The organism is Belliella marina, from assembly GCF_042682445.1.
Classification (GTDB): domain Bacteria; phylum Bacteroidota; class Bacteroidia; order Cytophagales; family Cyclobacteriaceae; genus Belliella; species Belliella marina.
On the sequence record NZ_JBHUHR010000046.1, the window covers coordinates 140396 to 500266 of the forward strand.

General features: G+C 40.3%; 313 protein-coding genes, 8 tRNA genes, 1 other RNA gene, 2 pseudogenes and 1 riboswitch. Of the genes and pseudogenes, 191 read left to right on the plus strand and 133 right to left on the minus strand.

Annotation, left to right across the window (positions count from 1 at the left end; genetic code table 11):
- Window positions 1–624 precede the first annotated feature (624 nt).
- The 4 genes from ACFSKL_RS19630 to ACFSKL_RS19645 form a co-directional block, all read right to left on the minus strand.
- Window positions 625–945, minus strand: coding sequence for a 2Fe-2S iron-sulfur cluster-binding protein (locus ACFSKL_RS19630; RefSeq protein ID WP_376888583.1), 321 nt, complete (start codon window positions 943–945; stop codon window positions 625–627).
- 15 nt (window positions 946–960) lie between these two features.
- On the minus strand, window positions 961–1965 hold the full coding sequence (locus ACFSKL_RS19635) for an NAD(P)/FAD-dependent oxidoreductase (RefSeq protein ID WP_376888585.1): 1005 nt from the start codon (window positions 1963–1965) through the stop codon (window positions 961–963).
- A gap of 95 nt (window positions 1966–2060) precedes the next feature.
- Window positions 2061–2492, minus strand: a complete 432-nt coding sequence (locus ACFSKL_RS19640; protein ID WP_376888587.1) for a MarR family winged helix-turn-helix transcriptional regulator — start codon at window positions 2490–2492, stop codon at window positions 2061–2063.
- A gap of 82 nt (window positions 2493–2574) precedes the next feature.
- Window positions 2575–3432 (minus strand): toxin-antitoxin system YwqK family antitoxin, encoded by an 858-nt coding sequence (locus tag ACFSKL_RS19645; RefSeq protein WP_376888589.1) that lies wholly within the window; start codon window positions 3430–3432, stop codon window positions 2575–2577.
- Between the two features lie 134 nt (window positions 3433–3566).
- Between ACFSKL_RS19645 and ACFSKL_RS19650 the strand changes: the two genes are divergently transcribed.
- The gene (locus ACFSKL_RS19650; RefSeq protein ID WP_376888591.1) at window positions 3567–4769 is read left to right on the plus strand and encodes a pyridoxal phosphate-dependent aminotransferase; all 1203 of its coding nucleotides are present in this window, start codon (window positions 3567–3569) and stop codon (window positions 4767–4769) included.
- Between the two features lie 52 nt (window positions 4770–4821).
- On the opposite strand, the gene ACFSKL_RS19655 is transcribed toward ACFSKL_RS19650, so the two are convergent.
- The gene (locus ACFSKL_RS19655; RefSeq protein ID WP_376888593.1) at window positions 4822–5889 is read right to left on the minus strand and encodes a glycosyltransferase family 8 protein; all 1068 of its coding nucleotides are present in this window, start codon (window positions 5887–5889) and stop codon (window positions 4822–4824) included.
- 68 nt (window positions 5890–5957) lie between these two features.
- The gene (locus tag ACFSKL_RS19660) at window positions 5958–6707 is read right to left on the minus strand and encodes a glycosyltransferase family 2 protein (RefSeq protein ID WP_376888595.1); all 750 of its coding nucleotides are present in this window, start codon (window positions 6705–6707) and stop codon (window positions 5958–5960) included.
- A 24-nt stretch (window positions 6708–6731) separates the two neighbouring features.
- On the opposite strand from ACFSKL_RS19660, the gene ACFSKL_RS19665 reads away from it, so the two are divergent.
- Window positions 6732–7529, plus strand: coding sequence for a glycosyltransferase family 32 protein (locus ACFSKL_RS19665; protein WP_376888597.1), 798 nt, complete (start codon window positions 6732–6734; stop codon window positions 7527–7529).
- Between the two features lie 246 nt (window positions 7530–7775).
- Here the strand turns inward: ACFSKL_RS19665 and ACFSKL_RS19670 are convergent, their stop codons facing one another.
- From ACFSKL_RS19670 to ACFSKL_RS19685, 4 genes are all read right to left on the minus strand, one after another.
- Window positions 7776–9014: a glycosyltransferase gene (locus ACFSKL_RS19670; RefSeq protein WP_376888599.1), complete on the minus strand. Its 1239-nt coding sequence runs from the start codon at window positions 9012–9014 to the stop codon at window positions 7776–7778.
- Between the two features lie 136 nt (window positions 9015–9150).
- Window positions 9151–10404 carry a glycosyltransferase gene (locus tag ACFSKL_RS19675; protein ID WP_376888601.1) on the minus strand — a complete coding sequence of 418 codons (1254 nt, stop codon included), beginning with the start codon at window positions 10402–10404 and terminating at the stop codon, window positions 9151–9153.
- A 46-nt stretch (window positions 10405–10450) separates the two neighbouring features.
- Complete coding sequence (locus ACFSKL_RS19680) at window positions 10451–11467, minus strand: glycosyltransferase family 9 protein (protein ID WP_376888602.1); 1017 nt, start codon at window positions 11465–11467, stop codon at window positions 10451–10453.
- A 6-nt stretch (window positions 11468–11473) separates the two neighbouring features.
- A complete protein-coding gene (locus ACFSKL_RS19685) occupies window positions 11474–12079 on the minus strand; it encodes a DUF4254 domain-containing protein (RefSeq protein ID WP_376888604.1) in 606 nt (201 codons plus the stop codon).
- Window positions 12080–12873: 794 nt separating this feature from the next.
- Between ACFSKL_RS19685 and ACFSKL_RS19690 the strand changes: the two genes are divergently transcribed.
- The 5 genes from ACFSKL_RS19690 to ACFSKL_RS19710 all read left to right on the plus strand — a co-directional run bounded on the left by ACFSKL_RS19690 (window position 12874) and on the right by ACFSKL_RS19710 (window position 17768).
- Complete coding sequence (locus ACFSKL_RS19690) at window positions 12874–13917, plus strand: DUF4421 domain-containing protein (RefSeq protein ID WP_376888605.1); 1044 nt, start codon at window positions 12874–12876, stop codon at window positions 13915–13917.
- A gap of 114 nt (window positions 13918–14031) precedes the next feature.
- Window positions 14032–15576, plus strand: a complete 1545-nt coding sequence (amaB, locus tag ACFSKL_RS19695; RefSeq protein WP_376888607.1) for an L-piperidine-6-carboxylate dehydrogenase — start codon at window positions 14032–14034, stop codon at window positions 15574–15576.
- Between the two features lie 169 nt (window positions 15577–15745).
- Window positions 15746–15820, plus strand: a tRNA-Val gene (locus ACFSKL_RS19700).
- Window positions 15821–15933: 113 nt separating this feature from the next.
- Window positions 15934–16008: transfer RNA gene (locus ACFSKL_RS19705), tRNA-Val, on the plus strand.
- A gap of 752 nt (window positions 16009–16760) precedes the next feature.
- The gene (locus ACFSKL_RS19710) at window positions 16761–17768 is read left to right on the plus strand and encodes an acyloxyacyl hydrolase (protein ID WP_376888609.1); all 1008 of its coding nucleotides are present in this window, start codon (window positions 16761–16763) and stop codon (window positions 17766–17768) included.
- A 481-nt stretch (window positions 17769–18249) separates the two neighbouring features.
- On the opposite strand, the gene ACFSKL_RS19715 is transcribed toward ACFSKL_RS19710, so the two are convergent.
- Window positions 18250–20106 carry a TonB-dependent receptor plug domain-containing protein gene (locus ACFSKL_RS19715; RefSeq protein WP_376888610.1) on the minus strand — a complete coding sequence of 619 codons (1857 nt, stop codon included), beginning with the start codon at window positions 20104–20106 and terminating at the stop codon, window positions 18250–18252.
- 171 nt (window positions 20107–20277) lie between these two features.
- Here ACFSKL_RS19715 and ACFSKL_RS19720 point away from each other — a divergent pair, with 171 nt between their 5' ends.
- On the plus strand, window positions 20278–22236 hold the full coding sequence (locus ACFSKL_RS19720; RefSeq protein ID WP_376888611.1) for a M1 family metallopeptidase: 1959 nt from the start codon (window positions 20278–20280) through the stop codon (window positions 22234–22236).
- A gap of 103 nt (window positions 22237–22339) precedes the next feature.
- On the opposite strand, the gene ACFSKL_RS19725 is transcribed toward ACFSKL_RS19720, so the two are convergent.
- Together ACFSKL_RS19725 and ACFSKL_RS19730 are read right to left on the minus strand one after the other, a co-directional pair.
- Window positions 22340–22738, minus strand: a complete 399-nt coding sequence (locus tag ACFSKL_RS19725) for a VOC family protein (protein WP_376888612.1) — start codon at window positions 22736–22738, stop codon at window positions 22340–22342.
- 187 nt (window positions 22739–22925) lie between these two features.
- Window positions 22926–24569, minus strand: coding sequence for a S41 family peptidase (locus tag ACFSKL_RS19730; RefSeq protein ID WP_376888614.1), 1644 nt, complete (start codon window positions 24567–24569; stop codon window positions 22926–22928).
- Between the two features lie 155 nt (window positions 24570–24724).
- Between ACFSKL_RS19730 and ACFSKL_RS19735 the strand changes: the two genes are divergently transcribed.
- From ACFSKL_RS19735 to ACFSKL_RS19770, 8 genes are all read left to right on the plus strand, one after another.
- Window positions 24725–25483, plus strand: coding sequence for a hemerythrin HHE cation-binding protein (locus tag ACFSKL_RS19735; protein ID WP_376888616.1), 759 nt, complete (start codon window positions 24725–24727; stop codon window positions 25481–25483).
- Complete coding sequence (gene ruvX, locus ACFSKL_RS19740) at window positions 25483–25896, plus strand: Holliday junction resolvase RuvX (RefSeq protein WP_376888618.1); 414 nt, start codon at window positions 25483–25485, stop codon at window positions 25894–25896. Before ACFSKL_RS19735 ends, ruvX begins: the two co-directional genes overlap by 1 nt.
- Complete coding sequence (gene def, locus ACFSKL_RS19745) at window positions 25893–26447, plus strand: peptide deformylase (protein ID WP_376888619.1); 555 nt, start codon at window positions 25893–25895, stop codon at window positions 26445–26447. Before ruvX ends, def begins: the two co-directional genes overlap by 4 nt.
- A 117-nt stretch (window positions 26448–26564) precedes the next feature.
- A complete protein-coding gene (locus ACFSKL_RS19750; protein WP_376888621.1) occupies window positions 26565–27362 on the plus strand; it encodes an amidohydrolase in 798 nt (265 codons plus the stop codon).
- Window positions 27363–27543: 181 nt separating this feature from the next.
- Complete coding sequence (locus ACFSKL_RS19755) at window positions 27544–29772, plus strand: NADP-dependent isocitrate dehydrogenase (RefSeq protein ID WP_376888623.1); 2229 nt, start codon at window positions 27544–27546, stop codon at window positions 29770–29772.
- A gap of 405 nt (window positions 29773–30177) precedes the next feature.
- A complete protein-coding gene (gene gap / locus ACFSKL_RS19760) occupies window positions 30178–31182 on the plus strand; it encodes a type I glyceraldehyde-3-phosphate dehydrogenase (protein ID WP_376888625.1) in 1005 nt (334 codons plus the stop codon).
- A 158-nt stretch (window positions 31183–31340) separates the two neighbouring features.
- On the plus strand, window positions 31341–32000 hold the full coding sequence (locus ACFSKL_RS19765) for a hypothetical protein (protein ID WP_376888627.1): 660 nt from the start codon (window positions 31341–31343) through the stop codon (window positions 31998–32000).
- 10 nt (window positions 32001–32010) lie between these two features.
- Window positions 32011–32640 carry an LON peptidase substrate-binding domain-containing protein gene (locus tag ACFSKL_RS19770; protein ID WP_376888628.1) on the plus strand — a complete coding sequence of 210 codons (630 nt, stop codon included), beginning with the start codon at window positions 32011–32013 and terminating at the stop codon, window positions 32638–32640.
- Window position 32641: 1 nt separating this feature from the next.
- Here the strand turns inward: ACFSKL_RS19770 and ACFSKL_RS19775 are convergent, their stop codons facing one another.
- On the minus strand, window positions 32642–33370 hold the full coding sequence (locus ACFSKL_RS19775; RefSeq protein ID WP_376888630.1) for a tetratricopeptide repeat protein: 729 nt from the start codon (window positions 33368–33370) through the stop codon (window positions 32642–32644).
- A gap of 229 nt (window positions 33371–33599) precedes the next feature.
- Between ACFSKL_RS19775 and ACFSKL_RS19780 the strand changes: the two genes are divergently transcribed.
- The 5 genes from ACFSKL_RS19780 (at window position 33600) to ACFSKL_RS19800 (ending at window position 35186) form a co-directional block, all read left to right on the plus strand.
- Window positions 33600–33672: transfer RNA gene (locus ACFSKL_RS19780), tRNA-Lys, on the plus strand.
- A gap of 145 nt (window positions 33673–33817) precedes the next feature.
- Window positions 33818–33891: transfer RNA gene (locus ACFSKL_RS19785), tRNA-Pro, on the plus strand.
- 119 nt (window positions 33892–34010) lie between these two features.
- Window positions 34011–34084 (plus strand) — tRNA-Arg (locus tag ACFSKL_RS19790).
- A gap of 69 nt (window positions 34085–34153) precedes the next feature.
- A tRNA-Lys gene (locus ACFSKL_RS19795) sits at window positions 34154–34226 on the plus strand.
- Window positions 34227–34532: 306 nt separating this feature from the next.
- On the plus strand, window positions 34533–35186 hold the full coding sequence (locus ACFSKL_RS19800) for an MCP four helix bundle domain-containing protein (protein ID WP_376888631.1): 654 nt from the start codon (window positions 34533–34535) through the stop codon (window positions 35184–35186).
- 253 nt (window positions 35187–35439) lie between these two features.
- Here the strand turns inward: ACFSKL_RS19800 and ACFSKL_RS19805 are convergent, their stop codons facing one another.
- Genes ACFSKL_RS19805 through ACFSKL_RS19825 form a run of 5 tightly spaced genes read right to left on the minus strand, consistent with a single transcriptional unit; the run spans window position 35440 to window position 40795 of the window.
- Window positions 35440–36339 (minus strand): sugar phosphate isomerase/epimerase family protein, encoded by a 900-nt coding sequence (locus ACFSKL_RS19805; protein WP_376888633.1) that lies wholly within the window; start codon window positions 36337–36339, stop codon window positions 35440–35442.
- A 52-nt stretch (window positions 36340–36391) separates the two neighbouring features.
- Window positions 36392–36949 (minus strand): gluconate 2-dehydrogenase subunit 3 family protein, encoded by a 558-nt coding sequence (locus ACFSKL_RS19810; protein ID WP_376888635.1) that lies wholly within the window; start codon window positions 36947–36949, stop codon window positions 36392–36394.
- A 19-nt stretch (window positions 36950–36968) separates the two neighbouring features.
- Window positions 36969–38645, minus strand: coding sequence for a GMC oxidoreductase (locus tag ACFSKL_RS19815; RefSeq protein ID WP_376888637.1), 1677 nt, complete (start codon window positions 38643–38645; stop codon window positions 36969–36971).
- Window positions 38646–38678: 33 nt separating this feature from the next.
- A complete protein-coding gene (locus ACFSKL_RS19820; protein WP_376888639.1) occupies window positions 38679–39554 on the minus strand; it encodes a hydroxypyruvate isomerase family protein in 876 nt (291 codons plus the stop codon).
- Between the two features lie 5 nt (window positions 39555–39559).
- Window positions 39560–40795 (minus strand): nucleoside permease, encoded by a 1236-nt coding sequence (locus ACFSKL_RS19825; RefSeq protein WP_376888640.1) that lies wholly within the window; start codon window positions 40793–40795, stop codon window positions 39560–39562.
- Between the two features lie 283 nt (window positions 40796–41078).
- On the opposite strand from ACFSKL_RS19825, the gene ACFSKL_RS19830 reads away from it, so the two are divergent.
- The 4 genes from ACFSKL_RS19830 (at window position 41079) to ACFSKL_RS19845 (ending at window position 44576) form a co-directional block, all read left to right on the plus strand.
- Window positions 41079–42248, plus strand: coding sequence for a Gfo/Idh/MocA family protein (locus ACFSKL_RS19830; RefSeq protein ID WP_376888642.1), 1170 nt, complete (start codon window positions 41079–41081; stop codon window positions 42246–42248).
- Between the two features lie 91 nt (window positions 42249–42339).
- On the plus strand, window positions 42340–43395 hold the full coding sequence (locus tag ACFSKL_RS19835; protein WP_376888644.1) for a sugar phosphate isomerase/epimerase family protein: 1056 nt from the start codon (window positions 42340–42342) through the stop codon (window positions 43393–43395).
- A 19-nt stretch (window positions 43396–43414) separates the two neighbouring features.
- Window positions 43415–43834 carry a c-type cytochrome gene (locus ACFSKL_RS19840; protein ID WP_376888646.1) on the plus strand — a complete coding sequence of 140 codons (420 nt, stop codon included), beginning with the start codon at window positions 43415–43417 and terminating at the stop codon, window positions 43832–43834.
- 4 nt (window positions 43835–43838) lie between these two features.
- Window positions 43839–44576: a 3-keto-disaccharide hydrolase gene (locus ACFSKL_RS19845; protein WP_376888648.1), complete on the plus strand. Its 738-nt coding sequence runs from the start codon at window positions 43839–43841 to the stop codon at window positions 44574–44576.
- Window positions 44577–44759: 183 nt separating this feature from the next.
- Here ACFSKL_RS19845 and ACFSKL_RS19850 read toward each other — a convergent pair whose 3' ends face one another.
- Complete coding sequence (locus ACFSKL_RS19850; protein WP_376889132.1) at window positions 44760–45488, minus strand: lysophospholipid acyltransferase family protein; 729 nt, start codon at window positions 45486–45488, stop codon at window positions 44760–44762.
- Window positions 45489–45757: 269 nt separating this feature from the next.
- Here ACFSKL_RS19850 and rpsA point away from each other — a divergent pair, with 269 nt between their 5' ends.
- The 4 genes from rpsA (at window position 45758) to ACFSKL_RS19870 (ending at window position 49212) form a co-directional block, all read left to right on the plus strand.
- The gene (gene rpsA, locus ACFSKL_RS19855; RefSeq protein WP_376888650.1) at window positions 45758–47530 is read left to right on the plus strand and encodes a 30S ribosomal protein S1; all 1773 of its coding nucleotides are present in this window, start codon (window positions 45758–45760) and stop codon (window positions 47528–47530) included.
- Window positions 47531–47735: 205 nt separating this feature from the next.
- Window positions 47736–48155 (plus strand): hypothetical protein, encoded by a 420-nt coding sequence (locus ACFSKL_RS19860; RefSeq protein WP_376888651.1) that lies wholly within the window; start codon window positions 47736–47738, stop codon window positions 48153–48155.
- Window positions 48156–48270: 115 nt separating this feature from the next.
- On the plus strand, window positions 48271–48804 hold the full coding sequence (locus ACFSKL_RS19865; RefSeq protein WP_376888653.1) for an outer membrane beta-barrel protein: 534 nt from the start codon (window positions 48271–48273) through the stop codon (window positions 48802–48804).
- Window positions 48805–48807: 3 nt separating this feature from the next.
- Window positions 48808–49212, plus strand: a complete 405-nt coding sequence (locus ACFSKL_RS19870; RefSeq protein ID WP_376888655.1) for a hypothetical protein — start codon at window positions 48808–48810, stop codon at window positions 49210–49212.
- A gap of 29 nt (window positions 49213–49241) precedes the next feature.
- On the opposite strand, the gene ACFSKL_RS19875 is transcribed toward ACFSKL_RS19870, so the two are convergent.
- The 3 genes from ACFSKL_RS19875 to ACFSKL_RS19885 all read right to left on the minus strand — a co-directional run bounded on the left by ACFSKL_RS19875 (window position 49242) and on the right by ACFSKL_RS19885 (window position 52158).
- Window positions 49242–51467 carry a xanthine dehydrogenase family protein molybdopterin-binding subunit gene (locus ACFSKL_RS19875; RefSeq protein ID WP_376888657.1) on the minus strand — a complete coding sequence of 742 codons (2226 nt, stop codon included), beginning with the start codon at window positions 51465–51467 and terminating at the stop codon, window positions 49242–49244.
- Window positions 51468–51473: 6 nt separating this feature from the next.
- Complete coding sequence (locus tag ACFSKL_RS19880) at window positions 51474–51935, minus strand: (2Fe-2S)-binding protein (RefSeq protein ID WP_376888659.1); 462 nt, start codon at window positions 51933–51935, stop codon at window positions 51474–51476.
- A 149-nt stretch (window positions 51936–52084) separates the two neighbouring features.
- A tRNA-Cys gene (locus tag ACFSKL_RS19885) sits at window positions 52085–52158 on the minus strand.
- 328 nt (window positions 52159–52486) lie between these two features.
- Here ACFSKL_RS19885 and ACFSKL_RS19890 point away from each other — a divergent pair.
- From ACFSKL_RS19890 to ACFSKL_RS20020, 27 genes are all read left to right on the plus strand, one after another.
- Entirely contained in the window at window positions 52487–53746 is a 1260-nt protein-coding gene (locus ACFSKL_RS19890) for a c-type cytochrome (RefSeq protein WP_376888661.1), read from the plus strand.
- Between the two features lie 38 nt (window positions 53747–53784).
- Window positions 53785–56874 (plus strand): TAT-variant-translocated molybdopterin oxidoreductase, encoded by a 3090-nt coding sequence (locus ACFSKL_RS19895; RefSeq protein WP_376888663.1) that lies wholly within the window; start codon window positions 53785–53787, stop codon window positions 56872–56874.
- Between the two features lie 18 nt (window positions 56875–56892).
- Complete coding sequence (gene nrfD / locus ACFSKL_RS19900) at window positions 56893–58254, plus strand: NrfD/PsrC family molybdoenzyme membrane anchor subunit (protein ID WP_376888665.1); 1362 nt, start codon at window positions 56893–56895, stop codon at window positions 58252–58254.
- Window positions 58255–58260: 6 nt separating this feature from the next.
- Window positions 58261–58791, plus strand: coding sequence for a DUF3341 domain-containing protein (locus ACFSKL_RS19905; RefSeq protein WP_376888667.1), 531 nt, complete (start codon window positions 58261–58263; stop codon window positions 58789–58791).
- Between the two features lie 13 nt (window positions 58792–58804).
- The gene (locus tag ACFSKL_RS19910) at window positions 58805–59431 is read left to right on the plus strand and encodes a c-type cytochrome (RefSeq protein ID WP_376888669.1); all 627 of its coding nucleotides are present in this window, start codon (window positions 58805–58807) and stop codon (window positions 59429–59431) included.
- Between the two features lie 2 nt (window positions 59432–59433).
- The gene (locus tag ACFSKL_RS19915) at window positions 59434–60726 is read left to right on the plus strand and encodes a quinol:cytochrome C oxidoreductase (protein WP_376888671.1); all 1293 of its coding nucleotides are present in this window, start codon (window positions 59434–59436) and stop codon (window positions 60724–60726) included.
- Window positions 60727–60751: 25 nt separating this feature from the next.
- Window positions 60752–61789 carry a cytochrome c oxidase subunit II gene (locus ACFSKL_RS19920; RefSeq protein WP_376888673.1) on the plus strand — a complete coding sequence of 346 codons (1038 nt, stop codon included), beginning with the start codon at window positions 60752–60754 and terminating at the stop codon, window positions 61787–61789.
- 16 nt (window positions 61790–61805) lie between these two features.
- Window positions 61806–63695, plus strand: a complete 1890-nt coding sequence (locus ACFSKL_RS19925; protein ID WP_376888674.1) for a cytochrome c oxidase subunit I — start codon at window positions 61806–61808, stop codon at window positions 63693–63695.
- On the plus strand, window positions 63676–64749 hold the full coding sequence (locus tag ACFSKL_RS19930) for a COX15/CtaA family protein (protein WP_376888676.1): 1074 nt from the start codon (window positions 63676–63678) through the stop codon (window positions 64747–64749). Before ACFSKL_RS19925 ends, ACFSKL_RS19930 begins: the two co-directional genes overlap by 20 nt.
- Before the next feature lie 4 nt (window positions 64750–64753).
- Window positions 64754–65656 (plus strand): heme o synthase, encoded by a 903-nt coding sequence (gene cyoE / locus ACFSKL_RS19935; protein WP_376888678.1) that lies wholly within the window; start codon window positions 64754–64756, stop codon window positions 65654–65656.
- Between the two features lie 2 nt (window positions 65657–65658).
- Window positions 65659–66240 carry a cytochrome c oxidase subunit 3 gene (locus ACFSKL_RS19940; RefSeq protein ID WP_376888680.1) on the plus strand — a complete coding sequence of 194 codons (582 nt, stop codon included), beginning with the start codon at window positions 65659–65661 and terminating at the stop codon, window positions 66238–66240.
- 23 nt (window positions 66241–66263) lie between these two features.
- A complete protein-coding gene (locus ACFSKL_RS19945) occupies window positions 66264–67040 on the plus strand; it encodes a cytochrome c oxidase subunit 3 (protein ID WP_376888682.1) in 777 nt (258 codons plus the stop codon).
- Between the two features lie 21 nt (window positions 67041–67061).
- Window positions 67062–67391: a cytochrome C oxidase subunit IV family protein gene (locus ACFSKL_RS19950; RefSeq protein ID WP_376888684.1), complete on the plus strand. Its 330-nt coding sequence runs from the start codon at window positions 67062–67064 to the stop codon at window positions 67389–67391.
- Window positions 67392–67476: 85 nt separating this feature from the next.
- Window positions 67477–68145 (plus strand): SCO family protein, encoded by a 669-nt coding sequence (locus tag ACFSKL_RS19955; RefSeq protein WP_376888686.1) that lies wholly within the window; start codon window positions 67477–67479, stop codon window positions 68143–68145.
- Window positions 68132–68686: a DUF420 domain-containing protein gene (locus ACFSKL_RS19960; RefSeq protein WP_376888688.1), complete on the plus strand. Its 555-nt coding sequence runs from the start codon at window positions 68132–68134 to the stop codon at window positions 68684–68686. Before ACFSKL_RS19955 ends, ACFSKL_RS19960 begins: the two co-directional genes overlap by 14 nt.
- Window positions 68687–68718: 32 nt before the next feature.
- Window positions 68719–68982, plus strand: coding sequence for a hypothetical protein (locus tag ACFSKL_RS19965; protein WP_376889134.1), 264 nt, complete (start codon window positions 68719–68721; stop codon window positions 68980–68982).
- A gap of 187 nt (window positions 68983–69169) precedes the next feature.
- A complete protein-coding gene (locus ACFSKL_RS19970) occupies window positions 69170–72871 on the plus strand; it encodes a sensor histidine kinase (RefSeq protein WP_376888690.1) in 3702 nt (1233 codons plus the stop codon).
- Between the two features lie 18 nt (window positions 72872–72889).
- The gene (locus ACFSKL_RS19975) at window positions 72890–76369 is read left to right on the plus strand and encodes a hypothetical protein (protein WP_376888692.1); all 3480 of its coding nucleotides are present in this window, start codon (window positions 72890–72892) and stop codon (window positions 76367–76369) included.
- 32 nt (window positions 76370–76401) lie between these two features.
- Window positions 76402–77124: a hypothetical protein gene (locus ACFSKL_RS19980; RefSeq protein WP_376888693.1), complete on the plus strand. Its 723-nt coding sequence runs from the start codon at window positions 76402–76404 to the stop codon at window positions 77122–77124.
- A 50-nt stretch (window positions 77125–77174) separates the two neighbouring features.
- The gene (locus ACFSKL_RS19985; protein ID WP_376888695.1) at window positions 77175–79613 is read left to right on the plus strand and encodes a heavy metal translocating P-type ATPase; all 2439 of its coding nucleotides are present in this window, start codon (window positions 77175–77177) and stop codon (window positions 79611–79613) included.
- 2 nt (window positions 79614–79615) lie between these two features.
- Entirely contained in the window at window positions 79616–79798 is a 183-nt protein-coding gene (gene ccoS / locus ACFSKL_RS19990) for a cbb3-type cytochrome oxidase assembly protein CcoS (RefSeq protein ID WP_376888697.1), read from the plus strand.
- A gap of 2 nt (window positions 79799–79800) precedes the next feature.
- Window positions 79801–81933, plus strand: a complete 2133-nt coding sequence (gene ccoN / locus ACFSKL_RS19995) for a cytochrome-c oxidase, cbb3-type subunit I (protein WP_376888699.1) — start codon at window positions 79801–79803, stop codon at window positions 81931–81933.
- A gap of 11 nt (window positions 81934–81944) precedes the next feature.
- Window positions 81945–82136, plus strand: coding sequence for a cbb3-type cytochrome c oxidase subunit 3 (locus ACFSKL_RS20000; protein WP_376888700.1), 192 nt, complete (start codon window positions 81945–81947; stop codon window positions 82134–82136).
- Entirely contained in the window at window positions 82123–83067 is a 945-nt protein-coding gene (locus ACFSKL_RS20005) for a cbb3-type cytochrome c oxidase N-terminal domain-containing protein (protein WP_376888702.1), read from the plus strand. Before ACFSKL_RS20000 ends, ACFSKL_RS20005 begins: the two co-directional genes overlap by 14 nt.
- Before the next feature lie 13 nt (window positions 83068–83080).
- Window positions 83081–84499, plus strand: coding sequence for a cytochrome c oxidase accessory protein CcoG (gene ccoG / locus ACFSKL_RS20010; protein WP_376888704.1), 1419 nt, complete (start codon window positions 83081–83083; stop codon window positions 84497–84499).
- A 21-nt stretch (window positions 84500–84520) separates the two neighbouring features.
- On the plus strand, window positions 84521–84946 hold the full coding sequence (locus ACFSKL_RS20015; protein WP_376888706.1) for a FixH family protein: 426 nt from the start codon (window positions 84521–84523) through the stop codon (window positions 84944–84946).
- Entirely contained in the window at window positions 84947–85651 is a 705-nt protein-coding gene (locus tag ACFSKL_RS20020) for a sulfite exporter TauE/SafE family protein (protein WP_376888708.1), read from the plus strand.
- A 261-nt stretch (window positions 85652–85912) separates the two neighbouring features.
- On the opposite strand, the gene hemN is transcribed toward ACFSKL_RS20020, so the two are convergent.
- Complete coding sequence (hemN, locus tag ACFSKL_RS20025) at window positions 85913–87271, minus strand: oxygen-independent coproporphyrinogen III oxidase (RefSeq protein WP_376888710.1); 1359 nt, start codon at window positions 87269–87271, stop codon at window positions 85913–85915.
- A gap of 50 nt (window positions 87272–87321) precedes the next feature.
- Between hemN and ACFSKL_RS20030 the strand changes: the two genes are divergently transcribed.
- From ACFSKL_RS20030 to ACFSKL_RS20040, 3 genes are all read left to right on the plus strand, one after another.
- Window positions 87322–87453 (plus strand): hypothetical protein, encoded by a 132-nt coding sequence (locus ACFSKL_RS20030; RefSeq protein WP_376888712.1) that lies wholly within the window; start codon window positions 87322–87324, stop codon window positions 87451–87453.
- 69 nt (window positions 87454–87522) lie between these two features.
- On the plus strand, window positions 87523–88080 hold the full coding sequence (locus ACFSKL_RS20035; RefSeq protein ID WP_376888714.1) for a pentapeptide repeat-containing protein: 558 nt from the start codon (window positions 87523–87525) through the stop codon (window positions 88078–88080).
- Window positions 88081–88276: 196 nt separating this feature from the next.
- A complete protein-coding gene (locus ACFSKL_RS20040) occupies window positions 88277–89650 on the plus strand; it encodes a Gfo/Idh/MocA family protein (protein WP_376888716.1) in 1374 nt (457 codons plus the stop codon).
- Between the two features lie 342 nt (window positions 89651–89992).
- On the opposite strand, the gene ACFSKL_RS20045 is transcribed toward ACFSKL_RS20040, so the two are convergent.
- From ACFSKL_RS20045 to ACFSKL_RS20060, 4 genes are all read right to left on the minus strand, one after another.
- Entirely contained in the window at window positions 89993–90850 is an 858-nt protein-coding gene (locus tag ACFSKL_RS20045) for an ROK family protein (protein ID WP_376888718.1), read from the minus strand.
- Window positions 90851–90941: 91 nt separating this feature from the next.
- Window positions 90942–93269, minus strand: coding sequence for a glucosamine-6-phosphate isomerase (locus ACFSKL_RS20050; RefSeq protein WP_376888720.1), 2328 nt, complete (start codon window positions 93267–93269; stop codon window positions 90942–90944).
- Between the two features lie 152 nt (window positions 93270–93421).
- Entirely contained in the window at window positions 93422–94879 is a 1458-nt protein-coding gene (locus ACFSKL_RS20055) for a DUF294 nucleotidyltransferase-like domain-containing protein (RefSeq protein ID WP_376888721.1), read from the minus strand.
- Window positions 94880–94994: 115 nt separating this feature from the next.
- On the minus strand, window positions 94995–95186 hold the full coding sequence (locus tag ACFSKL_RS20060; RefSeq protein WP_376888723.1) for a cold-shock protein: 192 nt from the start codon (window positions 95184–95186) through the stop codon (window positions 94995–94997).
- 89 nt (window positions 95187–95275) lie between these two features.
- On the opposite strand from ACFSKL_RS20060, the gene ACFSKL_RS20065 reads away from it, so the two are divergent.
- On the plus strand, window positions 95276–95764 hold the full coding sequence (locus tag ACFSKL_RS20065) for a SixA phosphatase family protein (protein ID WP_376888725.1): 489 nt from the start codon (window positions 95276–95278) through the stop codon (window positions 95762–95764).
- 41 nt (window positions 95765–95805) lie between these two features.
- Here the strand turns inward: ACFSKL_RS20065 and ACFSKL_RS20070 are convergent, their stop codons facing one another.
- The 8 genes from ACFSKL_RS20070 to ACFSKL_RS20105 form a co-directional block, all read right to left on the minus strand.
- Entirely contained in the window at window positions 95806–96549 is a 744-nt protein-coding gene (locus ACFSKL_RS20070; RefSeq protein WP_376888727.1) for an SDR family NAD(P)-dependent oxidoreductase, read from the minus strand.
- A 94-nt stretch (window positions 96550–96643) separates the two neighbouring features.
- The gene (gene hslU, locus ACFSKL_RS20075; protein ID WP_376888729.1) at window positions 96644–98047 is read right to left on the minus strand and encodes an ATP-dependent protease ATPase subunit HslU; all 1404 of its coding nucleotides are present in this window, start codon (window positions 98045–98047) and stop codon (window positions 96644–96646) included.
- Between the two features lie 12 nt (window positions 98048–98059).
- A complete protein-coding gene (porQ, locus tag ACFSKL_RS20080; protein ID WP_376888730.1) occupies window positions 98060–99079 on the minus strand; it encodes a type IX secretion system protein PorQ in 1020 nt (339 codons plus the stop codon).
- Window positions 99076–101553 carry an endopeptidase La gene (gene lon, locus ACFSKL_RS20085; protein ID WP_376888732.1) on the minus strand — a complete coding sequence of 826 codons (2478 nt, stop codon included), beginning with the start codon at window positions 101551–101553 and terminating at the stop codon, window positions 99076–99078. Before lon ends, porQ begins: the two co-directional genes overlap by 4 nt.
- Before the next feature lie 143 nt (window positions 101554–101696).
- Window positions 101697–103778 (minus strand): IPT/TIG domain-containing protein, encoded by a 2082-nt coding sequence (locus ACFSKL_RS20090; protein WP_376888734.1) that lies wholly within the window; start codon window positions 103776–103778, stop codon window positions 101697–101699.
- A gap of 11 nt (window positions 103779–103789) precedes the next feature.
- The gene (locus ACFSKL_RS20095; RefSeq protein WP_376888735.1) at window positions 103790–104566 is read right to left on the minus strand and encodes a hypothetical protein; all 777 of its coding nucleotides are present in this window, start codon (window positions 104564–104566) and stop codon (window positions 103790–103792) included.
- An 84-nt stretch (window positions 104567–104650) separates the two neighbouring features.
- Window positions 104651–105970, minus strand: coding sequence for an RIP metalloprotease RseP (gene rseP, locus ACFSKL_RS20100; protein ID WP_376888737.1), 1320 nt, complete (start codon window positions 105968–105970; stop codon window positions 104651–104653).
- A gap of 3 nt (window positions 105971–105973) precedes the next feature.
- Entirely contained in the window at window positions 105974–107140 is a 1167-nt protein-coding gene (locus tag ACFSKL_RS20105) for a 1-deoxy-D-xylulose-5-phosphate reductoisomerase (RefSeq protein WP_376888739.1), read from the minus strand.
- A 170-nt stretch (window positions 107141–107310) separates the two neighbouring features.
- Between ACFSKL_RS20105 and ACFSKL_RS20110 the strand changes: the two genes are divergently transcribed.
- The 8 genes from ACFSKL_RS20110 to tnpA all read left to right on the plus strand — a co-directional run bounded on the left by ACFSKL_RS20110 (window position 107311) and on the right by tnpA (window position 117008).
- Window positions 107311–108750 carry a trypsin-like peptidase domain-containing protein gene (locus ACFSKL_RS20110; RefSeq protein ID WP_376889136.1) on the plus strand — a complete coding sequence of 480 codons (1440 nt, stop codon included), beginning with the start codon at window positions 107311–107313 and terminating at the stop codon, window positions 108748–108750.
- A gap of 417 nt (window positions 108751–109167) precedes the next feature.
- A complete protein-coding gene (locus ACFSKL_RS20115) occupies window positions 109168–109587 on the plus strand; it encodes a nucleotidyltransferase substrate binding protein (RefSeq protein WP_376888741.1) in 420 nt (139 codons plus the stop codon).
- 300 nt (window positions 109588–109887) lie between these two features.
- Window positions 109888–111168, plus strand: a complete 1281-nt coding sequence (locus ACFSKL_RS20120; protein ID WP_376888743.1) for a hypothetical protein — start codon at window positions 109888–109890, stop codon at window positions 111166–111168.
- Window positions 111169–111768: a hypothetical protein gene (locus ACFSKL_RS20125; protein WP_376888745.1), complete on the plus strand. Its 600-nt coding sequence runs from the start codon at window positions 111169–111171 to the stop codon at window positions 111766–111768.
- Between the two features lie 48 nt (window positions 111769–111816).
- Entirely contained in the window at window positions 111817–112530 is a 714-nt protein-coding gene (locus tag ACFSKL_RS20130; RefSeq protein ID WP_376888747.1) for an ABC transporter ATP-binding protein, read from the plus strand.
- A complete protein-coding gene (locus ACFSKL_RS20135; protein WP_376888749.1) occupies window positions 112523–114169 on the plus strand; it encodes a putative ABC exporter domain-containing protein in 1647 nt (548 codons plus the stop codon). The genes ACFSKL_RS20130 and ACFSKL_RS20135 overlap by 8 nt, the downstream gene beginning before the upstream one ends.
- A 179-nt stretch (window positions 114170–114348) precedes the next feature.
- Window positions 114349–115716, plus strand: a complete 1368-nt coding sequence (locus ACFSKL_RS20140) for a pyridoxal-phosphate dependent enzyme (protein WP_376888751.1) — start codon at window positions 114349–114351, stop codon at window positions 115714–115716.
- 839 nt (window positions 115717–116555) lie between these two features.
- Complete coding sequence (gene tnpA / locus ACFSKL_RS20145) at window positions 116556–117008, plus strand: IS200/IS605 family transposase (protein WP_376888752.1); 453 nt, start codon at window positions 116556–116558, stop codon at window positions 117006–117008.
- Window positions 117009–117975: 967 nt separating this feature from the next.
- Here the strand turns inward: tnpA and ACFSKL_RS20150 are convergent.
- Genes ACFSKL_RS20150 through ACFSKL_RS20160 form a run of 3 tightly spaced genes read right to left on the minus strand, consistent with a single transcriptional unit; the run spans window position 117976 to window position 120782 of the window.
- On the minus strand, window positions 117976–119022 hold the full coding sequence (locus ACFSKL_RS20150) for a vWA domain-containing protein (protein ID WP_376888754.1): 1047 nt from the start codon (window positions 119020–119022) through the stop codon (window positions 117976–117978).
- A complete protein-coding gene (locus tag ACFSKL_RS20155; protein WP_376888755.1) occupies window positions 119009–119911 on the minus strand; it encodes a hypothetical protein in 903 nt (300 codons plus the stop codon). The genes ACFSKL_RS20150 and ACFSKL_RS20155 overlap by 14 nt, the downstream gene beginning before the upstream one ends.
- A complete protein-coding gene (locus ACFSKL_RS20160) occupies window positions 119904–120782 on the minus strand; it encodes a DUF58 domain-containing protein (protein WP_376888757.1) in 879 nt (292 codons plus the stop codon). Before ACFSKL_RS20160 ends, ACFSKL_RS20155 begins: the two co-directional genes overlap by 8 nt.
- Window positions 120783–120872: 90 nt before the next feature.
- On the opposite strand from ACFSKL_RS20160, the gene ACFSKL_RS20165 reads away from it, so the two are divergent.
- Complete coding sequence (locus tag ACFSKL_RS20165) at window positions 120873–121235, plus strand: DUF4296 domain-containing protein (RefSeq protein ID WP_376888758.1); 363 nt, start codon at window positions 120873–120875, stop codon at window positions 121233–121235.
- Window positions 121219–123606, plus strand: a complete 2388-nt coding sequence (locus ACFSKL_RS20170) for an endonuclease MutS2 (protein ID WP_376888760.1) — start codon at window positions 121219–121221, stop codon at window positions 123604–123606. Before ACFSKL_RS20165 ends, ACFSKL_RS20170 begins: the two co-directional genes overlap by 17 nt.
- A 102-nt stretch (window positions 123607–123708) precedes the next feature.
- Here the strand turns inward: ACFSKL_RS20170 and ACFSKL_RS20175 are convergent, their stop codons facing one another.
- The 6 genes from ACFSKL_RS20175 to ACFSKL_RS20200 are packed head-to-tail and all read right to left on the minus strand — an operon-like array spanning window position 123709 to window position 129393.
- Complete coding sequence (locus tag ACFSKL_RS20175) at window positions 123709–124224, minus strand: hypothetical protein (protein WP_376888762.1); 516 nt, start codon at window positions 124222–124224, stop codon at window positions 123709–123711.
- A 51-nt stretch (window positions 124225–124275) separates the two neighbouring features.
- Complete coding sequence (locus tag ACFSKL_RS20180; protein WP_376888763.1) at window positions 124276–124911, minus strand: ABC transporter ATP-binding protein; 636 nt, start codon at window positions 124909–124911, stop codon at window positions 124276–124278.
- Window positions 124912–124914: 3 nt separating this feature from the next.
- Complete coding sequence (gene lpxA / locus ACFSKL_RS20185) at window positions 124915–125694, minus strand: acyl-ACP--UDP-N-acetylglucosamine O-acyltransferase (RefSeq protein ID WP_376888764.1); 780 nt, start codon at window positions 125692–125694, stop codon at window positions 124915–124917.
- A complete protein-coding gene (locus tag ACFSKL_RS20190; RefSeq protein WP_376888766.1) occupies window positions 125691–127085 on the minus strand; it encodes a bifunctional UDP-3-O-[3-hydroxymyristoyl] N-acetylglucosamine deacetylase/3-hydroxyacyl-ACP dehydratase in 1395 nt (464 codons plus the stop codon). The genes lpxA and ACFSKL_RS20190 overlap by 4 nt, the downstream gene beginning before the upstream one ends.
- 39 nt (window positions 127086–127124) lie before the next feature.
- Window positions 127125–128147 carry a UDP-3-O-(3-hydroxymyristoyl)glucosamine N-acyltransferase gene (lpxD, locus tag ACFSKL_RS20195; RefSeq protein ID WP_376888768.1) on the minus strand — a complete coding sequence of 341 codons (1023 nt, stop codon included), beginning with the start codon at window positions 128145–128147 and terminating at the stop codon, window positions 127125–127127.
- A 19-nt stretch (window positions 128148–128166) separates the two neighbouring features.
- On the minus strand, window positions 128167–129393 hold the full coding sequence (locus ACFSKL_RS20200; RefSeq protein ID WP_376888770.1) for an HD domain-containing protein: 1227 nt from the start codon (window positions 129391–129393) through the stop codon (window positions 128167–128169).
- Window positions 129394–129456: 63 nt separating this feature from the next.
- Between ACFSKL_RS20200 and porX the strand changes: the two genes are divergently transcribed.
- From porX to ACFSKL_RS20215, 3 genes are read left to right on the plus strand one after another with little or no spacing between them, the layout of a single operon-like run.
- Window positions 129457–131016: a T9SS response regulator signal transducer PorX gene (porX, locus tag ACFSKL_RS20205; protein WP_376888772.1), complete on the plus strand. Its 1560-nt coding sequence runs from the start codon at window positions 129457–129459 to the stop codon at window positions 131014–131016.
- A gap of 4 nt (window positions 131017–131020) precedes the next feature.
- On the plus strand, window positions 131021–131464 hold the full coding sequence (tsaE, locus tag ACFSKL_RS20210; RefSeq protein WP_376888774.1) for a tRNA (adenosine(37)-N6)-threonylcarbamoyltransferase complex ATPase subunit type 1 TsaE: 444 nt from the start codon (window positions 131021–131023) through the stop codon (window positions 131462–131464).
- Window positions 131457–132659: an alanine dehydrogenase gene (locus ACFSKL_RS20215; RefSeq protein ID WP_376888776.1), complete on the plus strand. Its 1203-nt coding sequence runs from the start codon at window positions 131457–131459 to the stop codon at window positions 132657–132659. The genes tsaE and ACFSKL_RS20215 overlap by 8 nt, the downstream gene beginning before the upstream one ends.
- Here the strand turns inward: ACFSKL_RS20215 and ACFSKL_RS20220 are convergent.
- Complete coding sequence (locus ACFSKL_RS20220; RefSeq protein WP_376888778.1) at window positions 132656–133129, minus strand: response regulator; 474 nt, start codon at window positions 133127–133129, stop codon at window positions 132656–132658. The two genes, ACFSKL_RS20215 and ACFSKL_RS20220, sit on opposite strands and share 4 nt — an antisense overlap.
- Before the next feature lie 221 nt (window positions 133130–133350).
- Between ACFSKL_RS20220 and ACFSKL_RS20225 the strand changes: the two genes are divergently transcribed.
- The 6 genes from ACFSKL_RS20225 to ACFSKL_RS20250 all read left to right on the plus strand — a co-directional run bounded on the left by ACFSKL_RS20225 (window position 133351) and on the right by ACFSKL_RS20250 (window position 140283).
- The gene (locus ACFSKL_RS20225) at window positions 133351–134454 is read left to right on the plus strand and encodes a ThiF family adenylyltransferase (RefSeq protein ID WP_376888780.1); all 1104 of its coding nucleotides are present in this window, start codon (window positions 133351–133353) and stop codon (window positions 134452–134454) included.
- The gene (locus tag ACFSKL_RS20230; RefSeq protein ID WP_376888782.1) at window positions 134444–135139 is read left to right on the plus strand and encodes a hypothetical protein; all 696 of its coding nucleotides are present in this window, start codon (window positions 134444–134446) and stop codon (window positions 135137–135139) included. The genes ACFSKL_RS20225 and ACFSKL_RS20230 overlap by 11 nt, the downstream gene beginning before the upstream one ends.
- Window positions 135136–137259, plus strand: a complete 2124-nt coding sequence (locus tag ACFSKL_RS20235; RefSeq protein WP_376888784.1) for a 7TM diverse intracellular signaling domain-containing protein — start codon at window positions 135136–135138, stop codon at window positions 137257–137259. Before ACFSKL_RS20230 ends, ACFSKL_RS20235 begins: the two co-directional genes overlap by 4 nt.
- Window positions 137252–138340 carry a hybrid sensor histidine kinase/response regulator gene (locus ACFSKL_RS20240; RefSeq protein WP_376888786.1) on the plus strand — a complete coding sequence of 363 codons (1089 nt, stop codon included), beginning with the start codon at window positions 137252–137254 and terminating at the stop codon, window positions 138338–138340. The genes ACFSKL_RS20235 and ACFSKL_RS20240 overlap by 8 nt, the downstream gene beginning before the upstream one ends.
- Before the next feature lie 147 nt (window positions 138341–138487).
- Window positions 138488–139027 carry an inorganic diphosphatase gene (locus ACFSKL_RS20245; protein WP_376888788.1) on the plus strand — a complete coding sequence of 180 codons (540 nt, stop codon included), beginning with the start codon at window positions 138488–138490 and terminating at the stop codon, window positions 139025–139027.
- Window positions 139028–139236: 209 nt separating this feature from the next.
- A complete protein-coding gene (locus tag ACFSKL_RS20250; protein ID WP_376888789.1) occupies window positions 139237–140283 on the plus strand; it encodes a porin in 1047 nt (348 codons plus the stop codon).
- Here ACFSKL_RS20250 and ACFSKL_RS20255 read toward each other — a convergent pair.
- Together ACFSKL_RS20255 and ACFSKL_RS20260 are read right to left on the minus strand one after the other, a co-directional pair.
- On the minus strand, window positions 140280–140732 hold the full coding sequence (locus ACFSKL_RS20255) for a hypothetical protein (protein ID WP_376888790.1): 453 nt from the start codon (window positions 140730–140732) through the stop codon (window positions 140280–140282). The two genes, ACFSKL_RS20250 and ACFSKL_RS20255, sit on opposite strands and share 4 nt — an antisense overlap.
- Window positions 140729–141325 carry an acyl carrier protein phosphodiesterase gene (locus tag ACFSKL_RS20260; protein ID WP_376888791.1) on the minus strand — a complete coding sequence of 199 codons (597 nt, stop codon included), beginning with the start codon at window positions 141323–141325 and terminating at the stop codon, window positions 140729–140731. The genes ACFSKL_RS20255 and ACFSKL_RS20260 overlap by 4 nt, the downstream gene beginning before the upstream one ends.
- A 74-nt stretch (window positions 141326–141399) precedes the next feature.
- On the opposite strand from ACFSKL_RS20260, the gene ACFSKL_RS20265 reads away from it, so the two are divergent.
- Window positions 141400–143331, plus strand: coding sequence for an IGHMBP2 family helicase (locus ACFSKL_RS20265; RefSeq protein WP_376888793.1), 1932 nt, complete (start codon window positions 141400–141402; stop codon window positions 143329–143331).
- A 313-nt stretch (window positions 143332–143644) separates the two neighbouring features.
- On the opposite strand, the gene ACFSKL_RS20270 is transcribed toward ACFSKL_RS20265, so the two are convergent.
- A complete protein-coding gene (locus ACFSKL_RS20270; RefSeq protein WP_376888795.1) occupies window positions 143645–144175 on the minus strand; it encodes a DUF4924 family protein in 531 nt (176 codons plus the stop codon).
- 104 nt (window positions 144176–144279) lie between these two features.
- The gene (locus ACFSKL_RS20275) at window positions 144280–144750 is read right to left on the minus strand and encodes a hypothetical protein (RefSeq protein WP_376888796.1); all 471 of its coding nucleotides are present in this window, start codon (window positions 144748–144750) and stop codon (window positions 144280–144282) included.
- Window positions 144751–145190: 440 nt separating this feature from the next.
- On the opposite strand from ACFSKL_RS20275, the gene lepA reads away from it, so the two are divergent.
- From lepA to ACFSKL_RS20315, 8 genes are all read left to right on the plus strand, one after another.
- Window positions 145191–146984, plus strand: a complete 1794-nt coding sequence (lepA, locus tag ACFSKL_RS20280) for a translation elongation factor 4 (RefSeq protein ID WP_376888798.1) — start codon at window positions 145191–145193, stop codon at window positions 146982–146984.
- A 321-nt stretch (window positions 146985–147305) separates the two neighbouring features.
- Window positions 147306–148190 carry a bifunctional 5,10-methylenetetrahydrofolate dehydrogenase/5,10-methenyltetrahydrofolate cyclohydrolase gene (locus tag ACFSKL_RS20285; RefSeq protein ID WP_376888800.1) on the plus strand — a complete coding sequence of 295 codons (885 nt, stop codon included), beginning with the start codon at window positions 147306–147308 and terminating at the stop codon, window positions 148188–148190.
- Between the two features lie 97 nt (window positions 148191–148287).
- A tRNA-Leu gene (locus tag ACFSKL_RS20290) sits at window positions 148288–148370 on the plus strand.
- A 165-nt stretch (window positions 148371–148535) separates the two neighbouring features.
- Window positions 148536–149798 (plus strand): replication-associated recombination protein A, encoded by a 1263-nt coding sequence (locus ACFSKL_RS20295; RefSeq protein ID WP_376888801.1) that lies wholly within the window; start codon window positions 148536–148538, stop codon window positions 149796–149798.
- Window positions 149799–150175: 377 nt separating this feature from the next.
- A complete protein-coding gene (locus ACFSKL_RS20300) occupies window positions 150176–151663 on the plus strand; it encodes a DUF5687 family protein (RefSeq protein ID WP_376888803.1) in 1488 nt (495 codons plus the stop codon).
- On the plus strand, window positions 151660–152355 hold the full coding sequence (locus tag ACFSKL_RS20305) for an ABC transporter ATP-binding protein (RefSeq protein WP_376888804.1): 696 nt from the start codon (window positions 151660–151662) through the stop codon (window positions 152353–152355). Before ACFSKL_RS20300 ends, ACFSKL_RS20305 begins: the two co-directional genes overlap by 4 nt.
- Before the next feature lie 116 nt (window positions 152356–152471).
- The gene (locus ACFSKL_RS20310) at window positions 152472–153698 is read left to right on the plus strand and encodes a sulfite oxidase (RefSeq protein ID WP_376888806.1); all 1227 of its coding nucleotides are present in this window, start codon (window positions 152472–152474) and stop codon (window positions 153696–153698) included.
- Window position 153699: 1 nt separating this feature from the next.
- A complete protein-coding gene (locus ACFSKL_RS20315) occupies window positions 153700–154170 on the plus strand; it encodes a cytochrome C (RefSeq protein WP_376888808.1) in 471 nt (156 codons plus the stop codon).
- Window positions 154171–154213: 43 nt separating this feature from the next.
- On the opposite strand, the gene ACFSKL_RS20320 is transcribed toward ACFSKL_RS20315, so the two are convergent.
- From ACFSKL_RS20320 to ACFSKL_RS20370, 11 genes are all read right to left on the minus strand, one after another.
- Window positions 154214–154534, minus strand: coding sequence for a hypothetical protein (locus ACFSKL_RS20320; RefSeq protein ID WP_376888809.1), 321 nt, complete (start codon window positions 154532–154534; stop codon window positions 154214–154216).
- Window positions 154535–155034: 500 nt separating this feature from the next.
- Window positions 155035–156090 carry a nucleotidyl transferase AbiEii/AbiGii toxin family protein gene (locus tag ACFSKL_RS20325; RefSeq protein ID WP_376888811.1) on the minus strand — a complete coding sequence of 352 codons (1056 nt, stop codon included), beginning with the start codon at window positions 156088–156090 and terminating at the stop codon, window positions 155035–155037.
- Window positions 156087–156857 carry a DUF6577 family protein gene (locus ACFSKL_RS20330; RefSeq protein WP_376888813.1) on the minus strand — a complete coding sequence of 257 codons (771 nt, stop codon included), beginning with the start codon at window positions 156855–156857 and terminating at the stop codon, window positions 156087–156089. The genes ACFSKL_RS20325 and ACFSKL_RS20330 overlap by 4 nt, the downstream gene beginning before the upstream one ends.
- An 874-nt stretch (window positions 156858–157731) precedes the next feature.
- Window positions 157732–158550 carry a hypothetical protein gene (locus ACFSKL_RS20335; protein WP_376888815.1) on the minus strand — a complete coding sequence of 273 codons (819 nt, stop codon included), beginning with the start codon at window positions 158548–158550 and terminating at the stop codon, window positions 157732–157734.
- Between the two features lie 298 nt (window positions 158551–158848).
- On the minus strand, window positions 158849–159313 hold the full coding sequence (locus tag ACFSKL_RS20340; RefSeq protein ID WP_376888817.1) for a cyclophilin-like fold protein: 465 nt from the start codon (window positions 159311–159313) through the stop codon (window positions 158849–158851).
- 10 nt (window positions 159314–159323) lie between these two features.
- Complete coding sequence (locus tag ACFSKL_RS20345; RefSeq protein ID WP_376888818.1) at window positions 159324–160394, minus strand: alpha/beta hydrolase; 1071 nt, start codon at window positions 160392–160394, stop codon at window positions 159324–159326.
- Window positions 160395–160413: 19 nt separating this feature from the next.
- Window positions 160414–161160 carry an SDR family oxidoreductase gene (locus tag ACFSKL_RS20350; protein WP_376888820.1) on the minus strand — a complete coding sequence of 249 codons (747 nt, stop codon included), beginning with the start codon at window positions 161158–161160 and terminating at the stop codon, window positions 160414–160416.
- A 30-nt stretch (window positions 161161–161190) separates the two neighbouring features.
- Window positions 161191–161568, minus strand: a complete 378-nt coding sequence (locus ACFSKL_RS20355; RefSeq protein WP_376888822.1) for a nuclear transport factor 2 family protein — start codon at window positions 161566–161568, stop codon at window positions 161191–161193.
- Between the two features lie 231 nt (window positions 161569–161799).
- Complete coding sequence (locus tag ACFSKL_RS20360; RefSeq protein ID WP_376888824.1) at window positions 161800–162951, minus strand: aldo/keto reductase; 1152 nt, start codon at window positions 162949–162951, stop codon at window positions 161800–161802.
- Window positions 162952–162996: 45 nt separating this feature from the next.
- Window positions 162997–163494 (minus strand): cupin domain-containing protein, encoded by a 498-nt coding sequence (locus ACFSKL_RS20365; protein WP_376888825.1) that lies wholly within the window; start codon window positions 163492–163494, stop codon window positions 162997–162999.
- Between the two features lie 10 nt (window positions 163495–163504).
- Window positions 163505–164065 (minus strand): sugar O-acetyltransferase, encoded by a 561-nt coding sequence (locus ACFSKL_RS20370; RefSeq protein WP_376888827.1) that lies wholly within the window; start codon window positions 164063–164065, stop codon window positions 163505–163507.
- Between the two features lie 115 nt (window positions 164066–164180).
- Here ACFSKL_RS20370 and ACFSKL_RS20375 point away from each other — a divergent pair, with 115 nt between their 5' ends.
- Window positions 164181–164996, plus strand: a complete 816-nt coding sequence (locus ACFSKL_RS20375; RefSeq protein ID WP_376888828.1) for a helix-turn-helix domain-containing protein — start codon at window positions 164181–164183, stop codon at window positions 164994–164996.
- Window positions 164997–165263: 267 nt separating this feature from the next.
- Here the strand turns inward: ACFSKL_RS20375 and ssrA are convergent.
- Both ssrA and ACFSKL_RS20385 read right to left on the minus strand, forming a co-directional pair.
- Window positions 165264–165672, minus strand: a transfer-messenger RNA (tmRNA) gene (gene ssrA / locus ACFSKL_RS20380).
- A 208-nt stretch (window positions 165673–165880) separates the two neighbouring features.
- Window positions 165881–169900: a hybrid sensor histidine kinase/response regulator transcription factor gene (locus ACFSKL_RS20385; RefSeq protein WP_376888830.1), complete on the minus strand. Its 4020-nt coding sequence runs from the start codon at window positions 169898–169900 to the stop codon at window positions 165881–165883.
- A gap of 589 nt (window positions 169901–170489) precedes the next feature.
- Here ACFSKL_RS20385 and ACFSKL_RS20390 point away from each other — a divergent pair.
- The 5 genes from ACFSKL_RS20390 to ACFSKL_RS20410 all read left to right on the plus strand — a co-directional run bounded on the left by ACFSKL_RS20390 (window position 170490) and on the right by ACFSKL_RS20410 (window position 179091).
- The gene (locus ACFSKL_RS20390; RefSeq protein ID WP_376888832.1) at window positions 170490–171713 is read left to right on the plus strand and encodes a glycoside hydrolase family 88 protein; all 1224 of its coding nucleotides are present in this window, start codon (window positions 170490–170492) and stop codon (window positions 171711–171713) included.
- Window positions 171714–171724: 11 nt separating this feature from the next.
- The gene (locus ACFSKL_RS20395; protein WP_376888833.1) at window positions 171725–174871 is read left to right on the plus strand and encodes a SusC/RagA family TonB-linked outer membrane protein; all 3147 of its coding nucleotides are present in this window, start codon (window positions 171725–171727) and stop codon (window positions 174869–174871) included.
- A 24-nt stretch (window positions 174872–174895) separates the two neighbouring features.
- The gene (locus ACFSKL_RS20400) at window positions 174896–176518 is read left to right on the plus strand and encodes a RagB/SusD family nutrient uptake outer membrane protein (RefSeq protein ID WP_376888835.1); all 1623 of its coding nucleotides are present in this window, start codon (window positions 174896–174898) and stop codon (window positions 176516–176518) included.
- Between the two features lie 191 nt (window positions 176519–176709).
- Entirely contained in the window at window positions 176710–177885 is a 1176-nt protein-coding gene (locus ACFSKL_RS20405) for a DUF4861 family protein (RefSeq protein WP_376888837.1), read from the plus strand.
- Window positions 177886–177891: 6 nt separating this feature from the next.
- Window positions 177892–179091 carry a glycoside hydrolase family 88 protein gene (locus ACFSKL_RS20410; protein WP_376888839.1) on the plus strand — a complete coding sequence of 400 codons (1200 nt, stop codon included), beginning with the start codon at window positions 177892–177894 and terminating at the stop codon, window positions 179089–179091.
- A 581-nt stretch (window positions 179092–179672) separates the two neighbouring features.
- On the opposite strand, the gene ACFSKL_RS20415 is transcribed toward ACFSKL_RS20410, so the two are convergent.
- On the minus strand, window positions 179673–183158 hold the full coding sequence (locus ACFSKL_RS20415) for a polysaccharide lyase family 8 super-sandwich domain-containing protein (protein ID WP_376888841.1): 3486 nt from the start codon (window positions 183156–183158) through the stop codon (window positions 179673–179675).
- Between the two features lie 521 nt (window positions 183159–183679).
- Here ACFSKL_RS20415 and ACFSKL_RS20420 point away from each other — a divergent pair.
- The 3 genes from ACFSKL_RS20420 (at window position 183680) to ACFSKL_RS20430 (ending at window position 186358) form a co-directional block, all read left to right on the plus strand.
- Window positions 183680–184468 (plus strand): DUF481 domain-containing protein, encoded by a 789-nt coding sequence (locus tag ACFSKL_RS20420; RefSeq protein ID WP_376888843.1) that lies wholly within the window; start codon window positions 183680–183682, stop codon window positions 184466–184468.
- Window positions 184469–184637: 169 nt separating this feature from the next.
- Complete coding sequence (locus tag ACFSKL_RS20425; protein ID WP_376888845.1) at window positions 184638–185783, plus strand: DNA polymerase III subunit gamma/tau; 1146 nt, start codon at window positions 184638–184640, stop codon at window positions 185781–185783.
- A 35-nt stretch (window positions 185784–185818) separates the two neighbouring features.
- The gene (locus ACFSKL_RS20430; protein ID WP_376888847.1) at window positions 185819–186358 is read left to right on the plus strand and encodes a DNA polymerase III subunit gamma/tau; all 540 of its coding nucleotides are present in this window, start codon (window positions 185819–185821) and stop codon (window positions 186356–186358) included.
- Here the strand turns inward: ACFSKL_RS20430 and ACFSKL_RS20435 are convergent.
- The 4 genes from ACFSKL_RS20435 to ACFSKL_RS20450 are packed head-to-tail and all read right to left on the minus strand — an operon-like array spanning window position 186355 to window position 190836.
- Window positions 186355–187344: a DUF3078 domain-containing protein gene (locus tag ACFSKL_RS20435; protein ID WP_376888849.1), complete on the minus strand. Its 990-nt coding sequence runs from the start codon at window positions 187342–187344 to the stop codon at window positions 186355–186357. The two genes, ACFSKL_RS20430 and ACFSKL_RS20435, sit on opposite strands and share 4 nt — an antisense overlap.
- A 27-nt stretch (window positions 187345–187371) precedes the next feature.
- Window positions 187372–188964 (minus strand): LysM peptidoglycan-binding domain-containing protein, encoded by a 1593-nt coding sequence (locus ACFSKL_RS20440; RefSeq protein WP_376888851.1) that lies wholly within the window; start codon window positions 188962–188964, stop codon window positions 187372–187374.
- A complete protein-coding gene (locus tag ACFSKL_RS20445; RefSeq protein ID WP_376888853.1) occupies window positions 188961–189605 on the minus strand; it encodes an O-methyltransferase in 645 nt (214 codons plus the stop codon). Before ACFSKL_RS20445 ends, ACFSKL_RS20440 begins: the two co-directional genes overlap by 4 nt.
- Before the next feature lies 1 nt (window position 189606).
- Window positions 189607–190836, minus strand: a complete 1230-nt coding sequence (locus ACFSKL_RS20450) for a M16 family metallopeptidase (protein ID WP_376888855.1) — start codon at window positions 190834–190836, stop codon at window positions 189607–189609.
- 313 nt (window positions 190837–191149) lie between these two features.
- On the opposite strand from ACFSKL_RS20450, the gene ACFSKL_RS20455 reads away from it, so the two are divergent.
- The 5 genes from ACFSKL_RS20455 to ACFSKL_RS20475 all read left to right on the plus strand — a co-directional run bounded on the left by ACFSKL_RS20455 (window position 191150) and on the right by ACFSKL_RS20475 (window position 195844).
- Complete coding sequence (locus ACFSKL_RS20455) at window positions 191150–192442, plus strand: aminopeptidase P family protein (RefSeq protein ID WP_376888856.1); 1293 nt, start codon at window positions 191150–191152, stop codon at window positions 192440–192442.
- Window positions 192443–193230: 788 nt separating this feature from the next.
- Window positions 193231–193815, plus strand: a complete 585-nt coding sequence (locus ACFSKL_RS20460) for a hypothetical protein (protein ID WP_376888858.1) — start codon at window positions 193231–193233, stop codon at window positions 193813–193815.
- A 143-nt stretch (window positions 193816–193958) separates the two neighbouring features.
- Complete coding sequence (locus ACFSKL_RS20465; protein ID WP_376888859.1) at window positions 193959–194549, plus strand: hypothetical protein; 591 nt, start codon at window positions 193959–193961, stop codon at window positions 194547–194549.
- Between the two features lie 201 nt (window positions 194550–194750).
- A complete protein-coding gene (locus ACFSKL_RS20470) occupies window positions 194751–195350 on the plus strand; it encodes a hypothetical protein (RefSeq protein WP_376888860.1) in 600 nt (199 codons plus the stop codon).
- A 371-nt stretch (window positions 195351–195721) separates the two neighbouring features.
- Window positions 195722–195844, plus strand: coding sequence for a helix-turn-helix domain-containing protein (locus tag ACFSKL_RS20475; protein ID WP_376889137.1), 123 nt, complete (start codon window positions 195722–195724; stop codon window positions 195842–195844).
- A gap of 177 nt (window positions 195845–196021) precedes the next feature.
- Here the strand turns inward: ACFSKL_RS20475 and tsf are convergent, their stop codons facing one another.
- From tsf to ACFSKL_RS20500, 5 genes are all read right to left on the minus strand, one after another.
- Entirely contained in the window at window positions 196022–196852 is an 831-nt protein-coding gene (gene tsf / locus ACFSKL_RS20480) for a translation elongation factor Ts (protein WP_376888862.1), read from the minus strand.
- Window positions 196853–197063: 211 nt separating this feature from the next.
- Complete coding sequence (gene rpsB / locus ACFSKL_RS20485; protein WP_241276303.1) at window positions 197064–197825, minus strand: 30S ribosomal protein S2; 762 nt, start codon at window positions 197823–197825, stop codon at window positions 197064–197066.
- A 46-nt stretch (window positions 197826–197871) separates the two neighbouring features.
- Window positions 197872–198258 carry a 30S ribosomal protein S9 gene (rpsI, locus tag ACFSKL_RS20490; protein WP_376888864.1) on the minus strand — a complete coding sequence of 129 codons (387 nt, stop codon included), beginning with the start codon at window positions 198256–198258 and terminating at the stop codon, window positions 197872–197874.
- A 12-nt stretch (window positions 198259–198270) separates the two neighbouring features.
- The gene (gene rplM, locus ACFSKL_RS20495; protein WP_376888866.1) at window positions 198271–198714 is read right to left on the minus strand and encodes a 50S ribosomal protein L13; all 444 of its coding nucleotides are present in this window, start codon (window positions 198712–198714) and stop codon (window positions 198271–198273) included.
- 203 nt (window positions 198715–198917) lie between these two features.
- Window positions 198918–199628, minus strand: a complete 711-nt coding sequence (locus tag ACFSKL_RS20500) for an RluA family pseudouridine synthase (RefSeq protein WP_376888867.1) — start codon at window positions 199626–199628, stop codon at window positions 198918–198920.
- Between the two features lie 796 nt (window positions 199629–200424).
- Between ACFSKL_RS20500 and ACFSKL_RS20505 the strand changes: the two genes are divergently transcribed.
- Both ACFSKL_RS20505 and ACFSKL_RS20510 read left to right on the plus strand, forming a co-directional pair.
- Window positions 200425–201228 (plus strand): HipA family kinase, encoded by an 804-nt coding sequence (locus ACFSKL_RS20505; protein WP_376888869.1) that lies wholly within the window; start codon window positions 200425–200427, stop codon window positions 201226–201228.
- Window positions 201206–201589, plus strand: coding sequence for a DUF3037 domain-containing protein (locus ACFSKL_RS20510; RefSeq protein WP_376888871.1), 384 nt, complete (start codon window positions 201206–201208; stop codon window positions 201587–201589). The genes ACFSKL_RS20505 and ACFSKL_RS20510 overlap by 23 nt, the downstream gene beginning before the upstream one ends.
- 115 nt (window positions 201590–201704) lie before the next feature.
- Here ACFSKL_RS20510 and ACFSKL_RS20515 read toward each other — a convergent pair whose 3' ends face one another.
- The 3 genes from ACFSKL_RS20515 to ACFSKL_RS20525 all read right to left on the minus strand — a co-directional run bounded on the left by ACFSKL_RS20515 (window position 201705) and on the right by ACFSKL_RS20525 (window position 204403).
- Window positions 201705–202763, minus strand: coding sequence for a sensor histidine kinase (locus ACFSKL_RS20515; RefSeq protein WP_376888872.1), 1059 nt, complete (start codon window positions 202761–202763; stop codon window positions 201705–201707).
- A 9-nt stretch (window positions 202764–202772) separates the two neighbouring features.
- Window positions 202773–203462 (minus strand): response regulator transcription factor, encoded by a 690-nt coding sequence (locus tag ACFSKL_RS20520; protein WP_376888874.1) that lies wholly within the window; start codon window positions 203460–203462, stop codon window positions 202773–202775.
- A gap of 149 nt (window positions 203463–203611) precedes the next feature.
- Window positions 203612–204403, minus strand: coding sequence for a DUF3108 domain-containing protein (locus ACFSKL_RS20525; RefSeq protein ID WP_376888876.1), 792 nt, complete (start codon window positions 204401–204403; stop codon window positions 203612–203614).
- A 188-nt stretch (window positions 204404–204591) separates the two neighbouring features.
- On the opposite strand from ACFSKL_RS20525, the gene recA reads away from it, so the two are divergent.
- The gene (recA, locus tag ACFSKL_RS20530) at window positions 204592–205623 is read left to right on the plus strand and encodes a recombinase RecA (protein WP_376888878.1); all 1032 of its coding nucleotides are present in this window, start codon (window positions 204592–204594) and stop codon (window positions 205621–205623) included.
- Window positions 205624–206085: 462 nt separating this feature from the next.
- Here the strand turns inward: recA and ACFSKL_RS20535 are convergent, their stop codons facing one another.
- Window positions 206086–207333: an ABC transporter permease gene (locus tag ACFSKL_RS20535; protein WP_376889139.1), complete on the minus strand. Its 1248-nt coding sequence runs from the start codon at window positions 207331–207333 to the stop codon at window positions 206086–206088.
- A gap of 123 nt (window positions 207334–207456) precedes the next feature.
- On the opposite strand from ACFSKL_RS20535, the gene queA reads away from it, so the two are divergent.
- The 5 genes from queA to ACFSKL_RS20560 all read left to right on the plus strand — a co-directional run bounded on the left by queA (window position 207457) and on the right by ACFSKL_RS20560 (window position 212238).
- Complete coding sequence (gene queA, locus ACFSKL_RS20540; protein WP_376888879.1) at window positions 207457–208506, plus strand: tRNA preQ1(34) S-adenosylmethionine ribosyltransferase-isomerase QueA; 1050 nt, start codon at window positions 207457–207459, stop codon at window positions 208504–208506.
- An 85-nt stretch (window positions 208507–208591) separates the two neighbouring features.
- Entirely contained in the window at window positions 208592–209263 is a 672-nt protein-coding gene (locus ACFSKL_RS20545) for a 2-C-methyl-D-erythritol 4-phosphate cytidylyltransferase (RefSeq protein ID WP_376888881.1), read from the plus strand.
- Window positions 209264–209661: 398 nt separating this feature from the next.
- The gene (locus ACFSKL_RS20550; RefSeq protein WP_376888883.1) at window positions 209662–210453 is read left to right on the plus strand and encodes a LiaF transmembrane domain-containing protein; all 792 of its coding nucleotides are present in this window, start codon (window positions 209662–209664) and stop codon (window positions 210451–210453) included.
- 14 nt (window positions 210454–210467) lie between these two features.
- A complete protein-coding gene (locus ACFSKL_RS20555) occupies window positions 210468–211526 on the plus strand; it encodes a sensor histidine kinase (protein WP_376888885.1) in 1059 nt (352 codons plus the stop codon).
- Window positions 211504–212238 (plus strand): LytR/AlgR family response regulator transcription factor, encoded by a 735-nt coding sequence (locus ACFSKL_RS20560; protein WP_376888887.1) that lies wholly within the window; start codon window positions 211504–211506, stop codon window positions 212236–212238. The genes ACFSKL_RS20555 and ACFSKL_RS20560 overlap by 23 nt, the downstream gene beginning before the upstream one ends.
- Before the next feature lie 34 nt (window positions 212239–212272).
- Here the strand turns inward: ACFSKL_RS20560 and ACFSKL_RS20565 are convergent, their stop codons facing one another.
- Both ACFSKL_RS20565 and ACFSKL_RS20570 read right to left on the minus strand, forming a co-directional pair.
- Entirely contained in the window at window positions 212273–212494 is a 222-nt protein-coding gene (locus ACFSKL_RS20565; protein ID WP_008625540.1) for a DUF2795 domain-containing protein, read from the minus strand.
- A 78-nt stretch (window positions 212495–212572) separates the two neighbouring features.
- A complete protein-coding gene (locus ACFSKL_RS20570) occupies window positions 212573–213820 on the minus strand; it encodes a DUF349 domain-containing protein (RefSeq protein ID WP_376888889.1) in 1248 nt (415 codons plus the stop codon).
- 131 nt (window positions 213821–213951) lie between these two features.
- Here ACFSKL_RS20570 and ettA point away from each other — a divergent pair, with 131 nt between their 5' ends.
- Window positions 213952–215631 carry an energy-dependent translational throttle protein EttA gene (ettA, locus tag ACFSKL_RS20575; protein ID WP_376888891.1) on the plus strand — a complete coding sequence of 560 codons (1680 nt, stop codon included), beginning with the start codon at window positions 213952–213954 and terminating at the stop codon, window positions 215629–215631.
- A 123-nt stretch (window positions 215632–215754) separates the two neighbouring features.
- Here ettA and ACFSKL_RS20580 read toward each other — a convergent pair whose 3' ends face one another.
- On the minus strand, window positions 215755–216987 hold the full coding sequence (locus ACFSKL_RS20580; RefSeq protein WP_376888893.1) for a Bcr/CflA family multidrug efflux MFS transporter: 1233 nt from the start codon (window positions 216985–216987) through the stop codon (window positions 215755–215757).
- 470 nt (window positions 216988–217457) lie between these two features.
- On the opposite strand from ACFSKL_RS20580, the gene ACFSKL_RS20585 reads away from it, so the two are divergent.
- Together ACFSKL_RS20585 and ACFSKL_RS20590 are read left to right on the plus strand one after the other, a co-directional pair.
- Window positions 217458–218762, plus strand: a complete 1305-nt coding sequence (locus ACFSKL_RS20585) for a pyridoxal phosphate-dependent aminotransferase (protein ID WP_376888894.1) — start codon at window positions 217458–217460, stop codon at window positions 218760–218762.
- A 91-nt stretch (window positions 218763–218853) separates the two neighbouring features.
- On the plus strand, window positions 218854–219012 hold the full coding sequence (locus tag ACFSKL_RS20590) for a hypothetical protein (protein ID WP_376888896.1): 159 nt from the start codon (window positions 218854–218856) through the stop codon (window positions 219010–219012).
- 190 nt (window positions 219013–219202) lie between these two features.
- Here the strand turns inward: ACFSKL_RS20590 and ACFSKL_RS20595 are convergent, their stop codons facing one another.
- Window positions 219203–220222, minus strand: coding sequence for a zinc dependent phospholipase C family protein (locus ACFSKL_RS20595; protein ID WP_376888898.1), 1020 nt, complete (start codon window positions 220220–220222; stop codon window positions 219203–219205).
- 209 nt (window positions 220223–220431) lie between these two features.
- On the opposite strand from ACFSKL_RS20595, the gene rpsT reads away from it, so the two are divergent.
- The 8 genes from rpsT (at window position 220432) to ACFSKL_RS20635 (ending at window position 228006) form a co-directional block, all read left to right on the plus strand.
- The gene (rpsT, locus tag ACFSKL_RS20600; RefSeq protein ID WP_376888899.1) at window positions 220432–220686 is read left to right on the plus strand and encodes a 30S ribosomal protein S20; all 255 of its coding nucleotides are present in this window, start codon (window positions 220432–220434) and stop codon (window positions 220684–220686) included.
- A 114-nt stretch (window positions 220687–220800) separates the two neighbouring features.
- Window positions 220801–221496, plus strand: coding sequence for a RadC family protein (gene radC / locus ACFSKL_RS20605; protein ID WP_376888900.1), 696 nt, complete (start codon window positions 220801–220803; stop codon window positions 221494–221496).
- A 4-nt stretch (window positions 221497–221500) separates the two neighbouring features.
- Window positions 221501–222127 carry a DUF1684 domain-containing protein gene (locus ACFSKL_RS20610; RefSeq protein ID WP_376888902.1) on the plus strand — a complete coding sequence of 209 codons (627 nt, stop codon included), beginning with the start codon at window positions 221501–221503 and terminating at the stop codon, window positions 222125–222127.
- A gap of 115 nt (window positions 222128–222242) precedes the next feature.
- Window positions 222243–224654: a phenylalanine--tRNA ligase subunit beta gene (gene pheT, locus ACFSKL_RS20615; protein ID WP_376888903.1), complete on the plus strand. Its 2412-nt coding sequence runs from the start codon at window positions 222243–222245 to the stop codon at window positions 224652–224654.
- Between the two features lie 3 nt (window positions 224655–224657).
- Window positions 224658–224942: a hypothetical protein gene (locus ACFSKL_RS20620; protein ID WP_376888905.1), complete on the plus strand. Its 285-nt coding sequence runs from the start codon at window positions 224658–224660 to the stop codon at window positions 224940–224942.
- Window position 224943: 1 nt separating this feature from the next.
- Complete coding sequence (locus tag ACFSKL_RS20625) at window positions 224944–225228, plus strand: cell division protein ZapA (protein ID WP_376888907.1); 285 nt, start codon at window positions 224944–224946, stop codon at window positions 225226–225228.
- A 67-nt stretch (window positions 225229–225295) separates the two neighbouring features.
- Window positions 225296–226861: a ribonuclease Y gene (gene rny / locus ACFSKL_RS20630; RefSeq protein ID WP_376888909.1), complete on the plus strand. Its 1566-nt coding sequence runs from the start codon at window positions 225296–225298 to the stop codon at window positions 226859–226861.
- Window positions 226862–227304: 443 nt separating this feature from the next.
- Window positions 227305–228006, plus strand: a complete 702-nt coding sequence (locus tag ACFSKL_RS20635; protein WP_376888911.1) for a zinc-dependent peptidase — start codon at window positions 227305–227307, stop codon at window positions 228004–228006.
- Between the two features lie 290 nt (window positions 228007–228296).
- Here ACFSKL_RS20635 and ACFSKL_RS20640 read toward each other — a convergent pair whose 3' ends face one another.
- Window positions 228297–229931, minus strand: coding sequence for an ABC-F family ATP-binding cassette domain-containing protein (locus tag ACFSKL_RS20640; RefSeq protein WP_376888912.1), 1635 nt, complete (start codon window positions 229929–229931; stop codon window positions 228297–228299).
- A 196-nt stretch (window positions 229932–230127) separates the two neighbouring features.
- Here ACFSKL_RS20640 and ACFSKL_RS20645 point away from each other — a divergent pair, with 196 nt between their 5' ends.
- Window positions 230128–230397, plus strand: coding sequence for a hypothetical protein (locus ACFSKL_RS20645; RefSeq protein WP_376888914.1), 270 nt, complete (start codon window positions 230128–230130; stop codon window positions 230395–230397).
- A 73-nt stretch (window positions 230398–230470) separates the two neighbouring features.
- On the opposite strand, the gene sucD is transcribed toward ACFSKL_RS20645, so the two are convergent.
- Window positions 230471–231352, minus strand: a complete 882-nt coding sequence (sucD, locus tag ACFSKL_RS20650) for a succinate--CoA ligase subunit alpha (protein ID WP_376888916.1) — start codon at window positions 231350–231352, stop codon at window positions 230471–230473.
- Window positions 231353–231482: 130 nt separating this feature from the next.
- On the opposite strand from sucD, the gene ACFSKL_RS20655 reads away from it, so the two are divergent.
- Genes ACFSKL_RS20655 through ACFSKL_RS20675 form a run of 5 tightly spaced genes read left to right on the plus strand, consistent with a single transcriptional unit; the run spans window position 231483 to window position 238481 of the window.
- Complete coding sequence (locus ACFSKL_RS20655; protein WP_376888918.1) at window positions 231483–234911, plus strand: ATP-binding protein; 3429 nt, start codon at window positions 231483–231485, stop codon at window positions 234909–234911.
- A gap of 52 nt (window positions 234912–234963) precedes the next feature.
- Window positions 234964–236142, plus strand: a complete 1179-nt coding sequence (locus tag ACFSKL_RS20660; RefSeq protein ID WP_376888919.1) for a hybrid sensor histidine kinase/response regulator — start codon at window positions 234964–234966, stop codon at window positions 236140–236142.
- Between the two features lie 2 nt (window positions 236143–236144).
- On the plus strand, window positions 236145–236777 hold the full coding sequence (locus ACFSKL_RS20665; protein ID WP_376888921.1) for an ABC transporter ATP-binding protein: 633 nt from the start codon (window positions 236145–236147) through the stop codon (window positions 236775–236777).
- Window positions 236774–237997: an ABC transporter permease gene (locus tag ACFSKL_RS20670; RefSeq protein ID WP_376888922.1), complete on the plus strand. Its 1224-nt coding sequence runs from the start codon at window positions 236774–236776 to the stop codon at window positions 237995–237997. Before ACFSKL_RS20665 ends, ACFSKL_RS20670 begins: the two co-directional genes overlap by 4 nt.
- Before the next feature lie 46 nt (window positions 237998–238043).
- Window positions 238044–238481 carry a hypothetical protein gene (locus tag ACFSKL_RS20675; protein ID WP_376888924.1) on the plus strand — a complete coding sequence of 146 codons (438 nt, stop codon included), beginning with the start codon at window positions 238044–238046 and terminating at the stop codon, window positions 238479–238481.
- Window positions 238482–238649: 168 nt separating this feature from the next.
- On the opposite strand, the gene ACFSKL_RS20680 is transcribed toward ACFSKL_RS20675, so the two are convergent.
- A complete protein-coding gene (locus ACFSKL_RS20680) occupies window positions 238650–239474 on the minus strand; it encodes an aminotransferase class IV (protein ID WP_376888926.1) in 825 nt (274 codons plus the stop codon).
- Between the two features lie 55 nt (window positions 239475–239529).
- On the opposite strand from ACFSKL_RS20680, the gene ACFSKL_RS20685 reads away from it, so the two are divergent.
- Together ACFSKL_RS20685 and ACFSKL_RS20690 are read left to right on the plus strand one after the other, a co-directional pair.
- Window positions 239530–239949: a MerC domain-containing protein gene (locus ACFSKL_RS20685; RefSeq protein WP_376888928.1), complete on the plus strand. Its 420-nt coding sequence runs from the start codon at window positions 239530–239532 to the stop codon at window positions 239947–239949.
- A gap of 53 nt (window positions 239950–240002) precedes the next feature.
- On the plus strand, window positions 240003–240437 hold the full coding sequence (locus ACFSKL_RS20690; RefSeq protein ID WP_376888930.1) for a hypothetical protein: 435 nt from the start codon (window positions 240003–240005) through the stop codon (window positions 240435–240437).
- A gap of 57 nt (window positions 240438–240494) precedes the next feature.
- On the opposite strand, the gene ACFSKL_RS20695 is transcribed toward ACFSKL_RS20690, so the two are convergent.
- Genes ACFSKL_RS20695 through ACFSKL_RS20705 form a run of 3 tightly spaced genes read right to left on the minus strand, consistent with a single transcriptional unit; the run spans window position 240495 to window position 242149 of the window.
- Complete coding sequence (locus ACFSKL_RS20695; RefSeq protein WP_376888932.1) at window positions 240495–240932, minus strand: c-type cytochrome; 438 nt, start codon at window positions 240930–240932, stop codon at window positions 240495–240497.
- A 2-nt stretch (window positions 240933–240934) separates the two neighbouring features.
- Complete coding sequence (locus ACFSKL_RS20700) at window positions 240935–241594, minus strand: SCO family protein (protein WP_376888934.1); 660 nt, start codon at window positions 241592–241594, stop codon at window positions 240935–240937.
- Between the two features lie 12 nt (window positions 241595–241606).
- The gene (locus ACFSKL_RS20705; RefSeq protein ID WP_376888935.1) at window positions 241607–242149 is read right to left on the minus strand and encodes a CopD family protein; all 543 of its coding nucleotides are present in this window, start codon (window positions 242147–242149) and stop codon (window positions 241607–241609) included.
- Between the two features lie 46 nt (window positions 242150–242195).
- Here ACFSKL_RS20705 and ACFSKL_RS20710 point away from each other — a divergent pair, with 46 nt between their 5' ends.
- Together ACFSKL_RS20710 and meaB are read left to right on the plus strand one after the other, a co-directional pair.
- On the plus strand, window positions 242196–242627 hold the full coding sequence (locus tag ACFSKL_RS20710; RefSeq protein ID WP_376888937.1) for a hypothetical protein: 432 nt from the start codon (window positions 242196–242198) through the stop codon (window positions 242625–242627).
- Between the two features lie 12 nt (window positions 242628–242639).
- Window positions 242640–243650, plus strand: a complete 1011-nt coding sequence (gene meaB / locus ACFSKL_RS20715) for a methylmalonyl Co-A mutase-associated GTPase MeaB (protein WP_376888938.1) — start codon at window positions 242640–242642, stop codon at window positions 243648–243650.
- Between the two features lie 467 nt (window positions 243651–244117).
- Here the strand turns inward: meaB and dnaA are convergent, their stop codons facing one another.
- From dnaA to ACFSKL_RS20730, 3 genes are all read right to left on the minus strand, one after another.
- Complete coding sequence (gene dnaA / locus ACFSKL_RS20720) at window positions 244118–245542, minus strand: chromosomal replication initiator protein DnaA (RefSeq protein ID WP_376888940.1); 1425 nt, start codon at window positions 245540–245542, stop codon at window positions 244118–244120.
- 117 nt (window positions 245543–245659) lie between these two features.
- Complete coding sequence (locus ACFSKL_RS20725) at window positions 245660–246574, minus strand: bifunctional metallophosphatase/5'-nucleotidase (protein WP_376888942.1); 915 nt, start codon at window positions 246572–246574, stop codon at window positions 245660–245662.
- A gap of 1 nt (window position 246575) precedes the next feature.
- Entirely contained in the window at window positions 246576–247325 is a 750-nt protein-coding gene (locus ACFSKL_RS20730; protein ID WP_376888944.1) for a 5'-nucleotidase C-terminal domain-containing protein, read from the minus strand.
- Window positions 247326–247558: 233 nt separating this feature from the next.
- On the opposite strand from ACFSKL_RS20730, the gene ACFSKL_RS20735 reads away from it, so the two are divergent.
- Window positions 247559–248887, plus strand: a complete 1329-nt coding sequence (locus ACFSKL_RS20735) for an alpha-L-fucosidase (protein WP_376888946.1) — start codon at window positions 247559–247561, stop codon at window positions 248885–248887.
- 67 nt (window positions 248888–248954) lie between these two features.
- Window positions 248955–249869, plus strand: a complete 915-nt coding sequence (locus ACFSKL_RS20740) for a glutaminase (protein ID WP_376889140.1) — start codon at window positions 248955–248957, stop codon at window positions 249867–249869.
- 253 nt (window positions 249870–250122) lie between these two features.
- On the opposite strand, the gene ACFSKL_RS20745 is transcribed toward ACFSKL_RS20740, so the two are convergent.
- From ACFSKL_RS20745 to ACFSKL_RS20760, 4 genes are read right to left on the minus strand one after another with little or no spacing between them, the layout of a single operon-like run.
- Complete coding sequence (locus ACFSKL_RS20745) at window positions 250123–252747, minus strand: OmpA family protein (protein WP_376888948.1); 2625 nt, start codon at window positions 252745–252747, stop codon at window positions 250123–250125.
- Between the two features lie 4 nt (window positions 252748–252751).
- Complete coding sequence (locus ACFSKL_RS20750; protein ID WP_376888950.1) at window positions 252752–253912, minus strand: hypothetical protein; 1161 nt, start codon at window positions 253910–253912, stop codon at window positions 252752–252754.
- A 37-nt stretch (window positions 253913–253949) separates the two neighbouring features.
- Window positions 253950–254246 carry a thiamine-binding protein gene (locus ACFSKL_RS20755; RefSeq protein ID WP_376888951.1) on the minus strand — a complete coding sequence of 99 codons (297 nt, stop codon included), beginning with the start codon at window positions 254244–254246 and terminating at the stop codon, window positions 253950–253952.
- Window positions 254243–254902, minus strand: a complete 660-nt coding sequence (locus ACFSKL_RS20760) for a GDSL-type esterase/lipase family protein (RefSeq protein WP_376888953.1) — start codon at window positions 254900–254902, stop codon at window positions 254243–254245. The genes ACFSKL_RS20755 and ACFSKL_RS20760 overlap by 4 nt, the downstream gene beginning before the upstream one ends.
- Before the next feature lie 273 nt (window positions 254903–255175).
- On the opposite strand from ACFSKL_RS20760, the gene ACFSKL_RS20765 reads away from it, so the two are divergent.
- Entirely contained in the window at window positions 255176–256189 is a 1014-nt protein-coding gene (locus tag ACFSKL_RS20765; RefSeq protein ID WP_376888955.1) for a DUF4407 domain-containing protein, read from the plus strand.
- Between the two features lie 20 nt (window positions 256190–256209).
- Here ACFSKL_RS20765 and ACFSKL_RS20770 read toward each other — a convergent pair whose 3' ends face one another.
- Window positions 256210–256968, minus strand: coding sequence for a DUF5995 family protein (locus tag ACFSKL_RS20770; RefSeq protein ID WP_376888957.1), 759 nt, complete (start codon window positions 256966–256968; stop codon window positions 256210–256212).
- The gene (locus ACFSKL_RS20775; protein ID WP_376888959.1) at window positions 256969–257697 is read right to left on the minus strand and encodes a VIT1/CCC1 transporter family protein; all 729 of its coding nucleotides are present in this window, start codon (window positions 257695–257697) and stop codon (window positions 256969–256971) included.
- A 281-nt stretch (window positions 257698–257978) separates the two neighbouring features.
- Here ACFSKL_RS20775 and ACFSKL_RS20780 point away from each other — a divergent pair, with 281 nt between their 5' ends.
- Window positions 257979–258206 (plus strand): hypothetical protein, encoded by a 228-nt coding sequence (locus ACFSKL_RS20780; RefSeq protein ID WP_376888961.1) that lies wholly within the window; start codon window positions 257979–257981, stop codon window positions 258204–258206.
- 310 nt (window positions 258207–258516) lie between these two features.
- Here ACFSKL_RS20780 and ACFSKL_RS20785 read toward each other — a convergent pair whose 3' ends face one another.
- Together ACFSKL_RS20785 and ACFSKL_RS20790 are read right to left on the minus strand one after the other, a co-directional pair.
- Window positions 258517–258915 (minus strand): DUF779 domain-containing protein, encoded by a 399-nt coding sequence (locus ACFSKL_RS20785; protein WP_376888962.1) that lies wholly within the window; start codon window positions 258913–258915, stop codon window positions 258517–258519.
- A gap of 209 nt (window positions 258916–259124) precedes the next feature.
- Entirely contained in the window at window positions 259125–260651 is a 1527-nt protein-coding gene (locus tag ACFSKL_RS20790; RefSeq protein ID WP_376888963.1) for an aldehyde dehydrogenase family protein, read from the minus strand.
- Between the two features lie 215 nt (window positions 260652–260866).
- Here ACFSKL_RS20790 and ACFSKL_RS20795 point away from each other — a divergent pair, with 215 nt between their 5' ends.
- Window positions 260867–261793 (plus strand): AraC family transcriptional regulator, encoded by a 927-nt coding sequence (locus ACFSKL_RS20795; RefSeq protein ID WP_376888965.1) that lies wholly within the window; start codon window positions 260867–260869, stop codon window positions 261791–261793.
- A gap of 373 nt (window positions 261794–262166) precedes the next feature.
- On the opposite strand, the gene ACFSKL_RS20800 is transcribed toward ACFSKL_RS20795, so the two are convergent.
- The 6 genes from ACFSKL_RS20800 to ACFSKL_RS20825 form a co-directional block, all read right to left on the minus strand.
- Entirely contained in the window at window positions 262167–263936 is a 1770-nt protein-coding gene (locus ACFSKL_RS20800) for an SLC13 family permease (RefSeq protein ID WP_376888967.1), read from the minus strand.
- A 22-nt stretch (window positions 263937–263958) separates the two neighbouring features.
- Window positions 263959–264786: a ZIP family metal transporter gene (locus ACFSKL_RS20805; RefSeq protein WP_376888969.1), complete on the minus strand. Its 828-nt coding sequence runs from the start codon at window positions 264784–264786 to the stop codon at window positions 263959–263961.
- 513 nt (window positions 264787–265299) lie between these two features.
- Complete coding sequence (locus ACFSKL_RS20810; protein WP_376888970.1) at window positions 265300–265836, minus strand: hypothetical protein; 537 nt, start codon at window positions 265834–265836, stop codon at window positions 265300–265302.
- Between the two features lie 17 nt (window positions 265837–265853).
- Window positions 265854–266330, minus strand: a complete 477-nt coding sequence (locus ACFSKL_RS20815) for a nucleoside deaminase (RefSeq protein WP_376888971.1) — start codon at window positions 266328–266330, stop codon at window positions 265854–265856.
- A 136-nt stretch (window positions 266331–266466) separates the two neighbouring features.
- Window positions 266467–267201: a LytR/AlgR family response regulator transcription factor gene (locus ACFSKL_RS20820; RefSeq protein ID WP_376888972.1), complete on the minus strand. Its 735-nt coding sequence runs from the start codon at window positions 267199–267201 to the stop codon at window positions 266467–266469.
- Complete coding sequence (locus ACFSKL_RS20825) at window positions 267201–268268, minus strand: sensor histidine kinase (RefSeq protein WP_376888974.1); 1068 nt, start codon at window positions 268266–268268, stop codon at window positions 267201–267203. Before ACFSKL_RS20825 ends, ACFSKL_RS20820 begins: the two co-directional genes overlap by 1 nt.
- 341 nt (window positions 268269–268609) lie before the next feature.
- On the opposite strand from ACFSKL_RS20825, the gene ACFSKL_RS20830 reads away from it, so the two are divergent.
- Complete coding sequence (locus ACFSKL_RS20830; RefSeq protein ID WP_376888976.1) at window positions 268610–271123, plus strand: TonB-dependent receptor; 2514 nt, start codon at window positions 268610–268612, stop codon at window positions 271121–271123.
- Between the two features lie 248 nt (window positions 271124–271371).
- On the opposite strand, the gene ACFSKL_RS20835 is transcribed toward ACFSKL_RS20830, so the two are convergent.
- A complete protein-coding gene (locus tag ACFSKL_RS20835; protein ID WP_376888978.1) occupies window positions 271372–272352 on the minus strand; it encodes a pyruvate dehydrogenase complex E1 component subunit beta in 981 nt (326 codons plus the stop codon).
- A 109-nt stretch (window positions 272353–272461) separates the two neighbouring features.
- Window positions 272462–272620, minus strand: a pseudogene (locus ACFSKL_RS20840) (rhodanese-like domain-containing protein); the annotation flags it as partial.
- An 87-nt stretch (window positions 272621–272707) separates the two neighbouring features.
- On the opposite strand from ACFSKL_RS20840, the gene ACFSKL_RS20845 reads away from it, so the two are divergent.
- Window positions 272708–273208: a metallophosphoesterase family protein gene (locus ACFSKL_RS20845; protein WP_376888980.1), complete on the plus strand. Its 501-nt coding sequence runs from the start codon at window positions 272708–272710 to the stop codon at window positions 273206–273208.
- Between the two features lie 63 nt (window positions 273209–273271).
- Here ACFSKL_RS20845 and ACFSKL_RS20850 read toward each other — a convergent pair whose 3' ends face one another.
- Complete coding sequence (locus ACFSKL_RS20850; RefSeq protein ID WP_241276137.1) at window positions 273272–273409, minus strand: hypothetical protein; 138 nt, start codon at window positions 273407–273409, stop codon at window positions 273272–273274.
- A 252-nt stretch (window positions 273410–273661) separates the two neighbouring features.
- Between ACFSKL_RS20850 and hisS the strand changes: the two genes are divergently transcribed.
- Window positions 273662–275053, plus strand: a complete 1392-nt coding sequence (gene hisS / locus ACFSKL_RS20855; RefSeq protein ID WP_376888981.1) for a histidine--tRNA ligase — start codon at window positions 273662–273664, stop codon at window positions 275051–275053.
- 194 nt (window positions 275054–275247) lie between these two features.
- Here the strand turns inward: hisS and ACFSKL_RS20860 are convergent, their stop codons facing one another.
- Entirely contained in the window at window positions 275248–275529 is a 282-nt protein-coding gene (locus tag ACFSKL_RS20860; protein WP_376888983.1) for a hypothetical protein, read from the minus strand.
- 211 nt (window positions 275530–275740) lie between these two features.
- Here ACFSKL_RS20860 and ACFSKL_RS20865 point away from each other — a divergent pair, with 211 nt between their 5' ends.
- Together ACFSKL_RS20865 and ACFSKL_RS20870 are read left to right on the plus strand one after the other, a co-directional pair.
- Entirely contained in the window at window positions 275741–276073 is a 333-nt protein-coding gene (locus tag ACFSKL_RS20865) for a YbaB/EbfC family nucleoid-associated protein (RefSeq protein ID WP_376888985.1), read from the plus strand.
- The gene (locus ACFSKL_RS20870; RefSeq protein ID WP_376888987.1) at window positions 276073–277074 is read left to right on the plus strand and encodes a glycosyltransferase family 2 protein; all 1002 of its coding nucleotides are present in this window, start codon (window positions 276073–276075) and stop codon (window positions 277072–277074) included. Before ACFSKL_RS20865 ends, ACFSKL_RS20870 begins: the two co-directional genes overlap by 1 nt.
- Here ACFSKL_RS20870 and ACFSKL_RS20875 read toward each other — a convergent pair.
- Entirely contained in the window at window positions 277071–277289 is a 219-nt protein-coding gene (locus ACFSKL_RS20875; protein WP_376888989.1) for a PspC domain-containing protein, read from the minus strand. The genes ACFSKL_RS20870 and ACFSKL_RS20875 overlap by 4 nt on opposite strands.
- Before the next feature lie 76 nt (window positions 277290–277365).
- On the opposite strand from ACFSKL_RS20875, the gene ACFSKL_RS20880 reads away from it, so the two are divergent.
- The 4 genes from ACFSKL_RS20880 to ACFSKL_RS20895 all read left to right on the plus strand — a co-directional run bounded on the left by ACFSKL_RS20880 (window position 277366) and on the right by ACFSKL_RS20895 (window position 281795).
- Window positions 277366–279159, plus strand: coding sequence for a tetratricopeptide repeat protein (locus ACFSKL_RS20880; RefSeq protein WP_376888991.1), 1794 nt, complete (start codon window positions 277366–277368; stop codon window positions 279157–279159).
- A 314-nt stretch (window positions 279160–279473) separates the two neighbouring features.
- Complete coding sequence (locus ACFSKL_RS20885) at window positions 279474–280457, plus strand: N(4)-(beta-N-acetylglucosaminyl)-L-asparaginase (protein WP_376888993.1); 984 nt, start codon at window positions 279474–279476, stop codon at window positions 280455–280457.
- Window positions 280458–280462: 5 nt separating this feature from the next.
- Complete coding sequence (locus ACFSKL_RS20890) at window positions 280463–281206, plus strand: copper homeostasis protein CutC (protein WP_376888994.1); 744 nt, start codon at window positions 280463–280465, stop codon at window positions 281204–281206.
- A 130-nt stretch (window positions 281207–281336) separates the two neighbouring features.
- Entirely contained in the window at window positions 281337–281795 is a 459-nt protein-coding gene (locus tag ACFSKL_RS20895) for a CBS domain-containing protein (protein WP_376888996.1), read from the plus strand.
- A gap of 92 nt (window positions 281796–281887) precedes the next feature.
- Here ACFSKL_RS20895 and ACFSKL_RS20900 read toward each other — a convergent pair whose 3' ends face one another.
- Entirely contained in the window at window positions 281888–283246 is a 1359-nt protein-coding gene (locus ACFSKL_RS20900) for an NfeD family protein (protein ID WP_376888998.1), read from the minus strand.
- Between the two features lie 352 nt (window positions 283247–283598).
- Here ACFSKL_RS20900 and ACFSKL_RS20905 point away from each other — a divergent pair, with 352 nt between their 5' ends.
- The 4 genes from ACFSKL_RS20905 to ACFSKL_RS20920 all read left to right on the plus strand — a co-directional run bounded on the left by ACFSKL_RS20905 (window position 283599) and on the right by ACFSKL_RS20920 (window position 287002).
- Window positions 283599–284741 (plus strand): LysM peptidoglycan-binding domain-containing protein, encoded by a 1143-nt coding sequence (locus ACFSKL_RS20905; protein WP_376889000.1) that lies wholly within the window; start codon window positions 283599–283601, stop codon window positions 284739–284741.
- Window positions 284742–284930: 189 nt separating this feature from the next.
- Entirely contained in the window at window positions 284931–285596 is a 666-nt protein-coding gene (locus ACFSKL_RS20910; RefSeq protein WP_376889001.1) for a hypothetical protein, read from the plus strand.
- Window positions 285596–286360: a TIGR02757 family protein gene (locus ACFSKL_RS20915; RefSeq protein WP_376889004.1), complete on the plus strand. Its 765-nt coding sequence runs from the start codon at window positions 285596–285598 to the stop codon at window positions 286358–286360. Before ACFSKL_RS20910 ends, ACFSKL_RS20915 begins: the two co-directional genes overlap by 1 nt.
- A 63-nt stretch (window positions 286361–286423) precedes the next feature.
- Window positions 286424–287002, plus strand: a complete 579-nt coding sequence (locus tag ACFSKL_RS20920) for a DUF2911 domain-containing protein (RefSeq protein WP_376889006.1) — start codon at window positions 286424–286426, stop codon at window positions 287000–287002.
- A 103-nt stretch (window positions 287003–287105) separates the two neighbouring features.
- On the opposite strand, the gene ACFSKL_RS20925 is transcribed toward ACFSKL_RS20920, so the two are convergent.
- The 7 genes from ACFSKL_RS20925 to ACFSKL_RS20955 all read right to left on the minus strand — a co-directional run bounded on the left by ACFSKL_RS20925 (window position 287106) and on the right by ACFSKL_RS20955 (window position 293904).
- Window positions 287106–288275: a trans-sulfuration enzyme family protein gene (locus ACFSKL_RS20925; protein ID WP_376889007.1), complete on the minus strand. Its 1170-nt coding sequence runs from the start codon at window positions 288273–288275 to the stop codon at window positions 287106–287108.
- A gap of 173 nt (window positions 288276–288448) precedes the next feature.
- A riboswitch (SAM riboswitch) is annotated at window positions 288449–288554 on the minus strand.
- Between the two features lie 90 nt (window positions 288555–288644).
- Window positions 288645–289205 carry an aminoacyl-tRNA hydrolase gene (pth, locus tag ACFSKL_RS20930; protein ID WP_376889009.1) on the minus strand — a complete coding sequence of 187 codons (561 nt, stop codon included), beginning with the start codon at window positions 289203–289205 and terminating at the stop codon, window positions 288645–288647.
- Window positions 289206–289375: 170 nt separating this feature from the next.
- Window positions 289376–289948 (minus strand): 50S ribosomal protein L25/general stress protein Ctc, encoded by a 573-nt coding sequence (locus ACFSKL_RS20935; RefSeq protein WP_376889011.1) that lies wholly within the window; start codon window positions 289946–289948, stop codon window positions 289376–289378.
- A 44-nt stretch (window positions 289949–289992) separates the two neighbouring features.
- Entirely contained in the window at window positions 289993–290919 is a 927-nt protein-coding gene (locus ACFSKL_RS20940; protein ID WP_376889013.1) for a ribose-phosphate pyrophosphokinase, read from the minus strand.
- Window positions 290920–291020: 101 nt separating this feature from the next.
- A complete protein-coding gene (locus tag ACFSKL_RS20945) occupies window positions 291021–291746 on the minus strand; it encodes a 2-phosphosulfolactate phosphatase (RefSeq protein WP_376889015.1) in 726 nt (241 codons plus the stop codon).
- Window positions 291747–291800: 54 nt separating this feature from the next.
- Complete coding sequence (gene gcvT, locus ACFSKL_RS20950) at window positions 291801–292895, minus strand: glycine cleavage system aminomethyltransferase GcvT (protein ID WP_376889018.1); 1095 nt, start codon at window positions 292893–292895, stop codon at window positions 291801–291803.
- Between the two features lie 682 nt (window positions 292896–293577).
- Window positions 293578–293904, minus strand: coding sequence for a HesB/IscA family protein (locus ACFSKL_RS20955; RefSeq protein WP_376889020.1), 327 nt, complete (start codon window positions 293902–293904; stop codon window positions 293578–293580).
- A 244-nt stretch (window positions 293905–294148) separates the two neighbouring features.
- Between ACFSKL_RS20955 and ACFSKL_RS20960 the strand changes: the two genes are divergently transcribed.
- From ACFSKL_RS20960 to ACFSKL_RS20975, 4 genes are all read left to right on the plus strand, one after another.
- The gene (locus ACFSKL_RS20960) at window positions 294149–294730 is read left to right on the plus strand and encodes an RNA polymerase sigma factor (protein ID WP_376889022.1); all 582 of its coding nucleotides are present in this window, start codon (window positions 294149–294151) and stop codon (window positions 294728–294730) included.
- Complete coding sequence (locus ACFSKL_RS20965; protein WP_376889024.1) at window positions 294717–294905, plus strand: hypothetical protein; 189 nt, start codon at window positions 294717–294719, stop codon at window positions 294903–294905. The genes ACFSKL_RS20960 and ACFSKL_RS20965 overlap by 14 nt, the downstream gene beginning before the upstream one ends.
- A gap of 20 nt (window positions 294906–294925) precedes the next feature.
- Window positions 294926–295750, plus strand: a complete 825-nt coding sequence (locus ACFSKL_RS20970) for a mechanosensitive ion channel family protein (protein ID WP_376889026.1) — start codon at window positions 294926–294928, stop codon at window positions 295748–295750.
- 163 nt (window positions 295751–295913) lie between these two features.
- Window positions 295914–296483: a hypothetical protein gene (locus ACFSKL_RS20975; protein ID WP_376889028.1), complete on the plus strand. Its 570-nt coding sequence runs from the start codon at window positions 295914–295916 to the stop codon at window positions 296481–296483.
- A gap of 524 nt (window positions 296484–297007) precedes the next feature.
- On the opposite strand, the gene ACFSKL_RS20980 is transcribed toward ACFSKL_RS20975, so the two are convergent.
- Window positions 297008–297901, minus strand: coding sequence for a sterol desaturase family protein (locus tag ACFSKL_RS20980; RefSeq protein WP_376889030.1), 894 nt, complete (start codon window positions 297899–297901; stop codon window positions 297008–297010).
- Between the two features lie 493 nt (window positions 297902–298394).
- Between ACFSKL_RS20980 and mce the strand changes: the two genes are divergently transcribed.
- The 3 genes from mce (at window position 298395) to ACFSKL_RS20995 (ending at window position 300613) form a co-directional block, all read left to right on the plus strand.
- A complete protein-coding gene (gene mce, locus ACFSKL_RS20985) occupies window positions 298395–298799 on the plus strand; it encodes a methylmalonyl-CoA epimerase (protein ID WP_376889032.1) in 405 nt (134 codons plus the stop codon).
- Between the two features lies 1 nt (window position 298800).
- Window positions 298801–299832, plus strand: coding sequence for a thiamine-phosphate kinase (gene thiL / locus ACFSKL_RS20990; protein ID WP_376889034.1), 1032 nt, complete (start codon window positions 298801–298803; stop codon window positions 299830–299832).
- A 94-nt stretch (window positions 299833–299926) separates the two neighbouring features.
- A complete protein-coding gene (locus tag ACFSKL_RS20995; protein WP_376889036.1) occupies window positions 299927–300613 on the plus strand; it encodes an ERCC4 domain-containing protein in 687 nt (228 codons plus the stop codon).
- A gap of 22 nt (window positions 300614–300635) precedes the next feature.
- Here the strand turns inward: ACFSKL_RS20995 and ACFSKL_RS21000 are convergent, their stop codons facing one another.
- On the minus strand, window positions 300636–301106 hold the full coding sequence (locus ACFSKL_RS21000) for a hypothetical protein (RefSeq protein ID WP_376889038.1): 471 nt from the start codon (window positions 301104–301106) through the stop codon (window positions 300636–300638).
- A 350-nt stretch (window positions 301107–301456) separates the two neighbouring features.
- Between ACFSKL_RS21000 and ACFSKL_RS21005 the strand changes: the two genes are divergently transcribed.
- Window positions 301457–301630 carry a hypothetical protein gene (locus tag ACFSKL_RS21005; RefSeq protein WP_376889040.1) on the plus strand — a complete coding sequence of 58 codons (174 nt, stop codon included), beginning with the start codon at window positions 301457–301459 and terminating at the stop codon, window positions 301628–301630.
- Between the two features lie 102 nt (window positions 301631–301732).
- Here ACFSKL_RS21005 and ACFSKL_RS21010 read toward each other — a convergent pair whose 3' ends face one another.
- The 4 genes from ACFSKL_RS21010 to ACFSKL_RS21025 all read right to left on the minus strand — a co-directional run bounded on the left by ACFSKL_RS21010 (window position 301733) and on the right by ACFSKL_RS21025 (window position 305406).
- Entirely contained in the window at window positions 301733–302662 is a 930-nt protein-coding gene (locus ACFSKL_RS21010) for a DUF6438 domain-containing protein (RefSeq protein WP_376889041.1), read from the minus strand.
- 46 nt (window positions 302663–302708) lie between these two features.
- Window positions 302709–303086 carry a hypothetical protein gene (locus tag ACFSKL_RS21015; protein ID WP_376889043.1) on the minus strand — a complete coding sequence of 126 codons (378 nt, stop codon included), beginning with the start codon at window positions 303084–303086 and terminating at the stop codon, window positions 302709–302711.
- Complete coding sequence (rlmD, locus tag ACFSKL_RS21020) at window positions 303083–304489, minus strand: 23S rRNA (uracil(1939)-C(5))-methyltransferase RlmD (RefSeq protein WP_376889045.1); 1407 nt, start codon at window positions 304487–304489, stop codon at window positions 303083–303085. Before rlmD ends, ACFSKL_RS21015 begins: the two co-directional genes overlap by 4 nt.
- Window positions 304490–304800: 311 nt before the next feature.
- Window positions 304801–305406 (minus strand): Pr6Pr family membrane protein, encoded by a 606-nt coding sequence (locus ACFSKL_RS21025; RefSeq protein WP_376889046.1) that lies wholly within the window; start codon window positions 305404–305406, stop codon window positions 304801–304803.
- Window positions 305407–305658: 252 nt separating this feature from the next.
- Between ACFSKL_RS21025 and ACFSKL_RS21030 the strand changes: the two genes are divergently transcribed.
- Window positions 305659–306471 (plus strand): SDR family oxidoreductase, encoded by an 813-nt coding sequence (locus ACFSKL_RS21030; RefSeq protein WP_376889048.1) that lies wholly within the window; start codon window positions 305659–305661, stop codon window positions 306469–306471.
- A gap of 5 nt (window positions 306472–306476) precedes the next feature.
- Window positions 306477–310415 (plus strand): AAA domain-containing protein, encoded by a 3939-nt coding sequence (locus ACFSKL_RS21035; protein WP_376889050.1) that lies wholly within the window; start codon window positions 306477–306479, stop codon window positions 310413–310415.
- Window positions 310416–310508: 93 nt separating this feature from the next.
- On the opposite strand, the gene ACFSKL_RS21040 is transcribed toward ACFSKL_RS21035, so the two are convergent.
- From ACFSKL_RS21040 to recQ, 4 genes are read right to left on the minus strand one after another with little or no spacing between them, the layout of a single operon-like run.
- Window positions 310509–310961: a gliding motility lipoprotein GldH gene (locus tag ACFSKL_RS21040; RefSeq protein WP_376889051.1), complete on the minus strand. Its 453-nt coding sequence runs from the start codon at window positions 310959–310961 to the stop codon at window positions 310509–310511.
- Between the two features lies 1 nt (window position 310962).
- Complete coding sequence (locus ACFSKL_RS21045; protein WP_376889053.1) at window positions 310963–312435, minus strand: PSP1 domain-containing protein; 1473 nt, start codon at window positions 312433–312435, stop codon at window positions 310963–310965.
- A 43-nt stretch (window positions 312436–312478) separates the two neighbouring features.
- On the minus strand, window positions 312479–313777 hold the full coding sequence (gene purD / locus ACFSKL_RS21050; protein WP_376889055.1) for a phosphoribosylamine--glycine ligase: 1299 nt from the start codon (window positions 313775–313777) through the stop codon (window positions 312479–312481).
- Between the two features lie 14 nt (window positions 313778–313791).
- A complete protein-coding gene (recQ, locus tag ACFSKL_RS21055; RefSeq protein WP_376889057.1) occupies window positions 313792–315969 on the minus strand; it encodes a DNA helicase RecQ in 2178 nt (725 codons plus the stop codon).
- Between the two features lie 101 nt (window positions 315970–316070).
- Here recQ and ACFSKL_RS21060 point away from each other — a divergent pair, with 101 nt between their 5' ends.
- Together ACFSKL_RS21060 and ACFSKL_RS21065 are read left to right on the plus strand one after the other, a co-directional pair.
- On the plus strand, window positions 316071–317039 hold the full coding sequence (locus ACFSKL_RS21060) for a KpsF/GutQ family sugar-phosphate isomerase (RefSeq protein WP_376889059.1): 969 nt from the start codon (window positions 316071–316073) through the stop codon (window positions 317037–317039).
- A gap of 6 nt (window positions 317040–317045) precedes the next feature.
- Window positions 317046–318119, plus strand: a complete 1074-nt coding sequence (locus ACFSKL_RS21065) for a mannose-1-phosphate guanylyltransferase (RefSeq protein ID WP_376889061.1) — start codon at window positions 317046–317048, stop codon at window positions 318117–318119.
- Between the two features lie 70 nt (window positions 318120–318189).
- Here ACFSKL_RS21065 and ACFSKL_RS21070 read toward each other — a convergent pair whose 3' ends face one another.
- Window positions 318190–318903, minus strand: coding sequence for a metallophosphoesterase family protein (locus ACFSKL_RS21070; RefSeq protein ID WP_376889063.1), 714 nt, complete (start codon window positions 318901–318903; stop codon window positions 318190–318192).
- A 400-nt stretch (window positions 318904–319303) separates the two neighbouring features.
- Here ACFSKL_RS21070 and ACFSKL_RS21075 point away from each other — a divergent pair, with 400 nt between their 5' ends.
- A complete protein-coding gene (locus ACFSKL_RS21075; RefSeq protein ID WP_376889065.1) occupies window positions 319304–319888 on the plus strand; it encodes a DUF4136 domain-containing protein in 585 nt (194 codons plus the stop codon).
- Between the two features lie 79 nt (window positions 319889–319967).
- On the opposite strand, the gene ACFSKL_RS21080 is transcribed toward ACFSKL_RS21075, so the two are convergent.
- A complete protein-coding gene (locus ACFSKL_RS21080) occupies window positions 319968–321608 on the minus strand; it encodes an amidohydrolase (RefSeq protein WP_376889067.1) in 1641 nt (546 codons plus the stop codon).
- 52 nt (window positions 321609–321660) lie between these two features.
- On the opposite strand from ACFSKL_RS21080, the gene ACFSKL_RS21085 reads away from it, so the two are divergent.
- The 8 genes from ACFSKL_RS21085 (at window position 321661) to ACFSKL_RS21120 (ending at window position 329699) form a co-directional block, all read left to right on the plus strand.
- Window positions 321661–322134, plus strand: coding sequence for a type I restriction enzyme HsdR N-terminal domain-containing protein (locus tag ACFSKL_RS21085; RefSeq protein WP_376889068.1), 474 nt, complete (start codon window positions 321661–321663; stop codon window positions 322132–322134).
- An 83-nt stretch (window positions 322135–322217) separates the two neighbouring features.
- Window positions 322218–322928 (plus strand): Crp/Fnr family transcriptional regulator, encoded by a 711-nt coding sequence (locus ACFSKL_RS21090; protein ID WP_376889070.1) that lies wholly within the window; start codon window positions 322218–322220, stop codon window positions 322926–322928.
- Between the two features lie 169 nt (window positions 322929–323097).
- On the plus strand, window positions 323098–323586 hold the full coding sequence (locus ACFSKL_RS21095; RefSeq protein ID WP_376889072.1) for a rhodanese-like domain-containing protein: 489 nt from the start codon (window positions 323098–323100) through the stop codon (window positions 323584–323586).
- Window positions 323587–323719: 133 nt separating this feature from the next.
- A complete protein-coding gene (locus tag ACFSKL_RS21100) occupies window positions 323720–324478 on the plus strand; it encodes a DUF547 domain-containing protein (RefSeq protein WP_376889075.1) in 759 nt (252 codons plus the stop codon).
- Window positions 324456–325853, plus strand: a complete 1398-nt coding sequence (locus ACFSKL_RS21105) for an NAD(P)/FAD-dependent oxidoreductase (protein ID WP_376889078.1) — start codon at window positions 324456–324458, stop codon at window positions 325851–325853. The genes ACFSKL_RS21100 and ACFSKL_RS21105 overlap by 23 nt, the downstream gene beginning before the upstream one ends.
- Window positions 325850–327394, plus strand: a complete 1545-nt coding sequence (locus ACFSKL_RS21110; protein WP_376889080.1) for a 4Fe-4S binding protein — start codon at window positions 325850–325852, stop codon at window positions 327392–327394. The genes ACFSKL_RS21105 and ACFSKL_RS21110 overlap by 4 nt, the downstream gene beginning before the upstream one ends.
- Window positions 327394–328857, plus strand: a complete 1464-nt coding sequence (locus ACFSKL_RS21115; protein WP_376889083.1) for a cellulose synthase family protein — start codon at window positions 327394–327396, stop codon at window positions 328855–328857. The genes ACFSKL_RS21110 and ACFSKL_RS21115 overlap by 1 nt, the downstream gene beginning before the upstream one ends.
- Window positions 328858–329018: 161 nt before the next feature.
- The gene (locus ACFSKL_RS21120) at window positions 329019–329699 is read left to right on the plus strand and encodes a glycosyltransferase family 2 protein (protein ID WP_376889142.1); all 681 of its coding nucleotides are present in this window, start codon (window positions 329019–329021) and stop codon (window positions 329697–329699) included.
- Window positions 329700–329902: 203 nt separating this feature from the next.
- On the opposite strand, the gene ACFSKL_RS21125 is transcribed toward ACFSKL_RS21120, so the two are convergent.
- Window positions 329903–332851, minus strand: coding sequence for a DNA polymerase III subunit alpha (locus tag ACFSKL_RS21125; protein WP_376889086.1), 2949 nt, complete (start codon window positions 332849–332851; stop codon window positions 329903–329905).
- A gap of 621 nt (window positions 332852–333472) precedes the next feature.
- On the opposite strand from ACFSKL_RS21125, the gene ACFSKL_RS21130 reads away from it, so the two are divergent.
- The 8 genes from ACFSKL_RS21130 (at window position 333473) to ACFSKL_RS21165 (ending at window position 342698) form a co-directional block, all read left to right on the plus strand.
- Window positions 333473–336580: a SusC/RagA family TonB-linked outer membrane protein gene (locus ACFSKL_RS21130; RefSeq protein ID WP_376889088.1), complete on the plus strand. Its 3108-nt coding sequence runs from the start codon at window positions 333473–333475 to the stop codon at window positions 336578–336580.
- Between the two features lie 13 nt (window positions 336581–336593).
- On the plus strand, window positions 336594–338042 hold the full coding sequence (locus ACFSKL_RS21135) for a SusD/RagB family nutrient-binding outer membrane lipoprotein (protein ID WP_376889091.1): 1449 nt from the start codon (window positions 336594–336596) through the stop codon (window positions 338040–338042).
- Between the two features lie 110 nt (window positions 338043–338152).
- Window positions 338153–338644 carry a hypothetical protein gene (locus ACFSKL_RS21140; RefSeq protein WP_376889093.1) on the plus strand — a complete coding sequence of 164 codons (492 nt, stop codon included), beginning with the start codon at window positions 338153–338155 and terminating at the stop codon, window positions 338642–338644.
- Window positions 338645–338862: 218 nt separating this feature from the next.
- Window positions 338863–339720 carry an ABC transporter ATP-binding protein gene (locus ACFSKL_RS21145; protein ID WP_376889095.1) on the plus strand — a complete coding sequence of 286 codons (858 nt, stop codon included), beginning with the start codon at window positions 338863–338865 and terminating at the stop codon, window positions 339718–339720.
- Window positions 339721–339916: 196 nt separating this feature from the next.
- A complete protein-coding gene (locus ACFSKL_RS21150; protein WP_376889096.1) occupies window positions 339917–340537 on the plus strand; it encodes a hypothetical protein in 621 nt (206 codons plus the stop codon).
- Between the two features lies 1 nt (window position 340538).
- Window positions 340539–340916, plus strand: a complete 378-nt coding sequence (locus tag ACFSKL_RS21155; RefSeq protein ID WP_241410344.1) for a GntR family transcriptional regulator — start codon at window positions 340539–340541, stop codon at window positions 340914–340916.
- Window positions 340903–341601 carry a hypothetical protein gene (locus ACFSKL_RS21160; RefSeq protein WP_376889098.1) on the plus strand — a complete coding sequence of 233 codons (699 nt, stop codon included), beginning with the start codon at window positions 340903–340905 and terminating at the stop codon, window positions 341599–341601. The genes ACFSKL_RS21155 and ACFSKL_RS21160 overlap by 14 nt, the downstream gene beginning before the upstream one ends.
- 56 nt (window positions 341602–341657) lie before the next feature.
- Complete coding sequence (locus ACFSKL_RS21165) at window positions 341658–342698, plus strand: redoxin domain-containing protein (protein WP_376889100.1); 1041 nt, start codon at window positions 341658–341660, stop codon at window positions 342696–342698.
- 120 nt (window positions 342699–342818) lie between these two features.
- On the opposite strand, the gene dinB is transcribed toward ACFSKL_RS21165, so the two are convergent.
- A complete protein-coding gene (gene dinB / locus ACFSKL_RS21170) occupies window positions 342819–344012 on the minus strand; it encodes a DNA polymerase IV (RefSeq protein WP_376889102.1) in 1194 nt (397 codons plus the stop codon).
- 407 nt (window positions 344013–344419) lie between these two features.
- Here dinB and ACFSKL_RS21175 point away from each other — a divergent pair, with 407 nt between their 5' ends.
- Complete coding sequence (locus tag ACFSKL_RS21175; protein WP_376889104.1) at window positions 344420–345118, plus strand: XRE family transcriptional regulator; 699 nt, start codon at window positions 344420–344422, stop codon at window positions 345116–345118.
- A gap of 104 nt (window positions 345119–345222) precedes the next feature.
- On the opposite strand, the gene ACFSKL_RS21180 is transcribed toward ACFSKL_RS21175, so the two are convergent.
- On the minus strand, window positions 345223–345723 hold the full coding sequence (locus tag ACFSKL_RS21180; RefSeq protein ID WP_376889106.1) for a DUF6265 family protein: 501 nt from the start codon (window positions 345721–345723) through the stop codon (window positions 345223–345225).
- A 250-nt stretch (window positions 345724–345973) separates the two neighbouring features.
- Here ACFSKL_RS21180 and ACFSKL_RS21185 point away from each other — a divergent pair, with 250 nt between their 5' ends.
- The 11 genes from ACFSKL_RS21185 to lpxB all read left to right on the plus strand — a co-directional run bounded on the left by ACFSKL_RS21185 (window position 345974) and on the right by lpxB (window position 358675).
- Window positions 345974–346465: a methylated-DNA--[protein]-cysteine S-methyltransferase gene (locus ACFSKL_RS21185; protein ID WP_376889108.1), complete on the plus strand. Its 492-nt coding sequence runs from the start codon at window positions 345974–345976 to the stop codon at window positions 346463–346465.
- Window positions 346466–346561: 96 nt separating this feature from the next.
- Window positions 346562–347023: a GNAT family N-acetyltransferase gene (locus tag ACFSKL_RS21190; RefSeq protein ID WP_376889109.1), complete on the plus strand. Its 462-nt coding sequence runs from the start codon at window positions 346562–346564 to the stop codon at window positions 347021–347023.
- Window positions 347020–347466, plus strand: coding sequence for a GNAT family N-acetyltransferase (locus tag ACFSKL_RS21195; protein ID WP_376889111.1), 447 nt, complete (start codon window positions 347020–347022; stop codon window positions 347464–347466). Before ACFSKL_RS21190 ends, ACFSKL_RS21195 begins: the two co-directional genes overlap by 4 nt.
- A gap of 294 nt (window positions 347467–347760) precedes the next feature.
- Window positions 347761–348387, plus strand: coding sequence for a 7-carboxy-7-deazaguanine synthase QueE (locus ACFSKL_RS21200; RefSeq protein ID WP_376889112.1), 627 nt, complete (start codon window positions 347761–347763; stop codon window positions 348385–348387).
- Window positions 348388–348391: 4 nt separating this feature from the next.
- Window positions 348392–350311 carry an OmpA family protein gene (locus ACFSKL_RS21205; RefSeq protein WP_376889114.1) on the plus strand — a complete coding sequence of 640 codons (1920 nt, stop codon included), beginning with the start codon at window positions 348392–348394 and terminating at the stop codon, window positions 350309–350311.
- A 638-nt stretch (window positions 350312–350949) separates the two neighbouring features.
- On the plus strand, window positions 350950–354021 hold the full coding sequence (locus tag ACFSKL_RS21210; protein ID WP_376889116.1) for a SusC/RagA family TonB-linked outer membrane protein: 3072 nt from the start codon (window positions 350950–350952) through the stop codon (window positions 354019–354021).
- A gap of 11 nt (window positions 354022–354032) precedes the next feature.
- Window positions 354033–355556, plus strand: coding sequence for a RagB/SusD family nutrient uptake outer membrane protein (locus tag ACFSKL_RS21215; RefSeq protein WP_376889118.1), 1524 nt, complete (start codon window positions 354033–354035; stop codon window positions 355554–355556).
- 10 nt (window positions 355557–355566) lie between these two features.
- A complete protein-coding gene (locus ACFSKL_RS21220; RefSeq protein WP_376889120.1) occupies window positions 355567–356031 on the plus strand; it encodes a DUF4843 domain-containing protein in 465 nt (154 codons plus the stop codon).
- Between the two features lie 163 nt (window positions 356032–356194).
- Window positions 356195–356779: a hypothetical protein gene (locus ACFSKL_RS21225; protein ID WP_376889122.1), complete on the plus strand. Its 585-nt coding sequence runs from the start codon at window positions 356195–356197 to the stop codon at window positions 356777–356779.
- Window positions 356780–356946: 167 nt separating this feature from the next.
- A complete protein-coding gene (locus ACFSKL_RS21230; protein ID WP_376889123.1) occupies window positions 356947–357366 on the plus strand; it encodes a 6-pyruvoyl trahydropterin synthase family protein in 420 nt (139 codons plus the stop codon).
- Between the two features lie 202 nt (window positions 357367–357568).
- Window positions 357569–358675, plus strand: a complete 1107-nt coding sequence (gene lpxB, locus ACFSKL_RS21235) for a lipid-A-disaccharide synthase (protein WP_376889125.1) — start codon at window positions 357569–357571, stop codon at window positions 358673–358675.
- A gap of 159 nt (window positions 358676–358834) precedes the next feature.
- On the opposite strand, the gene ACFSKL_RS21240 is transcribed toward lpxB, so the two are convergent.
- Entirely contained in the window at window positions 358835–359623 is a 789-nt protein-coding gene (locus ACFSKL_RS21240) for a hypothetical protein (RefSeq protein WP_376889127.1), read from the minus strand.
- Between the two features lie 131 nt (window positions 359624–359754).
- On the opposite strand from ACFSKL_RS21240, the pseudogene ACFSKL_RS21245 reads away from it, so the two are divergent.
- Window positions 359755–359871: pseudogene (locus ACFSKL_RS21245) on the plus strand (lipid-A-disaccharide synthase); the annotation flags it as partial.

Below are 359871 nucleotides of genomic sequence, written 5' to 3' on the forward strand. Positions count from 1 at the left end.
ATAGATGCGTGGCAATCCTAAAAGTATAGCGGATAGACTTGTGGCGGAAACCTTCGAGGTTTTTTGAAACATCAAAGGTTTGGTTAGAATCAATCTCTCGCCAAATATGCAGCGACCATTCTTAATGTGCCAAAATCGTATTTTCCCGGGTGCTTCTCCCTTATGGTAGCAAGCTCTCCATTTTCTATCTCTAAAAGAACCGATATTTCTTTTACCAATTCTTTGGACAGATGATTGAAAGCATCAACATTCTTAGTTTGGGTAACTTCCTACCTTTTCCACCCTGAGCCGTGACGGATAAGCTCCACGAAAGACAGACAGGCGCAGCGCACGGGAGGAGAGCGAGTCCCATCAGGATCGCCGTCACATTATACCAAGGCCAGTCCCGATATCCTTCCGGACTGGCTTTTTTTACGTTTGGGGGCATGTAGGGTCAAAATCCTTCGCCGATGGAAAAAGCGTCTTGGCTAGCTAATTGGAATAGAAGGATTCAAGATCCGGAAAAAGGAGTTATTGAATTGTTGGGTGGATACGTCTGTGTTATGTAATGAAAAATTGGAGATGTATCTAAACCTCAATTGGATCAAGTAAAAAAAAGGAGGTCAAATCTCGACCTCCTTAATGCTAATTATCTTCACCTCTGAGCTTGATGACAGCTCCTTCTAAAAGAGGACTAATCCTTACTTGGCATGCAAGCCTACTTGCCGGAAAATACTCTGGAAGGTTTTCCAATTGGTCGAGCTCCACATCTGTGGCATCTCCCAATGAATCTTGCCCTTCTAAAACTTCGACATGACAGGTGGCACATAATGCCATCCCACCGCATGTCGCAAGAACAGGATATTCAGAAGCTTTCAGGATTTCCATTAAACTCAAGCCCATGTCATCTGGAGCTTCGATTGCTTGGCGATTGCCTTGGTGATCTTCTACTGTAAATGTTACCATGGTGCAAAGATAAAATTAAAATGCATTTACACCATTGACGGTAGTGTATTTGAAACTCAATTTTTGATCTGGATATACATATTTGAATGCAGAGTGCATCATGATAGCTGCTTCATGGAAACCACAAAGTATAAGCTTCAGTTTTCCGGGATAAGTATTGATATCTCCAATGGCATAGATTCTTTCCACTCCAGTTGAGTAGTCAGTAGTATCTACTTCGATTGCATTTTTGTCTATGCTCAATCCCCAATCTGCAATTGGTCCCAGCTTTGGACTAAGACCAAAAAGAGGGATCAGGTAATCAGCATCTATCTTGATTTCTTCTTTGCTTTTGCTTTCGAGCACTACACTATTCAATACACCATTTCCTCCGACTTGTTTCAGGTTGGCAGATAGGATAAGGTCTATTTTTCCATTGTTGGCCATATCGAATACTTTTGCAGCCGAGTCTGGCGCTCCTCTGAAAGTTTCATTACGGTGGACAAGGGTAACTCTTTCCGCCACATCAGACAAGAAAATAGCCCAATCCAAAGCAGAATCTCCACCGCCTGCCAATACCACTTTTTTATCCCTGAAAGTTTCTGGGTTTTTGACCATATATGTGATCCCCTTGCCTTCGAAATTCTCTAAGTTTTCTAGTACGGGTTTCCTAGGCTCAAAACAACCAAGACCACCTGCTATCACTATCACTTGTGCATGTACCTGGGTCTTGTCACTGGTGGTTACAATAAATGATCCGTCATCTTGTTTTGCAAGGTGATCGACCCTTTCCCCCAAGGTAAATGTAGGATGGAATGGCTTGATTTGCTCCATCAAATTGTCTACAAGTTCCTGTGCCTTTACCTCTGGGTATCCAGGGATGTCATATATTGGTTTTTGCGGATAAATCTCCGAAAGCTGACCTCCTACTTGAGGCAAAGCATCAATCAAGTGACACCTCATTTTTAATAGTCCTGCTTCAAAAACAGCAAATAGACCAACTGGTCCTGCTCCGATTATGCAAATGTCAGTATTAATCATCTTTCTATTTGTTTATTGGTAAAACCAATGTGAATTCAATTTGTTCGTACAAATATAATTAGTATAACAACTATATTAAACCTTATTGGATTTTTCTATTCAAGATTGTTGTAAATAGTGTTCAATATCCTTTTGAACTCTTCAAAATCCTTAGTGTCAAGATTTTCCCATGCCTTTTCGCGAATGGAAGCTACCTGTGGTTTGAGGGAGTTTACTTTTTCAGCTCCCAGGATAGTCAGGTGTAATTGAAAACTCCTCCTGTCCTGTGGATGGGGCACCCTTTCAACATAACCTTTTTTAGAAAGAATATCTATGATTCTTGTCAACGTAGGGTGGTCTTTGAATACCAATTGCGCAAGTTCAGTCTGACTCAGCAATTCATTTTCTGAAAGGTTTTTCAATACCAACCACTGATCTACGGTGATGTCAAATTCACCCAAGTTAAACTTTTGCTGCGCATATTGTTTGACTTTTCTGGCCGTTCGGTCTAGTAGAAATGAGTATTTACTAAATTGTTCTTGTGTCATACCAATTGTTAGTGTGACAAATATATGAAAAAAAATAAAGCAAAATTAAATAACCTATAAAAATTATAGGGTTAATGGTAAATTAATTTGAAGCAAGGTTTCTGTAGATCAAATTTCCGTCTTTGTCCCATTCGGCGCGGATGTAGGGTCGGAAGTTTTTTGAGAAAGGTTCATTTTGATATTGGATTTCTCTTTTTCTGGTTGCGGTTGTGTTTTTCGTGTCCCAATACTCGGTCCAGAGGCCAACTTTTTCACCATATTTGTATTCACCGATCACTGCAGCTTGACCATTTTGGTAGAAATGATAGAAATTACCTTCGTTTAAATCATACTCTACAGGTGTGATTTTTTCGATTACCTTATTATTATCATCATAATATGTGGTTCTGGAGTCTTTTGGCCAGCCTTCGTAATAATGCCCTTTGTCAATCAGAATGCTTTTGGCATCAAAACTTAACCATGTTCCATGTTTGGTGCCAAAATAAAACATCCCCTTCTCTACGACCGTTTCATTTAGGTATTTTTCATAAGGACCATGTAGCAAAACCCCTTTTGTAGGATCGAAATCTTTGGAACGAATCATTTTGTCTTTTTGATCATACCAATAAATGTCTCTGATATAAGGATCTACTGTCCTCTGTTCTGAAGTATAATTGAAAATTGTATGCTGTACTTGGTCTCTTAGCATTTGCCTTGTCCTGCCCTTTCTGGTTTTTTCACCAAAGTAGATGTTTTTTCTCTCTTTCTTTTTCTGTTTTTTCTTTTTCTCTTTTTTGGATTGTTCGTCAAAAAGCAAAAGTGGGGATGTCGTAGGAAGCAATTTGTCACTTACAATACCAGATGAGTCCGGATCACTGAGTTTTTCATCGGTCTTTTTCTGGGCAAGCGCACTTAGATGGCAGGCTGTGAGTAAGATTAAAAGTATTTTGATCGATTTCATCTGATTGTTTAACGTACGGAGAATACTAATATTGGGTACTAAATTTACTAATTCACAATCAAATCTCAGTTATGTTTAGAATTAAAGATTCAAATCTTTAATTTTGACAAAATTTAAAAAAAACAACCACTAGAATGAATTCAATCCTATCAGACCGAATTAACCAAATGGAAGAGTCAGCAACGCTGGCAATGGCAAAAAAAGCGAGAGAGCTCAAAGGCCAAGGAATAGATATTATCAGTTTGAGCCTTGGGGAGCCAGACTTTAAGACTCCCAAGCATATTCAGGAAGCAGCCAAATCCGCAATTGATGAAGGTAAGTACTTCGCTTATTCACCTGTAGCCGGATATCAAGACCTTAGGGAGGCAATTGCAAAGAAATTACGTGAAGAAAATCAAATAGCAGATGCCAAAGCCGAAAATATTGTAGTTTCCACAGGAGCCAAGCATTCTATTGCCAATATATTTATGTGCATGCTGAATGAGGGTGATGAAGTGGTGATCTTCTCTCCATATTGGGTTTCGTATGCAGAGATCATCAAGTTGGCAGGAGGTGTTCCTGTGTTGATAGAAGGGACTTTGGAGAATAATTTCAAGGCTACAGCAGCTCAATTGAAAGATGCGATAACGGACAAGACAAAAGCAGTGATTTATTCATCCCCTTGCAATCCTACAGGATCTGTGTTTAGCAAAGAGGAACTGGAAGCGATCGCCGAAGTAGTGAAAGCTGAAGAGGATTTGTATGTGATTGCGGATGAAATATATGAATTGATCAATTTTACAGGGAAACACGCAAGCATAGCATCATTCCCGGGGATGTTTGACAGGACGATCACCGTAAATGGTTTCTCAAAGGGATATGCCATGACTGGTTGGAGAGTAGGGTATATTTGTGCGCCATTGTTTATTGCAAAAGCATGTGAAAAAATGCAGGGGCAGTTTACTTCTGGAGGTACAGGTATTGCGCAAAGGGCAGCTTTGGCAGCAATCTCCGGTGATCAGCAACCATCGAAAGAAATGGCAGCAGCCTATCTGGGAAGAAGGGAATTGGTGTTGGGATTGTTGAGGGAAATTCCGGGGATCAAAACACATGTTCCGGAAGGTGCGTTTTACTTTTTCCCAGATGTATCTTCGTTTTTTGGAAAAAGTGCTGATGGGCATAGCATAAAGAGTGCGGACGATCTTTGTCTTTACCTATTGGAAAAAGCAAATGTATCTTTGGTAACGGGAGCTGCATTTGGAGCTGAAAATTGTGTAAGATTGTCATATGCTGCTTCAGATGAAGAATTGAAAGAAGCTTTGAAAAGAATGAAAGAGGCTTTAGGTAAGTTAGCCTAATTGATTTTGTGATTTGAGGTGCATAGAGAAGCTATTTCTTTATGCACCTTTTTTATTCACAGATATAGCTGCGTATTGTAACCCGGAAGTTGGGCAATATCTTTCTGTTCTTATGTCTCTTCCTTGCTTCAGTATTTGTGGACTTTTGGAAGAAAGAAATGCTACGTTTTAATTTTTCTTTGCCTATAAATATTTTTAATGATAGCTGCTCACGTAGCGGGATTGTGTATTTACGTTTCTTCTTACGGCTTTCATATTTTAATTTAAATTCAGAATTTGCTTCAATTTTATGGTTGGGGAAATGTTGTTGTATAAATGATTTGTATTCATCGTGCAATTTCCCCGCAAATCCATGAGCTGTATTCCAAGGTTTTAGCTCACCTACAAAATGCAGGATCTTTGGTTCGAACTCTTCTAAAAATGGTATGGTTGTGTCAATTAGCTGATAATTGAACAAAAATGATAAAGAGCTGATTTCGTTATAGAGAACAGTGTTGATCAATGTTTGGTCGTGTCTTACCAATTTTTCCAGATTATTTTCAGCATAGCCCATTAACTGATTCAAATAGCCGATTTCCAGTAATCTAGTTGTATTAAACAGTATGACACCAGCATTGCTGTATTGATGGTTGACGGCAGCATAGTGATCCAAATAGCTGTTGTGGAATTTAAGGCCGGATTTGCGTTCTATTTCAGAGATGTCCACCGCCATGACCAGCCCCGTATTCTCCTTATGATTATCCATTAAAGATGATATACATGATGTTTTCACATACACATCCGCGTCCAAATAGAGAATTTGTTCGTAAGTATTCCCAAAAATGGCTGGCAAGAAAATCTTGTAATAGGTAGCCATCGAAAGTCTGCCAACGGGAAGGTTTAGAATGTGTGAATAGTCGATGGCACAATATCGTATATTTGGATTTTGTTCCTTTGGGAGACTTTCTGTGTGGGGGATGCAGATGACGATATCAAAGTCTCTATGCTCCTCCTTTTCTAAAATTTGGTGGGCTACATAAGAGGCATATGGAAGAAAACCCCTATCTACACAGAAGGCAACTGCTCTTTGGTACTGTGAAGGCTTTGAGCTGTTTTTGATCGTTGGGATTGGGTAAGTCATTAGTTGGTTTTTATTTTCAAAAATGTAGCAAAACACATGCTAACAAGTAGGTTTTCTGTGATAGTGAATTATTTTTTTTCGCGCTGAGCTTCCAAAATCTTCGCATATTTCATATAAGAGAAAAAAGACTGGATTAGTGAAAATGTCACCCCATCTATGCCATGAAGAACGCCTTTTTTAAAAAAATAGGCTTTGAAAAAAGCTGCAACACCATGAAATACAGGGGAAAATGATTTTGCACGCTTCCCTTGATTAACAAATTCATTTACTTGCCAATCTGTATATTGGTTTTTTTTTGCGATTAGATGGTGAAAACTGTCCCATGCATAGTGAACCAAATGCATTTTTGATTTTAACATGTTGGTAGCTATCACATGTTGATGGACTATCTGTGAAGAAGGGCTTGCTGTTTTTTTGTTGAAAAATCGGCAAGCATTACTTGGATACCAGTCCGCATAATTTATTTCTTTATCCTTCAAGAAATTTCTTCTTCTAAAACTATATGCGTCGTAAGGTAGGTTTAGATATTCTTTGCTTCTTAAAAAGTGATAGGAATCGGTATCCAAAAATTCGTCTGCATCGAGATTTAGGATCCAGTCATTTCCACAAAACTGGAGGCCAAAAATTCGTTGGGGTCCATCACCTAAAAAATCCTGGGATATTACTTTAGCCCCTAATGATTCAGCGATATATACGGTATTGTCTTTACTATTTGAATCGATAATAATGACTTCATCACATACTTCCTGCAAACCTTTGATACATTTTTCGATATGTTTCTCTTCGTTGAACGTAATAACAAGTCCACTAATACCCATTTTATTTATTCTAATTTTCTATCTTTGAACGCAAAGATAACTAAATTAGAAAGTAAATCGATGATTCCTAAAATTATTCATTTTTGTTGGTATGGTAAGGGCGAATACAGTGAGACGATAAAGAAATGTATCAATTCTTGGGAGACTCTTTTGCCGGAATATGAAATAAGAAAGTGGGATGAATCAAACACCCCCTTTGATAGGATGCCGTTTTTGGAAATTTTGTATAAGCAAAAGCGCTGGGCATTTATTGCAGACTACGTACGCCTTTATGCAATTTTTAAATATGGTGGGGTTTATCTTGATACAGATGTAGAAGTAATCAAACCTTTTGGGAGTTTAATGGATGAAAGTGCTTTTATAGCATTTCAGACAGAAATAGGGCTGTCTAAGTATCCATTTAACACGGCTGTAATTGGGTGTGAGAAAGGCAATGCTTTTGTAGAAGCATGCCTAAAAGAAACGGAAAAATTGCAACGGATGAAGTACCACCCTATGGCTGCTCCAAATGTTTCTTCTTCTGTTCTTCTTGGTAAGTATAAGATAAACACCTATAAAACGCAACGTGCAGAGCATGTTTTGGTGTTGACCAAAGATTATTTTTATCCCTTCTCATGGACTGAAGAATATACTGATGATTGCCTGACGTATAATACAGTCACGATACATTGGTGGGAGGATTCTTGGGGGAATAGAGAAAAGGATTTCGCTTATTATTGGAGATCGATCACTCGGAAAATAGAACGTACCCCGCTAATCATCAAATCACATGTTGCATATTGGTTGAAAAAGGAAGAAGATTTCTTTCACTTTGAAAAGTGAATTGTGATCATTGAAACACTGTTATCTCTTCAATCTTTTTCAAAACCAATTTTGCACTTACCGATTTGATTGTTTCCAAGCCATCGCAATTCTTCAAATGACAAAATGATTCTCCAGCGTTGGCACTGAAGGGTTTCCTCTTTTGGTGTAGGCTATTTCCCTGGTACTTCAGGCCAATTATAGTTTGAAATCGGATGTGATGTTTTAACAATTTCTCTCCTTTTATTTACGAAAAGAGAGGGTTAGTTAATAAGGAGAGGATTCTATCAAGGCGCGTAGTTTCCCCATAATTTTATCCCAGTCATAATTTGCTTTGACATAGTTTTGGGCTTTGGTTGCAATTGCCTTTGGATCCTCTATTCTGTATAGCATGAAATCCAATTTTTTGATAAAATCAGATTTTGAAATATAATATTGGCAAGCAAAATCGCTTTTGATACAATGTTCCTTCATCACATCGCATTTGCCGTTTACCAGCGAGGGTTTCCCAAGTGTCATGGCTTCCAATAGTAGCAAAGACAAGCTCTCTTTGTCCGATGGGTTGATGACTAATCTGGCATTTTTGATTAAGGCTGTCTTTTCTGCTTCAGTAACAAATCCAGTGTAGATTATGTCAGGGTCTTCAGTTTTTTCCATAAACAGCCTGCCTGTCAATACAAGTTTTATATCTGATTTTTTGTTTCTTTTGTATTCTTGAAACCACTCGATCGATTTGCCTATTTTCTCCGGAGCGATTCTTCCAAAATACAAGATGTAGTTTTCCGGAAGGTTGAATTTTTCGATTATAAGTTCTTTTGACTCAGGTTCTGCAACTTCTACCCCAACGGCTATTATGCTGGATGGGGACATTGATTTCCCAAAGACATTTTCACAGAGCTTTCGTTCTTCTTCTGTATTGAATGCAATATGTCCGACATTTGTGAAAAAATGTGTTTGTATAGACCTAAACAGTTCTCGTTCATTATGTGCGGTAGGAATCAGTATACATTTTTTCGGCAACATTTCACCAACAAAAAATGTGGCAGGATTAGGAAAGTAAAAAAGGATGATGGATTTGTAACTGCTTTCATTTTCCCGCATGTAATTCAACAGTGCAGGAGAATAGAAGCCATTAGCCTTCAGTACCTCTTTTTCTTTTTCCAAGCCTATATTCCATTTGGGAAATACGGAGGCAATTGACCGCAAAACCCCCATTCTATATAAGTTCCTTCTGATTTTCCTCCCTAATTTACTTGATCGCAAAAGTTTGTAATAAAATTCTTTGTCAAAAGGTTCGGATTTGAATCTTCTGACATTTACTTGGTTTATTACTTCCACACCTTCCTGATAGTAAGGTTGGAATGTAGTGTAGCTAATGAAGGTCGAAGTCAATACGTCAACTTCGTATGATGATGTTAATCTCTCAGCAAGCATCTTGCAGTGAGTTTCTGCTCCTCCATTCACTTCGTTGCCATATTGACAAACGATAAAACATATTTTTTCCATTTAAGCTAGATTCAAGTCACAAATGCAACTTTTTTTTTATTTAATAATAATTTTTCAATCACAAACATATAATTATTGTATTTGTGAGGTTTTGTAGGATGGGGATAGTACTTCAGTCAAAAAGGAACAGGATTAATTAATTCGGAGTTGATTCTATCAGTGTTCTTAGTTTTCCTAATATTGTATTCCAGTCATAATGTTTTTTGACATAATCTTGCGCCTTGGTAGCAATAGCTTTTGGGTCTTCAATTTTGTAAAGCATAAAATCCAATTTTTGGAGAAAATCAGACTTTGAAACATAATATTGACAGGCAAAGCCACTTTTGATACAATGTTGCTTCATTACATCACATTTACCATTTACGAGCACAGGTTTTCCAAGTGTCATGGCTTCCAAAAGGAGCAAAGACAAGCTTTCTCTCTCCGATGGATTGATGACAAATCGAGCATTTTCGATCAAAGCTATCTTTTCTGCTTCAGTGACAAAGCCAGTGTAGATTATATCGGGGTCATCGTTTTTCTCCATAAATAACCGGCCTGTTAGTACAAGTTTCACATCTGATCTTTTGTTTCTCTTGTATGCCAAAAACCATTCGGTCAATTTGCCCATTTTTTCCGGACTGATTCTTCCAAAATACAAGATGTAGTTTTCCGGTAAATTGAATTTTTCGAATATGTGCTCTTTTGATTCAGCTTCTGCAATTTCCACACCAACGGCCACAATGCTTGAAGGTGACATTGATTTTCCAAATATATTCTCACAAAGTTTTTGCTCTTCTATGGTGTTGAATGCGATATGTCTGATACTTGTGAATAAATGTGTATGCAAAGATCTGAACAGTTCACCATCATGATGTGCAGTGGGGATAGAGATGCATTTTTCAGGAAACATTTCGCCGACGAAGAAAGTGTTTGGGTTTGAGCTAGAAAAAAGAATTATGCTTTTGTAATCATTTGCATTTTTCTTCACAAACCCCACGAGATCAGAAGAATAGAATCCATGTGCTTTGAGTACTTCTTTTTCGCTTTCGATGCTCAAATCCCATTTTGGGATAAAATTGGCGATCAGTCTTAAGATTCCAGTTCTAAAGAACATTCTTCTCGTCTTTCGGCCTAATTTGCTCGATTTTGCTATTTTATCGTAGAATACCCTGTCGAAAGGGGTTGATTCAAATCTCCTTACATTTACTTGATTGATAATTTCTAAACCTACTTGATAGTATGGCTGGAATGTATTGTAATTTATGACGGTGGAAGTCAATACGTCAACATGGTAGTATGGGGTTAATCTTTCGGCAAGCATCTTGCAGTGTATTTCTGCTCCTCCATTGACTTCATTGCCATACTGGCATACTACGAGACATATTTTTTCCTTATGATGCAAAGCCACTTATAAAATATTGTTTAAATTCATTGAAGGTGTTTTGAAAATTATGTTAACCTAACACTTCTTCTATTTTTTTTGTAACCATCTCCACAGTAACCAATTCAATCGCTTCTACACCATCACAAAGACATGGTTTGTTGCCATAAATTGAGCTTGGACGTGCAGGATGTTCGACCTGAATACAATCGTCCATTGACTGTCCATATCCAAGAAAACCAGCATATGGATGGGTTGCCCCCCAAATCGAAAGGCACCTTGTTCCAACAAGTGATGCCATATGCATGCCAGAACTATCCATACTGATCATGACGTCTAAATTGGCAATAATGTCCAGCTCTTCAGAAAGAAAATGCTTGCCTATAGTGTTTGTGGTCTTTGGATATTGTTTTGCCCACTTTTCACAGATTGATTTTTCCTCTTCACTTCCTCCAAATAGAAAAATGTGATAGTTTTTTTCGCAAAGATCACGTATGGTTTCCTCCATTTTGATTATTGGAAACACTTTGTATTTGTGTTTGGCAAATGGTGCTATCCCTATTTTTTTGTCATTCGAATTGAATATGTGGATGAGATTCCTTGGAATCTTTCTATCCACTTTGTTTAACTGATGACTTAGAGTGAAATTATACCCCAATTTGCGGAAAACTTCCCCATAGCACTCAGTGACGGGATCCAATGGTCTTAAAATCTTGTTTTCCCTCCGAGTCAATAGCTTCTTTTGTTTTCTTCTTTTGTCCAAGATGCTAACTTGATAGTTTGATGCCTTAAACAAAAAAACCAAAAATAGACTTCGGAGGTTGTTGTGCAAGTCGGCTATTTCGGTAGGCTTATACTTTTTCAATTCCCTAAATAGTCGAATGAGTCCAATTATGCCTTTGTGCTTGATTTTCGGATCCATGACATGAAAACGAACCCTTGGGATGTCGACAAAAAAAGGAGCAAACTGTACTCGGGAAACAAATATGATTTCTACATCTTTTTGCTGTACAACAAATTCTTTTAAAACTGAAGCTACCATCGCTACGTCGCCCATGGCAGAAAAGCGGGTCACTATTATGCGCTTCATTCCTAATTATTTCTGAACTCCGTAAAGAACCGGATTCGTAGCTGGATCATTGTACATTTTCATCTGCTTGTACACCTTCATATATTTTTTCCCCTTGGCGATATCGTCAAGCAATTCATCTATACTTTGCGAAAGGTCATGTCTTTGCTCCACTAGAATATCCAATTTTGCTTGGCATGTCTCGTGATGAGACTTGGGGACATCCTTTCGGAATGTCTCCTGTTCCATATGGAAAATCTTTAAAGCCAAAATTGAAAGGCGGTCTATAGCCCAGGCGGGGCTTTCACTGTTGATTTTTGCTTCCGGTAAGGGGGTGACGCCTGAAAATTTCTGTAAGTAATAGCTGTCAATGTATTCTACCGTGTCAGTGCGTACCTGGTTTTGCCGGTCGATTCTTCTCTTCCAGTACAATCCATCTTTGGGGTCTATTTGTGGATTCCTTACCAAGTCTTCCATGTGCCATTGGGCAGTGTCAATCCAGCATTTCATATAGAGCAGGTGTTCTAATGTTTCTGGGCTGTAGGGGTTGTTTATTGGCGTGTCAATTTGATCGGTAATATGATAATCTTTAATCGCACTTTGGAAAATTTTATTTGCAGTTGCACTAATCATGAAACAAAAATAGATATAGTTAGTCTATAATACAAACCTGGAGCTTCCAGTAGATTTTATCAAAGCTTATTGGTTTTTGACGCCAACGCAAAAAGTAAGAGGAAATGGAGTACTGTAGTTCAATGCTGTAGCAAAAGGGAAAATGTGCAGTTTGATGCGGAAGGAAAATATTGTGTTTTGTTAAGCTCTAATACAGAGCGGGATTCAATGTTGAGGCTTTGGTATTGTTTGAATTTTATGATGTTTGGAATGTTTAAAATATAATTAAACCAATAAATAATTATTTATTGTTGCTGACGATAGTTTATTTTTTTTGAATGTCTCTTTTTGATTAATGGGTGATAGTTTTAATGTAGTTCTAAGGGTTGTTAGTTTTTATTTATATTAATTATTGATAAACAAATGTTTATTATGCCAATTGAGCCTTATTTAAATGCAAAGTTGAGGTTGCAGCTCTCTGATAAGCGGTTTGTTATGATGGCAATCCAGTGATTGTTTCCAGTCGGTTGGATAATCGGAATACTGCTTGTGTTACTATTTTTATAAAATATCTAAAAATACCATGAGGAAAAATTTTGATGTTTAAGAAAAACTTATGTATATTTGTCAAGGGTGATTAAGCAACTTTTTCTGCTCTAAATTTTTGATATAGCATAGGAGATGAAGGTTATTTTGAGAATAGCTTTTGCTAGTCTTTATCTCAAAATATAAAATCCTGCTTCGGCAGGATTTTTTTTGTTTAGCTTACCTGTATTAAATTGATATCTTTAATATTCGTTCCAAATCAATTTGTAGTGAGAGATTTTATAAACAGAAAACTAAAGATCATAGGGATTCTTGTTTTTGCTAATTGTATAGGGATGGGTGAGGTATGGTCCCAGGATGGTTTGGATACTGCCTATTATGTAGCCTTTCCGGATCAGTTGACCACTAGGATTTACACTTCCAGAAAATACACTTCATTCAATGTGAAAGATAGGGTAAGTGGCCAAAGCATTCGGTTTGAGCCAAACTCTACCATGAATCTTGGTTTGGGCGCTACCTATAATGGGCTCACTCTGAATGTGGCTTATGGTTTTGGTTTCTTAAACCCCGAAAAGGGTACGGGCGAGTCTAAGTATTTGGACCTTCAGGCACATGCGTATCCCAAAGATTTGGTTATTGACCTTTTTTTGCAGTTTTACAAAGGTTATTATGCTGATCTGAGTGATTATTCAAATTACTCAGAACCTTTTTTGATTTTGCCTGACATGAAGGTTAGGAAGATAGGGACTAATGTGCAGTATCTATTCAATGGGGATAAAATCTCCCTAAGGGCGGCGTTTCTCCAAAGTGAATGGCAAAAACGGTCTGCCGGTAGCCCTCTTGTGGGGTTTGAGGTGTATGGTGGGTTGGTGGAAAATGATGACACCGTCTTTCCTTTGGACTTTCTCGGGTCAAATGGCAGGGAGTTTAATTCCTCTCGGTATTTCCAATTGGGGCCTAATTTGGGATATACCCATACCTTTGTGGTTTTAAAGCATTTTTTTATCACTGGCTATGCATCGACCAATCTTAGTTTTGGACATCAAAATTTATTTTTTGCCAATGGATCAGAGAGGAGGTGGAATGTCAGCTCCAACTTATTCCTCCGTGGCTTTGTCGGGTATAACTCTGAAAAGTGGTCGGTAAATGCCAATTATGTACACAATAGGGTCAACTTGACTAGAAACGCAGATTTTGACAATACTTTGATGACGGGCAATTACCGGATCAACTTTGTGTATAGGATCCCGCCTGGCCCCCGGTTGAAGCCCTATCTGGATGCTTTGGATTTGAAAAGGATCTTATTGAGGTAAGGTTCTATGGGCTTGTCTTCCGGTGTTCCCTGTATAAAGTTTGAAAAACTATAAATTGGCAAATTCATTTTCATTATTTTTACTCACATTGAAAGAATATAAAACCAAATATATATGTCAGAAAAATATGGAATTGGCCAGGCTTTAAAAAATCTTGGGATTGTGCCTGAAAATAGTGGGACTTGTACTGGGAGTAATTGGATAGATACAGATGAAGGGTATTTGGCGTCTTTTTCCCCAGCAGATGGGCAGTTGATTGCAAAAGTACAGTTGACAAATAGGGATTCATATGAGTTGGTGGTTCGGCAGGCGCAGGAGGCTTTTTTGCAATGGAGGTCTGTGCCGGCACCACAGCGGGGTGAAGTAGTTCGTCAGATAGGGAATGCTTTGAGGGATGTGAAATCTGATTTGGGGAAGTTGGTTTCTTATGAGATGGGGAAATCCTACCAGGAAGGTTTGGGTGAGGTTCAGGAAATGATTGATATCTGTGATTTTGCAGTTGGCTTATCAAGGCAGCTTTATGGGTTGACTATGCATTCAGAGAGACCAAGCCATAGGATGTATGAGCAATGGCATCCGATAGGGATTGTGGGTGTGATTTCTGCCTTTAATTTCCCGGTGGCTGTGTGGTCGTGGAATAGTATGATAGCGTTGGTTTGTGGGGATGTGTGTGTTTGGAAACCTTCGGAAAAGGCTCCATTGTCCGCAGTGGCATGTCAGCATATCATTGCGAAGGTTCTGAAGGAAAATGGTCTTCCTGAAGGTATTTCTTCTTTGGTGATCGGTGATTATAGGGTAGGTGAATTTTTGTCCCATGATTCCCGGATTCCATTGGTTTCTGCTACCGGTTCTACCCGTATGGGGAAATTGGTAGGCCAGGCTGTAGGCGGGAGGTTGGGAAGATCCTTGCTTGAGTTGGGTGGGAATAATGCTATTATTGTTTCTGAAAATGCCGATTTGGAGATTGCTATCAGGGGGGCGTTGTTTGGCGCTGTAGGAACAGCCGGGCAAAGGTGTACATCTACCAGGAGATTGATTATTCATGAATCTGTATATGAAGAAGTCAAGTCAAGGCTGGTTGCTGCGTATGGGAAACTGGTTATAGGTAACCCGTTGGATGAAAAGAACCATGTAGGGCCATTGATAGATGAAGAGGCTGTGAAAACGTACCTTGATGCAATTGGAAAAGTGAAAAAGGAAGGCGGAAGAGAGCTTGTCCCGGGTGGGGTGTTGGCAGGTGAAGGGTATGAGTCTGGTTGTTATGTAAGGCCTTGTATAATCGAAGCAGAAAACCACTACAGTATGGTTCAGCACGAAACTTTTGCGCCTATATTATATTTGATGAAGTATTCGTCTTTAGAGGAAGCCATTGCTTTCCAAAATGGTGTGCCGCAGGGCTTGTCTTCGGCAATCATGACTTTGAATATGCGTGAGGCTGAGCTGTTTTTGTCGGCAGCAGGATCTGATTGTGGTATTGCCAATGTGAACATTGGGACTTCCGGGGCGGAGATAGGAGGGGCTTTTGGAGGTGAAAAAGAAACTGGTGGGGGTAGGGAATCTGGTTCTGATTCGTGGAAAGCTTATATGAGACGTCAGACAAATACGATCAACTACAGCAATGCATTGCCTCTTGCCCAAGGGATAAAGTTTGATATATAATTAAAACTTAAATTCGTCCATGAGTCATATCTTATGGACGAATTTTTAAGGGCTGAAATAATTTCAGTTTCATTATCAGAAAGTTAGTGTTTTGTTTTATAAAATTTTTAAATTAAAATTTGTACGGATAAAATTTAAAATTACCTTTGCATTCCATTCAGGGAAGAATGGGAGTTTAGCTCAGTTGGTTCAGAGCATCTGCCTTACAAGCAGAGGGTCGGGGGTTCGAATCCCTCAACTCCCACAAAGATTGAAATAATGTTCTTTATGGAGGGTAGCTCAGTTGGTTCAGAGCATTCCGATTACCATCGGAAGAGTCGGGGAAGGAAAGATTAAGATATTTAAGTTATAAATATTGGGAGTTTAGCTCAGTTGGTTCAGAGCATCTGCCTTACAAGCAGAGGGTCGGGGGTTCGAATCCCTCAACTCCCACAGCAAGCCTCAGCAGAGGCTTTTTTTGTTTATGGCTTGTTAGTTCAGTTGGTTCAGGGCATTCCGATTTCAACCGGAAGGTCGGGGGTTCGAATTCCTCAACTCCCACAGCAAGCCTTGTACAAAGGCTTATTTTAATTATGGCTTGTTGCTTTTACATATTATGTATATCCACTTTCTTACCAGTAGCCATTTAAATAATGTATCCACATTGTTTTCAGGGCAAGTTGACTGTCAACCGTCGACACTCGTGCGCCGTGGCGTAGTTGACAATTATCCCCATGATTACATATGCATAATTTAACTACTGGTGCCATTGCGGATAATCATATTGCAGATTTTACATTGAGTATATAGTTCACCTCCTAAATTTCAACTAAATCAGAACATTTTTTTTTCATTTGAGTACATACTGATTATAAAATCAAAGGGAGGGTCTTAAGAGGATATTAAATTGTAATAGCCTTCTTTTGTATTCACAAATTGAGATCCTTTTAAGAGGTTAAAAAAAAATCAAAATTTGGGTTGTCCAGATGATTAAAAAGTGTCACTAGAACTTGTGGTTTTTGTACATGCATACAAAGCTGTTCTACATATGAATCTATTTGACACAATCATTTGAGCTAGGTAATTGGGAGGGGTGTTATTATAATAATTTTATTTACATGATTAGGGATTGTTTCTTGCGGGTAATTGTTCTTGGAGTTGCATTGTTTGTGGCAAATCAAACCAAGGGTCAAAGTTATTTCCAAATGAGTAAATCATTGGGAAGTACAATCGTGCATAATTCAGAGGTGAGTCCTGTGAAAGGTTATCCAAGGTTCTATAAGTTTGATTATTTTTCAAGACTAAACACTAAAGAGTACCATGATCATATGAACAATCCAATAGCAGGTGTAAGTTTCACCTATTTGGATCATGATAATGCCTTGGTAGGGAGATCTTACGCTATCAGCGGTTTTCTTCAGCCGATTATAAAGGCTTGGGGGAGGAGTGAAGTTTCATATAAAGTATCTTTGGGTTTGGCTTATGTAGAAAACCCATTTGATCCGGTGAAAAATGATCTTCAAAAAGCAATTGGTTCAAATGTGAATTATTTTGTTGAAGCCCAACTGGTGTATAATTATTCACTCACGGATAAATTGGGGTTGAGTACTCATGCAGGACTTACACACATCAGCAATGCTGCGCGAAGGTTACCCAATTCTGGTCTTAACATTGTTTTTGCTGGGTTTGGAATGAATTATCAAATTGCAGAGGAAAATCCAAAAGCTTTTGAAAAAGTGAACCAAAAGATGCTAGATTATAAATTGGGTAAGATAAATCATGCAATCTATTTGAGATCCGGTGTGAAAAGTATAAGGGCTTTGGATTTTGCTGTTTTTCCGGCATACGGTATTAATTATACCTCATCATTTAGATATTCGCCTATAGGGTCTTGGACGGCTGGCTTAGATTTGGATTATAATGTAGGTTATATTAGAGAAAGGCAGGCAAGAGTAGATGAATTTGGCCAAATAGGGTCATTTGATCGATGGAGAACCGGTTTTGCAGTTGGTCATGACCTTCATATGAACAAACTTGTCTTCTTGACCCAATTTGCAACTTATTTGAAAAGGCCAGACGAAACACACAAACTTTTTTATCAAAGATACGGCCTGAAGTATCATTTGTCATCAAGCTGGCTAGTGGCAGCCACACTGAAAGCCCATGGGGGTAGGGCAGATTATATGGAATGGACGCTTGGTTATATATTCTGATAAAGTCTCAAATTTTCAAACATATAAGATGAAAAAATCCGCATCATGTTGATTTTAGCTATGATTTTCTATTAGAAAGAAACAAAAGACATAATTATGCACCTTCAAGTCTAATAACCTGAGTTCGACTATTCTCACTTTGTCAACCTGCCTGCCGGCAGGCAGGAACGGTTTTAAATGGTGAGAACTACGAAAAGAAGGTGCGCACTTTTTTATGAAGTAATATTGGGATATTGCGGATTGAAAAAGTGAAGCAGATTACCGTTTAAAACCGAATAGTCGGCTCAGTAAATAAAAACACCCATTTACTGCGTTAAATTTCTGAGCGATAGCTTAGGCTATCCCTCAAAAATTTGCCTTGTAACTGGATATTTTTATTGATTTTGACTTTGTGATAACAATCGAACTCAGGTTAATAAATAACCCCGGATTTTTATCTGATTTTCTACATCAAATCCCAATAAAAATCCGGGGTTAGTTTTTACTGAAATAGATTTAGGCTAATTCCAGCCCTAAACCACCTTCCCGGCATCTGGACAAAGCCTGCTTCAACATAGTCCGAGTTGGAAATATTTGATGCTTCGGCAAACAGGCCAAAGGTTTTCAGTCTATTGTAGTCTATTCTGGCATCCAGTAAGAAATAGGGATCCAAAGCCATGCGCTCAACATACCTTGCTTTGATGTTTGTCTCAAAATTGCCTAGGAATTCTGATCTGATTCCCGCAATAGCTTGGTGACGCAAAGCGCTCAAGGTATTTCTTGATTCCAATCCCGGAGCTTGATTTAGATTGGCATCAATATAATTGTAGCTTACAGAGACTTCTGTAAGTTTGAAGTTTTTCCCTCCTAGTTTCAGGATGTATTGTAGGCCTGCTTCAATCCCCTGAAAAGTAACTTCGGAAATATTTCTTGGGGTCCACTGGTTTGGGTTGGGTGTGATGTCACTTGGTTCCCTGTTCCAGTCGATCAGGTTTTTGGTGAACCTGTTGAAGTATACTAGTTCAAGCCTCAGACCTTTATTGTTGAATTTGTAGCCGAACTCAAAACTTTGTGCTTCCTCTGGTACGAGGTCAGGGTTTGATAGGTTGCTAGGGTCTTGGTAATATAGATCCGTGAAGGAAGGTATTCTATAGCTTGCCCCATAATTGGTGTATAGTCTTGAACTGTTGTTGATTTGGTAACCCAATTCAGCTCCGGGGAAATGCTTCCACCCGTATTCGTTGTAATAATTGGAATATACACCAGCCCTGAAATCAAAATCCTCCAAGAACTCTATTCTGTGTTCTGCAAATACCCCAAGAAAAGACCTTTTTCTTTCACCCAAATTGTTGCTGTCAATGCTCTCCTGTCTGCCTTCTATTCCCAGACCTGTCGTTCCAAGATTGGATTCATAGCGTCCATTGGCTTCCAATGCCAAAACATCGGATACGTGATTGTTGGTGAAAAAAGCAGGCTCATTTCTCCTCAACCTAAATTCATCCGTGTTTCTTCTCCAATATGCCCTTGTTTGGATGTTGAGGTTTTCGTGGTTATATGTGTGGCTAAGAGATGCCAAAAATGTCTGTACACTTTCCCATTGGTCTGGGAAACTATTGGTGTAGAATCCATTTGCCCCAAATGATCGGTCTGTGTACCCTATCATGGTTCTGACTTCGTTTTTGTCGTTCAGGTCCAATCCACCCTCATAGAATACATTGCTTACTTTGTAATCTGAATTGTACCAGTGCCCGTTGGAGGCATCATGGGAAACAGATAGTGTTTGTCTGTATTTTCCAAATGGTAGGTTTACCGGCAAAGAGGAGACCGCACTGATGCCTTTCATGCCAAAATCCCCTCCGTAGGCTTGGATGTTTAGCGTCTTGGTTTCTGGTAGTGTGGTTACGATATTGATAGCTCCTGCATAGGCATTTTGTCCATAGATTCTTGAAGCGGGGCCTTTCATGACTTCGATTCGTTGGATGGCTTGCAGTGGGATTGGGATGTTCATGATGTGATGGCCTGTTTGCGGATCAGTCATTTTTATGCCGTTGATCAGCATCAATGTTTGCTCGAAGCCTCCACCACGGATACCTATATCACTTTGGACTCCTGATACGCCTCTTTGTCTCACATCTACTCCCGGGGTGAAAGACAGCACTTCTTGTATGCTTCTGGCAGGGGTCGTTTCTATATCTTTTCTACTGATGATAGATACATTTCTTGATACTTTGTTGAATGGGATTTCAATCCTGTTTTCCTTGATGATAATTTCTCCAAGATCCACAGTAGTAGTGTCTTGGTTCGCTTTGATATTGTTTGACAGCAAAATCAAAGCAGGAATAAGTAGTGTTTTTTTCATAGTATTGATTTAAAATCACGAGGCAAATAACCTTCTAAATAATTCTAAATGCAAATTTCCGTCGTTTTTGGAGCGTAATAATGGTTGGGTTTCTCTTATAAAAAAATCAGTTTTTTGTTAGCTTTTGTTTCAGTATTTTAGCCAAATCATTTAATTATATATTTATAAAGTATGACACATAGAGTTAAAAGATTTTTTCTTTTATTTCTTGGATTGGTTGCCGTGATGCAACTTGAAGCCCAGCAGGTAAAAGACAATAAAGATGCTGCCTTTACGGAGTTTGGCTACAGGCAGGGAACTGCCTACAGGTCAGCTACCGGTAAACCCGGTCCAAGTTATTGGCAAAACAAATCGGATTATGTTATCAATGTTGAGCTAGACGAAGAAAACCATTCCGTGAAGGGTTCTTGGACAATGACCTATACCAACAACAGCCCTGAATCCTTGGATTTCATTTGGCTCTTTTTGGAGCAAAATAGGTTCACGGAAGAGTCCCGGGGAACATTGACAACCCCTGTGCAGGGTAACAGGTATAGCGGGGATATTACTGGAGGCTACGATATTGCAAACTTAAAAGCACAAGTTTCCGGTAAAAACAAGCCTGTAAGCAATGAGTACCTGGTGTCGGACACGAGGATGCAGGTGTTTTTTGCAGAACCGATTCCTGCCAACGGTGGTGTGGCTACAGTTTCCATGGACTTTGAATACGCTATTCCTACCAAAGGGATGGATAGGATGGGAAGGCTGGATGTGAAAGATGGGACAATCTACGCCATGGCCCAATGGTATCCTAGGGTAGCGGTGCTTGACGATGTGACTGGATGGAATACAGACCCTTATTTAGGTGCTGGTGAGTTTTATTTGGGATATGGGGATTTTGATTACAAAGTGACAGTACCTTTTGATCATATTGTAGTAGGATCGGGAGAATTGCAAAACCCAAACCAGGTCTTGACCAAAGAGCAGCAGAATAGAATGAAGCGTGCTGCTGACAGCGAAGAGAGGGTCTATGTCATCCATCCGGATGAAGTAGGGGATTATGCGAATACCAGACCTAAACAAGAGGGAAAACAGACTTGGCATTTTAAAATGAATAACAGCAGGGATATAGCATTTGCTTCATCCAAAGCTTTTATTTGGGATGCGGTTGGCATCAATCTTCCAAGTGGAAAAAGAATCATCGCCCAATCAGTCTATCCTAAAGAAAGTGATGGGGAAGAAGCATGGGGAAGATCAACAGAGTATAGCAAGGCTTCTATCGAGCATTATTCAGAAATGTGGTATGAATACCCTTATCCCGTAGCCGTCAATGTAGCTGCGGATATTGGAGGAATGGAATATCCAGGCTTGAGTTTCTGTAGCTACAAATCGAAAGGTGAGTCCCTATGGGGTGTGACCGACCATGAGTTTGGGCACAATTGGTTCCCTATGGTCGTTGGGACAAATGAAAGAAGACATGCGTGGATGGATGAAGGCTTCAATACTTTCATCAATTATTATAGCTATCTGGCATTCAATGATGGTGAATATACCAATGATTTGATTCAGACCAGAAAGTATCTTGGATGGTTGACAAATGAAAACAGGGAGCCTATTGCGACGCATGCTGACAGAACCCAAACCAACAACCTTGGTATGGTGGCGTATATGAAACCAGCATTGGGTTTGATTATGCTGAGAGAGTATGTGTTAGGCCATGAAAGGTTTGACAAAGCTTTCCGCTCATATATCAAAACTTGGGCATACAAACATCCGCAGCCAAGCGATTTTTTCAACCATATGGAAAATGTTTCTGGCGAAAATTTGGATTGGTTTTGGAAAGGCTGGTTCTATAGCAATGCAAATATTGACCTTGCGGTAGATGGAGTTTATCCATATGGAGCCAATTACATTGTGGTGTTCTCCAACAAAGGGGATTTGCCAATGCCTGTGAACTTTGAAGTCACTTATGAGGATGGGGAAAAGGAAAGAAGATCAATTCCTGTGGAAGTTTGGTTCAAAGGGGATACATGGCAACATCTTTTGAAAGTAGATAAGAAAGTGGTCAAAATAGAAATTGACCCTGACAAGGTAATCACAGATGTGAATGCCGGGAATGATGTTTGGCCTTCTGCTATTTATCAAAAATAGTCAATGGGGTTTCAAAAAAAAGAGGAGGGCTTTCAAAAAGTCCTCCTCTTTTTTTTTGGATACTTATCACTACTGTAAGGGAATATGGCGTTTAATCAAGATTTTAATATTCATCATTGATTTCTATCCAATATCCATCTGGATCTGTGAGGTAGATTTGTTGGATTCCATCTGGGCGGATATTGATTTTCCCTTTTTCGCCCGGCCAATCTTCGAAGGAAACCTGATGGCTATCCAGGTTTTTGATGAAATCATCCATATCAGGGATGCTAAAGCAAAGGTGGTTGATTTTGTTGATGGTGACAGGTGTCCAAACATCTTCGATGATGTGAAGTTGGACATTGTTCCCAATATCAAACCAGGCATGTAGGCCATCCTTGAAAGGCTCTTCGATTTCTTTGAATTTCAGTACATCTCTATAAAAATCCGCACTTCGTTGCAAATCACTGACATATACGGCAATGTGGGTTATTTTTACTTGGGCTTGAGAATTTTGACTCATGATGATTAAGCTTAGTGTGATACAAATTAGTATTGATTTCATGGGGTCTTTGAGTTATGGTCCACTAAGTTAGCAGAATATGGATAAAGGGAATAATGTCGATGATTGAAATCCGATTTTGGGTGATTGGGGAAAACAAAAGGGAAGCCATTTACGTGGCTTCCCTTTTGGTCTTTATCAAGGCTGACTATTCTTCTTCCAAGTTGCCTGATAGTGCTAGTTTTTCAGCTTCTCCAAATAGCTTGATAGCTTGTAGGTAAATCTCATTGATGTCATTGATGACTTTATAGTATGCATTGTCATCGAAAATGTTTCTACCCATATTGGCTTTGACAAGTACCTTTAGGTACTCTTTTGATTTATTGAAATCCTTTTCGTCAAATTTAACTTTATTTCTTTCCCCTATTTTGATCAGACCTTGCAGCATTTCGTCTGAGACTTGGTATTTGCTATAATAGTCTTCAAAACTCATCCCTTCGAACTTCTTCTTGTTTTTGTCTAAATAGTCTAAGACAAATTCCCTTGCAGAGTCAGAATTGAATAGCCTGTTGACATAAGAACTTGACATGGTCGTATCCCAAGGAACAAAGAAATCAGGCATGATACCTCCACCTCCATACACAGCCCTACCAGACTTTGTTTCATATTTGAGGCTGTCATTGAACTTGATACTGTCGGCAGAGAAAAACTCTCCGTGTTCAAATCTTTTTATCCAGTCTAAGCTGTATTCTTCCTCGTTGTCACCATAGGGCTTCTGGATAGATCTGCCTGAAGGAGTGAAATACCTTGCGATGGTCAAGCGTAATTCTGCTCCATCTGAAAGCGGTATAGGCATCTGGACCAATCCTTTTCCGAATGACCTTCTACCGACGATAAGTCCCCTGTCATTGTCTTGCAGTGCGCCGGCAACAATTTCAGAAGCTGATGCACTTCCTTCGTTGATCAATACGATCACCGAGCCTTCTTCAAAATCCCCCTGCTTTACAGCATATGCTTTTTGGTTGAATTTACTAGTTTTTCCCTCTTGGGATACGATCACGGCGTTGTTGCCCAGGATTTCGTCAGCTATACTGATTGCTGCCCCCATATATCCGCCAGGATTGCTTTGAAGGTCAAGGACTAGTTTCGTCATTCCCTGCTCTTTCAGCTCGGATACTGCGTTTTTGAATTCTTCATAAGTGGTGGCGGCGAACCTAGTCACCTTTATGTATCCCACTTCTTCATTGATCATGTAAGAAGCATTGATGGAATATTGTGGGATTTTATCTCTGACGATGTCAAACCTAATGAGGTCTTTTTCCGATTTTCTTTTGATATCCACTTCCACTACACTTCCACTAGGACCTCTCAACAGACCGAAAACATCATTGTTGGTAATGCCTGTGCCTGCTACTGTCTTTCCGTCGACTTTGATGATCTGATCTCCTGATTGGATTCCAAGTTTCTCTGAAGGACCACCAGTCAATGGTGCTACCACATAGATCGTGTCCCTGATAATTCCAAATTCCACTCCGATTCCATCAAAATTCCCTTCAAGCTGCGATTTTGCCAATGCAGCATCCTTTGCGGGGATATAGCTAGAGTGTGGGTCAAGTTTTTCCAACATTTTCTCAATCCCGAATTCTACCAATTCATTGGTGTTGACGCTGTCTACATAATCTCTATTGATGTAAGTAACGATTTCCTGAAGCTTATAGAGTGCAGCTTTCAGGTCGTTTCTGTCTGTTTTTGGTTCGGCAAAAGTAGCGCCTATCCAAACACCCGCCGCGATTGCTAGGGCGATAATGATTGGGAGACGTACTTGTGCTTTTGTGTTTTTTATTTCGCTCACGATTTCCTCGGGTTATCTTTGATTTATAATATTGGAAATTCTTCAAATATACTACATAACTGAAATTTTATGCAATTCGTTTTTATAAACGCAATAAATTCAATTTAGATAAAGAATTTGGGCAATTTCTCTTAAAATGCTTTACTTTTGTCTATATGTTGAATCCAAAAGATATACAAAAGTCACGAATTAAAGAACTTGTCTCTGACAATTATGTGTTCGCGGCAGTTCTACATTATTTTGGGATCAATTTTTATCAATATGAAGAGAATTCCCTCCAAGAAGTGTGCAGGAAATTCAAGGTCAACCCAGACCATTTGGTCGAGGAATTGGAAGTATGGGCCAACAGAAAGGAACCCAAGTCGGAAGAATTGTATTTTCATCCGATAGAAGTGTTGGTGGCTTATTTGAAGAAAAAGCATTATTTCTTTGTAAGACAGGAGTTGCCATTTTTGTCAAATATGGTGTCGGGAATTGTCAGGGAGGATGAATATGCAGGCGTATTGGCTGATTTGAGGATTATGTTTCCATTGTTTGTGGAGGATTTTATCCACCACATACATGAGGAGGAAAATAGGGTTTTCAAGAGAATTCAGCTGCTTCAGGAGATAGAGGCAGGTGGGTTTAGGTTGAATGACGCATTGATCATTTTGGAAGAAAGTCCAATCATATCTTTGGCACATGCCCACGAAGACCATGATGATGAGATGGTCGGGATTAGAAAGCTGACCTCGGATTACAGGTTGCCCAAAAATGCCCCCTTGAGTATGAAGATCCTTTACAATGAGCTCCAGAATTTTGAAAATGAATTGGTCATACATGCCAAGATAGAAGACGAGTTGCTTTTTCCCAAGGCTGTGGAGTTGGAACGGGAAGTGGTCCGGAAAGTGAGAAAACAAATCAAAAGTAATTAATGGGAAGAGTAATAGCGATTGATTTGGGAACCAAAAGAACAGGCTTGGCAGTTACAGACATGCTAAAGATCACAGCAAATCCATTGGAGACCATAGAGACTTCCAAGCTGGTGGACTTTCTAAGCAAATATTTCCAAGCAGAAGAAGTAGACACTATCGTGTTGGGATATCCAAAATCTTTGGACGGTTCTGACAATGAGATGACGCCAAGGGTTATCAGCCTAAAAGACAGGCTGGGAAAAGTATTTCCAAATAAAGAGATTGTTCTTGTAGACGAAAGGTTTACTTCAAAAATGGCCATGCAGAGCATGATAGCCATGGGGAGCAAGAAAAAAGACAGAAGAGAAAAAGCGGGGAACTTAGATAAAATCAGTGCCGCCATTATATTACAATCCTATTTACAACAATTATGATTTATCCGATAGTAGCATACGGAAATCCAATACTTAAAAAAGAAGCAGAAGAGATTCATGAAGGTGATGATGTCTCGACATTGATCAAAGACATGTTCAGTACGATGGATCATGCTAGCGGCGTAGGTTTGGCAGCTCCCCAAATCAACCAAGGGGTCAGGTTATTTGTGATAGACAGTACCTTGATGCTTGATGAAGAAGATGAGGAGCAGGGGATCCGTAGGGCATTTATCAATCCCATCATCTTGGATGAATATGGTGACAGTTATGGTTTTGAGGAAGGCTGTTTGAGTATACCTGAGGTGAGGGCTGAGATCATCAGACCTGAAAAACTGACCATAGAATACTTTGACGAAAATTGGAACCTAAAGGAAGAAGAGTTTTCAGGGATGACTGCGAGGGTAATCCAGCATGAATATGACCATTTGGAAGGGATTCTATTTATCGATTATTTGAAGGGTTTGAAGAAAAGAATGGTTCAAAGCAAGTTGATTGAAGTAAGTAAGGGAAAAATTTCAACTGATTATAGAATGATCTATCCTTTGAGATAAATCTACACCAACAGAGGGTTCCCACTGTTGGTTTTTTTATGGGTTCTCGAAGCTGAAGAATTAAGGTAAGCTTCTTCTCCTTTACAAAATCAGTTTACCGAATAATATGAATTTCCGATGGATACAATACCTAATCTCAAAATAGCACTTATTCAAACAGACTTGTATTGGCAAGATAAGACTGCCAATTATGGGATGTTGGAGGAGAAGATATGGGAAATTGGGGAAGAGGTTGACTTGATAGTCTTGCCGGAGATGTTTAATACAGGCTTTACCATGGAGGTAAAGTCGATGTCAGAACCAATGAATTTCAATGCCTGTAAATGGTTGAAGCAAATGGCAGCACAGACTGGGGCAGTTGTCACTGGTAGTGTTGTCATCCGAGAGGGGGATCGTTTTTACAATAGGATGCTCTGGGCGAGTCCTGATGGGGAGATTGCCTTTTATGACAAGCGCCATCTTTTTAGAATGGCGAATGAGGATGAGCATTATTCCATGGGTGTGGAAAGAAAAGTTTTTCAGATCAAAGGATGGAAAATACTTCCACAGGTATGTTATGACCTGAGGTTTCCGGTATGGTCTAGAAATTCCCCTGTTCAGGGAGGGATGGAATATGATGTTTGTATTTATATAGCCAGTTGGCCCAAGCCAAGGATCAAGGCTTGGGATATTTTGCTGCAAGCCCGGGCAGTTGAGAATTTGGCTTATGCAATTGGGGTCAATAGAGTTGGGGAAGATGGAAATGGTGTCCCATATTCTGGGCATACTTCCGCCTATAGCTTCAAAGGAGACCAATTGGTTTTTGCAGAAGATCAAGAGTTGACGATGATCGTGGAATTAAATGCAGATGAATTGGGTTCATTTAGACAGAAGTTTCCGGCATGGAAGGATTCAGATCGATTCAAGATAGGCTGAAAAGCGAATTGTCACATGAAGCCTAAAATGTAGTCTATTGACATTGCCAAACTTTGAAACTGCGATATTTTGATTAATTTAGCCCGAATTTTAATTTAAAGTTAAAAAGACAGCGTTTTCTTGTCTTTTTAACAATAAACCTAAACTAAAATCTAATAAATCTATAGTTAATAATAATAAAATGACCACTAAAACACCTAAAATTCTCTATACCCTTACGGATGAGGCGCCTGCATTGGCTACTTATTCACTTTTGCCTATCGTAAAAGCTTTTACAGATTCTGCCGGAGTAGCGGTAGAAACCAGAGATATATCATTGTCGGGAAGGATAATCGCTTTGTTTCCCGAATTTTTGAAACCTGAGCAACAGATCGGTGATGCGCTTTCCGAACTTGGTGAAGTGGCCAAAACGCCTGAGGCCAATATTGTGAAGTTGCCAAATATCAGTGCTTCCATACCGCAATTGACTGCGGCGATCAAAGAATTGCAGGAAAAAGGATATGCCTTGCCAGATTATCCCCATGAACCGAAAAGTGAAGAGGAAAAGGAAATAAAATTAAGGTACGACAAGGTTAAGGGAAGTGCAGTCAATCCTGTTTTGAGGGAGGGTAATTCAGATAGAAGAGCTCCTTTGGCTGTAAAAAACTATGCAAAGAAAAACCCGCATAGTATGGGCAAGTGGAGTTCTGACTCCAAGTCGCATGTGTCTAGTATGGAAAAGGGGGATTTTTATGGAAGTGAAAAATCCGTTACAATTCCTGCAGCCACTACAGTGTCCATAGAATTTGTAAGTGCATCAGGTGAGGTGAAAGTCCTGAAGTCCAACTTGGCATTGAAGGCTGGTGAGGTTATTGATGCTGCAACATTGAGCGTGTCTGAGTTGAATTCATTCCTGAAATCCCAAAAAGATGCAGCAAAGAAAGAAGGTGTGCTTTTTTCTTTGCATATGAAAGCAACAATGATGAAAGTCTCTGACCCAATTATTTTTGGGCATGCAGTGAAAGTGTTTTTTGCTCCGGTATTTGAAAAGCACCAAGCAGTCTTGAAATCCTTAGGTGTAGATGTCAAAAATGGTTTTGGAGATTTGCTTTCAAAAATCAAAGATCTTCCTGATGGTCAAAGAGCTGAGATAGAATCAGACATCCAAGCTTGTCTTTCTGAAAGCCCTGATTTGGCAATGGTGAATTCTGACAAGGGAATTACCAATCTTCATGTGCCTTCGGACGTGATTATCGATGCCTCAATGCCTGCAATGATCAGGACTTCTGGCCAGATGTGGAACAAGGAGGGGAAAGCACAGGATACCAAGGCAGTGATTCCAGACAGATCGTATGCCGGTGTTTACCAAGAGACCATTGATTTTTGCAAAAAGAATGGCGCTTTTGATCCATCTACAATGGGTTCAGTGCCAAATGTCGGTTTGATGGCACAAAAAGCCGAAGAATATGGCTCGCATGACAAGACTTTTGAAGTTGAAGGTGATGGTGTCGTGAGGGTTGTGTCAGATGGAGAAGTGTTGATTTCCCATGATGTACAAGAGGGCGATATTTGGAGAATGTGTCAAACCAAAGACGCTCCGATTCAGGACTGGGTGAAATTGGCTGTAAATAGGGCACGCGCTACCGGAGTTCCTGCTGTGTTTTGGCTGGATGAAGAGAGAGCCCATGATAGGGAGTTGATCAAGAAGGTCAATACTTATTTGAAGGAACATGATACAGAGGGTTTGGAGATCAAGATTTTGTCTCCTGTAGCCGCAACGAAGTTTTCATTGGAAAGAATCAAAGCTGGAAAAGATACGATTTCAGTGACAGGAAATGTGTTGAGGGATTATTTGACTGATTTGTTCCCGATACTTGAGTTGGGTACCAGTGCCAAAATGCTTTCCATCGTGCCGTTGATGAATGGTGGAGGATTGTTTGAGACAGGGGCTGGAGGTTCTGCACCGAAGCACGTTGAGCAATTGGTTGATGAGAACCATTTGCGTTGGGATTCTCTTGGGGAGTTTTTGGCTTTAGCTGTCTCTCTTGAGCATTTGGGTGAGACTTTCTCCAATGACAAAGCAAAGGTGTTGGCTGACACACTGGATAAGGCAACAGGCAAGTTTCTGGAAGAAGACAAATCACCTTCCAGAAAAGCAATGGAGCTGGATAACAGGGGAAGTCATTTTTATTTGGCAATGTATTGGGCAGAAGCCTTGGCTGCGCAGGATAAAGATGTGGAATTGAAGAATAAATTTGTTCCTATTGCGAAAGAGTTGCAGGAAAATGAATCAAAAATCGTTTCTGAGTTGAATGATTCGCAGGGAGTGGGGGTTGATATTGGAGGTTATTACAGATTGGATGAGGCGAAAGTTGAACAAGTAATGAGACCAAGTAAAACTTTCAACACGATTTTGGCTAAAATAGCTTAAGATCTGACTTGGATCAAAAACAAATAAAGCAGCCAAACGGCTGCTTTATTTGTTTTTGAACTTGATATTTTTGTTGATGGATTTATGAAAAAAACCATTGATTTGAGCCATGCAGATTTATTGGTTATACTAGGTGAAATCTATGTCATCTATCCATTCTGAGCTCAATTTTTGTTTTTTTTCACCAAAGATTAAGGATAAATATCAAAATATTGATTTTCGAAATCGATTGTATATTGTTTTTTGCAAAAATGCATGCTTTTGAAGGCTTTCAAGATTTGGGTAGGCAAGATATTATTGGTAATTTTAAGCATCCAAAACTACGGTGAAAGTAATCGTAGATTATTTTGATTTTTGATTCAAGATATTTGAAATCAAACCTATAAACAATAAATACATAAAACTATGAGCAAAATTAAAGTTGGAATCAACGGGTTCGGTAGAATCGGTAGATTGGTATTCAGAGCTGCGCAGACGAGAGATGATATCCAAGTCGTTGCAATCAATGATCTAATCGATGTAGATTACATGGCATACATGCTGAAGTATGATTCTACACACGGTAAATTCGAAGGAACAGTTGATGTCAAAGATGGTAAGCTAGTTGTAAATGGCAACGAAATCAGAGTTACTGCCGAGAAGAGTCCAGCCAATCTTAACTGGGGTGCCGTTGGTGCTGATTATGTTGTTGAGTCTACTGGTATTTTTCTTACCAAAGAAACTGCACAGGGCCATATCGACGCTGGTGCCAAAAAAGTGATCATGTCTGCGCCATCCAAGGATGATACTCCGATGTTTGTAATGGGGGTAAATGAAAGTTCTTATACTTCAGATATGGTTTTTGTTTCCAATGCTTCTTGTACAACAAACTGCCTTGCTCCGATTGCCAAAGTATTGAACGATAACTGGGGAATTGAAGAAGGTTTGATGACTACTGTACATGCTACTACAGCTACACAGAAGACTGTAGATGGCCCGTCTGCAAAAGACTGGAGAGGTGGTAGGGGAGCTTCCCAAAACATCATCCCTTCATCTACAGGAGCTGCAAAAGCTGTGGGCAAGGTGATTCCTGAGTTGAATGGTAAATTGACCGGTATGGCCTTTAGGGTACCGACTCCTAATGTGTCTGTTGTCGATTTGACTGTAAGGTTGAAAAAAGGAGCTTCTTATGAAGAGATTTGTGCCAAAATGAAGGAAGTGTCTGAAACCAGCATGAAGGGTATTTTGGGATATACAGAAGATCAAGTTGTATCTACAGATTTCAATGGCGACAGCAGGACATCTATTTTTGATGCAGGAGCTGGTATCCAATTGAGCGATACATTTGTAAAGGTTGTTTCTTGGTATGACAACGAGTGGGGTTATTCCAATAAAGTGGTTGATTTGCTTGCTTATATCTCTAAGAAGTAAGAGTCGTTATTATTAATTTTCCCGAAAAGGACTAAGTGTATTGGGTTGTTCTATCCAATATCCCTAGACCTTTTCGGGATTTTTTATTTAAGGCAATGTAATTTTTGATTTCTGTATAATTTTTGTTATTATGAGATAAATTTAAATCCAACGAATACATGATTGCCATATTATTAAGCTTGTTTTTATTATCATCGGAAGTAGAAGTGAATCAGGATGATTCGGTGCCTGATGAACCCAAGAAAACCGAATATATTGAAGTTGACAACAAGAGGTTTCCAGTAGAGATTAAAGATGCTGTAATTGAAGCTTTGGCATATTTCCCAGAATTGGCTGGGGTCAATATAGATTTTGAATACAAGGAAAAGATATCAGGTGCAGTGATGCAGGCCCAGCCACGCATGCTTACCTTATTGGTGACGGGAAAGGAAAAAAGGGAATATAGAATCAAGATCACAAGGTCATTTGAATTTGAAGAAGGGGAGGTGCTGATTGAAGATGTTCCCCATGATGCTTTGGTAGGGTGGATAGGTCATGAACTGGGGCATATTATGGATTATAAGAACAGGAGTACTGTTAATTTGATGCACTTTGGTATGAAGTACATTCTTTCGAACAAAAGGCTTACAGAGGCTGAAATAGCCGCAGACACCTACGCGATATCCTGTGGTATGGGGCATCAAATCCTGACGGTCAAAAATTATATTCTCCACAACGAGAATTTCAAAGAGTCTTACAAGAGTAAGATAAGGGATTTGTATATGTCTCCGATCCAAATACTGAGTTTACAGGAGGAATTGAAGGAAGGGGAAGGGTAGATGAAATGATATGATAAATGAGACTTTGCCTATATTTCCCCTCAAGTTGGTGGTATTTCCGGATGAGCGTCTGAATTTGCATATTTTTGAGCCTAGGTATAAACAGTTGTTGGCAGATATTCAAAAGGGAGATGGCAGGTTTGGGATTTCTGTTTACCTGGATAAATTGATGCCATATGGTTCCGAGGTCGTATTGGAAGAAGTATCTAAGGTTTATGAAGATGGGAGGTTGGACATAAAAACGAAAGTGCTACGGGTCTATGAGCTGGTTAAATTTGAGAATCCGCTCATGGGCAGGGAGTATGCTGGTGGGGAAGTCGTGTTTTTTGAGAATGACAATGTTTTGCCGAATAATGTCTATTCTGAGTTTATGGTATATCTGAAAGAGTTTTTTAGGCTTATAGGTGAACCTGTCAAGGTTTTGCCACTCTTAGTCAATTCATTTACCTGGACACACAAGATAGGCCTCACACTGGAGGAGGAATACCAGCTTTTAGTGTTGAGGAAAGAAGTCCAAAGGGTGCAGTTCCTCATCAATCACTTGACAAAAGTCATACCTATCCTTAGGGAAGTGGAGCGTGCCAAACAAAGGATCCAGATGAATGGACACTTCAAAGCGTTGGATGCATTGGATTTTTAGGCTACAATTTGGTGATGCTTTCTTTTTTCACAAAGGCTTTTTGTTTTCCCCATTCGATCTCGTACCAAATGTCTTTGGAAGACTTGATGATGACCCGGTGTCCCGGGTCGACATTTTTGATCAATTTCCCGCCGGCTGTAGGCTTGTCCATAATGATGGTCGGGCTGCCTGTTACAATCCCTGTTGAAGGCTCTTTGAGGAAGTTGTTGGCAATGAATGCCAAGAATATTAAGAAAAGGGTAGGAAGATAGTATTTGGGCTTGTTTGCCTTTTCTTTGAAAATGAGTAGGGAAATAATTGAGATTAGAAGCAATACGACGAATACCCCTGTGATTTCCTGTTGTAGATCGGAAAGGAATTTGAAGAACCGATCCCCATCGGAAATCTCATAACCAACAAGGTTTGGTTGCTCGGTGAGTGTTTTTATTTTGGTGATTACTCTTGGGTTTGGGTTAATGTCGTAATACTTAGCGAGATAAAAACTCGCTTTGGAAAAATCACCTTTTCCTTCCGAGATAAATGCCATTTTCAAGAGCATCGCAGGGGAGAAAACTTGTTCATTATCGAGCATGTTTTCGTAAAAAACCATCGCTTCTTGGTAATTGTTGGTGTTAAACAAAGAATCTGCTCTTTGTAGCTCAATTGTATTTGCTTGACAATTAAAGCTTTGTAGAAACACCGATAAAATTATTGAAAATTTTGTAAGAAAGATTGCCTTTGAGTTTTGCATTTTAAAATAGTCCGCTTAAATTTGCAGTCCAATTACGGCAATGATTTAACAAAAAACAAGTCAAAAACTGTAAAAAATATCTCAAAAGAGAGATCATAAATTTGAAATATAAGATTAAACACACTAGTTTTACGCCACCAAAAAGGGGGGCTAACCCTGATGCTTTATTCATAAGGAATGCGCAATCCTTAGCTTTAAAGATCCAAAGTGAAAGTAAAACAGAAATAATGATTCCGTAGCTCAGCTGGTAGAGCAATACACTTTTAATGTATGGGTCCTGGGTTCGAGCCCCAGCGGGATCACAAAATTGGGCAAAAGGTATATAGGCGAGAAGCCTGTCCCGATAAGATGCAGCGAAGCAAGGCTGTATTGGGAGGCCCCAGCGAGATTACAAAATATTATCAGTTCACAAGGAGTTGAAAAATATTGAAAGGTTAGATTAAAGTTCGGGGTGTAGCGTAGCCCGGTATCGCGCCACATTTGGGATGTGGAGGTCGTAGGTTCGAATCCTGCCACCCCGACTATTTTATTCTAATATTTCGAAAGTATAAGGAAAATGATTGTAGCTCAACTGGATAGAGCATCCCGACTCCATCGGGAAGGTTTCCTGTTCCAGTTTGGCAAAATAGTAAATAAAGATGGTCTTGTAGCTCAACTGGATAGAGCAACTGCCTTCTAAGCAGTAGGTTTCAGGTTCGAGTCCTGACAGGATCACAAAAGGTCGCCAGACCAATCAGAATGGAGCATTTCGAAAAAAAGAGATGCTCCATTTAATTTAATTACGATTCCGTAGCTCAGCTGGTAGAGCAATACACTTTTAATGTATGGGTCCTGGGTTCGAGCCCCAGCGGGATCACAAAAGCCTCCTAAATCGGGAGGCTTTTTTGTTTTGAAATTAGTGGGTTTTTATAATGACTATATGCCCTAGTTTTTCTCTTGCCCAGAAGCATTTTGTATCTTTAGGTATGCAGCTGTGTATTGAAGACCTTTCTCTAACCTATATTTGCCATCCAATAATCAAGCATAAAACCCTCGCCCCATATTTAAAGAGCAATTTGGTTGATAATTTAGGTTTTAAAGCTTTCTTTTGCTTTATTATAACTTCGTATGGTTTCTCACCAGAAAAATTGAATGTGAAGAATTGACCCAGATGTAAGAAAACATGAAAACTCCCAAATCATTAACCAATAAACTCAAAGCTGCGATTATTTTGACTTTTCTACTTTTGGTCATATTTGGAAAAAATATATTGGACCGGAAGAGTTTCAATGAACTCGAAGAGTCTTTTGTGTCAGTATACGAAGACAGGTTGGTAGTAGAGAGCTATATATTTACGATCTCAGAGAATCTGTTCAGGATCAAGTTGCTTGTAAACCATTGTTGGGAAGAAGGGGATTACTCACATGTGATTGAAGATATAGAAAAGTATGAAGAGAATATCTTAAAGACTGTAGAGACTTTTGAAAAGACCAATCTGACTAGATCGGAAGATGAGTTCTTGAAGGACTTTAGGAGGATCATTGAGTCAAACCTTCGGATCGCTGATTATGAATTGTTGTATTCTGAAGAAGAGGGGATCAATGAAAAGCAAGTCCATATTTATAATGGCTATATTGAGAGGGCAATTCAGGATTTGGAGAAGCTTTCAATGATTCAGTTGGAGGAAGGCCATAAGCTGGCTGTAAACTCTGAAAAGGTGGTGACCAGATCAAGGATATGGGCCCAGTTTGAAATCGCTGCCTTGGTCATTCTATTGCTGATAATTTACCTTTTGATCTATACCTCGAGAAACATCAAATCGGAATTGATCGATTGATGGCTCCAAAAAGCAAAAATATATATGAGTATCCTCAATGGTGTGCTTTGGGAAAGAAAAGTCCTTGTAATTTGCGGATACTCGTCAACAGCTTGCGTGCATGTGGGGTGTCAACATAACCTCAAATCGTTCAGCCGACAAGCTATTGTTTGGCTATGGGCAAGAAGACAGATAGTCTTATAAAAAACCTCCATATTCAATATGGAGGTTTTTTTTTGTTTGGATCAGAAAGTAAACTTGTGCTTTCTGCTGGTTAGAATTTGAAACTCTTCATGTATGTAGCATTTTTCTCAGCAGCTTCCATTGGGCTGATATCAACAAATCTTTCTTGCTCTACGATGAAGTACTCCATGCCTGTGTCTTTGGCAGTCTTCAGTATCGAGGCAAAATCTATCACACCCGTGCCGATAAGTGTTGAGCCATTTGGTTCTGCGATATCAATACCGCTTTCTTTGTCTTTGATATGACCCAACTTGAACCTGTTGGGGTACTTCTCCATGTACTTTATGGGATCGTATCCGGCAGTATACACCCAATAGAGGTCTAGCTCAAAATCGACTAGCTCAGGGTCTGTGTTTTCCATGAGGTAATCGTGGGGTATTTGGCCATCCAGCTCTACGAAAGTATAGCCATGGTTATGGTAGGCGAACTTCACGCCATTCTTTTTGCAGATCTCTCCCTGCTTGTTGAACTCCTCTGCGATCCGTTTGAAATCGTCCATAGACTTCTGTGGTCCTACATAGGGATTGATCAGGTATTTCATCCCGATTTCCCCAGCTTCCGCAGCATTTTTTTCCAAATCTTTAAAGGTATTAGAATGTGAGGAGACAAAATCCAGCCCCAAGTCATCCGTTAACTTTTTGAACTCAGTATTTTTCATTCCCCAGAAAATGCCCTTCCCCCCATCAAAACCTTCAATTTGGTTGTAGCCATATCCGGCAATTGATTTGATGGTCTCTGCGGCATTTTCAGCCATATTCTCTTTTACAGAGTACAATTGTATGCCAAATGCAGACAGTGTCCCCTCGGTTGCCAAGACAAGGGTTTCCTCCTCCTCATTTTCTTTGGTTTTTGGACTGCAGAATTGAAGGGGTAAAAATGCCCCCATCCCCATGGCAGCACTTAACTGTATAAATTTTCTTCGATTATTCATGGTTGTTCAAATAAATAGAGAGGCATAAAATGCCTCTCTATGGTTAAAAGAATTAAATAGCAAATACTTTATCACCCTTCTTATAGTCTACACAGGCATCATATCTTCCTGGTACTTCGACAAACCTCAATTGCTGACTAGCGCCTATCTCAGAAGTAAAGTAACCTAATAATGTCAGGTCTTTGAGCATTCCGATTACTTTTGGCTCGTTGTCTTCACTTGTCATTGATTTTTGGTTCATTTCATTCAGAAATGCCGTTCTTTCTTCCAAAGTAGCATCCATAAAGTCCTTTTTATTGCTGTCTTTGTAGTCTTTTCTCAGGGCATTCAAACCAGATACAAAAGCAGACTGCTGCTCTCCATTGTAAGTGTCTTTGACCATCATTACCATAAATTCCCCAATTCCGGCAGCTTTGGCCCCAGGAGTGTCTGTGGTTGGGATTATAGCTTCTCCAATCTCATCAAGAAAAGCGATTTGTTCTGGGGTAAAGTCCAGCCCCACAATCTGATCTTCAGGAGCACATCCGGTTAGGATTACATTGGCTCCAACCATAGCTCCACCCATCATCAAGGCAAAACTCTTAATTGCATCTCTTCTATTCATTGCCATAATAGTTTCCTTTTATTGGTTATAGGTTTCCTTTTTTAAGTTCTTCCACAGCAAAAGCTGCCGCCCTTGCTGTCAATGCCATATAGGTCAACGATGGGTTTTGTGCCGCTGCCGAAGTCATGCAGGCACCATCGGTGACAAATACATTTTTGGCATCCCATACTTGGTTATTGCCATTCAGTACCGATGTCTTGGGATCACGGCCCATTCTTGCTGTTCCCATTTCATGGATTCCTTGGCCAAAAGTATACCCTGCATCGAATGTGTTGATGTTTTTCAGTCCGGCTGCCTCTAGCATTTCTGCTGCGTCGTTCATCATATCCACCCGCATTTTCTTTTCATTTTCTTTGATCTCAGCATTCATTTCCAATGCAGGAAGACCCCACTTGTCCACCACTGTCTTACTGAGTTTGATGGTGTTTTCGTGGTAAGGTAGAATCTCGCCAAATGCAGTGATCCCCATGGTCCATGGTCCCGGCTCACTCAAAGCTTCTTTCAATGGGGCGCCGAAGTTCATTTCTGCGACATTTCTACTCCATCCGGATCTACTCGCAGCACCTTGGTACCCAAAGCCCCTGACGTAATCCCTTTTGTCGTCACCTACATTTCTAAATCTTGGGATGTAGACCCCATTAGGCCTTCTTCCAAAATAATATTTGTCTTCATAGCCTTCCATCGAGCCATTTGCCCCTAATCTGAAGTGGTGATCCATGACGTTGTGCCCAAGCTCGCCAGAGCTACTGCCCAAGCCCTCAGGCCAGATGTCTGTGGCTGAATTCATCAAGATTGATGTAGAACCAAATGCAGACGCACACAGGAATACAATCTTGGATTTGAACTCGATTACTTCATTTGTTTCAGAATCTATCACCTCTACACCAGTTGCTTTTTTGGTGTCTTTATCATAAAGGAGCTTACTTACTAGCGAAAAAGGCCTTAAAGTAAGGTTGCCTGTTTTCATTGCTGCCGGAAGTGTAGAAGATTGCGTGCTGAAATAACCTCCAAAAGGACAACCCAACCAGCATTTGTTACGGTATTGGCAATTGGTACGTGCTTGGATTGGCTCTGTGATATTGGCAACTCTACCGATTGTCATATGTCTGGCATTGCCATATTTCTCTTTTATCCTTGCAGCTACATCCTTCTCAACACAGTTGAGATCCATAGGTTTTTGGAATTCACCGTCTGGTAGGTGTGGGATGCCATCCTTGGAACCAGAGATTCCGGCAAATTTCTCTACATAGCTATACCAAGGCGCTAGGTCCTTGTATCTTATAGGCCAGTCTACCGCTATGCCTTCTTTTAGGTTTGCTTCAAAATCAAGATCTGCCAACCTGTAGCTTTGTCTTCCCCAAAGCAAAGACCTTCCCCCTACTTGATTTCCCCGAAACCATGCGAATGGCTTCGTCTCTACATAAGGAGAGTCGGATTCATGTGCCCACCAATCAAGGTTCAGTTCGTTGAGTACATAGTCTCTCCTAAGATTCGGGTGGTTTTCAGTCATTTCAACTGTCCTTCTGCCACGATGGGGGATTTCCCATGGTGGTGTCGTAGCTGTCTTGTAATCTTTGATATGCTCGACATTTTTACCTCTTTCCAATAAGAGGACCTTCAACCCTTTTTCAGTTAATTCTTTTGCTGCCCAACCACCACTAATTCCTGATCCGACAACAATTGCGTCATATTGATTTGCCATAATTATAGATTTAAGCTGTATTTCTTACTAATATTAAACGTCACATATTCTGATAGCCTCTTCCAACGAAGCAAGCTTATCCTGTTTCTTTGGCATAAACTCCTGGCATACATATCCAGTGAAGCCTGTTTCCACGATCGCTTTGACTACCGCTGGGTAATTGATCTCTTGGGAATCATCGATCTCGTTTCTTCCAGGATTGCCAGCAGTGTGGTAATGCGCAATGTATTGATGGCTACTTTTGATTGTTCGGATCAAGTCACCTTCATCAATCTGCATATGGTAAATGTCGTATAGCAGCTTGAAATTGTCGCTTCCCAACCTTTTGCACAATTCCACACCCCATGGTGTTTTGTCGCACATGTAGTCTGGGTGGTCTACCCGGCTATTCAATAATTCCATGACTAACGTTACGCCATGTTCTTCTGCCAGTCCAATGATTTTTTTCAGGCCTTCTACACTGTTTTGGAGACCTGTCTCATCATCCATCCCATCCCTGTTCCCGCTAAAGCAGATCAGGTTTTTATATCCTGCTTTTGCCACAAGGGGGATTGTTTCCGTATAGTTTTTGACTAGTTGGTCATGGTAAGCTTTGTTGTTAAAACCTTTTTCTAGGCTTACTTCTGCACCATTGCACATGGAGCAGTCTACACCGTTGGCTTTTAAGATGTGCCAATCTTTTGGCCCCACCAAATCGATGGCATTGAAGCCGATCTTTTTTATGGCCTTACATAATTCGTCCAAGGATAAATGTCCAAATGTCCAAGCGCAAACTGCATGGTTGACATTTCCTTTGAGCATTGTACTTTTCATTGGGTTAGCGTGTAGGTTAAATATTGGGGCAGCACTGGTTGCGAGTGTACCCATCATGATTTTCTTTAAGCTACTCCTTCTATTGATATTATTCATTTGTATCAGTTTTGGGTTTGGGTTTTCTTGGATTCCTCTTTGAAGAAAATAAGGAAAAAGAACACAACAAATACTGCTATTCCGGATGGGATCATCCAGATGGATTGCCAATCATGCGTTCCGTCTGCAGCCAAATAGATGTCAGAGATCTTACCGGCAACAAAGAACCCAATCAGCATACCCACACCATAGGTAGCAAGGGTGATCAATCCCTGTGCGGAAGATTTGAACTTCTCACCAGCTTTGGAATCAGTGTAGATTTGTCCTGACACAAAGAAAAAATCATAACAGATGCCATGTAGGGCAATACCAATAATCAAAAGGAACAAGCCACTGTCGGCATCTCCTATTGCAAACAATATATATCTCAACACCCAAGCGATCATGCCCAAAAGGAGTGTCTTTTTGAATCCAAATCTTTTGAAGAATACTGGCAAAAGTAAAAGGAACAATGCTTCTGAAATCTGTCCTATTGTCATTTTCCCGGTAGGGTCTGCGACACCTATTTCTGCCAAAAATGGATTGGCATTTTGATAATAAAAAGCCAAAGGGATACAGATCAAAATAGAAGAGATGAAAAAGACTGCAAAGTTCCTTTCTTTCAATAGGCTGAGTGCATCAAAGCCTAGGATTTCAGAAATTTTCAATTTTTGTGTTCTATCAGCTTTGGGTGGTGTCTTTGGCAAGGTAAAGGAGAAAATTCCCAACACAGCCGAGGCAATTCCAGCCATTAAGAATGTGTTTTTCAAAAATCCAGAAGACATATTCTCGACAGAGTCCCATGTGAACAGATAGCTAATGGAAAGTCCTGCAATGATCCATCCTATGGTTCCCCATACACGGATGGTAGAGAAATCTTTTTCGGGATCTTTCATTTGGTTGAAGGATACCGAGTTGACCAATGCCAGGGTTGGCATGTAGAGGATCATATAGACAAGCAAGAATGGGTAGAAACTTACAAAATCCGCAGATTGGTACATCACAAACATCAGGCCTGCACCTACCAGATGGAGTAGACCTAGGATCCTTTCAGCATTGAAATACCTGTCAGCAATCAATCCTATTATAAAGGGGGCGATGATTGCACCTAAGGATTGTGTCGAAAATGCAGTGGCAATTTGGGTTCCTGTGGCATTGAGATTTGCTCCTAGAAAGGTGCCGAGGGTGACGAACCATGATCCCCATATGAAAAATTCTAGGAACATCATGAAAGAGAGACGAAAGCGAATTCCTGTGCTCATTAATTTTAAAGGTTAATAGGTTTGGACAATGTTAATTGTATTCGAATGAAATGGCAAACTATTAATTTTAAGTTTAATATTTAGGCTTTTTCTATTAATTTTAAATTTCACTAATAAAAAAAGCAATAACGTAAAAAGTAAAACATGTTCATATACCGTTTATAACGTAATTGTGCATGCTGTCAATAATTGTGTTTGGTATTTCTGATCAAATATTCGATAATTTATCTTTATTGTGTCAAAATTCAAAATTTTTAATGTTTAACAAATCCAAAATGATTTCATGAAGAATAACAGAAAGCTAAAAATGGGAATGATAGGTGGAGGGCCAGGTTCGTTTATAGGGGCAATTCACAGAAGTGCGGCTTTGATGGATGGATTGATTGAGATAGTGGCTGGTGCTTTCAGTAGCAAGCCGGAAAAATCCGTTCAGACAGGAGAAGAGCTGATGCTGGATGAAAGCAGGGTCTATAGTTCTTATGATGAGATGTTTGAAAAAGAACTTTTGTTGCCTGAAGCTGAGAGAATTGATATAGTAAGTATTGTCACTCCTAACCATGCACACTTTGATCCTACCAAAAAAGCCCTCGAGATGGGGTTTCACGTAGTTTTGGATAAGCCGTTGACTTTGAATTATGCTGAGGCTAAGGAACTTTATCGGGTGATAGAAAAGGCAAAAGGACTTTTTTGTCTAACGCATACCTATACTGGATATCCAATGGTCAAGCAAGCCAAGCAAATGGTTGCGGACGGAGTAATTGGGGAAGTCAGGAAAGTCTATGTAGAATATCCACAAGGCTGGCTATGGAAACTATTGGAGTCAGAAGACAACAAGCAGGCACAATGGAGAACAGATCCGAGTAGAAGTGGTGAATCCGGATGTTTTGGGGATATAGGTACCCATGCATTCAATCTGGCAGAATATGTGACAGGCCAAAGAGTCGAGAAGATATGTGCAGATTTGGATACCAAGATAGAGGGGAGACTATTGGAAGATGATGGGGCAGTGTTGATGCGGTTTGAAAACAATGCTTCCGGAATATTGACCGCTTCCCAAGTCGATACCGGTGCTGAGAATAATCTCAAGATCAAAGTGTATGGAGATCAAGGGGGGCTGGAGTGGATGCAGGAAGACTGTAATTCATTGATTGTAAGGTGGCCAGACAGACCGGATGAGATATATAGGGCTGGTACACCGTACCTTTCTTCATTGGCACAAGAAAACACAAGGACTCCTGCAGGACATCCGGAAGGGTATATGGAGGCATTTGCAAATATCTACAGGAATTTTGCCAGGTGTATTTATGCCAAGCGAAATGGAGAAGAGCCCAAAAAGGAGTGGCTTGACTTTCCTGGAGCTGAAGATGGGATCAGGGGAATGGCATTCGTAGACCACGTATTGGCAAGTTCAAAGTCAGATCAAAAGTGGACTCCATTTATCGTTGAAAAGTAACTGATTTGCCAGTTGTACGAATCTAAATCCTTCAGAATAGCTTTGTACTAAAATCTAAAATCTTAAATTTAATCTAAAAACCTATTAACTTATGAAAACTATAAAAGGGCCGGCTATATTTTTGGCACAGTTTGCCGGTGATCAAGCCCCATTCAACAACTTGAAAAGTATCTGTGAATGGATGGCATCAGTTGGATATTATGGCGTGCAGATACCGTCTTGGGATCCAAGGCTGATAGATTTGCAAAAAGCCGCCGAAAGCCAAACCTATGCGGATGAGATCAAAGGGATCGTCAATGAAGCAGGTTTGGAAATCACCGAGCTTTCTACTCATCTCCAAGGTCAATTGGTCGCGGTGCATCCTGCATATAATGAGCTTTTTGATGGTTTTGCACCAGCTAATTTAGCAGGGGATCTAAAAGGTAAATCTGCTTGGGCCACCCAGCAATTGAAATATGCAGCAAAAGCATCCAAAAACCTGGGGCTGACAGCCCATGCTACATTTTCTGGGGCATTGATGTGGCATACAGTATACCCTTGGCCCCAGAGGCCTGCTGGGTTGGTGGATACTGGATTTGCCGAACTTGCCAAAAGATGGTTGCCTATATTGGATACTTTCGAAGAGAATGGGGTTGACCTTTGCTATGAATTGCACCCTGGGGAAGATTTGCATGATGGGATTACCTTTGAGATGTTTTTGGAAAAGGTAAACAACCATAAGCGGGCAAATATTCTCTATGATCCAAGCCATTTTGTATTGCAGTGCTTGGACTATCTGCAATTCATTGATTTCTACCATGAAAGGATCAAAATGTTCCATGTCAAAGACGCAGAATTCAACCCTACAGGAAAGCAGGGAGTATATGGAGGTTACCAAGGTTGGGTTGACCGGGCAGGAAGATTCCGTTCTTTGGGAGATGGCCAGGTGGATTTTAGTGGTATATTTAGCAAACTTTCCCAATACGACTTTGATGGATGGGCGGTATTGGAGTGGGAATGTGCGATCAAGCACCCTGAACAGGGGGCGATCGAAGGGGCGCAATTTATTGCTGACCATATAATAAGAGTGACGGATAAAGCATTTGATGATTTTGCAGGCTCAGGGGCAGACGAATCGTTCAACAAAAAAATATTAGGAATTCAATAACCATACAATAAACAAAAAAATGAAACTAATTAAACCCTTTTCAATTGGCGTGTTGGCGCTTTCTTCTTTGATGTACGCATGTGGTGGAGGAAGTGACAAATCTTCTGAAACGACAGCAACAACACCTCCTCCACAGGATACCAAAATAAGCTTGGAGGAGAAGTATAAAGATGATCCTGTTTTTATAAAAGGATCTGCAAAAGCAAAAGAAGCAGGCTGTACAGCTTGTCACATGTTGGAGCGGAAGGTGGTAGGCCCTTCTTACGCTGATGTGGCAGCCAAATATGAAAATACCCCGGAAAATGTAGCCTTGCTTACAGACCATGTAATCAAAGGGAGTGTCGGTAATTGGGGTGAGATACAAATGCCTTCACATCCGCAGTTGGAAAAATCCGATGTGGAAGATATGATTAAATATGTTTTACTTTTAAAACGATAAATATATGATAGCCTTAAAATATTCAGTAGCTGCAATTGTATCAATGGTTTTTGCCTGTGGTGGGACGCAAGAGGTAAGAGAGGTGACCATTGAAAATGAAGTGGTTGAAGTCGAGTCTGAATGGATCCGTCTTTTTGATGGGAAGTCATTCGATGGCTGGAAAAAATACGGTGGAGGCGAAGTAGGTGCTGCTTGGAAGATTCAAGATGGCGCCATTTACCTTGATGCAACGAACAAATCCGAATGGAAAGAAGGAGACGGTGGGGATATTGTGACGAAAGAAGAATTTGATGATTTTCATCTAAAAGTGGAATGGAAAATTTCCGAGGGTGGAAATAGTGGGATCATTTTCTATGTGAATGAATCAGATAAATACCCATACCCTTGGTCCACTGGGATGGAGATGCAAGTGCTAGACAACGAAGGCCACGCCGATGGGAAAATCACTACCCATAGAACGGGTGATCTTTATGATCTGATCGAATCGAATGAAGAGACCGTCAAGCCTGTAGGTGAGTGGAATTTGGCAGAGATCATATCCAAAGACGGGAATCTTGAACTACACCTGAATGGTACAAAGGTCGTAGAAACTACCCTTTGGACACCTGAGTGGGAAGCGTTGATTGCGGGAAGTAAGTTTAAGGATATGCCAGGATTCGGCACTTTCAAATCTGGAAAAATAGCACTTCAAGACCATGGAGATGAAGTTTGGTTTAGGAATATTGAAATCAAGAAGCTTTAAGTCAAGGTAAACAGTTGCAGGTCAATTATCAGTAAATTGAACTTGCGCAAATAATAACCACAAAGGGCACGGAGGTTTTTACAAGGGGCACAAAGGAAATCTCCCTACAAGGGGAAATACAATGTGCTTTGTGCATCCTCTGTGCTTTTTGTGGTTTTGTTTTTTGAATTTGAAGGGTTGTATCTATCCATGGGTCAAAATCATCGCTTCCAATCTGTTGAAGCATTTTTCGGATAAGGACACAATATCATTGGATTCCCTAAATGGCATCGGATCAATAGGGGCTGAAAAGTATATATCAATTTTTCCAGGACGGAGTAGGATAGATCCTTTCCGCATGATTTTGTCAGCACCGATTACCGCCATTGGCAAAATGGGAATGCCCGTTTCTACTGCAATTCTGAATGCGCCTTTCTGAAATGGGAGTAAAGTCTGGTCGCTGTCATTTCTGGTGCCTTCGGGTGCGACCACAATGGAAATCCCCGTATTCAGGATTTCGAGGAGTTTTTGTACGGATACCTTTCGGGAATTGACATCTTTGCGGTCTACCCATACAGCCAGTCTTGAGGTGATAAAGCCGAAAACCGGGATTTTGGAAAGTTCCTTTTTGCCGATTGCACGTAATTCTTGGTGGATAGCCATGGGGATCACAGGCGCATCTATAAAGGAACGGTGGTTGAAAATGTAGATATAGGGTTGCTTGGGATCAATATGTTCTTTTCCATGGACATGATATCTGATTCCTACCAAAGATGACCAGCCCTTTACCCAGATACGGATAAAGAAAAATGCGAATTTCCCCGCTTTGGCAGAAATCGCATAGGGTATGACCACAAACCAGCCGAATATCAGCATGAAGAGAGCAAACAGGATTGCTGCATATACTGTATAAATCCATTGGAAGACTTTCATAGATCCATCTATTTCTTTATTTTTGTACAAGTTTAATCAATTTACTAACTCTTTGCTTGCAAATGACCCCTGAAAGCGTTTTCAGGGGTTTCTTTTTTCTTGGGGAAAACTTTTTGGTGACAATATTTACTTTTTCTCAAAATTCCGTACCTTTGCAGTCCGTTCGGTCGGACGGGGTTTCGGGTATTGATTATCAGGGACTTTTCCAAAAACTAAAAACCTCAACCCGATGATCCTAGGGTTGTTGAAAATCAGGATTGTTTTACAATATGTCTAATCAAAAAGATTTTAACTGGGAAGATTTCGACACCAAAGGTTTTGGTGAAGGTTACTCCAAAGACAAAAGAGCCGAAATGGAAGCTCTTTACGCTGGAACTTTGAACGAGATCACCGAAAAAGAAGTCATCAAAGGTACTGTAGTAGGTATCAATGACAAAGATGTGATCATCAACATTGGTTTCAAATCTGATGGTTTGGTTCCAAGAACTGAATTCAGAGACCTTCCGGATCTTAAGATCGGCGACGAAGTGGAATTGTTCATCGAAGAGCAAGAAAACTCACTTGGTCAGTTGGTTCTTTCCAGAAAGAAAGCAAGAATGGTCCGTGCATGGAGCGACATCGAAGCTGCGCTAGAGCATGACAATGTGATCGAAGGTCTTGTGAAGAGAAGAACTAAGGGTGGTTTGATCGTAGATATCTACGGTGTAGAAGCATTCTTGCCAGGTTCTCAAATCGACGTGAAGCCTATCAGGGATTTCGATATCTATGTAGGTAAGAAAATGGAAGTGAAAGTGGTGAAAATCAACCACACTAACGATAACGTAGTAGTATCCCACAAAGTGTTGATCGAGAAAGATCTTGAAAAACAAAAAGCTGAGATCTTGAACAACCTTGAGAAAGGTCAAGTACTGGAAGGTGTAATCAAAAACATGACAAACTTCGGTGTATTCATCGATTTGGGTGGTGTTGATGGTTTGCTTCACATTACTGATATCTCTTGGGGTAGAATCAACCATCCAGAAGAAGTACTTAATTTGGACGATAAAGTTCAGATTGTGGTTCTTGATTTTGATGATGACAAGAAGAGGATTTCTTTGGGTATGAAGCAGCTTACTGCCCACCCTTGGGATGCACTTTCTGCTGAACTTGAGATCGGTTCCAAAGTACAAGGTAAGATTGTAAACGTAGCTGACTACGGTGCATTCTTGGAACTTGCTCCTGGAGTTGAAGGTTTGATCCACGTTTCTGAAATGAGCTGGTCACAGCACTTGAGAAATCCAGCTGACTTCGTGAAAGTTGGTGACGAAATCCAAGCTGTTGTATTGACTTTGGACAAGGATGATAGAAAAATGTCTTTGGGCATCAAGCAATTGACTGAAGATCCATGGACTAAAGGTGATATGGCTGCGAAATATGCAGTAGGTACCAAGCACAAAGGTGTGGTAAGAAACTTGACTAACTTCGGCTTGTTCCTTGAATTGGAAGAAGGTATCGATGGTTTGGTTCACGTATCTGACCTTTCTTGGACTAAGAAAATCAAGCATCCATCTGAGTTTGTAAAAGTAGGTGACGAATTAGACGTTGCTGTTTTGGAACTTGACGTGGACAACAGAAGATTGGCATTGGGCCATAAGCAATTGGAAGAAAACCCATGGGATACTTTCGAAAGCGTATTCCCAGTTGGATCTGACCACAAGTGTACTGTAGTTTCCAAAAACGATAAAGGTGCTGTTCTAGAACTTCCTTACGGATTGGAAGGATTTGCTACTTCCAAGAACTTGGAAAAAGCAGACGGTTCTTCTGTAGAGGTAGGTGAAGCATTGGACTTCAAAGTAACTGAATTCTCTAAAGACGATAAGAGAATCGTTCTTTCCCACACTGCTACATTCAGAGAAGAAGCAAAAACTGCTGCTGCTCCTAAGAAAGCGAAGAAGAAAGAAGATGCTCCTTCATCATCAACTGCTCCTGCCGAAAAATCTACCTTAGGTGATTTGGATGCTTTGGCAGAATTGAAAGAGAAAATGGAAGGCGGAAAGAAATAAGACGCTAGATATAAGACTCAAGAACGTAGGAAGCGAGATGCTAAATATGGGATAAGTCTTATTGATAAATAAAGGAAAAGTGGCTGCCGAGAGGTGGCCACTTTTTTTATTTTGTAGCGTTTTGGATGATTTTTACGTCTTAGGGGAAGATAGTTTTATACGGTAGGGAATTAGTTAGTTTCATTTCGCCAAAATCAAATCAATCATGAACCGAATTTACTCAATTTTTGTATTGTCTTTTCTCTTGTTTTCCTGTGCTGTTGATTCCGAAAATCTGAACAGGCCATTTTCGAAAAGTGAGGAGATAATAGGTAGTTGGCAGTTTTATGAATATACTTTTAGCACAGGAAGTTCGCAATCATCTAGAGGACGTGTCGAAAATGAAGGTGTTGTAGTGTCATTTTTAGAGGATGGTAGCTTAGAGTCTTTGGGGTATTTTGATTGTGAACACGCTAGTTATAGAATAGAGGACAATATCTTGATCGTTGATTTTGGTTGTGATTCAGAAGAGGAAGGGAAGGAGTATCTGTTGTCATGGGAAGGTGTAAACCTAGTGCTTTCTGAATTGACAACAACTTGCATAGAGGGATGTACACATGTCTTCCGAAAATACGAGTTAGACTGAAAGAATATCAAGTGCCAATTTAATTTCAACCCATTTTCAAAACATATACTGAATTCAGATGTATAATATTTCATTTTGTAGGAAATTGTTCTTGACAATCCTTGTTGGTTTTCTTGTGATAGAATCTACCCATGCCCAAAATTCGTTTTTTGGTAAAGCATATTTTGGGAGTTCGAGTGCAGCCTTAATGACAGGAAGTGATTATATAGGAGGACCAAGTTATGATGTAGAAAAGTTTAGGGAGTTTGGGCTCTTATTTGGAAAAGAGCTAAATGGAAAGTGGGCGGTGGAAACAGGAGTAAATATTGCAGCGGCAAATGTTATTGTCCGTTCTGGTCCTGGACCTGAGATCAACGTTACTAGATATAAGTTTGAAATGTTGAGTTTTCCAGTGATTGTGAAATATTCAATATCCTCCTTTCTATATGTAAATGGTGGTCCTTTGCTAGATATTCAAAGGTCAGAAAAATCTACAATTAACCAGTCGGGTATTGGTTATCTCATTGGTATTGGAGCGCAACAGTATTTCAATAATGTTGGAATATATCTAAATCCCCACCTTAAACGACATGCTGCAATTTCATTTGATTCATCAATTGAAAACCTGACAGAATTGGGAGTTCAACTCGGGGTTGCTTATAAATTTTGAGTTATGAAAAATATTGTAGTAATATTGATTATGGTACTTTTTGTCTTTGCCTGTGCTGAAGATAATGTAAAGATGGATTTGGATGTAAATCAGGAGTTGGACTTTGAAGGTGCTTTTCGAACTAAAGGCTCTGACGAGAATCTTTTTGAAGAGGTAACCTTGAAAATAGCAAATGGATTTTATGAAACCACCACGAGTCTACCTTTTGGATATGGGGCTGGTAAGCTTGAGGTTTTTGGAAGCTCAATCAGTTTTATTGACACTTTATTTTTTCCAATACCAGCTTTGTATGGTCCTTCTTATGTATTGAGTGGAACTCACAATTTTGAATTCAATGGCAAAGAATTGAAAATTTGGAGCGAAAAAAACGTAGGAGCAATAGAATACAATTTGAGATTGAAAGAGTAAAGAGCGCTCGGGTATAAGTTTCATCCCAGTTAAACCCCAAAATACTCCTTCATAGGCAGCTCATATACCCTTTTTTTCAATAGTGAAGACACGGCATTGACGATCGCAGCAGCAACTGGGCCTTGTGCTGCTTCACCTGCACCAAGTGGTTTTTCTTCAGGTCTGTTGATGATATGCACTTCTATTTCGGGTACATCTTTTGTCCGCATGATAGGGTAGGAGTACCAGTCTTTGCTAGTAATACCATTTTCATCGTATTGTACCGCTTCCAATATAGTCCAACTGGCAGATTGAATCATGCCACCTTCCGTCTGGTTTTTCAATCCATCAGGATTGATACATTGGCCTGCATCGATGACTCCAGTGAGTTTTTGCAATCTGAATTTACCTTCTTTCGGACTCTTGTGGATTTCCGCAAGTACTGCAAAATAAGACGCTGAGTTTTTATATTGGGCAAATGCCAGCCCATAGCCCACTTTTTCACTTTGATCCCTATTGTCCCAATTACACTTGTTTTTCAAGGTTTGAATCACCTCTATTGCTCTTGGATTGTCAAGATTATTGATCCTAAATTCAAAAGGATCCATCTCAGCAAGAGCTGCCAATTCATCTATAAAAGATTCCAGGGCAAAGATATTCCCATAAGCCCCCAATCCTCTCAAAGCAGAAGTTCGAAGTGGACCATCATAATTATATAGCAAAAGTTCTCTTTCAGGAATTTTGTAGAGAGGAGAGGCATTTCTGTAGGAGCCACCAGAAAATCCCCCTTTTTGAAATTCAAAAGGGTTTTCCAAGTGTCTTGCCGAAACATAATGCCCTGCTTTTCCATTGGGACGTGTGCTATGTGTATCTGACCAAATTTTTGTTTGCCATGAAGTGATTTTCCCCTTTTCATTCAGCCCAGCTTCCAATGAGATTTGCATCGCACTGCCATAAGGTTCCCATTGATGTTCATTTTCCCGCATCCATTGAAGTCTAATATGTCTTCCCGGTAGATGTTTGGCAATCAATGCAGCTTCAGCGGATACGTCATCGGCACTATTGTGGCCATAGCATCCAGAGCCAGGCATTCCAATGCATCTGATTTTTTCTTTTTCAATGCCAAAAAGATTTGATAAGGTATTTTGCAATGGGTAAACACCCTGGGTCGGGGACCATACGGTTATGTTTTGCTCATCCCATTTCGCAACTGCGCACCCTGGACCTGTTGAGCCATGCATAGTATATGGCTTCCGATATGTTGATTTGAGTGATTTTGTAGCTTTATCTATTGCAGATTTGATATTTGGATGCTTTTCAATTTCTTGTGGAGAATCAGAATTCCGCTCCATATCAGCAAAAATCTTTTCAGGACTGATTTTTATTTTTGGGCTGTTCCATTCAGCGGACTCTTGGGCTTTTTTCCATGCTTTTACAGCTTGGTATTCCCTTATTGCCACTATTGCGATAAAGCTGCCATCTACGATTACTTTTTCCACCCCTGTCAATTGGGAGATAGTATCAGAATCAAAAGATCGAAGCTTAGCACCATAGGTAGGTGGGTGGACCACCCTGGCATGAAGCATTCTATTGAATCTAAGGTCATGTACAAAATGTGGTTTGCCCAATACCATTTCCAATATATCAGCTCTTTGAGGTGATTTGCCTACGATTTCGTGGGATTTAGGGGATTTGGTTGGTGCATCTCCTGTGATTTTCCCTTCCAAAAATTGACCTTCCAGAATTTCCCAGTAGGATATTTTTTCATCATTTGGGCCATGGATAATACCCTTTTTGACCTTTAACTGTTCTATTGACACGTTAAGTTTTTCTGATGCTTTGCGAAGTAGGAAATACTTTGCTTCTGCCGCTGCTTGGCGTATGGCACTTCCGCTTCCTTCTACAGAATTGCTTCCAGCAGTATAGCCTTCATTTGGGGTCTGTCCCGTGTCCCCATTGATTATGTGGCATATCTCGAAAGGGACATTTAGCTCCTCAGCTGCAATCTGCATCAATGCCGTTCTGATTCCTTGCCCAAGTTCTTGCTTGCCTGTAAGGACAGTTACAAAGCCATCTGCATCCAGCCGAATCCATGAATCCATGATATCTTTGCCCATATGCGGCCTTTCAGGAATTGCAAAATAGATTGAGTCGATTGCTTCGGGGTCATTGGGCTTGCAAAATGCCAATGGGAACAAGTTGAATCCAATCAGCAATTGACCTGTAGTTTTCAGGAATGATCTCCTATCGGTATTGGGGAGTTTGAATTTTTCCATGTTGAACTACTTTGATTCAGAGGCTATTTTTACTGCTTTGATGAATCTGGAATGTGTTCCACAACGGCAGATCACTTGATCCAGCGCCTCTTTTATCTCAATTTCTGTGGGGTTTTTATTCTTTCGCAATAAAGATGTGGCTGTGATTACCATGCCATTCAGGCAATAGCCACATTGTGCAGCCTGCATTGCTACAAAAGCTTGCTGTACAGCATTTAGTTTGTTGCCACTCTTCAGTCCTTCAATGGTTTCTATGCTTTTGCCCTCGAAGCTTTCGCAGGGGCTTAAGCAGGTTGGAAGGTTTTCTCCGTCTACCAATACCATACAGGAACCACATTGCTGTAATCCGCAGCCAAATTTAGCGCCGGACAGTTGGAACTCATCTCTCAATATGTACAAGAGAGGCTCACCGGGATCGACTTCGACCGTTTTCTTTTCTCCATTAACTTCAAAAGCTATTGACTTCATGGTTAGGATACTTTGGTGGATTCTAAAATATAGGGAAAGTATCTGTCAATTCCCAAGAAGATCTAAATTCTTGTATGCTAAGCTAGATTGTAAATGCGAAAAAAATGGAAAAAATAAAGCATCTCCTTTTGGGAGATGCTTACATTATATGGAGGTCGAGAGCGGATTCGAACCGCTGTACAAGGTTTTGCAGACCTCTGCCTAGCCACTCGGCCACCCGACCCTATTGAAACGGAATGCAAATGTAGAGATATTCTTAATTTATCCAAAATCCTAGCTGAATTTTATTTAGAAATAGCACTTGTTTTTTGTAGCTATATTCCTAGTACTATTTTCGCCAATATTAAGTTTTATTTATAAAGATTCTAAATTGTTTTATCTGTCAGTTTTATCTTTGTAACATTAAGTAAAACAGTTGGTTACAATATATGTTGGTGTGTTTTCGAGATTAGGCAATGGGTTGATGTCAAGTTTGAAATGTAGAATTGGGGTAGTACATTTGCACTGTTTATTTAAAAACCGTGAATTAAACTGTTTAATAAGTAATAAATATGTCGATCAAACGCTCATTATTAGGTGTTCCCTTAAGATTAAGCACTTTGGCTATGGTGTTCTTCCTGATGTTGGGAGCGCAAGCCTTTGGTGCTAATCCCGATGTTTCTGACAGTGAAGAAGCTATTGCAGCTGGTAAATCTGTATTTAACGCAAACTGTAAAACTTGTCATAAGCTAGACCAAAAGTTTACTGGTCCAGCCTTGAGAGGTGTTACAGACCGTAGATCCATCGAGTGGACAAAAAGCTTCATCAAAAACTCCCCGGCTCTAATTGCTTCCGGAGATCCACAAGCGAATGCAATTTTCAAGGAATTTGGAAACGTGGCCATGCCACAACATGAGTTTTTGAGTGATACAGACCTTGAAAATCTTCTTTCTTATATAGAGTATGGAGATACTGCACCTGCAGTTGTGGAAGGTAGTGGAGAAGGTGCCGCAGGGGAAGGTACAGGTGGTTCAGGTGTGCCAAGTGAATACTTGACCATTATCCTTGCTGTATTGGTAGTGGTTTTACTATTGATTTTGGTTGTCTTAGGTTTGATTATCTCGGTATTGACAAAATACCTCAACAATCAGAACCTAGAAGAGGATGATAAAGAATTCATCAACCAAAAATTTGATGTCAAGAAAGTTTTAAGAAGTGATGCTTTTGTCATCATCATTACTGCCTTGGTGATAGCCCTTGTAGCCAAAACGGCTATTGATGGCCTTTACTCTGTAGGGGTACAGCAAGGTTACCAGCCAAAGCAGCCGATTGCTTTCTCGCATCAGCTTCATGCAGGACAGTATGAAATCCAATGCCAGTATTGCCATACCGGTGTGGAGATTGGTAAGTCTGCCAATATCCCTTCTGCCAATATCTGTATGAATTGTCATACACATATCCAGAATGTGGAAGGTAAAGATGGAGTTTCTTCAGAAATCCAAAAAATATACAATGCTGTCGATAACAACCAGCCGATAGAATGGGTGAGAATCCATAACCTTCCTGATTTGGCGTATTTCAACCACTCACAACACGTGGCAGTAGGTGGTATCGAATGTCAGACATGCCACGGTCCGATAGAGGAAATGGAGGTTGTCTATCAGCACAGTTCATTGACTATGGGTTGGTGTATTGATTGTCACAGACAGACGGATATCAATGCTGCCGGCAACGAATACTATGATAAATTGGTGCAGTTACATTCAGACAGCAAGAATTCACTTAAAGTGAAGGATATCGGCGGTCTAGAGTGTGCAAAATGTCACTATTAATTTAAATCAAATCAGAACATACTTTTCTTGAATATACAATGAAAGAAAATAACAAAACATACTGGAAAGGATTAGAGCAATTGACAAACGATCCAGAGTTTGTTAAGAACGCTGACAGAGAATTCCCTGAACACTTACCATCAAGCAATGGTGAAGATGGAGGTCCTTCTAGGAGAGATTTCTTGAAATTAATGGGATTCAGTTTGGCTGCAGCTTCTTTGGCTGCATGTGAGGCACCTGTCAGAAAAGCCATTCCTTATGTCAACAAACCTGTTGATATCAACCCTTCCATCCCCAACTATTATGCTTCTACATTTGCTTCCGGCGGTGATTATGCATCTATAGTGGTGAAAACAAGAGAAGGTCGTCCTATCAAAATCGATGGCAACGAACTTTCCCCTATCAACGGAAAAGGTGTAAGTGCCATTGTGGAGGCATCTGTCCTTTCTTTATATGATAAGCATAGACTGACGGCTCCCCATGTCAATGGTGAAAAATCAGATTGGGCTACAATCGATTCCCAAATCAAATCGAAGTTGGCTACTGCCGGTTCTGTGAAAATTGTGACAAATACAATTCTTTCACCTTCGACAGAAAAAGCCTTATCACAATTTGCAGAAGCCTTCGGCGGTGCAGAGGTGATCACTTACGATCCTATATCCAGTTATGGAATTACAAAGGCAGCTGATACTTCTTATGGTGCAGCCGTTTTGCCAACATATAGATTTGACAGAGCTAAGGTCATTGTAAGTTTTGGTGCCGATTTCTTGGGTACTTGGATTTCCCCGATTGAATTTGCCAAGCAATATGCAAAAGGAAGGAAAATATCCAAGGAAAAGCCGGAAATGTCCAGACATTTCCAATTTGAGTCAAACCTTTCTTTGACTGGATCCAATGCCGATTACAGAACACCAATCAAAGCTTCTGTTAGTGGATTGGCTGTTTTATCATTATACAATGCCCTGGCTAAAAAAGCAGGTGCGGCTTCTTATAATGCAGCAGCTGTTGAAGTTACCCATTTAGACAAGGCAGCAAACGAACTTTGGGCGAATAGAGGAGCTTCAATCGTCGTATCTGGATCAAATGATCCAAACGTACAGATTGTAATCAACGCAATCAACGACTTGCTTGGAAACAATGGTGTAACTGTTGATTTCTCTACGCCATCATACTTTAGAAAAGGGGATGATACCAAAATGAATCAGTTTGTTGCTGATTTGAATGCGGGTAGAGTAGGGGGAGTAGTATTCTACAACTGTAATCCGGTATATGATTTTGCAAAAGGCGCCGAGTTGGCTGCCGGTATCGCAAAGGCTAAAGTTTCTGTAGCTACGAATATCACCATGGATGAGACAGCTTCTGCTGTACAATTGGTAGCTCCAGACCATCATTTCTTGGAGTCTTGGAATGATTTCAACCCAAGGAAAGGTGAATATTCATTGTCACAACCGACGATTTCCCCGTTGTTTGATACGAGACAGGCACAAGAGTCATTCTTGGTGTGGGCTGGTGTTGAGACGAATTATTATGATTTCTTGCAGGAAAATTGGAAATCAACACTTTTTGCATCCCAATCTGAATTGTCCGACTTCCAGCAGTTCTGGGATCAGTCACTTTTCAATGGTGTGTATTCTTCTGAAGTATCAGAGTCTACTTCTATTTCAGGATTGGCAGATGCTTCTAGCGCTGCTGCTGCAATCGCAAAAACATACAAAGCTGATAATGCTGCTACCGAATTGGTAGTATATTCCAAGATCGGTATAGGTAATGGTACTTTCGCCAACAACCCTTGGTTGCAGGAAATGTCTGACCCAATATCCAAAGCGACTTGGGACAACTACCTGACAGTTTCCCAGAAATGGGCAAACGAAAATGGCTTGAAGATGTTCGAAGGAGCTACCAAAAAAGCCAAATTGACTATAGGTGATAAATCCATCATCGTACCAGTATTGGTTCAGCCAGGACAGGCGATTGGAACAGTTGGTTTGGCTTTGGGATATGGTAGAACAAATGCAGGTAGAGTTGCCAATGGAGTCGGAGTGAATGCTTACGAACTTCTTGACAGTTCCAAAGGATTTGTGAATTTCGATATCACTGAGGGAGTTAGCATTGAGTTGACTTCTGACAAATATAAAATAGCACAAACACAGACGCACCAGACGTATATGGGCAGAAACTTTGTCGTGCAGGAGTCTATACTTCCTGAATACAAAGAGGATGCTTTCGCTGGAAGATATCAGCCAAAAATCTACAAAGAAGGTGAGTTTATAAAACCTTCCAAAATTTCCTTGTGGAAAGGACATCAATATAGCCAACACCATTGGGGGCTTGCCATCGATATGAATTCATGTATCGGTTGTGGCGCTTGTACTGTTGCTTGCCAGGTTGAAAACAACGTGGCAGTGGTAGGAAAGCAAGAGGTGTTGAACAGAAGGGAAATGGCATGGATCAGAATCGATAGATACTATAGCTCTGATGCCGAAGTTGGTGACAATGATGGTTTGGAAATCGCATCTGAGAATCCTGAAGTGGTATTCCAGCCGATGATGTGTCAGCACTGTAACAACGCTCCTTGTGAGACTGTATGTCCGGTAGCTGCTACGACACACTCTTCTGAAGGTCTCAACCAAATGACTTACAACAGATGTATCGGTACGAGATATTGTGCCAACAACTGTCCGTATAAAGTAAGAAGATTCAACTGGTTCAAATATCACGATAACAAAGACTTCTCTACCGTAAACGTTGCACAGAATGACGATATGGGCAAAATGGTCTTGAATCCTGATGTGACTGTAAGATCCAGAGGTGTCATCGAAAAGTGCTCTATGTGTGTTCAAAGAATCCAGGCTGGAAAACTTACTGCCAAAAGAGAGGCAAGAAAAGTACAGGATGGTGAGATCACAACGGCTTGTGCTACAGCATGTCCAACAGACGCAATCGTGTTTGGTGATATGAATGATACAAGCAGTAAAATTTATGCTACCCTTAAGATTCAGGAAGAAACACTTTCTGCAACCAAAGAGGTAAATGAAGAAAGAGCATACCATGTGTTGGAAGAGGTCAATGTGAACCCTAACGTGTGGTACTTTACCAAAATCAGAAATAAGGATAAATCAGAAGCGTAATAAATAATTTTATAAGATATGCAGGTTACTTCATCCGTACGCGAACCGTTGATTACAGGCGGTAAAACCTTAAAAGATGTCACACACGACGTATCGAGACAGGTAGAGGGAAAACCAACTTTGGGTTGGATTCTTGGCCTCTTGGTAGCAGTGGGTACCCTATTGTTAGGAAGTCTTGCGCTGGTAGCTACCCTATGGGAAGGTATTGGTATGTGGGGACTTAATAAGACTGTCGGCTGGGCTTGGGATATCACCAACTTCGTTTGGTGGGTTGGTATCGGTCACGCCGGTACTTTGATCTCAGCCGTTTTGTTGTTGTTCAGACAGAAATGGAGAATGGCGATCAACAGAGCTGCTGAAGCGATGACGATTTTTGCAGTTATCTGTGCAGCGATGTTCCCGGTGATTCACATGGGACGTCCTTGGCTGGGAGCATATTGGGCACTTCCATTGCCCAATACATTTGGATCACTTTGGGTGAACTTCAACTCTCCACTTCTTTGGGACGTTTTTGCAATCTCTACATATTTCTCAGTATCCTTGGTGTTCTGGTATATTGGTTTGATTCCTGATTTTGCTACTATTAGAGATAGGGCAACAGGATTGAGGAAGACCATTTACGGAGCACTTTCTTTTGGATGGGATGGAGCTGCCAAAACTTGGAGCAGATATGAATCTGTTGCCTTAATCTTGGCTGGTTTGGCTACTCCTTTGGTATTGTCAGTTCACACAATTGTATCTTTTGACTTTGCAACCTCGGTTATCCCTGGATGGCATACGACTATCTTCCCTCCATACTTCGTGGCTGGTGCGATTTTCTCAGGATTTGCAATGGTATTGACCTTGATGATCATCACAAGAAAAGTTTTCAAACTGGAAGATTATATTACAATAGGACACATTGAATTGATGAATATTGTAATCATCATCACTGGATCTATTGTGGGTATAGCCTATATCACTGAGTTTTTCATTGCATGGTACTCAGGCGTTGCAGCAGAGCAATATGCCTTTATCAATAGGATGTTTGGACCGTATTGGTGGGCTTATTGGTCTATGATGACTTGTAACGTGATTTCCCCTCAATTATTCTGGATCAAAAAGATCAGAACCTCCATCATAGCTACATTTGCATTGTCTATTGTAGTTAATATTGGGATGTGGTTTGAGAGATTTGTGATTATTGTTACTTCACTTCACAGGGACTTCTTGCCATCATCATGGGTGATGTTCTATCCAACGCTTTCCGATGTAGGGGTTTACCTATTCACATTTGGATTGTTCTTTACACTCTTCTTGTTATTCGCAAAATTCTTCCCGGTAATCAACATGGCAGAGGTAAAATCTATCGTTAAATCTTCTTCAGAAAAACGTAAATAATTAATCATGGAAAGAGATAAGAATTTTGTCCTCGGTGTATTTGAAGATGAGGATGTATTGTTAGACGCTATATCCAAAGTAAGGGGAAGTGGAGTGAAAATCCATGAAGTTTATTCACCTTTCCCTGTCCATGGGATTGATGATGTTTTGGGATACAAGAGAAGCAAGCTGCCTATAGCTGCATTCCTTTTTGGATTGTTGGGGACTTGCCTTGCATTGACAATGCAGTTTTACATGATGAAGTTTGATTGGCCGATGATCATTGGTGGTAAAGACCACGCTGCTTTTCCGGATTTTATTCCTGTAACATTTGAATTGACTGTGTTGTTGGCAGCATTTGGGATGGTTGGTGTATTCATGATCTCATCCAATCTGAAGCCTTGGGCACAGCCAAGAATTTTCGATTTGAGGATTACTGATGATAAGCATGTAGTAGCGATAGACCTTGCAACCAATGCGGGACTTGGGGAGGAAAAGATTGCTGAAGTATTGAAATCTTCAGGTGCTTCGGAGGTGAATAATAAAAGTTTTGAATAGTAACTCAGACAATATGAAATTTACAAAATCCATATATGTTATCGCTACTGCCGGAATCGCCCTAGGGCTTGCTTCCTGTGGTGCTTCTGGTGATCATCCAGGATATGAATATGCTCCGCAAATGTACAATTCAATTCCTTACGAAGGTCTGTCCCAGATTATCAATGAAGATGAAGGCCAGTGGTTGTCTACCAGGGAAGATGAAAAGGGTGAATTCTTCAATTCCAATATCAACAATCCTCATAGAATGAATATGAGAGAGCCTGTTGCCAATACAGTACCTAGAACTAAAGATGGTATGTTGCCATATAGACTTTTGGCTTTTGAATTGGAAAAGGCTGCTGAGAAGCAAAACCCTGTAGAGTTGACAGATCAGGTTTTGGCTGAGGGGCATCAGTTGTTTTTACAGTATTGCTCTGCTTGCCATGGTATCAATGGTGAAGGTGATGGCAAAGCAGGAGAAGTTATTGGTGGTGTAGCCAATCTCAAAGGTGGTGCATACATCAACTTGCCGGAAGGCCATATTTTCCACGTTATCATGAAAGGTAAAGGAAGAATGGGCGCTCACGGTTCGCAAATCCCGCAAGAAAGGATTTGGAAAATTGTTCACTATGTTAAACAAGAAATTCAGAAGCAATAATCATGGCGCACGTTTCAAACTATAACTTAGATCAGAAATTTGATTTCACGGCTTCTATAAAGAAAGTCCTATTCATAGGGCTGGGAATAGGTGCTGTACTCTTGATTGCAGGGGTTTTGACAGGGATTTTTGGTGGTGGACACCACGGCCATGCTGAAGAAGCTGGTGGCCATGCATTCCATTGGTACCAAAGATTGTATGCAAACCTTTGGATCAACAATGTTTATTTCACAGGAATAGCAGTCATTGGTGTATTCTTCTTTGCGATTCAGTACGCTGCCCAAGCAGGTTGGTCTGCCGGAATATTGAGGGTGATGTTGTCTCTTGGCAATTGGCTTCCATTTGCAGCGGTATTGATGATCGTAACATTCTTTGTTGCCAATCATGATTTATTCCACTGGACACATAGCTACCTATTTGATGTGAATGATTCCCATTATGATAAAATCATTGATGGCAAAGGGGCTTTCTTCTATTGGCCTATGGAAAAAGGTACATTCCCGATCTTCTATATCGTTAGAATGTTTGCTTTCTTCGGAATATGGATCTTCTTTTTCAATAAGTTGAAAAACCTTTCTTTTGCAGAGGATGATTTGACTGGTTCACACAATTGGTCAAATATCAGAAAGTGGTCAGCGATCTTCTTGATCTTGTTTGGTATCACTTCTTCTATCTCCGCTTGGGATTGGGTAATGTCTATCGATACGCATTGGTTCTCTACCATGTTTGGATGGTATGTATTTGCATCTTGGTTTGTAGCGGGCCTTTCAGTCATCACATTGATTACTGTATTCCTAAAGGAAAAAGGTTACTTGGAAATGGTCAATGAAAACCATATCCATGATTTGGGTAAATTTGTTTTCGCCTTCTCTATTTTCTGGACATACATCTGGTTTTCCCAATTCCTTTTGATCTATTATGCTAACATTCCAGAAGAGTCAGTTTACTTTGTAGAAAGGTTGTCAAGCGATGTGTATAGCCCGTTTATATTTGTAAATCTAGCTTTAAACTTTGTGTTGCCATTCTTGGTTTTAATGACACGTGACGCCAAAAGACATGCGATCTTCTTGAAAGTAGTTTGTTCATTGATCATCTTAGGCCATTGGTTTGATTTCTTCTTGATGGTTCAACCTGGTACATTGGGCCATAATGGTGGCTTTGGATTGATGGAGATAGGCATGTTGCTAGTATTTGCTTCTGCCTTTGGTTTTGTGGCTCTTAAAGGATTGGCTAAAAATAATCTAGTAGCTAAAAACCACCCGATGTTGGAAGAGAGTTATCATCATCACATTTAATATTTATCCGAAAAAGTAAAAAATTATGTACGGATTTCTTATAGCAGTTGGTATTTTGCTCCTACTATCCATAATCTGGATGGTTTACAGGATACAGACATTGGTGTCAGTAGTAAAAGGATCTGACAAGAAGATTGCTTCCAGCAGCAATAAAGTCAATGCAATTCTATTTGTTGTATTCTTGTTGGCAGGTGGAGCTTTGATGTTTTGGTATTCTATCAAGGAGTTTGATAACTATACACTTCCATTGGCATCAGAACATGGTGCCGTTACAGATAAGTTGTTTTGGATAACTATGGCCATCACTGGTGTAGTTTTCATAATCACACACATCTTGTTGTTTTGGTTTCCCTATAAATACCAATATAACGAAAAGAGAAAGGCAACTTTCTATCCTGATAACAATAAACTAGAAGTGATCTGGACTGTAGTTCCTGCGGTTGTTCTTGCGCTTCTTGTGATTGGTGGTTTGAAAGCATGGTCTGATATCACCTCTCCTGCACCTGACAACTCCCATGTAATTGAAATCATGGGGTATCAATTTGCTTGGGAAGTAAGATATCCGGGAATGGACAATGTCTTGGGCAATTACGACTACAGACTTATCAATGAAGTAAACAATCAATCAGGGGTAGATTTTAGCGACAAAAACTCTTTTGATGATTTTTCTTCCCCTGTTATCTATGTGCCGAAAGGTGAGCCTGTTTTGTTCAAAATCAGGGCAAGGGATGTACTTCACTCTGTATTTGCTCCGCATATGAGATTGAAAATGGATGCAGTTCCAGGGATGCCTACCAGGTTTTGGTTTACACCTACAAAGACTACCGAAGAGATGCGTGCTGAGTTGGGCAATGAGGAGTTTGAATATGAACTTGCATGTACTGAAATTTGTGGACGTGGTCATTTTTCAATGAAAAAGATCATCAAGGTGGTAGAGCCTGAAGAGTTCAAAAAATGGAAGTCAGAGCAGAAGCCTTACATCGTAAACAATCCTGCGCTTGTGGAGAATTTATCTGTAGAATTAAAGGAATTGGCTGATATCACAATCAGCGAACATAAGTAATTAAATAAAATTCATTATGGCAACAGCTAACGTAGCTTCACATAGTGCTCATGATCATGATCACGATCATGAACATCACGAAAACTTCATAACGAAGTATATCTTTACACTTGACCATAAAATGATCGGTAAGCAATTCTTGGTAACCGGTATTTTTTGGGCATTGATTGGGGGATTCCTTTCAATACTGTTTAGGTTGCAATTAGGGTTTCCTGATATGGATATGTCTTTCCTAAAGCCAATTTTGGGTGGATGGATAGATGATGGTGGTAAACTTGATCCGAACTTCTATCTAGCACTGGTAACAATGCATGGTACCATCATGGTATTCTTTGTGTTGACAGCAGGCTTGAGTGGTACGTTCTCCAACTTCTTGATCCCTCTTCAAATCGGTGCCAGAGATATGGCTTCTGGGTTTATGAACATGCTTTCATACTGGTTCTTCTTTATTTCCGGTGCGATTATGTTCATATCTTTGTTTTTGGAGAATGGGCCTGCAGGTGGTGGTTGGGTAGTATATCCTCCATTGTCTGCCTTGGAGCAAACTATCCCTGGTTCGGGAACAGGGATGACGCTTTGGCTTATTGCCATGACATTTTTCATTGCATCTTCTTTGTTGGGTGGAATCAACTATGTCTCTACTGTAATTAACCTTAGGACAAAAGGAATGACTTTCTCAAGGCTTCCTTTGACTATTTGGGCATTTTTCCTTACTGCAGTAATTGGAATCTTGGCTTTTCCAGTATTGTTTGCCGCCGCATTGTTGCTGGTCTTTGACCGTAGTTTTGGGACATCTTTCTATCTTGCTGATATCTATATCAGTGGGGAAGGGGCATTGCCAAATACCGGTGGTAGCCCAGTGCTATACCAACATTTATTCTGGTTCTTAGGACACCCTGAAGTTTATATCGTATTGCTTCCTGCATTGGGGATTACTTCCGAAGTAATTGCTACCAATTCAAGAAAACCAATATTTGGTTACAAGGCGATGATCATCTCCATGTTGGGGATTACCATTCTATCATTTGTAGTATGGGCCCACCATATGTTTGTATCTGGTATGAATCCGTTCTTGGGCTCAGTCTTTATGTTCTTGACTTTGATCATTGCGATACCTTCTGCAGTGAAAGTTTTCAACTATCTGACCACATTGTGGAGAGGTAATTTGATATTCACTCCTGGAATGTTGTTTTCGATTGGACTCGTGTCTTTCTTTATCTCAGGTGGTTTGACTGGTATTTTCTTGGGTAATTCAGCTATTGATATCCAACTGCATGATACATATTTCGTAGTAGCCCACTTCCATTTGGTAATGGGATCAGCTTCCTTCTTTGGGATGATGGCTGGTATATATCATTGGTTCCCTAAGATGTTTGGTAGAATGATGGATGCAAGGTTGGGATATATCCATTTCTGGTTGACTTTTGTCGGCGTATACTTGGTGTTCTTCCCAATGCACTATATTGGAATCGCAGGTTTCCCTAGAAGATACTATTCCTTTACATCATATGATTTCAGTAGTATGTATACTGATTTGAATATGTTCGTATCTGTAGCTGCCATTGTTACTTTTGCCGCTCAGTTTATCTTCTTGTTCAACTTCTTCTACAGTATGTTCAGAGGAAGAAAGGCAAGTGCGAACCCTTGGAGATCTACTACACTTGAATGGACGACCCCAATCAATCCTGGCCATGGGAATTGGCCTGGTGAAATCCCTTCGGTATACAGATGGCCATACGATTATTCCAAGCCTGGGGCTAGTGAAGATTTTATCCCTCAGACTGTGCCACTTTCTGCTACTCCAGAATCCAACCTTCCCCATGAACAGGAATTGGTGAAATTGGAAAAAGAGATAATTGCAGATGAGGAAGATGTATTGGTAGCTAATGAATCAAAAGAATCTTAAATATATAAGCAGCTTTCGCAGGATCTCCTTGATCACTGTGATAGCTGTTTATTTTCTGATACTGGTTGGAGGTGTCGTTCGCAGTACCGGTTCAGGTATGGGATGTCCCGATTGGCCAAAATGTTTTGGGAGCTGGGTTCCGCCTACGAGCGTGAATCAGCTCCCATACAATTATCAAGAGCTATATTTAAATAAACGGATCGAAAAAAATGACCGTTTTGTTGCAAGTCTTGAAAAACTTGGATTTTCCCAAAAAGCTGAGGAAATAAAAAATGACAAGTCTATTCTGATAGAAGAAGAGTTCAACCCTGTGAAAACCTGGATTGAATATGTGAATAGACTGGTTGGGGTTTTGATTGGGTTTTTTATCATACTTACTGTCTACAGGTCAATGTACCTTTGGAATGAAGATAAAGTAATCCCATTGCTTTCAATATTAAGTTTAGTTCTGGTTCTATTTCAGGGATGGATTGGGTCTATTGTCGTTTCGACAAACTTGCTGACATGGATGATTACACTCCATATGTTGCTAGCCTTGCTGCTTGTCTGTTTATTGATCTATATACATTTCAGAGCGCATCATCTGAACAAAACCATCAAATTCAGGACTGAGAACGCCAGTAGGCTTTACTATCTTCTCTTGTTTGGATTTGTATTGATGATGGGACAGATAGTGTTGGGGACGCAAGTGAGGGAGGAGATAGATCAAGTAGCATTTGCTTTAGGCAATATGATGAGGGGTACCTGGATTGAATCCTTGGGTATATCCTTTTTGATCCATAGGTCTTATTCCTTGTTGCTGCTTGGAATTCACTTGGTATTTATATTCAAAATCTATAAATATTCAGTTCGTGATTCAGGGATTTTCAAACTTTCACAATTGCTGTTGCTTGTGATATTCATTGAAATCCTGACTGGTGTAGGAATGGCTTATTTTGCAATACCGCCCTTTTTACAACCTGTACATTTAGTATTTGGCTCGTTGATTATTGGGATACAGTTTCTACTGTTGCTCAATTTGATGGATCAAAGAAAATTAAACATAGTAAATTAAGTTCATGAGAGCTATAGAAATTTCTGAAGACACTTTGTTGAATGCAATTGCTTTTAGGGCAAAGGCATATTATGAATTGATCAAATTCAGGCTGTCTGCTTTGGTTACTTTTTCTGCCGTATTTGGATTTATATTGGGTGATTCCGGGACGATGTTCTCTTGGGGCAAGTTCTTTGCACTTATGGTGGGAGGGTTCTTGATTTCAGGAGCTTCTGGAGCAGCCAATGAAATATGGGAGAGGGATTATGATAAATTGATGAAGCGGACACAAAATAGACCGCTGCCATTGAATCAAATCACCTTGAAGGAAGCTTATTGGTTTACTTCAATATTGGCATTGGTAGGTGTAAGCATCCTATGGATTTTCACCAATCCAATCACTACTGGCCTTGGGGTGTTGAGTATGGTTTTGTACGTATTCGTTTACACTCCATTGAAAAGGGTAGGCCCAATTGCGGTTTTTGTAGGGGCTATTCCTGGAGCTATGCCCCCATTGTTGGGATGGACAGCGGCTACCGGTGCTATTTCGCATGAGGCCTTGATTATATTCGGTATCCAATTTATCTGGCAGTTCCCTCACTTTTGGGCGATTGCCTGGGTAGGGGATGAAGATTACAAAAAGGCGGGCTTTAAGCTATTGCCGAGTGGTGGCAAGAAGGATTTGAACACTGCAATCCAAATTATGATTTATACCTTGTTCCTGTTGCCACTTGGTCTGTTGCCTACCTATTTTGGTTTGACGGGTCTTAATTCTGGAATAGTAGCCACAGTATGTGGTGTATTGTTCTTGGCACAAACATTTTCTTTGATGCGTGATTGTTCGAGAAAGTCAGCGTTGAAAATCATGTTTGGATCATTTCTGTATCTTCCAATAGTACAGATTGCATATTTATTGGATAAGGTTTAACTATGGAAGAGAAATTCACATATATCGAAGGTGCAGAGCAACCTATTGCCATGCATCCAAAAAAATTCTCACTGTGGCTATTTATGGTTACAGTAGTGATGGTTTTTGCTGGTTTGACTAGTGCATATATCGTCCGTCAATCAGAAGGCAATTGGCTTGAATTTGACTTGCCAAATGTGTTTTACTATACATCGGGGATAATTATTCTGAGTAGTATTTTCTTGCATTGGGCTTACCTTGCAGCTAAAAAGGATGATTTGGCACAATTGAGGATTGGAATGTCGATAGCAACTGCATTGGGTGTAGCCTTTCTTGTGGGGCAATGGTATAGTTTTGTAGCACTTGTAGATATGGATGTGTATTTGGTGGGCAATCCTTCAGGATCATTTCTGTATATTTTCACTGGACTGCATGCATTACACTTGGTTAGCGGTGTGATATTTCTAATTATTGTATTAATTTCGTCCTTCAGATACAAAGTACATTCCCAGTCAATGGTGCCTATGGAGATGTGTGTCACCTATTGGCATTTCTTGGGAGGTTTATGGTTGTATCTTTTCACATTCATGCTTTTAAATCATTAATTAATAAAGTAAAATAAATTCATATGTCAACGACTGCGACAGCGATTGGAGTAAGCTCCAAAAGAGGAATCTGGGGAGGTGGGAATGAACCACTCAATGCCAGTTATGGAAAACTCATGATGTGGTTTTTCTTACTATCAGATATCTTTACTTTTGCCGCCTTTTTAATTACCTATGCCGCAATTAGGGTAAGTTATCCTGGATATGCCGGTTCTATGGATACTTTCCAAGGTTCCAACGAATACTGGCCAGTTCCTGAACTTGTATTTGATGCTTTCCCATTTGCCCATGGCATGCATTTGCCTTTGGTATTTGTGGGTTTGATGACCTTTATATTGATTTTGAGTTCTGTGACTATGGTATTGGCAGTGGAAGCTGGCCATCGTAATGACAGAAAAGATGTCGTGAAATGGATGCTTTGGACATTGCTAGGAGGTATCTGTTTCTTAAGCTGTCAAGCTTGGGAATGGTCTCACTTTATCCACGGTTCTGACGGAGGTTCTGTATTGACTTATGTCAATACCATGAATGAAGTCGTAAAGGAAACCGTGTACGGTGCCAATTTGGCTGTCAATGAATATGGTCCTGCGGCTTTTGCGCAATTGTTCTTCTTCATTACAGGTTTTCACGGATTCCACGTTACGATAGGAGTAGCTTTATTGTTCTTGGCATTCTACCAAGCAGCAGTAGGAGTATATGAAAGAAGAGGTCATTATGAAATGATCGAAAAAATTGGTCTATATTGGCACTTTGTAGATCTTGTTTGGGTATTTGTATTTACCTTTTTCTACTTAATCTAAAAGAATAAAATCTTATTTGATATGGCAGCACACGAAAATAAATCTGCTTTGGAAGTGATTCCAAGAGATAATGAAAAAATCAAAAAAATCTGGAAAACCGCCGGAATCCTACTTGCAATTACTGTAGTGGAATTTATCATGGCATTTACGATGGACAGGGGATTGTTGCTTTACTTCCTATTCATAGCCTTGACTATCTGGAAAGCAAAGTATATCATGATGGAATTCATGCACCTTGGGGAAGAAGCCAAACCGCTATTCTACTCTATTATTGTCCCACTTATCTTTCTGGTATGGTTGGTTATCGCATTGGTGAAAGAAGGTACCGACATCTTTATGTATAGATGGTAGTAGGATAATTTATTTTATTTGAAAAAAAGTAGGTTGGAGGGGGAACTTCAACCTACTTTTTTGTTATCAGTATAAAGAATTTGCAATGAGAGGAATTAGAGTACTGCAAGGATTTGTCCTTTTATGTATATTGATGGTGCCGGTATTGATCATTGTTTTCCTAAAGACGATGACTACAAATACCTATGACATACCTGTATACTATGAATCGGGAGTAGATAACCCTTTGATGGAATGTGATTTTGTGGAGAATGAGCAGCATAGGATCCCTTCATTTGAATTTACCAACCAATACAACGAAAAATCAGGAAGTGAAGAGATGAAAGGAAAGATTACAGTTGTTGATTTTTTCTTTACATCATGTCCAAGCATTTGCCCGGTCATGTCCACAGAAATGGAAAGGGTAAATGATGTTTTTCGAGATATTGATGATGTTCAGATCTACTCCATCTCAATAGATCCGGAATACGATACACCAGAGATTTTGATGAAATATGCCGAGTTGCACCAAGCGACGAAAGATAAATGGCATTTTTTGACTGGGGATAAGGATGTCACCTATGACCTCGCTAGGTGTGGATTTATCCTTCCGGCAATGGATGGTGGTGATGTACCGGATGATTTTGTCCATTCGGACAAGTTTGTGTTGGTGGATGGAGAAGGTAGGATTAGGGGGTATTATAGTGGGACCCAAAGGGAAGAAGTTGATAGATTAATAGTAGAAACAAAGATTCTGTTGTATGGAAAAGAATGATTTGCTCAGTAGTGTAGAAGATAGGGGGATTATCAAATGGGTCACGGTGATTGCCATTGCTGTCCCCGTGGTGGTGGCTGTTCTCCTTTTTATGCCAAACAAGATAGATCTTGCTAGTGAATGGGTGTATTTTCTGCCGCATCTCAATGCTGTGATCAATACTGCTGCATCAGTGGCACTTATCCTGGGTTTGGTATTTATCAAAAAAGGGAATATCCAATTGCACAGGGCTTCAATGACCACAGCTTTTGGGTTGGGGGCTATTTTCTTGGTGTCATATGTAATCTACCATGCTGCTGCTGAAAGTACCTCATTTGGAGGGGAGGGCTTGGTGAAGTCTGTTTACTATTTTATCCTGATTACGCATATTATACTTGCAGCAATTGCTTTGTTTCCGATCCTTTTGGCATACTATTTTGGGTATACAGACCAAAGGGAGAAGCACAAGAAAATTGTCAGGTTTGCCTACCCTATTTGGCTATATGTTACTGTTTCCGGAGTGTTGGTATACCTTATGATCAGCCCATATTATACATTCTAAACTATTTTAAAAAATAGAGCGTTGTAATGGCAATGAAGTTTATTGTGAAAATTTTGTTTTTGTTGACGACATTCGTGTTGGTGCAGGGGAGTTCCTTTGCACAGTGTGCTATGTGTAGGGCATCAGTGGAGAATAATATCAGCAATGGAGACACGACTATCGGTGCTGGCTTGAATATGGGAATCCTATATTTGTTTGCCATGCCGTATCTGATCGCTGCCGTTATTGGTTACCTTTGGTATAGAAATGCAAAGAAGCGCAAAGCAAAATTTTCGTTTTTGGGAGATAGATTTTAATATAGAAAGAGGTATCTCCCCCCTGAACGATGGGATTAGATTTAGCCAATCAGCAAAGGCATGCAATCTAAAAAGCGTACCTTTATGGCAGTAAGTCACACCTTTCGGCCATGGATAGAGTCGTCGGGATTTAAAGGGTAAAGCAAAGTTTGATTATAAACTTTGCTTTTTTACTTTTATCAAGAATATGCTTAAGAAGAGACGTGTCATACTTTTATCAGCAGTGGTTGCCATAGGTGTACTATTGGCACTTAACTATTTTTTGGGACAAAGGGTAGGACAAGACCAGCTTTCCAAACCCATAGAGCAGAAGATACAAGAAATAGAATCGGGTTTTGACGAGGATTTTATAGCTATTCTGATGAAGAACAGACCGGATGAAGCTTTGACATTTGCAAATCTTCTCGTTCCTAGCCACCATCCTTATTATGTTTTTGATAGTGAGGGGGAATTGGTTTTTTGGTCGGATTTCATACACTATGTGGATTTTGAATCCATAGATAGATCCAAGCCCCATCAGTACTTGGAGGATGCCAAAGGCTCATATTATATAAGATTAAGGCATATCAAAAGGTTTGATCAGAACTATTCCCTGGTTCAACTATACCCTTTAGGCTATAAAAGAGAAGTTCAAAATGATTTTTTGATATCAGGACTCAATCCTGAGGTCTTTGGAAATAATGGGGTGAAATTACTGGGCAAAAGCCAGCCTGGAGCATATGATATCAAGAGTATAAAAGGGGAGTTTATCTTTTCTGTAGGCTTTGAGGCTGGTTATCAACCTGTCGCAAAAAGCAGGAATCTGACACTTTTGGTGTTTTTCTTTTCATTGCTTCTATTGACTCTCATCATAGGGTATGGTTTTGTCTATGCGATATGGAGTAAGGGAAAAAGGTATTTGGCGATCATGTATGCATTTGGGATATTGTTTGCCATCAGGGCATTTATGATTTTTTTCAATTTTCCACAGAGCTATTTTGATTTCCCGTTGTTTGATGCCAAGAACTATGCTTCTTCTTGGTTCAACCCAAGTCTGGGAGACTTGCTACTGAACACTCTTTGTACCTTGGTGATATTCTCCATGATGTTGGGGGTTCTTGTAAGCAAAAGATTTCAGGAGGAATTCAATTCATTTAGCGCTAGGTTCAAAGTTGGGCTTTTTGTGGTCTTGGCTTATTTTGGTTCTACAGCCTTGCTGGCACTTTTTTATGGATTGTACATAAATATCCTGAGCAATTCCCAATGGGATTTGAATATTTTGTCCATCCCGGCATTTGATTACCTTAAATTTATCAGCTTGCTGATTGTGTTTTTTGGGGGAGCTATGTACATGTTGTTCTCGATATTGGGGGTCAATTTGGTTTTGAATGGGAATAGGGTGTCAAAATCCGATGCGCTTCGTTGCCTCGTGTATTATTCAATTCCGGTAGGGTTGGCAATCGGGTATTTCAACTGGGTTTATCTGATTGCATTCATAGCTCATTTGATTTTGTTGATATCGATTATCAGTTTTGAACTTTACAAGAATATTTTCAAGTTGGGATTCAATACCTTTCTCACTTTTTTCTTTGGATGCTTTATAGGGGCGATAATCACAGGGATCGCATCACACCAAGTTTATCTGGAAAGACAGCAACAGGCAAAAATCAGGTTTGGAACGCAACAATTGGTAGAGAATGATGTAATGGCAGAGTTTTACCTAGCCGGAATCATGGATAGGATAAAGTCAGATCTTTTTATCAAAAACACGATTGCAGATCCATTCCAGTCCAATGAAGCCGTAGGGAGAAAAATCAAAAAATTCCATATTGGAAATTATTTCGACCAGTACGATTTGAGGATAAAGGTTTTTAATACTTCTGGGGACAACATTTTGGATAGGCTGGATGAGGAAAAATTGCAGCATTTAAGATTGAGCTATATCAAGAGTGATTTTGCCACTACTGTTCGTGATTTATATTTTGTTAAGAGAGGAAAAGAAGGCGTAGGCAATAGGTATATTTCATTCATTCCACTGTATCGTGAAAACTTATTTATAGGAACCATATTTTTGGAATTGAGACAACTGAAAATCCAACCAGGTTCTGTCTTTCCTAAGTTGATGATGGACAGAAAATACAACCTAAACGTCAATGATCGGAATTATGATTATGCAATATTTTCTGACGGGGAGCTACAGTATTCGGTGGGGATCTTCAATTACCGTGCTTTGGACTTAAGTACGTTCCAAAATCAGTCAAAACTATTTACCCAAGGTATATACGTCAGGAAATACCATCACCTAGGCCTATCGAATGATGATAGGATGGTCGTCGTGTCATCACCGATTTATCCACTTTATTATATCCTTGCAGATATATCACTTTTCTTTGTTTCGTTTATTATTCTTACACTTATCAGCGTCTTCTTGTTTACACTGAAACAGGGGTTGGGAAGATTCAATTTCAATTATGCCACCAAACTTCAGATGTACCTGAATTTTGCATTTTTCTTTCCGATTTTGACCATCAGTTTGATCATTATCGGGCTTTTGACCAATTCTTACAGAGAAGAACTCAATAGGCAATATTTCCAAAAAGCATCCTTGGTAGGGGATAATCTTTCTGCAGTGTTGGAGAAGCAGGCGATAGGTGAGGCTGACAAAGATGACTTTGTGGAGATGGTGAATAATCTTGCCGGAACTACAAATGTGGAGATCAATGTATTTGATGCCGAAGGGCAAATGATGGCAACTTCCCAACCCAATACCTTTGATAAAGGCATATTGACAAAATTTATCAATCCACGTGCGATTGTCGAAATCGTAGAAGGGCAAAATAACCGTACATTGTTGGATGAAGAAATAGGGGCATTGCACTACAAGTCGGTGTATTTGGCTATCAGGTCTTCGGATAGCCAGCAGATCCGTGCGATCGTAGCAATTCCGTTTTTTGAGTCTGAGTCGGAATTGGATTTATTGATTGCGGATGTATTGAGCAACATCGCCAATATCTTTGTGCTGATATTTATCCTGTTTCTTTTTGTATCTTATTTCGTGTCCAAAAACCTGACTTTTCCATTCAATCTTTTGACCCAAAAGTTAAAAACTACGGATTTGGATAGTAATGAACCTATGTATTGGCCTTCAAATGATGAAATAGGGCTTTTGGTAAATGAATATAACAATATGCTTTTCAAGCTGGAGGCCAGTAAAAAAATACTGTCCAATACAGAGAAGGAGTCTGCTTGGAGAGAAATGGCCAAGCAGGTAGCCCACGAAATCAAAAATCCCTTGACTCCCATGAAATTGACCCTTCAGCACATGCTTAGGCTACAGGCTATGGGGAGCTTGGATGATCCTGCAAAATTGAAAAAACCAATTGAGACCCTCATCAACCAGGTGGATACCTTGAGTGACATTGCCACTTCATTCTCGACTTTTGCCAAAATGCCTTTGCCGAAAAATGACCTGATGGATTTCAGAAAAGTTGTTTTGGAAACAATCGAGTTGTTCAAGAACAGGGAAAAAGGTACAGTCACCTTTGAAGATTTGACCTCTGGAGCTGAGGTTCCGGTCATGGGAGATGACCAATTGTTTGGAAGAGTGATAGCCAACCTGATCATCAATGGAATCCAGGCTGTAGATGCCAGGAAGAAACCTCAGATAAAAGTGTATTTGAAGGTAGAAGACAACAAAGCTGTCTTACAGATCAGTGACAATGGCAAAGGGATTACGGAAGAATTGAAAGACAAGATTTTTATCCCGAACTTCAGTACAAAATCAGAAGGCTCAGGATTGGGGTTGGCTATAGCAAAAAGAGGGGTAGAGACAGCCGGTGGCAAAATTTGGTTTGAAACCCAAGTAGGAAAAGGTTCTTCTTTTTTCCTGTCTTTTGAAATATTACCTTAGGGCAATATTGAGATGCCAATGCTTGCTTTGAGACGCTTAGTTTTATTAGGGTTGTTTTTGACAAAGGTCTCAGTATTGTCGTTCGCACAATCTGGGGTAAAGTGCAAGTGGATTGATGTTGAGGTTCTGAAAAATGATTTTTTGTTGGATTCTCTTTCAGTCATTGAAGAAAGTATCACAATAAGGAATAAGACGGCTAGGTCTTATAATTTTTCATATCATTTGAATTCTGGAAAAATAAGAGTAGATCTTAATAATGATTCTCAAATTGATTCTTTACAAGTCTGTTATCGGGTTTTTCCTTACAGTTTACACCACCAAGCAGCCAAGCGGACCTTGTTGTTGGATTATGATTCCATGGCCATGTTCCGCAACAACAGGGTAGAAGCTATTCCGAGTTTTGACTTTCGGGAGGAGTTGTTTCCTTCCACCAATTTGAATAAATCGGGAAACCTGACACGGGGAGTGTCCTTTGGGAATACCCAAAATGTTTTTGTGAATTCATCCCTCAATCTACAAATGAGTGGGGCACTTTCTGAAAACCTAAACATCCGTGCAAGTATCACTGATCAGAATGTGCCTTTTCAACCAGAAGGAAACACACAACAACTTCAGGATTTTGACAATGTATTGGTGGAAATTTACAATGATAAATTCAATCTTTCTGCCGGTGATGTGGTCTTGAGACAGCGGCAATCGGAGTTTTTGCGCTATTATAAAAATGTCCAAGGAGCCCAACTGACTACTGATTATCAGATTGGGGATCGATGGAAGGCTTCTACCCAAGTGGCAGCATCGGTGGCAAAAGGTAAATTTGCATCCATGCAGCTTGAGGTGATGGAAGGGACTCTTGGTCCATATAGGATTCCCGGTCCTCAAAACGAAAGGTTTGTCATCATCATGGCAAATTCCGAAAAAGTGTTTTTGGATGGAAAACAATTGCAGCGAGGTTTCAATTACGACTATGTGATAGATTACAACCAAGGGGAAATTACATTCACACCCAAAGTCCTGATCACGCAATATTCAAGGGTAAGAATTGATTTTGAATATGCAGAGAGAAATTTTTCCAGATCAATCTTGACTGCAAACCATATTCAGGAAACTGACAAGCTTTCTTTTTACATGAATTTCTACAGGGAACAGGATAATAGAAATAGACCTTTGTTCTTTGATTTTTCAGATACGGAGAAGCGTTTGTTGGCATCAGTCGGGGATGATCTGGACGCCGCCGCTGTGCCAAGGGTAGATTCGGTAGCTTTTGATGTCAATAGAATATTGTATAGGAAAGTGGAAGCATTTGACGACAGGGGATTGCCGGTTGTTTTTTATGAATATTCGACTGATCCCGAAAATGCTCATTTTGCTATTGGATTTTCTGAAGTTGGCTTGGGAAATGGGGATTATATCAGACGACAACAGCTCTCCAATGGCCCAGTCTTCGAGTATGTTCCGAGGGTAAATGGTGTTGCACAGGGGAGATATTCTATCCTTTCCCCTCTTCCAGCTCCCAACAAAAGACAGATGTTTACAGCAGGATCGAGATTTAAATTGAATAAATACGAGCAGATTTATACTGAAATGGCTTTTTCCAACACTGATGAGAATCTGTTTTCCGAATTGGACAATGAAGACAACAATGGTTTTGCGATCAAATCCGGTGTGGTTTCAGAGAATAGGACGTTTTCAAAATTGAAGGATTATACTTTCAATGCATTGACGGAAATGGAGTACAATTCCCAGAGTTTTGGTTTTATTGATCGCTTGAGGTATATCGAGTTTGATAGGGACTGGAGTTTGACGCCCGAGGACTTGCAAGACCCCGGAAGTGAGCGGATTTTCAATGCGCAATTGGCTTTATATAAAAATTTAGACCAATCCATCTCTTACCGTTTCAACCTGAGGAATAGAGGGAATATTTTATCAGGAACACAACATTTGGCAACTTTCAACCAGAAGATAGGCGAAAGGGTTTTTATCAAGAATGATTTTTTTAGGTTGGACAGTGATGTCAGAAACTTGAAGTCAGACTGGCTGCGATATACAGGTGATGTGAGCTACAGATCCAAGGTACTCGTGCCGGGCTACAAGCTGATGCTTGATAGAAATACAGTGAGGGATATCGAATCCGATTCAGTCGTAAGTACTGCTATGAATTTCATTGAGCAAGTAGTCTATTTGAAATCAAATGACACTTTGCCCTATTCGTTTTTTGTAGATGCCAGTTGGAGACAGGATCAGTTTCCTATAGGAGGAGAGATGTTGCCGGATACGGAAGCATTTGCTACAAACTATGGGTTGCAGCGTAAGTTTGGCAACCATGATTTCAAAGGGACTTTCACTTACAGGGAATTAAGGTTCCTAAGAAACTCGAACGAGGTAGAGACTACAGTGCTTGGAAAGATTGATTATCTCAGCAGTTTGTATGATGGGAATATCAGAAATGAGTTGTCGTATGCTTTGGGAAATGGTCGGGAGTTTAGACGGGAGTATGTGTTTTTGCCAGTACCGACTGGGGAAGGTACGCACGCTTGGCGGGATGATAACGAAGATGGGATCCAGCAATTGAATGAGTTTTATATTGCTGTGAATCCAGAGGAAAAGAGTTTTATCAAAGTTTTTGTACCAACTACTGACTTTATCCAGGCATACTCTACCATATTCAATTATAGATTGAATGCCAAATTTCCTGATGATTGGAGAAAAGAAGGTGGTTTGAAATCTTTCGTCCAGAAGTTTTCTAATACCACCAGTTTGAGTGTCGAAAAGAAAATTACATCCAATGAGTTTTGGGAAAGGGTCAATCCATTTGTGGGTGGTTTTGCTGAGGAAGACTTGATATCTGTCAGGCAGGTAATCAGGACTTCATTTTTCTTCAACAGGGCCTCTCCAAAATATGGCTTTGACCTATCCCTGTTTGACAGCCAAAACAAACAGCTTTTGGCTGGTGGTTTTGAGGATTTGATGCAAAAAGATTGGCGTCTGAATTCCAGATTCAATTTCAACCCCAATTTTAATTTTCGGTTTGTGTTGTTTTCGGGAGAGAGAATAGCAGCTTCTGATTTTTTGGAAAACAGAAATTATAGAATAGAACAAGTTGGCTTAGGACCGGAATTCGCTTGGCAACCTAGTAGCATTTTTCGTTCTACGATTATGTACCAATTCACCAATAAAACCAATGTCGCAAATGTCGAGTTGGAAGAAAAGGCATTGTTGCATCAGATGGCGCTGGATTTGAGATATTCCAAGGCAATCAAAACCACCATCAATACCAACCTGAAATATATCCGTATCGACTACAATGGATTGGCAAATTCCCCGACCGGCTATGAAATGTTACAGGCATTGACAGTTGGCAATAACCTTACCTGGACTTTTAATTGGCTTCAAAAAATAGGGGAAGGCTTGCAGATGAATATGGTCTATGAGGGCAGGAATTCCCAGGGTTTGGGAAGGTTGGTCCATGTCGGCAGAATGCAGGTGACAGCATTGTTTTAAGGGAAGCAATATTTTTGAAGCTGGGATAAAACATGACATCAATCATGTTTTCAGCTTATTTTAATCACGTAAATACACTTCTGAGGGCTATAGCTTTGTGTCAAAGATCACAAAAAGCTATGCAAGTGAAAGAAGGGCTTGACTCAAAACTATTAATACCAGAAGAATTGATTGAAAAGCATTATTGCAATCAATTGCCTGCTGGTTTCGGTGAACTCCTGGAAAATAACGGGAGCGGTTTGGATTGTGTCGACAATCATTCACCAAGTTTGATCACAGCATATTTGCCCAATGTATTGAATTGGCTACATGAGATGGAGATTCCAAGAGTCTTTGAAGAAAATCCATGTTCCATTCCGGTTTTGTTATACGAGGAAAAACTATCAACTGACCATTTGCTTTTTCATTATGATGGGACACCAGCTTCCGGGGATTTGATCAGGAACTTTATAGCCTTGTTCCAAAACAATATCAAGGGAAGCAAAGCAACGATCATTTCACCTTCATTTATACCAAAATCTAAGATGAGGGAAGAGCAGGAGCTGATCCAGTTGGTTAGCGAAAATACCCATGAGACCTCTTTCATAAAATTCAACTTCACGAGAATCGGAGACTTCTGGTCTTATGCTGTCAAGCATCATTGTACCATGCTCGTAACTTCAAAATATTATCAGGCAGATTTGGCAAAAGTCCTTTTCCATTTCTACAAAGGTGGAATGTGGTACAAAAACCTATCGTTTTATCTTTCTTATTGATTTTTTCTATCAAAAAACTGAAAACCGGATTAGTAAAGCAAACCATCAAGATGTCTAAAACAAGCAAAATATACGAGCCAAAAGATAGAACCAGCTGTTACCACTGCGGTGAAAGTTGCTTGGACGAAGTGCTTCATTTTGATGAAAAGGAATTTTGCTGCTCTGGGTGTAAGCTTGTATATGAGGTGTTGAATGAAAATGACCTTTGTGCATATTATGAAATAGCGGAAGCTCCCGGCACCAGTTTGGGAAATTCGAAAGCCAAGGACAACCGCTTTGATTACTTGGATGATCAGGAGATCATAGACCGTTTGGTTAATTTTCAGAATGAATCAGATACACATATCACATTCACCATTCCATTGATCCATTGTGCTTCCTGTATTTGGTTGCTTGAGAATTTGCACAAGCTAAATAGTGGGATTGTTTCAGGAAGAGTGGATTTCATCAAAAAGAAAGTTCAGGTAAAATATAAAAGAGATCAAATAAGTCTTAAGGAACTGGTTCAATTACTTACCAAAATCGGGTATGAGCCATCGCTAAACCTGGCAGATATTGATAAGAAAAAAGTACAGTTTACTGACAGGAAATTGATTTTCAAGCTCGCCGTTGCTGGATTTTGCTTTGGGAATATGATGCTCTTTAGCTTGCCGGAGTATTTTGCGGAAGCGGAATTGTTGGGGAAAGGTTTTAAGAAGACTTTCAATTACCTAAATGTCCTGCTGTCTTTACCGGTGTTTTTCTACGTAGCCACAGATTACTACAAGTCCGCTTGGTTGGCACTGAAGAACAGGGCTGTGAATATGGACGTACCCATAGCGCTTGGGATCGTTACACTATTCTCCTATAGCCTGTATGATATTTTTCTTTTGGGAAATGAAGGTTACATGGACACTCTGGGAGGACTATTGTTTTTCTTGTTGATAGGTAAATATTATCAACAGAAGACTTACGATACGCTGTCTTTCGACCGTGATTATAAATCATATTTTCCAGTGGCCGTTACCAAGTTGGTCAAAAATGAAGAAGAAGTGATCCCTTTGATCAAACTGAAAGTAGGGGATATCATCAGGGTCAGAAATGAAGAATTGATACCGGCTGACAGCATTTTGTTGGATGGGGATGCTTACATAGATTATAGTTTTGTGACAGGAGAAGAAGTCCCCGTCGCCAAGAAGCAGGGTGAATTGATCTATTCAGGGGGAAGGCAAAAAGGTGAAGTATTGACTTTGACAGTCCAAAAATCTCCTTCCCAAGGCTACTTGACAGATTTGTGGAACAATGAAGCATTTGAAAAAGAGAAAGTAAATAGCCTTGGGAATTTGGCAAACAAGGTTTCGGGCAAGTTTACTTTGGTTGTATTGATCATTGCACTTTCGGCTTTGGTTTATTGGATTGTACAAGGTCAGGTGGGTTTGGGTGTATTGACATTCACTTCTGTATTGATCATCACTTGCCCTTGTGCATTGGCTATGTCCACGCCATTTACTTTGGGCAATACCTTGAGGGTATTTGGGCAAGGGAAGTTTTACCTGAAAAATTCCCAGACTATCGAGAAAATAGCCAAAATAGACACGGTTATTTTTGACAAGACAGGCACCTTGACTTCTCCAAACCAAGCAAAGGTGAATTATGTAGGGGAAACACTGTCGGGAGAATCGAAAGAGATCATCAAAGCTTTGGTCATGCAATCTACCCATGCCTTAAGCAATAGGATCAATTCGTTTTTGGATGGGGTGAAGCCGGCTAAGATAAGTTTGGTTCAGGAAGTACAAGGAAAAGGATTGGTTTGCCGATACAAAAACCAAGAGTTCAGATTGGGGTCAAGTGACTTTGTCAAAGCCTCACTGGAAGGTCTGCCAGAAGGGGGCAATTTGGTGTTCTTTGCTGTGGAGGATTATGTGTTGGGCTATTTCTTTATTCAAAGTGGCTTGCGGAAAGGTATCCAAGAAGTAGTTTCCCAAGTCCAGCAAGACAGGGAAGTGCATTTGCTTTCGGGTGACCAAGATCACGAAAGGTTGAATTTAAGAAAGGTTTTCGGAGAGGGTATTTCCATGAACTTCAACCAAGGCCCCAGTGACAAGCTTGCTTACATCAAGTATTTGAATAGTCAAGGCGCAAATACAATGATGGTAGGGGATGGCTTGAATGATGCGGGTGCTTTACGGGAAAGCCATGTGGGGATCGCAGTGACGGATAAAGTGACAAACTTTTCCCCTGCTTCGGATGCAATCATGGATGCGTCTGTCATTTCGAAGCTTCCGGCATTTTTAGACTTTACCAAGACAAGCAGGAATATCATCAAGGCAAGTTTTGGGTTGAGTTTTACCTACAATATAGTTGGGGTTTACTTCGCTGTACAAGGTTTGGTCAGTCCTGTATTCTGCGCAATCCTGATGCCGATCGGCAGTATTTCTGTGGTCATATTTACTACACTCACGACCAATTATTTGGCATACAAACGAGGTCTAAAGGATAAAATCTGGTAAGCATGGAAGTCATATTCATATTGATAGCAATAAGTTTAATCCTGGCAGGTTCATTCCTCTACCTATTCTTCAGGGCAATGAAAGATGGGCAGTTTGATGATAGTCATACCCCGGCGATTAGGATTCTATTTGAAAACAAACAGTCAAAAACCGATAAAAAAACACCAACAAATAAAATAAAGTAAGTATGTCAGGTACAACATTGGAACAGTTCAGTTACGACAACAAGATCGTAAAATACTTCGGCGTAGCCACCATAGCTTGGGGTATCGTCGGGATGTTGGTAGGGGTATTGGCAGCTACCCAGCTGTTTTTGCCCGAAGCCAACCTAGGAAATCCCTATACCACATTTGGGAGGATTCGTCCGCTCCATACCAATGCAGTGATCTTTGCGTTCGTGGGGAATGCAATTTTTGCTGGGATCTATTATTCCATGCCAAGATTGCTCAAGACACCCATGTGGAGCAAAGCACTCAGCTGGTTTCACTTCTGGGGATGGCAATTGATCATTCTTTTGGCTGCTATCACATTACCTTTGGGATTGACAAGTTCCAAGGAATATGCGGAATTGGAATGGCCAATTGATATCTTGATTACAGTGGTTTGGGTGGCTTTTGGAGCCAACATGATAGGGGCTTTGATCAAGAGAAGGGAAAAACACATGTATGTAGCCATATGGTTCTATATGGCCTCTTTCGTGACGATCGCTGTTCTGCATATTTTCAATTCACTTGCGCTTCCCGTATCATTCTTCAAGAGTTACTCTGCTTATGCGGGTGTCCAGGATGCTTTGGTCCAGTGGTGGTACGGACACAATGCGGTGGCATTCTTCCTTACTACCCCTTTCTTGGGTTTGATGTATTACTATTTGCCGAAAGCAGCAAACAGACCAGTCTATTCCTATAAACTTTCTATTATTCACTTCTGGTCTTTGATTTTCCTGTATATCTGGGCAGGACCTCATCACTTGCTTTATACCGCATTGCCTGAGTGGGCTCAGATTCTTGGTGTTGTGTTTTCTATCATGCTGATTGCTCCGTCTTGGGGTGGTATGGTCAATGGGCTTTTGACCTTGAGGGGAGCTTGGGACAAGGTGCGGGTTGATCCAGTTTTGAAATTCATGGTCGTGGCAGTCACTGCTTATGGGATGGCGACCTTTGAAGGACCCTTGCTTTCTCTTAAAAATGTAAATGCCATTGCCCATTATACGGATTGGATTGTAGCACACGTACACATCGGTGGATTGGGCTGGAATGGGTTCTTCACCTTTGCGATGCTGTATTGGTTATGGCCAAAGATGTGGAAAACAAACCTTTATTCCACAAAATTGGCAACGACCCATTTCTGGTTGGGTACGATAGGGATTTTGTTTTACGCACTTCCAATGTATGTGGCAGCTTTGACCCAGTCATTGATGTGGAAGGAATTCTCTGATGCTGGAAGATTGGTCTATCCTAACTTCTTGGAGACTGTCGTGCAAATAGTACCAATGTACATGCTGAGAGCTTTTGGTGGTGTATTATATCTATCGGGTGTATTCTTGATGGTTTACAACATGTTCAAAACAGCCAGCCAAGGAACTTTCGTGCCAGAAGAAGCTGACGAAGCACCTGCATTGACAGCACACAAGGAAGAAAAAGGGGAGTTTTGGCATAGGGCATGGGAGAGAAAACCTATTTTCTTCACGATCCTAGCTACTGTAGCTATTTTGATAGGTGGTGCGATTGAGATTATCCCGACTATTTTGGTGAAGTCAAATGTGCCAACCATATCAAGTGTGGACCCATATACGCCACTGGAATTGCAAGGAAGAGACCTTTATATTTCCCACGGTTGTGTGGGTTGTCACTCCCAGATGATCCGGCCTTTCCGTTCTGAAACCGAGCGTTTTGGAGAGTATTCCAAGGCAGGAGAATTTGTTTATGACCGTCCGTTCCTATGGGGGTCTAAGCGAACTGGGCCAGATTTACATAGAGTGGGAGGCAAGTATCCCGATAGCTGGCACTATCACCACATGGTAGACCCTAGAAGTATGTCTCCAGGATCTCTCATGCCGCCTTATCCATGGTTGGCTACAAATACAATGGACCACGAAGATGTGCCAGCCAAGATCAGAACCTTACAGAAACTGGGAGTTCCATATCCTGAAGGCTATGATCAGCAAGCCAATGTTGACTTGCAGGTTCAAGCAGAAGAGATTGTCGCAAGCTTACAGTCTGCAGGAGTAGAAGTAATGCCCCAATCAGAAATAGTAGCACTGATTGCCTACCTCCAGCGATTGGGTACGGATATCAAAAAGACAGCAAACACTAACCCATAATCGGCAAAACCATGAAAAAAGATATCTTAAGTTCCATAGAGAACATAGAAATCTATCCAATCATCTCCCTTTTGATCTTTGTGATTTTCTTTGTAGGGATGTTTATATGGGTAGTCAAAGCAGATAAAAATTACATCAATCATATGAAAGACCTGCCTTTCGATGATGAATCACAAAAGAACAGCGGCTATGAAAAAGTTTAAAATCTTATTTACTGTCCTGATAAGCTTCTTTACAACGCTTTCAGCATTTGCTCAGACTAGTGAAATGTCCTGGGTCAATAAATTCCAAGAAATGGACAGCAGCCAATTGACACTTCTGGTGATTTTGGGTGTGGTTTTAGGAGTAATCCTATTGCTGTTGGTTTTGATGATTTACCTCATGTCATTTATGGTGACTGTATTCAAAAGTCAAAATCCAGCATTGGCAGAACAGCCGTCATGGTGGGATGAATTCAAATTGAAATACATCGTGGGCAAAATGAAACCAGTGGGGGGAAAAGAAGAACAGGAGATGATGCTGGATCATAGCTATGACGGAATTGTAGAATTGGATAATCACATGCCTCCATGGCTTGCCAACGTCTTCTATATTACCATAGCTTTTGCGATAGCTTATTTCACATATTATTCTGTCTTGGGCTTGGGTAAGACCCAACTGGAAGAATACCAAGAGGAGTTGAAAATTGCTGCCATCCAAGCTGAAGAATACAAAGCTTTGGCCTTGAGTTCGATTGATGAAAATACGGTAGTGTTTGATTCCTCGACGCCAGCCATTACTTCCGGTAGATCAATCTACGAGGCAAATTGTGCTGCCTGTCATGCCACTGATGGCGGAGGTGGCATCGGTCCAAATATGACGGACGAATATTGGATCCATGGAGGTGGTATTGCAGATATATTCAAGGTAGTCAAGTATGGTGTTGTGGAAAAGGGAATGATCCCTTGGCAGGATCAACTGAGCCCCGAAGAAATGCAAAATGTTGCGAGTTATATCCTGACGCTCCAAGGCACAACTCCAGCTAATCCAAAAGAACCTCAGGGCGAAAAATACGAACCTGCCATCGAGGAGCCATTGGATGCACTGACTGAGGATGAATTGGAATTGGTTCCTGTAGAGGAAGAAGAGAATTAAAATAGTGGAGAAAATGAATAGCAAGAAAGGGGTTTTCGATCCAAACAGCTTCAGGGATTCTTTGGGGACGGTGCAGGATGATGGGAAAAGAAACTGGGTGTACCCTAAGAAGGTGTCCGGGAAATTTTACCGATGGAGAACTTATCTGTCTTGGGTTTTGCTGGCAATCTTATTTGCCGGTCCCTTTATCCAGGTAGGAGGAAGACCTTACATGCTATTCAATATTTTCGAAAGGAAATTTATCATCTTCGGTGCTGCATTTTGGCCGCAAGATACGCATTTGCTAATCTTCTTGCTGCTCATTTTCTTCGTGTTTATTATTCTGTTTACAGCGGTTTTTGGAAGGGTCTTCTGCGGATGGGCCTGTCCGCAGACGCTGTTTATGGAAATGGTTTTCCGCAAGATAGAATACTGGATTGAAGGGGATGCCAACCAGCAACGAAAACTCAATGCAATGCCTTGGGATTCGGAAAAAATCTGGAAGAAAGGAATGAAGATGTTGATTTTCACTTTCATTTCCCTATTGATTTCACATACTGTCATGGCATATTTGATAGGAGTGGATCAAGTGAAAGAAATTGTCAGCCAGCCTCCTTCTGCCCATTTGTCTGGATTTATTGGCTTGATGGCCTTTACCGGGATTTTTCTCTTTATATTTTCTTGGTTTCGGGAGCAGGCTTGTATCGTAGTCTGTCCCTATGGAAGGTTGCAGGGGGTATTGTTGGATGCCAATTCCATCAATGTAACCTATGACCATGTTCGTGGTGAGCCTAGGGGGATGATCAGAAAAAATAAGATAGAAGAAACTCCAAAAGGTGATTGCGTAGATTGTAGTTTGTGTGTGCAAGTTTGCCCTACGGGCATTGACATCAGAAATGGCGTGCAGATGGAATGTGTCAATTGTACTGCATGTATTGATGTCTGTGATGAAGTGATGGTCAAAGTGGACAGGCCGACAGGATTGATCCGATATGCATCGGACAACAGTGTGCTTAAACAAACACATAAGCTGCTAACTCCAAGGGTGAAGCTCTACTCTTTCTTATTGTTGGTTTTGGTAGGAGCTTTCGTTACGCTGATTGCAACTAGGGATGATTTGGGAGCAACAGTCACACGGTTTAGGGGGATGACCTATCAGGCTAGAGATACTGGAGAGATCAGTAATCTATACGAAGTGTCATTTATCAACAAAACCTTTGATTCACAAGTCGTAGAATTGAAGGCTGAAAATCCGACATACCAAGTAGAGGTGGTTGGTGACCAAAACTGGACGCTGGAAGGGCAATCGAAGTTCAATGGCAGATTTTTCTTGGTTACGGATCAAAAAGAGGTCAAGACAAACCAAGATTATGTAGTATTGTTGCTGCTTCAAAATGGAAAGGTGATTGACAAGATCACAACAAGTTTTGTAGGACCGATTTCAAAAGAATAATTAACTCATAAAAGGAAAAATATGGACTGGGGAAAAGGAATAGTATTGGTTATAACTGTTTTTGTGTTGTTTATGGCTGGCTTGGTTACCATATGTGTCAAGCAGGATGATATACATTTGGTCACTCAAAATTATTATGAAGAGGAAATCAAATACCAAGATCAGATTGATAAAATCGTCAATGCACACACATTGGATTATGAAGTTTTGACATACAACACACAGCTCAAAAAAGTAGTGATGAATCTTCCTGTAGGATCAAAGGGTACTTTGCATTTGTTCAGGCCATCAGATGCCAGGTTGGATCAGAAAATCGATTTTCAGCTACTCAATCCGGCTGAAAATACAGTTGATGTCACCTCTTTGAAGGCTGGATATTGGAAGGTGAAGTTGACTTGGGAAGAGAATGGGGTAGCGTATTACGAAGAGAAAAAAATCAATATCTAAATGGTTTGGACAGCGTTTTTATTGGGATTTTTGGGTTCATTTCATTGTCTGGGAATGTGTGGGCCTATTGCTTTGGCTGTTTCAGCGAAGGACAATGCCCCATTTTTACGCAATAAGATCATCTACAATCTCGGGCGAACGCTTACCTATTCCATGTTGGGGGCAGTGGTCGGAATGATCGGGTTTTCTTTGGCTTTGGCAGGGATTCAGCAATGGATCTCTATTGGAATGGGGGTATTGATTTTGTTGATGGCATTTTTTTACAAACGTTCAGAAAGGATCATCACGCAATCAGGTCTGTTTGGAGCTGTGTACAAATTGAAGTCATCTTTGGGTTATTTCTTAAAAAAAGGAGGAAGTAAAGCGTTTTTTGCCTCTGGATTGTTGAATGGACTGTTGCCTTGTGGCATGGTTTATATCGCATTGATAGCTTCATTGGCTTTGCAAAATCCATTACAAGGGGCTGTTTATATGTTTTTCTTTGGATTGGGGACCATTCCTATGCTGATTGGCGTGATGGTATCAGGAAAAATCCTCTCCCTAAAAATCCGTACAAAACTTACTAAATCCCTCCCATATTTTGCGATGTTTATTGGGATTCTCTTTATTGTGAGAGGTTTGGGGCTCGGAATCCACTACGTAAGTCCGAAGCTTCAAATTTTTGACTATGGAATAGAACAGGTTGGGATTACTATTTGTAGGTGACGGAAAAGAAATGAGAAGTTGGGCAAATCTCTCGCAGAGATCGCTAAGGCGCAGAGATCCGCTGGAGATATGTGAAATTAGAAGCGGAATAAGAGAAAACCAAGTGTGTTTTCTACGATTATGTCACCTCGACGGCAGGAGAGGTCTCGCCCCGTCTCTAGCTTCTCGCATCTTGGCTCTTCTTTTCACTCTCCGCGATACTTTGCACATTTCAATTCTTTGCGTGATTGACTAAAATCTTCAATCTAAAATAACTTCCCCCTAAATCGCCTTACTAAACCCAAACAATTTTTTTTCATTTTCCTGCATTCTTTTGTCAAATACACAGCAGATATTACGGAGAAAGGGAAGCCCTGCCGGCAAAATCCGCAATCCGGTAGCATTGAATTTCAATAAACCTTCATTTTGGAATGCATGTAACCTTGTCAAACTTACTTTTCCGATTCGGTTATAAAAGTCAAATTCCCATGCGATAACCTGATTACAGATGAGTTGTAAGATCAGATTTCTTGTCTCAATATCTTCTTGGGTCATGACATGGCTTTTGTTTATGGCAAACTCTTCCTTTTGGACTTGCACTTTGTAGTGTTCTATTTCTTTGGGATTTTGCCTATAGACATAATAAATATCAGAAATGGCGCTGTTTCCCAGGCCTATTAGGATTTTTGAAGGGGAAGTGGTGTAGCCCATAAAGTTTCGGTGGAGGCTTTTGTTTCTTTTCGCTTGGTACAGCGGGTCATTTTCCAGTGCAAAATGATCCATTCCGACTTCTTTATATCCCATCGTAGCCAAGATTTCCTTCCCTTTTTCATAGAGTCCGCGTTTTTCTATTTCTAAAGGAAGATCTTTCTCAAAACTTTTTTGTGCAGGGAATGCCGATGGTAAGTGCGCATAGCTGTAGAATGCAATCCTATCAGGTTTCAGCATGGAGACTTTTTCGAATGTGTTCATGATCGTTTCTATCGTCTGTTTTGGCAAACCATAGATCAGATCAAAATTGATTGAATCATAACCAATCTCTCTTGCTATTTCTGTAGCTTCTTTGACCTTCTCAAAAGGCTGGATTCTATGGATGGCTTTCTGGACTTCAAGATCAAAATCCTGGATTCCGTAGCTGACTCTCCGAAAGCCCAAATCATATAGTGTTTGTAAATGCTCTCTGGTCGTATTATTTGGGTGTCCTTCAAAGCTCAGTTCCGCATTTTCCATCAACACAGAAGTCTCAAGGATAGATGAAATCATCAAATTCAATGATTCGGGAGAAAAAAATGTAGGTGTCCCCCCGCCCAAATGGATCCCTGCCAATTTTGGATACATTCCCAAGGTACGAAGATATGAATGCCATTCTTTGATGACTGTTTCGATGTATGAAGTCTCCACAGTATGGTTCTTTGTGATTCGCTTGTTGCATCCACAGTAGGTACAAAGACTTTCACAATAAGGAAGGTGGATATATAAAGTGATGCCCTCTGACTCTCCAAAATCTTCGTAAGCCATGTTGACTTGCTTTTTCCATTTGGTTTGGTCCAAATCGTTTGCCCAAAGTGGTACAGTTGGATATGAGGTATATCTTGGGACTGGCACATTGTATTTTTTGAGGAGTATTGATTGGCTTTCCATATTTGAAATTAGATTATCCTCAAATTTCCCGGAATTATACGGTATTTTTGATGATCAAAATTGGAAGAGGAGCTGATAAAAATCATGGTTTAAATAAACCTGTTCATGATGGGAATGCCTTCGATTTCCCGATTGATGGAATGTGGCTTTTAGCTATAAAGGTTTTGTCTAAACAACAATGACAAATTCACGATGATTTCTCCCCATCAGTTACTCTATGAGACAATAATTTTCAAATTCAACAAGGAAATATGTACCAAAAGAAATTCACCCAAATAGATTACACAAAACAATACTTGGAAAAGGGAGAATACGAAAGCTGTGTTTTTAGCAATTGTGATTTTTCCAATGCAGATTTATCAGGGATAGTTTTTATTGATTGTGAGTTTGTGGCATGCAATCTTAGTATGGCAAAGCTTTTTAAGGCTTCCTTCCAAGATGTTGTTTTTAGGGACTGTAAGCTTTTGGCTTTGCGGTTTGACAAGTGTGAGCCTATCGGTTTGGCATTTACTTTTTCTGATTGTGTGATGGATCACGCTTCCTTTTACCAATGCAAAATCCGGAAAACAAAGTTTCAGAAATGTAGGTTGCTCGAAGTGGATTTTGTACAGGCTGATCTGGCTGGCTCCGTTTTTGGGGATTCAGATCTTGCTGGAGCGATTTTCGAAAGGACAAACCTTGAGAACGTGGATTTTCGATCAGCATATAATTTTAACCTGAATCCTGATGCCAATAGATTGAAGAAAGCAAAGTTTTCTTTGGAAGGGGTGAAAGGTTTGTTGGGGAAGTATGGGATAGAAATTTCCTGAAATTTGCAAACCTTTCAGGTTTTGTTGATTGGCAGTTTTTTATAAAAGCAATTGGGTGGAACCTGGAAGGGTTTTCTTCCTTATCTAAGCTGCTGATTATGTGAATGGGGCGCGGATTTTTGGGATTTCCCAGACTACAGGATAGTTTTTTTGGGTGAAATTGATATTTTAGGAAATCCATTAAACCCAAAATGATATGAAATCCAATCAATTAGATACTTCCAGAAGAAGTTTTTTGCTCAAATCATCCACATTTCTAACAGGCTCTGTCTTCCTGAACAGTATTGCAGAAGCCTTGGTATTGCATGATAATCCCAACCAGAAGATGCGGATAGCACTTGTTGGGTTGGGTGTAAGAGGTGTAAATATGTTTGGCAAACAGGTAAAGCAAGATTATGACGATAAAATTGAATTTGTCGGTTTTTGTGATATCAACCCGGGTCGTCTCGAATTTGGAAAGAAGCATATAGGGGCAGATTGCCCCACATTTATTGATTTTGACCAAATGCTTGTTGATACCAAACCTGATTTGGTTATTGTCACTACGGTGGACAATACCCACCATACTTTTATCATAAAAGCACTGGAGTTTGGGGCAAATGTTGTCACCGAGAAGCCCATGACTACGGATGAAGACAAATGTCAACAGATCTTGGATGCTGAACGAAAGACAGGGAAAAAAGTCATTGTCACCTTCAATTATAGGTATTCTCCACACAGACAACGCATTTATGAAATCCTCCGGAATGGGGACATCGGGGATGTTACTTCTGTTGACTTCCATTGGTATTTGGATACCTCCCATGGTTCTGACTACTTTAGGAGATGGCATGGGTACAAAGAGAAAGGAGGGACACTTTTGGTGCATAAATCGACCCATCATTTTGATTTGTTGAATTGGTGGCTAGATTCAGACCCAGAGGAGGTTTTTGCTTATGGTTCACAGGAATTTTATGGGAAAAATGGGGCTTTTCGCCATACCAATTGCAGACCTTGTCCGCATAAAACCAATTGCGATTTTTATTGGGATATCACCAAAAGCCAACACATGGTAGACCTCTATGTAAACAATGAGCACCATGATGGTTATTTGAGGGATGGCTGTGTGTTCCGTGAAGATTTGGATATTTATGATAAAATGGCTGTTCAGATCAGGTATATGAATGGAGTCCAAGTCAGCTACTCTTTGACTTCCTATTCCCCATATGAAGGCTATAGGATTGCGTTCAATGGAACCAAAGGAAGGGTAGAGGCTTGGATTAAGGAAAAGCAACCTTGGGAAGAAGCGAATGTAGATGAGATCAGACTGACCAAAAACTTTGGGAAAACTGAGATTATCAGTATTCCCCACGGAAAGGGGGGGCATGGTGGAGGAGATATTAGGTTGAAAGATAAGCTATTCAAGGATCCAAGCATGTCAGACCCTTATCGTCAGTCAGCAGGTACACGGGATGGAGCACTTTCGATTTTGGTTGGCATAGCTGCGCGCAATAGTATAGAAAGTAACCTTCCTGTGAAAATCGCAGATCTTACTGATATTGAATTGAAAAAATCCGGAAGGGGTGCATAAGTCTTTCTGGAATAATGTTTTGTGATTATCTGATGCTTTGTCTGCAAGTAATCATGTTAGATGTTGCTGGATTCGTCAACAGTCAACGGATAACAAAAGGACTGGAACAATCATATTTGGTTTCGTAAATGGTTGCTGGCAAGAAAGCGGATGTATATTGATAATTTAACGAGAAGACAAAAGTAAAGCCCTAAAGCAGATGTTTTTAATTGCTTTAGGGCTTTACTGATTTTTGGCAACTTACCATGCTTACATCATAGTAATGCTTGTTTGTTGCAGGTTTTTCATCTGGTGATTGGATCTAAAATCTTGATGGGAAAATGAATCAAGATCTATTCTGCTTCAATACTCCATATATTCTTCCACCAAAGCAACTGCTCCACATATACCGGTTTCATCAAGGTCGGAAATGATGATTTTGAGGTTCTCCTTGACCGAAGGGTATAGGAAAGTATCAATGGTTTCGTACATGCTATCTTTGAAGTAAGGGTAGGCCTTGCGGATAGATCCGCCCAAAACAATGGCTTCTGGAGCCAAAGTATAAAGGATGTTTTTGACAAGCTCCCCTAAATGCTTTCCGTATTGCACAAAAGCTTCCAATGCCATTTCATCACCATTCTCAGCCAATTTGGCAAGGGATTTTGGCTTCTTTCCATATTCGGAAATGAAGAATTTGCTTCCACAATAAAACTCAAATGTTTTGTCCAGATACTTTACAGAACACCATTCACCAGCAGCTGAATTCACCCCGTTGTATAGGTGGTTGTTGACAATAATGCCAGACCCAAGTCCAGTGCCTAAAGTGATTCCAACAAGATGTTTGAAATCCCTTGCCGTGCCGAACCGATGTTCTCCCAAGATAAAGCAATTTGCATCATTGTTGATGCATACAGGTATATTGAACCAGTTTTCCAAATATTTTTTTAGTCCTACCTTACGGAAAGAAGGGATGTTGTAAAGGTTTAATACAATGCCATTCTCAACATCTACCAAGCCCGGTATACCGATGCCAATAGCTCCAATTCCATGATGTTTATAAGTGGCTATAAATTTGGCAATTGTTTCCAAAACTACCTCTTGGCTTTCATTTGCCGGAGTGGGTATGCTTCTGATGTCGAGAAGTTTTTCCCCAATAAGTATTCCCCCTTTGATATTGGTGCCGCCAATATCAAGTCCCAAAATAGGTCTATCGAATTTCATCAGAATCAAAGTTAATTTAAGTAGGATTGATGTAAAAGGAGAAAATGAACCTTCATTTCCTCCTTTTGAAATAGGCTTGAGCGTAATGTTATTATAAGAATCCTTCTATGGATTTTTCCAATTCACGTGCATGGGCAAGGAATTCCTGCACATTCATATCCTTGAAGAAAATAAGACCGTGGCTGGATCGGACTTTTGCAGTTTCATGGAGATAGAAATAATTTTTGCCCAAAAGTAATTGAATATCCTGAAGTTGGTTTACCCAGATACGTTTGGCGACGGTACTGAATTTTCCGTTGTGCGAATAGCTGGGAAATGAAGCATTCACTTGGCTGAGGTAACAATTGCTGAAAGAATCTTCCATGACAGACATGTCACCCAAAGAAACTGGGACGATTACATTTGCTTCGTGCGGCTCAAATTTGAACCAGACGTTTCTGTATCCGATGATTCTCAGGTTACTCAAATCTTCTTCTTCACTCCATTGACGGACAGCTTCTGCGGTAGCCTGGAGAACTTTGTAATGCGTATCTGGTCCTGAACCTTCTGGATCTAGGGTGAGGCTGAGCTTGGTTGGCTTTACTTTTCGGAACATCTCCAAAATAGGTTCTACATCCCGCTTTTTGTCAGGCTGCTCCGTGAAAATATCTCCTGTATAGAACCCCAGTCTCAAATGATGAACATTCTTTACCTGTACACCAAAATGTGCCCAAACCAATTCTTCTTCAAACTCACGGATCATCCCTTTGAGTTTTTGGATTTTTGGTGGGTTCTTTTCCCCATCATATGAATTGCGCAAAATACTGATGACATCGTTGATGGTTTCCCGTAATTTCTGCTTGTTCTTGACTTCAAAAATCGTCACAATAGCTCGGATAACCCTGTGGCAAAGCCCCCTCAGTCTTTGGCTTGGATTTTCGGATGCCACATTGGTAAGGAAATGATAGACATCTTTGTCGGTTTTTAGCTTGTAGCCTGCCTCGAAAAAATCCTCATAATGAACCATCTGAATCTCTCCTGAGTCCAATAATTTTTTGGTATGCAGCAAGGTGTCTATGACAAAAGTATTTGTTACCGCTGTAAAGCCTGAAGTCAATACAGAGAAATGTGCTTCGTTGGAGTTTTCCTGAAGTTGGTTGGTGATATGGGGAAGGATTCCCAAAGAAATATCATCATGGTGGGGCCCTGTGTGAAGCAATACTTCGTTTTGTTCTTTACTGGTTCCCCTGTTGAGCTTTTCAACCATGCTTTCCATTACTTTGTTGACGGTATCTTCCGAAAGGTCTGGGATTAGCGAGGCATATTTGTCATTCTTAAGGTCTTCTATTTTGAGACGATGTCCGTATTTTTTCAGTCTTTTGCAAAGATCAATGACTGCGCGTTCGGTTTTTTCCCAAGTCCATTCACCTTGCTGATAATAGCTGTCAATGGAGTCAGTCAATTTTGTTGCAGCTCCTTTTGTCAAATAGAATCTTCCATTTTTCAATTTTTGAAGTGAAGTCGCTGGATAGACATTGTCCAGTGGTGTCTCTAGGGATTCTTTGACAATTTGTGCTTTCGCTTCCCCGGCTGCAATAATGATTGCTACAGCGTCTGGATTGTAAGTGATTGTTTCCAATCCAATAGTTATCACCAATCTGTTGGAAGAGACTTCGATACCACCCAAATCTCCAGCTGCTACAGCCTGTGTTTCGAAATTTGTCTCAGTCAAGCGTGTTGTGGAAAAAATATGTGAGCCTCTGGTGTTGAAAGCTATGTGTCCATCTGGGCCAATTCCTCCCAAGAAGAAACCAATTCCTCCCTTATCCCTGATTTTTTGTTCGTAGTCCCCACACCACTTGTCTATAAGGTAAATGGAATCTTGCTGGATTTTTTCCTCCTGATTGGTAGGCTCCCTGAACCTCAATGAGAGATCTACCTTCAGGTCTGGAAATACCTCCTTGAAATTCCTGCCACCAGCCAATGGGATTTCATTGGAATTGATCAGAATCGCATTGTCTTTGCTCAAACCAAAACCTTCTAGGTAAAATTGGTTTACATAGTGGTAAAAACTATTGTTTTGACTGGATGAAATCGGATAGAACTCGTCAATCTGTACAAATGTCAGGTCTTTCAAAATCGGCTTGCTGACTTTGTCTAAGCCATATTTCTCCCTTACATCTTTCCCTTTTTTATTATCCCAATTCTCAAGCAAAAATTTAGTCCATTTGATGAAGTATTCAGGGGTTTTTCCGGTAGGAAGACTGATGACTCCTTTTGGGTTTAGGGAGACCCATTCCAAAAATCTACATGCGGTGATCAAACCTAGTTTTGGAAAGTTATCGACCAGAAGATAGGGGATCAGAGTACTGGTGTTTTGCTGCCCAGATTCTTTTTGAAAGGCTTTTTCTACTTCGGATAGTGGATAATTGCTAAGCATATGTGAAAAGGATTAATTGATTAATGGCGTTATTCTGTATCTAAATTGTCAATTGACTTGATGACATGTCGTAATTACAATGTAAATAAACCAAAAAATTAAATATAAAACCATAGTTAAATAAAAAAATTAAAAAAGTATTTTGTTTTACATCAGAAAATGTTTTTTGTGAACTCTACCTTGATTTTAAGTTGAAACTCTTTGATTACTTTAAAAATTTCCACAAGTGTCACCATTTGAACCTTTGTGAGTTTTTTGATACTCACAAAATTTTCAGGGCTTTTCTTTTCATCAATGATCATCAATGCTTGTTTTTCCAGTCGCAAAGACATCAAATAATAATAGGCATGTTGAAGTTCTTGTGCTTCTTTTTCAGTAAATACATTGCTCTTTTGAAGCGCATCGATTCTTCTACCTGTATTGGTTTCAAAGATTCTGTTTTTCAATGCAAAAATCCTTGCCAAGTCCACGATTGGTGTCATTGTTTTTTTGATGTCGAAAAATTTCTCACCCTCTATTTTGAAGGTTCTGATATTTTTCAAAAATGTAAGGGGAGGTTCGAACAGCAGCGCATTGGTACCCATGTTCATGAAAAACCTTTCTGTTGGGTTTTGTAGTTGTTGGTCCATGAAGTCTTTGAGTTCCTGCAGAATCCCAAAATCACCATATATCGCTCTGCAATCGAAAAAGGTAGAATACTTCATGACTGTTTCTTGGGTCGATTCCTGAATCCAACTTTCATAGTTTCTCTTCCAATGGGAAAGGGAATGTGTCCATTTTGGATTTTTCGCCATAAAACCACCCAGGCAAAAACTAAAGCCAATATGATCCAGTGCAGTCGATACGCGATTGGAGAAGTCCAGAAAATAGTCCCGTACCAATTCCCGTTGTTCATTGGCTTTGTCCTCGTATATGATGGCATTGTCTTGGTCTGTTTTCAAGGTTTGCTCACCTCTTCCTTCACTACCCATAACAAAGAATACAAATTTGGCAGGTGGCTGTCCCACTTCAGAAATGACATTTTCTATCACCCGTAAGGCTATTGTGTCTGAAACGGTAGTGATGATTTGGTTGATGATTTCTGATTTGAGGCCATTGCTGACAAGCTGGTATATGATTTTTGGTACTTGTTGCCATTTTTCCCTAAGTTCACCTACGTCCATGGCCTGTTTTACCGACTGGATAAAAATAAATGGCCCTTGGGACTGCTCTGTCAGTATCTTATTCCTACTGATCCAGCCAATATACGAACTGTCACTCTTCACCAATAAATACCTGGTCTTGGTTTGGAACATCATAAGCAATGCCTCATAAAGATATGCATGCTTTGAGATAGCGACGATGCCCCTATCCATGATTTCGTTGACCGGTTTTTTTGGATCCATTTGCTTCGCAATCACTTTGTCTCGCAAGGTGATGTCTGTCACAAACCCAAGTATGTTTTCATTGGAGTCGCCAATGAAAATACAGGAAACTTTTTCCTTTGCCATGATTTGGGCAGCCAGGTAAATTGGCGTATCTTCTTTACAGATTCTTGGATTCCTATAATGGAGATCACCTACTTTTTTGGAATAGAAGCTGTCTGTGTTTATTTCTGTAGATTCTATCATGTCTTTGGACTTGCTTAGGTGAAAATACGTAAAAAATAATTTAGTTTCTAGGAATAAAAAAAAGAGCGATAGAAAACAACCGCTCTTATTGATTAACCTAATGCTGGGGTTCAGACTATGCTTTTTTCACATTTATAGCATTGAGGCCTTGTTTGCCTTCTTTAACATCAAAGGTCACTTTGTCATCTTGTGCAACTTTGTCAACTAATCCAGTTGCATGCACAAATACATCTTTTTGGGATTCATCATCAACTATAAATCCAAATCCCTTTGCATCATTGTAGAATTTTACTGTTCCGGTAAGCATAATAATAAATTAAAATATGTGGTTAAATGTTCAATAAATGTAAATAATCCAATGATAAAAACAAAAAATAATTTCGCTAAATTGGTGAAATGAAAAACCTTATAGTGATCAGACACGCAAAATCATCATGGGACGATCCTTTTTTGGATGATCATCAAAGACCCTTGGGGGATAGGGGACTGAGGGATTCACCAAGGATGGGGCAGCGTTTGAAAAGAAAAGGTGTCATCCCGGATTTACTGGTTTCCTCTGATGCGGAGCGTGCAAAATCCACTGCTTTGATTATTGCCGAGCAACTTCATTTTCCCAAGGATAGAATAATGTTTACTGGTACATTGTATCATGCAAGTTCATCAGTTATACTAGGTTTGATTCGAAGTTTGGACGATCTCTACAATACAGTAATGATTTTTGGACACAATCCCGGCTTCAATGACTTGATCTGGGAATTGGGGTTCGAAATAGAGAATCTTCCCACTTGCGGACAATTTGCAGTAAAATTTGAGGTAAATTCTTGGAAACATGTTGGAAAGGAAAATGCAAAAAAATGGTTTTTTGACTATCCCAAAAACAAGTGATCCATTTTGGGGGATTCCAATGGCAACTTGTCTGAAGAGTTTCACTTTTCAGAAGTAAATTCCCTTACATCTTGAAGTACTTCTGTAAATAGGTTGGGGTTTTGGATAAGGTATAGGATTTTTTCAGCCACCTCGGCCGCTGTGTTCAATTGGTTTTTTTCCTTAAGATCCTTGAATTTGGACAATGAAGAAAAACTTTCTTCCGAGGAAGCTCTAATAGCTGACTGCATATCGGTATCTACCACTCCGGGAGACAATGCATAGAACTTTATCCCGGTTTTGTTGAGTTCAGCTTCTTTTTGGGCGGTTGCTGTCATCATATTGAGCGCAGCCTTTGATGCGGAATAACCTGACCAGCCATCTATTGCTTTTTTGGCAGCCCCGGAACTGATGTTGACGACAATCCGCTCTTTGTCTTTCAATCCTGAGTATTTATTTACAAACTCATTTATCAAGAGTGCTGGGGCAATAGTGTTGATATTGAAAATGTCCCTAATGCTTTTGGATTTGAGGTTGCCAAAGTGGTCTATTTGTCCAATCCAACCAGCATTGTTGATCAAAACAATGCGTTCAAAATCACCATCAAGAAAAATAACTTCAAAGCTTTGGCGAATCAAATCGAAATTGCTGAGATCAAGAGAAATACCCTTAAGGTTAGCGTATTGGCTTTTTACTTCCGATCTGGATATTCCGATCACTTCGTTGTCAGGATTGGATGCCAACTTTTCTGCCAATGCCTTGCCTATTCCCTTGCTTGCCCCAGTGATAATGAAGAGTGATTTCATGCTTATGAATTTTGAAAATAAATTTATAAATATTCCCTTGAAAAATAGAACGGGCTGTCAAAAATTTTGACAGCCCGTTTCATTCTCATTTCTCTTACAATATGTATTGGGACAAATCGCGGTTTTTGATCAGTCCACTCAATCGCTCATTTACCATTTCTTTGGTGATCATGATTTTGGAATTGGCTTCGATGGTATCTGGTACATCGAATAGGAAATCATTGAGCAAATGACTCATCACAGTATGCAGACGTCTTGCCCCGATATTTTCCACTTCCTCGTTGATTTGGAATGCCAAACTTGCGATTTCCCTGATCGCCTCGTCATTGAAGTCAAGATAAACTTCCTCAGACTCGAATAATGCTTGGTATTGCTTTGTCAATGCATTTTTCGGATCCTTGAGTATTCGGTAGAAATCTTCTTCCGTCAGGCTACTCAATTCGACCCGGATAGGAAATCTGCCTTGTAGTTCGGGAATCAGATCAGATGGTTTGGCTACGTGAAATGCACCAGCAGCAATAAACAGCACATGGTCAGTATTGATGATGCCATATTTGGTGTTGACAGCAGACCCTTCTACTATCGGTAGCAAGTCACGCTGTACACCTTCGCGTGACACATCGGGACCACTGCCTCCTTTGCCACTTTTGGAAGCGATTTTGTCAATTTCATCTATAAAGATAATGCCATTGTTCTCAGCAAGTTTGATGGCTTCTTCTTTGACATCATCAAAGTCAATCAATTTACTGGCCTCTTCTTCCAACAAGACCTTTCTGGCTTCTGCTATAGTCAGCTTACGTTTCTTGGTCTTCTTTGGCATCATGCCACTGAGCATGTCTTGGATTCCAGCCATGCTGGCATCATCCATCATGCCATTGCCGATCATTCCGATACCTACAGGTGGGCTTTGCTTAACATTGATTTCTATTTTTCTGTCTTCCAGTTCTCCATTTCTCAGCTTTTCCCTGAACCGTTCCCTGGTTCTTTCATTCAATTCCTCGTCTGAAGAATTTTCGGGATTGAACTCTGTAGCTGCCGTATTGATGTTTCTGGTGAATCCCGCAGATTTTACCGGTGGGATCAATATGTCCAGTATAGTCTCCTCTACTGCTGCCGCCGCTTTTTCTTTGACTTCTTCATTTTTCTGTGCCTGGACCAAGTGTACGGATTGTTCGACAAGGTCTCTGACCATACTCTCCACATCCCTTCCTACATAGCCCACTTCTGTAAATTTGGAAGCTTCCACTTTGGTGAATGGAGCATTGGCGATTTTTGCCAATCTTCTCGCTATTTCCGTTTTGCCAACTCCGGTAGATCCGATCATCAAGATATTGTTTGGGACGATATCTTTTTGGATCTCTGTTTTGACCATAAGTCTCCTGATCCTATTTCTCAGCGCGATGGCTACATTTCTTTTGGCATCGTGCTGACCGATAATATATTTATCAAGTTCAGCGACTATCTGTCTTGGTGTTAAATCTTTAAAATCACTTCTCATATTTTCTTAACGTTAAAACGACCTCGATTTATTGATTGCTGTGGAGATTCCGAAGATATTGGAACCACCAGGCACATTGTAAAACATCCTGGCATAGGACAGTTCGAACTGCTTGACCCGAAAAGCCAAGCCTCCCGAAAATCCTGCTGCCCCAGGACCGTCCGAAGTTTCAAATTCCTTTCTTATCAAATGATTGTATCCAAACCGTATATGGAATTGGTCTGAAGGAAGGATTTCTACCCCAAAAACAGCCCTCCGAAACATTCTATCAGCCTTTCCCATTGTTTCGTTTCCACTAAAGGAACTTGGCAAATAGAAATCTGTCTCCCTTCCCAATAAATTTCTCAGTGCCAGATGAAACCTTATTGGGGCGTACTCAGGCTTATAACTGGCACCTATTCTGAAATCAGAAGGTAATTGTAAATTTTGGCCTTCTATGTAATTGTTTAGATTAAAACCTATGTTTCTTACATTGATAGCCAATATCAGATCCATCTCAGGATGGTAATAATTGATGCCAAGGTCAAAAACCAAAGCATAGGCTTGATAGCCTTCCAAAACTGAACCTAGTATTTTGGCATTGGTACCATACTGAAATACACCTTGTCGTTTGGAATATGCTGCCGTAATGGCGAATTCATTTGCACTGTATTGTCCAGTCGGAGTGCCAATCGCATCAAAGCCCTCAAAATCCCCATAATTGAAATATTGGATTCCCAATCCAACGATGCCATTTCCTACTCCCTCGAAACTGTAGCCTAAAGTGGCAACGTTGATTCCTCCGGGGAAATTCAGGTAATGAAAAGCAGGGGTCTGAATCCTGCTACTGTCCAAAAGTGCTGGATTGGACAAAAACATCAAAGGGTCATCTCCTGCTGTAATATTAATACCCCCTAATGCTGCAAGCTTAGCATGTGAAGGGTTGTCCACAAAATTGAATGCAGCATGGGAAGTTTGTCCCAGTGTCACTTGCTGGGGAATCAAGAGATAGCCCAGCAAGATCAAATGGGTATATAAGCGTTTTAATCTCAATTGGAATTGTTTTCACTAGTAAAAGTGAATCTCATCGGATCATCAACTTTTGCCTTCAACAAGGCTATTTCCAAGACATCTTCCACTTTGTCCACAAAATGGAACGTGATTCCCTTGATGTATTGTTCATCAATCTCTTCAATATCCCTTTTGTTTTTTTGACAAAGGATGATCTCTTTCAATCCAGCCCTTCTTGCAGCTAGGATCTTTTCTTTGATCCCGCCGACAGGCATCACTTTTCCCCTCAGGGTGATTTCTCCGGTCATTGCAATTTTACTTTTCACTTTTCTCTGGGTGAAAAGTGAAGCCATTGCAGTTAGCATAGTGATACCCGCTGATGGCCCGTCTTTAGGAACTGCTCCTGCAGGTACGTGTACATGTAGATCATACTGGTCAAAAACACGGTAATCGATGCCTAGTTTCTCGGCTTTTGATTTTAGATAGGAAAGGGCAGTCATGGCAGATTCTTTCATCACATCTCCAAGTTGCCCAGAAAGCGTCAACTTCCCTTTTCCTCTACTCAATGCAGTCTCTATAAACAAAATCTCTCCACCCACTGATGTCCAAGCCAAGCCTGTGACTACACCTGCCACACTGTTGTCTTGGTAGATTTCTTTATCAAAGATCTCTCCACCTAAGATTTTCCTAACAGCATCAGTTGTTATTTTCTTTTCGTATTCTTCTTCCATGGCAATGGATTTCGTGATGTTTCGCACCACTTTTCCAATTGCTCTCTCCAAGGTTCTGACTCCAGATTCCCTTGTATAATCTTCGATTATCTTGACAATTGCATTTTTGTCAAAAGCAATGTCCTTTGACTTGAGCCCGTGTTCTTTTCTTTGTTTTGGAATCAGGTGTTTTTTTGCAATCTCAAGTTTTTCTTCCATTGTATAGCCAGTCACCTCGATGATTTCCATTCTGTCTCTTAATGCAGGCTGGATGGAATCAAGTGAATTGGCCGTAGCAATGAACAAGACCTTCGAAAGATCGTATTCCACTTCGAGGTAGTTGTCCGTAAAAGTGCTGTTTTGTTCTGGATCCAATACTTCCAGGAATGCGGAAGAAGGATCTCCCCTGAAATCTGAATTTAATTTGTCGATTTCATCCAATACATAGACAGGGTTGCTGGTTTTGACCTTCTTCATGTTTTGGATTACCTTGCCAGGCATAGCGCCCACGTAGGTTTTCCTATGGCCGCGGATTTCTGCCTCATCGTGTACGCCACCCAATGACATCCTGATATATTTTCTTCCCAATGCTTTTGCGATGGACTTTCCAAGGGATGTTTTTCCCACCCCTGGAGGACCGTATAGACAAAGGATTGGGCCTTTTAAGTCATTTTTTAATTTGAGGACAGCCAAGTATTCAATGACTCTTTCCTTGACTTTTTCGAGTCCATGATGATCCTTGTCCAAGATGGATTTGGCTCTTTTTAAATCAAAATTATCTACCGTAAATTCATTCCAAGGTAGTTCTACAAGTGTCTCGGCATAGTTGAGGGCTATGGGATATTCAGCGGCGGACGGATTTATCCTGAGGATTTTATCAAGTTCTTTTTCGAAATGGAGAGCTACAGATTTTGGCCAGTTTTTCACAGCACCTTTTATCCTTAGCTCTTCGACTTCTTTTTCAGGTCCTTCTTCGCCAAGCTCGGTTTGGAGAACCTTCATCTGTTGTCTTAAGAAATAGTCCCTTTGCTGTTGGTCTATATCTGTGTGTACCTTCTTTTGGATTTCACTTTTCAACTCCAGCATTTGGATGTCTTTCATCATGAACTCCAAAAGTAGGGTTGCCCTTTCTACCCCATCATTGATTTCCAAAAGCCTTTGTTTGGCATCTACTGGCGCGTTGATGTTGGACGAAAGAAAGTGTGTAAGAAATGGGGTGTTGTCGATATTGTCGAGAGCGACTTGCGCTTCCCTCGGGATTTCGGGATTAAGGTGAAGGATTTTGGCAGCAGCATCTTTCAGGGACTCTTCAAGGGCCTCTATTTTTTTGCTGTTTTTCGGAAAGGATTCCTCCAAATAATCCACTTTGGCGGTGAAATAAGGATCTTCAGTGAGTGTTTCAGTGATTTTGAAACGCTTTTTCCCTTGGATGATAATAGTTGTATTTCCATCAGGAAGTACGATCATCTTGATAATCTTGGCCAAAGTACCTACATGGTAGATGTCTTCCCATGATGGATCATCATTGTTTGGATTGATCTGGGCACATACACCAATGAGTTTATCTCCCTTCTGGGCTTTTCTGACTAGTTTGATAGAACGCTGTCTACCCACAGTAATGGGAATAACTACTCCTGGGAATAGGACAGTGTTTCTGACTGAAAGAATTGGGATTTCGGAGGCGTAATTATCTAGTTGGTTGACATCATCACCCTCGTCATCTGTAATCAATTGGATAAGGTCACCCTCACCAGCAAAATCTCCTACCATTAATGATTGATATAATTGATTTTCAAAGTTGTTCATATAGACAATATGACAGTCAAACTGTCATGTTATTATTAAAATAAGAAAGAACCCTCAATTTAAGAAGGTTCTTCCAATTAATTCAAGCCTTGTGCCAAGGTTGTTTATTCGGCAATTTGTCAGGGGTTGAATGGGGATTTGTTTTAGAGATCATCATAATAGAAGAATTCGGGATCTGTTTCATAAATCATTAAGCCAGGTATATATGTGTATATTTTCCCTTTCGATGTAATTGTTCCTGATATTTTATTCCAAGAAAGAGTGTTTGAAAAATTATTTATTTTTTCTTCTTTTAAAGTCGACATGTTTATTTTGATTTGATCCCTATCATTGAATAAAAATAATTCATCCCCAATGATACAGGGTTGGTTTGTTTTTAGCACGCCAGATGAATTTAAGTCTTTGATAGTTGTCCAACTAAGTGTGTTTTTATCGAACTCTTGAAGAATCTGATTTTCATTTGGAATAAGGTTTCCAATAGCATAGAGTTTATCCTTAAAATAAAAAGTATTCATCATTTGATTATGATTTGTCAATTGGGATTCCATCTCAAGCTTCTCCCATTGAGAAGAGTGAAGATTTATACGGTATCGATCAGTTATCTCTTCATCTTTGGTTATCTTTCTGGTAAACCCACCATCGAGGTACAGATGGTTTTCAGAAACATATACATATCTAGGTGCAGATACATTGTGGGGAGGTCGTGGTAGTTCTTTAAGTGAATTATTATATGTGTCAAACTCAAAAATCCGAAGATACTCCCAGTAATATTCTCGATTGTAAGATCCCATATAGATTTTTCCGTCTGGAGAAGATACAGTGAATGCTCCTCCTAAATTGTGGCTACTGATTTGGGTGTTTTTGATTTCTATTAACTTTTTTTGTTGGGCATTGAATTCTAAAATTTTGTTTCTCCAAACAAAGAAAGTTTTTTCACCTACATTGATGCCTCTAGCTAAATCCAAATTATCATAGTCTGTCCCTACAATATTTTCATGCCTAGAATAGGGGAGAGTTGGCGTATCTAAAGTTAACTTAGCGCTGTGGTTGGATTTTAATTGTGCATTATACATGCTTATAAAAGAAGTCCTTGAAACTGGATCAATTCCATTGAAATTGAGTTCTACTAAGATTCTGTCTTGATGGACTTCCATAACATTACCATTTATTCCACTAGGTTCAATCAACAGTTGGTTGCTATATGCGCTTCCTAAAATAAAATTTGATCCCTTGAGTTCAAAGCGCGAACCAGGACCTATTTCACCTTTTAATTCTTGGTTCGGTTCTAACTGAGATCCATAATATGTATAGACGTTTTCAAGTTGATAGATTTTTCCTCTAATATGAATTCCAATACTTTCTCTCTTTTTTCGAGATGGTTTATTAGCTTTAAAAACAATTTTGTCTTTTTCCCAAGAAATAATTTGTGGATCGAAATATGGTTCATCCAGGAATCTTACATATTGGATGTCAGATTCCAGATAGTCTCCTTTTATCGTGACTTCACCTTCAAAATTCACCCTTAAATTTGTGTCTATTTCAAATGTAGGCTCTTTAAGTTTTATAGGCCAGTTTATTTCCAATTCTTTTCCTCCGATGTGAAAAAAGAACCTTAAAGTTCCACTTTCTTTAATTTCTGTTGAAGAGAACATAGGAGGAAGGATGGCTTTGAAAGAATTATTTGAGATTTCCACCACTTCCATTTTGATCTGGGGAGTGCCTAGGATGTAAATCTCATAATTTGCAGGATTTGAGCTGAAATTACTACCGTGTACTGTAATAGTATCTCCATAATATACTTCATTAGGTGTAGAAATACTGTTGAATATAAAACCTTGAGAACCTTTTGACACAAATGGTATAAATTGGGATAAAATGATACCAGACGGAGTTAATAAATATGCAGCTACATAATAAACTCTTCCTTCAATCATAGAGTGGTTTGCTCTTATTTTGAACTGTTTATTAGGCTTACCATTTCGACTAACTACCTCTCCATTTTCCAATGTCAAGTTTTGGGAATCAGAATAAATAAACCCATGCTCAAGTATCGATTCAGAACCGTAGTCAATCATGTTCGCAGCGAATTCAACTCCTTTACTATCTATACTTTGTACATATGTAAGCGTGAATCGGGGACTTGTTCGTGGCTCAAATTCTTGTTTTTCACATGCGAGAAGGAGAAAAAGGCCAAACAAAAAGAATATTAGGAACTGATTTTTCATGTTTAAAGAATTTAAAATCTAATGCCAAATTGAAGTTTGCTGAATAATTGATGATAGTTGGATTCGTTTTCAATAAGCACTATGGAATATTGATTTCTTTCTAAACTTGTTTGCGCTTCAATAAATATTGTTTTTTGATCTTTAACATTGAATTGAGTCCCGATTTTGATAATAGGATCAATATTGTATCTTTTTGGAATAACTATTCCATCATAAATTAGTAGGGTTACAAAATTCTCTTTGTCTGAATAATCGAGTATACTGAATTCTTTTTTGAAACTATTGTAACTAAATTGCCCTCCGATTCCTATATAGAGTTGGTTTTTATCCGAAAGAAGATGCCAGTTTAGTGTAATCGGTAATCTGTAAATAGACTCCCTAAGCTTTTCAGTCCCGTAAATCAGATACTTATTGTTTTCAAATTTTGAATTGAATTTCGTTTTTCTCAAATTATATTCTAAGCTAAAATCTAAACTAAGTTTTTTGAGATTCCCGAAATATGACAATCTACTTCCCAGTCCTATCGATGGGGATGTTATGTTAGAAAATTGATCTGCTCGATTTCCAGATTGCTGTTTAACCAATAAATTCTGAAAATTAAACCCAACTTGAACAAAAGGGTGCAACTTGACTCCTTTGTTTTTTTGTGCAATCGAATCATGTGAATTAAGACCTATTTGACTCGCATAAGTTGATGTACTCAATACGATGCAAAGAATAAAAATAATTAGTTGCGTTTTTTTCACGGATAGAATTGAGTATGTAGCACAATTAGTTGATTTTTTCACCAATTTTACTCAAAAAATCAATCAAAAAAAATAGGTCAAAGAATATTTTCTTTGACCTACTAAATATTTTTTATTTTAGCTGAATCATCCGCCGGTAAAAAGCTTCAGGATATCATTCCCGATTGCAAAAACCATCAGAGCCAGCAGCATTACCATGCCCACTTTCTGGGCATTTTCCAGGAATTTGTCGGATGGGGTTTTGCCGGAGATCATTTCGTATAGCAAGAATACCACGTGCCCTCCATCCAATGCTGGAATTGGCAATAAATTCATAAATGCCAAGATCATGGAGATCAATCCAGTGATGCTCCAGAATTTTGTCCAATCCCATTTGTTGCCATAGATCTTAGCCATACCGATCGGTCCGGATACATTTTTTGCAGACACTTCACCCGTAAACATCCTTCCCAAGGCTTTGGCATTGATGATGACTACTCCAAATGCTTTTTCAGTGCCTTTCGTGATCGATTCTGCAAAACCAAACTTCTTGGAAACAGGCTCCAGCAAGGGGTTGATTAGAAATCCAATAGTCCCTTCTTCAGAAACACTGAAGGATTTTTCCAATTCTTGGCCACCTCTATTGATTTTAAGGGATGCCTCCGTATTGGCTGCATCCGCTAATGCCAGCTGCAATTCATTGAAATAATTGATAGGCTGACCATTGATTGCTGTGATTTTATCTCCTTTTTGTAATCCAATCCTTTCTGCTTCACTGCCTTTGGTGATTTCCAAGATCTCAAAAGGCATCCTGATGCTGATGAAATTGGTCATGCTTTCTTCATTGGAGAAAGAGTTGATAAAACCCCTTGGGATTTTGATTTTGATGATTTCACCATCTCTGTCTACAGTATAATAACCATCTGTGCTCAACAAGGCTTCCCCACCGCTTAGTTCTGAAAGGCTTTGGTAAGGCTCTCCGTTGATGTCAAGGATTTTGTCTCCATCCTGTAAGCCTATTTGCTTTCCGATGTCGTAGGCAACAATCCCATGCTCTATGATTTGTTCTTGGGAATAATATGTTTCACCTTTTTGATAGACCAATGCCACAAAGATCAAAATACCGGTGACGACGTTCACGATGATGCCTCCAAGCATCACGATGAGCCTCTGCCAAGCGGGTTTTGATCTGAATTCCCAAGGCTGTGGTTCAGCATTCATCTGCTCGGTATCCATGGATTCGTCTACCATTCCTGAAATCTTCACAAATCCACCCAATGGAATGGCTCCGATCGAATATTCGGTCTCACCCCATTGGAAGCCAATGACTTTTGGAGGGAATCCGATTGAAAATTTTTCTACTCTCATGCCAAACATCTTGGCAGTAAGCAAGTGGCCCAGTTCATGAAGCCCAACTAAAATAGATAGCCCAAGCAATAGCTGGCCTACCATTATCAATGTATCCATTATTTATATTTTACTCTTGATTAATTCTTTTGTAACGATTCGGGTCAGCTTGTCTGTCTCCACAAAATCCTGTAAACTTGGTTGTTTGACGAAATCCACTTTTTCCAAAGAAGTTGCAATAAGGTCCGACATTTCGAGAAAACCAATTTCTTCCCGCAAAAATGCAGCCACAGCAATTTCATTGGCAGCATTTAATATGCAGGGGGCATTTCCGCCTCTTTCCAATGAATCAAAGGCCAACCGGAGATTTTGAAATGTCTCCATATCGGGCTGTTCGAAGGTCAAATTCGGATATTGTACGAAATCGAACCTCGGGAAATCTGATTTTATCCTTTCTGGGAAACTCAATGCAAATTGAATAGGGATACGCATATCGGGAAGTCCTAGTTGCGCTTTGATGGATCCATCTTCAAACTGAACCAAACTATGTACGATGGATTGTGGATGAACGATCACCTCGATCTGGTCTGCATTGATGCCAAAAAGCCATTTTGCTTCAATTACCTCCAAGCCTTTATTCATCAGGGAAGCTGAGTCAATGGTGATCTTGGCTCCCATGTCCCAATTCGGATGTTTCAAAGCTTGTGCTTTGGTCACTGTTTCCAAAAACTTCCTGTCTTTTCCCCTAAATGGCCCTCCCGATGCCGTGAGGATTATTTTCTCTATTGGATTGTGGAATTCACCGGCCAAACATTGAAAAATAGCTGAATGTTCGGAGTCTACCGGATAGATGTTTACCCCTTTTTGACGTGCCAATTTGGTGACCAATTCTCCCGCAACCACCAAGGTTTCTTTGTTTGCCAAGGCGATTTGTTTTCCGCTTTCTATGGCCTTGATCGTAGGAATAAGCCCAGAGTATCCTACCAAGGCAGTCAATACAAGGTCTATGGTGTCCATCTCTACTACCTGTGCCAAAGCTTTTTCCCCTGCATAGACTTTGATGTCCAAAGGGGCCAATGCATCCCTTACTTTTTCATAAAGCGATTCGTTGGCAATGACAACACAATTAGGCTGGAATTCTATGGCTTGCTGGACGAGCAAGTCAGCATTGTTTTGTGCAGTAAGTACTTCGACTTCAAACTTGTCCAAGTTTGACTTGATGACATCGAGGGTTTGTGTTCCTATACTTCCTGTAGCGCCCAAAATGGCAACTCTTTTCTTATCTGACATGAAATAATTCTGCTTAAGTCTGACAAAATTACAAGGTTCGGAGACTTTTCCTTGTGATTTTTAAGTCTTTTTGTCTTTTGATGGATTTGGTACGATAATCGGTTTGTGATTTTTGTTTAAATTAACCTTTCTTCTAACCGAAAAATTGGATAATCGTTAATATAAAAATGATGAAAAATATCAAATTGATCGTAATGGCTTTCATCGCCGGGATTGGAGGCGCATGGGTGTATCAGTCATTTTTGACAGACACTACTTTGGGTGAATCGAATTTTCCTCCACAAGAATTGTACTCCAGACAAAAAGTCAGCTACGAACCGAATCTGGATGGAAATGTGGTAAGTTCTTCTCCTGTTTCATTTATAGAAGCTTCGGAATTGAGTACACCTTCGGTAGTATTTATAAAGAATTTTTCAGGTACTGATTACAGAAGATACAGCATATTTGATTATTTTTTTGGAACTGGACCCAACCAAAGGGTAAGTACTGGATCAGGAGTGATTATGAGTCAAGATGGGTATATCATCACCAACAACCATGTGATTGAAAGGGCAGAGACCATCGAAGTTGTCCATAAGAAAAGAACCTATCAAGCCAAATTGATTGGGACAGACAAAAATACGGATATCGCCGTGCTCAAAATTGAAGCGGAGAATCTTCCGGCTATCAAAAAAGGAAGCAGCAGGGATTTGAGAATTGGGGAATGGGTCATTGCTGTAGGCAACCCATTCAACTTGACATCAACAGTGACGGCGGGGATCGTTTCTGCTAAGGAGAGACAGATCAATATCTTGGGTGGAGATTTTCCTTTGGAGTCTTTTATCCAAACAGATGCTCCCATCAATCCGGGGAATTCCGGCGGTGCTTTGGTAAATACCAAAGGGGAATTGGTGGGAATCAATACTGCGATTTTATCCAGAACCGGTTCCTACACAGGTTATGGGTTTGCTGTTCCAGTGGATATAGCCATGAAGATCGCCAATGACTTGATCAAGTTTGGGGAAGTTCAAAAAGCACTGCCTGGCGTAGATGTCGTAGAGATCACACCTGAGTTGGCAGAAGAGATGGGTTTGAATACATTGGATGGTGTCATTGTGACAAATGTGCTTCGTGGAGGTGCTGCAGAAAAGTCAGGAATCCAAAAAAATGATGTTATCACCAAAATAGAAGGATATGATGTGACTGGCAAAGGAAGCTTTGAGGAGGTATTGTCATACTATTATCCAGGCGATAAGTTGAATGTTGCTTTCCAGAGGAAATCCAATGTGAAAAATGTAGAGTTGACTTTACAAAACCTAAATGGAGGCACGGGTGTGTTGAAAAGGGAATTTTATACCTCAGCACTGCTTGGCGCTAGATTGGAAGCAATCAATGCCATAGAGAAAGATAGGCTGGGAATAGACAATGGGGTGAAAATAGTTGGGTTGACAAGAGGTTATTTGAGGGATTTGGGCTTGAACAATGGTTTTGTTTTGACCCAAATAAATGGTAAACCAGTATCTAGTCCCGAAAATGTTGGTGAGTTTTTGGAGAAGTTTAGCGGGAAGTTGTTATTGGAAGGATTCGCCCCAAACGGTCAGCCGTTTATGCAGAGCTATAGTGTCAGGTAGGGGAAAGGATGAAAGTATCACGCAAAGAATTGAAAGGTGAGGAGATGCGCTGAGAGCAGGGGGGGACGAAGTGAGATCCAAGAAGCGAGAAGCGAGACACAAGACGTGAGACACAAGACCGCAACAGAGACGTTAAAACCACGAAGTGGTTGAACTTCAAATAACCCCGGGTCGCAACCCGGGGAATAATGATGACAAATAGAGACCACAACCCCGAAGTGGGTTGAACTTCTTCATTTATAAAGAAAAAAATGTCAACTATTTTCAGGTCGTGATCGATTAGGTTTGAATCTCCGTTTTATTTAACAAATCGGCGGTCTTTGCACCTCAAATTCCTTTGAGAGAAACAGAAATAAATATTGTATTCTTTTCGGAGAATGAAAGAAAAAACTTATCTTCAATAAAATCTAAATAGCCATGAAAACTTTGCCTTTCACCTGCGAAAAATGTTTCTCTGATTTTCAAGAAGCTCTGGAAGAATTGAAAACAGTCATCAAAACTGCAAAAACCAAAGGCTTGGACGCCAAGTCTGAAGCCCAAATTGTACGTGTGTTTGAGTTGACACATGAATTGGTTTTGAAGACCATTTCTGAGTTCTTTAGAAACCAAGGACATTCGGGTTTTAGTGGGTCAAGGGATATTACCGTGGAGGCATTTCATGAAGATTTGATAGATGATGGTCAAGGCTGGATGGATATGATCATTTTAAGGATCAAGTACAATCCCATTTATCCTGAAAATACCCAGAATGAATTGGTAGATCAGATAATTAATTCCTTTGTAAAGTTATTCGAAAATTTTGAAATGAAGATGGGTAAAAGGCTTGAGTTGGATTGATTGAGTTGCAGTACCCGTTTTCTATCTTTCTAGTATCGAAAGGTCAGGGAAATCGCTTTTGACAATTTCAGAGCAAGAAGTCCTGGGAAGATTGTCCTAGTTTAGGTGGATTGGTCGGTGGGGACATCGACCAAGGTAATGGCAACGTCCTTTTCCTATGTTTTTGGTATTGAAAGGGTTGTTTTTGATTTTTATTGAAAAATATGCGGGTTGATGTAGCACTTCGGGATAAATTTACGTCTTGTAGAAGTAAGTCGATATTATTTTCCAAAAAGTCTCTTTTTCAAAATTATTTATGATATGAAACCTACCAGCCAACTCTCAACAAAACTGCCATTATTGCTAATGGCTTTGTCAATAATTTTCGTTTTCCCATCTTGTCAGGATCAAACCTCAAGCACATATACTTACAGAACCCAAGTGCCTGTATACATGCAGATGAGTAATTTCAGGACATCTGAAGCGGTCCTAGAGCCTGGGAAGGATTTGGAAAATCCGGGTAAGATTTATATTTACGGTGATTTTTTGTTCATCAATGAACCACAAAAAGGTATTCACATCCTTGACAATACCAATCCATCAAGTCCTTTTAGTATCAACTTCATCAATATTCCTGGAAATGTAGACATGGCGGTAAACAGCAACATGCTTTATGCTGACAATTATCTGGATCTGTTGGTGTTTGATATCAGCGATCCTCGGAGTATACAGCAGATCAAGAGAGTTGAGGATGTGTTCACCAGTATGTATACAGATTTGTCAACGGGGACTTTTATCACTATGAAAGATACGGTCATGACTGCCAATTCAGAAATCAATCGCAGTTGGTGGGGAAGCGCTATATTTTGGAACAGGGGTGGGATGTTTGCCATGAATGCTGATGCTTCCCGTGGTGGAAGCGAGAGTTATGGACAGGGTGGTTCGATGGCCAGGTTCACATTGATGAATGCACACCTTTATGCGGTGGATGAGTCTTCACTCCGCGTATTTAATATAGAACAAAAAGAAAATCCGGACTTTATCAAAAACATCAATTTGGGATGGGGGATTGAGACAATTTTCCCTTTCCAAAACAAACTGTTCATAGGTTCAAACACAGGAATGCATATTTATGATGCAAGTACCCCCGATGCACCAACCCAAATGTCAGTCTATCAGCATGTGACTGCATGTGATCCCGTTGTTGTGAACGAAACCCATGCTTTTGTGACATTGCGGTCCGGTGTTGGTTGTAGGTTTGGTGTTGATGAATTGCAGATCTTAAATATCCAAGATCCATATGCCCCAAAGTTGCTCAAATCGTACCCAATGGAAAATCCACATGGTTTAGCTTTGGCAGGGGATTATTTGTATTTGGCTGAGGGGAGGCATGGACTGAAAAGCTTTAATGTGGCAGATGTGATGAATATCGACAAAAACCAATTGGAATATCTTAAATCATTGAAATCTGTAGACATTATTCCTGGACCCAAATCTCTGATTGTAATAGGTCCTGATGGTGTTTGCCAATTCGATTATTCTACACCAAATAAACTTATCCAATTGAGTTGTATAAATGTCAAAAATCCAATTGTTGTCTAAGTGAGGAGATTTTTATTGTTTGTCATTTTTGTTTTTTATTGCCAGTTCTCCTTTTCCCAAAGGGGGATTGGCAATTACATCCATCATGTTGAGATGGGAACATTGCATGGGACTGACGAACAGGGGAGCAGAGTCAATTTTTCTCTGCAGTCATTTCATGGGGCACAAATAGATAGCCATCATCAAATAGGTTTCTTTGTTGGTTATGATACATATCCTGAATTTAACTTGATGCCGGTTGGTTTCGGTTGGAGATATACATTTGAACCGGAAAGGAAGTATTCATTCTATACCAATTTGGATTTGGGTTATGGCTCTGCTTGGTTTCAGGGAAAGGAAATTGTAAATAGGATGCAATCATGGAATGAAGGAGGGTTTATGCTTAGCCCTGCGTTGGGTTTAAGAAAAAGATCAAAAACGGGGAATCATGCCTATACAGCTGCAATTGGTTTTAAGAAGCAATACGCCTACTCTTATGTGGGGCAGCTCTCAGCAGGCGGTATGCCGCCAGTAGATGGGATTCGACCTGGTTTTGATTCACTTTTTGAAGAAAGTCTGATATTCAATAACCTATTCATTCGTTTGGGAATGATTTTTTAACATATATTGAAGCCTAATTCTTAAATTGGGCTTTCAAAAATTTTAGAAATGCTAGAAGTTATTGGTTTAGTCAAAAAATACGGTAAGGAAAATGCTGTCAATGATATTACTTTTTCCCTCCAAGGAGGGGAAGTGGTAGGCTTGTTGGGACCAAATGGTGCAGGCAAAAGTACTACGATGAAATGTATTGTGGGTTTATTGAGGAAAACCTCTGGGGAGATTTATATCGGAGGTGTGGACCACATGCAAGTAGCAGCCAAAAGACTCTTTTCTTACATTCCCGAGACCCCAAGTGTTTACGATCTACTTACCGTAAAAGAGCATATGCAGTTTATTGCGCAAGCTTATGGAGTTGGGAATTGGCAGGAGAAAAGTGAGGTGCTATTCGAAACCTATGATTTGACTGACAAGAAGGATAAATTGGGACGGGATTTGTCCAAAGGGATGCGCCAAAAAGTGTCTATATGCTGCGCACTGCTCCCTGATCCACAGATTTTGTTTTTTGACGAGCCAATGATTGGCTTGGACCCAAAGGCTATCAAAAATACCAAGAGGATTTTCAAAGAACTTAAAGAGCAGGGGAAGACCATTTTGGTGAGTACACATTTGATCGATAGTGTGGAGAGCATTGCAGATAGGATTATGATCATGAAAAGTGGCAATATCGTCGGGAATGATACCCTTGACAACCTCAAACTTCAGATGGAAGGAACGGACTCTAACCTGGAAGATTTATTCTTAGAATTGACAAAAGATGAATGAGATAAAATTACTTTTCAGAAAAGACCTTTTCATTCTAATCAACAATATCAAGCTTATCCTCAAAAATCCTTTGAGGCTTTTGCCCTATATTTTTGTGGTTGGGTATTTCAGTTTTTTCTATTTCCGAAAGACTGGTAAGTCAACAGAAAGTGTCAACCCGGAAGATCTCGAAAAGCTTCAAGAGGCAGCAGAAGGTGCTGTTGATGTGAAATATGGATTGGTCGTACTTGTAGGGGGCTTGACTGTATTGGCATTGGCTTTTTTGGTTTTCCAATTGTTCAGGGCGACAAAAAAGAATGTGAGTTTTTTCAGCATGGCGGATGTGAATTACCTGTTTACAGGACCATCTTCCCCTGCTAATATTTTGGTTTACTATATGATAAGATCACTTTTGCCAGCAATAGGTGGAAGTATCTTCTTTATGATTTATGCCTCTTCGCAGCTGGTAGATACTTTCGATTTGGAAGTGTGGCAGATCTGCATCATGGCTATTGGATTGGCATTGTTTATTTTCATTCTTTCACCAATCAAGTTTTTGGTTTATACCCTGCATACCAAATACGATATTTTGGGATATTTCAAAACAGGGGTATTTGCTTTAGGGGCTGTTGTTGGTTTGCTGGTTTTGATTCCGGGAATTCTTGCAGAGAAATTTTGGCAGGGGATGTTTTTGTGGATAGCATCACCATGGTTTGACTTTTTTCCTTTGGTAGGATGGAGCAGGGCGATATTGATGTTCGCAGGGCATCAAAACATTTGGATTGTAGCGGGTTTTGTGGCGGTATATGCCATTACGTTCTTTATCATATTGAAGTTGGTGTTGGTTCACTCGGGGTATTACTATGAGGATGTCTTGGAATCTACCCAGTCCAAGGAGGAAGTAAAGGAAAAGGCAAAAGGCAAGAGCCAAGCTTCTGAATCTACCATGAGCTTGAACACCAAAAAAGTTTTGGATATTCCAAACTTTGGGTTTGGGGGAAAAGCGCTTTATTGGAGGAATTATGTGCATAGCTCCAGACAGGATTTTCATCCTTTGTTTGGCTTGTATGGATTGGGATTTGCAGCATTGGCAGTGGTCTTTGCGGTATTGTCCAGGTTTGACTGGTTTGCCCACCAAATTATTTACATTTATTTATTGGTCTTGATTTTCATGTATTTCATAGCAGGGATGGGGAGAAATAATGTTGGGGATTTGAAAAAGCCGTTTTTTATCCTGATACCAGCAAGTTGGTCATCCAAATTCTGGAATATGATCAGGTTGGATGTGATGCAGACCTTGATTTTTGCAGTTATTTTGATAGTCCCGACTGTCTTGATAGCTTCACTGAGTTTTTGGTTGATTCCGACATTTATATTCTGTATGCTTGCGTTTTATCTGTCAGGATTTGCCATGACACTTTGTACGAATGTAGGTTTCGATGAAGGATGGGATAGGAAGTTGATCAAACCGGTTTTGATCATTGGGGTATTGCTGTTTGGGATTTTTCCGGCAATCGGCGGAGGTGTATTTGTGTACATTGTATCCAAGCAATTTGCCTTAGGGATGTTGGGGATTTCGCTGGGAATGTTTATGGTGACAGCCGTAATGCTCCATGTTGCCATGGATTTGGTGAGAAGAGTGGAGTTTAAGGAGCTTTAGGTAGCCCTCTTTGTGAAATAGATTTACTTTACAATGTCTTTATAAGAGTATCATGACGAGTTTTTGATTGAGGTTCATCACCATTGTCTTAACAAAACAATCTCTCTAAAAATCAATATCCCAATCCATACCCTTTAAAATTATTTGTAACTTGCCATCAAATTAGCAATAGGAATCCTATGATTTATAATTCAATAATTGAAACGATAGGGAATACACCATTGATCAGACTGAATAAAGTCAATCAGGGAATCAAAGGTGAAATCTTGGTCAAGGTTGAGTATTTCAACCCAGGCAATTCCATGAAAGATAGAATGGCCATCAAGATGGTAGAGGATGCAGAAAAAGAAGGGCTCTTAAAGCCAGGAGGTACCATCATAGAAGGAACTAGTGGTAATACGGGAATGGGATTGGCTTTGGCAGCAATTGCCAAAGGATATAAATGCATTTTTACCATGGCTGACAAACAGTCCAAAGAAAAAATCGATATCCTTAAGGCAGTTGGTGCAGAAGTGATCGTATGTCCTACGAATGTTTCACCCGAAGACCCAAGGTCCTATTATTCTGTAGCCAGAAAACTCAATAAAGATATCCCAAATTCTTTTTACCCTAATCAGTACGACAACTTATCGAACTGGAAAGCGCATTATGAAACTACAGGGCCGGAAATTTGGAAGGATACAGAAGGTAAAATAACCCATTATGCTGCTGGAGTTGGTACCGGAGGTTCTATGTGTGGTACTGCCAAATTTTTGAAAGAGCAGAATCCTGATATCATCACAGTGGGGATTGATACTTATGGTTCTGTATTCAAAAAATACAAAGAAACTGGAGTTTTTGATGAAAATGAGGTTTATCCATATCTGACAGAGGGTATTGGTGAAGATATTTTGCCTAAGAATGTGGATTTCGATATGATCGACCATTTTGTGAAAGTGACGGACAAGGATTCGGCTGTGATGACCAGAAGGCTTTCCAGAGAAGAAGGTCTTTTCGTTGGTTGGTCATGTGGTTCGGCTGTCCATGGAGCTTTGGAATATGCCAAAGAGAACATGAAAGAAGGCGATCGAATGGTGATCATCCTACCTGATCATGGGACGAGATATCTGGGGAAGGTTTACAATGATGATTGGATGAGAAACCATGGGTTCTTGGAAGACAAGTCGTTTGGTACTGCCAGGGATATCATCGCATCGAGAAATGGAAGCTACCAACTTGTGGTGATTCAGAAATCTGATAAAGTAAAAGATGCCATAGCGCTGATGAATAGCACGAGTATTTCCCAGATTCCAGTCATGGAAAATGGTAATGTAGTCGGTTGCATTACCGATAATAAACTATTGAGTAAGATTATTGACAATCCCAACCTGAAAGATTCTCCTGTAACAGATGTGATGGAGGACTCGATGAAGTTTGTTGCATTGGATAGTACCTTAGATGTGCTTTCTTCTATGGTGGACAAAGAAAAAGCAGTGCTGGTACGTGATGACAATCACCAGATTCATATCATTACGAAGCACGATATCCTCGAAGCGATTACGAAGTAAGGTTGTCAGCTTAAATATTAATTGATAAACAAAACACCTAATTGAGAGATGATTTCTTTCAGTAGGTGTTTTTATTTTTTTCCATTTTCAGATAATTCCTACGCCTTTTCAGGGCTTTTGGGCGGAGTGTGTATTTCTATATCAACGGGCTTCACCCGTTGTTGAGATCAGTAACCCTTTCAGGGTTTTTTTGACGCAAAGCAAAGAGTTTTCTCCATTAGAAAAATATTTTATCGTTAGTGGATGCCCGGAAAAGATAATTAGGAGTATAGGCAAGTTTGAGGTTGATTTGGTTTTGTGAGTATTCCTACGTCCTTTCAGGACTTTTGGGCGGAGTGTGTATTCCATATCAATGGGTTTCACCCATTGTTGAGATCAGTAACCCTTTCAGGGTTTTTGAAGAAAAATATGGAGGTTGGCTTTCGTAAACAAAGAATCACGGGACTTTTGGATAGAAAAACCATTCTGTTATTGCAGACTACTTAGCCCCCCATATTAAAATGAATAAACGATTAGGTTTTGCCCTGAAAGCGCACCAGCTCAGGATAATGGGGATAGCCCATTGGGAAGAAATAAGAGAGTGAACTAATTGCCCTGAAAGGGCATCTGACCCAAGCAATGGGTAGAACCCATTGCAAAAATGCAAACGAGACGACGGTATGCCCTGAAAGGGCATTTGAAAAAGTTTATTCCAAATTCGGAATTAATGAGCAAATGAATTAAATTGATTAGGATTTATAACGAATTGTGACAAGGGGAAATGCCACATCAGCAGTAAAAGCTATTCCATATTTTTAATTCAATTTTTAATCAAAAAGCCCTATTGAGGGATGCGTTTTATGGGACAATCTTTAGTGAAAAATTACATCCATATTATTTTCAGTACCAAACATAGAAAGCCAATGATCAAATCCGAGTTTGAAAGTAGGATTCATAGCTATCTAGGAGGGATCTGCAATCAATATGAATCAAATCCGATTATTGTAGGGGGATACTTTGATCATGTTCACATACTTTGTCTATTGTCAAAAAAGATTTCTATTATGGATCTTGTGAAAGAAATCAAATCGAAATCTTCGAAATGGGTGAAAACGTTAAGCCCTGAACTTGCCTCTTTTTATTGGCAGGATGGTTATGGGGCATTCTCTGTAAATCCGGGACAAGTGGGGCTGGTTGTCCAATATATCAAAAACCAACACCAACATCACCTAAAAAAGACATTTCAAGATGAACACAGATCTTTTCTCGAAAAGTACAAGGTTGAGTACGATGAGAAATATGTTTGGGATTGATTTGGTTTTGTGAGTATTCCTACGCCCTTTCAGGGCTTTTGGACGGAGTGTGTATTCCATATCAATGGGTTTCACCCATTGTTGAGATCAGTAACCCTTTCAGGGTTTTTTGAAGAAAAACATAGAGTTTTCTCCATTAGAAAAATATTTTCACGGTAGTGGATGCTCGGAAAGGATAATTAGGAGTATAGGCAAGTTTGAGGTTGATTTGGTTTTGTGAGTATTCCTACACCCTTTCAGGGCTTTTGGGCAGAGTGTGTATTTCTATATCAACGGGCTTCACCCATTGTTAAGATCAGTAACCCTTTCAGGTTTTTTTGAAGAAAAACATAGAGGTTGGCTTTCATAAACAAAGAATCACGGGACTTTTGGGAAGGAAAACCATTCTGCTATTGCAGATTATAGACCCCATATTAAAATGATTAAACGATTAGGTTCTGCCCTGAAAGTGCGCCAGCTTAGAATAATGGGTGTAGATCATTGCGGAGAAATAAGAGAGTTACTGTTCGCCCTGAAAGGACAATTGAATTCGTAAGGGGATATGAACGACACCTTTGAGAAATTCTCTCGCCCTTTCAGGTCGTTTGGTCGGAGTGTGTGTATTTCTATATCAACGGGCTTCACCCATTGTTGAGATCAGTAACCCTTTCAGGGTTTTTGAAGAAAAATATTGAGGTTGGCTTTCATAAACAAAGAATCATGGCACTTTTGGATTGAAAAACCATTCTGTTATTGCAGATTACTTAAACCCCATTTCAAAATGAACATACGATTAGGTTCTGCCCTGAAAGTGCGCCAGCTCAGAACAATGGGTGTAGCCCATTGCGAAGAAATAAGAGAGTGAGCTAATTGCCCTGAAAGGGCATCTGACCCAAGCAATGGGTAGAACCCATTGCAAAAATGCAAACGAGGCGATGGTATGCCCTGAAAGGGCATTTGAACATTATGAAGAGGGAATTAAAGGCTGTTAATCCAATAGGAAATTGTTGAAGAAAGTACTCTTCAACGCCATCCAAACAAAAAAGAAAAGCAAGCCCCAAAACAAATAAACCCGATAATAATCCATGGTTTCTTTGTACCTGGACTCTATTATCTCCGCTTTCTCCAATGCGTCGATCTCTTCGAATATCCTCTCCAATGCATTGTCATCTGAAGCCCTATAGAATTGACCTCCTCCGATTTTGGCGATTTCCCTGAGTGTAGTTTCGTCAAGATAACTTTCGATCATCTGCGGCCTTCCGAAGAAATCCACTCCATATGGCACCATCCCATCTTTGCCTACCGCTATTGAATAGATTTTGATATCAAAGGCAGCAGCCAATTCGGCAGCGAAAATTGGGTCTACATTCCCGGCATTGTTTTCCCCATCACTGAGTAGAATCATTACTTTGGATTTGGATTCTGCTTCCCTCATCCTATTTGTCCCTGAGGAAATAGCACTTCCAATCGCCGTCCCTTTGGCATCCATCATATTGAAGGAAATCTCTTTGATCAGATCTGTCAGCAAAGTGTAATCAGTGGTCAAAGGTGCCAAAGAATAGGCTTCACCTGAGAAAATCACCATTCCTATCCTATCTCCAAATCTTCCATTGATGAAATCCACAGCTGTTTCCTTTGCAGCTTCGAGTCTGTTTGGCTTGAAATCCTGCAGATCCATGGATTCAGAGATGTCCAATACGATCATGATATCAATGCCTTCTGTATATTGCTCAACCCGTTCATTTGTTTTTTGGGGACGGGCAAGGGCGACTACAACCATCCAAAGGGCCAACAGGAAGAAAAGGGTAGGGATCATCCTCAAATAAGTCCAAGGATTGCTTTGTGCGACACTTTTTGGAAGGGAAAGTTCCAAAACTGGATTTTTGAGGAATTTGATAAACTTCCTAAGCAGCATCAACAATGGGACTGCCCAAATGAGATGCAAAGCCCAGGTGTTTTCCCATTCAAATCCGCGAAATGTCTCCGGAAAAAACCAATACAGAGATAAAAAATCAGATATACTATTTGCGCTCATCTTTTTGGGTGATTTTTTGTTGATAGGTTTCTGCACATATTCCTTTGAGATTTTGGCATGCTTGGCCTATATCTTTTCCTTCTTTTCCGGCATAGATGATCATTTCTATTTCCCTGAAATCCTTGATGATTTCTTTGTTCTCTAGAAACTCGGAGATCTCTTTAGTAGTCCAATCCCTGAATGGACGGTCTTTGAGATGCTCCATATACGCTTTCCAAAGTCCCAACATCTCATCTGCATTGCCCATGTCAGGATTGTTGGAAAATGCAGCCTCCGCTTTTTCCCAACGCAACAGAAACCTTTTGTACTTGCGTTTCTCCAACCAGAGTTGCCATCTTTTTTGAAGTGGTTTTCCGAAAAAGAATAAAAGTATCGCCGCCAAAATCAATATGGAAACCAATACGCCAACCAGAAGCGGGTAGTTGAAATCTTTTTCGATTGGTTGATACACGTTGTTATCCTTGAAGGCAAGTTCTTCAGGAAGTGGATTGATCGTCAGTTTGAGTGCCAAATCCGCTTCATCAGCGAAGTAGGTGATGCTGTCATATTTCAGGATTTCGTAGACCGGAAGGGAAAATTTCAATACCGGATCCAACGAAAAATTGGAAAGGTAGTAAATAGCACTATCCAAAGTTACGTCTTCCTTGGTTTTGGAGATATAGGTTTTCTTTTCAAGCAAAACAAGGGGGCTGAAATCATAGGTGGAATCCGGGAAAATGATATTGTAGCCTTTTCCGTAGGTAGCCTTGAGTACGTATGGGACACGTTCCCCAAGCTTGGCAGAATCTTGCAAGAAATAGCCTTCCACCTTCAGGTCTTGACCTAAGCTGAAGGTGTTTGAAATCAAAATGATTATAAAACCGAGTAAAATTAAGCGAACTTTAGCCACGTTTCATGGTTTTGTTACGAGTTTTGAATAATTCAATCAAAGGTAATACGATATCTTGTCTTGTATCGATGCCTAGATAATTGATTTGGTTTTTTTTGCAGATATTTTTCAGGTGATCTCTCTCTGTGGTGAACGTACCAGAGATTTTCTTCGAAAATGCTCCAAAAGCCGTATTTACCCAGGTTGTGCTTCCTTGCTCTTTGTCATATACGGGAATGATCCCCAAAGAGGGAAGCTTGGATTCCCTAGGGTCAGTCAACTGGATCGCAACCAAATCGTGTCTTTCGGCAAGTGCCTTGAATGGCCTTTCGTATCCCTCATCTATAAAATCCGAAATGACGATGATGATACTCCTCTTTTTGATCAGGTTAAGGGAAAAGGTAAACATCTCACTCAAATTTGTCTTGAGGGATTTGTTTTCATGGTTGAATATTCCCTTTATGATCTTCACTCCTTGCTTGGGTCCTTTTCCCGGCAAGATGATTTTTTCTTTTTCGTCGGAGTAGGAAACCAGTGCAACTTGACTTCCTTCAAAGATGGCTGCCAAAGTCAAAACCCCAGCTATTTCTTTTCCTAGATCGATTTTTTTCCTGCCGACTTCCCCAATGTCTTGGGAACCGCTGACGTCCAAAAGGAAATAAACACATTGGTCTTTGTCTTCTTTGAAGGTTTTGACAAAAGTACCGTGCCCTTTGGCAGAAACTTTCCACTCTATCGTCCGTACATCATCACCGTACTGGTAAGGTCTCAAATCATCAAATTCCAAGCCAGCCCCTTTGAAAATCGACTGATAATCCCCCTGAAGGTGGTTGTTTGCCACTTTTCGGATCATTATCTCATATTTTCTTAATTTCTTTAGCAGTTGGTTCATAATCGTCGTTTTCGGATGACTAATTTAAGGCAGTCTTTTGAATAATAAAATTTATATGATGATCTCTATTAAATGTATTAATTTTGAAACGTGAGAAAGCTAATATTCATTATACCGATTGTCATTTTCCTTTATGCCTGCGAAAACAGAAATATTCCTCCGGGGATACTGGATGAGGACAAAATGGTCAGTGTCTTGATCGATATCCATTTGGCGGAAGGGTTTGTCAGTACTTTTCCTGTCAACTATGATTCTTCAAGGACATTGTATCCCATGTTTGAGCATGAGGTGTTCAAGGAACACAATGTAGCAGACTCGGTCTTTCACAAAAGCCTGGAGTTTTATTTGGCCAACCCCAAGATGATAGACAGGATCTATGCACGTGCCATAGATTCCCTGAATGTAATAGAAAAATTAGGAAATACGATAGAGACGGATGATTTACCCCAATAGTGTAGAAGATAAGATCAATTTTGATAAAATAAAGGAATTGGTCAAAGCGGAGTGCAATAGTTCCTTGGGGGTTGATTTTGTCAATAAAATGAACTTCTCCAAAGACCTGAATTTGATTACCAAGCTTTTGGACCAAACGGAGGAATTTAGGCAGATATTGGTTTCAGGGGAGGCCTTCCCTTCCTCAAATTTCACCAATATCTATCCTTATTTGGAAAAGGCAAAGATTGAAGGGACATTTCTGTATGAAGATGATTTTCACGAAATCAAGCTCTCTTTGCTCACATTAAGTGGATGTGTTGCATTTTTCAACAAATTCTCTGAAGAATACCCAAACTTACACCAGCTTTTGGGCTTGGTGAGCCTAGACCAGACTTTGCTGAAAGCGATTGAGAAAATCATAGATGAAAAGGGGAAGATCAGAAGTAATGCTTCCAAAGATCTTTCATTGATCAGGTCCCAGATTATCTATGAAGAAAGTAGACTTAGAAAAGTGCTGGATAGGATATTCAGGGAAGCAAAGGCGAAGGGGTTGACCCCGGAGGATGCATCTGTGACGATACGTGGTGGGAGGATGGTGATTCCTGTGTTGGCGGAAAACAAGCGGAAGATCAAGGGTTTTATCCATGATGAATCGGCAACTGGACAGACGGTCTTTCTGGAGCCTGCCGAAGTTCTGGACATCAACAATGACCTGAAGGATCTGGAATACATGGAACGAAGGGAGGTTCAGCGAATCCTTACCCAGTTGACAGACATGCTTAGGGGATACATTCCTGAATTGAGAAGGGCATACCAATTCTTGGGGCTGGTTGATTTTATCCGGGCAAAAGCAAAATTTGCCTTGAAAACCAATTCTTCCAGACCTGTACTTGAAAAACAGCGACAAGTGGAATGGTACAATGCGACACACCCATTGTTGCAGTTTGCTTTGAAGCAGCAGGGAAAGGAGGTTGTCCCATTGAATATACAGCTTGACCACAACAGGAGGTTGCTGGTCATATCTGGACCCAATGCGGGTGGCAAATCGGTTACGCTCAAGACTGTGGCAATGATCCAGTACATGCTACAGTGCGGCCTGTTGATCCCGGTAGATGCACATTCGAAATGCAGCATATTTGACCACTTTTTTATTGATATAGGTGATGAGCAGAACATTGAGAATGATTTGAGTACCTATAGCTCCCACTTGATGAGCATGAAGTATTTCACACAGTTTGCCGACAAGAAAACCATTCTCTTTATAGATGAATTTGGGACAGGCACCGAGCCACAGTTTGGTGCAGCCATCGCTGAAGGGATTTTGCTTTCATTGAATAAGCTGGGAGCGTATGGGGTGATAACTACCCATTATGGAAACCTGAAGGAAATAGCCTCCAAAAACCAAGGGCTGGTCAATGGAGCGATGCGCTATGACGTAGATAAGTTGGAACCGCTTTACCAGTTGGAAATCGGGAAGCCGGGAAGTTCATTTGCCTTGGAGATTGCATCCAAAATCGGTATCTCGAAGGACATCATCAATTATGCAAAGGAGAATATCGGTGAAGAGCGGGTGCGCTATGATAAAATGCTCAATAAGCTGGAAAATGAAAAAGTAAGGTATGAGCAGTTGATCAATGAAAATGCAAAAAAAGAGCGGCTTCTTGATCAAAGGATGAAGGAGTACAACTCACTCAAGGAAACGATTGACTCCAACAAAAAGCAATATATCCAACAGGCAAAGAATGAGGCAAAGTTGCTATTGGATGAAGTGAACAAAAAGATAGAGACGACCATCCGCTCCATTAAGGAGAGCAAGGCAGACAAAGAAGCTACAAAGAAACTGAGAGCCGATCTGGAAACATTCAAGACGAAGATCAAGCCGGAAAAAGTGGTAGAGAAAGCCCCCGAAATCAAAGTAATAGAAGGGGAAATCGGAGTAGGGGACTTTGTCCGTCTGAAAGACAACGGTGCAGTGGCGGAAGTCCTTGCCATCAAAGGTAAAGATATAGAAATCAGTATTGGGGACCTGAAATCCAACGTGAAACTCAAAAGGTTGGAAAGAATTTCGAGTACTGAAATGAAGAAGGAAAAGAAGTCTTTTGCAAAAAGGACTGGGTTTGATACGAATGCAAAGATGATGGATTTTTCACCGAATTTGGATATCCGGGGGAAAAGGGGAGAAGAGATACTGCCTTTGGTGCAGAATTTTGTAGATGATGGCTACATGTTGGGAATGAAAGACCTCCGGATTGTACATGGAAAGGGTGATGGTATCCTGAAAGATATTACCAGAAATATACTCAAAAATATGAGCCAAGTGGCAAGGGTTTCGGATGAGCATGCCGATAGAGGTGGCTCTGGAGTTACTTTGGTGGAGATGAAGGGCTAGGTTAATGTCCAAAGATGTATTGAGAAAGCTGCATTTCTTGGAAAAACAAAAGGGTTGGAATTCGTGAGAAATCCAACCCTTTTTGTATAGATATTTTGATCGTTACTGCTTGCGCTTTAGGTTGAAAGTATAGCTTCCAGCCAATGCCGCGCCAGGATTGCCTCTGTTCTCACCACCAGGAGCTACTATGTTGAATTTCAAAACCAGGTCATTGGATGTTGTCTTGGTATGTGATATCTCAGGTCCTGCAGCAGGCCTGGTTCCTGCAAGTGTTATCTTTGTCAAATCTCCTGAGACAAAATTCCAGTTGCCGGAGCTGTCAAAAATTTCACCACCGTTGCTTGTACCGTATGTCTTACTGTTTTGGTTGGCAGAAAATGTAATTTCAAAATCTTGAAAGGTATTCGTTATGTTATCATCTCCTCTTATTACGGAGCCAGTTCCTGAAGGAGTACCATCTCCTGCAACTGTCCAAATTATTGAGGATTCACCGGCCAAAGATTCAATTGCGAGTTGTTCTGGGGTTTTTGATGGGTTTGGATCATCTTTTTTCTTACAGGCAAAAAGGACTAGCCCCATAGCTGATAGAAGTAAAAATTTTCGGAATAAGTTATTCATTATAGGGTTGTATTATATGTGAAATGTAAATTTAATGATATGATCCAAAAATCAAAGGCTTTGTTTATGCTTATAGTCTTCGATGTTGATGATGTTGTTGCAGAATATATATTCCCTTGGATCATTGGAGCAGACGATCAATGTTTTATTGGTTCCATATTTTTCGACTAATGACAGGTACCAATGTAGGCCTTTTTCATCCAAGTTGGAAGTGGGTTCATCCAAAAGTATCAAAGATACATCCGAGAAGAAACACAACCCTAGCTTTAGTCTTTGTTTCATGCCAGACGAAAATTGACTGATGGCTTTGTTTTGGTGATCTTCCAAATACATTTCCTGCATCATTTTCCCAAATGAAAAATCTGGCAATGGCCTTTTGAATTTGAAGTGGAATTTCAAAAGTTCTATGAGTGAAAATTCCTCGGGAAGTTCCAGATAGGGGGCAGATATCGTCAGCTGTTTATAGATTTGGTCTGCTGAGATACTTTGGTTTTCAAAAGAATAGGCAACCGAACCTTCAGTCAAAGGGTTCAGTGCCGCTATAGATTTGATTAAAGTAGATTTGCCGGAGCCATTGCTTCCCGTAATAGCCCATTTGGATGCAGCTGGGATATGCAATGAAAGGCTTCTGAAAATCCATTCATACTGAAACCTTTTTGCGGCATTTTCCAGCTTTATTTCGATCATGGATCAATTGATATAGCCTTTCATGACCCCTCTTTCTGACGAGCGGATAAAATTGACTATTTCATCCCTTTCTTTTGTAGCGGGAAGGTTGACTTCAATCTCTTCAAGCGCACGGCTGTTGTTGAGGCTGTTCAAAAACAAATATCGATAGACATCTTGGATGTGGCTGATAGTTTCGCCTGAAAATCCCCTCCTTCTAAGGCCAAGACTGTTCACTCCTGCATAGCTCAAAGGCTCTCTGGCAGCTTTGGTAAAAGGTGGAACATCTTTTCGTACCAAAGATCCACCTGAAACCATAGAATGCATCCCTACTTTCACAAATTGGTGGATGGCACTGCTGCCGCCGATTATCGCCCAATCGTCGATGATCACATGGCCTGCTACCTGTACTGAGTTGGCTATGATAACATTGTTGCCTACGATACAATCATGAGCAATATGCACATAAGCCATCAATAGGCAATTGCTTCCTATTTTTGTGGTTTTTTTATCGATCGTGCCTCTGCTGATGGTTACACATTCCCTAATGGTAGTGTTGTCGCCAATTTCAACCAAAGTCTCTTCGCCTTGGAATTTCAAATCTTGGGGAATGGCAGAAATAACTGCCCCAGGAAAAATTTTGCAGTTTTCACCTATTCGAGCACCGGGAAAGATGGTCACGTTCGATCCAATCCAAGTGCCATCACCGATGATCACATCTTCATGGATCATGGTGAAGGGATCGATTTGTACGCCTTTACCGATTACAGCGCTCTCGTCAATATGGGATAAATTGCTGATCATGATTCTTTTCTAACAATACTTGCAGTCATAACGGCTTCACATACCAATGTGTTGCCCACATAGGCCTCACCTTTCATTTTGGCAATTCCACGTCTGATAGGTGCAAGTAATTCACATTTGAATACCAAGGTGTCTCCAGGGACTACCATTTTTCTAAATTTACAGTTTTCTATTCCCAAAAAGTATGTCCAATAATTTTCGGGGTCATCCACTGTGCTCAATACCAAAATACCTCCAGTCTGCGCCATAGCCTCAACTTGGAGTACACCCGGCATCACTGGATTGGCAGGAAAATGCCCCATAAAAAATGGTTCGTTGATCGTCACATTCTTTACCCCTGCGACTACAGTTTCGTCCAAGTAAATGATTTTGTCCAAAAGCTGAAATGGATACCTGTGTGGTAAAATATTGCTGATTTGGGCAATATCCATTACAGGAGGAAGTTTTGGGTCATAATGTGGGATATGGCTAGGACCTGCTTTTTCCATAGCTCTTTTTAGCTTCTTGGCAAAAGCTACATTGGCAGCATGTCCAGGCCTTGCCGCCAATATCTGCGCCTTGATCGGACGTCCTACCAATGCCAAATCTCCAACCACGTCAAGCAGTTTATGTCTGGCTGGTTCATTTTTGTACCTTAATTCAACATTGTTCAGAATCCCTTCTTTTCTTACCTCTACCTTCTGCTTGTTGAACATCTTTGCCAAATGCTCAAGCTCCTTTTCTTCCACTACCCGGTCTACCACCACAATGGCATTGTTCAAATCCCCACCTTTTATCAGGTTTTGGTTGTAGAGCATTTCCAGCTCATGCAAGAAGCAGAATGTCCTACAAGAAGCGATTTCGGTTCTGAATTGGCTGATATCCGTAATGGATGCATGTTGGGAACCGAGTACAGGGGAATTATAATCGACCATGACGGTGACCCTATAATCATCCAATGGCAAAGCAGCCATTTCCACTTCCCTGGAAGCATCCCTATAGGTGATGCTTTCAGGGACTTCAAAAAATCTCCGCAATGCATTTTGCTCCTCAAAGCCCGCACTTTCCAATATTTCTATAAACTGTATCGAAGAACCATCCATGATTGGAGGCTCAGGACCATCCAGTTGGATGAGTATATTGTCTATTTCAAGTCCAACCAAGGCTGCCAATACGTGCTCTACCGTGAATACCCTCGCCCCACTTTGTTCCAATGTGGTCCCTCTTGAGACGTCCACAACATTGTCTACATCAGCGTCTATTGTTGGTAAGCCTTCGATATCGATTCTTTGGAATTTGTAACCGTGGTTTGGTGGTGCTGGTAAAAAAGTCATATTTGAAATCACTCCAGTGTGGAGGCCAACACCTGATACGGTGACTTGTTTTTTAATGGTATGTTGTTTTACCCTCATAGGTATCTAACTCTATCTTGATTGTTTGCGTGCGTAAATTTATTGTTTTTTTTCAAGTTCTCTCAATCTGTCCTGAAGTAAGGGTAGATTTTTGAAAAGTGCATAGGATTTCAGGAATGATTTCAACTCGAATCCCATATAGCCCAAAAGGGTCTGTCCCGGTTCTGTTACAGATTTGGTTATGCCGGTATTGGCACCAATCGTAGTTCTATCAGCAATTTTCAAGTGGCCGACGATCCCAGCCTTTCCGGCAATCACACAGTTTTTGCCGATTTCTGTCGAACCAGATACGCCAGCTTGGGCAGCTATGACTGTGTTCTCTCCTATGACGACATTGTGTGCAATTTGGACTTGGTTGTCTATTTTTGCACCTTTTTGGATGATTGTAGATCCCATGGTTGCCCTGTCCACGGTGCTGTTGGCTCCGATACTGACGTGGTCTTCAATGATGACATTTCCGATCTGCGGGATGGCTTTATAGCTTCCATCTTCCAATGGGGCGAAACCAAAACCGTCAGAGCCAATGATTGTGCCTGGATGAAATTCACAAAAAGAACCAATTACGACATCATTGCAGATTTTTACCCCAGAGTGTAGAATGCAATTGTCCCCAATGGTGACATTATCCCCAATGGTGACATTGGGATAGATTTTTACATGATTGCCAATTTTACAGTTTTTACCTATGTATGAAAAAGCACCTCTATAAAAATCCTCACCTATTGTACTACTGGAGTCTATATAGGAAGGTTCTTCAATGCCAGATTTGCCGTTCTTGGTAAATTGCGCATATGCTTCCAAGATCTGTGTGAAACCGGCATATGCGTCTTTTACTCTTATGAGAGTTGTTTTGATGTCTTTTTTTGCTTGGAAACCTTCTGATACTATTACACCGGATGCGTTGGTTTCGTAGATAAAGTGTTCGTATTTTTCATTGGACAGGAAGCTGATACCACCAGGTTTCCCTTCTTGGATTTTGTCCAATCTATTGACTACTTTAGATCCATCGCCTTCTACTTTTCCGCTCAGAAGCAATGCGACCTGATCAAGGGTAAATTCCATCTCAAATAATATTGTGTGGCTACAAAGTTAAGTTTTTAGCACGACAAGCATAATGTTTTTCTACTATTTTACTCATGGCTTTAATGTTGGGCAAATCTGCTGCTTGGGCAACATCTATTATTTGTCCTTTTTTGGTCAATATATGGATCCTCTCTTTGGCCAGGTAGGCGTTGTTGCTGATGGAACCGTGTGAGAAAAAGTACTTCATGTCTTCTTCCGGTACTTGGAGTGTCTGTTGGGTTTTTGTTTTCATGGCAGACAATTCTTCCCTTGAGAATTCCACATTGCTGAGATTGATTTTAAATAGGTTTCTTGAAAGAAACATTTGTGAAATATTCCTTAGGACATAGTCAGGTTCTTTTTTCCATGATTTTATTGCCCCCCATATATCATAATCATCCAGTTCCAAGAATGTCTTTACAAGTCCTTCCGACTTTTTGAAATCATCGATGGTAAAATCATTTCTAAGGAAATACAAAAAATCATCCGTAGCGAATAGATTTGTGCCCGATTGTGTCAAATCTTTGGCTCTTGATATTAGATTGATCAGCATTTTTTCCGCGCTGACGGTAGTTTTGTGTAAATAGACTTGCCAATACATCAGTCTTCTTGCACTCAGAAAATTCTCTATGCTGTATAGACCTTTCTCTTCAACCACAAGCTGGTCATCTTTGATGGCCATCATTTTGATGATCCTGTCAGCGCCAATAGTGCCTTCTGATACGCCGGTAAAGAAACAATCCCGTTGTAGATAGTCAAGTCTATCGATGTCAAGTTGGCTGGAAACTAGCTGATGGAAAAATTTTCTTTCATAATGATTCTTAAAAATTCTTAACGCGAGATCTAATTGGCCGTTTAATTGTTTGTTCATTATATCCATCACCAGAAGCGATAATGATTCGTGGTGGATATCTTTCAGAAGACTAAATTCCAATGCATGGGAAAATGGTCCATGGCCGATATCATGAAGCAAGATAGCTATAAGGGCTGCTTCGTATTCTGCATCGCTAATTTCATTACCTTTATTGCGGAGGTTGTCCAAGGTGATACTCATCAGGTGCATAGCGCCAATGGCATGGTGGAACCTGGTATGAAGCGCTCCCGGGTAGACGAAATCTGTCAAACCCAGTTGCTTGATACGCCGTAACCTCTGGAAGTAAGGGTGATCAATGATCGTAAAAATCAATTCACTCGGAATTGTAATGAACCCATAAACAGGGTCATTTAATATTTTGTGGCTTTTCAATGTCTTGGACATTTGATTGGTGTCAAAAGTAATTATAATTTTAAAAGAAGTAAACCAAATATTATGCAAAATTCTAAAATCCTTTGGGCTGACGACGAAATAGATTTATTGAAACCACATATTCTTTTTTTGCAGCAGAAAGGTTATGAGATTACCACTGTGAACAGTGGGGTGGATGCCATCGAGCAGGTAGAACAGGAAAATTACGATGTGATATTCCTGGATGAAATGATGCCCGGCATGACTGGCCTGGAGACACTCCAGCAGATCAAAATGATCAAGCCTCAGATACCTGTAGTCATGATCACCAAAAGTGAGGAAGAACATATTATGGATGATGCCATTGGGGGTAAAATCGCTGATTATTTGATCAAACCCATCAATCCAAACCAAATATTGCTCTCAGTCAAAAAGATCCTTCAAAATAAACAGCTGATTTCTGAGAAGACCAACCTGTCATACAGACAGGATTTTATGAATATCAGCATGGCCTGTAGTGATGCGTCCACACACCAGGAGTGGACGGATATTTATAAGAAACTGACTTATTGGGAGCTTGAGATTGATAAGACGGAAAACAAAAGCATGCGTGAGATTTTGGATTCCCAAAAGGTGGAAGCCAACAGCTCTTTTGCAAAATTCATCAAAAACAATTACCTGAATTGGCTGAACGATTCAAAAGCAGATAAGCCGCTTTTGTCTCCAAGTCTGATGAAAGAAAAAGTGTTCCCACACTTGAAGGAAGGAAAACCTTTGTTTTTTGTAGTGATAGATAACCTCAGGCTGGACCAGTGGGAAATATTGGAACCCCTAGTCAATGAGTATTTCAATACAAAGGAGGATGATACGTATTATAGTATCTTACCGACAACTACAGCATTTTCGAGAAACTCCCTTTTCAGCGGGATGATGCCATCAGAAATGGCTAGGTTCCACCCTGAACTGTGGGAAGGTGAGGATACAGACGAAGGCAAAAACAATAAAGAGGAGGAGTTTTTGGCAGAAAATCTTCATAAAAACAGACTGAATATCCGCTACAGTTACCACAAAATCCTACAGGCCTATCAGGGTAAGAATTTGGTGGATCAATTCCATAATTTGCTAAACAACGACCTCAATGTGTTGGTGTTCAACTTTGTGGATATGATGTCTCACGCACGGACGGACATGAAAATGATTCGAGAGCTTGCACCAGATGAATCTGCCTACAGATCCTTGACAAAAAGCTGGTTTGAACATTCTTCACTGTATGAATTATTTAAAAGAATCAGTGCTGCTGGTGCGGATTTGATCGTGACGACTGATCATGGTACCAAAAGGGTGAACAAGCCTTACAAAATCATAGGTGATAAGAATGTGACAACAAATTTGAGATACAAGCAAGGCAAGAACCTGAATTTTGAAAGTGGTAAGGTTTTTGAAATCAACAACCCTGAAGATGCGAAACTTCCAAGATTTAATGTGTCAACAAGTTATGTTTTTGCCGTAGAAGATTATTTCTTTGCATATCCAAACAATTACAATTATTATGTAAATTACTACAAAGACACTTTTCAGCACGGGGGAGTATCTTTGGAGGAAATCATAATTCCTGTAGTCCATCTCACACCAAAGAATAATTAATATATTGAAAAAAATCTATTGTGGCCATTTAGACCAAACTCAGCAGGTAGCCGGGGAAATCACTGAACACTGCCGATCCGAAAAGATTTGGGTTTTTAAGGGCAGCATGGGGGCGGGCAAGACAACCCTGATCAAGTCAATCGCCAAGCTATTTGGGATTGATCACATGGTGTCGAGTCCGACGTTTTCTATAGTCAATGAATATGTCAACCATTCTGGTGAAAAGTTCTATCATTTTGATTTCTATAGGATCGAAGATCCTGAAGAAGTATTGGAAATTGGAATTGATGAGTATTTCTATGGAGGAGCGTATTGTTGGATAGAGTGGGCTGAGAAAATCCCCGAATATATCCCAGATACTTTTATGCTGATTGCAATAGAAGTAGATGATAGTGGTGTTCGGGAAATCAGTATTTCGAAAATCGTAAACGGCATACAGCATGGTTGATATCACCGAAACCGTAGAGATCCTTCCGAAGGAGGCGTCTTCAAAAGTGAAAAAGTCAAAAGGAAATTTCAATATTGGGATTCCAAAAGAAATAGATGATCAGGAGAGGCGTGTCTTGCTTACTCCGGAGGCGGTACGGCTGTTGACCAACAATGGACTGCGTGTTGTTGTAGAGTCAGAGGCGGGAAAACAGTCGAAATTCACAGATCAGGAATATTCTGATGCTGGGGCAAAGGTTGTTTATTCTTCAAAAGAAGCCTTTGAAACAGAGGTGATATTGAAGGTAGAACCGCCTACAATAGAGGAAATCCAACACATGCTTCCAGGCTCATGTCTGATTTCGGCACTTCAGATAGGACGGCAAAATGCAGACTATATCCATGCGCTCAATGCCAAACGGATCACGGCTGTTTCCTTCGAAAATCTTGAGGATAAAGTCGGGGGGATGCCAGTAGTAAGGGCAATGAGTGAGATTGCCGGAAGTACGGTGATGCTGATTGCTTCAGAGTACCTGAGTAGTGTGAATGAAGGCAAAGGCCTGATTATGGGAGGCATTACCGGAGTACCACCGACCCAAGTAGTCATCATTGGGGCAGGGACAGTTGCAGAATATGCAGCACGGACGGCGCTGGGGCTTGGAGCAAATATAAAAGTTTTTGACAACCACATCTATAAGCTTAGGAGAGTGAAGCAACTGCTGGGTCAACAGGTGTTCACCTCTACTATTGACAATATAACCCTGGCGCAAGCGCTGCGGGAAGCGGATGTGGTCATAGGTGCTCTTCGTGCAGAAAAAGGGAGGAATAAAATAGTGGTGACTGAAGAGATGGTGGCTGCCATGATGCCTGGAAGTGTTGTCATCGACGTTAGTATAGACCAGGGGGGATGTATAGAAACCGCCCAGATGACGTCACATTCCAAACCGACTTATTTGAAGCACGATATCATCCATTATTGTGTGCCAAACATCGCCTCACGGGTCTCAAGGACTGCGTCGGTTGCTTTGAGCAATATCTTCACACCTATACTCCTTCAAATGTCGGATTTGAAAGGTGCAGAGGAGATGATTTTCAATTACAAGTGGTTTATGAAGGGTGTTTATACTTATAGGGGGAGTTTGACAAATGCACATTTGGCAAGAAAATTCTTGATGACACACAAGGAGCTTCAGCTTTTGTTGGCAGCACGGTATTAGGAAAGAAGGTTCTGTCTGAGTAAAAATTCCAATTGATCATTTGCTTTGAGCAAATCTTCTGTGAGTTTCCTGTTTTCATTTCTGAGTGAATACACCTCAAAGGCATTTTTGATGACCGTTCTCAGGTAATCTTCTTCCCATGGCTTGGTGAGGTAGTGGTATACCTGCCCTTTGTTGATGGCATCGATCACAGCTTGGATATCGGTATATCCAGTCAATAGAATCCTGATCGGGTCAGGGTACAAAGGGATGATGGATTCAAGGAAGTCAACCCCCGTCTCCTCAGGCATTCTTTGGTCAGTGATAATGATATCTACTTCCTGGGTTGAGAGCATATCCCTAGCTTCCATTGCAGAGATGGCAATGAATACTTTGTAATCCCTTCTGAAGGTAGCTTTGAAAGCCTGAAGGTTATTCTCTTCATCATCTACGTACAGAACCCTTATTTTTTCCTTTTGTAATTCAGACATTGGTTTTTTGGTTATTGAAAATCGATGTAGAAAAGGGTTTTGGAAACCAGTATTGACTAGATAGTTTCTCCTTTTCCACTGTTGAATTTTCTGTGAAACACCATCGTTTTTATCAAATATCTAAATAAAATTCATTTCTGTGAATAATTTTTGCTTTTTTAATAAGATTCTTGATTCAAAAATATAACTTTACCAGTATCAATCACCCTTGATGTATAAGAATGAGCCACATTAAAGATCTTGATTTCACCAGTCAAACAGATGCTTTAATTTTAAATCCAGAAGAAAATAATGACTATCAACTTCTGATAAAACTAAAGGAATTACCATTTGTTTCAATAATCGATAAAATAGATAGCCAGGTATCTGAGCTGATAAAACTTAAAAAACCATCAAGAAGATTTCAACCGGCAGAGTTGTCGGAGGAGGTTGATTTATTTTTTAGGGATTTGGATAAAGAGAAGTACGGCGTTTGGGTTTATTACCCCTGGAAGAACTGTCTGGTCCACTTACTCCCTGAGGAAGATTTTGTAGCTGTACGGACTGTCAGGAACAAGTATAAGATTACCGAAGAAGAACAGCAGCAGTTAAGCCACAAAAAAATCGGAATAATAGGACTATCGGTTGGGCAGAGCGTTGCGATTAGCCTAGCCATGGAGCGTTCATTCGGGGAATTGCGGATTGCTGATTTTGATATTCTTGAACTGGGGAACATGAACAGGTTGCGTACCAGCGTGACCAACATTGGTGTCCCCAAAACAACATTGGTAAAGCGGGAGATTGCTGAGATTGATCCCTTTCTGAAAGTCACGGTATTTGACAGTGGCCTTACCGAAGAAAATATGGATTCTTTTTTTACTGATAATGGGAATCTCGATTTGCTGATCGAAGAATGTGACAATATCAAGGTCAAGATAGAATCTAGGCTAAAAGCAAGGTCATTGGGGATTCCAGTGATAATGGATACGAGTGATAGGGGCTTGGTTGATATAGAAAGGTTTGATTTGGAAGAAAAAAGACCTATTTTCCATGGTTTGTTGTCAAAATTTGGGTCTGAGGAAGAGGTCTTGGGAAATTTGGAAGAATTGAAAACAAGTGTGTTGATGTCGATCTTGGAGTATGAAAATATATCAAGTCGTGGAAAATATAGCCTTATGGAATTGGGGAAAACCATCAGCAGCTGGCCGCAACTCGGATCTTCTGTTATCATGGGAGGGGCTATGTGTTCCCATTTTGCAAGGAAAATATTGACAGAACAAGAAGTGAATTCAGGTAGGGCATATATAGATTTGGACCAATACTTCAATACGGATAATGAAAGTTAAGATTAGGGTTGTGAGAGCAATCTCCTCTCCTGCGGACACGGAAAAGTATGTAAATGGGCATTTCAAGGTTTTAGAATCATATGGTGTGACAAAAGTGACTTCAGCAGATCGATCTTGGATGAACAACCCCAATGTATATCTTCTGCTTGTAGAATCGGAAGATGGTGAGAGAATGCTCGGAGGTGGAAGGGTGCAGTTGAGAAGTGCCGGCTTTCCGCTTCCATTGGAAGGGGCGATTTTTGAAAAAGACAGTAGGATAGTCAAGTATATGGAAAGATTCGAAGACCTCAAAGTTGCGGAATATTGTGGTCTTTGGAATTCAAAAGAAGTGTCGGGATATGGGATCGGCAGTATTTATCTGATAAGAATAGGTGTAGCATTGACCTCGTTTTTGGATTTGAATTGCCTGATGGCTTTTTGTTCCCCATTTACCGTTGCCAACTCCCAATCTGTTGGTCTGAGGATCATCGAGGAGCTGGGTGATCAAGGGACTTTTTTGTACCCGAAGGAAGGCTTGATTGCCACGATTATGGAAGTGGAAGATGTCAGGACTTTGGAAAGGGCCATGCCGGAAGAGAAAGAGTTTATTTTTGATCTGAGGAACAATCCCCGGCAGACGAAACTTCTGACTAGTAAAATGGGTGAAATGGAAGTCGAATTTGATTTGAATCTGGAAAAGCTATGATCAAAAGTTGGAAGCACAAACAACCATTGATTATTGGTTTGACTGTGATTGTATTTGTTTTTTTGCCAGTCATGGCATTCCTGGCGTCTATCGAGGGCATGGATACCTACGAAGTTAAAGAGTTCTATGTCTATCAAAATGATGCGTTTCTCGAACCGAAGGAGAAAGTGGTTTTGGAAACGAAAACATTGGGTCTCGGGTTTGAAAATGAGGCTTTTATAGGGTTTGATATTAAAGGAGCATTTGAATTAGGCGAAGAGTTGGCATTAGAACTAAAGAATCCGACTTTTAGGGAGGTGGTGCTGTTCCAAAAGTCAGATGAAGGCTTGCTCACTGAGGTAGGTAGGGCAGGGACAAACTATGGGAGAACAAATTTGTTCTCTAATCCCAATCCACTTTTTATCATCAATAATGATGGGACAGGTCAGGATTTCTTTTTGTATATCAAAAGCAATGAGCCAATCAATGTAGAGATTTCCCTCACTGAATACAGTTTGTTTCACTTCATGTACAATCAGCGAACACTGATCATAAGTGCCTACATGGGAGTGATGTTTGCCTTGTTTTTGTATAATTTTATCTTGTTCTTTCTTATTTGGGACAAAACCTACTTTTTGTATTCTGTCTATATCTTGTTTATAGCCTTGGCCCAGACATCCTTGTTGGGATATTCATATTATTATTTTTTGAACCAAAACTCAAGCCTATACGAATTGAGTATCATTGGATTCTCTGCTATTTCCGGGGTTGCGGGAATTTCATTTATGAGAAAATTCCTGAAAACGAGTGAATTTACACCTGTTCTTGATAAGTTGTTGATCGTTAACACCTTGATATATGGGGTTGCATTTCTGTTGCGGGTATTTGGATTTATCAAGTGGAGTTATAGCTTTACTGATATTTCTGGGTTGATGGTCATAGTCCTGTTCGTTTTGGCAGCGACAAAAATCGCGAAGAAAGGTTACAGGCCTGCGATTTACTTTATCATCGGTTGGCTGTTCTTCTTTGTAGGTTTGTTGGTGTTTATCTTGCAAACCAACGGTTTGATTGCGTTCAATGCACCACCTAATTTCCCGATGTTGATAGGGACTGCAATGGAGGCGATTTTGCTTTCTTTGGCTTTGGCGGAAAAAATAAACATTCTCAAAAAAGAGAAAGAGAAGGAGCAGGCGGAGAAACTGAGGGTGTTGAAAGAGAATGAAAGCTTGATTTTGAAGCAAAATGAAATGCTTGAGTCCAAGGTAAAAGCAAGGACAGAAGAGCTTGAGGATACTTTGAGGAATCTCCAAAATACACAGACCCAATTGGTCAACCAGGAAAAAATGGCTTCATTGGGGCAATTGACAGCGGGTATTGCACATGAGATAAATAACCCAATCAACTTTGTAAGTTCTAACATCTCACCGCTCAAAAGGGATATTAAAGACTTGATGGAAATTGTTAGTCTGTACAGGGAAAAAGGAGAGCTGGAATATTCGGAAGACACCAAAAAGGAGATCAGGGAATTGGAGGAGGAATTGGAGTTGGAATATATACTTGAAGAGATAGACCAGCTCTTGAAAGGGATGGATGATGGAGCCAAAAGAACGGTGGAGATAGTCAAAGGTTTGAGGCTTTTTTCACGTGTAGATGAACAAGATGTGAAAAAAGTTGACATTCATGATGGGATAAATAGTACATTAGTATTATTAAACAGTTCTATGTCGGGAAAAATCAAAATAATCAGGGACTATGGTGACATTCCTATGGTAGAATGTTTGGCAGGTAAAATCAATCAGGTATTTATGAATATAATTACCAATTCTATACATGCCTTGACAGACCACCTGTCTGACAATCCCAATCCGGAAGTGCTGATCAGGACTTCCCATTTGGGCGAATTGATTAAAATTGAAATTGGAGATAATGGACCAGGCATGCCCGAATCTGTCAAAGAGAGGATTTTTGAGCCATTCTTTACAACAAAAGCTGTGGGCAAAGGGACTGGACTTGGATTGTCGATTGTCTATACAATCATCGAGAACCATAGAGGTACTTTGGAAGTAGATACGAAAGAAGGTAAGGGGACAAATTTCATCATAACCTTACCAGTTTATCAAAACACTCCGCAACATGAATGAAAAAATAAGAGTCTTATATATTGACGATGAGGACAACAACCTCAATTCATTTAAGGCAAGCCTCCGGAAGGATTTCCATATCATAACAGCTATAGATGCCGAGGATGGCCTTAAGATTGCGGAGAAGGAAGAGCTGCATGTGGTTATAGCGGATCAAAGAATGCCTGGGCTTTCGGGGGTTGAGTTTTTTGAAAGGTTGATGAAGATCAATCCTGACCCGATAAGGATCCTCCTGACAGGATACTCAGACATAGCTAGTGTCATTGATGCGATCAACAAAGGTGAAGTGTATAGGTTTATCGATAAGCCATGGAATCTTGAGCAGATCAAAAACGCCATAAAAAATGCATCGGAGATTTATTTTACCAAAAAAGAACTAAAAGACAAAAATGAAAGGCTGAAAAAGGTCTATTCAGAGATGAACCAATTTGTCTATAGCCTTTCGCATGAATTGAGAGGGCCGCTTATGAGTATCTCGGGTGTATCCAAATTGGCAAAAATGGAGACGGAAGACCCGAATATTTTGGAATACTTTGATATGATAGATTCAGCTACACTTAGGCTGGATGATTTTATCTATAAGATGTTGGACTTTTACCGTTCGACCAAAATAGACACCAAAGCCTCAGAGGTGTTTTTCAATGAGATTATCGAGGAGCAACTTCAGGCCTATAGAGAGAAATTGGGTCTGGATGATGTCAATATTGAGATCAAAATAGACCAACAAGAACAGTTTTACTCTGATGATTCAAAGCTGAGGGTGATTTTGAACAACCTCTTCAGCAATGCCTATAAGTTTCAGAAAAGTGAAGGCGAAGGCAAGTCCATAAAACTTGAGATAGTAGTGAAAGATAAAACTGCGATCATCCAGATCGAAGATAACGGGATAGGGATCGACGAAAAGTTTCACACAGAAGTCTTTAACCTATTTCACCGGGCTACACAGAGGAATGTGGGGTCAGGGTTGGGATTGTACATGGTCAAGGAATCTGTCGTTCAGATGGGAGGGAAGATACAGTTGGTATCCAAATTGGATCAAGGGACTATTTTTACCATCACATTGCCTTCCCTGAAACCTTAATATGTATCCAAAATGCTTTTTAGTTTGCTTTTAAAAGGTGTCATTTCTTTCATTTTTAGAAAATAGAGTCTTATTACTTTGATAAAAATAGGAATACAAACTAAATTGCGCATCATTTAAATTTTGAACAATAAATAGTTTTTAGATATGATTAATCCATGGCACGATGTGCAAATTGGCAAAGAAGCTCCAGAATTCGTAATGGGAGTGATTGAGATCCCGAAAGGTAGTAAAGGCAAATATGAACTGGATAAGAAGACAGGCATGCTCATCCTTGATAGAGTCTTGTTTTCTGCAGTTCATTATCCTGCAAATTATGGATTTATCCCGCAGACTTTCTGTGAAGACCATGACCCTCTGGATATTCTGATTATTTCCCAAATTGACATTCCTTCCATGACTTTGGTAAAGGCAAAAGTGATAGGGGTCATGAGAATGGTAGATGGTGGTGAAGCAGATGATAAAATCATAGCTGTTGCAGCTGATGACCAGTCTGTAAACTATATCGATGATATCGATGAGCTGCCTCCGCATTTGATGAAAGAAGTCCACAGGTTCTTTGAAGATTATAAAAAACTGGAAAGCAAAGAGGTGAAAGTTGAAGATTTCTTGGGCAAAGAAGAGGCTTTCAAGATTATCAAGGAGAGTGTTGAGCTCTATGATAAAAACTTTAGGACGCAGAGATAAGTTGAAGGGTTTGTTTTGCCAAATATTATTTTGCAAAGCAGCCTAGATCAGGAATAGGGAAAAAGAACCAAGGTCAAAGGAGAAGGGAGTGATTCATTTCTCCTTTGACCTCTTTGCCCGGGAAGTGTTGATCAATTGATTATTGTTGTTTTTGAATCGTAGCGATTGCAAATGATGGGACTGCCTCTATTACATTTAAATCTATTGCAATGAATAGACTATTACTTTTTTTCCTGCTAATCTGTTCAGGGAATGTTCTTGCCCAAAAAGATAATGTAGGGAATCTTACATTTTCAGGTTATCTGGAAACTTATTTTTCATACGATTTCAACCAGCCGGAACACCACCTAAGACCTGATTTTCTTTATAATTTCAAAAGACACAATGAATTCAGTGTCAATTTGGCTTTGCTTCAGGCTTCCTACCAGGAAGATAATATCCGGTCTACAATTGGACTGATGTTGGGCAGTTATGCCCAATACAATTTGGCAGGTGAGCCAAAGTGGACACAGATGGTTTATGAAGCATCCATTGGATTTCAAGTGTTGGAAGACCTATGGCTGGATGTTGGGATCATGCCGTCACATATTGGCTTTGAAAGTGCAGTGGGGGCTGATTGTTGGCACTTGAGCAGGAGCTTATTGGCTGAGAATTCACCATATTTCCTGACTGGCGCCAGATTTTCTTATGGACTGAACTCAAAACTAGACCTGGTGCTCTGGCTTACCAATGGCTGGCAAAATGTACAGAGACAGATAGGCAACCAAGCTTTGGGTCTGGGGTTTGGTGTCAATTATCGCCCAGTTGAAGATTTGGAGATCAATTATTCAAATTATTTCGGAAACGAGCAAGTGCTTTCACTGAGACAAGACAGGTTTTTCAACAACTTCTACACCAAATATTCTTTTGGTAAATGGGGAGCCATAATAGGGGCAGATTATGGCATTGAAGCCGCACTTGGAAACAGGTTGAACCATTGGTATGGACTCACAGCCTCACTCAAAAGGGAGATGGTCGAAAAAGTAACATTGGCAGGTAGATTGGAGTATTATTCAGACCCGGCAGGCGTGATACTGAATGAAGGGTTGAAAATGTCCGGCTTATCTGCAAATATTGATTACCAAATCCATCCAAAAGGGTTGATCCGCTTGGAAGCAAGGCAGTTTATAGGAGAGGAATCGGTTTTTCAATTGCCAGAAGCCAAATTCAGCAAGGGAAATACGGCACTGACGATGGTATTTTCGATCCAGTTCTAATTGGTTTTTACTCTTTTGGAAGGAGCTTTTTTTCCCAGGTAAACAACGAAATCTTCATAGTTGACATGCTCATGATTGCTCATCGTAAAGGATGCTTTATCATCAAACACGATGGTGGTTTGTTTGAATTCTTTCTTGTTGGCAATAACTTTCTCTTCTTCCCAAGCCAATATCTGCTTTAGGTCGTAGGTTTTGGTGATCCCCCTGAGTGGGAGTCTTGTCGTGATTTTTTCTTTTCCCACTGAAATGAATTTGTACCCAACCATCATTTTGACCAAGAGCATCAAGCTGACTACAGTGACCAAAGGGGCGCTGATCAGGTAGAATATCAATCCGTAATTTCGGGTATTGGCAAAATCGTTGAGAAGGTAAACCAGTCCGCCCAACAAAATCAAAAGGACAATGGATAAAGAAAAATAGGTTGCTTTTTTTGGTTTACAATGGATCATATTTCTGCTTTCAGGATGAGGTATCGTTTTTTTGCGAAAGTTACCAAATCTTCAAAAAAATCACCAAAATGTTTTCTGAGTTGGTCATGGTTTTCTTCCAAATAGATATGTGCTGTTTCCATTTTGGAATCAAATCGGGTTCTTTTGGAAAGCCCAGTCAATGCACGTCGGATCCCATCGATTTCAGAATAGGAATGGAGCCAGTTGTAATGCTTCATATACTGGTAGGCTTTCAGGAAGTTTTCGGGTAAGATATCTATGTGGTCTTCGACGATCGCATACGTCTCTTGGGCAAAAACCTCCAAAGGCAAATGGTGGTAATTGTTCCAGTATTTCCCCAAAAAATAATCAAAATACATATCTGTGATCACGCTTCCATACCTTCCATATTCAGGTTTCAGTTTCTCTTGGGCTTCTTTGACTACCGGATGCCTGTCTGTGAATTTGTCAATGTCCCGATGGAGCAAAACCCCAACGACAATATCTTTTTCGTAAATTTCCTCAATAGATCCCCGGACAAAGTCCCCAATAAAGTTGCCAATGAGTACCTTTGGGTCACCGAAAGATAAATATGCATGTGCCAGAAAATTCACAGGGTTAAATTTTGAAGGTTTTGTGTTGAGCCATAGTTAGTTGTTGATGGCTCTACATGTGAAATTAAATATATATGTTAAATATACAGGAAGAATTAAACATATCTCTAAAACTTTTACGGCTAGAGTGGAAAGAAGATTTGGAGCAGTACAAAAAAAAGTTTTTGTACACTTCTATTGCCGACAAAAAAAAGCAGGGGGTATGTTGGTATCCCTTGCAGATCAAAAAGACAAAAATAGGATTTGGAGATAGGTTGATCGTAGAGTTGGAGCGGTATGATACCGGTGATTCCCATGTTTTTCAGTCAGGGAAATCCGTTTCGGTTTTTTCCAACCAGGATGGGCAGCAAGGTCATGATTTCAGGGTAAGCGGTGTGGTAAATTTTGTAAGAAGGGACGTGATGACCGTTACCCTTCAAGGGGAAGAATTTCCGGAATGGCTGAAGGATGGCAAAATCGGCGTCGATTTACTATTTGACGAAGCGAGTTACCGGGAGATGGAAAGTACGTTGAAGGCTGTAGCCAAAGCTGAGAAAGGTAGGTTAGGGGAAATGAAAAGCATCTTGTTGGGGGAGAAAAAGCCGACTTTTTCTGATAAGAAGTATTTTCCGCAAGAGCATTTGAATCCTGCGCAAAACAAAGCTTTGGAACTGATCCATCAAGCTGAAGATGTGGCTATCATCCATGGACCTCCGGGTACAGGAAAGACGACTACAATGATAGCAGCTATCCGATATGCCCTGAATTACAACAAGCAGATCCTAGTATGTGCTCCAAGCAATGCCGCAGTGGATTTGCTGGTCGAGAGATTGTCAGATGGTGGCATCTCTACCTTACGGATTGGACATCCTGCAAGGGTGGATGATAAAATACTGGCGCAAACGCTTGATGCGAAGATATCATTGCACGAAAGCTATAAAGACCTGAAAAAACTCAGAAAATCTGCAGAGGAGTATCGGAAACTTGGGAGGAAATACAAGAGGAATTTTGGGCATGAGGAGCGCATGCAGAGAAAGCGCATGTTGGATGAGGCAAGTAGGATCAAAGAAGATGCACAAAATCTGGAGAATTACATAACCTATGATGTCTTTCAGTCCACCCAGGTTTTTGCAAGTACTTTGGTTGGGGCTGCCAATCAAGTTTTGAAAGGGATGGATTTCCCAATTGTTTTTATAGATGAAGCTGGTCAAGGGTTGGAAGCTGCTACATGGATCCCAATACTGAAGGCAGACAAAGTGGTCATGGCTGGTGATCATTGCCAACTTCCGCCAACTATCAAGTCTTATGAGGCGGCAAAGGCTGGATTGAGTGAGACTTTGTTTGAAAAAGTGATCAAGCGACAGCCCGAAGCTTCAAAAATGCTCTCCGTCCAATACAGGATGCCTGAGAAAATCATGGGTTTTTCAAGTGGTATGTTTTATGACAACAATCTTGAAGCAGCGGAGAATACGCTGGACCATTACCTTTCGGTGGATGAGCCAGTATTGGAGTTTATAGATACTGCTGGATCAGGATATTTGGAACACCAGGAAAAAGATTCGTTGAGTAGCTTGAATGCTGAGGAGGCAAAATTCACTTTGCGTTATTTGGAAGCATTGCTCAAAAGAGTCGGAGTAGCCAAAGTCAAGACAGAAAATTGGGAGATTGGTTTGATATCTCCATACAGGGCTCAGGTGCGGAAATTTCAGGAACTGATATTTGAAAGCTATGACTACCCAAATCTTCGGGCTTTTTCAGAATTGTTGACCATTGACTCAATTGACGGGTTTCAAGGTCAGGAACGGGATATTGTTTTTATCAGTTTGGTCCGGTCAAATGGTACAGGAGAGATCGGTTTCCTATCTGATACCAGAAGGATGAATGTGGCACTGACTAGGGCCAAGAGGAAACTGGTAGTGATTGGGGATAGTGCTACGCTATCGAGCAATAATTTTTACAATTCATTCCTCAGTTATGTCGAAAAACATGGGGAATACAAGAGTGTTTATGAGTTTATGGAAGAGTAGATGTGGGATCTGAGATAAGAGATTTGAGACGTGAGACTCAAGACAGAGACCCAAGAAGCGATAGGAAAGAAGCAAGAAATTAGATACTTGCGACAAACCCCGAAGGGGTTATCCTTTGAATAACCCCGGGTTGCAACCCGGGGAATAATGATGATACAGGAGATAACAACCCTGAAGTGGGTTGAACTCCTCTTGTTGAAACAAAAAAGTACCAACTATTTTCACGAAATGAGACAAACCACGAAATGCCTTTTCCGCATCAAAAGCTTTCGGTATGGGAGTTTGAATTTCTTCAATTGAAACAAAAAGTATCTTAGGTTATATTTTTTTCTGCGTAAACAAAACCCAGATAGCTAAGCACATTGCCAAAAGCGTCAGTTGCTTCGGTGTAGCCTTTTGGGATTTCTCTCCCTTTCAATTTGGCAAGAAGAAACCCATAGATTGCGTTGAGGCAGACCTGGATTTCATGCCCTACGGGCTTGTCTCCAGCTTCCATGATCATGTCGATGACATAGGGCTTTGCAATATTGTATATCTCGAAATATTCCTTATCACTTTTCAAAAGCTCCCAATGGATCTTTGCCAAATCATCCACGATAACTTGGACTTCAGAAAGATGACCTGATTCTGAGATTTTTTCAGAAATCATCTGTTCACAGATGCTTGCAAACCAATGGGCAGTATCTTCTTTTTCAGTATCTGAAATGGGGTAATGGGCGATTACATATTGTCTGATATCAAGCATATTGAAATCATAAGCTCGGATCAAATCCTCCATCTGATACATGTAAATGATGTATTCAGCGATATTCTGTCCCTTTTTTTTCTCAGCAATGCTTTTCATAAACCATGGATTCTTTCCTTTTGCAAAGTAAAGGATAAAGAAGTAATAACTCCAATATTATTAGTTTATCATTTAATTTCCCTCCTCTTTTTTGCTAAAGAGAATTAATCTAGTTCAATTTTAATTAGTTTAATTTCCAAAGGAGGAGTCACTGTTGTATCACGGAGCGTGAGTGTTTCCTCATCATGTAGGTATTTTAATGTAGTCACTGTTGCCATGGATTGTCCATTGATTAAATTGTAAAATTTGACGAGGCCATTTTCAAATCTGATAGATCCCCACTTGTTGACTGAGATTCCTAGATTTTCAGTATTGTAATCATAATGATTTGCACGGTTGATTTGATTGTCTAAGTTATCGTTATATTCTGGTTCTGTTGACCATAGTACCAGCTTATGACCATCCATTATTTCTTCTCCGGCTTCACCATCTACTTTCATTTCGACTTCCTGCCAGACACCAATTAGTATCTCAATTGGGTCAATAATAAGAGGTTCTTCTATTTCATTGTTTAGGCAAGAGATAGAAATCAGGGATATAAAGAAGATAGATGCTATGGTTTTAAATTTCATCATCTCTTAATTTTGGATGTAAATGTTTGACGCTTATTTTAATAATACTCAGTTACTTAATTCTTTAAAGTTGTATTCTTGTGATAAATATATATGTTTCCAATTCATTTTACCTTTAAATAGACTTTTTTTAAGAATTAAAACAAATTTACTAGCATTATATTCAGATGAAATAGTTATTGGTTTAGAAATCAATAAAGGATTACAAATCAACGCTGCAAAGATTTTCTATCCGATCAAGATTTATCATGTAAATGGCGAAGCACAGAGATAAAAACATGTCTAACTAAAAGCCGTTGGTTTATAAAACTAATGTCAGTAGATAACTAGACGTGTTTTTTATACAATTCGTCTAGCTTATCAAAATAATTTAGACCTAGATTGCTCCTAAGTAGCGGAATATGCTGTAAATCCACATAAAATTTCCTATTTTTGCCCCCTGAATGAATATGAAAAATATAAGGAATTTCTGTATAATCGCCCATATTGATCATGGGAAGAGTACATTGGCGGATAGATTATTGCAAGAGACCCATACTGTCGCGGATAGGGATATGCAAAACCAGTTGTTGGACAATATGGATCTCGAAAGAGAGCGTGGTATTACCATTAAGTCTCATGCAATTCAGATGAGATACATGCACGAAGGAGAAGAATATACGCTCAACCTTATTGATACTCCTGGGCACGTGGATTTCTCATACGAAGTTTCCCGTTCGATAGCTGCTTGTGAAGGAGCATTGTTGATAGTAGATGCCTCACAAGGCATAGAAGCTCAGACGATTTCTAATTTGTACCTAGCTTTAGGGCATGATCTAGAGATCATTCCTGTTTTGAATAAAATTGACTTACCAGGAGCAGATCCGGAATCAGTAGCTGACGAAGTGATCGATTTGATCGGTTGCGACCGTGAGGATATTATTTTAGCATCTGGGAAAACTGGAATTGGGATTGATGATATTCTCAAGGCTGTTGTGACTCGTATTCCTGCACCAAAGGGAGAAATAGAAGCACCGCTTCAAGCGATGATTTTTGATTCTGTGTACAATCCATTTAGAGGTGTGGAGGTGATTTTTAGGATTTTCAACGGAACAATCAGCAAAGGTGATAAAATCAAATTTGTCAATACAGGCAAAGAGTATGAAGCCGATGAAATTGGAATATTGGGACTCAATCAAATTCCACAGCAAACCATGTATGCTGGTAATGTAGGTTACCTAATCTCAGGAGTAAAAGTCGCCAAAGAAATTAAAGTTGGTGATACTATTACGCATATCAAGCGCCCTTGTGAAAAAGCCATACAGGGTTTTGAAAACGTTAAACCAATGGTTTTTGCTGGGATTTACCCGGTAGATACTACCGAGTATGAAGAGCTAAGAGCCTCCATGGAGAAATTGCAACTCAATGACGCTTCACTAGTGTGGGAACCTGAAACATCAGCCGCCTTGGGCTTTGGGTTCCGTTGTGGATTCTTGGGAATGCTTCACATGGAGATTATTCAGGAAAGGTTGGAGCGTGAATTTGATATGACTGTGATTACTACGGTTCCTTCAGTGCAATTCAGAGCATTGATGACCAATGATGTTTACGAAGTCATCAATGCCCCATCTGATATGCCCGATCCTACCAGGTTTAAGCATATAGAAGAGCCTTTTGTCAAAGCTTCGATCATCACAGCCTCAGAGTACGTAGGGCCTGTTATTCAGCTTTGTATGGATAAGCGTGGACAGATAAAAAATCAAGTTTACTTGACAGCTGAAAGAGTCGAATTGCAATTTGATATGCCTTTGGCAGAGATTGTATTTGATTTCTTTGATAAGTTGAAGACGATTTCTCGTGGTTACGCTTCCTTGGATTATGAATTAAAGGGGTATCAACCTTCCCATATGGTTCGTCTAGATGTAATGCTTAATGGTGAGCCTGTAGATGCACTTTCTGCGATTGTCCATAGAGACAAAGCCTACGAATGGGGCAAAAGACTTTGTGAAAAATTAAAAGAACTTGTGCCAAGACAAATGTTTGAGATTGCGATCCAAGCAGCTATCGGTACGAAAATCATCGCCAGGGAAACGGTAAAAGCCTTGCGTAAAAACGTATTGGCGAAATGTTATGGTGGTGATATCTCCCGTAAACGTAAACTCCTTGAAAAGCAGAAAAAAGGTAAAAAGAGAATGCGTCAAGTCGGAAACGTAGAAGTACCGCAAGAAGCATTTATGGCTGTGTTGAAGTTGGATTAATTATTAGACGCAAGACACAAGAATTAAGCCACAAGACAGAAAAGGCAAGATTCAATGGATTAAATGATCGATATATGCTTTGCGATATAAATGGAAATAAGCCTCTTCCTGACGGAAGACAAGTTCGGCGATATATTTGACCCTCGGAGTTTATGAGTTCTTGTCCTGACGATCATTTAATTGTTATTTGAAACGATTAAAAAAAAAAGTTGTCATTGTGTATTAGTCAATGATAAAAGTTTGGGTGGGGTTCTCCAAACTTTAAAACCTTACAACCTTCAAACCTATCAATCTAAAATCTTTCAATCTAAAATCTAAAACATGCTTCTAATCGACGGAAAGAAAACCTCTGAGGAAATAAAATCGGAAATTGCTCTTAGAGTATCAGAAATCAAGCAAGAGGGAGGTAAGATCCCACATCTGGCTGCGATTTTGGTAGGAAATGATGGAGCCAGCCAGACTTATGTTGGTGCAAAGGTCAAGTCCTGCGAGCAGGTAGGGTTTGAATCTACTTTGGTGAGGTTGGAAGAGAGTGTTTCTGAGGAAGAGCTTTTGAAAGTTGTAGAAGATATCAATGAAAATCCTGCAATAGATGGTTTGATTGTTCAGCTTCCATTGCCAAAGCATATTTCAGTAGAGAAGGTGACCAACAAGATCAAACCTGAAAAGGATGTTGATGGATTTACACCAGCCAATGTAGGAAGGATGACTTTGGGGTGGCCGGCGTATGTTGCGGCGACTCCATATGGTATTGTGGAATTGCTGAAAAGATACAATGTTGAAACTTCTGGAAAGCACTGTGTGGTAATCGGTAGGAGTCATATAGTAGGCTCACCGATGAGTATCTTGATGGCCAGAAATGAATATCCTGGCAACTGTACCGTCACCTTGACGCATAGCAGGACACAAAATCTTCCTGAAATCACCAAAACAGCCGATATCTTGATTGTAGCGATAGGGAAACCTGAATTTGTGACCGCTGATATGGTAAAGGATGGAGCTACGGTAATCGATGTTGGAATCCATAGGATAGCTGATGCCAGCAAAAAGTCAGGCTTCAAACTGATCGGAGATGTGAAGTTTGATGAAGTGTCCGAAAAAGCTTCTGCAATCACTCCTGTACCCGGAGGTGTAGGGCCGATGACGATCGCATCTCTTTTATACAACACACTTTTGGCAGCAGAGGGGAAAGTGTATACAAAATAAAGTGTTGATAGTGAGTGTCAAAATAGAAAGCTTCCCAAAAATCTAAAATTTGATTTGCAAGGAAAGGCAATCCTTTCTACTTTTGCTCACCCTAACCGCGCACGTGGTGAAATTGGTAGACACGCCATCTTGAGGGGGTGGTGCCCTACGGGTGTGGAAGTTCGAATCTTCTCGTGCGCACATTGAAGCTCCAAGTAATTGGGGCTTTTTTTTGCTCTCATGGGTTTTACTGATTTTTTGATCCAGCACTTGTAGACATCTGCATTGAATAATTCTTGGGGATAGTGATCAGAAAGGGTTAATTTTGTTTTGATAGATAGTAATCATTAAAAAAATCCAAAACAGATGAGCAATACTCCATTGGCAGAAAGAATGCGGCCTTCAAGTCTTGATGAGTTGATCGGCCAAGAGCATCTTTCATCACCAACATCATTTTTGTACAAAGCCATCAGGACTGGAAATGTGCCTTCTTTGATTCTTTGGGGACCTCCGGGCGTTGGAAAGACAACGATCGCCAATATCATAGCCAATGAGATCAAAGCACCTTTCTATACTTTGAGTGCAATCAGTTCGGGAGTGAAAGACATCAGGGAGGTAATCGAGAAAGCGCGTTTCCAAATGGGAGTGGTACTTTTTATAGATGAAATCCACAGATTCAACAAGTCCCAGCAGGATGCCTTACTTGGTGCTGTTGAGAAAGGTGTGATTCGATTGATCGGTGCAACTACCGAAAACCCGTCTTTTGAGGTCAATGCCGCTTTGTTGTCAAGATGTCAGGTGTTTACCCTCAATCCACTCGGGAAATCCGAGCTGGAGGCAATGTTGTTGCAAGCTCTGGAAAAGGATATCTTGTTGAAGAAGAGAACGGTTGAGCTGAAGGAAACCGAGGCGTTGTTGAGATTGTCCGGTGGTGATGGGAGGAAATTATTGAATCTCTTTGAAATTGTCATAGAAGGAATCAATGAAGACCCCTGTGTGATCACCAATGAAATCGTGACCACTATCGCGCAGCAAAAAGTGGCGCTCTATGATAAGTCTGGTGAACAGCACTATGATATCATCTCTGCGTTTATCAAATCTATCCGGGGATCCGATCCCAATGCGGCGGTGTATTGGTTGGCACGGATGATTGAAGGAGGGGAGGATGTGAAATTTATTGCCAGAAGATTGGTCATCCTGGCGTCAGAGGATATTGGCAATGCCAATCCCAATGCATTGCTTTTGGCAACTAACTGTTTTGATGCGGTAAAAATTATAGGCTATCCAGAGGCTAGGATAATATTGTCCCAGTGTGTCACCTATTTGGCAAGCTCGGCAAAAAGCAATGCGTCTTATATGGCTATCAACAAAGCCCAGGCATTGGTAAGGGAAAAAGGAGACCTTTCTGTCCCTCTTCATCTTCGCAATGCGCCTACCAAGCTCATGAAGGATTTGAATTATGGCAAAGAATATAAATATTCACATGATTACGAAGGCAATTTTGTAGCTCAGGAGTTCTTGCCGGATGAAATCAAAAACCTCAAGCTTTATGATCCCGGAAACAATGCAAGGGAAAATGAATTGAGGAAATACCTCAATTCAAAATGGAAGGGGAAGTATGGGTATTAACTTTTGTTTTTTAAGAATCCTTAATCAATGTCGTTTAGTTAAAAAAGAGACCTGCCAGATTTAAATCTTGTAATGGTCTTTCCTTCCAAATAAAACACCTGTTCTTATATAAGCAAAAATCTGGCAGGTCTTATCTAAACGACATTGAGTCCTTAATGATTAATTGGGTATAAATGGCTGTAATCTGTGACCTTTCTAAGATAGGAAGATCAGATTGTTTAGTTTCCCCATTTGAATAAGCAAAACTTTTCAAGGGGTTTGAACTCTTGAAGAGTTTTCTTGCACTAAAGCATGTTAATTATTTATTTTTCACGAACTATTTATATATTCATTGTTTAAATGTTCACAATAGCACAGTATTTAAGAATCTCAGGCCTATGATGCTACAACTAATCAAATTGGAATTGACAAAAACCATGAGATCAACTTCCTTTGCCAAATCGGTATTGGTAGCTGTATTCCTTGGTTTTTTGGCTTTGTTACTACTTTCATATCTTCTGATATTGGGTCTGGTTCTCAAGGAAGTGATAGAGGAGGTTTTTAAAACTTCGGATACCCTTGGGGTGTTGAATTCGTACCTGATTTATTTCTTTCTCTTCGAGTTTATGTATAGGTATTTTACCCAAAAATTGCCTGTGATTGAATTGGAACGCTTTTTACATTTACCAATCAAAAAGAGTAAGATCATCAATTTTCTTTTGGGAAGATCATTCATTTCTCCATTATCATTGATCGCTTTGTTGTTGTTTACGCCATTTGCATTCAGGGAGATTGCACCAACATATGGAGCCAGTGCTGCCTGGGCTTGGTTGTTCTTAATCTTGCTGGGAAGCTGGTCGCTGCATTGGTTTATGCTATGGTTTAAGCAGAAATTTGAAGATAGCTTCATAGGGTTGATCGTGATATTTGCAGTGATCTTGTTGGGGGTAGGTTCCAGTTATTATGGCTGGTTCAACCTAGGGGATGTGATCAAGCCATTTTTTGATTATTCACTGACATCCTTTATTCCAGTGTTGGCTTTGTTGGGCTTATGCATAGCCATGTATTGGCTTGCTTATTCCTATTATATCAAAAACGCCTACCTCGAAGATCTGTCCAAAGAAGAAGAAGTAAGGTTTGTGAATTCCAACTTTGGGATTTTTGACCGCTTTGGCTTGGCAGGTGAGCTGGCTAATCTGGAGTGGAAATTGATCATACGGCACAAAAAAAGCAGGACTTACCTGATGCTTGCTGGCTTCTTTCTTTTGTATGGATTGATATTTTATACCAATCCGATTTATATGTCTGAAGATGGTTTTAGCCACATGTTTGTATTTGTAGGGACATTTATCACCAGCATCTTCATATTGCAATATGGTCAGCTTTTTCTGAGTTGGAATTCGGCAAATTTTGATTTCTTTCTCAGCAAAAGAGGTGGTGTGGAAGCTTTGGTCAAAGGGAAGTATCTCTTGTTTGTAGCTACTTCTGCATTTTGCTTTTTGGCATCCGTTCCTTATGTTTATTTTGGCTGGGAAATATTATTGATCCATGTAGCTACCTTCTTATTCAATATGGGAGTAGTGATCCATCTGGTGATCTACCTTTCGCTTTGGAAACCAAAACCTATGGATCTAAATAAAGGGGCCATGTTCAATTATGAAGGAGTTGGGATTGCACAGTTTCTGATGATGCTCCCGATTTTCTTGGGACCTTATGCAGTTTATTTTCCTTTTGCCTTATTGATCAACCAATACGCAGGACTGTTGGCATTGGGTATTACGGGTATCATTGGGATCATAGCTGCTCCATACTTATCATCGTTGCCAGTCAATAAGATTTTGAAAAACAGATACGAAATTTCATCCGCTTTTAGACAAGAATTATGATCACAATAACGAACCTTCAGAAAAAATACAAAGATATAACCGTACTGGACGTAGAAACTTTGGAAATCCCAAAATCAGAATGCTTTGGTTTGGTTGGGAACAATGGGGCAGGTAAGACGACCTTGTTTAGAATAATGCTTGATTTGGTTAGGGCAACATCCGGAAATGTCATCATCGATGGAGAGGATGTCAGCAAATCGGAGGATTGGAAATCGAGAGTTGGGGCATATCTCGATGAGCATATGCTTTTGACCTATTTGACGGCTGATGAATATTTTGAGACTTTGAGGAAGATATACGGACTTTCGGTTGAAGATCTGGAACTTCATTTGACCAAATTTGAAGAACTTTTCAATGACGAAATCCGAGGGAAAAAGAAATATCTCAGAGACCTTTCCAAAGGGAATACCAAGAAAGTAGGTATTGCAGCGGCCATGTTGGGAAATCCCCAAGTGGTGATGTTGGATGAGCCATTTGAAAACTTGGATCCAAGTTCGCAGGTCAGGTTGAAAAAACTCATACTTCAAGAAAAAGAGCAATCCCAGATTACCTTCTTGATTTCCAGTCACGATCTAAATCATGTCACGGATATTTGCGAAAGGATTGTATTGCTTGAAAAGGGAAGGGTTGTCAAAGACCTCCAAGACAAGTCTCTGATGGTAGGGGAATTGAATGCCTATTTTGGCACTTGATATGGATTGTTGCCGAGACATTAAGTAACTTGAAATTCAAAACAAGAGGAGATCGAAAATCATTGAAACAATAGATCTCGACAAGCATTGATCTTCAATATTCAATCGAATCATTAGTGAAAAAGGAAAGACGGGCATTTATCAAAAAAATCACTTTGGCATCTTTGGCTTCGGCTTTGGGAGCTGATATAGTATTTGCCAAAAACCTACCTAAAGACTACCTTCCTGTTTTTCTTGAAGAGCAGGATAGCCTAAAGTCATTGGGTAAAGATGCGGCGCTAAAAGTACTTAATGATAGGCCTTGGAATGTGGAGACGCCTATCCACCTGCTCGACGATAAGGTCACGCCTGCAGACAAAATGTTTGTAAGGAACAATGGTTCAATTCCTGAGAAAATAGATGTTTCAAACTGGTCATTGACCGTCAAAGGAGAGTCGGTTCGAGAGGAAAAAAGCTATACGCTTTCCGAATTGAAAAGTAAATTCAAAAATTACACATTCCAACTCACCTTGGAATGTGGCGGGAATGGTAGGGGGGAATTTTATCCACCTACAGAAGGAAACCAATGGGGACAAGGTGCTGTTTCCTGTGCTATGTGGACAGGAATCAGGTTAAAAGACCTCTTGGAAGATGTAGGTATCAAGAAGGATGCTGTCTATATAGGATACCATGGGACAGATTCACATCTCAGTGGGAATCCAAATAAGGAGTCTATCTCAAGGGGAATCCCAATTGAAAAAGCCATGCAAGATGAGACCTTGTTGGCTTTTCAGATGAATGGCAGGGAGATCCCTTTGGTTCATGGGTATCCTTTGAGGTTAGTGGCAGGAGGCTATCCGGCTTCTGCATCCGGAAAATGGCTGAAGGCCATTTCTGTCAGAAATAAAGTTCACGATGGAGCCAAAATGGAGTCGCCTTCATATCGAGTGCCCATTGAGCCCATTGAACCGGGAACTCAGGCTAGCCCTGAGAATATGCAGATCATAGAATCTATGCCTGTCAAGTCACTAATCACTTTTCCGAAATCAGGCGCAACATTTCCTTTGGGGAGAAACCTTGATATCCGTGGACATGCTTGGGCAGGAGAATATAAAGTAGATAAGGTTGCTTATTCTATTGATTTTGGGGCCACATGGCAGTCTTGCAATCTTGAAAAGCCAATAAACAGATTTGCATGGCAGCATTTTCAGGCAAGCATCAAATTCCCCCAAAAAGGGTATTATGAAATTTGGGTGATGGCAACTGACGAAAATGGAAGCAGCCAGCCTATGGTAGTACCCGGTTGGAATCCAAAAGGCTATCTCAACAATGCATGTCACAGAATAGCCGTAAAAGTAAACTGAGATGAAGGAAGAGGCTATCAAGAGAATGATCCGATTTATGTCATTCTTGGTTTTTTTAATACTGTTTTTGGTACTTTCCTCAATTGGAGTCGTCTTGATGCTACAGTATCAGCCTGACCTGGTTCAAGGCTGGCTAGCCAAAGAAAAAACAGGGAAATCAGTGGGGTTTGATGAGTTGCTTGAAGAGGAGTGGACAGCTGAGAAATTGGAAGAAGTTGGTTTGGTAGAAGGGGAGGGACTTCAATTGGTCTTGGCCAATTGCACCAATTGTCATTCAGCCAAGCTTGTTACCCAGAATAAATTTACCCGTGAGGGATGGATACAGGTGATTCGTTGGATGCAGGAAACACAAGGTTTTTGGGAATTGGGTGAAAATGAAGACATCATCGTTGACTATCTTTCTACCCATTTCGCTCCAGAAGCACAAGGACGCAGATCGCCTCTGGAAGTGGAATGGTATAGTTTGGAGTGAAAATGGATACGAGAGACTAGAAGCGAGAGATTAGATAGGAGATTCAAGATTCAAGACAGATGAAAAAAGAGATGTAAACCCCGAAGAGCACTTTTTTATCCTTTGACCGGGCAAAGGCGGGAATCACATTCTCCCGCAAATCGGCGTTGAGCATTTCCAGCTCACCAAATGCTTTGGCAAATTGCGATTCGGAAAGAGGGATACTTGTCTCAGGCTTCTCGCCTTTTTTCTTGGAAGGGATCTTCAATTCCATTTTGGAGGCTAAATCTTTTCTGAAACAGCGTAATGCCACATAGAGGTAGTAGGTCGTGAATAGGATTCCCAGAGCGAGGAAAAACTGTTCCCATGTAATTTCATTGAGCATAGTGATTGGTTTGAAGTTGAACTTTTCTGGTATCATTGAGAAGGACAAAATTCACCACCTAGGATTACTTTTATTCACACTGCGATTTGGAAGTGGGTCAAATTGATAGGTATGAAATAGCTGGGCAAGCCAAAAAGCATCTCCCTTGGATTTATCTTTAAAAAGCAATTGGAATTACTATAGCTGTAAGTGATAACTGGTGTGTTATATTAAAAAAGTATAGCGCATATCGGGGGAGGTGGTTACATTTCTCTCAAAATCCGTTATGCCTGTGTGCTTCTGAGGTAGCGGATGCATCAAAGCCTGTTCCGACCTAATCGGAAACAAAAATCAGGAGACATCTTACACCAATAATATTCTTGGTTGCTGAATTTTTTCATGATGCAACTTTAAGAATAGTAAACTTTTGACAGGTTCTGGAATTGCACTAACGGATACGATTCATTAATCTTTATTGGAATTGCTCTTTGGTTGAAATTATTGTTTCGCAATCTTCTGTTTTAATTCAACGCCTTGTACCAATAGAAAAAAGCTGCTTTGTCTCTCGACTTTTTAAGCTTGTTTAGAAAGTTTAGCTCACCTGTTATTTCCAGCTTACTGATGTCCTGTCCGTTAAATTTTTCTAATGCTGAAAAGTCTTGGTTCTTTAATCGTCTCGCTAGGTAGGCAGCTTTAGCAGCTGCAAGTATGGCATCCTCAATTTTGAAGTTCTCGGCTATCAAAAAACCTTCAAACCTGCGTATTCCGGTGGTGAGTTCAGTAAACCTTGTTTTGTCAGGTTCTAAAGTGTTTTTGGTTCGCTTGGCAATGAGTAAAGAAGTGTTGAAAATATCGTCCAGCACATCCATTAAATTTATTTCAAGTTCACGGTAGTTGATTTCCTTTGCTCCAATTCTCTCAAAGCTCAATGCAATTTCTTCTACTTTATCTGCTTCTTCAAACAGACAGCCAATATCGAAAAGCTGCTTGATGATTTCCTGCTCTTTGTCCTTACCGTATAAAATCCCAACTGTGTTTGGTGCAAATGCTGTTAGTTTATCCCCTAAAATGGATTCGATGGAAGGTACAGCGACTTCCAATACGTCTTCTGATTCTATCCATTCAGTCTGAATGGGAGCGGATAGAAGTCTTGGGTAGTCTGTTTGCTCAAACAGTATATCCAACAACACAAAATGAGCACTTTGGTTGAGACTGGATTCATAATCAAATTCGTAATGGGCTTTGGGTACCCCTTCTTTGTAGCTCCTTCTATCCTGTAAGACCCAACTATTGAAATGTGAGTTAGCTACCACTTTGTCCAGGATAGTTTCTACTTCCTTCCGGCTTTGGGTGGTAATAATATCAATGTCTACAGAAAATCGTCTTGATTTGGAAAGCAATAAAACAAGGCTTGTACCTCCTTTAAAAGTGAACTCTAAGCCATGAGCTTTGAGTTGCTGCAATAAGGAAAGGGCGTGTATCATTTTCTCCAGTACTGGAGGATTAATACGCTTTAAATGCTTTTGTTTCTTAAAACCGTTGATCCATTCTTTGGTAAAACAATGTTCTTTTATCATCCTAAAATATCTTTAACAAGTTCATCAAAGTTGTTTACTAAGTAACTTTTAATTTGTTCTTCTTTATTTCTTCTTCTAGCGTAGCTGATGAGTTTGGTGAAATTGATTTGATAATGTTTTAAGGCATTTTCAAACAGTGCATGCATTTCACTTCCCTGTACGGTGTAAAAGGTTACCGCATCGCTATACACGTCAATCAATATTTTCTCCAAGGTGGGCACATAGATTTTATCCTTGGATCTCTCCTTTACAGCAACTTTTTGTTTTGGGGAACGGCTGATTAGCGGTTTGATGACAATAGAAATTTCGCTTTCCACGTAGCGCTGCATGATCTCTTCTTTGGGATCCAAGTATACTCTGTATTGCCTAGATTCTGAATATGCATTGAATACTTCCTCTACAAAGTCCTTTTCCACCTCCAGAATATAAAAGAAGCTTCCCAATTGGTGTTGGGTAAAATCATTGAGCCACTCGGTACTCCAAAGGCAATATTCCAATTCATCGAAATCCTTGGCTACAATTTTGGATAAGCGACCCAGTTTCTCTGATATAAATGGCTTGTAGGATTCTTTGTTGGAAATAATAAAAACACCTAACTTAACTTGGTCAATCACTTTCCGTTTGACCAAATCATGGATTCTCCAGGTTATAGCACTTTCTGATATTTCAGGATCTAAATCAGTCAAAAAGGAACTAAGGGCTTCTCGACCGAAATGTCCTTTTCCTTTAAAATGCTTTGATATTTGATGGTCAATGATTTTAGACATAACTCTATTTTGCCAGTATTTAATTTTTTTGGCAAATTATAAAATCACTTATTATTGCCAATTATACAAATATAATGGCATTTTTAATAATTACTCAAAAATGCCAGTAAAAATTATTACTGGCATTTTTGAGTAAAACTTTATCTCTTAATATAAACCACTAGATGGGAAGAACACCAATAAAAAAATGAAGCTTTTGAAATACCCACATGGGCTGCAAAAGAGACTTTACTTACCCCTGATTCCCGCCACTAGAAAAAAGGTTGTAATTTTCGTCGTTGCTTATCTTTTCCATAACGCAACATTACGAAAAATTAATCCTCAATTAGGCTTGTACTTCCTCGGACGGATACGATTCATTAATCTTTATTGAATTTGCTTTGTGGTTGAAATTATTGTTTCGCAATCTTCTGTTTTAATTCAACGCCTTATACCAATAGAAAAAAGATGCTTTGTCCCTCGACTTTTTAAGCTTGTTTAGAAAGTTTAGATCACCCGTTATTTCCAGCTTACTGATGTCCTAGTCGTTAAATTTCTCGAAGACTGAAAAGTCATGGTTCTTTAATCGTCTCGCTAGGTAGGCAGCTTTACCAGCTGCAAATTTGGCTTTTATTTGCTGATCCTATATAGCCTTTCCCTGTTCGGTAATCATATAGGTGGCATCATCCTTTCCTTATATAGGGTGTCTGAACCTTTGCCCTTCATCCGTCAATATTTTTTCTTCTCCAAAACCTAGTTTTCTTTTGGATTCGATTCTACAGGCTCCAATATTGGTTCTTCACTACATGCTGAAAATATAAGCGCCATAAAGAAAAGAGTACTTACAGTCTTAAAATATTTTTTTGTTGAAATTATAATATGATAGGATTTTGAGTCATTGGATATTTAGAGAGGAAATAGGGCCAAGTTGGGAGATTACATTGGAAGCTGGGTTATAATTCTTCCCAAAAGAATAGATCAAACTAAAGCTGAACATCCAGTCGGAAGTGTCGGGAAAATCAGTTTTAAAAGATTTATTAGTCAACATCTGAATGGCAACAGGAAAATCATTTCTTGCCAATGCAATTATAGATGAAGTGAAAAAGCCTTCAGTTTTGTCCATGTTAAGGTAGTAAATTTGGGGATTGAATCGGAGATAATAACTTTCTGACAAATTGATTTTTCTGAAATTGGCATTCAGGGTCAGGAAGTGCATTCTTTTGGATGAACTTTCCGCAAAACCATTCCCATTAAGGTAATACAGACCTATGCTGGTATTTGGAGTGAAAAAATAATTGGGAACCAATTCTCCGGCAAGGTAACGTTCACTTGTAATGACTTCAGAAGGCGGTGCTCCATTGATAGATAGCATTTGCGGTTGAAACAAAAGTCCGGGGTGAGCTCCCACATTCAACTTAAACTTTTCTCCTTGAAGTAGCTTGTATCTTCCCCAAAGCAATATCGTCCATGGCTTTCCTTCCAATGAGAAATGAAATTCGGGTTCAAATGTAAACCGATTGCCAACATTCAACATCAAAAAGCCTGCAGGTTTATTGAGAGAAAATGTCGGCAAAAGTGCAATGCCGTTATTGGTTAGACCAAATGAACCCCCGAAATAAGTGGATTTGTTGCTTTCGTCTTGTGCCTTGCAATCAATGAGATACAAAGAAAAAAGAAGGACTAAATAGAGTCTGTTTAAATTGCTGATAATCATTATAATGTATTCATATGTCAGTAAATTTGAGTTAATAGAGTTTGAGAAGAGATGACTATAGCAGTGTAATTGATGGGCAGTTCACTAAACGGTAGAAACCTAAATTGACTCCCCACACGAGATGAAAAAGTAAATCCATCTATTTCATATAACCTAAACTAAAAAAAATCCTTTACTATCAATTGAAATCCATCTACTTATGATTGGACAGAACTTACTCAAACTCGCAGCTCCTGAGAAACAGAATGTTTTCAGGCATTTAGAAACCAATTAATTTAGGTCTAACAATGCTGAATTCTTATTCGATTTCAAAAGTAACAGTCACGTTACCTGTTCCCAATGCATTTCTTAACCCTGTAGGATCATCTATTTTCCCCATTCGGGTATAGCTGTATGAAGTATTCAAGCCCTCGTAAAAGAGCACAACCGTATTGGAACCGTAAAGCATCAAATCACCGGGACGAATAGTTCCGGGATTTGAGGCGTTGGTAGGAAGGTTTTCCGGAAGACGGACATACTTTTCATTCCTGTTCAGTTCAATCATTTCTACCGTCATTGGCAGCATCTCCTTGAATGCCATTGCGGAATTGTTGTCCAAAAGGGTAGCCGTAAAGGTTTGTAAATTGACCGTTATTTTGATTTTTCCGTTAGCCATTGGTGTTTTATTCTCCATGTTGATATTATCATCGTCTTGGTTGCAAGAGGACGCACCACTGACCAGAAATGAAATAAATACCAACATCATTGAAAATGAACGTTTCATAACCCTGTTGTTATTTTAAATGTTCTTTGAAAAACTTTTCTAATTTATCAAAAGGAATGACTTCTATTTTATCATATAGATCCACGTGAACTGCGTCAGGGATAATCATCAATTCCTTTGGCTCGGCTGCTGCTTTAAAGGCATCTTCGCTAAAGTAACGGGAGTGTGCATCTTCTCCTGCAATTAAAAACACCGGTCTTGGTGAAATTTCATTTATGTAGGTCAGCAATGGCATATTCATAAACGGTAAGGGGGTTGTCGCTGTCCAGGCACCATTTGAGTTTAATGAATTCGGATGAAAACCACGGGGGGTTTTGTAATAATCGAAGTACTCTTTTACAAATTGGGGTTCATTGCCCTGCAATTTCTCAGGAAGGTTGTTTGAGGATGGAGCAAACGTTCCATTCTCCGCATCCTTCCATCGTTGTTCACCCATTTGCTCTAACAATTGAGTGCGTTGCTCAGGTGTGGAGGCATCAAAATAACCATTTGCATTTACCCGGCTCATATCGTACATACTTGTGGTGGCCACCGCTTTTACACGTTTGTCCACGGCTGTAGCGTTTAGGGCAAAACCTGCAAATCCGCAGATACCAATGATGCCTATTCTATTCCTGTCAATATTTTCTTGAATTCCGAGAAAATCTACTGCCGCACTGAAATCTTCTGTGTTTATATCGGGCGATGCAACGTTTCGGGGTTCTCCACCGCTCTCGCCTGTATAGGACGGGTCAAACGCAAGGACTGCAAAACCACGTTCTGCCATTTGGTTGGCATACAAACCTGAGGATTGTTCTTTTACCGCACCGAAAGGCCCGCTAATGGCTATTGCCGACAAATTATTGCCACCATCTTTTGGAAGGTATAAATCGCCAGTAAGTTCAATTCCGTATCGGTTTTTGAAGGTTACTTTTTTACGTGTTACTTTATCACTTAATTGGAAAGTGTATTTTGCTGATGGCTCTGCAACTGCTGATGTAGCTGGTTCCATTGTTGTTTCTAAGATTATTTGACTTGACTTTTCCTGACCATACGACATCCCTAATGTCGCGAGTGCCAGGATTACTATTAAATTTTTCATAGCTATTCTATTTTTGAGATTAAAGCTCTTGAGCAGTAGGGCGGAAGATAATTTCATTGATATCCACATCTTCTGGCTGGCTGATGGCAAATGCAACGACTCGCGCAAAACTGTCAGGGCTTATTCCTACTTCTCCCACATAATCTTTGTTTGCCTGCTGGACATCCGACTCGGTAATATGTTCCAGCAATTCTGTTTTGACAGCTCCGGGAGAAACTATCGTTGTGCGGATATTATAGGGCTTTAATTCCATCCGTAAGCCTTCAGACAAAGCCCTTACCGCAAATTTTGTCGCCGAGTAAACTGTGGAGCCACTGAAAATCTTATGCCCGGCTACAGAAGCAGTGTTTATGATATGTCCAGACTTCTGACTTTTCATATGAGGAAGGACAGCAGCTATTCCATTTAGTACTCCTTTGATGTTTACATCAATCATCTTATCCCATTCATCCACATTCAGACGATCAATAGGCGATAGTGGCATGATGCCCGCATTATTGAGCAGTACATCAACTCGTCCAAATTTTTCAACTGCTGTATCTACCAGATTCTTGACCTGATCCCGCTGGGTTACGTCTGTGGCAATGGCAAGCGCTTTTCCACCACTTGCCTGTATTTCTTTTGCCAGCTTTTCAATTCTATTGGTTCTTCTCGCACCCAGTACTACGGTTACACCGAGGTTTGATAAATGTTTTGCCGTGGCTTCACCCAAACCACTGCTTGCACCTGTAATGACTACCACCTTATTTTTAATATTATTTTCCATATTTGGAATTTGTTTAAGTTTGATAAATGCCTATTGCACCTCCGTTGCATGCCATAGCATCATTTTCCAGGAATCACCTTCTTTTACCCAAAGCTCTGTAAAAAGAACTCGTAGGTCGTATTCGGTTCCTGCAGCATCCACCACAATGTGGACTGTTCCTGAAACAACGCCTGTACTGCCATTTACACGTACTTGAACATCTTCATCAGTGAGTGCCCTGTATTGTAACCTTTGGGTTTCCAAGGCTTCAACAAATTGCTCTTTCGACTCCACCACTGCGTTCGCATGTGTGAAGGTAAGGTCATCTGTCATCATGGAAGCTACAGTATTTGCATCTCCATTGAGCGTTGCTGACCTCCTTTGTTCATGAGCTGCCAAAACATTTTGTTTTTCTTCGTCTGTTTTCATATCAGTTGTACATGAATAAAAGGATACAAGACATAGGAATGTTAATAGAACTCCTGCACTAAATTTCATGCGCTTGTCTTTGGAAAATTTTCTTTCAATGGTATCCATGGTTATTTTTTTATGTTGAATAATAATGTCATTTTTTGATTAATTCTAAATCGTCTTTACTGAATCCATCCTTCCACCATAAACTAAATGTCGGATTTATTCTTCCTGCTTCGTTATAGAAGACTAGTATTCTACCCTAGACTGTTGCAGTGCGTCATAGCGATCACCCACGACACCTATTTCTTCAATTTTGCTTTCAATCTCGTTGATTTCGGCTGACGTTAATGTGAAGTCTGCGGCCCTTAGATCTTCCTCCAGATGTGATAGTTTGGTGGTGCCAGGCAGGGGAACAATAAAAGGGTATTTTGAAAGCATCCAGCTCAGGCAAATCTGAGATGAAGTCATACCTCTTGGCTTCCCAAATTCATTCAGCGCCTCGAAAATCCGGATGTTTGATTTCAATGCCTCGGGCTGAAATCTTGGCCATGAACCACGGATGTCATTCGTATTCAAATCAGAATATTCGGTTAAATTTCCACCCAATAAGCCACGGCAAAGTGGACTATAAGCAACAAAACCTATCTCCAGTTCCTGCAAGGTGGAAAAGATGACCTCTTCGGGCAGCCTAAACATAAAGGAATACTCACTTTGCACTGCCGTAACAGGGCAAATAGCGTGTGCCCTTCTGATGGTTTCAGCGCCTGCTTCTGAAAGTCCAAAGTGTAGCACCTTTCCTTCTTTAATAAGATCATTTACAGTGCCTGCAACCTCTTCAATAGGCACGTTTGGATCAACGCGATGCTGAAAGAAAAGGTCAATACGGTCGGTTTTGAGGCGTTTGAGAGATTGTTCCGCAACGGTCCGGATTTGTTCTGGCCTACTGTTAAAAACATTTGTACCCCCAATATCAAAACCAAACTTGGTAGAAATGGCAACTTGGTTTCTAATGGGAGCAAGTGCTTCTCCAACCAATTCTTCGTTAACATACGGACCATAAACTTCGGCAGTATCAAAAAAGTCGCAACCACGTTCCGCAGCATCCCGGATCAGTTTTACCATACTTTTATGATCCGGATGTACTCCACGACCCGTGTGCATTCCCATACAACCCAACTGAATGGCTGAAACTTCAAGTGGATTCTTTTTGGAACCCAAAGCCCTCTTCTTGGTCAATATGGTACCTATGGCATTTTTTCCAACAGGACTCTGAGAAGAAGATGCATATCCCTTAACAGTCCCGGAAGCTATTGTACCTAACCCCAACAAAGTGGCTGCTTTTAAAAAGCCTCTTCGCATGAGAGGGGCTGTTTTTATATTTTCTAGCTGGTTTTGCATAGTCATTTTTTTGTAGATCTTCTTTAAACAAGTTTTCCAAGGAAACTACTTCTTGTTGTTGTATTCCTCATCCGTTACGACTTCCATCCATTCTACAATCCCTTGTTCCGTATTGGGAATAATATAAAGTTGCTGTACTCCTACATCAGGACTTGCCCCGTGCCAATGCCGGATATTAGGGGGGAACTTTACCACATCTCCCTTTTTCATGACTTCAATGGATTGTCCTTCAATCTGATAATAGCCAATACCATCAGTAATAATCAAAATCTGTCCGGATGGGTGGGTATGCCAATTGCTCCTCGCACCGGGTTCAAAGTACACATTGCCGGCAAGTGTTGTATAAATGGAATCTGCTTCCAGCAGACTTGTAGGATAGGCATTCCCAGTAAACCATTCCGCTGAACCTTTTTCACCTATTGGAAAAATGTTATTCAAGGCAGTTTCGTCCTGTTCCATATTGTTTTGTTTTTTATTCTTGGAATTACAGCCCTGCCATATAAATAAAAGGAGGACAGCTGCGAGTATCTTTGTGGTTTTCATTGTGTATGTTTTAAATTTCCTTGATGATTTTTGCAGGAGTACCTCCCACGATAACATTGTCGGGAACGTCTTTAGAAACAACAGAACCCGCTGCAACCACCGAGTTTTCGCCAACGGTTACCCCTTGTAAAATAGTTGCTCCTGCACCAATCCACGCATTCTTCTTTATGTGTATTGCTTTGGGAACCAATGCGTGTCGGTTTTCAGGATCTATCGGATGACTTTCGGATAGCAGGCTTACGTTGGGAGCTAGAAGTACACCTTCATCTATGGTAATACCCCCCAAGTCCAGAAAAGTGCAACCGAAATTGATAAAAACGTTTTTACCAATTTTGGTATGCTTGCCGTAATTGATGTACAAGGGGGTAAACACGTCAACGCTTTCGTCAATTTTTGAACCTGTTATTTGACTCAGTAAATCCCTGATTTCTTTAGGATCTGTAGCATGGTTCATCTGCACCAGCAATTTTCTCGTGACATATGACTCCTCAAGCATTCTGTAGGCCTGAGGATCGCTAGGCAGAATGGTTTCTCCCTTTTTCAATCGTTCAAAAATATCTGTTGTTTGCATTGCATTATTATTTAATGCAAAGGTAGCTGCAAAACAGAAGTATTATGTTACATTAATGTCGCAATAAATGTCAAATATCACTTATATTTGATAGTTGCTTCTTATCTGAATGAATATGTCAGTAAATCAAAAAGTTATACTTCATAAAACAGCTTCAAAGGCTCAGTTTCCCGATGAATTTCAAACCCGCTTCCACACGCATATTTACTGCCAAAGTGGAACTGTAAAGTTTGTGTTCAACGACAAGCAATACCAGGGTAAAAAAGGAGAATTTATTTTTTGGCTCGCAGGTCTTCGTGTTTCGGATTTGTCTTTTTCAGCCAATTTTAAGGCAACAATGTTATTTGTGGACAGTGATTTATTGACATCGAATTTGCCAAGTGCGAATGTGAGTATTGATAGCTACATACATTCCAAAGAAAATCCGATTTTACACCCTGAAAAAAAAGACAAAGAGAAAATCTTAAAAAATTTCCAGTTGCTGTACGATAAATCACAGGAAACAAACCATCGCTTTTACGAAGAAATGTTGAAACTCCAAATGCAACTTTTCCTTTTGGAAATGTGGCATATTTTTGAAGATGAGCTTGACAGACGTAAACGTAGTTTGCAAAGCGGAACACTTTACGAGCAGTTTATGCAGTTAGTACAGGAGCATTGTATGAAAGAGCGTGAAGTACGGTTTTACAGCGATAAGCTGAACATTACACCAAAGTATCTTAATTATATTTGTAAAGTCAATACGCCGATTACCGCTTCGGAATGGATACAACGATATACCAAAGAGCGAATCATGTTTTTGTTGCAAAACAAGAACCTGAATATTTCTGAGATTGCAGATGAAATGGATTTTTCGAGCCGTTCGTTCTTCACCCGCTATGTAAAGAAACTACTGGGAGTTACTCCGAAAGAATATCGTGAACGGATATAAAAAGACTTACAACATTTTTTTTTGAGCATTGGCTAGAATTATTGTCCACTCCCTTGCTTTATTTGACTCATTGATTTTGGATAAAACCTATATGATTAACTTGATTGGCAATGTTGAAAACACCAATCATAAAAGTGAGTTTGAAGAACTAATTTAAGAATTAAATAAATGTTTAACAAGGTAAAGCCACTTTATTGCCACCAAGAGAATTAGCTCAAAAAATAAAACCCTGTAAATTAGAAACTTACAGGGTATTGGGAATTTAAATTGTGGAGCTGGCGAGATTCGAACTCGCGTCCAGATAGGGAAACACCGTACCGTCTACATGTTTAGTCACCTGTTGGGTTTTCGATGATATGCTGCTGGATGACACACCTACATATCACTTATCTACTGGATTTTCGCATCTGCTTAGTAGCATCACAGACACTAGTCCTGACATTTCGACACCTCAGAATCAACCCCGAAAGGACGAAGGGCTGCGAGATGTGGCCGGGGAATCTCTATCGAGGCTCAACCCTTTAAGCGTTATCTATTTCCCGTGAGGGATAGATTAGGCAGCCATGGCGTAATTAGATTCGCCAATTATGGTTCGTATGAATTATTCACAGACGTACATACTCCACCTGACATGCGAGCCCGATCCTTACACCTACTGTCAAAACCGGTCAGCCCCATTGTTTTCCAATAAGGATGACAAAGATAATGGAAATAAAGTTCCTGCTATCGATTTTAAGATTGTAAGATTGAAAAATTATAAAATTGGGAATTGTTAAAAAGTTTGTGTGGTGTTTGAATGTTGTAAAGTTGCAAGGTTTGAAAGTTGGGTAATCCCTGGATTTGGAAGCTTCTTTGTACTTTGTACTTGGTACTAAAATTACACACTAATGTTTGTCCTGTGCATATTGAGACGGATTGACCCCAAAGTGGTTTTTGAAGCATTTGCTAAAATATCTTGCAGTACTGAAGCCGGTCTGATAAGCTACATCAGCCAAGCTTTTGTGGGGATATCTTGAGATGATCTTGGCAGCCTTCTGAAGTCTGATGTCCAGGATATATTCATTTGGTGTCTTGTTTGTCAATGTTTTTATTTTGAAATAAAGCTTGGTTCTGCTGATTCCCAATTCTTTTGCCATGGTATTGACATTCAAGTCCTCTTTTTCTATGTTTTTTTCAACAAACTTTTTGGCATTGTTTAGGAATTCATCATCTACTTTGGGTAATGTAGTTTGTTTGATTTTGATTTTTTTCTTCTCCTTGAAGTTTTCTTGGAATAATTTCCTGTTTTTCAGTATGTTATTTACTTTGGTCTTTAGTATTACAGGGTTTACTGGTTTGGAAAGGTAATCATCCGCGCCATTTTCCAATCCTTCGATTTTGAGTTCTGTTTCGATTTTTGCGGTTAATAGTATAATGGGAATGTGTCCTGTTTTGATGTTTCTTTTCAATTTTTCAAGCATCTGTGTTCCGGAAAGCACAGGCATAACGACATCACTGATAATCAGGTCCGGTTTTTCTTGGATTGCTTTCATAAGTCCATCCTGTCCATCAAAGGCTTGGATTATATGGAAGCTGTCATACAGAAAACTTTGGATGTAATTTCTGAAATCTTCATTGTCATCAACCAATAGGATTTTTGGTGCATTTTTGGGCAATTCAGGCTTGGGAATGTCTTCAGTATGTGTCATTTGGATATTTTTCTGATAGCCATTCCCTTCGTCGCGTTGCAAGAGGTTTGAAGCTTTAAAATGACGATTTCCTTTATAAAGCTTCACGCAAAAAACACTGCCCCTCTCAGGTTGACTTTCAACTCTGATCTCACCTCCATGTGCTTCAATGATCCCCTTGGATAAAGCCAATCCAATTCCAGTCCCGAATTTGTTGGTTTGTTTATGGAGGTTTTCTATTTGATAAAACCTATCAAAAATCCTTTTGGCTTCATTTTCTGGGATTCCTTCTCCATTGTCTTGGATCTTGATTTCTACATGATTCATAGATTCGATGACACTCAATGTGATGCTCCCAAAATGTGGAGGGATGTGTTTGAAGGAGTTTGAGAGTAAGTTGAAAAATACCTTCTCCAGCTGCTCCGGGTCAAATGTCAGGTATATTTTACCCTCAGGCATATTCAGGGTGTAGTTGATTTTTTTATCAATGGCAATGTTGTCATATGAATTGAAAATTTCCCCAAGAAATTCGCTGAAGTTGGATTCAAATGCATTGATTTTCAAATGGCCTTTTTCGAGTTTTCTGAAATCGAGCAGTTCCTTTGCCAAATTTTTCAGTCTGTTTGAGCTTTTATAGGCAATCTGAATTCTGTTGAACAATGATTTAGGGAGTTTGCTGTTTTCCATCAAGCCTTCCAAAGTACCGGTAATGATGGAAAGAGGGGTGATAAATTCGTGGGATACGTTGGTAAAGAACTCCAGCTTTTGGTTGTTGGCTTGAGCCATTTGGTCTTTTGATTTTTTCTCCAAAACCAATTGATCGATCAGCCTTGTTCTATATAGGTAGATATAGTTTATTGAGATGATCAATGCCAACACGATAATTGCATAAAGAAAATAGGCCAAATTGGTTTTGTAAAATGGGGGATTGATTTTTATGTCTATCGATGCTTCTACAAAATTGTCCTGATATTGTGGATCATAGGTTTTGACCAAAAACTTATAATCTCCCGGAGATAAATTGGTGTACGAAGCCGAAAACTGCCCCTGTGGTGCAATCCAATCCTTGTCAAACCCCTGCATTTTATATAGAAACTTGCTTTTGTGGGTTTGGATGTAGTTGCCAGAAGCAAAATTTAAGGTAAGTGAGGTGTGGTTTGGTTCTAGGGTGATTTTGGAAAGAAAAGGGATGTCAGCTTCTATGATGCCATTGTTGGATGGTGATACCTTCTGGTTGTTGACAATCAGTTCTGAAATATAAGGTTTTTCCAACTTTAGCCTTTTGAGACTCGCCTGCTCATCAAACGAGACCAAGCCGCTTACACCACCGACGAATACTTGCCCATCAGATGTGAGCAATAAGGATGATTGATTGATCTCCCTCAGGGGGAAGCCAGAATTGTGGTCAAAGTTGTAAAAATGCTCTTTGTCCAAATCCAGCCGGATCAAACCTTTGCTGGTAGCGATCCAATAGTTGTCAAACTTCGATTCTTGAATGCCATAGATAAGATTGCTTGGGATTCCATGGCTGTCTTGCGTGAATGTTTTGAAGTCCCCAGATTTTTCGTCAAAAAGACTCAAGCCACCACCTGTGGTCGCTACCCAAATTCTGTCCTGGCTGTCTTGATAGAATTTGAAGATGTCGTTGCTGTTGAGATTGGAGTTGAATTTATTGAGAAGTGTCACCTTGTGACTCATGGGATCTGCCACGAATATCCCTTCCCTTTTGGTCCCTATCCATACTTTTTTTTCCTTGTCTATCAGGACAGTATTGCAGCCATTTGGGGTTTTTACATTGGATGGCCAATCCTGAAAAAAATCTTGGTACTGATTGGTTTCGGGATTGTATTTCTTTAATCCAATGGAAGTGGCCAACAACAATTTATCTTGATAAGGTTTGATGTCAATGACTGAAAATTTTGATCCCGGAGAAGTCGCCAGGTTTTTTACAGCCAATGATGGGATGTCTATTTTGAAGAGGCCACCCTCATGGGTACCGATATAGAGTGTTTTGTTTTTGTCTAGCCAGAGGGATTTGATGTTTTTCCCTGCAAACCCATCCTTGTTTCCCAACCAAGCGTGATTGGTGATTTGGTTTTTCTCTCGATCAAAATAATCCAAACCACCTCCTTCGGTAGCTATCCAAAGATTGTTTTTGTCATCCTCAAGAATTTGTCCGAGGACATTGTGTCCAAGCTTGTTTTTCGAAGGGATATGATGAAAGTAGCGTCTGTAGAGTTCTTGATTGGGTTGAACATAACTCAGCCCGCCGTAGTAGGTTGCCAACCAAATGGATTTTTGGTGGTCTTCTAAGATGTCCCATACTGAGTGATGGGAAAGGCTGCCAGGGACAAGTGGGTCTGAATTGAATAGACTATTGGTGTTTTCAACAGGGTCGTAGACATGGAGTCCAAGAAATGTCCCTATCCAAACTTTGCCTTGGGAGTCAATTTTCACGGTTCTTACACTGTTGTTGTTGATCTTGAAGACACTGTCTGCATGGGTGTGGAAATGGTTTTTTATTTTTAGTTGGGGGCTGATTTCCAAGAGTCCATTGGTGTAGCTTGCCACCCAGATGTTGCCATCTTCGACGGTGATCTGGTTGGCTGTGCCGATTTCTGGGATGTGTGATTTCTGAATGGTTTCATCGGATTTGTTCAGTACATAAAGCCACTGTGAATATGTGGTGGCATATAGGTACTGTTCTGACTCGTAGAATGCCGAAAACCCTTGTCCTTCGTTGAGAAAAAGTGGACTAGCTCTCAGGATATCTTTGTCTTCATCGATGATTTTGAGTCCGGAACTGGTCGCCAAAAGAATGTCATCCTTGTAAGTGGTAATTGATATTGCTTCCACTACAGGATATTGTTTGAATTTCAATGTTTCCAGATCGAGGGAAGATACTCCTGAGTTGGTGAGCACCCAAAGTTTATTCTTTTTTTGGATGATCTTTTTTACATGGTGGCCTAAAAGGGAATTTTCCGAAGTTTCTGTCGGTTGAAAAGTTTTCACACGCTGTCCATCGTACAGGTTCAGTCCATCCATAGTGCCCACCCAAATCCTATTCAAATGATCTTCATGTAGGCAGAGTGTATTGCTTGAGCTTAATCCTTCATTCACTCCAATATGATAAAAAGTCAAAGGCAAATCTTGGGCTTTGAGGTGTCTTGGGTGTTGCAAATACACTGTCCATAAGATGAAAACAATCCTGTAATATTTTTTCAGGTGAATGATCATTTCTTTTATTGATTTAGACTTGCAAACACAATTTAAATAAAACCTTTGAATTTAAGCTTACTTTTTGGTCCGATTCCGATAGTTTTTATTTCGTATTACACACCTATATTTTGTTTTTTCAAAGAAATGAAGGAAATATCATAAGTATATAAAACATTTTGTATGTCCGCTTTCTTGCACGTAGCCAAACAATAGATTGTTGGATGAACGATTTGTTGTTCTGTTGACTACGCCGTGGCGCACAAGTTATTGATGAGTATACGCAACTTATAAGGCTACTTCTTACTCAACGTGCAACATTGCGGATACTCATATAAAGAAATGTGAGGGGGTGCATTTCAGTTACTTCATCTAATATTTTGGATTGGATGACAAAGTTAAGGTGGAGTATGAATCTGAGTGCCAAAATCGTACAGATTAATGCCAAAATTGTACATATTTTTTATTGGAAATCACCTTAGGGTTGAGTTTGGACGGCTTTTTCTCTTTTGTTTTTGACTGGGATTATTTTGGAACTTATATGGAGGATTCTGTACGTTCCTATTGATTCATGGGGAGTAATTTGCAGCCATAGAAAAAAACTATTTCCATGAAAATGCATTTTAAAATCATCTCTCACTGCTTGAATATTTTCTTCGCTTTGTCCATCATTTCATGCGGGCAATTGAATAGCAAAGAAATAAATGGCCCACAAAACTTAGAGAAAATCATCCCCCTACAATTTAAAGGATTGGTAGAATGGGGTCGGGAAAATAATTCTATCCCACGTACCGTAAAGAATGGTGAAATCAAAGGGGTTTATAAAGGGTTTGATTGGACGGCAGGATTTTTTCCAGGTAGCTTATGGTATGTTTTTGAGATGACGGGAGATGAAACTTGGGCTCAGGAAGCGAATTATTTCCAAAGCCTTCATTCGGATATGAGGCACTTCAAAGGGTCGCATGATTTGGGTTTTGTGTTTAACAATTCTTATGGGCATGGGTATAGATTGACAGGGGATGAAGAATTTTTAAAGGTGCTTATAGAGGCAGGGGATGTGTTGATCGAGAGATTTAACCCAACTGTAGGGGCGATTCAGTCATGGGATGTGGATAGGGGGTGGCAGAGCCAGCGTGGTTGGACTTTTCCGGTGATCATTGATAATATGATGAATCTTGAGCTCCTCTTTAGGCTTACCGAATGGACTGGCGAATCAAAATACAAAGATGTGGCAATAGCCCATGCCAATACCACGATGGAAAATTTTTTTCGCAATGACTTCAGTTCCTTCCATGTGGTGGATTTTGATCCAGTTACGGGAAAAGCTCTAAGTCATCAAACGGCACAAGGTTTTTCTGACGATTCCAGTTGGGCACGTGGTCAGGCATGGGGATTATACGGATTTACATGTGCCTATGCATTTACCGGGGATGAAGCCTATTTGGAATTGGCTGAAAATATCGCTGATTATATTTTGAAACACAGTCATTTGCCCGCAGATATGGTGCCTCATTGGGATTTGAGTTTGCAACCATCGGCAGAAGTGCCCAAAGATGCTTCGGCTGCTGCCATAGTTGCTTCAGCCTTGATCCAGTTAGACTCATTTTCTTCGAGCGAGTATTTGTCAAAGGCAGAATCGATGGTGGCTAATCTCAGTTCAACGAAGTATCTAGCTTCCTTGGGTGAAAACCATCATTTTTTGATCAAGCACTGTACAGGCAGTATTCCACACAATGAGGAGATAGATGTGCCTCTCAACTATGCTGATTACTACTTTTTGGAAGCCATCTACAGATTAAATGAAATTGAAATCACTCTAGTTAACAATAAATAAACCTAAAAATCATGAAGAAACATTACTTTAAAATCATTGGCTCCCTGATGCTCTGCATATTGCTGTGCTTCCATAGCCATCACGGACTCTATGCCCAAACTGGAAAGTCGGTAAGTGGGATGGTCATAGACAGTAGTACGAAGGAAGGTATCCCGGGGGTAAACGTAATAGAAAAAGGGACTTCCAATGGGACTGTTACAGAAATTGATGGGAGTTTTAAACTGTCCATCACTTCAGGTAATCCAACACTTGAATTCACATTTATTGGTTATTCCAAAAAGGAAATAACCTTAGGAAATCAAACTGTAGTTGAGGTAGAATTAGTAGAAGATATTTCCGAATTGGGGGAAGTGATCGTGGTAGGATATGGTACGCAACAAAAAGCGAATCTGACCGGAGCCGTATCCACAGTCAGCAAAGAGATGATCGAGAACAGGCCAGTCCCAAACTTGGCGACTGCCTTGCAGGGGACTACTCCAGGACTTAATGTCACCAGAAATACCGGTCAGCCTGGTGCAGAGGGGATTAATATCCAAGTAAGGGGAGCGACATCTGCAAATGGAAATGTGAATCCATTGCTGATGGTAGATGGTGTTCCGGCACCATTGTTTACTATGCAAACGCTCAATCCTAATGACATAGAATCTGTGACAGTACTGAAAGATGCTGCCGCTGCTGCCATCTATGGTGCGCAAGCTGCGGGTGGTGTAATCTTGGTGACGACCAAAGCAGGAAAGTCAGGAAAGACTGTATTTGAATACTCCAATCAGATAGGGACCGAATGGGCACTGAATGTGCCCGGAAGAATGTCCTTATTGGAAGAGGCTGAATACTCAAACCTGGCCAGATCCAACAGAGGGCTGGGACCGGAATATAACGAAGAGGCACTCCAATACATCAGGGATGGGGTGGAGTTTGTCGCAGATCCAAACAACCCTAATCGCTGGATTACTTTCAACCAACAAAGCATCAGAGATCAAGTCTTGAGAGACAATTCTCCAATGCAAACACATAACCTGAGCGCCAGGGGAGGAAATGATAAGACAAATTTCATGGTTTCGATGGGATACTATGAGAAAGCAGGGGTGTTCAAAGTCGGCCCTGATAATTTCAACAGGTACAATGCGAGGGTGAATTTGGGTACGGAACTTACCAAGCATATCCGTTTGGATTCTAGGATTGCATATACCCAGCACAATACAGAGGCACCATCAGTTGGTGCCAGTGGTTATGGTTTGCTCCAGCAGGTATATCAAGCAAGGGTGAGGTTTCCCGTGTTCATGCCAGATGGAAGGCTGTTTGGTGGGGCAGGTACTTCCGGGAACAATTCCTATGCAATCTTGACAGAAGGAGGGTATGACAATACATCCAGGAATGATTTTGATGGGGTATTCACAGCGACTGCAAAAGATTTTGTGAAGGGTTTACAGATCAGGGCGATTTATGGACGCCAGTATAGAACCGTCGATAGGGATCGTTTTGCACGGACAGTCAACTTATGGGATAAAGGGGGCGAAAATCCCGCTTTTATCCTCAATAATCCCAATGTATATGAACTCACCAAGCAGCGTGTTTTGAATACCAGTTTTCAGATGCTGGCAGACTATGACTTGGTACTCCATGAAAAACACAAATTCCATCTTCTGGGAGGTTTTCAATATGAAGATTATAGGTTTACCTCCCTTTTTTCCCAAGCAAGAAGCTTGATCAGCAATGATCTACCTTCAATCAATTTGGGTGATGAGAATACAAGAATAACCAATGAAAACATCAATACAACAGCCAACCAATCAGTATTTGGAAGGGTCAACTACAATTTTGATGGGAAATACTTATTGGAAGCCACTGTCAGGGGTGACGAAAATTCCAGGTTGGCGCCAGGGTTGAGATTCAAGGTGTTTCCATCTGCATCTGCAGGTTGGAATATCCACAGGGAAGGTTTCATGCAGAACAACTTGAATTTCATATATGAACTGAAGTTGAGGGCGTCTTGGGGTAGGCTTGGTTCCGCATTGGCACCTGACATCATTGGTTCATATGACTACCTAAGTTTGCTATCCAGAGGATCCTCGCTGGTTTTGGGAGGTACGGAGCAACGTTCCACTTATTTTTGGGAGAATTCAGTCCCATCTTCGACATTGGCTTGGGAGACGATTGAGACCTTTAACTATGGTACGGATTTAGGGTTTTTGGAAAATAAGCTACAGTTGAGTTTTGATTATTATATCAAGCACAATAGAGACATGCTTACTCCTTTGCAGCTGCCTGCGACATTTGGTGTGGGAAGCCCAAAGATTAACAATGGAGTGTTGAAATCTTGGGGATGGGAACTGGAAATGCAGTATAGGGATAAGATTGGGGATGATTTCAGCTATAATATTGGCTTCAATCTATCGGATAACAATAACCGTTTGGTAGAGTTTTCGGGAAGAAATGTAGTAGGCTTGGGGTTAAACAATATTGTGGAAGGTTATCCATTGGGGACTATTTGGGGATATCAGACAGCTCCTGGGTATTTTTCCTCGATAGAAGAAGTGCAAAACTCACCTTTCCAAGACAACAATACGGGCTTGGGAGATATCAGGTATATCAACCAGGATGGAGATGATCGAATCACCCAAGGAAGGGGTACTACCGACGATCTTGGGGATATGACCTTGCTCGGGTCTACACAGCAAAGAATGTTGTTTGGGTTCAATGCTTCTGCCAATTACAAAAATTTCGATTTCAGTATTTTCTTTCAGGGAGTGGGAAGGAGAAGTTTTATGCCCAATACAGAAATGTTGGCTCCAATGCTTCAGGGATGGTTTATGCCAATGGAACATCATAGAGACTATTGGACGCCCGAAAACCCAAATGCAGCTTTTCCAAGGCCATTTCTCAATGGATTCCACAATTATCTTCCATCTGATCGATGGGTACTTGATGGGAGCTATATCAGGTTGAAGAATATCCAAGTGGGCTATTCTTTCTCGCCATCCATACTTCAGAGGGCAAAAATCACCCGGGCAAGGATATTCGTGACTGGCCAAGATATATGGACAAAAACCAATATGGGGGTGTTCAATGGTGTGTTTGATCCAGAGAATACAAATAGTGTAAGAGCTGATTATCCTTTCTTTGGCACATTTGCCGGAGGGATCAACCTGACGTTTTAATACAAACCTAAAACCTTCGAAATCATGAAAATAAAATATATATTATTCCCATTGGCCTGTGTGTTGACCTTTGGAATCATTTCTTGCGACATAGATAGACTGCCCGAAACCCAAATTACAGATCCTACTTTTTGGAGAAGTGAAAATGATATCAGGATGGCTGCAAACTATATGTACACCTTCCTGCCAACTTTGCCGGTAACTACTGACGTATGGTCTGATGATGCTTTTGGAATTGGACCAAATCCCATCAGTGATGGGACTAGACTTCCTCCTTCCACTGACGGGAACTATAATAATCCATACAGACTGATCAGGGCGGCTAACAATATCCTACAAAAAGGGCCTCGTGTATTGGAGTTTGGAGTGTCGCAGGAAAACTTGGATTGGTATCTTGCAGAGGCGAGGTTTTTTAGGGCGTGGGCTTACTTTGGCTTGGTGCAGCGCTATGGCAATGTCCCTTTGATATTGGAGACACTGATAGAAACAGATGATAAGCTTTTTGCGCCTGCCGATCCACGAGAATCAGTAGTGGATATTATTTACGCCGATTTGGATTTTGCCATAAATAATTTGAGAACACCGACTCGTTTGGGTGAATCGGGTTATGGTAGGATTTCCAATACTACAGCAATGGCTTTTAAATCAAGAGTAGCACTGTTTGAAGGTACTTTTGCAAAATACCACCAGACAGGGGATGCGAACAGGCATCTTACCCTAGCTATAGCGGCGGCGAAAGCTTGCATGGATTCTGGGGAGCATGATTTGTTGTCATCGTACTTTGACTTGTTCCAATATGCAGGCGAAGGAAGAGCTAACAGGGAGAATATCCTTGTAAGGCAATATGGTATTTCTTTATCGGATGCGGTATTGTTTCACAATGCACAGCGGAATTTGGAAACCGGAGCCGCAAACCCAACAAAAGCCCTGGTGGATTCTTATTTGATGGTAGATGGGTTGCCAATAGAAAAATCACCATTGTATGAGACTCCAACCAGAATCTTGGATGATTTTGAGGACAGGGATTTGAGAATGGCGGCTACTTTGTTTAAGGAAGGGGATCCATATATCGGTACGATGCCACTTTTTAATGTGCCTAACCTGTCTTTCCAAAGAACAGGATATGCAAACAGAAGGTATGCAAACCCTGTGGACTGGCAGAATTCCCGCTCTTTCATTGACTATACCATCATTCGTTATGCTGAAGTATTGTTGAATTTTGCTGAGGCAACTTATGAGCTCAATGGCACCATCTCAGATGAAGATCTCAACGCTACTGTCAATAGGCTCAGAACGAGGGCAGGTGTGGCAAACTTGTCCAATGCATTTGCATCCCAGAATGATCTTGATGTTCTGCAGGAAATCAGGAGGGAAAGAAGGGTGGAATTGGCTTTGGAAGGATTCAGGTACTGGGACTTAATCAGATGGAAGACTGCGGAGATTGAGTTGCCTAAAGCCGTGTTGGGGAATTATTACTTCGAAGAGGAATTTGGTACAGCTGTAACCCCTGAAGTGAATGAAGATAACTTTATCGTACTTCAAAGAGCCGAGAATAGAAGCTTTGATCCAAACAGGGATTATCTATGGCCACTTCCAATCAATGAACTGGGTTTAAATCCAAGCTTGGAGCAAAACCCAAATTGGTGATTTCAATATAAAGATCAGATTGCTAAATCTCCGGGGGCAACTTTAACTTCAAAGTTCCGGGAGGTTTGGCAATCTCTATTTACAAAATGTTGGGTAAAATTTTAAAAAATACAAAATCATCGACATTCGTGGAAAAATGATTGTGATGGGTTTCTATGAATGGTATCTTGAGCGATAAAAATAAACAAGCCATGAAAAAAATCACATTTACCCATTGTTGTATTTTGTCTTTGATAGCGTTGCTTTGCTTTGGATGTGAAGAGCAACAGGGATACCAAATCAAAGTCAGCAGCTCAGTTTCCCACCCCTTGACGGTTATCAGCCTTTCAAAGGATGATATTCCGGAACTGTTTGAAATGCATTGGGAGGAAGATCTAAACGTGAAAGAAAGCGGGCAGGATTCTATGATACCTTATCAGTGGATGGAGGACGAGTTGTTGTTGGCTGTCAGTATTGGGGCAGGGGAAGAAAAGGTGATTTCGATAAGTACTGGTGCAGATTCCCAAATGAATCCCGAAATAAGCACTTATGCAAGATTTGTTCCTGAGAGGACAGATGATTTTGCCTGGGAAAACGATAAGGTGGCATTTCGTACCTATGGACCAAATGCCATGGACTTGGTTTTGGAAGGGAAAAGCGGGGGGACACTATCTTCAGGGATAGATGCCTGGCATAAGAAAGTGTCTTACCTGATCATAGACAAATGGTATGACAAAGAATTGAATACACCTGGGACTTATCACAAAGATGATGGTGAAGGTGCAGATTATTATCACGTGGGAAGTAGCCGTGGGGTTGGTAGTTCGGGGTATTGGGCTGGTGATACATTGTACGCTGCAGTGAACTTTACTGATTACGAGATTTTGGCTAATGGTCCTTTGAGGACAGTTTTCAAGCTGAACTATGCACCATATGAAGCTAATGGGTTAACGATAAAGGAGACAAAAACCATCAGTATAGACCTTGGCAGCCAGCTTTCAAAATATGAAATTACAGTTGAAGAGTTGCAGGGAAATGAACTTCCATTTCTCACAGCTGGGATCACTTTGCATGAAAAACAAGGAGAAGTATTTGTGAACTCTGATCTTGGGTATTTTGCCCAATGGGAACCTATGTCTGGGACGGAAATCGGTACAGCTATAGTTGTGGCTAATCCAGTAGAAAGCCATTTGGAGCATAAGACGGATTACGTGGACCAAAGCCAATTGTTGGTAAATGTCAAAGTTGAAAATGCCAAGATTACGTATTATGCAGGCTTTGCCTGGGATCAAGCTGGCCTGATCACCAATCGGACCGAATGGGAGGATTACCTAAAAGGATTCTCCGAAAGACTTAAAAACAAACCTAAAATAGAAATTTTAAATTAACTGAAAATGAAAAAAACAATGTGCCTAAGTCTTGCTTTGCTGGCTTTGGGGATGCTGGGATGTGCCAGTGTCCAAGTAAAAGACGAGTGGAAAATGCTGATTGAGTCTGAAGCAAAGGTAGCTGCTGAACAATATATGTTTTTGTCAGCGAATACTCCGGAGGACAGAATGCCCAAGACTTATTTCTCGGAAAAAAATGAATGGGAATCTTCTTCTACTTCTTGGTGGACTTCTGGTTTTTATCCAGGTACATTGTTTTATATCTATGAGCTCACAGGAGATCGTGAAATTTGGGATCTTGGCGTCAAAAAGCTTGAAATATTAGAGTCTGAAAAGCACAACAAAGGAACGCATGATTTGGGTTTTATGCTGTATTGCAGTTTTGGAAATGCGGATAGACTTCATCCAAGTGACCAATATAAGCAAGTGATGCTCACTGGGGCTGAGTCATTGGCAACCAGATTCAAAGAAGAGGCTGGGGTAATCAGGTCTTGGGATCATGGAAAATGGAAATATCCTGTGATCATTGACAATATGATGAATTTGGAGTTTTTGTTTTGGGCGAGCGCGTACAGTGGTGATCCAAAGTACAAAGAAATCTCGATCAGGCATGCAAAACAAACACTTAAAAACCATTTTAGGGAAGACAATAGTTCTTACCATGTGATTGATTATGACCCTGCAGATGGTAAAGTCCTGGCAAAGCAAACCGCTCAGGGACTTCATGATGAATCGGCATGGGCAAGAGGGCAGTCTTGGGGACTCTATGGATATACGGTCATGTACAGGCTTACCAAAGACAAGGCTTATCTTGACCAAGCAAATGCAATCGCTGAATTTATTTTTGCACACCCCAATCTCCCGGAAGATTTGGTTCCTTATTGGGATTTTGACATTACTGAACAAAATCAGGAAAAAAGGGACGTTTCCGCTGCTGCTATCAATGCATCTGCACTTTTGGAACTGGCCCAGTATGTGTCGGGAGATAAGGCAAAATCCTATGTAGATAAAGCAAAGAAAATTATGAAAAACCTTTCTTCAGACCAATACAGGGCCAGGGGGGAAGAAGCCGGAGGTTTCTTGTTGAAACATTCTGTCGGTCATTTCAAGGCAAATTCAGAAGTGGATGTTCCATTGACCTATGCGGATTATTATTATGTGGAAGCTCTGTTGAGATACAAAAAGTGGTATCTGAATGAAAAATAGGATGTCTTCGATCTTTAGGGACGATAACCACGGAAATCGCTTTTAACAATTTCAAAATGAGGAATCCTTCGAGGGTTGTCCTAGCTGGATTGGTCGGTGTCCTCACCGACCAAGGTGATGGGCGTAGGCCTGAAATCTCCGATTAGCCATACGCTTTGGGTAAATCAGATCTCAGGTCTGCTTTCCCTGTAGGGTTCTGTTTGTTTTCTAAGAAAAATGGGAGCGGATTTCTTTGTGCGGACCCTCCTCAAAAGCAATTAAACTCAAATAGTCAACAGTCGCTTATCGACTGTTGACTATTTTTGGATTTATCCTTATCCCTACCTTATCAAGCTAAAGCACGAGGATCGTAACCTTTTTTATAAATTTGAAAATACGTGTATACGCTTTCTTGCCAGTAGATCTATAAAATATTCCCAACAACTGTTATATCCAATCTGTTGACCGTAGTCTGTTGACACTCGTGCGCTCCACCACGGCGGACAGGCGTGGCGTAGTTGACGATTATCCGCAACATTATGCCTTACTATTTCCTTAGTGACAAAATAGCGGATAATCATATTTGACAAAGTAGGATTATTTTACTGTCCTCTTTTTATGGCTTTCTTTGTTATTTGAAAGTCATCCCCGAATATGGTCAAGTAGTAGAGTCCATTTTTCAAACCATTCAGGTTAATTTCAAATGAATTTCTATCAATACCATATTCTTCTTTAATGGTGTTTCCCGACTTGTCTTTTATTACAGCAGCCCTGATTATTTTGTCACAATTGACTGTTCCAATGTCATTTGTAGGGTTGGGGAACAATAAGACAGAAGGCGCTTTTGAAGTGATCTCAGGGATTTGTTCTGGTTCAATTTCGCCTAAAATGTATTCGAGTTTTGGTTTTTGGGATTCGTTTGCAGCATCTTTTGAAGCAAAAGAGGTATAGGTGTTTGACTGTGTAGAAACTATCCTAAAGCTGTAAATTTGTGCTTCTTCCGAGTTTTTTAATATTTCTGTCAGATCAAAAGTCACATAACCAGCTTCTTGAAGACCAGGTTGGGACATGATCAAGTTTCCCGTCGTTGGGGCATTGTTCCAAGTGAGTCCATAAGTGCCATTTCCGGACCAATTGCCATTGCCTTCTTCCCAGTTGTTGTCATCGAGCAAGTACAATTCCCAATTTGTATTTGCTGCGGAAGACAAGCTATAAAGTTTTAATTGTGCATAGACGGGATCGCTTTCCAATTCACCAAGATCAAATTTGAGGTATGTGACTCTTTGGTAACCGCCAGTTTGGCTTGCCAAAAAACCAGCAGTACCATAGTTCTTGTCCTTGGCATCGCCATTTGCATCCGAATCTTGTATAAAAGTATCATCGGTTGGCAACACACCTATCAAATCTTCTTCTGGTATTTGAGATGGGTAAGCTAAAATTGTAGGCCGGTAATCTGGAGTCTGGTGCTCTCTCGAAGAAAATTGCGCATCAGTAGTGCTTCCAACTGTAGTCGAAGTGATTCTTATGCTAAGTTTCTTTTCGGCTTCTAAATTGTCTAAAATTTGGGATGGTATGGTGAATTTCACAAAAGAGCCAGCCGGCATGCCTTGGACTTCGGCAATAATTGAATTGCTGGATGGTTTGTTGTTCCAAGTCAAACTTGTCTCCGACCAATTATTATCTTCTACCAAATGAAATTGCCAAGTGGTTTGGTTTACCGTTGCATTGGCATTGTTGACACGGAGTTGTAAGATTGCAGAGTCCAAAAGGGTAGGGAGATGGCTCAGGTCAAATTTTACAAATGCTTCCCTTGCCCAACCTTCACCATCATTTTTGACAACCAGATTTCCTGTAGGATAGTTGGTGGATGCGTAGCTGCCGTTTCTGACAAAAGCATCTTCAATGGCTACTGTTTTGAGAGGGTCGATTGCGTCTTGATATTCGGGTGAATTCAAATCAATTGCTGTGCTGGTGCAGCTTCCTGCGTTATCTCCGGTAGGCAAAGCGATTTCTGACATCCTAAAACTAGTTGTTCCCGGAAATTTGAATCCGATTCTCAAACCGCTCTGCAAAGTTTGCGTTGGGTCAGATGCCACAATCTGTACAGCCTCTGGGCTTATGGATTTCAGTAAGAGGATACAAGGATGGTTTGATTTTACCGCAAAACCCCCAAACTCCAAAACCCCAGCCTTATGAAATACGACCTGAGTGATATTTAATCCCAAGTGCTGAACTGCCTGTATGGAATCTGTATTGGAAAGAATATTGATGTTTTGGGCATCATAATTTCCCATTTGGCTTGGGCTTTCTAATCCCGGAACAACAATATAGGCGTACTTGGCTTGGTTTGGATTTATGCCATGATCTATCCAAAGTTTGAACACTTCTTCATTTACAGAAGCTGAAGATTGCGTTTGGTTGATACTGCTCCAAGATCCAGTTTGTGTTTGGTTACTGATTTTTATATTTGATCCCTCTGGGAAAAGATAGCCTACTTTTGAATGCCATACCCAATCCAGTCCGTTCGGGAATTGATGTGACCCTTGGGTCAAGCTTTGTTCTTGCTGATTGCTTGAAATAGATACAGAACCTTTTAGGAGGGTTTGGTTGACGGTTGTGTTCAGGTTTTGGCTGGCATTGGATTGGATTCCAGCTCCCAGTGCCACTACTTCCTCGTCAAAAAAGAACCATGATTTTTTTGCTTTGGATTGGTAATCGTCTAGATGAAAAGTGCTTGCCCCATAAATCCCATCAGAGACTCCTCCAACAAATGACGTTTTTCCGGGATTATTTCCCCATGCAGTTCTAGAAGGGTAACTTTCACTTTCAGGAATGGTAGTCCCGGGGATTTTATTCCATTCCCAAACTGGGAAAATATTGAAATACTCATCTCCGTCTACAGCTATAAAATTAGAGCCTTCTGTCAAGTAATGGCCTTTGATATTCTCACCATTTCCCATTTCTGTTTTGACGGTTCTTGTAGAAACTGAATTGACAGAAAACATATATGCTGGTCTGTGGTGTACCGAATAATCAGATCTCCAGTAATGTGTATTCCCTGGACTGACGGCTACATTCAATGGCAATTGACCTCTCATAGCTTGTATTGCCAAGTCATATTCATCTTCATGAATCTCCAAGTCAAAATTTCTCACTTGTTCAATCAATCCGACATCAGACCTGGTCGCATTGACCCTGCTGATCCCTCTGCCGAAAGCATTGTAGTCTGCAAAAGCACCTCTTGAAGTTTTTATGAATCCATTTCTGGTGAAATCAGAGATGATGGCAATCTTCTCTGCTGAGATGGCATAGGCTGTGCCTGTGGTATTCACGGCGATGTTTCGTATTCCAGACAGGTATTCTCTTCCATAGCCATAGACATAAAGCTGTGGCCCATGGGCTCTGAATGAATTGTCCCGTTGGATTCCTTCACCTGTAGTGATAAAGATAGAGTTGGACGATTGGGTCACCGCATAGTTCAACAAATCACCGTCTTCGAGCAAACAGGCCCTCATAATAAAGTGTTGGCAAATATCGGTGAGATTGGAGCCATCCTTTCCCGGGGAAGTGGTGATAGGCACACTTTTGAGCATCCACGAAATCATTGCTGTCTCTAGCTGACTGCTGATGCCCACATTGCTTTTTCTCATACTTATCAGTATCCTTCCCACTTCCAAAGGAACACTAATACTCCTGTACCACCAGTTGCTGGATGATGGTTCTGGATTTAGGTTTGTCCAATATACCATTGCAGAGATGATTTTTGAGTGTAGATCGTTGTCTTCAAAATAACTGCTGGAATTTCTGGTGTAAGCTTTAGTCAGGACACCGATTCTCTTGATATGTGTGTCTGGTGACCAATTCGTCTGAGACTGGTCGGTGTAGGAAATGTCGTTCCAATAACCATCGGCTTGAAGACCGCTGAGCAAATTGGCTACATTTGCGTCTAGGTTGGTTGTCGTTGGGCTGCTTTGGTAATTGTCGAAAACCCTATCCATGATAGTTTGAAAGTCACTGTTTGGGATTCCAACCGCACTAAGTTGCAGGCCGATCCACATGAGTAGAAATGAGTATAGTTTTTTATCCATTTGAGGTTGTGTTTTGGTTGATTTTGGGTTTTATGTATATGCATTTACTTTCCGGTAATCATATTCAACAATACAATTTACGGTATGGGATTTTGATATGATGTATGTATTTTGTCAACAATATTCCAAAATCGTACATTTTTTTAAAACATCCCTTAGGGTTCTTTTTAAGGCATTTTTGAAAGAAAAAATGTATGAAAATGGCATTTTTATGAATGATTTTGGAAGTGGATCTGCCTAGACTGAACACTTACGCCGTCTTTTTTGATGATAGTGGCTTACTCTATTTCTTCAGGATAGCTTCCCAAACCAATTTGTCTTTGTCTATAAACCAGAAGCCTTCTGAGTTTTGTTGACTTTCAGCTTTTTGCCAAGATCAAGTGTGTAAACAAGGAGGGGTTTTTCTATAAAGGTCAAACTACTGCAGGGATAATTGCTGCGTTATGGACTTATCTAACCCTGTTTTTCTTGGATAGTGTGCGAAAAATCAAAACCTTTGCAATTCAATAAAAAATTGCGTTTTGAAAAAAATATTGTTTTTAATCCTCCTTGTTTTACCTATCTATTCCCAAGCCCAGATTTTGAATATTGAAAGATCAAGAATAGAAAAGGACACCTCAAAAGTATTTATGTTCAAGGCAGTAGCTGGCCTCAATCTTTACAATAGGAGTGCGGCAGCCGATGATCCAGTCAACCTTTTTGGGTATAATCTCGATGTAAATGCTTTATATTATCCGGGAAAACATGGTTTTATGTTTATTTCCAAGTTTGATTATCTAAAAATAAACGATTCTGATTTTTTGAATTTTGGGATGATGCATGGAAGGGTGAATTTTTTAAGGGAAAACACGACCAATTATGAAACATTCGTACAGTATTCTTTTGATAATTTCAGGGGATTGGATCCAAGGTGGATCGCTGGAGGATCAGTAAGGCACACTTTTGTGAAAACCTCAAAAATCACCTTTTTGGTCGGTGTAGGAGGTATGTATGAGTTCGAAAAATGGCAAGTGCCCCACTCGGAAGAGTTTGTGGAATTGAGCTTGTTCAAAAGCTCCAATTATATCACTTTTAGGGCAACAATCAATGATTTTGTGGATTTCAATATGGTGAATTATTACCAGGTAGGTTATGATAAGAGTATTTCTGGGTTTAGGAATAGGGTCAGTAACTCTACCATCCTCAATACGAGGCTGAATGAAAAGTTTTCAATTACCAATACATTTGAGTTGTCCTTTGAAGACAGGCCGGTCGTACCTATCACTAATGTGATATATGCATTCAAAACAGGTCTTTCGATCAATTTTTAATACAGATCATGTTCAGGATGTTCGGTGTGAAACATTAGTTTTAAGATCGATTTGTCTAATTTATAAATGAAAATTTAATCAGGCACAGGATCAGGCTTTTGCAGAAAAATAATGAATGAAATTCATCCTGTCCAAAGGCTAGTTTCCAATAATTTTATATCTTGCAGGGATGGAAAATTTTGTTGTTTCAGCTAGAAAGTATAGACCTTCCAATTTCAAGAGTGTAGTGGGGCAAAGCCACATAACTACGACTCTGAAAAATGCGATCAAAAACAATCATTTGGCGCAAGCCTTTCTTTTTTGTGGCCCGAGAGGGGTAGGTAAGACTACTTGTGCAAGGATATTGGCAAAAACCATCAATTGTGAAAACCTAACATCAGATTTTGAAGCATGCAACGAATGTGATTCCTGCAAGGCCTTCAACAACAATGCCTCTTTCAATGTCCATGAATTAGATGCGGCGTCCAACAATTCTGTGGATGATATCCGTAACCTTGTAGAGCAAGTCAGATATGCTCCCCAGCAGGGACAGTACAAAGTCTACATCATTGATGAAGTTCACATGCTTTCGAACCAGGCTTTCAATGCTTTCTTGAAGACATTGGAAGAGCCTCCAAAGTATGCCATTTTTATCCTGGCGACTACAGAGAAGCATAAAATCATCCCAACCATACTTTCCCGCTGTCAGATATTTGATTTCAACAGGATCCAGATCAAAGATATTGCTGAGCATTTGACTTATATTGCTTCCGAAGAGAAAATAGAGTATGAAGATGAAGCTTTGAGACTGATCGCTACAAAGGCGGATGGAGCTTTGCGGGATGCTTTGTCTATTTTTGACTTGATTGTAACTTACTCGGCTGGCAATAAGCTCACATACCAAGAGACGATTTCGAATCTTCATATTCTCGACTATGATTATTATTTCAAAGTCGTGGATGCATTGATTGCCGAAAGCATTGGTCAGACCTTGTTGATTTTTGATGAAATCCTCAAAAAAGGTTTTGATGGCCATAACTTTATTGTTGGACTAAATGAACACCTTCGTGACCTGTTGGTTTGCAAAGATGAAGCGACTGTGGAATTACTTGAAGTATCGGAAGGAGCCAAAGTGCGCTATCTGAAGCAATCGAAGGAGGCGTCTTTGTCGTTTTTGCTTTCTGCCATGAATATCTGTAACCAATGCGATATCCATTACAAGTCCAGCAAGAACCAGAGACTCCATGTAGAGTTGGCTTTGATGAAGTTGTCAAAATTGAACCAGGCGATTTCCCTGGCGGCCTTGGCACAGGAAGATACAAAAAAAAAAGACTAGCAAATCAGTCGGATGAGTCGAAGGAAGCGCCAACTTTGTTCAAGGAAGCCGCAAATCCCTTTGGCGCAAAAAAATCCCCAGTACAGAAAACCATAGCAATACCGTCATCCATCCAGGATGCAAGGAAGATGGCTGCTGCAAAACCTGTGGCTCAAGTATCGGTACAGGTAGAACAAGAGGCCAAGGATGAGGTCAACCAATTGGCAGAGGTATTCGACGAAAACAAACTCAAGAATGTACTCCATGAAATGGTCGAAGAGTACAAAAAAGACCATAAAAACCTTGAAGTGACAGTTCTTAAGCAACCTTATAAATTGGAAGGGGAGCATATCACATTTTTTCTAAACGGAGAGATTCAGGAAGATATTTTTGCAAAAAACAAGCACGTGGTGATGAATATTGTCAGGAGGAGACTGAACAATTACAATGTGACCATTTCTGCCCAAATCCAAGAAGATGCTGTTCCCGAAGGCAAAAAACTATATACTTCTACTGATAAATTGAATTACCTCTTGGAAAAGCATGGAGCCTTGAGGGAGTTGCAAAGAAAATTTGGATTGGAGACGGATTTCTAAAAGTCTACACCAATCCCAAAATTTATTAGGTTTTGTACTTGGATAGCAGGCCCCTTGGTGTCATCAGACCTCGTGATCAAAACCCTTTCGTCATATATCAGGACTGTTTCTATCCTCGTAGTAATGTACTTGTTGACTTTCATGCTGACAACAGAGTTCATATTGACCACGATGTTTCCCAGTTTTTCATAATTGGAAAAGAGGTTTAAGTCAAGTTTCCATCGTATGTTTTCCAATAGCTGTATATCTGTAGCCGAAGTCAAAGACATACCTGCCTCTGCCCTGACCATTTCACCGGGAATAATCCCAAATGCACCTGCCCTGCTGAGGGAGTCATCCATTACAATCGTAAACCTTCCCGTAAAAGGTGACCCGATTACAGATATTTTATCACCATTCTTCAATTCGTTTTTATAGTTCAAACCAGTTGAAGATTGAATATACGCAGGGGCCAATAGGTTTGAGATTTTGGATCTTGCGTCCCTCTCTGATCCACTCGGCCTGAAGTATCTATATCCAGACAACAATTGTGTCCTTGCATCAATCTGTGTAGAGAGATACCACTTTGGGGTCAGCTCCCGACCATATTTGCTGACGAATATAAAGTTGTCGTTTGTCTTTCTGGTGGCAAATCTTCTGTCACTCTGCCTGTTGAAACCGAAGTTGACGGTGAGTTTGCTGTCCCATATTTTTTTGTCTTTTTGGAAATTCGCAAAGAGGTTTACGCCAGTATTCAAAGCCAGGTTGCTGGCACCACCAGCAGACCAATTTGTCAGACTAACCTGTTGGATGCTGAGATTGAAATTGCCCCCCTTTTTCCAGTATACCGGTTGCTCAGGCCTTAGTATGATCACAGAATCCCCCAACATGATTATGGTCTCACCATTGATGACGAGTGTGTCGGCAAGTTGGATATCGTCTTGCGCCTGAATTTGCATTGTGAATCCTATCACAGCGAATAAAAGAAGAAACAGCTTCTTGGTCATGGTTCAAAGATATTTGACTTTTGGGATTTATGGTTTAAAAATGATCAGTTTTTGTCCAAGCTGGATGTTGTCACTGCTAAGGTTATTCCATTGTTTGATATCATTTACTCTTACACCATATTTTTGGCTTATTCTAAATAGATTTTCACCTTTGATCACTGTGTGAGAGATGCTTTGCTGTGCTGCCGCTTGTTTTGTCTCTTGTGAAGCAGGAACAGGCGGTTGGCTTGTTTGCTGTACGACAACTGTAGCGGTTGAAGAAGTTTGGTTTTGTTGGTTGAGTGGAAGTATTTTGATGTCTTCGCCTCTTTTTCTATGATCTTGTAGATTGAGCACCATGCCTGGGACTAGATGGTTGTCTTCCCGAATTCTGTTTTTTGCTTTGAGAGCAGATAGCTTTATCCCGTATTTCTGTGAAATGGACCAAAGTGTCTCTCCCTTTTTTACAACATGCACTTCAGCTTCTGCCTTCGTGCTTTTTTTGGCGGTATAATAGTATTCCCCTGCTTGTACAGGTTCATTTTTGTCTAGATCATTGATTCTTCTGAACTTACCCGTCCGCATTCCTATTTGGTCTGTAAATTCATCTTGCGAAGTACTTACAGCAGCTTTTACGCCCTCTATGTCGTTGACAAGTATTTGGTTTGGCTTTGTAGCCTGTGAGGTATTTCCCGATACTTTGGGATAAGCGTTGGCTTGTCTGATCGATTGGCTATATTTTGTGTTCGTATAATCGATATTCGAACCGGCTTGGTTTGTCGCCTCCGTCAAGACCGCAGGATTGGTAGGATACCCGCTTTTTAGATACACAATGGAATATGGTTTGTCTCCAGGTATCTGTCCCTTGCTTGTCCATTTGTTGTATTCTTTCAGATGTGCCTCGGTGACGTTTAAGCGGGAGGCCACGGCTTTGAGTGTGGTTGGTCCTTGAATACTGATTTCTTCCAGATAGCCTGTGTTTGATACCAATTGTACTTTACTTCCTTCAAAAGCGACTTTGTGGGCAAGGAATTTCTTGAAATACCAATGGGTGTTTCTGTCTAATTCAACCACCTTTTTTCCATTGTATTGGGTGCCAAAGTAGGATTTTGCACCTCCCAAACCCATCTGATAAGCGACAAGTCCGCACATCCAATTGTTGAATTGGGCATTGTTCTTCTTCAGGTATCTTGCGGCTCCCTGAGTGGAGGAGATGATGTTTTTTCTTTCGTCAATCTGGCTGTCCACCCTCAGGTACACCTCCTCGGCAGTCCCTTTTTTGAATTGCCAAAACCCTACCGCATTGGAAGTGGACACTGCGTCTGCAATCAGGCTACTCTCCTGTATCACCAAATATTTCAGGTCGGTTGGGACGCCTTCTTTCTGCAATTCCCTTTCTACAAGAGGCATGTAAAGGTTGACCCTTTCCAGTTTGGTCTTGAAATAGGTGGGGTTTCTGTATAGGGCATCTACATCTAGCTGGATCTCCCTTCGCGCTTGCTCATTGAGTCGCAAGGTAAGGTCGGCAAACCTGATTTCTTTTGGTACTTGTGGAGTCTGCGCATTTGCCTGACTGAATACCAACAGTGCAAAAAGGAAAAGGAGATTTTTGAAAGTATAATTCAGTTGGGTTGGTTTCATAGTTTTCTTGCTAGCATGATGCCGTCACGGATAGGGAGGAGTACATTCTCTACCCTGGGGTCATCTTGTACCATTTTGTTGTATTCCAATAATGTTTTGGTGTCTTTGTCCACTTTTTTTCCTTCTTGGACCAGTATTTTTCCTGACCAAAGGACATTGTCAGCCAAGATGATTCCCCCTGGATTCATCCTGTCAATGACCAGGTTGTAATAGTTGATGTAATTTGCTTTGTCAGCATCGATGAAGACCATGTCAAAGTTTCCTTCCAAAGCTGGAATGAGATCCAATGCATTGCCCAATCGATAGTCAATCTGATCGGCTAAGCCGGATTGGTTGAAGAATTCCCGGACCATCGGCGCAATTTCGTCGTTGATGTCCAAAGTGATCAGCTTTCCGTCTTTCGACAAACCCCGAGCCATACAGATGCCTGAATAGCCCGTATATGTACCGATTTCCAATATTGTTTTTGGATTCAACAGCTTGGTGATCAGTTCTAGGGTTTTTCCCTGCAAATGTCCGGAAAGCATCCGTGGCATCATCACTTTGGCGTGGGTCTCCCTGGTGATGTGCAGGAGCAATTCATCCTCCTCAGTAGTGTGGCTTTCACAGTAAGCCAATAATTCAGGTGCAATAAATTCCATCTTATTTGGGTAAATAGGTTAGAAAACTCAGTTGGTCAGGTGAAAAGACATCGTTGGCAATGTCTTGAAGCTCCTCAGCAGTTGTATTTCTAATAATACCAAAGATACTGTCCAAAGAATCAATTCTCCCCTTATCCAAGAGGTTTTTCCCAAAAACCAACATCAAAGCTGCATAATTCTCTTCCGCCATTGCCATTTGCCCGATTGCCTGTTCTTTGGCCATGTGCAATTGCATGGTGCCCAGCTTTTGGGTACGGAGTTTTTCCATTTCTTTCAGGACAAGTTTTTTTGAACGGTTTAGTGTTTTTTCTTCCGTTCCGAAAAATATACCCAAAAAACCCGTATCCGAATAGGTCTGATAGGATGATTCCACGGCATAGACATAGCCATATCTTTCCCTCAGTGACAAGTTGAGCCTGGAGTTCATGCTGGGTCCTCCCAATATGTTGTTCAAAAGGTAGAGTTTGAATCTGTTGGGATCATAGATCGAATAGGCTGGTTTGCCTATCGCACAATGTGCTTGAGTGATGTCTTTTTCGATGGTCTTTGACTTAGGGGAATAATTGGAATATCCACTTCTGATGTAGAGACTTCTTTTAGAGGGGATGGATTCCAAATACCCCTCTACCTGATTCAGTACCTTTTTGAAACTGATGTTCCCAACCACAGAGAAAACGATGTTGGTGGTGTCCATTCTGCTGGAGATAAAATCGAAAAAATCCTGTTGGCTGAATTTACTGACTGTTTCTTCTGTCCCAAGAATATTTCTTCCCAAAGCATGCCCTTCATAAATCAACTCGTCAAATTCATCCTGAATGGCATCTTCGGGGGAATCCCGGTACATGGCCATTTCTTCCAAGATGACCTGTCGCTCTTTTTCTATTTGTTTCTCAGGGAAGGTGCTGTTGAATGTGATGTCGCAGAGTAATTCCGCTGCTTTGTTGAAGTGCTCTTTGAGGATGCTGGCGTAGAAACATACTTTTTCTTTGGTGGTATAGGCATTCAGCTCACCACCCAAAGATTCAAGTCTGTTGATGATGTGGAAAGCCTTTCTTTTTTTAGTGCCTTTGAATGCCATGTGTTCCCAAAAGTGCACAAGTCCTTCCTGCTCTTTGGATTCGTCTCTACTGCCAATATTCAATATAAATCCGGAATGGACCATTCTCGTATGGGGGACTTCCATATGGATGATTCTGATTCCGTTTGATAGTTCTTTGAGGTTGTATTGCATTTGTAATGTTTTCGCAATTAATGTACAAAATTAAAAGAGTTTTTGGTTGTTTTTCACACAATAGATAATTGTTGGGATCGTCAATTGTCACCAGTCATCAGGCAACCATAAATCTCAAGGTTAAAATCATGAGCTGATTTAGCTGTGAGGTGATCGGATACACATATCTGTGAATTTTTCTATTTGGGATGGATAGTCGGAATCGAAAAAGTATATTTGTGTTCTAGCATTTCAAAGAAATAGCATATGTCAATGTTTTGCTAAAAGAAAAACAGATCAGTTTGTCTATAAAATTAAGGAAAAATAAATAATCATGAAATACACCCCTCTTCCAAAGGAACTATATATCAAGAACAGAAAAAAATTGGCAGAGAAATTACCTGCTAAATCTGTGGCGGTTTTTCACTCCAATGACATCATGCCTACCAATGCTGATGGAACGATGCGGTTCAGGCAAAACAACGATATTCTTTACCTGACTGGAATAGATCAGGAGGAATCCATTTTGGTTCTTTGTCCTGATTTTCCAAACCCGGATATGAGGGAGATACTTTTTCTCCGGGAAACCAATGAGCACATTGCAATCTGGGAAGGACATAAATATACCAAAGAGGAGGCTTTTGAGGCTTCAGGGATTGCAAATATTCAATGGGTAGCTAATTTTGATTCGGTGTTCAATTCCTTGATGGCATTGAGTGAGCATGTGTTTTTGAATACCAATGAACACCTCAGGGCTGATGTACAGGTTGAAAGTAGGGATGCGAGGTTTGTCAAAAGTTGCAAAGAAAGATATCCGCTTCATACCTATCGTCGTGCAGCTCCTTTGATGCATCAGCTGAGGGCCGTAAAAGAACAGGAGGAAATCGATCAACTTCAGGTAGCTTGTGACATTACTGAAAAAGGTTTTAGAAGGGTTCTTTCTTTTGTCAAGCCAGGTGTGACAGAGTACGAGATCGAAGCTGAATTTATCCATGAATTCATCCGAAATAGAAGCAAAGGCTTCGCTTACGAACCAATTATCGCTTCAGGAGCCAATGCCTGTGTATTACACTACCTTGAAAACAAGGAAGTGTGCAAGGATGGCGACTTGATCCTTTTTGATGTAGGCGCCGAGTACGGCAATTACAATGCGGATATGACGAGGACAATTCCAGTCAATGGGAGATTCAGCAAAAGACAAAGGTCCGTATACGATGCTGTTTTGCGTGTCCAAAGAGCCGCCATGGATATCTTGAGACCGGGTGTCAATATCCAAGATTACCACAAGGAAGTTGGGTTGATCATGCAGTCGGAATTGGTGAGCTTGGGGCTGATAGACCAAACGGATATCAAAAACCAGGATCCCAAGTGGCCGGCATACAAAAAATACTTCATGCATGGCACTTCCCACCATCTGGGATTGGATGTGCACGATGTGGGGACAATGTATGAACCAATCACCCCTGGAATGGTCTTTACCATAGAGCCGGGGATCTATATCCAGGAAGAAGGTTTGGGAATCAGGCTGGAAAACGATATCCTAATCCAAGAAAATGGCTACCTTGATCTGATGAGCAATATTCCGATAGATGCGGAGGAGATTGAGGAACTGATGGGTAAAGGATGAAAAGAAAACTCGCAAAGGTAGGGGAGGAGCAAAGGTTTGGGAGATCCGAGGCATAAGACACAAGGTTCGAGACACAAGAAGCTAAGCCTGTCCCGGTGAAAATCGGGAAGACAAGACAAAATTGTGAGATGCGAGAATCGAGATGCGAGATTTAAGATACAAGAATCAAGAAACAAGAACCAAGACAGTCGCCTCGGTCCCAAATGCATTCGGGATCGAGGTCTCGTCCCACCTTTGTACAAAGAAGTGGGAACATGAAAAGTATATATAAACTTCAGTGCGAGATTTCTTCCCGCAATCCTGCGGGACAGGCTCCACGCCTCCCTAAAGTAAGGTAAATCCGAAATGACCACCAAGTCACCTCGACGACAGGAGAGGTCTCTTTACTTGGGCTAAGAGGCATTTAAGAGGATTGAAAACAAAAGGAAAACAATGAATAAAGTGTCAAGTGAAATCTTGGGGTTCTTTGTGGTTAAATTTTCCAGTTTTGGAATTAGGAAGGTTAATTTTTGGAACATGACTTTTTAATGCTTTGTTGACCTTCAAAAAATCATATGTTATATATGTTTTAAAACCTGTATTTCATATTTTTAACCTGTTTAGTGTTTTTAAATTGGATAATTTCAAGATGTGTTTTTCTAGAAATTATTTTGAACTAATGTTTTGAATCAATATACTTGTGAAACCATTTTATAAACTAATAAATTTTTACTTATAAAGAAATACCTGTCGACCCTGTTTTTAGGATTAGTAACCTCAAGTTTCTGAGATTACCAGACATAATTGATATGAAATATATTATTCTATTCTTTTTATTGTTTGCCCAAGTTCATCTAGTACTTGGGCAAACTAATAAAGCCCATTATTTTGATGTGGGATTACGGGGGATTTTACATACACAGCCAATCGGTAATCTTAAAACAAATGGTTTTGGATTATTGGTCAACCATAGTATGACCGTATTTAATAATCCTAATTGGTATCTCCGAAATGAGATAGCTTTTGAAAGATTATTCAGTAAAGAAGGGGCAAATCGACCACTTCTCAGATGGTATGAAAACAGCGTTCGTTACAAACCTACTATTGAGAGGGGATTTAGATTTTTAGACAATAACCTGACTTTTGGGGTGGGTGTTTCATTTTATTATGGTACTATATTAAGTTCGGTTATATGGCAAAATGATATTCCAATTGAAGTGGGTTACAGACCAGAATTATATTACAATCCAGGATTTACACTGACTTACAACAATCCTTCAGTGAGTAAAAAGATGTCTTTAAGGTTAGATTATGACTTTAGGAGAATTGCAAATAAAAGTTGGAGTGATTGGTCAAGATGGACTAGCTTATCAGTACTTTATAGGGTGAAATAATATAAATGTAAAGGGTTTTCCGTTTGTTTTAATTTTCAAGAAATTGTTGCTTTTAAAAATTAAGAGTCTCAAAATGAATAAAAATTCAGTAAATAGAAAAGGTTTCGAGGTCCAGTTTACCTTAGCGCCTAAAATAGTACGATTTGATTAGTGAAAAAATGAAAGAACTCTTGATAATTGCGTTATTGTTGGTTTCCGTTCAGGCATTCGCCCAAGAGAAATCAGAATGGTTTGTCAGGGCAAATGGAAATGTTGTGCAGAGTTATCAATTTGGACCGGGTTTTAATATTGGTTTGGGGGCTCACTTAGGTTATAAACCAACCGTAAAAGAGGAAAGATTGTGGAGGTCTGTTTTTCTTTTGGGAATAGAGACTGTACCAGGCTGTATTGATCCTGCTAATTGTAATTCATGGTGGTATAACTATAATTTCAGAGTACAAGGTGGACTTGAAAGAATGATTTTTCATTCAGAAACGACTAAAGTAATGTTGGGGCTTGGAGGTTCTGTTTTTGCAGGAAGAAAGTTGAGGGGGAAGTATACCATGGAAAGAAACGGTATTATTATAGCCGAAGATTACTATAAAAGCTTTGAAGGAGGGATATCTCCTCAAGTTTCAGTCAGGTACTCCAATAAAAGGGCTTCTAAAAAAATGACTTTTGGATACGCTGTTGACTGGGTTTTTGTTCATGAGGCTATTCTCCATGGGCTAACCCTTGATTGGAGGATTAAATAACGTAAGGTATATTTGAAAATAGAGAAGCACTGCTGAAATGCCCGTCATGTGATTTTAGGTTATATAGTGATATTTTAATCTGATAGGTGATACCTTTAACAGTAACGGAACGTTGATGACTAGGAATATTGGAGGTGAAGAGTACCCAGTTATTACACAGGATGTAGCCCAGTTTGTTCTGAGGATTAGACAATAATTGATATGAAAAAAATAGTATTTGTAGTTTGTGCTTTCCTTTTTATTGGATGGGCTAAAGCTCAAGACCTTCAAAAAAACAGTTTTGAGATTTCAGCTTTTAGAAATACAGGTAATGGACATAATCCTGTAAGTAGTATGCTTAATTATGGGATTAGTTTAAATTATAACCGGTATCTTTTTAAAAGATGGAATGTAGGAGCAGGATGGGGTTTCGGTGACTTCAATGGAAAAGGGTATAACGGCCTTTTTGAAAAGTTCTATGAATTTAAAAGCAATAGAAACTATACCCAATACCATGTTAGACTAGGGTTTGAACCAATTCAAACGAAAAGGTTTATTTTGGGTGTCCAAGCTGAATTTCTAAGGTTTTCATACAATGGGATTTCAGAAATAATTATAGGAGGTCCCGGTCAACCGGGAGATGATCCTCGTCGTGTTACTTTAGGAAGGTCACGAGTTTCGGGTGGATTCTTCGGACCATATGGAGTTTTTAACTTTTCCGAGAGTTTCTTTTTGCGAGGAAATTATCTGATAGGTATTCCAGTACTGAATTATGATTGGAGGTGTACTAATATGTCGCTTGGAGTAGGCTACAGGTTTTAGTGGTCAAAATTGAATAGACTATCTGATTTCGAATCATCTGAATTTCTAAACTATCAATGCCCTCAATCAAAATCGATTGAGGGCATTTTTTTAATATGATTTTCAGTTAATACTTTCCCTTCTTAACTGATGAACTTCTTGAAATTAGCCGAGTTTGGATTCTATTGGATTGGCTAAAACAGGATGAATACTCGCCAGTTTTTCATAATCCAACTAGTTGATAAATGAATCTGAAATAGGGAAATGACAGTAGTGAAAGGATGAGGGGTATAATTTCTGAGAAATGCTTTCCCATACAGGCACCTGCTTTGGCAGAAGCCATTAGACTTCGCATGCAAGAAAGAGGCTTAAGTCTAAAAATCCCTTTCTGAATAGGCGTAAGCACCTCTAGAATCAGTGAGTATTTGAATGGGAAAAGTGAGCCTACGCTTAAAATAGCGAGAGAAATCAGCAGAAAATTAGATATCGAAGCTTCTATAGTATTGGGAGTATAAGTTTCTTAATTTCACGCAGAGGCGCTAAGCAAAGTTTGTTAGATTCTTTTTAATGTAAAACTTTGATCACTTTGAATACGAAGCGAGGAAATGGTAAAATGAAAAAAAGCTGACCCTGAAAAGGGTCAGCTTTTTTGTCTCAAGTCTTGCGTCTCAAGTCTTATTTCTAAATAAGAATTATCCGATAGAAATTCTCTTGAATGCAGCTACGGTCATTCCTTTGCTTACGCTATCAAGGTACTGAGCGATGGTTTTGCTGCTGTCTTTTACAAATTGCTGGCTCAACAAAGTGTTTTCTTTGTAGAACTTGTTCAATTTACCCAAAGCGATTTTCTCAAGCATTTCTTCAGGCTTGCCTTCTTGTCTTGCTTGGTCTTTTCCTACTTCGATTTCTCTTTCTACTGTAGTGGCATCTACACCGTCTTTGTCAACAGCCACAGGGTTCATCGCTGCGATTTGCATCGCTACGTCTTTTCCTGCTTCCTCTACATCAGCACCGCTAGTATTGGTCAAAGCTACCAATACACCCAATTTACCATTGGAGTGGATGTAAGGAACTACAGCCTCACCAGTGACGATTTCGAAATGGGAAATTTCGATTTTCTCACCAATCTTACCAGTCATCTCGATGATTTTCTCGGCAGTAGTGATGTTTTCGTATGGCAATGCCAAGATTTGCTCAACAGTAGTTGCGTTGTTTTTGGTAGCAAGGTCAAGAAGTGTATTTGCAAATGCAGAAAACTCTTCATTCTTTGCTACGAAATCAGTCTCACAAGTCAATGAAAGCAAAGTCCCGGTGGTTCCGTCAGCAGTAACATGCGTCACGATAGTACCTTCTTTGGTCTCTCTATCTGCCCTGGAAGCAGATACTTTTTGACCTTTTTTTCTTAAAATGTCAATAGCTTTTTCGAAATCTCCTTCAGCTTCGGTAAGGGCTTTTTTACAGTCCATCATACCAGCTCCGGTCATTTGTCTCAATTTATTTACTTCTTGTGCAGTAATAGCCATTTTTTTAGTCAATTTATTAGATTAAACTTTATTCTATTTCAGGAAAACAAGAATAGCCTTGACTATAGTCGAAGACTTTCGAGGTTTTATGTGTGTCGTTTTTGCCGGATTTATTAGAGGTAAAAACCTCAAAGGTTAGGCAAAAACAAAAAATTGAACATAGGGGTAAACCTGATGTTCAATCTTTTGTAATTTATTTCAAAGTAGTGGATTACTCTTTAGTCTCAGCGTCCACAGCTTTTTTTGCTTCCTCCTCTTCAGTGAGTTTAGCATCTTCCTTATCTTTCTTTCTTTCAGAAAGTCCTTCTTCGATAGCTGCGCCAAACGCTTTTACGAGCAAAGAGATTGATTTGAATGCATCATCATTGGATGGGATAGGGAAATCTACCTCGTTCGGGTTAGAGTTCGTATCTACCAATGCGAAAACAGGGATACCAAGCTTCTGTGCTTCGGCTATAGCGATGTGCTCTCTTTTGATGTCCACAATGAACAAAGCTGCTGGAAGTCTAGTAAGGTCAGCGATACCGCCCAATACACTTTCCAATTTTTCTCTTTGTCTTGTGATCATCAGACGTTCTTTCTTCGCCAGATTCTTGTAAGCTTCTTCTTTCATCAATTTGTCGATGGAAGACATCTTCTTCAAGGATTTTCTGATTGTTGCGAAGTTAGTCAACATACCACCCAACCATCTCTCGGTTACGTAAGGCATGTTTAGTCTTCTAGCTTCATCAGCTACCAAGTCTTTCGCTTGCTTTTTGGTAGCAACGAACATGACTTTTTTGCCTGAGCGTACGATCTGCTTGATTGCGTTGGATGCTTCGTCTAGGCAAACAAGCGTTTTGTTAAGGTCGATGATATGGATACCGTTCTTCTCCATGAAGATATACGGAGCCATTCTCGGATCCCACTTTCTAGTTAAGTGTCCAAAATGAACACCAGCATCCAGTAAGTCTTTATATTCTATTTGTGCCATTAATAAATAATATAAGTTTCGATATAAAATGTAAAGAACCTTCCGATTAACGTTTCGAGAACTGGAATCTTCTTCTTGCTTTTCTACGTCCCGGCTTCTTACGTTCTACCATTCTGGAATCACGTGTCAAGAATCCTTCTTTTTTCAATGCGCCTCTGTGTTCCTCATTGATTTCGCAAAGTGCTCTGGCGATAGCCATTCTAGCTGCTTCTGCTTGTCCTTTGATTCCACCACCGTCAACATTGATTTTGATGTCGTAAGCACCATCTTCTCCTACTAGGGCAAGAGGCTGCTTTACTACGATCTGATGCAAATCAAATGGAAAGTAAGTTTCGATCGTCCTGTTGTTTACAGAGATCTCGCCTTTTCCTGGTTTCATGTAGATTCTAGCAACAGATGTCTTTCTTCTACCGATTGTGTTGATAATTTCCATAGACTGCTTTGATTAGAATTTGTGTTCTTTTGGTTGTTGTGCAGCATGAGGATGTTCAGGTCCTTCATACACGAATAGGTTTCTGTACAACTGTCTTCCAAGTCTGTTTTTAGGAAGCATACCTCTTACTGCTTTCTCTACCAAGATTGGCGCAGATTTCTGCATCAATAACTTTGGCGTAGAAATACGCTGACCTCCAGGGTATCCAGTGTGACGAACATATACTTTATCGTTCCACTTTTTACCAGTCAATCTAACCTTGTCTGCATTGATGACAATCACGTTGTCTCCGCAGTCTACGTGAGGGGTATAAGAAGGCTTATGCTTACCTCTCAAGATTTTCGCCACCTCACTTGCGAATCTACCTAATACTGCAGTCTGGGCATCCACTACGATCCAGTTCTTTTCTACAGTTGCGGCATTCGCTGATACGGTTTTATAGCTTAATGTATCCACTGTGTAAATGTTTAATTATGAGCTTGTTAAATATATTTCACCCTCAAAAAGGGACACAAAGATAGGAGTAATTTCTTTTTAATGCAAAAGAAAAAACATTATTGCCCACATTTTCATGGCTTTATCCCTGTTTTTTTAAAAGTCTATCGCTTTTTTCCAAAACATAGGTATCGGCATGCGATATCTGGCTTCATCAATTTGCCTTACCTGTTTTTCTCCAATTGCTTGACGAGTACGTCAAAATCTTTTGGATAAGGAGCGATCACCTCGATGCTTTCCTCCTTTACTCCAACGAAATTCAAGGCATAGGCGTGAAGTGATACCCGCTGCATGATGGGCAGTTCTTCTGTGTTTTTTTTGAGGTTGAATCGTCTTTTCAGTTCAGAAAGGTAAAGTGGCTTTCCTCCGTAAGTTTCATCTCCACAGATTGGGGACTTCAAATAGGCCAGGTGTACCCTGATCTGATGTAATCTCCCGGTGACCGGTTTGCATTCTATTAGTGAATGTTTGTAATAGGTCTTTGCGGTGTTGAAATAGGTTTGGGCCGGCTTACCGTCTTTGCTGACTTTGGCGATTCCCTTATTATTGGCAAGAAGGTTTTTGTCCACCAATACATCTTTGTATTCATGGATGCCTTCTACTACTGCGTGATAGATTTTATCAACTTTCCTGTCCTCAAACTGGATGGCGATATTTCGGTAGGCATCAGGGTGCTTGGCGATTGCCAGACAGCCCGAAGTCTCCTTGTCCAGACGATGACACACCTGGGCATCAGGGGTGTATCCTTTGGCCAAGTCCAGAATGTTCTGGGCCTCATGCCGGTCATCCAATGTCGATAAATATGGAAGCTTATTGATCACGAGGTAATCCTCATTTTCAAACAGAATAAGATCTCTAAAATCAATTTTCTTCATGCAGCTTCATTTCCCAATAAGGGCGCAAAAGTATGGAAATTAATTAAGTAGAGGAAATTTTTTGTAAAGAATATTTTATGGATGTTTTTGTCGTAAGTTATTTAGGTCAGTAGGTATGATCGGTTTAGAGTCCAGGGGAATTATTCCGTGGGATTGGTATAAAAAGTTGCTAACCAAAAGTTTAAGCTATACGACTTATTCATGGCTTTTGGATAAGATATCGTCCGTCCCCCTGGGACTTTTCAGGTGAGGGTATTTTTTGCTGGTCAGTAGGTTGAAACCTAGTGTTAGTGTGTCGTCCGTGCCTCTGGCACTGTTTCGTAAGATATCCAGGGTCTCGTGAAAGCCCCATAGGGGCGACCGATCTACTAACCGTGGGATTTATTCCGTGGATTATGGGGTAAAGCTCTGCAGAAAAGTGCCGTAGGTACGGTCGATTCTGTGTTGATTTGGGAGATATCGTCCGTCCCTCTGGGACTTTTTCGGGGAGGGTGTTTTTTGCTGGTCAGTAGGTTGAAAGCTGCTGTTAGTGTGTCGTCCGTGCCGCTGGCACTGTTTCGCAAGATACCCAAGGTCTCGTGAAAGCCCTATGGGGGTGACTGATCTATTAACCATGGGATTTATTCCGTGGATTAAGGGGTAAACTGAACTTTGTCGAAGAGTGCCATAGGAACGACCGATCTGTGATAAGCATATCATTACTTACTTAAGTTGTCATTAGAAAAGTGAGAATCCAGTTTCATTTTCCTTGACTTTTCTCCTTTTGTTTTACCTTTGGGTCTAGAAATTTTAAAGGATGGATAATCAAACAACCGAAAAGACGCTTCGTAAGGTCAATGTAATGCGCTATGTCATGCCGCTTCGGGAAGGCGGGTCTTTGCCTGCATTGGCAGATGCGGATGATGGGTTTAGTTATGTGTTGAAATTCCGGGGGGCAGGGCAGCGGGAGAAGGCACTGATTGCAGAGCTGCTTGGCGGAGAGATTGCCAGATCACTTGGGTTCAAGGTGCCTGAGTTGGTATTCGCCAACTTGGATGAAGCGTTTGGAAGATCTGAGGGTGATGAGGAAATCCAAGATTTGCTCAAGGGCAGTCAGGGATTGAATTTGGCTCTGCATTTTTTATCCAAAGCTTTGACATTCGATCCTGGGGCATCTCAGGTGGATCCGCTTTTGGCTTCGAAGATTGTCTGGTTGGATGCCTATATCACCAATGTGGACCGTACTTTCCGCAATACCAATATGCTGATATGGAACAGGGAGCTGTGGTTGATAGATCACGGTGCTTCGTTTTTATTCCACCATTCTTGGGACAATTGGCAAAAACATGCTGAAAGTCCTTTTTCCACTATCAAGACACATGTTTTGTTGCCTCAGGCAAGTATGCTTCAGGAAGTTGATACGGAATTTAAGGGAGTTTTGAATCGGGAGTTGATCCGCACGATTGTGGATTTGATTCCTGACGAATGGATTTTGGCATCAAGGGATGTGGAAGATGCTATAGATGGCAAGGCTGTATATGAGCAGTTTTTACTAAAAAGATTGGAGTTTTCTGGGGTATTTGTAAAAGAAGCGGAAGATGCAAGGAAAACACTTATATGAATATGCTATCCTGAGGATAGTCCCGAGGGTAGAGCGGGAAGAATTTATCAATGTAGGGGTTTTGGTATGCTGCAAGAAAGAAGATTTTCTGATGTGCAGGATCTCTATGGATCTCAAAAAACTCAAAGCCATGGATCCAGATGCTGATGTCGCGCTTTTTGAATCCTATCTAGAATCATTGGAACAGATCTGTCAGGGAAAAGACAATGGAAGTCCCATCGCTTTGCAGGATGCTGCATCGAGATTTAGGTGGTTGACTGCCAATCGAAGCTCTATGATACAGACATCCCAGCCCCATGGAGGTTTTTCGGACGATTTGGAAGCTACTTTGGAGGAATTGTACAGCTTGTTTGTGGCTTAGATTATTGCCTATTAGTCATAGATGGAATAGAACAGAAGAAAAATTGGAATAAAAGGGCGAAGCCATGGGCTAGGTTCATTAGGCTGAAGGCTGACAATGAATTTTCAATGTGCTTTTACTCCTCTCCTTTTTTCTTTTCCTTTTCAGAAGGAAGCGAAAAGCTAAAGATGGATCCTTTGCCTACAGTACTGCTGACAGAGATTTTGCTTTTGTGTGCTTCGAGGATGTGTTTGACAATTGCAAGGCCAAGCCCAGTGCCTCCCTTTTCCCTGGACCGGCTTTTTTCTACCCTGTAGAATCTTTCGAAAATCCGTTTCAAGTCTTCCGGCGGGATCCCTTTTCCATTGTCTTTGACTTCGACGACCTGCTGGCTTTTGTTGGAGGTAAGCCGAACTTCCACTTCTCCGCCATCATGGTTGTATTTGATGGCATTGGAGATCAGGTTTTGGCTTACCCGAAAAATCTTGTCCCTGTCGGCTACTGTAAAGAAAGTCTTTTCTTTGTCGTAATAAAAGCGGATAAGTACATCCCTTTTTTCAGCTTTATGTTCCAGTTCGTCGATGACTTCCAGCAGTACATCTTTCAAGTCAAACCGCTCAAAATGAAATTTGATGACTCCACTTTCCATTTGATTCAATGTAAGAAGATCCTGTACCAGCTTATCCAGTGAATTGAGGCTTTTTGCAGCCCTTTTCAGGAATTTGTATCGGACTTCTTCATCATCTACCGCACCGTCCAAAAGTGTATGGACAAAGCCCTGTGCAGCAAATATCGGCGTCTTCAACTCATGGGAGATATCGGCGATAAACTCCCTGCGAAACTCTGCGTTTTTCTGTAAGGTTTCTATTTCCTTGTTTTTGGCAAGTGCATAGGAGTTGATTGTCTTGTTGATTTTCCTGAGAGGTGAGATGGAGGTTTTGTGTGATTTCTCGGAAATATTGAGGACATCCTTTTTTTGGATTTTCTCAAGCATGGCATAGATGTTACTGATTTCCTTGAAAATCAGGAATTCCAATGTGACATTCATCAGAATATAGGAAACAGAAAATGAGATACCACCTGCCACCACCAAAAGGGTAGGAGTGGCATCATCCATCAGAAATAAAAAAGCCACAGTCAAGGCCGAAATGGCAATAGCCAAAATTATTGAAATCCCCCTTGATGTGGTTAACATGCGGTATTATTAGTTCAGTTCGAATTTGTATCCTACTCCTTTGACGGTGGTGATGTAATCATCGCCTATTTTTTCCCTTACTTTTCTGATGTGCACATCTACTGTCCTGGCAAGAACAAAGACATCTACGCCCCAGATGTTTTGCAAGAGTTCGTCCCTACTAAAGACCATATTAGGGTTTTTTGCAAGGAAATACAATAGTTCAAATTCTTTTTTGGGCAAGATGATCGTCTTGCCACTCTTATCGATAGTATAGCTAGTCCTATCAATAGTGAGGTCTTTGATCTTAATCTGGGTAAGTTCTTGTTCTTTTTTGGATTCTCGTCTGAACAGTGCCGCGATTCTGCTCATCAATGCGCGTGGCTTGATAGGCTTGGTGATGTAATCATCAGCCCCTACATCAAATGCTGCTACTTCCGAATACTCCTCAGATCTTGCAGTCAGAAAAATGATAAAAGTGTTTTTTAATTCTGGGATCTCCCTGATTTGTCTACAGGTTTCTACACCGTCTTGGTGTGGCATCATGATATCAAGCAAAATAACATCAGGCTGGAATTTGGCTGCCAGTTTCACCCCTTTTATCCCATCTTCAGCAGAAGCTACCTCATAGCCCTCTTTTTGGAGATTGTATGAAAGGATCTCAATGATGTCCGGTTCGTCATCGACTACTAGAACTTTTACTTTCTGTTTTTCGCTCATGGGTAACAGCAGGTTTATTAATCTGTTTTCGGCACGAATTTATAAAAAGACCTAAGATAAATTTGCTTTTCACATTTCAGTAAACCAAAAAACAACACAAAGTTTTTATTAACCTATGGTTTGTTAACTTATCGTTAATATAAGATAAATTAATTATTACGTAACCCTTCTGCTTTGGTAATGTCCATATTGAGTGCTCCCACCATCAGTTTTGCCTTGATTTTGAGCGGTATTTTGTTCTGATCGTCAGAAACCCATACTGTCACAGGATGTTTTCCCCTAAAAAGCTTGTTGGACGGCATGATTGGAGTTAGTTTGAAGGTTTCATAATCCCCAACTTCTGTAGAAAGCTTCTCTTTTCCTTCGTATATTAATTTTAGGTTATATATTTCTTTGTCAAAAAATCCAGTGATGGAAATCACGTCTCCTTTTTTGTGTTTTGTCAAATCCATGGTTCTCAAAAGATAAAATCCGCTCACAATATCCTGCACGTTTTTTGGGATGGTATAATCTTTCGTGTCGATGATTTGATCATCTTCACGATCGTATAGGCGTACCAAAGCTTTGCCTTTGTCATGGTCAAATACGACGCGTTCATTTTTTCTGTATTTTCCTTCCTCAATAAATCGGTAGGATTGAAGTGGGATCATTTTGGTTGTGTCCAGATAGCTTCCCCAAGTGTCATTGACTTTGAAAAGTTTGAACAAACCCAATGTAGATCCAGTAACATCGATTTTGTAGACAGGCCTTTCGTTGATTTTGGTGACGTATGGATTGATCTTCATCTTTGCCTCGGCTGCATCAAAGAAACTATAGCTTACCTTGAACGTAAGCTCTTCCCCGCTTTTGAAGGCAGTGTTCTTTTGCTGGGCAAATCCGGGATGGATTGCCATGCAATAAAAAAATGCGACAATTACTGACTTTAATAGCTGTTTTTTCATTAACTTAAGGTTTCGGGACAAATCTTTTCAAATCTTATTCCAATATTTACAGTGTATATAAAATAAGTCGATTTTATACATTGGGAATACATACGAAATACACATCATAGTGTTTGGTCATTTGAAACTCCAAGTATCAATCATTAATTTCACAAATTCAAATTAGCAAATCGTTAAGTAATAAAAATATGAGCGCAAATACAGAAAAACTCAAAGCCCTTCAGCTGACCATTGACAAATTGGAGAAAACCTATGGTAAGGGTACCGTAATGAAACTAAGTGACAACAAGGTACAGGATATACCTGCGATCTCTACCGGTTCATTGGGCTTGGATATGGCATTGGGGATTGGTGGGATACCAAGGGGAAGGGTAACTGAAATTTACGGACCAGAGTCTTCAGGTAAGACGACCTTGACCATGCACTGCATAGCAGAAGCGCAAAAAGCAGGTGGTCTGGCTGCTTTTATCGATGCAGAACATGCTTTTGATAAGGCTTATGCGGAGAAATTGGGGATCGATACCGAAAACTTACTGATCTCACAGCCAGATAATGGCGAGCAGGCTTTAGAGATTGCAGAGCATTTGATCCGTTCAGGGGCGATTGATATCATCGTGATTGACTCTGTGGCTGCATTGGTGCCAAAAGGAGAACTTGAAGGTGATATGGGGGATAGCAAAATGGGTCTTCAAGCTAGATTGATGTCCCAAGCACTGAGAAAACTTACAGGTGCTATCAATAAGACAGGTTGTGCATGTGTGTTTATCAACCAATTGAGGGATAAAATCGGTGTGATGTTTGGAAGTCCAGAGACTACAACGGGTGGAAATGCTTTGAAATTTTATGCCTCCGTGAGGTTGGATATCAGAAGAATCGGGCAGATTAAGGAAAGTGCTGACAATATCTTGGGTAACAGAACCAAGGTGAAAGTTGTCAAAAACAAAGTGGCACCGCCATTCAAAGTAGTGGAATTCGATATCATGTATGGACAGGGGATATCCAAAGTCGGTGAGATCATCGATCTTGGGGTTGAATTTGAAATCATCAAAAAAGCGGGATCATGGTTCTCGTACGAAGGAAATAAACTGGGACAGGGAAGGGATGCCGTGAAGTCTTTGCTTCTGGATAATCCGGAACTGATGGAAGAACTTGAAAAGAAGATCAAGGATAAAGCCGGTCTCAATGGCGAGGCATTGAAAGTAGAAGTTACTGAAGAGTAGGTTTGATACTTGAGATACAAAATTCAAGATTCTCGCGAAGATCCGCTGAGGGATAGTAGAAGTTGGCGGAGAGAAAACGAGTGTGCTTTCTACGGCTTCGTCACCTCGACGGCAGGAGAGGTCTCGTCCTGTCTTTGTACAAAGAAGTGGAAAAATAAAAAGTATATATAAATTTCAGTTCGAGATTTCTCCCCGCAATTCTGCGGGACAGGCTCCACGCCTCCCTAAAGTAAGGTAAATTCGAAATGACCATCAGGTCATCTCGACGGCAGGAGATGCCTCTTTACTTGGACTAAGAGGCATTTAAGAGGATTGAAAACAAAGGGAAAACAATAAGAAAAAGTGTCAGGTAAATTCAGGGAGTGACACCTTACAAATAGAATTCAATAAAAAGGGAGGTCAGATGACCTCCTTTTTTATTCTATACATTTTTATAGCTTGTATTTATGCAGCGCCCAAATGTTATGTAGACCTGATGGCTTCAACCGGGTCAAGTCTAGCCGCCAAAACAGCAGGGACTATACCTGATACAATACCAATCAAAGAAGAGACACCGAGTCCCAAGATGATGTTTTTTATTGACAAGGTCAGTACAAGTGTTCCAAGTGGGATAAATGTGATGAGATAGACCAAGATGATACCTGTGATGCCACCTATCAAACTCAAAAACATGGCTTCGAAAAGGAATTGGTAAAGGATAAAATAGTTTTTTGCCCCAAGGGACTTTTGGATGCCGATGATGTTTGTTCTCTCTTTGACTGATACAAACATGATGTTGGCGATTCCGAACCCTCCCACAAGTATGGAAAATCCTCCGATTACCCATCCAGCACCACTGATTACATCAAAAATAGAGCCTATGGCATTCATGATAAATTCGGACTTGTTGAGTGAGAAGTCATTGTCTTGTGTTGGCTTTAGTCCTCTTCTAGCCCTTAATAGGCCGGTGACTTCGTTTTCCAAGGCAATCAGACCGGTATCATCCTCTTTGCCTTTCATGGCAATACTTGGCCCCATTCCATATCTTCCTACATTGTAGATTTTGGAAAATGCTCCGTATGGAATCATGCATGCCTCATCTTTGGAAGGGAAATCAAACAAGGCTTCACCTTCTTCTTCAAATAGCCCTATCACAAAGAATTTTTGTCCTCGTATTTTCATTTCTTTTCCCAATGGCTCTTGGTTTGGGAAGAGTGTACTTGCTATTTTGGTGCCAATGATGACTACATTTCTGGCACTTGAAATTTCTAACTCGGTAAAGAACCTCCCAGAGCCCAAGGGTACATCATATACATCTTTGTAAGTCAATGCGACTCCCTTGAGGTTGCTTCCACTAAAGCTATTGCTGCCATGTTGGACAGTAGTATTTGCATCCGCAAAGATTGTAGTGGCACTGGCATTCCTCAGATTGTCCCTCAGAAAGGTGTATTCAAGATATGTGTTGTTTGGCCTTCTGAAATATTTCCACCAGGGGTATTCCGCTTCGTCTGAAGAATAGCTGAATTTGTCAATGGTCATCACATTGTTGCCCAGAAAATTAAAACTAGACTTGATATTCTTCTCCAGAGAGTCCACTAAGGTGAAAACAACTATGATGGAAAAGATGCCAACAGTCACTCCGAGAAGGGATAAAATTGTCCTAGTAAGATTTGAGCGCAAAGCTTGGAGGGCAAATCTCAGGCTTTCCCAAATTAGTTTGATTACTTTCACTGTTTTTGCTTGCAGGTTAAAACTATTTGACAATATAGGTAGATTTCGTTATTTTTCTTATTATCTTTGCACTTTTTACAAAGTATCGTAAAATTAACCTAAAGCATACTACATTCATTCCATATGAAGTTATCCGATTTTAAATTTGAAGTTCCAAAAAAGCTCATTTCCTTATATCCAGCCGACAATAGAGACGAATCTCGTCTGATGGTTGTTCACAGAAAAACAGGTGAAATTGAACATCGATTGTTCAAAGAAATCACCGAGTATTTTGGTGAAGGAGATGTTTTTGTGATGAACAACACGAAAGTATTTCCAGCTAGACTCTATGGGAATAAAGAAAAAACGGGAGCTAAAATTGAAGTTTTCCTTTTGAGGGAACTGAATCAAGAATTGCGTCTTTGGGATGTACTAGTGGATCCTGCAAGAAAAATCCGTGTGGGCAATAAGCTTTATTTCGGAGACAGTGATTTGGTAGCTGAAGTTATAGATAATACAACTTCCAGGGGGAGGACTATCAGATTCCTTTTTGATGGTACAGATGAGGAGTTTTATAAGACCATCGATACTTTGGGAGAGACACCTATTTTGAAGGAATTTATAGATAGAAAAGTAGAGCCTGAAGATAGGGAAAGATATCAGACAATCTTTGCGGAGCATGTTGGGGCAGTAGCAGCGCCTACAGCAGGTTTGCATTTCACGCCCCACTTGTTGAGAAGGTTGGAATTGAAAGGAGTGGAGGTGTCGCCGATTACCTTGCACGTAGGTCTGGGGACATTCCGTCAAGTGGATGTTGAAGATTTGACCAAGCATAAGATGGATTCTGAGAATTATGATATTCCTCAGAAAACAGTTGATTTGGTAAATGATTCTTTGGATAATAAAAGAAAGGTAGTCGCTGTTGGTACTACTACATTGAAGACTATAGAGTCTTCTGTGACTGCAAATAATAGGTTGAAAGTAAGCAGTGGCTGGACAGATAAGTTTATCATCCCACCTTACGATTTCAAGATAGCAAATGCCTTGATCACGAATTTCCATTTGCCTGAGTCGACATTGTTGATGACTGCTTCGGCATTTGGCGGATACGATTTGATCATGAAGGCTTATAAGGAAGCCATCAAAGAAAAATATCGATTCTTCTCCTATGGAGATGCAATGTTAATCTTATAATAACAGAAAGGCTCCTCGTGAGCCTTTTTTTATTTTTATTTATTCCCCACCTTTGGGCTTTGTAATTTGTCCAAGAATAGAACCAATGAAAAAATTTGCAATCATCGTTGCTGGGGGGAGTGGTACAAGAATGGGGGCGCCAATGCCCAAGCAATATCTGGAGATCGGGGGGAAGCCAATTTTGATGCATACACTTGAGCGTTTTTTTGTGGCTGTGCCTGATTCGGAATTGCTCTTGGTCATACCCAAGAATGACTTTTCGTTGTGGGAAAATCTTTGTGTCCAATATGATTTTCAAGTGAAGCATAAGTTGATAGCCGGTGGTAACAGTAGGTTTCAATCGGTGAAAAACGGACTGAATTCAATCAATGGGGAAGATGGGCTTGTGGCTATCCATGATGGTGTGAGGCCATTTGTCGAGATTGATGTGATTGTAAACAGTTTCGAAGAAGCCGCTGTCAGAGGTAGTGCGGTAGCGGTAGTCGCATTGAAGGACTCCATCAGAAAACTGACAGACGATGGTAAGTCTGTGTATCAGGAAAGGCAATATTTCAGACTGGTACAGACACCACAGACTTTTCAGCTGAAGAAAATACAGAAGGCTTTTGATGTGTCCGAACTTCATACTTTCACCGATGACGCTACCGTCTACGAACATCAGGGTTGGCAAGTGTCATTGATCGCCGGCAATCTCCAGAATATCAAAATCACCACACCTGAGGATATGGAATATGCGGAGTATTTGCTAAGTAAATGATCTGTATGAGGTATCAGATCATGTCATTCCCCTCTTTGTGACGTCCTGAAAATAGTCAACTATTTTCATTAAGAAATCATAGGTTAAACCTCCCGATTACGGGACAGGCTCTTTGGCGTTGGTCTTAGATTTCGATATCATTCCATTTCCCCAGGATTCGGGGGTTGCGCCAAGGTGGACAAATTGTTCAAAGTTTAGCCCAGTCTGATGCCAGACAGGCTCTACGGAGTTGATTTTACAAATCTCTTGTTTCTTGCTTCTCGTTTCTCGCTTCTATATTTTCACCGACCAAAATCCATCGTTTACCGAATTTCCACTTTGTTTCGCCTAATGGGTGTAAGAATGTTTCGGGGATTTTTAGAGATTTGAGCATCATTTTAAATCAAAACATTGTAATCATGTCAAATCAAAAGTTCTCTAACCAAAGCAACAACTACACACTGGGGATTATCTTGGTGGTAGTGGGATCGATCATATTATTGAAGAAAATAGGCATCTTTCTTCCAGTTTGGATTTTCAGCTGGCCGATGGTATTCATCGCAGTAGGTTTTGTTTTGCTGATCAATCAACAATTCAAAAGTGGTGCAGGGTATTTTTTCCTGCTTTTCGGTTCGTTTTTTATGCTAAAAAAATATGTGGTTTTACCTTATGGGTTTGAAGGGTATTTCTTGGCTGGTGGGTTGATTGCGGTAGGTTTGTATTTTATCCTTAATCAGAAAAGTGTCAAAATACCCAATTACAACCAATCCTACAAAACGCCACCTTATGGGTTTAAGTCGGAAGATGCAAAGGTGGTAGATGATGAAAGTGGGGATACGAATCAAGATTCATCCCAAAGTGCATTTGATCAACCTGAAGTGATTGCTTCTCAAGCATTCTTGTCGGGAGACCAGAAAAGAATCCTTTCCAAAAACTTTAGAGGTGGAAAAGTTTCCGCAATCTTAGGAGGTGCTGAGATAGATTTGTCCCAAGCAGACATGACAGAGCCGGCCATGCTCAATATTGAAGTCGCTATGGGTGGTGTCAAGTTGATAGTACCTCCTCATTGGAATGTACAGGTGAATGTTTCCAATGTGTTGGCTGGGGTGGAAGATAAGAGGCTTTACCAGCATGTGGCTTCAGATCCGAAGAAAATATTGAAAATATATGGTTCTGTGATCTTGGGAGGTTTGGAGATTAAATCTTTCTAAACCAACTTGTGGAAGTGATCAGTTCAGTCTTCAGTTTCAATAAAAATAATTGGTATAAAGCCATTCTTGTCATCTTTGTCTGGGTGATGGGGGTGGCTTACCTGATTCATGCCTACGTCCCCGGATTTGGTGTTGCTGCCATTGATGTAGGCTTGCATACAATCTTTTTGGTGACAGGGTTTTTCTTTCTGGAAAATGTGTTTCGGTTTTATACACCGCAGGAAAAGCACTATTTAATATTTCTTTCCTTCCCTTTGGCGGTATCTGTTGTGATATTTTATCTGGGTAGGTATTCGATTGGGTTCATACTTGGCCAGCAGTTAGGGTACTTGGGTTTTGTGGAAGAAGTGGCCTATTTGCGCTTGTTTGTCATTTTTCTTGTCGTTCTTGGCTATGCCTTGTTGCTATTGTACCATTCCAAACTTGACACCCAGATCAAAGCGATGGAGAGGACTGAGCAAATGGAGCGGCTGGTCAAGGAGGCGGAGTTGTATCAGTTAAGACAACAGCTTCAGCCACACTTTTTGTTCAACAGCCTCAATTCCATCAGTTCATTGGTCAAAAGAAGGCCTGAAGAGGCAAGGGAGATGGTGATGCAGCTTTCTGAGTTTCTGAGGAAGACTATCCGAAAAGAGGACCAGAAATGGATTTCTGTCCGAGAAGAGATTGAATACCTTGGGTTGTTCATAGGGATCGAGAAAGTCAGGTTTGGGCATCGGCTGAAGGTGGATTTTCAAGTACAAGAAGGGAGTTCAGAACTTGTTTTGCCCCAGCTCTTGGTACAGCCACTCTTGGAAAATGCCGTAAAACATGGGTTGTACGGAGTGTTGGGCGAAGTCTCCATATTGGTCAAGTTTGCACATGAGGGAGAATACCTTATCATTAATATTGTCAATCCGTTTGATCCTTCTGCAGGTCAGGCTTCAGGTGAAAGTTTTGGCTTGCAGGCGATAAGAAGAAGGCTGTATTTGGTTTTTGGCAGGCACGATTTGTTGCAAACCCAAAGTGAGGCTGGTTTATTTGAAGTAAAACTTAAAATCCCCCAAAATTATGATCAAAGTAATAGTCATTGATGACGAACCACTTGCAACGGAGATTGTCTTGGAATATCTTTCGGAATTTGAAGGGGTCAATGTGTTGGCAGTCTGCCATGACGGTTTTGCAGGTTTGAAGGCGATCCGGGAATTTCAGCCGGATCTTGTTTTTCTTGATGTTCAAATGCCCAAAATTACGGGGTTTGAGATGCTTGAGTTGTTGGAGATTCCGCCACCAGTAATCTTCACGACGGCATTTGATGAGTATGCCATGAAAGCCTTTGATACCCATGCGATAGATTATTTGCTGAAGCCTTTTTCGAAGTCCAGGTTTGAAAAGGCGATAGAGAAATACCTTCGGTCTGGTGAAAAAGAAGAAATGGGGGTAGGACGTGATTTTTCTAGACTGGAATTGAATGGTCCTTCTGAAAGAATCGTGCTGAAAGACAGGAATGAGATCAAGATAATCCCGTTTTCAGAAATAAAGTACTTGGAAGCCAATGATGATTATGTGAACATTTACACGTATGAAGGAAGGTTTTTGAAGAATAAGACGATGAAGTTTTTTGAAAATGTTCTAGACCCAAAGATGTTTGTGAGGGTTCACCGGTCTTACATTGTGAAGATCACAGAAATCACAAAAATAGAAACATACGAGAAGGATGGGTATGTCGTCAAAATGAAAACGGGAGAATCCGTTCCTGTGAGCAGAACCGGTTATCCAAAGCTGAAATTGGTTTTGGGGATATAGGTAAAAAGAAAAAGAGCCCGAAAAGGCTCTTTTTTTAATATTCGTCTTCGTTGAAGAAGAAATCATCTTTAGTAGGATAATCCGGCCAGATCTCTTCGATATTCTCATAAGGCTCACCGTCATCTTCCAATTCTTGAAGATTCTCTACTACTTCTAGAGGGGCACCTGATCTGATTGCATAGTCGATCAATTCGTCTTTGGTTGCAGGCCATGGAGCATCTTCTAGATAGGATGCAAGTTCTAATGTCCAGTACATAGTGTCAATGTTTTAATGTTTACCGCCTTAACGGGTTGCAAAAATAGAAATTGTTTTAAATTTTCAATCTTAAACTCATTATTTGTTTGAAAGTTCCTTTAATATGAAATTTTTCACATCTATTTTTCTTCGGAAAGCGCTGATTTTTCTCCTGAGCATAATTTCAAAATCAGGTTCTGAGCTTGTGAAATTCGCCGCATTCTCTTTGACAGTCCTCAGTTCACTCTCGTCTCTGTGGATTAAGTCCCTGATAATGGATATTTTAATCTTCGTTTGCTCTTCCTCCGGCTTCTCTCGGAAGTCACTGTGTTTGGATAGCGCCAGCTTTTTCAAAAACGATTTTTCAAAAACGATTTCTGAATAAAAAATAAAGTTTCTGGAAATCAAGTTGGCATCCCTTGGCCTGGTTTGGCTCAGTGGCTTCCATTCGTTTTGCAGCTTTCTACCTTGGGAAACTGTCATAGGAGAACTTTCCAAATGGGCCAATCTCTTCATTTCCTCAGCGATGGCTTCCATTTTTGCAAGCACTTCCCTTGGGTTCAGCCTAGGGCCTGACTGCATCTCTCTTTTGAACCTGCTGAAAATCCGATTGTTCAATTTTGAAAATTCGTCCCATAGGGGTTGTCTCTTTTCAGCTGGTACCTTTCCGGAAGTTTTCCATTCTTTTTGGATTCTTTTGCTGATCTCAAATGCTTTTTTTGCATCTGGATTGTTAAAAGCCTCCTGCGCCTGCCTTACGAGGTCTTCGTATATTTTGATGTTTTCCTCAGCTTGCAATGCAAGGCTTTCGAAAAACTGCTTTCTATTGTCAAAGAATGTGTCAACGGCGGTGTTGAATGTCTTTTCGATTTCTTCCTCAAATTCCTTCTCTACGGGTCCTGTTTTGATCCAACGAAGTTTGAGGTTTTTGAATTCTTCCGTAGTCTCTTTCCATTCTGTGTTGTCCTTTAGTGCCTCTGCTTCCAGGATCAGCCCTTTTTTGATCTCAAGGTTTCGCTCACGGTTGACCTTGATGATTTCCTCCAGATAGGTTTCTAGCTTGTTGAGATCGTCTATCAGGGGGACAAAGTCACCCAATGCATCAAACTGCATGAGTGAATCCCTTAGATGGATGAGTTTCATCAGGAAGGAACCTTTGTTTTGGTTCTCTTCAATGTCTTTTTTAAGATTCTCTACTTTCTCTTTGACAGTAGCAAATCGATCTTCAAAGTACTTGAGGGTTGACGCTTCGTCTTCTTTCACTTCGCCGATCACACGATCGGGTTGGTTCAAAAATCCCTTTAGAAATACCTTATTGTCCTTAATGTATCCGTATGGATGCTCCATTTTGATTTAATAGGTTGTATTGGTTTTGGTTACTTTCTGCAAATTAATTAATTCAATCGCATTTATCCTAAGAAAGCCCTTTTTTTGCATCTTTGTCTTTCAGTTAATTTATATTAATAAAAAATAAACCAATGAGCGGAGAAAAGATCATATTTTCAATGGCGGGGGTGTCAAAAGTCTATCCTCCACAGAAGAAAGTTCTGAAAGATATATATCTATCATTTTTTTATGGAGCCAAAATCGGTGTTTTGGGCCTGAATGGATCGGGAAAAAGCTCCCTTTTGAAGATTATTGCTGGAATTGATAAGGAGTTTTTGGGAGAGGTGGTTTGGTCACCAGGATATTCTGTAGGGATGCTGGAACAGGAGCCGCAGCTCGATCCCACAAAAACCGTCAAGGATATCGTTGAAGAGGCTGTTTCTGAAACAGTGGCTTTGCTGAAGGAATTTGAGGCAATCAATGAGCAGTTTATGGATCCTGCGCTGATGGAGGATCCCGATGCTATGGACAAGCTGATTGAGAAGCAGGGGGACGTGCAGCAAAAACTTGATGCCGCCAATGCATGGGAGCTGGAGACAATGCTGGAAAAGGCTATGGATGCCTTGAGGCTTCCTCCAAGTGATGCAATAGTAGGAAACCTGTCCGGTGGGGAAAAGAGGAGGGTGGCACTTTGTAGGCTTTTGCTGCAAGAGCCGGATGTGCTTTTGCTTGATGAACCTACCAACCACCTTGATGCAGAGTCTGTATTGTGGTTGGAGCAGCATTTGAAGCAATACAAGGGAACTGTAATCGCAGTGACTCACGATAGATATTTCTTGGACAATGTAGCTGGATGGATTTTGGAATTGGATAGGGGAGAAGGGATTCCGTGGAAAGGGAATTATTCTTCTTGGCTTGACCAAAAGCAAAACAGATTGAAGCAGGAAGAGAAAACCGAATCCAAAAGACAGAAAACCCTTGAAAGGGAGTTGGAATGGATTCGCATGACTCCAAAAGCTCGTCAGGCAAAAGGAAAGGCGAGATTGAGTGCCTATGACAAATTGATCAGTGAAGAGGGGAAAGAAAGGGAGGCCAAGCTGGAGCTTTATATTCCACCAGGGCCAAGATTGGGTTCAAAGGTGATCGAGGTAAACGGTGTGTCAAAAGCATTTGGAGATAAATTGCTTTTTGAAGATTTGTCATTCAACTTGCCCCAGGGTGGAATCGTTGGGATCATTGGACCAAATGGTGCTGGGAAGTCTACCTTGTTCAAATTGATCACAGGAAGGGAAAAAGCTGATGCGGGGAACTTTGAAGTAGGGGAGACTGTGAAGCTTGCCTATGTAGACCAAGAGCATGATAGCTTGGACCCAAACAAGTCTGTATATGAATCTATTTCTGGTGGAAATGAGATCATGAAGCTTGGCAATAAAGAGATGAACTCTCGGGCTTATGTAGGGAAATTCAATTTCACTGGATCAGATCAGGAGAAAAAAGTTGGTGTGTTGTCAGGAGGAGAAAGGAACAGGGTGCATTTGGCGATGACTTTGAAAGAAGGAGGTAACTTACTTTTGCTCGATGAGCCTACCAATGATTTGGATGTGAATACCCTAAGGGCTTTGGAAGAGGCTTTGGAGAATTTTGGTGGATGTGCTGTGATCATTTCCCACGACAGATGGTTCTTGGACAGGATCTGTACGCATATTTTGGCATTCGAGGGAGATTCCCAGGTATATTGGTTTGAAGGAAACTTCTCCGATTATGAAGAGAATAAGAAAAAACGTCTTGGCGATTTGACTCCGAAAAGGATCAAGTACAAGCCGTTGAGGTAGAATTAATATCTGGAAAAACAAAAACCACCAAAGTAGGAATGATCCTGTTCTTGGTGGTTTTTGTTTTTAATCGCCTGATAAAGTAGCAGGTAAAATGAATGTGTGTGGAGATTCCAGCTTGTATTATGTGGTTAAGGCAACTTCCTTATTCAAAGATGGTTCAGATTGCTTTTTATGTGGGATTTTTCTGTCAAGAAGTACTGTGATCAATCCTCCCAATGCGCAAAGTGCCATCATGATGACCATTGGCATAGCCGTGCCGTTGTGGATAAAGCTGACAGAGGCAGATACCAGCCCGCCCATCGCCATCCGCATACTTCCCAATAAGGCTGAGGCACTTCCAGCGCTTTTTGCAAATGGAGCCAAAGAAAGTGCGGCAGCATTGGGTTGGTTGAGGCCATGCGCTGTAAGGAATACAAACATGACGGCGACCAGCCCCTGTACATTGAAAATGTTCAGCCAAAGGCCAAGGACTAAGAACAATCCTGTAATGGTTTGATAAGCGAGTGAGAACTGAATAATATCCCTGCTGGAGAATTTTTTCAACAAATAGTGGTTGAGCTGGGTAGAGCCAATCATCGCAAATGCCAAAAAGCCAAAAATCAATCCGTATTCTTGCTCAGTGACATGATAGATGTTCATGAAGACATTGGCAGATCCTGCTATATAGGCAAATGGAGCTGCTCCGGCAATTCCTCCTGCGAGCATATAGGTTAGAAACTGTCTTTGGTTCAATACAGATTTATAATTGACCAAAACTTTGGCCGGATTCAAGGATAGGTTTCTCTCCGGGGCTGCTCCTTCAGGCAAATAGAACACAGCGGCAAGCAAGATTACCGCAGTGATAGCTGCCAAAACCAAGAAGACAGCATGCCAATGGAAATGTGCTGTCATGTAGCCACCCACTGTTGGGGCGATCATTGGAGATACGGCAATCACCAAGGTGAGCAAGGCCAAGACCTGGGCGGTCTTGTTGATAGGGAATATGTCCCTCACCAAGGCTTGAGCGGCCACCATGCCAACACAGCCTCCAATAGCTTGGAGAAATCTTAATATAATCAAGTTCTCAACTGAAGCTGCATAGGCACAGAGAATGGATGCTATGATGTAAATCAGCATTCCAACCACGAGTGGTTTTTTCCTGCCATACTTATCCAGCAAAGGGCCGTAGAATAACTGTCCAATGGCAATCCCCACCAAGTAACTTGTGAGGGAAAGCTGGATCTTGGAAATACTCACGCCTAGATCTTTGGCCATAGCCGGAAACCCCGGCAGATACATGTCTATTGAAAATGGGCTGATGGTGCTCAGTGCGCCCAAAATCAAAATAATCACAAAATGTTCTCTTTTCTTCATTGCTTATCCTATGCTGAATCTGAAAATTATGTGGCGGTTTTCAGAAAGGATATTTTGGGTATCAAAAAGCAACAGGAATTTTTAAATTTGAGTTCTTTTGGGTAAGGGATTTTTTTCTTTTTAAGAAAAATGAATTAATTTGATTCCCTTTAGGAAAATACAAATTCTTTAATGATACAGCGAAAAAAAAATCTTTACATAGCAATAGCGGTTCATGCAGCTGTTTTAGCGCCACATTACCTTGGCTTTTATTCCTTGGGGAGCATCAAAAACGCTTTGTGGATAAGTTTAATAATTGTGTCTTTTGGAATGGTAGTCTTTCTTGTTTTGGATAATAAAAAGAAGAGAAAAAACGATTTTATAATTTAAAAGTTCTTTTTTAATTAGTTCCATCCATCTTTTTTTAGATATCAATTAGTCTTAGAGCATATTTTTGTTTCTTTGCTGTCGATTTTCAAAAACCAGCATTTATGAGAACATTATTGCTAAGGCCGGGAGCCGAGGAGTTGAATTATGAAATCAGGGGGATTGTCAAAAAAGCAAGGCTCATTGAGTCGCTTGGGCAGGCAATAACCTGGGAAAATATAGGTGACCCTATCCAAAAGAATAATGTCGTACCAGCTTGGATGAAGGAGATTGTTTCTGACTTGGTCAGCCAGGATAAGTCCTATGGCTACGCCGACTCTAAGGGGGTGTTGGAAACCCGAAAATATTTGGCGGGCCTGAATAATGAGAAAGGTGGTAGTCAGATTTCCGCTGATGACGTTTTGTTTTTCAATGGATTGGGAGATGCAATCGCCAAACTCTATCAATTTTTGATCCCCACTGCAAGGATTATTGGGCCTTCGCCAGCATATAGCACGCATAGTTCTGCGGAAGCAGCGCATGCAAACACAGCCCCTATTACCTATAAGCTTGATCCTGACAACCAATGGTTGCCAGATATGGATGATCTGTACAACAAGGTGAAATACAACCCAACCATCGTGGGCATCTTGATTATCAATCCTGACAACCCTACAGGAATGGTTTATCCCAAAGAGGTTTTGGAGGGTTTTGTGAAGATTGCGAGGGAATTTAAATTGCTCCTAATTGCAGATGAGATCTATCAAAATATCACCTACAATGGGGTCAATGCAGTTGCGCTTTCGGAGGTGATAGGTGATTTGCCTGCCATTTCCCTAAAAGGGATTTCCAAGGAATTCCCATGGCCAGGGTCTCGATGTGGATGGATGGAGTTTTATAACCGTGAAGCCTCCAAGGAGTTCAGCAAGTTTGTGCTGACTTTGGAGAATTCAAAAATGATTGAGGTGTGTTCTACAATCCTTCCTCAATTGTCCATCCCAAGGATCATGAGCCATCCTGAATACAAAAGCTACAGGCATGAGGCGAACTTGAAGATTGGAAGGAGGAGCCAAATCATGGAAGAGATTCTGTCTGGAATCGACGGGATCAAGTTCAACCCTACAAAGGGGGCTTTCTACAATACAATTGTGTTTGATGAAAGCTACTTGAATGCGTCACAGAAATTGGAGGTGGAAAACAATGAAATAAAAGACTTGCTGGAATCATGGCTCCAGGAGGAAAATATGCCTTTGGATAAGCGTTTTGTCTATTTTCTATTGGCAGCGACAGGGATCTGTGTGGTTCCAATCAGTTCTTTTTGCTCAGACTTGAGAGGGTTTAGGGTGACTTTGCTAGAGGAGAATGAAGAGACTTTCAGGGATACATTCAACAAATTAGCCGATGCAATTAGAGCTTATTTGGGGTCTTGAAGGTTGGTGAGAGAAAATGATGTCCTTTATACTGAAAAGGGAAACTTTAATGAAAAACAGTTGACTTTAAACTGTTATGGGGGCAATAAATATGAAAGAAGAAATAAGGTTTCTGATCGAGAAAGAAAATGACCGTCATGTTTTGCAGTTAATAAAAAACTTGTTAGCTAAGTCAAGTTTAGAACCTGTTCTGGAAGATAAGTTAACGTCAAGGGCTTTAAAAGACCGAAGAAGATATCAGAGAAGGTAAAGTTTATACGAAGGAAGAGTTTCATAAAAAGCTGGAGGATAGCTTAGATCAATGAGGGTAATTTATACTGACTAATTTTTTGGAGTAGATATTTTTTTGCAAAAGGCAGATTTTAGCTCTTAATGATTGTTCGCTTGATTCTTAGTACTTTGTACAAAGTTTATGTTGGTGCCGATTTAATTATAACTTCCTAATTCCCCGTCCGCCACATCGCTCGATAAAATGACTTTCTGAGATCTTCAGGAGATTCGTTATAGGAAACCCCTTCATGCTCTCTAATATTCAAGGGGGCTGAAGGTGACTGAAATTTCTCCTCCAAACCTTCTACCGGATTCTTAAGAAGTGTATTTAGATCCGGCTGGCCGGCATCAATCCAAGCGCTATACCAAAAATCAGCAATCATTTTGATAGACCGTTTCATCTGCCTCTCCACTTGACCAGAAAGCATCTCGTTGTATGCGGTCGTAAATTCCCGGGAATATACTTTTGTATTGATTCCACCCCTCTCTTCAAAACTGTATTTTTTGTCCTCGGCAAACCGTTGTGTAAGTATCTTCTCGAAGTTCAGGACAGAGTCCAAAGCCAAGTGTGCTCCGATTATAGCGTCCCAAGCAGCTAACTGGGTGTTTGGGAGATATTCAGCTTGCCCTACAAAAAAATCAAAATCATCCGATAACAGCTCAGGAATCCTGCTTTCCCAAAAGGCATGGATTCCGTATTGGTTGGTCAATTGGCCATTGTAGTTCCTTGTGGTATGCAATGGGACATTGATGTCGCCAATGTAGTGTCCCAAATCGGCAGCAAGCCGGAGGATTGCCTTTTGGTCTTTTCTTTTGAAAGCCTCGGTTAGTTGGTTTTTGGTATTGTAAGCATTCCATGGCCCAATGCCGTGTTTTCGCAATTCTTCTTCCCCAAATTTTTCAACCGCTTGATTCCAGTATCTAGGCAAAGTGTAAACAGCACTATCTCCATAGATATCGGCATCCAAAAAGTGCTTTTCGGCTTCCCCTTTGACAGCATAGCGCCTTCTGTCTGGATTGACGGCATTTTCTGTTATAAACTGGATGTTGGATTTGAAAAAGCCAATCATCTCGGGAGGCAATGAAAATACAGCAAGCCTATTGATCCGCTTGTGGGCAAAAAATCCCCAGGCAATGATATCAGAGCTCAGGAGGAAAAATATAAATATGAATGAAAAAAATCTGCGCATGACCAAAAATAATAAATAATTCGCAATTCAGATAATAAAATAAATGCTACATTTGTGGTTCTAAGGCGGTATTAGAAATAAAATCTACCTGATTTCTCAGCTTTACTAGGTTTAGTCAAGAAATCCTTTTGCGTTTAAAAATTAATCCATTAACTTTGCACTCCGTTTAGGATTAAGGGGATTGTAAAAGAAATTAAGTAAACTAAGATATGGCAAATCACAAATCGGCACTTAAAAGAATTCGTGCAAACGAAGCCAAACGTCTGAGAAACAGATATCAGGCCAAGACAACTAGGACTTTTATCAAAAGATTGAAATTGACTTCTGACAAAGTAGAAGCGCAAGAGCTTTTGAAAAAAGTAACTTCTATGATTGATAAATTGGCTAAGAAAAATATCATTCATAAGAATAACGCTTCGAACAAAAAATCAAAATTGACCAAATTGGTTAATTCTTTAGCTTAAGAATAAGCTACAAAATATATAAAAGCCTTGGTTGAAAGACCAAGGCTTTTTTTGTTGTTTAATTTTTGTTATTTTTAGTTTATCCAACTACTTAACTTTTAACCTTTTACTTTTATGGATTATTATCATTCAATCAAAATCTCTGCACTAGCAGAAGAAGACCGACCAAGGGAAAAATTACTTTTAAAAGGAAAATCCTCCTTGTCAGATGCCGAATTGATTGCAATACTGATAGGTTCAGGGACTAGGTCGCTCAGTGCGGTAGACCTGTCCAAGCATATCTTGGCTGACGTGAATTACAATCTGGCTGCTCTGGCAAAAATGACGGTCAAGGATCTGCAACGCTTCAAGGGGATCGGGGAGGCAAAGGCAATCACCATAGTCAGTGCCTTGGAGCTTGGTAGAAGAAGGAAGAACCTCGAACCACAGAAACGCCAAAAAATCAGCAGTTCTTTCGAAGCCTATGAACTGATGAAGCCTGATTTGTTGGATGAGTCTGTAGAATTGTTTTACATCATCCTTTTGAACCGCAACGGCCAATTGATCAAAAAGCAACTCGTCAGCAGGGGTGGCTCAAGTGCAACCATAGTAGATTCCAAAGTGATTTTTAAATATGCACTTGAAGTTATGGCTGATTCGGTAATATTGGTGCACAATCATCCATCTGGAAATCTCAAGCCATCAGAACATGATATAAAGTTGACCCAAAAATTGATTAAAGCTGGGCAAAGCTTGGATGTATCAGTGCTCGATCATGTTATATTTGCAGATAGTGGTTACTTTAGCTTCGCAGATGAAGCATTAATGTAAAGATATGAGTACGAAGAATATTTTATTGGCAATTGTGGCAGTGGTTGTATTGGCAGCAGTTGTCTATACCTTGACAGGCACAGATAGCCCGGAGGTTTATTTCGAAAAGGTTGAAAAAGAAAGGGATAAACAATTCAAATACCTAAGATTCAATGAGGACTCCCCTTTGAGCAAAGAGCAAAAAGACCAGTTGGGAACGTTGAGTTTTTATCCGATAGATCCACAGTATAGAGTCAGGGCAAAGATGGTAGCCATAGAAGATAGGAAAGTCCTTGAATTGCCCATGAGTGATGGCTCTGTTGGAAAATATATCAAGCACTCTTTTTTGGAATTTGACCTGAAAGGATCTCCGCAAAAATTGTTGCTGCTTCAGTCGCTCAATGAAATCGATAAACGCAACTTCTTTCTGGCATTTGCGGATGCCACAAGTGGGGTAGAAACCTACGGTGGGGGAAGATACCTCAATTTGCGCCAAGATGGGAAAAACAGTATAGAGGTGGATTTTAATCTTGCCTATAATCCCTACTGTGCCTACAATCCTGATTTTGCTTGCCCCCTTCCCCCCAGGGAAAACTTGATGGAGGTAGCTATTGAAGCGGGGGAAAAGGATTATTTGGCTAAGAAAGATTGATTCCAATGTGCATTTTTGTCTTTTCTACAGAAAAATGAAAAAATAGCCTCATTTACCTTCTTGCCTATTCCAATTCTCTTAAATTTGTGCCTTATTCTGAAACAACAGTGAATTCATGAAAATTTCCATAAATAGACTAAAAGATTTTATTGTATTAGAGCAATCTTCGGAGGAGATCGCATCCTTATTGACAGGATCTGGCTTGGAGGTCGAAGGTGTTGAGCTTTTCGAATCTATTAAGGGAGGTATGGAAGGTGTGGTCATAGGTGAGGTGTTGACTTGTGAAAAGCACCCAAATGCTGATAAATTAAGCGTAACTACCGTTGATATCGGTACAGAAATAGTTCCCATAGTATGTGGCGCACCGAATGTCGCTGCTGGGCAAAAAGTCGTGGTGGCTACAGAGGGGTGCATGCTACATCCGGGCACTGGCGAGCCATTCCAAATCAAAAAAGCAAAAATCAGAGGGGAAGTATCCCAAGGGATGATCTGCGCCGAAGATGAAATTGGTTTGGGTGAAAGTCATGCCGGGATTATGGTTTTGGACACAGATTTATCAAATGGTACATCTGCTTCTGAGTATTTCAAAGTAGAGAGAGGTGATGTGTTGGAGATTGGATTGACACCCAATAGAGCCGATGCCGCATCCCATCTTGGTGTGGCGAGAGACCTCAAGGCATTATTGAATAGAGAAGTCTGTCTGCCATCGGTAGAAGATTTTAAAGTAGATAATACAAGCTTAACAATCCCTGTTACTGTTGAAAATGCGGATGATTGCCCTAGGTATGCTGGACTCACTATTTCTAATGTAAAAGTAGGGCCATCACCAGCTTGGCTGCAGAATTATCTGAAAGCTTTGGATTTGGAACCTATCAACAATATTGTTGATATCACCAATTTCATCCTACATGACCTTGGGCAGCCATTGCATGCATTTGATGCAGACAAGATCAGTGGGGGCGAGATCATTGTCAAAAAACTTGCAAAAGAGACCCCATTCGTCACTTTGGATGACAAGGAAAGGAAATTGTCAGGAGAAGAATTGATGATCTGTGATGGGGAAAAAGGCTTATGTATAGCAGGTGTTTTTGGAGGAAAAGGCTCGGGCGTGTCGGAAGTTACGACCAAGATTTTTTTGGAAAGCGCTTATTTCTCCCCTGATATTATCCGAAAAGGCAGTCAGTTTCATGGGCTGAAAACTGATGCTTCATTTAGGTTCGAAAGGGGTACTGATCCCAACATGCCTATCTATGCGTTGAAGAGAGCTGCGCTTTTGATCAAGGAAATTGCTGGGGGAGAAATATCTTCAGAGATCTCCGATACCTATCCGAATCCTGTTGCTGATTTTGAGGTGGAAGTGCTGTACAAGCATATCGACAGATTAATAGGCAAGCACATTCCAAAAGAAACCGTGAAGTCGATTTTGAGCGGCCTGGATATCCAAATGGTCAATGAAACCGAAGAAGGGTTTACTGCGATTGTAAAGCCCTATAGGGTGGATGTGACTAGGGAGGCCGATGTGATTGAGGAAATCTTGAGGATTTATGGTTTTGAAAATGTAGCGTTGTCGGGGAATCTGAATGCAGATTTTCTCGCAGAGCATCCAGCCAAAGATCTCAACAAACTCCAATACCGATTGAGTGAAGTGCTTTCGGGGCTTGGTTATTTTGAGATTATAACCAATTCCCTCACGAAACCGGTTTATGCTGAAAAATCCGGTTACCTGAATACAAATGACAATGTGGTAATCCTGAACAAGCTGAGCGAGGATCTGGGAGTCATGAGACAGAGTCTTCTGTTCACAGGTTTGGAAGTATTGTCCCACAATATCAACAGAAGGCAAAAAGATTTAAAATTATTTGAGTTTGGATCCGTTTATTTCAAAGAAGAAGTCGGTTATAGGGAAGAAAAGAGATTGTCGATATTCCTGACTGGGGAAAAAACGGCAGAAAGTTGGTTGGAACCATCCAAAGAGGTGCAGTTTCCTGATTTGTATGCCGTAGTGGAATTGATCTTGGAAAAGCTGAACATCGAGAATACTTCAGTGGAGATTGTCCATGCATCTCCATTTGATTATGCTTTACAAATCAACCTTGGATCCAAAATCTTGGGAACAGTAGGTTTGTTGGATGGTGCAATTGCCAAATTGGCTGAAGTCAAACAGGCAGTTTTGTTTGCCGAATTAAACTGGGATTTGTTGAGCAAAAAGTCCAAAAGCTTGAAAAAGTACCAGGAAATCTCTAAATTCCCTGAAGTGAGACGGGATTTGTCATTGGTAATTGATAAAAAGATTACATTTGATGAGATAAAAAAAGTAGCTTTAAAATCAGGTGGGAAGTTGTTGCAGAAGATTGGTGTGTTTGATATGTATCAGGGGGATAAGATTGACGCAGGCAAAAAAGCCTACGCTTTGAGCTTTTATCTTCAGGATTCCGAGAATACACTGACCGATAAAATAATCGACAAAACAATGGGTCGATTGATCCAAAGTTTTGAAAATGAGGTCGGAGCATTTATCCGAAAATAAAAAATGATTCACGAAGAACTCCAGCGACTAGAGAAATTGGCAGCCCAAGTTGGCAAAAAACTTGAGCAGGTTGAAGAGCAAAACCTGATGCTAAAACATGAGGTAGATTTCTTGAGATCCAGTCTCAAAGAGAAAGATGCTGCGTTGGAGGATTTTAAAAATCAAATTAAAATTACTAAACTTGTAAACAGCATACCAGTGGAAAACATTGAGTCTGCCGAGTTGAGGGAAAGGATTGATAATTATATACAAGAAATCGATAATATAATTGCCTATTTGTCTGAATGATATGGAAACACTTTCTGTGAAAATAAAAATTGGAGACCGAGAGTATCCGATGAAGGTAAAAGTAGAGGATGAAGCGAAAATCAGGCACGCAGGAAAATTGATTAATGATAAAATAAAAAGATATAGAGAAGAATTTGGTTTGGATGACAAACAGGATCTATTGGCTATGGTAGCCTTTGATTGTATGGTGGAGTCCATGGAGCAAGATAAGGTCAACTCTGATGACAGTGAGTTGATCAAAGAAAGTTTATCCAAAATAAATCAACAGCTAACTAATCTTCTATAATTATTTCCATTTACACAATTCGCTTACTTTTTGCTTTCCTATGAGGTATTTATAGATCAATACACCTATGGGAGAATCATTATACATTATCATTGCAGGTCTGGTAGGACTTGGAATAGGTGCCGTAGTTGTCGGCATGTTTTTGAAAGGCAACAACAAGAAAATAGAAGCAGACGCCAAAGAAAAGGCGAAAATCATTCTGCGGGAAGCAGAAATGAACGCAGAGTCTTTGAAGAAAGACAGGATTCTTGAAGCCAAGGAAAAGTACTTGAAGTTGAAGTCTGAGTTTGAGGAAGAGGCGAACAAGAAAAAAGCGATCATCATCACCAATGAAAACAAACTCAAGCAAAAAGAACAGGTACTTTCCAAAGAACTGGAGCAAATCAAGCGCAAGGAAGCTGAACTGGATAGCAAGAAGGAGAACCTGAGTGCACAGATGCATTCAGTCCAAGTGAAAAAAGATGAGCTTGACCGAGTAACCAGTCAAAGGATCGCGGACTTGGAAAAGATTGCGAACTTGACAAAAGAGGAAGCAAGGGAGCAACTTGTGGAAATGCTCAAAGATGAAGCCAACACCAAGGCATCTTCGCATATCAAGGATATCCTTGACCAGGCAAAATTATCAGCGACTAAGCAAGCCAAAAAGATTGTATTGGATACCATCCAAAGAACAGCTACTGAGCACGCGATTGAAAACTGTGTGTCAGTCTTCAATATCGAAAGTGATGATATCAAAGGTAAGATAATCGGTAGGGAAGGAAGGAACATCAGGGCTTTGGAAGCGGCTACAGGAGTAGAGATTGTAGTAGATGATACGCCAGAGGCAATTATTATTTCTGGATTTGATCCAGTAAGAAGAGAAGTTGCGCGACTTTCATTGCACAGATTGGTTCAGGATGGAAGAATCCACCCTGCTAGAATCGAAGAAGTAGTCGCAAAGACGGAGAAAAATATAGAAGAGGAGATCGTTGAGATCGGAGAAAGAACCTGTATTGAACTGGGGATCCATGGGCTTCATCCTGAGTTGATCAGGATGGTAGGAAGGATGAGATTCCGTTCTTCTTACGGACAGAATTTGCTTCAACATTCAAAAGAAGTTGCCAAGCTTTGTGCTACCATGGCTGCCGAGATGGGCTTGAATGCCAAAATGGCAAAGAGGGCAGGTTTGCTGCATGATATAGGGAAAGTCTATCCGGAAGAGGCTGAATTGCCTCATGCGATTTTAGGTATGGAGTTGGCGAAGAAATATAAAGAGCATCCAGAAGTATGCAATGCCATCGGAGCCCACCATGATGAAATCGAAATGACTTCCATGATCTCGCCGATCGTTCAGGCTTCTGATGCTATATCAGGATCCAGACCTGGAGCTAGAAGGGAAATCATGGACAGCTATATCAAGAGGTTGAAGGATCTTGAAGATTTGGCATTGAGCTTTGATGGAGTAAACAAATGCTTTGCAATGCAGGCAGGTCGCGAATTACGCGTATTGGTAGATGCAGACAATGTCAGTGACCAAACAGCAAGTCAATTGTCTTTTGACATTTCCCAAAAAATCGAAAAGGAAATGCAGTATCCAGGACAGATCAAAATCACTGTAATCAGAGAAATGAGATCTGTGAGTTATGCCAAATAGTTGATGATTGATATTCAATGATAAAGCACCATTCAATGGTCTGTGTTTCCACAGACCATTTTTTATGATCAATTCCGGGGCTTGTATTCTTACAGATCATACCTGTTCTTCACTGTGGTCTGTGTCTTCACAGACCACTTATACTCCATTATCTATGTCCACAGACCATTTAAAAGAATGGCTTGTGTCTCACAAGCCATGGTTGTTGAAAGAATGACTTGTAGGGACACAAGCCAAAGGTGAAGGGAGTTCTCCTGGCTGTCTTGTATGACTCAAGGCAGAAAAGGGATTCCTCACATCTTTTCTAGTTCATATTCTTTTCCTATTTTAGTGAAAATTTACCATTCACCTGTCAGTCATTTTTGATGTTTTTATTTACTCGTTTATTCTTTGGTATTGGAGAGTTGTTTTATTCTTCCTTTAGAAATTTCCGAACCAATCTTGTGAGGATTAAACTGTCTCCACAAGACAAAAATATCCTAACAAACCTGTTTCCATACTATGCGAAGCTATCTGAAAAACACAAACTGGAGTTTGTAGAAAAAGTTGAATGGTTTATTACTGAGAAGAAATTTGTCCCCAGGGGTGAATTGAAATCAATCACACAGGAAATGAGGCTTTTGATTTCGGCGACGGCAGTGATGGTGACTTTTGGGTTTGGGAATGTCCGCTTGAAGCATTTCAAGAAGATATTGGTATATGCAGATTCCTATTACTCAACCATCAACCAACAATATCACAAATGGGAAGTGAATCCAAAGCTGGGGATCATCGTGATGTCTTGGGAGAATTTCGTTAGGGGATTTATCAATCCGCAGGATGGTGTCAATCTCGGGATCCATGAAATAGCTCATGCACTTAAGCTGGAGAACCAGATCCACTATAATAGGGAAAGCAATTTTTTCAACCCAAGACTTTGGGGACGATATTCAGAAATAGCCAAACAAGAAATCCACAAAATCAGAAGTCAAGAACCAACGCTGTTCCGCTCGTCGGCAGGCAAAAATGAGCATGAATTTTTCGCAGTTGCTTTGGAGGTTTTTTTCGAAAAGTCACTGGAGTTCAAAAGCTACAATGAGCGACTCTATCAATCCTTGGTGTACTTGCTAAGACAAGATCCAATGGTGATTACCAATAAGAGTTAGTGTTCGAATCTATGAATAGTGCCCACTTTCAACCTGTTCAAACTTGATAATGATCAAAATGCTTGATTTGTGTCCCAACAGACTAATATTTTTTAACCTAGTAATCTGTGTATTCACAGAAATTTTGTGACCTCATGACTTGTGGAGACACAAGCCATGAGGTCAGGCCATTGTAAAAAAGAATGGCTGGTGAGGACACCAGCCATGGGTTCAATTTATGTTAAGAATATTATTTCAATCATATTTCGCATAGCATATTTCCATCCTATATCATAAAATATAAACATAATCTACTTCCTCTCCACCTCTCTCAAATTTTCCAGCTTTTTGTTTCTCAAGAATCCATTGATATCTTCAAAGTGTTCTTTTACCCGCTTATTTCCAAATTCGAAAACTTTGGTGACCAATCCATCCAAGAAATCCCTATCATGGGAAACGACAATCAAGGTTCCATCAAAAGCTTTCAAAGCGTCCTTGATGATGTCCTTGGTTTTCATATCCAAATGGTTGGTAGGTTCATCGAGAATCAGGAGATTGACGGGTTCCAGCAAAAGTTTGATCATGGCCAATCTGGTTTTTTCTCCACCCGAAAGCACTTTTACCTTTTTGTTGATGTCATCGCCTTTGAACATAAAGGCTCCCAAGAGATCCTTTATTTTTCCCCTGATTTCTCCTACAGCGATCTGGTCGATGGTATCGAAAATCGTCAGGCTTTCGTCCAATAGTGAAGCTTGATTTTGGGCAAAGTAACCGATCATGGCATTGTGGCCCAATTCGCACTTTCCTTTGAAGTCAATCTCTCCCATGATCGCTTTGATCATCGTGGATTTTCCTTCCCCATTTTTTCCTACAAAAGAAACTTTTTGCCCTTGTTCAATCGTCATACTTGCATTCTTGAAGACTACATGATCGCCATAGGTTTTTGTGAGCTCTTCTACAATCACAGGGTATTTTCCAGATCTCGGAGAAGGAGGGAAGCGTAACTTCAAAGCAGAAGAATCCACTTCATCCACTTCTACGATATCCAGTTTTTCCAACATCTTCACACGAGATTGCACTTGCAAAGTCTTGGAGTATGTGCCCTTAAATCTTTCTATGAATTGGGTGGTCTCAGCGATGAATTTTTGCTGTTCATCAAACTGCTTCTGTTGCTGCTCTCTTCGCTCCTTTCTCAGTTCGAGGTAATGGGAGTATTTGGCTTTGTAGTCATAGATTCTGCCCATCGTCACCTCGATAGTTCTGTTGGTGATATTGTCCACAAATGCCCTATCGTGGGAAATTACCACCACAGCCTTGGCTTTTTCCGTCAAAAAATCCTCCAGCCACTGAATGGATTCGATGTCCAAGTGGTTGGTAGGTTCATCCAAAAGAATTAAGTCTGGTTTTTGTAAAAGGATTTTGGCCAATTCTATCCTCATTCTCCATCCTCCGGAAAATTCCTTTGTAGATCTTGTGAAATCAGCTCTTTCAAATCCTAAGCCTAGGAGCACTTTTTCTACTTCAGCTTCGTAGTTTACTTCTTCTATAGCATAGAATTTTTCGCTGAGCTCCGAAACTTGCTCGATAATCTTGTAATAATCCTCTGAGTCATAATCGGTCCTAACCGTCAACTCCTCGTTCAGCCTGTCTATTTCAGTTTTCATCTGAAGGTAAGAGGCAAATGCTTTGGATGTTTCTTCCATCACAGTGCATTCATCAGCAGTGAGCAAATGCTGGGGAAGATAGGCGATCACGGCATCTTTTGGGGCAGAAACACCACCTTTGGTGGCTTTGGTTGCACCGGCAATGATTTTGAGCATGGTGGATTTGCCTGCTCCATTTTTGCCCATTAGGGCTATTTTGTCATTCTCGTTGATGGAGAAAGAGACATCGCTAAAGAGGGCAGATCCCCCATGCAGAACGGATATATTGTCGACAGATATCATGAGATTCAAATTTGAAGATGCAAATGTAAGGAATTGATGATTGAAAAATTGAAAGATTCTAAGATTAGTTCATGACATGTGTTTTGCTGATTCGTGAAAAATATTCATGGATTTTTTCATTTCTCTCATTAATTCAGAATCAGTTGGCTTCGGAACGGTCTTTGCATTGTCTCTATCAAACAATAAATATAAAATTATGGATAACAGAGAGAAATTAGAGAAAATGGACAGGGCATTGAGGTTGATGGAAGATCTCAAAAATAGCCAGGTAGCCATGATTGAAAAATCTTCTAAGCTTCAAATGGATGCCATGGAATTCAATTTTTCTGAAATGGAAAAAAACATGGGTGATCTTTTTAGTAGATACAACGACTCCTTGGATTTGATAAATACAGAAGTAGAGCGCTTTGAAATCAAAAGGAACCAATTCGAACAGAAGCACGGATTGGATAAAATTGAGGAGTAGCAATATGAAAAAGTAAAACAAAAAGCCGTTTTGGGATTTCCCAAAACGGCTTTTTTTATTGGTGATTTTATGATTATGCTTCTACACCTAGTGCTTTAGCCATAACAGCACCGATTTCAGCTGGAGATTCAGCTACGTAGATGCCGTTTTCTTTCATGATTCTCATTTTTGCGGCAGCGGTATCATCTGCTCCACCTACGATGGCGCCAGCATGTCCCATTCTTCTTCCTGGAGGTGCTGTCTGGCCAGCGATAAATCCTACTACAGGCTTTTTGTTGCCGGTTTCCCTGATCCATCTTGCAGCATCTGCTTCGTAGTTGCCCCCGATTTCACCTATCATGACGATTGCATCAGTCTCAGGATCTTCCATCAATAGTTGAACAGCTTCCTTGGTAGATGTTCCGATGATCGGATCACCTCCGATACCGATTGCAGTAGATACACCCAATCCAGCTTTGGCTACTTGGTCGGCTGCTTCGTAAGTCAAAGTACCTGATTTGGAAACAATACCGATTCTACCTTTTTTGAATACAAAACCAGGCATGATACCTACTTTCGCTTCTCCAGGAGTGATGACGCCAGGACAGTTTGGGCCGATCAAGGTGGCACCTCTTTCTTTAATGTATGGTTTCGCTTTCATCATATCAGCTACAGGAATCCCTTCAGTGATGGCAATGATTACTTTGATGCCTGCATCAGCAGCTTCCATAATCGCATCCGCAGCAAATGCCGGTGGTACGAATATAATTGAAGTGTCAGCACCAGTCTTGGCAACTGCCTCTTCAACGGAATTGAAAACAGGTTTTTCCAAGTGTGTAGATCCGCCTTTGCCGGGAGTAACACCACCGACTACATTGGTTCCGTACTCTATCATTTGCTGTGCATGGAAAGATCCTTCAGATCCTGTAAACCCCTGCACAATCACTTTTGAATTCTTATTGACTAATACACTCATGTTGCGATATTTAAAGTTTGGCACAAAAATAACTGAATATGCCCTTACATAAAAAGAAAATGGAAACAATATCCATTTAATTTACACTCTGCCTAACTTTTTATAATTTAGAGGGTGCTTAGAGGCTATTATGAAAAAAATCATCCTACTTATTGCCTGCTTTCTTGTCTACGGATCTATCCACTCCCAGTCTTTTCAATTCAATAGGCAGATCAAAGGGGTTGAGTTGCCCACTGATAATATCGCTGGAATCGTCCAAGATGAGAAGGGGTTGCTTTGGTTCAATACCAATGATGGGGTGTTTTACTCCGATGGAATTGCAACTTACCCTTTGCCTGAAGCCATTTCCAGCAAGCTTACCAACAGGGTGAAGTTGTTTGTAGATGATGATGGTTATGTGTGGGTTGTGAACCAGGTAAAAGAAGCAAAAGCTTTTTTCTTAAAAGAGGGAGAGTGGGAAGAAATGGTTTTTCCCGAAAGTGTAAACAAAAAGAAAGGGGTAAACCACCTTGAAATTGCAGTAGTTGGCAAAAAAAAGGATAAGAAAGTGTATGTGATTTTTTCGGATGAGGTTTTTTATTCTTCATCGGGAAACTGGGAAAATGTAAAATCCAATTTTTTTGATGAAGGCAGGTTAAGATCTGTAAATGAATATAAAGGGAAAGTCCATTTGTTTTTTGATCTTTCAACACTCATAGTGGAAGATGGCCGTGTGATGAAAGTGTCGTCTAAGGGGATTCGTCTACCTTCTCCGATCACACATGTTGTCTATAGCAAAGAGCAGGATTTGTTTTATTATTTGGGCAAGGATTTTTTGGCTGAGGGAAGACAATTCCTGGAGGTCGATAAGATCATCCATAAAGGCTTCTTGAAAGACATCTATAGTGCCATTGATTATAGCTATTTGCAGATCGAGAATGGGAAAGTCTATTATTTCTTCAATTCACAATTGTATAAATATTCTCCTTCGACAAAGCAAATCCAAGAAATTAGTGCGGTGGAAGCAATTAAATCCTACAGCATATATGCTGCTTTTGTAGATAGGGAGGGAGTGATTTGGATCGGGACACATCGAGGGCTTGTGAATATAAATTCCCTGAGATTCTTGAATTTTGATTCGAGGTCGCTTTTGGATGATGAGGTTACGGCTTTGATGCGATTGGGAGAAAACAAGTTTCTGATTGGATATAACAATGGTCTGCAGGTTTATGAAAATGGGACGTTTAAGACACTTCTTTACGACAGGGAATTGGTAAGCCAGCCGAGAAATAGGATAACCAATTTCTCAAAAGATAAAAATGACATAGTATGGTTTTCTTCAAACCTTGCAGGCGTGGGCAGGTACGATCATAAAACAGGGTCGTTGAGTTTTGAAGAGAGCCCTTTGGGCAAATTTGTGACTGCTGTACGGGCGATTGGCGATAGCCTGTTTGTGGTAAGTAGGGACAAGATATACCTTTCAAACATCAACAATAGAAATTCAGACCATTTCTCCAATGATATCACCAATGTGATTCTTGAAAGGTTCAACCAAGATGAAGTATATCTCCGAAAAGTGGGGTTGCTGAAAGACGGAAGGTTGATTTTTATGCAAGGGGGAAACCCTTTCATTCAAGAAGATTTTATGGAGACCCCAAAGTTTATAAATGTTATAGGGTTTGATTATCTGGAATGGGGAGGTAAGGTTTATTTGGGGACAGAGACGGGACTGAAGTATTTCGAAAATGGTGAGTTTAAGCTTTTCGAATTGAATGGGCAAAATATCATCAGACCCGTATATGCCCTGCACTTGGACAAAGATCAAAATATCTGGGCTGGAACGGATCAGGGTGTCTATTTGATCAATGGTGATGGGATCGTTAAGTTTGATGAAAAAAATGGTTTGGCAGGTTCTGAAATCAACAGGGGGGCGTTGATAGATGGGGAGAATGGAGAAGTGATGATTGGAAGCCAGAGGGGGCTTTCAGTGTTTTATCCCGATGAAGATGACCGGAGGATTATCAATCCGATAACCGAGATTCTGGAAATCAATTTGCTCAACAAAGAAGTGCCTTTCCCCCGAAACAATAAAGTCCCGTTCGAGAATAATTCCATAGAAGTCAAGTTTAGGGCAGTTAGTTTTCTCCAAAATTCCAACCTAACCGTTAGGTATAAGCTGGAAGGTTATCACCAAGATTGGCAGGAAATCATCAATCCACGGTCAAATGTTCTGGTTTTCAACAACCTGCCCCCCGGAGATTATAAATTTATTTTGCAATCAAGTTTGAGGGGTGTTTTTAGCAGTGGGCTTGTATCAAGTGAGCCATTTACAGTCGAAAAGCCGATTTACCTTCAAACCTGGTTTGTGATTTTTCTGCTGTTGCTTTTTCTTGGGATAGGATTTTTGCTCAATGCATTTATGACACAGTGGAGGAAGCAAAGCATTTTGAAGCAGACTATTGATGAGAAAACAAAGCAGGCATTTGTCAGTGAAAATCAATTCAGAAATGTCTGGAATAGCTCTGCCGATGGTTTGATGCTTTCGATAGAGGGGGGTGAAATATTGACCGTAAACCCAAGCTTTTCCAAAATGGTTGGGTTTACGATTGAGGCATTAAGTGAAATGTATATCAAAGATTTGTTTTCAGACCCGGATTACTACAAGAATCAAAAGGAAATAATACTGAAAGCATTAGACCGGACGGCAGCTGAGGGAGTGACATTTGAAATGGAAATGCCACTGAAAAATGGATTGAGGTATATAGAGATGTATGTGACGAGGTTGAATACCGATGAGGAGGAAAGGTCGGTTTTATTGTCGGTATTCAGGGATGTGACCGATAAAAAGAATTATGAAATCGGTCTGGAAGTGGCGAAAGTAAAAGCCGAAGAGGCGAATAAATTGAAGTCCAATATTCTTTCGAACATGAGCCATGAAATACGGACCCCACTCAATGGGATACTTGGGAGTACCGAAAACATCATAGAGCAGTGGGAGGGTGATTCTGAGCTAGTATCGCAGCTGGAGATAATCCAAGAATCAGGAGAAAGGCTTCTCAGTACCATCAACAGTATCCTGGATATGGCGAAAATTGAAGCCAACAAGTTTGAAGTGATCTATAAGGAGACAAATATCAATGATTTTGTTGGTAAGGTATTGCTTCCACTTAAGACTTTAGCGATCAAAAAAGGCCTTCTACTATCGACCAAATTTGAGACAAAGCCCTTTGAGGGGATAATAGACCAAAGATATCTTGAGATGATTATCAACAATATTGTGGGCAATGCCATCAAATATTCGGATGAGGGATTGATTTCCATCAAAATCGGAAAAGTAGAGGAAAGTATTTGCTTGGAGGTGACTGATAATGGGATTGGGATGACAGATGATTTTATGGAAAAGCTTTTCAGGCCTTTTGAGCAGGAAAGCGAAGGGTATGGGCGCAAATATGAAGGGACTGGCCTTGGGCTTACGATCACCAAAAACTTAATTGAGACCTTGCGTGGTGAGATCCAAGTACAAAGCGCCAAAGGCAAGGGGACTTATGTGAAAGTCATTTTGCCTTTGGGCGAAATTTGATTTTATCAAACAATATAATCTTGTAATTTGCAGACTTGTATAAAAACCGTCTATGTTTCCATTAAGGATATTAATTACCGAAGATGATCATGTGTCTGCACTTTTATTGAAAAAGGCACTTGAGAAAAACAATCATCAAATCATTGGTATTTCGGATTCAGGTGAGAAGGCTTTGGAGATTTTGTCAGAACACCAGGCAGATATCGTCATGATGGATATCAATCTTTCAGGAGAGCTCGATGGGATCAAAACGACCGAGATCATCAATGAGAAGTATGATATTCCCGTGGTCTATTTGAGTGCCAGCTCCGATTCCGAGACCCTCACCAAAGTAGTAGGGACGAATCCCAGTGCTTATGTCATTAAGCCTTTCAACATCCGCGAATTGAACATGGTGATAGAATTGGCCATTTTCAAAGACAGGAAGGAAAAAGAGCTCCAAAAACTCAACAATGAGTTGGAAGAAAAAGTCAGGCAAAGGACCGCCGATCTCCACAGTGCAAACAAAGAGCTGACAAGAGCGTTGGAAAAAGAGAGGGAGATTGGAGAATTGAAATCCAGGATAGTTCTCAACGTATCCCATGGTTTCAAGACTCCCCTGACGTCTATCTTGAGTTCCGCGCAGTTGCTGCAGATGTATGCTGACAAAGAGCATCCATTCAAACAAAAAATAGCAAAGCATGCCCAGAAAATCGAAAACTCAGTCAGAAGTTTGAACAGCCTACTGACCTCAGTGCTGTTTTTCGGAAAAGCAGATGTCAATAAGATCGATTACAATCCCAAGAAAATGTTCATGGCGGCATTTATCAATGAGGTCGTAGATGTAGTCAAGGCAGGCTCTGAAAATGAGGTGAAAATCAATCTGAAAATTGGCAAAATCCCTAAAACGATCACCTCCGATGTAGAGCTTCTCTACCAGATCTTTGAGAACTTGCTTTCGAATGCCGTGAAATATTCGAAAGATGGGCAAGAGGTGGATTTCTCCATTTGGGAAGAAAACGGGACACTCAGGTCTGAAATCAAGGATCATGGGATAGGTATTCCCAAAAAAGAACAAGACCAATTGTTCGACAGGTTCTTTAGGGCAAAAAACGTGGGGATCATTGAAGGCTCTGGCCTTGGGCTTTCGATAGTCAAAAAATGCATAGAAGTACTCAAAGGTGAGATTAGATTTGAAAGTGACCCAGGTAAAGGGACTACATTCTTTGTGTCCATTCCAATAAATATATAAATATGTTATCGATTAAAGACATTCAATTTCAATACAACCCGGAGACAAAGTTTCGGATTCCTGACATGATGATGTCAGCAGGGGATGAACTTTTGATTTTGGGGAAATCAGGAAGCGGTAAAACCACAATTCTCAATATCCTAGGGGGACTCCTCAAGCCTCAATCTGGAGAAATTGTCTTAGACAACACGAAGTTGAATTTGCTCAAAGGTGCTGAATTGGATAAGTTTAGGGGGAGAAATATTGGAATGGTTTTTCAAAAGCCACATATTCTTGCACCGCTCACAGTAGAGGAGAACCTGAAGCTAGCCAATTTTTTTGTAGGAGTGAAAGGAGAGCAAAACCTGGATTTGCTCAAAGAGCTTGGGATTTTGGATAAAAGAAAGGCGAAAGTGAATACATTAAGTGAGGGGGAAGCCCAGAGGGTGTCTATTGCCCGTGCATTGGCAAACCGGCCCAAGTTGATTTTGGCAGATGAGCCTACTGCGAGCTTGGATGATGAAAATGCCCAAGCAGTAGTAAGGCTATTGCAGGAGCAGGCAAAAAAAACAAATGCAGTATTGATCATTGTGACTCATGATCAACGGGTCAAAGATCATATTTCGAACCATATAATCATGGGAGGTTTATCATGAACATGCTGAAATTAAGTTGGAAATATCTGGTTTCCAAACCACTGAATACCGGTTTGAATATTCTTTTGTTAGCACTTGGCTTGTCGATCATCACAGTTTTGATCCTGATCCAGGATCAATTTGAAAACAAGATGACGAAAGATGCCAAAGGAATCGACTTGGTAGTAGGTGCCAAGGGGAGTCCCCTCCAATTGATACTTTCCAGTGTTTATCACATAGATTATCCTACGGGAAATATCGATATGAAAGATGCCGAGGCTTTGGGGAAAAGCCGACTGGTCAAAAACATAATCCCACTTGGTATGGGTGATAATTATCAAGGGTACAGAATCGTTGGGACTAACTATGACTACCTAGGGCTGTATGAGGCTACATTTGACCAAGGGAATGAATGGGAGAAGCCATTTGAAGTGGCACTGGGTTATGAAGTGGCAAAGAAATTGAACCTTCGGGTTGGGGATTCATTCATAGGATCACATGGGATAGGCAGTAGTAGCCATGAGCATGATGAGCACCCATACATAGTCACTGGCATATTGAGTCGAAAAGACAACGTTTTGGATAAGCTTATCCTAACCAGTATCGAGTCTGTTTGGTACTCACATGACGAAGGACATGATCATGATAAGTTTGAAGCAAAAGTAAGCACAACAGGTTTTCCGGAAACGGACGAGGATAGGGAAGTTACCTCATTGCTGTTGCAGTATAGAAATCCTATCGCCGCTGTGCAGTTGCCAAGATTTATCAACAGCAAAAGTGCTTTGCAGGCAGCTTCTCCTTCGTTTGAGATTTCAAGGTTGTTTGAATTGTTGGGAGTAGGGGTGAAGCTGATCCAAGGCTTAGCGGTTGCTATTATCGTTATAGCAGGTTTAGGGATTTTTATAGCTCTATTCAATTCCCTGAAAGAAAGAAAATATGACTTGGCTGTCATGCGTACTTTGGGGGCTTCCAGTTTGCAGTTGTTTATTCATATAGTATTGGAAGGTGTGATATTGACTTTGCTTGGTGCGGTATTGGGTATATTGATTGGCCATGGGTTCTTGGCGGTGTTGGTGATGCAAAATGAGCAAGGTGCCATCAGTGGTTTGAGCGCGGCAGTATTCTTGCAAGAGGAATTGTGGATTGTGGCATTTGCAGTGGTGGTGGGCTTTGTTGCTTCTTTGATTCCTGCTTGGACAGCGTACCGGACAGACATCGCCAAACAACTTACAAAGTCTTAAAAATAGTGTAAATTTGTCAACCTGAATAGAACAACAAGAGAACAATATGAAGTTTAAGCAAGCATTTATAGTATTGGCATTATTGTTTGGCACTTCTGTGGCCTGGGCACAGTCAAGTCCCAATGTCTGGAGAGATTTGTCAGAAGTTACCTACAAGATCGGCGAAGATGATTTTGGGGAATTGTATGTCCCAGTCTTTAGTTCGAAAATCAAAAGTATAGAAGGCAAAGTAGTGGAGGCAGATGGTTATATCATCCCTTTTGAAGGTATGTTCAAGCCTGAGCATATTATTTTGTCGTCTTTGCCATTGGCCGAATGTTTCTTTTGTGGCTCGGGAGGGCCTGAGACGGTGATGGAAGTGATGTTGAAGACTCCAATCAAGTATACCTCAAAGAGGGTCAAGGTGAGGGGGAAGTTGACACTGAATGATGATGATCCCGAAAAGCTGATGTATATCCTTGTCGATGCAGAGCTCTTAAATTAGAAAGAAAAAGAAAAGTCAGTGAAGGGATTCACTGACTTTTTTATACAACAAAAATAAAGTAGTATACAAATTTTCATCGCTGTCCTGATGGCATCGCGTACAGGTTGATTGAGTAGTTTGTTCATCTCTTACAAGTATGTGTTAGGATTTGTGCAAGCTAGTCGATATTCAATTTGAATGGTGTTTGTTTTCCATTTCGACAAAATCTGCCATCAATTTCTTCGTGGTTGGTCCCACAGCACCGTTGCCTATTTTTTTGTCATCAATAGTCGTTATCGGTAGGATCTTTTTTGTCGTGCTAGTGATAAACAGCTCATCAGCTTGAAGTAATTCCTCGAAACTGATAGGTCTTATTTTTGTATTAGGAGCCAATTCAAGGACTCTTTTTCTGGTGATCCCATGCAAAATATGCTTGTCAGGTGTACTGACCTCTCCGTCTTTGACCATGAAGATATTGCTTCTTGAACTTTCTGAAACCATTCCATCGAAATGGTAAATGACATCTTCTGCACCTTTTTCTTTCCAGGTGGCACTAAGCCAGACTGGGTATGCGTAATTGGTAGTCTTGATATCGGCGATGATCCTTACATGCTCTTCACTCAATAGCTTTACGCCATTTTCATATTTCTCTTTGCCTGGAAAAAGCAATGTTTCACAAAATATAAACAGGTCACCATTTTCCGGAGAGAAATGATTGTCGGAAACCCCTCCAGTCAAAAGCATTCTGATACCACCATCTTTAAGGTCATTTTTTTTGATCAAATCATGAATGATGGCTGCCAATTCACTTTTGCTGTGTTTCAGGCTGAGGTGTGTCTTGTCTGCAGATCTGATGAATCTGTCTAAATAGTCCGTTAAAAAAAGTGGGACATAATTGGAAGTTCTCAGAAAATCAAAGATTCCATATCCTCTGATCAATCCTATGTCCATTGGATGGATCTGTGCAGCACTGGAGTCTATTATTCCGTTTTTGGCATAGCAATATGGCTTCATGAAATTTATTTTTGTTTTATGGTTGATATTTGGTTTAATCTGTATATTTGCAATTATGTTGCAAATTATAAAAAGAATATCCGCTCAATCTGCAGACTTCATGGGCATATCAGCCTCTGTGTTGTGTTTGATTCATTGTCTTGCATTCCCTATTTTGATATCCATGGGTTTTATCTTCAATTCTGATGAACACCATCACCATGATCATGACCATGCGCATATCCATTGGCATTGGATGGATTTTCTGTTTGTTTTTCTTGCTGTATGGGCAGTGATAAACGCAGCTAAAAGTACACAATCTAAAGCGATAAAAATAGCGCTTTGGGTAGCTGTATCGATATTTTCTGTAGGGGTATTGCTGCATGATGTGTATAGTTGGATGATCTTTGTGTCCTTGGTCGCTTCTATATCATTGGTGATAATTCATATTATTAATTGGAAATATCACAGAAACTGTAAGGTAATTGTGAAATAATTTCTTTTTTTAATGAATTTGGTATTCCTTTGTTATTCAGATTATAACAAAGGATGATGAGATTTGACTTCAAGATTGTCAGTGTGTTTTTTTTCTTGTGTTTAGCGTTTTCTTGCGGAGGTGAAAAGGTGGATCAAAATCAATTGTTGCAAGATGAAGTGATAGCGATCCATGACGAGGTCATGCCCCATATGGGTGAGTTGAAAAGCCTTAGGAAAAAAATCGATACAAAAGCAAATGACCTTGAATCTGTAGACCCGGAAGGGAATTCAGAGAAAATTATTGAGTTGAGGCTTTTGGCGAAGCAATTGGATGAAGCTTTTGAAGGAATGTTTGTTTGGATGCGACAATACGATAGCTCTTTTGAGGGGATGTCTGATGAAGAAAAAACAACTTACCTCAAAGAACAAAAGATAAAAGTGACGAAAGTGAATGATGATATTGCCAATAGCATGAGCAAGGCCAATAAGGAATTGGAGGAAAACTGAAAGAATGCTATTGGAGTCGCACCACTCTAGTCGAATGTCTTAAGCAATAGAGAACCTCTAATTTTTTAAGTAGTCTGCGACTTGGTTGCCGTCTACCACTCCAGCTTCATTTCCCCAAATATTGTATATGTAGGTGACGATTTTGGCAATTTCCATATTTGTTAGGTGCGGATTTGCAGGCATGGGTTGGTTATAGCTCACACCGTTCACCATGATTTCTCCCTTCAGGCCATTTTTAATGATCCTGACAGTTTTTCCTATATCATTTTCCATGTAGTCAGAGCCATTTAGCGGTGGGATGAACTTGCCCAGCCCTGTCCCATCGTTTTGGTGACAGTTTCCACAGTAGTTTTCGTAAAGGATTTTGCCTTCGATGGCGTACTGGAGGACTTTTGTGTCTTTTATTTCAGACAGACCTCTCTCATGCTTTTCCTTATCTGCTGCACAGGAGGTGAAAATTGCAATGGATATGAGGGCAAATAGGGTGATTCTCACTTTCAGTTCTTCGGTAACAGTTTTGGGATATCGTTTATCAAGCGGTTTACTTGGTCTTCTTTGGTGCCATCATAGACGCCTCTGATGTTTCCATTTTGATCTACCAATACAAAAGCACCCGAATGTAATATTCCTCCTGGTTCATTTTTATCTTCCATGGCAGTAGTGAGGTAGCTGGTTTGGCCAATTTCGAATATCTTCTCTTGATCACCAGTCAAAAAGTGCCATGTGTCATCATTCATGACATCTATCCTTGCTGCGAATTCCTTTAATAACTCCTCGGTGTCATGTTCTGGATCCAGTGTGTGGCTCAAAATCATAAAATCCGGATTGTCTTTGAATTTTTCATAAACCCTTAGCATCTGTGTTTTCATGATAGGACAGATGGTAGGGCAGGTGGTGAAAAAGAAATCAGCTACATATACTTTTCCATCGGTTGTATAATTGGTGATTGTTTTCCCCTCTTGGTTGGTGAATGAAAAATCAGCGATTTTATGGCGCACGGTGTCACGAATTGTCTTTCCCTCCATTTCGAACTCGTTTACATGCCAATTGCCAAGGATTGGAAGTGGTGCATCGGAATCATCTTCCTTGGTATTGCAATTTGCCAAGGTGCTGACGATTAATGCGGCTATAATAATGTTTGAGATACGTCTTAACATGTTTTTGATAATTTAATCTTGTTTCTTTTCCCTTATTTTTTTGTAGAGTTTTATGCCGAGCATCATCGTGATTCCCAAAACAAAAATCCCAACTACACCCCAAACTACACTGATGAGACTTTTCAATACTATCAGAAAAACGATCGCAAACAGGAGGATGGTTGCTACTTCATTCCAAACCCGCAGTTGGGTAGAAGTTAGCTTTGAGGTGCCATTTTGTAGATCGGAATATATTTTTTGGCAATAGAAGTGGTACAGATACAATAGGAAAACAAAAGCCAATTTTGCATGCATGAATCCCTGCTGCAAGTAGCCCCATCTATAGGACAAAACCCAAAACCCAAAAATGAGGGTTAATATAGCAGATGGCCAAGTGATGATGTACCATAGGCGGTTGGCCATCAGGTTGAGTTGTGGGATTAGGATTTTACGTTCATGTTCGGGTTTTTGCCATGCTTCCGCCTGATAAATAAACAATCTGACGATATAGAATAAGCCTGCAAACCAAGTTACTATGAAAATGATATGGAGAGCTTTGATATATTCGAAGGCCATTATTCTTTTTTTCTGCTAAATTAAGGCTTTAAATCTAAACATCCTTATGAAGAACCCAACTAGCTATCTGTTTTATGCAATCATTTTCATCGTAGTTTTTCTGATTGTCTGGATTGGTAAGGAATCATTTACCCAGCCTGGAGTCAATGACCTGGATTTGGAGTTTGAGGAGATGGCGTTTTATCGAAATGAGAACAATACAGGGCCGGTAATTAGGGTTTATGCTGTCTATGCAGCTGACACAAGCTGGGCTGTGCTGAAGGAGTATGGAGAACTGATGCCACATACCAAATATGGAAATACAAAAGTTTACTTTTTTGATTCCAAAGAAAATAGTCCCAAAAGGACATTTCCCGAAGAACCATATTTTGAAGGGGAGTATCAGCAATATTGCATCGCCAAATATGAGAAATCCAGCATGGGAGATGTTACTTTTGTGAAATATCCTTTCAGGGATTCTGAAAGAAATTCCAATTAAACCAATGCTGTTTTGAAAAGAAGAAAGAGGCTTTCCGAAAAAGAATATATAAAAGGGGTACTGGCTGGGGACCGTGTAGTTTTGAGCCAAGCGATCACTTTGGTAGAAAGTGCCTTGCCCTCCGATCAAACCATTGCGGAAGAAGTCATGGCGGCAATTTTGCCATATACAGGCAAGTCTATCCGGGTTGGCATTACTGGCGTACCCGGTGTTGGAAAGAGCACATTTATAGAACGTTTCGGACAATTGGTAATCGGGGAGGGTTTGAAATTGGCTGTGCTGGCAGTGGATCCGAGTAGTCAAGCAAACAAGGGGAGTATCTTGGGTGATAAAACACGTATGGAGACGCTTTCGATGGATAAGCGGGCTTATATCAGGCCAAGCCCATCTGGTGTCACCTTGGGTGGCGTGAGCGCTAGGACAAGGGAAGCGATGCTATTGTGCGAGGCTGCTGGATTTGATGTTGTGTTTATAGAGACGGTAGGAGTGGGACAGTCAGAGATCGCTGTCAAAGGGATGGTTGATTTCTTTTTGTTGTTGATGCTGGCGGGGGCGGGTGATGAACTGCAGGGAATCAAAAAGGGGATAATCGAGATTTGTGATGCCTTGATAATCAATAAAGCAGATGGGGAAAACACAGAGGCTGCCAAAAGGGCAAAGAGAGAGTATGCCAATGCCTTGCATTTGTTTCCGGAAAAGGGCAATTCTTGGGTTCCCCAAGTGATGACCTGTTCGGGATTGACAGGCGATGGGCTTGAAGCAATTTGGGAGATGGTGCAGTCGTATAAGGAGCAGATGTTGCTTAATGGATATTTTGAAGAAAATAGGGCGGAGCAAAGGGTCAGTTGGATGCATGACCACATAGGCTATTTGTTAGAATCAACCTTCTACCAAAACGAATCAATCAAAGAAAGTATCAAGCAAGCCCTTCCGCAAATCAAATCAGGGAATGTGTCTGCAATCAAGAAAGCTAGAGAGCTCGTTCAGATATTTATTAACCAAATTCAATCCGGTGAAAAATAGAGGGGTTAAAAAAACATTTGACAATCCCCGTTTTGTTGCTTAAGATGAAATAAGCATAATTCGGGTTTAAATACTTCAAATAGCTTCCCTTGCCAAATAAAATGGCAGATCTTACTTGATAGAAAGCCTGCCAGGTCTTGTCTAACCGACGCTGATTTCAAAAAAGTACACGCACACGTTATTTTTAACCTGAGTTCGATTGTTATCACAAAGTCAAAATCAATAAAAATATCCAGTTACAAGGCAAATTTTTGAGGGATAGCCTAAGCTATCGATCAAAAATTTAACGCAGTAAATGGGTGTTTTTATTGACTGAGTTCGACTATTCGGTTTTAAACGGCAATCTACTTCACTTTTTCAATCCGCAATATCCCAATATTACTTCATAAAAAAGTTCGCACCTTCTTTTCGTAGTTCTCACCATTTAAAACCGTTTTGACAAAGTGAGAATAGTCGAACTCAGGTTTTTAGTAAGAACGCATTTTGAATTTCTTTTTCAGTTCGTTCACGGAATTTCTAAATGCCGTATCAGTCTCGATCATATCATTGACAGTCTGTACAGCATGGATTACCGTACTGTGGTCACGTCCACCAAAATGATAGCCGATCGATTTTAAAGAATGGTTGGTGAATTCTTTGGAGAAATACATGGCAACTTGCCTGGCTGTTACGATTTCTTTTTTCCTGGTTTTTGCCTTTAGGTCATCGAGTTTGATGTCAAAATAATCAGAGACCGTTTTTTGGATAAAATCAATCCCAACCTCTGTCTCGATGTCCTTGACGATGTTTTTCATGATCTGCTTGGCCAGGGTGAGATCAATCTCTACCCTATTGAGTGAAGCATGTGCTATCAGGGATATCATGACGCCTTCAAGTTCACGTACATTGGTATCCACGGTATACGCCAGGTATTCGATCACATCATCAGGGATATAGATTCCCTCAGATTGCATTTTTCTTTTGATGATCGCAACCCTGGTCTCAAAATCAGGCATTTGCAGATCAGCTGTAAGTCCCCATTTGAACCTTGACAGCAATCGTTCTTCCAAGCCTTTCAGATCCCTTGGTGGGCAATCTGAAGTCATGATGATTTGCTTTTTGTTTTGGTGTAAATGGTTGAAAATATGGAAAAACATTTCCTGGGTCCTGTCTTTTCCAGCCAAGAACTGGATGTCATCTATGATCAAGACATCCACTTGCATATAAAAGTTGGTAAAACTCTTCACATTTCCATCCTTGATCGAATCCATGAACTGATTCACGAATTTTTCAGATGATACATAAAGCACAAACTTTTCCTCTGGGCCATTTTTGATTTCATTTCCAATAGCCTGCACCAAATGCGTCTTGCCCAATCCTACGCCACCATATACCATCAGCGGATTGAAGGATGTAATCCCAGGTTTGGTGGCCACTGCAAAACCAGCCGATCTTGCCAGTCTATTGCAGTCTCCCTCTATATAGGTATTGAATGAATAGTTTGGATTCAGGTTGGATTGAAGTAGCATGTCACTGTTTAGGGACTGCATTTCAAAAGGACTTTTACTTTCCTCCAAAGGTTTGGGTTTTTTGCCATTGTTGGCGGCAGCATTTCCTTGGGGATAGCTGACCATATAGGGTTGGTTTTGGGAATTCCCCCTATCGACAACAACTGCATATTCAAGCCGCCCATTTTGGCCCAAGGTAGTTTTGATGGCAAGTTTGAGGACTTCCACATAGTTGTCCTCCAGCCATTCATAGAAAAATTGGCTTGGGACTTGAATGGTCAGACTACTGCCGTCTAATCTTACAGGATTGATGGGTTTGAACCAAGTAGAGAAACTTTGTTCACTGACGTGTTGCTCGATGACACGTAAGCACTCCTTCCATACTGCATTAGCCTCTGAACTCATTTATTTTTTTGAAATACTATATATTGAAAAGATTGAAATTCCTCCTTGTCCTTTTTTGAGGGGCATCAAATTTGGGGAAAATAAATTTAAATAAAAAATCAAATTCGGCTTGATTTTCTAATAAATTGTTAGATTTCTGGAACTTGCATATGTTATTTTGCTGTCCCTCGAAAACTCAAAATCTAATTTTCCCAATCTCAACGCTCCCGTTCCTGCTTGATTTACGATTGTTGTATGCCCATATGGGTTTTTGACCAATGTTGGCTCGTCCAAGAAGGTATGTGTATGGCCTCCCAAGATTAAATCAATGCCGGAAACTTGCTCCGCCAGCTTGAGGTCATCGATTTTTTCCGAACGGTAGGCATATCCCAAGTGGGATAGGCAGATGATCAAATCACATTTTTTGCTTTTCAATTCCTGAACCATTTCTCCAGCTGTTTCCAATGGGTCTAAATATTTGGTATTGCCATAATTTTTTGTTGAGACCAACCCTTCAAGTTCTATTCCCAATGCAAACACCCCAATTTTTATTCCACCTTTTTTGAAGATTTTATAGGGTACAAAAGAACCTTTCAGAATGGTGTCCCTGAAATCATAATTGGATGAGATGATATTGAAATTGGCATGCGGGATTTGGTTTAGGATTCCCTCGAGACCGTTGTCAAACTCATGGTTGCCCAAGGTGCTTGCGTCATAACCCATTTGGCTCATAAGTTTGAGCTCCAATTCGCCGCCATAGAGGTTGAAATACGGAGTTCCCTGAAAGAAATCTCCTGAATCCAATAATAAGACATGCTCCGATTCGGCCTTTATTTTTTTGATCACAGAGGCTAATTTGGTCATCCCACCATGATTTGCATTTCTGCCACCGTCATCTGGGAATGGCTCAATCCTAGAGTGCATGTCATTGGTGTGCAGAATGGTTAAATATTTGGACGCAACAGAAAAATCAGAATAAGCCAATATGGAATTTCCCAGGCTTAAGCCCATCCCCGTCAACAAACTTTTCTTGAGAAATGATCTTCTTTGCATATCAATTATGGATTTGTCTTCCTTCGATTTGGGCATAAAGTTTTTCCCCTTTCCCTGTTTTTTTCTTGATCATATTGATCAGCATATCCCGCAAAAGGATGTTTGAGTCCTCTTTCTTTGGTAGTCCAGCCAAGAATTCCATATCATCACCTCCATTGGCTAGATAGTCATTGATGACTAGTAGATAGGTCTGGTTCTCCATGACCTCTTTTCCATTGATCTGAAAACTGAGCAATTCATCTTCTAGTCCTACGACTGAAAGACCTTGAATAGCCATGTTTTTCCTTCGTGCGATAAACTCAGCCAGATTTTTCACATCTGCCGCCTGGAGTTCCAGTATCACCAAGTAATTGTCAAATGGAGACAGTTCATAAATATGTCCCAAAGTGATTGCCCCCTCGGGTAATTCGTTTCTCATACCACCATTATTCATGAGCGAAATGTCCACTTGATACCCATATGTTTCCTCTGCAAATTCCTTTTGGATATTAGTCACAAAATTCCCAAGCAAGGATTCACCTTGACCCTTTGTAAGGGAGATTGAAGACTCTCCGATAACTTGGTTCATTTCAGCTTCCATTTCTTCCTTGTATGGGTTTACAAATGTCTGGGTTTCTGGGTCGGGTATTGCTTGCCCATCTATTTGTTCATACCCACCCTGATATTGATAGTGTAGCTGCTGCTTACATGATGTAGCCAGTATGCATAGAAGTGCAAGGTGAAGTAATGTGGTTTTATGGTATTTGATCATGATTTGCTTTGAAGAAGGAAACGGACTCAGACAAAAATAGCTATTTGAAATTTAAATAAGGCCTTTTTTATCACTCCTTTTCCATAAAATGGGATTGTTTTAGGAACTGGGGTTTTGGACTGGGAATTCAATGAAAAACCATAAATTGCATTGTGGTTATTCGTAATTCAGCCTGAAGTGAATAATTAGGTTATGGATAGATTGTAATCAAATTAACATAAAACCCTATATAAATGAGAAAAATGTTTTTAGTGTTCACCTTGGTTTATGGATGTGTCATACAGCATACAATGGCGCAGACCGATGGCCAGTCTGAGAAAATGAAGTGGTTTGAAGAAGCCAAGCTTGGCATATTCATACATTGGGGGATCTATGCGGTAGATGGGATTGATGAGTCTTGGTCATTCTTCAACGGCTATATTTCCCATGATGATTACATGAAGCAGTTGGGGGGATTTACAGCAGAACATTACAATCCCGAGCATTGGGCTCAGCTCATCAAAAAATCGGGGGCTAAGTATGCCGTCATTACAAGCAAGCACCATGACGGCGTTGCACTTTGGGATACCAAAGCAAGCGAACTTTCGGTAGTCAAAAAAACACCTGCAGGACGAGATCTGATTGCTCCATTGATGAAGGCTTTGGAAAAGGAAGGGGTCAAAAAAGGACTCTACTACTCCGTGCTGGATTGGTCCCATCAGGATTATGATAATTTCACAAGAAACAAAAAAAGGTATGAAGACGATCCCAAACGTTTTTCAAGATTTGTGGATTTCAATTTTGCCCAACTTAAAGAACTTTCTTCGACATTTACCCCGGATTTATATTGGTTTGATGGTGATTGGGAACACTCGGGAGAAGAATGGAAGAGCAAAGAGCTTTTGGAGACATTGAAATCATACAATCCCAATATCATAGTAAACTCAAGGATTGGGGGTGGATATGGTGATTATGCCACCCCGGAACAAGGCGTGCCGGTATCAAGGCCATCTGCGCCATATTGGGAACTGTGTATCACTACCAACAATAATTGGGGTTACCAAATGACAGATACTGCTTACAAGACGCCTTCGGAATTGTTGAGGATATTCGTAGGCTGTCTCCAAAAAGGAGGGAATATGTTGATGAATATTGGACCTAAAGCTGATGGCACTATTCCTGTGGAGGCTGAAAATATTTTGGAGGAATTTGGGAGATGGACAAATAAACATGAATCAGCAATTTATCAGACCAAGCCGGGGATTTCTGAAGGTCATGTGTTTGCGCCTACTACACTTTCCAGCGATAGTACCATATTGTATGTCTATTTGGATTACAAAGTCAATGAATCATTGGCTATAAAGGGACTGAAGAACAATGTAAATAGAATTTGGGTAGTTGGTGATGGAAGGAAACTGAACCATAAGTCAGTAGGGAAACAGTATTGGAGTGAAGTGCCGGGCATATTGTATATTGATATTCCGGATGAGGTATATGATCCCCAGATCACTGTATTGGCAATTCTATTGGATGGACCTATAGATCTTTACACAGAAGCTGGGCACGTGATCGAAAGCAACTGACAAGGGTGGTTTGGAGCTGGTGCCAGCTGTTTTGTAAATCAAATTTTGGGACTTTAAATTTTAGATGTTGGATTATCAAAAAGTAATAGAAGAAGTATATCAAGAGGTAGTGGAGGAGAATCCACGTGGGAAGGTAGCCAATTATATTCCGGAGCTAGCGCGAGTCAATGCAGATCAGTTTGGGATAGCATTGGTTGATCTGAAGGGTCAGGTTTATGGTGTGGGGGATTATCTAACTCCCTTTTCGATCCAAAGCATCAGCAAGGTGCATACGCTTACGATGGTTTTTCATGTATTCAAATCAAAACTCTGGTCTAGGGTGAATGTGGAGCCAAGTGGCAATCCATTCAATTCCATCGCCCAATTGGAATACGAAAAAGGGATCCCAAGAAATCCTTTTATCAATGCTGGAGCATTGGTTATTTCAGATGCATTGTGCGGTAAGTTCGAATCTCCGACACGGCAAATTCAGGATTTCATCAATGAAATATCAGGCAATACCTGTGTGAGCGTCAATCATGAGGTGAAAAAATCAGAACAAAACCATGCGGAAAGAAATACTGCCTTGGCATATTTTCTCAAAGCTTATAAAAATTTTGACAACGACATCGCAGAAGTTTTGGACGTGTATTTTTCCCATTGTGCCATGGAAATGTCGTGTGTGGATTTGGCCAGGTCATTTTCGTTTTTGGCCAATGACGGATATTCTATATTTGCCGAAAGGGAAATTGTATCTGAAAGCCATGCCCGCAGGATCAATGCGCTGATGTTGACTTGTGGGTTTTATGATGAATCGGGTGAGTTTGCGTTTCGTGTAGGGTTGCCGGGCAAAAGTGGTGTTGGTGGGGGAGTTGCCGCAGTGATGCCACACAAGTTTAGCATTGCGGTATGGAGTCCTGAATTGAATGAAAAGGGAAATTCCGTAAAAGCCGTAAAGGCACTGGAATTGTTGACTGACAAACTGGAATTTTCTTTGTTTTAGACCAAAAAAAGAGCGCTGAGATCATTCTCAGCGCTCTTTTTTAATGACTCACTCTGGGGGGATCCCTCGCCTTTAGGCGAAGACTTTAGTGTTTTTTTGCGAACTTGGAGTTTTTACTTTGTGCTCCTAGTTGTAAAAATTATAACCACAAAGATCACCAAGTTTTTCACAACATAGGAGAACACGAAGTCTCGGATGCACTTTAGTCGCCTTTAGGCGAAGCCAAACCTATCGGTCTTTAGCCGATAGTAGTTTAGTTTGATTTTTCGATTCTTACTTCTACTTTCCTATCCAAATCATTGCTGGATCTTTGAGGTCCCCGGACGACTTGTCCTCCTGATTCAAAAGCTATTTGTGAGGAATCTAAAGCATATTTCTCTTCAATGGTATTGGCAACTGCTTTCATCCTTTCATTAGCCAACCGCAAGTTATAAGCTATGTTGCCGGTATTGTCTGCATATCCTGTAAGCAAGAGCTGGTACTCCCTGTTTTCTTTGACGAAACCAATCAGGTTTTCCAGCTTTTCTATCTGGTCTTGATCAGGCTCCTTTTGGTTGACTTTGAAATAAATTATTTCCTTTGATTTCAATAATTTGAACTCAGGGTCATTCTCTATATATACAGTATCTATGACTACTTCCTGGGGGCTGACGTCTACAGAAGCTGCCTTTGTCGCTTCCATGGCCAGTCTTTCTTCTGATGCATTTTTAGCCAGCCTTTTCAGTTCGTTTTGGTCAATACCTAGATTCAAGAAGCTCCAAATTACAGCTGCATTGTTGATCCTATTGATCGTGGCGAGATCAAGTTCAGCTGCTGGCGGGGCTGCGGGAGCTTGGTCTGTATCTTTCTCTTTGTTGGAGGAAACTGCTTTGCCGACAGCTGCTCCCCCAAAAAAGGCTCCGATTGTTTGCCAAAAGTTTCGCCCGCTTCTTTCTCTTCGAACAGTTGGGGACTGGACTACCCTTTCCCTTACTACTGTTTCAGTATGATAGGTGTTGGTCGGCTGGCGTTGGAAAGAAGTGTTGCTTCGCGTTGCCTGATCAGCTGTCGCACTGCTGCCCCCCATATAGATTATCTCTCTTGGCAGGGAATTGAGACTGTCCCGCTCTGACCTTAATTTTCTGGATTCCGCTTCCAGATATTGGATTCTTTCAGTTTGATCTGAATTTTTTTTTTGAAACTCCTGATCAGCTTCAAATTCGTCTATGTTGGAAACCAAGGGTTTCGTAGTGTCAATTTCTGAAAATTGATTTTCCGTTCTATAGGTTAATGAGTCCAACTGCCCATTGTCCAGTCTGATAGGGGCTTGATGGGCTGCTATTGAATCGGAATCGATCATTTCTCCATATTCAAGGACTTCATCCCCACCCAATTCTAGATCTTCATGCAGTGCTGGGTTGGAATAAAGGCTGTCAGTGTAACCCGTCGGTGTTAGGGTGCTATCGGGTACATGCTGTCTTGCTTTGGGACGAATAAGTGGAACACTTTTGAGTTTAGAGATACTGTCTATTTCGTATTCCAATTGTGATCGACTGGTCTGAATGCTGTCTAAACTGTAGCCAATACGGGATAAGTTTTTCTCTGTAACTGCTATAAGGGAATCTTTTTCATCCCTTCGTAGCAAGGTGTCTGTAGCCAAAAGGTTTTGCTGGTCAGCAATGTTCTTTTGGATATCCAGAAGTGACCTTTCTTTTAATTTACCTTCCAGTATTTTATCTTTCCTATCGGAGATTTGTTGGTCCCAAGTCAATATAATGGTGATGTATTCCAGGTAATCTACCCTTCCGTCATCCGAAAGCTGGATATTGGTGTAGTATGTATAGGTGTTGCCAGTCCTTTCAACTTCTGGCATGACTGGTTTTTCTTGCTCTTGAACCACTTCGGTTTCCACTAGGGAAACTTCTTTTGGAATTGGTTCTTTTATCTTGGCTTGGTTATAATCAGGATATCTGGTGCTTAGTCTAGGAGCATGAAATGAGGATTTGCTTGCACCAAAATTGAATTTCAAGCCCACTCCATGATAGATTATCCAGTCATTGAGCCCATTGTTTCTACCTCTATTCATCGTAGTTGGGTCGACTACATTCGGACCAGGTTTGGCGGCATAGGCCTGAAAACTGTTGTCGTATGTCTCTCTATAAGTACCACTGACATCATCCAGATATCCAGTGAAAGAGTGGATGAAGTCGCTCTGGGCAAATATTTCCAATCTATTGCCCAGCCTCAATCGGATTCCCAAACCAAAATTTGCATAGAGGGTTCCATTGTCATAACCGTTTTCCAGTTCTGTCCTAAGGGGGCTCAGCTCGGTTTCATAAATCCCGTTGTTGACTGTCTCTGGATTTAAGTAATCGTACATATTGCCATTGTCATCAAGCAAATCCCCCTTGATATCAAAATCAAGAAATCCAAATCCCAAGGTGAAGTATGGTGCTAGTAGGGATTTTGAGGAGAGGAATTTGTCATTGTCGGTCTTGAATACAAATGACAACCCCATATCCCTTGTATTGTTCTGGAAATTCAATGCCCGATCAAAATTCCTTGAAGTGGTAAGCAGATCTCCATTCCTTTTGATGTATCGGTCACTCATTGCAAATTGATACTGTGCATAGCTGAACTGCAAACCAACTGTAGGGCTCAGTTTCTTTTCCAAGGAGATCTTGAAGGAATACTGATCAAAATAGTTTTCGTTGAAATACAGTAAATGGTGGATAGCATCCATATTGGAAAGTCCGCGAATCCTGTATGGGGTAAGGTCTCCATAGTAATTAGAGTAACCGCCACTGACACCAAGTCTCCATTCGAATTCTTTTTGTTGGCCAAAAAGTGTCGAATAGGAGATAAGGCATGCGAATATTGTGAATAGTAGCTTTCTCATGGGATTACCTCCTGTTGTTTAGCCCAACCCATAGGTTGAATTCAAGGCTTAAGCCCACATAAGGTTGGATATAATCTGTCTTATTCCCCGTATTCATATCTTCCATGTTGATCATTACAGCCCCTGCATTGAATCTCATGACGTTGAACATTTTGTATCCCAATCCGGCATAAATAGGAAGGTTTACCCAAGGGCCGGATATCTTGGTGCCATCGCCCGCTTCGTGGTTTTGGATGAATACACCGGTAGAAAATGAGGCATTGCCCAAGAATTTTTGAAAAGTCTTGTTGCCCAGTGGTAGGGAAAGTCCCAAGTATGGACCGTTAAAGTACTCGGTAGAACCAAGGGTTCTCTTTACAGCAAATGCGCCATAGCCAAAGTTTAAAGGAAGAGTTCCTGGTTTCTTTTCGGTAGGGTAGGCGCTTACTTGTCTGATGTCAACTAACGACATCAAGCTTCTGCTCAGGAATTGATCCAGTTCGTTTTGGACAGTATTGATCAACTCTTCCACATATTGGTTGGCGTACATGGCTTTTTGGTTTTCGCCATCCTTGTTGCCGAGTATGTTGAATTTGGCTCTCCTTAGCTTTAGTTTGTTCTTTTGGGCAAGTTTTTGTTTTACTAAATCACTAAATCCCGGAAAATCCCTGCCCAAAAAATGCCTGTAATCTATCAGGCCGTTTTCTACAATCTGATTCAATTGTGAGAGCATTACCTGATCATTGTTGTAGGATTTTATCCCGCCGGAAGCCACTTCCAAGTTGGCATTGATGTAGGATTCTAGATTTTTGTGAAGGGCGGTCTTTACTTCATCCATCTGGCCCTCATCGGCTTTTTCATAGAATGAAAATTCAAGATCGTAGTTGGTGTTGCTTTTGAGTGGGCTTCCAACATACAGTTCATATTGATTTACCTGAAAATCAAAAGCGGTTTTCCAAACATATGTATCAGATTGGTTTTCATTCCTTCCGGGCCTGTTCACCCTTACTTTTACAAACTCAATGTTTCTAGGTAGTGTACCTCTGATATAAAAAGGTTCTTCCGCAGGAAGTGGAACTCCGGAATTTACTTGGTTTGATACTACATCGTACTCTACTGATTTGATTTGCGCAAAAGAAATGCTGCAAACTCCCAGCGCCAATAAGATTGTAAATATTTTTCTCATAATACTTTTGTTTAAAAATTAGATTAAAAGATAGGTTTTATTTGTGTTTGTCAATTTTGTCTGAAATAAGTACATCTTCATTTTTTCTGATCTGAATCCGGTAGTAGATGAGAACTTCATCGGCTCCAGCTTGTAATACAGCATCTTGTGCTTCTTTGGCGATTCGCATCAATTTATCTTGTTCTCCTTCCATCACGGTCTCGAATGGAGTCACAACGTGGTTTACTCCTGATTTTTTTATGACTTCTATTGCTTTATCTACGAGTTCATAGCTGTCAATGGATTTGCTTTTTGGCACAATTTGAATTCCTAGATTTATCAGTTTACTGTTCATAAATGCTGTTTTATTTTGTCTGCCCAAATGGAATATCCTTTTTCGTTCATGTGCAATCTGTCTTGAATAAACAAAGCTTCGTTGGGGCTGCCATTTGTGTCAAGCATTTCGTCCCAGACCGAAATGAATGTCATATTTTTTAACCTATCGCTTAGGGATTTTGTTTTCTGGTTGAGTAGGATCATTTTAGCGCTTTTTTCCCATCTGCTTGGACTTGGTTTGGCGCTTATCATGTAAATCATGGCATTTGGGTTTTGGTTTAAAATGCCATCATAGAGGGTCTCGTATTCATTCAGGATGTTCTCGATAGGTTTGCCTGACTGGATGTCATTTTCGCCTACGTATATAAATACTTTGGAAGGGAAATACCTTAAGACGGTTTCTTCCATGTATTCGAGGACTTCATGTGTTTGTGATCCCCCAAAACCGGTATTGATGATAGTTATCTCCGGAAAGTCAGCGTCAAGACTTTTCCAAAGACGGATACTTGAGCTCCCGGTAAAAACAATCCCGCCTTTTTCAAAGGAATTATCAGGGTATTTTTCTAAAATGATTTCAATTTCAGTTTGAAAGGGTGTTTTTTGCGCATACACTTCTATGCCTAAACTCAGAAAAATTATAAAAGCAAGGTAGGTACACTTGAATTTGGTAGTCATGTTTTCTAAATGTTTAAACACATGATTTTAGAAAAATCTTGTTCATAAATGAACAGTGCCTGTTCGTATTTGAGATTTATGTATATGACAAATTAATAAATTTTGTGCAATAATTAAAGGTATGGTTTTTATTTTATCACGATAATCTGCCATTTCAAGGCAGAAAATACGGGTTAGGTCACATTTTGTTTATTTTAATTTGATTTTGGATATTTTTGGTATCGATTAGTTCGTTTTTTGAATATCCAATTCATATCATTTAGAAACATATTTATGAATAAAGTCACTCGATTCTTTTGGTTTTGTAGTGGAGCCAACTTTTCCTTGTTGAAAAGGGCACCTACAGATAGCAACAAATATTTTGGGATCGGAGGTACTATTTTCTTCACGGGATTGCTTGCAACAGTCTCGGCGGGATATGCCTTGAATACTGTTTTTCAGTCTTTGTGGTATGCAGTTGGGTTTGGTGTTGTCTGGGGCTTGATGATTTTCAATTTGGATAGGTTTATCGTTTCCAGTATGCGCAAAAGGGATAAGTCATGGTCAGAGTGGAAGATGGCTATTCCCAGGATCATTATGGCTGTTATTTTGGCTTTGGTGATTTCGAAGCCATTGGAATTGAAGATTTTCGAAAAAGAGATAAATAGAAAGCTTGATGAAAAAAAAGCTTTGATGATTGCCCAAAGTAAAGAGTCTTTAAAGAATGGCTTTACTGAAATCAATGAACTTGAGGTCCAAAAAGACAGTTTGAAGGCAGACTTGGCAACTGCAACCATGTATAGGGATAGGTTGCAGCAAGAGTATGATTATGAGAGGTTTGGGACTAAGACAGATGGCACGAGTGGAATTGTGGGGTTGGGGGCAAATGCCAAGAAGAAAGAGCAGCAGCTGGATGCAGCGCAGGCTAGTTTGGATGTTTTGGCTAAAGGACATCAGGCTAGGATTGATAATATTGATGCAGAAATCCAGAGGTTTATGGGGCTTCGGGAAGCGGAGTTTTCCAAACTGCAACCAAATATAGATGGGTTTGATGGGCTGGCGGCCAGGATTGATGCACTTTCTGTTTTGACAGGGGAAAGTAAGGCCATGGAAATGGCCAATCTTATGATTATTTTGCTTTTTATAGCAGTGGAAACCGCACCAATATTTGTCAAGCTGATTTCTCCACGAGGGCCATATGATGAGCTGTTGGATTTGGCGGAGAAGGGTGTTCAGGTATATGCAGATGAGCAAACCGTTAAATTAGTCAAGGAAAGTGAGTGGAGACTACGGACTTTTTCAAGTTAAAGCCAAGAGGTTTAGTGTGGTTATGCGACTGCCTTTTTGGCAACTTGGTCGAGTTGCTTCATGGTATTGCTTACCGATCTCCATTCACTGAAACTTATAATCCCTATGATTCTACTCAGCCTTGTGCCTGGCTTGACCATACTTTCTGCCAACCCTGAGATGATTTGGTCTCTCATATCGATGCAGGCAGGTTTATCGGTGTGGAGAAGATATTCATTGGCAAATTTCCAGGCGCCATCACGTGCGAGCTTGATGCTGAAATTGACCAAAATCTCATCCCTTCCCTTGGCAAATTGAATCAAGAATCTGAAAAGTGGTGAAATGGTACCGATGTTGTTTTTTACCCCGTCCACCAATTCCGAGAGCAAAGCGTTGATGTTGTTGAAATCATTGAGAATGCTATTGATGTTTTTGCCATCGACGGTCTCAACGGCAGCTATGCCCAAATCCAAATTGATGTGTGCATTGATGCCCAAGAGAAGATGTTGCAACACGATGTGCTTGGAATTGTTGGCGGCCTCAAAGCATGTTTTCCAGCTTTTGGTGGGACTCTGCCCATTCATAAAAGCATCATAGGCATCGATGAATCGTTTTGCAAAGATCACATCGAGCTTTTCCATCCTGGGGTTGTCTTCAAATTCGCCTTTGAGGATGCCTTCTTTGACCCGAATGGTGACTTGGCGGTAGAGAATGGCAAAATAGCCAACTCGGGATTCTTTGATGGCGCACTCTGCCACAATTTCGTCCATTCTTGAAATTACTTCGTCGATTGTCGTCATTTAGCTATTCATGATTAAAGATTCTAAAAAATCACCTACGTAATATGCCACCAAAGCGGCCAGGAAGCCCAAGGCTAAGGTTTCCCCTATACTTTTGAAAATATTTGTTTGGTTGACAAAGCTCTTCAGCCATCCCACAGTCGCAAAAGCCAGTCCTGTAAAGATGCTTGTCCATAAAAACACATCGAACCTCGTCTCCCGGTAGTAGTCATATACATAGATCATCAATGGGATAAAGCCCACAACAATAAAAGAGATCAGTGTTGCCAATCCGATTTTGAAAGGGCTTTTGGTTTCCTCCATCATATTGAGTTCATCTTTCATCATTTCATCCACCCATCTATCTTTGTCTGCGGTGATGACGTTGACTACTTCTTGGAGCAATTCCCCTTCAAAGCCTTTGGCCTTATAGATTTCCTCTATTTCTTCCCTTTCTTTTTCAGGCAGGTTGTCTATCTCCCAGTATTCTACGGCCTTATGTTTGTCGTAATTTTCCTGATCTGATTTTGAGGAAAGGTAGGCGCCCACAGACATGGAAAAGCCATCAGCAAGCAGGTTTGCAAAACCTAATATTATAATGATTGATGGATCGAGATTTGCGCCAACAGCGCCGGCTACGACCGCAAAAGTCGTGACCGCACCATCGATCCCTCCGTATACAAACTCCCGAAGGTAAACTTGGATGTTTCCAATGATTGAAATTTCTTGGTGTAGTTTGTTTTCTTTCATGCATTTAAATTAAGTAAAAATGTCATTTTCCTGCTAAGTAAAATTTATATTTCTGTTATTTGTAAAGTGTCTTAATCTAAAATATGATTATCCGCAATGACACCAGTTGGTGAATTTTCCGATAAAATCATACGGATAATCGTTATTTACTCCACGGCGCACAAGGGTTATTAGTCGGTTAGTTATTAGTGCATCTGTTGACTTAAAATATATCAATTTATTTGGCTACTGGTAAGAAAGCAGATAATCATAATCTAAAAATAGCAGAAACAAAAATCCAAATGACCAAAGCGAAAAAAATAATCCTGGGGACTTTTATCATATTTTTTGGGATAATATTGGTTGATTTCATCATTGAGGTACTGTTCAGGGGGACTGATTTTGCCACTTGGATGGTTTATATTACTAACTTGAGGGTTTGGCTTACCAGATTGGTTATTTCTGTAGCTTTGTCGTTTTACAATGTTTGGAAGCAGGAGAAAAGAGAAAATTCCCGTCAGAAAGAATAATGCCGGGCTTATAACCTGAGTTTGATTGTTATCACAAAGTCAAAATCAATAAAAATATCCAGTTACAAGGCAAATTTTTGAGGGATAGCCTAAGCTATCGCTCAGAAATTTAACGCAGTAAATGGGTGTTTTTATTGACTGAGCCGACTATTCGGTTTTAAACGGCAACCTACTTCACTTTTTCAATCCGCAATATCCCAATATTACTTCATAAAAAAGTTCGCACCTTCTTTTCGTAGTTCTCACCATTTAAAACCGTTCCTGCCTGCCGGCAGGCAGGTTGACAAAGTGAGAATAGTCGAACTCAGGTTTATAGTGTGTCTTCCCCTGTTTTGGTTGGGGTTAGGTTGTTTAGTTCTTCTTTTGTAAATAAGCGAGAGCGAATTATAAACCTGATGCCCATTGGTATTTCTATAGAGAAACTGCTGCCTCTACCCGGGGTGACGTCTATTGTGATTTGAGTGTGTTTCCAGTATTCGAATTGATCCTGGTTCATGAAAAAATCGCATCCGTAAACACTGCTAAGCCATATGTCACTTGGCCCTACTTTAAAATCCCCTTTTTCGAAACACATAGGTGAAGAACCATCACAGCAACCACCGCTTTGATGAAACATCAATTCAGGGCCAAAACGATTCCTCAAGGTGTCAATAACCTCCATGGCGGATTCGGTAATGAGAACTCTGGGAGTGTATGTGTTGTCGGGCATTTGGTTATCGATTAGTTTTTTGCAAATGGGGATAGAGGGTTTTTGGAACAGTAAAAAAGAAGCAAGAGAAAAGCAGAATTGGATAATTGTTGTATGGTCTTTTTTATTATACGCTATTTAAATGCCTCCAACCCCATTGTCAGGCTGGAGGCAGGGAAATCGATTTTAGTACAAAATCCCCTTGGATCCTACATCTAAAAACGCAGGTTCTAAAAGAACCCAAGCTTGTTTTTATCATATGAAATCAGCATATTTTTGGTCTGACGATAATGGTCTAGCATCATGAGATGGTTTTCACGTCCAAATCCGGATTTTTTGTATCCACCAAATGGGGCGTGGGCTGGATAATTGTGATAGCAATTTACCCATACACGTCCAGCTTGGATGGCTCTTGGGATTTGGTAAAGTTCGTGTGCGTCCCTTGACCATAAGCCAGCTCCTAACCCGTATAGTGTATCGTTGGCGATTTCAAGGGCTTCTTCGGTGGTTTTGAAGGTTGTGACAGAGACTACCGGCCCAAATATCTCTTCTTGGAAAATCCTCATTTTGTTATTCCCTTTGAAGATTGTGGGTTGGATATAGTAGCCTGTTTCCAAGCCTGAATTTAAACTTGCTTTGTCTCCACCGCATAAGACTTCTGCGCCTTCCTGCTTACCGATATCAATATATGAGAGGACTTTTTCATATTGGTCGTTTGATGCTTGCGCACCCATCATGGTGTCTTCAGCCAAAGGATGTCCCATTTTGATTGCTTTGGTTCTTTCTATTACTTTTTCCATAAAGACATCATAAATATCTTCATGAACCAAAATTCTAGATGGGCATGTGCAGATTTCTCCCTGGTTCAAAGCGAACATCACAGCGCCTTCCACGGCTTTGTCAAAAAACTCATCATCAGCATCAGCCACAGATTTCATGAATATATTTGGCGATTTGCCACCTAATTCCATGGTGACTGGAATCAGGTTTTCGGATGCATACTGCATGATCAGCCTTCCTGTGGTGGTTTCCCCAGTAAAAGAAACCTTTGATACCCTAGGTGAGGAGGCTAACGGCTTGCCTGCTTCAATGCCGAAACCTGTCACTATATTCAATACACCGGGGGGAAGAACGTCTGCGATCAGTTCCATCAGCACCATGATGCTCGTTGGTGTTTGCTCAGCTGGTTTTACTACAGTGCAGCATCCAGCTGCCAAAGCAGGTGCTATTTTCCAAGTCGCCATTAGCAGTGGGAAATTCCAAGGGATGATTTGGCCTACCACACCCAATGGCTCGTGCAATGCTATACTTACTGTATGTTCATCATGCTCAGAAATAGAACTTTCATCCGCCCTGATGACTCCTGCAAAATACCTGAAATGATCGATGACCAATGGTAGATCGGCAGCTCTGGTTTCCCTCAAAGCTTTTCCGTTGTCGATAGTTTCTACTCTTGCAAGCATTTCCAGGTTTTCTTCAATGATGTCAGCTATTTTGTTCAAAAGCTTACTCCTAAGTGCGGGTGAAGTTTTGGACCAAGAGGGGAATGCTGCATGGGCTGCATCCAAAGCCAATTCAATATCGGCTTTATTTCCTCTTGCAGCTTTTGAAAAAGCTTTGCCATCAATAGGGGAGATGTTGTCAAAGTATTCCCCGGAGTTGGGGACTACCCACTTTCCTCCTATAAAGTGATCATAGCTATCTTTGATTTTAGGTCTTTCTACCGGTTTTGATTGGGATAGTGTTAGTGTAGACATATCGGTTTTATTTTGGGTTTTTTCAAAGTTCTGTATTTGTAGACAGAGAAAATCAACCTATGCTATCGGAAAATCCACCACGTGTGACTTTTTGAAAAATAGAAAGCCGGGATGTCCATGTGAAAACTTAACATTATAGATTTTTATTAGTATTATTTCTGTATGTGAAGCATTATTGATAACTTTAATGAAACCCGATAACCTAATAGGATAATATGCAGAGCAATTTCATCGCAGGGGTGCCATGGAGGCCCGATAGGGATCTTAAAACACTCGTGGAGAACCGTACTACCTTTACCTTAAACGATTGTGAGTTGAATATTTTTGAAACCCATCAGGAGGCAAAAGATGTCAACCTGATCTTTGGGGATTTGGTGTTGACTACCATGTTGAAAGGGAAGAAAATCATGCGTCTTTTTGATAAGGAAGGGTTTGATTATTTGCCGGGCGAATCGGTCATAGTACCGCCAAATGAGTTGATGAAAATAGATTTTCCGGATGCTAATATCGAAAACCCTACACAATGTATAGCGCTTTCGATTTCAAAGGAAATGATTGAAAACACATTCAATCTTCTCAATGAAAAGTTTCCTGACAAATTGCTTTCCCAGGAATGGGGGTTGGATTTGTCCAATTTCCACCTGATCAACACGCAGGATTTGTCTGAAATCATCAATAGGTTTGTTAGGATTGGAGTAAAGGAGAGATCTAAGGAGAAGGATGTGATAGCTACACTTGCCTTGAAGGAGTTGTTGATAAGGCTTACCCAAACCCAGGCGAAAGAGCTACTCCAAAAAACCTACAAGCAGCTGTCATCCAGCAATAGGCTGGCTCATGTAATCGATTTTATCAAAAATAATATCAGGGAGTCCGTCAGTCTGGATACTTTGAGTGCAAAGGCATGTATGAGTAAAGCCCATTTTTCAAGGTCGTTCAAAAATGAATTGGGAATATCCCCTATGGAGTTTGTGCTCAAAGAGCGGCTAAACTTAGCGCGGAATTATCTTAGAATGGCAAATTATCAAATCCAAGAAGTTTGCTTTATGTCAGGGTTCAATAATATTACATACTTTATTAGGGTATTTAAAGCAGAATTTGGAACTACTCCAAAGGTTTATCAGAATTCTATTCAAATGCGGTAGAATCATTGGGGTATGAGAATTAACAAAAAAATATTGTAGAAGTTTTTTGCCATTTGTTATGTTTTTGTTATGTTTATGAAAATTTGGTAGTGAAAAAACATTAATTGTTGCAGATTTACCAAACGAAATATGGCTGAGGTCAGTTACAAATAAACCCACTCAAGGAGTCTTTTACAAAGACTCCTTTTTTTATGGTTAAAATTTAAACCTGTTTTTATGGATTTTGTGTAAAAATCTTCTAATGTGGTTTAAAAATCAACCTATTTTTCATTTTGTTTCATAATCACTGGTCGTGAGGGTCGTTGTAAAGCTAAAAAAGCGCCATATGTTGTCATATGGCGCTTTTTTAGCTTTAATTTTACCCCCAAAACCACTAAAGGGGCCAAAAAAGCAGGATCAATGGTATGCCCACAAGCAGGATTAGGATTTCCAAAGGTGCGCCCAGTTTAAGGTAATCAGTGAATTTGTATCCACCAGGTCCCATGACTAGTGTGTTGCTTTGGTGTCCTATCGGTGTGAGGAATGCGCAAGAACCGCCGATTGCCACTGCCATGAGGAATGGTTCGATGTTTGCCTGCATCCCAGTCGCTATGTTTACCGCAATTGGGGCCATCAGGACTACTGTAGCTGCATTGTTGATGATGTCGGAAAGAAACATGGTGATGATCAGTACCATGGCTAATATGCCCCATGCCGGCAATGTGTCTTTTAATATCAGAATTTTATCAGCAATCCAGCCTGCGCCACCGGAAGTTTCAAGTGCTGTACCGAGTGGAAGTAGTGCTCCTAGTAGGATGATTACAGGCCAATCGATAGCTTTGTAAAGTTCTCTGATGGGGAATATCTTTAGGAGGACCATCAGCAATGCCGCTATGGTAAAGGCTATTTGTACAGGTAATAGTCCGGATATGATCAAAGCCAACGATAGGGCGAAAATACCGAATGACAACAATATTTTCTTTGGTTGCCCTAGATTCAGCCCCCTGTCGGCAAGCGGGAGGCATCCCATCCTTTCCAAGGCCTCGTCGATTTTGTCTTCGTCACCTTGTACCAACAGTACATCGCCGACTTGGAATTTTACATGGTCAATCCGTTTTCGGATGTTTTGGTTTTGACGTGAGATCGCCAAAAGGTTGATTCCGTATCGGTAGCTTAGGTGAAGTTGTGCGGCAGTTGTGTCTACAATATTGGAGTTTGACATGACTACAGCTTCTACCAAAGAAATGTTTTCAGGCTTGATTTCTTCGCCAGTTTCATTGTCTTTGCCTACCAGTGCTGTTTTGGAATCATCGATGAATGACTTGATGTCATCGGGGTCACCTTGGATTGTTATCACATCATTTTCCCTGAAAATATAGTTCCTGCTCGGTGCGTAGGTCATCTGTTTGTCCCGAATGATGTTGAGGATTTGGATGTTGCCTTTTGTGAATTGGTGGATTGACCTATGGGGTTCGTCTATGAGTTTGGAATTCTCTATTATTTTCACTTCCGTGATATAATCATTGATTTTGAATTTGTTTTTTTCATCTTCATTGGAAGAACGTTTGGGAACAAGTCTCCAGCCAATAAGAATGATAAAGAGGAGACCGACTACGGCAAGCCCAACACCAACTGGTGCGAAATCAAACATGGAAAATTTTTCCCCATTTTGTTCCGCCATGAATGTGGAAATGATGATGTTGGGTGGTGTGCCAATCAGCGTGGTCATCCCTCCCAATAGGGAGGCAAATGAAATAGGCATTAAATAGGAGGACGGGGATTCCCCATTTTTATTGGCTATGTGGATTGCTAGAGGCATTGTCATGGCGAGCGCCCCTACGTTGTTCATAAAGGCCGAGGCAACGCAGACCATGCCACAGAGAATAGCCAGCTGTACCGTGAAAGGGAGCTTCTTCCCAAGTAGAATTTTGGCAATCCATTCAATCAAACCGGATTTTGCCAAGCCGTGGCTTACGATTAGGATCATCGCCACCGTGATCACTGCCGGATGGGCAAAGCCATTGAAGGATTCGTCTGCCGGTATCAGTCCTGTGACTACCAATAGTAAAAGACATATGATTGCGACTAAGTCATAGCGTATTTTTCCCCATGAAAATAGAAATATAGCAAGTAGTAAAATTCCAAAAACGATTTCTTTTTCCATATATTCTGATTGAAATGACAGGTTATCCCAATGCGACATCCAAAATCATCATGACGGTGAAGCCTGCCATGAATCCCAAAACTGCCAAGTCTGTGTATTTATCCCTTTGGGTCTCTGGGATGACTTCCTCTACTACTACGAATATCATTGCACCGGCTGCAAAGGAGAGTGCGTAAGGTAAAATGTTCTGCATGTAAATCACGGCTACTGCGCCGATTACTCCTGCAATAGGTTCCACAACAGCAGACAGTTGTCCGTACCAAAAGCTTTTTCTTCTACTCACACCCTGTCTTCTAAGGGGCATGGATACGGCCATGCCTTCTGGGAAGTTTTGGATGCCAATACCGATGGCTAGGGCGATCGCTGCTGAGATGCTGGCTCCTTCCATACCCATCGATGCAGCTCCAAAAAGTATGCCTACCGCAAGTCCTTCAGGTATATTGTGGAGGGTGATGGCCAATAAAAGCAAAGTGGATTTATGCCATTTGGTAGCAAGGCCCTCAGATTCGTTTTTGTTGAAATTGATGTGTAGGTGTGGCATAAACTTATCCAATGCAAAAATGAACAGTCCTCCCGTCAGGAAGCCTACAGCTGCTGGTATCCATGGATAGTTGGGGAAAAGACTCTCTGAGTGCTTGATACTGGGTGCAAGCAAAGACCAAAAACTAGCAGCAATCATCACGCCTCCTGTAAAACCTAGAAGTGTGTCGAACACGGATCTTTTTACTTCTTTGAAAAAAAACACCAGAGATGCCCCAAGTGCAGTCACTAACCAAGTGAAAGTTGTTGCCAAAAAAGCGGATTTTACAGGACCAAGTTCAATTGCGTAAACTTCAAGTGATTCTAACATAGGTTCAGGTTTGTACAAAAGTATCTATCTTTTTTCAATAAAAATGGAGGTTTAAATTTTTTTAGCCAATACATGTTCTTTGAGGTGTCAAAAAAAAGTGGTTGTCACAAAATAGTCGGTCATTTAGTTTCGGGGAAAAATAAAATATGAGTATCCGCAATGTTGCACATTGGGTTAGAAGTAGCTTTATAAGTTGTGGATACTCGTCAACAACTTGTGCGCCGCGGCGTAGTCAACAGAACCACAAATCGTTCATCCAGCAATCTATTGTTTGGCTACTGGTAAGAAAGCGGATATGGATATAAAATAGTATTCAGTAGATCAATGACCCAAAGGAAATGATCAAAGAAAAAAGGTGAAAGAACCTCCTTCTTTCACCTTTCTTTCCATCCTATTTTGTCAAGGATGTTTTGCAGATTGATATTTGGTAAGGAAGTCCCTGAAATTCGTTTTTAGTGACAAGCCCTTCCCAGATTCAATATGGAATGCGGGATATCCGGTTTGGTTATTTGATCACAGCTCGTCGTTCGGAGCTTCGATATCGATATCCAAATTGATAAGTTCAGGTTCTACCTCCAGCAATGAAGGGGCTTCCTCATCGGAAATCTTTCCCCTTTCCAGCAATTCGGCTATCATGTCCATTTGCATGGTCATGTCTTTTCCTTCTTTGTGGTATTTTTGGAACTCTTTCATCAACTCATCATCAGAATATTCTGCGTATCGTTCCTTTCTTTTTTCTTTTAGTTGGTTTTTCTTGTCGATTAGGAGTTTTTCCTGTCTTTCTTCCATCTTGTTTTTCCAGTCAGAAACATAATCGTCTGTCAGGGATGTCCCGAAGAATGGCGTTTCATCAAGTGCTATGGTTTCTTGTGTACCGTCCTTATGTACCAAGACGAATTGCTCGTCGCTTTCTTCCAAAAGGTATTCATCTCCTGTATCGACATCGATGATTTTGTCATCTTGGTATATGTACCGTTCTTCTACCGATTTCTCTTGGCTGCATGAGAGTAGTAAGGATGCACCCAATACTGTAATCATTAGCTTTTTCATGTCTGTATTTTATTTGGTTAATATAATGTTTTATCCTCTTTCTTGATCCATTCTTGGAAGACCACCTTGGCTTCATTGCCTAGGAGTTGGTGGAAAGTGATTTTTCTTTCACCTATCGGTTTGTCCAGTTCGTCGTAGATAAACTGGTCGTCAAATCCTGCATTTGCCGCATCTTGTTTTGTGTTGGCGTAAAACACAGCTTTGGGTCTAGCCCAATAAATAGCTCCCAGGCACATTGGACAAGGTTCGCAAGATGTATAAATCTCACAGCCATCCAATTGAAAATTGTCCAAGTTTTTGCAGGCATCGCGTATCGCAACAACCTCTGCATGGGCAGTAGGGTCTTTGGTGGAAGATACAGAGTTTGAGCCTCTTCCTACTACCTTACCATCTTTCACAATAATGCAGCCAAAAGGGCCGCCTTTTCCGGAATCCATTCCATTTTTGGACAATTCGATAGCCATCATCATAAAAGTCTTCTGGTCTTCACTCATGGATGAATTTAATTATAATTATTGTAGAAAAGTAATTTGCCATACAATAAACGATTTTTCAGCTAAAAAGTTTAAGATTGATGTGCTGTTCTGGGTAGTAAAGAGATAAAAATGGAATAAAATTTTGTTTTTGGGTTTATGCAATCCATTTGTTTAAAAATTCCATAAAATTATCCTTATAGTTTTCGCTTATTGCCAGGTTTGCATTTCCTATTTGTACTGTATTTCTTGAAATGGATTCTATGTGGTCCAGTGCAATGATATAGGATCTGTGGATCCGCATAAATTTATCTTCAGGCAACAATTCTTCCATATTCTTGAGGCTGGTAAGCGATAGGATAGGGTTGGTTTTGTCTCTTAAATGGACTTTTACGTAGTCTTTGTATGCTTCGATATAGGTGATGTCTTTGAGGATGATTTTGACCAACTGGTATTCGACTTTGAGAAATATATAGTCGGTCTGAGGCTTGGGGTTGGATTTTTCTGTCTCCCTTTTTTCTTCAAAATACTGGTACGCCTTGGTGGTTGATTTGAGAAAGTCTTCATAACTGAAGGGTTTTAGCAAATAATCCAAGGCATCGACTTTGTAACCCTCTATCGCAAATTGGTTGTATGCAGTCGTGAAAATGATGCGCGGTTTTTTCCCTCCTTTTTTTCCTTCGATAATCCTTGCCAACTCCATCCCTGATAGGTCGGGCATTTGTATATCCAAGAAAATCAGGTCGATGTCATGGTTATTTGTATAAGACAATGCTTCAATGGCGTTGTCAAATGTGGCTTGGAGCTCCAAAAAAGTAGTCTGTTTGATGAATTTTTCGACTAAATTCAATGCCAATGGTTCATCATCGATTGCGATACAGGAAATTTTCATCAGAGATTGATCTTAAGGGTTACTTGGTAAGTGTTTTCCAGGCTATTCTCCCCAATTTGGAGCTCGTGTTTTTTGTCGTAAAGTAAATCCAGCCTCCTTTTGGTGTTTTGAAGCCCTATGCCACTTGCTTTGGATTCGGGGGAGTTGTCATGATGTCTGTGGATTTTGTTTTTGGTAGTTAAGATAAGTTCTTTGGAGTTGAATTCCAATGATATGAAAATAGAACTTTCTAGTTGGGAGCTTACTCCATGTTTAAAGCAGTTTTCGATAAATGGCAAGAGTAGCATGGGGGCAATCGGGGCTTCTTCTATCTTTTCAGGAATGTTGATTTCCAAATGGACTTTTGAAGAGAGGCGTAATCTCATCAGTTCTATAAAGTCCCGGATGAAATCCAGTTCTTTGGTCAAGAGAGTGTGTGTCTTTTCTGTTTCGTAAAGTACATAGCGCATCATTCTACTGAGTTTCAGCAGGGCGGTCTTTGCTTTTTCCACATCTATATTTGTCAAAGAGTAGATGTTGTTGAGGGTATTGAAGAAAAAATGGGGATTGATCTGTGCTTTCAGGTAATTCAATTCAGAATTGATTTGTTGTTGGCTTTGTTCCAGTCTGAGTTTTTCATCGGATTGCCATTTTTGTACTGATGCGATGCTTGTGCTGATACCAACTGACATGAAAAAAATCAAAAGTTGCGAAATGTCCCAATAGTAGTTTCTCGGTCTAGGGACATATGTGACTTCCGGCCTAAATGCCCTGTGCATCAACTCTGGCAAATGGGTATAATCATCATAGAATATCAGTAGCACCACATATAGGATTCCTGCAAACAAGTTGATCAATAAGAATAGTGGGATTTTGTTTTTGAACAGCACTCTTGGGATCAAGTAAAAATAATTGATATAAAAAATCCCGATCAGCATGGAGAAACTGAGCGCTTGTTTGATCCAGTACTCGATGGGTCTCTCCACTCCTGCGGAAAGTGGGGAAAGAACAAATATTACAATTCCGAATAATGCCCAGCCAAGAAAGTGGATCAGAATTGAGATTTTTTGTTTGTCGTTTAAAGGCATGCTTCTGCAAAATGGTGGTTTGTCCAAGTAAACAAAAATAAAATTCTGTAGATAAACTAATCTGATCTGCCAGTGCCTTGATTTCCACGCTGAAATGGAGAAAACAGAAGATAAAGTCTTTGTCTTAACCAAAATTTTTGTTCATCCGCTTAATTGCCTGCTTGGTCGTCAAAAAGTACCGTTCAGTCTATTTGGTTTTTTTTTGATTTTAACTCGATGTTCCTTTGTTGACGGAAACTGAATATGTTGGACAAAGGTGGTAGTTTTTGCCACATTCAGAGCAAAGCATTTCCGGATCATCTTCGTGACAAAGTAACCAAACACCAAAAATAACGATCAAAATGAAGTACCAATTATTAGTTTTAACATTATTGACTTTTATGGCATCTTTTGTGGACCTGCAGGCGCAGACAGGTACAGGGGAGAAGGCTGTGTACAAAATCACCGGAAAAATCCTCGATGTTGAGACTGGGGAGCCAATCCCATATGCGGCGGCTTCGCTTTTGGAAGCAGAGGGCAAGCAAGTTGTGGTGGGAGCTGTGGCCGATTTGGAGGGTGAGTTTTTCATAACGGGATTCAAAAACGGCAAATACATTGTCCAGCTAAGTTTTATTGGTTTTGAGCCATTGAGTACAGCAGTGATTGAAGTAGCTAATGGAAATACGGAAATCAATTTAGGGAGTCTGAAAATGACCCAAGAGGCATTGGGATTGGAAGAAGTGACGGTCCAGGGTCAGAGATCCCTGATCGAAGAGAAGGTGGACAGAACCATATATAATGCCGAGAATGATAAGACAACTATTGGTGGAGATGCAAGTGATGTGTTGAGAAGGGTGCCGATGCTATCGGTCGATTTGGATGGGAATGTATCTATGCGTGGAAGTACAAATATCCTGGTTCTGATAGATGGAAAGCAGTCTGCCATCGTAGCGAGCAACATCGCAGATGCTTTGAAACAGATACCCGCAGAGGAGATCAAGTCAGTGGAGGTCATTACTTCCCCATCTGCTAAGTACGATGCAGAAGGTACCGGTGGTGTATTGAATATCATCACTAAGAAGAATAACCTACAGGGAGCATCACTAAATGTTAATTCCAGTGCAGGGTTGAGGGGTTCCAACCTTGGTTTGAATGCAAGCTTGAAAAGAGGTAAAATGGGTTGGACGCTTGGTGGATTTGGAAGAAGCGGTTATAATATTTTAGGCTCTTTTGATAATACACAAACAACGATGGGCCCAGATGGGCAAAATACTGTCATCAACCAAACTGCTGACACTAGAAACAATATGCTTTTTGGTAGGTATAACTTGGGTTGGGATTATGAATTGAATAAATACAATTTCCTGACAGCTTCAGTAAGTGTAGGGGTGAGGAATATGAGAAACACACGAGATGGCTTCTTGACTGAGACGATTATTGAAGATGTATTGCGAAATTCTCTTTTGAGTGATGTTAATATCGATAACTTATCAAACAATGTCGATCTGAATTTCAATTATACCAAGACTTTTGAAACACCACAGAAAGAATTCAGTGTGTCCGGTTTGTACAGTAGAAGCAATAACAACAATGATTTTGTCACCAGCATATACAACGGTACTTTTACAGAGATAGCAAATAGGGTAAAGAATGAAAACCTAGGAATCAATGAAGAGTTTACGATCCAATTGGATTATGTAACTCCAGTAGGCAATTCTGGGAACCAGATTTTGGAATATGGAGCAAAGAATATTTTAAGAAAAGCGATCAGTGAATTTGCGTTCTTCACAGCAGATGGTGCAGATGGAGAATTTCAGCAAGTGGATGATGTTGTTTTGTCAAACGAATTCAATTATGACCAAAATGTTACGGCGGGTTATGCATCGTATACTTTAGGCTTTTTGGAGAATTACACCGTAAAAGCTGGTTTAAGATATGAATATACCAATATCAATGCTGATTTCAAGAATTCAGAACTTCCAGCAGATATCCCGTCTTATGGAACCTTTGTGCCTAGTGTGAACATAGGTAGAAAATTGGCCAATGGAAATATGATCAAAGCCGCTTACAACAGAAGGATTCAGCGTCCATCATTGCAGTTCTTGAATCCAAATATTGATCAAAGCAATCAACAGCAGCAGTCCCAAGGAAATCCATTGTTGGATCCTGAATTGACTGATAATTATGAATTGGCTTACAGTACTTTTGTTGGAGGAAGCTCTTTGAATTTTACATCCTATTTCAGGAATACCACCGGTTCTATTCAGCCTGTAAGGACAATAAGTGACAATGATGTGATTTTCACAACCTTCGAAAATATCGGACATGAAAGGGCAGTAGGTTTGAGTGTTTTTTCTAATATCAACATCTCGGGTAAGTTCTCGCTTAATGGAAGTGTAGATTCCTACTATGCCATGTTGACAAACGGCATGGAAGATCCAATGTTTGCAGCATCCAACGAAGGTTTTGTAGTGAGTGGTAGATTATTTGGAAATTATACATTGCCAAAAAACTGGCAGATACAAGCATTCACATTTGCGAGAGGTAGAGCAGTACAGCTTCAAGGTTCAGCAGGTGGCTTTATGATGTATGGATTGAATTTAAATAAGCAATTCAATGAAAAGAGAGGAAGTGTTGGTTTTGGAATGGAGAATTTCTTTACCCAAGAATTTAAAATCCGAAATGAATTGGTAACCCCTACGATTATGCAGCAAAGTACCATAGGGATGAGGAATATGAATTTCAAAGTCAATTTCTCTTACAGGATAGGAAAGCTGAGCGTAGAAGGAAGTAGAAGGAAGAAACGAGGTGTTTCCAATGACGATCTCAAAGAAGGTGGAGAAGGCGGTGCCGGAGCGATAATGAACAATAATTAGGAGCTATTATATTCAATAAGCTCAAACTTAAAGACCATCCAAATAATTGGGTGGTTTTTTTTTGTTGTTGGATATAATCTGGGTTGGTATTTTCAGCACGGGATTCTATGAAAAAATAGAATTAAAGAACTGGTCAAAGAAGTTTTATGAGTTTTGTATATTGAAGGTAATCAAATTGGATTTCATATTTTATACAAAAAAGCCTGCTAAGAAACTCCTAGCAGGCTTTTAATTGAATCTAATCAATTTTACTTTTTATACATCACTTGCTTTACAGCGTCAATGGTTCTTTTTACGTTTGGAATTACTGCTTCAATGTAAGTAGGGGCATAGCTCAAAGGAACGTCCATTGAGTTGACTCTGATCACTGGAGAATCTAGGTAGTCAAATGCATTTCTTTGGATATTGTAGGTCAGTTCTGAAGAAATTGCCGCAATCGGGTTGGCTTCTTCCACAACGACACATCTGTTGGTCTTTTTAACGGACTCAAGGCAAGTTGCGTAGTCAATAGGCCTTACGGTTCTCAAATCAATTACTTCAGCTTCAACTCCGTCTTTGGCCAATTCTTCAGCAGCTTCCAAAGCTACTTTCATCATTTTGCCAAAAGAGATGATGGTTACATCTGTTCCTTTTCTTTTGATTTCGGCTACACCGATTGGCAAGAGGTATTCTCCCTCAGGCACTTCGCCCTTGTCGCCATACATCAGTTCAGATTCCATGAAGATCACAGGGTCATTGTCTCTGATTGAAGCTTTCAATAGCCCCTTGGCATCAAAAGGGTTTGATGGAACGACCACTTTCAATCCCGGAGTGTTGGCGAACCAGTTTTCGAAATTTGAAGAGTGCGTAGCTCCAAGTTGGCCGGCGTTGCCGGTAGCTCCCCTAAATACAATGGGTACATTGTAGGCACCACCAGACATCGCATACATCTTGGCTGCAGAGTTGATGATTTGGTCGATCGCTACAAGTGAAAAGTTGAAGGTCATGAATTCGATGATTGGTCTAAGGCCATTCATGGCTGCACCAACTCCCAATCCTGAGAAACCCAGTTCGGCAATTGGGGTGTCATAGACTCTTTCTGGGCCGAATTCATCCAACATGCCTTGTGATACTTTGTATGCTCCATTATATTCTGCCACTTCTTCACCCATGAGAAACACGTTTTTGTCGCGTCTCATTTCTTCTGACATGGCTTCTCTCAATGCTTCTCTGAATTGTATAACTCTCATTTCTTTGTCAAAATTTTCGATCGTAAAAATAGAAAGTAATCGTTCAATTCCAAAACAGAGAATGGAACTTAGGGATATATTTTTGGAATGGTGATATATTCCGTCGCCACTAGGGGTGAAAACTCTCCGCTTCTACAGTTCGTTTACCTGCTTTCCTCCAGTTTTTTAGCCTGCCTTCCAACATAAAGACTTTTTTGAAACCCATTTCTTTCATCTTTTCAGTGGCGGGGATGGTTCTTTTGGCTGAGCCACAATAGACATAGTATTTTTGTTTTCCATTTTGTTTTTATTGACGTTTGGATTCAGCTACTTTCGTAAAGCTATTGAATCTTTTTACTGAACAAAATTGTGAATTTTGAGGAAAATTGGACTGATTTCGGATTCCCATGGATATATTGACCAGGCAGTTATAGAGCATCTGTCTGATGTAGATGAAGTTTGGCATGCCGGGGATATAGGTGATTTGGAGGTGCTCAAGCGGCTTCCCCAAGATAAAACAATCCGGGTAGTGACAGGAAATATCGATGATCAGCATGCAAGGGAAAAGTATCCGGAAGAAATATGGGTCGAAGTAGAAGGGCTGAAGGTTGGCATGCTGCACATCGGAGGTAAGCCTCCTGTCTATGCTAAAGGGGTAAAAAAGAAAATCATAGAAAATGGATGCCAACTATTTGTCTGTGGGCATTCCCATATTTGTAAGGTGGAATTTGATCCAAAAACCAAATGCTTATACATGAATCCCGGTGCTATTGGCAGGCATGGTTTTCATGTATTTAGGACGATGCTGCTATTCGAAATCGAAATGGGCAAATTACAGAATCTAAGAGTAGTGGAACTTGGGAAAAGAGCAAAATAAAAAAGGCAGCGATCTTATCGTTGCCCTCTTTATTTCTTGAAAAAAGAAACTGTGAAATACTTCTTAGAAGTTTTTCTTCAACTCTTCAACGTCAACATTTTTGATTACCGGCTTGGCACTCAATTGTTTGATTTTGATAACTCTTGTAGTTTGAGCTTGTCTCTTTCTTTTTAACTTTCTCTTTAATGTAGTAACAGCCATTGTCTTATCTGTTTATTTGAACTCAAATGAAGCGCAAAATTAACGGATTATTTTGAAACGACCACCTTTCCTTTAGAATATTTTGAAAAACATTTAAAAATCTGATTGTCCGATACATTGGGTACAGCGAAAATCAAATGTCAATTAAAGTTTAAACCTTCCGAGGGTGCTTAGCTTGAAAGCGAATTCCCCGGGTATTTGCCTTATTGTTTCAAGCGATCTATTAACTTTGCGGAAAATTTAGAAATCAGCATGGCAATTCAGAAACCTACTTTACCAAAAGGGACCAGAGATTTTGGACCACTTCAGATGGCTAGGAGAAATTATATTTTTGGGATCATCAAAGATACTTTCAAGCTTTTTGGCTATCAGCAACTGGAGACTCCATCGATGGAAAACCTCAGTACGCTTACAGGGAAATATGGTGATGAAGGTGACCAGTTGATCTTCAAAATACTCAACAGTGGAGATTATCTAAAGGATGTGTCGGTATCCGATTTGGGAGCAGGTGCAGGAGCTACTTTGTCCAAAGTTTCGGAAAAAGGACTTCGCTATGATCTCACTGTGCCTTTTGCACGATATGTGGTGATGAATAGGAATGAGATTTCATATCCGTTCAAAAGGTTTCAGATCCAGCCCGTATGGAGGGCTGATAGGCCACAGAGGGGAAGATATAGGGAGTTTTACCAATGTGATGCAGATGTAGTTGGAACAGACAGTTTGGTTTGTGAGTTGGAAATATTGTTGATGATCAAGCGGGTTTTTGCCCAGTTGGGGCTTAATGATTATGCGATCAAACTCAACAATAGAAAAATATTGACCGGTTTGGCAGAGGTGATAGGTGCCGCTGGAAGGGAGTCAGAGCTTTGTGTAGCTATTGATAAGCTGGATAAGATTGGATGGGAAAAAGTTCAGGAAGAACTGCTTCAAAGGGGGTTCGTGCAAGAGGCCATAGATAAGTTAAACCCCATCATCAGTCTTCAGGGCTCCAACAAGGAAAAGTTAGACTTCTTGTCATCATTTTTAGTGGATTCTGAGACAGGATTGAAAGGTATTGGGGAATTGAGGGAAGTGTTCGACTTGCTTGGCAAATATGGGGAGAGCGAAGAGTTCGTGGATTTTGATGTTGTTTTGGCTAGAGGCCTTTCGTATTACACTGGGGCGATTTTTGAAGTGAAAGTGAATAATGTATCCATAGGCTCAGTCAGTGGAGGTGGGCGATATGATAATCTGACGGGAGTGTTTGGGTTGGAAGGTGTTTCCGGTGTTGGTTTTTCTTTTGGTGTAGACAGAATATATGATGTGTTGGAGGAGCTGGGGCTCTTTCCGGAGAAGCAGTTGGATGGGACTGAGGTTTTGATCACCTATTTTGATGAACAAGGAAGGGATTATGGTTTGAAAGTACTGAGCCAACTGCGGAGCAATTTGGTCTCAGCAGAACTTTATCCTGATGCGGCCAAAATCAAAAAACAATTTACTTATGCAGACAAAAAACAAATCCCATTTGTGATCATTCTGGGCTCGGAAGAGATTGAAAAAGGTCAAGTAAGTTTGAAAAACCTGTCCACTGGAAGCCAGGAGTCATTGTCATTGGAAAGCGCAATAGACACGGTGAAAAGCTCAATGCTTAACCATGGTTCTTAAAAGATTGCCAAGGTCTGTATTCCAGCAAACCAAAAGTGGTCAACCTACAATAGATCGCCCTCTAAAATTTGGGAGTAAAGCAATTTCGCCGGAATCCATGATAGGTTTGATGGGCTGAAGAAGCATCAAAATCCACTCTTGGATTCTGAAAATCCAACAGGTTTCATAATCAGGTTTATTTGATAAAACTAGGGTTAATCTACCTCCAAAATAGCGTTTACAGGAATATGGACACCTCCTTTGAGGGTAACAAAATCTTGTCCTACAGCCCAGACTGTGGTGTTGACCTGGAATGTCTTTTGGTCGGCAGTCTCGAAAGTGATCTGGACTTTACTTTGAAGTAAATTTCCCAATGCCTGCGCCCTAAAAAGGTTACTCCATCTTTTTTTTACATCCTCTTCCGAAGTAAGGACTTCATTCTTGTTGAACTTCAGTGTATGGATCATTTCTTTCTCTATCTTTTCTACGGTTTTCATGGAGGGAATTAAATTTTGAATTTTAGACTTATCCTATTGTATACTTTGAAAATACTAAAAATGTTTTGATTTATTAAGTTAAATTTTACAATATTTTATTATACAGAATTTTATTTTTCAATAACGTTATTTGTAAAATTTAATTTTATTTCGTTCAGGTGTTTACTATACACAAAAAGATTATATTTGCTCCAATAAAAAGAGATACAATATGTTTGATTTTATGAATATCATGAATAAGGTAAAAGAGGCTCAAGTCAAAATAAAAGAGACTCAGGAGAAACTTGTTCATTTGACTGCAGAAGGTGAATCTGGTGCTGGTATGGTCAAGGTAGTTGTCAACGGTCATAGAAAAGTAGTTTCTATTGATATGGATGAATCATTGATCAATCCTGGAGATAAGGAGATGCTTAGTGATTTGACAGTAGCGGCCATCAACAAAGCTTTGGAATCCATTGAGGTGAAAATCAAAGAAGAAATGAAATCGGCTACAGAAGGAATGATGCCAAATATTCCTGGGATGGACTTAGGTGGGATGTTTTGATGCAGAAGGCTGCGATTGTCATTTTGAATTATAATGGTGAAGCAATGCTTCGTCGTTTTCTTCCTTCGGTGTTGAAGCATTCGACTTTTGAGGTAATCGTAGCAGACAATGCAAGTACTGATCATTCAGTAGTTTTTTTGGAACAACACTTTCCCGAGGTGTTGATAATATCTTTAAAGGAAAACACAGGGTTTGCAGGTGGTTACAATGAAGCTTTGAAAGCCATTCGGGGGAAGTATGAGTATTATATCCTGCTCAATTCGGATGTGGAGATCAACACTGCCTGGGATCATATATTGATTGATTATTTAGACTCGAATCCCGGAATTGTAGCTGTGCAGCCTAAAATAACCTCAATTCAAAATCAAGGGTATTTTGACCATGCAGGCGCTGGAGGTGGTTTTTTGGACAGTCTTGGATACCCTTATTGTAGGGGGAGGATTTTTGACACTGTCGAAGAGGATTTGGGGCAGTATGATGATGTTATCGATGTAGATTGGACATCAGGGGCATGTATGGCAGTCAGGTCTCGGGATTTTCATGATTTTGGCGGTTTCGATGATAGGTTTTTTGCGCATATGGAAGAGATAGACTTGTGTTGGAGGTTTCGGTCAGCAGGTTTTGGGTTGAAGTATGTAGGTACGGCAGCAGTACAACATCTCGGCGGGGCTACGCTCTCAAGGGCCAACCCAAAGAAAACATATCTGAATTTTAGAAACAGTCTGTTGATGCTCCACAAAAATCTGAGGGGGAATGGATTTGCAGTCAAATACATGCTTAGGATACTCCTTGATCTGTTGGCTGCGGCAGTATTTGTTCTGAGGGGACAAAAAAATGATGCGAAAGCTATTGTTCAGGCGCACAAAGATTTTCGCAGAATGAAAAAAATAGATTTTTCAAATTCTATGGCATTAAACTTGCCATCAAAATCAAATCATAAAGTGAAGTCAATCCTTTGGCACTATTACATCGGGAAAAAAAGGAAATTTTCTGAGATTTAGTCAAACAAAACTGGGTTGTTCATCTTTCTGAAGTACTTTCTGATTTTCATCATCATTGCCATACTTACATAGATGATCACTGGTGAACCCAAAGTAATGAATGAACTGTAAATAAAAAAAAGACGGATGCTGTCAATAGGGAAGTTTAACCTTTCACCCAATTTGGAGCAAACTCCAAAAGCACGGTCTTCGAAAAAGAGTCTGAGTTTATTCATGATAATTGAATTTCAGTTAGTTTAATTAAATGTAACAAATAATTTGCAATAATCTGATAATCTATTTTAATGCCAAATGTTTAAAATCAAGCAAAATATTTTACCTGCCCTTTTTTTGGGAGTCCTTTTTTGGAACTGCAGCCCAAAGCTAAGCAAATTTGACAATTTATTGGATGGGATCTCTGCCAAGCCCCAGTCCCTGACGATGCATCGGGATTCCGTAAGGTTCAAGCTGGAAGGGGCAATCCCGCTACATTATCTCAAAAACGACGTCCGCATCCTTCTGTATCCAGAGTATAGTTATGGAGAGGGTGCTCTGAGATTAGCGGAAATAGTAGCTTTCGATGGACAATATACCAAAGTGATCAATGATGCCAAGATAGATGCAGACTTCGTGTTTCCCTATCTTCCCGGGATGGAATCTGGCGATTTGATGCTCAAAGGGCTCGTGATGCAAAAAGGGAAAGCGAGAAATATCGCATCAAAGAAAATTGCTGACGGGCTATATACAACACCTTTGCTGGCAAGGATAGGCCAAATCACGCCCGATGAGCCGATACCGCCTATTGGGGTCTACATGAAAACAGACTTTTCCGAATTGCAAAGGGAAAACATACAGGAAAATAGTGTCTTTTTTCCTTTGGGGAGTAGCATGTTGAGGGAAAATTCATTGGTCAAGGCGAATGGATCGCCTCTTTTGACACTTTCAGAGGCAGGGAAAATACTCAAAAAAGTAACCATTACTGGCTTGCATTCCATGGAGTCGCAGGAGTTGAATAATAATGAGTTGGCATTGAGAAGGGCAGAAGTGGCTGCGCAGAAAATCCGAACCATGATCAATAATCCAAATATTCCTGTCTTGGCTACTTCAAGAAAGAATGATTGGTTTGATTTAAGGGTTTTGTTGGGAGAATATGAAGGGATCACAGCTGCCCAAAAAGAAGATTATTATAAAATCATACTAAGTGATAAGGCTTTTGATACACAGCTGCGGGAAATGCAGCGGTTAAATACCTACAATAAAGTTTCCAGAGATCTTTTTCCAAAATTGCGCCAAGCCAAAGTTTCTGTTGTTTATGAGAATACAGGCTATTCAGACCCTGAAGTGGCAGCAAGCGTGTACAAACTGCTAAATGATGGTAATTCACTCGATGGGTTGACCAAAGAGCAGTTTATCTATGCCGGTCAAGTAGCAAAGAGGTTGAAAGAAAAAGAGGATATTTATGGGAGGTTGAATGAGATGTACAAATCTGAGTTGTCTTTGAACAACTTAGGTGTGGTGTATCTCAACCAGGCACAGAGAGAGTTGGATCTAAAAGTCAAAAACCAATTGATCAGTCGCGCGATCAACCTCTTTAAAGAAGCAAATAGGATGAATGCCAATTCTTATTCATTCCACAATCTGGGACAGGCATACTTGCTGAGAGGGGATTATTTTGAGGCATATGTTGCTATTTCGGAGGCCTCTTCTCTTGAGAGGGATGAGTCCAACGAATTCCTTCGCTTCAATGAAGGGCTGCGTGGAGCCATTGATATCATCAATGGGGACTACAAGTTGGCAACTATCAGGTTGAACCGTGCCCCAGTGAATGAAAGCAATCTTTTCAACAAAGGATTGGCGTATTTTCTTTCAGAAGATTATAGAAATGCTTTGGAGGCATTTGAAGAGAGTGTACAGTACAATCGGGAGTATGGATATGGATTCTACGGATTGGCGATGGTAGCAACCATTACAGATGATAAGCAGGCATTGTTCGAGAACCTGACGAAAGCGGTTCAGAGCAGTGAGTTTTTGAAAGAAAGGGCAATGTCAGATCTGATTTTTAAAAAATATAGATCAGAGCCTGAATTCATTGAGGTATTCAAATAGGATTACAATCCCATTTGGTTATCGGTTGCTTTGCCGCCCACGAAATCAAATAGAGTTGTTTCATTTAATTGATACGGCTTAGGCAGTTTTCCCTAAGGTATGCATGCTTGGTACTCAACAAGATTACCGTTTTCGACTCTGACAGGAGATAAAAGTCAGAAGAAATTCCAAAATAAAGAGCTATTCGCAAGGATAGCTTTTTTTTTATTTTGTCAAAAAATAAGCTTAGTGTTCTTACTTTTTAGAAAAATTTAAGAATATTGGGCAAGTATTCCTCCGTGTCAGGGGAAATCGTGTCTATAAAAGATCCAAATATGTCATCTAGAAGGTTGTTTTTAAAAAAATCGTTGCTGTCAGCTCCATTGATTCTACCTGGTGTACTGGGAAGTGCATGTGCCAAAACGGAAGAAAAAGAAAAAGGAGAACATTATAAACCATTGATTTTAGCCACTTGGGAGCATGGTATGGCTGCCAATGATAAAGCATGGGAAGTGCTTACCACTACAGGGGATATAGTGGATGCGGTAGAACAGGGGGTGATGGTGACGGAATTGGATTTACAAAACCTATCGGTTGGTCTACAAGGCTTACCGGATAGGGAGGGAATAGCGACATTGGATGCTTCTATCATGATAGGAGACGGGTCTTGTGGAAGTGTGGGGTTTGTCAGGCAAGTCAAGCATCCGATTTCTTTGGCGAGAAAAGTCATGGAAGAGACTCCCCATGTGATGTTGGTAGGTGAAGGGGCTAGGCAGTTTGCTGTAGCACAAGGATTTCCTATGGAGGAAGAAGTCTTGAGTCCAAAATCTGAGGAATTGTTTCAGGAATGGAAAAAAACTTCGCAATATAAACCCATTATCAATATAGAAAACCATGATACGATCGGCATGATTGGACTGGGGGCTGATGGGAAAATGGCAGGTTCCTGTACTACGTCTGGTTTGGCATACAAGATGCATGGACGGGTCGGGGATAGCCCTATCATAGGAGCAGGGTTGTTTGTAGATGATGAAGTGGGGGCAGCTACGGCAACTGGACTGGGCGAATCGATTATCAGGATTTGTGGCAGTTTCTTGATCGTAGAATTGATGAGGCAAGGGAGGACTCCCCAAGAAGCTTGCGAAGAGGCAGTCAGAAGGCTGATTGCCAAGAATAAGAATATCGATGATATCCAAGCTGGGTTTTTGGCGCTCAACAAAGAGGGAGAGTATGGTGCGTACTCGGTTCGTCAGGGCTTCAATTATGCAAGGCATCAGAATGGCGGACGGGATTTGATCGATTCAAAATTCAAACTGTAATTACTATGGGGAAAATTCTGTTAGAGGCACCGGTATTTACCATTGAGGCGGCGTTGAAAGCTGCTGAGTTTGGGGTGGATAGGATTGAGCTTTGCTCGGATTTTGCTGAAGGGGGCGAGACACCAAGTGTGGGGGCTTTGGTTTTTTTGAAAGAACGCCTGAATATACCGATATATGTGATGGTCAGACCTCGTGGAGGGGATTTTGTATATACCTCAGACGAGATCGAAGTGATGAAAAAAGACATTCAAATATTGGATTCTTTTGGGGCAGATGGATTTGTGTTTGGTGTCTTGGATTCGACGGGGGAAGTAGATGCAGGGAAATGCAAGGAATTGATCGATGCTGCCAAGGGCAAGCCCTGTACATTTCATCGGGCATTTGACATCTGTGCAAATCCAAATCAAGCATTGGAAACAATTATTGAATGTGGATTCCGGCGATTACTGACTTCCGGAACCTGCAATACATTATCCGAAGGATTGCCAATCGTCAAGGGCTTGCTCAACCAGGCGAAGGATAGAATCATCATCATGCCCGGTGGTGGGCTTCAGCCACAGCATATCGGATCATTAAAAGAATCTCCATACCTTACCGAAGTCCATGGAAGCTGTAAGGTGTACCGGCCGTCTGAATCAGAGTTTACTTCTGATCGTGTGCAATTGTCCAAGGATCCGAATGCTTTCAGGCAAGTATTGACAATTAGCAAAGAGGTGGTGACGGAATTTAATGGGGTGTTACAGAGATAAATGGTTGAATTGTTCTGGCGAAAATTTTTATTGTCTTTTTTGTGGGTATCTTTTTGTTTTTGGGGAATTTTTATTTTGATTGACTGATTATTTTTCCTATTTTGAATTTCACTTAAACCCGAAATAAACCATGGTAAAGAGTTTTCAAGGAGTACGAGTAGTTGAACCCAAAAAAACAGCAGCCCCGATTTTGGTACAGGATCATATGTCAACGAATCTGGTGACTTTTTATCCAGAAGATAGCATTGATCATGTATTGGATCTATTGACAAAAAGAAAAATTTCAGGTGCTCCAGTGGTTGACCACGACGGGAATCTTATAGGGATCATTTCAGAAGTGGATTGCCTAAAAGAAATCATCAAAGGAAAATATTCCAACACACCATCCTTCCCCGGTTCAGTGTCAGAGCATATGAGTACCAATGTTATTACCATGAGTCCTGACTTGAGTCTTTTTGATGCTGCCCAACAGTTTTTGGATATGAAAATCAGAAGGTTTCCAGTGATGAAGGATGGTAAATTGCTTGGACAGTTGAGCCTCTCTGATGTCATCAGGGCATTTCCAAAACTCAAAGATACCACTTGGTAGATCCCGCTTGGTTGGCATCATTAAGTTGAGCCTATCCAGCCAAAACCTGATCAAAGAAATTAGAAGGGTAAGGACAATTGAATAAATTCACCTTACCCCTTTTTCACCTTTAGGGAAGTGCCTTCAGTGCTGATGATGATGACATTTTCCCCTTTATCTATAAATTCCCCTCTGGAATAGGCATCATAGACTTCATCGTCTACTAGAATTTTGCCACTTGGCATCAAACGGGTGTGTGCGATTCCTGTTTTGCCCAACAAATCATTTTGATAGGAAGAAGAGGTGTATCCATCGGAGCGCTGTTGGGTTGTAGCCAGAGCAATTGTACTGAAAGCTTTCCATTGGTTGATCTTGGGGGCAAAGAAGAAGATTAAGACCATGGCAACGATTGCTGCCAAGATCACCGTAAGCAAAGCCACAAATAAATCCCCCGACGGTACAAAGGTAAAGTCAAAAGCATCATTTGGGATCATTCCCAATGTCAGCCCCGTCAGGATTCCGATGATTCCCAAGATCCCGAAGACCCCAAACCCCGGTATTACAAACAGTTCGACCAGAAGTAGGAGTACACCTGCCACAAATACTGCTATTTCCCAGTTTGAAGCCAATCCGGTCAGATAGTAAGGGATGAAATATAATATTATGGCAATCACCGAAGCAGCAAGAGGAAAACCCACACCGGGAGTTTGTATTTCAAAATAGATGCCTGCAAAGATGATCAAAATCAAAAATCCACTGACAGCAGGATTCAAAAATACCGAGATGACTTTTTCTATATTGGAATCAGAATATTCCAGGATTTCATATGATTCGATGCCTTGCTTTTCGATGATTTCGCTCAGATTGACTACTTGCCCTTCGCTAAATCCATTGGCGATGGCTTCGGATACTGAAAATGTAATGACTGAACCTTTTTCACTGATCCCCTCGACTTCCAGGTTTTGGTCCACCATAGCTTCTGCGATTTTGGGGTCTCTTCCCTTTGCCTCTGCGGTGCTCCGCATCATGGAGCGCATGTATGATTGATACTTGTCTGGCGCTGCCTCGCCACCGCCGCCCATCACTACGGTGGCAGCACCAATGCTAGCACCTGGAGCCATATAGATGCTGTCACAGGCTATGGAAATCAATGCACCGGCAGATGCTGCATCTTTGTTGATCCAGACATGTATTGGTACAGCTGTCTCCAGCACCATCGTTCTTATATCATCTGCGTCATTGACAGCGCCTCCATAGGTGTCCATTTCTATGATGATCAAATCAGCTTCCTTTTCCTTGGCATCTTCAAGTGCCAACCTCACTTTCCTATTCATTCTCGGATCAATGTCGCTCTTGATTTCAAAAGTGTACACCTTTTTCTTTCCATCCAGGATTGTGCTATCTGATTTTGAATATCCCTTAATGGAAAATATTAAAAGGAATATTGTAAGGGTAAAAAACAACTTTTTCATAGAATCAATTTTTGATTTTTGAATATACTCAAATATCGGAATATATAAAGATTTATGGTTTGGTTTAGGAGAATTGTGTTTGGGATACCAATTTGAAAATCCATTCGTTGCTAAGAATGATCGGCTTTGAAAGTATCCCCGGTAGGCACTTTGGAATAACCCAAATCCTTGGATTGGTCAGCTAAATGCTGCATCTTGGGTTTTATGGGTTAAAGCGCTTTATTTAAAGATTATTAACAAATCAAACAGCTCTGTGGCGTACTGTGGAACGATTTGTGAAGCTCGTCATTTCAAAACTTGTTTTTGCAAAAATTAATCAGAAATTTGTGTCAAAATACCTATCACGATAAATATGAAAAGAATTACACTAGTTGCATTTTTGATTGCTCTCAGCTTACATGCGAATGGTACTGGGTTGACAAGATTGGATTCTGTGGGAATAGAGAAAGTGGGCGACAGAACTTTTATTATTCATCAGGTGGACGAAAAGGAGACTATGTTTGGAATATCTAGAAGGTATGCGACATCTGTGAATGAAATCATCCAGAACAATGAAGAGTTGAAGGCTGGCTTGAAAATGGGGCAGCGAATCAGGATTCCGTACATAGCACCGGCGGCACTACCTGAAGGAGCAGTGCTGCATAACGTTGCGCAGGGAGAGACGTTGTTTTCGATTTCTAAAAAGTACAATGTTTCCGTTGGGGACATCATGGCTTGGAACAACCTAAAAGGAAATGATTTGAGTCTGGGACAATCGTTGGTACTGGAAGGGGTAGCAAAACCAGAAGTCCCTAAAGCAGTAGCAGAGACCAATGCTGAATTGCCAAAAGCTGCAGAAGCCGGTAAAGCCAAAGTTTCAGCCAAAAAAGAGGAAGCCAAAAAGAAAACGGAGGATGTTAGGTCTGAATTGCCAAAAGCCAAAGAAGTGGAAGATGTCAAAAATGCTACTTCTACAGAAACGGTATACCCGGGGGAATGGATTACACATACTGTTGCACAAGGTGAGACATTGTTTGCAGTTGCCAAAAGATATGATGCCAAAGTAGAGGATTTGATTACTTGGAATGGCTTGACTTCCAACAACCTTTCCTTGGGACAAAAATTGAAAGTAGGAAGGGGGGCGGCCGGTCCGTCAACGGTTCCGGTAATCAATTCAACAGTGCCTGTCATCGTGAACAATGAAAGGTCTGAAGCAACACTTTCTGGAGGCAGGGCTGAAGATACTCCCTACAAGAATATAAAGGAAACGGGGCTGGCTGAAGTGATCGAAGGTACCGGTAACCACAAGAAATACCTTGTATTGCACAAGGAAGCTCCCGTTGGGACAATTATGCGCGTGAGGAATGAAGAAAATGACATCACCATTTTTGCAAGAGTAGTAGGTAAGCTTCCTAATACTGGGGATAATAGCAGGCTGGTAGTAAAGCTGTCAAAGGCTGCTTTTGATCAGTTAAGAGCTGTCAATTCTAGATTTCCAGTAGAAGTTTCGTATTGATGGAAATGATTTTGATATTGGATTGAATATCAAACCGATTAAGATTTCGTTCTTAATCGGTTTTTTTTCTACTTTCCGAAAGGCTAGGTTCGGGGCGTTAATCGACTTTAGCATAAATGGAGAACCCTCCTGTCTTTGAACTGTATATTAGTATGCCAAAGAGTGGTGTCTTGCTAAAAAGATTAGACTTTGGGAGATTGCTCAAATTGGCCCGTAATAAACGACATCCTTTGCGGTTTTGGGGCAACTTTGGTATTCACAAATGAAGCATGTATTTTTGCAGAAGCTTTGGCTAGACCTATGAATAGAATTCAAGTCATATTTCACCATGCATTCAGATATGTCTGGAATGCCCTGTTTATCATAAGTTATCCTGTGTTGGCGACATTTGGTGTGCTTTTTATCGGGGTCACTTATTTGTTTTCAGCCTTATCGAAGTTGTTGACAAAGCTGAGGGCTGATCAAGAGTCAGACACAATCCACCAATCAGAGTGGGAAATTTTGCCGAATACCAACAATCTTTTGGAAGCCAAAATTTACAAACAGATCATGTTCGGTCCTGCTTGCTATCAGTTGAGGAGAAAAGATGGTATACCTTCTGTGCTTCAAGACTTCTATTTTGGGGGAAAGGTACGGTTTGTGGAAGATGGTATTTTGTTGGAAAAATGGAATGCTACAGATTCAAAATATCTCCCTGATTTTGACATAAGCATGTATTATCCCGATGATGACAGATTGAAGTCATTGACGAACATCAAGTGTTTTGATTGGCATCTGTCTGAGGTAGATGGGGAAAGCCTTTCTTTCAAATGGTTTGATGGGATTCAAGGTGGAGAGGTAAAGGTAGAGCTGTAATGGATTTAAAAGACTTTTTGGATTCCAAAGTAGAGAAATACAATCAGCCTGGATTTATTCCATTGGATCCTATATCTATCCCCCATGGTTTTACCAAAAAGCAGGATATAGAAATCACAGGTTTTGTTGCGTCTATTCTTGCATGGGGCCAACGGAAGACAATCATCAATAAGTGTGTGGAGCTGTTTGCCATGATGGACAATGCGCCACATGATTTTATAAAGAACCATTCCGAAAATGACCTGAAGCCATTTTTGAATTTCAAGCATCGGACTTTCAATGATATAGATACTTTGTATTTCATTGAATTTTTCAAATGGTATTACAGCAAGTTTGAGAGCTTGGAAACAGCTTTTCTCCAAGGGTATGAGGCGGATGTAAATGCCATGGGCCACTTGCTGACCAATTTTCATGACTTTTTTTTCCAACTTCCAGATTCCCCGAAGCGGACTAGGAAGCATATTGCAACTCCCCGAAGAAAGGCAGCGTGCAAGCGCATCAATATGTTTCTAAGGTGGATGGTGAGAAAGGACAGTTGCGGTGTGGATTTCGGGATTTGGGAGACCATCAAACCCAGTCAGCTGATCTGTCCCTGTGATATTCATGTGGATAGGGTGGGGAGGAAGTTGGGGTTGATTACCCGCAAACAAACGGACTGGCAAACCGCTGTAGAGCTGACTGAGAGACTTAGGCTTTTCGATCCATCTGACCCTGTGAAGTATGATTTTGCTTTGTTTGGATTGGGTATTGAGGAGAAATTTTGATTCTTCGGATATGAATTCTGATTAAAATCTTTAAATTCGAAAGAATAAAAAATTCAAAACTATATGAAAAAATCAAATGCATGGATTATGGCCGTATTAATGGCTGGATCCTTAACCTTTTATGGTTGCGGTGGAGAGAAGAAAACAGAAGAAGTAGAAGATACAGTTACTGAAATGGAGGAGATAGCTCCGGTTAAAGAGCGTGCAAGTCCATTGAGAACCGTTCAGGGGACTGTGGGTGACAATGTGACCCTAAATGTACAGTACGGAGCACCTTCTGTCAAAGGTAGGGTTCTTTGGGGTGATTTGGTTCCTTACAATGAAGTGTGGAGAACCGGCGCAAACGAAGCGACCTTTGTGGAGTTCGATACTGACATTCTTGTAGAGGGCTCGGTTCTTCCAGCAGGTAAATATTCGCTTTTCACCATCCCCAAACAATCAGGGAAATGGACTGTGATCTTCAATTCTGATTGGGATCTTGAGCATGGCCATTTTCAATATAAGGAAGAAAACGATGTTTTGAGGGTAGAATCTACACCGACATGGGTAGAGGAGAGCCAAGAGCAGCTGTCAATCGCTGTAGAATCTCCGGGTATTGTCGTGAAATGGGAAAAATTGGTATTGCCGATAGTGATTGGTTAATAGAGGATAATCATTGGAGATTTGAGATCAGCTGTTGTGGCTACTTACAATCCAATCGATATAAATAAAAAAAGGGAGAGGTTTTCAAAACCTCTCCCTTTTTTTATCTTGATTTTTCAAGTGCCCTTTCTACATCTTTGATGATGTCTTCCTGATGCTCCAAGCCTACAGAGAGCCTTACCAAGCCATCGGAAATTCCGACTTGGAGCCTTTCTTCCTCACTGAGCTTGCTATGGGTAGTGGAGGCTGGGTGGGTGACGATACTTCTACTGTCCCCAAGGTTTGCCGTCACAGAAATCATCTGCAGTTCATCGATAAAACGTTGCGCTCTTTGGATTCCTCCTTTCAGGGTCAAAGTGATGATTCCCCCTCCATGTTTCATTTGTTTTTTTGCCAAATCAAATTGTGGGTGGGATGGGAGAAATGGATATTTGACAAAATCCAAATCCTTGCTGTCTTGGAAATATGATGCAACCTTCAATGCACTCTCACAATGCCGATCCATTCTCACGGCTAAAGTCTCCATGCTTTTAGCCAGAATCCAAGCGTTGAAAGGGGAAATGGACGGACCTGTATGCCTTGTGAAAAACTGGACTTCCTTGATCAATTCACTTGTTCCCAAGATCAATCCCCCCAAAACCCTGCCTTGTCCATCAATGTATTTTGTAGCAGAATGTGTAACGATATGTGCTCCCCATTTTGCCGGCTGTTGGAGATATGGTGTCGCAAAGCAATTGTCCACCACCAAAATCAAGTTGTGGGCAGCCGCAAACTTTCCTATCCACTCCAGGTCTATGATCTCCAAGCCGGGATTTGAAGGTGTCTCAATAAAGAGCATTTTGGTATTGGGTTGGATGAGTTTGTCCCAATTGGCAATATCTGAAATATCCCCATAACTAGAGCTGATTCCCCACTTTGGGAATACCCTGGTCAATAGCTGGTGGGTAGACCCAAACAATGACCTTGATGCCAGAATATGGTCTCCTTGTTGTAACAATGAGGCAATGCTTCCAAACATAGCAGCCATGCCTGAGGCAGTTGCGATGCCATCTTCAGTACCTTCGGCAGCACATACCTTTTCGAGTAGCTCGGAAGAGTTGGGGTTTGCATAGCGGGAATAGATGTTTCCTTGGATTTCTTCAGCAAACATGGCTCTTGCTTCCTCAGCAGAGTCAAATGTAAAACTAGAAGTAAGATATAATGGGGCAGAGTGCTCCCTTTGGTTGGACTTGGAGGAGCCTATTCTGATAGCGTCGGTTTCGAAATGTGACATGTTGTGTTGGTTAATCGTTGATTAATGAATGCTTGACTGGATCAATACCCAATCGTGGGAATAGGGGATTTGATCTTCTGGTCTTTTGAAGAGAACGGTTGTTGATTCCGTCAAATGACAGCATCAAAATAAGTAAAAACTGGAATGAGTGATTTGGTAGAGTCATATATGTTAATTTATAGTTCCCGTTGTTTGGGCAGGTTTTGGCACCTTTCACTTGGGATGTGATGGTTGCCAGAGGGTCATTGAGCCTGTTCTCTCACCTCTTCTTTATAAATCATTGAACTAGCTGCAAAGTAAAGTCCTAAATTCCAAAAATCAAAGTGTATTTGTATAGTTTAAATTTTAAATCTTAGATTTAAAATTAGTTCAGTCATTAAACTGTGTCATGGTCATGTTGATGCCGGTAGTAGCGAAAGCAATAGCCATGTCGACTGCTTTGTCCATGAATATAGGGAGTTCTTCGATTTCCTTGGGAGTCCATCTCCCGAGCACATACTCCACTTGCCTTCCCTTGGGGAAATCATCCCCAATCCCAAACTTTAGTCTTGGGTAGTCTTGGCCCCCTGTCAGTTCTTCAATGTTTTTCAGTCCATTATGTCCAGCTGCAGAGCCTTTTCCGCGCATTCTCAATTTCCCAAACGGGAGTGCCACATCATCGACAATCACCAGGATGTTTTCCTTGGGGATATTCAATTCTTTCATCCAATAGTTGACAGCCTTGCCACTGAGGTTCATGTAGGTGGTAGGTTTGATCAAGTGAAACTGGCGGCCTTTGTGCTTGAATTCAGAAGTAAAAGCCAATCTACCGCTTTTCCATGTGCCTCCATGTTTGTCAGCCAGTCTATCTAAAGTAAGGAATCCTACATTGTGGCGTGTCAATTCATACTCCGGACCGATATTTCCCAATCCTACGATTAAATATTTCATGTTTCGTTAGCAAAGTGGTTTTGCTTTTTTTTGTATTAAAATAAGACCTGTCAGTCCGATGTGGAGGCCTGACAGGTCTAAATTGTTTGAAATTGCTTTTGAATAAGTGCAAAAATAAAAAATCCTGCTCGCGAACAAGCAGGATTTCCAAATAATGTAATAAGATTGTCTTATTCAGCTTTTTTGCCTCTAAGTGCTCTAGGGATACCGATGGTAGCGATAGATACGTTAGGGCTAGTCAAGATGTCGAAACCTTCAACCGAAAGCTCACTTACTTTGACAGACTTGCCAAGGTCAAGGTGTGAAATATCAACAGGGATTCTGTCAGGTAGTTTGCTGGCAAAGCCTTTTACTTTCAAAGTTCTGGCTTTCATTTCCAATTTACCACCTTTGATGATACCTGGGGAAGTACCTTTGATTTCAACAGGAATGTCCATTTTGATTTCTTTGTCTTCTGTGAAAGCCAAGAAGTCTGCATGGAGCAATACTTCACTTACTGGATGGAATTGAGCATCTCTTAGGATAGCTTTAACTTTCGTTCCTTCGATGTTCAAATCTACCATGTGAACTTCTGGAGTGTAGATCAAGTCTCTGAAAAGGATGGCAGGCGAATAGAAGTGGATTTGTTCCTTGATACCTGGACCATATACTACACATGGTACATTACCTTCCTCACGGATTTGGTTCAACTCTCCTTTTTCGAGATTTGCTCTTTTAAACCCTATAATCTCTAAAGATTTCATAAATTTTAAAATTGATTGTGTATAAATTAATTAAGTAATAATTCTTAGATAAATAATGCTGAAATCGAAGTGTTTCCGGTTACAGCATGTATGGCTTTGGCAAACAAATCCGAAACGGTAATCACTCTGATTTTGTCAGATGATTGTTTGATAGGGATTGTGTCCGTGATTACCAATTCTTGGAGTACAGAATTTTCTATGTTCTCGTATGCTTTTCCAGAAAGTACACCATGGGTAGCTATAGCCCTTACAGACAATGCTCCTTTGTCCATGATGATTTGAGCTGCTTTGCAAAGTGTCCCTGCTGTATCAACCAAATCATCAACCAACACCACATCCTTGCCTTCTACATCTCCGATTACCTGCATGGAAGCCACTTCATTGGCTCTTTTTCTGTGCTTATCACAGACAACCATCTCTACTTCAAAATGCTTGGCGTATGACCTTGCCCTTGCTACTCCACCAACATCTGGCGCCGCAAAGATCAGGTTTTTAGTGTCCAGCCTTTCCAAATAGGGGACAAAGATAGCTGAACCATTCAAATGATCCAAAGGTAAATCAAAAAATCCTTGAATTTGCCCTGCATGGAGATCGCATGTCATGATCCTATCCGCTCCAGCAGAAGTCAAAATATTCGCTACCAACTTAGCTGCTATAGACACCCTTGGACGGTCTTTCCTGTCCTGTCTGGCATAACCATAATATGGGATGACAGCACAGACTTTGTAGGCACTTGCCCTTTTGGCAGCATCGATCATCAAACAAAGTTCCAGCAGATTGTCTGCGGAAGGATTGGTAGATTGGATCAAAAATACTGTGCAGCCTCTTACAGATTCGTTGAAGCTTGGTGACATTTCACCATCACTGAATTTTGACATTGTCAGGTCGCCAAGTTTTTTGCCGTAGTGCTTTGCGATTTTTTCTGCTAGTAGTTTGCTGTTTGTTCCGGAGAAGAGTTTGACCTCAGACATGTTTTAAATAGGTTTTTGGATGGAATCGATATGATTTAGGATACCCGCAAAGGTAGTGATTTTTGTAGGTTATTATGAAAGCTGAGACTATCTGTTTGAAATTAATTTCCCCCAACTTTTTGAGAAACAAGTACTTGGTTTTCTAGCTTCCCAATAATGTCATATTTGTCAATAGTGAGGCAGAAATCTATATCTTCTTCAATATTGTGGTTTTGAAGCCGTTTGGCGTGTGATGCTTGGGAGAGAAAGTCCTTGAGGTATGGTTTGTTTGATTCATATAGTGCCTTCATGGCAATAGCGCCATCACATTCATATCCGAAATCTTCTGACAGCAAACTTACCAAAGCTCCTGCATATAGAGAATCTTCAAGGTTGAATTTCCCTTTCCAACCGGCGCAATGAATCAATATATCATTGTCTTTTGTTTTCAAGTATTCTGCAGTCGCATTGAGGTTGACAAATGCACCAATCAGAACTTCTGAAGAATTTGTTTTTGATTTTTCTATCGCCACGGTACCATTGGTAGTAGTCATAGCGACTTTTTTGCCAGCATATGCGCTGTCCAGATGGGCCAAGGGGGAGTTGCCTAATTCGAAACCCTCTGCGATAATGCCATTTCTTTCACCTGCTATGATATAGCCAGATTGGGCCATCATTCTACAGGTTTCCAAATCTGCCACAGGGGTAATGCTTTCAACCCCATTGGCCAGTCCTGTGATCATCGTAGTGGTAGCACGAAAAATATCCACAACTACGACAATTTTATCTTCCAATTGATGCAGATGGATCAATTCTGGACTGAAGCAGATTTCAATTTTTTTGGTCATGTCTGTAAACGAAAAAACCCGCAAATGCCAAAGACAGCTTCTGCGGGTCAGATTTTATTTTTTGAGTAGGGGAAGTTTTTCGATTTTTGCAGCCAAATTTTTATTTCTCACCGTGATGGCAATATCTGTGCCTGGGGCAGCGTATTCGGTCTTGACATATCCCATGCCGATACCCACGCCCATTGAGGGGGACTGTGTACCTGAGGTTACCTCGCCGATCGTTTCGCCTGCTGCGTTGACGATTGGGTAATGGCCCCTAGGGATTCCCCTTTCTTGCAAGATGAATCCAACCAGTTTTTTGTCTACACCAGTTTCTTTTTGCTTTTTAAGGTTTTCGCTGTTGACAAATTCCTTGGTGAATTTTGTGATCCAGCCAAGACCTGCTTCCAAGGGTGATGTTTCATCATTGATGTCGTTGCCATAGAGGCAATACCCCATTTCCATTCTGAGGGTATCTCTAGCCCCCAGTCCTATTGGTTTGATGTCAAGATCTTTCCCCGCTTCAAAGACCGCTTTCCAAACTTTTTCGGCATCTTCATTTTTGACATATACCTCAAACCCTCCAGCACCAGTATATCCTGTTCCCGAGATGATGACATTCTGTACACCTGCAAATTCACCAACTGTGAAGTGGTAGAATTTTATTTCCGAAAGATTCACCGGGGTCAGGGATTGTACCGCTTCGATGGCTTTGGGCCCTTGGATGGCAAAAAGTGAAAGGGTGTCAGAGATGTTTTCCAGTTCAGCTCCCATTGTGTTGTGTTGGTTGACCCATGCCCAGTCTTTGTCGATATTGGAGGCATTGACCACGAGCATATATTCTTCCTCGGCAAATTTGTAGACAATCAAATCATCTACAATCCCACCTTTTTCATTTGGGAAGCAGGAATATTGCGCCTGCCCAATGATTAATTTGCTGGCATCATTTGAAGTTACTTTTTGGATAAGCTCCAATGCATTTGGTCCTTTGACCATAAATTCCCCCATGTGGGACACATCAAAAACACCAACACCTTCACGGACTGTTTTATGCTCTTCGATGTCCGAAGAATAGCGAACAGGCATGTTGTAGCCTGCAAATGGGACCATTTTTCCACCTAAAGCCACGTGGAGATCGTTAAGCTGGATTTTTTTGATGTTATCTTCCATAAGGGTTTATTTCTTAAGGGGGCAAAGGTAATTGATAAAGATGGATTACGAAAAGCAGAATCCTTCTTTCTTTAATATATTTTGATTAGTTTGGAAACTTATAATAAAAATTATAGTTGAAATAAATTTTCTGAAAAATGCGGGTTGTTTTGTCTGTATTGGTAATATGGTTGTTGATTTTGAGTTTTATTTTTCGGGATGAAACTATTGATATTCAACTGTATGATACTTATTATATCATAGGTGTTTCTTTTGTTATGCTAATCTTTGCCGGTTTATTGTTGTTTTTTGGTTTAGTTTTTAAGCTACGGAAATTGAAAAAGTAAAAGGTAGGGGGTATATTTTAGCTGATAATAAATTTGTCGAATCTTTTGTTGCTGCCTTTGCTAAAACAAGGTTTGTTGATTTCTCCCATTCGAAAACATCATAACCTTTATGTTTATGGTTTAAACTGAAAAAAGGCATCTCCGTATTCCAGAGAAGCCTTTTTTGGTATTTTTTTATCTGTATGTCAGCTTTCTTGCCAGTAGCCAAACAAAATGATGTGTTTTAAATCAATTGATGCATTGATGACTTATGTGCGCTCCACCACGGGTGGTCAGGCGTGGTGTAAATAAAGATTATCCGCTTGAACCAGTCTTTTAATTTAGCTTCTGGTGTTATTGCGGATAATCATATTTTATTAAATCGAAAAACTTTCACCACACCCACAGGTGCGGGATGCATTCGGATTTACAAATTGAAATCCTTTGCCGTTCAATCCATCGGAAAACTCCAAGGTCGTTCCTGCCAAGTAGAGCAGGCTTTTGCGGTCCACAAGGATTTTGATGCCTTTGTCTTCGAATACGTGGTCTGATTCTGCCAAGCTTGCATCAAACCCCAGATCGTACATCAATCCAGAACAGCCGCCTCCTTTTACAGAAACCCTTATATTTTCATTTTCAGATCGGCCTTCCTCTAACCTAAGCTCCAAGATTCTCTCTTTTGCCTTTTCAGAAACTACTATCATAATTTTATTGTTTTCAATTTTTTCAAGTCAAATGCAAAACAAGCTATGAATTGAAATGATTCAATTACAAATATACCTTTGCTAAAATTAAGTAACAAATGTGAGTTTTGTCATAGTTTGATCAATAATAAATAGACAAGCATTTTTATTTTCTTAGAATTTTTGGCCAATCCAATAACAGGATTGATATTTTTGTGCCTGCAATCTGTGACTTTTTACGAAGTGATGTGTCTTAATTACTAATATGAAAGAAAAAGTAGATTTACTCCGGTTGACAGATGAGGAATTGGCCTTTGGGGTTGGGGTAAATCGTGATGTGAAATTTTTCGAAGAGATTTACAATAGGTTCTCAAAGAAGGTTTACAACAAGTGTCTGAGTTTTGTCAAAAATCAGGAAATGGCGGAAGATTTGACACATGATGTTTTTTTGCAGTTGTTCGTGACTATCCGGCAATTCAAAGGAAAATCAAAATTTTCGACATGGCTATATAGCTTGACTTACAACTATTGTGTAAATTATCTGAACAGAGATAAAAATGCCAAGATGTTGAGGGAGTCAGTTGAGATGCACGAAACCTCAGAATTTGTGGAGGAGGGAAATGAGAACCTGCTGTTGGAAATGGAGTCCAAGTTGTTGGAAATCGCACTTCAAAAAATCTCCCATGAAGAGAGGATGATATTACTTTTGAAATATCAAGACGATACTTCGGTCAAAGAGCTTCAGGAAGTATTGGGAATCGGTCAGAGCGCAGTCAAAATGCGGTTGAGTAGGGCAAAAATGAATCTGTTGAAGGCATATAAAGAAATCAAACATGAGCAACACTAAGAATCCATTCAAAAATCTGGAGAATAGGCTTGAAGAAGTCCCTTTGGGCCTCAAGGAAAAAGTGATGGCTGATGTTTCCAAAGCAAAGCTGCTTTTGGAACTGTCTGATTTGTTTACTGATGCCTTTCCGGAATCATTGAATGATTTATTTAATAAAAACAAACCTAAGCACTAATTCAAAAAAACACAGACGGTATGGAAACTATTACTAATTGGGCAGAAGTGACAATGAATGCATTTCTGAAGATGGGAGAGCAATTGAGTTCGAATTTACTGAGTTTGTTGGGAGCGGTCATAATCTTATTGCTGGGCTGGCTGATCACAAAGGTGATCGCCTTTTTGCTGAAAAAGATATTAAAGACGAGCAGGATAGATGACTTGTCAGACAAGGTGAAAGATGCAAAATTGTTCGGTGAAGCAGGTTTGGACTTTGAGTTGTCTTCTGTGATTGTAGCATTTGTAAGGTGGATCCTTTATTTGGTTTTCCTGATAGTTGCAGCGGATATTTTGGGCTGGACTATCATTTCCAACGAAATCAGCAGCCTAGTGGCTTATCTTCCCAAGCTTTTCAGTGCGATAACACTTTTTGTTGTTGGACTGTATATTGCAAATTTCATCAAAAGAGCTTTGAAAGGGTTTTTGGATGCTCTTTCCATTGTGGGATCCTCATTGATAAGCAGTTTTGTGTTTTTTGTGATTTTGATCATATTTTCTGTCACCGCACTCAATCAGGCCAATATAGATACCTCTGCGATCACCAACAACTTGGTGATTATTCTGGCAGGGCTGGTTCTGATATTCGTGATTTCGCTGGGGGTGGGCTCTATTGACATTGTCCAAAAAATCCTTTACACCTACTATGTACGCAGAAGTGTCAATGTTGGTGATACCGTCATCTATAAAGGCTTGAAGGGTGAAGTAGAGTCAATAGGCAACTTGGTGATTTCTATTCGAAATGAAGAAGGTCTATTGTCTATCCCAGTCAAAGATTTTATCAATGAAACCACTTTAAAGCAATAAGTTTGTTTTTGCTTTTATGGATTTTGGTAATTTATTAGGTTGATTATCAATAAAGAACGAAAAATACACAGGATTGAATGTGACCAAACCGATTTGAGTGTGTCTTATTTAATGAAGGTAATTAGGACTACTCGTGGAAAAACTCTCAATTCGGTCGGTAAAAATGATTAATTGGATATCCAATTATTGGTCATTGGATGAATACAGGGAGTTGCTGTGCTTATTTGGCTTCCCAAATCCAGAAGATATAAGCAACGTGGACTTATTGGATAGTCTTAAGTTGGCAATTAGCTGGAATGAACCAGAAAAAAGCACAGAATTGCTTTTGAAATATAAGTTTGATGGAATTATGAATGAAGATTTGATCAAATTTCATATCCAGGAATTGGTAAATGGCTATGATCGTTTTTGGGGAAAATATTATATAAGTATATTCAGTATCAATCAATTGCTGAGGTCTGCTTATAATGGGTTTTTCGCTGAAAAGAAATTGGTTCAAGTGAATTTTCATCATAAAGGGGGCTTGTACCAAGATAGAAGCAAAATGCTAAGAAAAATAGCTGATTATTTAAAGTCTCCATTCTCAAAAGATGAGTTTAAGTTGTTTTTTGAAGGTCTTGATGATGGGGATTTTAAAAACAATACAATGGTGACTTGGGAATCAGAACAGGAATTGCTGGAAGAGTACAGCATGGTTTTAGCCCCACCTTGTTTAGTTCTCGAAGCTGGTTGAGGGGGTCTGAAAAAGGAATGTAGGATGTGTTTTTTTATCACTAAGGGACGACTGCTGGTGGAGTCATTTTTTAATTTTTCCCTTAGTTGTTTTCTTGTGAGGCATTCGATGCCTTTTTTTGATAACCTGAGTTCGATTGTTATCACAAAGTCAAAATCAATAAAAATATCCATTTACAAGGCAAATTTCTGAGGGAAAGCCTATAAGCTATCGCTCAAAAATTTAACGCAGTAAATGGGTGTTTTTATTGACTGAGCCGACTATTCGGTTTTAAACGGCAACCTACTTCACTTTTTCAATCCGCAATATCCCAATATTACTTCATAAAAAAGTTCGCACCTTCTTTTCGTAGTTCTCACCATTTAAAACCGTTCCTGCCTGCCGGCAGGCAGGTTGACAAAGTGAGAATAGTCGAACTCAGGTTGATAGGAATTGAGCCAAGATGTTCCTCTTAATTGAAGGGTATTGGATGTGAAACTATCCCAAAGGAAGAATGTTTTTTGACTTGGTCTTTGGTGTTGGGCTTATTTTACTTTTTCTCTTTCCCGGAATTTTTCCTTGACCGTTTCTAATTCACTGGGCCTAGAAAATACCATTGCATATGCTTCATTGAGCGATTTGGAATTTCTCACATCCTTGATGATATCAGACCATTCATGAAAGTTCAATGTGATGGGGTTGTATGAATTTACCTGCTTGGTCAATCCGTAACTAGGTCTTTCTTCCTCTGGCATAAAGGTTCCAAACATTCTGTCCCAAATAATAAATGTAGATCCGTAATTTTTGTCCAAATACTTTTCATTGCTTGCATGATGAACCCTGTGATGGGATGGGGTTGTGAAGAAAAATTCTATTGCTTTAGGCAGTTTGGTGATGTACTCAGTATGGATCCAAAATTGATATAACACGGCGACTTGATGGCAGATAAAGAATGTGACAGGATGGAATCCCGCCAAAGCTACAGGGATAAAGAATATGATTTTGATATGCTGGGTCCAACTAAGTCGAAAAGAGACAGACCAGTTGTATTTTTTAGAACTATGGTGTGTTACATGGGTGGCCCACCAAAATCGATTCTCATGTGCAATCCGATGTGCCCAATATCTCCAGAAATCCAACCAAAACAAACAAAGTATGTAAGCCCACCATTTATTTGGGATAGACCATGGTACGAGGTTGTAGAAAAACAGGATGATCCCAAATGTCACCACTTTGATGCCTGCACTCATTCCTACATTGACAAGACCAATGAAGGTGGCAGAAATGGTGTCTTTGCTGTCATAATATTCTTTTTTTGATCTATAGGAATAGAACCATTCGATCAAAACCAAACCGATCATTATGGGTGCGGCATATAGGATTATATTTGGTAAGTCTAAGCTGAAAACCTGATCTATGGTGAGTTTTTCTTTGTTCATGGATTAAGCTGGAATAGGATTAATCATAGTGTAGAATGCTTCCTGTCTTATAAAGGTTTTTGAATAGAAAGGAAGGCAACAATCATGGATTGCTATGCTGAAATATTCAAATTTGGAGCTGGATGTAAGCTGTTTGTGGGCAATTAACCATCAGTTTTTGAAATACTACGAATTTAAATATAGTGAATTTTTCCCGTCCCATGAAAAATATTTGCCAATGAATTCCTGAAAAAATGCAAACTTTTGTGTGTTAAAACCTCTTTTCTAATACGCCCGTTCTATCGTTTATTTTAATAATAATTAAACTGACAATAGATGTAAACCCATGGATTCCAAGGAATCAACGGCGATAATAAACAATGGATTTCGCCCCGTTTTGGGAATCGCAAGATAGGGGTAGGTTGTTCAGGACATTTTTTGCATTTTCCCTTATTCAATCGTCGTAAAGGTTTCCAAGTAGGATTTCTTATTTTTGTCTAAACTCAAAAAGAATATGAGAAAAATAGAGCATTTAGGAATTGCAGTCAAAGATTTGAAAAAATCAAATGAACTTTTCAGGAAGCTTTTGGGCGAAGCACATTATAAGGAAGAAGAGGTTTCTGGAGAAGGTGTACTTACTTCATTTTTTCAGGTGGGGGATACGAAAATCGAGCTTTTGGAAGCGACAAGGGAAGATAGTCCTATTGCCAAATATTTAGAAAGAAAATCAGAGGGGATACACCATATCGCATTCGATGTGGAAGATATTCATGCCGAAGTGGCACGTTTGAAAGACGAAGGGTTTGAAATCCTCAATGAAATCCCAAAATCAGGTGCGGACAATAAATTAGTTGTATTTTTGCATCCCAAATCCACCAACGGTGTTTTGGTGGAATTGTGTCAAGAAAAAAATAATTGATATGGAAGATAATAAAAGAACTGAAATTGGGGAGTTGGGTGAGTTTGGCCTGATTGACCATTTGAATAAAAGTATCATACTCAAAAACAGCTCTACATTCAAGGGGATAGGCGATGATGCGGCTGTCATCGAAGCTGGGGATCATGTGAAGGTAGTGACCACAGATTTGCTTTTGGAAGGGGTTCATTTTGATTTGGCTTATGCACCGCTGCAGCATGTAGGTTTCAAGGCAGTAGCTGTCAATGTATCTGATGTGGCAGCGATGAATGCCATTCCCAAGCAGATCACTGTAAGCATTGCTTTGTCCAATAGGTTTTCTGTGGAGGCAGTAGATGCTTTGTATTCCGGAATCAATGCTGCTGCCGCACATTACAATGTGGATGTTGTTGGTGGTGATACTACAGCCTCAAGGTCAGGATTGGTTATTTCCATCACGGCTATTGGTGAAGCAAAAAAAGAAGAGCTATCATATAGGTCTGGAGCCAAGACCAATGATATCATCTGTGCCACCGGGGATTTGGGTGGTGCTTTGGTAGGATTGCAGATTTTGGAAAGGGAAAAGCAGGTTTTTATGGCAAATCCTGATATGAAACCTGATTTGGATAAATATACTTTTGTGACAGCCCGACAGTTGAAGCCAGATGCCAGGATGGATATCATCCACGAGTTAAGGGAATTGGGAGTGGTGCCTACGAGTATGTTGGATATTTCTGATGGATTAGCTTCAGAGCTTTTCCATATCTGTAAAGCATCCAATGTGGGCGTGACGATCTATGAAGACAAATTGCCAATTGACAAGCAGACTTTTGATACCGCAGTAGAACTTGGTCTCGATCCGATTACCTGTGTATTGAATGGGGGGGAGGATTATGAGTTGTTGTTCACGATAGACCAAAAGGACTACCAGAAACTGGAAAAGCATGCAGATATCCACTTTATCGGTCACACCACCAAGCCAGAAGATGGCAAAAACCTAGTCACAAAAAGTGGTACAGTAGTAGAACTCAAAGCCCAAGGCTGGAAGCATTTCTAAGATATTTTCAACAAAAAGGGGGAGCAAAAGCTCCCCCTTTTTGTTGAAAATAGTTGTTGTTATGTATATTTATACTGTATCAACCTTTAACTCTATGAAAGATTTTTTGAGAGGTTCTAAGTTTTATCCTTTGGAAATTGTGGTGGATGATAGGGAGCCGGATGTGATGTTAGGCCATTTATTTTCTTACAGAAATATCATTATAAGGAAAGAGCGGTTGCTTGTAGGGGACTATCTTCTAGATTCTGAATTAATTGTAGAGAGAAAAACCCCTTTAGACTTTTGTGCTTCAATCAAAGATGGGAGATTTTTTAAGCAGGCTGGCAAGTTGGCGAATTCAAAAGTACCTGCTTGTCTGATTTTGGAAGGTAGAAAAAGAGAATACAGGAATTTAGGTTTTAGCAAGAATGCAGTTCAGGCAATTTTATTGTCTGTATCCTTGATTTTCAGAATCCCTATTATAAGATCTAAGACTCGGAAAGAAACTGTTTCAGTTATGCTCCAATCTTTCAAACAGCTTACAAAGGATAAATTGGCAGCTTATAAATTTCACCCAAGGCTAAAACCTAAGTTTCAGAAATCAGATAATTTTTTAAACCAAAAAATCCATATCCTTGAAGGATTTCCAGGAATCGGAGCCGATAGGGCAGAATACCTACTGAATCATTTTGGTAGCCTTCAGCATATATTTAATGCCTCAGAATCAGATTTACTTTCTGTAATAGGAATAGGGAAATCCACTGTGCAGAAAATGAAGGAGATTTTAAATGTAGTTAATTGAACTAATTCAAGAAAGAAATTTTCTACTGATCGCATGGGAGATTTTCAGTTAGTCTGTAAGCACTGGATGCCTCTATTATCTCACTCTGAAAATTGTCGTCATATTTGAACTCCTGTAACTGCCATTTATCTTTTGGTTTATAATAGATGAATGTAAACCTCATGGGTTGTCGATCATGTTTTACTAGAAATGTATAAAGCAAATAGTTTTGACCAATACTATTTTTAGTAATGGCATCTCTATCCTGATAAGAACCTAAAAGTTTCGTATACCCTGTCAGTTTATTTGCCACTACTTGGGCTTGTGTTTCTTCTATCCATGCGTTAGTTGAAAAAATAAAATCTAAAGCATCTTTTGGACTTTTTGATTCATATAAACTAAAAAATCGCTCGTTCATTTTTTCAGGAGTCAGTAATTCTTCAGATTGAGAGTTTGCTTTACTGCAACCATATAGCATAAAGCTGAGAAAGATTAATTTTAAAAGGATTTTCATAAATTACTTTAGTTACTAAAGATGGAGGTTATAGGAACATAAACTAAACTTGCTAAATGTAGTTCTTAGTTTTTTTATTCCCAATTATCTTGTTGATTTAAAGTGAAATTGAATGAGAGCGTCAGAGAATTTATCTATGTTAATCACATCAGTCTTTATGATTGGATATGGAATTTTTATGTTGGTGAATAAAATTCATATCATAGGTTTAAAAAGAAATTTGGACTTAAATGTAGTAGGAGGGAGTATTTTGATATTTTCTGGAGTTGTTTTTCTCTTTGTTTACTATCATAGTCTTTCTCCCTATTCTGGAATTAGAAAGTTTTTGGAAATGAGAAAAAAGAAAAAAAATGATTGATAGTATATTGGGTTCTGTTTTTTTTGAATTTGTTGGCGCTTCAACAAAATGGTTGATTTACGCTATATTTCACAAAGTAAGTGGGAAACAAGTAATAAGTTTTAAGGAGATGTGGAATGGTAGAAAAGGAGTAGAGAAATCTGAAATCATTATGCACGGTTTTTAAATATTATATTAGGACTGTTAGTAGTAGTAACCATTTTTATACGAGCCATAAAATTGATCTGAATAAGTTTATATATTTAGTGTTCAGTTTAAAAAAAACATATTATTTAACAGTGCTACTTGCTGAATCTAAAGTGAAATCATTGGCTTTTTTCATATTTAGAAGACTTTCGAACCTATTAAATACCCGCTGAATTACGAAGTAATTATCCGAGAAAGCGCCATTTTCAATTTTAATTTCCTCACTCCCTGGATATTTAATAAAAAGATTCATCTCCTCAGTATCTGAAATTAATAATAAATCGTCTTTAGGATAATTCTGAATAGCTACAAATTCAAACAATTGATTAATTTGGTTAAGTATCATAGTGCCCAATTGGAATTCATGCTCTCCTTTAAAATTTGAATATAGGTCACCCTCATACTTTACTAAGCCATTTTTATCAATATGCATTTTAAAAAAAGGCAACCTACCTTCAACAGAACCTCCTTCAAAAATTAAGTATTCAAATTTAAGTGGATTGGTTTTGGGTACCTTTTCGAATCGCAGAGTATCATTGTCTTGGTTAAAGGCTATTAAATAAAAGTGATTTTCGTCTAAAAATTCAATTTTTCCAATACTCTCTAATTCAGGGTCTTCAACGATAAGAGTATCTTTTTTAATTGAATATTTGAAAAATCCATAATTGCCCCAAAAGGGATTTATCATGGTTGAATCTTGAATTAAAATAATCTCGTGTCCACTCCATATTCCAGTAAGGTCAAAAAATTCTACTTCCTTAGTATTTTTCTTACAGGAAAATAGTAACAGGATAAAAAATATCGTGCATAGATTTTTCATATTCAGATATGTGATTATATCATTAAAACCTTCCAACAATTCCCCATCTAACCCTATCAGACAAGCTAATCCAAAAATCTTCCAATCTTCTAATTTTTCAATTTTCGAATTTTCTAATCCCGATACGGGACAAGCTCTTCCAACTTTCAAACCTTCAGAACTTTCAGACTTTCCAACCTCTCCTTTGCGCACCTTTGCACCTCAGCGGCCTTTGCGAGCTCTTGTGCCGAGCATCTTCCTACTCCTCCGGAAATGGGATATACACAAAACTTGTAAACTCCTTATCCATCACAAAAAGACAGCAGAATTCATCTGGGTTCTTGTAGTTGTTCTCGAATTCTTCCCGAAGCTCCTCAGCGATCAATTTTCTTTGGATAAATTCATCGACATAGGTGATGTAATAATTCCAATCAAGGTTTTTTTCTTCTTTTCCCAATAAGAGCTGACCGATAGGTTGCTCTTCTTTGGAAATTGGGAAAATAGGGAATTTGGAGAATTTTCTACTTCTTACTTGATAAGATGCCTCCTTGAGGATTTCAGAAACATTGAGAAAATCCTTGGTGATCGTGCCAAGATATTTACCGCTTAGTTCTGGGTCGTTAAAGTCAGATATCATGATTTCAGGGTTAGAAGTACTACATTTTCAACATGGTAAGTCTGAGGGAACATGTCCACAGGCTGGATTTTATCTACACTGTATTTCTCTGAAAGCAAAGCCACATCTCTGGCTTGGGTTGCAGGATTACAGCTGACATAGACGATTTTTTGGGCTTCCAGTTTGAGAAGCATATTGACGACATCGTCATGCATGCCTGCCCTTGGTGGATCTGTGATGATGACATCAGGTTTGGCATGCGCTGCGATAAACTCGTCATTCAGCATGTCCTTCATGTCACCTGCATAGAAGAGTGTGTTTCCCAATCCGTTGACTTTGGAATTTAGCTTGGCATCAACAATGGCTGCTTCTACATATTCAATTCCAATTACCTGCTTGGCTTGTTTGGCAACAAAGTTTGCAATGGTACCTGTACCTGTGTACAAATCGTACACGATCTCATCACCTTTTAGTCCAGCAAATTCTCTTGTGACTTTATAAAGTTCATATGCTTGGTCTGAGTTTGTTTGGTAGAATGACTTCGGTCCGATTCTGAATTTCAGACCTTCCATTTCTTCTTCTATGTAGTCTTTTCCTGCAAAAGTGACGACTTCCAAATCATTGAAAGTTTCGTTTTTCTTCAAGTTGATTATATAGAGAAGGGCAGTGATCTGTGGGAACTTTTCATGAAGAAAATTCATCACCATTTCTATTTCTTCCTGATTGTCACCGCCAAATTGCACGATTACCATACTTTCACCAGTGCTTGTAGTCCTGATGATCAAGTTCCGGAGTAAGCCGACCTGATTTCTGATATCATAGAAAGATAGGGAATTGTTGAGGGCAAAATCCCTCAACTCATTTCTTACATCATTGGAAATGTTTCCCTGAAGATAGCAATGCTCAATATCGACGATTTTGTCAAACATCTTTGGAATATGAAAACCAAGCGCATTTCTTTCAAAATCAGCACCGGAATCAATTTCTTCACGCGTGAGCCAACGGTTGTTTGAAAAAGTAAAGTCAAGCTTATTTCTGTAATATTGGGTGTCGGCAGATCCTAGGATCGGCAATACTTCTGGGATTTCAACCTTGCCGATACGGGTAAATTGATCTACAACTTGTTGTCTTTTGTAAGTTTTTTGAAGATCATAATTGATATGTTGCCACTTGCAACCGCCGCAAGTGCCAAAGTGGGAACAAAATGGGTCGATTCTATCTTTGGAATATTCATGGAATTTGATGGCCTCACCTTCCATAAAAGAGCTTTTGCCTCTGGTAATCCTCACGTCTACGACATCTCCAGGTGCCACACCCTGTACAAAAACCACTTTGCCATCATGATGTCCAACACATTTCCCTTCCGTAGCAATTCTTTCAATAGTCAGGTTCTCTACAACCTTATTTTTCATTTTTCTCGACATGGGCGCAAAATTAATGAAAAAAGTCAATGAAAATGGGTATTATTGAAATATGCTCTTTTATTGAATACATTACCTTTTTAAATTCAACTCTATTGGAGTTTTGGGTAAATGGAAATGCTTGATTTCTTTTTCCACAGGGTCGTATCTAGGGTTACTTAAATTAGTCCCTTGCATGAACTAGAATCTCGTAGAATCCCCAACGGGGATAAACCTTGAATAACCCAATGTCACAATGCGGGAGTGGACAAAAAAAACATACTTGCTTCACAGCTCAGCAAGCGGTGAGTTTTTTTTCATTAAGGGTTGGTTGCTCATTTTGAATTACTTTTTCCGACCAAAATCATCACACTTGACAAAAGCACAAAAAGCAGCAATACCCCAAGAGAATTGATCAGTGCCTGTTGGTAGCCGATCTCTGCAACGTTGACAAAAGGGTAGGGGTAGAATCCGGAAAAATGCCCTCTGACAAGAATGAAAATGAGATAAACGCCAGGATAAATCAACCAAAAAGGAACTTGGTTCCAATGGATTTTCTTTTTGTTTTCGTATAGAACCCAATACACAAGCGTGGCTATTGGAGTTGCAGCATGAAGGAGTTCATCTACAAGCTTTTGCATACCTGTGGGATCCCAAACCTGCCGCAAGACAAATTGATAAACCAACCCTACTACCAAAATGTAGATTGTGATGGCTGTGAGTTTGCCGGGTTTTTCAAAAAACCGGGATAAGCTACCTTTGACGATTTGGCTGGAAAAGTATATGGCCACCAAAGTGTTTGTCAATATGGTAAAGAAGCTGAAGAATCTGATGATGGTTTCCGGAATGGGAGAAACCTTGTTTTCGACCATCAAATAAAATTGGACAATAACAGCAAACCAGGCTATTATTGCGAACAAAGTGGCTAAGTTTCTTTTCATTTTTAGCTGAGTGTTTGATAATCTCAAAACAATATTAAGCTCGAATGTCTTAAGAATTAAGAAATTTGTCCAATTAAATGAATTTTATCAATAAATTGAAAAATGATCAAGGTTGATGCTGAAAATTAGGTTCTCTCCAGAAAAGATAGGCAGGAAATATTTCTTGGGGCTGAAATCAAAGAATTGAAAAAATAATAATCACAACTAGGCATGCATGCTAAATTTTTATCTTTGTAGTCAAATTAAAATAAAATGAAATTTAAGGATAAGGTAGTTATCATCACAGGAGCAACATCAGGTATCGGTGAGGCATGTGCTTTTGCCTTTGGAAAGGCTGGAGCCAAGGTGGTGATAACGGGTCGCAGTCAGGTTAAGCTTGATGAGTCATTGGCTAAATTACAAAACCAAGGTGTAGAGGCCATTGGTGTTTTGGCAGATTCGGCATTGGAAGAGGACAATAGGAGAATGGCCGAAGCTGCAATTTCCAAGTTTGGGAAAATCGATATTTTGATCAATAATGCAGGGATATCGATGCGCGCACTTTTTCAGGATTTGGATATTGAGGTGTTCAAAAAAGTGATGGACATCAATTTTTGGGGTTCTGTCTATGCTACCAAATATTGTTTGGAATCAATCACCCAAAATAAAGGGAGTATTGTAGGGATATCTTCTATCAATGGCTACAGGGGGACACCTGCCCGGACAGCCTATACGGCAAGCAAGTTTGCGATGAATGGTTTTTTTGAATCCTTGAGAACAGAGTTGCTGAAAAAAGATGTACACGTACTGGTCGCATGTCCAGGCTTCACCTCTTCAAATATCCGTTCCAATGCCTTGCTGGCGGATGGTACCCCCCAAGGTGCTTCCCCCCGCAATGAAGCCAAGATGATGTCTCCGGAAGAAGTCGCCGAATATATCCTGAATGCGACTGCCAAAAGAAAAAGAGAGATTGTTTTGACAGCTCAAGGAAAATTGGCGGTATTTTTGAATAAATGGATACCGGGAATCATGGATGGGGTGGTCTACAACCAAATGGCGAAGGAAAAAGATTCCCCATTTAAATAGCTAAAATGGTCAAAAATACTTTTCAGGTATATCTTAATCGTTTGACGGATCTTTCCAGTAGAAATAGATCTTTGTATCTGCCAAAGCTCTTTCTGTCCCAAATGATTGATTTGAAGAGTTTAGAAAACCTGAATAGGGGAGATTCATTTGGGTATATCAAGGACTTGGTTGCTGGGTTGGGAGATATCCCATTGATTTCGGCCTCTGACCCACGGGATAAGCAACTAAATGTGATTTCCGGAAATATCAAATCCATTCTTCGGCAAGTAAAAACCACGGAAGAAGAGACTGGGGAAAAAAGTCTCTACGTAGCCTATCCATTTGTAGAGGGGAAGTTGATCGATGGGCAAATTCTAAGATGTCCTTTGCTTTTTTTTCCGGTGAGTTTGGTGATGGAAAATGACTCTTGGTTGTTGAGAAGGCATGCAGAAGAGCAGGTTGTTTTTAACAAAACTTTTCTATTGGCCTATGAGCGGGCATATGGAGTCAAGTCTGTTGGGGGAGAGGGTTTGGCCCTGGAGGATGCTCCCACAGATATCACAGCTTTTTTGTCGATGCTTTATGATACCTTGAAGGAGAATTTTTCGATAAATTTCAACCAAGAGTTATATGAACAGAAATTGGGGGCATTTCCTGAAAGCAATAAGTCTTCAGATGACCTTCAAATGGATGCTGGCATACTAAAACTAAAACCCTATGCCATTCTTGGCCAATTTTCCCAAAAGACAAGTTTTTTGATCCAGGATTATGAGCAGTTGATGGAAGAGAACAAGGAGGAAACCCTTGAAGATTTGCTTTCAGAACATTTTGCAAAGGAAGAAGAGCTTAGTCCTCCAAGGGAAGATCAAATGTATAATGTTTTCCCTTTGGATGCGAGTCAGGAAGAAGTGGTCAAAGCTGTCAGGGGAGGGGATTCTTGTGTAGTAGAAGGCCCTCCTGGTACTGGAAAGTCCCAGTTGATCAGTAATTTGGCGGTGGACTATATAGCCAGGGGGAAAAAAGTCCTGATCGTATCCCAAAAAAGGGCAGCATTGGATGTTGTATATAACAGGTTGGAAGAAAAAGGGTTTGGGGCATTTTTGGCCTTGGTCCATGATTTTAGGGCAGATAGAAAAATGCTTTTTCAAAAACTGCAACTTCAAATTGACTCAATTGAGCATTACCAAGAGTTGAATAGGGGCATAGATGCGATTCAATTTGAAAGGGATTTTTCCCAGAAATCAAGGACGATTGACGCTTATTTAGAGTACTTTGATGAGTATAAAAAGAGTCTGTTCAATACAGAAGAATGTGGGATTCCGGTAAAACAGCTCTACATGACTTCCAAGTTTGATGAGGAAACCATTGATTTGACCCAGTATTACAAGAAATATCCTTGGGAGCGTGTTGCGGATTTTTTGAGGGATTTGAAGGTATATGAAGTTTATTACAAAAAATACCAAAGCGCCAAGTCCTTTTGGTTGCATAGGGTAGATTTCAGCAGTTTTGGAATGGCCGCTTCCAATAGGCTAAAAGAAATCCTAATGGAGATTGAACAAGTCAAATCAGACTTCAACAGGCAGTTTTTCGACGTAGAGGGACTTGATGCATCTTATTTGTTTTCGATTTATGAAAAAAAGAAAAGCTTGGATTCTTTCAGGCAATACCTTCATCTTTTGGATAGACAACAGGTTTTTGATAGGATAAGTAGTCATCCAAGTACGGTATTTGATTTGCTTTGGCTTGAAAATAAGTTTGAAACTGTGAAGACCCTGCTTTCCGAAGAGGGTGTAGAATGGCAGACGGAAGATGGGGAAGTACAGGAAACCTTGTCGGAGTTGTTGGAATACATAGATACCAGGAGTTCTTGGTGGGGAAAGATCAATCTGAAATTCAATAGGAAGAAATTTAATCGGGTGGTGGGTTTGATCAGCCATCATCAGCTGAAGGAAAATGCCCATGACTTGAATCTGTTGGTTAGGAAATTGGAAAACAGGTTGAACCTGAACCACCAGTATACACTTTTAGACCAAAAAGAGTGGTTGGATTTACCAAGTAAACCATTTGATTTTTCCGCATTCAACCATTTTTCTGCCACACATTTGGATGCTATCCGCGCTAGATTGGTCATGGAGGATTTGGAGGGGTTGGCAGATATCATCATAAGTTCTAAAAAGACATCTTCGGAAATCCTGAAATTGTTGGGTGAGTTTGGCAAATACACACTGGTATTGGAGGATAAAATCGATTCCTGGAATATTTATCTCAGCAAAATCCAGATTCAGCACCTGATTTCCCATTCCCCTGAAAAATCATTTTTGGAACAAAAAGGCCAGATTTCCTTGGTGTTTGATGAGTTGGTTGAATTTGATAAGTTGAGGAAAAGATTGAGGACGGTCGATATTCAGGTGATGGAAAAACTTTTGGATGAACATCCTGAATATGATTATGAGCAATTGAGTTACTTGTTTTTGGTAGGCTTGGGCAATGCATGGATTGAACATATCGAATCTAAGTATCCTGTATTGCGCGAAGTTGGTACGGCGAAATTCCTGAATGCCCAGGAGGAGTTGATGGAGGCGGTGGAAGAAAAATGGAAACTTTCCCAAAACATTTCGGAACTGAGAGTACGGGAACAAACCTTCAAAAACCTGGAGTTCAACAGACTCAACAACAGGATCACGTATCGTGAGTTATTGCATCAAGTGAGCAAGAAGAAAAGGCTTTGGTCAATCAAAAAGCTTGTAGAGAATTTTGAGGGGGAGCTATTTAACCTGATCCCTTGTTGGCTTGCTTCACCGGATACAGTTTCTGCATTGTTCCCCTTGAAGCAGTCTTTTGACTTGGTGATTTTTGATGAATCCTCCCAATGCTATGTAGAGCGGGGGCTTCCGGCCATGCTGCGAGGCAAACAGGTGGTGATTGCTGGAGATTCGAAGCAGCTCCAGCCCTTTGACTTGTATCAAGTAAGGTTGGATTCAGCAGATGAAGGTTTGGAAGTGGAGACGGAATCCTTGTTGGACCTGGCTTCTGGATTTTTCAAAAAATTCTGGTTGAAAGGTCATTACAGGAGTTCGCAAAAAGCACTTATAAGATTTTCGAACCAGCATTTCTATCAGGACAAACTTGAAATGTTGGCAGAAAGGGACTTGGTAAACTCCAATGAAAACCCCTACGAGTTTATCCATGTCGATGGTGTTTGGGATAAGCAAACCAATAGACAGGAAGCAGAAGCTGTTTTGGATACCATAAAGCGAGTTCAAGGTTTGTCGCCGGAATACAGTATTGGCGTAATTACTTTCAACTTTTTCCAAATGGAATTGATCAATCAATTGATAGAGTCCGAAGAAACCATAAAGAGCGAAAGGCTATCGGTTAAGAATATAGAAAATGTACAAGGGGACGAGTTTGATTGGGTGATCTTCTCCATAGGATATGCCAAAAACAAATCAGGAAAATTGAATGCCAATTTTGGGTTGCTCTCCAAGCAAGGAGGGCAATACCGATTGAATGTGGCGATCACTAGGGCAAAGAAGAAAATAAGCCTTGTCACTAGCTTGACAGCCAAAGATTTCAAGAAAGAGCAATTGGCCAATCCTGGAGTTGAAATGTTGAGGAATTATCTGTTGTTTGTAGAGAAGCAGTGCAATGGTGAAATCGAAAGTGAGAAGCTTAAGGTGTCATCGGGGTTCGTCGAAAATTGGACATTAAAGCAACGTGTTATGTCAAATAATATGCTGGGGATTTCCACTTATCCTGAGTCATCTTGGATTGATTTGGCAGTAACAAAGGAAGGGGAGGGCTTTGTAGAAGCTATATTGACCGATGATCAGCGACTTTATGATGCATCGAGTTCCAAAGAAGCTTTCGTCTACCACTGCATGCAATTGAAGGAAAAGTCTTGGCCATACCATTTTTATTTTAGCAGGCAATATTGGACTGGCAAGGAGATTTTTGAAAAGTGATCTAAGCCAGGTATATTACCCAGCTTAGATTTTTGAATTGCCTTCGACTGTATTGGAGACTCCGAAAAGTGATTCCCCTTGGTTTTAAGGTTTCTATTTGGTATTTACCAGCTTGAAACCAACGGCTTCTATCCCAATCAATTCATCGACTCTCATATATTGGACAAATTCAATTTTGGTGTACTGCTCCCCGGAGATCAGGGGAAGGGTGTCAAACCTTGTGAATATACTGCCAAATCCACTGCCAGTTGGCCTTCCCCCTTTGCTGTCAAACAGAGATATGTTCAATAGTTGGGATTCGAATTTTACTCCTAGGCTATCGGAAAGGAAATACTTCACATACAGATTCCTGAATTTATAATCTAAGTTATATTTGATGCCAATCAATGCATTTGATTCGTCCCTTGGTATAGGAAGATCAAAGGCGATGGTATCAGTGATGTTCCACGATTGCCTTTCCATTCCTTTATAATCCTCAAAGATCCTATCTCCATTGCAGGAAACCAGCAGGATAAGCATTGTGGTGATTGCAAATAAGTTACTCATTTTAACCATTTTGATCACCTTTGTTTTGGTCTCCCTTGTTTCTTGGTGGATACCTTCTTTTTCCCCCATTTTTATTTTCCCGAGGTTTGTTGTCTGCACTTCCTTCTGCTTTTGGCTTCGGAGTAGGCCTGGGTTTGGGCTTAGGTTTGGCTGGGTTTTCTCCAGCTACTTCTTTGTTTTGGTTTCTCTGCTCCACATTTTTTCTGCCCATTCTGTTCTTTTTGAACCTATTCCTGTCCCTATTCCCTTCTGGAGATTCGTTGGGAGACGTAGAGGGGGAAGTGTTTTGAGCAGCTGGTTTTATTGGTTTTTGGGTAGAATCTGCAGCTGTGGAGTGTTCTCCTTCCTGTCTAGCTCTTGGTTTTTTCTTTTTCTTCTTTTTTCTATTGTTGCCAGTATTGCTGAATTTCTTGTCAAGGGCCTCCAATTCCAGGTTTGATCTGGTGACTTTGTCTTCGGCTTCGTTGGAATGGTTGCTTTGAAGATCAAAAGGCTTGGTATCCTTGGCATTCATCTCTTGGATTTCCTTTACGCGTTCGCAGCTGATGGAATACCAATTGTTTTCATTGTTGTAGCTGAACCACATCAATTTTCTGAAAATATCGGTTTTCTGCAATCTCGCTATCCCAGCTTCGGTAAGCAGTGGTTTGTCGACGGTAGGGATGTCTTCCAAAGCAGACATGTAGGTGTCCAACTCGTAATTCAGGCAACATTTCAACCTGCCACATTGTCCCGAGAGTTTAGTAGGGTTGAGCGATAGGTTTTGATATCTGGCTGCTGAAGTGCTGACACTTTTGAAATCGTGGATCCAGGTAGAGCAGCATAGCTCCCTTCCACATACGCCAATACCGCCTAGCCTTCCAGCTTCCTGTCTAAGACTGATCTGACGCATCTCTACCCTGATTTTGAATTCAGATGCCAACAATTTGATCAGTTCCCTGAAGTCAACCCTGTCCTCGGCAGAATAAAAGAAAGTGGCCTTAGAGTTGTCTGCCTGAAACTCTACATCGGACAGTTTCATGTCCAGTTTCAGCTCGTCAATGATTTGTTTGGTTCTGTAGATGGTAGGAACCTCTTTGTTTTTTGATTCTTCCCACTTCTCTATGTCCTTTTGGTTGGCGACACGGTATATCCTGAGGATATTGTCATCATCCTTGATTTTTCGTTTTTGCATTTGAAGCCTCACCAGCTCACCTTGAAGCGAAACCCAGCCTATGTGGTGGCCGTTGGGTACATCTACGACTACAGGATCACCTGTGGTGAGTTGGAGGTGGTCTACATTGCGGTAGTATTCTTTTCTACCTCCTTTGAACTTGACCTCTACTACATCATATTTGTCCACGACTGGGATTCCCATATGGGTGAGCCAGTCGAATGCATTCATTTTATTACAATCGCTCGTACCACATGTGCCGTTGTTTTGGCATCCTCCACTTGATCCGGTGGTGGTAGAGCAGCTACTACATCCTGCCATAATTATATCGAAAGGGAGCCTTGAACTCCTCGTTAGTTTGGGTTTACTTTATCAGTGTCAGAATGTCCTGACCAATATCTTTTCTGTGGTATTGATCTGCCCAAGTGATATCTGCTACTTTGCTGTATGCATTGGCGAGTGCAGATTCTACATCGTGGCCTATGCCCGTAATCGCAAGGACTCTTCCTCCGTTTGTCAATACTTCGCCATTGGAGTTCAGTGTCGTGCCTGCATGAAATACCAACGAATTATTTTCCTTTACTTGCTTGCCCAAGCCTGAGATTTTATCGCCTTTTTTATAATCACCTGGGTATCCACCCGCTACCAGTACCACTGTCGTGGTGGTAAATGACTCCAATACAATTTCATATTTATCCAATTGCATCGTTCCCATGGAGTAGAGCAGGTCTACGAAATCACTTTTGATCCTTGGAAGTACGGCTTGCGTTTCCGGATCTCCCATTCGTACATTGTACTCTATCACATAAGGGTCTCCGCCGATGTTCATCAAGCCGATGAATAGGAACCCAGTATATCTTATATTTTCTTTTTGAAGGCCGCTTACAGTGGGTTTGATTACTCTTTCTTCTACCTTTTGCATGAAATCCGCATCCGCAAATGGAACAGGACTCACCGCTCCCATTCCTCCAGTGTTCAGTCCTGTATCAGCTTCTCCAATTCTCTTGTAATCCTTTGCTTCAGGGAGGATTTTATAACTTTTTCCATCTGTAGCCACAAAAACAGAAAGTTCTATGCCGTCAAGAAACTGCTCTATCACAACCTTGGAAGAAGCTTCTCCAAATTTGTTGTCTACAAGCATTTCTCGTAGAGATTCCTTTGCCTCTTGGTGGCTTTGGCAGATCAGTACCCCTTTTCCTGCCGCTAAGCCATCAGCTTTCAGTACGATAGGGATGGTTTGGGCATCAATAAACTTGTAAGCTTGGCCGATGTTTTCTTTTGTGAATGTCTCAGAAGCAGCCGTAGGGATCTTGTTTCGATCCATAAACTGCTTTGAAAAGTCTTTTGATCCTTCCATTGTGGCCCCAAGTTGACTTGGCCCGATGATGGGTAGATCTTTTGTTTTTGGATTGGCTTGAAAATAGTCTACAATTCCTCTGACCAGTGGTTCTTCTGGGCCTACTACCACCATTTCGATGTTGTTTTCCAACACAAACTCAGTGATCGCCGGGAAATCATTGATTCCTATGGAAATGTTCTCGGCAATTTGGGCAGTTCCTGCATTTCCCGGAGCGACGAAAAGTCTAGAACATTTTTGACTGTTTACAATCTTCCAAGCAAAGGCATGTTCTCTGCCTCCGCTTCCTAGTAATAGTATATTCATTTATGGATTTCGGTTTAATTAGCGTGCTCTGAGATGAATTTCACCCTGTACACGCGGATTTCTTCTTCTGCAAAATCTTCATCTTCCAATTCACTCAAAGCTGCTTTGATATTATCGGATTCTGCAGTCATAAAATAATCATGGAGTATATCTTCCCTATCTTCATCCATGATATTTTCAATGTAATAGTTGATATTCAATTTGGTGCCACTATAGATGATCTGCTCTATTTCCTGGAGCAATTCAGCCATACTGATGTTGAGATTTTCAGCAATTTCGTCCAAGTCTATTTTTCTATCGACCTGTTGGATGATAGATATTTTTACTTTTGACCTGCTGCCAGCCGTTTTGACCACCACATCTGAAGCTGTCATGATGTCGTTTTCCTCTACATAGTTTTCTATCAGTTTCAGAAAAGACGACCCAAATTTAGTGACTTTTCCCATACCAACGCCATTGATTTGCGCCAATTCATCCCGGGTAGTAGGATAAACAGTCGCCATCTCTTCCAAAGAAGGGTCTTGGAAAATGACATACGGGGGTAGCCCTTTTGATTTTGCTACTTTTTTTCGTTCAGCTTTGAGCAGCTCAAATAATTTTTCATCGTAAGCCTTGGAGCCGTTCGAAATGTCTTCTGTAGATTCCTCGACAAGCATTTTTTCAAAGTCATGGTCTTTGCTCATCAGGATGCTATATGGTTCCTTGATGTAATCAAGCCCTTTTTTTGTCACTTTGATCACCCCATAGTTCTCAATGTCTTTTTCGAGGAAGTCATTGATCATTGCTTGGCGGATAATGGTCTTCCAGAGCCTTTCATCCTCTTCAATTCCAACCCCAAAAATTTTGAGCTTGTCGTGGCCGTAGCTCTTCATATAGTCATTCTGTTCACCTCTGATGACCTTGACTATATGGTCTATGTTGAACCTGTTGTTTGTCGCCTTTACAGCCTGGATGGCGTTGACTAGAAATTCCTGGCCTTCAAACTTTTCGTTGGGATGCTTACAGTTGTCACAGAAGCCGCAGTCTTTCTCCATGTATTCTCCAAAATAATGGAGCAGTGTCTTTCTTCTGCAAACGGAACTTTCAGCATAGGCAGCCATTTCTTGGAGCAATACTTTTGCGTTTTCACGCTCTGTTACAGGCTTGTCCTTGTTGAATTTGTCTAACTTGATGATGTCTTCATAGCGATAGAACATCAGACAGTGGCCTTCAAGCCCATCCCTGCCAGCTCTTCCGGTTTCCTGATAATATCCTTCCAGTGACTTCGGAACATCGTAATGGATCACATACCTTACATCCGGTTTGTCGATTCCCATACCAAATGCGATGGTTGCCACGATTACGTCCAATTCCTCATTGAGGAAATCATCTTGGTTTTTGATTCGGACACTTTGATCCAAACCGGCATGGTATGGGGCAGCATTGATCCCGTTTACTTTCAGCAATGAAGCAATCTCCTCTACTTTTTTCCTACTCAAGCAGTAGATGATCCCTGATTTTCCCTTTTGGCCCTTGATGTATTTGATGATTTGTTTTTTCGTCTCATTCTTTATTTTTGGCCTAACCTCGTAGTATAGGTTCGTTCTGTTAAAGGATGATTTGAACAGATCAGCTTCTTCCATCTGCAGGTTTCTTTGGATGTCCTGCTGGACTTTGGGGGTAGCTGTTGCTGTCAGGGCTATGATTGGAAGTTTTTCGCCAATCTGGGCAATGATGGATTTGATTCTTCGATATTCAGGGCGAAAGTCGTGGCCCCATTCTGAGATACAATGTGCTTCATCGATAGCAACAAAGCTGATGTTGGCTTCTTTCAGAAACTGGATGTTCTCTTCTTTGGTGAGTGATTCGGGGGCGACGTATAGCAGTTTGGTTTTTCCGGAGAGGACTTCCTTTTTGACTTTTGTCGTCTCGGACTTGTTCAGGGTGGAATTTAGGAAATAGGCATTGATGCCAAAAGCATTCAATTGATCCACTTGGTTTTTCATCAAGGCGATCAATGGGGATATGACAACCGCAGTACCGTCCTTGATGACCGCAGGTAGCTGATAGCAAAGGGATTTGCCTGCTCCAGTTGGCATAATCACAAAGGTATTGCTGCCTCCCAATATATTGTCAACGATGCCTTCTTGGTTTCCTCGAAACTGACTGAAGCCAAATATTTCTTTGAGATTTTCTTTTACTGTTTGATCCACTTCACAATCACATTTTAATGTTCCGCTTTTGGGTATTCATTAAACTTTAAAGGAATTCTTTTTTACCTTTGATACAAATTTAATGATAAAGCCTGTCAAAATTGAAATTAACAAAAAATATTAAAACTAGCGCTATACAAGTCCTTCAAAAGGAAGCAAATGCGCTTCAAAATCTAATAAATTTTATAGATGATGATTTTGTGGCTTGTGTCGAGGCGATTTTGGAGTCCTCAGGTAGGGTTGTGATTACAGGCATTGGCAAAAGTGCCATAGTCGCAAACAAGATAGTGGCAACGCTCAACTCCACGGGAACCCCCGCTTTATTCATGCATGCTGCAGATGCCATTCATGGTGATTTGGGAATGATCCAAAAGAATGATTTTGTGATTTGTATTTCCAAGAGTGGAAATACACCTGAGATCAAAGTGTTGGTTCCTTTACTCAAACGCTTGGGCTCAAAGTTGATAGCTTTGGTGAGTAATGTCAAAAGCTACTTGGCAGAAAATGCAGATTATGTCCTCAATGCCACGATTGATGAGGAGGCCTGTCCAAACAATTTGGCACCGACCACCAGTACTACCGTCCATATGGCGATGGGAGATGCATTGGCGGTATGTTTGCTGGAAGCGAGAGGATTTTCCCCAGAGGACTTTGCGGTGTATCACCCGGGAGGGGCATTGGGCAAGCAACTTTATTTGACCGTAGCCGATGTGATTCCGAAGAATTTGATCCCTATAGTAAAGGAAGATGCGCTCTTGACGGAGATAATAGTAGAGATAAGTAGCAAAAGACTTGGGGCAACTGCCGTAGTAGACGGAAACAAAAACCTCCTTGGAATCATCACAGACGGGGATTTGAGGAGGATGTTGATGTCGGGTGCAGATATCAATCATGTCAAAGCTGTCGAGATTATGACAAAGAACCCCAAGACCATTTCCCAGGATGAATTTGCAATTAGGGCACTCAATAGGATGAAAGAATATAATATTACACAATTGGTGGCTATGGATGGCGGAAATATTGCTGGATTTATCCATATTCATGACCTGATGAAAGAGGGTATAGTATAATTTTAGATGAAACAAAAACCTTATATAGTCATTATGGCAGGTGGGATAGGATCCCGGTTTTGGCCATACAGTAGAAACAATAGGCCCAAACAATTCTTGGATATCTTGGGAACCGGTAGGACCTTGCTCCAAATGACCTTCGACAGGTTTTTGAACATGACTGATCCCGACAGGTTTTTTGTGGTGACCAACAAACAATATTTTGATTTGGCAAAAGAGCAACTGCCTGAGATTCCTGAATCAAATATATTGAAAGAGCCCCAAAGAAGAGATACTGCAAACTGCATAGCTTACGCAAGCTATAAGATCCAACAGAAAGATGGAGATGCAAAGATAATAGTGTCGCCATCAGACCACTTGATTCTGAATGAGATAAGTTTCGTCCAAAACATGAACAAGGCAATGGTTGCCTGTGAAGAAGATGGACGCTTGATTACAATAGGGATTCAGCCCAACAGGCCGGAGACTGGGTATGGGTATATACAGTATTTTAGTAATGATAGTGATGCTCCAAAAAAAGTAAAAACTTTTACAGAAAAGCCAAATTTAAAGCTGGCAAAGACTTTCATTGAAAGTGGGGATTTTGTCTGGAATTCGGGCATGTTTGTCTGGAAAGTGCAAAGTATCATCAGGGCTTTTGAGAAATATATGCCGGAAGTATCGGAGGTTTTTGAAGAGGGGGCTGATTTTTACAATACCGAAAGGGAAAATGAATTTATCGTAAATGCTTATTCCCAAGTCAAGAATATATCAATAGATTTTGGGGTTATGGAAAAATCAGACGAAGTCTATGTTATCCTTGGTGAGTTTGGCTGGTCGGATTTGGGTTCTTGGATGAGTTTGTATGAGATCCGGGACAAAGATAGTTCAAACAATGTGGTGGAAGGAAATGCCTTGCTTTACGATACCGAAAACTGTTACGTAAAAGTCCCTTCAAACAAACTCGTTGTGGTTCAAGGCTTGGAAAACTATTTGGTAAATGAATCTGACAATGTGCTTTTGATTTGTAAACTGGATGCCGAAAAGAAATTCAGGGAGTTTGTCATCGATGCAAAGGCCAAAGGAGAAGGCTTTGTTTGATTTTTCACTAGCTGGGATTGGATCAGATTTACAAATGAAAAGGGTGTTTTAACCTTCGCTTTACTGTGGGTTACATCCTGAGATTTTCTTTCAAAGGGTTTTTCAAGAAGCCGGCATAAGGTTGGTTTGCATCCGAAATGTCTTTTGGATCGGTAGGGATGCTGATGGATTCCAAGAATGTCCCGTCTTTTTTCAGCTTGATCCCAGTTAGGCAGTTGCCCTTGTAGGCACCGGTGTCTATATTCCAGGAATTGCTTTGGCTTTGGTATTCAGGTTTGCCATCCAATAGTGGCGTATGCCCGATCACTTGAAGTTTTCCTAAGTTTATCAATGGTTTTCTGTTCCATAATACACCATCGGGATTGTCCAAATCCAACGGTGATCCTATTCCCGAAAAACCAGCATGGGAGACAACAACATGTTGGTTTTCCCAAAAGACCGGCATGGATTCCATCCAGGGAAGGTAGAAGTTGGGGTCTAGATTTTGGGCTTTGAATTGTGCCAATGCCTCCTTTCCGCCATTGTTGATCCACAGATTTGATTTGTCGGCCCCTTTGAGGTGGTTGACCATCATTTGTTCATGGTTGCCTTTTAGAAAATGGACAGAATATTTGAACACTTTTTTTGTCTCAAATGCCAATCGAACAGTCAGTGGTGAAAAATTGCCACGATCAATTAGGTCACCAAGTTGAATTAGTGTCTCGGTTTTTGGTTCCCAATGATCCAATAGCTTAAGGTATGTATGGAAACACCCATGGACATCTCCAATAATGAAAAGGGACATACAGTTTTTTTTGTTAGAATTACGCTGCTTTGCTCACGCTTCGATTTAGACGAAAGTAAACGATTTTAGCCTGAAATGAGCTTTTTTTTTGTTAAAAATTTCCATAAATATTTGATCACCAATATCCTCTATTCCATAAACAAAAAAGCTTGTGTGAAGTTAATTTGATGGAAATCTTTAGAACTTGAAATGAATTGATTAAATTAAAGACAAAATTTCATTTACATTCTATGAAATCATTGAAATCTTCTGTTGCTATTTTGGATTCTTGCAAGCCATCTAGGATAGGAGACCTACAGCCAGAGTCGGTATCGGGTTGTATGGGGACATTAGATCTTAATGTATGCTAAACTTCGTAATTACGCTTATGATTTGAATATTATAACTAAACAAATTCAACATGAAAAATCCACCAATTTTCTACCTTGTGATTCTGTTGCTTGTCACAGGGTGTTTTTCCCAAAAAGATTTTATTGCCGAATACGATTTCAATTATTCCGCCAACTTCAAGAGGTACAAGACATTTGGGTTTATTGATAATCCAGAAGGTGACGATGAAGAAGTAGTACAGATCATAAAGAGGACAATTTCCAATAGGCTTGGTTCCCAAGGGTTTAAGTTGCAGGAGGATAAGCCAGATTTGTTGGTGAATTATAAGATGTTCAGGGAAGAAGTCAAGTATCGGGGTTATGACCAGCCTAATTTTGATTATTGGTTGCAAAGAAAAGGTGCATTTGTGACTGAAGAGGATGAGGAATTGAGACCTGAAGACAAGGAAAAAGATGAGAACTACAATAAGGTGAAATACTCCCAAAACAATGGGATGTTGGTGATTTTTGTGATTGACAACAAAAAAGGGAATACAATATGGCAGGGTTATACCCCGGCAGCGTTTGACATGCTTTCGCCGGATTTGTCAACGGATCTGACCCGGGCGACCTATAAGGTAATGGATCAATTTAGAGTATTGAGCAGGGCTAGATAAGCAAAAATATCAATTACTGAAAAAATATAGATCTACCTGATAAGTAGGGGGGGTAAACCCTTCTTGTCAGGTAGATTCCTTAAAATACTTTTTCTCCACCTATGTAAGTGGCTTTGACTTTCAGGTTTCTTAATTCGTTGTGTTTGGCCGTCATCATGTCTTTTTCGAACAGAACGAAATCTGCCAATTTCCCTTTTTCTATACTCCCTTTAAGCCCCTCTTCGAAGTTCGAATATGCTGCCCATATGGTCATCCCCTTCAATGCTTCCTCCCTTTTGATCCTGTTTTCTATCTGAAATCCATCATCCGGAGAGTTGTTTGCGTCTTTTCTGGCTACAGCCGCATGGAAACCGTAGATGGGGTTGATGTTTTCTACCGGAAAATCACTCCCCAATGCCAACATGCCATTTTGTTCCAATAGATCTTTATACGCATACGCTGTTTTTATCCTAAAAGGGCCAAGTCTCTGTGCAGCCCAGTACATATCTGAAGTGGCATGGGTTGGCTGTACGGAAGGGATAATGCTGTAAGAAGCAAATTTTGAAATATCGTCTTTACTCACGACTTGGGCGTGTTCTATTCTCCAGCGAAGATCATTTTTCCCCTTGAGGTATTTGGCATAGATATCAAGCAATGTCCTGTTTGCAGAGTCTCCAATACAGTGTGTATTCATCTGGAATCCATTTTCGTACATTTTTTTTGCCAAATCATCAAAAGCTTCCGGAGTATCCAAAAGGAATCCATAATTTGAAGAATGGTCATGGTATGGCTGCAACAGCGCCGCACCCCGTGAACCCAATGCCCCGTCACCATAGATCTTAAAACTTCTGATGGTCAAGAAATCATCCTGATAGATCCCGTTTTCAAAATAATGCCGCATATTGTCTTCCGTAGGGTTTACCATTGCATAAATACGCATTTTCAAATCGCCTTCTTGATGCATCTGGTGTATGAGTTCAATTGTGCCCCTGTCCAATCCAGCGTCTACCACGGTCGTAAGCCCCACAGCAAAACAATTCTCTTGGGCTGCCAACAAGCCAACCCTGGATTCTTCTTCACTGGGATCAGGGACTTTTGAAGAAACCAGTTTGATTGCATTATCTATCAATACCCCGGTAGGCTGTCCATTCTCCAGGATTACCTTGCCGCCGATCATTTCTGTTTTGGATGTGATTCCCCCCAACTCAAGCGCTTTTTGGTTTACCAAAGCGGCATGGCCGTCTATTCTGGTAAGGAGGACAGGGGTGTCGGGGAATAGCTCGTCCAATTTGTCTTTAGTAGGGAACTCTTTGTTTTCCCATAGATTTTGATCCCAGCCTCTTCCTAAGATCCAGGGGGCTTCGGGGGTACTTTCACGGTGTTGGACTACGCGATCCATGAGCTCTTGCTCTGACTCTGCTCCCAGAAGATCTACCACCTGCAGTCCCAAACCATAGCGATAGAAATGGGCATGGGCATCAATCAGGCCTGGGTAGATGGCCTGGCCCTTAGCATCTACTATTTCAGTAGCATCGTAATTTGATAAGATGTCGGAATTGCTGCCTACAGCTACAAATATACCATCCTTCACCGCAAAGGCATTGACAATGTCAAACCCTTTCGAAACAGTATAAATCGTACCGTTGTGTACTATTAGATCCACTTGTTCTTTGTCTGTTTTGCAGGAGACCAAGCAGATGATTGTCAAGGAAAGGAAGAATAAGAGGTATGTTTTTTTCATTTGGGTGGTTTTAGGTTTATATTCTTAAGCAAAAACCCCACATCTTTGTAAGATGATGGAGCATAAGTTTTCTTTTCTTCAGGAGTCTTTGAACTTTCCGAAGTTTGAATTCAAGATCAAAGAGGAAGAGAGTGGGAAATTAAGCATTTTCGATTCACTTCGAAAGAAGTATTTGATATTGACCCCGGAAGAATGGGTAAGGCAGCATATTATCCAAGTTTTGATACAGAAATATTTGTACCCAAAGAGTCTTTTTTCTTTGGAAAAAGGTTTGAAATACAATCAGTTACAGAAGCGGTTTGATGTGCTGGTACACGATAGGAGTGGTCGCCCGTTTTTATTGGTGGAGTGTAAAGCTCCCGATGTCCGATTGACCCAAAAGACTGCTGAACAGGTGTGTGTGTACAATAAAAGCATCAATGCACCTTATATTGGGATTACAAATGGGAAGCAACATTTGTTTCTGAAATATGATGTAGAAACGGGTGGGTTTATCCAAATTAGTGAGTTGCCTTCTATTGACTAAAATGAACCCTTTTAAAGTTTTGTAGTCCTTTTTTGTTATCTTTAGCTACTTAAATTGAACCTGCAAATAATAACTTCACCGACATGATCAGAGAAAAAAGCAGTCCTTGCGAACTATGCCTCAGCAGAAAGTTTTCCATGTTTGCCGATCTCTCAGATGCACACCTATGCAATCTTTCGGACAACAAAAATTTTATTTCGCATAAAAAAGGCCAGATACTTTATTACGAAGGAACCAAACCTCTTGGCGTCTTTTGCATTAGTGCTGGCATTGTGAAAGTTTTTAAAACAGCATCAAACGGAAAAGAGCAGATCATTAGATTGGCCCAAAAAGGTGAGTTTTTGGGGTATTCTTCTATGCTGGGCGAAGAAGTATATTCAAATACAGCCACCATTGTAGAAGATGCCAAAATTTGTTTTGTTCCCAAGGAGGTCTTTTTGAAAATCCTTTTGGAAGACAATAATTTCCACAGGAGATTGACCAAAGCGCTTTGCAATGATATTGGAATCATGGAAGGAAAGTTGACAGATGCTACCCAAAAATCTATTCGCGAAAGACTTGCTTTCACTTTGTTGAAGCTGGGGGATACCTATGGAGTTGATGGCGGAGAGGGAGAGAAAATTGACATTGTGTTGACAAGGGAGGAGATTGCAGGCTTGGTGGGAACAGCAACAGAAACTGTCATCAGGTTACTTTCAGAGTTTAAGAAGGACGGGTTGATAGAGTTTGAAGGCAAAAAAATCATCGTCTTGGACAAAAAAGGGTTGGCGAGACTCAGTGATTTTTATGGGTAAAAGGAGACTTGAAAGATTCGGATGACTTGTCCGCTTTGCCCCATGCGCACAAGTGTGGAGGGTTTTAAAGTTGGGTTAACCTTAGTTATGAGGAGTTCTTGGTACATTATACTTTATACTTGACACAAAAAATCAGACACATAGGTTTGAGAATGAGACTTGTGATTATATGTATTTAAAATATCCAATTTTCTTTATTTTCTTTTTCCTTTCCAGTATGTCATTTGCCCAAAGTCTAGCCTACAAAGCATTGCTGAATGGTGTATATGAAAAGGATTTTCCTGTTGTGAAAATTGGGGAAAATGAAATATTGGGTTCAGCCATTTTTCTCGATGCGAGAGAAAAAGAGGAGTATGAAGTGAGCCATCTCAAAGGTGCGAAATGGGTAGGCCACAAAACTTTTTCATTGGATTCCCTAACAGAAATCCCAAAGGACCAGCCCGTCGTAGTTTATTGTTCCATCGGTGCGAGAAGCCAAGAAATAGGGAAGAAACTTCAGGAAGCTGGATTTACAGAAGTCTACAACCTTTATGGAGGGGTTTTTCATTGGGTCAATGAAGGCCAACCCATCTACAACAAAAGCAAAAAAACTGATTCAATACACGCCTATAGCCATTCTTGGGGGATTTGGCTGAATAAGGGGAAGAAGGTTTATTAGATTTGACCAATTGCCGTTTGTTCTCAATTCGGTATTTTTTTGTAGAGTCTTTATTCCTGAAATAAACAATTGATTTTATTTTTTGGTCATCTATCTAGCGAGTAAACACGTTTATTAAGAAAAAATAGCAATTATGAAATCCATCGTCTTTATTTTGGGTCTATTACTCTTTAATTTTTCTTGCGGAGCTTCCAATCTCGGAGCAGAAGCTACAAAAGCCCCTTCACACCAAGGGTTTGACGCACTTCTCAGAAAGCATGTCTCTCCATCCGGTGTAGTAGATTATAAAGGGTTTATAGAAGATAAAGCCAAACTGGATGATTATTGTGATTTGTTGAGCAAAAATGCTCCGGATAGAAAAACCTGGAAAAAAGAAGAACAATTGGCTTATTGGATCAATGCCTACAATGCTTTTACGATCAAACTGATTACTGACAACTATCCTGTTGAGAGTATTCAGGACTTACATCCAAAAATCAAAATTCCACTGGTCAACACCGTTTGGCATATCAAATTCTTTAAAATAGGTGGTCAGGATGCCAATTTGGATGAAATAGAACATAAGGTTTTGAGAAAGGAATTTGACGAACCACGAATTCATTTTGCCATCAATTGCGCTTCTTTTTCATGTCCTCCGCTATTGAATGAAGCTTTTGCTGCCGAAAAAGTTGATGCTCAGTTGGATAAAGTAGCGAAGAGCTTTGTCAATGATCCCAAAAGAAATAAAATCAGCGCGGATAAAATTGAAATTTCCAAGATTTTCTCTTGGTTCAAGGGTGATTTTACAAAAAATGGAAGTTTAATTGATTACCTTAACAAATATTCAAAAGTAAAAATCAACCCAAAAGCTAAAGTCTCCCACTTAGACTATGACTGGTCCCTCAACGAATAATGCGGATAGGCACGTAGTGGTCATCGGAAATGGGATTTCCGGCGTGACCTGTGCTAGAAATATTCGAAAAAAAGACTCCCAAAGCAAAATAACAATCATCTCTGGAGAAACTGCCCACTTTTTTTCCAGAACTGCCCTGATGTACATCTACATGGGACACATGAAGTATGAACACACAAAGCCGTATGAAGATTGGTTTTGGGAAAAGAATAGAATTGAACTCAAACAAGCTTGGGTCGATCAAGTTGATTTTGAAGCAAAAACGCTGATTTTTCCCGATAAGTCCCAATTGGAATATGACGTTTTGGTTTTGGCTACAGGGTCAAAACCAAACAAATTTGGCTGGAAGGGACAAGAGCTAAATGGGGTGCAAGGTTTGTATTCCATTCAGGATTTGGAGTTGATGGAAAAAAACACCGAAGACATTCATAGAGCGGTTGTGGTAGGAGGCGGGTTGATTGGGATAGAAATGGCCGAAATGCTTATGAGCAGGGATATTCCCGTTACTTTTTTGGTAAGGGAAAAGAATTTTTGGGGCAATATTCTTCCACTTGAAGAATCGAAATTGATCAATCGTCACATTTTGGAACATCATATAGATTTGAGGTTGGAGACCGAATTGGAGGAGATTATAGACGATGGAAACGGAAAGGTCAAAGCGATCAAAACAAACTCGGGAGAGATTATTCCTTGTGAATTTGTCGGTTTGACTGTTGGCGTAAGTCCTAATGTGGATTTTTTGAGGGGTGAAAAAGAATCAGTTTCAGAGAGAAAATTACTTGAAATCAATAGAGGGATTGTGGTTGATGCATATTTCAAAACAAATATTCCGGATGTTTACGCTATTGGCGATTGTGCAGAGTTCAAAAATGCGCCAGCCCCAGACCGGAAAAATATAGAACAAGTATGGTACACAGGGAGGATGCATGGAGAGACATTGGCATATAACCTCACAAATAAAAATTCAGTTTCTTACCGGCCTGGTGTTTGGTTCAATTCTGCGAAATTCTTTGATATAGAATACCAAACTTATGGGTTTGTTCCAGCTTCTTTTGGAGAAAATGAGGAGAGCATTTATTGGGAAGCAACGAATGGCAAGGCCTGCTTGAGGTTGCTTTATTCGAAATCAGACCAAAAATTGCTTGGAGTCAATGCCTTTGGATGGAGATTGAGACATGAATATTTTGATCAGGCAATCAGTAAAAGGTATTCTTTGGAAAAAGTCGTCTCTGAAATCGACAAAGCCAATTTCAACCCCGAATTTTACAAGCCATTTCATGAAGAAGTTCTGAAAAAGTACAACAAGGAATTTGGAAAAACTTTGAAGTTGCAGAAGCAGTCATTTTTCAAAAAACTAATTGGGTCGAGAGCATGAATATAATACAGCGAATTGGATTGATACTATTTGTTCTCGGATTGGCGATTTTCTCCGTTTTGCCATTTATAGGTTCGTACCAATTGGAGCAAGAAATGGTTGAAAAAGAAGTGAAGGATATTCATTTGGAGACGATGGTAGAGGTTTTGAAGCCCATGTATGGTCAATATTATGAATCAAACTTTGCGTTCATTTCAGATTTCAATAAGAACTTTGATAATTACAATGAAGAGCTCAAGGCAAATGAAGATTGGGACAATGTGATTTGGGATGATTATTCCTATCCTTTGACAAAAGCCGCATCAACAGGCCCCGTGAGTGAGAATCCTTATTTTTATCTTGCAATTACTGTATTCTTGGGCGTACTGGGAGGATTGATGTATATTTTTCCATTGTACAGAGATGAGACTGAAGGGATCAAAAACGATGGAATCTACTTTTCTTCCATGAAGGCTAGAGGGTTGTTGGGAATCATTACAGGCACATGGTTGATTGTTTTTTATATCATTTTGTATTGGTTTCCTGCCTATTTGACCAATCTGATTTTGATGGTAGATCCTTTGAGCATAGCGCTTTCGGGAAATCCTGCGAGTCAGTGGTTTTTATATGGATTTATATACACCTTGGCGATCGTCGTGATGGGGATCAGGATGTTCAGGAAATATAAAGGAAATGCATATCAGACCATCAGAACGGCTTCTGTTATGTTTTTTCAGCTGGCATTTGCTTTTCTTCTGCCCGAGATCTTGGTGCTGCTCAATATGCCATGGCACGATTTTAAGAATATTTGGCCTTTGGATTATTCATTCTTCTATGACTATAGGGTTGATGGGATGCTGAGTTCTGGGGCTCTGGGGATGTTTATGCTGGTTTGGGGGATTATTCTGATTGTATTGGGAGTTCCTATTTTTACTTATTTTTATGGCAAAAGATGGTATTGCAGTTGGGTTTGTGGATGTGGAGGATTGGCAGAGACCTTGGGAGATCCCTATCGACAATTGTCAGATAAATCCCTGAAATCATGGCAAATCGAGCGATACATGGTTCATGGGGTCTTGGTTTTTGCTGTATTGATGACAGCAGTTACGATTGCCAATTATTTCTCCGGGTTTGCTATTTTGGGAAATGCCACAGATCAACTTCATTCAGTTTATGGGTTTTTGATTGGTTCGGCTTTTGCAGGAGTGATAGGGACTGGCTTTTATCCCTTGATGGGTAACAGAGTTTGGTGTAGATTTGGCTGTCCATTGGCGGCTTATCTTGGGATTGTACAGCGGTTCAAATCAAGATTCAGAATCACAACCAATGGCGGTCAGTGCATTTCTTGTGGAAATTGCTCGACGTATTGCGAGATGGGGATAGATGTAAGATGGTATGCCCAGAGAGGTCAAAATATCGTCAGATCATCTTGTGTAGGTTGTGGAGTTTGTTCGGCAGTGTGCCCAAGAGGAGTGTTGAAATTAGAAAATGACGGTGAAGAGGGCAGAATCAATGAAATGCCAATCATCATCGGCAACAAATCCATTACTATCAAATCTTAATGATCTTATTATATTTCATCATAGGTATTTACGCCCTAGCGATGTTGTTTATTCTATTGTATAGCTTTGCGCAGGCAAATTTGCTCTATCATTTTTTCCAGTTTAGAAAAAACATCCCCAAGGCACATCAGCCTTCATGGGAAGAGCTTCCTGTGGTGACGGTGCAGCTTCCGGTTTTCAATGAAAAATATGTGGTAGAAAGATTGCTTGATGCTGCCGCAAAATTCAATTACCCCAAAGACAAACTTGAAATCCAAATTTTGGATGACAGTACAGATGAAACGGCCGGGATTGTCCAAAAATATATTCAGGATTTTCCAGAAATAGACTTTCAATATATCCATAGACAAGACCGCAGGGGGTTTAAGGCGGGTGCTTTGAAAGCTGGATTGGAAGTTGCAAAAGGTGATTTTATAGCTGTTTTTGATGCGGATTTTGTTCCTGATCCAGATTTTTTACTCCAAACGATTGGTCATTTTTCAAATGAGAAAATCGGAATGGTTCAAAGTCGTTGGACACATTTGAATGAAAGTTATTCACTGTTGACCCGGCTTCAGGCATTTGCTTTGGATGCACATTTTATGGTAGAGCAGATGGGGAGAAATCATCAAAAGGCATTTATCAATTTCAATGGGACAGGCGGAATTTGGAGGAAATCCTGTATTGTAGATGCAGGAAATTGGCATGATGATACCTTGACGGAGGACTTGGACTTAAGTTACAGAGCACAACAAAAAGGTTGGGAGTTCATTTATCGGCCAGACATCAAGTCACCTGCCGAACTTCCACCAGTGATGTCAGCCATCAAGTCCCAACAATTTCGCTGGACCAAAGGTGGGGCAGAGTGTGCAGCCAAGCATTTGAAAAATGTTTGGAAGGAGCCATTTGGATTGAGGAAAAAACTCCATGCCTCAGCACATTTGCTCAATGCGGTGATCTTTATAGCAGTGGTGATTGTGAGCTTATGTAGTATTCCACTTTGGTGGGGATTTCAGCAGGGGATGATTCCAGGAGAAGTTTTTCAGGGAGCAGCGCTATTTTTGATAGGCTTCGTGATCATCGCTTTGGTTTATTTCTTCGCAAATCTCAGTTTGGTGGATTTTTCTGCCAAAGGAATTTTGAGGTTTCTTTGGGAATTGCCAGTGTTTCTTTCTGTTTCCATGGGACTTTCCATTCACAATGCCCAAGCAGTATGGGAAGGCTTGACAGGCAAGAAATCACCCTTTATCCGCACACCGAAATATAACCTAAGCGACGACAGGCAGTCTTGGAAGCATAATATTTACCATCAGCTCAAAGTGCCAGTCACCACGTATCTGGAAGGGGGGATGGCTCTGGTGTTTCTTCTCATGGTCATTCTTTCAATTTATTTCCATACTTATGAAATGCTGGTGTTTCATGGGATGTTAGCTTTAGGGTTTACGCTGGTGAGTGTAGAGTCTTTTAGAAGTTATAGGATTTGAATTGGTGTTTTGTAGAGATGAAATTTATTGATATTGAGTGGATATTAGGATGTTTTTGAAATAGAGTATTAGATGAAAAAAACTTCGGTAAAAACCTGCATCATTTCCAAAACCCATTGAATTAACTTTAAGCCATTAAACAATAAAATCTTTTGTCCAATATAAAAATAGACGTAATAATTCCAGCTTTCAATGAAGAAAACTCCATTGGTAAAGTGATCAACGACATCCCTGAGTTGGTTAGAAATGTTGTCGTGGTCAATAACCGGTCAACCGATCAGACCAGGGAAATAGCTCAAAATGCAGGGGCCATTGTCTTGGATGAGCCGCAGATGGGGTATGGGAAAGCTTGCTTGACCGGGATGGACTTCATCTCAAAACAGGAAGAGCTTCCTGATATCTTGGTGTTTTTGGATGGGGATTATTCGGATTATCCAGAGCAGTTGTTGGATTTGATAAAGCCGATCATGGAAGGTAATTATGACATGGTGATTGGATCCAGGGCATTGGGAAATAGGGAAAGTGGTTCGATGACAATCCCCCAGGTTTTTGGCAATTGGCTTGCTACCTCATTGATGCGCTTGATTTATAAAACTTCATACACTGACCTGGGGCCATTTCGAGCCATCAAATGGGATAAATTGACAGCCTTGGGGATGGTGGACCAAAACTATGGATGGACTATAGAGATGCAGATCAAAGCGGCAAAGTCCGGGTATAAAACCACTGAGGTTCCTGTTGACTACAAAAAACGCATCGGTATTTCGAAAGTCAGTGGTACAGTGAAAGGTGTGTTTGGTGCTGGGTATAAAATACTTTGGACAATTTATAAGTATTGGTAAATCGAAGAGGGCAATTGGCTTGCCATGGGGGAATAGCCCTCCGGTTCAAGTCTTCAGACTTGGGCCTACCAGGGAAATTGCTTTTAACAATCTCGGAACGAAGGATTCCCATTTTAGGTTGATTCTTTTGGTCTGTGGGGGCACATACCAAGGTAATGCTCGAAGATTTTTTGCTAAAAGCGATTTCCCTGTTGAATCTCCCCTCAATCCGCAGCATTCCAATAAGCCATTCTTTCGCAACTTTCCACCTCTATACTGTAAAAATCAAATTCCTGTGTGACTTTGCCTTTGATCAGGTAGATGCCACGGCCTTTGAAAGGGTGTTTTTTCACTACTGGAGGGAAGTGTACTGTATCTATCCAGTCTCCGTCCCGGTCTATAAATGTGCCGAAGTTCATTATTTCACCTTTTATCGTCTTTGTGTATTTGATGGTTACCAGATATCCGATGATCTGTATCTGTCTGCCTAAATGGATGTGCATGTCTTTGGCTTTGTGGCTGGAAGTAGCTTGGTCTTTGATCAGGTGAAAAGGTGAGTCTAATGGAAATTCTAATATTTCCATCTGATCTACGATTTCTTGCCTTACATCCAGCGCTTCTAATTCAGGCACCTCCAGTTCCCTGAATCCTGTCTGTCTGAAGAGCTCATTGCTTGTGTTTATAGCCTTACGCTTGTTCAGGATAAAGTGTGCTTCCCAGAGCAAAGCTTGTTTGCTTTTTCCTGTAAACCTGAAACAGCCTATCCGAATCAAGATCAGAACTTGTTCCAAGCTGATGTTGACCCTGGAGACAAAATCTGCCAAGCCCAAAAAGAAACCGTTTTCACGCCTTTCTGCAAGCACTTTTTCTATGCTGTCATTTTCGAGGAATTTTAGGTGCACAAACCCCAGATGCACTGTCTTTCCCTCGATTTTGGTCAGGTAGTTGCTTTCGTTGATTTCTGGGGCTTGTATGTCGGCACCGTTCATGCGGAGTTCGTGAAAGTAAAATTCGGTATGGTAGAACCCACCGAAGTTATTGATCACCCCAACCATGAATTCCAGAGGGAAGTAGGCTTTCAGGTACAGGCTCTGGTAGCTTTCGACCGCAAAAGAAGCAGAATGTCCTTTTGCAAAGGAATATCCGGCAAAACTCTCAATCTGATACCAGACTTCCTTGGTGATCTTAGGGGCTCTCCCAAGCCTGAGGCAGTTGGCAAAGAACTGTTCTTTGACTCGCTCAAATTCGTCTTTCGATCGGGATTTGCCACTCATGCCACGCCTGAGGACATCTGCTTCCGAAAGGTTCAGATCGGCAAAGTGGTGTGCTACCTTGATCACATCCTCTTGATAGACCATGATGCCGTAGGTCTCTGGCATGAGATCCTTCATGACGGGATGGGCCGTTTTCCTTCGGTCAGGATCGACATGCCTGAAGACGTATTCCCGCATCATCCCCGAGCGGGCTACACCCGGGCGGATGATTGAACTTGCTGCGACAAGCCCCAGGTATTCGTCTGCCTTCATTTTTGCCAGTAGCATGCGCATCGCTGGTGACTCTACATAAAAAGCGCCAATGGTATGGCCTTTTCTGAGGTGTTCCTTGATTTTTGGATCTTTTTTGAACTGTTCTATTTGACGGATATCCACTTTGACTCCCCTGTTTTGATAGATGATTTCCATGGCGCTTTTGATGTGCCCCAAACCTCGCTGGGAAAGGATGTCAAATTTATGTAAGCCAATATCTTCTGCAGTATACATGTCGATATGTGCAAGGGGAAACCCTTTGGGAGGCATTTCTGTTGCGGTATAATAATGTATAGGCTTATGGGAAATAAGAATTCCACAGGCATGGATCGTTAGGTGTGAGGGCATGTCGTGGAGGACTTTGCTGTATTTGATGATCAGCTGCCCATATTGGTCAGGGACGTAGTCGGGCTTGCCTGCATGGAAAATCAGGGATTCTATTTCTGCTTTCGGAAGCCCGAATACTTTTCCAAGTTCGCGTAACATAGAGTTGGCCTGAAAGGTACTGTATGAGCCTAGGAGGGCGACATGTTCCTGTGCTCCTTTATTGTATTTGTCAAAAATATACTTTGTCACCTCATCCCGGTCTGTCCAGCTGAAATCCAAATCAAAATCAGGTGGGTTTTCCCTGTAAAGATTGATGAATCTTTCAAAGTATAAGTCCAACTCTATAGGATCCACATCAGTGATGTATAGGCAATAGGCTACGATGCTGTTTGCACCACTCCCCCTACCTACATGGTAGAAGTTCTTATGCTGGGCAAATTTGATGATGTCATAGTTGATCAGGAAGTAGGAGACAAAGCCCTTTTGCTGAATAAGCAGCAGTTCTTTCTCTATCCGGCTGCTGATTTTAGTGCTGAGCTCTCCGTATCTGACCAATGCGCCTTTGAATGTCTCCTGTCTCAAATAGTCATAATCTTCCCAGTCTGAGCCAAGGATGCCCCTCATGTTCTTTACAGCTTGGAAATGGAATGAAAACTGACATTGTTCCAAGAGTTTTTGGGTGTTGTATAGCAGGTAGTTGTGCCCTTCACAGCGGGTGATCATATCCGAATAGCTGTAGAGCATGTCGCTGATATTTCCCTGCTCTTCTGTCTTTAGCTTACTGAGCAAGGTGTTGCCATCTATTGCTCTGAGGAGACGATGGGCATTGAATTGTAACTTGGAGCTAAAAGTGGCAGGCTGAAGCAAGACGAGCTTATCCTTGTGTCGAAACCAAGCTGACTTGGCTGCCCTATTGAATTGATTGGGATGGATACCGATAAATTCATTTTCCCGGAGGGCAAATATTTTATTGGGAAGCGGATAGATGATCAAGCTGTTCTGGAATGCAGGTGCTTTTTCCCCAAAGGGGTTCCCTTTGACCCTATGTTGGGAGAGGTGAAGGTTGAGTTCGTAAAAACCTTCCTGGTTTTTTGCCAAACCAATGTACTGTTGCTTTGATCCATTTCTGAAATCAATACCGATCACAGGGTGGACGCCTCTTTTTTGTGCTTCACGGATAAATGGGAATATACCTGCCACCGAATTGATATCTGTCAGGGCAAGTGTGTCGATTCTTTTGCTTTGGGCTTCGTTGATCAGCTCAGTGGTGGACATGGTGCCATATTTGAAGCTGTAGTAAGAATGGCAGTTGATAAACATAGCGGTAAATTAAAGATGCTTCGTGATGTATGCCTGCAGCGATATCAAAGTTGATATATGCCACGCGATATAAGTCTCCCTTCGGTCTGGGATACAGATTGATATAATTGAAAATGTTAATTTTATAAACAATTATATGTTTATAATTTAGTCAAATTAAAATGATAAAAGCAAGCTTGCAGGAAAAATTGTCGAGATTTTTTCTTCTAAACTTTTTTGGTAGTAATTAAATATTATTGGTGTTATTGTCATTATTTAATTTTAATAAAATAGTTTTTTTAAAAAATATTATAAAATTTTCATTTTGTGTAATTAAAGATATTTGAAATATAATTTTTTTCATTAACAATTATGTATTCTTCTCGCTACAAGAGGAATGATTCACAAATCACTAATATTGTAGTAGAATATTTTTTGAATATCCAATGGGCATGGTATTATTTTGAATTAATACATATATAATTATATTTATTGATCATCACATTGTTTTGTTCGTTTAGTCAAAACAAAATAATCATACTGTTTTACAGTGTTTTTATTACTGTTTATTTAACTTTTTTTATAATAAAAAACATTAATATTTGTAATTATTAATTATTGATTAACCTTAATAAAATCAAGATGAAGAGAGTTTTATTGTGTTATCTGTTACTCTTGTTTGGTGTCCAGGGAGCTTGGGCACAGAGTAAGACAGTGACCGGTAGAGTGACCTCGAGCGATGAGCCAGAGGGAATACCGGGAGTGAATATTTTGATTAAGGGCTCCGGCTCTGGTACTACGACTGACCTGGACGGCGGTTTTTCTCTAGAAGTAGGGTCAGGCGATGCCGTGTTGGTATTCAGCTTTGTAGGCTATACGACCAAAGAAGAGCGGGTAGGAAACCGCTCTGAAATTAATGTTGTGCTGAAATCGGATTTGTCCGAATTGGGTGAGGTAATTGTGACAGCACAGGGTATTGAGCGGGACGAGCGCTCATTGGGTTATGCCATACAGTCTATAAAAGGGGATATGGTCAGCCAAAAATCCGAACCAAATCTTTTGAATTCACTCCAAGGGAAGTTGACAGGGGTGAATATTGTAGGTTCTTCCGGTGCTCCAGGTGCTTCTACAAATATCAATATCAGGGGGATCACGTCCTTTACGGGATCTAACCAACCGCTGATCGTGGTAGATGGGATTATTTTCAGCAATGATACCGACAATACCCAAAATACACTTTTTGGATCACAGCCGTCAAACAGATTGAATGACATCGCTCCAGAGACGATTGAATCAATCAACGTATTGAAGGGACCTGCTGCTGCAGTGCTTTACGGTTCACGTGCATCTGCGGGTGCGATCATTATCACTACAAAGAGTGGGGCAGGGCTTGCCAATAAGACTGAAGTCACTGTGAATTCTTCCGTAAACTTCCAAAATGTCTATGGATTGCCTAAGCTCCAAAACCAATATGGGCAGGGTACCCAGAATGACTTTAACAATACTTCCACAGGCTCGTGGGGTCCGGCTTTTGGAACTCCAGGCTTCGAAACTGTTGAGACTAGTTTTGGAACAACGGTTCCATACCAAGCTTTTCCTGACAATATCAGGGATTTCTATCAGCAAGGTGTGATTATCCAAAACGGCGTGAGTGTAGCCTCTGGGGATCGTGATGATAATTTCATAGTATCGATAAATTCCTCACTGCAAGAGGGGATCATTCCAAACTCTTCTTTTGACAGGACAAGTGTACAGATTGGGGGTAATAAAAAACTGAACAACGGAGTCAAAGTAAGTGGAAATGTCACGTATGTGAAATCCCAGTCCCGCAATACCCTTACAGGTAACGGAGGTTCTGCATTTGGTCAAATCACGAGAATACCCCGTTCATTTGATTTGGTGGGTCAGCCTTTCCAAGATGATTTGGGGAATAGCCTTTACTATAATCCTAGTCAAAACCATCCTCTATGGAGTTTGGAAAATGAGTTTTTGGAAAGTGCTGTAGATAGGGTATTTGGGAATTTTAAGGTTGGTTATGATGTGTCTGATTGGTTGAATATTACTTACCGGGTTACAGCGGATACTTATGTTGACAGAAGGAAAGATGTTGCAAGAATAGGAGCCGCAAGGATACGGGCAGGAAGTATCGCCGAGGATATGATATATAGGGCCGAGCTCAATGGCGATTTGATGATCACAGCTTCCAAATCGAATATATTGACTGATGGATTGGATGCGACACTTTTGCTGGGACAAAATATCAACCAAAGAAATTACCAAGGTATCGGGGTGTTTGGTTCAGCATTGAATGTGCCGTTTTTTGATAATGTCAGTAGTGCTTCAGTCTTCACAGGATCAGAAGAGAGCTCTTCAGTTAGGAGATTGTTAGGGCATTATGCACAGTTGGCATTGGCATATAACAACTACCTGTTTTTGGAATTGTCAGGAAGGGTAGATCAATCATCTACTTTGCCGGCGAATAACAATGCATATTTCTATCCATCTGTCGCTACCAGCTTTGTGTTGACAGACGCATTCAACATAGAGTCTAATTTTCTTTCCTATGCAAAGCTTAGGGCAAGTGCCGCAACTGTCGGTAGGGATGCGGATCCTTATCTGCTAAACACTTTCTTTACATCTGCGACTTATGGGAACAATTTGGCTTCCATTACATTCCCAATCGGTGTGGGAGGAGCCAGTATTCCTGGATTTGCAGTGGGGACAAGGCTTGGGTCTGATCAATTGACCCCAGAGTTTGTAACGAGTTATGAAGTGGGAGGTAATTTCGGATTGTTCAACAATAGACTTTCCATAGATGCGGCTTACTTCTATACCAAATCTACAAACCAGATATTCAATGTAGCTGTGTCGAATTCATCAGGATACGATGTACAGACCACCAATGTGGGTAAAATGATCAACCAAGGTCTAGAATTGGAACTGAATGGGACGGTTTTGCAGGCGGGGCAATTTACATGGGATCTTGGCTTGAATTTCACAAGGATCAGAAATGAAGTTAAGGAAATTGCACCTGGAGTAGATCAGTCAGGTATTCCGGGTAATGGATTTATAGGCCTGACACCTTCAATTGTAAAGGGGCATCCATATGGTGTTATCGTTGGTAATCAAATGCAGAGAAATAATGCAGGTGAATTGTTGATCAATCCATTGACAGGTGGGTATCAGCCCACGATTGCCGGTCAGGTGATTGCCAATCCGCAGCCTGATTGGATTGCAGGGTTGATGAATACTTTCTATTACAAGAATTTCACTTTGGGTGTATTGGTAGATACCCGTCAAGGTGGGGATATTTATTCCTTCGGAATGGTAGACCAGAGAAATGGCGGTACCTTGGAAATGACCGGAGTGGATAGGGAATTGCCTAGGGTTTTGCCGGGTGTGATTGAAGTTGGTGAAGGGCAATATGTGCCTAACAATATTCAGGTTCCCGCACAGACTTACTGGTCGGGTCTTGGGGGTTTGATTTCTGAGAGTGGTGTATATGACGCTACGGTTTGGAGATTGAGAGAAGTGAGTTTGAGCTATAATCTGCCACGGAGGTTTTTAGAGCGGACTCCATTTGGAGAGGCGAGCATTGGGTTTAGTGGTAGAAACCTTTGGTTTTTTGCTCCGGGATTCCCAGGAGATCCTGAGACCAACACGCAAGGTGCAGGCAATATCCAAGGTCTTGACCTTAACGGTATGCCAAATACCAGAAACTACGGTGTCAATATAAGATTTACACTTTAATTACAGAGAAACTATGAAAGCAATTAATAATATACTATTAGGAGCGGCCTTTGCATTTGTAACTACAAGCTGTGGCGAATTTTTGGATGTCAATGACAATCCGAACAATCCGGAATCAGTAACGCCAGAATTGCTTTTGCCGACAGGATTGGCTGGAGCTGCTTTTGCAAACAATAATGAGCTCAATAGGTTTGCCTCGACGGTGATTTCCGTAACGGCAGGAGCGGGTGGTTCACCGGCTTCCTATGACATCTATGATATAGATGGGGATGATTTTGGTAACCAATGGAGGTTTGAGCTGTACAGTGGCGCATTGATAGCCATGGATGAAATGATTAGGGTTTCGGATGAGATTGGCGCTTCCGCCTATAGCGGGATTGGCAAGATCATGATGGCTTATTCTTATGCTTTGGCTACAGATACTTGGGGTGATGTTCCCTATACGGAAGCATTGGCAGGCCTAGAGAATACCCAACCAGCTTTGGATACGCAAGAGGATATTTATAAAGGTACTGACCAGGTTCAGAGTCTCTTTGATTTGGTAAGGGAAGGTATCAGTGACTTGGGAGAAGAGAGTTCTATTGCCCCGGGCCAGGAGGATATCGCTTATGGTGGAGATTTGGACAAATGGCGAAAAGCAGGTTATACGTTGATGCTTAAAATGGCAAATACGATCTCATACAGAGAGCCTGCATTGGCAACTGAAATTATCAATGAGGTTTTGGATGCAAATGACTTGATCATGAATAATGATGATGATCTGAATGTAAGATTCGGTACAGCCCAAGGAAGCTATGCTCCAATCCATGAGTGGACAAATGTGTCTACTTTTGCTGCAGATTTGATCATCAGTACTAGGTTTGTCAACCTGTTGAACAGTAAAAACGATCCAAGACTTCCGATTTTCGTGACTGCACCTACGGGGAGTTATGTCACGATTGACAATGGGTTTGCCGGGCAGAGGCCTCTTCCCCAGACATCTTGGTCTAGATTCAATAACTATGTAACTGGGGGCGGTGTAGGTCCTGTAAGGTTGGTAACCAATTTCCAAAGGGCTTTCATTTTGGCAGAATCTGTGGTAAGATTGGGTATCGCAGGAGATGCAAATGAATATTACCAGGAAGGAATAAGAGCTTCTATGGCGTTGGCAGGATTGACTACTGCACAGGTAGATGCGTATTTTGCAGCAAACGCAGATGAGGTGACCTTGACAGGGGATGCTGAAGCGGATTTGGAGAAAATCATTACCCAAAAGTATATCGCTTGGACTGGAAATGGTGTTGAGCAGTGGACTGACTGGAGAAGGACAGGGTATCCGACTTTAGCACCACATCAGAATGCTGGAGGTGTAGATCCAAACCAAAGACCGTTGAGGGCACAATATATTTCTCAGGAAGTAAATAGGAATCCAAATTTCCCCAACAATATTTTCTCTAATGTCCCAGTTTGGTGGAATGAATAATTTAACGATATGAAATCGAGCAAGAGGTATAATTTCACACAGTGAGATTATTATCCCGTATGCGAGATTCCGTGTGGCAATTAAAGAACAATTATAAACACATGAAAAAGATGAAAAATTATATATTTCTATTGGTTTTAGCCCTGTTTGCCAGTTCGTGTGAGCAGGACTTTGGAGAGCTGAACAGCGATAACGTGGCAGCTGTTCCTTTGACTTTCCCGAATGCCACCACTTATGGGTTTGATCCGTATATCAAAGTTTCCCTTGCCGGAAATGGTGAAATACGATATGAAATGGAAATTCCCGAATCTAGCGGAAGAACTATCAGCGAAATCACCAAAGTGGTAGGTGGAGCATCAGATATCAATGTAGGCACCCTGAATTCAGGTACTAGTTATATCGATGACCCAATTCAGGTATCAAGTACAAGTACTGAATTTATAACTTCGATTTCAGAATTTGAAGAAAAGGTAAGAACAAATAGCGAAGGAGAAGTGACTCCTGTGGCAGTTGGTCAAGAACTTGCCTTTTTGTTCCTTGTGACACTAGACAATGGTGACCAAATCGTCTCGACAAGAGTTCGGGTAAGAGTAGTTGAATAGTCTTTTGACTAGAGATACTCAATACAGTATAAAAGGGTGGCAGTTGAACTGTCACCCTTTTTTTGTTAAAAACATTATGTTTTCTATGATAGAAAGCTCTTGTTTTTATATGATTGAAAAATAAATAATTTTCAGTTTTTCTTTCAAATAATTTTGACTTATAAATTTAATCGATTATGTTAGTGTCATAATATACTATGACAGTAAAACAATGTGATATGATTTCAGTCAAAAAGTTAAGTTTTTCCTACCCTAAAAAGCCGTGGCTTTGCGAGGAAATGGATTTGGAATTGAGTGAGGGCAAGATTATAGGGCTCTTGGGATTGAATGGAGCAGGGAAGTCTACATTGATGCGCTTGATGGCAGGATTGCTAAAGCCAGTTTCAGGTGAAGTGAGTTTTGAAGGTGGGGCTACATTTGATCGTTCGATTCCTTTTTTGAACCAAATGATTTTTGTTCCTGAAAAAGTTTCTGTACCGGAGTTTTTGAAAGTGAAGGAATATTCGAGTGTTTATCAAGACTTTTATTCTGGATTTGATTTGGATCGATTTGAAAAGCTGCTTTCAGAGTTTCAGATTATAGGGAATCAACGGGTTTCCAACCTGTCTTATGGTCAGCAAAAAAAGCTGCAAATGGCAATTGGATTAAGTACTGGAGCGAAGTTGTTGCTTTTTGATGAACCAACAAATGGCTTGGACATCCCTTCAAAAAGCACATTTAGAAGAGTACTTTCGGGAAGCTTGCAAGAGGATCAGACGATGGTTATCTCTACGCATCAAGTCAAAGATATTGAAAACCTAGTCGATCAGATCATTGTCTTGGATGAGGGAAAAGTGAAGTTACATGCAGATCTGGAGGAGTTAGAGAATCAATTTGTCTTTTCCCAAGGACCTCAAGCTCCTGATCAAGCTGTTTTTGTAGAGTCACATCTTCTTGGAGCTCAATATATAGTAAAACAGCCTGATGGAGAACGTAATTCTGGTGGTAGTCCAGATTTGGAATTATTATTCAATGCAGTGATTGCAGGTAAACTTACAGGAGAATTTTTATCCACTCAAAATCAAGTAACATCATGAACAATTTATCCATATCCAGAATTTTGAAGTTGATCAAATTTGAGTTTTTGATGCATAGGAGGTTTTATCTGATGATTTTTATTGGAGCTTTTGTATTAGTTACTTCCTATTTGACTTATAGCTTATCCCATTATAAGGTAGATATGACCCAGTATGGGATGAAAATCATTTTTATACGGGACCTTATTTTTTCTATATGATGGCTGTTTTAATTTTCGTGGCAGGTCAGAGTTTTATGGATTTGAGATCGAAGGCTGGGGCAGAGCGCTATATCTTACTTCCTGCTTCTGTTTTCGAAAAATTGATTTCCCAAGGGTTCGTGAAATTTGGAGTTACCTTTCTGGTTATGCCTGTTATTTTTGTGTTGAGTGCGCTCTTAGCTCGCTGGATAGCTGTTGAGCATCTGTCACATTGGACGGGAAGTATTAAGAATATTGAAGTGATCAGCTCAAAAGTTCTGTTTTTGGATAAGGATAATTTACCTCTGATCGGATATGTGTTTTTTACAGGTTTTTTTCTTTTTGCATCATCAGCCTTATTTACAGGGAGTCAGTTTTACGGGAGATGGAATTCTGTCTTATCTCCTTTATTTATCATGTTGTTCAGTCTGTTTACTGCCTTTTCTCCATACCTATTATCAAGTTTGTTTAGTAGTAAGCATTGGAGCGTAGGGGAGTTTTTAGGTGTCAACAGAGAAGTCACCATATTAGGTCAAGAAGCTCCGCTGTATATTTTTGCTTTATTAGTTCTTTTTTATCTGGGTTTTTTACTCAGTTGTTTGATTTCATATTTCAGGCTAAAAGAAAAGGAGGTCTAATATGGAATTTAGCGATGGTAAAACCATATTTATTCAAATTAGGGATTGGCTAGTCGATCAGATCCTTACAGGAAGTCTATCGCCAGGTGACAAGGTGCCTTCTGTCAGGGAGCTTGCCATAGACTTGGAGGTCAATAGAAATACAGTGATGCGAAGCTATGCCTTGATGGAGCAAGAAGGTATACTGGATAACAAGCGGGGGATTGGTTTTTTTGTCTCCGATCATGCTAGAGAGCGATTGATTCAGGATGAAAAAAAACTCTTTCTTCAAGAAGAACTCCCCAAGCTGGTGCATCAAGTAAAAGTCTTGAAAATGGTTCCAGCTGATTTTAAAAAGCTATTTGATCAACTTAATGAAAATCAAAATGAAAACAAGTAATAAGTTATTATTCTCTTTTTTGGGATTTGCGTGGCTTTCCATGGTTGGGTGCATGCTGGCATCTGTTCACTTATTAGAAAGTAAGCCTTTTGTAAAAGATGCTGTAGTTAGTTCGACTCCTGTTGATGATGATTATTCGGTTGTGTCAATTCAAGACTTTGGCAAGTTGGCATTGGTAATGAGTAAAGATACACGAATAGAACGCCGGAAAATCTCTTTTGAAGGAAATGATGAACATGTTTCAGAAGATGTTGATCCTTATTTCGTTGAGGTTAGAGATGATACTTTGTTTATCAGTAATGCTGAAATAAAGCAATATGAAACATGGACACTTCATGTTGATAGGCAGATAAAATCTCTGATATTAAACAATGTTACAGAGGTGAACGCTCTAAATGCTTTTGAATACGATAGCCTTAAAATATTGGCTTCAAACTCTTCCTTTAGATTGCCAAGAGATCATGGTTTGGCATTTCTAGCTTTCAAGGGAGAGGCTGGTGCTCATTTGTCAGTAGATGGTATTGCTAATTTAGAGATTCATTTGAATCAGAGTAAAGCGGATGTCACTCAATTCTTAGGAAAGGTGTCTGGAGAATTGATAGATGCACAAGTGAGCCTACCTAAAGAAACTACTGAGGTTGCCTTGAAAAAAAATACTAATTCTAAATTTTATTTCTGGAATTGAGAAGGTATTTAGTTCGAAATAAATTCCCAGCTACAATACATCCTTAAATACTCACTATGCTACGATACGCTTTATTTTTGTTGATTTTATGTTCAAATCAACTTACTGCCCAGAATTCCTTTTCAATAAATGGTTCGTTCCAAGATTTCAATGGTATCATCTATCTGAGATATGATGCTAAAGTTGATAGTTGTATTGTGAGTAATGGTAGATTTACCTATTCTGGAAATATTGATCAAGTTACCCCAGCTAGTTTTTTTATCAAAGACGAAAAGCAGGTTTACTACAATATGTTTGTATTAGAACCTGGGGAATTGGCTGTCAAGGTAGATACGGTTACAAGAGTGTATGATAGTAAACCAGTATGTAGTCTAAGTACAAAGGTAACTGAAGGGGGAAGGACTAATGCTCTGATTGATTCGTTTATAGAGATGCTTATGCAAAATGTAAACTCGATGCAAGGGAAAAATGATGCCGAAAGAAAGCAATTTTATGTTGATAAAATTAGAGGGTTTTACGACCAGTATCCCAAGGAAATGGCTTCATTGATTTTGGTAGAGCAAGCAAGTTCTGGGTTTTCTCAACAAGAGTTGGTTTCTTTTTATGACAACCTTGATACAAATAGTAAGGACAGTTATTATGGTGCAAGTCTAAAAAAGACTATTGACAAATACAGCAAGGATGAAATTGATCAGTTTATCAAGGAATTTTCTCAAGAGAGCCTGAATGGAGAGCTTGTTTCTATAAGAGATTTGCGGGGCAAGTATGTGTTGGTTGATTTTTGGGCCTCATGGTGTGGTCCTTGCCGAAAGGAAAATGCCAGTCTTCTAAAGGTATATCAAGAATTCAAAAATAATGGCTTTGAGATTTTGGGAGTGTCCCTAGATTCTGATCGAAGGAGTTGGGAGAAAGCAATTCAAGCTGATAAGCTGGATTGGTTGAATGTTTCAGACTTGAAAGGAGGTGAAAATGAAGTTGCCAAAATGTTTGGTGTAGACGCTATTCCCGATAATATATTGATTGACCGGGATGGAAAGATTGTAGCTAGACGGATAAGTTTAGAAGAGTTGGAGCATTTACTTTCTGAAGTTTTATAATTGGCCTTTGCGAGTAAATACAAAACGTTTCACGATCCCTTTCGACGTCTATTTTTAACGAGTATAATCTCCTAACCGAAGTATTACATGCTTGTTTTCGGTTATGATCGAAAAATTGCATCAAATCCCCATGCCATTGAAAGGGTTGAACCTCCGTCTGCCGACCTGCATCCCGATGGCACGGCAGACGGTTTTGTCACCGTATTTGATGTTTAGTCTGTCTAGGGCTTGGTACAGCCTGATTTGTTCTTCGGAGTCTTCGAATAGATTGATCTGATAGTTGCCATGCACCAAGCTGCTGAACCGCACGCCGATTAGGCGGATCAGCATTCGGCGGTTGTAGAGTTTTTTGAATAGTTCTTTCACCACAGTGATCAGTGTATGGTCTGTGGAAGTGTAGGGAATCCGCTGTTGTGTCGTATGTGTATCAAAATCCGAATAACGGATCTTTACACTCACGCATGCCGTGAGTTGCTGCTTTTGGCGGAGCTTGGAGGCAAGCTGTTCGGTCATGGCGATCAGATGGGATTCGAGCATTTTGACATCAATGGTGTCCTGTTCGAAGGTGTTTTCGGAAGAGATAGACTTGGCTTCGGAGTAGGGGGTTACCAGGGAACGGTCTATGCCATTGGCTTTTTCCCAGATGATGCGTCCGTTTTTACCGAAGGTGGCTTCCAGCAGTTCGGAAGGCATGGTTTGGAGGGTGTGGACTTTTTTGACACCCATGTTATAGAGGGTGTGTGATGTTTTTTCTCCGATCATTGGGATTTTGCGTACAGACAGTGGTGCCAAAAACGGCTTCTCAAGCCCAAAAGGAATCTCTTTGGAATTATCAGGTTTGGCTTCCCCTGTGGCTACTTTTGAGACGGTTTTGTTTTCTGATAGTCCCAGTGATATTGAAAGGCCGGTTTCCTGAAGGATTCGTTGGCGAAGTTCTTTTGCCATCTTGAAGCAGCCAAAAAACCTGTCCATACCTGTATAGTCTATGTAAAACTCATCGATAGAGGATTTTTCGAAAAGAGGTACGTCTTCCCGGATGATTTCTGTGACATCATGCGATTTTTGGCTGTATTTCTCAAAATCCCCTCTGATAATCAGGGCTCCAGGGCAAAGTTGCTTTGCTGTTCGCATGGGCATAGCTGAGTGTATCCCGAATTTTCTCGCCTCATAACTACATGAGGCTACTACACCTCGGTCTCCTGATCCGCCGATGAGGATGGGCTTGCCATTCAGCCTGTTGTCGTACAGGCGCTCCACGGAGACAAAGAAGGAGTCGAGATCCATGTGTACGATTTTTCTGTTTTCCGGAGTCATTTTCTTGGGGGTGAGTAGTGGATGGATTTGTTTTCGGTTACTCTTTTTTTTTAATGCCTCACTCTGGGGGGCTCGCCTTTAGGCGAAGACTTGAGTGTTTTTTTTCTTTGTGAACTTGGTGTTTTTACTTTGTGATCCTTGTGGTAAAAATTATAACCACAAGGATCACAAAGTTTTTCACAACACTAAGTATCGGATGCACTTTAGTCGCCTTTAGGCGAAACCAAACCTATCGGTCTTTAGCCGATAGTAGTTTAGTTTTTGTCAAATATTTTAACAAATTACTGTCTATAATATAGGCTGATTTTTTTAAATTTGAATCATCAAGAAGTGTCTTTGACAAGAAATGTCTCGATTTGAAAAATAAACGGCTTTTAAAACACTCATTGAACCCTAATAGCAACATCATGTCTTCTCTAAATTCGAACATCAAATTTCTCCGGAAAGCAAAGTCCCTCACCCAAGAGACCTTGTCCAGTGCCATGGGGATCAGTAGGTCTAAGCTCGCTGGCTACGAGTTGAACATCAATCCTCCCTTGGATACCTTATTGGCATTTTCGGATTATTTTGGGGTTTCGGTGGATTTGTTGATCAGAAAGGACCTGAGTTCACTGTCAGAGTACAAGTTGAGACAGGTGCTGGAGACAGATCAGTTTCTCAAAGGGAAAAATCTTCGAATTCTCACCACCACGGTGGATGTAGATGGTAGGGAGCTGATAGAAGTAGTTTCCCAAAAAGCAAAAGCGTCCTATTTGGCAGGCTTCTCGGATCCTGATTTTATCGAGGAATTGCCGCGGTTCTCTCTGCCATTTTTACCGACAGACAAGAAGCACAGGGTTTTTCAGCTTGATGGTGATTCTATGTTGCCGATTCCAGAAGGTGCATGGATCGTTTGTGAATATATGGAGGACTGGACAGAGCTGAAGGATGGGGAAAAGTATGTAGTCGTTACAGAGCAAGACGGGGTGACTTTCAAAATAGCCTACAATCAGATCAGGGAAAAAGAAAGGCTGTTGCTTTGCTCTAGCAATCCCATTTACAAGCCATTCTATGTCAAAATCTCAGAAGTAAGAGAGCTGTGGAGGTATAGGTTGGTGATTTATTGATGCGTTTGAAGGGATGTTTGTGAAGTAGGGGGGGGGGTGATCTTCTCGCTTGGTACATGTCGCTTAGGGCAAAGCTATTCCCAAGGACAGGATTGGGTATGGGGCTACAAACCTGTTTTTTGATAAACGAAACTTTCTTCATGTGTCGTTCCTTTTGAGTTGATCAGGAGTTTGATGGTCAGCTGGTCATTTTCCCTATGAAAAGTCAGTCCACTGAAATAGGCTGTTTGACCTTCCGATTTGATGAATTTGAAGGTTGTCCATTCTTCTTTTTCTTCCCAGCCTACAAGGTCTCTTCCGAAATGTTTGATTTTCAGATATAAAAGACCTTTCTCTTCTATGAGATGCATGTATTCTGAAAAAACCAACTCACCTTCCATGGCATAGCGAAATATACCAACCATGCTGTTGTCCATTTGCGGAAGCCAGAGTTCGTCGACATCGCCACCAAGTCCTGTACCCTTCCAGTATCCCGAAATCCAATGGAGGTCTTCAACTTTTCCGGTGTTTGCAGGTTCGTTTTTTTCAACCTTCAAGACGTCCTGTGCCTGAAGGTTTCCGTAGCAGGCCAATAGGCCTGCAAAGAAAAAAAGTAGTGTTTTCATAGGTGTTTATTTGCGTAAATATAAACTTTTTTGTTGCATAGGTTAGCCATTTGTGTTCGGGGCTACGTATTTCCAGAAGTTTTTTAAGCCTTAGGTTTGCTTTGCGTTTTTGATCAGGTTCTTAAATTTTGTAAAAATCCAAAAATAATATGGATATTCTAAGACAAAAGCCCTTATATTTCGTTGTTACAATATTGGCGTGAGAATATTTATTGATCATTGAGTTTTAACCTTAAAAAAGACAGTAGATATGAAAGAGTATGCAGTGATGGAGACGCCTTTGGGCAATGTCAAAGCAGAGGTCTTTGATGGTTATTTGATCTCTTTACAATTTACAGAGGAACCTGAGACAGATACTTTCCTAGATGGGGTATTGATGGATGTCAGGATTCAGTTGGGCCTATATTTTCAGGGAAAGCAAAAAACATTTGACATCCCGGTAGCGCTTGGTGGTACGGACTTTCAAAGGAAAGTCTGGTTGGAAGTAAATAAGATTCCATTTGGAAACACAAAGACCTACGAACAGATAGCACTAAACCTCGGAAGCCCCAATGCGGTGAGGGCTGTAGGTACAGCTATCGGTTCCAATCCGATTCTGATGATGTTGCCTTGCCATCGTGTAGTTGGCAAGAATGGGCAGCTTACTGGATATGCTGGTGGGCTTTGGCGAAAATCAGAGCTTTTGGAGTTGGAAAACAAGGATAAAGTAGGGAAACAGTCTGTTTTGGGGTTTTTGAATTAGCCTTTGTTCCTATAATGAAAAGCTTCGCAAAGGGTGTTTGTTAACCCTCTGCGAAGCTTTTTTTGTTTATATTTGGTTTGAAATTTCTTGTCGTTTATGCAGTCCATATCCATTATCCCTTACTTGGCAGAGTATCAGGCTGATTTTCAGAAAATCAACCAGACTTGGGTGGAACAATATTTTTCCATAGAGCCATTTGATTTAGAACAATTGCAAAACCCCGAGACCTTTATCCTAAATCCCGGTGGCGCTATACTTTTGGCGAAGGCAGCTGACAGGATAGTGGGCACAGTGGGGCTGAAATATGTGGAGGAAGGTGTGTTTGAAATGATCAAAATGGCTGTCGTGCCTGAGTATCAGGGAAAGGGTGTAGGAAAGGTATTGGCATGTGCCATTGTCGAAAAAGCCAGGGGGTTTGGAGGTAAGAAGTTGATTCTTTACAGCAATACCAAGTTGGCGCCAGCGCTGGGGCTTTATAGGAGTTTGGGTTTTTCTGAAATGCAGCCAGAGTGCGGAAAATATCTTCGCTGTGACATCAAAATGGAACTTGACTTATGAAAAATATAATCAAAATCAGGCAGGGGAGTATTGAAGAAGTTGTCAGCCTGAGCCGGCGGGTCACTGAATTTTATCAGCCATACTCGGAAAAGACCTATGAGGATAGGCTTAAGGATATTCCCCATTTGATCTTGATTGCAGAGGTCGATGGAGAGCTGGTTGGTTTCAAGGTAGGCTATCAGCGGGATTCTCCACAGGTTTTTTATTCTTGGATGGGAGGGGTGTTGGCGTCACATAGGCGAAAAGGTATCGCCACGATGTTGGCTGATGGGCAGGAACAATGGGCTAGAAATCAAGGCTATCTCAAAATTTATTTCAAAACAAGGAATAAGCTCACCAAAATGTTACACTTTGGATTGAATAGGGGTTTTATGATTGTGGATCTGATCAAAAAAGATAAAGTCGAAGAATACAGGGTCGTGATGGAAAAAGTATTGGTTTGAAGCAGGGAAATCGCTTCTATCCAAAAAACTTGGAGGGTTTGAACTTAATCGCCTTGGTATGTGTCCCCACAGAGTAATCCACTTAAAATTGGACAACCCTTGAAGATTCCTCGTTGTGAAATTGTTAAAAGCTATTTCTCTGATATCTGCAGTCCTTTTTTGTGCTCTGTTGACAAATAAATCTGTTTCAAACAGAATTTTTCTAATGTTAAAATTAGAGCTATCTTTGCAGTCCGAAAATCGGGAATAATTATATACACAGCGGTTCGATTACCCGCTCTACCAAAAATTACGATGGATAAGAAAACAGCAGTAGCAGCAGGGACTATGCTTCCGGTCATGGAAGCTTTTTATACGATTCAGGGAGAAGGTACTTTTTCGGGACATCCCGCATATTTCATAAGATTGGGGGGGTGTGATGTCGGTTGTGTTTGGTGCGATGTCAAGGAATCTTGGCAAAGTGAAAAGTGGCCTGTTTTGACGGTCGGAGAAATCGTCGCTGCGGCAAAGGCTTATCCAGGAAGAAAAGTAGTCATCACTGGAGGGGAGCCTTTGATGTATGATCTGGATCCGCTTACTGCGCTTTTGAAGCTGGAGGGGTTTGTGACCCACATAGAGACTTCTGGAGCGCATCCTTTTTCAGGGGATTTTGATTGGGTTTGTTTTTCCCCGAAGAAATTCAAAGCCCCACACCCAAGTATCTATGCGGTAGCAGATGAATTGAAAGTCGTCGTTTTCCATAAATCTGATTTCGAATTTGCAGAAAAACATGCTTCTATGGTTGTTGAAGGCTGTAAGTTGCTTCTTCAACCAGAGTGGAGCAAAGCCAATGTGTTCACAAATGAGATTATTGAGTACGTAAAATCACATCCAAATTGGAATATTTCGCTACAAACCCATAAATTTATGGATATACCATAAATGAATGAAGCAAGTACACCTATTCATACTCTTTTCGTTTTTGTCCTTTTCGGGTTTTAGCCAGACTTATACCATTAGCGATAATAGGGCTATCAGACTGCATCAGGAAGGGGAGGAATATATCCAAAAGAGGATGTACGATGAAGCGATAGGGAAATTCAAGGCTTCCATCAATAGGGAAGCTGATTTTTTGGAATCATATCTCAAATGGGGCAGGGTTCTTTTGACAAAGGGCTTGCCGAAGGAAGCGATAGAGGTAGTTGATAAAGGTTTAGGTAGGAATGTCAGTGCTCCGCCAAGCTTGATAGGAGAGATTGCATGGCTGAAGATCCACTGCCTGCTGAAGATTGGGGAATTCGATTCAGCTATCTTTGAATTTGATAATGCAAAAAAACTCCTTGCTCCAGGTTTTAAAACCACCCGTCCATTCATGGAAATGGAGCAGCAGATTGATTTTATCAGAAGTAATATTCAGGATGTTTATGATATTACAAAAGAAAAGCTATCTGAACCCTTGAATCAATTTGCGCTTCAATATTTCCCGGTGTTGACGGCAGATAGCAAAAAGATGCTTTTCACTAAAAGAGATGGGATCGCCAACAACGAGCATGAAGATATTTTTGTATCCTATTACGATGAAGATTCATCAAGGTGGGGGATTCCCAGAAGTATTGCCCCCAATATCAATTCAGCCTACAATGAAGGGACTTGTACGATTTCTGCCGATGGGAAGATCTTGATTTTTACTTCCTGCCAAATGCCGGATTCTTTTGGGGATTGTGATTTGTATATTTCCTACAAAGTCAACGACGAATGGCAGCGCCCCGCCAATATGGGAAAAAATGTAAATTCCAGGGTTTGGGATTCCCAGCCTTCACTTTCTGCTGATGGGAGGATTCTTTTCTTCTCCTCCAATAGAAGGGGAGGTTTTGGGGGTAAGGATATATGGTATTCTTTGAGAATGGAAAACGGCACCTGGTCGGAGGCAAAAAATCTTGGTTCGAAAGTCAATACCGCAAAGGATGAGGTTTCTCCTTTTATATACTTTAATAATGAAATCTTGTTTTTTGCCTCAGATGGGCATTTGGGCTTTGGGGGGATTGATTTGTTTATCTCGAGAGTGGAGGATGGAGAGTTTGGACGACCTGTCAACCTAGGCTATCCCATCAATGATCACCAGGATCAGTTGGCATTGTTTATTACTGCCCAAAGGGACTTTGCCTATTATACAGAGACTGTTTTCAGCCAAGGGAGTCAAGAACGATCGTTTCTTTATAGGTTTAGGTTTCCGGATCAGATTGATTTGGGGGAAAAGTTGATGGTGACTGCAGGAAAGGTTTTGAACAAGAATACCGGCGAACCTATTGAGGCGAAACTGTCATTGGTGGATTTGGCTACAGATAGTACGATGTATCAATTCCAGTCAGATGGTAGGACTGGGGATTTTACCATGCTATATCCTGACAAAGCTTCTTCAGGGTTATATGTAGAGAAAAAGGGCTTCCTTCCAAAAATTTATAACGTCGATAGAGATAGCCTTCAGAACCAGGGGAACCTCAATGTAGAGCTCACTCCAGTGGCTGCCGGAGAAGAGTTTACTTTTGAAAATATCTTTTTTGATTTTGACAAAGATGCGCTCAAGCAGGAGTCCAGCAGCTCTTTGAAACGCTTGGTTTCATTCTTGAATGATAATCCAACGATAAAGATTGTTATTTCCGGGCATACAGACAATATAGGTTCCGAGGTATATAATATAGATTTGAGTTTAAGAAGGGCGGAGAGTGTAAAAACATTTTTGGTAGCCAATGGGATAGATGCGCAAAGATTGAGAACAGAAGGCCATGGGTCTAGTTTGCCTATTGTCCCTAATGATACGGTAGAAAACAGAAGCCTCAACCGAAGGATAACTGTCAGTGTTTTTTGAGGTTGACAGGATTTAGCAAATGTCCTTGACGAACTTTGGATTTAATGAACAATTTTGAAAACTAAACTTTTCAAAATTTATTTTCCCTACACATGATTAATGTATAACTGGGAGCTTAGAGTGCGTTTGTTTATGTTATTTTATGTGATTCGTAATTATATATTTAATATATCGAATTTTTAAAATTTGTTAGCTTATTATACTGTTTTATGTTCAAAAAATGCATTTATACATTGTTTAGTCAAACAGTAATTGAGTAGTTTTTTAATATTTATAATTATATTATTTATTTTATTAATTCTATAATTGTCTTGAATAATTTTATTTTAATAAAAATAATTATAATCAACATATTGTATGGAATTTGCAATATTGTACCGATAAGATTGCTTTTTATTTAAAATGTTAATGTAAGTTAAAAAAAAATTATCTTTTGATTATTAAAATAATACAGTCTTATTAATGGAAAATTATCTTTATTTAATTGGTTTTTCAGTATATAATTTTTTTAATTTCTAAAAAACCTCATAAGATAATTGTATATTCTATATGTCAACGATGTAAATTTTTTTAAAATCTTAGGATTATATCAAGTTTATGGATAAAATTGGAGTATCGTTAAACCAAAAAATAATAATATGAGGAAAGTTTTACTTCTAGGACTCGCGCTCCTAATAGCAAGTGCTACAGCATTTGCGCAGAGTCGCGTAGTGACTGGTACGGTTACATCTGAGGAAGATGGTTTGCCAATTCCAGGTGCGTCTATTATGGTAAAGGGAACTACTGTCGGTACAGCTACTGATTTAGATGGTAGGTTTTCATTAAATATACCCCAAGGTAGCAATACGCTTGTGGTAACCTTCATTGGTTCTGTACGCCAAGAAGTAAGCATCGGAAACAGGTCTCAAATAGATATTGTTTTACAACCAGACATTACTAGTCTTAGTGAGGTAATTGTCACTGGTTATGGCTCTCAGCCTAAAAGAGAAGTTACTGGTGCTGTTTCATCTGTTCGTGGCGAAGCAATTGAAAACCTTCCTATGCAATCTTTTGATAGGGCATTGCAAGGTAGAGCTGCTGGTGTTCAAGTAAGATCATCTAGCGGCTTGCCTGGTGGAGCTGTTAATATCAGAGTTCGGGGGGTAGGTTCAGTTACGGCTGGTAATGAACCGTTATTTATCGTAGATGGAGTTCAGTTGAACAATCAAGACAATTCCTCATTTACGCAAGCTAATCCATTGGCTTTTCTGAATCCCAATGATATAGAGTCTATGGAGATATTGAAAGATGCCGCTTCTGCTGCGATTTATGGATCTCAGGCAGCAAATGGTGTTGTTATCATAACTACTAAAAAAGGGAAGCAGGGTAAGGCTAAATTTACTTTCAATGCGTTTACGGGAAGTACAGAGCCTATTAAGTATATGAATATGCTAAGTGGGCCTGAGTGGTATGAAATGAGAAGAGACGCTTTGGTAAGGGGAGGAAGTAGTTTCCCTGAATTGAGAGCACTGAATGCAATGGGGTTAATAGCTCTTACAAATGCCAATACAGGGATTCCTGCAGCGGAACTTGATGCTATGGGTGCCGCATTGGACACATATGATTGGCAAAGGGAGGTAATGGGAAGAGGGAATCTTCAGAATTACGAGATGTCTGTTTCAGGTGGTGATACTAAGACACAATTTTTCTTGTCTGGATCTTACAATTATCAAGAGTCGACGTTTAGACCTGTTGATTTTGAGAGAGGTACTTTTAGGATAAATGTCAAGCACCAAGCCAATGAAAGATTAAATCTCGAAACTTCATTTAACTTTGCGACTGTAGGACAGGAAGCTCCATTCGCAGTTGAGGGGGCATTTTTGGGAAACCCAGCATTCTCAGCGTCTGCAATTTTACCGCACAATCCAATTTATAACGAAGATGGTTCATATAACCAGAATATCGGAGGTGTACTCGGTCAAAACATTGTGATGGTAAATGATTATAATAGTGGTAGCGTACGAACGAATACAGTTGTAGGTAATTTTATCGCTACTTACAAATTGGCTGACAACCTTACCTTTAGGTCGCTTTATGGATTGGATTATAGAGTGATACAAGAGCAACGTTATCGTGATCCAAGAACACCCGATGGTGCAGGGGTGAGAGGAAGAGCGACGGCAGGAAGTGATTGGAGAACTAGATTTATAACTACACAAACGTTGAATTGGAATAAGACCTATTCTAGTGTTCACAATGTTTCAGGTATAGCCGGTGTAGAATACGTGTCGGAAACCAGAGAAGGTATTAGTGGAGAATCTATTGGGTTTCCATCTGAAGCATTTAGATATGTTAATTCTGGCGCTGAACCTACTTTTGTAGGTGGTTTTTGGACTGGATATAGAAGAATTGGTGCTTTCGCTTCTGCCAATTATGATTACAATAAGAAGTACTTGCTTACAGTAACGGCTAGATACGATGGATCTTCTAGGTTTGGTTTGAATACGCGTTATGGCTTGTTTCCTTCGATTAGAGGTGGATGGTATTTAAAGGAGGAAGAGTTTTTGAAGAATAATTCGACAGTTTCTGATTTAAAGTTGAGAGCATCTTGGGGTAGGACAGGGAATGACCAAATAGGTAATTTTGCAGCTAGAGGTCTTTATGGTGTTGCTGGCAATTATGCTTTGAACCCTGGTATTAGACCTTCAGGTTTGGCAAATCTAGATCTTGGTTGGGAAACAAATGAAACTATTAACCTAGGGATTGATTTTGGTTTGTTCGATAATAGGGTTTCGGGAAGTGTTGATTTGTTTGATAGGACTACAAAAGACTTGATATTAAGCCAACCAATTTTATGGACAAATGGTTTTGGTGCTCAATCAAACAATGTTGGTTCCTTAAGAAATAGGGGAATAGAGTTCGAGATCCAAACCGTCAATATAGATAAAGGAAACTTTAGCTGGAGAACCCAGTTTAATTTCACTTACATAAAAAATGAAATTATCAGTCTATTTGATGGGCTACAGGAATTGCCATCTAATCCAGGGATAGCTATAGGGCAATCAGTTGGTAACCCTCCATTTCCAGGAGCTGAAGCGCCAGGGTCGTGGTTTACACAAGAGTATGCTGGTGTTAATCCTGCAACTGGACGCCCGATGTGGCTAGATGCGAATGGGAATAGAACATCGCTGCCGTTGGCTTCAGACAGAAAGTATTTTGGAAGTACCCTTGCTCCTTATTATGGTGGTTTCAACAATACCTTTAAATACAAAGGGGTGGAGCTTACTGCATTCTTTACTTATGAATACGGAGCAGTTGTGTCTGATGGTCAGTATAATTTCTTAAGAGAGAACGGCACAAGATTAGCCCTAAATGCAATCAGGGAAGTGAATGATAGAGCTTGGACAGAGCCTGGACAAATTACAGATATTCCCAGAATATATTTGGCAACAACCAATGCGAATGAAGTGAGAAGCCAAAGTAGACAGTTTGGTTCTGCCTCTTTATTGAATGCTAGTTTTATCAGATTAGCTCAATTGCAAGTGGCATATAACTTCAACCCATCTTTGGTAAGGAGGCTTGGTTTGGACCGGGCTAAGGTTTATGCCCAAGGTATGAATTTGTTTACATACAGCGATTTCCCGGGTTATGATCCTGAATTTGCTGGTGGTTCTACTGGTATTCTTCCGATTACAAGAAACTATATTATAGGTATTCAATTAGGTTTCTAAAATATTTAGATATGAAAAACATTAAATTTATAAATAGACTGGCATTAGGTTTAGCTATTGGTTCAAGTGTGCTCTTTACATCGTGTGATGGCATATTGGATGTGAATCCTAGACAATCTATCGATGCCGATGGAGCCTTGGAAGCTCCAGCAGCTGTTGAATCAGCTATAAATTCAGTATATGCAAGGTTGAGGGCTGAGGCTAGTTATGGTAGGGATTTGTTTGCACTTTCAGATGCTTTGGCTGATATTGGTCAAACTACGAGTAACTCAGGGAGACTTATTGGAGAAAACAATAACAATCCCAATGCCCATTTTGGACATTGGGCGAATAGTTATTTTGCCATAAATGAAGCGAACTTGATTTTGGGACAGATCCAATCGGGAGTGCCAGGAGCAACAGAGGCACAGTTGAAAAGATTTGAAGGTGAAACTAAATTTCTGAGAGCGTTGTATTATTTCGATTTGGTTAAAGCTTACAGTTATATTCCCACCGCAGTATATCAACTTGGCGTGATTGATGAAGGAGGTATTCCTATGTCTACTGAAGGTGTGATAGATTCTGAAACCGCATTTCAAAGACAGTTGCCTAGATCTTCAGTTGATGAGGTTTACAATCTGATATATAGTGATCTAGAATTTGCAAAGGCAAATTTGGGGTCAAGAGGATCTTTGTATGCATCATCAGGAGCGGCTTCAGCTCTTCTGTCAAGAGTAGCATTGTATAGAGGCGATTGGGCAAAAGCAGTTTCTGAGTCTACAACAGCTTTAGCGTCTAATGTTGGTGTTGTAACAAGTGGAATGGACTATGTTAGGGGATGGGAATCTGATATTCATCCAGAATCTATGTTTGAGGTTAGGTTTGCCCTTGCTGGTGAATCTTTGGGAGTGAATGTTTCTATGCAAAGTACTTATTGCACGATAAGGACATACAGTGATTTTACCGATCCAACTACCAAGAATTTTACTGGGCCAGGGTGGGGAGATTTCATTCCGAATGCACGGATAAGAAATTTCTTTGGCTTATCCCAGGTGGAAGTGTCAACAGGTGTTTTTGACGTAACTAGAAATGATGATATACGCGGTTATTTGTACACTACAGGTAGTAATGCAAGAGGTGCAGGTCGTCAAATAGAGTGTAATAAATTTGTAAGTAAAACAGGTTTTGCATTTGCAGATAACATTCCTGTCATCCGTAAGTCTGAAATGCATCTTAACAGGGCAGAAGCGAACTATCACTTAGGCAATGTAGCAGATGCGCTCATTGAACTAAATGAATTTAAGGCGTTAAGAGGATTGGGTCCGGTAATCTTAACGGGTGCGGATGTTCTTGAAGAAATCCTTATTGAAAGAATGAAGGAATTTGCATTTGAAGGACAGAGGTTCTTTGATCTTAAAAGATATGGTAGAGAGCTTAATAAAGTGTATTTAGGACCAAATAACATTGTCCCATTTGAAGATTTTAGGATTTTACCTCCAATCCCACAAAGAGAGGTAGATGGAAATACGCAGCTAAATCAAAATAGAGGTTATTAATATTGGAAATATGAAAAAATTTTATTCAGTTATTTGTTTGTCTTTAGTACTCGCCTTCACGGCTTGTATAGATCAAGACTATCCTGTGTGGACCGGTGCGGATATAGAATTTCAAGATGCTGTAGTTAGGGCTCCTGTAGCGGGACAGACGTTCCCTAGAATTTCTGTAGCCAATACTGTTGGAGAGGTGAATCTTCAGGTAAACCTAGTTGCTGCCCATAGGGCGAACGATGAGGTTATAGCGTACAGAGTTGTTGAGGATTTGACAACAGCAGTTGCTGGAACAGATTACAATACTTCTGGAAATTTCACTATTCCTGCTAATACTTCATTTGGGTCTGTTAATGTTCAGGTTTTAAATACTGGGGCGATTGGAGGCTTTGTTGATTTGACTTTAGAGTTGGTAGGAAATGAAAATTTGCCTCCTGCTGAAAATTATAAAAGAGTTCAGATTAGGATAACTAGGCCTTCTTAAGTGGTAGATTAAACATTATTGGATTTTATGCGTAAATACGGGGGAGGAACCTTCCTCCCCCGTATTTGTTTATAAATCAAAACTCAAAATTAGTATGAAAAGGTTGTTGTTATTATTTGTGTTTTCTCTTTTTTCCTCAATAACATACGCTCAACTTTCTTTAATGAAAGATGATTTTTCAGGTGGGGCACCAATAAAATCAAATTATACAGGAGTGGAAGGGACGCCGTTTTTATATAATTTTGAGAGAGGAGATATCTTTTATAGTAAAAAAGATACAGCAACCAACATGTTCATTAGGTTTAATGCATATGAACAGGTTCTGGAATATCTTAAAGGTGAAGATATTTGGGGGCTTACCCCATCTCAGGTTAAGGGGTTCGTAGTTGTTGAAAATCAAGAAAGAGCATTTTATACTTCTGAATTTAAACTTCCGAATTCGGATAAACCTGTTTTTTTCAAGGTTCACAACCTTGGTGAGATAGGTCTGCTTGAGTATATTGAAATGAAGTTGGTTGAAGATCCTGGTTCCACCTATGGTAGTTTAACAAAGAAATTTTCTCCCTTTAAGGTATTTTTCATTCTAATTGATGGAGATCTTATTGAGTTTAAACATCAAAAGAAGTATTTGAAGGGGATTTTTAATGAAAAATATTCGAAAGTACAGGAACACATGAACTCTTATAATCTAAACCTTAAGAATGAAACCGATCTTAAAAAGCTTATTGATTTTATCAATAATTCTTGAAATTCTAAACTAACTAAGCAAAATCACAAAAGATAGATTTGCTTGTTTAAAACCTCGTTTTATTTTTATCACTTGAATGTAAGTGTAAGCCTTTTTTCGAGAGAAAGAATAGATGTATTCAATTCTAATTCTTTTTCCTTATTTTTGCACTCCAAATCAACTAATCAATGATACACGTTTGCAGAAAGGAACATTTCAATGCTGCCCATAAGCTTTGGAATCCAAAATGGTCAGAGGAGAAGAATATACAGGTGTTTGGTCCTTGCGCCAATGCCAATTGGCATGGACATAATTTTGAATTGATAGTCACTGTCAAAGGAATGCCAGATCCAGATACTGGGTTTGTGGTTGATTTGAAGCAGCTGAGTACTGTTATCAGGACTTTGGTGATCGATAAGGTGGATCATAAAAACCTCAATCTTGATGTGGATTTTATGCTCGGAAAAATGGCTAGCTGCGAGAATCTCATCATGGAATTTTGGAGGATTCTTGAGCCTGCAGTGAATGAAATTGTTCCCCATGGAAAACTTTATAAGTTGACTTTATATGAGACTCCGAGAAACTTTGTTGAATATTTCGGTGAGTAATGGGTAAAAAAGATACTAAACTTTGGGTAGCTCTATATCAATGGGGCTACCCTTATTTTTTTTCGTAATTTCAGAGAAAATTTAGGAATAGGAAGTTATCCAAAAACAATGAAATCGAGCATGAAGAAAAATGTCACACAATGGGATGATTTTTGGCCATGTGAAGATTCCATCTGACCTTTGAAAAACAAATTATAATCAGATGAAATACTATATCATATCAGGAGAAAGATCGGGAGATCTACATGCTTCAAACTTGATCAAATCTCTGAAAGCCAAAGACCCAAAAGCCAATTTCAGGGGGATGGGCGGAGACTATTCCAAAGAGCAAGGGCAAGTACTCCATGTCCATTATGACGAGGTCGCATTGATGGGATTTTTGGAAGTTGTGTTGGGATTTAGAAAAGTGCTAAAATACCTTGCCCTTGTCAAAAAAGACATCTTAACTTACAAACCTGACGTGGTAATTTTGGTTGATTATGGTGGGTTTAATATGAAGATAGCCAAATTTGCCAACACAAATAATTTTCCTGTCCACTACTATATCCCACCAAAAGTTTGGGCTTGGAACCAAAAAAGGGCATTGAAAATAAAAAAGTATGTAGATCAGGTTTATTGTATCTTACCTTTTGAGGTTGATTTTTTTGGGAAATATCAAGTAAATGCCACCTATGTCGGAAATCCCCTTTTGGATGAATTGAGGGATTTTAAGCCCCATGATTTTTTTCATCAAAAAAATAAATTGGGCTATCAGCCTATTATTGCTTTGCTGCCGGGAAGCAGGAGGCAAGAGTTGCTGAATATGATGCATGTGATGGTTTCTGTAGTGGGAAAATTCCCCAATGCCCAGTTTGTCGTGGCTGGTGTCAGGAATCTCCCAGAGAGTCTTTACGGAGCAGCTACTGAAACGGGGATCAAAGTGGTGTTTGATCAGACTTATGATATCTTACACCATGCCAATGCGGCTATTGTGACTTCGGGTACAGCTACGCTTGAAACAGCCTTGTTTAGAATTCCCCAAGTAGTCGTGTATAAGACTAGTTCATTGAGCTATGCGATTGCAAAGAACTTAATCCGCGTACCGTATATTTCCTTGGTCAACTTGATCGCAGGAAAAGAAGTTGTAAGAGAGCTTATCCAATCTGATTTTAATGTTGAAAATATCGCTGGTGAACTCAATAAAATCTTGGTCAATACAGTCTATCGGGGGACGATGTTACAAGGCTATGATGAAATCAAGAATAAAATTGGGAAAAATCAAGCTTCTGAAACTACTGCGGAGATGATTTTGAAAAGTTTGGGGAAATAGAGCATGTTTAAAATATTGCCTACCGTTTTGAAAATAAATTGATACCTAAGTGTGGGTTGCATCTAGGCTTTTTTTTAGATAGTAAGGCATAATTGCAAACTATGCCTAGTCAGTTGTCAGATTCATTGGCCACAAATTTTATTATGCTAAAGTCTCATGTCAATTCCCGGAGACCTCAGTTCCGGGATAGTATTTGTAGGTTTTCCGAAACCTTGGTTCAAACCCCCATTCAGGATAATATTCTTTTTCTTCTATCAATTGGCCTGAGTCATTATAAAAATACTGGAAGGCATCTTCTCTTTCACTACTTCCGGGTCCATAGGCTTCCTTGGCTTCTAATTGGTTTAATGAATTATATCGATAATAAAAAAGTAGGATTGGTGAATCCTCTCCCCCTATATAAGTATATTTGAGTACCCTGTCGAATTCATCGTATTCATAGATTTCTTTTTCCATATTCTGATTCTCACCGTATTGAGTCAACACCAACAATCCATTCTCATTATAGGAATGATTTCTGATCAACTTTTTGTCACTGTTGAGTTCACTGATCAATTTCCCATTTCCATCATATTCCAGAAATATTGATGCATCATATTCAAAATCTCCATTTATTTTTTGAAATGACTTTCTTTGAACCAGTAATCCTGAACCGTTATAGATATAAATACTGACTCCAGAAGTGTCATTTTCAGAGATACCTAGTGTCATGACCACTTTTCCGGTTTCATCATAATACCAATCCTGCCGCCCTACATGGTTTTCAGATTCAAATTGATAAGAATCAATACTTTTCAGTTTCCCATCAGGGGTGTGAAGCTCTCCTTTGAGTATTTCTCTCACATCGCTCAAAATCAAAGCCGCATTTTCCAAGTCTAGATCACTATTTATCTCGCAGCCTGAAAAAGTGGCCAAAAAAAGTAATGGAAATATTTTTATTAACTTCATAAGATTAGTTTAGTACTAAAAATAGTCAAAATTATTATGAAAGCAAATTTATTGATAACTGTTTTTTGCTTCCTTTCGATGCAAGCATTTGCCTAAATGAATACAGAAAAGGTTATCCTTGAGAAAATTCTGCTACTGAAGCGGGGATCAAAGTGGTGTTTGATCAGACTTATGATATCTTACACCATGCCAATGCGGCTATTGTGACTTCGGGTACAGCTACGCTTGAAACAGCCTTGTTTAGAATT

Excerpts from the sequence above, each read along its gene's own strand:
- ACFSKL_RS19630 (WP_376888583.1), bottom strand. The coding sequence starts at position 945 with ATGGTAACATTTACAGTAGAAGATCACCAAGGCAATCGCCAAGCAATC.
- ACFSKL_RS19635 (WP_376888585.1), bottom strand. The coding sequence starts at position 1,965 with ATGATTAATACTGACATTTGCATAATCGGAGCAGGACCAGTTGGTCTA.
- ACFSKL_RS19640 (WP_376888587.1), bottom strand. The coding sequence starts at position 2,492 with ATGACACAAGAACAATTTAGTAAATACTCATTTCTACTAGACCGAACG.
- ACFSKL_RS19645 (WP_376888589.1), bottom strand. The coding sequence starts at position 3,432 with ATGAAATCGATCAAAATACTTTTAATCTTACTCACAGCCTGCCATCTA.
- ACFSKL_RS19650 (WP_376888591.1), top strand. The coding sequence starts at position 3,567 with ATGAATTCAATCCTATCAGACCGAATTAACCAAATGGAAGAGTCAGCA.
- ACFSKL_RS19655 (WP_376888593.1), bottom strand. The coding sequence starts at position 5,889 with ATGACTTACCCAATCCCAACGATCAAAAACAGCTCAAAGCCTTCACAG.
- ACFSKL_RS19660 (WP_376888595.1), bottom strand. The coding sequence starts at position 6,707 with ATGGGTATTAGTGGACTTGTTATTACGTTCAACGAAGAGAAACATATC.
- ACFSKL_RS19670 (WP_376888599.1), bottom strand. The coding sequence starts at position 9,014 with ATGGAAAAAATATGTTTTATCGTTTGTCAATATGGCAACGAAGTGAAT.
- ACFSKL_RS19680 (WP_376888602.1), bottom strand. The coding sequence starts at position 11,467 with ATGAAGCGCATAATAGTGACCCGCTTTTCTGCCATGGGCGACGTAGCG.
- ACFSKL_RS19685 (WP_376888604.1), bottom strand. The coding sequence starts at position 12,079 with ATGATTAGTGCAACTGCAAATAAAATTTTCCAAAGTGCGATTAAAGAT.
- amaB (WP_376888607.1), top strand. The coding sequence starts at position 14,032 with ATGTCAGAAAAATATGGAATTGGCCAGGCTTTAAAAAATCTTGGGATT.
- ACFSKL_RS19710 (WP_376888609.1), top strand. The coding sequence starts at position 16,761 with ATGAGTAAATCATTGGGAAGTACAATCGTGCATAATTCAGAGGTGAGT.
- ACFSKL_RS19715 (WP_376888610.1), bottom strand. The coding sequence starts at position 20,106 with ATGAAAAAAACACTACTTATTCCTGCTTTGATTTTGCTGTCAAACAAT.
- ACFSKL_RS19720 (WP_376888611.1), top strand. The coding sequence starts at position 20,278 with ATGACACATAGAGTTAAAAGATTTTTTCTTTTATTTCTTGGATTGGTT.
- ACFSKL_RS19725 (WP_376888612.1), bottom strand. The coding sequence starts at position 22,738 with ATGAGTCAAAATTCTCAAGCCCAAGTAAAAATAACCCACATTGCCGTA.
- ACFSKL_RS19735 (WP_376888616.1), top strand. The coding sequence starts at position 24,725 with ATGTTGAATCCAAAAGATATACAAAAGTCACGAATTAAAGAACTTGTC.
- ruvX (WP_376888618.1), top strand. The coding sequence starts at position 25,483 with ATGGGAAGAGTAATAGCGATTGATTTGGGAACCAAAAGAACAGGCTTG.
- def (WP_376888619.1), top strand. The coding sequence starts at position 25,893 with ATGATTTATCCGATAGTAGCATACGGAAATCCAATACTTAAAAAAGAA.
- ACFSKL_RS19750 (WP_376888621.1), top strand. The coding sequence starts at position 26,565 with ATGGATACAATACCTAATCTCAAAATAGCACTTATTCAAACAGACTTG.
- ACFSKL_RS19755 (WP_376888623.1), top strand. The coding sequence starts at position 27,544 with ATGACCACTAAAACACCTAAAATTCTCTATACCCTTACGGATGAGGCG.
- gap (WP_376888625.1), top strand. The coding sequence starts at position 30,178 with ATGAGCAAAATTAAAGTTGGAATCAACGGGTTCGGTAGAATCGGTAGA.
- ACFSKL_RS19765 (WP_376888627.1), top strand. The coding sequence starts at position 31,341 with ATGATTGCCATATTATTAAGCTTGTTTTTATTATCATCGGAAGTAGAA.
- ACFSKL_RS19770 (WP_376888628.1), top strand. The coding sequence starts at position 32,011 with ATGATAAATGAGACTTTGCCTATATTTCCCCTCAAGTTGGTGGTATTT.
- ACFSKL_RS19775 (WP_376888630.1), bottom strand. The coding sequence starts at position 33,370 with ATGCAAAACTCAAAGGCAATCTTTCTTACAAAATTTTCAATAATTTTA.
- ACFSKL_RS19800 (WP_376888631.1), top strand. The coding sequence starts at position 34,533 with ATGAAAACTCCCAAATCATTAACCAATAAACTCAAAGCTGCGATTATT.
- ACFSKL_RS19805 (WP_376888633.1), bottom strand. The coding sequence starts at position 36,339 with ATGAATAATCGAAGAAAATTTATACAGTTAAGTGCTGCCATGGGGATG.
- ACFSKL_RS19810 (WP_376888635.1), bottom strand. The coding sequence starts at position 36,949 with ATGGCAATGAATAGAAGAGATGCAATTAAGAGTTTTGCCTTGATGATG.
- ACFSKL_RS19815 (WP_376888637.1), bottom strand. The coding sequence starts at position 38,645 with ATGGCAAATCAATATGACGCAATTGTTGTCGGATCAGGAATTAGTGGT.
- ACFSKL_RS19820 (WP_376888639.1), bottom strand. The coding sequence starts at position 39,554 with ATGAATAATATCAATAGAAGGAGTAGCTTAAAGAAAATCATGATGGGT.
- ACFSKL_RS19825 (WP_376888640.1), bottom strand. The coding sequence starts at position 40,795 with ATGAGCACAGGAATTCGCTTTCGTCTCTCTTTCATGATGTTCCTAGAA.
- ACFSKL_RS19830 (WP_376888642.1), top strand. The coding sequence starts at position 41,079 with ATGAAGAATAACAGAAAGCTAAAAATGGGAATGATAGGTGGAGGGCCA.
- ACFSKL_RS19835 (WP_376888644.1), top strand. The coding sequence starts at position 42,340 with ATGAAAACTATAAAAGGGCCGGCTATATTTTTGGCACAGTTTGCCGGT.
- ACFSKL_RS19840 (WP_376888646.1), top strand. The coding sequence starts at position 43,415 with ATGAAACTAATTAAACCCTTTTCAATTGGCGTGTTGGCGCTTTCTTCT.
- ACFSKL_RS19845 (WP_376888648.1), top strand. The coding sequence starts at position 43,839 with ATGATAGCCTTAAAATATTCAGTAGCTGCAATTGTATCAATGGTTTTT.
- ACFSKL_RS19850 (WP_376889132.1), bottom strand. The coding sequence starts at position 45,488 with ATGAAAGTCTTCCAATGGATTTATACAGTATATGCAGCAATCCTGTTT.
- rpsA (WP_376888650.1), top strand. The coding sequence starts at position 45,758 with ATGTCTAATCAAAAAGATTTTAACTGGGAAGATTTCGACACCAAAGGT.
- ACFSKL_RS19860 (WP_376888651.1), top strand. The coding sequence starts at position 47,736 with ATGAACCGAATTTACTCAATTTTTGTATTGTCTTTTCTCTTGTTTTCC.
- ACFSKL_RS19870 (WP_376888655.1), top strand. The coding sequence starts at position 48,808 with ATGAAAAATATTGTAGTAATATTGATTATGGTACTTTTTGTCTTTGCC.
- ACFSKL_RS19875 (WP_376888657.1), bottom strand. The coding sequence starts at position 51,467 with ATGGAAAAATTCAAACTCCCCAATACCGATAGGAGATCATTCCTGAAA.
- ACFSKL_RS19880 (WP_376888659.1), bottom strand. The coding sequence starts at position 51,935 with ATGAAGTCAATAGCTTTTGAAGTTAATGGAGAAAAGAAAACGGTCGAA.
- ACFSKL_RS19890 (WP_376888661.1), top strand. The coding sequence starts at position 52,487 with ATGTCGATCAAACGCTCATTATTAGGTGTTCCCTTAAGATTAAGCACT.
- ACFSKL_RS19895 (WP_376888663.1), top strand. The coding sequence starts at position 53,785 with ATGAAAGAAAATAACAAAACATACTGGAAAGGATTAGAGCAATTGACA.
- nrfD (WP_376888665.1), top strand. The coding sequence starts at position 56,893 with ATGCAGGTTACTTCATCCGTACGCGAACCGTTGATTACAGGCGGTAAA.
- ACFSKL_RS19905 (WP_376888667.1), top strand. The coding sequence starts at position 58,261 with ATGGAAAGAGATAAGAATTTTGTCCTCGGTGTATTTGAAGATGAGGAT.
- ACFSKL_RS19910 (WP_376888669.1), top strand. The coding sequence starts at position 58,805 with ATGAAATTTACAAAATCCATATATGTTATCGCTACTGCCGGAATCGCC.
- ACFSKL_RS19915 (WP_376888671.1), top strand. The coding sequence starts at position 59,434 with ATGGCGCACGTTTCAAACTATAACTTAGATCAGAAATTTGATTTCACG.
- ACFSKL_RS19920 (WP_376888673.1), top strand. The coding sequence starts at position 60,752 with ATGTACGGATTTCTTATAGCAGTTGGTATTTTGCTCCTACTATCCATA.
- ACFSKL_RS19925 (WP_376888674.1), top strand. The coding sequence starts at position 61,806 with ATGGCAACAGCTAACGTAGCTTCACATAGTGCTCATGATCATGATCAC.
- ACFSKL_RS19930 (WP_376888676.1), top strand. The coding sequence starts at position 63,676 with ATGAATCAAAAGAATCTTAAATATATAAGCAGCTTTCGCAGGATCTCC.
- cyoE (WP_376888678.1), top strand. The coding sequence starts at position 64,754 with ATGAGAGCTATAGAAATTTCTGAAGACACTTTGTTGAATGCAATTGCT.
- ACFSKL_RS19940 (WP_376888680.1), top strand. The coding sequence starts at position 65,659 with ATGGAAGAGAAATTCACATATATCGAAGGTGCAGAGCAACCTATTGCC.
- ACFSKL_RS19945 (WP_376888682.1), top strand. The coding sequence starts at position 66,264 with ATGTCAACGACTGCGACAGCGATTGGAGTAAGCTCCAAAAGAGGAATC.
- ACFSKL_RS19950 (WP_376888684.1), top strand. The coding sequence starts at position 67,062 with ATGGCAGCACACGAAAATAAATCTGCTTTGGAAGTGATTCCAAGAGAT.
- ACFSKL_RS19955 (WP_376888686.1), top strand. The coding sequence starts at position 67,477 with ATGAGAGGAATTAGAGTACTGCAAGGATTTGTCCTTTTATGTATATTG.
- ACFSKL_RS19960 (WP_376888688.1), top strand. The coding sequence starts at position 68,132 with ATGGAAAAGAATGATTTGCTCAGTAGTGTAGAAGATAGGGGGATTATC.
- ACFSKL_RS19965 (WP_376889134.1), top strand. The coding sequence starts at position 68,719 with ATGAAGTTTATTGTGAAAATTTTGTTTTTGTTGACGACATTCGTGTTG.
- ACFSKL_RS19970 (WP_376888690.1), top strand. The coding sequence starts at position 69,170 with ATGCTTAAGAAGAGACGTGTCATACTTTTATCAGCAGTGGTTGCCATA.
- ACFSKL_RS19975 (WP_376888692.1), top strand. The coding sequence starts at position 72,890 with ATGCTTGCTTTGAGACGCTTAGTTTTATTAGGGTTGTTTTTGACAAAG.
- ACFSKL_RS19980 (WP_376888693.1), top strand. The coding sequence starts at position 76,402 with ATGACATCAATCATGTTTTCAGCTTATTTTAATCACGTAAATACACTT.
- ACFSKL_RS19985 (WP_376888695.1), top strand. The coding sequence starts at position 77,175 with ATGTCTAAAACAAGCAAAATATACGAGCCAAAAGATAGAACCAGCTGT.
- ccoS (WP_376888697.1), top strand. The coding sequence starts at position 79,616 with ATGGAAGTCATATTCATATTGATAGCAATAAGTTTAATCCTGGCAGGT.
- ccoN (WP_376888699.1), top strand. The coding sequence starts at position 79,801 with ATGTCAGGTACAACATTGGAACAGTTCAGTTACGACAACAAGATCGTA.
- ACFSKL_RS20000 (WP_376888700.1), top strand. The coding sequence starts at position 81,945 with ATGAAAAAAGATATCTTAAGTTCCATAGAGAACATAGAAATCTATCCA.
- ACFSKL_RS20005 (WP_376888702.1), top strand. The coding sequence starts at position 82,123 with ATGAAAAAGTTTAAAATCTTATTTACTGTCCTGATAAGCTTCTTTACA.
- ccoG (WP_376888704.1), top strand. The coding sequence starts at position 83,081 with ATGAATAGCAAGAAAGGGGTTTTCGATCCAAACAGCTTCAGGGATTCT.
- ACFSKL_RS20015 (WP_376888706.1), top strand. The coding sequence starts at position 84,521 with ATGGACTGGGGAAAAGGAATAGTATTGGTTATAACTGTTTTTGTGTTG.
- ACFSKL_RS20020 (WP_376888708.1), top strand. The coding sequence starts at position 84,947 with ATGGTTTGGACAGCGTTTTTATTGGGATTTTTGGGTTCATTTCATTGT.
- hemN (WP_376888710.1), bottom strand. The coding sequence starts at position 87,271 with ATGGAAAGCCAATCAATACTCCTCAAAAAATACAATGTGCCAGTCCCA.
- ACFSKL_RS20030 (WP_376888712.1), top strand. The coding sequence starts at position 87,322 with ATGATCAAAATTGGAAGAGGAGCTGATAAAAATCATGGTTTAAATAAA.
- ACFSKL_RS20035 (WP_376888714.1), top strand. The coding sequence starts at position 87,523 with ATGTACCAAAAGAAATTCACCCAAATAGATTACACAAAACAATACTTG.
- ACFSKL_RS20040 (WP_376888716.1), top strand. The coding sequence starts at position 88,277 with ATGAAATCCAATCAATTAGATACTTCCAGAAGAAGTTTTTTGCTCAAA.
- ACFSKL_RS20045 (WP_376888718.1), bottom strand. The coding sequence starts at position 90,850 with ATGAAATTCGATAGACCTATTTTGGGACTTGATATTGGCGGCACCAAT.
- ACFSKL_RS20050 (WP_376888720.1), bottom strand. The coding sequence starts at position 93,269 with ATGCTTAGCAATTATCCACTATCCGAAGTAGAAAAAGCCTTTCAAAAA.
- ACFSKL_RS20055 (WP_376888721.1), bottom strand. The coding sequence starts at position 94,879 with ATGATAGAATCTACAGAAATAAACACAGACAGCTTCTATTCCAAAAAA.
- ACFSKL_RS20060 (WP_376888723.1), bottom strand. The coding sequence starts at position 95,186 with ATGCTTACCGGAACAGTAAAATTCTACAATGATGCAAAGGGATTTGGA.
- ACFSKL_RS20065 (WP_376888725.1), top strand. The coding sequence starts at position 95,276 with ATGAAAAACCTTATAGTGATCAGACACGCAAAATCATCATGGGACGAT.
- ACFSKL_RS20070 (WP_376888727.1), bottom strand. The coding sequence starts at position 96,549 with ATGAAATCACTCTTCATTATCACTGGGGCAAGCAAGGGAATAGGCAAG.
- hslU (WP_376888729.1), bottom strand. The coding sequence starts at position 98,047 with ATGAGAAGTGATTTTAAAGATTTAACACCAAGACAGATAGTCGCTGAA.
- lon (WP_376888732.1), bottom strand. The coding sequence starts at position 101,553 with ATGAACAACTTTGAAAATCAATTATATCAATCATTAATGGTAGGAGAT.
- ACFSKL_RS20090 (WP_376888734.1), bottom strand. The coding sequence starts at position 103,778 with ATGAAAAATCAGTTCCTAATATTCTTTTTGTTTGGCCTTTTTCTCCTT.
- rseP (WP_376888737.1), bottom strand. The coding sequence starts at position 105,970 with ATGGATACATTGATAATGGTAGGCCAGCTATTGCTTGGGCTATCTATT.
- ACFSKL_RS20105 (WP_376888739.1), bottom strand. The coding sequence starts at position 107,140 with ATGTCAGATAAGAAAAGAGTTGCCATTTTGGGCGCTACAGGAAGTATA.
- ACFSKL_RS20110 (WP_376889136.1), top strand. The coding sequence starts at position 107,311 with ATGAAAAATATCAAATTGATCGTAATGGCTTTCATCGCCGGGATTGGA.
- ACFSKL_RS20115 (WP_376888741.1), top strand. The coding sequence starts at position 109,168 with ATGAAAACTTTGCCTTTCACCTGCGAAAAATGTTTCTCTGATTTTCAA.
- ACFSKL_RS20120 (WP_376888743.1), top strand. The coding sequence starts at position 109,888 with ATGAAACCTACCAGCCAACTCTCAACAAAACTGCCATTATTGCTAATG.
- ACFSKL_RS20130 (WP_376888747.1), top strand. The coding sequence starts at position 111,817 with ATGCTAGAAGTTATTGGTTTAGTCAAAAAATACGGTAAGGAAAATGCT.
- ACFSKL_RS20135 (WP_376888749.1), top strand. The coding sequence starts at position 112,523 with ATGAATGAGATAAAATTACTTTTCAGAAAAGACCTTTTCATTCTAATC.
- ACFSKL_RS20140 (WP_376888751.1), top strand. The coding sequence starts at position 114,349 with ATGATTTATAATTCAATAATTGAAACGATAGGGAATACACCATTGATC.
- tnpA (WP_376888752.1), top strand. The coding sequence starts at position 116,556 with ATGGGACAATCTTTAGTGAAAAATTACATCCATATTATTTTCAGTACC.
- ACFSKL_RS20150 (WP_376888754.1), bottom strand. The coding sequence starts at position 119,022 with ATGAGCGCAAATAGTATATCTGATTTTTTATCTCTGTATTGGTTTTTT.
- ACFSKL_RS20160 (WP_376888757.1), bottom strand. The coding sequence starts at position 120,782 with ATGAACCAACTGCTAAAGAAATTAAGAAAATATGAGATAATGATCCGA.
- ACFSKL_RS20170 (WP_376888760.1), top strand. The coding sequence starts at position 121,219 with ATGATTTACCCCAATAGTGTAGAAGATAAGATCAATTTTGATAAAATA.
- ACFSKL_RS20175 (WP_376888762.1), bottom strand. The coding sequence starts at position 124,224 with ATGAATAACTTATTCCGAAAATTTTTACTTCTATCAGCTATGGGGCTA.
- ACFSKL_RS20180 (WP_376888763.1), bottom strand. The coding sequence starts at position 124,911 with ATGATCGAAATAAAGCTGGAAAATGCCGCAAAAAGGTTTCAGTATGAA.
- lpxA (WP_376888764.1), bottom strand. The coding sequence starts at position 125,694 with ATGATCAGCAATTTATCCCATATTGACGAGAGCGCTGTAATCGGTAAA.
- ACFSKL_RS20190 (WP_376888766.1), bottom strand. The coding sequence starts at position 127,085 with ATGAGGGTAAAACAACATACCATTAAAAAACAAGTCACCGTATCAGGT.
- lpxD (WP_376888768.1), bottom strand. The coding sequence starts at position 128,147 with ATGGAATTTACCCTTGATCAGGTCGCATTGCTTCTGAGCGGAAAAGTA.
- porX (WP_376888772.1), top strand. The coding sequence starts at position 129,457 with ATGCAAAATTCTAAAATCCTTTGGGCTGACGACGAAATAGATTTATTG.
- ACFSKL_RS20215 (WP_376888776.1), top strand. The coding sequence starts at position 131,457 with ATGGTTGATATCACCGAAACCGTAGAGATCCTTCCGAAGGAGGCGTCT.
- ACFSKL_RS20220 (WP_376888778.1), bottom strand. The coding sequence starts at position 133,129 with ATGTCTGAATTACAAAAGGAAAAAATAAGGGTTCTGTACGTAGATGAT.
- ACFSKL_RS20225 (WP_376888780.1), top strand. The coding sequence starts at position 133,351 with ATGAGCCACATTAAAGATCTTGATTTCACCAGTCAAACAGATGCTTTA.
- ACFSKL_RS20230 (WP_376888782.1), top strand. The coding sequence starts at position 134,444 with ATGAAAGTTAAGATTAGGGTTGTGAGAGCAATCTCCTCTCCTGCGGAC.
- ACFSKL_RS20235 (WP_376888784.1), top strand. The coding sequence starts at position 135,136 with ATGATCAAAAGTTGGAAGCACAAACAACCATTGATTATTGGTTTGACT.
- ACFSKL_RS20240 (WP_376888786.1), top strand. The coding sequence starts at position 137,252 with ATGAATGAAAAAATAAGAGTCTTATATATTGACGATGAGGACAACAAC.
- ACFSKL_RS20245 (WP_376888788.1), top strand. The coding sequence starts at position 138,488 with ATGATTAATCCATGGCACGATGTGCAAATTGGCAAAGAAGCTCCAGAA.
- ACFSKL_RS20250 (WP_376888789.1), top strand. The coding sequence starts at position 139,237 with ATGAATAGACTATTACTTTTTTTCCTGCTAATCTGTTCAGGGAATGTT.
- ACFSKL_RS20255 (WP_376888790.1), bottom strand. The coding sequence starts at position 140,732 with ATGATCCATTGTAAACCAAAAAAAGCAACCTATTTTTCTTTATCCATT.
- ACFSKL_RS20265 (WP_376888793.1), top strand. The coding sequence starts at position 141,400 with ATGTTAAATATACAGGAAGAATTAAACATATCTCTAAAACTTTTACGG.
- ACFSKL_RS20270 (WP_376888795.1), bottom strand. The coding sequence starts at position 144,175 with ATGAAAAGCATTGCTGAGAAAAAAAAGGGACAGAATATCGCTGAATAC.
- ACFSKL_RS20275 (WP_376888796.1), bottom strand. The coding sequence starts at position 144,750 with ATGATGAAATTTAAAACCATAGCATCTATCTTCTTTATATCCCTGATT.
- lepA (WP_376888798.1), top strand. The coding sequence starts at position 145,191 with ATGAATATGAAAAATATAAGGAATTTCTGTATAATCGCCCATATTGAT.
- ACFSKL_RS20285 (WP_376888800.1), top strand. The coding sequence starts at position 147,306 with ATGCTTCTAATCGACGGAAAGAAAACCTCTGAGGAAATAAAATCGGAA.
- ACFSKL_RS20295 (WP_376888801.1), top strand. The coding sequence starts at position 148,536 with ATGAGCAATACTCCATTGGCAGAAAGAATGCGGCCTTCAAGTCTTGAT.
- ACFSKL_RS20300 (WP_376888803.1), top strand. The coding sequence starts at position 150,176 with ATGATGCTACAACTAATCAAATTGGAATTGACAAAAACCATGAGATCA.
- ACFSKL_RS20305 (WP_376888804.1), top strand. The coding sequence starts at position 151,660 with ATGATCACAATAACGAACCTTCAGAAAAAATACAAAGATATAACCGTA.
- ACFSKL_RS20315 (WP_376888808.1), top strand. The coding sequence starts at position 153,700 with ATGAAGGAAGAGGCTATCAAGAGAATGATCCGATTTATGTCATTCTTG.
- ACFSKL_RS20320 (WP_376888809.1), bottom strand. The coding sequence starts at position 154,534 with ATGCTCAATGAAATTACATGGGAACAGTTTTTCCTCGCTCTGGGAATC.
- ACFSKL_RS20325 (WP_376888811.1), bottom strand. The coding sequence starts at position 156,090 with ATGATAAAAGAACATTGTTTTACCAAAGAATGGATCAACGGTTTTAAG.
- ACFSKL_RS20330 (WP_376888813.1), bottom strand. The coding sequence starts at position 156,857 with ATGTCTAAAATCATTGACCATCAAATATCAAAGCATTTTAAAGGAAAA.
- ACFSKL_RS20335 (WP_376888815.1), bottom strand. The coding sequence starts at position 158,550 with ATGATTATCAGCAATTTAAACAGACTCTATTTAGTCCTTCTTTTTTCT.
- ACFSKL_RS20340 (WP_376888817.1), bottom strand. The coding sequence starts at position 159,313 with ATGAAACGTTCATTTTCAATGATGTTGGTATTTATTTCATTTCTGGTC.
- ACFSKL_RS20345 (WP_376888818.1), bottom strand. The coding sequence starts at position 160,394 with ATGAAAAATTTAATAGTAATCCTGGCACTCGCGACATTAGGGATGTCG.
- ACFSKL_RS20350 (WP_376888820.1), bottom strand. The coding sequence starts at position 161,160 with ATGGAAAATAATATTAAAAATAAGGTGGTAGTCATTACAGGTGCAAGC.
- ACFSKL_RS20355 (WP_376888822.1), bottom strand. The coding sequence starts at position 161,568 with ATGAAAACAGACGAAGAAAAACAAAATGTTTTGGCAGCTCATGAACAA.
- ACFSKL_RS20360 (WP_376888824.1), bottom strand. The coding sequence starts at position 162,951 with ATGCAAAACCAGCTAGAAAATATAAAAACAGCCCCTCTCATGCGAAGA.
- ACFSKL_RS20365 (WP_376888825.1), bottom strand. The coding sequence starts at position 163,494 with ATGAAAACCACAAAGATACTCGCAGCTGTCCTCCTTTTATTTATATGG.
- ACFSKL_RS20370 (WP_376888827.1), bottom strand. The coding sequence starts at position 164,065 with ATGCAAACAACAGATATTTTTGAACGATTGAAAAAGGGAGAAACCATT.
- ACFSKL_RS20375 (WP_376888828.1), top strand. The coding sequence starts at position 164,181 with ATGTCAGTAAATCAAAAAGTTATACTTCATAAAACAGCTTCAAAGGCT.
- ACFSKL_RS20385 (WP_376888830.1), bottom strand. The coding sequence starts at position 169,900 with ATGATCATTCACCTGAAAAAATATTACAGGATTGTTTTCATCTTATGG.
- ACFSKL_RS20390 (WP_376888832.1), top strand. The coding sequence starts at position 170,490 with ATGAAAATGCATTTTAAAATCATCTCTCACTGCTTGAATATTTTCTTC.
- ACFSKL_RS20395 (WP_376888833.1), top strand. The coding sequence starts at position 171,725 with ATGAAGAAACATTACTTTAAAATCATTGGCTCCCTGATGCTCTGCATA.
- ACFSKL_RS20400 (WP_376888835.1), top strand. The coding sequence starts at position 174,896 with ATGAAAATAAAATATATATTATTCCCATTGGCCTGTGTGTTGACCTTT.
- ACFSKL_RS20405 (WP_376888837.1), top strand. The coding sequence starts at position 176,710 with ATGAAAAAAATCACATTTACCCATTGTTGTATTTTGTCTTTGATAGCG.
- ACFSKL_RS20410 (WP_376888839.1), top strand. The coding sequence starts at position 177,892 with ATGAAAAAAACAATGTGCCTAAGTCTTGCTTTGCTGGCTTTGGGGATG.
- ACFSKL_RS20415 (WP_376888841.1), bottom strand. The coding sequence starts at position 183,158 with ATGGATAAAAAACTATACTCATTTCTACTCATGTGGATCGGCCTGCAA.
- ACFSKL_RS20425 (WP_376888845.1), top strand. The coding sequence starts at position 184,638 with ATGGAAAATTTTGTTGTTTCAGCTAGAAAGTATAGACCTTCCAATTTC.
- ACFSKL_RS20435 (WP_376888849.1), bottom strand. The coding sequence starts at position 187,344 with ATGACCAAGAAGCTGTTTCTTCTTTTATTCGCTGTGATAGGATTCACA.
- ACFSKL_RS20440 (WP_376888851.1), bottom strand. The coding sequence starts at position 188,964 with ATGAAACCAACCCAACTGAATTATACTTTCAAAAATCTCCTTTTCCTT.
- ACFSKL_RS20445 (WP_376888853.1), bottom strand. The coding sequence starts at position 189,605 with ATGGAATTTATTGCACCTGAATTATTGGCTTACTGTGAAAGCCACACT.
- ACFSKL_RS20450 (WP_376888855.1), bottom strand. The coding sequence starts at position 190,836 with ATGCAATACAACCTCAAAGAACTATCAAACGGAATCAGAATCATCCAT.
- ACFSKL_RS20455 (WP_376888856.1), top strand. The coding sequence starts at position 191,150 with ATGAAATACACCCCTCTTCCAAAGGAACTATATATCAAGAACAGAAAA.
- ACFSKL_RS20460 (WP_376888858.1), top strand. The coding sequence starts at position 193,231 with ATGAAATATATTATTCTATTCTTTTTATTGTTTGCCCAAGTTCATCTA.
- ACFSKL_RS20470 (WP_376888860.1), top strand. The coding sequence starts at position 194,751 with ATGAAAAAAATAGTATTTGTAGTTTGTGCTTTCCTTTTTATTGGATGG.
- tsf (WP_376888862.1), bottom strand. The coding sequence starts at position 196,852 with ATGGCTATTACTGCACAAGAAGTAAATAAATTGAGACAAATGACCGGA.
- rpsB (WP_241276303.1), bottom strand. The coding sequence starts at position 197,825 with ATGGCACAAATAGAATATAAAGACTTACTGGATGCTGGTGTTCATTTT.
- rpsI (WP_376888864.1), bottom strand. The coding sequence starts at position 198,258 with ATGGAAATTATCAACACAATCGGTAGAAGAAAGACATCTGTTGCTAGA.
- ACFSKL_RS20500 (WP_376888867.1), bottom strand. The coding sequence starts at position 199,628 with ATGAAGAAAATTGATTTTAGAGATCTTATTCTGTTTGAAAATGAGGAT.
- ACFSKL_RS20505 (WP_376888869.1), top strand. The coding sequence starts at position 200,425 with ATGGATAATCAAACAACCGAAAAGACGCTTCGTAAGGTCAATGTAATG.
- ACFSKL_RS20510 (WP_376888871.1), top strand. The coding sequence starts at position 201,206 with ATGCAAGGAAAACACTTATATGAATATGCTATCCTGAGGATAGTCCCG.
- ACFSKL_RS20515 (WP_376888872.1), bottom strand. The coding sequence starts at position 202,763 with ATGTTAACCACATCAAGGGGGATTTCAATAATTTTGGCTATTGCCATT.
- ACFSKL_RS20520 (WP_376888874.1), bottom strand. The coding sequence starts at position 203,462 with ATGAGCGAAAAACAGAAAGTAAAAGTTCTAGTAGTCGATGACGAACCG.
- ACFSKL_RS20525 (WP_376888876.1), bottom strand. The coding sequence starts at position 204,403 with ATGAAAAAACAGCTATTAAAGTCAGTAATTGTCGCATTTTTTTATTGC.
- recA (WP_376888878.1), top strand. The coding sequence starts at position 204,592 with ATGAGCGCAAATACAGAAAAACTCAAAGCCCTTCAGCTGACCATTGAC.
- queA (WP_376888879.1), top strand. The coding sequence starts at position 207,457 with ATGAAGTTATCCGATTTTAAATTTGAAGTTCCAAAAAAGCTCATTTCC.
- ACFSKL_RS20545 (WP_376888881.1), top strand. The coding sequence starts at position 208,592 with ATGAAAAAATTTGCAATCATCGTTGCTGGGGGGAGTGGTACAAGAATG.
- ACFSKL_RS20550 (WP_376888883.1), top strand. The coding sequence starts at position 209,662 with ATGTCAAATCAAAAGTTCTCTAACCAAAGCAACAACTACACACTGGGG.
- ACFSKL_RS20560 (WP_376888887.1), top strand. The coding sequence starts at position 211,504 with ATGATCAAAGTAATAGTCATTGATGACGAACCACTTGCAACGGAGATT.
- ACFSKL_RS20565 (WP_008625540.1), bottom strand. The coding sequence starts at position 212,494 with ATGTACTGGACATTAGAACTTGCATCCTATCTAGAAGATGCTCCATGG.
- ACFSKL_RS20570 (WP_376888889.1), bottom strand. The coding sequence starts at position 213,820 with ATGGAGCATCCATACGGATACATTAAGGACAATAAGGTATTTCTAAAG.
- ettA (WP_376888891.1), top strand. The coding sequence starts at position 213,952 with ATGAGCGGAGAAAAGATCATATTTTCAATGGCGGGGGTGTCAAAAGTC.
- ACFSKL_RS20580 (WP_376888893.1), bottom strand. The coding sequence starts at position 216,987 with ATGAAGAAAAGAGAACATTTTGTGATTATTTTGATTTTGGGCGCACTG.
- ACFSKL_RS20585 (WP_376888894.1), top strand. The coding sequence starts at position 217,458 with ATGAGAACATTATTGCTAAGGCCGGGAGCCGAGGAGTTGAATTATGAA.
- ACFSKL_RS20590 (WP_376888896.1), top strand. The coding sequence starts at position 218,854 with ATGAAAGAAGAAATAAGGTTTCTGATCGAGAAAGAAAATGACCGTCAT.
- ACFSKL_RS20595 (WP_376888898.1), bottom strand. The coding sequence starts at position 220,222 with ATGCGCAGATTTTTTTCATTCATATTTATATTTTTCCTCCTGAGCTCT.
- rpsT (WP_376888899.1), top strand. The coding sequence starts at position 220,432 with ATGGCAAATCACAAATCGGCACTTAAAAGAATTCGTGCAAACGAAGCC.
- radC (WP_376888900.1), top strand. The coding sequence starts at position 220,801 with ATGGATTATTATCATTCAATCAAAATCTCTGCACTAGCAGAAGAAGAC.
- ACFSKL_RS20610 (WP_376888902.1), top strand. The coding sequence starts at position 221,501 with ATGAGTACGAAGAATATTTTATTGGCAATTGTGGCAGTGGTTGTATTG.
- pheT (WP_376888903.1), top strand. The coding sequence starts at position 222,243 with ATGAAAATTTCCATAAATAGACTAAAAGATTTTATTGTATTAGAGCAA.
- ACFSKL_RS20620 (WP_376888905.1), top strand. The coding sequence starts at position 224,658 with ATGATTCACGAAGAACTCCAGCGACTAGAGAAATTGGCAGCCCAAGTT.
- ACFSKL_RS20625 (WP_376888907.1), top strand. The coding sequence starts at position 224,944 with ATGGAAACACTTTCTGTGAAAATAAAAATTGGAGACCGAGAGTATCCG.
- rny (WP_376888909.1), top strand. The coding sequence starts at position 225,296 with ATGGGAGAATCATTATACATTATCATTGCAGGTCTGGTAGGACTTGGA.
- ACFSKL_RS20640 (WP_376888912.1), bottom strand. The coding sequence starts at position 229,931 with ATGATATCTGTCGACAATATATCCGTTCTGCATGGGGGATCTGCCCTC.
- ACFSKL_RS20645 (WP_376888914.1), top strand. The coding sequence starts at position 230,128 with ATGGATAACAGAGAGAAATTAGAGAAAATGGACAGGGCATTGAGGTTG.
- sucD (WP_376888916.1), bottom strand. The coding sequence starts at position 231,352 with ATGAGTGTATTAGTCAATAAGAATTCAAAAGTGATTGTGCAGGGGTTT.
- ACFSKL_RS20655 (WP_376888918.1), top strand. The coding sequence starts at position 231,483 with ATGAAAAAAATCATCCTACTTATTGCCTGCTTTCTTGTCTACGGATCT.
- ACFSKL_RS20660 (WP_376888919.1), top strand. The coding sequence starts at position 234,964 with ATGTTTCCATTAAGGATATTAATTACCGAAGATGATCATGTGTCTGCA.
- ACFSKL_RS20665 (WP_376888921.1), top strand. The coding sequence starts at position 236,145 with ATGTTATCGATTAAAGACATTCAATTTCAATACAACCCGGAGACAAAG.
- ACFSKL_RS20670 (WP_376888922.1), top strand. The coding sequence starts at position 236,774 with ATGAACATGCTGAAATTAAGTTGGAAATATCTGGTTTCCAAACCACTG.
- ACFSKL_RS20675 (WP_376888924.1), top strand. The coding sequence starts at position 238,044 with ATGAAGTTTAAGCAAGCATTTATAGTATTGGCATTATTGTTTGGCACT.
- ACFSKL_RS20680 (WP_376888926.1), bottom strand. The coding sequence starts at position 239,474 with ATGAAGCCATATTGCTATGCCAAAAACGGAATAATAGACTCCAGTGCT.
- ACFSKL_RS20685 (WP_376888928.1), top strand. The coding sequence starts at position 239,530 with ATGTTGCAAATTATAAAAAGAATATCCGCTCAATCTGCAGACTTCATG.
- ACFSKL_RS20690 (WP_376888930.1), top strand. The coding sequence starts at position 240,003 with ATGATGAGATTTGACTTCAAGATTGTCAGTGTGTTTTTTTTCTTGTGT.
- ACFSKL_RS20700 (WP_376888934.1), bottom strand. The coding sequence starts at position 241,594 with ATGTTAAGACGTATCTCAAACATTATTATAGCCGCATTAATCGTCAGC.
- ACFSKL_RS20705 (WP_376888935.1), bottom strand. The coding sequence starts at position 242,149 with ATGGCCTTCGAATATATCAAAGCTCTCCATATCATTTTCATAGTAACT.
- ACFSKL_RS20710 (WP_376888937.1), top strand. The coding sequence starts at position 242,196 with ATGAAGAACCCAACTAGCTATCTGTTTTATGCAATCATTTTCATCGTA.
- dnaA (WP_376888940.1), bottom strand. The coding sequence starts at position 245,542 with ATGAGTTCAGAGGCTAATGCAGTATGGAAGGAGTGCTTACGTGTCATC.
- ACFSKL_RS20725 (WP_376888942.1), bottom strand. The coding sequence starts at position 246,574 with ATGCAAAGAAGATCATTTCTCAAGAAAAGTTTGTTGACGGGGATGGGC.
- ACFSKL_RS20730 (WP_376888944.1), bottom strand. The coding sequence starts at position 247,325 with ATGATCAAATACCATAAAACCACATTACTTCACCTTGCACTTCTATGC.
- ACFSKL_RS20735 (WP_376888946.1), top strand. The coding sequence starts at position 247,559 with ATGAGAAAAATGTTTTTAGTGTTCACCTTGGTTTATGGATGTGTCATA.
- ACFSKL_RS20745 (WP_376888948.1), bottom strand. The coding sequence starts at position 252,747 with ATGAGAAAGCTACTATTCACAATATTCGCATGCCTTATCTCCTATTCG.
- ACFSKL_RS20750 (WP_376888950.1), bottom strand. The coding sequence starts at position 253,912 with ATGAGAAAAATATTTACAATCTTATTGGCGCTGGGAGTTTGCAGCATT.
- ACFSKL_RS20755 (WP_376888951.1), bottom strand. The coding sequence starts at position 254,246 with ATGAACAGTAAACTGATAAATCTAGGAATTCAAATTGTGCCAAAAAGC.
- ACFSKL_RS20760 (WP_376888953.1), bottom strand. The coding sequence starts at position 254,902 with ATGACTACCAAATTCAAGTGTACCTACCTTGCTTTTATAATTTTTCTG.
- ACFSKL_RS20765 (WP_376888955.1), top strand. The coding sequence starts at position 255,176 with ATGAATAAAGTCACTCGATTCTTTTGGTTTTGTAGTGGAGCCAACTTT.
- ACFSKL_RS20770 (WP_376888957.1), bottom strand. The coding sequence starts at position 256,968 with ATGACGACAATCGACGAAGTAATTTCAAGAATGGACGAAATTGTGGCA.
- ACFSKL_RS20775 (WP_376888959.1), bottom strand. The coding sequence starts at position 257,697 with ATGAAAGAAAACAAACTACACCAAGAAATTTCAATCATTGGAAACATC.
- ACFSKL_RS20780 (WP_376888961.1), top strand. The coding sequence starts at position 257,979 with ATGACCAAAGCGAAAAAAATAATCCTGGGGACTTTTATCATATTTTTT.
- ACFSKL_RS20785 (WP_376888962.1), bottom strand. The coding sequence starts at position 258,915 with ATGCCCGACAACACATACACTCCCAGAGTTCTCATTACCGAATCCGCC.
- ACFSKL_RS20790 (WP_376888963.1), bottom strand. The coding sequence starts at position 260,651 with ATGTCTACACTAACACTATCCCAATCAAAACCGGTAGAAAGACCTAAA.
- ACFSKL_RS20795 (WP_376888965.1), top strand. The coding sequence starts at position 260,867 with ATGCAGAGCAATTTCATCGCAGGGGTGCCATGGAGGCCCGATAGGGAT.
- ACFSKL_RS20800 (WP_376888967.1), bottom strand. The coding sequence starts at position 263,936 with ATGGAAAAAGAAATCGTTTTTGGAATTTTACTACTTGCTATATTTCTA.
- ACFSKL_RS20805 (WP_376888969.1), bottom strand. The coding sequence starts at position 264,786 with ATGTTAGAATCACTTGAAGTTTACGCAATTGAACTTGGTCCTGTAAAA.
- ACFSKL_RS20810 (WP_376888970.1), bottom strand. The coding sequence starts at position 265,836 with ATGAAAAAGCTAATGATTACAGTATTGGGTGCATCCTTACTACTCTCA.
- ACFSKL_RS20815 (WP_376888971.1), bottom strand. The coding sequence starts at position 266,330 with ATGAGTGAAGACCAGAAGACTTTTATGATGATGGCTATCGAATTGTCC.
- ACFSKL_RS20820 (WP_376888972.1), bottom strand. The coding sequence starts at position 267,201 with ATGAAAATTTCCTGTATCGCAATCGATGATGAACCATTGGCATTGAAT.
- ACFSKL_RS20825 (WP_376888974.1), bottom strand. The coding sequence starts at position 268,268 with ATGCCTTTAAACGACAAACAAAAAATCTCAATTCTGATCCACTTTCTT.
- ACFSKL_RS20830 (WP_376888976.1), top strand. The coding sequence starts at position 268,610 with ATGAAGTACCAATTATTAGTTTTAACATTATTGACTTTTATGGCATCT.
- ACFSKL_RS20835 (WP_376888978.1), bottom strand. The coding sequence starts at position 272,352 with ATGAGAGTTATACAATTCAGAGAAGCATTGAGAGAAGCCATGTCAGAA.
- ACFSKL_RS20850 (WP_241276137.1), bottom strand. The coding sequence starts at position 273,409 with ATGGCTGTTACTACATTAAAGAGAAAGTTAAAAAGAAAGAGACAAGCT.
- hisS (WP_376888981.1), top strand. The coding sequence starts at position 273,662 with ATGGCAATTCAGAAACCTACTTTACCAAAAGGGACCAGAGATTTTGGA.
- ACFSKL_RS20860 (WP_376888983.1), bottom strand. The coding sequence starts at position 275,529 with ATGAAAACCGTAGAAAAGATAGAGAAAGAAATGATCCATACACTGAAG.
- ACFSKL_RS20865 (WP_376888985.1), top strand. The coding sequence starts at position 275,741 with ATGTTTGATTTTATGAATATCATGAATAAGGTAAAAGAGGCTCAAGTC.
- ACFSKL_RS20870 (WP_376888987.1), top strand. The coding sequence starts at position 276,073 with ATGCAGAAGGCTGCGATTGTCATTTTGAATTATAATGGTGAAGCAATG.
- ACFSKL_RS20875 (WP_376888989.1), bottom strand. The coding sequence starts at position 277,289 with ATGAATAAACTCAGACTCTTTTTCGAAGACCGTGCTTTTGGAGTTTGC.
- ACFSKL_RS20880 (WP_376888991.1), top strand. The coding sequence starts at position 277,366 with ATGTTTAAAATCAAGCAAAATATTTTACCTGCCCTTTTTTTGGGAGTC.
- ACFSKL_RS20885 (WP_376888993.1), top strand. The coding sequence starts at position 279,474 with ATGTCATCTAGAAGGTTGTTTTTAAAAAAATCGTTGCTGTCAGCTCCA.
- ACFSKL_RS20890 (WP_376888994.1), top strand. The coding sequence starts at position 280,463 with ATGGGGAAAATTCTGTTAGAGGCACCGGTATTTACCATTGAGGCGGCG.
- ACFSKL_RS20895 (WP_376888996.1), top strand. The coding sequence starts at position 281,337 with ATGGTAAAGAGTTTTCAAGGAGTACGAGTAGTTGAACCCAAAAAAACA.
- ACFSKL_RS20900 (WP_376888998.1), bottom strand. The coding sequence starts at position 283,246 with ATGAAAAAGTTGTTTTTTACCCTTACAATATTCCTTTTAATATTTTCC.
- ACFSKL_RS20905 (WP_376889000.1), top strand. The coding sequence starts at position 283,599 with ATGAAAAGAATTACACTAGTTGCATTTTTGATTGCTCTCAGCTTACAT.
- ACFSKL_RS20915 (WP_376889004.1), top strand. The coding sequence starts at position 285,596 with ATGGATTTAAAAGACTTTTTGGATTCCAAAGTAGAGAAATACAATCAG.
- ACFSKL_RS20920 (WP_376889006.1), top strand. The coding sequence starts at position 286,424 with ATGAAAAAATCAAATGCATGGATTATGGCCGTATTAATGGCTGGATCC.
- ACFSKL_RS20925 (WP_376889007.1), bottom strand. The coding sequence starts at position 288,275 with ATGTCACATTTCGAAACCGACGCTATCAGAATAGGCTCCTCCAAGTCC.
- pth (WP_376889009.1), bottom strand. The coding sequence starts at position 289,205 with ATGAAATATTTAATCGTAGGATTGGGAAATATCGGTCCGGAGTATGAA.
- ACFSKL_RS20935 (WP_376889011.1), bottom strand. The coding sequence starts at position 289,948 with ATGAAATCTTTAGAGATTATAGGGTTTAAAAGAGCAAATCTCGAAAAA.
- ACFSKL_RS20940 (WP_376889013.1), bottom strand. The coding sequence starts at position 290,919 with ATGTCTGAGGTCAAACTCTTCTCCGGAACAAACAGCAAACTACTAGCA.
- ACFSKL_RS20945 (WP_376889015.1), bottom strand. The coding sequence starts at position 291,746 with ATGACCAAAAAAATTGAAATCTGCTTCAGTCCAGAATTGATCCATCTG.
- gcvT (WP_376889018.1), bottom strand. The coding sequence starts at position 292,895 with ATGGAAGATAACATCAAAAAAATCCAGCTTAACGATCTCCACGTGGCT.
- ACFSKL_RS20955 (WP_376889020.1), bottom strand. The coding sequence starts at position 293,904 with ATGATAGTAGTTTCTGAAAAGGCAAAAGAGAGAATCTTGGAGCTTAGG.
- ACFSKL_RS20960 (WP_376889022.1), top strand. The coding sequence starts at position 294,149 with ATGAAAGAAAAAGTAGATTTACTCCGGTTGACAGATGAGGAATTGGCC.
- ACFSKL_RS20965 (WP_376889024.1), top strand. The coding sequence starts at position 294,717 with ATGAGCAACACTAAGAATCCATTCAAAAATCTGGAGAATAGGCTTGAA.
- ACFSKL_RS20970 (WP_376889026.1), top strand. The coding sequence starts at position 294,926 with ATGGAAACTATTACTAATTGGGCAGAAGTGACAATGAATGCATTTCTG.
- ACFSKL_RS20975 (WP_376889028.1), top strand. The coding sequence starts at position 295,914 with ATGATTAATTGGATATCCAATTATTGGTCATTGGATGAATACAGGGAG.
- ACFSKL_RS20980 (WP_376889030.1), bottom strand. The coding sequence starts at position 297,901 with ATGAACAAAGAAAAACTCACCATAGATCAGGTTTTCAGCTTAGACTTA.
- mce (WP_376889032.1), top strand. The coding sequence starts at position 298,395 with ATGAGAAAAATAGAGCATTTAGGAATTGCAGTCAAAGATTTGAAAAAA.
- thiL (WP_376889034.1), top strand. The coding sequence starts at position 298,801 with ATGGAAGATAATAAAAGAACTGAAATTGGGGAGTTGGGTGAGTTTGGC.
- ACFSKL_RS20995 (WP_376889036.1), top strand. The coding sequence starts at position 299,927 with ATGAAAGATTTTTTGAGAGGTTCTAAGTTTTATCCTTTGGAAATTGTG.
- ACFSKL_RS21000 (WP_376889038.1), bottom strand. The coding sequence starts at position 301,106 with ATGAAAATCCTTTTAAAATTAATCTTTCTCAGCTTTATGCTATATGGT.
- ACFSKL_RS21005 (WP_376889040.1), top strand. The coding sequence starts at position 301,457 with ATGATTGATAGTATATTGGGTTCTGTTTTTTTTGAATTTGTTGGCGCT.
- ACFSKL_RS21015 (WP_376889043.1), bottom strand. The coding sequence starts at position 303,086 with ATGATATCTGACTTTAACGACCCAGAACTAAGCGGTAAATATCTTGGC.
- rlmD (WP_376889045.1), bottom strand. The coding sequence starts at position 304,489 with ATGTCGAGAAAAATGAAAAATAAGGTTGTAGAGAACCTGACTATTGAA.
- ACFSKL_RS21025 (WP_376889046.1), bottom strand. The coding sequence starts at position 305,406 with ATGAAAAGAAACTTAGCCACTTTGTTCGCAATAATAGCCTGGTTTGCT.
- ACFSKL_RS21030 (WP_376889048.1), top strand. The coding sequence starts at position 305,659 with ATGAAATTTAAGGATAAGGTAGTTATCATCACAGGAGCAACATCAGGT.
- ACFSKL_RS21035 (WP_376889050.1), top strand. The coding sequence starts at position 306,477 with ATGGTCAAAAATACTTTTCAGGTATATCTTAATCGTTTGACGGATCTT.
- ACFSKL_RS21040 (WP_376889051.1), bottom strand. The coding sequence starts at position 310,961 with ATGAGTAACTTATTTGCAATCACCACAATGCTTATCCTGCTGGTTTCC.
- ACFSKL_RS21045 (WP_376889053.1), bottom strand. The coding sequence starts at position 312,435 with ATGGCAGGATGTAGTAGCTGCTCTACCACCACCGGATCAAGTGGAGGA.
- purD (WP_376889055.1), bottom strand. The coding sequence starts at position 313,777 with ATGAATATACTATTACTAGGAAGCGGAGGCAGAGAACATGCCTTTGCT.
- ACFSKL_RS21065 (WP_376889061.1), top strand. The coding sequence starts at position 317,046 with ATGAAACAAAAACCTTATATAGTCATTATGGCAGGTGGGATAGGATCC.
- ACFSKL_RS21070 (WP_376889063.1), bottom strand. The coding sequence starts at position 318,903 with ATGTCCCTTTTCATTATTGGAGATGTCCATGGGTGTTTCCATACATAC.
- ACFSKL_RS21075 (WP_376889065.1), top strand. The coding sequence starts at position 319,304 with ATGAAAAATCCACCAATTTTCTACCTTGTGATTCTGTTGCTTGTCACA.
- ACFSKL_RS21080 (WP_376889067.1), bottom strand. The coding sequence starts at position 321,608 with ATGAAAAAAACATACCTCTTATTCTTCCTTTCCTTGACAATCATCTGC.
- ACFSKL_RS21085 (WP_376889068.1), top strand. The coding sequence starts at position 321,661 with ATGATGGAGCATAAGTTTTCTTTTCTTCAGGAGTCTTTGAACTTTCCG.
- ACFSKL_RS21090 (WP_376889070.1), top strand. The coding sequence starts at position 322,218 with ATGATCAGAGAAAAAAGCAGTCCTTGCGAACTATGCCTCAGCAGAAAG.
- ACFSKL_RS21095 (WP_376889072.1), top strand. The coding sequence starts at position 323,098 with ATGTATTTAAAATATCCAATTTTCTTTATTTTCTTTTTCCTTTCCAGT.
- ACFSKL_RS21100 (WP_376889075.1), top strand. The coding sequence starts at position 323,720 with ATGAAATCCATCGTCTTTATTTTGGGTCTATTACTCTTTAATTTTTCT.
- ACFSKL_RS21105 (WP_376889078.1), top strand. The coding sequence starts at position 324,456 with ATGACTGGTCCCTCAACGAATAATGCGGATAGGCACGTAGTGGTCATC.
- ACFSKL_RS21110 (WP_376889080.1), top strand. The coding sequence starts at position 325,850 with ATGAATATAATACAGCGAATTGGATTGATACTATTTGTTCTCGGATTG.
- ACFSKL_RS21115 (WP_376889083.1), top strand. The coding sequence starts at position 327,394 with ATGATCTTATTATATTTCATCATAGGTATTTACGCCCTAGCGATGTTG.
- ACFSKL_RS21125 (WP_376889086.1), bottom strand. The coding sequence starts at position 332,851 with ATGTTTATCAACTGCCATTCTTACTACAGCTTCAAATATGGCACCATG.
- ACFSKL_RS21130 (WP_376889088.1), top strand. The coding sequence starts at position 333,473 with ATGAAGAGAGTTTTATTGTGTTATCTGTTACTCTTGTTTGGTGTCCAG.
- ACFSKL_RS21135 (WP_376889091.1), top strand. The coding sequence starts at position 336,594 with ATGAAAGCAATTAATAATATACTATTAGGAGCGGCCTTTGCATTTGTA.
- ACFSKL_RS21140 (WP_376889093.1), top strand. The coding sequence starts at position 338,153 with ATGAAAAATTATATATTTCTATTGGTTTTAGCCCTGTTTGCCAGTTCG.
- ACFSKL_RS21145 (WP_376889095.1), top strand. The coding sequence starts at position 338,863 with ATGATTTCAGTCAAAAAGTTAAGTTTTTCCTACCCTAAAAAGCCGTGG.
- ACFSKL_RS21150 (WP_376889096.1), top strand. The coding sequence starts at position 339,917 with ATGATGGCTGTTTTAATTTTCGTGGCAGGTCAGAGTTTTATGGATTTG.
- ACFSKL_RS21155 (WP_241410344.1), top strand. The coding sequence starts at position 340,539 with ATGGAATTTAGCGATGGTAAAACCATATTTATTCAAATTAGGGATTGG.
- ACFSKL_RS21160 (WP_376889098.1), top strand. The coding sequence starts at position 340,903 with ATGAAAACAAGTAATAAGTTATTATTCTCTTTTTTGGGATTTGCGTGG.
- ACFSKL_RS21165 (WP_376889100.1), top strand. The coding sequence starts at position 341,658 with ATGCTACGATACGCTTTATTTTTGTTGATTTTATGTTCAAATCAACTT.
- dinB (WP_376889102.1), bottom strand. The coding sequence starts at position 344,012 with ATGACTCCGGAAAACAGAAAAATCGTACACATGGATCTCGACTCCTTC.
- ACFSKL_RS21175 (WP_376889104.1), top strand. The coding sequence starts at position 344,420 with ATGTCTTCTCTAAATTCGAACATCAAATTTCTCCGGAAAGCAAAGTCC.
- ACFSKL_RS21180 (WP_376889106.1), bottom strand. The coding sequence starts at position 345,723 with ATGAAAACACTACTTTTTTTCTTTGCAGGCCTATTGGCCTGCTACGGA.
- ACFSKL_RS21185 (WP_376889108.1), top strand. The coding sequence starts at position 345,974 with ATGAAAGAGTATGCAGTGATGGAGACGCCTTTGGGCAATGTCAAAGCA.
- ACFSKL_RS21190 (WP_376889109.1), top strand. The coding sequence starts at position 346,562 with ATGCAGTCCATATCCATTATCCCTTACTTGGCAGAGTATCAGGCTGAT.
- ACFSKL_RS21195 (WP_376889111.1), top strand. The coding sequence starts at position 347,020 with ATGAAAAATATAATCAAAATCAGGCAGGGGAGTATTGAAGAAGTTGTC.
- ACFSKL_RS21200 (WP_376889112.1), top strand. The coding sequence starts at position 347,761 with ATGGATAAGAAAACAGCAGTAGCAGCAGGGACTATGCTTCCGGTCATG.
- ACFSKL_RS21205 (WP_376889114.1), top strand. The coding sequence starts at position 348,392 with ATGAAGCAAGTACACCTATTCATACTCTTTTCGTTTTTGTCCTTTTCG.
- ACFSKL_RS21210 (WP_376889116.1), top strand. The coding sequence starts at position 350,950 with ATGAGGAAAGTTTTACTTCTAGGACTCGCGCTCCTAATAGCAAGTGCT.
- ACFSKL_RS21215 (WP_376889118.1), top strand. The coding sequence starts at position 354,033 with ATGAAAAACATTAAATTTATAAATAGACTGGCATTAGGTTTAGCTATT.
- ACFSKL_RS21220 (WP_376889120.1), top strand. The coding sequence starts at position 355,567 with ATGAAAAAATTTTATTCAGTTATTTGTTTGTCTTTAGTACTCGCCTTC.
- ACFSKL_RS21225 (WP_376889122.1), top strand. The coding sequence starts at position 356,195 with ATGAAAGATGATTTTTCAGGTGGGGCACCAATAAAATCAAATTATACA.
- ACFSKL_RS21230 (WP_376889123.1), top strand. The coding sequence starts at position 356,947 with ATGATACACGTTTGCAGAAAGGAACATTTCAATGCTGCCCATAAGCTT.
- lpxB (WP_376889125.1), top strand. The coding sequence starts at position 357,569 with ATGAAATACTATATCATATCAGGAGAAAGATCGGGAGATCTACATGCT.
- ACFSKL_RS21240 (WP_376889127.1), bottom strand. The coding sequence starts at position 359,623 with ATGAAGTTAATAAAAATATTTCCATTACTTTTTTTGGCCACTTTTTCA.